The 349,932-nt window shown below is 66.5% G+C and carries 339 protein-coding genes, 3 tRNA genes, 1 other RNA gene and 1 riboswitch; of the genes, 186 read left to right on the forward strand and 157 right to left on the reverse strand.

Going from position 1 to position 349,932, the window contains the following annotated elements:
• Positions 1–51: 51 nt before the first annotated feature.
• The 9 genes from ACFOOQ_RS11935 (at position 52) to ACFOOQ_RS11975 (ending at position 8,362) form a co-directional block, all read left to right on the forward strand.
• Entirely contained in the window at positions 52–1,119 is a 1,068-nt protein-coding gene (locus ACFOOQ_RS11935; RefSeq protein WP_379726535.1) for an ABC transporter ATP-binding protein, read from the forward strand.
• Complete coding sequence (locus tag ACFOOQ_RS11940) at positions 1,116–2,123, forward strand: ABC transporter ATP-binding protein (RefSeq protein WP_379726538.1); 1,008 nt, start codon at positions 1,116–1,118, stop codon at positions 2,121–2,123. The genes ACFOOQ_RS11935 and ACFOOQ_RS11940 overlap by 4 nt, the downstream gene beginning before the upstream one ends.
• A 21-nt stretch (positions 2,124–2,144) precedes the next feature.
• Positions 2,145–3,074: an ABC transporter permease gene (locus ACFOOQ_RS11945; protein ID WP_379726541.1), complete on the forward strand. Its 930-nt coding sequence runs from the start codon at positions 2,145–2,147 to the stop codon at positions 3,072–3,074.
• A gap of 15 nt (positions 3,075–3,089) precedes the next feature.
• Complete coding sequence (locus tag ACFOOQ_RS11950; protein WP_379726544.1) at positions 3,090–3,983, forward strand: ABC transporter permease; 894 nt, start codon at positions 3,090–3,092, stop codon at positions 3,981–3,983.
• A 20-nt stretch (positions 3,984–4,003) separates the two neighbouring features.
• Complete coding sequence (locus ACFOOQ_RS11955; protein WP_379726547.1) at positions 4,004–5,542, forward strand: alkaline phosphatase family protein; 1,539 nt, start codon at positions 4,004–4,006, stop codon at positions 5,540–5,542.
• Positions 5,543–5,827: 285 nt separating this feature from the next.
• Positions 5,828–6,133: an HU family DNA-binding protein gene (locus tag ACFOOQ_RS11960; protein ID WP_379726549.1), complete on the forward strand. Its 306-nt coding sequence runs from the start codon at positions 5,828–5,830 to the stop codon at positions 6,131–6,133.
• Positions 6,134–6,367: 234 nt separating this feature from the next.
• Entirely contained in the window at positions 6,368–7,252 is an 885-nt protein-coding gene (locus ACFOOQ_RS11965; protein WP_379726554.1) for a UDP-2,3-diacylglucosamine diphosphatase, read from the forward strand.
• Positions 7,253–7,412: 160 nt separating this feature from the next.
• Positions 7,413–7,820: an FKBP-type peptidyl-prolyl cis-trans isomerase gene (locus ACFOOQ_RS11970; protein WP_379726557.1), complete on the forward strand. Its 408-nt coding sequence runs from the start codon at positions 7,413–7,415 to the stop codon at positions 7,818–7,820.
• Between the two features lie 98 nt (positions 7,821–7,918).
• Positions 7,919–8,362: an FKBP-type peptidyl-prolyl cis-trans isomerase gene (locus ACFOOQ_RS11975; RefSeq protein ID WP_379726560.1), complete on the forward strand. Its 444-nt coding sequence runs from the start codon at positions 7,919–7,921 to the stop codon at positions 8,360–8,362.
• Here ACFOOQ_RS11975 and ACFOOQ_RS11980 read toward each other — a convergent pair.
• Both ACFOOQ_RS11980 and acnA read right to left on the reverse strand, forming a co-directional pair.
• Positions 8,355–8,918, reverse strand: coding sequence for a nucleotidyltransferase family protein (locus ACFOOQ_RS11980; protein ID WP_379726563.1), 564 nt, complete (start codon positions 8,916–8,918; stop codon positions 8,355–8,357). The two genes, ACFOOQ_RS11975 and ACFOOQ_RS11980, sit on opposite strands and share 8 nt — an antisense overlap.
• 93 nt (positions 8,919–9,011) lie before the next feature.
• Positions 9,012–11,708 carry an aconitate hydratase AcnA gene (gene acnA, locus ACFOOQ_RS11985; protein WP_379727552.1) on the reverse strand — a complete coding sequence of 899 codons (2,697 nt, stop codon included), beginning with the start codon at positions 11,706–11,708 and terminating at the stop codon, positions 9,012–9,014.
• Between the two features lie 561 nt (positions 11,709–12,269).
• Between acnA and ACFOOQ_RS11990 the strand changes: the two genes are divergently transcribed.
• The 21 genes from ACFOOQ_RS11990 to ACFOOQ_RS12090 all read left to right on the forward strand — a co-directional run bounded on the left by ACFOOQ_RS11990 (position 12,270) and on the right by ACFOOQ_RS12090 (position 32,483).
• Positions 12,270–14,249 carry an AMP-binding protein gene (locus ACFOOQ_RS11990; RefSeq protein WP_379726566.1) on the forward strand — a complete coding sequence of 660 codons (1,980 nt, stop codon included), beginning with the start codon at positions 12,270–12,272 and terminating at the stop codon, positions 14,247–14,249.
• 6 nt (positions 14,250–14,255) lie between these two features.
• Positions 14,256–15,047 carry an ABC transporter ATP-binding protein gene (locus ACFOOQ_RS11995; protein WP_379726569.1) on the forward strand — a complete coding sequence of 264 codons (792 nt, stop codon included), beginning with the start codon at positions 14,256–14,258 and terminating at the stop codon, positions 15,045–15,047.
• 9 nt (positions 15,048–15,056) lie between these two features.
• On the forward strand, positions 15,057–15,941 hold the full coding sequence (locus tag ACFOOQ_RS12000) for a branched-chain amino acid ABC transporter permease (RefSeq protein WP_379726572.1): 885 nt from the start codon (positions 15,057–15,059) through the stop codon (positions 15,939–15,941).
• A gap of 13 nt (positions 15,942–15,954) precedes the next feature.
• A complete protein-coding gene (locus ACFOOQ_RS12005) occupies positions 15,955–17,019 on the forward strand; it encodes a branched-chain amino acid ABC transporter permease (protein WP_379726574.1) in 1,065 nt (354 codons plus the stop codon).
• Positions 17,020–17,146: 127 nt separating this feature from the next.
• Positions 17,147–18,457, forward strand: coding sequence for an ABC transporter substrate-binding protein (locus ACFOOQ_RS12010; protein WP_379726577.1), 1,311 nt, complete (start codon positions 17,147–17,149; stop codon positions 18,455–18,457).
• Positions 18,458–18,523: 66 nt separating this feature from the next.
• Positions 18,524–19,366 carry an ABC transporter ATP-binding protein gene (locus tag ACFOOQ_RS12015; protein ID WP_379726580.1) on the forward strand — a complete coding sequence of 281 codons (843 nt, stop codon included), beginning with the start codon at positions 18,524–18,526 and terminating at the stop codon, positions 19,364–19,366.
• A 24-nt stretch (positions 19,367–19,390) separates the two neighbouring features.
• Positions 19,391–20,680 (forward strand): phenylacetate--CoA ligase family protein, encoded by a 1,290-nt coding sequence (locus ACFOOQ_RS12020; protein ID WP_379726583.1) that lies wholly within the window; start codon positions 19,391–19,393, stop codon positions 20,678–20,680.
• Between the two features lie 56 nt (positions 20,681–20,736).
• Positions 20,737–21,369: a heme ABC exporter ATP-binding protein CcmA gene (ccmA, locus tag ACFOOQ_RS12025; protein WP_379726586.1), complete on the forward strand. Its 633-nt coding sequence runs from the start codon at positions 20,737–20,739 to the stop codon at positions 21,367–21,369.
• Positions 21,366–22,031, forward strand: coding sequence for a heme exporter protein CcmB (ccmB, locus tag ACFOOQ_RS12030; RefSeq protein WP_379726589.1), 666 nt, complete (start codon positions 21,366–21,368; stop codon positions 22,029–22,031). Before ccmA ends, ccmB begins: the two co-directional genes overlap by 4 nt.
• Positions 22,032–22,068: 37 nt before the next feature.
• Positions 22,069–22,800 (forward strand): heme ABC transporter permease, encoded by a 732-nt coding sequence (locus ACFOOQ_RS12035; RefSeq protein ID WP_379727555.1) that lies wholly within the window; start codon positions 22,069–22,071, stop codon positions 22,798–22,800.
• A 71-nt stretch (positions 22,801–22,871) separates the two neighbouring features.
• The gene (ccmD, locus tag ACFOOQ_RS12040) at positions 22,872–23,051 is read left to right on the forward strand and encodes a heme exporter protein CcmD (RefSeq protein WP_379726592.1); all 180 of its coding nucleotides are present in this window, start codon (positions 22,872–22,874) and stop codon (positions 23,049–23,051) included.
• Between the two features lie 8 nt (positions 23,052–23,059).
• Positions 23,060–23,572, forward strand: a complete 513-nt coding sequence (ccmE, locus tag ACFOOQ_RS12045; protein ID WP_379726595.1) for a cytochrome c maturation protein CcmE — start codon at positions 23,060–23,062, stop codon at positions 23,570–23,572.
• A 12-nt stretch (positions 23,573–23,584) separates the two neighbouring features.
• On the forward strand, positions 23,585–25,564 hold the full coding sequence (locus ACFOOQ_RS12050; protein WP_379726598.1) for a heme lyase CcmF/NrfE family subunit: 1,980 nt from the start codon (positions 23,585–23,587) through the stop codon (positions 25,562–25,564).
• Between the two features lie 7 nt (positions 25,565–25,571).
• Positions 25,572–26,126 carry a DsbE family thiol:disulfide interchange protein gene (locus ACFOOQ_RS12055; protein WP_379726601.1) on the forward strand — a complete coding sequence of 185 codons (555 nt, stop codon included), beginning with the start codon at positions 25,572–25,574 and terminating at the stop codon, positions 26,124–26,126.
• A 10-nt stretch (positions 26,127–26,136) separates the two neighbouring features.
• The gene (locus ACFOOQ_RS12060; RefSeq protein ID WP_379726604.1) at positions 26,137–26,634 is read left to right on the forward strand and encodes a cytochrome c-type biogenesis protein; all 498 of its coding nucleotides are present in this window, start codon (positions 26,137–26,139) and stop codon (positions 26,632–26,634) included.
• Positions 26,634–28,058 carry a c-type cytochrome biogenesis protein CcmI gene (gene ccmI / locus ACFOOQ_RS12065; RefSeq protein ID WP_379726608.1) on the forward strand — a complete coding sequence of 475 codons (1,425 nt, stop codon included), beginning with the start codon at positions 26,634–26,636 and terminating at the stop codon, positions 28,056–28,058. Before ACFOOQ_RS12060 ends, ccmI begins: the two co-directional genes overlap by 1 nt.
• Positions 28,059–28,141: 83 nt before the next feature.
• Positions 28,142–28,441, forward strand: coding sequence for a hypothetical protein (locus ACFOOQ_RS12070; RefSeq protein ID WP_379726611.1), 300 nt, complete (start codon positions 28,142–28,144; stop codon positions 28,439–28,441).
• Between the two features lie 89 nt (positions 28,442–28,530).
• Positions 28,531–29,574, forward strand: coding sequence for an ABC transporter substrate-binding protein (locus ACFOOQ_RS12075; protein WP_379726614.1), 1,044 nt, complete (start codon positions 28,531–28,533; stop codon positions 29,572–29,574).
• 24 nt (positions 29,575–29,598) lie between these two features.
• Complete coding sequence (locus ACFOOQ_RS12080) at positions 29,599–30,372, forward strand: ABC transporter ATP-binding protein (protein WP_379726617.1); 774 nt, start codon at positions 29,599–29,601, stop codon at positions 30,370–30,372.
• The gene (locus ACFOOQ_RS12085) at positions 30,365–31,159 is read left to right on the forward strand and encodes an ABC transporter permease (RefSeq protein WP_379726620.1); all 795 of its coding nucleotides are present in this window, start codon (positions 30,365–30,367) and stop codon (positions 31,157–31,159) included. The genes ACFOOQ_RS12080 and ACFOOQ_RS12085 overlap by 8 nt, the downstream gene beginning before the upstream one ends.
• A gap of 7 nt (positions 31,160–31,166) precedes the next feature.
• Positions 31,167–32,483: an FAD-dependent oxidoreductase gene (locus tag ACFOOQ_RS12090; RefSeq protein WP_379726623.1), complete on the forward strand. Its 1,317-nt coding sequence runs from the start codon at positions 31,167–31,169 to the stop codon at positions 32,481–32,483.
• A 2-nt stretch (positions 32,484–32,485) separates the two neighbouring features.
• Here ACFOOQ_RS12090 and ACFOOQ_RS12095 read toward each other — a convergent pair whose 3' ends face one another.
• Positions 32,486–32,968: a MarR family winged helix-turn-helix transcriptional regulator gene (locus ACFOOQ_RS12095; RefSeq protein ID WP_379726626.1), complete on the reverse strand. Its 483-nt coding sequence runs from the start codon at positions 32,966–32,968 to the stop codon at positions 32,486–32,488.
• 184 nt (positions 32,969–33,152) lie between these two features.
• On the opposite strand from ACFOOQ_RS12095, the gene ACFOOQ_RS12100 reads away from it, so the two are divergent.
• Positions 33,153–33,689 (forward strand): NUDIX hydrolase, encoded by a 537-nt coding sequence (locus ACFOOQ_RS12100; RefSeq protein WP_379726629.1) that lies wholly within the window; start codon positions 33,153–33,155, stop codon positions 33,687–33,689.
• Here ACFOOQ_RS12100 and ftsY read toward each other — a convergent pair.
• The 5 genes from ftsY to ACFOOQ_RS12125 all read right to left on the reverse strand — a co-directional run bounded on the left by ftsY (position 33,686) and on the right by ACFOOQ_RS12125 (position 37,879).
• Positions 33,686–34,645: a signal recognition particle-docking protein FtsY gene (gene ftsY / locus ACFOOQ_RS12105; protein ID WP_379726632.1), complete on the reverse strand. Its 960-nt coding sequence runs from the start codon at positions 34,643–34,645 to the stop codon at positions 33,686–33,688. The two genes, ACFOOQ_RS12100 and ftsY, sit on opposite strands and share 4 nt — an antisense overlap.
• A complete protein-coding gene (gene mtaB / locus ACFOOQ_RS12110; RefSeq protein WP_379726635.1) occupies positions 34,642–35,913 on the reverse strand; it encodes a tRNA (N(6)-L-threonylcarbamoyladenosine(37)-C(2))-methylthiotransferase MtaB in 1,272 nt (423 codons plus the stop codon). Before mtaB ends, ftsY begins: the two co-directional genes overlap by 4 nt.
• A 17-nt stretch (positions 35,914–35,930) precedes the next feature.
• Positions 35,931–36,782 carry a diaminopimelate epimerase gene (gene dapF / locus ACFOOQ_RS12115; protein WP_379726638.1) on the reverse strand — a complete coding sequence of 284 codons (852 nt, stop codon included), beginning with the start codon at positions 36,780–36,782 and terminating at the stop codon, positions 35,931–35,933.
• A gap of 69 nt (positions 36,783–36,851) precedes the next feature.
• Positions 36,852–37,358: an Hpt domain-containing protein gene (locus ACFOOQ_RS12120; protein ID WP_379726641.1), complete on the reverse strand. Its 507-nt coding sequence runs from the start codon at positions 37,356–37,358 to the stop codon at positions 36,852–36,854.
• A 23-nt stretch (positions 37,359–37,381) separates the two neighbouring features.
• On the reverse strand, positions 37,382–37,879 hold the full coding sequence (locus ACFOOQ_RS12125) for a response regulator (protein WP_379726644.1): 498 nt from the start codon (positions 37,877–37,879) through the stop codon (positions 37,382–37,384).
• 174 nt (positions 37,880–38,053) lie between these two features.
• Here ACFOOQ_RS12125 and ACFOOQ_RS12130 point away from each other — a divergent pair, with 174 nt between their 5' ends.
• A complete protein-coding gene (locus ACFOOQ_RS12130; RefSeq protein WP_379726647.1) occupies positions 38,054–39,292 on the forward strand; it encodes a multidrug effflux MFS transporter in 1,239 nt (412 codons plus the stop codon).
• A gap of 21 nt (positions 39,293–39,313) precedes the next feature.
• Here ACFOOQ_RS12130 and thyX read toward each other — a convergent pair whose 3' ends face one another.
• Complete coding sequence (thyX, locus tag ACFOOQ_RS12135; protein ID WP_379726650.1) at positions 39,314–40,252, reverse strand: FAD-dependent thymidylate synthase; 939 nt, start codon at positions 40,250–40,252, stop codon at positions 39,314–39,316.
• Positions 40,253–40,392: 140 nt separating this feature from the next.
• Between thyX and ssrA the strand changes: the two genes are divergently transcribed.
• The 3 genes from ssrA to ACFOOQ_RS12150 all read left to right on the forward strand — a co-directional run bounded on the left by ssrA (position 40,393) and on the right by ACFOOQ_RS12150 (position 43,100).
• Positions 40,393–40,765: a transfer-messenger RNA gene (gene ssrA / locus ACFOOQ_RS12140) on the forward strand.
• Between the two features lie 132 nt (positions 40,766–40,897).
• Entirely contained in the window at positions 40,898–41,410 is a 513-nt protein-coding gene (locus tag ACFOOQ_RS12145; RefSeq protein WP_379726653.1) for an SspB family protein, read from the forward strand.
• 79 nt (positions 41,411–41,489) lie between these two features.
• A complete protein-coding gene (locus ACFOOQ_RS12150; RefSeq protein ID WP_379726656.1) occupies positions 41,490–43,100 on the forward strand; it encodes a fumarate hydratase in 1,611 nt (536 codons plus the stop codon).
• Positions 43,101–43,152: 52 nt separating this feature from the next.
• Here the strand turns inward: ACFOOQ_RS12150 and ACFOOQ_RS12155 are convergent, their stop codons facing one another.
• From ACFOOQ_RS12155 to ACFOOQ_RS12195, 9 genes are all read right to left on the reverse strand, one after another.
• On the reverse strand, positions 43,153–43,860 hold the full coding sequence (locus ACFOOQ_RS12155) for an ABC transporter ATP-binding protein (RefSeq protein WP_379726659.1): 708 nt from the start codon (positions 43,858–43,860) through the stop codon (positions 43,153–43,155).
• Positions 43,857–44,588, reverse strand: coding sequence for an ABC transporter ATP-binding protein (locus ACFOOQ_RS12160; protein ID WP_379726662.1), 732 nt, complete (start codon positions 44,586–44,588; stop codon positions 43,857–43,859). The genes ACFOOQ_RS12155 and ACFOOQ_RS12160 overlap by 4 nt, the downstream gene beginning before the upstream one ends.
• On the reverse strand, positions 44,585–45,586 hold the full coding sequence (locus tag ACFOOQ_RS12165) for a branched-chain amino acid ABC transporter permease (RefSeq protein WP_379726665.1): 1,002 nt from the start codon (positions 45,584–45,586) through the stop codon (positions 44,585–44,587). Before ACFOOQ_RS12165 ends, ACFOOQ_RS12160 begins: the two co-directional genes overlap by 4 nt.
• 13 nt (positions 45,587–45,599) lie before the next feature.
• Entirely contained in the window at positions 45,600–46,469 is an 870-nt protein-coding gene (locus ACFOOQ_RS12170; protein ID WP_379726668.1) for a branched-chain amino acid ABC transporter permease, read from the reverse strand.
• 40 nt (positions 46,470–46,509) lie between these two features.
• Positions 46,510–47,742: an ABC transporter substrate-binding protein gene (locus ACFOOQ_RS12175; RefSeq protein WP_379726671.1), complete on the reverse strand. Its 1,233-nt coding sequence runs from the start codon at positions 47,740–47,742 to the stop codon at positions 46,510–46,512.
• A 2-nt stretch (positions 47,743–47,744) separates the two neighbouring features.
• Positions 47,745–48,320: a MarR family winged helix-turn-helix transcriptional regulator gene (locus ACFOOQ_RS12180; protein ID WP_379726674.1), complete on the reverse strand. Its 576-nt coding sequence runs from the start codon at positions 48,318–48,320 to the stop codon at positions 47,745–47,747.
• A 304-nt stretch (positions 48,321–48,624) separates the two neighbouring features.
• Positions 48,625–49,197 carry a response regulator gene (locus ACFOOQ_RS12185; protein WP_379726677.1) on the reverse strand — a complete coding sequence of 191 codons (573 nt, stop codon included), beginning with the start codon at positions 49,195–49,197 and terminating at the stop codon, positions 48,625–48,627.
• An 82-nt stretch (positions 49,198–49,279) separates the two neighbouring features.
• Positions 49,280–50,134 (reverse strand): 2,3,4,5-tetrahydropyridine-2,6-dicarboxylate N-succinyltransferase, encoded by an 855-nt coding sequence (dapD, locus tag ACFOOQ_RS12190; protein WP_379726680.1) that lies wholly within the window; start codon positions 50,132–50,134, stop codon positions 49,280–49,282.
• A 133-nt stretch (positions 50,135–50,267) separates the two neighbouring features.
• Positions 50,268–51,005, reverse strand: a complete 738-nt coding sequence (locus ACFOOQ_RS12195; protein WP_379726683.1) for a pyrimidine 5'-nucleotidase — start codon at positions 51,003–51,005, stop codon at positions 50,268–50,270.
• Positions 51,006–51,101: 96 nt separating this feature from the next.
• On the opposite strand from ACFOOQ_RS12195, the gene ACFOOQ_RS12200 reads away from it, so the two are divergent.
• The 3 genes from ACFOOQ_RS12200 (at position 51,102) to ACFOOQ_RS12210 (ending at position 54,574) form a co-directional block, all read left to right on the forward strand.
• Positions 51,102–52,397, forward strand: a complete 1,296-nt coding sequence (locus ACFOOQ_RS12200; RefSeq protein WP_379726686.1) for a sensor domain-containing diguanylate cyclase — start codon at positions 51,102–51,104, stop codon at positions 52,395–52,397.
• Positions 52,394–53,674, forward strand: coding sequence for a DUF2336 domain-containing protein (locus ACFOOQ_RS12205; protein WP_379726689.1), 1,281 nt, complete (start codon positions 52,394–52,396; stop codon positions 53,672–53,674). The genes ACFOOQ_RS12200 and ACFOOQ_RS12205 overlap by 4 nt, the downstream gene beginning before the upstream one ends.
• A gap of 72 nt (positions 53,675–53,746) precedes the next feature.
• The gene (locus ACFOOQ_RS12210) at positions 53,747–54,574 is read left to right on the forward strand and encodes an alpha/beta fold hydrolase (protein WP_379726692.1); all 828 of its coding nucleotides are present in this window, start codon (positions 53,747–53,749) and stop codon (positions 54,572–54,574) included.
• 3 nt (positions 54,575–54,577) lie between these two features.
• Here ACFOOQ_RS12210 and xdhC read toward each other — a convergent pair whose 3' ends face one another.
• From xdhC to ACFOOQ_RS12235, 5 genes are all read right to left on the reverse strand, one after another.
• On the reverse strand, positions 54,578–55,381 hold the full coding sequence (gene xdhC, locus ACFOOQ_RS12215; RefSeq protein WP_379726695.1) for a xanthine dehydrogenase accessory protein XdhC: 804 nt from the start codon (positions 55,379–55,381) through the stop codon (positions 54,578–54,580).
• Positions 55,378–57,690, reverse strand: coding sequence for a xanthine dehydrogenase molybdopterin binding subunit (gene xdhB / locus ACFOOQ_RS12220; protein ID WP_379726698.1), 2,313 nt, complete (start codon positions 57,688–57,690; stop codon positions 55,378–55,380). The genes xdhC and xdhB overlap by 4 nt, the downstream gene beginning before the upstream one ends.
• The gene (gene xdhA, locus ACFOOQ_RS12225; protein WP_379726701.1) at positions 57,687–59,144 is read right to left on the reverse strand and encodes a xanthine dehydrogenase small subunit; all 1,458 of its coding nucleotides are present in this window, start codon (positions 59,142–59,144) and stop codon (positions 57,687–57,689) included. The genes xdhB and xdhA overlap by 4 nt, the downstream gene beginning before the upstream one ends.
• Before the next feature lie 67 nt (positions 59,145–59,211).
• Positions 59,212–59,982, reverse strand: coding sequence for an ABC transporter permease (locus ACFOOQ_RS12230; RefSeq protein WP_379726703.1), 771 nt, complete (start codon positions 59,980–59,982; stop codon positions 59,212–59,214).
• A complete protein-coding gene (locus ACFOOQ_RS12235; RefSeq protein WP_379726706.1) occupies positions 59,982–60,776 on the reverse strand; it encodes an ABC transporter ATP-binding protein in 795 nt (264 codons plus the stop codon). Before ACFOOQ_RS12235 ends, ACFOOQ_RS12230 begins: the two co-directional genes overlap by 1 nt.
• A gap of 224 nt (positions 60,777–61,000) precedes the next feature.
• Between ACFOOQ_RS12235 and ACFOOQ_RS12240 the strand changes: the two genes are divergently transcribed.
• Positions 61,001–62,176 (forward strand): MFS transporter, encoded by a 1,176-nt coding sequence (locus ACFOOQ_RS12240; protein ID WP_379726709.1) that lies wholly within the window; start codon positions 61,001–61,003, stop codon positions 62,174–62,176.
• 82 nt (positions 62,177–62,258) lie between these two features.
• Here ACFOOQ_RS12240 and ACFOOQ_RS12245 read toward each other — a convergent pair whose 3' ends face one another.
• Together ACFOOQ_RS12245 and ACFOOQ_RS12250 are read right to left on the reverse strand one after the other, a co-directional pair.
• Positions 62,259–64,445: a xanthine dehydrogenase family protein molybdopterin-binding subunit gene (locus ACFOOQ_RS12245; protein ID WP_379726712.1), complete on the reverse strand. Its 2,187-nt coding sequence runs from the start codon at positions 64,443–64,445 to the stop codon at positions 62,259–62,261.
• 13 nt (positions 64,446–64,458) lie between these two features.
• Positions 64,459–64,917 (reverse strand): (2Fe-2S)-binding protein, encoded by a 459-nt coding sequence (locus ACFOOQ_RS12250; RefSeq protein ID WP_379726715.1) that lies wholly within the window; start codon positions 64,915–64,917, stop codon positions 64,459–64,461.
• Positions 64,918–65,351: 434 nt separating this feature from the next.
• On the opposite strand from ACFOOQ_RS12250, the gene ACFOOQ_RS12255 reads away from it, so the two are divergent.
• The gene (locus ACFOOQ_RS12255) at positions 65,352–65,792 is read left to right on the forward strand and encodes a winged helix-turn-helix transcriptional regulator (protein WP_379726718.1); all 441 of its coding nucleotides are present in this window, start codon (positions 65,352–65,354) and stop codon (positions 65,790–65,792) included.
• Between the two features lie 15 nt (positions 65,793–65,807).
• Here ACFOOQ_RS12255 and ACFOOQ_RS12260 read toward each other — a convergent pair whose 3' ends face one another.
• Complete coding sequence (locus tag ACFOOQ_RS12260; RefSeq protein ID WP_379726721.1) at positions 65,808–66,281, reverse strand: PAS domain-containing protein; 474 nt, start codon at positions 66,279–66,281, stop codon at positions 65,808–65,810.
• Between the two features lie 199 nt (positions 66,282–66,480).
• Between ACFOOQ_RS12260 and ACFOOQ_RS12265 the strand changes: the two genes are divergently transcribed.
• The gene (locus ACFOOQ_RS12265; protein WP_379726724.1) at positions 66,481–66,846 is read left to right on the forward strand and encodes a hypothetical protein; all 366 of its coding nucleotides are present in this window, start codon (positions 66,481–66,483) and stop codon (positions 66,844–66,846) included.
• Positions 66,847–66,911: 65 nt separating this feature from the next.
• On the opposite strand, the gene efp is transcribed toward ACFOOQ_RS12265, so the two are convergent.
• Positions 66,912–67,484, reverse strand: coding sequence for an elongation factor P (efp, locus tag ACFOOQ_RS12270; RefSeq protein ID WP_379726727.1), 573 nt, complete (start codon positions 67,482–67,484; stop codon positions 66,912–66,914).
• A 112-nt stretch (positions 67,485–67,596) separates the two neighbouring features.
• Here efp and epmA point away from each other — a divergent pair, with 112 nt between their 5' ends.
• The 8 genes from epmA (at position 67,597) to argE (ending at position 76,145) form a co-directional block, all read left to right on the forward strand.
• A complete protein-coding gene (gene epmA, locus ACFOOQ_RS12275; RefSeq protein WP_379726730.1) occupies positions 67,597–68,664 on the forward strand; it encodes an EF-P lysine aminoacylase EpmA in 1,068 nt (355 codons plus the stop codon).
• Positions 68,643–69,344 (forward strand): extensin family protein, encoded by a 702-nt coding sequence (locus ACFOOQ_RS12280; protein WP_379726733.1) that lies wholly within the window; start codon positions 68,643–68,645, stop codon positions 69,342–69,344. The genes epmA and ACFOOQ_RS12280 overlap by 22 nt, the downstream gene beginning before the upstream one ends.
• A 66-nt stretch (positions 69,345–69,410) precedes the next feature.
• Complete coding sequence (locus ACFOOQ_RS12285; RefSeq protein ID WP_379726736.1) at positions 69,411–70,748, forward strand: Y-family DNA polymerase; 1,338 nt, start codon at positions 69,411–69,413, stop codon at positions 70,746–70,748.
• Between the two features lie 119 nt (positions 70,749–70,867).
• Positions 70,868–70,947: riboswitch (SAM riboswitch) on the forward strand.
• 63 nt (positions 70,948–71,010) lie between these two features.
• On the forward strand, positions 71,011–72,228 hold the full coding sequence (gene metZ / locus ACFOOQ_RS12290; RefSeq protein ID WP_379726739.1) for an O-succinylhomoserine sulfhydrylase: 1,218 nt from the start codon (positions 71,011–71,013) through the stop codon (positions 72,226–72,228).
• Positions 72,229–72,385: 157 nt separating this feature from the next.
• Entirely contained in the window at positions 72,386–73,462 is a 1,077-nt protein-coding gene (locus tag ACFOOQ_RS12295; RefSeq protein WP_379726742.1) for an OmpA family protein, read from the forward strand.
• A gap of 138 nt (positions 73,463–73,600) precedes the next feature.
• The gene (gene apaG, locus ACFOOQ_RS12300) at positions 73,601–73,993 is read left to right on the forward strand and encodes a Co2+/Mg2+ efflux protein ApaG (RefSeq protein ID WP_379726744.1); all 393 of its coding nucleotides are present in this window, start codon (positions 73,601–73,603) and stop codon (positions 73,991–73,993) included.
• Between the two features lie 217 nt (positions 73,994–74,210).
• Complete coding sequence (gene folE / locus ACFOOQ_RS12305) at positions 74,211–74,876, forward strand: GTP cyclohydrolase I FolE (protein ID WP_379727558.1); 666 nt, start codon at positions 74,211–74,213, stop codon at positions 74,874–74,876.
• Between the two features lie 72 nt (positions 74,877–74,948).
• A complete protein-coding gene (gene argE / locus ACFOOQ_RS12310) occupies positions 74,949–76,145 on the forward strand; it encodes an acetylornithine deacetylase (protein WP_379726746.1) in 1,197 nt (398 codons plus the stop codon).
• Here argE and ACFOOQ_RS12315 read toward each other — a convergent pair.
• Complete coding sequence (locus ACFOOQ_RS12315; protein WP_379726749.1) at positions 76,122–77,504, reverse strand: formimidoylglutamate deiminase; 1,383 nt, start codon at positions 77,502–77,504, stop codon at positions 76,122–76,124. The genes argE and ACFOOQ_RS12315 overlap by 24 nt on opposite strands.
• A 62-nt stretch (positions 77,505–77,566) precedes the next feature.
• Between ACFOOQ_RS12315 and hutI the strand changes: the two genes are divergently transcribed.
• Together hutI and ACFOOQ_RS12325 are read left to right on the forward strand one after the other, a co-directional pair.
• On the forward strand, positions 77,567–78,817 hold the full coding sequence (gene hutI, locus ACFOOQ_RS12320; protein WP_379726752.1) for an imidazolonepropionase: 1,251 nt from the start codon (positions 77,567–77,569) through the stop codon (positions 78,815–78,817).
• A 107-nt stretch (positions 78,818–78,924) separates the two neighbouring features.
• The gene (locus tag ACFOOQ_RS12325; protein WP_379726755.1) at positions 78,925–79,269 is read left to right on the forward strand and encodes a hypothetical protein; all 345 of its coding nucleotides are present in this window, start codon (positions 78,925–78,927) and stop codon (positions 79,267–79,269) included.
• Positions 79,270–79,272: 3 nt separating this feature from the next.
• Here ACFOOQ_RS12325 and ACFOOQ_RS12330 read toward each other — a convergent pair whose 3' ends face one another.
• Positions 79,273–80,055: a creatininase family protein gene (locus ACFOOQ_RS12330; RefSeq protein WP_379726758.1), complete on the reverse strand. Its 783-nt coding sequence runs from the start codon at positions 80,053–80,055 to the stop codon at positions 79,273–79,275.
• Positions 80,056–80,188: 133 nt separating this feature from the next.
• Between ACFOOQ_RS12330 and bufA2 the strand changes: the two genes are divergently transcribed.
• The 3 genes from bufA2 to ACFOOQ_RS12345 all read left to right on the forward strand — a co-directional run bounded on the left by bufA2 (position 80,189) and on the right by ACFOOQ_RS12345 (position 82,225).
• Positions 80,189–80,437, forward strand: coding sequence for a BufA2 family periplasmic bufferin-type metallophore (gene bufA2, locus ACFOOQ_RS12335; RefSeq protein ID WP_379726761.1), 249 nt, complete (start codon positions 80,189–80,191; stop codon positions 80,435–80,437).
• A gap of 73 nt (positions 80,438–80,510) precedes the next feature.
• Positions 80,511–81,407, forward strand: a complete 897-nt coding sequence (bufB, locus tag ACFOOQ_RS12340; protein ID WP_379726763.1) for an MNIO family bufferin maturase — start codon at positions 80,511–80,513, stop codon at positions 81,405–81,407.
• Positions 81,404–82,225, forward strand: coding sequence for an HvfC/BufC family peptide modification chaperone (locus ACFOOQ_RS12345; RefSeq protein WP_379726766.1), 822 nt, complete (start codon positions 81,404–81,406; stop codon positions 82,223–82,225). The genes bufB and ACFOOQ_RS12345 overlap by 4 nt, the downstream gene beginning before the upstream one ends.
• Here the strand turns inward: ACFOOQ_RS12345 and ACFOOQ_RS12350 are convergent.
• Positions 82,222–83,562: a hypothetical protein gene (locus ACFOOQ_RS12350; RefSeq protein WP_379726769.1), complete on the reverse strand. Its 1,341-nt coding sequence runs from the start codon at positions 83,560–83,562 to the stop codon at positions 82,222–82,224. The two genes, ACFOOQ_RS12345 and ACFOOQ_RS12350, sit on opposite strands and share 4 nt — an antisense overlap.
• Positions 83,563–83,687: 125 nt before the next feature.
• On the opposite strand from ACFOOQ_RS12350, the gene ACFOOQ_RS12355 reads away from it, so the two are divergent.
• Positions 83,688–85,379 carry an RsmB/NOP family class I SAM-dependent RNA methyltransferase gene (locus tag ACFOOQ_RS12355; RefSeq protein ID WP_379726772.1) on the forward strand — a complete coding sequence of 564 codons (1,692 nt, stop codon included), beginning with the start codon at positions 83,688–83,690 and terminating at the stop codon, positions 85,377–85,379.
• Here ACFOOQ_RS12355 and ACFOOQ_RS12360 read toward each other — a convergent pair.
• From ACFOOQ_RS12360 to ACFOOQ_RS12380, 5 genes are all read right to left on the reverse strand, one after another.
• Positions 85,311–86,090: a glutamine amidotransferase-related protein gene (locus ACFOOQ_RS12360; RefSeq protein WP_379726775.1), complete on the reverse strand. Its 780-nt coding sequence runs from the start codon at positions 86,088–86,090 to the stop codon at positions 85,311–85,313. The genes ACFOOQ_RS12355 and ACFOOQ_RS12360 overlap by 69 nt on opposite strands.
• A gap of 48 nt (positions 86,091–86,138) precedes the next feature.
• Positions 86,139–86,951, reverse strand: coding sequence for an alpha/beta fold hydrolase (locus ACFOOQ_RS12365; protein ID WP_379726778.1), 813 nt, complete (start codon positions 86,949–86,951; stop codon positions 86,139–86,141).
• A 13-nt stretch (positions 86,952–86,964) separates the two neighbouring features.
• A complete protein-coding gene (locus ACFOOQ_RS12370; protein WP_379726781.1) occupies positions 86,965–87,726 on the reverse strand; it encodes a glucose 1-dehydrogenase in 762 nt (253 codons plus the stop codon).
• A 72-nt stretch (positions 87,727–87,798) separates the two neighbouring features.
• Positions 87,799–89,973 (reverse strand): hypothetical protein, encoded by a 2,175-nt coding sequence (locus ACFOOQ_RS12375; RefSeq protein ID WP_379726784.1) that lies wholly within the window; start codon positions 89,971–89,973, stop codon positions 87,799–87,801.
• Between the two features lie 9 nt (positions 89,974–89,982).
• Positions 89,983–91,224 carry a threonine ammonia-lyase gene (locus ACFOOQ_RS12380; protein ID WP_379726787.1) on the reverse strand — a complete coding sequence of 414 codons (1,242 nt, stop codon included), beginning with the start codon at positions 91,222–91,224 and terminating at the stop codon, positions 89,983–89,985.
• Between the two features lie 122 nt (positions 91,225–91,346).
• Between ACFOOQ_RS12380 and ACFOOQ_RS12385 the strand changes: the two genes are divergently transcribed.
• A complete protein-coding gene (locus ACFOOQ_RS12385; protein ID WP_379726790.1) occupies positions 91,347–91,868 on the forward strand; it encodes a DUF2244 domain-containing protein in 522 nt (173 codons plus the stop codon).
• Between the two features lie 6 nt (positions 91,869–91,874).
• Here ACFOOQ_RS12385 and dapB read toward each other — a convergent pair whose 3' ends face one another.
• The 3 genes from dapB to dnaK all read right to left on the reverse strand — a co-directional run bounded on the left by dapB (position 91,875) and on the right by dnaK (position 95,968).
• Complete coding sequence (gene dapB, locus ACFOOQ_RS12390) at positions 91,875–92,690, reverse strand: 4-hydroxy-tetrahydrodipicolinate reductase (protein ID WP_379726793.1); 816 nt, start codon at positions 92,688–92,690, stop codon at positions 91,875–91,877.
• Between the two features lie 110 nt (positions 92,691–92,800).
• Positions 92,801–93,955 (reverse strand): molecular chaperone DnaJ, encoded by a 1,155-nt coding sequence (gene dnaJ, locus ACFOOQ_RS12395; RefSeq protein ID WP_379726797.1) that lies wholly within the window; start codon positions 93,953–93,955, stop codon positions 92,801–92,803.
• A 72-nt stretch (positions 93,956–94,027) separates the two neighbouring features.
• Positions 94,028–95,968, reverse strand: a complete 1,941-nt coding sequence (gene dnaK, locus ACFOOQ_RS12400; protein ID WP_379726800.1) for a molecular chaperone DnaK — start codon at positions 95,966–95,968, stop codon at positions 94,028–94,030.
• Positions 95,969–96,241: 273 nt separating this feature from the next.
• Here dnaK and ACFOOQ_RS12405 point away from each other — a divergent pair, with 273 nt between their 5' ends.
• Positions 96,242–96,862: an alpha-ketoglutarate-dependent dioxygenase AlkB family protein gene (locus ACFOOQ_RS12405; protein ID WP_379726803.1), complete on the forward strand. Its 621-nt coding sequence runs from the start codon at positions 96,242–96,244 to the stop codon at positions 96,860–96,862.
• Here the strand turns inward: ACFOOQ_RS12405 and ACFOOQ_RS12410 are convergent.
• The 4 genes from ACFOOQ_RS12410 to hrcA form a co-directional block, all read right to left on the reverse strand.
• Entirely contained in the window at positions 96,828–98,045 is a 1,218-nt protein-coding gene (locus tag ACFOOQ_RS12410; protein WP_379726806.1) for an ATP-binding protein, read from the reverse strand. The genes ACFOOQ_RS12405 and ACFOOQ_RS12410 overlap by 35 nt on opposite strands.
• 138 nt (positions 98,046–98,183) lie before the next feature.
• Entirely contained in the window at positions 98,184–99,200 is a 1,017-nt protein-coding gene (locus ACFOOQ_RS12415) for an LLM class flavin-dependent oxidoreductase (RefSeq protein ID WP_379726809.1), read from the reverse strand.
• Between the two features lie 153 nt (positions 99,201–99,353).
• Positions 99,354–99,959 (reverse strand): nucleotide exchange factor GrpE, encoded by a 606-nt coding sequence (gene grpE, locus ACFOOQ_RS12420; RefSeq protein ID WP_379726812.1) that lies wholly within the window; start codon positions 99,957–99,959, stop codon positions 99,354–99,356.
• A gap of 92 nt (positions 99,960–100,051) precedes the next feature.
• The gene (hrcA, locus tag ACFOOQ_RS12425) at positions 100,052–101,086 is read right to left on the reverse strand and encodes a heat-inducible transcriptional repressor HrcA (RefSeq protein ID WP_379726815.1); all 1,035 of its coding nucleotides are present in this window, start codon (positions 101,084–101,086) and stop codon (positions 100,052–100,054) included.
• Positions 101,087–101,306: 220 nt separating this feature from the next.
• Here hrcA and copC point away from each other — a divergent pair, with 220 nt between their 5' ends.
• The 4 genes from copC (at position 101,307) to ACFOOQ_RS12445 (ending at position 103,703) form a co-directional block, all read left to right on the forward strand.
• Entirely contained in the window at positions 101,307–101,675 is a 369-nt protein-coding gene (gene copC, locus ACFOOQ_RS12430; protein WP_379726818.1) for a copper homeostasis periplasmic binding protein CopC, read from the forward strand.
• Positions 101,672–102,550 (forward strand): copper homeostasis membrane protein CopD, encoded by an 879-nt coding sequence (copD, locus tag ACFOOQ_RS12435; RefSeq protein WP_379726821.1) that lies wholly within the window; start codon positions 101,672–101,674, stop codon positions 102,548–102,550. Before copC ends, copD begins: the two co-directional genes overlap by 4 nt.
• A 133-nt stretch (positions 102,551–102,683) precedes the next feature.
• Positions 102,684–103,115 carry a hypothetical protein gene (locus ACFOOQ_RS12440; RefSeq protein WP_379726824.1) on the forward strand — a complete coding sequence of 144 codons (432 nt, stop codon included), beginning with the start codon at positions 102,684–102,686 and terminating at the stop codon, positions 103,113–103,115.
• A 33-nt stretch (positions 103,116–103,148) separates the two neighbouring features.
• A complete protein-coding gene (locus tag ACFOOQ_RS12445; protein WP_379726827.1) occupies positions 103,149–103,703 on the forward strand; it encodes a hypothetical protein in 555 nt (184 codons plus the stop codon).
• Here the strand turns inward: ACFOOQ_RS12445 and ACFOOQ_RS12450 are convergent.
• Positions 103,693–104,538: an alpha/beta fold hydrolase gene (locus tag ACFOOQ_RS12450; protein WP_379726830.1), complete on the reverse strand. Its 846-nt coding sequence runs from the start codon at positions 104,536–104,538 to the stop codon at positions 103,693–103,695. The two genes, ACFOOQ_RS12445 and ACFOOQ_RS12450, sit on opposite strands and share 11 nt — an antisense overlap.
• 339 nt (positions 104,539–104,877) lie before the next feature.
• Between ACFOOQ_RS12450 and ACFOOQ_RS12455 the strand changes: the two genes are divergently transcribed.
• Positions 104,878–105,504 carry a CGNR zinc finger domain-containing protein gene (locus tag ACFOOQ_RS12455; protein ID WP_379726833.1) on the forward strand — a complete coding sequence of 209 codons (627 nt, stop codon included), beginning with the start codon at positions 104,878–104,880 and terminating at the stop codon, positions 105,502–105,504.
• Between the two features lie 80 nt (positions 105,505–105,584).
• Here ACFOOQ_RS12455 and ACFOOQ_RS12460 read toward each other — a convergent pair whose 3' ends face one another.
• From ACFOOQ_RS12460 to ACFOOQ_RS12470, 3 genes are all read right to left on the reverse strand, one after another.
• Positions 105,585–106,175: an NADPH-dependent FMN reductase gene (locus ACFOOQ_RS12460; RefSeq protein ID WP_379726836.1), complete on the reverse strand. Its 591-nt coding sequence runs from the start codon at positions 106,173–106,175 to the stop codon at positions 105,585–105,587.
• Between the two features lie 119 nt (positions 106,176–106,294).
• The gene (locus tag ACFOOQ_RS12465) at positions 106,295–107,383 is read right to left on the reverse strand and encodes a branched-chain amino acid aminotransferase (protein ID WP_379726839.1); all 1,089 of its coding nucleotides are present in this window, start codon (positions 107,381–107,383) and stop codon (positions 106,295–106,297) included.
• 174 nt (positions 107,384–107,557) lie between these two features.
• Positions 107,558–107,632: transfer RNA gene (locus tag ACFOOQ_RS12470), tRNA-Gly, on the reverse strand.
• Positions 107,633–107,938: 306 nt separating this feature from the next.
• On the opposite strand from ACFOOQ_RS12470, the gene ACFOOQ_RS12475 reads away from it, so the two are divergent.
• Together ACFOOQ_RS12475 and ACFOOQ_RS12480 are read left to right on the forward strand one after the other, a co-directional pair.
• Positions 107,939–108,014, forward strand: a tRNA-Glu gene (locus ACFOOQ_RS12475).
• A gap of 84 nt (positions 108,015–108,098) precedes the next feature.
• Positions 108,099–109,346 (forward strand): D-amino acid dehydrogenase, encoded by a 1,248-nt coding sequence (locus ACFOOQ_RS12480; RefSeq protein ID WP_379726842.1) that lies wholly within the window; start codon positions 108,099–108,101, stop codon positions 109,344–109,346.
• A 9-nt stretch (positions 109,347–109,355) separates the two neighbouring features.
• Here ACFOOQ_RS12480 and ACFOOQ_RS12485 read toward each other — a convergent pair whose 3' ends face one another.
• Positions 109,356–111,173, reverse strand: coding sequence for a PHA/PHB synthase family protein (locus ACFOOQ_RS12485; RefSeq protein WP_449265807.1), 1,818 nt, complete (start codon positions 111,171–111,173; stop codon positions 109,356–109,358).
• Positions 111,174–111,331: 158 nt separating this feature from the next.
• Between ACFOOQ_RS12485 and amrB the strand changes: the two genes are divergently transcribed.
• Positions 111,332–112,729 carry an AmmeMemoRadiSam system protein B gene (gene amrB / locus ACFOOQ_RS12490; RefSeq protein ID WP_379726845.1) on the forward strand — a complete coding sequence of 466 codons (1,398 nt, stop codon included), beginning with the start codon at positions 111,332–111,334 and terminating at the stop codon, positions 112,727–112,729.
• Positions 112,730–112,733: 4 nt separating this feature from the next.
• On the opposite strand, the gene ACFOOQ_RS12495 is transcribed toward amrB, so the two are convergent.
• A complete protein-coding gene (locus tag ACFOOQ_RS12495; RefSeq protein ID WP_379726848.1) occupies positions 112,734–113,231 on the reverse strand; it encodes an Lrp/AsnC family transcriptional regulator in 498 nt (165 codons plus the stop codon).
• Positions 113,232–113,452: 221 nt separating this feature from the next.
• On the opposite strand from ACFOOQ_RS12495, the gene ACFOOQ_RS12500 reads away from it, so the two are divergent.
• The 4 genes from ACFOOQ_RS12500 (at position 113,453) to ACFOOQ_RS12515 (ending at position 119,781) form a co-directional block, all read left to right on the forward strand.
• Positions 113,453–115,471, forward strand: a complete 2,019-nt coding sequence (locus ACFOOQ_RS12500) for a hypothetical protein (protein WP_379726851.1) — start codon at positions 113,453–113,455, stop codon at positions 115,469–115,471.
• 195 nt (positions 115,472–115,666) lie between these two features.
• Positions 115,667–116,641, forward strand: a complete 975-nt coding sequence (trxB, locus tag ACFOOQ_RS12505) for a thioredoxin-disulfide reductase (RefSeq protein WP_379726854.1) — start codon at positions 115,667–115,669, stop codon at positions 116,639–116,641.
• A gap of 36 nt (positions 116,642–116,677) precedes the next feature.
• Complete coding sequence (locus ACFOOQ_RS12510; protein WP_379726857.1) at positions 116,678–117,574, forward strand: LysR family transcriptional regulator; 897 nt, start codon at positions 116,678–116,680, stop codon at positions 117,572–117,574.
• Between the two features lie 17 nt (positions 117,575–117,591).
• Entirely contained in the window at positions 117,592–119,781 is a 2,190-nt protein-coding gene (locus ACFOOQ_RS12515; RefSeq protein WP_379726860.1) for an ATP-binding protein, read from the forward strand.
• 295 nt (positions 119,782–120,076) lie between these two features.
• Here the strand turns inward: ACFOOQ_RS12515 and ACFOOQ_RS12520 are convergent, their stop codons facing one another.
• The 3 genes from ACFOOQ_RS12520 to ACFOOQ_RS12530 form a co-directional block, all read right to left on the reverse strand.
• On the reverse strand, positions 120,077–120,727 hold the full coding sequence (locus ACFOOQ_RS12520) for an HAD family hydrolase (protein WP_379726863.1): 651 nt from the start codon (positions 120,725–120,727) through the stop codon (positions 120,077–120,079).
• 51 nt (positions 120,728–120,778) lie between these two features.
• Positions 120,779–121,747 carry a protein-methionine-sulfoxide reductase catalytic subunit MsrP gene (gene msrP / locus ACFOOQ_RS12525; protein WP_379726866.1) on the reverse strand — a complete coding sequence of 323 codons (969 nt, stop codon included), beginning with the start codon at positions 121,745–121,747 and terminating at the stop codon, positions 120,779–120,781.
• 128 nt (positions 121,748–121,875) lie between these two features.
• Positions 121,876–122,355, reverse strand: a complete 480-nt coding sequence (locus ACFOOQ_RS12530; protein ID WP_379726869.1) for a Dps family protein — start codon at positions 122,353–122,355, stop codon at positions 121,876–121,878.
• 230 nt (positions 122,356–122,585) lie between these two features.
• On the opposite strand from ACFOOQ_RS12530, the gene ACFOOQ_RS12535 reads away from it, so the two are divergent.
• The gene (locus ACFOOQ_RS12535; protein ID WP_379726872.1) at positions 122,586–123,059 is read left to right on the forward strand and encodes a DsrE family protein; all 474 of its coding nucleotides are present in this window, start codon (positions 122,586–122,588) and stop codon (positions 123,057–123,059) included.
• Positions 123,060–123,080: 21 nt separating this feature from the next.
• Here the strand turns inward: ACFOOQ_RS12535 and ada are convergent, their stop codons facing one another.
• Positions 123,081–124,172, reverse strand: coding sequence for a bifunctional DNA-binding transcriptional regulator/O6-methylguanine-DNA methyltransferase Ada (gene ada / locus ACFOOQ_RS12540; protein WP_379726875.1), 1,092 nt, complete (start codon positions 124,170–124,172; stop codon positions 123,081–123,083).
• A gap of 107 nt (positions 124,173–124,279) precedes the next feature.
• On the opposite strand from ada, the gene ACFOOQ_RS12545 reads away from it, so the two are divergent.
• The 3 genes from ACFOOQ_RS12545 to ACFOOQ_RS12555 are packed head-to-tail and all read left to right on the forward strand — an operon-like array spanning position 124,280 to position 126,252.
• Entirely contained in the window at positions 124,280–125,056 is a 777-nt protein-coding gene (locus ACFOOQ_RS12545) for a double zinc ribbon domain-containing protein (RefSeq protein WP_379726878.1), read from the forward strand.
• Between the two features lie 49 nt (positions 125,057–125,105).
• On the forward strand, positions 125,106–125,378 hold the full coding sequence (gene grxC, locus ACFOOQ_RS12550) for a glutaredoxin 3 (RefSeq protein WP_379726881.1): 273 nt from the start codon (positions 125,106–125,108) through the stop codon (positions 125,376–125,378).
• Between the two features lie 25 nt (positions 125,379–125,403).
• Positions 125,404–126,252: a carbon-nitrogen hydrolase family protein gene (locus ACFOOQ_RS12555; protein ID WP_379726884.1), complete on the forward strand. Its 849-nt coding sequence runs from the start codon at positions 125,404–125,406 to the stop codon at positions 126,250–126,252.
• Here the strand turns inward: ACFOOQ_RS12555 and ACFOOQ_RS12560 are convergent.
• Genes ACFOOQ_RS12560 through ACFOOQ_RS12570 form a run of 3 tightly spaced genes read right to left on the reverse strand, consistent with a single transcriptional unit; the run spans position 126,216 to position 128,246 of the window.
• Positions 126,216–127,070, reverse strand: a complete 855-nt coding sequence (locus ACFOOQ_RS12560; RefSeq protein ID WP_379726887.1) for an inositol monophosphatase family protein — start codon at positions 127,068–127,070, stop codon at positions 126,216–126,218. The genes ACFOOQ_RS12555 and ACFOOQ_RS12560 overlap by 37 nt on opposite strands.
• Before the next feature lie 44 nt (positions 127,071–127,114).
• On the reverse strand, positions 127,115–127,702 hold the full coding sequence (locus ACFOOQ_RS12565; protein WP_379726890.1) for a GNAT family N-acetyltransferase: 588 nt from the start codon (positions 127,700–127,702) through the stop codon (positions 127,115–127,117).
• 4 nt (positions 127,703–127,706) lie between these two features.
• Positions 127,707–128,246, reverse strand: coding sequence for a class I SAM-dependent methyltransferase (locus ACFOOQ_RS12570; protein ID WP_379726893.1), 540 nt, complete (start codon positions 128,244–128,246; stop codon positions 127,707–127,709).
• Positions 128,247–128,355: 109 nt separating this feature from the next.
• Between ACFOOQ_RS12570 and ACFOOQ_RS12575 the strand changes: the two genes are divergently transcribed.
• Positions 128,356–128,775 carry a DUF1178 family protein gene (locus ACFOOQ_RS12575; RefSeq protein WP_379726896.1) on the forward strand — a complete coding sequence of 140 codons (420 nt, stop codon included), beginning with the start codon at positions 128,356–128,358 and terminating at the stop codon, positions 128,773–128,775.
• A gap of 11 nt (positions 128,776–128,786) precedes the next feature.
• On the opposite strand, the gene ubiG is transcribed toward ACFOOQ_RS12575, so the two are convergent.
• On the reverse strand, positions 128,787–129,545 hold the full coding sequence (gene ubiG, locus ACFOOQ_RS12580) for a bifunctional 2-polyprenyl-6-hydroxyphenol methylase/3-demethylubiquinol 3-O-methyltransferase UbiG (RefSeq protein ID WP_379726899.1): 759 nt from the start codon (positions 129,543–129,545) through the stop codon (positions 128,787–128,789).
• A 147-nt stretch (positions 129,546–129,692) separates the two neighbouring features.
• Here ubiG and ACFOOQ_RS12585 point away from each other — a divergent pair, with 147 nt between their 5' ends.
• From ACFOOQ_RS12585 to ACFOOQ_RS12620, 8 genes are all read left to right on the forward strand, one after another.
• Positions 129,693–130,913 (forward strand): aspartate kinase, encoded by a 1,221-nt coding sequence (locus tag ACFOOQ_RS12585; RefSeq protein ID WP_379726902.1) that lies wholly within the window; start codon positions 129,693–129,695, stop codon positions 130,911–130,913.
• Between the two features lie 13 nt (positions 130,914–130,926).
• Entirely contained in the window at positions 130,927–133,254 is a 2,328-nt protein-coding gene (gene ptsP, locus ACFOOQ_RS12590; RefSeq protein WP_379726905.1) for a phosphoenolpyruvate--protein phosphotransferase, read from the forward strand.
• A 66-nt stretch (positions 133,255–133,320) separates the two neighbouring features.
• Positions 133,321–134,580: a helix-turn-helix domain-containing protein gene (locus ACFOOQ_RS12595; protein ID WP_379726908.1), complete on the forward strand. Its 1,260-nt coding sequence runs from the start codon at positions 133,321–133,323 to the stop codon at positions 134,578–134,580.
• A gap of 143 nt (positions 134,581–134,723) precedes the next feature.
• Entirely contained in the window at positions 134,724–135,866 is a 1,143-nt protein-coding gene (gene ispG / locus ACFOOQ_RS12600) for a flavodoxin-dependent (E)-4-hydroxy-3-methylbut-2-enyl-diphosphate synthase (protein ID WP_379726911.1), read from the forward strand.
• A 27-nt stretch (positions 135,867–135,893) separates the two neighbouring features.
• Positions 135,894–137,132: a histidine--tRNA ligase gene (hisS, locus tag ACFOOQ_RS12605; RefSeq protein ID WP_379726914.1), complete on the forward strand. Its 1,239-nt coding sequence runs from the start codon at positions 135,894–135,896 to the stop codon at positions 137,130–137,132.
• Between the two features lie 5 nt (positions 137,133–137,137).
• Entirely contained in the window at positions 137,138–138,226 is a 1,089-nt protein-coding gene (gene prfA / locus ACFOOQ_RS12610) for a peptide chain release factor 1 (protein ID WP_379726917.1), read from the forward strand.
• Complete coding sequence (gene prmC, locus ACFOOQ_RS12615) at positions 138,219–139,082, forward strand: peptide chain release factor N(5)-glutamine methyltransferase (protein WP_379726920.1); 864 nt, start codon at positions 138,219–138,221, stop codon at positions 139,080–139,082. Before prfA ends, prmC begins: the two co-directional genes overlap by 8 nt.
• Positions 139,083–139,411: 329 nt before the next feature.
• Positions 139,412–139,930 (forward strand): DUF4167 domain-containing protein, encoded by a 519-nt coding sequence (locus ACFOOQ_RS12620; RefSeq protein WP_379726923.1) that lies wholly within the window; start codon positions 139,412–139,414, stop codon positions 139,928–139,930.
• Positions 139,931–140,017: 87 nt separating this feature from the next.
• On the opposite strand, the gene ACFOOQ_RS12625 is transcribed toward ACFOOQ_RS12620, so the two are convergent.
• Positions 140,018–141,097 (reverse strand): alpha/beta hydrolase family protein, encoded by a 1,080-nt coding sequence (locus ACFOOQ_RS12625; RefSeq protein WP_379726926.1) that lies wholly within the window; start codon positions 141,095–141,097, stop codon positions 140,018–140,020.
• A 245-nt stretch (positions 141,098–141,342) separates the two neighbouring features.
• On the opposite strand from ACFOOQ_RS12625, the gene trxA reads away from it, so the two are divergent.
• Positions 141,343–141,666, forward strand: coding sequence for a thioredoxin TrxA (gene trxA, locus ACFOOQ_RS12630; protein ID WP_379726929.1), 324 nt, complete (start codon positions 141,343–141,345; stop codon positions 141,664–141,666).
• Here the strand turns inward: trxA and ACFOOQ_RS12635 are convergent.
• The 9 genes from ACFOOQ_RS12635 to ACFOOQ_RS12675 all read right to left on the reverse strand — a co-directional run bounded on the left by ACFOOQ_RS12635 (position 141,663) and on the right by ACFOOQ_RS12675 (position 150,250).
• Positions 141,663–142,991, reverse strand: a complete 1,329-nt coding sequence (locus ACFOOQ_RS12635; protein ID WP_379726932.1) for a bifunctional folylpolyglutamate synthase/dihydrofolate synthase — start codon at positions 142,989–142,991, stop codon at positions 141,663–141,665. The genes trxA and ACFOOQ_RS12635 overlap by 4 nt on opposite strands.
• Entirely contained in the window at positions 142,963–143,907 is a 945-nt protein-coding gene (accD, locus tag ACFOOQ_RS12640; RefSeq protein ID WP_379726934.1) for an acetyl-CoA carboxylase, carboxyltransferase subunit beta, read from the reverse strand. Before accD ends, ACFOOQ_RS12635 begins: the two co-directional genes overlap by 29 nt.
• A gap of 17 nt (positions 143,908–143,924) precedes the next feature.
• Positions 143,925–144,746 (reverse strand): tryptophan synthase subunit alpha, encoded by an 822-nt coding sequence (gene trpA, locus ACFOOQ_RS12645; RefSeq protein ID WP_379726937.1) that lies wholly within the window; start codon positions 144,744–144,746, stop codon positions 143,925–143,927.
• On the reverse strand, positions 144,743–145,954 hold the full coding sequence (gene trpB / locus ACFOOQ_RS12650) for a tryptophan synthase subunit beta (protein ID WP_379726940.1): 1,212 nt from the start codon (positions 145,952–145,954) through the stop codon (positions 144,743–144,745). The genes trpA and trpB overlap by 4 nt, the downstream gene beginning before the upstream one ends.
• A 19-nt stretch (positions 145,955–145,973) precedes the next feature.
• Positions 145,974–146,615 carry a phosphoribosylanthranilate isomerase gene (locus ACFOOQ_RS12655; protein WP_379726943.1) on the reverse strand — a complete coding sequence of 214 codons (642 nt, stop codon included), beginning with the start codon at positions 146,613–146,615 and terminating at the stop codon, positions 145,974–145,976.
• A gap of 17 nt (positions 146,616–146,632) precedes the next feature.
• Positions 146,633–147,352, reverse strand: coding sequence for an orotidine-5'-phosphate decarboxylase (pyrF, locus tag ACFOOQ_RS12660; RefSeq protein ID WP_379726947.1), 720 nt, complete (start codon positions 147,350–147,352; stop codon positions 146,633–146,635).
• 83 nt (positions 147,353–147,435) lie between these two features.
• Positions 147,436–148,284, reverse strand: coding sequence for an SGNH/GDSL hydrolase family protein (locus ACFOOQ_RS12665; RefSeq protein WP_379726950.1), 849 nt, complete (start codon positions 148,282–148,284; stop codon positions 147,436–147,438).
• The gene (locus ACFOOQ_RS12670; protein ID WP_379726953.1) at positions 148,281–149,054 is read right to left on the reverse strand and encodes an SGNH/GDSL hydrolase family protein; all 774 of its coding nucleotides are present in this window, start codon (positions 149,052–149,054) and stop codon (positions 148,281–148,283) included. The genes ACFOOQ_RS12665 and ACFOOQ_RS12670 overlap by 4 nt, the downstream gene beginning before the upstream one ends.
• Positions 149,051–150,250 carry an OpgC family protein gene (locus ACFOOQ_RS12675; protein WP_379726956.1) on the reverse strand — a complete coding sequence of 400 codons (1,200 nt, stop codon included), beginning with the start codon at positions 150,248–150,250 and terminating at the stop codon, positions 149,051–149,053. The genes ACFOOQ_RS12670 and ACFOOQ_RS12675 overlap by 4 nt, the downstream gene beginning before the upstream one ends.
• 160 nt (positions 150,251–150,410) lie before the next feature.
• Between ACFOOQ_RS12675 and ACFOOQ_RS12680 the strand changes: the two genes are divergently transcribed.
• From ACFOOQ_RS12680 to thrS, 4 genes are all read left to right on the forward strand, one after another.
• A complete protein-coding gene (locus ACFOOQ_RS12680; protein ID WP_379726959.1) occupies positions 150,411–151,430 on the forward strand; it encodes a polysaccharide deacetylase family protein in 1,020 nt (339 codons plus the stop codon).
• A 77-nt stretch (positions 151,431–151,507) separates the two neighbouring features.
• Positions 151,508–152,380, forward strand: coding sequence for an AraC family transcriptional regulator (locus tag ACFOOQ_RS12685; protein WP_379726962.1), 873 nt, complete (start codon positions 151,508–151,510; stop codon positions 152,378–152,380).
• 187 nt (positions 152,381–152,567) lie between these two features.
• Positions 152,568–153,539, forward strand: a complete 972-nt coding sequence (locus ACFOOQ_RS12690; RefSeq protein ID WP_379726964.1) for an alpha/beta fold hydrolase — start codon at positions 152,568–152,570, stop codon at positions 153,537–153,539.
• 256 nt (positions 153,540–153,795) lie between these two features.
• On the forward strand, positions 153,796–155,040 hold the full coding sequence (gene thrS / locus ACFOOQ_RS12695) for a threonine--tRNA ligase (RefSeq protein WP_379726966.1): 1,245 nt from the start codon (positions 153,796–153,798) through the stop codon (positions 155,038–155,040).
• Positions 155,041–155,161: 121 nt separating this feature from the next.
• On the opposite strand, the gene ACFOOQ_RS12700 is transcribed toward thrS, so the two are convergent.
• Positions 155,162–156,637 (reverse strand): alginate export family protein, encoded by a 1,476-nt coding sequence (locus ACFOOQ_RS12700; protein ID WP_379726968.1) that lies wholly within the window; start codon positions 156,635–156,637, stop codon positions 155,162–155,164.
• 197 nt (positions 156,638–156,834) lie between these two features.
• Here ACFOOQ_RS12700 and rph point away from each other — a divergent pair, with 197 nt between their 5' ends.
• The 3 genes from rph to hemW are packed head-to-tail and all read left to right on the forward strand — an operon-like array spanning position 156,835 to position 159,376.
• Entirely contained in the window at positions 156,835–157,551 is a 717-nt protein-coding gene (gene rph, locus ACFOOQ_RS12705; protein WP_379726971.1) for a ribonuclease PH, read from the forward strand.
• A 6-nt stretch (positions 157,552–157,557) separates the two neighbouring features.
• Entirely contained in the window at positions 157,558–158,181 is a 624-nt protein-coding gene (gene rdgB / locus ACFOOQ_RS12710) for an RdgB/HAM1 family non-canonical purine NTP pyrophosphatase (protein WP_379726974.1), read from the forward strand.
• On the forward strand, positions 158,165–159,376 hold the full coding sequence (hemW, locus tag ACFOOQ_RS12715; protein WP_379726977.1) for a radical SAM family heme chaperone HemW: 1,212 nt from the start codon (positions 158,165–158,167) through the stop codon (positions 159,374–159,376). The genes rdgB and hemW overlap by 17 nt, the downstream gene beginning before the upstream one ends.
• Before the next feature lie 87 nt (positions 159,377–159,463).
• On the opposite strand, the gene ACFOOQ_RS12720 is transcribed toward hemW, so the two are convergent.
• The 3 genes from ACFOOQ_RS12720 to ACFOOQ_RS12730 form a co-directional block, all read right to left on the reverse strand.
• Positions 159,464–160,561, reverse strand: coding sequence for a DUF2855 family protein (locus ACFOOQ_RS12720; RefSeq protein WP_379726980.1), 1,098 nt, complete (start codon positions 160,559–160,561; stop codon positions 159,464–159,466).
• Positions 160,562–160,660: 99 nt separating this feature from the next.
• Positions 160,661–163,828 carry an efflux RND transporter permease subunit gene (locus ACFOOQ_RS12725; protein ID WP_379726984.1) on the reverse strand — a complete coding sequence of 1,056 codons (3,168 nt, stop codon included), beginning with the start codon at positions 163,826–163,828 and terminating at the stop codon, positions 160,661–160,663.
• Between the two features lie 34 nt (positions 163,829–163,862).
• Positions 163,863–165,014 carry an efflux RND transporter periplasmic adaptor subunit gene (locus ACFOOQ_RS12730; protein WP_379726987.1) on the reverse strand — a complete coding sequence of 384 codons (1,152 nt, stop codon included), beginning with the start codon at positions 165,012–165,014 and terminating at the stop codon, positions 163,863–163,865.
• 152 nt (positions 165,015–165,166) lie between these two features.
• Between ACFOOQ_RS12730 and ACFOOQ_RS12735 the strand changes: the two genes are divergently transcribed.
• The 3 genes from ACFOOQ_RS12735 (at position 165,167) to ACFOOQ_RS12745 (ending at position 168,695) form a co-directional block, all read left to right on the forward strand.
• The gene (locus tag ACFOOQ_RS12735; RefSeq protein WP_379726990.1) at positions 165,167–165,670 is read left to right on the forward strand and encodes a DUF488 domain-containing protein; all 504 of its coding nucleotides are present in this window, start codon (positions 165,167–165,169) and stop codon (positions 165,668–165,670) included.
• A 68-nt stretch (positions 165,671–165,738) separates the two neighbouring features.
• Complete coding sequence (locus ACFOOQ_RS12740) at positions 165,739–166,704, forward strand: TAXI family TRAP transporter solute-binding subunit (protein ID WP_379726993.1); 966 nt, start codon at positions 165,739–165,741, stop codon at positions 166,702–166,704.
• 125 nt (positions 166,705–166,829) lie between these two features.
• Positions 166,830–168,695, forward strand: coding sequence for a TRAP transporter permease (locus tag ACFOOQ_RS12745; RefSeq protein WP_379726996.1), 1,866 nt, complete (start codon positions 166,830–166,832; stop codon positions 168,693–168,695).
• A 49-nt stretch (positions 168,696–168,744) separates the two neighbouring features.
• Here ACFOOQ_RS12745 and ACFOOQ_RS12750 read toward each other — a convergent pair whose 3' ends face one another.
• Both ACFOOQ_RS12750 and ACFOOQ_RS12755 read right to left on the reverse strand, forming a co-directional pair.
• A complete protein-coding gene (locus ACFOOQ_RS12750) occupies positions 168,745–170,190 on the reverse strand; it encodes an FAD-binding oxidoreductase (protein ID WP_379726999.1) in 1,446 nt (481 codons plus the stop codon).
• Between the two features lie 5 nt (positions 170,191–170,195).
• Positions 170,196–171,125: an L-threonylcarbamoyladenylate synthase gene (locus tag ACFOOQ_RS12755; RefSeq protein ID WP_379727001.1), complete on the reverse strand. Its 930-nt coding sequence runs from the start codon at positions 171,123–171,125 to the stop codon at positions 170,196–170,198.
• A 99-nt stretch (positions 171,126–171,224) separates the two neighbouring features.
• On the opposite strand from ACFOOQ_RS12755, the gene ACFOOQ_RS12760 reads away from it, so the two are divergent.
• From ACFOOQ_RS12760 to ACFOOQ_RS12805, 10 genes are all read left to right on the forward strand, one after another.
• Positions 171,225–173,018 carry an acyl-CoA dehydrogenase gene (locus tag ACFOOQ_RS12760; RefSeq protein ID WP_379727004.1) on the forward strand — a complete coding sequence of 598 codons (1,794 nt, stop codon included), beginning with the start codon at positions 171,225–171,227 and terminating at the stop codon, positions 173,016–173,018.
• 184 nt (positions 173,019–173,202) lie between these two features.
• On the forward strand, positions 173,203–174,321 hold the full coding sequence (locus ACFOOQ_RS12765) for an MBL fold metallo-hydrolase (protein WP_379727007.1): 1,119 nt from the start codon (positions 173,203–173,205) through the stop codon (positions 174,319–174,321).
• A 27-nt stretch (positions 174,322–174,348) separates the two neighbouring features.
• On the forward strand, positions 174,349–175,170 hold the full coding sequence (locus ACFOOQ_RS12770) for an SDR family oxidoreductase (protein WP_379727010.1): 822 nt from the start codon (positions 174,349–174,351) through the stop codon (positions 175,168–175,170).
• A 139-nt stretch (positions 175,171–175,309) separates the two neighbouring features.
• A complete protein-coding gene (locus ACFOOQ_RS12775; protein WP_379727013.1) occupies positions 175,310–175,579 on the forward strand; it encodes a YMGG-like glycine zipper-containing protein in 270 nt (89 codons plus the stop codon).
• 352 nt (positions 175,580–175,931) lie between these two features.
• Complete coding sequence (locus ACFOOQ_RS12780; protein ID WP_379727016.1) at positions 175,932–176,240, forward strand: BON domain-containing protein; 309 nt, start codon at positions 175,932–175,934, stop codon at positions 176,238–176,240.
• A gap of 139 nt (positions 176,241–176,379) precedes the next feature.
• Positions 176,380–176,589 carry a DUF3185 family protein gene (locus ACFOOQ_RS12785; protein WP_379727019.1) on the forward strand — a complete coding sequence of 70 codons (210 nt, stop codon included), beginning with the start codon at positions 176,380–176,382 and terminating at the stop codon, positions 176,587–176,589.
• A 110-nt stretch (positions 176,590–176,699) separates the two neighbouring features.
• Complete coding sequence (locus ACFOOQ_RS12790) at positions 176,700–176,855, forward strand: DUF3309 family protein (RefSeq protein ID WP_379727022.1); 156 nt, start codon at positions 176,700–176,702, stop codon at positions 176,853–176,855.
• A 288-nt stretch (positions 176,856–177,143) separates the two neighbouring features.
• Positions 177,144–177,410 (forward strand): YMGG-like glycine zipper-containing protein, encoded by a 267-nt coding sequence (locus ACFOOQ_RS12795; RefSeq protein ID WP_379727025.1) that lies wholly within the window; start codon positions 177,144–177,146, stop codon positions 177,408–177,410.
• Positions 177,411–177,462: 52 nt separating this feature from the next.
• On the forward strand, positions 177,463–177,780 hold the full coding sequence (locus ACFOOQ_RS12800) for a BON domain-containing protein (protein ID WP_379727027.1): 318 nt from the start codon (positions 177,463–177,465) through the stop codon (positions 177,778–177,780).
• Between the two features lie 52 nt (positions 177,781–177,832).
• On the forward strand, positions 177,833–177,991 hold the full coding sequence (locus tag ACFOOQ_RS12805) for a DUF3309 family protein (protein ID WP_379727031.1): 159 nt from the start codon (positions 177,833–177,835) through the stop codon (positions 177,989–177,991).
• Between the two features lie 80 nt (positions 177,992–178,071).
• Here the strand turns inward: ACFOOQ_RS12805 and ACFOOQ_RS12810 are convergent, their stop codons facing one another.
• The 5 genes from ACFOOQ_RS12810 to ACFOOQ_RS12830 all read right to left on the reverse strand — a co-directional run bounded on the left by ACFOOQ_RS12810 (position 178,072) and on the right by ACFOOQ_RS12830 (position 182,102).
• Positions 178,072–178,395 (reverse strand): chorismate mutase, encoded by a 324-nt coding sequence (locus ACFOOQ_RS12810; RefSeq protein WP_379727034.1) that lies wholly within the window; start codon positions 178,393–178,395, stop codon positions 178,072–178,074.
• Between the two features lie 180 nt (positions 178,396–178,575).
• Positions 178,576–179,262 carry an OmpW/AlkL family protein gene (locus ACFOOQ_RS12815; protein WP_379727037.1) on the reverse strand — a complete coding sequence of 229 codons (687 nt, stop codon included), beginning with the start codon at positions 179,260–179,262 and terminating at the stop codon, positions 178,576–178,578.
• Positions 179,263–179,412: 150 nt separating this feature from the next.
• Complete coding sequence (locus tag ACFOOQ_RS12820) at positions 179,413–179,901, reverse strand: ATP-binding protein (RefSeq protein WP_379727040.1); 489 nt, start codon at positions 179,899–179,901, stop codon at positions 179,413–179,415.
• Positions 179,902–180,057: 156 nt separating this feature from the next.
• Positions 180,058–181,272 carry a 5-aminolevulinate synthase gene (gene hemA / locus ACFOOQ_RS12825; RefSeq protein ID WP_379727043.1) on the reverse strand — a complete coding sequence of 405 codons (1,215 nt, stop codon included), beginning with the start codon at positions 181,270–181,272 and terminating at the stop codon, positions 180,058–180,060.
• Between the two features lie 191 nt (positions 181,273–181,463).
• Positions 181,464–182,102 carry a flavin reductase family protein gene (locus tag ACFOOQ_RS12830; protein ID WP_379727046.1) on the reverse strand — a complete coding sequence of 213 codons (639 nt, stop codon included), beginning with the start codon at positions 182,100–182,102 and terminating at the stop codon, positions 181,464–181,466.
• 92 nt (positions 182,103–182,194) lie between these two features.
• Here ACFOOQ_RS12830 and ACFOOQ_RS12835 point away from each other — a divergent pair, with 92 nt between their 5' ends.
• Positions 182,195–182,701: a response regulator gene (locus ACFOOQ_RS12835; RefSeq protein ID WP_379727049.1), complete on the forward strand. Its 507-nt coding sequence runs from the start codon at positions 182,195–182,197 to the stop codon at positions 182,699–182,701.
• Between the two features lie 49 nt (positions 182,702–182,750).
• Here ACFOOQ_RS12835 and ACFOOQ_RS12840 read toward each other — a convergent pair whose 3' ends face one another.
• The 3 genes from ACFOOQ_RS12840 to ACFOOQ_RS12850 form a co-directional block, all read right to left on the reverse strand.
• A complete protein-coding gene (locus ACFOOQ_RS12840; RefSeq protein ID WP_379727052.1) occupies positions 182,751–183,188 on the reverse strand; it encodes an Hpt domain-containing protein in 438 nt (145 codons plus the stop codon).
• Positions 183,189–183,340: 152 nt separating this feature from the next.
• Entirely contained in the window at positions 183,341–186,469 is a 3,129-nt protein-coding gene (locus tag ACFOOQ_RS12845; RefSeq protein ID WP_379727055.1) for an efflux RND transporter permease subunit, read from the reverse strand.
• Positions 186,470–186,484: 15 nt separating this feature from the next.
• A complete protein-coding gene (locus ACFOOQ_RS12850) occupies positions 186,485–187,603 on the reverse strand; it encodes an efflux RND transporter periplasmic adaptor subunit (protein WP_379727058.1) in 1,119 nt (372 codons plus the stop codon).
• A 156-nt stretch (positions 187,604–187,759) separates the two neighbouring features.
• On the opposite strand from ACFOOQ_RS12850, the gene ACFOOQ_RS12855 reads away from it, so the two are divergent.
• The 3 genes from ACFOOQ_RS12855 to ACFOOQ_RS12865 all read left to right on the forward strand — a co-directional run bounded on the left by ACFOOQ_RS12855 (position 187,760) and on the right by ACFOOQ_RS12865 (position 192,091).
• A complete protein-coding gene (locus ACFOOQ_RS12855) occupies positions 187,760–188,689 on the forward strand; it encodes a histone deacetylase family protein (RefSeq protein ID WP_379727061.1) in 930 nt (309 codons plus the stop codon).
• Positions 188,690–188,803: 114 nt separating this feature from the next.
• Positions 188,804–190,483, forward strand: a complete 1,680-nt coding sequence (ettA, locus tag ACFOOQ_RS12860; RefSeq protein ID WP_379727064.1) for an energy-dependent translational throttle protein EttA — start codon at positions 188,804–188,806, stop codon at positions 190,481–190,483.
• A 27-nt stretch (positions 190,484–190,510) separates the two neighbouring features.
• Complete coding sequence (locus ACFOOQ_RS12865; RefSeq protein WP_379727067.1) at positions 190,511–192,091, forward strand: methyltransferase; 1,581 nt, start codon at positions 190,511–190,513, stop codon at positions 192,089–192,091.
• Positions 192,092–192,098: 7 nt separating this feature from the next.
• Here ACFOOQ_RS12865 and ACFOOQ_RS12870 read toward each other — a convergent pair whose 3' ends face one another.
• The 3 genes from ACFOOQ_RS12870 to ACFOOQ_RS12880 all read right to left on the reverse strand — a co-directional run bounded on the left by ACFOOQ_RS12870 (position 192,099) and on the right by ACFOOQ_RS12880 (position 195,353).
• Positions 192,099–192,986 (reverse strand): DMT family transporter, encoded by an 888-nt coding sequence (locus tag ACFOOQ_RS12870; RefSeq protein WP_379727070.1) that lies wholly within the window; start codon positions 192,984–192,986, stop codon positions 192,099–192,101.
• Positions 192,983–194,209: an MFS transporter gene (locus tag ACFOOQ_RS12875; protein ID WP_379727073.1), complete on the reverse strand. Its 1,227-nt coding sequence runs from the start codon at positions 194,207–194,209 to the stop codon at positions 192,983–192,985. The genes ACFOOQ_RS12870 and ACFOOQ_RS12875 overlap by 4 nt, the downstream gene beginning before the upstream one ends.
• A 115-nt stretch (positions 194,210–194,324) precedes the next feature.
• On the reverse strand, positions 194,325–195,353 hold the full coding sequence (locus ACFOOQ_RS12880) for an ABC transporter substrate-binding protein (protein WP_379727076.1): 1,029 nt from the start codon (positions 195,351–195,353) through the stop codon (positions 194,325–194,327).
• A 419-nt stretch (positions 195,354–195,772) separates the two neighbouring features.
• On the opposite strand from ACFOOQ_RS12880, the gene ACFOOQ_RS12885 reads away from it, so the two are divergent.
• From ACFOOQ_RS12885 to ACFOOQ_RS12900, 4 genes are all read left to right on the forward strand, one after another.
• Complete coding sequence (locus ACFOOQ_RS12885; protein ID WP_379727079.1) at positions 195,773–196,975, forward strand: pyridoxal phosphate-dependent aminotransferase; 1,203 nt, start codon at positions 195,773–195,775, stop codon at positions 196,973–196,975.
• 110 nt (positions 196,976–197,085) lie between these two features.
• On the forward strand, positions 197,086–197,358 hold the full coding sequence (locus ACFOOQ_RS12890; RefSeq protein ID WP_379727082.1) for a ribbon-helix-helix domain-containing protein: 273 nt from the start codon (positions 197,086–197,088) through the stop codon (positions 197,356–197,358).
• Between the two features lie 80 nt (positions 197,359–197,438).
• Positions 197,439–198,581, forward strand: coding sequence for an efflux RND transporter periplasmic adaptor subunit (locus tag ACFOOQ_RS12895; RefSeq protein ID WP_379727085.1), 1,143 nt, complete (start codon positions 197,439–197,441; stop codon positions 198,579–198,581).
• Positions 198,578–201,676 (forward strand): efflux RND transporter permease subunit, encoded by a 3,099-nt coding sequence (locus ACFOOQ_RS12900; protein ID WP_379727088.1) that lies wholly within the window; start codon positions 198,578–198,580, stop codon positions 201,674–201,676. The genes ACFOOQ_RS12895 and ACFOOQ_RS12900 overlap by 4 nt, the downstream gene beginning before the upstream one ends.
• Before the next feature lie 10 nt (positions 201,677–201,686).
• On the opposite strand, the gene ACFOOQ_RS12905 is transcribed toward ACFOOQ_RS12900, so the two are convergent.
• From ACFOOQ_RS12905 to ACFOOQ_RS12935, 7 genes are all read right to left on the reverse strand, one after another.
• Entirely contained in the window at positions 201,687–202,703 is a 1,017-nt protein-coding gene (locus ACFOOQ_RS12905; protein WP_379727091.1) for an ABC transporter ATP-binding protein, read from the reverse strand.
• Positions 202,700–203,707 (reverse strand): ABC transporter ATP-binding protein, encoded by a 1,008-nt coding sequence (locus ACFOOQ_RS12910; RefSeq protein WP_379727094.1) that lies wholly within the window; start codon positions 203,705–203,707, stop codon positions 202,700–202,702. The genes ACFOOQ_RS12905 and ACFOOQ_RS12910 overlap by 4 nt, the downstream gene beginning before the upstream one ends.
• Before the next feature lie 16 nt (positions 203,708–203,723).
• Positions 203,724–204,635, reverse strand: a complete 912-nt coding sequence (locus ACFOOQ_RS12915) for an ABC transporter permease (protein ID WP_379727097.1) — start codon at positions 204,633–204,635, stop codon at positions 203,724–203,726.
• Between the two features lie 13 nt (positions 204,636–204,648).
• Positions 204,649–205,623, reverse strand: coding sequence for an ABC transporter permease (locus ACFOOQ_RS12920; protein ID WP_379727100.1), 975 nt, complete (start codon positions 205,621–205,623; stop codon positions 204,649–204,651).
• Positions 205,624–205,820: 197 nt separating this feature from the next.
• Positions 205,821–206,537: a DUF1013 domain-containing protein gene (locus ACFOOQ_RS12925; RefSeq protein WP_379727103.1), complete on the reverse strand. Its 717-nt coding sequence runs from the start codon at positions 206,535–206,537 to the stop codon at positions 205,821–205,823.
• Positions 206,538–206,667: 130 nt separating this feature from the next.
• The gene (locus tag ACFOOQ_RS12930) at positions 206,668–207,663 is read right to left on the reverse strand and encodes an NAD(P)H-quinone oxidoreductase (RefSeq protein ID WP_379727106.1); all 996 of its coding nucleotides are present in this window, start codon (positions 207,661–207,663) and stop codon (positions 206,668–206,670) included.
• A 79-nt stretch (positions 207,664–207,742) separates the two neighbouring features.
• A complete protein-coding gene (locus ACFOOQ_RS12935) occupies positions 207,743–208,951 on the reverse strand; it encodes an MFS transporter (protein WP_379727109.1) in 1,209 nt (402 codons plus the stop codon).
• A 150-nt stretch (positions 208,952–209,101) separates the two neighbouring features.
• On the opposite strand from ACFOOQ_RS12935, the gene ACFOOQ_RS12940 reads away from it, so the two are divergent.
• Complete coding sequence (locus ACFOOQ_RS12940) at positions 209,102–209,278, forward strand: DUF1192 domain-containing protein (protein WP_379727112.1); 177 nt, start codon at positions 209,102–209,104, stop codon at positions 209,276–209,278.
• Between the two features lie 197 nt (positions 209,279–209,475).
• On the opposite strand, the gene ACFOOQ_RS12945 is transcribed toward ACFOOQ_RS12940, so the two are convergent.
• Positions 209,476–210,123 carry a TetR/AcrR family transcriptional regulator gene (locus ACFOOQ_RS12945; protein ID WP_379727115.1) on the reverse strand — a complete coding sequence of 216 codons (648 nt, stop codon included), beginning with the start codon at positions 210,121–210,123 and terminating at the stop codon, positions 209,476–209,478.
• A 437-nt stretch (positions 210,124–210,560) separates the two neighbouring features.
• On the opposite strand from ACFOOQ_RS12945, the gene ACFOOQ_RS12950 reads away from it, so the two are divergent.
• From ACFOOQ_RS12950 to ACFOOQ_RS12985, 8 genes are all read left to right on the forward strand, one after another.
• Positions 210,561–211,874, forward strand: a complete 1,314-nt coding sequence (locus ACFOOQ_RS12950) for an O-acetylhomoserine aminocarboxypropyltransferase (protein WP_379727118.1) — start codon at positions 210,561–210,563, stop codon at positions 211,872–211,874.
• A gap of 24 nt (positions 211,875–211,898) precedes the next feature.
• Positions 211,899–212,693 carry an alpha/beta fold hydrolase gene (locus ACFOOQ_RS12955; protein ID WP_379727121.1) on the forward strand — a complete coding sequence of 265 codons (795 nt, stop codon included), beginning with the start codon at positions 211,899–211,901 and terminating at the stop codon, positions 212,691–212,693.
• A gap of 4 nt (positions 212,694–212,697) precedes the next feature.
• A complete protein-coding gene (thiE, locus tag ACFOOQ_RS12960; protein WP_379727124.1) occupies positions 212,698–213,354 on the forward strand; it encodes a thiamine phosphate synthase in 657 nt (218 codons plus the stop codon).
• Between the two features lie 42 nt (positions 213,355–213,396).
• Positions 213,397–214,188, forward strand: coding sequence for an inositol monophosphatase family protein (locus ACFOOQ_RS12965; RefSeq protein WP_379727127.1), 792 nt, complete (start codon positions 213,397–213,399; stop codon positions 214,186–214,188).
• A 109-nt stretch (positions 214,189–214,297) separates the two neighbouring features.
• Positions 214,298–215,353: an OmpA family protein gene (locus ACFOOQ_RS12970; RefSeq protein ID WP_379727130.1), complete on the forward strand. Its 1,056-nt coding sequence runs from the start codon at positions 214,298–214,300 to the stop codon at positions 215,351–215,353.
• Between the two features lie 167 nt (positions 215,354–215,520).
• Positions 215,521–216,669, forward strand: coding sequence for a flagellar motor protein MotA (locus ACFOOQ_RS12975; protein WP_379727133.1), 1,149 nt, complete (start codon positions 215,521–215,523; stop codon positions 216,667–216,669).
• 44 nt (positions 216,670–216,713) lie between these two features.
• Positions 216,714–217,784, forward strand: coding sequence for a peptidoglycan -binding protein (locus ACFOOQ_RS12980; RefSeq protein WP_379727136.1), 1,071 nt, complete (start codon positions 216,714–216,716; stop codon positions 217,782–217,784).
• Position 217,785: 1 nt separating this feature from the next.
• On the forward strand, positions 217,786–218,253 hold the full coding sequence (locus ACFOOQ_RS12985; protein WP_379727139.1) for a DUF3574 domain-containing protein: 468 nt from the start codon (positions 217,786–217,788) through the stop codon (positions 218,251–218,253).
• Positions 218,254–218,276: 23 nt separating this feature from the next.
• On the opposite strand, the gene ACFOOQ_RS12990 is transcribed toward ACFOOQ_RS12985, so the two are convergent.
• Together ACFOOQ_RS12990 and ACFOOQ_RS12995 are read right to left on the reverse strand one after the other, a co-directional pair.
• Positions 218,277–219,392, reverse strand: coding sequence for a hypothetical protein (locus ACFOOQ_RS12990; protein WP_379727142.1), 1,116 nt, complete (start codon positions 219,390–219,392; stop codon positions 218,277–218,279).
• Positions 219,379–221,178 (reverse strand): ABC transporter transmembrane domain-containing protein, encoded by a 1,800-nt coding sequence (locus ACFOOQ_RS12995; protein ID WP_379727145.1) that lies wholly within the window; start codon positions 221,176–221,178, stop codon positions 219,379–219,381. The genes ACFOOQ_RS12990 and ACFOOQ_RS12995 overlap by 14 nt, the downstream gene beginning before the upstream one ends.
• Positions 221,179–221,374: 196 nt before the next feature.
• Between ACFOOQ_RS12995 and ACFOOQ_RS13000 the strand changes: the two genes are divergently transcribed.
• From ACFOOQ_RS13000 to ACFOOQ_RS13025, 6 genes are all read left to right on the forward strand, one after another.
• Positions 221,375–222,760, forward strand: a complete 1,386-nt coding sequence (locus ACFOOQ_RS13000) for a S1C family serine protease (protein WP_379727148.1) — start codon at positions 221,375–221,377, stop codon at positions 222,758–222,760.
• A gap of 169 nt (positions 222,761–222,929) precedes the next feature.
• The gene (rpmE, locus tag ACFOOQ_RS13005; RefSeq protein WP_379727151.1) at positions 222,930–223,157 is read left to right on the forward strand and encodes a 50S ribosomal protein L31; all 228 of its coding nucleotides are present in this window, start codon (positions 222,930–222,932) and stop codon (positions 223,155–223,157) included.
• Between the two features lie 171 nt (positions 223,158–223,328).
• Positions 223,329–223,595, forward strand: coding sequence for a hypothetical protein (locus ACFOOQ_RS13010; protein WP_379727154.1), 267 nt, complete (start codon positions 223,329–223,331; stop codon positions 223,593–223,595).
• Positions 223,596–223,826: 231 nt separating this feature from the next.
• Positions 223,827–224,300 (forward strand): Hsp20 family protein, encoded by a 474-nt coding sequence (locus ACFOOQ_RS13015; RefSeq protein WP_379727157.1) that lies wholly within the window; start codon positions 223,827–223,829, stop codon positions 224,298–224,300.
• 153 nt (positions 224,301–224,453) lie between these two features.
• Entirely contained in the window at positions 224,454–225,713 is a 1,260-nt protein-coding gene (locus ACFOOQ_RS13020; RefSeq protein ID WP_379727160.1) for a DUF898 family protein, read from the forward strand.
• On the forward strand, positions 225,706–226,830 hold the full coding sequence (locus ACFOOQ_RS13025) for a M48 family metallopeptidase (RefSeq protein ID WP_379727163.1): 1,125 nt from the start codon (positions 225,706–225,708) through the stop codon (positions 226,828–226,830). The genes ACFOOQ_RS13020 and ACFOOQ_RS13025 overlap by 8 nt, the downstream gene beginning before the upstream one ends.
• A gap of 27 nt (positions 226,831–226,857) precedes the next feature.
• Here ACFOOQ_RS13025 and ACFOOQ_RS13030 read toward each other — a convergent pair whose 3' ends face one another.
• From ACFOOQ_RS13030 to ACFOOQ_RS13045, 4 genes are all read right to left on the reverse strand, one after another.
• Positions 226,858–227,895 (reverse strand): class I fructose-bisphosphate aldolase, encoded by a 1,038-nt coding sequence (locus tag ACFOOQ_RS13030; RefSeq protein ID WP_379727166.1) that lies wholly within the window; start codon positions 227,893–227,895, stop codon positions 226,858–226,860.
• A 96-nt stretch (positions 227,896–227,991) separates the two neighbouring features.
• Positions 227,992–229,203: a phosphoglycerate kinase gene (locus ACFOOQ_RS13035; protein ID WP_379727169.1), complete on the reverse strand. Its 1,212-nt coding sequence runs from the start codon at positions 229,201–229,203 to the stop codon at positions 227,992–227,994.
• Between the two features lie 23 nt (positions 229,204–229,226).
• A complete protein-coding gene (gap, locus tag ACFOOQ_RS13040; RefSeq protein ID WP_379727172.1) occupies positions 229,227–230,231 on the reverse strand; it encodes a type I glyceraldehyde-3-phosphate dehydrogenase in 1,005 nt (334 codons plus the stop codon).
• A gap of 163 nt (positions 230,232–230,394) precedes the next feature.
• Positions 230,395–231,081 carry a TIGR02117 family protein gene (locus ACFOOQ_RS13045; RefSeq protein WP_379727175.1) on the reverse strand — a complete coding sequence of 229 codons (687 nt, stop codon included), beginning with the start codon at positions 231,079–231,081 and terminating at the stop codon, positions 230,395–230,397.
• A gap of 173 nt (positions 231,082–231,254) precedes the next feature.
• Here ACFOOQ_RS13045 and ACFOOQ_RS13050 point away from each other — a divergent pair, with 173 nt between their 5' ends.
• Complete coding sequence (locus tag ACFOOQ_RS13050; protein ID WP_379727178.1) at positions 231,255–231,788, forward strand: acyloxyacyl hydrolase; 534 nt, start codon at positions 231,255–231,257, stop codon at positions 231,786–231,788.
• A 13-nt stretch (positions 231,789–231,801) separates the two neighbouring features.
• Here the strand turns inward: ACFOOQ_RS13050 and gluQRS are convergent, their stop codons facing one another.
• On the reverse strand, positions 231,802–232,683 hold the full coding sequence (gluQRS, locus tag ACFOOQ_RS13055; RefSeq protein ID WP_379727181.1) for a tRNA glutamyl-Q(34) synthetase GluQRS: 882 nt from the start codon (positions 232,681–232,683) through the stop codon (positions 231,802–231,804).
• 23 nt (positions 232,684–232,706) lie between these two features.
• Between gluQRS and ACFOOQ_RS13060 the strand changes: the two genes are divergently transcribed.
• From ACFOOQ_RS13060 to ACFOOQ_RS13070, 3 genes are all read left to right on the forward strand, one after another.
• Complete coding sequence (locus ACFOOQ_RS13060; protein WP_379727184.1) at positions 232,707–233,435, forward strand: DNA-3-methyladenine glycosylase family protein; 729 nt, start codon at positions 232,707–232,709, stop codon at positions 233,433–233,435.
• The gene (locus tag ACFOOQ_RS13065) at positions 233,432–234,157 is read left to right on the forward strand and encodes an alpha/beta hydrolase (RefSeq protein ID WP_379727187.1); all 726 of its coding nucleotides are present in this window, start codon (positions 233,432–233,434) and stop codon (positions 234,155–234,157) included. Before ACFOOQ_RS13060 ends, ACFOOQ_RS13065 begins: the two co-directional genes overlap by 4 nt.
• Positions 234,158–234,276: 119 nt before the next feature.
• Positions 234,277–234,822, forward strand: coding sequence for an HNH endonuclease (locus tag ACFOOQ_RS13070; protein ID WP_379727190.1), 546 nt, complete (start codon positions 234,277–234,279; stop codon positions 234,820–234,822).
• A 9-nt stretch (positions 234,823–234,831) separates the two neighbouring features.
• Here ACFOOQ_RS13070 and ACFOOQ_RS13075 read toward each other — a convergent pair whose 3' ends face one another.
• Positions 234,832–235,167, reverse strand: coding sequence for a GIY-YIG nuclease family protein (locus tag ACFOOQ_RS13075; protein WP_379727193.1), 336 nt, complete (start codon positions 235,165–235,167; stop codon positions 234,832–234,834).
• Between the two features lie 82 nt (positions 235,168–235,249).
• On the opposite strand from ACFOOQ_RS13075, the gene ACFOOQ_RS13080 reads away from it, so the two are divergent.
• Together ACFOOQ_RS13080 and ACFOOQ_RS13085 are read left to right on the forward strand one after the other, a co-directional pair.
• Positions 235,250–235,804 carry a DUF2239 family protein gene (locus ACFOOQ_RS13080; protein ID WP_379727196.1) on the forward strand — a complete coding sequence of 185 codons (555 nt, stop codon included), beginning with the start codon at positions 235,250–235,252 and terminating at the stop codon, positions 235,802–235,804.
• Positions 235,801–236,298 (forward strand): AAA family ATPase, encoded by a 498-nt coding sequence (locus ACFOOQ_RS13085; RefSeq protein WP_379727199.1) that lies wholly within the window; start codon positions 235,801–235,803, stop codon positions 236,296–236,298. Before ACFOOQ_RS13080 ends, ACFOOQ_RS13085 begins: the two co-directional genes overlap by 4 nt.
• Before the next feature lie 4 nt (positions 236,299–236,302).
• On the opposite strand, the gene ACFOOQ_RS13090 is transcribed toward ACFOOQ_RS13085, so the two are convergent.
• From ACFOOQ_RS13090 to ACFOOQ_RS13100, 3 genes are read right to left on the reverse strand one after another with little or no spacing between them, the layout of a single operon-like run.
• Complete coding sequence (locus tag ACFOOQ_RS13090; RefSeq protein ID WP_379727202.1) at positions 236,303–236,860, reverse strand: demethoxyubiquinone hydroxylase family protein; 558 nt, start codon at positions 236,858–236,860, stop codon at positions 236,303–236,305.
• Between the two features lie 13 nt (positions 236,861–236,873).
• The gene (locus ACFOOQ_RS13095) at positions 236,874–237,359 is read right to left on the reverse strand and encodes a disulfide bond formation protein B (protein WP_379727205.1); all 486 of its coding nucleotides are present in this window, start codon (positions 237,357–237,359) and stop codon (positions 236,874–236,876) included.
• 25 nt (positions 237,360–237,384) lie between these two features.
• Entirely contained in the window at positions 237,385–237,966 is a 582-nt protein-coding gene (locus ACFOOQ_RS13100) for a YqaA family protein (protein ID WP_379727208.1), read from the reverse strand.
• 206 nt (positions 237,967–238,172) lie between these two features.
• Between ACFOOQ_RS13100 and ACFOOQ_RS13105 the strand changes: the two genes are divergently transcribed.
• A tRNA-Leu gene (locus ACFOOQ_RS13105) sits at positions 238,173–238,259 on the forward strand.
• A 20-nt stretch (positions 238,260–238,279) separates the two neighbouring features.
• Here the strand turns inward: ACFOOQ_RS13105 and ACFOOQ_RS13110 are convergent.
• Complete coding sequence (locus ACFOOQ_RS13110) at positions 238,280–239,167, reverse strand: SDR family oxidoreductase (RefSeq protein WP_379727211.1); 888 nt, start codon at positions 239,165–239,167, stop codon at positions 238,280–238,282.
• 126 nt (positions 239,168–239,293) lie between these two features.
• Here ACFOOQ_RS13110 and ACFOOQ_RS13115 point away from each other — a divergent pair, with 126 nt between their 5' ends.
• From ACFOOQ_RS13115 to ACFOOQ_RS13125, 3 genes are all read left to right on the forward strand, one after another.
• On the forward strand, positions 239,294–240,124 hold the full coding sequence (locus ACFOOQ_RS13115; protein WP_379727214.1) for a helix-turn-helix transcriptional regulator: 831 nt from the start codon (positions 239,294–239,296) through the stop codon (positions 240,122–240,124).
• Complete coding sequence (locus ACFOOQ_RS13120) at positions 240,121–240,873, forward strand: hypothetical protein (protein ID WP_379727217.1); 753 nt, start codon at positions 240,121–240,123, stop codon at positions 240,871–240,873. Before ACFOOQ_RS13115 ends, ACFOOQ_RS13120 begins: the two co-directional genes overlap by 4 nt.
• A 107-nt stretch (positions 240,874–240,980) precedes the next feature.
• Positions 240,981–241,778 carry an alpha/beta fold hydrolase gene (locus ACFOOQ_RS13125; protein WP_379727220.1) on the forward strand — a complete coding sequence of 266 codons (798 nt, stop codon included), beginning with the start codon at positions 240,981–240,983 and terminating at the stop codon, positions 241,776–241,778.
• On the opposite strand, the gene ACFOOQ_RS13130 is transcribed toward ACFOOQ_RS13125, so the two are convergent.
• The 6 genes from ACFOOQ_RS13130 to ACFOOQ_RS13155 form a co-directional block, all read right to left on the reverse strand.
• Positions 241,775–243,040: a D-amino acid dehydrogenase gene (locus tag ACFOOQ_RS13130; protein WP_379727223.1), complete on the reverse strand. Its 1,266-nt coding sequence runs from the start codon at positions 243,038–243,040 to the stop codon at positions 241,775–241,777. The genes ACFOOQ_RS13125 and ACFOOQ_RS13130 overlap by 4 nt on opposite strands.
• Positions 243,041–243,133: 93 nt before the next feature.
• On the reverse strand, positions 243,134–244,120 hold the full coding sequence (locus ACFOOQ_RS13135) for an ABC transporter ATP-binding protein (RefSeq protein WP_379727226.1): 987 nt from the start codon (positions 244,118–244,120) through the stop codon (positions 243,134–243,136).
• Positions 244,117–245,205: an ABC transporter ATP-binding protein gene (locus tag ACFOOQ_RS13140; RefSeq protein ID WP_379727229.1), complete on the reverse strand. Its 1,089-nt coding sequence runs from the start codon at positions 245,203–245,205 to the stop codon at positions 244,117–244,119. The genes ACFOOQ_RS13135 and ACFOOQ_RS13140 overlap by 4 nt, the downstream gene beginning before the upstream one ends.
• Before the next feature lie 4 nt (positions 245,206–245,209).
• Positions 245,210–246,103 carry an ABC transporter permease gene (locus tag ACFOOQ_RS13145; protein WP_379727234.1) on the reverse strand — a complete coding sequence of 298 codons (894 nt, stop codon included), beginning with the start codon at positions 246,101–246,103 and terminating at the stop codon, positions 245,210–245,212.
• Positions 246,104–246,107: 4 nt separating this feature from the next.
• On the reverse strand, positions 246,108–247,061 hold the full coding sequence (locus ACFOOQ_RS13150; protein ID WP_379727237.1) for an ABC transporter permease: 954 nt from the start codon (positions 247,059–247,061) through the stop codon (positions 246,108–246,110).
• A gap of 79 nt (positions 247,062–247,140) precedes the next feature.
• Complete coding sequence (locus tag ACFOOQ_RS13155) at positions 247,141–248,772, reverse strand: ABC transporter substrate-binding protein (protein ID WP_379727240.1); 1,632 nt, start codon at positions 248,770–248,772, stop codon at positions 247,141–247,143.
• A 182-nt stretch (positions 248,773–248,954) separates the two neighbouring features.
• Between ACFOOQ_RS13155 and ACFOOQ_RS13160 the strand changes: the two genes are divergently transcribed.
• A complete protein-coding gene (locus ACFOOQ_RS13160) occupies positions 248,955–249,707 on the forward strand; it encodes an aspartate/glutamate racemase family protein (protein WP_379727243.1) in 753 nt (250 codons plus the stop codon).
• Here ACFOOQ_RS13160 and ACFOOQ_RS13165 read toward each other — a convergent pair.
• The 13 genes from ACFOOQ_RS13165 to ACFOOQ_RS13225 all read right to left on the reverse strand — a co-directional run bounded on the left by ACFOOQ_RS13165 (position 249,686) and on the right by ACFOOQ_RS13225 (position 264,272).
• Positions 249,686–251,095, reverse strand: a complete 1,410-nt coding sequence (locus ACFOOQ_RS13165) for an amidase (protein ID WP_379727246.1) — start codon at positions 251,093–251,095, stop codon at positions 249,686–249,688. The two genes, ACFOOQ_RS13160 and ACFOOQ_RS13165, sit on opposite strands and share 22 nt — an antisense overlap.
• Entirely contained in the window at positions 251,092–251,373 is a 282-nt protein-coding gene (locus tag ACFOOQ_RS13170; RefSeq protein WP_379727249.1) for a hypothetical protein, read from the reverse strand. Before ACFOOQ_RS13170 ends, ACFOOQ_RS13165 begins: the two co-directional genes overlap by 4 nt.
• A gap of 13 nt (positions 251,374–251,386) precedes the next feature.
• The gene (locus ACFOOQ_RS13175) at positions 251,387–252,322 is read right to left on the reverse strand and encodes an N-carbamoyl-D-amino-acid hydrolase (RefSeq protein ID WP_379727251.1); all 936 of its coding nucleotides are present in this window, start codon (positions 252,320–252,322) and stop codon (positions 251,387–251,389) included.
• Between the two features lie 12 nt (positions 252,323–252,334).
• Complete coding sequence (locus ACFOOQ_RS13180; protein WP_379727253.1) at positions 252,335–253,543, reverse strand: diaminopropionate ammonia-lyase; 1,209 nt, start codon at positions 253,541–253,543, stop codon at positions 252,335–252,337.
• A gap of 131 nt (positions 253,544–253,674) precedes the next feature.
• Complete coding sequence (locus tag ACFOOQ_RS13185) at positions 253,675–254,148, reverse strand: ureidoglycolate lyase (RefSeq protein ID WP_379727255.1); 474 nt, start codon at positions 254,146–254,148, stop codon at positions 253,675–253,677.
• Between the two features lie 47 nt (positions 254,149–254,195).
• Positions 254,196–257,237 (reverse strand): FAD-binding and (Fe-S)-binding domain-containing protein, encoded by a 3,042-nt coding sequence (locus ACFOOQ_RS13190; protein WP_379727257.1) that lies wholly within the window; start codon positions 257,235–257,237, stop codon positions 254,196–254,198.
• A 6-nt stretch (positions 257,238–257,243) separates the two neighbouring features.
• Positions 257,244–257,933, reverse strand: a complete 690-nt coding sequence (locus tag ACFOOQ_RS13195) for a GntR family transcriptional regulator (RefSeq protein ID WP_379727260.1) — start codon at positions 257,931–257,933, stop codon at positions 257,244–257,246.
• Positions 257,934–258,014: 81 nt separating this feature from the next.
• Positions 258,015–258,800 (reverse strand): enoyl-CoA hydratase/isomerase family protein, encoded by a 786-nt coding sequence (locus ACFOOQ_RS13200; RefSeq protein ID WP_379727263.1) that lies wholly within the window; start codon positions 258,798–258,800, stop codon positions 258,015–258,017.
• Complete coding sequence (locus ACFOOQ_RS13205; protein ID WP_379727266.1) at positions 258,797–260,020, reverse strand: CaiB/BaiF CoA transferase family protein; 1,224 nt, start codon at positions 260,018–260,020, stop codon at positions 258,797–258,799. The genes ACFOOQ_RS13200 and ACFOOQ_RS13205 overlap by 4 nt, the downstream gene beginning before the upstream one ends.
• Positions 260,017–261,210 carry a pyridoxal-phosphate-dependent aminotransferase family protein gene (locus tag ACFOOQ_RS13210; RefSeq protein ID WP_379727269.1) on the reverse strand — a complete coding sequence of 398 codons (1,194 nt, stop codon included), beginning with the start codon at positions 261,208–261,210 and terminating at the stop codon, positions 260,017–260,019. Before ACFOOQ_RS13210 ends, ACFOOQ_RS13205 begins: the two co-directional genes overlap by 4 nt.
• 105 nt (positions 261,211–261,315) lie before the next feature.
• Complete coding sequence (locus ACFOOQ_RS13215; RefSeq protein ID WP_379727272.1) at positions 261,316–262,632, reverse strand: TRAP transporter large permease; 1,317 nt, start codon at positions 262,630–262,632, stop codon at positions 261,316–261,318.
• Entirely contained in the window at positions 262,632–263,177 is a 546-nt protein-coding gene (locus ACFOOQ_RS13220) for a TRAP transporter small permease (protein ID WP_379727275.1), read from the reverse strand. The genes ACFOOQ_RS13215 and ACFOOQ_RS13220 overlap by 1 nt, the downstream gene beginning before the upstream one ends.
• Positions 263,178–263,288: 111 nt before the next feature.
• Complete coding sequence (locus tag ACFOOQ_RS13225; RefSeq protein WP_379727278.1) at positions 263,289–264,272, reverse strand: TRAP transporter substrate-binding protein; 984 nt, start codon at positions 264,270–264,272, stop codon at positions 263,289–263,291.
• A gap of 256 nt (positions 264,273–264,528) precedes the next feature.
• Here ACFOOQ_RS13225 and ACFOOQ_RS13230 point away from each other — a divergent pair, with 256 nt between their 5' ends.
• On the forward strand, positions 264,529–264,960 hold the full coding sequence (locus tag ACFOOQ_RS13230; protein ID WP_379727281.1) for a GlcG/HbpS family heme-binding protein: 432 nt from the start codon (positions 264,529–264,531) through the stop codon (positions 264,958–264,960).
• A 19-nt stretch (positions 264,961–264,979) separates the two neighbouring features.
• Here the strand turns inward: ACFOOQ_RS13230 and ACFOOQ_RS13235 are convergent, their stop codons facing one another.
• From ACFOOQ_RS13235 to ACFOOQ_RS13255, 5 genes are read right to left on the reverse strand one after another with little or no spacing between them, the layout of a single operon-like run.
• Positions 264,980–265,765, reverse strand: a complete 786-nt coding sequence (locus tag ACFOOQ_RS13235; RefSeq protein WP_379727283.1) for an SDR family oxidoreductase — start codon at positions 265,763–265,765, stop codon at positions 264,980–264,982.
• Complete coding sequence (locus ACFOOQ_RS13240) at positions 265,765–266,697, reverse strand: dihydrodipicolinate synthase family protein (RefSeq protein ID WP_379727286.1); 933 nt, start codon at positions 266,695–266,697, stop codon at positions 265,765–265,767. Before ACFOOQ_RS13240 ends, ACFOOQ_RS13235 begins: the two co-directional genes overlap by 1 nt.
• A 24-nt stretch (positions 266,698–266,721) precedes the next feature.
• Positions 266,722–268,140, reverse strand: coding sequence for an FAD-binding oxidoreductase (locus ACFOOQ_RS13245; protein ID WP_379727289.1), 1,419 nt, complete (start codon positions 268,138–268,140; stop codon positions 266,722–266,724).
• Positions 268,137–268,775, reverse strand: a complete 639-nt coding sequence (locus ACFOOQ_RS13250; RefSeq protein WP_379727293.1) for a flavin reductase family protein — start codon at positions 268,773–268,775, stop codon at positions 268,137–268,139. The genes ACFOOQ_RS13245 and ACFOOQ_RS13250 overlap by 4 nt, the downstream gene beginning before the upstream one ends.
• 11 nt (positions 268,776–268,786) lie before the next feature.
• Positions 268,787–269,446, reverse strand: a complete 660-nt coding sequence (locus ACFOOQ_RS13255; protein ID WP_379727296.1) for an aspartate/glutamate racemase family protein — start codon at positions 269,444–269,446, stop codon at positions 268,787–268,789.
• A gap of 177 nt (positions 269,447–269,623) precedes the next feature.
• Here ACFOOQ_RS13255 and ACFOOQ_RS13260 point away from each other — a divergent pair, with 177 nt between their 5' ends.
• The 9 genes from ACFOOQ_RS13260 (at position 269,624) to ACFOOQ_RS13300 (ending at position 277,863) form a co-directional block, all read left to right on the forward strand.
• Positions 269,624–270,559 carry a LysR substrate-binding domain-containing protein gene (locus tag ACFOOQ_RS13260; protein WP_379727299.1) on the forward strand — a complete coding sequence of 312 codons (936 nt, stop codon included), beginning with the start codon at positions 269,624–269,626 and terminating at the stop codon, positions 270,557–270,559.
• 134 nt (positions 270,560–270,693) lie between these two features.
• The gene (gene hydA / locus ACFOOQ_RS13265; RefSeq protein WP_379727302.1) at positions 270,694–272,169 is read left to right on the forward strand and encodes a dihydropyrimidinase; all 1,476 of its coding nucleotides are present in this window, start codon (positions 270,694–270,696) and stop codon (positions 272,167–272,169) included.
• Complete coding sequence (locus ACFOOQ_RS13270) at positions 272,166–273,149, forward strand: N-carbamoyl-D-amino-acid hydrolase (RefSeq protein ID WP_379727305.1); 984 nt, start codon at positions 272,166–272,168, stop codon at positions 273,147–273,149. Before hydA ends, ACFOOQ_RS13270 begins: the two co-directional genes overlap by 4 nt.
• A 4-nt stretch (positions 273,150–273,153) precedes the next feature.
• Entirely contained in the window at positions 273,154–273,999 is an 846-nt protein-coding gene (locus ACFOOQ_RS13275; RefSeq protein WP_379727308.1) for a transporter substrate-binding domain-containing protein, read from the forward strand.
• Positions 274,000–274,031: 32 nt separating this feature from the next.
• Entirely contained in the window at positions 274,032–274,778 is a 747-nt protein-coding gene (locus tag ACFOOQ_RS13280) for an amino acid ABC transporter ATP-binding protein (RefSeq protein WP_379727311.1), read from the forward strand.
• 10 nt (positions 274,779–274,788) lie between these two features.
• On the forward strand, positions 274,789–275,469 hold the full coding sequence (locus tag ACFOOQ_RS13285) for an amino acid ABC transporter permease (RefSeq protein WP_379727314.1): 681 nt from the start codon (positions 274,789–274,791) through the stop codon (positions 275,467–275,469).
• 3 nt (positions 275,470–275,472) lie between these two features.
• Positions 275,473–276,147 (forward strand): amino acid ABC transporter permease, encoded by a 675-nt coding sequence (locus tag ACFOOQ_RS13290; protein ID WP_379727317.1) that lies wholly within the window; start codon positions 275,473–275,475, stop codon positions 276,145–276,147.
• A 110-nt stretch (positions 276,148–276,257) separates the two neighbouring features.
• Complete coding sequence (locus ACFOOQ_RS13295) at positions 276,258–277,103, forward strand: CoA transferase subunit A (RefSeq protein ID WP_379727319.1); 846 nt, start codon at positions 276,258–276,260, stop codon at positions 277,101–277,103.
• Positions 277,104–277,107: 4 nt separating this feature from the next.
• On the forward strand, positions 277,108–277,863 hold the full coding sequence (locus ACFOOQ_RS13300) for a CoA-transferase (protein WP_379727322.1): 756 nt from the start codon (positions 277,108–277,110) through the stop codon (positions 277,861–277,863).
• A gap of 1 nt (position 277,864) precedes the next feature.
• Here the strand turns inward: ACFOOQ_RS13300 and ACFOOQ_RS13305 are convergent, their stop codons facing one another.
• A complete protein-coding gene (locus tag ACFOOQ_RS13305) occupies positions 277,865–278,671 on the reverse strand; it encodes a cysteine hydrolase (RefSeq protein ID WP_379727325.1) in 807 nt (268 codons plus the stop codon).
• Positions 278,672–278,952: 281 nt separating this feature from the next.
• Between ACFOOQ_RS13305 and ACFOOQ_RS13310 the strand changes: the two genes are divergently transcribed.
• The 6 genes from ACFOOQ_RS13310 to ACFOOQ_RS13335 are packed head-to-tail and all read left to right on the forward strand — an operon-like array spanning position 278,953 to position 285,426.
• A complete protein-coding gene (locus ACFOOQ_RS13310) occupies positions 278,953–279,951 on the forward strand; it encodes a BMP family protein (protein ID WP_379727328.1) in 999 nt (332 codons plus the stop codon).
• 31 nt (positions 279,952–279,982) lie between these two features.
• The gene (locus tag ACFOOQ_RS13315; RefSeq protein ID WP_379727331.1) at positions 279,983–281,578 is read left to right on the forward strand and encodes an ABC transporter ATP-binding protein; all 1,596 of its coding nucleotides are present in this window, start codon (positions 279,983–279,985) and stop codon (positions 281,576–281,578) included.
• The gene (locus ACFOOQ_RS13320) at positions 281,575–282,657 is read left to right on the forward strand and encodes an ABC transporter permease (RefSeq protein WP_379727334.1); all 1,083 of its coding nucleotides are present in this window, start codon (positions 281,575–281,577) and stop codon (positions 282,655–282,657) included. The genes ACFOOQ_RS13315 and ACFOOQ_RS13320 overlap by 4 nt, the downstream gene beginning before the upstream one ends.
• Positions 282,657–283,577 carry an ABC transporter permease gene (locus ACFOOQ_RS13325; RefSeq protein WP_379727337.1) on the forward strand — a complete coding sequence of 307 codons (921 nt, stop codon included), beginning with the start codon at positions 282,657–282,659 and terminating at the stop codon, positions 283,575–283,577. Before ACFOOQ_RS13320 ends, ACFOOQ_RS13325 begins: the two co-directional genes overlap by 1 nt.
• Positions 283,578–283,586: 9 nt before the next feature.
• Positions 283,587–284,249, forward strand: a complete 663-nt coding sequence (locus ACFOOQ_RS13330; RefSeq protein WP_379727339.1) for a cysteine hydrolase family protein — start codon at positions 283,587–283,589, stop codon at positions 284,247–284,249.
• A gap of 10 nt (positions 284,250–284,259) precedes the next feature.
• On the forward strand, positions 284,260–285,426 hold the full coding sequence (locus ACFOOQ_RS13335) for an amidase (protein WP_379727342.1): 1,167 nt from the start codon (positions 284,260–284,262) through the stop codon (positions 285,424–285,426).
• Here ACFOOQ_RS13335 and ACFOOQ_RS13340 read toward each other — a convergent pair.
• Both ACFOOQ_RS13340 and ACFOOQ_RS13345 read right to left on the reverse strand, forming a co-directional pair.
• Complete coding sequence (locus tag ACFOOQ_RS13340) at positions 285,423–286,082, reverse strand: NAD(P)H-binding protein (RefSeq protein WP_379727345.1); 660 nt, start codon at positions 286,080–286,082, stop codon at positions 285,423–285,425. The two genes, ACFOOQ_RS13335 and ACFOOQ_RS13340, sit on opposite strands and share 4 nt — an antisense overlap.
• A 12-nt stretch (positions 286,083–286,094) precedes the next feature.
• Entirely contained in the window at positions 286,095–286,910 is an 816-nt protein-coding gene (locus tag ACFOOQ_RS13345; protein ID WP_379727348.1) for a helix-turn-helix domain-containing protein, read from the reverse strand.
• A 133-nt stretch (positions 286,911–287,043) separates the two neighbouring features.
• On the opposite strand from ACFOOQ_RS13345, the gene ACFOOQ_RS13350 reads away from it, so the two are divergent.
• From ACFOOQ_RS13350 to ACFOOQ_RS13360, 3 genes are all read left to right on the forward strand, one after another.
• Positions 287,044–288,969, forward strand: coding sequence for a TRAP transporter permease (locus ACFOOQ_RS13350; RefSeq protein WP_379727351.1), 1,926 nt, complete (start codon positions 287,044–287,046; stop codon positions 288,967–288,969).
• Positions 288,970–288,999: 30 nt separating this feature from the next.
• On the forward strand, positions 289,000–290,031 hold the full coding sequence (locus ACFOOQ_RS13355; protein WP_379727353.1) for a TAXI family TRAP transporter solute-binding subunit: 1,032 nt from the start codon (positions 289,000–289,002) through the stop codon (positions 290,029–290,031).
• A gap of 77 nt (positions 290,032–290,108) precedes the next feature.
• Positions 290,109–291,683, forward strand: coding sequence for an alkaline phosphatase family protein (locus ACFOOQ_RS13360; RefSeq protein WP_379727356.1), 1,575 nt, complete (start codon positions 290,109–290,111; stop codon positions 291,681–291,683).
• A 10-nt stretch (positions 291,684–291,693) separates the two neighbouring features.
• Here ACFOOQ_RS13360 and ACFOOQ_RS13365 read toward each other — a convergent pair whose 3' ends face one another.
• Positions 291,694–292,197, reverse strand: coding sequence for a MarR family winged helix-turn-helix transcriptional regulator (locus ACFOOQ_RS13365; protein WP_379727359.1), 504 nt, complete (start codon positions 292,195–292,197; stop codon positions 291,694–291,696).
• Between the two features lie 295 nt (positions 292,198–292,492).
• Between ACFOOQ_RS13365 and ACFOOQ_RS13370 the strand changes: the two genes are divergently transcribed.
• From ACFOOQ_RS13370 to ACFOOQ_RS13405, 8 genes are all read left to right on the forward strand, one after another.
• Positions 292,493–294,268, forward strand: a complete 1,776-nt coding sequence (locus tag ACFOOQ_RS13370) for an N-acetylglutaminylglutamine amidotransferase (RefSeq protein WP_379727362.1) — start codon at positions 292,493–292,495, stop codon at positions 294,266–294,268.
• 18 nt (positions 294,269–294,286) lie between these two features.
• Positions 294,287–296,053: an N-acetylglutaminylglutamine synthetase gene (ngg, locus tag ACFOOQ_RS13375; RefSeq protein WP_379727364.1), complete on the forward strand. Its 1,767-nt coding sequence runs from the start codon at positions 294,287–294,289 to the stop codon at positions 296,051–296,053.
• Between the two features lie 4 nt (positions 296,054–296,057).
• The gene (locus tag ACFOOQ_RS13380) at positions 296,058–297,194 is read left to right on the forward strand and encodes an osmoprotectant NAGGN system M42 family peptidase (RefSeq protein ID WP_379727367.1); all 1,137 of its coding nucleotides are present in this window, start codon (positions 296,058–296,060) and stop codon (positions 297,192–297,194) included.
• Between the two features lie 101 nt (positions 297,195–297,295).
• Complete coding sequence (locus tag ACFOOQ_RS13385) at positions 297,296–297,778, forward strand: MarR family winged helix-turn-helix transcriptional regulator (protein WP_379727370.1); 483 nt, start codon at positions 297,296–297,298, stop codon at positions 297,776–297,778.
• The gene (locus tag ACFOOQ_RS13390; RefSeq protein ID WP_379727373.1) at positions 297,775–298,905 is read left to right on the forward strand and encodes an HlyD family secretion protein; all 1,131 of its coding nucleotides are present in this window, start codon (positions 297,775–297,777) and stop codon (positions 298,903–298,905) included. Before ACFOOQ_RS13385 ends, ACFOOQ_RS13390 begins: the two co-directional genes overlap by 4 nt.
• Positions 298,906–298,907: 2 nt before the next feature.
• Positions 298,908–300,449 carry a DHA2 family efflux MFS transporter permease subunit gene (locus ACFOOQ_RS13395; protein ID WP_379727376.1) on the forward strand — a complete coding sequence of 514 codons (1,542 nt, stop codon included), beginning with the start codon at positions 298,908–298,910 and terminating at the stop codon, positions 300,447–300,449.
• Positions 300,450–300,634: 185 nt separating this feature from the next.
• A complete protein-coding gene (locus ACFOOQ_RS13400) occupies positions 300,635–301,450 on the forward strand; it encodes a crotonase/enoyl-CoA hydratase family protein (protein WP_379727379.1) in 816 nt (271 codons plus the stop codon).
• A gap of 52 nt (positions 301,451–301,502) precedes the next feature.
• Positions 301,503–302,765, forward strand: a complete 1,263-nt coding sequence (locus ACFOOQ_RS13405; RefSeq protein WP_379727382.1) for a thiolase family protein — start codon at positions 301,503–301,505, stop codon at positions 302,763–302,765.
• A gap of 27 nt (positions 302,766–302,792) precedes the next feature.
• On the opposite strand, the gene ACFOOQ_RS13410 is transcribed toward ACFOOQ_RS13405, so the two are convergent.
• The gene (locus ACFOOQ_RS13410; protein ID WP_379727385.1) at positions 302,793–303,287 is read right to left on the reverse strand and encodes a MarR family winged helix-turn-helix transcriptional regulator; all 495 of its coding nucleotides are present in this window, start codon (positions 303,285–303,287) and stop codon (positions 302,793–302,795) included.
• Positions 303,288–303,433: 146 nt separating this feature from the next.
• Here ACFOOQ_RS13410 and ACFOOQ_RS13415 point away from each other — a divergent pair, with 146 nt between their 5' ends.
• Entirely contained in the window at positions 303,434–303,847 is a 414-nt protein-coding gene (locus ACFOOQ_RS13415) for an acyl-CoA thioesterase (RefSeq protein WP_379727388.1), read from the forward strand.
• Between the two features lie 14 nt (positions 303,848–303,861).
• On the opposite strand, the gene ACFOOQ_RS13420 is transcribed toward ACFOOQ_RS13415, so the two are convergent.
• Positions 303,862–304,617, reverse strand: a complete 756-nt coding sequence (locus ACFOOQ_RS13420; RefSeq protein ID WP_379727391.1) for an IclR family transcriptional regulator — start codon at positions 304,615–304,617, stop codon at positions 303,862–303,864.
• Between the two features lie 135 nt (positions 304,618–304,752).
• Between ACFOOQ_RS13420 and pcaH the strand changes: the two genes are divergently transcribed.
• From pcaH to pcaC, 6 genes are read left to right on the forward strand one after another with little or no spacing between them, the layout of a single operon-like run.
• Positions 304,753–305,460 carry a protocatechuate 3,4-dioxygenase subunit beta gene (pcaH, locus tag ACFOOQ_RS13425; RefSeq protein WP_379727394.1) on the forward strand — a complete coding sequence of 236 codons (708 nt, stop codon included), beginning with the start codon at positions 304,753–304,755 and terminating at the stop codon, positions 305,458–305,460.
• Positions 305,461–305,471: 11 nt separating this feature from the next.
• Positions 305,472–306,041 carry a protocatechuate 3,4-dioxygenase subunit alpha gene (pcaG, locus tag ACFOOQ_RS13430; RefSeq protein ID WP_379727397.1) on the forward strand — a complete coding sequence of 190 codons (570 nt, stop codon included), beginning with the start codon at positions 305,472–305,474 and terminating at the stop codon, positions 306,039–306,041.
• A complete protein-coding gene (locus ACFOOQ_RS13435) occupies positions 306,038–306,196 on the forward strand; it encodes a hypothetical protein (protein WP_379727400.1) in 159 nt (52 codons plus the stop codon). Before pcaG ends, ACFOOQ_RS13435 begins: the two co-directional genes overlap by 4 nt.
• Before the next feature lie 41 nt (positions 306,197–306,237).
• Complete coding sequence (locus tag ACFOOQ_RS13440) at positions 306,238–307,590, forward strand: 3-carboxy-cis,cis-muconate cycloisomerase (RefSeq protein WP_379727403.1); 1,353 nt, start codon at positions 306,238–306,240, stop codon at positions 307,588–307,590.
• A 17-nt stretch (positions 307,591–307,607) separates the two neighbouring features.
• Entirely contained in the window at positions 307,608–308,390 is a 783-nt protein-coding gene (gene pcaD / locus ACFOOQ_RS13445; RefSeq protein WP_379727406.1) for a 3-oxoadipate enol-lactonase, read from the forward strand.
• A 16-nt stretch (positions 308,391–308,406) separates the two neighbouring features.
• Positions 308,407–308,796, forward strand: a complete 390-nt coding sequence (gene pcaC / locus ACFOOQ_RS13450) for a 4-carboxymuconolactone decarboxylase (RefSeq protein WP_379727409.1) — start codon at positions 308,407–308,409, stop codon at positions 308,794–308,796.
• An 83-nt stretch (positions 308,797–308,879) separates the two neighbouring features.
• Here pcaC and ACFOOQ_RS13455 read toward each other — a convergent pair whose 3' ends face one another.
• From ACFOOQ_RS13455 to ACFOOQ_RS13480, 6 genes are all read right to left on the reverse strand, one after another.
• The gene (locus ACFOOQ_RS13455; RefSeq protein WP_379727412.1) at positions 308,880–310,334 is read right to left on the reverse strand and encodes a DEAD/DEAH box helicase; all 1,455 of its coding nucleotides are present in this window, start codon (positions 310,332–310,334) and stop codon (positions 308,880–308,882) included.
• Between the two features lie 253 nt (positions 310,335–310,587).
• Entirely contained in the window at positions 310,588–311,442 is an 855-nt protein-coding gene (locus ACFOOQ_RS13460; protein WP_379727415.1) for an amidohydrolase family protein, read from the reverse strand.
• Positions 311,443–311,457: 15 nt separating this feature from the next.
• Positions 311,458–312,543, reverse strand: coding sequence for a mandelate racemase/muconate lactonizing enzyme family protein (locus ACFOOQ_RS13465; protein WP_379727418.1), 1,086 nt, complete (start codon positions 312,541–312,543; stop codon positions 311,458–311,460).
• Between the two features lie 2 nt (positions 312,544–312,545).
• A complete protein-coding gene (locus tag ACFOOQ_RS13470) occupies positions 312,546–313,373 on the reverse strand; it encodes an NAD-dependent epimerase/dehydratase family protein (protein ID WP_379727421.1) in 828 nt (275 codons plus the stop codon).
• Between the two features lie 41 nt (positions 313,374–313,414).
• Positions 313,415–314,326: a 5-dehydro-4-deoxyglucarate dehydratase gene (gene kdgD, locus ACFOOQ_RS13475; RefSeq protein WP_379727424.1), complete on the reverse strand. Its 912-nt coding sequence runs from the start codon at positions 314,324–314,326 to the stop codon at positions 313,415–313,417.
• 25 nt (positions 314,327–314,351) lie between these two features.
• Entirely contained in the window at positions 314,352–315,107 is a 756-nt protein-coding gene (locus ACFOOQ_RS13480; RefSeq protein ID WP_379727427.1) for a FadR/GntR family transcriptional regulator, read from the reverse strand.
• 143 nt (positions 315,108–315,250) lie between these two features.
• Between ACFOOQ_RS13480 and ACFOOQ_RS13485 the strand changes: the two genes are divergently transcribed.
• The 6 genes from ACFOOQ_RS13485 to ppk2 all read left to right on the forward strand — a co-directional run bounded on the left by ACFOOQ_RS13485 (position 315,251) and on the right by ppk2 (position 321,035).
• Positions 315,251–316,255, forward strand: coding sequence for a TRAP transporter substrate-binding protein (locus tag ACFOOQ_RS13485; protein WP_379727430.1), 1,005 nt, complete (start codon positions 315,251–315,253; stop codon positions 316,253–316,255).
• 78 nt (positions 316,256–316,333) lie between these two features.
• A complete protein-coding gene (locus tag ACFOOQ_RS13490; RefSeq protein ID WP_379727433.1) occupies positions 316,334–316,846 on the forward strand; it encodes a TRAP transporter small permease in 513 nt (170 codons plus the stop codon).
• Complete coding sequence (locus ACFOOQ_RS13495; RefSeq protein ID WP_379727436.1) at positions 316,846–318,129, forward strand: TRAP transporter large permease; 1,284 nt, start codon at positions 316,846–316,848, stop codon at positions 318,127–318,129. The genes ACFOOQ_RS13490 and ACFOOQ_RS13495 overlap by 1 nt, the downstream gene beginning before the upstream one ends.
• Positions 318,130–318,223: 94 nt before the next feature.
• On the forward strand, positions 318,224–319,288 hold the full coding sequence (locus ACFOOQ_RS13500; RefSeq protein WP_379727439.1) for a PLP-dependent cysteine synthase family protein: 1,065 nt from the start codon (positions 318,224–318,226) through the stop codon (positions 319,286–319,288).
• A 52-nt stretch (positions 319,289–319,340) separates the two neighbouring features.
• Positions 319,341–320,231 (forward strand): pirin family protein, encoded by an 891-nt coding sequence (locus ACFOOQ_RS13505; RefSeq protein WP_379727442.1) that lies wholly within the window; start codon positions 319,341–319,343, stop codon positions 320,229–320,231.
• Positions 320,232–320,234: 3 nt separating this feature from the next.
• A complete protein-coding gene (ppk2, locus tag ACFOOQ_RS13510) occupies positions 320,235–321,035 on the forward strand; it encodes a polyphosphate kinase 2 (protein WP_379727445.1) in 801 nt (266 codons plus the stop codon).
• Between the two features lie 9 nt (positions 321,036–321,044).
• Here the strand turns inward: ppk2 and ACFOOQ_RS13515 are convergent, their stop codons facing one another.
• The 3 genes from ACFOOQ_RS13515 to ACFOOQ_RS13525 are packed head-to-tail and all read right to left on the reverse strand — an operon-like array spanning position 321,045 to position 322,577.
• The gene (locus ACFOOQ_RS13515; RefSeq protein ID WP_379727449.1) at positions 321,045–321,257 is read right to left on the reverse strand and encodes a ChaB family protein; all 213 of its coding nucleotides are present in this window, start codon (positions 321,255–321,257) and stop codon (positions 321,045–321,047) included.
• A 10-nt stretch (positions 321,258–321,267) separates the two neighbouring features.
• Complete coding sequence (locus tag ACFOOQ_RS13520; RefSeq protein WP_379727452.1) at positions 321,268–322,101, reverse strand: SDH family Clp fold serine proteinase; 834 nt, start codon at positions 322,099–322,101, stop codon at positions 321,268–321,270.
• An 8-nt stretch (positions 322,102–322,109) separates the two neighbouring features.
• Positions 322,110–322,577, reverse strand: a complete 468-nt coding sequence (locus tag ACFOOQ_RS13525) for a host attachment protein (RefSeq protein ID WP_379727455.1) — start codon at positions 322,575–322,577, stop codon at positions 322,110–322,112.
• A 134-nt stretch (positions 322,578–322,711) separates the two neighbouring features.
• On the opposite strand from ACFOOQ_RS13525, the gene ACFOOQ_RS13530 reads away from it, so the two are divergent.
• The 5 genes from ACFOOQ_RS13530 to ACFOOQ_RS13550 all read left to right on the forward strand — a co-directional run bounded on the left by ACFOOQ_RS13530 (position 322,712) and on the right by ACFOOQ_RS13550 (position 329,081).
• Positions 322,712–323,701: a zinc-dependent alcohol dehydrogenase family protein gene (locus ACFOOQ_RS13530; protein WP_379727458.1), complete on the forward strand. Its 990-nt coding sequence runs from the start codon at positions 322,712–322,714 to the stop codon at positions 323,699–323,701.
• Between the two features lie 99 nt (positions 323,702–323,800).
• Entirely contained in the window at positions 323,801–325,261 is a 1,461-nt protein-coding gene (locus ACFOOQ_RS13535; RefSeq protein WP_379727461.1) for an NAD-dependent succinate-semialdehyde dehydrogenase, read from the forward strand.
• Positions 325,262–325,368: 107 nt separating this feature from the next.
• The gene (locus ACFOOQ_RS13540; protein WP_379727464.1) at positions 325,369–326,502 is read left to right on the forward strand and encodes an NAD(P)/FAD-dependent oxidoreductase; all 1,134 of its coding nucleotides are present in this window, start codon (positions 325,369–325,371) and stop codon (positions 326,500–326,502) included.
• Between the two features lie 8 nt (positions 326,503–326,510).
• Entirely contained in the window at positions 326,511–328,604 is a 2,094-nt protein-coding gene (locus ACFOOQ_RS13545) for a molybdopterin-containing oxidoreductase family protein (protein ID WP_379727467.1), read from the forward strand.
• Between the two features lie 105 nt (positions 328,605–328,709).
• On the forward strand, positions 328,710–329,081 hold the full coding sequence (locus ACFOOQ_RS13550; RefSeq protein WP_379727469.1) for a nuclear transport factor 2 family protein: 372 nt from the start codon (positions 328,710–328,712) through the stop codon (positions 329,079–329,081).
• Here the strand turns inward: ACFOOQ_RS13550 and ACFOOQ_RS13555 are convergent.
• The 7 genes from ACFOOQ_RS13555 to ACFOOQ_RS13585 all read right to left on the reverse strand — a co-directional run bounded on the left by ACFOOQ_RS13555 (position 329,078) and on the right by ACFOOQ_RS13585 (position 337,296).
• Positions 329,078–329,863 carry a 3'(2'),5'-bisphosphate nucleotidase CysQ gene (locus tag ACFOOQ_RS13555; protein ID WP_379727472.1) on the reverse strand — a complete coding sequence of 262 codons (786 nt, stop codon included), beginning with the start codon at positions 329,861–329,863 and terminating at the stop codon, positions 329,078–329,080. The two genes, ACFOOQ_RS13550 and ACFOOQ_RS13555, sit on opposite strands and share 4 nt — an antisense overlap.
• A 12-nt stretch (positions 329,864–329,875) precedes the next feature.
• Positions 329,876–331,231: a TldD/PmbA family protein gene (locus ACFOOQ_RS13560; protein WP_379727475.1), complete on the reverse strand. Its 1,356-nt coding sequence runs from the start codon at positions 331,229–331,231 to the stop codon at positions 329,876–329,878.
• Positions 331,232–331,377: 146 nt separating this feature from the next.
• Complete coding sequence (locus ACFOOQ_RS13565) at positions 331,378–332,820, reverse strand: adenylate/guanylate cyclase domain-containing protein (RefSeq protein WP_379727478.1); 1,443 nt, start codon at positions 332,818–332,820, stop codon at positions 331,378–331,380.
• A 128-nt stretch (positions 332,821–332,948) separates the two neighbouring features.
• Positions 332,949–333,731, reverse strand: a complete 783-nt coding sequence (locus ACFOOQ_RS13570) for an ATP-binding cassette domain-containing protein (protein WP_379727481.1) — start codon at positions 333,729–333,731, stop codon at positions 332,949–332,951.
• Between the two features lie 18 nt (positions 333,732–333,749).
• On the reverse strand, positions 333,750–335,009 hold the full coding sequence (locus ACFOOQ_RS13575) for a sugar ABC transporter permease (RefSeq protein WP_379727484.1): 1,260 nt from the start codon (positions 335,007–335,009) through the stop codon (positions 333,750–333,752).
• Positions 335,010–335,103: 94 nt separating this feature from the next.
• Positions 335,104–336,153, reverse strand: coding sequence for a D-xylose ABC transporter substrate-binding protein (gene xylF, locus ACFOOQ_RS13580; protein ID WP_379727487.1), 1,050 nt, complete (start codon positions 336,151–336,153; stop codon positions 335,104–335,106).
• 105 nt (positions 336,154–336,258) lie between these two features.
• A complete protein-coding gene (locus ACFOOQ_RS13585; protein WP_379727490.1) occupies positions 336,259–337,296 on the reverse strand; it encodes a LacI family DNA-binding transcriptional regulator in 1,038 nt (345 codons plus the stop codon).
• A 229-nt stretch (positions 337,297–337,525) separates the two neighbouring features.
• Between ACFOOQ_RS13585 and ACFOOQ_RS13590 the strand changes: the two genes are divergently transcribed.
• Entirely contained in the window at positions 337,526–338,293 is a 768-nt protein-coding gene (locus ACFOOQ_RS13590) for an SDR family NAD(P)-dependent oxidoreductase (protein ID WP_379727492.1), read from the forward strand.
• 3 nt (positions 338,294–338,296) lie between these two features.
• Here the strand turns inward: ACFOOQ_RS13590 and ACFOOQ_RS13595 are convergent, their stop codons facing one another.
• Both ACFOOQ_RS13595 and ACFOOQ_RS13600 read right to left on the reverse strand, forming a co-directional pair.
• Entirely contained in the window at positions 338,297–339,811 is a 1,515-nt protein-coding gene (locus tag ACFOOQ_RS13595) for a UbiD family decarboxylase (RefSeq protein ID WP_379727495.1), read from the reverse strand.
• A 1-nt stretch (position 339,812) separates the two neighbouring features.
• Positions 339,813–340,739: a DMT family transporter gene (locus ACFOOQ_RS13600; protein WP_379727498.1), complete on the reverse strand. Its 927-nt coding sequence runs from the start codon at positions 340,737–340,739 to the stop codon at positions 339,813–339,815.
• A 77-nt stretch (positions 340,740–340,816) separates the two neighbouring features.
• Between ACFOOQ_RS13600 and ACFOOQ_RS13605 the strand changes: the two genes are divergently transcribed.
• Positions 340,817–341,581: a hypothetical protein gene (locus ACFOOQ_RS13605; protein ID WP_379727502.1), complete on the forward strand. Its 765-nt coding sequence runs from the start codon at positions 340,817–340,819 to the stop codon at positions 341,579–341,581.
• On the opposite strand, the gene ACFOOQ_RS13610 is transcribed toward ACFOOQ_RS13605, so the two are convergent.
• Positions 341,578–342,330, reverse strand: a complete 753-nt coding sequence (locus ACFOOQ_RS13610) for a hypothetical protein (protein WP_379727505.1) — start codon at positions 342,328–342,330, stop codon at positions 341,578–341,580. The genes ACFOOQ_RS13605 and ACFOOQ_RS13610 overlap by 4 nt on opposite strands.
• Before the next feature lie 55 nt (positions 342,331–342,385).
• Positions 342,386–343,324, reverse strand: coding sequence for a 4-hydroxybenzoate octaprenyltransferase (gene ubiA / locus ACFOOQ_RS13615; RefSeq protein ID WP_379727508.1), 939 nt, complete (start codon positions 343,322–343,324; stop codon positions 342,386–342,388).
• A gap of 40 nt (positions 343,325–343,364) precedes the next feature.
• Here ubiA and ACFOOQ_RS13620 point away from each other — a divergent pair, with 40 nt between their 5' ends.
• Both ACFOOQ_RS13620 and ACFOOQ_RS13625 read left to right on the forward strand, forming a co-directional pair.
• On the forward strand, positions 343,365–344,096 hold the full coding sequence (locus ACFOOQ_RS13620) for a 16S rRNA (uracil(1498)-N(3))-methyltransferase (RefSeq protein ID WP_379727511.1): 732 nt from the start codon (positions 343,365–343,367) through the stop codon (positions 344,094–344,096).
• Between the two features lie 147 nt (positions 344,097–344,243).
• Positions 344,244–345,608, forward strand: a complete 1,365-nt coding sequence (locus ACFOOQ_RS13625) for a glutamate--cysteine ligase (protein ID WP_379727514.1) — start codon at positions 344,244–344,246, stop codon at positions 345,606–345,608.
• Positions 345,609–345,630: 22 nt separating this feature from the next.
• On the opposite strand, the gene ACFOOQ_RS13630 is transcribed toward ACFOOQ_RS13625, so the two are convergent.
• From ACFOOQ_RS13630 to ACFOOQ_RS13645, 4 genes are all read right to left on the reverse strand, one after another.
• Positions 345,631–346,548 carry a hypothetical protein gene (locus ACFOOQ_RS13630; RefSeq protein ID WP_379727517.1) on the reverse strand — a complete coding sequence of 306 codons (918 nt, stop codon included), beginning with the start codon at positions 346,546–346,548 and terminating at the stop codon, positions 345,631–345,633.
• Positions 346,549–346,576: 28 nt separating this feature from the next.
• Positions 346,577–347,401 (reverse strand): serine O-acetyltransferase, encoded by an 825-nt coding sequence (gene cysE / locus ACFOOQ_RS13635; protein ID WP_379727520.1) that lies wholly within the window; start codon positions 347,399–347,401, stop codon positions 346,577–346,579.
• Between the two features lie 31 nt (positions 347,402–347,432).
• The gene (gene tldD / locus ACFOOQ_RS13640; RefSeq protein WP_379727523.1) at positions 347,433–348,872 is read right to left on the reverse strand and encodes a metalloprotease TldD; all 1,440 of its coding nucleotides are present in this window, start codon (positions 348,870–348,872) and stop codon (positions 347,433–347,435) included.
• 148 nt (positions 348,873–349,020) lie between these two features.
• Entirely contained in the window at positions 349,021–349,821 is an 801-nt protein-coding gene (locus ACFOOQ_RS13645) for a putative bifunctional diguanylate cyclase/phosphodiesterase (protein WP_379727526.1), read from the reverse strand.
• Positions 349,822–349,932 lie beyond the last annotated feature (111 nt).

A 349,932-nucleotide genomic window follows, 5' to 3' on the forward strand; every position in this document is an offset into this window, starting at 1 on the left:
GGGCTTGGGCCCCGCCGTTTTCCTTTGCTGTGACGATGGCGGATGCGCGACATGGAACCATTGATCGAGATCAGCGGGCTGACGGTCGATTTCGAGCAGGGCCGGCGGGTGTCGCGGGCGCTGCATGGCGTCAACCTGTCACTGGCGCCGGGCGGCTCGCTCGGCCTGGTCGGCGAAAGCGGCTCGGGCAAGAGCGTTACCTGGCTGGCGGCGCTTGGCCTGCTGCCCGGCAGGGCGAAAGTCGGCGGCCGGGTGCGGCTGCGCGGTGCCGACCTGCTCGGCCGGCCGGTGCGCGAACTCGAACGCGTGCGTGGCCGTCATGTGGCGATGATCTTCCAGGATCCGTCATCGAGTCTCAATCCGGTGCTGCGCATCGGCCGCCAGATCGGCGAGGCGCTGAAGTTGCACCGTGGTCTGACCGGCGCGGGCGCTGAGACGGAAGCCCGCCGCCTGCTCGATCGTGTCGGCATCGCCAATGCCGCCCAGCGGCTGCGCGACTATCCGCATGAATTGTCCGGCGGCATGAACCAGCGGGCGATGATTGCCATGGCGCTGGCCGGCGAACCCGACCTGCTGATCGCCGACGAGCCGACCACCGCGCTCGACGCCACCGTGCAGGCGCAGATTCTCGCCCTGCTGCAGGAAATCCGCCGTGATACCGGCATGGCCATGGTGCTGATCAGCCACGATCTCGGCGTGGTGGCCGAGAATGTCGAGCGTGTCTGCGTCATGTATGCCGGCCGCCTGGTCGAGGAGGCGCCGGCCGCGGCGCTGTTCGCCCGGCCGCGCCATCCCTATACGCGCGGCCTGCTGGCCGCCCTGCCGGCGCTCGACGGTCCGCGCCAGCGGCTCGCCGCCATCCCGGGCAGCGTGCCTGAGCCGTGGAATCTGCCGGCCGGCTGTGCCTTCGCGCCGCGCTGTACCGAGGCCGACGACGCCTGCCACCACCAGCCGCCCCCCGATGTGCCGGTCAGCCGCAGCGAGCGCGTGCTGTGTTTCCGTGCCGGCTATGTCCGTGATGTGAATGGTCGCGAATTGCCCGAACCGGCCAACCTGCCGGATGAGGCCCTGACGGCCGTCCGCGCCGGCCCCATCCGCTCTGGCGAGGTGCCGGCATGAGCGGGAGCCCTCAGCCCCTGCTGGACGCGCGCAACCTGACCCGCCAGTTCGTTGTCCGTCAGGGCCAGTGGCCGCGCAGCCGCAAGGCGCTGCTGCGCGCGGTCGACGGCATTTCCCTCCGCGTCATGCCCGGGCGCACGCTCGGCCTGGTTGGCGAGAGCGGCTGCGGCAAGTCGACCACCGGCCGGCTGCTGCTCGGCCTGCTGGCGCCGACGGCGGGTGGCGTGCAGTTCGATGGTGCCCCGCTGGCCGTTGCCGGCACGGCGGAATGGCGCCGCCAGCGCCAGCAGATGCAGATGGTCTACCAGGACCCGCTCGGCGCGCTGGACCGTCGCCTGACCGTGGCACGCCAGATCGGCGAGGCGCTGGAAATCCATCATCCGGCGCTGCCGCCGGCCGAACTGGCGGCGCGAGTCGCCGCCGTCAGCGCCGCCGTCGGCCTGCAGCCGCATCATGCCGACCGCTATCCGCATGAACTCTCCGGCGGCCAGCGCCAGCGCGTGGTGCTGGCCCGGGCCCTGATCCTCGAGCCGCGGTTGCTGGTGCTCGACGAGCCGATCTCGGCGCTCGATGTCTCGATCCAGGCCCAGGTGGTCAACCTGCTGCTCGACCTGCAGGAGACCCTCAACCTCGCCTATGTCTTCATCAGCCACGACCTCAAGGTGGTGCGCCAGGTCAGCCACGAGGTCGCGGTGATGTATCTCGGCCGCGTGGTCGAAACCGGCGATGCCGAGATGCTGTTCCGCGACCCGCGGCATCCCTATACGCGCGCGCTGCTGGCCGCGATTCCGGTGGTTGGCCGCCGCCCGCCGGCCGACACCCTGCTGCAGGGCGATCCGCCCGACCCGATCGACCCGCCCACCGGCTGCGCCTTCCGCACCCGCTGTCCGCTGGCCACCGCACTCTGCGCCGATATGGCGCCGGTGCTGCGGCTGCTGCCCGATGGCCGGCAGGTCGCCTGTCATGTCACCGCGCCGGACGCGGCGGCGCTGGCCGCGGCCTGATCCCGCAGGAGGAGTTCACCGGTGCTGCATTTCCTTGCCACCCGCCTTGCCCGTGCCGCGCTGACCATTCTGTTTGTGGTCACCTTCGCCTTCGTCGTGCTGCGGCTGTCGGGCGATCCCGCCATGCTGATCCTGTCGATCGATGTGCCGCCCGAGGCGATGGTCGCCTTCCGCAAGGAATGGGGCCTCGACCAGCCGATCTGGCAGCAGTATTTCACCTATATGCTGAATGCGCTGAGCGGTGATTTCGGCAATTCCATGCGTGACGGCCGCCCGGCCATCGATCTGGTGCTGGAGCGCATTCCGATGACGCTCGCAATCACCATTCCCGCCTTCCTGATCAAGATCCTTGTCGGCATTCCGTCCGGGATTTTCGCGGCACTGCATCGTAACTCGCTGCTCGACCGGCTGACCATGGCGGTCTCCGTGGCGGGGTTCACGGTGCCGAGCTTCGTGCTCGCCCTGCTGCTGGTGCTGGTCTTCTCGGTACAGCTCGGCTGGTTGCCGGCCAGCGGCAACCAGGAATGGACCGGCGCCATCCTGCCGATCGTCACGCTCGGTGCCGCCGGTGCGGCAGTGCTGGCGCGCTTCACCCGTTCGGCGATGTTGGAGGTGCTGGGGCAACCCTATATCCGCACGGCTTCCGCCAAGGGCGTGCCTTGGCGGCAGGTGATCTCCGGCCATGCGCTGCCCAACGCGGCGATCCCCACCGTCACCATTGTCGGCTTCATGATCGGCAGCCTGATCGCCGGTGCCATAGTCGTGGAAAGTGTCTTCGCCTGGCCCGGCGTCGGCCGGCTGCTGGTCTCGGCGGTATCCAACCGCGACCTCGCCGTCGTGCAGGCGATCCTGCTGGTGGTCGCCGTCTCCATGGTGACGGCCAATCTCGCGGTCGATATTGCCTATGGCTGGCTCGATCCGCGGCTGCGGCGCGGCCGGGCGCATGCCTAGAGGCGGAGAAACACTATGACCGATCTGGCTTCGCCACTGCCTGTGACCGACGACGTGCCGCTGCGTCGCCGTCTGGCGCGGTTCTTTACCGCCTGGCCGCCGGCCACCCTGGCGGCCTTGGCCTGGATCGGGCTGATGCTGGTGGTGGCCTTCGGCGCCGACTGGCTGGCGCCTTATTCGTTCACCGCCTTCGACCTCAAGGCGCGGCTCAATCCGCCGGTGCTGATGGGAGGAATCTGGCCGCATCCGCTCGGCAGCGACGAACTTGGCCGCGATGTACTGTCGCGCCTGATCATGTCGGTGCGCATGAGCCTGCTGATCGCCTTTTTCGGCACCCTGATCGCCAGCACGCTGGGCACCAGCCTCGGCATCCTGGCGGCGCATTTCCGCGGCCGCGTCGAGGCCGTGGTGCTGGTGCTGATCGACTTCCAGGCCAGCATGCCGTTCATGATCATCGCCCTGTCGGTGCTGGCCTTCTTCGGCAACAGCCTGCCGCTGTTCGTGATCCTGATGGGTTTCCACAGCTGGGAGCGCTATGCCCGCATCGCCCGCGGCCTGACCCTGTCAGCCAACGAGCAGGGGTATGCCGCGGCCGTGCGCCAGCTCGGCGCCCGGGGCGGGCGCATCTATGGCCGGCACGTCCTGCCCAATATCGCCTCAACGCTGATCGTGTCGATGACGCTGACCTTCCCCGAGATCATCCTCTTGGAAAGTGGTCTGTCCTTTCTTGGCCTCGGGGTACAGCCGCCGCTGACCTCGCTCGGCAATATGGTAGGCTACGGCCGCGAATACCTGACCCGGGCCCCCTGGATCATGCTGGCGCCCAGCGCGGTGATCGTGCTGACCACCCTGTCGATCAGCATCCTCGGCGACTGGCTGCGCGACCGGCTCGACCCCACCCTTCGTTAACCCCCAACCACCCCACAGCCATGGCCAATCAAAGCAAACGCAAGAACATCCTGCTGATCGTTGTCGACCAGTGGCGCGGCGACATGCTGTCCTATCTCGGCACGCCGGGCCTGAAGACGCCCAACCTCGACATGCTGTGCCGCGAGGGCGTCACCTTCCGCAACCATTTCACCCAGGCGGTGCCCTGCGGCCCGGCGCGCGCCTCGCTGCTGACCGGCCTGTACCAGATGACCCACCGGGCGGTGCAGAACACCATTCCGCTGGATTCCCGCTTCACCAATCTCGGCCACGAGCTGCGCAAGAGCGGCTACGATCCGGCATTGATCGGCTATACGACGACGACGCCGGACCCGCGCACCACCGGGCCGAACGATCCGCGCTTCTTCGTACTCGGCGACATCATGGACGGCTTCCGTCCGGTCGGTGCTTTCGAGCCCTACAAGGAGGCCTATTTCGCCTGGATCGCCGCGAAGGGCTACAAGCTGCCGGACAACCCGGAAGACGTCTGGCGCCCCGCCGCCGGCCAGCCCGGTGCGACGCGCTCGGCCGGCCAGCTGCCGAAGGAGCTGACCGATACCGCCTGGTTCACCGAACGGGCGCTGACCTACATGACCGGCGCCAGCAACCGCAACTGGTTCCTGCATCTGGGCTATTACCGGCCGCATCCGCCCTTCATCGCACCCGAGCCCTATAACACCATGTACGATCCGGTCGCGATGGCACCGCCGGTGCGGGCGGCGACGGCGGGCGAGGCGGCGGCCAACCACCCCCTGCACAAGTTCTATATCGACAACATCAACCAGCGCGGCTTCTTCCAGGGCGCCGACGGGCTGGGTTCGGCCATGGACGAAGAGGCGGTGCGGGTGATGCGCGCCACCTATTTCGGGCTGATGACCGAGATCGACGACCATCTCGGCCGCGTCTTCGACTTCCTGAAGCAGACCGGCCAGTGGGACGACACCCTGATCGTCTTTACCTGCGATCACGGCGAGCAGCTCGGCGACCACTACCTGCTCGGCAAGGTCGGCTATTTCGATGCCAGTTTCCGCATCCCGATGATCATCCGTAATCCGGACCGGCCCGCCGATGCGACGCGCGGCGAGATCGTCGACCGCTATACCGAGACGGTCGACACCATGCCGACCATTCTCGAATGGATCGGCGCGGACATCCCGCGCCAGTGCGACGGCCGTTCGCTGCTCGATTTCACCTACGGCACCGTGCCGGCCGACTGGCGCACCGAAGTGCATTACGAATTCGACTTCCGCGACATCTTCTATTCCAAGCCGGAAGGCGTGCTCGGGACGGCCATGGACCAGAGCTCGCTCGCCGTGGTGCAGGACGACGACTACAAGTATGTCCATTTCGCCGCCCTGCCGCCGCTGTTCTTCGACCTGAAAAAAGACCCGGGACAGCTGCAGAACGTGGCCGGCGATCCGGCCTATGCACCGAAGATCATGGAATACGCCCAGAAGATGCTGGACTGGCGGCTGCGCTATGCCGACAAGACCCTGACCGGCTACCGCGCCAGCCCGCACGGCCTCGAAACCCGCCGCTGAAGCAGCCTCCGGAGGCCCGTTTCGGGTGTCCGGGGCTGCCGCCGGGGGCTTCCGGACGCCTGTTTCAGGGCGTTTCGGGGCCTCCGGTGGCACCCCGGATGCCGCAAAGCCGCATGGTTTGCGGTTCCGAATCGTCCCGGGGGCCACAAAGCCGCATGTCTAGCGGATTTTTGTGCATTGGCCGATGGGCAAGCGCCCCGGGCGGTGCTATGCAGGATTCGGGAACAACTCCCGATTCGCAAAAAAACACGCAATTCGACGCATCTTTTCTGAGGAGAGAGACCAATGGCTAAAGCGGCCGCCACCACCAAGACGGTCACCGTGACCGCGAAGCAGATCGCCTCTGCGCTGGCTGAAAAGCACGAGATGCAGAAGAAGTCGACGATTGCCCTGTTCGACGAGTTCTTCGCGGCGATCACCAAGTCGCTGAAGAAGGGCGAGCGCGTCCGCGTCGGCGACCTCGGCATCCTGCAGGTCCGCAAGCGCGCCGCCCGCATGGGCCGCAACCCGCAGACCGGCGAGCCGATCAAGATCAAGGCCTCCAAGAAGGTTGCCTTCCGCGCCAGCAAGGTGCTGAAGGAATCCATCTGACGTCATCCGCAAGGATCGACCGGGTTCAGGGCCTGCCTCACGGCAGGCCCTTTTTCTTTGCCGGCTTTCCAGCGCCGGCGGGATGGTCGTCCGTCACCGAACCGTCTTATCCGGGTCATGGAAAATTCACGGGACAATCGACGGCCCGGGATTCATCTTCCCGGCCAGAAAGTGACGCTAAACGGCGATTCGCCGGACAGTTCTCCCCGGGCCCGATCGCCGAACAGGTGACCGATGAACATGGCACTGCGGCCGGCCCATTACCGGACGATCTGGATCTCCGACATCCACCTCGGTACCCGCGGGTGCAAGGCCGACCTGCTGCTCGAATTCCTGCGCCACACCGAGTCCGACACCCTCTACCTGGTCGGCGACATCATCGACGGATGGCGGCTCAAGCGCTCGTGGTACTGGCACCAGAGCCATAACGACGTGGTGCAGAAACTGCTGCGCAAGGCGCGCAAGGGTACCACGGTGATCTATGTGCCGGGCAATCATGACGAGGCTTTGCGGGATTTTACCGAACTGCAGTTCGGCGGCGTCACCGTGGTGATGGAGGCCATTCACGAGGCTGCCGACGGGCGCCGCTTCCTGGTCACCCATGGCGACCATTTCGACGGCATCGTCACCTGCGCCAAATGGCTCGCCCTGCTGGGCGATGCCGCCTACGGCTTCGCGCTCAGCCTGAACACCTGGTTCAACCATGTGCGCCGCCGGATGGGGCTGCCCTACTGGTCGCTTTCGGCCTACCTGAAGCACAAGGTCAAGAACGCCGTCGAGTTCATCTCCGACTACGAGCAGGCGATCGCCGAGGAGGCCCGCCGCCGCCATGTCGACGGGGTGGTCTGCGGCCATATCCATCATGCCGAGATCCGCGACATCGACGGCATCCTCTACTGCAACGACGGCGACTGGGTGGAGAGCTGCACGGCGCTGGTCGAGCATTTCGACGGCCGCCTCGAAATCCTGCACTGGGCCGAACTGCGCGAGACCCTCGACCTTGAGCCGGCAGCCCTCGCCGACGAGGAGAGCCATGCCGAAACCGGCGGGATCGAATCGGGCGGCGGGCCGGTGCCGGCAGGCGCTCCCCGGCCGGTCGTGCCCGAGCCGGTCGCCTGACCGCCCGGTCCGGTCCGGCAGGGCCGGCCGGAGGCCATCTCTCGAATTCACAGGTATTTGGCCCGATTTCGGCCGGTCCGCACTCGTCTTGGGCGAACGGCCACCCTGTGCATGAATACTGGGCAGCGACGGATTTGCGCGCTATTCTAAGGGCATGGGAGTGCTTTCGTCATTGTTGGGCGCCATCGGCATCGGTGGCAAGCCAGAAGCGATCAACCTGCGCCAGACACCGTCGGGCATGCGGTCGGGCGATATTGTCATTGGCACCGGCGACAAGGCGGAGCCCGGCAAGATGGTCTCGGTGCATTACGCCGGCTGGCTGTGGGAGAACGACAAGCCCGGCCGCAACTTCGACAGCTCTTACAAGCGCGGCCAGCCTTTCGAATTCCAGCTCGGCCACGGCAAGGTGATCAAGGGCTGGGACGAAGGCGTCGCCTACATGAAAGTCGGCGGCAAGCGCGCGCTGCTGATTCCGCCCTATCTTGCCTATGGCGCGCGCGGCAACGGTCGCATCATCCCGCCCAACGCCACCCTGTTCTTCGAGCTCGAGCTGGTCGGCGTGCGCTGACGCGCTTCTGCCGGCCATTCCTGCGGTGCGGCCATGATCCGGCCGCAATCTCCCCCAAAACTCCCATCGCCATGCCACCCAGTCAGGAGCGTCCCGAAATGTTGCTGTCCCGCCGCGCACTCGCTGCGTTTGTCCTTGTTGCCGCGATGATCGCCGGCCAGACCCTGTCCGGCACCGCCCGAGCCGCCAATGAAGTCACCACCCCGTCGGGCCTGCGCTATGTCGATGTGAAGACCGGCAGCGGCGCCACCGCCAGGGCCGGTCAGACTGCCGTGGTGCATTACACCGGCTGGCTCTACGAGGGCGGCAAGAAGGGCGCGAAATTCGATTCCTCGCGCGACCGTGGCCAGCCGTTTGCCTTTCCGCTCGGCGCCGGCCGGGTGATCCGCGGCTGGGACGAGGGCGTTGCCGGCATGAAGGTCGGCGGCCAGCGCACCCTGATCATCCCGCCCGAGCTCGGCTATGGCGCGCGCGGCGCCGGCGGGGTGATCCCGCCGAATGCCACGCTGATCTTCGATGTCGAACTGATCGACCTCAAGTAACCCCTTCGATGACCAGCTCGGGCCAGCGCCGCTGCCAGCCTTTGGCGGCGATGCGGGCCCGGTATTCACCGGGCTTGTCGCGTCCGCGAGGGGTCGGTCGCACCCGCCCGGCCAGCAGGTCGGCCGCGCCATGCGGCGCGATCAGCGTAAGGCCGTCGTCAGCCTCCAGCCGTGCCGCCACTGCGGTCGGCGTTTCCAGCCAGTGGGCGACGGCATCGGCTGTGTCGCGATAGGGCGCATCGCCGTTGCGCAGATGCATGCGCGCCTGGTTGCGCACCGACCAGGGCAGGCCCGGAGTTACCTCCGTCAGCGCCGCCTCAGCTGACCGCTCACGGGCCGATGTCGTGTCGACGGCATCGAAGAACAGCACGTCGATATCCGCCAGCGGCCCGTCCGGCAGGCCGAACAGCCGGTCCCAGATCCGGTTGCGGATTGCGCCGGCGCCGACCGCCCAGTCCGGCAGGCCGAGGCCACGCACGGCCCGCAGGATCGCCATCAGGCCGGCATCACTGGTCAGCATGTTGGGGAGAATCAGCGTCTGCGGGTCGGGCGTCATGCTGCCGGTATAGCCGGCGGAAGGCAGCGCCGAAAACAAAAAACGGCCGGGTTACCCCGGCCGTTTCCGTTTCTGCGAAGATGGGCGGTGCGCTTACGCGGCCTTGGCCAGGTTGCGCAGCACGTAATGCAGGATGCCGCCATTCTTGTAGTAGTCGATCTCGTCGAGCGTATCGATGCGGCACAGCACCTCGATGGTCTGCGCCGAACCGTCGGCCCGGGTGATCGTCACCGGCAGCTTCATGCGCGGCTTGAGGCCCGTGGCGATGCCCGAAATGTCGAACTTCTCGCTGCCGTCGAGGCCGAGCGACTGGCGGGTGGTACCCGGCAGGAACTGCAGCGGCACCACGCCCATGCCAACCAGGTTCGAGCGGTGGATGCGCTCGTAGCTCTCGGCGATCACCGCCTTGACGCCCAGCAGGATGGTGCCCTTGGCCGCCCAGTCGCGCGACGAACCGTTGCCGTATTCCTTGCCGGCGACGATCACCAGCGGGGTGCCGCTGGCCTTGTACTTCATCGCCGCGTCGTAGATCGACATGGTCTCGCCGGTCGGCACGTATTTGGTGATGCCGCCCTCGGTGCCCGGCACCATCTCGTTGCGGAGACGGATATTGGCAAAGGTACCGCGCATCATCACCTCGTGGTTGCCGCGCCGGGCACCATAGGAGTTGAAGTCGGCATAGGCGACGCCATGCTCGCTGAGGTACTTGCCGGCCGGGCCGTCCTTCTTGATCGAGCCGGCGGGCGAGATGTGGTCGGTGGTGATCTTGTCGCCGAGCAGCGCCAGCAGGCGGGCGCCCTTGATGTCGGTGATCGGCGCCGGCGTGGTGCTCATGCCCTCGAAGTAGGGCGGATGCTGCACGTAGGTCGAATCGCCGTTCCAGCCATAGGTCTTGCTGGAGGCGACGTTGATCTTGCGCCAGTTCGGATCGCCCTTGAAGACGTCGGCATAACGCTTCTTGAACATCGCCGGGGTGACGTACTTGCGCACCATTGCGGCGATCTCCTTGTTGGAGGGCCAGATGTCCTTCAGGTAGACCGGCTTGCCCTTGGCGTCATGGCCGAGCGGCTCGCGGGTGATGTCGACCTTCAGGTTGCCGGCCAGCGCATAGGCCACCACCAGCATCGGCGAGGCGAGGTAGTTCGCCTTGGTCAGTGGATGGACGCGGCCTTCGAAGTTGCGGTTGCCCGACAGGACTGCCCCGACGACGAAGTCGTTGTCGGTGATCGCCTTCGAGATGTTGTCCGGCAGCGGGCCCGAGTTGCCGATGCAGGTCGTGCAGCCGTAACCGACGATCTGGAAGCCCAGCTTGTCGAGTTCCTTCTGCATGCCCGACTTGGCCAGATAGTCGGTCACCACCTGGCTGCCCGGGGCGAGCGAGGTCTTGACCCACGGCTTGGCCTTCAGGCCCTTCTTGGCGGCATTGCGGGCCAGCAGGCCGGCGCCCAGCAGTACGCTCGGGTTCGAGGTGTTGGTGCACGAGGTGATCGCCGCGATCACCACGTCGCCATGGCCGAGGTCGAACTTTGAACTCTCGACCTTGGCGCGGAAGTCGAGCGCGGTCTTCTTGCCGTAGAAGCCGGTCATTGCCTCCTTGAACTCGGTGGCGGCGTTGCTCAGCGAGACGCGGCCCTCGGGGCGGGTCGGACCGGCCAGCGACGGCTCGACGGTCGACAGGTCGAGTTCGAGCGTGTCGGTGAAGACCGGCTCGGGTGCCTTGGGCGTGCGCCACAGGCCCTGCGCCTTGGCGTAGGCCTCGACCAGCTTGACGCGCTGGGCATCGCGGCCCGACGACTTCAGGTAGGCGATGGTTTCGGCATCGACCGGGAAGAAGCCGCAGGTGGCGCCGTATTCCGGCGCCATGTTGGCGACGGTGGCACGGTCGGCGATCGACAGTTCGTCGAGGCCGGGGCCGTAGAATTCCACGAACTTTCCGACTACGCCCTTCTTGCGCAGCATCTGGGTGACGGTCAGCACCAAGTCGGTGGCGGTGGTGCCTTCCTTCGGCTTGCCCGACAGGCGGAAGCCGACGACTTCCGGCAGCAGCATGGAGATCGGCTGGCCCAGCATGGCCGCCTCGGCCTCGATGCCGCCGACGCCCCAGCCCAGCACGGCCAGGCAGTTCACCATGGTGGTGTGGCTGTCAGTGCCGACCAGGGTGTCCGGATAGGCGACCTCGGTCTTGCCGTCCATGCCGGTCCACACGGTCTGCGCCAGGTATTCGACGTTGACCTGGTGGCAGATGCCGGTGCCCGGCGGCACGACGCGGAAGTTGTCGAAGCCGGTCTGGCCCCAGCGCAGGAACTCGTAGCGTTCGCCGTTGCGCTCATACTCGAGGTCGACGTTCTTCTTGAAGGCGCCGTTGCTGCCGGCATAGTCGACCATGACGGAATGGTCGATCACCAGGTCGACCGGCGACAGCGGGTTGATCTTGCCGGTGTCGCGGCCCAAAGCGGTCATGGCGTCGCGCATGGCAGCAAGATCGACCACGGCGGGCACGCCGGTGAAATCCTGCATCAGCACGCGGGCCGGACGATAGGCGATCTCGCGGTCGGACTTGCGGTCCTTGAGCCACTTGGCCACCGCCTTGATGTCGTCGACCGAGACGCTGCGGCCGTCTTCGTAGCGCAGCAGGTTCTCGAGCAGCACCTTCAGCGAATAGGGCAGGCGGCTCAGGTCGCCGAGGCCGGCCTTCTCGGCGGCCTTCAGGCTGTAATAGGCGTAGGTCTTGTTGCCGACCTTCAGTGTACGGCGGGTCTTCAGGGTATCCTGGCCGACCACGATCGGCACCGCACGGGCGGCACCGGCCGCCTTGGCAACCGGCGTCTTCCGCGGGGCCGCTTTCTTCACGACCTTGCGGACGGCGGTCTTGCTCTTGGCGGCGACCTTCTTCTTCGTTGCGACCTTTTTCTTTGCGACGACTTTCTTCGCGGCCTTCTTGACCGCCTTGCGGCTGGCGGCCTTCACAGCCTTCTTCACGGCGCGCTTGCTGGCGACTTTCTTGGCGGACTTCGCGCTCTTCGTCTTGGCTGGGCTCTTGCGGGCCGATTTGGCAGACTTGCGCTGGGTTTTCTTCGCGGCTTTCACGGGGCAATCCTTTCGTGAGGGCACTTCGGATGGGAAAGGGGGCCGCGCGGGAGACGCACCCGCGTCGGGCGCCGCCCATAGGTGCCGTAAAACTGGTGGTTTGCCAAGGGCTTTCGCCTAGAGGAAAGCTCAACCGGGGTCGAAATTTAGGCAATGCCCGGGCCCGGCAAGACAGGCCTTGACGGCCGTCTGCCCGGGCGCTTATCAACAATGACAACGACGGAGCGGTCACTGGCCGCTCCGCGCCAGAGGAGGCGAATTGAAATGTCCGAGATGTCGGCTGCACCCGACGGGATCGACCCGTTGGGGCGCGATACCGTACCGAAATTTCTGGTCTATAACGCCCGGCACCGGCGCGACCGCCCGGCCATGCGCGAAAAGGATCTCGGCATCTGGCAGAGCTGGACCTGGGGCGAGGTTGCAGTGAAGGTCGCCGATCTGGCCGGCGGCCTGGCGGCGCTGGGCTTTCGGCGCGGCGACAAGCTGGCGCTGATCGGCGACAACCGGCCGGAACTCTACTGGGCGATGGCGGCCGTGCAGGCGCTTGGCGGCATCCCGGTGCCGGTCTACCAGGACAGCGTGGCCGACGAGATCCAGTATGTCATCGAGCACGCCGAGGCCCGCTTCGCGCTGGCGGAAAACCAGGAGCAGGTCGACAAGCTGCTGGTGGTGAAAGACCGCCTGCCGGCGCTGGAGACCATCCTCTACAGCGATCCGCGCGGCATGCGCCATTACACGCAGCCCTTCCTGCGGCCGCTGGCCGTCGTCATGGAGCAGGGACAGGCCCATAATGCGGCTCATCCGGGCTTTTTCGAGGCTGAGATCGCCAAGGGCAAAGGCAGCGATATTTCGCTGATCTGTTACACATCGGGGACGACCGGTCGGCCCAAGGGCGTCATGCTGAGCCATGACAATGTCGTCCGCTCGGCCAACCTCGCCATCGGGTTCGACACCATCACCGACCGCGACGAGATCCTCGCTTACCTGCCACTGGCCTGGGTTGGTGACAATTTTATTTCATATGCCGAGGCGACCATCGCCGGTTTCTGCGTGAACTGCCCGGAATCGGCGGATACCGTGCTGCAGGACCTGCGCGAGATCGGCCCGACCTATTTCTTTGCTCCGCCGCGGATTTTCGAAAACCTGTTGACCACGGTGATGATCCGCATGGAAGATGCCGGCCGGATCAAGCGCGGCATGTTCCATTATTTCATCGGCGTGGCCCATCGTGTCGGCCGCAAGATTCTCGAAGGCAAGCCGGTGCCAGTGATGGACCGGCTGCGCTACGGCTTGGGCGAACTCCTGGTCTACGGGCCGCTCAAGAATGTGCTCGGCATGACCCGCCTGCGGCTCGCCTATACCGCCGGCGAGGCGATCGGGCCGGACATCTTCGATTTCTTCCGGGCGCTCGGCATCAACCTCAAGCAGCTCTACGGCCAGACCGAATGCACGGTCTATCTCTGCCTGCAGACCGATGCGGATGTCCGCTCCGACACCGTCGGCCCACCCGGCCCCGGCATCGAGGTGAAGATCGACGAGGCCAGCGGCGAGGTGCTGTACCGCAGTCCCGGTGTCTTCGTCGGCTATTACAAGAACGAGGCGGCCACTGCTGAGACCAAGACGGCGGATGGCTGGGTGCATACCGGCGACGCCGGCGTCTTCACCGATACCGGCCACCTGCGCATTATTGACCGCGCCAAGGATGTCGGCCGCCTGACCAATGGCGCGCTGTTTGCGCCGAAATACGTCGAGAACAAGCTGAAATTCTTCTCATATATCCGCGAGGCAGTGGCTTTCGGCGACGGCCGCGACAGTGTTGCCGCCTTCATCAACATCGATCTTGCCGCGGTCGGCTCCTGGGCCGAGCGCAACGGCATTTCCTATACCTCCTATTCCGACCTGGCGGCGCGGACCGAGGTCTATGACCTGATCCGCGGCTGCATCGAGCAGGTCAACCGTGACCTGGCCTCCGACAGCAGCATGGCGGCCTCGCAGGTGCGCCGCTTCCTGATCCTGCACAAGGAGCTGGATGCCGACGACGGCGAGCTGACCCGCACCCGCAAGGTGCGCCGCCGCACCATCGCCGAACGCTACGGCGCCCTGATCGAGGCGCTTTATTCGGACCGCGAGGCGATTGCAGTGGATGCCAAGATCACCTTCGAGGACGGCCGTACCGGCAGCTTCAAGGCCAATCTGAAGATCGCCTCCGTCGAAACCTATTCGCCGATGCGCAAGGCGGGCTGACCCCTGATGATGGCTGTACACAAGAAAATCGGCGACGTTCTGCTGAAGGTCGACAATATCAGCCTGTCCTTCGGCGGCGTGAAGGCGCTGACCGACATCAGCTTCGAGATCCGCGAGCACGAGATTCTGGCCATCATCGGCCCGAATGGCGCCGGCAAGTCATCGATGCTGAACTGCATCAACGGCTTTTATCATCCGCAGGAAGGCACCATCACCTATCGCGGCGAGGCGCGCCGCCAGATGCGCCCGCACGAGGCGGCCAGCCACGGTATCGCGCGGACCTTCCAGAACATCGCCCTGTTCCGCGGCATGTCGACACTGGACAACATCATGACCGGCCGCCTGCTGAAGATGAAGGCCGGCCTGCTCAGCTCGGCGATCTACAAGGGGCCGGCCGAGAGGGAGCAGATCGTCCACCGCGAGTTCTGCGAACGCATCATCGATTTCCTCGAGATCGAGGCGATCCGCAAGATCCCGGTCGGCCGCCTGCCCTATGGCCTGCAGAAGCGGGTCGAACTCGGCCGCGCGCTCGCCGCCGAGCCGTCCCTGCTGCTGCTCGACGAACCGATGGCGGGCATGAATCTCGAGGAAAAGCAGGACATGTGCCGCTTCATCCTCGACGTGAACGACGAATTCGGCACCACGATCTGCCTGATCGAACACGACATGGGCGTGGTGATGGACATTTCCGACCGCGTGGTGGTGCTCGATTACGGCCGCAAGATCGGCGATGGCGTGCCCGAAGAGGTGAAGAACACCCAGGCGGTGATCGACGCTTATCTTGGCGTACAGCACTGAGGGGACGGGATGGCGTTTTTCTTCGAGGTTCTGATCGGCGGCCTGATGGCCGGCGTGATGTATTCCCTGGTGGCGCTCGGCTTCGTGCTGATCTTCAAGGCATCGGGCGTGTTCAATTTCGCGCAAGGCGCGATGGTGCTGTTCGCCGGGCTGTTTTTCGTCGGCTTCATTGAGCTGGGTGTGCCGCTGTGGATCTCGCTGATCTTCACCATCGCCGTGATGGTGCTGCTGGCCGGGGCGATCGAGCGTCTGGTGCTGCGGCATCTGGTCAACCAGGAAGGCATCATCCTGTTCATGGCCACCATCGGGGTGTCGTTCTTCCTCGATGGTTTCGGCCAGATGATCTGGGGCAGCAACGTGCGCCAGCTCGATGTCGGCATCCCGACCGATCCGATCCTGCTGTTCGACGGCGACATCCTGATCCAGTCCTTCGACCTGTATGCCGCGCTGGTGGCCGGCCTGCTGCTGGCCGTGCTGGTGGTGTTCCAGAAGACCCGCATCGGCCGCGCCCTGCGCGCCGTCGCCGACGACCACCAGGCCGCCCAGTCGGTCGGCATCCCGCTCAACGTGATCTGGGTGATCGTCTGGGCGATCGCCGGTCTGGTGGCGCTGGTCGCCGGCGTCATGTGGGGCTCCAAGCTCGGCGTGCAGCCGGCCATCGTCACCCTGGCGCTGAAGGCGCTGCCGGTGCTGATTCTCGGCGGCTTCACCTCGGTCCCCGGCGCCATCATCGGCGGCCTGATCATCGGCGCCGGCGAGAAGCTGGCCGAAATCTATATCGGACCGTTTGTCGGTGGCGGCATCGAGAACTGGTTCGCCTATGTGCTGGCGCTGGGCTTCCTGCTGATCCGGCCGCAGGGCCTGTTCGGCGAAAAAATCATCGAACGCGTATAGCGGGGGCAGGGGCATGTTCTATCGCGAGTCCGGTCAGTACAAGACCTCCTACAGCGCCGACCAGGCGATCTTCACCATCCCGCAGGACCGCATCTTCTTTGCCCTGCTGATGCTGGTGGCCTTCATCGGCGTGCCGCTGGTGGCGACCGACTATCTCTACACCGCGCTGATCATTCCGTTTCTCTGCCTGTCGCTGGCGGCCCTGGGGCTGAACATCCTGACCGGCTATTGCGGTCAGCTGTCGCTGGGTACCGGCGCCTTCATGGGGGTTGGCGCGGTGGCGGCCTGGAACATCGCCAGCCGCATTCCCGACCTCAACCTGCTGGTGGTCTTCGTGCTGGCCGGGCTGATCACCGCTGTGGTCGGCATGGTGTTCGGCCTGCCGTCGATGCGCATCAAGGGCTTCTATCTGGCGGTCGCCACCCTGGCGGCGCAGTTCTTCCTGCCCTGGCTGTTCGTCAAGATCGGCTGGTTCACCAACTACAATGCCTCCGGCGTCGTGTCGGTGCCGAACCTGACCCTGTTCGGCTGGAAGATCGACCAGCCGGTCGAGAAATACCTGTTTGCACTCGGCATCGTCACCGTGCTGACCCTGGCGGCGAAGAACCTGGTGCGCAGCAATCCCGGCCGGCAGTGGATGGCGATCCGCGACATGGATATCGCGGCCGAGATCATCGGCATCCGGCCGGTGGTCGCCAAGCTCTCAGCCTTCGCGGTGTCCTCTTTCTTCGTCGGGATTGCCGGCGCCCTTTACCTGTTCGTCTATCTGGGCTCGGCCGAGCCGGACGGCTTCGGCATCAACCTGTCGTTCCAGGCGCTGTTCATGATCATCATCGGCGGACTGGGCTCGATCCTCGGCAGCTTCCTTGGCGCGTTTTTCATCCTGCTGCTGCCGATCTTCCTGACCCAGGTGCCGCCGGCGCTCGGCTTTGACCTGTCGACAGCGCTGGTCTCGCACCTGGAATTCATGGTGTTCGGCGCGCTGATCGTGATCTTCCTGATTCTCGAGCCACACGGGCTGGCTCGGCTGTGGCAGGTCGCCAAGGAGAAGCTGCGTCTCTGGCCATTTCCTTACTGAGTACCGGCCGGAAGCCGCCGAGGCGGCGACCGGTAAGCGTAAATCGGGTTGTCGTATTACCCCAGCATGCTAGGGTTTCAGTAACGCCCGCCACCAAGGACGGGCTCATAACCGGGAGGAAACAAAGATGAAAGCAACCAAGTGGATTGCGGCCCTTGTAATGGGCGCTTCCCTGGCGGGGGTGGCCTATGCCGCCTCGGCGCAGGAACAGGTCATTCCGTCGATGGTCTACCGCACCGGCCCTTATGCGCCGAGCGGCATTCCAGTCGCCGACGGGTTCTCCGACTATGTCAACCTGATCAACGAACGCGATGGCGGCCTCAACGGCGTCAAGCTGCGCGTCGAGGAATGCGAGACGCAGTATAATACCGAGCGCGGCGTCGAATGCTACGAGCGCCTGAAGGCGCAGGGCGGCACCATCTTCAGCCCGTATTCGACCGGCATCACCTATGCGCTGATCGACCGCGCGGTGGCCGACAAGTCGGTGATCTTCTCCATGGGGTACGGCCGCGCCTCGGCGACGGTCGGCAACATCTTCCCCTGGGTGTTCACCGCACCGGCCACCTACTGGGGCGGCGCCAGCGCCGGCGTGCAGTATTTCGCCAAGGAAGCCGGTGGCAAGGACAAGTTGAAGGGCAAGAAGATTGCCTACGTCTATATCGACATCGCCTACGGCAAGGAGCCGATCCCGGTCTTCCAGAACTATGCCGAGGAACTCGGCTTCAAGCTGGAATTGGTGCCGGTGCCGGCGCCGGGTCTCGAGCAGAAGTCGATCTGGCTGCAGATCCGCCAGATGCGTCCGGACTATGTCTACCTGCAGGGCTGGGGCGCAATGAACGCCGTGTCGATCAAGGAAGCCGCCGCTGTCGGCTTCCCGCGTGACAAGATGCTGGGGGTCTGGTGGTCGAGCCAGGACAGCGACGTGCAGGCGGCGGGTGCGGCGGCGAAGGGCTACAAGGGTCTCAGCTTCCACGGTGCGTCGAAGGACATGGGCCTGCTCAAGGACATGAAGAAGTACCTTGTCGACAAGGGCAAGGCGGCTGACGGCGCCAAGCATTTCGGCGAGATCGGCTATCTGCGCGGTGCCATGAACGCCATGTTCACCGTCGAGGCCCTGCGCGATGCGCAGGAGAAATACGGCAAAGGCAAGGTGATGAATGGCGAGCAGTCGCGTGACGGCTTCGAAGCCATCAACCTGACCGATGACCGCATTGCCAAGCTCGGCCTGAAGGGCTTCCTGCAGCCGATCAAGATGGCCTGCGACAACCATCTGGGTGACGGCAAGATTGTCGTCGTGCAGTGGAGCGGTGACCAGTGGAAGACTGCCAGCGACTGGATCGCGCCGGAGAACCAGAAGCTGTGGCCGCTCTATCTGAAGGATGCGGAAACCTACGCGCGCGAGAAGAACATCGCCTCGCGCAACTGCGCCAAGTCGTAACCGACCGAAACGCCCCCGCCGGTTCCGCCGGCGGGGGATTTTTCCGACCAGAACCGGATGCCGCCGATGACCACACAGACTGCCGCTGATCTGGCTGCCGCCGTCGAGTCGCCGTTGCTGTCGATCAGCAATATCGAGGTGATCTACAACCATGTCATCCTGGTGCTCAAGGGCGTGTCGCTGCAGGTGCCGAAGGGCGGCATCGTCGCCCTGCTCGGCGCCAACGGCGCCGGCAAGACCACCACGCTGAAGGCGATTTCTAACCTGCTGCGCGCCGAGCGCGGCGATATCACCAAGGGCCATATCGACTATCACGGCGAGCGGATCGACCAGCTCAATCCGTCGACCGTGGTCAGGAAGGGCCTGATCCAGGTGATGGAGGGGCGGCATTGCTTCGCCCATCTCACCGTCGAGGAAAACCTGATGACCGGGGCCTATACCCGGCCGGACGGCAGCCGGGCGATCGCCCAGGACCTCGAGAAGGTCTACACGTATTTCCCACGCCTCAAGGTGCGTCGCAAATCCATCGCCGGCTATACCTCGGGCGGCGAGCAGCAGATGACGGCGATCGGCCGCGCGCTGATGAGCAAGCCCGACATGATCCTGCTCGACGAACCCTCCATGGGCCTGGCGCCGCAACTGGTGGAGGAAATCTTCGAGATCGTCCACAAGCTGAACAAGGATACCGGCGTCAGCTTCCTGATCGCCGAGCAGAATACCAACATGGCTTTGCGCTATGCCGACTACGGCTACATTCTCGAGAACGGTCGCATCGTCATGGACGGTCCGGCCGCCAAGCTCCGCGAGAATTCCGACGTGAAGGAATTCTATCTCGGCCTTGGCACCGGCGGCCGCATGAGTTTCCGCGATGTAAAGCATTACCGCCGGCGCAAGCGCTGGCTGGCCTGATCCCGTTATCTTCCGGAGGTACCTGTGGCGCGTGCGAGTGAGCGGACCGGCAAGCGGCCGAAAATCAGGGCCGACGAATACTACGACCGGCGCGAGACGCGCGGCGCGGCAGCGCGGCAGAAGGCGCAGATCGCCGCTCTGCAGGCGCTGATCGTCCATGCCAAAAAGGCGAGCCCCTATTACCGCGAAATCCTGAAGGGCGTGAAACCGGCCGCGATCACTTCGCTGGCGGCCCTGGCGAAACTGCCGGTTACCCGCAAGTCGGACCTGGCGCCGCGCCAGCAGGCCCGTCCGCCGCTCGGCGGGCTCGAGGGCGGCAAGCCGGCCGAGATCGCCAATTATTTCCAGTCGCCGGGACCGCTGTACGAAGCCTATGGCCGGGCGTCGGCAAAGGTGAAGGACCCGTGGCGGTTTGCCCGCGCCCTGTGGGCTGTCGGCTGCCGGCCGGGCGACCTCGTGCACAACACCTTTTCCTATCACCTGACGCCGGCCGGCCGCATGACGGAAGGGTCGGCCCATGCCATCGGCTGCCCGGTGTTTCCCGCCGGCATCGGCAATACCGAACTGCAGCTCGATGCCATCGCCCAGCTGAAGCCGCGCGTCTATTGCGGCACGCCGTCCTTCCTGAAAATCCTGCTGGAGAAGGGCGCCGAACTGGGGCGTGGCACGGCGTCGCTGAAAACCGGCCTGGTCGGCGGCGAGGCCCTGCCGCCTTCGCTGCGCGCCGAGCTGCAGGCCAAGGGCGTCGCGGTGCTGCAATCCTACGGCACGGCGGAGCTCGGCCTGATCGCCTATGAGTCGGCGGCCATGGAGGGCATGATCATCGACGAGGATGTCATCGTCGAGATCGTCCGGCCCGGTACCAGCGAGCCGGTGGCGCCGGGCGAAGTGGGCGAGGTGGTGGTCACCGTGCTGGCCAATCCGGTCTATCCGATGATCCGTTTTGCCACCGGTGACCTGTCGGCCCTGATGCCGGGAGTCAGCCCCTGCGGCCGCACCAACAGCCGCATCCGCGGCTGGATGGGTCGCGCCGACCAGACCACCAAGGTCAAGGGCATGTTCGTCACCCCGGGCCAGATCGCGCAGGTTGCGGCCCGCCATCCGGACATCGCCCGCGCCCGTCTCGAGGTGACGTCGGAGAACAACGTCGACGCCATGGTGCTGAAGGTCGAGGTCCGGGGGCAGGTCGATGCCGGCGCGGTCGCGGCCACCCTGCAGGCCGTCTGCAAGCTGCGCGGCCAGGTCGAAGTGGTCGCGGCCGGCAGCCTGCCGAACGACGGCAAGGTGATCGCCGATCTCCGCACCTATCAGTGAGACTGGTCAGGGAGGCTGGCCAGTAAGCCTCTGGAACGGCTACACTCCGCCGTGTCATGGCATTGGCGGTCGAAGGGCTCGTCTGCATCCGCGGCGAGCGTCAGCTTTTTGAGAACCTGAATTTCCGTCTCGCCCCCGGCGAGGCGTTGCTGCTGCACGGCCCGAACGGCAGCGGCAAGTCGAGCCTGCTGCGCCTGCTGGCCGGCTTCCTGCCGCCGGCCGATGGCCGGGTGCTGTGGGATGACGCACCGGTCGATGACGACCCCGAGGCGCATCGCGCCCGGCTGCAGTATCTCGGCCACCAGGATGCCATGAAGCCGCAATTGACGGCGGAAGAGAACCTGCTGTTCTGGGCGCAGCTGCTCGGCCTCGGCGCCGCCGAAGCCGCGGCCGCTGCTGGCGCAGCGCTCAATGCGGCCGGCCTTACCCGCCAGCGCCGGCTGCCCGGCCGCTATCTCTCGGCGGGGCAGAAACGCCGGCTGGCACTGGCCCGCCTGCTGGTCGCGCCCGCCACGCTGTGGCTGCTCGATGAGCCGACCAATGCGCTCGATTCCGCTGCCGTCGCCTGGCTTGGCACGGTGCTGGCGGATCACCGGGCCCGTGGCGGCATCGTGCTGCTGGCCAGCCATGTCGCCGTACCGCTGCCCGATGCCCGGGTCCTCGACCTGCCGCAGGGAGTGCTGGCATGAGGGCGTTCTGGGCCATCGTGCGCCGCGACCTGCGGCTTGGCCTCGGCGCCCAGGGCGCGGCGCTCAACACGCTGCTGTTCTTCGTGCTGGCGGTCAGCCTGTTTCCGCTCGGCGTCGGGCCTGAGCCGCAGATCTTGGCCCGCATCGCGGCGGGCGTGATCTGGGTGGCGGCTTTGCTCGCCGCCATGCTGTCGCTCGACCGGCTGTTCCAGACCGATCATGAGGACGGCACGCTCGACCTGCTGGCGCAGGCGCCGCTGCCGCTGACCCTGGTGGCGCTGGCCAAGACCCTGGCGCACTGGCTCAGCACCGGGCTGCCGCTCGCCGTGATCGCGCCCTTGCTCGCCATTCTCATGCAGATGGAACCCTCCGCCATCCCGGTGCTGCTGCTCGCCCTGCTGCTGGGTACGCCGAGCCTCAGCCTGATTGGCGCCATCGGCGCGGCGCTGACGCTGGGCGCCCGCCGTGGCGCCATCCTGGTGCCGCTGATCACCCTGCCGCTGGTGATTCCGGTGCTGATCTTCGGCGTCGGCGCCGTCGAGGCGGCGGCCTATGGCCTCTCGGCGGAACCGCATCTCCTGCTGCTGGCGGCGTTTTTCGCCGGCAGCCTGGTGCTCAGCCCGTTTGCGATTGCCGGGGCCGTCAAGCTGGCCTTGGAATAGCCCGCGCCTTATAAACGGGCTTATGGACTGGACCGTCATGCATGCCCTCGCCAACCCGGCCCGCTTCCTGCGTCTGATGACCGCGATCCGGCCCTGGGCCGCCGTGGTCGCCATCGCCGGGATGATCGGCGGCCTCGCCTGGGGCCTGCTGTTCTCGCCGCCCGATTACCAGCAGGGCGAGACGGTGCGTATCATGTATATCCACGTGCCGGCCGCCTGGATGGGCATGTCGATCTACGCGATCATGGCGGTGGCGTCCGCCGTGGCGCTGATCTGGCGGCATCCGGTCGCCGAACTGGCGGCCAAGGCCTCGGCGCCGATCGGCGCGGCGTTTACCCTGATCTGCCTGATCACGGGATCGTTATGGGGCAAGCCGATGTGGGGCACCTGGTGGGTCTGGGATGCCCGGCTCACCTCGATGCTGATCCTGTTTTTCCTCTATCTCGGCTATATCGCGCTGTGGGAGGCCTTCGACGATCCCGGCCGCGCCGGCCGCGCGGCGGCGATCCTGGCGCTGGTCGGCGCCATCAACCTGCCGGTCATCAAGTTCTCGGTAGACTGGTGGAATACGCTGCACCAGCCCTCCAGCGTGCTGACCATGGATGGCTCGAAGATCGATCCGACCATCCTCTGGCCGCTGTTGGTGACCGCCATCGGGGCCGAGGGTTACTATGTCTGGATGCTCTGCCTGCGGGTGCGGGCCGAGATTCTCGACCGCCAGGCGCGAATTCTGCGCTTCAGCGCCGCGGCGGATCGCCGCGCCGGCTAGCGGCGACGCCCGCAAGTCTATATTTTCACCACAGGTTGGCCACGGGGCCATAGGAAACAAAGGGTTAGCATTTGTACTGGTCTTCGCTGGGCAATTTCCTGACCATGGGTGGCTATGCCGGTTTCGTCTGGCCGGCCTTTGCCGTGACCCTGGTGATTCTGCTCGGCCTCGGCCTGCAGAGCCGGGCCCGCATGAAGACCGCCGAGCGCGACCATGCCGAGGCCCGGCGGGAGGCCGGTCGTGATGTTTGAGGCGCGCGATGCCTGAACCCGCCCAGTCCAGGATGCCGGGGCGCCGGCGCGGCTGGAGCCGCAAGCGCAAGCGCATGGTCGCCGTGCTGGCGCTGGTCGGCGGCCTTGGGGTCGCCACCGCGCTGGTGTTGAATGCCTTCAGCGACAACCTTGTCTTCTTCCACAGCCCGAGCGACGTGGTCGAACAGCATGTCGCCGCCGGCAAGCGCTTCCGCATCGGCGGCCTGGTCGAGGCCGGCAGCGTGAAGAAGGATGGTCTGGTCACCGAATTCGACGTCACCGACCTCAAGCACACCGTGCATGTGCGCTATACTGGCCTGCTGCCCGACCTGTTCCGCGAGGGGCAGGGCGTGGTGGCCGCCGGCCAGCTTGATCCCGGCGGGCAGTTTGTCGCCACCGAGGTGCTGGCCAAGCATGACGAGAAATACATGCCGCCGGAGGTTGCTGCGGCGCTGAAGAAATCCGGCCGCTGGAACGAAGGCGAGGGGCATATGCCCGCGCCGGCGAAATCGGGATCGTGAGGCGGATACGCAATGGCCGGTGAACTCGGACATATCGCACTGATCCTGGCGCTGATGGTGGCGCTGGTGCAGGGCATCCTGCCGCTGGTCGGCGCGGCGCGGCGGATTCAGCCGTGGATCGCGCTGGCGCCCAGTGCTGCCTTCGGCCAGGCGCTGCTGGTTGCCTTCGCCTTCGGCTGCCTGATGTACGGCCACATCACCTCGGATTTCTCCATCGTCAATGTGGCGGAGAATTCCAACACGCTGAAGCCGATGCTCTACAAGGTCACCGGTCTGTGGGGCAATCACGAGGGCTCGCTGCTGCTGTGGATCCTGATCCTCAGCCTGTTCGGCGCTGCCGTCGCGCTGTTCGGCAACAACCTGCCCGCCACGCTCAAGGCCCGCGTGCTCAGCATCCAGGCGCTGATCGGCGTCGGCTTTCTCGCCTTCATCCTGTTCACGTCGAATCCGTTCCTGCGCGTGCTGCCGCCGCCGCTGGAAGGCCGCGGCCTCAATCCGCTGCTGCAGGACCCGGGCCTCGCCTTCCATCCGCCGTTTCTCTATCTCGGCTATGTCGGCTTTTCGGTGGCCTTCGCGTTCGCCGTCGCCGCCCTGATCGAGGGCCGCGTCGATCCGGCCTGGGCGCGCTGGGTGCGGCCGTGGACGCTGGCCGCCTGGTGCTTCCTCACCATCGGCATCGCGCTCGGTTCCTGGTGGGCCTATTACGAACTCGGCTGGGGCGGCTGGTGGTTCTGGGACCCGGTCGAGAATGCCTCCTTCATGCCTTGGCTGGCCGGCACGGCCTTGCTGCATTCGGCCATCGTGGTCGAGAAGCGCGACACCCTGAAAAGCTGGACCGTGCTGCTCGCCATCCTGACCTTCTCGCTCAGCCTGCTCGGCACCTTCCTGGTCCGCTCGGGCGTGCTGAACTCGGTGCATGCCTTTGCCACCGATCCGACCCGCGGCGTCTTCATCCTGATCTTCCTTGGCATCGTGGTCGGCGGCAGCCTGGCGCTGTATGCCTTCCGCGCCCCGGCCCTGCAGGCGGTCGGCGTGTTTGCGCCGCTCAGCCGCGAGGGCGCACTGGTGCTCAACAACCTGCTGTTCGCCGTGGCTGCCGCCGCCGTGCTGCTCGGCACGCTGTATCCGCTGGCAGTCGATGCCATCAGCGGCGCCAAGGTGTCGGTCGGCCCGCAGTATTTCAACACCGTGTTCGTCCCCCTGATGGTGCCCCTGCTGGCCGCCGTGGTGGTTGGGCCGATGCTGGCCTGGAAGCGCGGTGACCTGGGGGCGGCCCTGCAGCGCCTGCTGCCGGCCATGGCCGCCGTCATCGTCATCCTGCTGGTCGGCCTGTGGCTGCTGGACGGCAAGACCATGCTGGCCCTGCTTGGCCTCGCGCTCGGCATCTGGCTCGCGGTCGGCGCCGCCTGCGAATGGGCGCTCAGGGTCAAGCTGTTCGCCGCGTCGCCGGCGGAATCCTTCCGCCGCGCCCGCGGCCTGCCGCGCGCCGCCTGGGGCATGACGGTGGCGCATTTCGGCGTCGGCCTGCTGGTGCTCGGCATCACGGTGTCCAGCACCTGGCAGGTGGAAGTGCAGCGGGTCATCAAACCGGGCGATACGGTTGCCGTCGGTCCGGTCTCGTATCGCTTCACCGGTGTCAGCCCGGTGAAGGGCCCGAACTACACGGCGTTGCAGGGGCGCTTCGAGGTGATCCGCAATGGTGAAGTCACCGAGGTGATGACGCCGGCGCAGCGCCGCTACCAGCAGCCGCCGATGGAAACCACCGAGGCCGCCATCCATCCGTCGCCCGCCGCCGATCTCTATGCCGTGCTGGGCGAGGGCGATGCCGAACGCGGCTGGGCGGTGCGGCTTTACTGGAAGCCGATGGTCTCCTGGATCTGGCTTGGTGCGCTGATCATGGCCTGTGGCGGTTTCCTGTCGCTCAGCGACCGCCGCCATCGCGTCGGCGCGCCGGCCCGCCGCACGGCGGCAGTTCCGGCCGCCGCGGAGTAAGCGTCCCATGCGTCTTGCCTATATGGTGCCCCTGCTGCTGTTCCTGGTGATCGGCGTCGGTCTTGCAGTCGGCCTGACGCTGAATCCGCACGAGATTCCCTCGGCGCTGATCGGCAAGCCGGTGCCGCAGTTTTCGCTGCCGCCGGTGGAGCCGGGCGGGCAGGGGCTTTCGACGGCCGACCTCAAGACCGGTCAGCCCAGCGTGGTCAATGTCTTCGCCTCGTGGTGCGTGCCATGCCGGGTCGAGCATCCGCTGTTCGCCGGGCTGAAGCAGGACAATCTCGCGCCGATCTATGCCCTGAACTACAAGGACAAGCCCGAGGATGCGACCGGCTGGCTCGGCCAGCTCGGCAATCCGTTCAGCCGCATCGGCGCCGACCGCGATGGCCGGGTCAGCATCGACTGGGGCGTCTACGGCGTGCCGGAGACCTTCATCGTCAATGGCGGCGGCGAGATCGTCTGCAAGCATGTCGGCCCGCTGACCGAATGGGACATGGACAACAAGATCAAGCCGATCCTGCGCGACCTCAAGGCCGGCCGCGCGGCCAGCGTCAAATGCTGAGTCGGGTCAAATGCTGAAGCGGCTGCTGGTCATTCTCGCGCTCCTGCTGCCGGCCTTGCCGGCTGCCGCCCAGCATATGGACCCGGTGTTGGCCGATCCGAAGCTGGAGGCGCGCGCGCACGAGATTTCGCGCGAGATCCGCTGCCTGGTCTGCCAGAACCAGTCGATCGAGGATTCCAATGCGCCGCTCGCTGCCGACCTGCGGCGCATCGTGCGCGAACGCCTGGCCGCCGGCGACAGCGACCGCGCGGTGCGCGACTATCTGGTCGCCCGCTATGGCGACTGGGTGCTGCTGAAGCCGCGTTTCAATGTGCAGAACCTGCTGCTCTGGCTTGGGCCGGCGCTGTTCCTTCTGATCGGCGGCGCCATCGTTGCCGGGCTGTATCTGCGCCAGCGACGCGCGGGTGCCGTCACCGCCGCGGCGCCGCTTGATGCCGCCGAACAGCAGCGGCTCGCCGCCCTGCTGGCCGAGACCGCGCCCGCCGATGACGCGCGGGAGGCCCGCTGATGCTCTGGCTCGGCTTCGCCCTGCTGACCCTGGCCGCGCTCGGCTTCCTCGCCTGGCCGCTGCTGCGCACGCGGCGCCGGGCTGCCGCCGGCCGCCGTGCCCATGACCTTGCCGTCTATCGCGCCCAGCTCGCTGAAGTCGAGCAGGATGCCGCGCGCAGCGGCATCAGTGCCGCCGAGGCCGCTGCGGCGCGGCTCGAGATCCAGCGCCGCCTGCTGCGCGCCGATGTGGCCGATGGCCCGGCCGGCGAGACGGCCGCCGCGCCATCCCCCGCCAGCGGCCGGCTGATCCGCATCGCCACCATTGCCGTGCTGCTGCTGGTGCCGCTCGTTGGCGGCGGGCTGTATCTCGATCTCGGCCGGCCCGATGCTGCGCAGTTCGACCGCACGCTCGCCCGTGCCCAGGCCGAGCATGACCGCCAGCTCCGCAGTCAGACCGAGACGCTGATCGCCCGCCTGCGCGAACGCCTCGAAGCCGACCCGGGTCGCGCCGATGGCTGGCTGCTGCTCGCTCGCTCGCTGCTGACCACCGACCAGGCGGCCGAGGCGGTCGATGCCGCGGGCAGGGTGATCGCGCTGCAGCCGGACAATGCGGAAGCTTATGCGCTGCGCGGCGAGGCGCAGACCTTGGCTGCCGACGGTTCGGTGACCCCGGCGGCGCAACAGGATTTCCAGAAGGTGCTGCAGCTCGACGCGCAGCATCCCGGCGCGCGTTATTACCTCGGCCTCGCCCGACAGCAGGCTGGCGACAACCGCGGCGCCTATGACGACTGGCGCGCGCTGGCCGCCGACTCGCCGGCCGATGCGCCCTGGCTGCCCACCATCACGGCCCGGCTGCGCGAACTGGCGCCGCGGCTTGGCATTGCGCTCGCCGATGCGGTGCCGGCGCCGCGCCCGGCCGAGGCCGCACAGGATACCGCGCCCGGCGCCCCGGGCCCCGACCAGGCGCAGGTGCAGGCAGCGCAGCAGATGTCGCCGGAGGAACGCACCGCGATGATCCGCGGCATGGTCGACCGGCTGGCCGAGAAGCTGAAGGCCGAGCCCGACGATGTCGACGGCTGGCTGCGGCTGGCGCGCGCCCGCGACGTGCTCGGCGACCATGATGCGGCGCGCGAAGCCCTGCAGCAGGCGGTGACCCGCCAGCCCGACCGCGTCGATGCCCGCATGGCGCTCGCCTTCAACCTCGCCGGCCCGACGGTGAAAAGCCGCGCCCCGCTGCCGGCCGAAGCCGTCGCGCAGTTCAAGGCCGTGCTGGAGCAGGAACCCAACCATGCCCAGGCGCTGTGGTTCGTCGGCCGCGCCGCCTATGAGGCCGGCGACAAGGCGGGTGCTGCCCGCTACTGGAAACAGCTGCTCGCCCAGCTGCCGCCGGACTCGCCCGAGGCAAAGGAACTGAGCGACCGGATCAGCAGCCTGACGCAGTGAATCCCGGCCGGCCGGGGCGGCCGTTAACCCTGCCTTAACGGCCGCCTGCGCGTAATCGGGCCTCAGTTTCCGGGGTCGGGTCCATGGCAATCGCACCGAGCAACAATCTTCTGTCCGCGCTGTCGCAGCTGCAGGGCGCGTCGCGTCCGGCCGGGTCGGCCGCGCCGCGTGGCGCCACCGCCGGCACCCAGCGGGCCAGCTTTTCGGGCCAGATCACCGGGCCGGCGCCGACCGCGCCCACCGCCTCGGCCAGCGCGCCGTCGCCGGTTGCGCCCGCGCCGTCCGCCGGCGGCAGTTCCGCCCCGGTACAGAGCCTGCCGCGCCAGACGCCGATCCCGTCGCGCGGCGGTTATCTCGGACAGTACGTCAATATCGTCGTTTGATTTCTCTCCCCCGTTCGTGTTGACCTGAATACAAGCGGTGGTTACGCTGCCGTAAAATAGTCCTTACACGAACTATTAGGGGAAACGCCATGTCTATCCGTCGCTCGGTCTTTGCGATGCTCGCCGCTATTGCGGGCGCTCTGGTCCTGCCGGTTTCCGGCGCGCAGGCCATGGAAAAGGACAAGGCGGTGATCGCCGCCCTGCCGTTCTTTTCCACCGCGCCGGTCTTCATCGCCAAGGAACGCGGCTATTTCGACGCCGAGGGCATCGACCTCGAGATCAAGACCTTCAATGCCGCCCAGGCGGTCGCCGTTGCGGTCGCCTCGGGCGACGCCGATTTCGGCATCACGGCGTTTACCGGCGGGTTTTTCAACCTGGCCGGCAAGGGCGCGCTGAAGGTGATCGCCGCCCAGAGCCGCGAGGAAAAGGGCTACCAGTTCGTCGCCTATGTGGCGTCGAAAAAGGCCTATGACGCGGGCTTCCGCTCGCCGAAGGATTTCCCCGGCAAGACCGTGGCGATCACCACCGTGGGCTCCAGCTTCCACTACAATCTCGGCATGCTGGCCGACAAGTTCGGCTTCAAGCTGAGCACGGTCAGCATGAAGCCGGTGCAGTCGGTGCCCAACATGATGGCGGCGCTGGCCGGCGGCCAGGTCGATGCCACCATCCTGCCGGCCAACAACGCGCTGAAGCTGGAGCGCGACGGCAGCGGCAAGATCATCGGCTGGGTCAGCGACTATACGCCGTGGCAGCTCGGCGCGCTGTTTACCTCGACGAAAAACGTCAAGGACAAGCGCCCGATGGTCGAGCGCTTCGTCAAGGCCTACCAGAAGGGCCTCACCGATTACGCCGAGGCCTTCCTCGCCCGCGACAAGCAGGGCAACCGTATGTTCGCCGAAAAGGCGCAGGCGGCGCTGCCGATCCTGGAAAAATGGGTCAAGCCGACGCCGACCTTCGCGGTCGCCAAGGAAGCCGCCAACTACATGGACCCCAAGGGCCGCCTGCTGGTGAAGAACATCTACGACCAGCTCGCCTGGTATCAGGCGCAGGGCCTGGTCGACAAATCGGTGAAGGCGGAAGACTTCCTTGACCTCGGCTTCGTCAAGGGTCATTTCGACGTGCCAAAGCAGTAACGCCGTCAGTACAGAGCATCAGTCATGCAGGTCGTACTGGAGGAGGTCGGTTACGCTTATGGCGATCTGCCGGTCCTCGACGGGGTCAGTTTCACCGTCGCCGAGGGCGAGACCGCGGCACTGATCGGCCCCTCCGGCTGCGGCAAGTCGACCCTGCTCAATCTGGTCGGCGGCCTGCTGCCGCAGCAGGGCGGGCGCATCCGCATGGTCGGCGCGGCGCCGGCCGGCTGCCTCAACCCGCTGACCTTCGTGTTCCAGGATTTTGCCCTGCTGCCCTGGCGCAGCGTTGCCGGCAATGTCGCGCTGGCGCTGGAGCCGCACAAGCTGGGCAAGGCCGCGCGCGAGGCGCGTATCAATGAAGTGCTGCGACTCTGCGGCCTGGCCGATTTCGCCGACGCCCTGCCCAAGCAGCTGTCCGGCGGCATGCGCCAGCGCGTCGGCATCGCCCGCGCCGTGGCGGTGCGGCCGGCGGTGATGCTGATGGACGAGCCGCTCTCGGCACTGGATGCCCAGACCCGCGAGCTGCTGATGGAAGATCTCGTCGCCATCTGGTCGCGCGAACGCACCACGACGCTGTATGTGACCCATAACCTGAACGAGGCCGTGCGGCTGGCCGACCATGTGGTCGTGCTGTCGCGCCGGCCGGGCCGCATCAAGCGCATCGTGCCGGTCACCGTGCCGGTGGCCGAGCGCGGCCGGCCCGAGCACGCCGTGGCGCTGCAGGCCCTGCATGACGAATTGTGGACGCTGATTAAGGCCGAGGCGCAGGTCGCCGACCGCGAGGTGCAGGATGTCTGAATCCCATGACCGCGTGATCCCCTTCCGCGGCGGCGGCTTCGTTGCCGGCCACCGGCGCTGGGCGCCGTGGCTCGCCTTCCTGCTGATTATCGCCTGCTGGGAGGCCGCCTCCGATACCGGCCTGCTGCCGGCCCTGTTCATGCCGGCGCCGCACGAGGTGTTGTCGGCGCTCTACATGCTGCTCGCCAGCGGCCAGTTGTTCGTGCATATCGCCGCCTCGCTGCAGCGCATCGTCGCCGGCTGGATCATCGGCAGCATCGCCGGCCTCGCCTTCGGCCTGTGTATGGGCATCTTCGTGCTGGCGCGCTCGGTCGGTCTGCCGGTGGTCTCGGCGCTGTTCCCGATCCCCAAGATCGCGCTGCTGCCGCTGTTTATCCTGTGGTTCGGCATCGGCGAGCCGTCGAAGATCGCGACTATCGCGCTCGGCGTATTCTTCCCCACCGTGGTCAGCGCCTATTCGGCGGTCGACAACGTGCCGCGCAACCTGATCCGCATGGCGCAGAGCTTCGGGCTCAGCACCCGCATGATCGTCTTCAAGGTGATCCTGCCGGGCGCCATGCCGGGCATTCTCGCCGGCTTCCGCATTTCGTCGTCGATCGCGCTGATCCTGGTGGTCGCCGCCGAGATGATTGGTGCCGATACCGGCATCGGTGCCTTCGTGCTGGCGGCCGGCAACCTGATGCAGACCGACCAGTTGGTGGCTGGCGTGGTGCTGCTGTCGATCCTCGGCCTGCTGATCAGCTGGGGCCTGAGCCGGGCCGAGAAGGCGCTGCTGCGCTGGCGTTGAGGAGATCATGAGCGAACCGTATCCGATTCCCGCCACCCGCATCGTCCGGCAGGACGCGGCTTCCATCGCCGCCCCGCGCGTGATCGCGGCCGATATCGTCGTCGTCGGCGCCGGCATCAGCGGTGTGTCGGCGGCGCTGGAGGCGGCGAAGCTCGGCCGTCGCGTCGCCCTGGTCGATGCCGGCCAGCAGCTCGGCGGCCAGTCGACTGGCTCGATGCTCGGCACGCTCTGTGGCTTCTATTCGAACGGCCCGGAGCCCTATCGCGTCGTCTACGGTATCGTCGATGACATGTTCGACCACCTGCGCCGTGCCGATGCCTTCAGCATCCGCAAGGGCCGCAACACCTATATCCCGCTCTACCAGGAACAGGCGCTGGTGCGCTGGATTGAACAGGCGGTGACGGCAGCCGGCATCGATGTCCTGCTCGGCGCCATCCTGCTGCGGGTCAATCGCGACGGCGGCCGCATCACCAGCCTGTCACTGGCGACCCGCTTCGGCCCGGTCGAGCTGCGCGGCACCGGCTTTGTCGATGCCTCGGGCGATGCGGCGCTGACCTATGCCGCCGGCTTTGCCTGCCGCGAGCCGGTGACGCCGATCATGGGCACCTTGATGTTCACCATCGAGGGCTTCGATCAGGACGCGGCGCAGACGCTCGACCGCTGGACGGTGCAGAAGCGGCTCGGCGAGGTCGGCCCGCAATACGGTCTGGTGCGCCGCGACGGCTTTGTCTTCGCCTTTCCCGGCAAGGGGCAGGCGACGGTCAACATGACCCATGTGGAAACCCCGCTCGATCCGCTCGGCTATGCCGCGGCCCAGGCCGAGGGTCGTGCCCAGGCCGACCGGGTGGTCGCCTTCCTGCGCGGTGAATACCCGCAGATTTTCGGCGCCGCCCGGGTGCGGCAATATGGCTTCCTCGGCATCCGCCAGACCCGCTGGATCGTCGGCGGCCACAGCCTGACCGTCGAAGAGGTGCGGCAGGGCGTGAAGCAACCCGATGCTATCCTGCGCTGTTCCTGGCCGATCGAACTGCATGACCGGGCCGAGGATGTGCACTGGGAGGAATTCGGCGACGACCATCTGCATTACATGCCGTTCGGCGCGCTGGTACCGCAGGAGGCCGACAATCTTGTTGCTGCCGGCCGCTGCGCCGATGGCGATCCGGCTGCGCTCAGCTCGGTGCGGGTGATGGGGCCCTGCGTGGCGATGGGTGCGGCGGCGGCGCAGGCGCTCGACCTCGCCGGTGCAGGCTCGGTGCGGCAGATCGACATCGCGGCGCTGCAGGGTCGTCTGACGGACAACCTGGAGCGCCGCGACCGCGAGTAAGCTCAGGGCTTCTGTTCGAGGCCCTCGACCAGCTGGCGCAGCGAGGTGATGAAGGCATCACGCTGGGCCTGCGGGATCGGATGCAGGATGCGATCCTGCGCCCGCGCCACGCCCGGCTTTGCCGTGCGCAGCTGGGCCTCGCCTTCCGCCGTTACCGCCAACGCATTGGTGCGCCGGTCAGTTTCGGTTCGCTGTCGCACCAGCAGGCCGCGCTTGATCAGCCGTGCCACCATCTCGGCCACCGTCGAGCGGTCGATTCCGGTCAGCCGCACCAGCTCGACCTGGCTGATGCCGGGATTCTGGTAGATCGCCAGCATCAGCGCGAACTGACGCGGCGTCAGTCCGCTGACCCCGACTTCCATCGTGTACAGATCGACCGCAAGCTGCTGACAGCGCCGCAGCAGATGCCCCGGCGCGTCATACAGATTGAATGTGGCCAGATCGTCAGCCGGCATTGCGGCCCGGGTGGTTTTTTCCCCCGACATGCACCCTCCCTTATTTTGTTAACGCAGCACGTCCCTGTTATCATTCTAAGGCGGATTTTCCCGCTTCTCAGTGCACAGATTGAACGCCATTGTTCGCGGCGCGTCTAGGGGTGGCGTGATTTGCCGCCGCGGTTTTTCGCGCAATAATCGTTGCTTGCATATGCAAGACAGTTGCAGAGGGCCCATGCAGAATCCAAAGGATTACGGCTTTTCCAGGCAGGTGCCGGAGGGCGACAACCGCGACCGCATGGTCTGCGACGACTGCGGCTGGATTCACTACACCAACCCGAAGATCGTGGTCGGCGCCGTTGTCGGCCATGAAGGGCGCATCCTGCTGTGCCGCCGTGCCATTGAGCCGCGGCGTGGCTTCTGGACCATTCCGGCCGGCTATCTGGAGGAGCGCGAGACGGCGGAAGCCGGCGCCATGCGCGAGGCGCAGGAAGAAGCCTGCGCCGAGATCGCGCTCGACGGCCTGCTGGCGGTCTACAGCATCCCGCGCATCAGTCAGGTGCAGCTGATTTATCGTGCGACCCTGGCGCGGCCGGAATTTTCCGCCGGCCCGGAATCGCTGGAAGTGCGGCTGTTCGATTGGGACGCAATCCCGTGGCCGGAGCTCGCCTTCCCGTCGGTGCACTGGGCGCTCGGACAGTATGACACGGTGAAGGAACAGCCGGTGTTTCCGGCCTTCACCAATCCGCCCGGCGAGACCGGAAACTACTAGGCAGCAGGAGGCTGTTCGAGGCCGGCCAGCGCACGGGCAAAGGCCTCGGCGGCGAAGGGCTGCAGGTCCGCGGCCTGTTCGCCGACGCCGACGAAATGCACCGGCAGGCCGAATTTGTCGGCAATCGCCACCAGCACGCCACCGCGCGCGGTGCCGTCCAGCTTGGTGACGACAAGGCCGGTGACAGCGCAGATCTCGCGGAAGGTGGCCACCTGGTTCAGGGCGTTCTGGCCGGTGGTGGCATCCAGCACCAGCAGCACGTTATGCGGCGCCGCCGGATCGAGTTTCTTCATCACGCGCACGATCTTGGCCAGTTCCGCCATCAGGTCGGCCTTGTTGTGCAGCCGGCCGGCGGTGTCGACCAGCAGCACGTCGATCTGTTTTGCCCGCGCCTCGGCCAGCGCGTCATAGGCAAGGCCTGCGGCATCGGCGCCGGTCTCGCGCGACAGCACCGGCGCGCCGGTGCGCTCGCCCCAGATTTTCAGCTGCTCGACGGCGGCGGCACGGAAGGTATCGCCGGCAGCCAGCATCACGCTCTTGCCCTCGTCGCGCAGCCGGCTGGCAATCTTGCCGATGGTAGTGGTCTTGCCGACGCCGTTGACGCCGACCACGAGGATCACCTGCGGCCCGGGCAATGCCGCATCAAAGGCCAGCGGCTGTTCCACCGGGCGCAGCAGATCTGCAACCGACTCTGCCAGCGCGGCCCTGATCTCTTCGGCGGTGATGTCCTTCTCGAAGCGGTCTTTCGCAATGGCCGCGACGATCTTGCCCGCCGTGGTGATGCCGAGGTCCGCCTGGATCAGGGTTTCTTCGAGTTCGTCGAGGGCATCCTGGTCCAGCTTGCGCTTGGTGAACAGCGCGCCGATGGAGCTGCCGAGCTGGCCGGCCGAACGCGACAGCCCGGCTTTCAGCCGGCCGAACCAGCCGCGTTTCTCTTCGCCGCCGATCTCGCTCATGCCGCCTCCAGCCAGAGTTTGCCGTCGCGCGCCGCCGCAATGGTGGCGGCGATGATGGCGCCCTTTTCATGGGATGCAGGCACCACGACCGGCGCATAGGTCTCGTCGCGGCCGATGCCTTGCTGCTCGATCAGGATGCTGGCCGGCCGGCCGATGCGTTGTTCGAGGAAGCGTGCCGAAGCGGCGGCCGCTGCCTCGCGCAGGAGGGCGGCGCGCTGGCGGCGGAGTTCGACCGGCAGTTGCGGCATGCGGGCCGCCGGCGTGCCGGGCCGCGGCGAATAGGGAAAGACATGCACGAAGGCGAGGCCGGCCGCATCGATGATGTCGAGGCTGGCGGCAAAGGCCGCATCGCTTTCGGTGGGAAAGCCGGCGATCAGGTCGGCGCCGAGCGCCAGGCCGGGCCGCGCCGCCTGCAGGCGGGCCGCAACGTCGAGCGCCTGCGCGCGGCTGTGGCGGCGCTTCATGCGCTTGAGGATCAGGTCGTCACCGGCCTGCAGGCTGAGATGCGCATGCGGCATCACCCGCGGTTCCTCGGCATAGAGGCGGATCAGGTCGTCGTCGATCTCGGCCGGGTCGAGCGAGGAAAATCGCAGCCGCCCGATCTGCGGCACCAGGTCGAGCAGGCGGCGCACCGCATTGCCGAGTGTCGGCCGGCCCGGCAGGTCATGGCCGTAGGAGGTGATATCGACGCCGGTCAGCACGAACTCGCGATAGCCGCGCGCCGCCAGGGCGCGGGCCTGTTCGACCACCGCGCCCAGCGGCAGCGAGCGGCTGGGGCCGCGGCCATAGGGAATGATGCAGAAGGTGCAGCGATGATCGCAGCCTTGCTGGATTTCCAGATAGGCGCGCGGCCGGCCGGGGAAATGGCTGACGGCGGGCAGGGCGGCCGGCGTCGCCGTCTGGATGTCGCCGACGGCAATGCGCGGCGCGGTGGCCGTCATGCCCTGCCAGGTCGCGGGGTCCAGCTTCTCGCGGTTGCCGACCACATGATCGACTTCCGGCATGGCGGCGAAGGCGGCGGCATTGACCTGGGCGGCGCAGCCGGTGACGACGATGCGGGCATCGGGGTGTTCGCGGCGCAGGCGGCGGATTGCCTGCCGGGCCTGTTTCTCGGCCTCGGCGGTCACCGCGCAGGTGTTGATGACGACAAGGTTGTCGCGGCCGAGCCCGTCCAGCGTGGCGCGGATCGCCTCGCCTTCATAGCTGTTCAGCCGGCAGCCGAAACTGACGATGGTGGGCGGCGCGCCGGTTGCGGGTTCGGCGGTCATCGGGACTCCCCTCCGCCTCAGGCCGCGGCGGACTGGGTCCAGAAGCCGGGCGGAATTTCGCCGCGGAAGGCCTCGGTGGCCGGGCCGGTCATGTAGACATGATTGTCGGCGGCCCATTCGATGGTCAGCGTGCCGCCATCCAGCACGATATCTGCCTTGCGGCCGGCGAGGCCGCGGCGATGGGCGGCCACCAAGGTGGCGCAGGCGCCGGTGCCACAGGCCTTGGTGATGCCGGCGCCGCGTTCCCAGACCCGCATGCGGATGGTCTGCGGATCGAGGATCTGGGCGAATTCGACATTGATGCGCTGCGGGAACAGCGGGTCATGCTCAATCTGCGGACCGATCTCGCCGACCGGCACGGCCTCGGCGTTGGGCACAAAGAACACCACATGGGGATTGCCGACATTGACGGCGCCGGGGCCGCTGACGCCGGCGAAGGTGTAATCCATGGTGACGGTGTCGAGCTCGCGGGCGAGCGGGATGTCGCGCCAGCCCAGGCGGGGCTCGCCCATGTCGACGGTGACCATGCCGCGGGCGCCGGTGCGCGCCTGCAGCCAGCCGCCGAGCGTATCAAGGGTCACCGCGTCGCGGCCGGTTTCCTGCATCAGCAGGGCGGCGATGCAGCGTGCCGCGTTGCCGCAGGATTCGACCTCGCCGCCGTCGGAATTGTGGATACGCATGAAGGCGTCGGCGCGGTCGGATTTCTCGATGGTGATCAGCTGGTCGAAGCCGATGCCGCGGCGCCGGTCGCCCAGCAGGCGGACCGCGTCGGTATCCAATGGCATGGCGTGGCCGCGGGCGTCCAGCACGACGAAATCGTTGCCGAGTCCGTGCATCTTGACGAAGGGAAGGGCGCCGGTGGGAAGCATGCGGGGGTTATAGGGCGGGGCGGGGCCGGAGTCCACTGGGCCCGGAGTCCAGGGGCGGATGCCCGGGGGTCAGGTGGCAGGGCCCTTGGCGGCCGGTTTGGCCTTGTCGATGGCGGCTTTGAGCGAGGCGCGCAACTGCGCCTCCAGCGGCCCGCCGCTGCCGGCGATCTTGTGGGTCACCACTACATAGAGGGTATCGACATGGATGCTGACGATTTCCTGCTGCAGCTCGTCCAGATCCTCGAGCTCTTTCAGGAAGTCATGCAGGGATTTGGCGAATTCGGTCAGCATGGGATAGCCGAACACCCCACCCATCCCCTTGATCTGGAATGCCTCCTCGCGAATGTGCTCGAGCACCTGGCTGCGGGAGGCCGGGTCGGCGGCGGCGCGGCCGAGCGCCTCGCGCAGGCTTTTCAGCTGTTCGATGGTGGCATCGAGGAACTGGGCGGAGGAGGCCTGGACGACAGCCTCCATTTTCTGGCGCAGATCGTCGTCCAGCTTGAGGTCGCGGCCGGTCTTGAAATTCACCGCCTTGCGCTTCAGCTCGCCGCGGTTCGGGATGGTGTTACGGCGCATGGCTGTCCTGCACGGGCGCCATCTTATTCGGGCTTCTGGTTGCGGCGATCCGGGCCTTCGAAGGGCAGCTGCTGGCGTCGGCGGTCCGGGCCGAAATAGCCCTTCACGCTGACGAAATCACGGGGCCGGGCGATCACCGAGACCAGGCGCCGGTACATGCTGTCGGCGGTGAACGGCTTGGCGAGAAACTCGGTCACGCCTTTGTCGCGGGATTCCATCACGTATTCGACTTCGGAATTCGCCGTCAGCATGATCACCGGCATCATGCGGTCCGGCGACATGCCGTCGGTGCGCAGCCAGTCGAGCAGCTCCAGGCCTGAGCGCGGCTTCAGCGCCCATTCGGTAATCAGCACGTCGATCCCGCCGGTGCGCAGCTGCGCAATCGCCTTCTCGCTGTCGCGGGCGGTGGCCACCTGGGTGACGCCCAGCATCATCAGGATATCCTTGATCAGCTGGCACATCAGCTTGTTGGTATCCACGACGAGAAATCGGACGTGACTGAAATCGATCTTTTCCGACATGCCGGCCGGCGCCCCCTCGGCAGGGCTGCCCCGCAGCCCCTACTGGATTTCGTGGAATTACTTTTGCGATCATATATATACTGCCGGGATACTGATTCCAACGGGTCCGTTACACCTGCGTGAGTTTAGGGCCCGATCAAATTCTACCCAAAGCTTCGCACACTGAACCAGCCCTTGCTTGATCCCGAATCCCAGGTCCCGCTGCCGAAGGCACCGCCGCCGGCCGGCCTGGTTCTGCTGTTAACCGGCCTGTTTGCCAACGGAATCCTTGCCGGAACCATGTATCTGCCGTCGCTGCCGACGGTCGGCGACGATCTTGGTGCCGCAGACCAGATCCTGCCGTTAACACTTACGGTGTTTTTTGCCACCTATGCGGGCGGCCAGCTGATCTACGGCCCGCTCAGCGACCGCTACGGCCGGCGGCCGCTGCTGATCGGCGGCCAGGTGATCCTGGTGCTGGGCTCGCTGGCCTGCGCCCTGTCTGGTTCGATGACGGCGTTCCTCTGGTCGCGGGCGCTGCAGGGCCTGGGGGCAGCCAGCGCCATGGCGACCGGCCGCGCCATTGTCAACGATGCCTACGACCGTAAACAGGCGGCGCGGGCCACCTCGCTGATCAGTGCCGCGCTGGCGATCGCGCCGGTGATCGCGCCCGTGCTGGGCGGCCTGATCGAGCATTACCTGACCTGGCGCAGCGGCTTCTGGATCAGCGGCGGCATCACCGTCGTGGTGATCCTGCTGCTCATCCTGCTGCTGCCGGAGACGCTGTCCGGCCGGCCGGCCGGCCCTGGCCCCCTGCTGCGCGGCATCGCCGCCGCCTACGGCTACCTGTTGCGCAGCCGCGCCTTCCTCGCCTTTGGCCTGCTCAACCTGGCGATCTTCGCCGGCCTGCACGGTTTCAACGCGGCAGCGCCATCGGTGCTGATCGACACGCTGCATATCGGCGTCGTGCACTACGGCCTGCTGATGGCGATCGGCAGCGGCGGCTACCTGGCCGGCTCGCTGCTGTCGTCCTGGCTCGGCCGGCGGATCGGCCTGCTGCGGCTGATCGATCTCGGCGTGCTGTGCATGGTGCTCAGTGCGGTGGGGCTTGCGGCCTATACCGCCATAGCTGGGCCGGATGTGGCCGTCATCATCGCGCTGCGCGTGCTGTGGGCCACCGGCATGGGACTGGCGCAGCCGAACACGGTGGTGGCGGCGGTCGGCATCAATCCGGCAACGCTGGGCGCCGGCGCGGCGCTGTCGGGCTTTCTGCAGACCGCCGGCGGCGGCATGGGCTCGGCGGTGAATGCGCTGTTTCCGGCCGGCGATCCGCTGTTCCTCGCCCTGACCTTCGGCGGCACCGCGGTACTCGGCGCCATCATCTGGTGGAGCAACCGCGCGGCCGCCGGACAAGCGCTCAGCGAGCGCGAATAAGGCTTCCGCCCGGCCTCAGCGTCAGCCTTCCGGCTTCAGCACCGCCATCAGTTCGCGCCATTCCCGGGCACTGAGGCCCGAGGAGGCCTGGTCGACCGCCTCGCCGGCCAGCATGCGGCGGACCGCCTTGATGCCGGTGGCCGACAGGCTGGCGCCGCCGATGCGGTATTCCATGAAGGCATCATGGCAGGCCGGCACCCAGCGCTTCACGGTGTCCAGCATCGCCTCGGCGTAGACGCGGATTTCATATTGCGCATGGCTGTCGGCCCGCAGGCTGAGGAAATGCAGCAGGTTCAGCAGGTCGGTCTTCCAGTACCACTGGGTATAGAAGTTCAGCGTCAGGTTCATGCGCGCCAGTTCGCGGGCCAGCCCCTCGCGGCCCTCGTCGCGCTTGCTGCCGTCCGGCCGCTCGTTGAGCATCTCCTCGTAGGAGGCATAGGACTGCATGGCATCGCGCTTCAGCAGCGCCATGACATGCTGGGCCTCGTCGCCGGTCAGCAGGTCGCCGCGACCCTGGCGGTTGCTGCTCGACTGTGCCGCCAGCTGGTCGGGTGCCGGCAGATAGAATTCGTTATCGAGGATCGAATAGCGCGCCGAATATTCGTTGACGTTGGCGGTGCGGTGGCGAATCCACTGGCGCGCCACGAAGATCGGCAGCTTGACGTGGTACTTGATCTCGCACATCTCGAACGGCGTGGTGTGCCGGTGCCGCATCAGGTAGTTGATCAGGCCGCGGTCTTCGCTGACCTTCTTGGTGCCGCGCCCGTAGGAGACACGGGCCGCCTGCACGACGGCGGCATCGTCACCCATATAGTCGACCACCCGGACGAAGCCGTGGTCGAGCACCGGCAGGGGTTCGTAAAGGATGTCCTCCAGCGCCGGCACGGTGGCGCGGCGGGTCGGCTGGGTCTGGCTGCGCAGGGCCGCAATCTCAGCGGCCTGCTCCGGCGTCACGGTCATCCAGGGCTCTCCGGCGGTCAGAAGTCCGCCCCGAATCGTTCCCGGGCGGCAAAGGCAGGCCGTTATAGACCGGCCGGGGGATTTGCAAAACCCGGCGCCGGGCCTGGCGGGCGGCCGGACGGCGGAAAAGCCTGCCGACAGGCCTTCTAAAACCGGTGCGGAAGCCCTAAGTTAATAGGGTCGGGAAACCGACTATGGCGATAAACGCTGCGCGGAATAAACGTAACGGACCCGGGGGCAGTACCCGGCGCCTCCACCATGAGCCCGGCCGCCGTGAAATCGGCAGGGTCACGCCCGTCTTCCGGTTCTGGCCAGTCTTTCGGCCATGACCGGCCGCCGGGCTGATGATGGGGGCGAATCAGGCTCGACGTGCGTGGTAAAGGCCCAGTTTTTGCCCGGCATGATACCGCCGTTATCGGGTCAATCCAAATGTGCCAACGACAATAGCGTTGCACTCGCTGCCTAATAGGTAAGCGCGGCTCGGGGGGCGCCGGGCAACAGAAGCCCCCCACTTGATCCTGCCAGGCCGACCCGGACCTGACCTCACTTCATGCATCCGCGTGCGTCTTGTTGCCCGGCTTGCATTGAACCGGTCGGGCGGGGCGGGTAAAATGCCATCTCTAAGCCCCTGAAAGATTATCCGTCATGGCCGGCAAGCTGCTCGATTACAATCAGATGGTGGAAACAGCCCTGCGCGGCGCCGTGCGCGAGGCAATCAAGCGCGCCTCGGAATTCGGCCTGCCCGGCAACCACCATTTCTACATCACCTTCCGCACCGACCAGGAGGGGATCGACATCCCGGAATACCTGCACGAGCGGTATCCCGAGGAGATGACCATCGTGCTGCAGCACCAGTACTGGGGACTGGAGCCGGGCGAGGATGCCTTCCAGGTGACGCTCAGCTTCAACAAGGTGCCCGAGCGGCTGGTGGTGCCCTATGCGGCAATCACCGCCTTTGCCGACCCGAGCGTGCAGTTCGGCCTGCAGTTCCGCGTCGCCCCCAACCCCGAATTCCGTCCGGTCGCGGCCGTGACGGAAGTGGCCGGCGACGGCGCCGCGACGCCGGCCGATGAGGCCGCGGCCGACCAGGCCGATGGCGCCGAGCGCAAGACCGGCGACGTCGTGGCGCTGGACGCCTTCCGCAAGAAAAAGCCCTGATAAGAAGTCCTGACCCGGCGCGGGGTTCACCTGCCCGCCTGACCGAATACCCTTCCGCAAGCCCCCGGAGATCCCAGCGATGACCGAATTCCGCTACGAGGACCTGTTTCCCGCCGGTCCCGATACCACCCCCTATCGCAAGCTGTCGTCGGACGGTATCGAAGTGATCAAGGCGGGCGGGCGCGAGGTGCTGCAGGTCGACCCGCAGGCGCTCAGCGATCTGACCTTCGCGGCGATGCATGATATCGCGCATCTGTTCCGGCCGGGCCATCTGGCCCAGCTGCGTGCCATCCTCGACGACAAGGATGCCTCGCCGAACGACCATTTCGTCGCGCTCGAACTGCTGAAGAACGCCAATATCTCGGCCGGCATGATCCTGCCGAGCTGCCAGGATACCGGCACCGCCATCGTGATCGGCAAGAAGGGCCAGTATGTCTGGACCGCGGGCAGCGACGAGGAAGCGATCTCGAAGGGCGTCCATCGCACCTATACCGAGACCAACCTGCGCTATTCGCAGCTCGCGCCGCTGTCGATGTTCGAGGAGAAGAATACCGGCAGCAACCTGCCGGCCCAGATCGAGCTCTATGCCACCGAGGGTGATACCTACAAGTTCCTGTTCATGGCCAAGGGCGGCGGCTCGGCCAACAAGACCTATCTCTACCAGCAGACGCCGGCGGTGCTGCGCGGCGACAGCCTGCTGAAATTCCTCGATGCCCAGATCAAGACGCTGGGCACCGCGGCCTGCCCGCCCTATCACCTGGCCATCGTGATCGGCGGCCTGTCGGCGGAACTCAACCTGAAGACCGCCAAGCTCGCCTCGGCGCGCTATCTTGACAACCTGCCGACCGGGGGCAGCGAGACCGGCCATGCCTTCCGCGACGTCGAGTTCGAGCAGAAGATCCTCGAACTGACCCGCGTCAACGGTATCGGCGCCCAGTTCGGCGGCAAGTATTTCTGCCATGACGTGCGGGTCATCCGCCTACCGCGCCATGGCGCCAGCGTGCCGGTCGGCATCGCGGTGTCCTGCTCGGCCGACCGCCAGGCCAAAGGCAAGATCACCCGCGACGGCATCTTCCTCGAACAGCTCGAGACCAATCCGGCCCAGTACCTGCCCGACCACGAGGACAAGCTGTCGGCCGAGGTGGTCAAGGTCGACCTCAACCAGCCGATGAACGAGATTCGCAAGCTGCTGTCACGCCATCCGGTCAAGACCCGGCTGTCGCTGAGCGGCACGCTGGTCGTCGCCCGCGACATCGCGCACGGCAAATTCGCCGAGCGGATCGAGAAGGGCGAGGGCCTGCCCGACTACGTGAAGAACCACATGATCTATTACGCCGGCCCGGCCAAGACGCCGGAGGGCTATGCCTCGGGCTCCTTCGGTCCGACCACCGCCGGCCGCATGGACAGCTACGTCGGCCTGCTGATGGAAAACGGCGGCGGTTTCATCAGCCTCGCCAAGGGCAACCGCTCCAAGCAGGTCACCGAGGCCTGCCACAAATACGGCGGCTTCTACCTCGGCTCGATCGGCGGCCCGGCCGCGATCCTCGCCAAGAACTGCATCAAGAAGGTCGAAGTCCTCGAATACCCCGAACTCGGCATGGAAGCCGTGTGGAAGATCGAGGTCGAGGATTTCCCCGCCTTCATCATCGTCGACGACAAGGGCAACGATTTCTTCGCCAAGCTGGCGTAAACGCGATCTTGTACCAAAACAGAAAGGCCGCCTGTGGGCGGCCTTTTATTATTTACAGGCCCAGATAGGCCTGTCGCACCCGGTCGTCATGCAGCAGGGCCTGGCCGCTGCCGTCCATGGCGATGCGGCCGTTTTCCAGCACATAGGCATGGTCGGCCAGTTTCAGCGACATGGCGACATTCTGTTCGACCAGCACCACGGTCATGCCGCGCTGGTGCAGCAGCCGGATGATGCGGAAGACCTCCTGCACGACGGCCGGCGCGAGGCCGAGCGAGGGCTCGTCGAACATGATCAGCTCCGGCTGGCCCATCAGGCAGCGGCCGATCGCCAGCATCTGCTGCTCGCCGCCCGACATGGTGCCGGCGGTCTGGCCACGGCGTTCGGCCAGCCGCGGGAACAGGCCGAAGACCTCGTCCAGCGTGGCTTTCTCTTTGCTGCGGGCGCGCGGCAGCATGGCGCCCATCTGCAGGTTTTCCAGCACCGTCAGGGTCGGGAAGATCTGCCGGCCCTCGGCGACCTGGCCGATGCCGAGGTTGCACACCTTGTGGCTCGGCAGCCCGGTGATTGCCTGGCCACGCCAGCGGATCTCGCCGCGCCGCGGCGTCTCGATGCCGGCGATGGTGCGGATCAGGGTCGACTTGCCGGCGCCATTGGCGCCGATGATGGCGACGATGGCGCCTTCGGGCACCGCGAGCGAGACGCCGTCCAGCGCCTGGGCATCGCCGTAGAAGACATCGACGGCTTCGAGGCTGAGGCTCATAGCTCGGCCTCCTCGCCGAGATAGCATTCCAGCACCGCCGGGTCGCGCACCACCTGGTCGGGCGTGCCGCTCGCGATCACCTCGCCGTAATGCAGCACGACGACCTGCTGCGACAGCGCCATCACCGCGCGCATGACATGCTCGATCAGCAGGATGGTGACACCCTGGCGGTTCAGTTCGCGGAATACCGCAACCATCTGGTCGGTCTCGGTCGGGCGCAGGCCGGCCATCACCTCGTCGAGCAGGAGCAGGCGCGGCTCGGTGGCCAGCGCGCGGGCGACTTCGAGGCGCTTGCGCTCCGGCAGGGTCAGCTGCGCCGCCGGCTGGGCGCGCTTGTCCAGCATGCCGAGCCGGTCGAGCACGGCTTCCGCCTTCTTCCGGGCGCTGCGCACGTCGGGTTCGGCGCGCAGGGCGCCGACGATGACGTTGTCGAGGGCGCTCAGTTCCTTGAACGGCTTGACGATCTGAAAAGTGCGGCCGATGCCGGCATGGCAGATGCGGTCGGGCCGCAAGCCGTCGATGCGGCGGCCGGCGAAGCTGATGCTGCCTTCATCGGGACGGAACACGCCGGCGATCATGTTGAAGCAGGTGGTCTTGCCGGCGCCGTTCGGGCCGATCAGGCTAACGATGCCGCCCTCGGGCACTGCAAGGCTGGCCCTGGTCACGGCGCGCAGGCCACGGAAGCTTTTCGAGATGCCGTCGACGACGAGCAGATCGCTGCCGCTCATGGCTTTCTCTCCAGCCCGAGCCGGCGGCGCAGCGGCGGCCAGATGCCGTGTGGCAGATAGATGATCACGGCGGCCAGGCAGATGCCGTAGAAGACCTGTTTCACGCCGGGCAGGTCGTAGCCCAGCGCGCCCATGGCGTTGCTGAGGCCCTCGGCCAGCACGGTCAGAACGGCGGCACCGAGGATCGGGCCGAACAGCGAGCCGATGCCACCGATGATCGGGCCGATGATCAGCTCGATCGAGCGGCTCATGCTGAAGATCTGCTCGGGGAACAGGTTGTTGTAGTAGAAGGCATAGAACACGCCGCTGAGCGCCGCCATGCCGGACGAGATCGCCACGGCGATCATGCGGTAGCGGAACACGTCGATGCCGAGTGTCTGCGCGGCCTCGGGTTCCTCGCGGATCGCCAGCCAGTAATAGCCGATGCGGCCGGTCAGCAGCCAGCGGCAGAACAGGAAGGCGAGCGCGGTTGCCGCCAGCAGCACGTAGTAGAACATCACCGGCGTGCCGCGTAGGTTGGCGAGGTCGTTCTCGCCATACTGCTTGACCGGCAGGAACAGGCCGCCGGAGCCGTTCACCCAGGGGAAATGGTCAAAGCCGACCCGGGTGAATTCGGCAAACGCGATGGTCAGCAGCGCGAAATAGACGCCGCCGATGCCGAAGCGGAAGGCGAGGAAGCCGACGAACAGCCCGCAGGCCATCGAGGCCAGTACCGCAATCCAGGCGCCGGCCCAGGGGCCCACGCCGTAATGCACATAGACGGCGGCGGCGGCATAGGCGCCGACCCCGACATAGAGCGAATGGCCGAGGCTGAGCTGGCCGGCGAAGCCCATCATCACGTTCCAGGCCTGGCCGGTATAGGCGAAATACAGCACCAGGATCAGGATCGACAGGATATAGGCATTCACCACCAGCGGGGCGATCAGCAGGGCCGCCAGCAGCAGGCCGAGCAGCACCAGCGCGCGCCGCGGCACGCCATCGGTCAGACGTGAAATCATACCCAGGACCCCATTAAACCCGGCGTCCCAGCAGGCCCTGCGGCCGGAACAGCAGAACCAGAATCAGGATGGCGACGCCGAACATGGTCTTCGCCGATGGATCGAAAAACAGGCCGGCCAGGGCTTCGGTCAGGCCGATCAGCACACCGCCGAGCAGGGCGCCCGGCATCGAGCCCAGCCCGCCGATGATGACGATGACAAAGGCCTGCAGGGTGAAGCTCGGCCCGATCACCGGCGTGGTGTCGATCAGGAGGGTGACCATGGCGCCGGCGGCGCCGACACAGGCGGCGCCAATGCCGAAGGTCAGCGCATAGAGATGCTTGACGTTCAGGCCGATCACCAGGGCGCCGAGGTGGTTGTCGGCGCAGGCGCGGATCGCCTTGCCGGTATGGCTGAGGCGGAAAAAGGCGAACAGGCCGGTGGTGATCAGCAATGCCACCACCGCCGTGATCACGCGCACCTTGTCAACCAGCAGCGGTCCGATCTGGATCGAGTCGAGGGCGTAATCGACCAGCACGTTGCGCGAATCAGGACCGAAGATCATCAGCAGGCCGTTGACCATGATGATGGCGACGGCGGCCAGCAGGATGAACTGGCTGTGCTCGGGGCGGTTGATAAACGGGTTGATCAGCAGGGCCTGCATCATATAGCCGACGGCGAACATCAAGATGGCAATCGGGATCATCGCCACCAGGGGATCGATATTCCAGGCGGTGAAGGCGACGATGGCGGCATAGGACGCCATCGTCATCATCTCGCCATGGGCAAAATTGACCACGCGCACCACCCCGAAAATGACCGACAGGCCGAGGGCCATCAGGCCGTAGACCAGCCCGGTCAGCACCCCCTGCACGGCGACATTGGCAATCAGTTCAACGGGCATGATCGGTCATCTGGTGTGGTGCGCATGGTCGGGTCAAGGTTTACCGCTTGCTCCAGCCCGGCATCGGCAGGGTCAGGTTGTCCTCGGCGATGTCGAGCGGCAGCACCACCTTCGGGCGTTGGTCGAGATTCTGCAGCGTGACCGAGATGATGTTGGGGTTCTGGCCCTTGGCGTCGAAGGTGATCGGGCCGCCGGCCATGATGTGGTCCTTGATGTTGGTGCTGCGCAGCGCATCGGCCAGCGCCTTGCCGTCGGTCGACTTGGCGCGGGCAAAGGCATCGACCGCAATCATCACCGCCTCGAAGGAGAAGCCGACATTGAGCTCGAACATCTCGTTCTTGTAGTGCTTGGTGAACTCGTCCAGCACCTTCTGGGTGACCACCGAGCGCGGGTTGTACCACGGCACGTTGGTGATCATGTAGTTTGAGTATTTGCCCAGCGTCTTGTAGAACTGGTTCTCGTAGAAGCCTGGCGCGCCCGGGCTCATCACGATCTTCGGCTCCCAGCGCTGCTTGACCATCTCGCGCACCAGCAGGATGGCGTCATTGATGCGGGTAACCGGCATCACCAGATCGGCGCCGGTCGCCTTGGCCTTGGCCACCTCGACCGAGAGATCCTTGGCCTGCGGGTCGTAGGAGATCGTCTCGACCACCTGGAAGGGCATGTTCAGGCCCGGCAGCATCGCCGAAATGCCCTTCTGCATCGCCTGCCCGAAGGTATCGTTGATGTGCATCAGCACGGCGGTCTTGGGCGTGATGCCGCTGCGTTCGAACACCGACTTCATCAGGGTCAGGCCGTTGCGCACCAGCATCGGCGCGGTCGGGAAGTTGCGGAAGACGTATTTGTAGCCCTGCTCGGTGATCTGCGGCGCCGCGGCGATGTTGATCACGTAGGGCACGCCCTTCTGCTCGGCAACCTGGGCGATGGCGGCCGACTGGCCGGAATCGAAGGCGCCGACCAGGACATTGGCACCCTCGTTGACCAGCTTTTCGGCGCGGCTGCGGGCGACATCGACGCTCGACTCCGTATCGGCGTTCATGATCTCGAAATCGCCCGGCAGGCCGAAGGACGGCAGCATCTTCTGGGTGATGTCGATGCCGCGCTGGCAGGCGATGCCGAGCTGGGCCTCGAAGCCGGATTTCGGCAGCAGCACGCCGATTTTCAGCTTCTTGCTCTGGGCCCGCACGATGCTGAACGGGGCACTGCCGGCCAGCAGTGCGGAACCGGCAACGGCGCCGGCGGCAAACTGGCGGCGGTTGATCTTGCGCGTCATGGTTATTCCTCCCTCGGTTTTGATTGGCGGCGTCCGGTCCGCGGTGTGCGGCTGCCGGATCGCTTCTGGCGCGATACTGTCGGATCGCCTTCCATGGCGGGAAGGCTGTTGCCGCGCTGCGCCGGCGCGGCAACGAATTTCTTCAGCAGGGTCATCAGCGTGCGATGCTCCGTCGCGCTGAGGACGGCATTGATCTGGCGGTCGTGCTGCTGGACCATGGCGACGATCTCCGGCATGCGGCGGCGGCCGTCGGCGGTCAGGAACAGGCCATAGGCGCGGCGGTCATGCGGCGCCGGCCGGCGCTCCACCAGGCCCTGGCGCTCCAGCCGGTCGACCATGGTCATGGCGCCGGAACGGGCGACACCGAGGGCCTCGCCGAGCCGGCTCTGCTGCAGGCCGGGATTGCGCTCGATCAGCACCAGCGCCGAATAGAGCGACGGGGTGATGCCGGTGGCGCTGAGCCTGGCATAGAAATCCTCCCACACGCGCAGCTGGGCAAGGCGCAGCAGATAGCCGACATGGTCGGGCAGGCTGGCATAGTCGACCTGCGCGGCCGGATCGGCGGCGGCAGGCTGCATTGCGGCAGTCGCGGATTGCGCGGCGGGCGCCATCGACCTGACCCTGTTCCTCCCGGTGCGGGGCAGCGTGGCTGCCCGGCTGGCTCTTGCGCCTTTGTCGTTGGGTGGATTGTAGCGGTTCATAATTGTTATGCAAGTATACAAAAATGCTCTGGCGGCTCTGTCGTGGGCGGGTCTGTCATACCGGAGTCATGGCAGGCCGCTAGCATTCGGGCACTTGGCGCCCGGCATCATGAAACAATGGGGGCCCGGCCGGAACGGCTCCCCGCCCTCGTCCGGCCTTTTTTCTTTCAGGATTGTGATTTTACGCCGAATGGCGGCGGTCGTGACCGGTGCGGCGGCTGGGCCGCTGGCGGCGCTCCTGCCGCAGGCCGCCAGCCGGGTGATTGCGGCGCTCGCCGGTGCGGCGCTCGCCAAGCCGCCGGCGGTCCGGCCCGACAAAACCGGTGCTGCGGATGAACGGGCGCGGCGCCTTCAGGACGTGCATCAGGCGCAGCACCAGGGCCTCCATCGAGACCGGCTTGACGACGATCTCGTTCACCCCGGCATCGCGTGCCGCGGCGACCAGGCCAACATCGGGGGCGGCGATCATCAGCACGATCGGGCTCTGGCTGTACATGCCGCCATGCTGGCGCAGGCGTCGGGTCAGCGCCAGGCCGTTGCCGCCGGGCAGGCTGTTGTCGAGCAGGATGACGCTCGGCTCGCGCTCGCCGATCTGGCGCAGCGTATCGGCCTGGGTGCCGGAGACATAGATGGTGGGGAAGCCCATGCCGAGCAGCACGTCGCGCAGCGCCCGACGCAGCGCGCGGTCGCCCTCGGCCACCAGGATGGAGGCACGGCGAAAGACGGCAGGATCGACGCGGTTTGATTTCGACATGGCAGCAGCGCTTTGCCGCCAGTCTGCGTCAGGCCGGTTAAGGAAACGTTGCGCCGCAGTTCGTTGATCCCGGCTGCGCGCGTCAGTCGCGCAGCAGTTCGTTGATCGAGGTCTTCGAGCGGGTCTGGGCGTCGACCCGCTTGACGATCACTGCGCAATAGAGCGACGGGCCGGGCTGGCCGTTCGGCAGCGGCTTGCCGGGCATGGTGCCGGAAACCACCACCGAGTAGGCCGGCACGCGGCCCTGGAAGACCTCGCCGGTGGCGCGGTCGACGATCTTGGTCGAAGCGCCGAGATAGACGCCCATAGACAGCACGGCACCTTCCTCGACGATCACGCCCTCGGCCACCTCGGCGCGGGCGCCGATGAAGCAGTTATCTTCGATGACTACTGGATTGGCCTGCAGCGGCTCGAGCACGCCGCCGATGCCGGCGCCGCCCGACAGATGCACGTTCCTGCCGATCTGGGCGCAGGAGCCGACGGTGGCCCAGGTATCGACCATGGTGCCGCTGTCGACATAGGCGCCGAGGTTGACGAAGCTCGGCATCAGCACGACGCCCGGCGCGATATAGGCGGCCCGGCGCACCACGGCGCCCGGCACGGCGCGGAAGCCGGCGCCGCGGAAACGCTGCTCGCTCCAGCCGGCAAATTTCGACGGCACCTTGTCGAACCAATGGGCGCCGCCCGGCGCATCCGAGATCAGCATGTTGTCGGTCAGCCGGAAGCTCAGCAGCACGGCCTTCTTGGCCCACTGGCGCACGGTCCAGGCGCCGTCGATCTTCTCGGCGACCCGCAGCTTGCCGCTGTCGAGCGCCTCAAGGGTGGCGTCGACCGCGTCGCGCACCTCGCCCTTGGTCTGCACATTGACCGTGTCGCGGGCATCCCAGGCGGCATCGATGACGGGCTGGAGCTGCGTGACGAGCGAAGCATCGGTCATGGTGAAATCCTCGATTCGGGCGGTGATTCAGGTGCGGGGCCGGGTAGTCCCGGCACGGAAAAACCGCGAGACAATAGCCGCCACTGCCTCCAAGTCAACCGGCCGGTGCCCGGAGGCAGGGCCGGGAGAGCGGTCAGCCGGCGGCCGTCAGGCCGGCCAGGAAGACGGTCAGGTCCGGCGCGGTATGGTGGATATGGGCGGTATCGTCCGGCCGGTCGGGCTTCGACCATTCGGCCGCGGTGGGCACCCAGACGGTGGTCATGCCGAGGGCGGCCGCCGGCACCAGATTGCGCGCCATGTCTTCCACCATGACGGCGCCTTCCGGCCGGATGCGGTGGTTGCCCAGCAGCTTGCGGTAAGGCTCCTCGCGCGGCTTGGGCAGGTAGTCGGAAGCGACGATGTCGAACAGCGTCTCGAAGCGGTCGGCGATGCCCAGCCGGTTCAGCACGCGTTCGGCGTGGGCGACGGTGCCGTTGGTGAAAACCACCTTGCGGCCGGGCAGACGGTCGAGCGCAGCGCCGAGCAGGGGCTGGGCCTGCACGACGTTCAGGTCGATGTCGTGCACGTAATCGAGGAAGGCGGCAGGGTCGAGGCCATGCTCGACCATCAGGCCGCGCAGCGTGGTGCCGTGGCTCTGGAAGAAGCCCTTCTGCCGGCGTTTCGCCTCGTCATAGTCGACCTCGAACTGCCGGGCGATGAATTCGCCCATGCGCCGGTCCATCTGCGCGAACAGGTTGCAGTCGGCCGGGTACAGCGTGTTGTCGAGGTCGAATACCCAGGTCTCGGCGGCGGCAAGCGCCGGGCCGGACAGCGGGCCGGCCAGTGAGCTTGACTGGGTGGTGGAGCGGGCGGAAAGGGCTGGCGAGATCACGGTTTCGCAGCATAAAGGCTTCTGTCTAATATGGCGAGCATCGGGGCCGTTGCCGGCGGCCCGTATCGCAGAAGCCGGCGGGAGGAAACGGGCGGCGTGTCCCAGTCAGGAATCGCATCGGACGTGGCGGCGGCGTCATTGCAGTTCGCCCCGGATCTGCTGGTCCCGGTGTTTCCGGGGCCGGCCGCCTTGCTGGATGGCCAAGGCCAGATCCTGCTGGCTAACGATGCGGCCCGGCCGCTGCTCGATGCGCTGGGGCAGGGCCTGCTGCCGGCATTGGCAGCCGCCATCGATACCGCGCTCGACCAGGGCGGTGCGCGGCAGGAGCGCGCCGATGTACCGGGTCCGCGCGGCGGTGCGGCCGTGCAGGTCACCTTGCTCCCCGTCGGGGGCGCGGCCAGTCGGCAGGATCGTCGGCTGCTGCTGCTTGGCCGCGATGCGACGCTGGAACGCAACCTGATTCAGGCCCTGATGCAGTCGCGCCAGCTGTTCAAGGATCTGGTCACCTGCTCGACCGATTTCGCCTGGGAGACCAAGGCCGATGGTCGCCTCGGCTTTGTCTCGCCGCGCGGCGCGCTCGGCTTCACCGCCCGCGAGCTGGAGGGCCGGCCGGCCCGCGAGCTGATGGCGGCGGACAGCCCGGAGACGCCGGCGCCCAGCCTGCTGCCGTTCGAGGCGCAGCAGCCGCTCGACGACGTCGAGATCTTCCTCGTCCGCAAGGATGGCAGTGTCGGCTGCTTCGAGGTGTCCTGCCTGCCGGTGCGCGATGCGGCGGGCGCCTGGGGCGGCGCGCGCGGGGTGGCGCGCGATGTCACCGATGCGCGCGCCCGCGTCGATGCGCTGCGGCGCGCCCACAAGCAGCTCAACACGCTGGCCAATACCGACGGTCTGACCGGCCTGCTCAACCGGCGCGCCTTTCTCGAGGAACTGGACAAGCGGCTGGTCCGCCACCGGCGTAATCGCCTGCGCGGCACGCTGATCTATTTCGACCTCGACAATTTCAAGAAGGTCAACGATGTGCACGGTCACCAGGCCGGCGACGAGGTCCTGAAGGGGGTTGCGGTCGCGGTGCGCAAGACCCTGCGCGTGGTCGACCTCGCCTCGCGGATAGGCGGCGACGAGTTTCTGGTCTGGCTCGAAGAAACCGGCCGCGAAAGCGCCGAATCGATTGCCGCCCGCCTGCATGAGGCAGCCCGCGAACTGGATCGGGAATACGGGGCGCCGGGTTTCCCGCTCGGGTTCTCCATCGGCATTGTCTTTTCCTGCCTGGCCGCGGCGGAGGGCGCCGAGGGCTTGATTGCCCGGGCCGACGAGGCCATGTACACGGCCAAGAAGGGTGGCAAGGGCCGCAGTTTCATTGCGCCGCTGCCGGATGACGAGGCTGTGAAGTGACCGACAGCGGTATCGACTACGAAAAGGCCAAGGCGCTCGCGGCATCGCCGGATCCGGCGGTGCGCCTGGAACTGGCCCGGCGCGCCGACATGCAGCCGGAGATTCTGTATTTCCTCGCCGTCGACGAAGCCGAGGAGGTGCGTCGCGCCATCGTCGAGAACGAGGCGACGCCGGCCCAGGCTCATCTGCTGCTGGCCAACGATGCATCCGGTACGGTGCGTGAACGGCTGGCGGAGAAACTGGCCCGCCTGCTGCCCGGCCTGTCCGACGAGGAAGCCGGCAAGGCCCGCGAATATGCCATCCAGACGCTGGAACTGCTGGCGCGCGACGAACTGACGCGCATCCGTGCCGCGCTGTCGGAAGGGCTGAAATACGCCGACAACGTGCCGCACCACGTGATCAGGCAGCTGGCGCAGGATGTCGAACTGATCGTCTCGGCGCCGGTGCTGCAGTTCTCGCCGCTGCTGACCGACGACGACCTGCGCGAGATCGTCGCCGCCTCGGCGCAGTCGGGTGCGCTGTCGGCGATCGCCAAGCGCGTCGGCCTGTCGGCCGGCGTCTCGGAAGTGATCGTTGCCACCCGCGACGTCTCGGCGGTGGCTGCCCTGCTGGCCAACGATTCGGCACAGATCCGCGAGGAGACGCTTGATCTTATCCTTGATGCGGCGCCAAGCCACGAGCCATGGCATGAACCGCTGGTGCAGCGGCCGAACCTGCCGGGCAAGGCGGCCAAGCGGATCGCCGGCTTTGTCGCCGCCTCGCTGCTGCAGCGGCTGGCCGGACGCAAGGATCTGCCGGCCGATGCCCTGGCCGAAGTGCGTCAGGTGATGGAACAGCGCCTCGATGTGAAGCTTGAGGCCGCCGAGGAGCCGAAAGCGGCGGAAGACAAGGCGAAGGCAGCGAAAGAGGCCAAGGACGAGCCGAATTCCATGGCCGAGGCCGAGGAGAAGGTGAAAAAGCTGATCAAGGCGAACAAGCTCGACAATGATGTCGTGCAGGAGGCGATTGAGAAAAACGAGCGCAATTTCGTGCTGCAGTCCCTGATCCAGAACGGCCGGATTCCGCTGTCGGTGATCCAGAAGGCGATTGAGGCGCGCAACGGTCGCCTGGTCACGGCGCTGGTCTGGCGCGCCAAATTTTCCATGCGTACGGCGGTGATGATCCAGCGCGACATCGCCAAGGTGCCACCGCGCATGATGCTGAATGCCCGCAACGGCACGGATTACCCGATCGGCAAGGCCGAGTTGGAAGAGCAGCTCAGGATTCTCGGCCTCTGACGCAAGGGAAGGCTGGTCCGATACGGCCTGGCCGGCCTAGGCTGACTGCCCCTGCCACAGGAGATTATGGTCATGCCCGAGATGCTGCGCATTCCCACCAGCCATGCCGAGATCGCCGTGCAGGACAGCGGCGGCAAAGGCCCGGTCGTGTTGCTGATCCACGGCAATTCGGCTTCGTCGGAAATCTTCGGCCGCCAGTTCGCTTCGCCGCTGGCACAGGATTATCGCCTGCTGGCGCTTGATCTGCCGGGGCACGGCGCTTCGACCGATGCGGCTGATCCGCAGGGCAGCTATACGGTGCCGGGCTATGCGCAGATGGCCGGCGAGGTGCTTGCGGCACTTGGCATTGCCGACTATGCCCTGGTCGGCTGGTCGCTCGGCGGCCATATCGCCATCGAGATGACGGCGCTGACGCCGGCGCCGCGGGCCCTGGTGATCACCGGTACGCCGCCGGCGCCGAAATCGCCCGATGCGCTCGCGATGTGCTTCAAGCCGACGCCGCATATGGCACTGACCGGGCAGCGGGATTTCACCGACGCCGAAGCGTTGGCCTATGCACGTGCTGGCGCTGGCGATGACGTGACCGAGGGAGATTTCATCTATCGTGCGGTGCGCCGCACCGATGGCCGGGCGCGCCAGCGGGTGATCGAGGGCTTCATGCAGGGCCTCGGCGTCGATCAGAAGGAAGCGGTCGAGCGCTTCAGCGGCCCGCTTGCGGTGATCAACGGTGCCGATGAGCCCTTCGTGAACAACGATTACCTGTCAGTACCGGTCTACGGCAATCTGTGGCGCGGCCGGCCGCATTTTATCGCCGGCAGCGGTCATGCGCCCTTCTACACCCATGCGGATGCCTATAACGCCCTGCTCGGCGATTTTCTGCAGAACGCTTTCAAGGGCTGATGTTTACGCGGCGCTGTCGTCGACGACGCGCAGCACCTGGCGGCGGCTCTCGCGCAGGCGCAGGATCTGCGCGGCGGCGGCGATGGCGATCTCGCCCGGATGCTTGCCGTTGACGCCATCGATTCCGATCGGGCAGACGAGTTTTGCCAGCTGCGCATCGCTTAAGCCCAGCTCGCGGCAGCGTTTCTCGAAACGCGCCCGCTTGGTCGCCGAGCCGATCAGGCCGATGTAGGCAAAGCGGTCTTCCTGCAGGGCCTTTGCGGTAATGCCGAGATCGACGGCATGGCTGTGGGTCATGATCAGCAGCCAGGCATCGTCGGGCAGGCCGGCGACTTCGCGTTCCGGCGCGTTGGTCACCTCGACCTCGACGCCGGGCGGCACATGGTCGGGGAAGGCATCGGGTCGCGGGTCGAACCAGCGGATGCGACACGGCAGGGCCGACAGCACCTGCACGACCGCTTTGCCGACGTGGCCGGCGCCGAACAGCGCGACGGTGAACAGGTCCGGCCGCTGCGGTTCGAACAACAGGGTGACATGGCCGCCGCAGCATTGCCCGAGCGCGGGGCCGAGCGGGAATTTGCGCAACACCGGGCCCTGTCTGCCGGCCAGCATCTGGCGGGCGATTTCGATGGCACGGAATTCCAGCGTGCCGCCGCCGATGGTGGCGAAGCTCTCAGTGGCCGTCACCACCATCTTGGTGCCGGCCTCGCGCGGCGCCGAGCCATCGGTGGCGGCCACGGTCACCAGCACGGCCGGAATGCCGCGCACTTCAAGGTCGCTCAGCGCATTGAGCCAGCCAGCACTCATTTGCCCACCTTTTGCTTGGCCGCCGCGATGGCCAGCAGCACGCGTTCCGGCGTCGCCGGGGCATCGAGATGCACCGCGGTGATGCCGGCGGCGGCCGCGACGGCATCCTTCAGCGCCAGCCAGGCCGAGATCGCCAGCATGAAGGGTGGTTCGCCGACTGCCTTGGAGCGGAACACAGTCGCGGCCGGATTGGCGCGGCCGGCGACCAGCTTCACACGGAAATCCCCTGGCAGGTCGCGGGCGGTCGGGATCTTGTAGGTGCTGGGCGCATGGGTGCGCAGCCGGCCTTTGTCGTCCCACCACAATTCCTCCGTGGTCAGCCAGCCGAGCCCCTGCAGATAGGCACCCTCGACCTGGCCAAGGTCGATGGCCGGGTTGAGCGACGATCCGCAGTCATGCAGCAGGTCGGCGCGGGTGAAACGGTATTCACCGGTCAGGCAATCGACCAGTACCTCGGTCGCCGCCACGCCATAGGCGAAATAGTAGAAGGGATTGCCGCGGCCGGCGGCGCGGTCGAAATGAATATCCGGCGTCGCATAGAAGCCCGAGGCCCAGAGCGGCACGCGGGCGAGATAGGCCTTATGTACGAGGTCTGCGAACGGCAGTGCCTTGCCGCCGCCGCTGACATTGCCGTCACGGAATGCAACCTTGTCTGCCGGCACGCCGAAGGCTTCCGCGGCAACGGCGGCCAGCCGGCCGCGGATGGTAAGCGCCGCGTTTTCGGCGGCCTTGCCGTTGAGATCGGCGCCGGCGGAAGCCGCGGTTGCCGAGGTGTTGGGCACCTTGTCAGTGCGGGTTGCGGTGATGCGGATGGCATCGAGCCCGATGCCGAGCGTCTCGGCCACCACCTGGGCGACCTTCACATAAAGGCCCTGGCCCATCTCGGTGCCGCCGTGGTTGAGCTGCACGGTGCCATCCTCATAGACCAGCACCAGGGCGCCGGCCTGGTTGAGAAAGCTCGTGGTGAACGAGATGCCGAATTTCACCGGCGTCAGCGCCAGGCCCTTCTTGAGATGCGGGCTGCCGGCATTGAAGGCGGCGATTTCCTCCCGTCGGCGCTTGTAATCGCTCGACGCCAGCAGTTCGTCGAGCAGCTCGGGCAGGATGTTGTCCCTGATCGTCTGGAAATACGGCGTGACGTTGCGCTCGGCTTTGCCATAGAGATTGACCAGACGGATCTCCAGTGGATCGCGGCCGAGATGGCGCGCGATCTCGTCGATCACATATTCGGTGGTCGCCATGCCCTGCGGGCCGCCGAAGCCGCGGAAAGCGGTGTTCGAGACTGTATGGGTCTTGCAGCACAGGCCGGTGATGGTGACGTTCGACAGCCAGTAGCTGGAATCGGCATGAAAGACAGCGCGGTCGACCACCGCGCCGGTCAGGTCCGCCGTCCAGCCGCCGCGACCGGCCAGCGTCACTTCGTAGCCGAAGATGCGGCCGTCGTCATCGAAGCCGACGTCGTAGCGCGAGAGGAAGTCGTGGCGCTTGCCGGTGGCGATCATGTCCTCGTCGCGGTCGAGCCGCAGCTTGACCGGCCGGCTGTTACGGGCAACGAAGACGGCGGCGATGCAGGCGAACTGCGCCGCCTGGGTTTCCTTGCCGCCGAAGCCGCCGCCCATGCGCCGGCATTCGACGGTGACGGCATTGAGCGGCCGGTCGAGCACACGGGCGACCATCTTCTGCACTTCGGAAGGGTGCTGCGTCGAGCAGCGCACCATCATGTCGCCGTCCTCGCGCGGTTCGGCCAGGCTGACCTGGCCCTCGAGGTAGAAATGATCCTGACCGCCGAGGTGTAGCTCGCCCCGCAGACGATGCGGCGCCTGGGAGATGGCGGCGGCGGCATCGCCGCGCTTCAGCCCGAGCGGCGGCAGCAGCAGGGAGTTCTGTTCGACGGCGTCAGCCAGATCAAGGATTGCCGGCAGGTCCTCGTAGTCGACCGCGATCAGGCGGGCGGCCCGGCGGGCGATCTGCAGCGTATCAGCCAGCACGGCAGCAACCGGCTGGCCGTGGAACTCGACGGTGCCCTGCGCCAATACCGGTTCGGGGCCGACCACGGCGGCAATATCGGGGTTGCCGGGCACATCGGCAACGGTGATTACATCGCGCACGCCGGCCAGCGCGCGGGCCCTGGTCGTATCGATCTTCAGGATTTTGGCATGCGCCCGGTCGGCCAGATGCAGGGCGGCATGCAGCAGGCCTTCGGGCTCCGGCAGGTCGTCGATATAGCGGGCGGTGCCGGCGACATGCTTCGCCGCGCTGTCGTGCGGCAGCGGCTTGTGCACGCTGCTGGTATGCGGCAGGGCGGTCATTCGGCCGCCTCCACGCCGATCCTCGCGTCGCCCGTGACTTCGAGGCAGAATTTGCGCAGCAGGTTCTGCGCCGCCAGCAGGCGATATTCCGCCGAGGCACGCATGTCGCTCATCGGCGTGAAATCTTGCGCCAATGCGGCGACGGCCGGCTCGATGGCCGATGGCATAAAGGCGAGACTGGTCAGCGCGGCTTCGGTCCGCAATGCCCGGGCCGGCACGCCGGCCATGCCGCCGAAAGCCAGCCGCGCCGCTTTTACACGGCCGTCATCGAGGACAACATGGAAGGCCGCCAGCACGGCGGAGATATCCTGGTCGAAGCGTTTCGACAGCTTGTAGATGGCAAAGCGGCTGTCGGGGCCCGGTTTGCGCACGGTGACGCTCTCGACGAATTCGCCGGGCTGCAATGCGGTCCTGCGGTAGGCGAGGAAGAAATCCTCCAGCGGCATCTCACGGCGGCCGGCGCTGCTGCGCAAGTGCAGGGTGGTGCCGAGAGCGATCAGGGCTGGCATGCTGTCGCCGATCGGGCTGCCGTTGGCGATATTGCCGCCGATGGTACCGGAATTGCGGATCTGCACCGAGCCGAGCCGCCGCACCATGCGGGCGAAATCCGCATGCAGACCGGCGATGGCGGCAAACGCCTCGCTGTAGGTGACGCCGGCGCCGATCTCGACCATCTCGCCATGGTCGATAATGCGTTTCAGCGCGGCGACGCGACCGAGCGAGACGATGCTGCGCGGCACGCGCTGCTGCTTGGTCACCCACAGGCCGACGTCGGTGCCGCCGGCGAGAATCCAGCTGTCGCCGGCCGGCAAAGCGGCTAGCGTCTCGGCCAGCTCTTCCGGGGTCTCGGGCGCCAGGAAATCGCCCTCCGGTGTCGAATGCCGCAGCATGCGGCTGCGTGTCAGGCCGGCGAGCTGCGCCGTGAGTGCGGCTTCTTCGGCGGCAAAGCGGTCGGCTTTCCCGCCTGCAAACATCCTTTCGCCGGCGTCGAGGATCGGGCGATAGCCGGTGCAGCGGCACAGGTTGCCGGCCAGGCAGTCCTTCAGGCTTTCAGCATCAGCCCGTTCGTGTTCGCGGAAATAGGCGAACAGCGACATCACGAAACCCGGTGTGCAGAAGCCGCATTGCGACGCGTGGCTGTCGACCATGGCCTGCTGCACCGGATGCAGGCCGCCGTCTTTACTGGCGAGATCGTCCACCGTGAACAGGGCTTTGCCGTCGAGCTGGTGGACGAACAGGATGCAGGCATTGACGGCGCGGTAGCGCAGGCTGTCGCCGGTCAGCTCGGCGACCACCACGGTGCAGGCGCCGCAGTCGCCCTCGGCGCAGCCTTCCTTGGTGCCGGTGCGCCGCAGGCGGAGCCGCAGATACTCCAGGGCCGTCATGGTGTGGGGGACATCGGGTCCCACCGTCACCACCTGTCCGCGCGACACAAAGCGAACGGGTTCGGACATTGCCTGTCTCCGGTGTGGCTGCAGCCGGCAGTCTACCGCGCCAGTCTATCGCGAACGGGCGGCGGCGTCAGCCCATCAGGTCGCTGCCGCGGAAGGCCCAGCCGGTCATCCGCCGCTCGAACCATACCGCGACGGCATACATCAGCACACCCATGACGGCGACGACGATCAGGCCGGCGAAGACCAGCGGCACGTTGTAGCTCGACGAGGCCGACAGCATCAGGTAGCCGATGCCCTCGTTGGATGCGACCGTCTCCGAGATCACCGAGCCGACGAAGGCCAGGGTGATGGCGATCTTCAGCGAGGCGAACAGATAGGGCATGGCGCGCGGCAGGCCGACCTTCATCAGGATTTCGGTCTTGGTGGCGCCGAGCGAGCGCAGCACGTCGCGCAGTTCCGGCTCGATGGTGGCCAGCCCGGTGGCGACATTCACCACGATGGGGAAGAACGAGATGATGAAGGCGGTTATGATCGCCGGGATGGTGCCGATGCCGAACCAGATCACCAGCACCGGCACGACGGCAACCTTGGGGATCGAGTTGAAACCGATCAGCACCGGGTAGAGTCCGACATAGGTCAGCCGCGAGGCGCCGATGAAGATGCCGAGCAGGGCACCGGCGACCACACCGATGGCAAAGCCGGCGGTGGTGGTATACAGCGTCCACAGCGAATGATGCAGGATCTGCGGCGCGAATTTCACCATGGTGACGAAGACCAGGCTCGGCCGCGGCAGGATGAAAGCCTGTACACCGGTCAGAACGCAGAGCACTTCCCACAGCAGGAAGAAGCCGATGGTGACCAGCCAGGGCATCGCCCGGATCAGGGCTTTCTCGCTCATCACGCTTCCCTCACGTCATGGATGTATGCGCGCAGCTCGTGGACGATCGCGCCGAAATGCGGCTCGAAGGTGGTGTCCAGCGTGCGCGGACGCGGAATGTCGATGACACGGTTGTGGATGATGCGGCCGGGCCGCTTGCTCATCACGAACACGCGGTCGGCCAGATAGACTGCCTCGCGCAGGTCATGGGTGATCAGGATCGCGGTGAAGCGTTTTTCCATCCACAGTTTCTGCATCACGCCCCACAGCTCCTCGCGGGTGAAGGCGTCGAGCGCGCCGAACGGCTCGTCAAGCATCAGCAGGCGCGGCTCATGGATGATCGAGCGGCAGACATTGGTGCGCTGCTGCATGCCGCCCGAGAGTTGCCAGGGGAACTTCTCGGCGAAATCGTCAAGCCCGACCGTCTTCAGCAGGGCCATCGCCTGCTCGACATAGGCCTTGCGCTCCTTGCGCAGGCGGCGCTTGTGCGGCTCGACGATCTCCAGCGGCAGCATCACGTTGTCGAGCGTGCTGCGCCACGGCAGCAGGGAAGAATTCTGGAAGGCCATGCCGACGCCCTGGATTGCGCCGCGCACCGGCTTGCCGCCCACCGTGATCAGGCCGTTGCTGGGTTCCAGCAGGCCGGTCACCAGCTTCATCAGGGTCGATTTGCCGCAGCCGGACGGGCCGACCACGGCGACGAACTCGCCCTCCTGGATGTCGAGGGTAAGGTCCTGGACCGCGAGGGTTTCCTCTTCGGCCTGGCGATAGACCAGATCGACGCCGTCGATCTTGACGAAAGCCGGGCCCTGCATCAGGCCGCGCCTCGCTGCGTCAGGTCGCGACGCTTAACGCCGCCAGCCCCTCCGGTTACCATCCCGCGCATGAAAATCCGTCCCCCTGCCGCGTCACGCGGCCACTGCCGGTCTCCGGCGGGCCATCGTTGTGCGTTGCACACTGACAAAGATTGTAAACACCGGTGCGGCTAAATTGTAAACATTTATCGGCTGCCTGATTCATGGGCAGCGGGGGAGATTCAATGATCGGCGAGCCGCGGCGTATCGCCTGGCAGATCAGCCTGTTCTATGCCGCCCTGTTTGTCGGGCCCGGCATCTGGCTGCCGTTCTGGTCGGTCTGGCTGGAATCGCGCGGTCTCGGTGCGACGGAAATCGCCATCGTGGTTTCGGGCGGCATCTGGCTGCGGCTGGTGGCCGGGCCGGTGGCGGCGCATCTGGTCGACCGCAGCGGCGCCCGGCGCCGCGCCATCATCCTGCTCGCCTGGGGCTGCCTGCTGACCTTCCTGCCACTGTGGTGGGCGCACAGCTTCTGGCCGCTGTTCCTGATCGCCATGCTGTATGCCGTGATGTGGGCGCCGATCACGCCGTTCAGCGAGAATGTCGCCCTGCTGGCGGCGCGGCGCTACGACCTGCAATACGGCCGCATGCGGCTATGGGGCTCGATCAGCTTCCTGGTGACCGCCTATGTCGCCGGCCTGTGGCTGAAGGGTCGTGACGACGACTGGATCTGGGGCCTGATCCTTGCCGCCATGGCGCTGCTGGCGCTGGCCAGCCATCTGCTGCCCGACCTGCGGCTGCCGCTCGACCGGCCGCGGCTGACTGGCGCGCCTGCCTTGCGGCTGCTGCGCCACCCGGTCTTTCGGACCTTCCTCGCGGCCAGCGCCTGCCTGCAGTCGACCCATGCCATGCTGTATACCTTCGGCACCTTGCAATGGCGCAGCGTCGGCCTCGGCGATGCGCAGATCGGCTGGCTGTGGGCCGAAGGCGTGCTGGCCGAGGTGGTGCTGTTCGCGGTCGGCCAGCAGGTGCTGCGGCATACCGGCGGCATCGGCCTGCTGCTGCTGGCCTCGGCCGGCGGCCTGCTGCGCTGGAGCCTGACCGGCATCACCGGCGATTTCACGCTGCTGGTCGTTCTCAATCTGCTGCATGCCGCGACCTTCGGCTGTGCCCATCTCGGTGCCATGCGGCTGCTGTCGGAGCATGTCGAGCCGAATGTCTCGGCCACCGCGCAGAGCCTTTATACCGCCGCCAATTCTACCTTCCTGGCGCTGGCGACCCTGGCGGTTGGCCCGCTCTATGCGGTGGCCGGCGGGCTGGCTTACTGGGCGATGCTGCCGCTGTCGCTGGCTGGCGGGCTGTTCGCCCTGCTGCTGTGGCGCCGGCGCGACGCGTTGCAGTTCCATCCGGTGGCCGACTGACGGCAAAAAGAAACCGGCGGCATCGCTGCCGCCGGTTCCCTTCACGGTTCTGGCCGGGCGGGGCCAGGCGCCGAGCCGGTAATCAGGCCGACTTGATGCTCTGCGGCAGCGGCAGGGCGCGGAAGCGCTGCTTGGTCGCCACCATCAGGGCATTGGCCACCGCCGGACCGATCGGCGGGGTGCCGGGCTCGCCGATGCCGGTCGGCTTCTCGGTCGAGGGCACGATATGCACCTCGACCTGCGGCATCTCGTTGATGCGCAGCACCTGGTAGCTGTCGAAATTCGACTGCTCGACCGCACCGTCCTTCAGGGTGATGGCGCCATACAGCACGGCCGAGAGGCCGAAGCCGATGCCGCTCTGCACCTGCGCCTCGATGATCGACGGGTTGATCGGCTGGCCGCAATCGACCGCCGCCACCACCCGTTCGGTCCGCCAGCTGCCCTCCTTGTCGACCGACACCTCGACCGCCTCGGCGACGAAGGTGTTGAACGACTCGTGCACGGCGATGCCGCGGCTGCGGCCCTGCGGTGCCGGCTTGTCCCAGCCGGCCTTCTCGGCAGCGAGGTTCAGCACGGCGAGGTGCCGCGGGTGATGGGTCAGCAGCTTGCGGCGCAGCACCAGCGGGTCCTGTCCGGTTTCCTGGGCGATCTCGTCGAGGAAGACCTCGGTGGCAAACGCCGTATGGGTGCTGCCCACCGAGCGCCACCACAGCACGGTCACCGGATTCTTGGTGGTGTGCAGCTCGACGCTCATGTTCGGGATGGAGTATGGCAGGTTGGCGGCGCCCTCGACCGAGGTGCCGTCGATGCCGTTCTTGACCATAACCGGCTCGAACGGCGTGCCGCCGATGATCGACTGGCCGACGATACGGTGCTGCCAGGCGATGATGTTGCCCTCGGCATCCACCGCAGCCTTCAGCGCGTGATGATACATCGGGCGGTAACGGCCGCCGCGCACATCATCCTCGCGGGTCCAGACCAGGCGCACCGGCGCCTTGCCATAGGCCTTGGCGATCTCGGCGCCCTCGACCACGTAATCCGACACCGTGTTGGCGCGGCGGCCGAAACTGCCACCGGCATAGAGCGTGTGGATTTTCACCTGCTCGGGCTTCAGCCCCAGCACATGGGCCGCGTTGGCCTGGTCGACGGTCTGGAACTGGTCGCCGGCCCATATCTCGGCGCCGTCCTTGTTGATGCGGACGACGCAGTCGAGCGGCTCCATCGGCGCATGGGCGAGATACGGGAAGTCGTAGGTCGCCTCGATCACCTTGGCGGCCTTGGCGAAGGCGGCATCGACATCGCCGTCCTTGCGGGCCGGCAGGCCGGGCTTCTTCGCCAGTTCGCGATACTCGGCCATGATGGCGTCGCTGCTGCGGGTCTCGGCGGCCGAGTTGTCCCACTCGATCTGCAGGGCGTCGCGGCCCTGCTTGGCGGCCCAGAAATTCTTGCCGACCACCGCAACGCCGTTCGAGATCTGCACGACGCCGAGCACGCCCGGGATCGCCTTGGCCTTGCTGGAATCGACGCTCTTGACCTTGCCGCCGAACAGCGGCGAGCGCTGCATCACGGCGGTGACCATGCCGGGCACCTTGGTGTCGAGCGTGAATTGCGCCTTGCCGGTGCTCTTGGCCGGCGCATCGAGGCGGGCAACCTTCTTGCCGATATACTCGAACTGCGACGGGTCCTTCAGTTTCACATCGGCGGGCGGCGTCTGCTTCGACGCAGCCATGGCGAGCTGGCCGAAGGTGGCCTTCTTGCCCGACTTGTGGCTGACGACACCCTTGGCAACGGTGATCTCGCCGGCCGGCACCTTCCATTCCTGGGCGGCGGCAGCGACCAGCATGGCGCGCGCGGTGGCACCCGCCTTGCGCAGCTGGTCATAGGAATTGGCGATCGCGGTGCTGCCGCCGGTACCCTGCATGCCGAAGGCGAGGTTGGCATACAGCTTGGCATCGGCCGGCGCGCCCTCGGCGCGAATCTGCTTCCAGTCGGCGTCGAGTTCCTCGGCGACGATGGTGGAGAGGCCCGTATACGTGCCCTGGCCCATTTCCACATGCTTGGACAGCACGGTGACGGTGTTGTCCGGTGCGATGCGGATGAAGGCGGTCAGCATCTCCGGCTTGCCGGTCATGGCGGCGGCGTTGCGCGGCATCCAGTTGAAGCCGACGACGAGGCCAAGGCCGGCGGCACCGGCGCCCTGCAGGAAGCGGCGGCGCGAGGCTTCGGGGAGTTTCACTTCAGGCAACTTGATGGGGCTCTGTTCGGTCATGGCGGGAACTCCCTCAGGCCAGGGTGCTGGCGGCATCGTGGATGGCGGCACGGATGCGCACATAGGTGGCGCAGCGGCAGATGTTGCCCTGCATCGCATCGTCGATATCGCTGTCGGACGGTTTCTTGTTGCCGCTGAGCAGGGCCACCGCCGACATGATCTGGCCGGACTGGCAGTAGCCGCATTGCGCGACCTCATGCTTGATCCAGGCGGCCTCGACCGCCTTGGCGACCTTGCCGCCGAGGCCCTCGATGGTGGTGACCTTCTTGCCGGCCACATCCGACAGGGCGGTCTGGCAGGAGCGGATCGGGTCGCCGTCGACATGCATGGTGCAGGCGCCGCAGAGCGCCATGCCGCAGCCGAATTTGCTGCCGGTCAGGCCGATCTCGTCGCGCACCGCCCAGAGGAGCGGCATGTCGGGATCGGCGTTAACGGTAACGGGCTTGCCGTTGAGGGTGAATTTTACAGCCATGGGATACCTCCACTGGGGCGGTGAAGTCGGATCGGAAACAGAAATGCTCTGGCGAGGAAAATGCCCGTGTATGCGGGGCGGCGCTGAACTGTCGCTTGAATCGGGTTCTCCCTGTCGGTCGGCGAAATAAGACGAATGCCGCAAAAGGCAACGGACATGGTCTGATATGGCTTCAGAATTGCCGGCCGGGACGTCCCGGCGGAAATGGCTGCCGCTCGTTGGCACTGGGGGTGCGCGGCGTCACATCATTTCCGCTGGTCAGGAACGGGCTGGCGGGGTTAACTGTTGTCAGGCGGCCCAGTCTAGAAAACCGGCCGGCCGCCATGCAATAAGGCACTTTTCCGGACCCATAGCCACCTCGCGGAAACCATTAGGTAATTGCGGGTTGCGACCGCCGGAAAAGGCCGCCGGACGAGTTACGCGGAGCCCCAGCCATGACCGAATCCTTACCCCTGTCGATCCCCGCGCCGCAACGCACCTGCACCATCAGTGAAGGCACCGAGGAACTGGTGCGCGAGATGCTGGTGCGCATCGGCGACCGCTGGAGCCTGCGGGTGATCGAGACGCTTTCGGAAGAGGGCAGCTTCCGTTTCACCCGTCTGCGCGAACGGCTCGACGGGGTCAGCCAGAAGATGCTGACCCAGACCCTGCGTCAGCTCGAGCGCGACGGCTTGGTCGAGCGCCAGGTCTTTGCGGAAGTGCCGCCGCGGGTCGATTACCGGCTGACCCCGCTGGGCGAGGAGCTTGGCGAGACCCTGTGCGGCCTGTGGATGTGGGCGGAGCGCCATCTCTGCGACGTGCAGCAGGCGCGCGAGGCTTTTGACGGTCAGGCCGCACCGGCGCCGCGCGAAACCGCCCAGGCCGTGACCGGCTAGGCCGGGCTGCAGCAGCTAGGCGGTGACCCGGCGGGCCGTGGCGGCCGCGTCGTTGGCCGCCAACGGATACAGCGACACCATGATGTGTCCGACCTGCCCGTCCGCATCGGCGAGCGGCAGCAACAGCTTGGCCATGCGCCGGAAGATCAGGCTGTTGCGCGAATTGTCGTGGATGAAGCGGACCGGCCGGCGCTCGACAGTGCAGGTGCGGAACTGCGGCAGGCTGCAGACGGCACCGTCCTGCAGGTCATCGATATAGCGGCCGGTGATCCCGTAGCCGCGATAGTCATCAAGATGCATGCCTGACAGGGTGACGCGGAAGCGTGGCGCGGCTTCCGTGCGCTCGACCGCCACCATGGCCAGATTGCCGAGCCAGGGGCGCAGCGTCTCGGGTGTGAGGTCGCTGCGCTGCGGCATCGGACGGTGACCGCGGCGGAGATTCCACCAGGCTTCCAGCGACAGCAGTTGTTCCGGGCAGGACGCGGACATGGGCGGGCACTCCTTCAGATGCCGGCAGGGTGACGAGCCGGGCGGGACTGACGGGAAGCAGGTGGCGGACGCTTGTTTCGGTCTGGGGAGGCGGGGGCATATCAGCGCAAAGCCGGCCGTGCCGCTGTGCGGGCCATCACAGCGGCGCTGTGGTCGCGGTCACAGTTTGCTAAACTGGCGGCAGTCCGAGGAGGGTCCCATGATGGCTCTGGATGATGTGGTCGACACGTATTGTGCGACCTGGAACACGACGGATGCGGGCGAATGCGCGCGCCTGCTGCGTGTGGCCTGCACCGCCGACTGCCGGTACAGCGATCCCCTGGTGCATGACCTCGATCGCGCGGCTCTGGTGGCACATATCGGCATGCTGCTGGAGAAGTTCCCCGGCAGTGCAATCCGCCGCACCAGCGTGATCGACAGCCACCCAGCCGGCCTGCGTTTCGGCTTCGTCCGGCTAGCCGCGGATGGTGGCGTGATGCGCGAGGGCACCGACTTCTGCAGCCTGGGCGAGGGCGGGCGGTTGCAGCGCATCACCGGCTTCTTCGGTCCGCTGGTCGCATTGTAGTCACGAAAAAACCCGCCGCATCACTGCGGCGGGTTTCGGCCGGATCCGGGGTTCGGACCGGATACTCAGTCCTTGGCGCGTTCGAGATAGACGCCACCCTCGGCGATATTGATGATGATGCGCACGCCGGCGCTGACATGCGGCGGCACCATGACGCGCTGGCCGTTCGTGACGATCGCCGGTTTGTAGGACGACGAGGCGGTCTGGCCCTTCACCGTCGGCTCGGTCTCGGTGATCTCCAGGGTCACGGTCTGCGGCAGGGTGACCGAGACGGCCTTGCCCTCGTAGAGCGCGATGTCGACCTTCATGCCGTCCTGCAGCCAGACGGCCTGGTCGCCGACCACTTCGGCCGGCACGCTGAGCTGCTCGTAATTCTCGACATCCATGAAGGTGATGAGGTCGCCCTCGGTGTAGAGGTAGGTGAACTCGCGGTCCTCGATGAAGACGCGCTCGACGCTCTCGGTGGTGCGATAGCGCTCGGTGGTCTTCAGGCCGGAGGACAGATCGCGCAGTTCCAGCTGCATGACCGGGGTGCCCTTGCCCGGCTGGATGTTCTGGGCGGCAATCACGGCAAGCAGCTTGCCGTTGATCTCAACCACATTGCCCTTGCGGAGCTGGTTGGCGTTAACCTTGGCCATGGTCTGTCGGTCTCCGGAATCAAACAGCGGGCCCCCACGGACCCGCTTGCGAAAAAGCCGGCCGGAACCTATCAGGTCAGGGTACCCTTCTCAACCCGAGTCGCGCCCAAATATGCAGCAGCGCAAAACCCCCTGGTGGCGCCCAGACATCTACGCCCGGCGGCGGCCCAACCTGCTGGTCCGCCAGCAGATTCTGCATGCGATGCGGGGCTGGTTCATGGCCCGGGATTTCGTCGAGGCAGAAACCCCGGCCTTGCAGGTCTCGCCCGGACTGGAACCGCATCTGAAGGCTTTTGCCACCATACTGGAGCAGCCCGACGGCAGCACCCGGCCGCTGTACCTGCATACCTCGCCGGAATTCGCCATGAAGAAGCTGCTGGCGGCCGGCGAGCCGCGGCTGTTCCAGTTCGCCCCGGTCTTCCGCAACGGCGAGCGCGCCGCGTTGCACCATCCGGCCTTCCTGATGCTGGAGTGGTACCGGGCGGGGACGGACTATCGCGCCATCATGGCCGATTGCGAATCGCTGCTGCGCGCCGCCGCCGAGGCCGCCGGGCAGACCATCCTGCGCTGGCAGGGGCGGACGGCCGATATCACCGCACCCTGGCGGTATCTCACCGTGCACGACGCGCTGGCGGAATATGCCGGGCTCGATCTCGCCACCTGCATCGGCACCGATTCGCTGCGGCCCGATCTGGCCGCCATGCGTGCCGCCTGTGCCGCCACCGGCGTGCGGGTCGATGACGGCGACAGCTGGGATGATCTCTATTTCCGCGTCGCGCTGGACAGGGTCGAGCCGCATCTCGGGCTCGGCGCGCCCTGCATCCTCTACGACTATCCGGTGCATATGGCGGCGCTCAGTCGGCACAAGGCCCCCGAAAAGGCAGGGCGGCCGCCGCATCTGGCCGAGCGCTTCGAGCTCTATGCCTGCGGCGTCGAGCTGGCCAATGCCTTTTCCGAACTGACCGATGCCGCCGAACAGGCTCGCCGTTTCGCCGCCGACATGGCACTGAAGAAACAGCTTTACGGCTACGACTATCCGGTCGACGCCGATTTCATCGCCGCGCTGGAGCATGGCTTGCCAGATTGTGCCGGCATTGCGCTTGGCATCGACCGGCTGGTGATGCTGCTGACCGGCGCGGAACGCATCGAGGAGGTGTTGTGGCTGCCAGTCTCCGAGTGACCGGTCTCCGAGTGAACGGGCGTCGGCTGACGGCCGCCGCCCTGCTGTTGCTGGCTGCGGCCTGCGCGCCGCGCAGCCAGCCGCCGGCTGCGCCGCCGGTCACCGTGCCGCCGCCGGGCATGCATCTGTGGCCGAACCGCGATGTCATCCAGTCGGCCTGCCTGAATGATTTGGCCGCCACCGGCGCGGAATTCGAACTCGTCGCCCAGGCCGAGCCCGGCAAGGACGGCTGTGACCTGGTCAACGGCGTGAAGCTCTTGCGCCTGCCCGATGCGGCGCTCAGCCGGCCGGTCGAGCTGACCTGCCCGACGGCACTGCGCTTCACCGAGTTCGAGCGCGAGGTGCTGCAGCCAACCGCCCGGCGCATGTTCGGCCAGCCGCTGATCCAGGTGAATCATGCCGGCGGCTTTACCTGCCGGCGCATGGTGGGCGGCGGTGGCCGGCTCAGCGAACATGCCCATGGCCGCGCCATCGACATCTGGGGCTTCGTGCTGGGCGACGGCACGAAACTGTCGGTGACCGAGCAGTTCCGTACCCGCGGCGGCGAGGGCAGTTACCTGCGCGAGGTCAGCCGTGCCGCCTGCACCTATTTCAACGTGGTGCTGAGCCCCAACGCCAACAGCGACCACAAGGACCATTTCCACTGGGATATCGGCCGCTGGAAGCAATGCAGCGGCTGAGCGGAATGTTCTCATTTTGATCCTGTTTCCGGTTGGATTGGCCGGCCCGCCGGTCTAGACTGGGCCATGGCCCACCCGCCCCCTGAACCGCCGGCCCCCGACTCTGCTGCCGACCGGCGCCGGGCCTGGGCGGCTTCGTCGCTGCGCTTCCTCTATCTCGACCTGAACAGCTTCTTCGCCAGCGTCGAGCAGCAGGACGACCCGAGGCTGCGCCGCCGTCCGGTCATCGTCGTGCCGGTGATGAGCGACACCACCTCGGCCATCGCCGCCTCCATCGAGGCCAAGACCTTCGGCATCAAGACCGGCACCCCGGTCTGGGAGGCAAAGCAGAAATGCCCCGGCATTGCCATCGTCAATGCCCGCCATGACCGCTACGTGGAATTCCACGACGAGATCAAAAAAGAGATCGATCGCCATATCCCGGTCTACCGGACCTGGTCGATCGACGAGGTGTCCTGCGAGCTGATGGGACCGCAGCGCCTGAAGCCGGAAGCCATTGCGCTGTCGCAGCGCATCCGCGAGGGGCTGCTGCGCAACCTCGGCGAATGCGTGCGTTGTTCCATCGGCATCGCGCCGAACCAGTTCCTCGCCAAGCTGGCCTCCGACATGCAGAAGCCCGACGGCCTTACGGTGATCGAGGGCCACGAACTGCCCGGCCGCATCCTGCCGCTGGCTTTGCGCGATCTGCCGGGCATCGGCCATAACATGGAGGTGCGGCTGAACCAGGCCGGCATCGGCACCATCGCCGAGCTCTGGGACCTGAAGCCGGAGGAGGCGCGGCGCATCTGGGGCAGCAAGGAAGGCCCGGCCTTCCTGCAGCGCATGCGCGGTATCGGCGACTATGAGCAATCGACCGCGCATCGCTCGATCAGCCACGAGCATGTGCTGCCGCCGCAGTTCCGCGATATGGAATCGGCCCGGCTGATCGCCCGTCGCCTCGGCGTGAAGGGTGGTGCGCGCCTGCGCCGCATGGGCTATGTCGCCGGCAATCTCGGCCTCAAGGTGCGGTTCGACGACGACCGGCGCTGGGCCGGCGAATTCCGCCTGACCCAGACGCAGGACAGTTTTGTCATTCTCGACGGCATCGACCGGCTGTGGACCCAGATGCTGCGCGAGACCCGCGGCGGGCGTGGCCGCTACCGGAAGGTCGGCATGTGGCTCACCGGCCTGGTGCCGCAGGACGAAGTGACGCTGGATCTGTTCGGCGGTGCCTCGGGGCTGGAGAAGGACGATGCCGCGGCGGCCGCGAAACGCGCCAAGCTCTGGGCCATGCTCGACCGGCTGAACCAGAAATACGAGAAGGATACGGTGCATATCGGCGCGCTGCCGCGCCACCGGGCCGATTTCATGGGCGCCAAGATCGCCTTCAACCGGATTCCCGAGCGGGAGGAATTCAAGGAGTAGCGCCGCTGTTTTCCCTTTCAAATCATGATTTTGCTAATTCTACGGAAGCCGGCCACTGAGTCTGCGGCAAACCGTCCGGCGATACCGGCTTGACGGCGCGCCGGCGGCGCCGTATCACCCTGCAACGTCGTGGTGATTTGGGCCGACCGGCTTGCGGACCACGTTAAACAAACCGCTAAAAGGTCGGTGGTTGATGAACCCCGGCCTGCGGCGCGGGGTTTTTTTGTTGCCCGCCGCGGTCCGTCGATTGAGGACTAGGGTGATGAGCAAGGACACGACCGATCCCCGCAACTGGCAGTTGGCGACCCGGCTGGTTCGTGGCGGCACCGCGCGCAGCGAGAACGGCGAGACTTCCGAGGCGATCTTCATGACCTCGGGCTTCTGCTATGACAGCGCCGAGGCGGCCGAGGCACGCTTCAAGAACGAGCTGCCGGGCTTTGTCTACAGCCGTTATGAAAACCCCACCGTGGCGATGTTCGAGCAGCGCATGGCCCTGCTGGAGGGCGCTGAGGCGGCACGTGGCACCGCCAGCGGTATGGCGGCGATCAATGCGGCGCTGACCTGCCAGCTCAGGGCCGGCGACGAAATCGTGTCGTCGCGTGCCGTGTTCGGCTCGATCGCCTATATCATCAACGAGCTGCTGCCGCGTTTCGGCGTGAAGAGCACCATGGTCGACGGCACCGACCTCGCCCAGTGGGAAGCTGCGATCACCCCGCGCACCAGGGTGGTGTTCCTCGAATCGCCGGCCAATCCGACGCTGGAGATCGTCGACATCGCCGCCGTCGCCAGGCTGGCGCACCGGCATGGCGCCCGGCTGATCATCGACAATGTCTTCGCCACCCCGGTGCTGCAGAGGCCGCTGGAGCTGGGCGCCGATATCGTCGTCTATTCGGCCACCAAGCATATCGACGGGCAGGGACGCAGCCTCGGCGGGGTGGTGCTCGGCTCTAAAGCCTTCATCGAGGACGAGCTGGCGCCGTTCCTCAAGCATACCGGGCCGGCGCTCAGCCCGTTCAACGCCTGGGTCCTGCTGAAGGGACTCGAGACCCTGGAGCTGCGGGTCGCCCGCCATGTCGAGAATGCCGCCCGGCTGGCGGATGCCATCGCCGGCCATCCCGGCCTGGCCGCCCCGGCCGATGGCAAGCCGGCCCTGCTCTACCCGGGCCGGGCCGACCATCCCCAGCATGCCCTGGCGATGCGCCAGATGGCCGGCGGCAGCAACATGGTCGCCTTCCGCCCGAAAGGCGGCAAGGCGGGTGCCTTTCGGGTGCTTAACGCTCTGAATATCATAGATATTTCAAACAATCTGGGCGACGCCAAGAGCCTGGTGACCCATCCGGCAACGACCACGCACCAGCGGCTGACCCCGGACGAGCGGGCCCGGCTTGGCATCGGCGACGACCTGCTGCGGTTGTCCGTCGGGCTGGAAGATGCCCGCGACCTGATCGCCGACCTGTCCCAGGCGCTTGAAAAGGCCTGAGAAAGCACTGTTGCCGAACTGTCACAGCCGATGAATTCAGCGGCAGACTGCAATACGGGGCTTTACCGGCGGGTGGAAACCTCTGGTATAGTGCCCTCCGGGTTGAGGCGCCCCACCTTAACGGCTTTTGGCCGCAGTGATATTCGAGGAGATACGCATGAAGGTTCGTGTTGCTCTGCTGACCGGTGCCGCCGCAATGGCGGGTGCCGCGCTGCTGGCGCTCACCCCAGCCCCGGCCTCCGCACAGTCGACGGGCCCCTATGTCGGTATCGGCGGTGGCGCCTCGTGGATTGGCGATGCCGATGTCAACGGCCTCGGCGCCACCAACTCGATGGATTTCGACACCGGCTACGCGGCCCTGCTGAAGGGCGGCTACGCGCTCGGCAACGGCCTGCGGCCGGAAGTGGAATTCGGCTTCCGCAACTGGGGCGCCGACGGCGCCAACGGCGGCGCCTCGGCCGATGGCAAGCTGCGCCAGTATTCGCTGTTCGCCAACCTGATGTACGACTTCATGCCGACCAGCAACTGGAGCCCCTATGTCGGCGCCGGTCTTGGCGGCGTGGAATACTCGGCGCGCAGCCTGCGTGCCGGCACCGCGACCAGCAAGGACAAGGACACCACCTGGGCCGCCCAGGGCATCGCCGGTCTGTGGTATGCGATCGATCCGAACTGGCTGGTCAGCGCCGACTATCGCTTCCAGTACACCGGTGACACCAAGCTGGGCACCAATGTTTCTGGCGCCACGATCGAGCCGGACAACATGACCCACACCGTGATGCTGGGCCTGACCTACCGCTTCGGCAGTTCGCCGGCCCCGATGCCGCAGCCGGCCGTTGCCGCGCCGCCGCCGCCCAAGCCGGCTCCGGCCCCGATGCCGGCTGCTGCCCCGGCGCCGAAGGTCCCCGAGACCTATGTCGTGTTCTTCGCCTTCGACAAGTCGGACATCACCCCGGTGGCGTCGCAGGTGCTTGATCGTGCCGTTGCCGACTTCAAGGCGACCGGCATGACCAACGTGAAGATCGAAGGCAATGCCGACCGCTCCGGTTCGGACAAGTACAACCAGCGCCTGTCGCAGCGTCGTGCCGATGCGGTTGCCGCCTATCTGCGCGGCAAGGGTATCGGTGGTGGCGCGATCCAGACCGTGGCGAACGGCGAAAGCAAGCCGCTGGTGCCGACCGCCGACGGTGTACGCAACGACGAAAACCGCAACGCGCAGATTTACCTGCGCAAATAAGCGGGCGATTTTCCATCGCGGCACGGCCGCTCCCGTCATGCGGGAGCGGCCGTTGCTTTTTGGGGTGTCTGGACATTCCGGTCTCGGCCCCTATTATTTTCCTTGCCGGACCGCATCGGCAGTCAGCGGATCAAGGCCATGTACCAGCAGACGACACGCAACATATCGATCACCGTTGAACCGCTTTATCTGGAGGATCAGTCCTCCCCGGACGAGAATTATTACGTCTGGGCCTACAACGTGAAAATCGAGAATGCCGGTGGCGAAACGGTGCAGCTGCGCAGTCGCTACTGGCGCATCACCGATGCGCGCGGGCGGATCGACGAGGTTCGTGGCCCCGGCGTGGTCGGCGAGCAGCCGGTGCTCGGCCCAGGCGACAGTTTCGAATATACCAGCGGCACGCCGCTGCCGACGCCTTCGGGCTTCATGGTCGGCACCTACCAGATGGTGGCCGAGAACGGCGAGGAATTCGACGTGGTGATCCCCGCCTTTTCCCTCGATTGTCCGTATGAAGCACGCCGGCTGAACTAGGCCGGTTGTCTGCCGCTGGCCGACACGGGTGGTCCGGCGGCGGTTTTCCAACGTATAATCCGGTGAATCTGTGATCAGCCCGGCTTGCCTGCCGGGCCCGTCTGCCCCAGTTTGTGCTGAAACCCAGTATGTGTTGAAACATCAGTGTGTGCTGAAACGTGGCGCAGCGTCAGCCCGGCCCCGGATGCCGGCAGCCAGGAGAGTGACCGTGAGCAACGTGGCAAAGACCGGAGTCGCCCAGCCCTTCGCCAAGGCCAATGACGAGGCCGCGAAAACCGCCGCCGACAAGGATGGCCGCCCCAGCCGCGCCGAGGCGGAAGCCGCCGTGCGCGTCCTGCTGCGCTGGGCCGGCGACGACCCGGACCGCGAGGGCCTGGTCGGCACGCCCGACCGGGTGGTGCGCTCCTACGAGGAATTCTTCGCCGGTTATGGCGAGGATCCCGTCGCCATGCTGGAGCGGACCTTCGAGGAGACCGACGGCTACGACGAGATGGTGGTGCTGCGCGACATCCGGCTGGAAAGCCACTGCGAGCATCATATGGTGCCGATCATCGGCAAGGCCCATGTCGCCTATCTGCCGGGCAAGCGCGTGGTCGGCATTTCCAAGCTGGCCCGGGTGGTCGAGGTCTATGCCAAGCGGCTGCAGATCCAGGAAAAGCTGACCGCCCAGGTCGCCAACACGATCCAGACCGTGCTGCAGCCCCGCGGCGTCGCCGTGGTGATCGAGGCGGCGCACCAGTGCATGACCACCCGCGGCGTGCACAAGCCCGGCGTGACCATGGTGACCAGCCGCATGCTCGGCGCCTTCCGCGACGATCCGCGCACCCGCCATGAATTCCTCAGCATGGTGGGCAATCCGGCCGGCCGGCCGGGCAGCGACTGACAAGCGACGACTGACGGGCCGGCTGATGTCGAGCGAGTTGACGCCGGGGCAGGGCGGCCTTAAACCGGCTGGATGACTGCTCCCTCCCAGGCTTCCCGCGACTGGATCGCCCGCCTTGTCGGCTATGACACCACCAGCCGGCACAGCAACCTCACCCTGATCGACGACATCGCCGGCTGGCTTGCCCAGCATGGCGTGGCGTCCGAGAAGATTTTCGACGCCACCGGCAAGAAGGCCAACCTCTACGCCACCGTCGGCCCCAGGGACCGCGGCGGCGTCGTGCTGTCGGGCCATACTGACGTGGTGCCGGTCGACGGCCAGCCGTGGACCAGCGATCCGTTCAGCATCACCGAGCGTGACGGCCGGCTCTATGGCCGCGGCACCTCGGACATGAAAACCTTCATCGCGCTGTGCATGGCCTTGCTGCCAGAGATGCTGGAACAGCCGCTGGCGGTGCCCTTGCATTTCGCCTTTTCCTATGACGAAGAAGTCGGCTGCCTCGGCGTGCACGGCATTGTCGATTTCATCCAGCGCAGCGCGGTCAAGCCGCGGCTGGCAATCATCGGCGAGCCGACCGAGATGCAGGTGGTCAACGCGCACAAGAGCGTCTGCGCCTGCACCACGGTGGTGCATGGCCTGGAGGCGCATTCCAGCGCCACCCACCAGGGCGTCAATGCCAACCAGTATGCCGGCGAGCTGATTGCCGAGATCAACCGCCTGCAGCGTGAATACCAGCAGCCGGAACATTGCGATCCGCATTTCGAGCCGCCGCATACCACGATCACGGTGGGCGAGATCCATGGCGGCACCGCGCGCAACATCCTCGCTCGCGAATGCCGGCTGGAATGGGATGTGCGCAGCGTGAAGCCCGAGCATGACGAGGCGATTGTCGCCGCCGTGAAGAAATACGCCGCCGAACGGCTGGTGCCGGAGATGCGTCGCATCCATCCCGAGGCCGGCATCGACACGCGGCTGGTGGCCCATGTGCCGCCGTTCCTGCCGATGGCGAACAATCCGGCCGAGACGCTGGCATTGAAGCTGGCCGGGCAGAACCGCACCCAGGTGGTGTCCTACGGCACGGAAGCCGGCATCTTCCAGATCGGCGGCGTGCCGGCGGTGGTCTGCGGTCCCGGCAATATCCGCGAGGCGCACAAGCCCGACGAATATATCGAGGTCAGCCAGGTCGCGGCGGGCGAGGCATTCCTGCGCCGGCTGATCGGCTTCTGCCGCGACGAGGCCAGCCGTTCACTCTTCGGCGAGGCGGCGTAGGCTCTGGCGATAGCGCGCGGCGAATTCGCCCGAGCGTATGTGCCGGCCATTCTCGACCACCTTCCGGCCACCGACCCAGACATCGCGGATCGGCGTCGTCGGCTGGCCGGCAAAGATCCAGGCATCCAGCAGCGCATCGCCGCGCTTTGCCGCCAGCACCGGCGCCTCGTCGTCCAGCCGCAGGAAGTCGGCGCGATGGCCGACCGCAATGGCACCGAGCGGCCGGCCGAGCGCCTGGGCGCCGCCGCGGCAGGCGGCATCGAACAGGGCGCGGCCGGTCGAGCGGTCTGGTCCGCCGGCCAGCAGGCTACGGCTGCGGCGGAACAGCCGCTGACCGTATTCCAGCAGGCGGAGTTCTTCGGCGGCATCGACGCTGATATGGCTGTCCGAGCCGATGCCGATCCGCCCGCCGGCGGCGAGGAAGGCCTGTGCCGGGAACAGCCCGTCGCCGAGGTTGGCCTCGGTGGTGGGGCAGAGGCCGGCGACCGCGCCGGAGGCCGCCAGCGCCGCACATTCGCTGTCGGTCAGATGTGTGGCATGCACCAGGCACCAGCGCGCATCGACTGGCATGGTGCTGAGCAGCCAGTCGACCGGCCGGCTTCCGGTAGCGGCGAGGCAGTTGTCGACCTCGGCGGTCTGCTCGGCGATATGGATATGCACCGGCGCCGCCGGATCGATGGCATCCAGGGCGGCGAGCCCGTCGCGCAGCATCACCGGCGAGACGGCGCGCAAGGAATGCGGGGCAATGCCGAGCCTGCGATCCGCCCGGTCGCGGAAAGCCGGCGCCAGTTGCTGCAGCAGGCGGCCATAGGCCTCGCTGTCGTGCAGGAAGCGGCGCTGGCGCTCCTGCGGTTCGCGGTTGCCGAAGCCGGCATAACGATAGAGCACCGGCAGATGGGTCAGGCCGATGCCGGCGGCCTCGGCGGCAGCCAGCACGCGCCAGCTCAGCTCGGCCGGGTCGTCATAGGGCGTGCCGCCAGCCTGATGGTGCACGTAATGGAATTCCGCCACCGCCGTATAGCCGGCCTGCAGCATCTCGGCATAGAGCTGCGCGGCGATCGCCTCGATATCCGCCGGGGTCAGCCGGCCGGCGAAGCGGTACATGGTCTCGCGCCAGGTCCAGAAACTGTCAGCACCGGGTCCCGACCGCTCGGCGAGGCCGGCCATGGCGCGCTGGAAGGCATGGCTGTGCAGGTTGGGCAGGCCGGGCAGCACCACGCCGTCGAGCCGTTCGGCATCGGGCGTGGCCGCCGACTCCGGCGTCACCGCCGTGATGGTGCCGGCGGCATCGACCTCGACCCGCACGTCGTCGTGCCAGCCGTCGGGCAGCAGGGCATGGCGCAGCAGGAAGCGAGGCATGACGGGGTCTCCCAACTTGTATATATAAGTTAAGAGAAGCAGGCCGGGAACGGAAGCCACAGATGAGTGAAAGCTGGGACAGTGTCTGGCGCGGCGCTGATATGGCCACCATGGCGGCGGGCCCGTCGGAAGCCGGCGACGGCTTCGGCACATTGCGCGACGGGGCGATCACCATCCGCGACGGCCGGATCGACTGGATCGGACCCGCGGCAGCATTGCCGGCCGACGGTATCGGGCCCCATACCGCCGTGCATGATCTCGGCGGCGGCTGGATCACACCCGGCCTGATCGACTGCCACACCCATCTGGTCTACGGCGGCGACCGCGCCCATGAATTCGAGCTGCGGCTGAACGGCGCCAGCTACGAAGAGATCGCACGGGCCGGCGGCGGCATCCGCTCCACTGTGGCGGCGACCCGACAGGCCGATGAGGCCGAGCTGGCGCGCCTGAGCGAAAAACGCCTGCGGCCGCTGCTGGCCGAGGGCGTCACCACGCTGGAGATCAAGTCGGGCTATGGCCTCGACCTCGACAACGAACTGAAATCCCTGCGGGTCGCCCGCCGGCTTGGCGAAACCCATCCTTTGCGGATCCGTACGACGCTGCTGGCCGCCCATGCACTGCCGCCGGAATACCAGGACGATGCCGACGGCTATATCGATCTCGTCTGTGACCGTATCATCCCGGCGGCGGCCGAGGCCGGCCTTGCCGATGCGGTGGATGCCTTCTGCGAGGGCATCGGTTTTACCCCGGCACAGACGAAGCGCGTCTTCGCGGCGGCGCAGCGCCACGGCCTACCGGTCAAGCTGCATGCCGAACAGCTCAGCAATCTCGGTGGCGCCGCACTGGCGGCCAGTTTCGGAGCGCTGTCGGCCGATCATCTCGAATATCTCGACGAGGCGGGGGTGCAGGCGATGGCCACCGCCGGCACGGTGGCGGTGCTGCTGCCCGGCGCCTTCTATGTGCTGCGCGAAACGAAACTGCCGCCCATCGACCTGTTGCGCCGGCACGGCGTGCCGATCGCCATCTCCACCGACTGCAACCCCGGTACCTCGCCGGTCACCTCGCTGCTGCTGATGCTCAGCATGGCCTGCACGCTGTTCCGCCTGACCCCGGCGGAAGCGCTGGCCGGGGTGACCCGCAATGCCGCCCGGGCGCTTGGCCTCGGGGCGCACTGCGGGACGCTGGAAGCCGGGAAAACCGCGGATTTTGTGGTGTGGGACATCGACCGGCCGGCTTCGCTGGCCTATCAGGTCGGCCTCAATCCGCTGCGTCAGGTGGTCTTCGGTGGCCGCCCGCTGCCGGCATCCCGGTAAATCCGCGCCGTTAACCACGGTCAAGGCCGCGATTGCGCCGCAATCCCGCGTCACGGTATCCTGTCCCCTGAGGAACACTCGATTCGCGCGATTGACACAGGTGTCGAATGAACGACTGGCTGTATGTCCTGGGCGGCGCCATCCTCCTCCTCTGGCTGGGGGCCTGGCTGCTTCTGCATCTCGGCAATTTCGAGCAGCGCATCAGCCAGATGCGCATGAGCCTCGAAGTGCGCATGGGCGGCATCGAGAAGCAGTTCACCAGCTACAACAAGTTCTTCGCCGACAATGAGCGCGCCTCGCAGCTCACCTATACCGAGCTGAATGAGATCAAGGGCCAGATCGCCGAACTGCGCCAGCAGCTTGACGACACCAAGCGCGCCATCAATGTGCTCGAGGTTGCCGTCAACGATCTCAAGTTGCGCACCAATCCACGCAACCTTCGCATCGTCTGAAGTTCACAAATTCGGCCACAGCGTCTGCAGGTCGCCGGCGATGTCGGCGACGATGGCCGCCAGCAGCTTCTCGCCTTTCTCCGCGGTTGCCGCGGTCGCGTCGCCGGTGGCGCCGCTGCGGTTGAGGCTGCCGCCCGGCCGTTCTTCCGGCGTCAGCCGGACGGGCCGACGCAGGTGTGCCAGCGTCACGTCATCCTCTGCCTCCGGCTGCACGGTATCGGCCAGCCGGTCGAGCCGCACCAGGCCGGGCGCAATGGCGAGCAGCAGCGAGGTCTCGCGCTCATCGGCATGACCGCCGGCCTGCGCGGTCCACAATCCGTCGCAGGCAGTTCCCAATCGTGGCAGGTCGGCGATGACGATACGCACGCCGTGTCGCTGCAGGATCGTATGGGCAGCGAGCCGCAGCGGTGCCTCGGTGGAGACGCCGTTGTTCAGCACCACGATGCGCTCGGCGCCATGGCGCAGATAGCCTTCGACCAGATCGATCATCAGGGCCTGGAAGGTGTCGGCTTCGACATGCTGGCTGCCGGGATAATCGACAAAGGCCGGATAGAAGCCAATGCCCACCGTCGGCGCCACCAGCACCGGCAGCATCGCCAGCAGCCGTTCGGCAACTGCTTCGACCACCATGCGGTCCGTGCCCAGAGGAAGATGCGGTCCATGCGCCTTCGCCGCTGCGCCGACAGGCAGCAGAACGGGAAGATCATCGCCGAGCAGGTCGGCGGCTTCCATCCATGTGAGGTCGGCGAGGCGCCGGCCGGTGCGGGGGCGGTCAGATGCGGTCACGGTCTTGTGTTCCTGGTCACGCGGCTGTGAGTCCCTGATTTGCGCGAAACCAATCTAGCATCCTTTCCAGCCGGAGGGGACATCCAACGGCAAGAGTGAAGTGCAACGCCCCAACCCAACAGGGAGAAATCCTATGACTCGCAAGACCAACCTGGCCATTGCTGCCGCTGCTGCCGCGCTGTTCGCCACCGGCACCATCGCGCTGGTCTCGGCCCCGGCGGATGCCGCCGTGAAGTGCGTCGGCGCCAATGCCTGCAAGGGCCAGAGTGCCTGCAAGATCGGCACCAGCTCGTGCAAGGGCCTGAATGCCTGCAAGGGCCAGGGCTTCAGCGAACTGCCCGACGCGGCGGCCTGCAAGGCGGCCGGCGGCAAGGTCGGCTGATCGCAGTCGTGTCCGGCCGGCATGGCGTTATGCCATGCCGGCCGCATGGCGCCTGTGATATACAGCACTCGTGATGACGACCGGCAGCCTGACCATGCAGCAGAAGCGTCCTGAAATTTCTGCCAGGACGGCAGGTCACGGCCTGCCGCAGCTCGGCTTCGGCCTCGGCCTGCGGCCGCAGTATTATCCCGACATTCTGGACGGCGATCCGCCAGTCGACTGGTTCGAGGCGATCACCGAGAATTACCTCGTCGCCGGCGGTCCGCCGCTGCGACAACTCGACCGCATCGCCGAGCGCTGGCCGGTGGTGCTGCATGGCGTATCGCTGTCGATCGGCGGCAGCGATACGCTCGACCGTGATTACCTGGCCCAGGTGAAAAATCTGGCCGACCGGGTAAAGCCGCAGTGGATCTCCGATCATCTGTGCTGGTCGCGCCATAACGGCGTGCAGTTGCACGACCTGCTGCCACTGCCCTTCAATGAGGAAACCCTGCGCCACGTGGCAGCTCGCGTGCGCCAGGTGCAGGATACCCTCGGCCGGCGCTTCCTGCTGGAAAACGTCTCGTCCTATGTCGAGTGGCAGAGCTCGACGATGACGGAATGGGAGTTCCTCTCGGCGCTGGCCGAAGAGGCCGACTGCCTGCTGCTGCTCGACGTCAACAACGTCTATGTCAGTGCCCATAATCACGGCTCCGATGCCGATGTGTTTCTGGCCGGGATTCCGGCCAGCCGGGTGGCGCAGATCCATCTGGCCGGCCACAGCAACGAAGGCGACCTGATCATCGACACCCATGATGCGCCGATCGTCGATCCGGTTTTTGCGCTGTACGGCCGGGCGATTCGCCGCTTCGGTCCGGTTTCGACCATGATCGAGCGCGATGACAACTTCCCGCCCTTCGGCGAGCTGCTCGCGGAACTTGACCGCGTGCGGCAGGTGGCGGCCATGGCGTTGCGGCAGGCGGCGGCATGACGGCGCTGGCGAGCCTGCAGGCTGGCTTTTCCGGCTACCTGCTGCAGGACACCGGCGACGCGCCGGTGCGGCCGCTGGTGCGGGTCCCGGCCGCCGTCGATGCCGGGCGGCGCATGCATGTCTACCGCCATGCCTATCGCGAGCGGTTGCACGAGACATTGCGCAGCGACTATCCGGTGCTGCTGCGGCTGATGGGCCGCGAGGGATTTGCGGCGCTGGCCTATACCTGCATCGAGTCCCATCGCTCGCTGCTGCCGAACATCCGCTGGTATGGCGCGCATCTGCCGGTCGTCGCGGCCGGCCGCTCGCCGTGGCAGCATGACGGAGCCATCGCCGACATGGCGCAGTTCGAATGGCATGTCGGACTTGCCTTCGATGCGGCCGATACGCCGGCCATTGCCGCCGCCGATCTGGCGCAGGTACCGCCCGAGGCTTGGGGTGAACTCGGCTTCGTGCTGCATCCGGGTCTGCAGCTGCTGCGGCTCGATTTTGCCGTGCCGGACTGGTGGCTGGCGGTGCAGGATCTCGACGAGGCAGCGGCCAATCCGCCGGCGCCGCTGCGACTGGCGGCCGGCGATACATGCTGGGCGGTCTGGCGCAGCGACAGTGGCGTGCGCTTCCGCCGCCTGGACGTCGATGAGGCCGAGGCACTGCAGGCCGTGCAGACCGGCGAAGGCTTCGGTGCGTTGTGCGCCTTGCTCGCCGGGCATGTCGGCGAGGCTGCGGCAGCTGGTCGTGCCGCCGGGTTGCTGCGGGTCTGGCTTGAGTCAGGCTGGATCAGCGGCCTGCGCCTGCCTGACGAGGGCGAGGCCGTCTAGCTGCCGGCCGTGATCGCCCGGCGCAGGGCCGCCTTCGGCGCAGCATCGTCGAACTGCACACCATCGGCGGTCAGCTTCACCCCGAGATCCCGCCACAGCGCATTCAGATCGAGCGGCGCCGCCTGCGTCACATAGCGCGCGGCCAGCCGCGCCATGGTGCCGGTACCGGTTGCCGCATCGCAGACCCGCAGGAATTCGGCGCGCGGCCAGCGCACCGTGGTGTTGCCCCCGTCATTCAGCACGGCGCGGAAACAGGTTTCCAGCGAGGCCCTGCTATGGCTGCGCTCGCGGATGTCGATGTCGGCCAGCAGCATGAAGATGGCACCGCCCCAGTAGATGCCGCGACGGGTGACCGCATCGAGGCTCTGGATGGTCAGCGCATCGACACCGCGCGGCATCTGGCTGGCGAATTCGTGCCACATCTGCGGCACCGGGTACCAGCCGGCCCGCGCCCGGATCACCGGCTCACCATAGGTGGCCATGCCTTCCATCAGCCAGAAGGACCGTCCGGTCACGAAAGGCGCGCCGAGATGGATCATCTCGTGCACCAGGATCCAGCCGTCATAGAGCTGTGCGCGGGTGGCCTGCTCGCCGATCTGCAGCAGCATGGTGCCGCCGCCACCGCCGCGCACCTGGCCGAACTGGATGCCGGCGCGGCCGCGCACCGGGGTGGCGAGGATCAGCGTGTGGCGCAACGGGAAATGCCCGTAATACTGAGACACGGCCTTGGCGCTGTCGGTCACCCAGGTATCGATGGTGGCATCGTCGAGCTGCAGCCGGCCGGGAAAGCCGACCAGCTCGATCTTTGCATCGCCGCCGGCCGGCAGCAGGCGGCGTGTAAAGCGGCCGAAGACGGCAAAACCGCCATAGGGCAGGTCGGCCGCGGTCATCCGCAGCAGGCCGTCGCGCTGCGGCAGGCCCGTGGCGATATCGAGGCCGTCTCCGGCTGTGACCGACAGCGTGACCGCTGTGCTGCCAGGCAGGTCGGGCGGGCTCAGCCAGACCGACAGCGGCGAGATCACCGCCGGGCCGATCCGCTGTGCCACTTCCGGGCTGGCGGCGAGATCACCGAGCCGGAAACGATACTGCACACTGCGCCCGTCAGCGCCGGGCTCGAAGCGCTCCAGCGCTGCCGCCATGCCGGCCTCGCCGGGACGGTCGAACGCCACCGGACCGGTGTCGTCGCAGCGGGCGGTCACATCGAGGATCAGGGCCGCGGGATCATGCAGGCGGATATCGTAGTGGCAGCTCCGGGCCGGCTGGGCGGCGGCGGGGGCGGCGGAGAACAGGGCCGGCAGGGCGAGGGCGGCCAGGGCCGACAATGAAAAGGAGCGCATGGCCGCAGTCTACGCAGGCTTCGGCGCGTTGCGGCGTCACACTGGTGTGATCCGCGGCCTTGCGGCCGGGGGCTGCCCAGCCTATGAGTGGGCAGCTTTTCCACAGCCCGAACCCGAGTTCTGCCGTGCCCCGCCGCCCGACCGACGACAAGCCGCCCCGCCGCCCGAAATCCGGTCCCCGCAAGCCGGCTGGCGGCCGTGCCGCGCCGTCCGCCAGTGCGCCGGCCCGCGCGCCGGCCCGGGCATCGGGCCATGGCCCGGACCGTGACGAGCGCCGCCCGTCTGCCCGCCCGTCCGCTCGTCCGTCCGCTCATCCGGCCGGCCGTACCGACGGCCCGCGGTCGCACCCGCAGGAAGGCCGCGACCGCGGCAGGGATGACCGGCGTGATGATCGGCGCAGTGACGAGCGGCGCGGCGACAGCCGGTCGGGCAAGCCACACGGAAAGCCTTATGGCAAACCGGGCGGAAAATTCGCTGGCAAGCCGCCCGCGGCAAAGGAAGAGCGGCGGACGCCGCTGCGTCCGGGCAGCAGCCGCAAGGTTGTCGAGGCCGCCATGACCCTGCTCGATGCCATCGCGGAATCCGGCGAACCGGCCGACCGCATCCGCCATGCCTGGATGCGCGAGCATCACCGCCGGTTCGAGCCGGCCGAGCGCACCGCGCTGATGCAGATCAGCGAAGATGTGCTGCGCATGCAGGGCCGGCTCGACTGGTGGCTGGCCGGCAGCGCCGAATACCCGAGCGGCCTTGCCCCCGACAACCGTCTGCGCGTGGCTGCGCTGCGCATCCTGAGCGGCGGCGCCAAGGCGAAAGGCCTGCTGGCCTTCTTCGATGCCGACGAGAAGGTCGCCATCGACCTGCTGCAGCGGCTGGAAGGCCATACGCTGGAACATCCGCATATGCCAACAGCCGCGCGGTTCAGCGTGCCGGACTGGATCCTGCCGTATCTCGAGGCGCGCTTCGGCGCCGACCTGGAGATGGAACTCGCCGCCATGCTGCGGCCGGCGCCGCTCGACGTGCGCATCAATCCGCTGAAGACCACGCGCGATGCCGCCGCCGCGGCCTTGGCCGCCGAGGAACTGCGCAGCCAGCCGACGCCGTTTTCGCCGCTCGGGCTGCGGCTGTCGCCGCTGGCCTATGTCAACAACACCAAGGCTTACGGCCAGGGCCTGGTCGAGCCACAGGACGAGGGCTCGCAGCTGGCCGCGCAACTGGTCGAGGCGGCCGGCTGCAAGTTCGTCGCCGACTTCTGCGCCGGTGCCGGCGGCAAGACGCTCGTGCTGGCGGCGGCGATGAAGAACGGCGGCCGGCTGGTGGCGATGGATGTCAGCACCGGGCGCCTGACCCAGGCCAAGCTGCGGCTGCGCCGTGCCGGCGCCCATAACGCCGAATGCCGCGAGATCGATGCGAAATGGCTGAAGCGCCATGCCGGCCAGGCCGACCGTGTGCTGGTCGATGCACCCTGCACCGGTACCGGCACCTGGCGGCGCAAGCCCGACGCCAAATGGCGCCTGACGCCGCAGGATCTGGCCGAGCTGGTGCCGCGCCAGGCGGAAATCCTCGAGCGCGCGGCCAAGCTGGTGAAGACCGGCGGCCGGCTGGTCTATGTAACCTGTTCGGTATTGCGCGAGGAAAACGAAGATCAGGTGGCCGCCTTCCTGCAGCGCCATCCGGAATTCTCGGTCCTGTCGGTCTCTGACGTCTGGCCGCGTGCGGTTGGCGGCGCCTGCCCGGTGCCGGGGCCTTACTTAAGCCTGTCGCCCGGCCGCCACGGCACCGACGGCTTCTTCGCCGCCATTCTGGTCCGTAGCGCCTAGCCATCTGCCAAGGAAGCCGTGCAGCCAGGCGGCGATGCCGGCATCGTGCCGGGCATAGGCGTCGCGCATGCGGTCGCGGGCCTGGGCGCCGGGCAGGGCGAGCCGGTGGCCCGCCATGGTGCTCCAGCGCTGCATCATCGCGCCGGTGACTTCCGGATGGAACTGCAGGCCATAGGCATTGCGGCCGACGCGCATCGCCTGGTTGGGATACCAGCCGGTCGACGCCAGTCGCACCGTACCGCGCGGCAGCGCAAAGCCTTCGCCATGCCACTGGAAGATATGCAGCGGATCTGGGATCAGGTCGCGGCCCTGCGCCGTCGGCTTCACCGGGTAATAGCCGATCTCGTGCCAGCCCTCGGCATGCGGGCCGACCGTGGCGCCGCCGGCGCGCGCCAGCAGCTGGGCGCCGAGGCAGACGCCAAGGAACGGCGTGCCGCTTTTCAGCACCTTCGGGATGAAGTCGATTTCCTGGCGGATGAAGGGCAGGTGGTCGTCGTTGGCACTCATCGGGCCGCCGAAGATCACGCAGCCGGCATGGTGGTCCAGCGTGTCGGGCAGTTCCTGGCCGAGGCAGGGACGGCGGATGTCGAGATGGTAGCCGCGCGCCCGCAGCTGTTCGCCGATGCGGCCGGGGTCGGAACTTTCCTGGTGGACGATGATGAGGATGGCGGGCTGGGGAATCCCGGTCTCCTGCAGCGGTCCCTGGTACATATCCGGTTCAGCGGCTCCTGATCAGTATAGCAGACTGGGGAACCTGCATTACGCCGGCAGGCTCCCGAGAAATGCATCCAGCGCGGTATTCACCGCCGCCGGCTGTTCTACCGAGGAACTATGCCCGGCTTTGGCGATCCTGACCAGACGGGATTGCGGGATCGCCGCGTGAATCCGTTCGGCCTTGGCCGGCACCGTGGCGGTATCCTGCTCGCCGGCCATCACCAGCACCGGGCAGGCAATGCGTGGCAGTTCGTCATGGACGCCCTGGCGGTCGATCACGCCGTTCACCGCGCGCCAGATGCTGCGGCGGTTGCGGGTGAGCTTCTGCTGCCAGTGGCGCCGCTCCTCAGCCCGGGCAGGATCGCCCATGAAGTCGCGGCTGAACATGATCGGCATCACCTTTCCGGCAACCAGGCCAAGGCCGAGCCAGCGGGCGATAAAGTTCAGCTTGCGGTATTTCGGCACGTTTTCCGGCGGTTCCGGATCGGCCGAGGTCTCCATCAGGATCAGCGAACGGGCCAGATCCGGCCGCCGCGCGCCGAGCCGCATGGCGACAAAGCCGCCCATCGACAGGCCGGCGAAATGCACCGCGCCAAGCTTGAGCGCCTCGATCAGCGCCACCGCATCGGCATAGACGGTTTCCATCGAGATACTGGTGGCTGCGTCATCGGCGCTGCGGCCCTGGCCGCGATGGTCATAGGCGATGACGCGATAGCGGCCCTGCAGATGCGCGGTCTGCGCCGCGAACATGCTGGCGTCCCACAGCAGGCCGTGGCTGAAGATCACCGTCTCGCCGGTCGCACCGGGGCCGGTGTCTTCATAATACAGGGTGGTTCCGTTGATCTCGATGTGCGGCATGGTGGCCGCAGTCTTACTGCGCCGTGATGCCGCCGTCGATCACGAATTCCGCGCCGGTGACGAATTTCGATTCATCGGATGCAAGATAGAGGATGCAATTCGCCACGTCGTTGGGTTCGCCGAGCCGGCCGAGTGGCACCTGGGCGGCCAGCTTGGCGCGGCGGTCGTCCGGATCGCCGCCGGCATAGATCATCTCCTGCACCATCGGCGTGTCGATGAAGGTCGGGTGCACCGAGTTGCAGCGGATGTCGTATTTGCGCTTGGCGCAATGCAGCGCCGTGGTCTTGGCCAGCATGCGGGCGGCGGCCTTCGACGTGTTGTAGGCCGACATGTTGTGGCCGGCGATGATGCCTGAGACCGACGAGATGATGACGATCGAGCCCGGCGCATGGGCGCGCATGCGCGACAGGCCATGCTTGATACCGAGGAAGGGGCCGTGCAGGTTCACGTTGTGCACGAAATGCCATTCCTCGACGGTGATGTCTTCGACATTCTTCAGCACGCCGACGCCGGCCGAATGCACCATCACGTTCAGCTTGCCGAAAGCGGCATCGACTACGTCGAGCGCGGCGATCCACTGCTGCTCGCTGGTCACGTCGAGATTGATGGCGATGGCGTCCTTGCCGATCTCGTCGGCGACCGCGCGGGCACCATCGAGGTTGCGGTCGGCGATGGCGACTTTCGCGCCTTCCTTGGCCATCAGGATGGCGGTGGCTTTTCCCAGTCCCGAAGCGCCGCCGGTGATCAGGGCGACCTTGTTGGATGCGCGACCCATCGTGTGTTTCCTCCTGCTGTCTTTGCCGCAGGATAGCCGGGTCGCCGGCCGGGGCGCAAATATGACGCCGCGTCAATCGCGTTTAATGAGGCCGGTAAAACCAGCAATTGCGAGCGTTGTAATAAGCCAACCAAGCAGCGTGTGAACCCAGTAATATATTCTGTAAGAATAGTCGACTTGTCCCTTGTGATTGATGTGCCTCGGTACCCAATAGGCTTCCTGCTGGAGGTCGAGCACGGGCAAAAATGAATCGATCGAGTAGATTAGGCCGTTAAAACTAGGATATAGGCTCGGTAGGGTATCTGCTGGGTCGTATTGGCTTACTGCTTTAGAAAGAAACATTCGTGCCTTGGTTGGTCCTATGTAGCCATTTGAATGGCCAATATGAAACACAACCCACCCAAAAAGAATAACGATGCTGCCCCACATTAATGCCTTTGTGGGACGATAACCGTATCCGACAAGCATATCCAAAACTGCATGTCGGAACTTTGCTAAGACTCCTCCGAGCCTACCGCTTAATCTAAGCCTCCTCTGCTTCTCGATAAGAATTGTCCTAGAATCAACTTCATGACCCATGCGCTTCAGGACATGCGCCAATTGTTCAAATGGCTGTGGCCGGAAGTTTTTCGCAAGGTGATCGCTGGACTGTCTCAGGAGCCATTTTAAACGTGTCGAAACATCTGTAGGTGCATATCCACCAATATTGGAATAGATAAAGCGATCTAGTTTCATTTGGCCTTGAGGAGGCCAGCAATGCTCAGAGTCTATGAGCGTTCGGCAGCTTGCATCTCTTAAATCTAGATGGCCAATGGCGAGATTTTTATGCATTAAAATAGCCCCGCCTACCGAAAGGCCGTGAGCTATTATCGAATTTATACTATTTTTTTCTGGGGTTGAACTGGCGATTGAAAAGTCGCCCCCTACTGCTGTGTTGTTGAGGCGTATGGCACCATCACACCGCCAGCCTGTATCGAATATCAGCGCTTGCGCGATCTTGGAGTGGCTGATGTTCAGGGCGGTCTTTTGAATTTCTCTATTTTTTTGTTTTTCCAAATTCACGCATGATTGAATAAATCTGGCATCAAATCCGACTGTAGCGTTCTCAAGATTAATTAGTCCTAGAGCCAGAACGTTGGGGCCAATTTCTATGCCGCCACTGATGCTGGATTGGTTAAAGCCAATAGACTCTGGATGGCCGTAGAATTTTGATTTTCGTATTACAGCGCTATTGCCAATTTTGACCAGAGGCATCTTAAAGCATTTTGTGAATCTCGACCCATTTCGCACATACAGGCCCAAGCCTATGCTTGCGCCGCTTCCAATTATGGATGTGTCTTCATCAAGATTCCCAATCAAACTTCTTCGGATTTCTACAAACGATTTTGTCTGAAGAGCGATAAGCATAATTCCAGAAGAAATCCTGGAATCGTCCACTATTACTGGGCCATCAACTATGGTTGAGTGCAGTTCAAGACGTGCTCTATGTTTAATTAGGCGGCACTTCGCCACTTGAAGGTGGCGACGTACGTGCGCCGAATTTATAGAAAGAGGGCCTTCTAATCGAATCCTTGTGAATCTAAGTGATCCGTGAATTGTTGATTCATCGAATCTTATTTTCGCGTTTTTTCCCGCAATGTGTCCTTCTATGAATTCAACGCTTCCAAGAATAGTGGCGCTAAAAAAATCTATACAGCCAAGGATATAAAAATTATCCCGGCATCGAACTCCTTGTCCTATTGTGGCTGATTCTAAAGAAATCGCATTGTCTTCACTTGTTGAGTGGAATCTACTTCCGCTGAGTGCGAGAGTCCCTTTTATGTGACACCCCATAAGTGTTGTAGGTTTTAAGAATACAGAATTTATGAGGTGCGTATCTTTTTCTACGGAAAGCCCTATCCCGTAGATCTCAGAATTAAATCGACATTCTGAAACAAGAAAGTTTCCTAATGCGGCACTATCAAGGAACAATGCGTTGCTGAACTCGCAGCCACTAAAACGTAGCGTCCCCTCAAAAGTAAGATGGTCAAGATAAAGCGGGCCATCAATAAGCGCGTTTGAGATATCTAAAGAAGAGTGCTCTTTGTTTTTGTTCTTGATGTAGCTGGTGAGAAAATCTCCGCGAATCGTCCGTTCTTTGGGCCAGTTGTGGGCGGCGGAGATTGGGGACCATTCGGTCGTAATTGATGAAACAGAACCCGTATCGATCAGTTCCTTCTCTGCGGCTGATGTGGGTTGTAGTGCCATGGTGTTCTCTCAATCCGGTTCTTCCAGCTTGGCGGCCAGGCCGGCGGCGGCCAGGGCGGCCAGCAGTTCGTCGAGATGGTCGCGGTCGCGAGCCTCGACGACGAACTCGATCTCGGTCGACTTGGCCGAGGCCAGTGTGAACAGCCGCTGGTGGGCGACCTCGACGATGTTGACGCCGGCGGCGCCGATCACGCCCGACGCCTTGGCCAGCCGGCCCGGCGCGTCGTCGGTCATCACGATGATCCGGGCCAGCCGACCGTCGCGCACCAGGCCGCGCATCAGCACGGAGGCGAGCAGGCGGGTGTCGATATTGCCACCCGAGAGGACGATGCCGACATTGCGGCCGGCGAAACGCTGCGGGTCGGCCATCAGGGCGGCGAGGCCGGCGGCGCCGGCGCCCTCGCAGACCGTCTTCTCGATCTCGACCAGGGCGACGATGGCGCGTTCGATATCCGCCTCGCGGGCGATCAGCACGTCGTCCACCAGGCGCCGCGCCACCTCGATGGTGCTGCGGCCGACGTCGCGCACCGAAATGCCCTCGGCGATCGACACGCCGCCGACGCTGACCGGCAGGCCGTGCATCTCCTGGTACATCGCCGTGTACAGCTCGCTCTCGACGCCGTAGATGCGCAGGGAGGGTTTCAGCGCCTTGGCCGCGGTGGCCATGCCGGCGATCAGCCCGCCACCGCCGACCGGCACGATCAGGTCATCCAGTGCCGGCGCCTGTTCCAGCATTTCCAGCGCCAGGGTGCCCTGGCCAGCCATGATGGCGTCGTCGTCATAGGGGTGCACGAAGACATAGCCATGCTCGGCGGCGAGCGCATGGGCCTTGGTGGCGGCTTCCACCAGCGTCTCGCCTTCCAGCACCACCCTGGCGCCGAGCGCGCGGACATGGCGGATCTTCACAAACGGCGTGATCGTCGGCATCACGATGGTGGCGGGGATGCCGAGCCGGCTGGCGTGATAGGCGACGCCCTGGGCGTGGTTGCCGGCCGACATGGCGATGACGCCGCGGGCCCGTTCGGCCTCGGTCAGCTGCAGCAGCTTGTTGAGTGCACCGCGCTCCTTGAAGCTCGCGGTGAACTGGTGATTCTCGAATTTCAGCCAGACCCTGGCGCCGGTCAGCTTCGACAGGGTGTAGGACTGCAGGCAGGGGGTCTCGGCCACGGCGCCGCGAATGCGCTCGGCGGCGGTGCGCACATCGGCCAGCGTGATGGCCGGGCGGCTGGCGGCGGCAGCCTGGCTGGACATGGGCAACTCCCTGAAAAGATACGATCTTCGGAAAAACGGGCTGCCCAAGCGGTACGGCGTGGGGGGCTGCGAGTCAACTGCCGGGCTTGGCCGGGGCGGGGGCGGGCGCTAGTCTTGATCCTATGGAGTCCACACCGAACCCCGCCGCCCAGCCGGCTCCGGTCTTCGTCGCCGAGCTGAAGCCGCACCGCTCGCTGGGGCCGCGCGGCTTTGCCATCCTGATGGCGGTGGTGGCCGGGGTGAATTTTGCCGCCGGCGCGCTGTTCTGGGCCAAGGGCGCCTGGCCGGTGTTCGGCTTCTGCGGCCTCGACGTGGCGGCCGTCTTCCTCGCCTTCCGCTACAATTACCGCCAGGCCCGGGCCCGCGAGTATCTCAGTCTCGACGGCGAGGCGCTGACCGTGCGGCGGATCGACATGAAGGGCCGCGAGCGTGTCTGGCGGTTGCAGCCCTACTGGCTGCGGATTGAATGCGACATGGAGGATGATGCCTCCCGCCTGCGGCTGTGGAGCCATGGCCGCGTGCTGTCGGTCGGCGATTTCCTCAGCCCGCAGGAACGCCGCAGGCTCGCCGATGCGTTGCGCGACGCCCTGTGGCGCTGGCGCCAGCCGACGGATGCCGGTCTGCGCCCGCTCGACCGGGTCTGATCAGCGCTAGCCTTTCGCCAGCCCCAGCACGTCGTTCATGTCGTAAAGCCCCGGCGCCTTGCCATGGGCCCACAGTGCCGCGCGCACCGCGCCGCGGGCGAAGATGCTGCGGTCGGTGGCCTTGTGGCTGAGCTCGATGCGTTCGTTGTCGGCGGCAAAGACTACCGTATGCTCGCCGGCGACATTGCCGCCGCGCAGCGACGCAAAACCGATATGGCCGGCCTTGCGCGCACCGGTGATGCCGTCGCGGCCGCGGTCGGCGACAGCGTCGAGCTTCACGCCGCGCCCCTTCGCCGCCTGTTCGCCCAGCAGGATGGCGGTGCCGGACGGGGCATCGACCTTCATGCGGTGATGCATCTCGACGATCTCGATGTCCCAGTCCTCGCCGAGCGCCGCTGCCACCTGGCGGGTCAGGCCGGCCAGGATGTTGACGCCGAGGCTCATGTTGAAGCTCTGCACGATGGCACAGCTTTTGGCCGCCGCATGCAGCGCCTCGAAATGCTCATGCTCCAGTCCGGTGGTGCCGACCACATAGGCGGTGCCGCTGTTCGCCGCCAGCGTGGCATGGGTGGCGAGCGTTTCCGGCACGCTGAAATCGAGCACGGCATCGACGGCGCCGAACAGGGCGGCGGCATCGTCGGTGACCTTCAGCCCGGTGGCGCCGCTGCCGATCAGCAGGCCCGGGTCCTGGCCCAGATGCGGCGAGCCAGGCCGCTCGGTGCCACCGCCGAGGGCGGCGCCTTCGGTGGCGGCGACGGCGCGCGCCATGGCGAAGCCCATGCGGCCGCCGATGCCGAGGATGCCGATGCGGGTTGCGGACATGATTGGATCTCCGGGCGGATAGATGACGAGCAAAATGGCGAGCACTCTAGCAGCGCCGCAGCAAACCGTCATCCCGGACTGGGCGGATGGAAAGAAGCCGGTGCGGGGCCTTACTCGGCCTTGCCGGCCAGCATTTCCTTGACCTTGGCGAAGAAGCCCGAGCTTTCCGGGCTCGATTCTTCATCTTCAAGGGTGGCGAATTCCTCGAGCAGTTCGCGCTGGCGCTTGTTCAGCTTCACCGGCGTCTCGACCATCACCTGGATGTAGAGATCGCCATGGCCGGAGCCGAAGCCGGACTGCTGCAGCGAGGGCATGCCCTTGCCGCGCAGGCGGAACTGCTTGCCGGTCTGGCTGCCGCCGGGGATGGTGACGCGGGCCTTGCCGCCGTCCAGCGTCGGCACCTCGATCTGGCCGCCGAGTGCGGCCGTGGTCATCGATACCGGCACCCGGCAATGCAGATTCTGGCCGTCGCGGCGAAACAGCCGGTGCGGCTGCACGCTCAGGAAAACATAGAGGTCGCCGGCCTGGCCGCCGCGGATGCCGGCTTCGCCCTCGCCGGCCAGCCGGATGCGGTTGCCCTCGTCGACGCCGGGCGGAATGTCGACTTCCAGCGTCTTTTCGTTATGCACGCGGCCGGCGCCACCGCAGGCCTTGCACGGTTTCTCGATCACCCGGCCGGCACCGCCGCAGGTCGGGCAGGTCCGCTCGATGGTGAAAAAGCCCTGCTGGGCGCGCACCTTGCCGTGGCCCTTGCAGGTCGGGCAGGCGATCGGCTGCTGGCCGGCCTCGGCGCCCGAGCCGTCGCAGGCTTCGCAGGCGATCGAAGTCGGCACGCGGATCTTGGCATTCTTGCCGCGATAGCAGTCTTCCAGCGTGATTTCGAGATTGTAACGCAGGTCCGAGCCGCGATTGGCGTTGCCGCGCCCGCCGGGGCCGCCGCGCCCACCCATGAACTCGCCGAACAGGTCGTCGAAGATGTCGGAAAACGATGTGAAATCGAAACCGGCGCCGCCCGGACCACCGGGACCGCGGCCGCCCTCGAAGGCAGCATGGCCGTACTGGTCGTAGGCCGCGCGCTTCTGGTCGTCCTTCAGGACGTCATAGGCCTCGCTGAGTTCCTTGAACCGGGCTTCGGCTTCCTTGTCGCCCGGATTGCGGTCCGGGTGAAACTGCATGGCGAGCTTGCGGTAAGCTTTTTTCAGCTCTTCCGCGCCGGTGCCGCGTTGCACGCCGAGGATCTCGTAATAGTCGCGTTTGGTCGACATCAGCGGGACTTCCTGTCCGAAGCAGAACCGGGCGCCGCTGGATGGCGGCGCCCGGCTGGTCGGGTTGTCGGCTTACGACTTCTTCTTGTCGTCTTTCACTTCCTCGAAGTCGGCATCGACGATGCCGTCATCCTTGGCGCCACCCTGAGCACCGGCGGCCTGCTCGCCGCCGGCCTCGCCGGCCGGCTGTTCGCCCGCCGCCTCGCCCTGGGCCTTGTACAGCGCCTCGCCGAGCTTCATCGCCGTCTGGCTGAGCGCCTGGCTCTTGGCCTTGATGGCCTCGGTATCGCCGGCCTCGATCGCCGTCTTCAGGTCGGCGATGCCGGCTTCGACCGCGGTCTTGTCCGCCGCCGGAGCCTTGTCGCCGAGATCGGCGATGGTCTTCTCGGTGGCGTGGATCAGGGCCTCGGCCTGGTTTTTCACCTCGGCCGACTCACGGCGCTTCTTGTCCTCGGTGGCATGCGCCTCGGCTTCCTGCACCATCTTCTTGATGTCGTCTTCCGACAGACCACCCGAAGCCTGGATGCGGATCTGCTGCTCCTTGCCGGTGCCCTTGTCCTTGGCCGAGACATGCACGATGCCGTTGGCGTCGATGTCGAAGGTGACCTCGACCTGCGGCACGCCGCGCGGCGCCGGCGGGATGCCGACCAGATCGAACTGGCCGAGCAGCTTGTTGTCGGCGGCCATCTCGCGTTCGCCCTGGAAGACCCGGATCGTCACTGCGCCCTGGTTGTCCTCGGCGGTGGAGAAGACCTGGCTCTTCTTGGTCGGGATCGTGGTGTTGCGCTCGATCAGCTTGGTGAACACGCCGCCCAGCGTCTCGATGCCGAGGCTCAGCGGAGTGACGTCGAGCAGCAGCACGTCCTTGACGTCGCCCTGCAGCACGCCGGCCTGGATGGCGGCACCGATGGCCACGACCTCATCGGGGTTGACGCCCTTGTGCGGCTCGCGGCCGAACAGGTTCTTCACCACCTCGATGACCTTGGGCATGCGGGTCATGCCGCCGACCAGAACCACCTCGTCGATGTCGCCGGCCGACAGGCTGGCATCCTTGAGCGCCTTCTTGCAGGGCTCGACGGTGCGCTGGATCAGGTCATCGACCAGGGCTTCCAGCTTGGCACGGGTCAGCTTCATCACCAGATGCTTCGGACCCGAGGCATCTGCGGTGATGAACGGCAGGTTGATCTCGGTCTGCGTCGAGGACGACAGCTCGATCTTCGCCTTCTCGGCGGCTTCCTTCAGGCGCTGCAGCGCCAGCCGGTCGCTGCGCAGGTCGATGCCCTGTTCCTTCTTGAACTCGGTGGCGAAATAATCGACCAGGCGCAGGTCGAAGTCCTCGCCGCCGAGGAAGGTGTCGCCGTTGGTCGAACGCACCTCGAAGACGCCGTCGCCGATCTCGAGGATCGAGATGTCGAAGGTGCCGCCGCCAAGGTCATAGACGGCGATCTTCTTGCCGTCGCTGGTCTTGTCGAGGCCGTAGGCGAGCGCCGCCGCGGTCGGCTCGTTGATGATGCGCAGCACTTCAAGGCCGGCGATGCGGCCGGCGTCTTTGGTCGCCTGGCGCTGGGCGTCGTTGAAGTAGGCCGGCACGGTGATCACCGCCTGGGTGACCGTCTCGCCGAGGAAGCTCTCGGCGGTTTCCTTCATCTTCTGCAGGATGAAGGCCGAAACCTGGCTCGGGCTGTATTTCTTGTCCTGCACCTCGACCCAGGCATCGCCGTTGTCGCCCTTGGCCACCTTGTAGGGGACCATCTCGGTGAAGCGGCGGGTCGCATCGTCGCTATAGGCGCGGCCGATCAGGCGCTTCACGGCGAACAGCGTGTTCTCCGGGTTGGTGACCGCCTGGCGCTTGGCCGGCTGGCCGACGAGGCGTTCGCCGTCCTTGGTGAAGGCGACCATCGACGGGGTGGTGCGGGCACCCTCGGCGTTCTCGACCACCTTGGGGGTTTTGCCATCCATGATGGCGATACAGGAATTGGTGGTACCGAGGTCGATGCCAATGACTTTGGCCATGTGGTCTCACTCCTTTTTGCGGCGGTCCGGGGCGGCCTTGTCGGCCAAGCACCGCGCGGGACCCCTGTTTCATACTGTCGCGGGGTATGTAAGTGGGCGCCGGCCGTCCCGCAACGGGTGTGGCGAAAAAATGTCCCGGAAAATGCCCCGAAACGCCGCTTTCCGGCGACTCGGGCCCGGCCCGGCCGGGATTGTCGGGGCCAAGCGAATCCAACAGCTTGCCGCCGGCCTCCGGCTCTGGACAGCGCAAGGCCATGCCCCACATGGTGAGGCATGGCCGATCCTTTCCCGCCTGACGGCTTTCGCCAGTATCCCGGCCTGCTCGACCACACGGCGCAGCAGGCGCTGGCGGCGGCCGTGCTGGCGCTGCTGGACGAGGCGCCGGCCTATCACGCCACCATGCCGAAAAGCGGCCGACCGATGAGCGTCGCCATGAGCAATGCCGGGCGGCTCGGCTGGTATTCCGACCGGGACGGCGGCTACCGTTATGTTGAACGCCACCCGCAGACCGGCCGGCCCTGGCCGGCGATCCCGGCGGCGGCGCTCGGCATCTGGCGGCAGGTGGCGGGCTGGCCGGACGAGCCGGAATGCTGCCTGATCAACCTCTATCGCGACGGGGCGAAAATGGGCCTGCACCAGGATCGCGACGAGGCGGAGCTGGCCGCCCCGGTGGTGTCGATCTCGCTGGGTGACGAGGCGGTGTTCCGGCTCGGCGGCACACTGCGTGGCGGGCCGACCCGGTCTCTGAAACTGGCGTCTGGCGGCGTGCTGGTGCTGGGCGGCGCGGCGCGGCTGGCTTTCCACGGCATCGACCGGGTGCTGGGCGGTTCCAGCCGTCTGCTGCCCGGTGGCGGCCGGATCAATCTGACATTGCGGCGGGTGACTCGGCTATAGCGGCAACCACCGTCCCGGCAGCCGGTGGCGGCGGGAAATGGGCCCGGACCGTGGTGCCGCGGCCGGGGGCGCTGTCCAGCTCGAAACTGCCGCCATGCAGTTCGACCAGCGACTTGACCAGCGGCAGGCCTAGTCCGGTGCCTTCGTATTTGCGGGTCAGGTCATTCTCGACCTGGCCGAACGGCGCCAGCACCACCGGGATGTTTTCCGGCGCGATGCCGATGCCGGTATCGCTGACCCAGATGCGGAAACCGCCATCAGCCTGCCCGGCGGCCCCGACCTCGACCGTGCCGCCATTGGCGGTGAACTTGATGGCATTGGACACCAGATTGAGCAGGATCTGGCGCAGGGCCTGGCGGTCGACGAAACCTTCAAAGAGGTCCGGATCGGCCGCCATGTTGAGATGCACGCCGCGACCGATGGCGCGTTCGCGGAAGATGCGCAGGCTGGTCTCCAGCACCTCGACGGGATCGATCACCTCCGGCTGGATGCGCCAGGAGCCGCTTTCGATCTTCGACATGTCGAGGATGTTGTTGATCAGGCTGAGCAGATGCTGGCCGCTGGAGAGAATGTCGTCGACATATTCGGTATAGCGGGCATTGCCGATCGGCCCCAGCATCTCCTTGCGGATCACCTCGGCGAACCCGATGATGGCATTCAGCGGCGTGCGCAGCTCATGGCTCATGTTGGCGAGGAAGCGGGTCTTGCTCAAAGACGCCTCTTCGGCGGCCTGGCGGGCGCGTTCCAGCGCGCGGTTGCGCCGTTCGCTGCGCGCCATGCCGAGTTGCAGCAGCAGCAGCGCGGTGCCAACGCCGTAATATATGCCGGCGCGGGTGACGATGAAGCCGCGCAGCAGGGCGGCCTGGTGTTCGTCGGCGATCAGGCTTTCCAGCTTGTCGACACTGATCGAGGATTCGACGATCAGCGGGTTGCGGTCCATCAACTCGGCGACCGGCTTGCGGGCAAACAGGGCGCGGCCGAAATCGCGCGACAGGTGGGTGATCAGGTCATAGCGGTTGATCAGGCCGACCGGCCGGCCGTCGTGGCCGACCACGGCAATGGCGCCGAGGTCGGGATCGGCCTGGAAGCGGCGGTCGACATCCTCGCAGCGCATGGTTGGCGGCACCGAAGGCAGTGGCACCGCCACTGTCCCGATGGTCTCGAGTATTTCAGAACCGATCATGTCCACCGCGGATCCCCGTCGCCCTCAGCAGGCTGATTACCGAGGCAGACTATCGGGGTCCGTGGTTGCAGATTTTTGACAAAGGCGGATGTCAGCCGGATTTGTCGGGCTATCCGGGGTTTTCACACGTTTGCCGGGTCAGCCCTGCAGGGCAGTCTCGGCTTGCGGGTTCAGAGTCCGGATGACCCCGGTCAGGACCTCATAGGAGTGCAGCCGGGCCCTGTGATCGTGGATGGCGGAGGCCACCATGATCTCGTCGGCGCCGGTCTGGGCAATAAAGCGCTCGAGGCCGCGGCGCACGGTGTCGGCACTGCCGACGAAGGAACAGGCCAGCATCGCCGAGGCACGGGCCTTCTCGACCGGCGACCAGTAGGTCTCGATGTCATCGATCGGCCGGGGCAGCAGGCCGCGGGTGCCGCGCTGCATGTTGGTGAAGGCCTGCTGCGCCGAAGTGAACAGCCGGCGCGCCTCGTCGTCGGTATCGGCGGCGATCACGTTGACGCCGACCATGGCGTGCGGTTTGGCCAGCTGTCCGGAGGGCTCGAAGCGGCTGCGATAGGTCTCCAGCGCCGGCATCAGCGCCTCGGGGGCGAAATGCGAGGCGAAGGCATAGGGCAGGCCGAGAATGGCGGCGAGCTGGGCGCCGAACAGGCTGGAGCCGAGAATCCACAGCGGCACGTTCGAGCCGCCGCCAGGCACCGCGCGCAGGCGCTGGCCGGGTTCGATCGGGGCGAGCAGGGCCTGCAGCTCCTGCACGTCGCGGGGGAAGGTATCGGCCGCCTCAGGGTCGCGGCGTAGCGCCCGCAGGGTCATCTGGTCGGTGCCGGGCGCGCGACCCAGGCCCAGATCGATGCGGCCGGGATACAGTGCTTCCAGCGTGCCGAACTGCTCGGCGATCACCAGCGGCGAATGGTTGGGCAGCATGATACCGCCGGCGCCGACGCGCATGTACTTGGTGCCGCCGGCGACATGGCCGATCACCACCGCGGTGGCGGCGCTGGCGATGCCGATCATGTTGTGGTGTTCGGCCAGCCAGTAGCGGTTGTAGCCCCAGTCCTCGGCATGGCGGGCGAGATCGAGGGTGTTGCGCAGGGCATCGCGCGGCGTGAAGCCGTCCGGCACGGGCGCGAGATCGAGAACGGAAAACAGCGGCACGGCAAACCTCCGGCGGTCACTGCGCCGACACCGGCGCCCACGGGCACTGCGCCGACACCGGCGCCTCTCGCAAGCCGGCGGCGGGCCAAGCTCACGCCAGCAAGCTAACGCGGCCGGCGCGCCGTTCAACCCCGGGCAGGTTGAGCGGGGGGATCAGGCCTGGGTATTGACCGCGGCGCCGGGCTGCAGCTCGTCCTGCGGGCCGCCCTTGGAGACGCCGACCATGGCGGCACGCAGCAGGCGGCCGTGCTGGACGTAGCCGGCCGCCACCACCTGCACGACGGTGCCCGACGGCACTGTGGGATCTTCGATCTCGAACATCGCCTGGTGCAGGTTGGGGTCGAATTTCTGGCCCTTCGGCTCGACGCGGGCAATGCCATGGCGCTCGAATACGCTCAGCAGCTCGCGCTCGGTCGCCTCGACGCCGGAGATCACCGCGGCTTCCGGGCTGCCCTCGGCGTGCTTCGGCGCGTTGTCGAGCGCGCGGCGCAGGTTGTCGGCCACGGTGAGGATGTCGCGGGCGAATTTGCCGGACGCATACTTGGCGGCGTCTTCCTTCTCGCGCTCCAGCCGCTTGCGCAGGTTCTCGCCCTCGGCGGCGGTGCGCAGGATGCGGTCTTTCAGCTCGGCGATCTCGGCCTGGGCGGCGGCCAGCGCGGCGGCGGCAGCCTCCGGCCCGGTCGCTCCCGACGTACTCTGGGCGGCGCTCTCGGGCGCCTCGGCCGGGGTCGCGGGGTTCTGGGTTTCGTTCTGTGTCATCGTATCCTCGTTGCGTCCTGCATATACGGATCGAGGCCGGAAATTGAAAGGGGTAGGGCGAAAAACCGGGCTTCTGCGGGCTGATTACGGCGTCAGCCGAGCAGGCGGCCGACCACCTGGGCGGTGAAATCCACCATGGGGACGACCCGGGCGTAGTTCATCCGGGTCGGGCCGATCACCCCGATGGCGCCGACGATGCGCTGCTGCTGGTTCTGCAGCGGGGCAACGATCAGCGAACAGCCGGCGCGACGGAACAGGGTGTTCTCCGAGCCGATGAAAATGCGGACGCCCTCGCTGCCCTGGGTCAACTCGATCAGCCGCAGCATCTCCTCGGTATTCTCGAGTTCCTCCATCAGGTCGCGGATGCGCTCGAGGTCGGCCAGTGCCGAGACGTCGTCCAGCAGGCTGGCGCTGTTGCGCACGATCAGCGTGCCGCGGCCCGGCTCGCCGCCCCAGATCGCCAGGCCCGCCTCGACGATGCCGGCGGCCAGCTGGTCGACCTCGGCGCGCCGAGCGGTCAGTTCGTGCAGGATCTCGTCGCGCGCCTCGGCCATGGTGCGGCCGGCCAGGCGTTGCGACAGGAACTGTCCGGCCTCGGCCAGCGCCGAGCCGGTCATGCCCATTGGCATGTCCAGCATGCGGTTCTCGACCTGGCCGGATTCCGAGACCAGCACGACGAGCGCGCGGCCCGGGGCCACGGGGACGAATTCCACATGGCGCAAGGGGGCGTCGACCTTCGGTGCCACCACCAGCCCGGCATGGCCCGACAGGCCCGAGAGGACGGCGGTCGCCTGGGTCAGCACTTCCTGGAAACCGGTGCCCGAGGCGGCGCAGCGCGTCTCGATCGACGTGCGCTCCTCGCCGGTCAGGTCGCCGACCTGCAGCAGGCCGTCGACGAACAGCCTGAGCCCGGTTTCGGTCGGCAGCCGGCCGGCTGAGGTATGCGGCGCATAGAGCAGCCCGGCGTCTTCGAGATCGGCCATGGTGTTGCGGATGCTGGCCGGCGACAGCCGGTTTTCGAGTTTCTTCGACAGCAGGCGCGAACCGACCGGCTCGCCGGTGGTCATATAGGTCTCGACCACCAGGCGCAGGATGTCGCGGCTGCGCTGGCTCATTTCCTGGATCATGGCTTCCACAATTAAGAAGGGGACCGGCTGTCGTCAATGACGTCCGGGCGCCGGGCCGCCGGACAGGCCACCCCCGGAGAAATCCCGGTTCCTGTGGCATCGCTCACAGAATGCCACATCGGCGGCCAGACCGGCGGGAATAAAACCGGGCGCCCGGGTGTCTTTCCCACGAACCGCCCCGGCATTCGCCGCGGGGGTCGCTGCATCAGGAACAGACATCATGCGCAGAACTTTCCTTTCCGCCTTCGCCCTTGCCGCCGGTTTCGCCATGACCGGCCCGGCTTTCGCCCATGCCCGTCTGGAACGGGCCGTCCCCGACGGCAAGGCCACCCTTGCCCTCACGCTGGACAGCCTGAAGCTGTTTTTCTCCGAGGGGCTCGTCATCGCGCTGAGCGGGGTAAAGGTCACCGATGCCGGCCAGCACCCGGTCCAGACCGGCACGCCCGTTCTCGCCGCCTGCGACGACCGGGAGATGATCGTCCCGCTGCCGGCCAGCCTGCCGGTCGGCAAATACACCGTGCTGTGGCATGCCGTGGCCAGCGATGGCCATCGCGCCGAGGGCAGTTACACCTTCGCGGTCAGCCATTGATCGCGCCGCAGCCCCTGCTGGTTGCCGCCCGCCTGGCCTGCGACGCGGCGGCAAGCTTTCTCTTCGGCGCCGGCCTGTTCTTTGTGGCGGTCGCGCCGGGGCAGGTCGGCGGTGTGGCGGCGGCGCGGCTGCGTTGGCCGATGCTGGCTGCCGTCCTGCTTGCGGTTGCCGCCCTGCTGGCCTGGCTCGTCGCGGAGGCGGCGAGCGCCGGCGGCGGCTGGTCCGCCGTCGATCCGGCCCTGCTGCGGGTTCTGCTGCTGGCCACGCCGATCGGACGGGCCTGGCTGGTCCGTGCGGGGCTGGCCCTGCTGACGGCGGGTGCGGTTGTGATGGCGGCCAGACCGGCCGTGGCCACCGCACTGGCCGGCGGCCTGCTGGCCAGCGTCGCGCTCGGCGGCCATGCGGTGATGCATGACGGCTGGCTCGGCGACCTTCACATGACCAACGACGCGGTGCATGTGCTGGCCGGCGCGGCCTGGGCGGGCGGGCTGGTGCCGCTTGTGCTCTGCCTCGGCCGCTGTGCCGATCGCACATTGCTCGCGCCGGCGCGGCAGATGCTGCTGCGCTTTTCCGTCATGGGGCAGGTCGCGGTCGCGCTGGTCGTCGCCACCGGCCTGGCCAATACGCTGCTTGTCTTTGGCGGTTGGCCGCAGCGCTGGGCCACCGCCTATCAGCTGCTGCTGGCGCTGAAGATCCTGCTGGTGCTCGGCATGATCGGACTGGCGCTGCGCAACCGCTCGGCCTTCCGCAACCGTTTCGGCGGCGATGCGCTCGCTACCCTGCGGTCGATCCGGCGCGCCGCCTGCGGCGAACTGGCCCTGGCGGCCGGCGTACTGATGCTGGTTGCCGTTTTCGGCACGTTGTCACCGCAATAGGAGACCGACCCATGACCAGCCCTCACGGTGCCGTGTTTTTGGATTCTAAAATGACTGCTCTAAAATCCGGACCCGCCTCGCAGACGCCGGTTCCGCCGGCTGCGCGCCTCCTCCGGATCAGAGAGACAGCGGAATGCTTCCGTCAGCGCCCCCGCCACTCCCGTCGTCTTCCGCCCTTGCCGTCTGGACGGCCCGCGCGGGCGCGCTCTGCTATGCCGCCTGGGGCCTGTTCCACTGCAAGGTGGCCTACGACATCATGCAGCTCGGCGAAGGCCACGAGGGCATCGCGCAGGGCCGGCTGTTCCAGCTCGCCGCCTACATGCTCACCATCTCGCTGTTCATCATCGTCGTGGCGCTCTGGCGCAACTGGCGCAACGACCGGCTCGGCTACTGGCTCAGCCTCTGCGTCGCCGGCTGGGCCGACGGCATCTGGATCACCGTGGTGGTGCTGCCGGGCTATGTCGGTTTCGCGCGCGGCTTCATCCCGCCGGCGATCTTCCTGGCGGGGGCCATCCTCACCACCATCGCCCGGCGCCGGCAGGCGCACGGCCGCGCAGCTATGTAACGGGCCGGCCGGCCTCGTTGCGTGGGGGCGGCGATGACTGGTCCCGTCGCCCTGTGGTGCCGGCTGGGCGCTGGCCTGCTGGCGGGTGCCATCGCAATCGGACTCAACACCGTCGCCCTGAAACTGGCCGATTATGTTCCGCTGGCGACGGCCCATGGCGGCCTGCTGCGGCTGGTCTCGCTCTGGATCGGGCCGGTGTTGCAGCAGACCGGAATCGCGGCGTTATGGTTGGCGCTCGGCGGTCCGCCGGCCAACACGCCGCCGTTCCAGACCGGCTTCCATCTCGCCGTCGGCCTCGCCATGGCGGTGGTCTATGTCGTGGCCATCGAGCCGGTTCTGCCGCGGCCGGCCTGGCTGAAGGGCGCGATCTATGCAGCCGGTGTCTGGCTGCTGAATGCCGTTGTCGTGCTGCCTCTGACGGGCGAGGGCTTTGCCGGCAGCGCCCATCTGACGCCTGCCGGCATGCTCTGGTACGCCGCGGCGCACACGCTGTTCTTCATGACACTGGCACTGCTGTTCGCGCGGTTCTCGCCCCGGCCGCCGCGCCCGATATCGCGGGGCGGCGCCGGGGAGGTGTTCACCGGCTGAGGAAACTGCGGATTTCCGCGGCGATTTCCGCGGCGTGGGTTTCGAGCGCGAAATGCCCGGTCTCGAAGAAGCGCACCACCGCGGCAGGGATGTCGCGCCTGAAGGCCTCGGCGCCGGCCGGCAGGAAGAAGGGATCGTTCCTGCCCCAGACTGCGAGGAAAGGCGGTTTGTGGGTGCGGAAATATGTCTGGAAGGCCGGATACAGCGCGACGTTGCTCTTGTAGTCGCCGAACAGGTCGAGCTGCACGTCAGCCATGCCCGGCCGCGCCAGATAGAAATTGTCCAGCGAATGGCCGTCCGGCGATGCCGCCGTCGCATCGGGGACACCATGCGTGTATTGCCAGACGGTCGTCTCGGGCTTGAGGAACGCGCGCAGGGCCTCGCGGTTGGCCGGCGTGGCGTCCTGCCAGTAGGCCCGGATCGGATTCCAGCTGTCGCTCAGGCCTTCCTCATAGGCATTGCCGTTCTGCGAAATGATGGCCGTGATCCGCTCGGGGTGTTTCACGGCCAGCCTGAAGCCGGTCGGTGCGCCGTAGTCGAACACATAGAGGGCATAGCGGTCGAAACCGATGACCTCGGTGAAGCGGTCGACGGCCTCCGCGATGCGGTCGAAGGTGACCATGCCATCCGGCGTGCCGGACTGGCCGAAGCCCGGCAGGTCGGGGGCGACGATATGGAAGCGGTCGGCCAGCAGCGGAATGAGGTCGCGGAACATATGGCCGGCGCTGGGGAAGCCGTGCAGCAGCAGCAACTTCGGGGCGCCGGGGGTGCCGGCCTCGCGATAGAAGATGCTGAGGCTGTCCACGGTGGCGGTCTGGTATCGGATGGCGGTCATGGGTCTGGTCCTTGGGGGTAAGTAACCTGTCTGAATTGCGATAGAAGGTTATGCATAGTGCAAGTAACCTGTCAATAGAATTTTTAGAGGTTACTGTAATTTTTCACCCAACTCGACTGTGCCTGACCAAGGTGGCCACCATTAATTCGCTGTTATCCGGTTAATACACGTCACTATGTGCGATGGACAGGATGCAATCCTGCAGTCCACCGCCACATCTACGGCGGTATGAGAGACGGACAGGTTATGGGCAATAACTTGTAATATATCATTATGAAGGTTATATATCGGACAGGCGGGCTGCTGCCGAAGGATGTCGCGGCCGGAACAGGAGTTGTGATGGACAGTCATTCCCCGGCCCTTTTCGTCGGCGATGCGCTCGGGCTGGATTTCCTCAATTCGGTGGCAACGCCGCAGGACACCACGATCGACTGGATCGACGACGGCGAAGGGCTGCTGCGCTGGCTGGATCAGGCACGGCTCGTCCCGGCCTCCGCTCTCGACGCCATTCGCGCCCAGGCGCTGCCCGGCGAACTCGACAAGGTCGCGGACCGGGCCCGAAGCCTGCGGGAATGGTTCCGGGGCTTCGTGCAGACGCATCGGGGCCGCCCGCTGGCGCTGGACACTCTGGATGCGCTGGAGCCGCTGAACCGTCTGCTGGAGCGCGACGAAGCCTTCAGCCAGATCGTGCAGACGCAAGACGGCGGCAGTGCCTCGCTCGAGGTCCGGGCCCTGCGCCGCTGGCGCTCGCCGGAAGCTTTGCTGCTGCCAGTCGGCGAAGCGCTGGCGCGCTTTGTCTGCACGGAGGACTTCACGCAGGTTAAGGCCTGCGAGGGACCCGCCTGCACATTGCTGTTCGCCGACCATACGCGCGGCCATGCGCGGCGCTGGTGCAGCATGGCGCTGTGCGGCAACCGGGCGAAGCAGGCGGCGCATCGCGAGCGGCGCAAGGCGCATCAGCATTAGGCTGCGGCCGGAAAGCAAAAAGCCCCGGAGGGGCTTTTTCATCGGTCTGATGTGTTCTGGAGAACCTGAGCGGTGCTCGCTCAGTAAGGCGGTTTCCGCAGATCGCGCTGTCGCTTTGCCGCTTCCGTCCACCAGGCGAGATCATCGGCGAAGCGCGGAAAGGCCCTTTCCAGCCGGGCCCCGGCTTCTCCTGTCGGCCGGCCGCTCTCGTCGAGGGCACCGAGGATGGGGCCAACCGTGATGGTGCTGGAGGTTACCACCATCCCCATCTCGGAGAGCGTGGCATGCCAGGCGACGTTGGCGCGCGCGCCGCCGATGGCGCCGGCGGAATATGAGAGCACCGCGGCAGGGCGCCAGAACCATTCTTCCAAGAAATGGTCGGTCAGGTTTTTCAGGCCCGGCTGAGGGCCCCAGTTGTATTCCCCGGTTACAAACACGAAGGCGTCCGCAGCAACAATCTTCCGGGCCAGAGCTTCCAGGCGATCCGGTGCGGTCCCCGGCGCATATTCCTTGTACATGCGATCGAGAATGGGAAGGTCGATCGCCTTGGCGTCGATCAGTTCGACATCGTTGCCGCGGGCCTGCAGCGTGGAAACCGTGTAGTTGGCCAGCCGGATGCCCGCGCGATCGGTGCGGTACGATCCGTAGAAGACAAGAATCCGGTCGGTCATATGCGCTCTCCCTATTGTCGGCGCGGCGATTATAGGCGATGCCGCGTCGGCCGCTCACCCGTCCGTCGCATGCCACGGTAAGCCTGCGGCCAACGCTGTCCGCTTCGGAATGTCCGGGATCAGAACAGCCGGTCGAGCCAGCCCTGCGGGCCGGACGTGCGGCCGAACTGGATGTCGGTCAGCGCTGCCTTGAGCCGTGTTGCCACCGGACCGGCCTCGCCATTGCCGATGACAAAACCATGCCGGCGGCCTTTCACATGGCCGATCGGTGCCACGACCGCAGCGGTGCCGCAGGCAAACGCCTCGCGCAGGCGCCCGCTCTGGGCATCGGCCTGCCACTGGTCGATGGCGTAGGGCTCCTCGCGCACGGTCAGGCCCATGCCGCGCGCCAGCGTGATCAGCGAATCGCGGGTGATGCCCGGCAGGATGGTGCCGGTCAGCGGCGGGGTCTGCAGCGCGCCGTCGTCGAAAACGAAGAAGACGTTCATGCCGCCGAGTTCCTCGACCCAGCGGCGTTCGACGGCGTCGAGGAACACCACCTGCTCGCAGCCCTCGCGCTCGCCCTCGGCCTGGGCAACCAGGCTGGCGGCATAGTTGCCGCCGCATTTCGCCGCGCCGGTGCCGCCGGGGGCCGCCCGGGTATAGTTTTCGGAGACCCAGAGCGTCACGCCCTTGGCGCCGCCCTTGAAATAGGACGCGACCGGCGAAGCGATGACGCAGAACAGATGCTCGGTTGCCGGCTTCGGCGGCAGCGCGACCTCGGTGCCGATCATGAAGGGGCGCAGGTAGAGCGAGGCGCCCTCGGCGGTCGGAATCCACGCGCGGTCGGTGCGCACCAGCGCGCGGACGGAGTCGGTGAACAGCTCTTCCGGCAGCAGCGGCATGGCCATGCGTTCGGCCGAAGCGCGGAAGCGGCGCGCATTGGCGTCCGGGCGAAACAGCGCGGCACCGCCATCGGGCAGCCGGTAGGCCTTGAGCCCCTCGAAAATCTCCAGCGCGTAATGCAGCGACAGGGTGGCCGGGTCGAGGGCGAGCGGCTGGCGCGGCTCCAGCCGCCAGTCATGCCAGCCGCGCTCCTTCGTATGGCGCAGGGTGATCATATGGTCGGTGAAAACGCGGCCGAAGGCGGGGTTCTGCAGCAGGGCGGTGCGCTCGGCCGCGGAGGCCGGCTGCGCGGTCTGCTGCATGTCCAGGGTCAGGTCGCTCATCAGGTCCTCCATACTCCGTCACCCATGCCGCGGCACCATTCCGGGCCGCCTGCATCTGTCCTATGCGCCAGCATGGCGGCGGGATCAACCCGCCCGGAAACAGGCACAGGCCGGCATCGGCGATGGCGGCCGGGCCTATCCGTATGGTCTGGAAGGGAGGATGTATTGGAAATTTGGAGCGGGCGAAGGGATTCGAACCCTCGACCCCAACCTTGGCAAGGTTGTGCTCTACCCCTGAGCTACGCCCGCTCGGCGTTTTGGCCGGAAACCCGGCACCGGCCTGGCAGACGGTCACGGCAGTGACGAGTCGGGGGTCCGGCCAACCGGAGGGTCCCCGGTTGCAGGCGCGCACTATACCCAGCCGCAAACCCGATGCAAGCGTCTTGTAAGACAAAATGATTTCGCCCGCCCGGTGGTCGCGGCCGGCTCCGGCGGCGGGGTTTCGGACCGGTATTCCCGGCGAATTTTCAGCGGCTTGGCGGAAAGGGCTTGCACCCTCCGGGGCGGTCCTGTATCTGGTGCGCCTCGCGCGGGCCCTGCCCGTGTTCTGCATGGGTCCCCATCGTCTAGAGGCCCAGGACGGCGCCCTCTCACGGCGCAAACCGGGGTTCGAATCCCCGTGGGGACGCCACTCAGTATCTGCCGGGCGATGCGGCCGCCGCATCATCCTTAACCCGACCCTCCACAGGACGCCCGCAGCCACAGGACAACCGCCGTGCATGTGATCGTTGTCGGCGCCGGCGTGGTCGGCATGACCACCGCCTGGTTCCTGCATCGGGCCGGCCACCGGGTCACGGTCATTGATGCCGCATCTGGCCCGGGCCTCGGCACCAGTCGCGCCAACGGCGCCCAGCTCAGCTACAGCTATGTCGCGCCGCTCGCCGCGCCCGAGGTGCTGCCGGCGCTGCCGAAATACCTCTTCGACCGCAACTCGCCGATGCGTTTCCGCCCGGCGCTCGATCCGGAACAGTGGCGCTGGGGCCTCGAATTCCTGCTCGCCTGCACGGCAGGCCGCGCGGCGGCGACTACCCGCGCGCTGCTGGCGCTCGCCTTCCACAGCCGTGCCCAGGTGCATGAGGCGGTGGCAGAGGGCGGCCTCGACTTCGCCTACAGCCGCACCGGCAAGCTGGTGGTCTATTCCGACGACGCCGGCCTCGAGGGCGCCAAACGCCAGATGGAGTTCCAGCGCACGCTCGGCTGCGAGCAGGAGGTGCTCGACCGCGCCGGCTGCCTCGCCATCGAGCCGGCAGTCGAACAGTTCGGCCCGCGCATCGTCGGCGGCATCTACACGCCGAGCGAAGAAGCCGGTGATTGCCACCTCTTCTGCATTGCCCTCGAAGGTAAGCTGAAGGCCGGCAACAATCCGGCGGAGTTCCGCTACGGCCTGCCGGCCGAGCGTCTGGTGCGCGATGGCAGCCGTATCCGCGGCGTTGCAACGCGTGACGGTATGATCGAAGGCGACGCGGTGGTGCTGGCTGCCGGCATGGGTGCGCGCCGGCTGGCTGCCGGGCTCGGTATCCGGCTGCCGATCTATCCGCTGAAAGGCTATAGCTTATCCTTGCAGGTGACCGATCCGGCGAAGGTGCCGCAGGTCAGCGTTACCGACAGCGACCGCAAGATCGTTTATGCCCGGCTCGGGAATATGCTGCGCGCCGCCGGCGTCGCCGACCTGGTCGGCGAGGACCTCACGCTTGATCCGGCCCGGCTCGGCCAGGTCGAGCGCGAGACGCGGGAGGCCTTCGGCGCCGGCGTCGATTTTTCCGATCCGCAGCCCTGGTGCGGCCTGCGCCCGGCGACGCCGACCGGCTTGCCGATCCTTGGCCGCACGCGCTACGACAACCTGCTGCTCAACTGCGGCCATGGTGCGCTCGGCTTCACCTTGTCGATGGGGGCGGCGCAGCTCGTCGCCGACCTGCTCGACAACCGGCCGACGGCGATTCCGCTCGATCCCTATAGTCTGTAGGGCGCTGCCTCAGGCGACGAAGACGTATTCGCCCGGCGCGGCGCTGAGCGCCGGATAGCCGGCGGCGGCATTACCCAGCGGCGGCGGCGGCACCATGCCGTCCGAATGCGCCGCCAGCCAGTCGGCCCAGGCCGGCCACCACGATCCCGTCTGCGTCGGCGTTTCCGCCAGCCAGCGGTCGGGATCGATATAGGCGTCGTGCTCGTCGTGATGGGCAAGCCGGTACTGACGATGCGGATGCCCCGGTTCGCTGACGATACCGGCATTGTGGCCACCCGAGGTCAGTACGAAGGTCACGTTGGTATCGGTCAGCCGCATGATCTTGAAGACCGAATGCCAGGGTGCGACATGGTCGTGCTCGGTGCCGACGGCGAAGACCGGCAGACGCAGATCGGTCAGGGCGATGGGCCGGCCGTCGACCCTGAAGCGGCCCTCGGCGAGATCGTTGTCGAGGAACAGCCGGCGCAGGTATTCGCTGTGCATGCGATAGGGCATCCGGGTCTGGTCGGCATTCCAGGCCATCAGGTCGTTCATTGGTGGCCGCTCGCCGGCGATATAGTCCTTCATGATGCGCGACCATATCAGGTCGTTGGAGCGCAGGATCTGGAAGGCGCCGGCCATCTGCTTGGTGTCGAGGAAACCCTGTTCCCACATCATGTCTTCGAGGAAAGTGACCTGGTTCTCGTCGATGAACAGGGTCAGTTCCCCGGCTTCCGAAAAATCGGTTTGCGCTGCCAGCATTGTCATGCTGGCCAGTCGGTCGTCGCCGTCACGCGCCATGGCCGCGGCGGTCACCGACAGCAGGGTGCCGCCGAGGCAGTAGCCGGTGGCGTGGATCTTCTGTTGCGGACAGATCGCCGAGACGGCATCCAGCGCTGCCATCACGCCGAGCCGCCGGTAATCGTCGAAACCGACATCGCGATCGCCATAATCGGGATTCTTCCACGAGATCATGAAGACGGTATGGCCGCGGTCGACCAAGTATTTTACCAGCGAGTTCTGTGCCGAAAGATCGAGGATGTAGTATTTCATGATCCAGGCCGGCACGATCAGGATCGGCTCGGCCTGCACTTTGTCGGTGGTCGGCGCGTACTGGATCAGCTCGATCAGGCTGTTGCGCAGCACGACCTTGCCCGGCGTGACGGCGAGCGTCTCGCCGACGCGGAAATCCTCGCTGCCGGCCGGCGGTCGGCCGAGCAGGCTGCGCTGCGCATCCTCGATGAAATTGCCGAGGCCGCGCACCAGGTTCATGCCGTGCTCGTTGATCGTCTGCTGCAGCGCGACCGGGTTGAGCAGCAGGTTGTTGCTGGGCGAGAAGATGTCGAGGATCTGCCGGGTGGTGAATTCCACCACGGCCTGGTGATGCGGCGCGACGCCGCGCACGCCGGTGGTGGCGTTATGCCACCATTGCTGGGTCAGCAGGAACGACTGGTAGATCAGGTTGAAGGGCGGACTCTGCCAGGCCGGGTCGCTGAACCGCCGGTCCTGTTCCAGCGGCGCGATACAGGCGCCGTCATGGCCGCCCTGTGCCGCGCAATGCGCGGCATAGAGGCCGAAACGGGTCATCTTGCGATGCGCCTTGCGCAGTAATTCGAGCTGCTTGCCCGGCGCCATGGCCAGATGCATGCCCCAGTCGAGATAGGCCGACGGCAGGGCCAGCGGCGAAACGCCGGCGGTCAGCCGCGCCATCGCCGCGTTGACCATGCGGTCGAGCGGCAGGGCGACAGGATCGGGCAGGTCGGCCGCCGGCCGGGACATCACAAGCGGCACCGCCGGCGGTCTGGTGGGCCGGGGCATGGGCAGGATGCTGGCGGGTGTCTGGGCCACGGCGGGCTCCGTTCTGACTGGGATGCTGCCACAATGCCGCGATTTTCCCGGCATCGCCTTGAGCGAGGTCAAGAGGATGGCTGCAAACCCGACCGCGACGGGCCGGATTGCAGTATAATTACCAGAGGATGAGATTCCCGTATGACGGGAGACCTGCCATGAACCAGACGACACGCCTCCGCCCGCCAGCTGTCAGCGGGCTGTTCTATCCGGCCGATGCCGCCACCCTGGCGGCGCAGATCGACGCCATGCTGGCCGAGGCCGCGCGACTGCGTCCCGGTCTTGCCGCGCTGGCGGCGCCCAAGGCGCTGATCGTGCCCCATGCCGGCTACATCTATTCCGGCCCTGTCGCGGCTGCCGGCTATGCGCGGCTGGCGGCCCATGCCAGACAATACCGCCGCGTCGTGCTGCTCGGCCCGGCGCACCGCCATGGCTTTCGCGGCCTTGCGCTGCCGCAGGCCACGGCCTTTGCCACGCCACTGGGTGACGTGCCGCTCGATACGGCGGCGATGGCGCAGATCGCCGGCCTGCCCGGCGTCAGCGTGCTGCCCGAAGCCCATGCCGACGAACATGCGCTCGAAGTACAACTGCCCTTCCTGCAGCGTCTGCTTAGCGATGTCACCCTGGTGCCGCTGGTGGTCGGCATGGCCTCGCCCGGGCAGGTGGCGGCGGTACTGCAGGCACTCTGGGGCGGACCGGAGACGCTGATCGTCATCTCCTCGGACCTCAGTCATTTCCATGCTTACGCCGATGCGCAGGCGTTTGACCGTGCCACTGCGGCGGCGATCGAACGGGCCGATGTCGACACCGTGGCGAATGCGGGCAATACCGAAGGCGCCTGCGGCCGCCATGCCATCGCCGGACTGCTGGCCGCATCGGCCGGCGATGCTCTCGCCGCGATGCGGTTCGACCTGCGCACATCCGGCGATACGGCCGGGCCGCGCGACCGCGTGGTCGGCTATGGCGCCTGGGATTTCACCGCCGGCGGCATGGCGCAACTGACTGAGGCTGAGCGCGACCATCTCATCGCCATCGCGCGCCACGCCATCGCGACGGCACTCGGGCTTGCCGCGCAAACGCTGCTGGTGCCGGTCCCGGCGGCCCTGCAGACCTGGCGGCCGTGTTTCGTCTCGCTGTATGGCAGCGACGGAGATTTGCGTGGCTGCATCGGTTCGCTGGCAGCCGAACGCCCGCTGGCCGAAGAGGCCGCGCGCATCGCCGCCGATGCCGCCTTCCGCGATCCGCGCTTCGCGCCACTGTCAGCGGCGGAGTTCGCGAGGCTCAGGCTGGAAATATCCGTGCTCACGCCGCTGCTGCCGCTGCCGGCGGCCAGCCGGGCCGAGCTGCTGGCGGCGCTGGTGCCTGGCCGTGACGGCCTGCTGCTGCGTGCCGGCCGCCATCACGCGACCTTCCTGCCCCAGGTCTGGGACAAGCTGCCGGCACCGGAGGACTTCCTCGACGCCCTGCTGCACAAGGGCAGTTTTCCGGCGGGACCATGGCCCGCCGGCCTGCAGGCCTGGCGCTATCGGGTGGAGGAGATCGCCGAGGCGGCGTAACGCCTCAGTCGGCGGCTTCTGCCTCGGCCGGCATGTCTACCGGCACGCCCGGCTCGTTCTTCGAGCAGCGGATGGTCAGTGCCGTCTTCACATGGGCGACATTGGCCAGTGCGGTCAGTTCGCGGGTCAGGAAGGTCTGATAGGCATCCCAGTCGCGGGCGACGATTTTCAGGATGAAATCATTCTCGCCGGCCAGCATGTGGCATTCGCGCACCTGGGCCCAGCCGGTCACGGTATGCTCGAAGGCGATCAGGTCCTGCTCGGCCTGGCTGTTCAGCCCGACCATGGCAAACACGGTGACGCCGTAGCCGAGCTGCTGCGGGTTGAGTTCGGCGTGGTAGCCGCGGATATAACCGGCCTCTTCAAGGGCGCGGACGCGCCGCAGGCAGGGCGGGGCGGAGATGCCGACCCGCTGGGCGAGTTCGACATTGGTCATGCGCCCGTCGGCCTGCAGGTCGGTGAGGATCTTGCGGTCGATCAGGTCGAGCTTGACGCGTTGCATGGAAAATTTCTTTCTATGGCGGAATGCGCGCAATATTATTATAAATACCGGTGTGATTCCAAGGGTCAGAGATTATAAAATTTCGTGGGTGCCCGTGGCCGTTGTTTGGCCTGAGGCAATTCCAAGCGCGTGGCACCGATGGTAAAGCTGTCACCTCAGGCGCTGCCGGGCGGGGGCTATCGGGGCGCAGATCTTAACAAAGCGACCCGGTCGGAACGCGTATGGCGCTGAAAATCGATACCTTTACCAATGCCGATGCCAAGGGCGGCTGGCGTCCGGGCAACAATTTCGGCGGCCACAGCCTGTTCAAGGCGCTGGGCCACCCGAAAGTGGCCGATCCCGGCCGCCGGCTGGTTGCCGGGCTGGCCGGGTTCCGCCGGCTCGCGGTCTACGACCCGGAGGCGCAGGACGCCGCCGACCATCTCGACTCCTTCTTCCCGGTGCCGCGCGACAATCTCGCCGGCGTTTTCGTCCAGCGCGTGGAAGACATCGGCCAGACCCGGCTCGGCCATGTCACCCAGCCGGTCACCGCGATCCGCGCTTTGGCCCCCGATGCCGTGCTGATCACTGCCTTTGATGCCGCCATCCACAAGGCACAGATCGCGCGCCTGCTGCCGCCGGATTGCCAGGTCTTCACGCTGGACGCGATGCGGCTGCCCGACGCGTGGCTCAGTAACCGAGGCCGCTATCTCGACCCGCTGAATTTCGCCACCAATTTCGCCCTGCTGCGCGACGAGGCCGGCAGCGACGGCGATGCCCTGCATACCAAGGTGGTCACCGCCAATTACTGGGCCGGTTACGGCGCCTCCGATCCGGCTCTGTGGCTGTGCCTGTTCGCGCCCGACGGCAGTGTGCTGGCGGAATGGGCCGAGCCGCTGAACAGCGAGGCCAGCGGACCGTTCCATGCCGTCGAGATCGACAGCCGTGCCGTGCGGCAGCGCTTCGGCCTGAGCGATTTCACCGGCTCGCTGTTCATCCACGCCATCCGCATCAAGGGGCATGACGTGGTGAAATATGCGATGGACTGTTTTTCCGACAGCGGCCGGCAGCTCTCCTGCACCCATGACGCCAATGCCTGGCCGGCCGATCTCTATGCCGGCGTGCCGGCGCCGAAGCCGGGCGAGCGCCTGACCCTGTGGGTGCAAAACAGCCATCCGGTGCCGATCCCCGCCGGTGGCATCGGCGTCAATCTGGTCGGCGCGCAGGATATCGCCTGGTGGGATGGCAGCGTGCCGCCGTTCGGTACCGTGGCGCTCGATCTCGGTCGCCTGCTGCCGCAGGCGACATTCCCCGATCAGATCGAAATCCAGGCCGGCCGCTATTTCGTGCGGCCGCGCTACGAGATCGTGCAGGCGGACGGCGACGCCGCGAACGGGGGACGGGCAGGCCGCCGCCGCATTGCGCACGCCAATGTCGAACGCATCGACCTCAAGCCCAACCCGGACCTGCCGAAACTCGGCGACCTGATCGGCAAGGGCTACATCATGCCGTTGCCGGTGCTGCCGCTCGACCAGTGGAAATCGGTGGCCCTGCCGACGCCGATGTCGACAGCGCAGCAGGAACTGCCGATCCGCGCGGTGCTGTATGACGCCGATGGCAGTATGGTTGCCGAGGAATACCTCGGCCGGCTGGCGCGCCGCGAGTCGCGGCCCTGTGACATCGATGCCTGGCTGGCGGCGGCGAAAACCCGGCTGCCGTCCGGCTACGGCCATATCGAATATGTCTATGATTTCCGTGACGGCGGCGAGGCCGACGGCTGGCTGCATGCGCTCGGCCTCTACGAGCAGCGCAGTTCCGGCCATTCGGCGGAGACCATCTTCGGCGCGCACATCTACAACATGCCGATCACCTACCGCGACGAGCCGCAATCCTACACGCACCGGCCACCGGGCCTGACCACCCGGCTGTTCCTGCGGCTGGGTGCGGCGCCGTTCGATGCGATCTGCCACCTGGTCTACCCGGCCTCGCTGCCGCGCGAGGCCTATGGGCAGGAGATGTCGCAGACCAGCCTGATCCTGTTCGACAGGCGGGCGCAGCAGCTGGCCGAACGGCCGCTGCCGATCCCCTATGGCGGATCGCGGTTTTTCCGGGCGTCAGAAGTATTTACCGCCGCCGAACGGCAGGCGGCCGGCGCCGGCGGTTGGGTCCAGGTCCGCGATTCGAGCTGCCGCCTGTTCGGCTTCCACGGGTTGCAGAATGGCGGCGAGAGCTTCTGCCTGGATCACATGTTCGGGTTCTGAACCGCGACTTTCGCCGGCGATGCCCTAGATAGGCTTGCGAGTCGGCGATACCGGTGTCACCGGACGGTCATGCAGGCGGCGGATAAAGCCGCGCCACAGGCCATTCGGGGTCTTGCTCTTGCGCCGGATTCAGCGCCTGTCATAATTGGAAAATATCTTGTTTTCGGGCCTGCATGCCCGCGGAGTGACGTCATCATGGCCACCACCCATCGTACCAAGGTCCTGATTCTCGGTTCCGGCCCGGCCGGCTGCACCGCGGCAATCTATGCGGCGCGCGCATCGCTGGAGCCGATCATGGTGCATGGCCTGCAGCCCGGCGGTCAGCTCACCATCACCACCGATGTCGAGAACTATCCCGGCTTCGCCGCAGTGATCCAGGGTCCCTGGCTGATGGAGCAGATGGAGGCGCAGGCCAAGCATGTCGGCACCACCATCATCAACGACTACATCGTCTCGGTCGACCTGTCGAAGCGGCCCTTCGTCGCCAAGGGCGATGGCGGCGACACCTATATCGGTGACAGCCTGATCATCGCCACCGGCGCGCAGGCGCGCTGGCTCGGCCTGCCGAGCGAGCAGGAATTCCAGGGTTTCGGCGTGTCGGCCTGCGCCACCTGTGACGGCTTCTTCTACCGCGGCAAGAAGGTGGTGGTGGTCGGTGGCGGCAATACCGCCGTGGAAGAGGCGCTGTACCTGACCAACCATGCCAGTGAGGTGGTGCTGGTGCATCGCCGCGACTCCCTGCGCGCCGAGAAAATCCTGCAGCAGCGCCTGTTCGCCCACCCGAAGATCAAGGTGATCTGGGATCATGCGATCGACGAGATCGTCGGCGACGGTGACCCGCGCGGGGTGACTGGCGTCAAGCTGAAGAACACCAGGACCGGCGCCATCGACGCGGAAATCCTGTCGACCGACGGCGTGTTCATTGCCATCGGCCATACGCCGAATACCAAGCTGTTCAAGGGTCAGTTGCCGCTGGATGCCGAGGGCTATATCACCACGCGGCCCGGCACCACGCAGACCACGGTCGCCGGCGTCTTCGCGGCCGGCGACGTGCAGGACAAGATTTACCGCCAGGCGGTGACGGCGGCCGGCACCGGCTGCATGTCGGCGCTGGAGGCCGAGAAGTTCCTGGCGCACCACGCCCAGCCGGCGGTCGAGGCGGCGGACTAATCTGACGACGCATCTGCGTCATTTCCGGGGGGGACAATGTCGGCACTCGACTGGGACAAGCTGCGCATATTCCATGCGGTGGCCGAGGCCGGCAGTCTGACCCATGCCGGCGAGTCGCTGGGATTGAGCCAGTCGGCGGTCAGCCGCCAGATCGGCGCGCTGGAAACCCAGCTCAACGCCACGCTGTTCCATCGCCATGCCCGCGGCCTGATCCTGACCGAGCAGGGCGAATTGCTCTACCGCACCGCGCGCGACATCTTTGCCCGGCTGGCCGTCACCGAGGCGATGATCGCCGATGCCAAGGACAAGCCATCGGGCGAGCTTTGCGTCACCACTACGGTGGCCTTCGGTACCGTCTGGCTGGCGCCGCGGATCAAGGAGTTCATGGACCTCTATCCCGATATCCGCATCGAGATGGTGGTGGACGACCGCGAGCTCGACCTGTCGATGCGCGAGGCCGATGTGGCGATCCGCATGTGGAAGCCGACCCAAGCCGATCTCGTGTATCGTAAACTGATCACCGTGCATAATCACATCTACGCCGCAGTCGATTATATTGCCCGTTATGGCGCGCCGCAGACGATCGAGGACATGGACCGCCATCACCTGATCGTCTATGGCGAAGAGGCACCGGCGCATTTCAACAACATCAACTGGCTGCTGCATGCCGGTGAACCGGCGGTGCCGCGCGAGGCGATCCTGAGCGTGAACAACGTCTATGGCGTGATGCAGGCGGTGGCCAGCGGCCTGGGTATCGCCTCGCTGCCCGACTACATGATCGAGGGCAATCCGCGCATCGTGCGCATCCTGCCGAATCTCGATGGCCCCGGTTTCGATACCTATCTGGTCTATCCCGAAGAATTGCGCAACACCAAGCGGCTTGCCGTGTTCCGCGACTTCCTGTTGCGCAAAGTCGCGGACTGGCAGTTTTGACGCCACTGCTGTCCACGATGACCCCCGAGGCTGTTGCCCGCTGCAACGAATTGCTGGTCCGGGTGCGCCGGCCGCTCGACATGGCCGCCCAGTTCGTGGCTGCCGTCGCCGTTGCTGTGCTGCTGGCCGATTATCTGCCCCTGTCGCTGCGGGGCGGATATGTTGCGGTCACCGGAATCACCCTTCTGCTGCAGCTGCTGTGCCACCGCCGCTTTGTTGCCGACCGCGAGCGCCGACGCCGCGCCATGGTCTGGCTTGGCCGCTTCATAGCCGTCTATGCCCTGAACGGCCTGATTTTCGGTGCCATGCTGGCCGTGCTAGCGGCCCTGCCGCACCAGCCGGTGCCGCTGCTGGCACTGATGATCGTGGTCGGCATGGTGACCTCGGTGTCGCTGACCATCGCCGTGCATGTGGGGCTGTCGATCGTGGTGATCTTCATTGCCGTACTGCCTGGCGTGGCCCTGCTGGTCTCGACCAGCAGCCGCGAGAATATCCTGTTGGCCGGTGTCGGCCTGCTGGCTGCCGGCCTGCTGGTGACCTTTGCCTGGCGACTGTACCGCTATTATAGCCGCAGTTCCGAACTGGTGGCGCGGTTGCGCAGGATGCTGCAGGACCGCACGCGGATGAGTGCCGATGCCGAAGAGGCGCAGCGCCGCCTGCAGTCGATCCTTGATACGGCGCCGTTTCCGATCGTGGTGGCACGACGCAGCGACGGCGCCTTCCTGTACAGCAACCGGCTGGCCGGCGAATTGTTCGGTATCAGCGGCCGGGCCTTGCCAGCGGGCAAGCCGCGCTACGTGCTCGACCCGGAGCATCACGCGCGGGTTTTCGGCGCGACGCCGCCGCAGCCGGGGGTCGAGATGCAGATCGCCACGGCGGCCGGCCGCACCATCTGGGCGACCATGGCGGCGGTGCCGATGCAATATGCCGGCGACGACGCGGCGCTGGTGGTGGTCAACGACATCACCGAACGCAAGGAGTCGGAAGAAAGGCTGCGCGAGGCCGAGCAGCGCCTGAGCGACGCCCTGGCGCTGGCGCCCGACGGCGTGGCGCTCTACGACGAGAACGAGCGGCTGGTGATCTGCAACAAGTCCTATGCCGATATCACCTGCGTGCCGCTGGACCGTGCCGCCGGCGTCAGCCATGACGAGATCTGCGCCCGCGCGGTCGGCGGCCGGCCCAGTGCGGCGGCGGCGGGCGTCCACACCGATTATGACGAATGGGTGGCGACGCGGCGGCGGACTTTCAAGGCGGCGCAGGGCGAGCCGCATATCTTTTTCGACACGCGCAGCCGGCGCTGGCAGCAGATCCGCGATTTCCGGCTGTCATCGGGTGGCACCGCGTCGCTGATCACCGATATCACCGCGCTGAAGCGGCAGGAACGCGAATTGCGCGAGGCCAACGAAAATCTGGCCCATCAAGCGGAGATGCTGGCGGCCCGCACCGAGACGCTGGAGGCGGCGCGCAAGACCGCCATCAAGGCCTTGCAGGAAGCGGAATTCGCCAATCGCGCCAAGTCGCAGTTCCTGGCCCATATGAGCCATGAACTGCGCACACCGCTGAATGCCATCAACGGGTTTTCCGAGATCATGGCGCTGCAGCTGATGGGCCCGTCCGGGGTGCCGCAGTACGACCGCTATGCGCAGGATATCCTGACGGCGGGCAAGCATCTGCTGTCGGTGATCGACGATATCCTCGACCTGTCGAAGGTCGAGGCCGGCAAGATGCGCCTGATGCCGGAAGCCGTGTCATGGCAGCGGCTGGCCGACCAGTGCGTCACCCTGCTGCGGCCGCTGGCGGCCGACCGCATGGTCACTTTGACGGTCGAGCCTGCTGAAGAGGGGGCGACTTTCTATGCCGACGAGCGGCTGGCCAAGCAGATGCTGGTCAACCTGCTGTCCAACGGCGTGAAATACACGCCGTCCGGTGGCGCGGTGCAGTTCGGCATCGCGCTGGTGCCCGATGGCAGTGCAGTGGTTTCGGTGCAGGATACCGGAGTGGGGATGACCGAAGCCGATCTCGCCAAGGCGCTGGAGCCCTTTGGCCGCATCGATTCGGCCCTGGTCTCGCAGATGAACGGCACCGGTCTTGGCCTGCCACTGGTCAAGGCCCTGATCGAATTGCATGGCGGCCGGCTGGAAATTACCAGCAACCCCGGTCAGGGCACCTGCGCCCGCCTGTATTTCCCGGCCCCGCCGGCCCTGTAGTCCCTGTATAAGCTGCTGATAAGTTTTCTTTATTCTGTAACCGGATAGTTATGCATCACCCGCATGGCTGACTTGACGATTTGGTGGATACTCAAACATCCCGTCCCGCAGTACATCTGTGCTTGTCAGATGTTGCGTCGCAGCATCTTCTGGGTTTCCGGCTTCGGCCAGAAACTTCGGCCGTGGCAGCTCCCCCGCTGTCCCGGCCATCCGCGCGTCTCGCGCGGAGCCTCCCTGTTAAGACTTTAGCCGGCCTGGTTTCAGGCCGGCTTTTTTTTGTCTTCAGTGCCGGGTGTCAGGCCAGCAGGGCTGGCAGTTCGGCCATGTCGCGCAGCAGCCGGCAGCCCAGCGCCGCAAAGGCGGCGTCGTCGGCCGCATCAGCCTGCGGCCGATAGGCAAACACCGTCATCCCGGCGCGCTGGCCGGCGGTGGCGCCGGGCAGGCTGTCCTCGATCACGGCGCAGAGTTCCGGCGCATGGCCCATGGTGGCGGCGGCATGCAGGAACAGGTCTGGATGCGGCTTGCCGCGAGCGACCTGGCGGGCGCTGAACAGGTGCGGACCGAAAAAGCCGTCGATGCCGCAGAGCCGCAGGCTGAGCGCGATCTTGTCCGGCTCTGACGATGAGGCGACGCATTTCGGTTGGGCGATGCGCGGCAGGATCTCCGGCACGCCGGGGATCGGCTTCAGGTCGCTTTCCAGCCGGCGGAAAGTCTCGGCCTGCAGGCCGGCCTCGAAATCCGCCGGCAGCAGCACCCCGTAATGCCGTTCGACGAAGGCGAAGCAGCTCGGCAGGCTGAGGCCGGTCAGGTCGCGGGCCACGCGGGCTTCGTCGATGCCGGAATCGAGGCCCAGCGCGACGAGGTGTTCGTGGAAAATCCGGTTGGCGATCGGCTCGCTGTCGACCAGCGTGCCGTCCATGTCGAAGATGATCAGGTCAAAGGCCATGTCCGGTGCATAACCCGGCACCGGGCGGAAGGCCAGAGCCGGTCACCGTCTTTACATGAACAGCCGTTCCTGCTTCGGCATGTCCTTGTACAAGTCGGCGACGAATTCGCCGTAGCCGTTGTAGATCTGGGTCGGGACCCGCTTGCCGCCGGTGCCGATCAGCTCCTCGCTGGCCTGGCTCCAGCGCGGATGCGGCACCGCCGGATTGACGTTGGCCCAGAAGCCGTATTCGTCCGGACCGATGGTCTGCCAGAAATTCTTCGGCCGCTTGTCGGTGAAGGTGAACTTCACGATCGACTTGACCGACTTGAAGCCGTATTTCCACGGCGTCGCCAGCCGCAGCGGCGCGCCCATCTGCTTGGGGATCGGCTTGCCGTAGACGCCGATGGCGATGAAGGCGAGGTCGTTGTGCGCCTCGGCCATGGTCAGGCCCTCGATATAGGGCCAGGGATACCAGAACTGCCGCTGGCCGGGCGCTTCTTCCGGCTTCTGGAAGGTCTGCATCTGCAGATAGGTGGCGCCTGACGCCGGCTTGGCATAGTCGACCAGCGCCTTCAGCGGGAAGCCGGTCCACGGCACCGCCATCGACCAGGCCTCGACGCAGCGGTGGCGATAGAGTCGCTCCTCTACCGGCATCTTGCGGATCAGGTCTTCAGCGTCGACGGTCATTTCCTTCTCGACCATGCCGTCGATCTTCACCTGCCAGGGCTGGATGGTCAGCTTCTGGGCGGCATCGGAGACATACTTGCTCGAGCCGAATTCATAGAAATTGTTGTAATGGGTGGCGACCTTCTCGTCGGTGAGATCGCGCTCCAGCGTGAATTGCGGATTGCGCTTGGCCGGATAGAGGTCGGCTGCCATGTCGGCGGGTGCGGCGGCGCGGGCCCGGCCGGCGGGCAGGGCGGCGGCAAGGGCGGCACCACCAAGGCCCGCCAGTAGCGAGCGACGATTGAAAAAGGCACTTTCCGGCGTGGCCTGCGATTCGGGGATTTCCCACCCGCGGCGAATTTTGATCAGCATGCGCGACTCCTGACTCCGCAACATCGACGATGCCCCAAATATAAGGCGCCCGACCCGTCAACCCTAGAGGGTCACAGGCCGGGCGCCAATCAAGCTTCGGTGAACGGCCGGAAATCAGGCCGCCCTGATCACTTTTTCTCGAGCAGGCTGCGCAGCATCCAGGCGGTCTTCTCGTGGATCTGCATGCGCTGGGTCAGCAGGTCCGCAGTCGGCTCGTCACTGGCCTTGTCGGTGACCGGGAAGATCTCGCGGGCGGTCTTGGTCACCGCTTCGTTGCCCTTGACCAGGTTGCGGATCATGTCCTGTGCCGCCGGTACGCCGGTCTCCTCGCTGATCGAGGACAGCTTGGCATACTGCGCGTAAGAGCCGGGCGCGTAATGGCCGAGCGCGCGGATGCGTTCGGCGATCAGGTCGACGGCCAGCGCCAGTTCGGTGTACTGCAGCTCGAACATGGTGTGCAGGGTCTGGAACATCGGGCCTTCGACATTCCAGTGATAGTTATGGGTCTTGAGATAGAGGGTGTAGGTATCGGCCAGCAGGCGCGACAGGCCCTCGACGATTTTCTTGCGGTCCTTTTCGGCAATGCCGATATCGATGGCGACGGCCATGGGGACAACTCCTTTCGTTGTTCGGTAAATATTAACTTAGAACTATTCAAAAGAACTGCAAGCGGGCGCCGGGCGCCGCGGCTCGGGCGAAGCGATTGTAACCATGGGCTGTTATCGTGGCGAGTGAATGACAGGCTGGCAGGACATATCCCTCTCGTCAGCCTTACACAGCCGCTGTATGGTGTCTCCACGTTTTATCAATGCATAAATGTGAAATAAGGGAGAACCCCATGCACAGCCATCTTCGCCGCCTTGCCCGTCCCGCCATCGGCTTCGGTCTTGCCATCCTTGTCGTCCTCGGCCTTGCGGGCGGTGCCCGGGCCGCCGACACAAAGCCCGAGCATCACATGGTTATCCAGGTTGATGACAACGATCCGGCCAAGATGAACCTAGCACTCAACAATCTCGCCAATCTTTATGAGTATTACCAGCAGAAGGGCGAGACGGTGCAGGTCGAGCTGGTCGCCTACGGGCCGGGCCTGAACATCTTCCGCACCGACACCTCGCCGGTGAAGGCACGGCTCGAGACGCTGAAGATGACCTACGACAACGTCGCCTTCAGCGCCTGCGGCAACACCAAGCGGGGCATGGAGAAGGCCGAAAAGAAAGAGATCGCACTGGTGCCCGAGGCGCATGTCGTGCCGGCTGGCGTGGTGCGCATCCTTGAGCTGCAGGAACAGGGCTGGAGCTACGTGAAGCCCTGATCCTGCCCGGCACGGCGGGGCTTATTCCGCGGCGGCTTCGGTCGCCGCGGCCTCGCCGTCGATCAGTTTTTCCTTGCGGTTGAGGCCCCAGCGATAGCCGCCCAGCCCGCCGTCGCTGCGGAGCGCCCGGTGGCAGGGCACCAGCACGCCGATGATGTTGCGGCCACAGGCGCTGCCCACCGCGCGGGCGGCCGTCGGCATGCCGAGCGCGCGGGCGATCTCCTGGTAGGTGCGGGTCTCGCCGGCCGGGATCATCTGCAAAGCCGTCCAGACGCGGATCTGGAACGGCGTGCCGCGCAGGTCGAGATGCAGGCCGCGCGGCAGCGGCCGGCCCTGGAGGACGGCATCGAGGGCCGTATAGGCGGCATCGCCGGCGCCGTCGTCGCGGCGGATTTCGGCGGCCGGGAATTCGCCGCGCAACTCATCCAGCATCGCCTTCTCCCGTTCACCAAATAGCAAGGCGGCGATGCCGCGCGGGCTTTCCGCCACCAGCGTCAGGCCCATCGGGCTGCGGCGGATCGCCACCGTCAGGGTCAGGCCCTCGCCGCCGCGCCGGTAATCGGCCGGCGTCATGCCGAGCCAGCGGTCGGCCTTCTCGTAGACCCGGCTGGTGGCACCGAAACCGGCGCCATAGATCGCGTCCGACACGCCGCTGCCCTTGCGCAGTTCCTGTTTCAGGGTTTTCACGCGCTGTGCGTCGGCATAGGCGCGCGGGCTGAGCCCATAGGCAGCGGCAAAGCGCCGCTGCAGATGGGTGGCACCCATATGGGCGACGGCGGCGAGCTGGGCCAGCGTCGGCGCGGATTCGCCGGCGGCAAGCCGTTGCTCGATCAGGCTGCGGGCGCGCTCCAGCCGCGCATCGGCGGCCGGTGCGCGGTCGGGACGGCAGCGTTTGCAGGGCCGGAACCCGGCGGCTTCGGCTGCGGCCGCATCGGCGAAGATGCGGACATTCTCGCGTTTCGGCGCCCGGCTGACGCAGGAGGGTTTGCAGAAGACGCCGGTCGTTGCGACGGCATAGAAGAAGCGGCCGTCGGTCGCGGCATCGTTGCCCCGCAGGGCGGCGAATTCGGCATCGGTCGGCACGCGGCCAGATTTGGCAGGGGTCTTTGTCATGGCGCCCAGATTACGCCCGCGCCGCCAGGGCCGCTATCCGGCTTTTGCGACGTCATCGTCGGGTTCCGTTTCCCCGGATCGGGATTTTCTGCCACCATGATCCGGTCATGCGCGCGTCTGATACTCTCCCGGCCTGGGCCGGTGCCCTGCGCCTCGGCCTGCGCAGTGCCGCCGATCTGCTGCTGCCGCCGCAATGCATGCTGTGCAGCACCGAGGTCGACGCACCCGGCCGGCTCTGCGCCGCCTGCTGGCCGCGTTTGCGGTTCGTTGCCGAACCCTGCTGTCCCACCTGCGGCACACCCTATGCCATTCCGGTGCCGGCCGGCCTCGTCTGCGGCGCCTGCCTGCAGGAAGCGCCGGCCTACGGCCGGGCGCGGGCCGCCTTTGTCTATGCCGACGGTGGCCGCGACCTGGTGCTGCGTTTCAAGCGCGGCGACCGCACCGATCTGGCGCCGGGGCTCGCCCGGCTGATGCATGCGGCCGGCCGCGCATTGCTTGCCGATTGCGACCTGATCCTGCCGGTGCCGCTGCATCGCGGGCGGCTGTGGCGGCGGCGCTACAACCAGTCAGCCCTGCTGGCGACGGCACTGGGCCGGCTGGCCGGGCGGCCGGTGCGGCTCGACCTGCTGGAACGCCGGCGGGCGACACCGAGCCTCGGCCGCCACGGTCGCATCGAACGCCGCCGGATCCTGTCGGGGGCCATCGGGATATCCGCGGCGGGACGGGGAGATGTGCGGGGCCGGCGGATCCTGCTGGTCGATGACGTGCTGACCTCGGGGGCGACCGCCAGCGCCTGCTGCCGGGTGCTGCTCCGGGCCGGTGCCGCCGGGGTCGACGTGCTGACGCTGGCCCGGGTTGTTCGTGCCGAACAGGGCACCATATAATGCCGGCGAGAATGAGGGGACCGTCCACCCTTTGACCCCCGAGGCAGAGATGTCCAAGCCGAACGATATTGTGATCTACACCACCTTCATGTGTCCCTATTGCGCGCGCGCCAAGTCGCTGCTCGAGAAGAAGGGCCAGAGCTATACCGAGATCGACGTGTCCTACGACGCCGCCCAGCGCGAGGAGATGACGAAGAAGGCCGGCGGCAAGCGCACCGTGCCGCAGATCTGGATCAACGGCCAGCATGTCGGCGGCAGCGACGATCTCTACGCGCTCGACCGCGCCGGCAAGCTCGATCCGATGCTGAACGCCGTCGCCTGAGGCGGCCGCCCCCGAGGAGTTGCCCATGAGCCGCCGTGTCAAGATTGCCCTCGTGCAGTCCAATGCCTGGGACGACATGGCGGTGAATGTCGCGCAGATTTCGGCACTGGTCCGCAAGGCAAAGGCGGATGGCGCCGAATTCGTGGCGACACCGGAGAATTCCGGCTTCATGGGGCTGAATGCCGCAGCCAACATCGCCGCCGGCAAGCCGGAAGACAGCCATCCGGCGCTCAAGGCCTTCCGCGACCTGGCCCGCGAGCAGTCGGTCTGGCTGCTGGTCGGCTCGCTGGCGATCAAGCCCGAAGGCGCCAACCGCAATTTCAATCGCTCGTATCTGCTGGCACCGGACGGCAGCATCGCTGCGCATTACGACAAGATCCACCTGTTCGATGTTGACCTGCCTTCGGGCGAGACCTATCGCGAGTCCAACTCGATCGCGCCAGGCAGCGAGGGCGTGCTGGCGGCTTTACCGTTCGCCACGCTTGGCATGTCGGTCTGCTACGACCTGCGCTTTCCCGGCCTCTATCGCGGGCTGGCCCAGGCCGGTGCCGAGATCCTGTCGGTGCCGGCGGCATTCACCCGCACCACCGGCAAGGCGCACTGGCATGTGCTGTTGCGTGCCCGCGCCATCGAGACCGGCGCCTTCGTGCTGGCGCCGGCCATGTGGGGCGACCATCCGGGCAACCGGCAGACCTATGGCCATTCGCTGGTGATCGATCCCTGGGGCCGCGTGCTGGCCGATGCCGGTGATGGCGTCGGCACGGTGGTGACCGAGATCGATCTCGATGAAGTCGCCAAGGCGCGGGCGCAGATCCCGGCCTGGAACAACAATCCCGCCTATACCCTGCCGCCGGTGGCGCGCGCCGCCGAATAGGCTGTCGCTGGGTAGGACTGTGTCTCGAAGACCGGCAGGGCGGCGCCGGTCGCGGCGATGAACGGGTCCCACAGGCCCGGCGCCAGCGCCAGCACCGGTTCGGCGCGCACGAAATCCCCCAGGCCTTCATAGTCGTTGGTGATGCCGCCGGCCTCGCGCACCAGCAGCAGGCCGGCCAGCGCGTCCCACGGCTTCATCCGCGCTTCGTAGAAGCCGTCGGTGGCGCCTTCGGCGGCCAGCGCCAGCAGCAGCAGCCCGCTGCCGAGCCGGCGATACTGGCAGCGCGTGTTGAGCAGGGTTTCCAGCATGGCGGTATGCGGCCCGGCGGCCTCATCATGGCCCATGCCGATGCCGAGGCAGGCGCTGTCGAGCCGGCTGGTGCTGCTGACCGTGATCGGCTGGCCATTGCAGAAGGCGCCATGGCCGCGGCGCGCGGTATACAGCTTGTCGGCGACGGGTTCGTAGATCAGGCCGAGTTCCAGCCGGTCATGCACCACCAACGCGATGGCGACGCACCACCAGGACAGGCCGCGCACGAAATTGGCGGTGCCGTCGATCGGATCGATCACCCACAGCGCATCGGTGTCGCCGCCGCGCCGACCGCGTTCCTCGCCGAGGATGCCGTCATGGGGAAAGGCGGCCAGCAGCCGCGAGGCGATCAGGTCTTCGGTCTCGGCATCGGCCTGGCTGACGAAATCCTGCACGCCTTTCAGCTTGATGGTCAGGTCGCCACGGTTGTCGTAGAAGCCGCGCGCCAGTTTGCCTGCTTCGCGGATCACCTGTTCGGCCTGCTGCAGCCGCTGTTCCATGTCGATCATGGCGTCGCCTGCTCCTGCTGAGGATTTCGGATCAGGCATGGATGCTAGTCCGGTTGCCGGCGCATTTCCAGTTGCGCGGCCGTGACCTCGCCGGTATTCGTCGACCATGCGGCGCGCGACAGGTCGAAGCGGCGCACGCGGCGTTGCCACAGTTCGGCATCGCCCGCATCGGCGAAGCCGAGCTTGTCGAGCACGCGACGCGAGGCGGTATTCTGCGGATCGGTGACGGCGATCAGCCGCGTCAGGGTCGTCTGCCGGAAGGCGAAATCAACCGTGGCGCGGCCGGCCTCGGTGGCCAGGCCGCGTCCCCATACGGTCTTGGCGAAAAGATACAGCAGTTCGGTATCCTCCGCTTCCGGAATCCAGCGCAGGCCGCATTGCCCGAGCAGCCGGCCGCTGCCGCGATCCTGCACCGCCCAGACGCCATGGCCGCGCCGGGCCCAGTGATCGTTGAAATTATGGATGTTGCTCTTGGCGCGTTCCTGCGCCGCCGCCGGCGCCAGCCCGCGGCCCTGCAGCATGTAGCGCATCACCACGTCATCGGCATACAGCCGCGCCAGCGCATCGCGGTCGGCGGCGGCGAACGGGCGCAACAGCAGGCGGTCGGTCTCGACGCGGACGGGAGAGTTCACCGGATCACCGTTTGCGCGCGCAGATGCGCTGGCGCATCGCCGGGTTCGGCGTCTCCTGCCAGCCCTGCTCAAAAGCGAGGATGTCGCAGGCGCCTTTCAGCCGCTCGAACAATTCGTCGGGGGCCAGCAGGTAATCGGGATTGGTCGGCCGACCGACCCGCTCATGGCCCTGCATGAAGGTCTCGTAGAGCAGCAGGCCGGTCGGTGCCAGCGCGGCGACCAGCTGCGGGAATAGCGGCCGCCACAGGTAGTTGACCACGACGATGACGTCGAACTGCCGGCCGCCCTTGTCTTCTTGGGACGCAAAGGGCCAGGGCGCGTGTTCGAGGTCGGCTGGCTTCAGTTCGGCCTGCGGCTGGCCTGCCAGATCGGCGACGCCGGTCATGTCGATGTCGAGGAAGCAGACCGGATGGCCGCGCCCGAGGAACAGCCGGCCATGGCGACCGCCGCCGCAGGCAAGGTCGAGCACATGGCCACCCGGTGCGGCCAGCGGCGCGAACCGCGCCACCCAGGGCGCCGGACTAGCTGCCGGATCGTTTGCCATGCCCACCCCCGGTCCGCCCCGGCCACTTGCTGCGGCGCCACGGGAGCGCCATATATAGGCTATCGTTCTGTAACATTTCAGGCTTCAGCGACTCACACCCCACGCCGCCATGATCAAGTACGAACTCAAATGCCGCAAGGACCATGTCTTCGAAGGCTGGTTCCAGGACAGCGCCACCTACGACAGCCAGGCGGCGGCTGGCAAGATCGCGTGCCCGGTGTGCAATTCGCGGAAAATCTCCAAGGCGCCGATGGCGCCCAGCATCGGCCGCTCGAAATCGGCGCAGGCCGCCGACGAGGTGAAGCAGAAGGCTGTCATGATGAAGGCGCTGCGCGAGCTGCGTGATCATGTCGAGAAGAGCGCCGATTACGTTGGCGACAAATTCGCCGAAGAGGCGCGCAAGATCCATTACGGCGAAGCCGACGAACGCAACATCTACGGCGAGACCAGCAAGGACGAGGCCGAGGCGCTGGCCGAGGAAGGCATCGACGTTGCCATGATCCCCTGGGTGCCGCGCGGGGATGCGTAAGGGCCTGCGCCCTACTTCACTGCCACCATCAGGTAGTTCACGTCGGTATCGCGGCTGAGGCGCCAGCGGTCGTTGAGCGGGTCGTAAGTCACGCCCTGCACGTCGCTGAGCGTCAATCCGGCATGGCGCAGGCCGGCGGCGAGCTCATGCGGCTTGACAAACTTCTTCCAGTCGTGCGTGCCGCGCGGCAGCCAGCCGAGGATGTATTCGGCGCCGACGATGGCCAGCGCATAGGCCTTCACGGTGCGGTTGAGCGTCGCCGCGATCAGCAGGCCGCCGGGCTTCACCATCGCCCCGCAGGCGGCGAGGAAACCTTCCAGGTCGGCGACATGCTCGACCACTTCCAGGCTCAGGACGACATCGAATTGCTCACCGGCCGCCGCCAGGTCCTCGGCGCTGGTGCAGCGGTAGTCGACCGCCACGCCGCTCTCGGCGGCATGCAGGGAGGCGACGCCGATATTCCGCTCGCCGGCATCGGCGCCGGTCACCGTGGCGCCCAGCCGGGCCATCGGTTCCGAGATCAGCCCGCCGCCGCAGCCGATATCCAGCAGCCGCAGGCCGGCCAGCGGCTGCGCGCCCTGCGGGTCGCGGCCGAAATGGCCGCAGATGCGGTCGCGCAGGAAGGCCAGCCGCACCGGATTGAACCGGTGCAATGGCCGGAACTTGCCGTGCGGGTTCCACCATTCTGCCGCCATGGCAGAAAACCGTTCAATTTCAATGGGATCTATGCTGGCGGCGGGTGTGGTCACGGGGGGCCTGTCGGCTGTCATTTTTCCGCCGGCTCGGCTTGCGCCGCACGGCTGCGCAAGAGTATTAAGGACGCGCCTTTCAGGGGGCAAGTTCCACTATCGGTTTTGGGGCCAAGTTTCTGGCCCGACAGCAAAAAAACGTAACGTTAAGCAACGGGATCGAGCGACATGGCGCGCCTGGTCATGAAATTCGGCGGCACTTCGGTCGGCTCGGTCGACCGGATCAGGAATGTCGCCCAGAAGGTGAAGCGCGAGGTCGAGGCCGGCAACCAGGTTGCCGTGGTCGTCTCGGCGATGTCGGGCGAGACCAACCGCCTCGTCGACCTGTGCAAGCAGGTCGATCCCGTGCACGACCAGCGCGAATACGACGCCGTGGTCGCCTCGGGCGAGCAGGTCACCACCGGCCTGCTGGCGATCGCCCTGCAGGCGGCGGGCCTCAAGGCGCGCTCGTGGCAGGGCTGGCAGGTGCCGATCCGCACCAACGAGATGCATGGCCGCGCCCGTATCGAGGAGATCGATGGCTCGGCGATGCTCGCCGACATGGCGGCCGGCACCGTGCCGGTGGTCGCCGGCTTCCAGGGCGTCGGGCCGAACAGCCGCATCGCCACTCTGGGCCGCGGCGGCTCGGATACCTCGGCGGTGGCGCTGGCGGCGGCTTTGCAGGCCGACCGCTGCGATATCTACACAGATGTCGATGGGGTTTATACGGCGGATCCGCGCATCGTGAAAAAGGCGCGCAAGCTGGATAAGATCACCTACGAAGAGATGCTGGAACTGGCCTCGCTGGGGGCCAAGGTCCTGCAGACCCGCTCGGTCGAGATGGCCATGAACCACCGGGTCCGCACACAGGTTCTGTCGAGCTTCGCCGATACGCCCGGCACGCTCGTTGTCGATGAGGATGAGATCGTGGAAAAGCAGATCGTTTCCGGCGTCACCTATTCGGCCGACGAGGCCAAGATCACCCTGATCGGCGTTGCCGATCGGCCGGGCATTGCCGCGGGCATCTTCGGTCCGCTGTCGGATGCCGGCATCAATGTCGATATGATCGTCCAGAATATCTCCGAGGACGGCAAGAAGACCGACATGACCTTCACCATGGGGCGCAGCGACCTCGACCGCGCGGTGCAGATCCTCGAGAAGCAGGAAAAAAGCCTCGGCTGGATGAAGCTGGTGCCCGACCGCAACGTCATCAAGGTGTCGGTCGTCGGTGTCGGCATGCGCAGCCATGCCGGCGTCGCCCATATCATGTTCCAGGCGCTGGCCGACAAGGGTATCAATATCCAGGCGATCACCACCTCCGAGATCAAGGTGAGCGTGCTGATCAGTGCCGACTATACCGAATTGGCGGTGCGCGCCCTGCACACCGCCTTCGGGCTCGACGCCGAATGACCCCGGGAGTCCAATGCGGGGAGGAGACGACAGACCAGCCTCTCCGGTAAGACCCGACGGAGGCAAGGCCACCACACCGGCCCGCGCCGCACCGCCCGGGCCGCGCGGCCTGCTGCGCCGTCTGCGCGAGGTAATGGCCGAGGCCGGCACCGTCGACGAGCGGCTGGCCCGCGTGGTGCGCAACATCGCCACCAACATGGTGGCGGAAGTCTGCTCGGTCTATCTGCTGCGCAACGACGATCTCGAACTCTACGCCACCGAGGGTCTGAATCCCGACGCCGTGCACAAGACCCGGCTGAAGGTAGGCGAGGGCCTTGTCGGCGATATCGCCGCCCATGCCCGGCCGCTGATGCTGGCCGATGCGCAGACCCATCCGCAATTCGCCTACAAGCCGGAAACCGGCGAAGAGATCTACCATTCGCTGCTCGGCGTGCCGATCCTGCGCGACAACCGCGTCATCGGCGTCCTCGTCGTGCAGAACAAGACCCGCCGCCAGTATATGGAGGAGGAGGTCGAGGCGCTCGAGACCATCGCCATGGTGCTGGCCGAGATGGTCGCCTCCGGCCAGCTGTCGGGCAGCGAGGATCTGGTCGCGGTCACCCGTGCGCCGACCATGCCGTTCCGCGCCGATGGTCGCACGCTGTCGGAAGGCCTTGCCATCGGCACCGTGGTGCTGCACGAGCCGCGCATCCATGTCGACAAGACCATCGCCGACGACATCCCGCACGAAAAGCAGCGGCTGGATGCCGCCGTCGCCTCGATGCGCGACCAGGTCGACCGCATGCTTGAGGCGCCCGACAGCGACATCGTCGGCGAAAGCCGCGACGTGCTGGAAACCTACAAGATGTTCGCCCATGACACCGGCTGGCTGGCCAAGCTGCACCAGGCGGTGGACTCGGGCCTGACGGCGGAAGCCGCGGTGCAGCGCGTGCAGGGCGACACCCGCCACCGCATGCAGGCGATCACCGACCCCTACCTGCGCGAACGGCTGGCCGACCTCGATGACCTCGCCAACCGGCTGCTGCTGCACCTGGCCGGAAAGCCCTATCAGTCTGCGGCCGAGAACCTGCCGGACAATGCCATCCTGCTGGCGCGCGCCATGGGCCCGGCCGAACTGCTGGATTACGACCGCCGCAAGCTGCAGGGCGTGGTGCTGGAGGAAGGCTCCAGCGTCAGCCATGTCGCCATCGTCGCCCGCGCGCTGTCGATCCCGGTGATCGGTGGCGTCGAGGGCGTGATCGCCCGCGTCGAGCCGGGCGACATGATCGTGGTCGACGGCGACCATGCCCAGCTTTTCGTCCGCCCGGCGCCCGATGTGATCAATGCCTTCCAGCAGAGCCTGGCACTGCGCCAGGCCCGGCTGGCGAAATACGCTGCCCAGCGCGAGGACCCTTCGGTGACCCGCGACGGCACCCGCGTCGCGCTGCTGATCAATGCCGGCCTGCTGATCGACCTGGGGCATCTCGACGAAACCAATGCCGACGGCATCGGCCTGTATCGCACCGAGCTGCAGTTTATGGTGCGGCCGACCATGCCCAAGGCCGAGGCGCAGACGGCGATCTACCGTCGCGTCATCGATCATGCCGGCGACCGGCCGGTGGTATTCCGCACGCTCGATATCGGCGGCGACAAGGTGCTGCCGTATCTCGGCCGTCAGGTCGAGGAGAATCCGGCCATGGGCTGGCGCGCCATCCGGCTGACGCTCGATCGTCCGGCGCTGCTGAAAGTGCAGCTGCGCGCCATGCTGGAGGCGGCGGCCGGCCGTTCGCTGCATGTGATGTTCCCGATGATCGCCGAGGTCGACGAGTTCCGCCGCGCCCGCCGGCTGCTCGACCGCGAGGTGCAGCGGCTGGTCAGCTTGCGCAAGCCGGTGCCGCTGAAGCTCGCCGTCGGCACCATGCTGGAGGTGCCGGCGCTGGCCTGGCAGCTGCCGGCGCTGCTGCCGCTGGTGGATTTCATCTCGATCGGCTCGAACGACCTGATGCAGTTCATGTTCGCCGCCGACCGCGGGCATCCGAAACTCGCCGACCGCTACGATCCGCTCAGTCCCGCCCTGCTTGCCTTCCTGCACTGGGTGGTCCAGCAATGTCGCAGCGCCGGCAAGCCGGTGACGCTGTGCGGCGAGATGGGCAGCCGGCCGCTGGAGGCCATGGCCCTGCTCGGCATCGGACTCGAGCGGCTGTCCATGCCGGCCAGCGCGATCGGTCCGGTCAAGGAAATGCTCCGTAGCCTGGATGTTCCCCGTTTGGCGGATTTTATGTCCGGCCTGTATCGCTCGCCCGAGCACAGTCTACGCGCACAGCTAGAAGAATTTGCCCGCGAAAACGGGGTAATTGTTTGAAAAGGCTGACCTTACGGCATAAATAACGTATTATGACCGTCAGGCGAACAACAGGCAGGCATGTCCATGAGTGTACAGTCCGGCGAACGCCCGGCCGGGTCCGACGCCACCGCCACGGCTACAGCTTCCGGCGGCTATGAAGGCGTCGGCCACAGCCTGAGAGTGGTCCGGGAACGGCGCGGCCTGCAGCTCGCCGATGTTTCCGCCCGCCTGCGCATCCGCCGCCCCTATCTGGAAGCGATCGAGAGCGGCCATTTCACCGAATTGCCCGGCGCCGTCTACATCAACGGCTTTCTGCGCCAGTATGCCGAGTTTCTCGGCCTCGACGCCGAGCAGGTGCTCAAGACCTATCAGGATGAGGCCGATGCGCCGCAGCGTACGGTGCTGAATTTCCCGATGCCACGGCCGGAAGATCGCACGCCGCGCTTCTGGCTGATCGGCGGCGCGCTGATCCTCGCCATTGCCATCTATGCCCTGTGGTATCGCCACCAGGAAGCACTGCGACTGGGCCACGACCTGATCGAGGCGGTGCCGGCACGTCTCGCCGACCTGGTGCCGAATCCGACGCCGATTGCGCCGGCGACGACGAGTCCGGCTCCGGCGGCGGCTCCGACCGATCCCTCTGTTACGGCCAGCGCGCCACCGGCCCCGGCTGGCACCCCGACCACGAGCCCGGCCGCCACCCCGGTTACACCGCCGGCTCCAGCGGGCGGCAGCATGGTTTCGGCGCTGCCCAATCCGGCCGTCCAGCCGACTCCCGTCAATCCCCCGGCGACTCTGCCGGCCGATACGGCCGCGGCTTCTGCTCCGGCCACGCCGACGCAGGCCGGCCCGGCCCAGACGGCCCCGGCCCAGACGGCCCCGGCCCAGACGGCCCCGGCACAGACCGCCCCAGCCCAGACGGCAACCGCGCCGACGGCCCCGGCCGCGACACCAGCCGTTCCGCCCGCAGCCGGGGATAGCACTCCCCCTGCGGCGGCCCCCGCCACGTCAGCCGTCACCGCGGCGGCACCCGAGGCCCCGGCCGTTTTCGGGGCGCAGGATGCCCCCGATGCGCGGGTCCGGCTCGAGGCGACGGCCCCGGCCTGGATTCAGGTGCGCGGCGCCAACAACGAGCAGGTTTTCACCCGGCTGCTGCATGCCGGCGAACGCTATGTCGTACCGCCCGGCCAGACCGGCCTGACCCTGCTGACCGGCAATGCCGGCGGCCTGAAGATCATCGTCGATGGCCGTACCCTGCCGCCGCTGGGCGCCACCGGCGAGGTCAAGCGCGGCATCCCCCTGGATGCCGATCTGCTGAAGGCCGCCGAGGGCAGCCAGGGCTGATGCCGGCCCGATTTCCGGGCTGACACGGGCCTGTCACAGGCGGCCGGCAAGCTTGCCATCGCCGGCCAAAGGCGCCATGTTACGCCCGCGTCCGGCGGCCCCGCCTGATCGACATTAAAAGGGGCCCGGACAAGGCCAGAGCCATGAGCATCCGACCCTATCGCGACATCCAGCGCCGCAAAACGCGCAAGATTTTCGTCGGCAATGTGCCGGTGGGTGGCGACGCGCCGATCACCGTGCAGACGATGACCAATACGCTGACCTCGGACGTGAAGGCCACGGTCGAGCAGATCCGGCGCTGCGAAGAGGCCGGCGCCGATATCGTGCGCGTGTCCTGCCCCGATGAAGATTCGACGAAGGCGCTGAAGGACATCATCCGCCAGGTGCGGGTGCCGATCGTCGCCGACATCCATTTCCACTACAGGCGCGCCATCGAGGCCGCCCAGGCCGGCGCTGCCTGCCTGCGCATCAATCCGGGCAATATCGGCCGCGCCGACCGCGTGCGTGAAGTCGTGCAGGCCGCCAAGGATCATGGCTGCTCGATGCGCATCGGCGTCAATGCCGGTTCGCTGGAAAAGCACCTGCTGGAGAAATATGGCGAGCCCTGCCCCGAGGCGATGGTGGAAAGCGCGCTCGACCATGCGCGCATTCTCGAGGACCACGATTTCCGCGAGTTCAAGATCAGCGTGAAGGCCTCCGACGTTTTCCTGGCGGTCGCCGCCTACCAGGGCCTGTCGGAAGCCTGCGACTATCCGATGCACATCGGCATCACCGAAGCCGGAGGCCAGCGCATCGGCACGGTGAAATCCTCGATCGGGCTCGGCATGCTGCTGTGGTCAGGCATCGGCGATACCCTGCGGGTATCGCTGTCGGCGGCGCCGGAAGAAGAGGTCAAGGTCGGCTTCGACATGCTGAAGTCGATGAACCTGCGCCATCGCGGCGTCAACGTGATCTCTTGTCCGTCCTGCGCGCGCCAGAACTTTGATGTGATCAAGACCGTCGAGGTGCTGGAACAGCGGCTCGCCCATATCACCACGCCGATGACGCTCAGCGTGATCGGCTGCGTGGTCAACGGCCCGGGCGAGGCACGCGAAACCGATATCGGCTTCACCGGCGGCGGCAAGAACACGCATCAGGTCTATCTCGCCGGCCAGCCGGCGCACCGGCTGCAGAACGAGGATATCGTCGCGCATCTGGTGCAGTTGGTCGAAGAAAAAGCCCGCCAGATCGAGGCGGCCAAGGCCCATCAGTCTGAATCTGACCAGGCGGCCGACGCCGCTTCTTAGCTTCCATTTTTCTGCAGGAGACACGCCGTGGCCCAGTTGCAGCCCGTGCGCGGCACGCATGACATTCTGCCCGACGACTATGCCCGCTTCCGCCATGTGGTGGACACGGCGCGGCATGCTGCCGCACTGTTTGGCTACCGCGAGATGGCGACGCCGATCTTCGAGTTCACCGAAGTCTTCGCGCGATCCATGGGCGAGACCTCCGACGTGGTCTCGAAGGAGATGTATTCCTTTACCGACAAAGGCGGCGAGGGCCTGACGCTCAGGCCGGAATATACCGCCGGCATCTGTCGCGCCTTCATCTCCAACGGCCTGCAGCAGCATGTGCCGCTGAAGACCTTTGCCTGGGGCCCGATGTTCCGCTTCGAGCGGCCGCAGAAGGGCCGCCAGCGCCAGTTCCACCAGATCGACGTCGAAGTGATCGGCGCCGCCGAGCCGCAGGCTGATGTCGAGGTGATCGCGGTGGCCGCCGAAATCCTGCGCCGACTCGGCATCCTCGACAAATGCACGCTGGAACTGAATACGCTCGGTGATCCGGAAAGTCGTGCCGGCTATCGCGCGGCACTGGTGGCGTATTTCTCCGGTTATGCCGACCGGCTGTCGGAAGACAGCCGCAAGCGGCTGGAGAAGAATCCCCTGCGCATCCTCGATTCCAAGGACGAGGGCGACCGTCGTCTGGTGGCCGATGCGCCGCTGATCCAGGAATACCTGACGCCCGCCGCCAGCGATTTCTTCAAGGCGCTGCAGGATGGCCTCGGCGCCGCCGGGGTGCCGTTCACGGTCAGCCCGCGGCTGGTGCGTGGCCTCGACTATTACACGCATACCGCCTTTGAATTCACCACCGACATGCTGGGCGCTCAGGGCACCGTGCTGGCCGGTGGTCGTTATGACGGTCTGATCGAGCAGCTTGGCGGCAAGCCGACGCCGGGCATCGGCTGGGCCGGGGGCATCGAGCGGCTGGTGTTGCTGAGCGATCCCCAGCCGGCGCCGCCGCGCGTCGTCGCACTGATCCCGATTGGCGCCGCCGCCGAGGCGGAAGCTGTGAAACTCGCCGGCGAACTGCGCCGCGCCGATATCGCTGTCGAACTCGCCTATGGCGGCAATGCCGGCAAGCGCTTCAAGCGCGCCGACAAACTGGGCTGCGTCGTCGCCGTCGTGATCGGCGACGACGAATTGGCCAAGGGCATCGTCAAGCTCAAGGACTTCGGGACCGGGACCGAGACCGAGGTCGCGCGCGGCAATCTGCTGGCAGCATTGAAGGCCTGATCCGCATGGAGGTGGTCGGCCTGCCGGAAGCCAAGCTCGACAAGGTGATCGAGCGCTACGAGATGCTGCAGGCGCAGATGTCCGCCGGCGGCCATGGCGCCGAGGCCTTCGTGAAACTGTCGAAGGAATATGCTGAGATCGAGCCGCTGGTGCAGGCGATCCAGGCCTGGCGCCGGCTGCGCAGCGAGGTCGCCGATCTGCTGGCCATGCGCGACGACCGCAATGCCGATGCCGAGATGCGCGAGCTGGCGGAGGTCGAGTGGAAGCAGGCCCAGGCCGCTCTGCCGGAGCTGGAGCGGCAGGTCAAGCTGATGCTGCTGCCCAAGGACGAGGCCGACGAGAAGAATGCCATCCTCGAGGTGCGCGCCGGCACCGGTGGCGACGAAGCGGCGCTGTTCGCGCGTGAGCTGTTCGAGATGTATCGCGGCTATGCCGCCCAGCAGGGCTGGCGTTTCGAGGTCGAGAGCATCGCCGATACCGAGCTTGGCGGTTTTCGCGAGGCGGTGGCGACGATCACCGGCCGTAATGTCTTCGCCCGGCTGAAATTCGAATCCGGCGTGCATCGGGTGCAGCGCGTGCCCGAGACCGAAGGCTCGGGCCGCATCCACACCTCGGCCGCGACAGTGGCGGTGCTGCCGGAAGCCGAGGATGTCGATATCGACATCAACGAAAACGACCTGCGCATCGACGTCTATCGCTCGTCCGGCGCCGGCGGCCAGCATGTGAATACGACAGATTCCGCTGTGCGCATCACCCATATCCCCTCGGGGATCGTGGTGGCGCAGCAGACCGAACGGTCACAGCACAAGAACAAGGCCAAGGCGATGAAGCTGCTGCGCGCCAAGCTCTATGAGGCCGAGCGCGAGAAGCGCGACAGCGCGCGCTCCGCCGACCGCCGCGGCCAGGTCGGTTCCGGCGACCGCTCGGAACGCATCCGCACCTACAATTTCCCGCAGGGCCGCGTCACCGACCACCGCATCAACCTGACGCTCTATAAGGTAGAGCAGGTGATGACAGGCGAAGCGCTCGACGAGATCATCGGCGCCCTGATCGCCGAGGACCAGGCCAGCCGGCTGGCCGCGCTGAATGCCTGACGTGCAGACGGTCGGCGCGGCGATCGCGGCTGCCACCGAACGCCTGAAGCAGGCGGATGTCGCCGAGACGCCGCGGCTGGATGCCATCCTGCTGCTGGAACAGGCCAGCGGCATCGACGCAAACCGCCTGCGTCTCGATCCCGCGGTGCCGTTGACGTCCGCTGTTGTCGCCGCCTTCGGCGCGCTGCTGCAGCGGCGGCTGGCCCATGAACCGGTGTCCAAGATCGTCGGCTTCCGCGAGTTCTGGAGTCTCAGCTTCCGCACCGGCCGCGACGTGCTGGACCCGCGGCCGGATTCCGAAACCCTGGTGGCCGGGGTGCTGGCCGCCATTGCCGACAAATCGGCGCCGCTGCGGCTGGTCGATTTCGGCACCGGTTCGGGCTGCCTGCTGCTCAGCCTGTTGCACGAGCTGCCGAATGCCACTGGCCTTGGCGTCGATCTGTCGCCGGCGGCGCTGGCCATCGCGCGGGACAATGCCGGTCGCCTCGGTCTTGCGGCCCGCGCAGAGTTCCGGGAGGGCAACTGGGGGCAGGGGCTGGCGGGCGCCTTCGACGTCCTGATGTCCAACCCGCCCTATATCGAAAGCGCCGTGGTGCCGACCCTGGAGCCGGAGGTGGCGCAGTACGATCCGGTCCTGGCGCTGGATGGCGGCCCGGATGGCCTCGATGCCTATCGCCGGCTGGCGCCGGATCTTGCCCGGCTGGCGGCGCCGGCCGCCGTGGTGGCGCTGGAGGTCGGGCAGGGCCAGGATGCGGCCGTCAGTGGCCTGCTGGCCGCGGCAGGCTTCTCCGGACTGTCCGCACTGGCCGATCTCGGCGGAATTCGCCGGGTGGTGGTGGGGCGAAAAGCCGCATAATTTCCGACAAAAAGGGTTGGCAGGCCCCGCGCCGCCCCTTATCTTGGAATACGGGATGACGCAGTCCCAAGGAACCACGCCCAGACAGGCAGGCCCCACATGGCATTGTTAGATGCCGGGGCATAACAGCGGGCGGTGTACCGGGGGTGCATGAACCAGGCGGCGTCATCGCCTCTTCGAAAGAGATCGTGAGCGACACTCGGATTGATACTGAGATCGCAAGCTTATTCGATCGAGAGGACGACCGCTTCGCGCGCAATGTCATGCGGCGCGAAGCGCGTGCGCACTTCGCCTGACTGCGCGATATTCGAAACCTGCGAGATGACACTGTGAACAAGAATCGTCAACGTGGCGGCCGTCCCCAGGGCCGCCGTCCTCACGGCAACGGCAATATGGGTGGCGGCGGTGGCGGCGGAGGCGGGTCGCACCGGAATTTCGATTCCAACGGCCCCGACGTGAAGATCCGCGGTACCGCGAACCATATCTTCGAGCGTTACTGCCAGCTCGCCCGCGATGCCAATTCTGCCGGCGACCGCGTGGCGGCCGAGAGCTTTCTGCAGCACGCCGAGCATTACTACCGCATCATGCTGGCCCAGGGCGTCACGCCGATGCAGCGGGCCAGCAATGGCCAGACCGGCAACGGCCAGCAGCCCCAGGCCCAGCCGGCGCAGCAGCCCCAGCAGGGCAACGGCAATGGCAATGTCGCCGGCACGGGCGACAACAACGATGGCGACGGTGACGGCGACGGCGAACAGCCGAGCCTGGAAATGGAGCTCGAGGCGGCGCTGGACCCCAATGCCGAACCCGCCGAGGAAGCCGCCGAGCGCGACGAGGCCAATGCCGCCTGAGTGCGGGTGGCCTGACTGCGCCTGACGCCGTTCAGCAAAAAGGCCGCCCGAAGGGGCGGCCTTTTTCTTTGCATCGTGCGGAAAGGATTACGGCGCCGCGGCGATATCGCGCTCGGCCTGATCCGGCCGCGGCTGCAGCTTCTCGTCGGCCAGGGTGAAATTGCGCACCGGGGCGACCTCATGCTCGGGCAGGGCCGGGCCGACCGCCACGTCGATGTCGAGGTCTTTCTTCAGCAGGCCGCGGTCGCCGCCCAGATGGCGTTCGAAGAAATCGACCGTGCGGGCAATGCTGTCCTCGCGGGCCTCGCCGCGAAAGGTATGGCCTTCGCCGCGATAGATCTTCACTTCGTGTTCGGCGCCGATCTGCTCCAGCAGGCGGACCAGTTCGCGGGCGCGGGCCAGCGGCACGGTGCGGTCGCGGTCGCCATGCAGGACCAGGGTCGGCGGCATATGGGTGACGCCGCGGCGCATCACTTCGGCCGGCATGGCGCCGACCTGGTCGACCACGGCCTGGATGCGCGTATCGCGGCTGCCCAGGCTGAGGGCCTGGAAGCTGCCGAGCGACAGGCCGAAAATGCCGATGCGGTCCGGATCGACGAAAGCCTGCCGGGCGACATAGCCGACCGCCGCCGAGACGATCGCCTCGCGCTCGTCATGCAGAGCCGGCGCCGCCTTGTGGGCCTGCGGGATGCCGTCGAAATAATGCACCACAAAGGCGGTAATGCCGTGCTCGGCCAGGGCCTTGGCTTGCGGATAGTACAGCGAGCCGTCGCCGAGCCCATGGGCGCCATGCAGGATCAGCACGGCCGGGGCGCGGCCATCGTCGTCGAACTGGCTGGTTTCGGCGCGGACCACGTCGACCTTGATGCGGCGGCCGTTGATGGTGAAGCCGGTGGTCTCGGCATCGGCCTCGCGGCGGGCGGGCTCGGCGGATTTCTGACGGTGCGGCGCCAGCTGGCGGCTGGACGGCTTGCTGACCGGCAGCGGCGTGGCGCCATGGGTCTGATGGGTCAGCGGATGGGGCTGGGCGAGGGTGGCGGGTGCCGGCAGCAGTAGTACCACGCCGAGGAGCAGGCCGGCCAGACGGCGGCGGGCCTTGCGGGACTGCGCTCCGCTGTTCAGCGAAGCCTGGCGATCCGGCGATGTCTGGGCAGGCCCCCCGGCCATGCAACCCCCCTGAAAACGAACATCCGGTACGATCTGGCGCTGCAGCCTAGTGATTCTGCACCGCAACCAACAGCATCCCCCTGTCGGTGTAACGATTAGTAACAACTCGGAAGGGGCTTTGTCCAGTTCTATTTTTATGGGAAATCAATGGGTTGATGGCTTCTTGACGATCCGGGGCGGTCTTCCTACCTTAACTCTCGCCTGCCGGAGTCGCTTTTCGGCATCTCCAATCAAGTGAGGATCGCATGTCCGCGCCGACCAAAGTTACCGATGCTTCCTTCGAGTCCGATGTGCTCAAGTCCTCGGATCTTGTGCTGGTGGACTTCTGGGCCGAATGGTGCGGCCCGTGCAAGCAGATCGCTCCGGCGCTCGATGAGATCGCGGGCGAGATGGATGGCAAGCTGACCATCGCCAAGGTCAACATTGACGAGAACCCGATGACTCCGTCGAAGTTCGGCGTGCGCGGCATTCCGACGCTGATCCTGTTCAAGGACGGCAAGCCGGTTTCGACCAAGGTCGGTTCGATGCCGAAGAGCCGCATCGTCGAGTGGATCAACTCGGCGATCTAGGCGTTTTCCGTCAGCACCCGGCCCGCGAGATACAGTGAGCCGGTGACAAGAACACGGGCCGGGCCGGCATCTGCCGCCCCGGCCTTTTCCATGTCGGCCCGGATCGTTTCCGCCGCCTGCCGTAGCCCGTCTGCCGGCGTCGCGGCAATGCCGACGCTGCGGGCGGTGGCGGCGAGATCCGTTGCCGGCAGGCTGTTGGCCTCGCCCGGAATGGCAATGCAGCTGGCACCGCGCACCAGCAGGGTCAGCGGCCGCAGCAGGCCGGCGGCATCCTTGGTGTTCAGCACGCCGGCGATCAGCCAGGTCGGCCGCGGTGGCAGGCGGCGCAGGGTATCGGCCAGTGCGGCGCCGGCCATGGCGTTATGGGCGCCATCCAGCCAGACCTCGGTGCCCGGCGGCAGCGCATCCACCAGCGGGCCGCGGGTCAGCCGCTGCATGCGCGCCGGCCAGTCGACCTCGCGCAAGCCGGCGGCAATCGTGTCCGCCGGCAGCGCAAAGCCCTGCAGCTGTCGGGCGCAGGCGACCGCCGTGGCGGCATTGACCACCTGATGCGCGCCCAACAGGGCCGGTGCAGGCAGGCGCAGCGAGGCATTCCTGTCGTGCCACAGCAGGCTGCCATCGGGCATCGTCTCGACCTGCCAGTCGACGCCGTAGCGGAACAGCGGTGCGCCACAGTCGTCAGCCCGGGCTGCGATCACTGCCATGGCCTCTTCGGGCTGCGGGCCCACCACGCAGGGCACGCCGGGCTTGATGATGCCGGCCTTGGAGACGGCGATCTTGGCAATCGTGTCGCCTAGGAAGGCGATATGGTCGATGCCGATCGGCGTGATCGCGGTCAGTCGCGGCCGCGGGATCACGTTGGTGGTATCGGCGATGCCGCCGAGGCCGGTTTCCAGCAGCACCAGGTCGGCCGGCACTTCGGCGAAAGCGAGGAAGGCGGCAGCCGTCGTGATCTCGAAAAAGGTGATCGGCCGCCCGGCATTGACCCGCTCGCAGCGCTCCAGCAGCGCGACCAGCCGGTCGTCGCCGATCAGCTTGCCGGCCAGCCGGATGCGCTCGTTGAAGCTCACCAGATGCGGCGAGGTATAGGTATGCACGCGATAGCCGGCGGCTTCCGCCATGGCGCGCAGGAAAGCGGTGGTCGAGCCCTTGCCCTTGCTGCCGGCGACATGGAAGACCGGCGGCAGGGCCAGGTGCGGGTCGCCCAGTTCGGCCAGCAGGATACGGATGCGGTCGAGCGAAAGATCGATCGCCTTGGGGTGCAGCGTCGTCAGACGCTGCAGGAGGGCATCCTTGTCAGTGCGGGCGTTTGCCGGGGGAACCATGCGGAATCTCCCCGGTGGGCGGAATCTCGAGGCCCGGCCGCGGCAGCGGCACGACATCGGCCTTGGGCACTGGATCGAGCAGCAGTCCGACAACGCGGCCCAAGGTGGTGCGCAGGTCGCGGCGGTGCACCACCATGTCCAGCATGCCGTGTTCCAGCAGGTATTCGGCGCGCTGGAAGCCCTCCGGCAGGGTCTCGCGGATGGTCTGTTCGATGACCCGCGGGCCGGCAAAGCCGATCAGCGCATTGGGCTCGGCGATCTGGATGTCACCCAGCATGGCGTAGGACGCCGTGACACCGCCGGTGGTCGGGTCGGTCAGCACCACGATGAAGGGCAGGTGCGCCTCGCGCAGGCGCTGCACGGCGATCACCGTGCGCGGCATCTGCATCAGGCTGAGGATGCCTTCCTGCATGCGGGCGCCGCCGGCAGCGGCGAACAGGATCAGCGCGGCGCGCTGGTTGACCGCCAGCGTGGCGGCGGCGATCAGCGCCTCGCCGGTCGCCATGCCCATCGAGCCGCCCATGAAGGCGAAATTCTGCACGGCGATCACCACGTCCTGCCGTTCCAGCGTGCCATGCGCCACGGCAAAGGCATCGCGCTGGCCGGTCTTGGCGCGGGCGTCCTTCAGACGGTCGGGGTATTTCTTGGAATCGCGGAAATGCAGTGGATCCTGCAGCACGTCGGGCAGTTCGATGGTCTGGTATTCGCCATTATCGAACAAAGCCTCGAAGCGCTCTTTCGGGCCGATGCGCATATGATGGTCGCACTTCGGGCAGACCATCTGGTTCTCTTCCAGTTCCTTGGCGTAGATCATCTGCGCGCAGTTCGGACATTTGGTCCACAGGTTGTCGGGCGTGTCCTTCTTGCGGGTGATCTCGCGGATCTTCGGCAGGACGGTACGGGTCAGCCAGTTCATCGCAGTCTTCCTTCGCTTCAGGCCGCGGCCTTGGCCACGCCGTGCACGGCATCGGCCAGTTCGCGCACCAGCGCCAGTACATGGCCCGCCGGATCGATTCCCTTCGCCTGCGCCTCGGCAACGCGCTCGACCAGTGCCGAGCCGACCACGGCGGCATCGGCCACGCCGGCAATCTCGGCGGCGCGGGCGCCGTCACGGATGCCGAAGCCGACGGCGACCGGCAGCTTGGTGTGCCGCTTGATGCGGGCGACGGCATTGCCGACCGCATGGGTGTCGGGCGCAGTAGCGCCGGTGATACCGGCGATCGACACATAATACAGGAAGCCCGAGGTATTCTGCAGCACCTTGGGCAGCCGCTTGTCGTCGGTGGTCGGGGTGGCCAGGCGGACGAAGTGGATGCCGGCCTGCATGGCCGGGATGCACAACTCGTCATCTTCCTCGGGCGGCAGATCGACGACGATCAGGCCGTCCACGCCGGCGGCCTTGGCATCGGCGAGGAAGGCATCCACGCCGTAGGCCGAGATCGGGTTGAAATAGCCCATCAGGACGATCGGTGTGGCGTCATCCGCCTTGCGGAAGCCGCGCACCAGGTCGAGGGTGCGGCGCAGGGTGGAGCCATTGGCCAGGGCGCGCAGGTTGGCGGCCTCGATCGACGGGCCGTCGGCCATCGGATCGGTGAAGGGCACGCCCAGTTCGATCAGATCGGCGCCGGCTTCCGGCAGGCCGGCCAGCAGGCGGGCGCAGGTCTCATGATCCGGGTCGCCGGCGGTGATGAAGGTAATGAGGCCGGCGCGGCCGGCTTTCTTCAGGTCGGCGAAACGGGTGTCGATCCGGCTCACAGCGTCACTCCCAGGGCCTTGGCCACGGTATAGATGTCCTTGTCGCCGCGGCCCGACAGGCAGACCGCCATCAGGTGATCCTTCGGCAGCGTCGGTGCCAGCTTGATGACATGGGCCAGCGCATGGGAGGATTCCAGCGCCGGGATGATGCCCTCGAGTCGCGAACAGAGCTGGAAGGCATCCAGCGCCTCCTTGTCGGTCGCCGAGACATAGCTGGCGCGGCCGACATCATGCAGCCATGCATGCTCGGGGCCGATGCCGGGATAATCGAGACCGGCGGAAATCGTGTGCGCCTCGGTGATCTGTCCATCGGCATCCTGCAGCAGGAAGGTCCGGTTGCCGTGCAGCACGCCGGGCACGCCCTTGGCCAGCGAGGCGGCATGGCGCGTGGTCTCGAGGCCTTCGCCGGCGGCCTCGACCGCATAGATTTTCACGTCCTTGTCGTCGAGGAAGGGGTGGAACAGGCCCATGGCATTCGAGCCGCCGCCGATGCAGGCGACCAGGCTGTCGGGAATGCGGCCTTCCTTTTCCATCATCTGGACGCGGGTTTCCTCGCCGATCACCGACTGGAAATCGCGCACCAGCATCGGATAGGGATGCGGGCCGGCCACCGTGCCGATGATGTAGAAGGTGTCCTCGACATTGGTCACCCAGTCGCGCAACGCCTCGTTCATCGCATCCTTGAGCGTGCGCGAGCCGGATTTCACCGCGCGCACCTCGGCGCCGAGCAGTTTCATGCGGAAGACGTTGGGCTGCTGGCGCTCGATATCGACTTCGCCCATGTAGATCACGCAGGGCAGGCCGAAGCGGGCCGCGACGGTCGCCGTGGCGACGCCATGCTGGCCGGCGCCGGTCTCGGCGATGATGCGCTTCTTGCCCATCCGCTTGGCCAGCAGGATCTGGCCGATGCAGTTGTTGATCTTGTGCGCGCCGGTGTGGTTTAGCTCCTCGCGCTTGAAATAGATCTTGGCGCCGCCGAGGTGCCTGGTGAAAGGCTCGGCGTAATAGAGCGGGCTCGGCCGGCCGACATAATCCTTCAGCAGGTAGTCCATTTCGGCCTTGAAGGCCGGGTCCTTGCGGGCGGCGGCATAATGCTGCTCGAGGTCGAGGATCAGCGGCATCAGCGTCTCGGCAACGAAACGCCCGCCGAACTTGCCGAAATGGCCGCGCTCGTCGGGGCCGGAACGATAGGAATTCAGCATCGTCATGGTCGTGGTCCTCTGATCGCTACAGGCGGCGCGCGGCTTCGAGAAAGGCGCGGATCTTCGCCGGGTCCTTCTTGCCGGGCGCGCTTTCCACACCGCTTGATACGTCAACCGCGGTGGCACCGGATTGCTTTACGGCTTCGGAAAGATTCTCCGGCGTCAGGCCGCCGGACAGGATCCACGGCCGGCTGAACGACACGCCCTTCAGGATCGTCCAGTCGAAGCTCTTGCCATGGCCGCCGGGACGGTCGGCGCCGGCCGGTGGCCGGGCATCGAACATCAGCCAGTCGACCAGGTCTTCGTAATCGCGCGCCTTTTCGACGTCTTCGCGGGTCGAGACCTTGACCGCCTTGATGATCGGCAGGCCGAAATAGACACTGATGGCGCGGCAGCGGTCGGGCGTCTCGTCGCCATGCAGCTGCAGCAGGTCGAGTCGCGCCTTGGCCAGCACCCGGTCGAGATAGTCGGTCTCCGGGTCGACGAAGACGCCGACGCGGTCGGTGCCGGTCGGCACCTCGCGCAGCAGTTCTTCCGCCTGTTCCGGCGACAGGCTGCGCGGCGACGGCGGGAAGAAGACGAAGCCGCACATGTCGGCGCCGTGCTCCAGTGCGGTCGCCAGGCACGCCGGATCGTTCAGGCCGCAGATCTTGGTGAACAGCGTCATGGCTCAGGCAACTCCCGTCATGCCACTGCTGCGATTTCTTCGGCGATGGCGCGCGCGCTCGCCTCCGGGTCGGCCGCCTCGGTGATCGGCCGGCCGATCACCAGATGGTCGGCGCCGAGCGCCAGCGCCTCGGCCGGGGTCATCACCCGTTTCTGGTCGCCGGCGGCGCTGCCTTTCGGGCGGATGCCGGGCACCACCAGCTTGAAATCCGGGCCGCAGGTCTCGCGCAGCATGGCGATCTCGCTGGCGGCGCAGACCACGCCGTCGGCGCCGTTGTCCTGGGCCAGCCGGGCCAGCCGCTTCACATAGGTGCTGACATCCTCGGTGACGCCGATGGCGGCGAGGTCGCTGGCATCCAGCGAGGTCAGCGCGGTGACGGCCAGGATCATCGGCCGCTGGCGGGCGGCCTGTGCCCCCTCGACGGCGGCGCGGATCATCGCCGGGCCGCCGGCGGCATGGATGGTCAGCATCATCGGCCCCATCGCCACGGCGGCGGAACGGACGGCGCCGGCCACGGTGTTGGGGATGTCGTGGAATTTCAGGTCGAGGAACAGCGGCGTGCCCTGGGGCAGGATAGCGCGCACCTCGGTCGGGCCGTAGGCGGTGAAGAACTCCTTGCCGAGCTTGACGCCGAAGCCGGCGGCAGCGGCGGCCCGGGCGCAGCGGGCGGCAAAAGCCAGCTCGATGGTGTCGATGGCGCAGAAGACCGGGGCGAGGCGGGGGCGGGTATGAGTCATGGGCCGGGCTTATAGCCGAAACGGCGGCTGAAGTCTCCCCCTGCGGCAGCCGGAAACCGCCCCGGACGGGCCGTCCAAACGCCTCAGTTCTTTCGGGAAACCGGCATTTCCGCGGCTTCGGGCCGGCGCGCCGCCACCCCTGCGCTCCGGGCCAGCGCCCGGGCCAGATGGTCGGCCCAGCACAGGTAACCCAGGTCGTTCTGGTGCAGGCCGTCGGGCGACAGGATATCGGTCTGCCGCAGCTGCCCGGACTTGACCCAGGCCTTCATGGTGGCGAAGCGGCGGAACAGGGCGACGCCGTTTTCGGCGGCGACGTCGCGCAGGATAATCTGCATGGTCTTCCAGTCCGGATCGGCCAGTACCCTGGGGGCATATTGCAGGTCGATCAGCACCACGTCGGTGCCGGCGGCTTTCAGTTCGGCGATGCCGGCGGCGATGCGGTCGCGGTATCGCATGACGCCCTGCGAGCGCAGCACGGCATTGGTGCCGAGCTGCCACAGCACCAGGTCGGGCTTGTGGTCGATGACATCGGCGCGCAGGCGCTTTTCCATCTCGTCAATGTCCTGGCCGTTGATGCCGCGGTTGAGCATTTTCACCGGCCCGCCACCCAGCACCTGCGGCCACAGCCGTTCGAGCTGGGCGGTATAGCTATGTTCGGGCGAGGAGGCGCCGGCGCCGCCGGTCGACGACGAGCCGAGCGCCACCACGGTCACTGCCTCGTGACGGGCGAGCCGGGCCGCCAGCCGGGGCAGCGGCTGGCCGAGATCAAGCAAAGCGTCAGGGGCATGGCAGGGCAGCGGGTTGCGTTCGGCGGCATGGCCGTCGGCCGCCGACAGCATGGCGAGCGGCGCAGCCAGCAACAGCCCGGCCAGCAGCAGACGGGGTACGGCGCGACGAAAAGGGCGGCGGAAGACCATGCGGCAGGGGCTCATTGCGGCGGCAGCCTGGCGGCCCGGGCGATCATGTCGGCCAGCAGGCCGGCAATGCAGCGGTTCTGCGCCTCGGCCACCAGCATCTGCATGGCCAGATCGTCGGTACGGGTGTCGAAGGTGCCGTTATCGGCCCAATGGCGCATGATGTCGAAGCGCGGGAAGATCACGACATCCTCGGCATTGCCGAGCTGGCTCATTACCCGGTCGTAGGGGGCGACATCGACCATCACCGACAGCCGCATACGGTACTGCGGCGCCATCAGCACCACGTCGATGCCGGATTTACGCAGGGCGGCGATGCCGTCTTCCAGCGCGGCGCTGAAATCGTTGATGTCGATCTGCTGCGCGGCATCGACATTGCCGGTCTGCCACAGCACCAGGTCGGGCTGCATCGGCGCCACGGTTCTGGCCAGCTTCTCGGCCATCTGCATGGCGGTATGGTTTTTTTCCGACAGGTTGTCGATCTGCAGCAGGACGCCGGGCAGGCGGGTTTCCAGCGCCGCTTGCAGGCCGGCGGCATAGGAGCGCGGCAGGCCCTTGGTGGTCGGCATCGACGAACTGGTGCCGAGCACCACGACGTGCACCGGCAGGCGGGCCTGCAGCTTTTTCGTCACCTGCGGCAGCGGCGTGTCGACGAAGGTCAGGCTCTCGGGCACGGCGCAGCGCGTGTCGCTATCGGCAGCAGCGCCCGTCGCAGGCAGCAGCCATGCACTGCCCGGTGCCAGCACCAGCACCAGGGCGATCGCCGCCCGCCGCAACAGCCTTGTCATGACCCCACCCCGCCGGCAGCCTTGCCGCCCTCGGCCTGCTTATACCATTTCAGCAGCCCGGCGAGAGCCACCATCAGTACAATGCCGGCAAGGCTGACTGCCACCTGTGCGAGCAGGCCGCGTGCAATCTCGCTAAGAAGGAAATGTGCGGCAAACGACAGGAAGATGCCGGCACAGAAGACATGCAGTGAATGCTGGCCGCAGAGCACCAGCGGCTGGGCGATGCGCCAGGTCAGGAACCGCGATTCCGGTCGCACCAGCAGGATCACCAGCCAGGCCTGGGCGAAGAAATGCAGCAGCCGCCAGACATCCATCTCGGTCTTGTCGATCGGATAGAGCACCCGGGCCAGCCAGCGCGGGATATAGACCGACCACGGCTGGTGCAGCCAGGTCAGCACGATCAGGAAGGAAAACAGCAGGTAGAGCACGGCCAGCACGGTGACCGGCCGGCGTGGCAGCAGCTGCAGCCAGGGCGCCGCATGGCGGCGCATGGCGCACCAGGCGCCGAGGATGAACAGGAACTGCCAGGCGAAGGGATTGAAGAACCAGCCGCCATGCGGATAGGCCGGCAGGTTCCAGTGAGTGAACTGCACGACAAACCACAGCACGAAGGAGGTGGCCAGCACCAGCGCCGGTCGCCGCATCATCAGCCACATCACCGGCGGGAAGGTCGCCATCAGCGCGATATACATGGGCAGCACGTCCATGTTGACCGGCTTGAACTTCAGGATCAGCGCCTGCAGCATCAGCACCTGCGGCGCTTCGAACAGCGGCCCGATATTCATCTCTTCCGCCAGCGCCTCGTTGTAGCGCGTCGCCAGCCAGGCGATCTGGGCGACGAAGATGATGAACAGGAAGATATGCGCGGTGTAGATCTGCCAGACCCGCTTCCAGATCCGCGCCATGCCGACCACGAAACCCTGCTTCTGCATGGCGCCGCTGTAGGCAAGGAACACCGAATAGCCGGAGATGAAGACGAAGACCTCGGTGGCGTCCGAGAAACCGTAATTGCGGTTGGAAATCCAGCTCACCACATTGTCGGGAATGTGGTTGAGGAAGATGAAGATCAGCGACACCCCGCGGAAGAAATCGAGCCGCAGGTCGCGCACCTTCGGCGCCGGCGCCGGCGCACGGGGCGCCGTGGCGGCGGGCGTGACGGGGGCTGCGACGGCATGCGGCAGGCCGGCCTCGGCCATGACAGGGGTATCCTCCGGGGTATCCGCCTGTTCGGCATCATGCCGAAGCGCTAGAATGGCGTCCATGCCCCTCCCGCCCCGTCGAGCCGCCATGCCGCGAAATTTCCGGTCACTCCGCTCCCTGTCCCTGCCGGCCGCCTTGCTGGCTTCCGCAATGCTGATGGCTGCATCGCCGGCCCGTGCCGCCGATCCGCAGCCCGGCAGCCTGCCACCGGACGCCATCCCGCATGCATCGGTGCTGATGTTCCACCGCTTCGGCGAGAATACGGTGCCCAGCACCAACATCCGCCTCGACCAGTTCGATGCCATGCTGGCCGCGCTGAAATCCGGCGGCTATCACGTGCTGCCGCTGCCCGAGATCGTCGCGGCGCTGAAAGCCAACAAGCCGCTGCCCGACCATGCCGTGGCGCTGACCGCCGATGACGGCTATGTCTCCAGCTTCACCGAAGGCTGGCCGCGCATGAAAAAGGCCGGCCTGCCGTTCACCCTCTTCATCGCCACCGGTCCGATCGACCAGCATCTGCGCGGTTATCTCACCTGGGACCAGATCCGCCAGATGAAGAAAGAGGGCGTCACCATCGGCGCCCACAGCAACGACCATCCGTCGCTGCCGGCGCTGACGCCTGAGGCGATGAAGGCCGATCTCGACACCTCGATGAAACGCTTCGAGCAGGAAATCGGCGAACGGCCGAAGCTGTTCGCCTGGCCGTTCGGCGAGTGGGACACCAGGAGCATGGCCGTGGTGAAAGCCATGGGCTACGACGCCGCCTTCGGCCAGCAGTCCGGCGTGGCGCATGCGAAGCACGACCTGTACTGGTTGCCGCGCTTTCCGATGAACGAGCATTACGGCTCGGTCGACCGCATGCTGATGGCAGTCAACGCCCTGCCGCTGCCGGTCAGTGACATCACGCCGGACGACGTGCTCATAAAGCTCGGCCAGACCGAGAACCCGCCGGCGCTGCGCTTCACCGTGCTGCCGGGGCTGGAGCGCATGAAAGAGTTGCTCTGCTATACCGGCCCGGGCGACCGTATTGCCTTGAAGGACCTTGGCGGCAACCGCTACGAGGCGAAACCCGACAAGGCGTTCCAGCCGCCGCGCGACCGCATCAGCTGCACCCTGCCGACCGCCGAGAAGAGCCGCTTCCGCTGGTTCGGCATCCAGTTCACGGTACAGAAGTAGACGCCTGCACTTCCGCAAGATTTGTCAAAACCGGCCATGCTAGCGTCTGCCTCGGTTGATCATCACCGAGGCCCGCCATGCCCGAACTTGCACCCGAAGACAGCGCCAGCCAGGCCGGCTATATCCGCCGCTTCGCCCGCGTCATCGACTATATCTATGCCCATCTCGACGAGGCGCCGGATCTCAACACGCTGGCCGAGGTGGCGGCCCTGTCGCCCTGGCACTGGCACCGCATCTGGCAGGCGGTCTACGGCGAATCCGTCGTCGGCACGGTGAAGCGCCTGTGGCTGCAGCGTGCGGCTGCCGATCTTACCCATAGCGACCAGCCGCTCGAGGCGATCTGGCCGCGCGCCGGCTATGCCAGCCTCGCCGCCTTCAGCCGCGCCTTCCGCGACGCCTACGGCCTGCCGCCGGCGGAATACCGCAAGACCGGCAGCCATACCCGCTTCACCCAGCCTGCCGCCCGTACCGGAGACTTCGCCATGCGCACCGTCGAAATCCACCAGCTTGAACCCGCCGCTCTGGCCGTGATCCCGCACCAGGGCAGCTATATGGAAATCGGCCGGGCCTTCGAGACCCTGTTCGGCACGCTGGCTGCCCGCGATCTGCTGCGTCCAGGCCTGTGCATGAAGGGTCTGTTCTATTCCGACCCGACATCGGTACCCGAGGCCGACCTGCGCTCGGCAGCCGGCATCCTGCTGCCCGATCCGGCGTTTCCCGTCGCGCCGCCGCTGGAGCGCGCCTTCCTGCGCGGCGGCGATTATGCCGTGCTGCGCCACAAGGGACCCTATTCGGATATGAGGGCCGCCTATGACTGGCTTTATGGCGAATGGCTGGTGCAGTCGAGCCGCGAGGCCGCCGATGCGCCGGTCTTCGAGGATTACCTCAACAATCCGCGCGAAGTGGCGCCGACTGAACTGCTGACCGATATCTGCCTACCATTGAAGTGACATGGCGGCCGGGCCGCCCGGCCACCGCTTCTGCCGGCCGGGCGGTCTGGCGGTTACCGGGTTATTGCCGCCGCCGGTTTCCGTCCGGCCCGCGCGAATTGCTCTTTACCGCCGCGAGGATTCCTGCGCGCAGTGAAGCGGCTCGCCCCGAGGGGCCGTCCGGCCCCATCCCCAGGAGACCGCCACGATGCTTTCCCTGCGCCCTGCCTGCCGCCTGCTGCCGCGTCTTGCCTGTCTTGTCATGGGTCTCGTGCTCGGCGCTGCTGCCCCGGGCACGGTCGCATCGGCCGAGACGACCAAGGTGGCGAAGCCGATGGAAAAACTGCCGGCCGGCTTTCATGCCGCCACGGCCAAGGTGAACGGCACCACGCTGTATTACCGTATCGGTGGCAAGGGCAGCGCGGTGCTGCTGCTGCATGGCTATGCCGAGACCGGCCATATGTGGCTGCCGGTGATGGCCGAACTGGCGAAACGCCATACCGTGATCGTGCCCGACCTGCGCGGCGCCGGTGCCTCGGCCAAGCCGGAGGGTGGCTATGACAAGAAAACCATGGCGCAGGATGCCCATGCCCTGGTCGCGGCGCTCGGTCAGAAGCAGACGGTCGTGGTCGGCCATGACATCGGCCTGATGGTCGCCTATGCCTATGCGGCGCAGTTTCCGCAGCAGACGACAAAGGTCGTGCTGATGGATGCCTTCCTGCCCGGCATCGGCGACTGGACCAAGGTCTGGCTGCTGCGCGACCTGTGGCATTTCCATTTCTACGGCAAGACGCCGCTGGCGCTGGTGCATGGCCGCGAGCGCATCTATTTCGAGCATTTCTGGAATGACTTCGCCGCCGACCCGAAGCATTCGCTGCCCGAGGCCGATCGCCGTTTCTATGCCGCCGCCTATGCCCAGCCCGGCGGCATGCGGGCGGGTTTTGAATACTTCAAGGCCTTCGAGCAGGATGCGAAGGATTTCGCCGGTTTTGGTGCCACCAAGCTCACCATGCCCTTCCTGGTACTGGCCGGCGAAAAGGCATCGGGGACCTTCCTGATCGAGCAGGGACGCCTGGTCGCCGAGAATGTCGATGGCCGCGTGGTGGCCGGATCGGGCCACTGGCTGATGGAGGAAGCGCCGAAGACGACGATTCCTGCCCTCGTCAGCTTCATCGACTGAGCGCGGTGAAATTTTCTGTCTTGACGCTGGCGGACTTGCCGCTTACCGTCCGCAGCACCATGCAGCGCATTATTCTCACCGTCGTCGCTATTAAGGTTACCGCCACCGGCGGGGAGCCTGGTCGATGCGCGTGAGCAGATAAGCACAGCACAGACAACCAGGGGCCCCGCCGGCGACGGACGGGGCCCCGGTCGTTTCAGGGTTCCGTCTTTCCCCGGCAGGCTTCCGCCGCTACGGAAAACCACGGAGACCCGCCATGAACAGCCTGAATCCAGAGTTAAGACCGGACCGCCTGCAGGACCCGGATGTCTATGACCATCGCGTGCTGGGCACGCGGCTCGACCTGTTCCACCAGCAGGAGGAGGGGCCGGGCATGGTGTTCTGGCATCCGCGCGGCTGGGCGCTGTATCGCGTGATCGAGGATTACATCCGCCGCCGCATGCGCGAGGCCGGTTTCGCCGAAATCCGCACGCCGCAGCTCTTGAGCTACAGCCTGTGGGAACAGAGCGGCCATGCCGACAAGTTCGCCAACGAGATGTATCGCCTGAGCAGTCACTCTTCCGGGGCAAACCGGCCTTTCGCACTGAAGCCGATGAGCTGCCCCGGCCATGTCCAGGTGTTCAACAAGGGCCTGCGCTCGGTGCATGACCTGCCGTTGCGCTACTGCGAATTCGGCGCCTGTCACCGCGACGAGCCATCGGGCGCGCTGCAGGGCCTGATGCGCACGCGCAGCTTCACCCAGGACGATGCGCATATCTTCTGCACGGAAGAGCAGGTCGAAGAAGAAGTGCAGCGCTTCTGCGAGCTGCTGCGCGGCATCTACAGCGATTTCGGCTTCGGTGCGCCGCTGGTGTTCTTCTCGACGCGGCCAGCCAAGCGGGCCGGCGACGATGCCACCTGGGACCGCGCGGAAGCGGCGCTCGCCTTTGCTGCGCGCAAGGCCGGGCTCGATTTCGCCATCCGCAACGGCGAGGGCGCCTTCTACGGGCCCAAGCTGGAATTCCATCTGCGCGACAGCCACGGGCGCAGCTGGCAATGCGGCACGGTGCAGCTCGATTTCGTGCTGCCCGAGCGGCTGGAGGCATCTTACGTCGGCAGCGATTCACAGCGCCGGCCGCCGGTGCTGATCCACCATGCCGTACTCGGCAGCCTCGAACGTTTCATCGGCATGCTGCTGGAACACCATCGCGGTGCCTTGCCTTTGTGGCTGGCACCCGAGCAGGTGCTGCTCGCCAGTATCGGCCCCGAGCAGGTCGGCTATGTGCGCAAGGCAGCGGCCGTGCTCGGTCGCGAGGGCTACCGCGTCGCCGTCGACGACCGCCGCGAGCGGCTCAGCCGCAAGATCGCCGAGGCGCACGACCAGGGCGTGCCGCTGGTCGCCGTGGCGGGCGAGCGCGAGATGGAGCGCGGCAGTGTCAGCTTACGCTGGCGCAACGGCCGGCAGGAGGAGATGCCGCTAGCGGAGGTCGGCCGGCGTTTCCGCGCCGAGGCGTTCCGGTAGATGGCGTATCCAAAACACAACTTGTCACCCTCGGGCTTGACCCGAGGGTCCCATTACTAAATGGGATGCCCGGGTCAAGCCCGGGCATGACGGGGTTGGTTATGGTTCCGAGGCTGAAACCTCAGAACGAATAGGCGAGGATCAGTTCGCCGAGCCAGATGGTGCGGTCGTTGGCATCGGTGCTGCTGGCGGCAAGTTCCTGCTGGCGACCCTTGCCGCTGCTGGCGGCGCCGACCAGGCCGGAGATATTCAGCCCGGGTACCGGCGTGGCCCATTCGGCATAGGCATTCACCTCGTTCATCAGGCTGCTGTCGCTGACGCCCGACGGCTTCTTGTCATAGTCGAACATGTAATAGATGACGCCGACGGCGAGGTCGTCCGTCGGCTGTGCCCGCAGATGCACCGACTGGCTGTTCAGGTTGCTGTTGCCGACAACATAGTTGCCGGTGATCTCGCCCTGGGTCCAGGTACCCCAGCCGCGCGCACCGCCGGCGGTATACAGTGAATCCCAGGCATGATTGGTGCCGTCGTTGCTGTTGTTGTCGCCGCTGAACGAGGCATAGCGGTAGCTGATCCGCGGCGTCCACGGCAGGGCCGAGAAGGTATACTGCGGCTCGACATACCAGGCATGGGCGCTCAGCTTGGCCGCGGCATCGTTGTTACGCTCGACGGCATATTCCGAATACAGCCCGAAATCCTTGAAGCCATCGCCCAGGCTGCTGAACAGTGCGCCGCCGGTGCGGGCGGCAAAGACATTCATGCCGTCACGCGACGCGGCAACGCCGCGGTCGGCGTCGTAGAGATGCATGGCGGTGCCGCCGACATACCAGGCGCGGTCGTCGTATTCGAAACGGCCCTTGTCGCCCTCGGTGGAGCCGAACCATTCGACATTGGCGCCATACAGCTTGGTCGCTGCCGCGTCGCCGCCGCGCATGCGATCCTGGTTGACGGTGCCTTCGAGATGGAAGACATCGGCGCGCACCGGCGCGGTGTTGAGCCGCAGGATGGCGGTGCGGTCGAAGGCGACGCGCGGCGACAGGATGGTGGCGCCCCGCTTCTGGCCCTCGATGGTGCCGTCCTGGATCAGGAAGCCGTCGCCGATGCTGAAATCCTGGCGGCCGACCGAGAGGTCGAGGCCGTCATCGCCCAGTTCCGACAGGCTGTCGCCGGATTTCCAGCCAAGGAAGTAGTTGTCCAGCGCGGTTGCGCTCGGCTGGTCCGAGGTGGTCGAATCGGCCGCCGCATCGCCGTTGCCGCGGGTGGCTTCGCCGACGATGCGCAGGCCGCCATAGAGGCTGCCGGTGCCGATATCGAGGCTGGCATCGGCCTTCGGCGCGATGAAGCCCTCGAACCAGTCGCGGCCGCCATTGCGCTCGCCGGTGCGCGAATTGCTGCCGGTGCCGTTGCCGGCATTCTTCACGCCGTAATAGGCGAGGCCGGCATCGACGCCGAGATGGAGGTCGAGGGCGCCGGCCTTGTAATTCAGGCCCGAAGGCTCGTCATCGCCGGCCCGGGCGGGGCCGGCCAGCGTAACGGCGGCGGTGAGTGCAGAGGCGGCAAGGAAAGCGGCGCGACGGTGGCGCGGCAGGCTAGGCATCACTGGTAATCCCCCAATTGGTGGCTGGCGTCAGCGGTCTGACAACGAGGCATCGGGCCTTTGCTAACGCGACTGAGAACAATTAGCAAGAATGTTGAATGTTACATTATAACACTAACCATAGGTCCGTGTGCTTGTCCAGAGCCGGCCTATCGACTAGAACCGGCGCACTTTAAAAGTTCGCGAGGAGAGTTCCCATGCGCCCCAGCGGCCGCACCGCCGACCAGATGCGCCCCGTCCGGCTCGAGCCGGGCTTTGCCAAATATGCCGAGGGTTCCTGCCTCGTGAAATTCGGCGAAACCCATGTGCTATGCGCCGCCACGGTGGAAGAGCGCGTGCCGCCCTTTCTGCGCAATACCGGCCGCGGCTGGGTGACGGCGGAATACGGCATGCTGCCGCGCTCGACCCACAGCCGTACCGAGCGCGAGGCCTCGCGCGGGAAGCAGTCGGGCCGTACCCAGGAAATCCAGCGCCTGGTCGGCCGGTCCTTGCGCGCCGTGACCAATCTCGAAGGTTTCGGCGAGCGCCAGATCCGGCTGGACTGCGACGTGCTGCAGGCCGATGGCGGCACCCGCACCGCGGCGATCACCGGCAGCTGGGTGGCACTGTATCTCGCCTTCGCCGGCCTGGTGAAGCAGGGCGCGATTGCGCAGATTCCGCTGATCGGCCAGGTCGGCGCGGTCAGCTGTGGCCTGTCCGACGGCAACCCGGTGCTCGACCTCGACTATGCGGAAGACTCGACTGCCCAGGCCGATGCCAACTTCGTGCTGACCGACAAGGATGCCATCGTGGAAGTGCAGGGCACCGCCGAGAAGGACCCTTTCTCGGAAGAGCAGTTCACCGCCATGCTCGGCCTTGCCAAGAAGGGCATCGCCGAACTGATGGTGCTGCAGCGCCAGGCGGTGGGGAAGTAAGCCCCGATGGCGGCGCGGCGCTTTGCCGGCGATACGCTCGTCATCGCCAGCCACAATGCCGGCAAGGTGCGCGAGATCGGCGACCTGCTGGCGCCCTTCAGGGTGCGCGCCGTCTCGGCCGGCGAACTTGGCCTGCCGGAGCCGGAAGAGACCGGCGAGACCTTCGTCGCCAATGCCGAGCTGAAGGCGCTGGCTGCTGCGCAGGCCGCCAACCTGCCGGCGCTGGCCGATGATTCTGGCATGGCGGTGGATGCGCTGGACGGCGCGCCGGGCATCTATTCGGCGCGCTGGGCCGGCGCCAAGAAGGATTTCAATTACGCCATGGACAAGGTCTGGCGCGCGGTGCAGGACAAGGGCACCGAGCCGCCGATTCGCGCCCAGTTTATCTGCGCGCTCAGCCTGGCCTGGCCGGACGGCCATATCGAAACCTTCGAAGGCATCGTCGCCGGCCGCCTCGTCTGGCGGCCACGTGGCGTTTACGGCTTTGGCTACGATCCGATGTTCATGCCGGAGAGCGAGGTGGAAAGCGGCCAGCTGCGCAGCTTCGGCGAGATGCCGCCGGAGGAAAAGCATGCGATCAGCCACCGCGCCCGGGCCTTCCGGCTGTTGATCAATGCCTGCTTCGACTGAGGTACTGACGACGACCGCACCACGCCGCGGCTTCGGCCTCTATGTGCACTGGCCGTTCTGCGTCTCGAAATGCCCCTATTGCGACTTCAATTCGCATGTGCGCGAGCGTGTTGATGCCGCGCGCTGGCAGGCAGCCTACCTAGCCGAGCTTGATCACTATGCCGATGCCGGTATCGGCGCCGGCGAGATGGTGACCTCGGTCTTTTTCGGCGGCGGCACGCCGTCGCTGATGCCGCCGGAGACGGCAGCGGCGATCCTCGACGCAGCCCAGCGCCGCTGGCGTTTTGCCGACGACGTCGAGATCACGCTGGAAGCCAATCCGAATTCGGCCGAGGCCGGCAAGTTCGCCGCCTTTGCCGCGGCCGGCATCAACCGCCTGTCGATCGGCGTGCAGAGCTTCGACGCCGATGTGCTGAAATTCCTTGGCCGTGCCCACGATGCCGGCGAGGCGCGCACCGCCATTGCGGCGGCCGCGCAGGCCGTGCCGCGTTATTCCTTCGACCTGATCTATGCCCGGCCGGGCCAGACGGCAGAGAGCTGGCGTGCCGAGCTGGGCGACGCCCTGCAACTCGCCGGCGATCACCTGTCGCTCTATACGCTGACCATCGAGCCGAATACCGGTTTCGCCGGCGCGGTGGCGCGTGGCGTGCTGCAGCCGATGCCGGCCGACGACCAGGCCGCGCTCTATGACCTGACCCAAGAGATCATGGTGCAGGCCGGCATGCCGGCCTACGAGATCAGCAATCATGCCCGCCCTGCTTCAGAAGGACGGCCGGGCGGCGAGAGCCGGCATAATCTCGTCTACTGGCGGTCGGGCGACTATCTCGGCCTCGGCCCTGGCGCCCATGCGCGTATCCGGCGCGGGCCGGCATGGTCGGCCGTGCAGAACCGCCGCAAGCCGGAGGCCTGGCTTGAGCAGGTGGAAGCCGCAGGCCATGGTCGCGAGGCCGAGACACCGGTCAGTGGCCGTGAGCGTGCCGAGGAGGCTCTGATGATGGGCCTCAGGCTCAGCGAGGGCGTCTGGACGGAGAATTTCCGCGCCGCCTGCGGGCTTGACCTCGATACCGTGGCGCCGGTGGCGCGCACAGCGCCGCTCGAGGCTGCCGGCCTGCTGATGCGCAGCCCGGAGCGCCTGGTGGCGACGGCGGAGGGCCGCGCCGTGCTCGACGGCCTGCTGGCGAGACTGCTGGCGTAGAAAGAAATGGGACCCTCGGGTCAAGCCCGAGGGTGACGCTTCTTAATTATTCATTGTCATGCCCGGGCTTGACCCGGGCATCCCATTTCATTCCCACAGACTCAACATCTGGCCTTCGTCGGGCTTCGCCTGGCCGGCCAGTGTCGCCTGCCAGGCGGCTTCGACGCTGGCCGCACCGCTGCCCTCGATGACGGTGAGCCATTTGCCGGCATGGGGCAGGAAGTCGCCCATGGCGTCGCCGAAGCGGGTATCAATGCCGCCGCGGCCCCAGTCCTGGGTGCGCTTTTTGATCCGGTCTGGTGCGAAGAAGAAGACCGGTTTCGGTCCCGGCAGGTTCTTGCCCGGCGGGTTCATCTCGCGATGCGACAGGCCGACGGCGCAGCTGTATTTCAGGGCCTCGCCGAAATGCTGGTGGATCGTCGTGCGCACCGCCGCACTGCCGGCGAAATCGACATACACGGCGGGTTTTGTCGCATTGAGCTTTGCGATGTCGTCATAGAGCAGCACACGGTCGTAGCAGCCGAGTCCCTCGACGAAGGCGCGGTTGCCGGCCGAGGTCAGCCCGATCACCTCGGTCTTGCCGCGCCGGCGCAGCAGCCAGGCCAGTCCGAAGGCGGTTTTCGACGAAGCGCTGGACAGAATCACTTGGCCAGCGCCGAAGAAATCCTCGTCGGCGAGAAAATCGTCGATCAGGAAAGCCGTGATGAACAGGGGGCGTAGCAGCGCTTGCAGGCCCTCGCGGTCGGGCAGGAAGGCGGCGTCGCCGGTGGTGCGGACATAGAAGTTATAGGCCGGCGGCAGCGCCTTGCGGTGTTCAGTGGCATCGACAAAGCTGTTGTCGGTCAGTTTCACCGGCTGCAGCACGGCATGGGTGGCCATCGGGAAAAACCCGAAAATGCGTTCGCCGGGGCCGATGGCCTCGTGGCGGCTGTCGGTCACATCGGCGAAACCCCAGACCGGCACGACACCCAGATTGCTCTCCTGGCCGTTTCCGGCGGGAAAGAAATTCCAGTAGGCCATGCGCTCGCCGAGCTCGGCATAGGTGATGTTGTTGGCCGTGAAGGCGAAGCTGTCGACCTTCAGCAGGATTTCGCCCGGCTGCAGGTCGGGCAGGGGTGCGCTCAGGGTTTTCGCCTTGCGCAGGTCAGACTTGTCGATCACGAAGCGGGTCATGCTCGCGGTCATCGGTTTCCTCCAGTGCTCACAGTGTCCGTGCTCATTCTAGAGTGCCGGATGCGGCCTTTCCGTGACATTTTTCCGACCCGCAGGCGGGTCGGCCGCATTTTATTCGGCCGGCTGCCGGGCCTTGGCGGACTCCGGTTCATCCGCGACGTCATCTGCGTCATGCGGCCCCTTGGGCAGGTGGCGGCTAACGAAGCGGCCGAGGTCGTCCAGGTAGGTGAAGATCACCGGGGTGACGATCAGGGTCAGCAGGGTCGAGGAGATCAGGCCGCCGATCACCGCATGGGCCATCGCCGCGGTCTGCCTGGCACCCTCGCCGAGGCCAAGCGCCAGCGGCATCATGCCGAAGATCATCGCCATGGTGGTCATCACGATGGGGCGCAGGCGGATCTCGCCGGCCTCGAGGATCGCCGTGGCGCGGTCGCGGCCCTCGCGACGGGCCTGGTTGACGAAGTCGATCAGCAGGATGGCGTTCTTGGTGACCAGGCCCATCAGCATGATCAGGCCGATCACCGAGAAGATATTGAGCGTCGAACCCCAGGCCCACAGGCCGGCCACCACGCCGAACAGCGACAGCGGCAGCGAGGCCATGATGGCAAAGGGCTGCAGGAAGCTGGCGAACTGCGAGGCAAGGATCAGGTAGATGAAGATCACCGCCAGCAGCAGGGCTGCCGCCGCATAGCCGGCCGATTCCTTCATGTCCTTGGAAGCGCCGCCGAACCAGAAGTGATAGCCGGGCGGCAGTTTCATCTGTTCCAGCTTGGCCTGAATCTCGCGGCTGGCCTCGCCGACCGTGCGGCCCGAGGTGGTGGCGGTCAGCAGCACCTCGCGGGCGAGGTCGCGGCGGTTGATCTGGGTCGAGCCGGTCGAACGCTGCACCTTCACCACCTGCGACAGCGCGATCATCTTCGGATTGCCGTCGGCATTCGTCTGGTTCGATGCCACATAGATGCGGTCGAGGTCGGGCAGGCCGGTGCGGTCGTCCTGTGGCAGGCGGACGAAGACGTCGTAATCCTCGTCGTCCGGCGCGCGCCATGTGCCGGCTTCCTCGCCGGCCAGCAGCGGACGCAGCGTTGCGGCAATCGAGGCGAGGCTGAGGCCGAGGTCGGAGGCGAGCTGGCGGTCGATGTCGACCGCCACCGTCGGCTTGTTGGCCTTCAGGCTCGATTCGAGGTCGACCACGCCGGGCACGGTGCGGATGATCTTCATCGCCTCGCGCGACAGGCGGTCGAGCTCGGCAATGTCCTGGCCCTTGAGCGCGACCATGATCGGCTTGTTGAGGCCGCCGCCGAGATTGGGCAAGCCGATATTGATGTTGTCGATGCCGGCGATCTGCCACAGGCGGTCACGGATCGGTTGCGCCATCTGCTGCGGCGTGCGTTTGCGCTGGTCCAGCGGCACGAAGCGCACATACAGCGTGCCGACATTGCGTCGGGCGAAGCCGCCGGCATTGATCGAGGCCACGGTATAGTCGATTTCCGGGATTTCCTTCAGCGCCGCCTGGGCCTGGCGGATTTTCGCCGTGGTGTAGTCGAGCGACGAGCCCGGCGGCGTGGTGATCTCGACGAGGATTTCCGACAGGTCGGGGTCGGGGACGAATTCCGTGCCGATGCGACCCGAACGCAGGATGGCGACGGTGGCTGCGAAGCTGAGCACGGCCAGCAGCAGCACCGCCCAGCGCCAGCGCAGGCTCCAGCCCAGCAGCCGGCGATAGAAGCGGGCGACGCGCTCCATCCCCTTGTCGATCAGGCCGATGGCGCGGCCGAAGGGGCCGCGTTTCGCATCCGGCTGGCTGTCCGGGTCATACCAGACGCTGGACAGCATCGGGTCGAGGGTGAAGCTGACGAACAGCGAGATCAGCACGGCGACCGTCACCGTGATGCCGAACTGCAGGAAGAAGCGGCCGATGATGCCTTCCATGAAGGCTACCGGCAGGAACACCGCGACGATGGTAAATGTCGTCGCCATCACGGCGAGGCCGATCTCGGCAGTGCCCTCCAGCGCCGCCCGCCGGTGGCTCTTGCCCATGTTGACGTGGCGGGTGATGTTCTCGCGCACCACGATGGCGTCGTCGATCAGGATGCCGATGGCCAGCGACAGCGCCATCAGGGTCAGCTTGTTGAGCGTGAAGCCGGCGGCCCAGACCGCGCCCAGGGTGCCGATCACCGCGATCGGCAGGGTCAGGCCGGTGATGATGGTGCTGCGCCAGGAATTGAGGAACAGGAAGACGATCAGGATGGTGAGGATACCGCCCTCGATCAGGGTATGCTGGGTGCCGTTCACCGAAATCAGGATCGACCGGCTGTCGTCGCGCACGAACTGCAGATGCACGTCGGACGGCAGGTCCTTTTCCAGTTCCTTCGCCGCCTGCTTGAGGCCGGTGATCACTTCCAGCGTGTTGGCGCCCTGCACCTTGATGAATTCGATGGTCAGCAACTGCTGGCCGTTATAGAGCGCGATGGCCTCCTGCTCCTCGGTGCCGTCCTGCACGGTGGCGACATCGCCAAGATAGACCGGGGCGCCGCCGCGGCGGGCGACGATCAGGTCGGCCAGCTTGCGCGGATCGACCACGCGGCCTTCGATCTGCACGACGAATTCGGTGCGCGCCTGGGTCAGGGTGCCGACCGGCAGCTGCTGGTTCTCGTTCTTCAGCACCGAGACCAGCTGGTCCATGCCGATGCCGTAGGCCTGCATCTTCTCCGGGTTCGGCATCACGTTGATCTGGCGCTTGAGGCCGCCGACGATATAGGCGCGGCCGACGCCGCGCACCGTCTGCAGGCGTTTCAGGATCACCTGGTCGGCCAGCGTGGTCATCTCGCGCAGGTCGCGACGGTCGCTGCGGATGGCGATCGAGGCGATCGGCTGGCTGTCCGGCGAGAAGCGGGTGATCGAGGGATCTTTCACCTCGTCGCGGAATTTCGGGGTGACCTGCGCCACCTTCTCGCGCACGTCCTGCACGGCGGCGACCGGATCGATGCTCAGCTCGAATTCGATGATGACGATGGAATTGCCTTCCAGCGAGCGCGAGGTCAGGGTGCGCACGCCGCTGATGGTATTCACCGCCTCCTCGATCGGCCGGGTCACCTCGCTTTCGACGCTTTCCGGCGTTGCTCCCGGATATTCGGTGCTGACCACCACGATGGGAAATTCGACGCTGGGAAACTGCTCGATGCTGAGCTTGAAATAGGCGAACAGGCCGACCACCAGCAGGGCCGCCATCATCATGGTGGCGAAGACCGGGTTGTTGACGCTGATGCGGGTCAGCCACATGGCCGCCTGTCTCCTCTGGGACCCTAGGGTGGGCCTAGCGGCCGGAAATCCGTGCCGGCAATCCGTCGTTCAGGCGCAAGCCCGGCGTGGCAATCACCGTCTCGCCGGGCTTGATCTCGCCGCCCAGTGCCACGCGGCCGTCAGTGGTACCGTCGAGCAGCACCGTCACCTTGCGGCGCTCGAGCCGGTCACTGGCCAGCACATAGATCACGGTCTCGTCCTTTTCGTGGCGCACGGCATCGGCCGGCACGGCGATGGCGCCGTCAATCTCGGCCAGCACGGCCTCGCCGGTGCCAAACATGCCGCCGCGCAGCACAAGGTCCGGGTTGCGCAGCAGCACGAAGACCGGGATCGAGCGGGTGCCGCTCTGTGCGGTCGGGTTGATGCGGGCGATCCTGGCGTCGAATTCGCGGGTCCCGAAGCCCTCGACGTGCAGGACAACGCGCTGACCGGGCTTCAGTTGCGGCACGTCGCGGGCCGGTACCAGGGCTTCGACCTCCATGGTGTCGAGGTCGGCGATGGTGAACAGCCTGGCATCGACGGCGACACGCTCGCCGGGATTGACAAAGCGGTCGCCGATCAGGCCGCCGATCGGGGCATAGATGGCGGCATCGTTCAGTGCCTTCTTTGCCATGGTGACCTGCTGTTCCATGGCGGCGACATTGGCGCGCGCGGTGCGCCAGGTGTTTTCCGCCTCGTCGAGCGCGGTCTGCGACTTGTAGCCGCTCTTGGCGAGCGTCGCGGCCTTTTCCCGGTTGATCGCAGCGAGGTTGAGGGCCGAGCGGGCACTGTCGAGGTTGCTCTGTTTCTCGCGCAGGCGGGCGCCGAGGTCGGCGGTGTCGAGTTTGGCCAGCAGCTGGCCTTTCTGCACCCGCTCGCCGCGGCGGACCATGACATCCTCTACCGTGGCGGCGACTTCGGCGCGCACCTGGCTCTGGTCGAGCGGCTGCAGCGTGCCGCTGAGCCGCACGGCACGGCGCAGGTCGACGGTCTGCACGGTGACGAGGTCGGCCGGGGCGAATTCCAGGCCCTCGAAGCGCTGCGGCGCGGTGGCGGTGACGGCCGGCCGGCCGCCCGATTCGGCCAGCGCCCGGGCCTCCTGCCGGGATTTCAGCACATACATTCCGCCGGTGGCGAGCAGCGCCAGCCCGGCCGCGGACAGGCCGATCTTGGTGATTCGTTTCATTTTATCCCACCGGTGGACGGTGTAGGCTCCCTGCCTCGGCCGGCGGCAATCCGGCCGACCCGTATATAAATGTACAGGGATTTGCCGTCCATCACCCTTTAGTTACTCTTGGGTAACTTGTGACTCCCGTCACCAATGCGAGCCTGAACCGCTTGTCCATCACTGTCTTTACCGTTGGCCATTCCAGCCATACCGCCGAGTACTTCGCCGGGCTGCTGCAGGGACAGGGGGTGGAATGCCTTGCCGATGTGCGCTCCCAGCCGGCCTCGCGCTTCGCACCGCAGTTCAGCCGGGCGGGGCTGGAAGGCGGACTGGCCGGCGCCGGCATCGCCTATCGCTGGCTGGGGGCTGCACTCGGCGGCCGGCCGCACGATGCGGCGGTCTATCGTGCGGATGGCCGGGTCGATTATGCCGCCCGTGCTCTGCAGCCGGACTTCATCGCCGGGATTTCCGAACTGCTCAAACTTGCAGCAGACCGGCCGACCGTCATCATGTGTGCCGAGCGCGACCCGCTGCAGTGTCATCGCACGCATCTGGTGACACCGGCCCTGCTCGCGCAGGGTGTTGTGGTGCGGCACATCCTCGCCGATGGCAGCTGCATCGATCACGCTGCATTGCAACAGCAGACGAACAGACAGCCCGACCTGTTCGACTGAGCGCTTGACGCACTGTCTGCTGCTACCGCACACTCGCCGTCCGAAAAAGTATACATTGGGAGGACACAATGAATCACCGCACCATCGGTCGTGCGAGCACTGTCGCGGCCGCCATTTTTGCCCTCGCCGCCGGCCTGTCGGCCGGCAACGCTTCGGCCGAAAACTACAAGCTGATGACCGGCCCGCAGGGCGGCACCTGGGTGCCGCTGGGCGGCGCGCTGAAGGCGATGTTCGAGAAGGCTATCCCGGGCAGCAGCATCCAGACCCTGCCGGGCGCCGGCATTGCCAACGTCAAGGGCGTGCAGGAAGGCAAGGCGGATTTCGGTTTCGGCAATTCGATCTCGACGGTCGATGCGGTCAACGGCCGCGCGCCGTTCACCGAGAAGGCCACCAATGTCTGCCAGATCGCCAACCTGTACCCGCAGTATTTCCAGGTTGTCGTTCTGGCCGATTCCGGCATCAACAAGGTCGAGGATCTGAAGGGCAAGTCGATTGCCGTGCAGACCCGCGGCAATACCGCCGAAGCGATCTCGCAGAATATCCTCGAGGCGCATGGCATGTCCTACAAGGACATGGGCAAGGTCAACTTCATGGCCTCGTACAATGATGCCGTGTCGCTGATGAAGGACGGCCATGCCCAGGCCTTCACGCTGGGCACCACCATTCCGGCTGCCGCCGTGATGGATTTGGCCAGCGCGCGCGACATGAAGCTGCTGCCGGTGACCGACAGTGGCCTGGCGGCGATGAAGAAGATCAATGCCGGCTACAACAAGGTGATCGTGCCGGGTGGTACCTATCCGAAGCAGGACAAGGACCTGCCGGTGATCGGCTATTCGACGCATTTCATCGTCTCGTGCAAGCTGCCGGCCGACAAGGTCTATGCCGTGACCAAGATGATGGCGACGCATATCGCCGACATGGCCGCGGTCAACAAGGCGATGACCAAGCTGACGGCCAAGGAGATGGCCGAAGACATCGGGGTGCCGCTGCATCCGGGTGCTGCCAAGTACTACAAGGAAGACGGCGCCATCTGAGGCAGGCTGACGCGGCCGGCGCCGTCTTGCAGGGGGCGGCGCCGGTTTCCTTTATGATCAAGCGTTCCGAGTACACAGAGTAAGAAAGCTGCTGGCCGCGGCCGACGACCGGGGGAGAGACGTCGATGGAGAGTAAGGGCCTGGTTGCGCGCGTGGCTGCACCGATCGGCGCCGCAATGGCGCTGTATCATATGTATGTCATTGCCTTCGGACCGCCGGAGGCGATGATTTTCCGGGCCATCCACCTCAGCTTTGCGGTTGCCCTGATCCTTCTGCTGTTCCCCTTCGCGCAGAAGGACGGGCGGCGGCGCTTCATCTGGCTTGATGCGCTGATCTTCGCGGTGGCGGCGCTGGCGCTCGGCCATGTCTTCCTGCACATCGACTATTTCATCGACCGCATCATCTATATCGACGACCTGAAGCCGTTCGACATGGTGGCCGGTATCGGCCTCGTGCTGGTGGTGCTGGAATGCACCCGCCGGGTGATCGGCTGGGCCTTGCCGATCACCGCGCTGGTCTTCATCGGCTATACGGTGTTCTTCACCGATGTCAGCCTGATGGTGCTGGTCGACCAGCTGTATATGACCACCGAGGGTATCTTCGGCTCGACGCTCGGCGTTTCGGCGGCCTATGTGATGATCTTCGTGCTGTTCGGCGCCTTCATGGAGCGCACCGGCACCGGCTCGCTGTTCATGGATTTTGCCCTGGCACTCACCGGCCGTTCGGCCGGCGGCCCCGGCAAGGTCGCCGTCATCTCGTCGTCGCTGTTCGGTACCGTATCGGGCAGTGCGGTGGCCAACGTGATGGTCACCGGCGCGATCACCATCCCGCTGATGAAACGGACCGGCTTTAAGGCGCCGTTCGCCGCCGGCGTCGAGGCCGTGGCGTCCACCGGCGGCCAGATCATGCCGCCGATCATGGGCGCGGCCGCCTTCGTGATGGCGGAATTCCTCGGCGTCTCTTACGCCACGGTGGCGCTCTGGGCCTTCCTGCCGGCGCTGCTGTTCTACGTCGCCTGCTTCGCCTCGGTGCATTTCGAGGCCAAGCGGCTCGGTCTCAAGGGCATGCCGAAGGAAGAGGTGCCGAATTTCCGGCGCGTGCTGTTCGACCGCGGCCATCTGTTCATCCCGGTCGCGATCATCCTGACCGGCATGTTCATGGGCTATTCGGCGCCGCTCTGCGCGCTGGCCGGCACCTTGGCCTGCTTCCCGGTTGCCATGCTGCGCGCCTCGACGCGGCAGGGCCTGAGCTGGACGCTGATCTGGGACGCGCTGGTCGATGGTTCGCGCAACACGCTGGCGGTGGCATTGGCCTGCGCCTGCGCCGGCCTGGTGATCGGCTCGATCACGCTGACCGGTCTCGGCATCACCTTCACCAACGTGGTGGTCAATCTGGCACATAACAGCCTGGTGCTGGCGCTGGTGCTGACCGCCGCGGCCGGCATCGTGCTCGGCATGGGTATGCCGACCACGCCGGCCTACATCGTGATGGTGTCACTGATGGTGCCCGCCATCATGAAGCTCGGCGTCATCGAGCCGGCGGCGCATATGTTTGCCTTCTATTTCGCCATCCTGTCGGCGATCACGCCGCCGGTGGCGCTGGCGGTCTATGCCGCCGGCTCGTTGGCACGCGCGCCGATCTGGCCATCCGGCTGGGCGGCGGTGCGCATCGGCTTCGCCGGCTTCCTGGTGCCGTTCATGTTCGTCTACGATCCGTCGATCCTGTTCATCGGCGAATGGTACGACATCGCCCATGCCTCGATCACCGCGATCATCGGCATCATCGTCATGGCGGCGGCGCTGGCGGGCTATTTCGCCGGACCGATGCAGATGTGGACGCGGGTGGCGCTGATCGTCGGCGCCCTGTTGATGATCAAGCCGGGTACGGCCAGCGACATCATCGGTGTGGCGATCATTGCGGCGGTTTACGGGATCGGCCGCATGGCGGCCCGCAAGGCGGCAGCAGTGCCGTCGGCCGGCAATCCGAGCTGAAACCGGCCGGCTGAAACCGGATAGGGGTCTGGCCGCGGCTATACAGCCGTCAGGGCCGGACCACCTTGCCCGGGTTGAGGATATTGTCAGGGTCGAAGGCGCGCTTCAGCTTGCGCATCATCTCGATTTCGACCGGCGACTTGTAGTGCACGATCTCGTCGATCTTCATGCGGCCGACGCCATGCTCGGCCGAGATCGAGCCCTGCATGCCATGCGCAATGTCATGCACGATGGCATGCACCTTGTCCCACAGTTCGAGGAATTTCGCCCGTTCCCAGCCGACCGGCTGCGACGCGTTGAAATGCACGTTGCCGTCGCCGATATGGCCGAAGGCGACGATGCGGACGCCGGGCACATGGGCCTCGACGGCTGCTGTCGCCCGGTCGATGAACTCTGCCATCTTCGAGACCGGCACCGAGATGTCGCATTTGATCGAGCCGCCCTCAGGCCGCTGCGAATCCGACAGCAGTTCGCGCAGCTTCCAGAAAGCGGCGCGCTGGCCGTCCGACTGGGCGATGGCAGCATCCAGCACCAGCGCCTTCTCGAAGCCATCGGCCAGCAGGGCCTCCATGGTCTCGCCGATGGCGCCATCGTTGCGGCCCGACGAGAATTCCATCAGCACGTACCACGGATGCGGTTCGGCGACCGGATCGACGGTGCCGGGATTATGCTTCAGCGCGAATTCCAGCGAACGGCGCGAGATCAGCTCGAAGCCGGTGACCTGGCCGCCGGTGGCGGTCTTCGCCATCGACAGCAGCTCGATGGCGGCCGCCGGGTTCGGGACTGCCGTGAAGGCCGTCGCCATGGCGCGCGGCAGTGGGTGCAGTTTGAGTACGGCCGCGGTGATGATCCCGAGCGTGCCCTCGCCGCCGATGAACAGGTCCTTGAGGTCGTAGCCGGTATTGTCCTTGCGCAGGCCCCGCAGGCCGTCCCAGACCTGGCCATCGGCCAGCACGACCTCGAGGCCGAGCGCCAGTTCGCGGGTATTGCCGTAGCGCAGCACCGCATTGCCGCCGGCATTGGTCGACAGGTTGCCCCCGATGGTGCAGCTGCCTTCCGAGCCAATGGAGAGTGGGAACAGCCGGTCGGCCTCGCGGGCGGCCTGCTGCACCTGGGCCAGCACCACGCCGGCCTCGACGGTGATGGTGTCGTTCAGGGCATCGAGGCTGCGGATGCGGTTCATGCGCTGCAGCGACAGGATGATCTCGTCGTTGCCCATGAACGGGATGCTGCCGCCGACCAGCCCGGTGTTGCCGCCCTGCGGCACCAGCTTGGTCTTGGTTTCGCGCGCCATCTTCACGATGGCAGCGACCTCTTCCGTATTCGCCGGCCGCAGCAGCAGCGGCGAGATGCCGGCATAGAGGTCGCGCGGTTCGCGCAGATGCGGCGCTATGATGTCGGGGTCCTGCGACCAGCCCTTCGGGCCGACCAGGGCCTTGAAGCGGTCGAGCAGGGCGGCGGAGAGCGGCGTGGCGACGGGAGTCTGGACAGTCATCTTTTTCAGCGTCCTCTGGCGGCGCGGGCGAGGCGGTCGTTGATGGCGAGGCCGAGGCCGTGACCAGGGATCGGCATGACAGCGATCCCGTCCAGCCCCGGCGCATGATCCAGCGCATGCAGCCCGGCGTAAAGCCTCGCGGCGGCCCCGGCGAGATCGCCGGTGTCGCTCAGCGGCCAGACCGCGGCAAAGCCGGCGGGCGCCGGGCCGAAACTGAGTAACCCTTCACGCCCCTGCGCTGTCGTGGCGTTCAGCCGCACCGGCAGGCGCGGCGCGTAATGCTTGAGCAGCATGCCCGGCGATTCCACTCGGGCATCCTGCGGCAGGCCGAGCGGCTCGCCCAGCACCGCCTCGACCGCTTCCGCCGCGATGCCGCCCGGCCGCAGCAGAGTGGGCGTCACGCCGGTCAGGCCGATCACGGTGGATTCCAGCCCCACCGGGCAGGCGCCGCCGTCAACCACAGCGATCTCCGGCCCGAGGCTGTCACGCACATGCTGCGCCGTGGTGGGCGAGACCTGGCCCGAGCGGTTGGCGGACGGCGCCGCCACCGGACGGCCGACCAGCTTCAGCAGCTCGCGGGCCAGCGGATGGGCCGGCATGCGGATGGCCAGCGACGGCAACCCGGCCGAGACCGCCGGCGCCACCGGGCAGCCGGGCGCGCGCGGCAGCACCAGGGTCAGGGCCCCGGGCCAGAAGGCGGCCGCCAGTTTCCGCGCACGGTCGTCCATCACCACCAGGCCGTCGAGCTGGGCCGGATCGTGGATATGGCTGATCAGCGGGTTGAAATCCGGCCGGCCCTTGGCGGCGAAGATCTTCGCCACGGCGGCCGGATCGGTGGCGTCGGCGCCCAGCCCGTAGACCGTCTCGGTCGGGAAGGCGACCACCTCGCCGGCCTGCAGCCGCCGGGCAGCCTCTGAAATCGTTACGTCAACCATGACGGCCTGTCTTAACGCCTCGCTCTTGGCCTTGCTAGCCATCCCGGGCCATATTATGCCAGCGCCGACCGAACAAAAGACCGGTGCAGGGAGACCGAGATGGAATATGCCGCCCCCGTCAAGGACATGCGTTTCACGCTGGAGCAGATCGCCGGCCTCGCCGAGCTGGCCGGCCTGCCGGGCCTTGGCAATGCCGATCCGGAGATCGTGGCGGCCGTGCTCGAGGAAGCGTCGAAATTCGCCGCCGGCGAACTGTCGCCGCTGAACCGCGGCGGCGACCAGCATGGTGCCAGGGTCGACAACGGCGTGGTGCGCACGGCGCCGGGTTTCGCCGCCGCCTACAAGAAATTCGTCGAGGGTGGCTGGAACGGCATGCCGTTTCCGGAAGAGCTTGGCGGTGGTGCCATGCCCTGGGCGGTGACCATGGCGGCGCAGGAAATGGTGCAGGCGGCCAACCTGTCCTTTTCGCTCTGCCCGCTGCTGACCCAGGGCGCCATCGACGCCATCATCGCGCACGGCACCGACGCCCAGAAGGCGCTCTACCTGCCGAAGATGGTGTCGGGCGAATGGACCGGCTCGATGAACCTGACCGAGCCGCAGGCAGGCTCTGATGTCGGCGCGCTGAAATCGAAGGCGGTGCCCGTCGGCGACGGCACCTACAAGATTACCGGCAGCAAGATCTTCATCACCTATGGCGAACACGACATGGCGGACAATATCGTCCACCTCGTGCTGGCCCGCCTGCCGGATGCGCCGGCCGGCACCAAGGGCATTTCGCTGTTCATCGTGCCGAAGTTCATCCCCGACGAAAACGGCAACCCGGGCAAGCGCAACGACCTGCGCGTCGTCTCGCTGGAACACAAGCTCGGCATCCATGCCAGCCCGACCTGCGTGATGAGTTACGGCGACAACGGCGACTGCATCGGCTGGCTGCTCGGCACCGAGAACCAGGGCATGCGCTGCATGTTCACCATGATGAACAACGCGCGGCTCTCGGTCGGCTGCCAGGGCCTGGCGATCGCCGAACGCGCCTTCCAGCAGGCACTGGATTATGCGAGCCAGCGTAAGCAGGGTCGGCATCCCGGCATGGCGGCCGACGAGCATGTGGCGATCATCGAGCATCCGGACGTGCGCCGCACCCTGATGCTGATGCGCAGCCTGACCGAGGCCTGCCGCGGCCTCATTTACCTCAATGCCGCCGCCATCGATCGCGCCCATCATCATCCGGACGAAGCCGAGCGCCAGCGCTGGAAAGCGATGGTCGAGCTGTTCACTCCGCTGTCGAAGGCCTGGGCCACTGATATCGGCTGCGAGGTCGCCTCCATGGGCGTGCAGATCCATGGCGGCATGGGTTTCATCGAGGAGACCGGCGCAGCGCAGCATTACCGCGATGCCCGCATCCTGCCGATCTACGAGGGCACCAACGGCATCCAGGCGATCGATCTGGTCACCCGCAAGCTGCCACTGAACGGCGGCGAGACGGTCAAGGCGCTGTTCGGCGACATCGCGGCCACGGTGGCCGAGTTGGCCAAGGCCGGCGAGGGCTTCGGCGCCACCCGGCAGCATCTCGAGGCGGCCCTGACATCGCTGACCGGCGCGTCGCAGTGGATGGGTGGCCAGCTGGCCAAAAACCCCGAGGCCGCGCTGGCCGGCGCGACGCCGTTCCTGCGCGCCTTCGCCAGCACGGTGGGCGGCTGGCTGCTGGCGCGCCAGGCGCTGGCGGCGAAAGCCGAGATCGCTGGCGGCAGCACCGATCCGTATTTCACCGCCAAGATCGTCTCGGCGCGCGTCTTTGCCGAACAGGTGCTGTCGGCGGTGGACGGCTTGTGCCGCTCGGCCACCGAAGGCAGTGCCGGGCTGGCCGATGTGACGCCTGACCTGCTGCGGGCGTAAGCCCGCGCATTCCGGGGTCTGCGAATTTCAGGCGCTTTGACGTAGCGTCAGGGATAGGCGCGGGTGCAGGCGCGCGCTATCTGGCGCTTCAGTTCAGCCCGCACGTGGTTGCCTGCGACCGGCGCGGGGGCCACAATGTCGCCAGCAGCCCCGCAGGCAAATAAAGATAAAGGGACCGTCCATCGTGTCCGAAGCTCAGGAAAATGCCCCCGCCGCCCCCGGCATCGACGGCACACCGACTGCCGACAATCCGGCCAGCCTGACCTATCCGTTCGAGGGCCGGCCCGGTGACGCCGAGGTGATGGAGATGCGGCCCGGCGTGCTGTGGCTGCGCATGCCGGTACCGATCCCCGGCCTCGACTACATCAATCTGTGGCTGATCGCCGATGGCGCGGGCTGGACCCTGGTCGATACCGGCTTTCGCTCTTCGAAACTGCAGGCGATCTGGGAACAGGTCTTCGAGCGGCATCTCGATGGCAAACCGATCACCCGCATCATCTGCACGCATTTCCATCCCGATCATCTCGGTCTCGCCGGCTGGCTGCAGGAGCGTTGGAATGCGCCGCTGTGGATGACCCATGGTGAATGGACCTTCGGTCGCATGCTGGAACTCGAAGCCGCGCCCGAGGTGCCGTCCGAGGTGATCGCCTTCTATCATGCCATCGGCTTCGACGCGGGCCAGATCGAGACCCTGAAGACCCGCGGTTTCGGCAATTTCCGCAAGGCGGTATCGCCGATCCCGCGCGCCTTCCATCGCATCACCGAGGGCCGTGCCATCCGCATCGGCGAGCATGACTGGCAGGTGATCGTCGGCCGCGGCCATTCGCCGGAGCATGCCTGCCTGTATGCGCCGGCGCTCAACCTGCTGATCTCCGGCGATCAGGTGCTGCCGCGCATCTCGCCGCATATCGGTGTCTATCCCGGCGAACCCGAGGCCGGGCCGCTGACCCAGTATCTTGACAGCTTCGCCAAGTTCGCCGATCTGCCGGCCGACCTGCTGGTTCTGCCGGCCCACGGCGATCCCTTTGTCGGCCTGCACATCCGCATCGACATGCTGCGCCGCCACCATCAGGTGCGGCTCGAAGCGTTGATGAACGCGCTGCACCGGCCGCATACGGTGCCCGAGACGCTGCCTTTGCTGTTCCGCCGCGATGTCTCGGAGCATATGACACTGGCGGCTGGCGAGGCGCTGGCGCATCTGCACCACCTGATGCACGAGGGCACGGTGACGCGGGGGCAGAATCAGGCCGGCGTCTGGGAGTTCCAGCGCAGCGACAGGCCCGTGCGGGATGCCGCGCAATAGCCGGACAAACCGGCGGGGGAGGAAATCATGACAAGCCTGAAGGGCAAGACGCTGTTCATTACCGGGGCCAGCCGCGGCATCGGCCTCGCCATCGCGCTGCGCGCCGCGCAGGACGGCGCCAATATCGCGGTGGCGGCCAAGACCGCCGAGCCGCATCCGAAGCTGGCCGGCACCATCTACTCAGCGGCCGAGGCGATCGAGAAAGCCGGTGGCCGGGCGCTGCCCATCGTGGTCGACGTGCGCGACGAGGTCGTCGTCGAGGCCGCGATGCAGAAGACGGCCGAAACCTTCGGCGGCATCGACATCCTGATCAACAACGCTTCAGCCATTTCGCTGACCGGCACGCTCGAGACGCCGATGAAGCGCTATGACCTGATGCACCAGGTCAATACCCGCGGCACCTATCTGGCCAGCCAGAAATGCCTGCCGTATCTGCTGAAGGCGGCCAATCCGCACATCCTGAACCTGTCGCCGCCGCTGAACATGGAGGCGCGCTGGTTCGGTCCGCATGTCGCCTACACCATGGCCAAGTTCGGCATGTCGATGTGCGTGCTCGGCATGGCCGAGGAATTCCGCGGCAAGGTGGCGGTCAACGCGCTATGGCCGCGCACCGCCATCGACACCGATGCGATGAACGTGATCACCGGGCCGGATTTCCGCCGCCGCTGCCGCAAGCCGGAGATCATGGCCGATGCAGCGCATGTCGTGCTGACCCGGCCGGCGAAGACCTGCAGCGGAAATTTCTTCATCGACGACGAGGTGCTGGCGGAAGCCGGCATTACCGATCTTGCGCGCTACCGCCACGCGGGCGTTGCAGAGAAGGATCTGGTGCCGGATTTCTTCGTCTGAGGCCTGCTCTGTGAGCATTCTGTGAGATTCCCGCGATGAGTCGCGCTGCGGCCTATTGTCGCCGCATATGGGGGCCATCTGTCTTTGCAGAGCCGGGCGCACGGCGCGTCGGCCATGCCGGAAACAGATGGAGGAGATCATGCAGAGTCTCACGCGAAGCGGACAGGCCGGGACCATTGCTGCGGCTGCGGCGCTGGTCGCGGCTTCCCTGGCTCTTGGTGCCTGCGGTGAATCGAAAGGCGACCGTGCGCTATCGGGTGGCGCCATCGGCGCCGGCGCCGGTGCGGTCGGCGGCGCAATGATGGGTGCGCCGGTCACCGGCGCGGTGATCGGCGGCGCGGCCGGTGCGGCTACCGGTGCGATGACCGACAAGGACCAGATCGACCTCGGCAAGCCGGCCTGGAAATAGTCGGTCACAGGCAGGTCACAGGCGCCGCAATCTTGTCACGGCACCGAAAAGCCCGGCGAACAGCCGGACTTTTTTTGTTTTTTACCGCGGGAATCATAGAGATACGGGGTTTTTGCGTGTCCTTTGCACATCGCGGTTGCCGCAATCGCCCCACGAACAGGCCCCATTTCGGACGCAATGCGCCGCACAATCAGGGCCGTGGCGGGCCGGTGTCATCGGTCCGTTGCCAGGCGGCGGGCGGTGCCTGGCCCTGTTACGGGCGGCGGCGCCGCCGCCAAGTTTTCGGCAAGACCAAAACGGTCGCGACCTTCATTCGTCCTTTGCTTTTCAAATCATCCGCAAGGAGTCCGTCATGAACAAGTTCCTGCAAAGCCTCGCCGTCGTTGCCATCCTCGGCGGTTCGGTGGCCGCCTGCTCGTCGACCCCGAAGAATGAATCGACCGGCGAATATATCGATTCGGCCACCATCACCACCAAGGTGAAGGCGCAGCTGATCAAGGATCCGGTCACCAAAGCCAGCCAGATCAGTGTCGAGACCTTCAAGGACACCGTGCAGCTGAGCGGCTTCGTCGATACCGCGGCCGCCAAGACGCGTGCCGAGGAGATCGCCCGCGCCACCAACGGTGTGCGTGCGGTCAAGAACGACCTGGTCGTGAAGTAAGGGGAGGTTGACGTCATGCACAGAGCAATCCTCAAGCTCGACCGGGCGATCCTCAATTCGGTTGCCATTAACCGCCTGCTCGGCGTGGCCGCTTTCGTCGGCGGCCTCGCCCTGCTGGTGATGCAGTAGGCGGCCTTGGATGTCGGCCAACCGCATCATCGGCCTTGCCGTCTTTGTCGCCGGTCTGGTGCTGCTGGGCTTTGCCTGGCACGCCGCCGATGCACCGCTCGAGCAGGCTTCGGAAACCCTGACCGGCAGCTACACCGACCAGACCATGTGGTACTGGGTGCTCGGTGCGGCGGCGGCCATCGGCGGCGGGGCGCTGGCCCTGTTTGGCCGGCGCGCCTGATCCGGACCCATTCCGGTACACGGGCCCGGTGCGCGGGCCCAGTATGTGACCCTGGCCCGCGCACCGGATTTCACCGAAGCGATACTTTTCCTCTTTTCCAGGAGTCCATCATGCTCGGCACGATATTGCTCATCATCCTGATCCTGCTGCTGCTCGGCGCGGTGCCGGCCTGGCCATACAGTCGGGGCTGGGGCTATTACCCCAGCGGCGGCCTTGGCCTGGTGCTGGTCATCGTCATTGTGCTGTTACTGATGGGACGTATCTGACGCCCATCCCTTCCTTCTCGCCATTGCCAGCCTGCCGGTCCGGTCGTGAATAATGGCCGGGCCGGTATTGTAATGGTGTCTCGGCATACCCATATAACGTGTATTGACAGAACGCCTGTTGTGCGCGCCCTCCCGATCCGGCGCACATGATCCCCGCCGCCGTATCCGGCCGGCTTCCTGTTCTAGATACCAGCTTTCTTTACATCATAGCTTGTGCAACGCGGCATGCGATGTCGCAACGCGCCTGCACGGCATGCGGAATCGGTCAATCCGGAACCGGAGGCCATCATGACGACGATTACGATGCATAATTACCTGCTTGCCGCCACCGCGGCAGTCCTGCTGCTCGGCAGTGTTTCACTCGGAGCCTGCGGCGACACCAAAGGCGACCGGGCGATTTCCGGCGGCGCCATCGGCGCCGGTGCCGGCGCGGTCGGCGGTCTGCTCGTGGGCTCTCCCGTCACCGGCGCGGTGATCGGCGGTGCTGCCGGTGCGGCGGCCGGCGCGCTGACCGACAAGGACCAGATCGACCTCGGCAAGCCAGCCTGGCGGTGACCGTGTCCGCACCGGACGCGGTCGCCATCAACAAAATCAAAAGGAACTTACGATGACGAAAATGACACATCTGGCCCGCAGCTTCGCGCTGGTGGCTTTGCTGGGTGGCGCCGTCGCCGCCTGCACCTCGACCGCAAAGCAGGAATCGACCGGCGAGTATATCGACTCGTCAGCCATCACCACAAAGGTGAAGGCCGGGCTGGTCAATGATCCGGTGACCAAGGCCGGCCAGATCAGCGTCGAAACCTTCAAGGATACCGTGCAGCTGAGCGGCTTCGTCGACACCCAGCTGTCCAAGGCCCGTGCCGAGCAGATCGCCCGCGATGTGCAGGGCGTGCGGGCTGTGCGGAATGATCTGGTCGTGAAGTAGGGCCGCAGTTCCCGGGCAGCCTCAGCTTCGCTCCCAGCTTCCGGAGGATTCCATGAGCATCGGCACCATTCTTCTGATTATCCTGATTGTGCTGCTGGTTGGCGCCGTGCCGACCTGGCCGCACAGCAGTGGTTGGGGCTATTTCCCCAGCGGCGGCCTTGGCATATTGCTGATCGTCGTCATTGTTCTGCTGCTGACAGGGCGTATCTGAGTTTACCGCAGCGGCGGAAACACGAACGGCGGGCCATGGCCCGCCGTTTTGCGTTGCTGCCGCCGATGCGGCGTGGCAGCTCAGCCGCCATTGGCCTTTTGGGCAATCGCCTCATGGTGGCGAATCACCTCACGGACGATGAAGGCGAGGAATTTCTCGGCGAAATCGGGGTCCAGCTTGGCGGTCTCGGCCAGCCGGCGCAGGCGGGCGATCTGAGCCGCCTCGCGCGAAGGATCGGCCGGCGGCAGGCTGTGAGCGGCCTTGAGGTGGCCGACCTGCTGGGTGCATTTGAACCGCTCGGCCAGAAGGTGGATCAGCGCGGCATCGATGTTGTCGATGCTGTCGCGCAGCCGCAGCAGCTCCGGCAGGACAGATGTCGGATCGGTCTGCTTGGCGTCGGTCATCGCTGATGGTCCTTCCTGCGGGATGGCGGGCGGGCCTCATCATGCGGGTCACAGACCGGGGGTCAAGCGTCGGAACTACAGGGGGGAATGGCAAAAAACACCCCCGCCTTATGGCGGGGGCGGTGGGCATGGCCGGCCCGCAGGGTAGGATTGGGGCGGACCGGCCGGTCCCGGGAAGGCTCAGAATTTGTAGCCGAGGCCGACGCCGACCACCCAGGGGTCGAGATCGGTATCGGCGCGGATTACCGTGCCGTTGCTGGTGGTGACGGTGACGTCGGTATTCAGCAGTATCTTCTTCACGTCGGCGTTGAAGTACCAGCGGTCGGTCAACCGGTAATCGAAGCCAGCCTGGAAGGCGACGCCCCAGGCATTGTCGTAATCGACCTTGCGCAGGCCTGCGGCGACGTCCTCGTTATAGAACACCGCATAGGTGACGCCAGCGCCGAGATAGGGACTGAAGTCGGATTTCGGCAGGAAGTGGTACTGCAGGGTCAGGGTCGGCGGCAGCAGCCAGACATTGCCGAGCCCGGTATCGCCGCCGGTACCGTTCTTCACGCTCATGTTGTGCTTGGTGGTCGCGGCAATCAGCTCGGCAGCGATATGGTCGGTGAAGAAGTAGCTGAAATCCAGTTCGCCAGTCCAGGCGTTGCTGGCGTCGACATCGCCGCCAATCACCGTGACGCTGGAGCTTTCGTCGGGCAGCAGGCCGATCACGCGGCCGCGCACCATGATGTCACCGGCCGACTTGCCAGCGGATTGCGGCTCGGCCTGCGCGGCGGCGTCGCCGGCTGCCATGCCGAGCGCCAACAGGGCTGCGCCCGCCAGTGCTGCCAGACGGGCGGCGGGAGGAAAATTGCTCAGGACCATTGTTATCGACTCCGTATCGGTCTTATGGCGCCGATGCGCGGCACCGCACTCTGCGTCCGGGGAGGGCGCAACCGGTGGCGAGAATGTCACGATGTGAAAGAATGGCCTTGAGGCAGATCAAACAACCCGCCCGGCGCAGGGCGGCAGCCGTCAGCTGGTCAGCATGTCGATGCGATAGCGCTCGATGTCCGCTTCGTCATCCTGCTCGACGGCCAGGATGGTGACGTCGTCACGGGCCCCCAGTGCCGGCAGCCAGGCCAGCAGGTAGGCATGGGCCTGGCGGGCGATGGCCGGCCCGTCGAAGGCGATGCCGATCGAGACCATCCGGCAGTCGAGGCAGTAGCCGGCCTTCATGTAATCCTGCGGCGCCGCCAGGTCGTTGAACAGGATGGCGGCATTATGGCCCTTGGCGGCCTCGAGGATCTGCGCCGTGGTCATGTCCTGGCCATCGGTGCGGAAGGGGCGGTTGGCGGTCTGGAAATAGGCCCAGGCCAGCATCAGCGCCGCCGTGGTCTTGCCGCCGCCGGCCGGGCCCGAGACATAGACGAACTGTGGCACACTGAGGCGCTGGCGCAGGATCTCGAGCTGGGTATTGGTGAAGCCGAAATCAGGGAGAGACTGGAAGATTCGTTTTGGCATCTGCGGGTTAGCAAGGACGGGCTTGTCCTGTGTCATACCGCAGACACATGGAACTTAAAATTGTTTTCGCAGGGTATAATCAGAAAATAATACGTGTATCCGGAAGGGGCGGATTCCCGCCCGTCCTGCCTGCAATACTGCCCGGATTCCGTCAGATCAGGCGGCCTCGCGGCGCAGACCGAGCCGCTGCCAGACATCCAGCAGGGCGCGGGTCAGCGCCTGCATCATGGCATCGGTGTGGAACGGCGAGGGTGTGATGCGCAGGCGCTCGGTGCCGCGCGGCACGGTGGGGAAATTGATCGGCTGGATATAGATGCCGTGATCGGCGAGCAGCATGTCCGACGCGGCCTTGCACAGGCCGGCATCACCGACCATCACCGGCACGATATGGCTCTGGTTGACCAGAACCGGCAGCCCGGCGTTCAGCAGCATCCGGCGCAGGGTGGCGGCGCGTTCCTGATGGCGGGTGCGCTCGGCCTGGCTGCTGCGCAGGTGGCGCACGCTGGCGGTTGCCGCCGCCGCGATGGCCGGCGGCATGGCCGTGGAAAAGATGAAGGCCGGCGCATAGGAGCGCACGGCGTCGACCATGATCTTCGGGCCGGCGATATAGCCGCCGACCACGCCGAAGGCCTTGCCCAGCGTGCCCTGGATAATATGAAGCCGGTGCATGGCCTGGTCACGATCGGCAATGCCGCCGCCATGGTCGCCATACAGGCCGACCGCATGCACCTCGTCGAGATAGGTCATGGCGCCGTATTTGTCGGCAAGGTCGCAGATGGCATGGATCGGCGCGATGTCGCCATCCATCGAGTAGACGCTTTCGAAGGCGACCAGCTTCGGCCGGCCGGCCGGCTGCGCCTGCAGCAGCTCTTCCAGATGGGCGACGTCGTTGTGGCGGAAGATTTTCTTCTCGCAGCCCGCCTGGCGGATGCCCTCGATCATCGAATTGTGGTTGTCGGCATCCGACAGGATGATGCAGTCGGGCAGCAGGCGGGCCAGTGTCGCCAGCGAGGTCTGGTTGGCGATATAGCCCGACATGAAGACCAGCGCGGCTTCCTTGCCGTGCAGGGCGGCCAGCTCGGCCTCGAGTTCGACCACCGCATGGCTGTTGCCCGAGATATTGCGGGTGCCGCCGGCGCCGGCGCCGAACTGGTCCGCCGCCTGCTTCAGGGCCGCCAGCACGGCCGGATGCTGGCCCATGCCGAGATAGTCATTCGAACACCAGATGGTGATTTTTTCGGGCCCGATGCCGCTGAAATTATCGGCGACCGGAAAACTGCCGCAGTTGCGGGCCAGCTCGGTGAATACCCGGTAGCGCCGCTCGGCGTGCAATGTGTCGACCGCCTGGCCGAAAAGGGCTTCGTAATCCATGGGGCTCTGACTGTCTGTTTCGGCCGGCGCCCTCCGGAGAGCGGAACGGCGGAAAATTTCGCTAGTGCCCATATATTAGCCTCCGCAGCGGCGCCGTGGCTAGGGGGCGGGGGGCGTCCCGGGCGCGGCGCGCGGTCGCAGGATGGCTGCCTGATCCTGGTAACACATTGACCAGGATCAATTATCATATGTCATGCCGGCCGGCGCATCTGGAACCTGGTTTCCGGGGTTGCCTCGAAGTAGTCGGCCAGATAGCCGCCCCGCAGGATCGGCCGCGCCGCCGCGGTGTCAAACAGGCCGTCCCTGAGGAAGACGCGGGCGATATGCACGCCGACCACCTGGCCCAGCACCATCCAGGCATCCAGCGGCCGGCCCTCAAGGTCGTGCTGGTGGATCACCTGCAGCACCTTGCATTCCAGCGCGGTCGGGCTTTCCGCCACCCGCGGCGGGCGCACCTGCCGGCAGGGCGCCGGAGTCAGGCCGGACAGGGTGAATTCATCCACCTCGTGCGGCACCGTGGCCGATGTGGCGTTCATCATTTCGGCCAGCGGCCGGGTCGCCATGCTGGCGACGAATTCGCCGGTCGCCTCGATATTGGCTAGGCTATCCTTCCGTCCGGTGCTGCCAAAGGCAATGATCGGCGGCTTGTCATGGAAGGCATTGAAGTAGCTGTAAGGCGCAAGATTGACGCGGCCCTCCCGGTCGCAGGAGGATATCCAGCCGACCGGCCGCGGCGCCACGATGGCCTTGAAAGGGTCGTGCTTCAGGCCGTGGCCGGCGGCCGGGTCGTAGTAATGGATGGCGTCTTCAGTATATGTCGGGCTGGTCATGCTGCGTCTCCGGGGTTCCGGAGGAACCAGACGATGCCGGCGCCGTTCTGTAAAGAGGGCCGTCCGGAGAAATGCCTGTCTTGTGAAATGCCATGCCCTATGACCTGAGCCGTCTGCAGCTGCTGATCGTCGAGGCCGACGATGCGATGCAGGCCACCTGGCGCAAGCTGCTGGCCGGCTTCGGCATCCAGTCGGCCGCGATGGTGCGCGGCAGCCGCGAGGCCTGGACGATACTGGGCGATACCGCGGCGGCGAAACCCGACCTGCTGGCCTGCCGCTGGGAACTGCCGGCAGGCGACAGTGGTCTCGATCTGGTCGCCCGGCTGCGGCAGGACCCGGATTCGCCGGCGCCGTTTCTGCCGGCCATCATCGTCACCGGCAGCATCACCCGCGAGCGGGTCAACCGCGCGCTGGCCGCCGGTGTGCACGAGATTCTGGTGCTGCCGCTGTCGGCGAAGGCACTGGAGACACGGCTGCGCGAGGTGATCGAGAAACCGCGCAAATTCGTCCGCGCGCCGGGGTATTTTGGTCCCGACCGGCGCCGGCAGGTCCGGCCCGATTATGCCGGTCCGTTCCGTCGCAAGACGGACCGCCAATAACGGCCGTCGTAAGACCGACCGCGGCAAATAAAGGATCAGGTCAGGCTTCTCAGGCCAGGCTTTTCTGGGCAGCGCCGCGCAGGGCGGCGAGGATTTCGCGGCCGATCTCGCCGGCATCGCCCTGGACCCGGTTGTCGACCACGGTGTGCAGGGCCTCGATATGGGCGGCGATCACGCCGTCGTCACAGCGGGCCTTCTTGATGCAATCCTGGATATAGCGGCAGAGCAGGGCGCCTATTTCGGTCACGAGCTGGTAACCGAAGGTGCTGCCCTGGCCCTTGATGTCATGGGCGACATCGTAAACGGCGGTCAGCTTGTCCGGGTCGGTGCTGCCTGTGGCAGCCGTGGCGACGGTTTCGAGGCGCACGAGGTCTTCATTGACCCAGCCGATATACTGGTCGGCCAGATCGGCGACGGCCGCCTGGGCATTGGCAAGGGTTGCTGCGATCGCCGCATTATCATTGTCGCGGCTGCTGGAATCACTCATATCTGCGCCCATTTTTGCTTATCGAATCGGCGGTTACGCCGATTGCGGTCGGGTCCGAGGCAGCAGCCATCAAACAGGCCGGCCCAGCCCTTGTCCAGATTACCAAACGATAACCTCGGCAACCCTTTGGTGGCAGGCGCTGCCCGGCCGCCCTATTCGGCTGCCGAGCGGCCGGCGTCGACGTCGGGCCGGGTTTCCAGTTCGCTGAGCCGCCGGGCGATGAAGCCGGCCGGCCGGGTATAGGGCGCCAGCAGCTTGTAGAGCACCGGCACGACGAACAGGCTGAGCAGGGTGGCGAACGACATGCCGCCGACGATCACCCAGCCGAGCGCCGAGCGCGATTCGGCGCCGGCACCCGACGCGAAGGCGAGTGGCCAGGCGCCGAAGATGGTGGCGATGGTGGTCATCAGAATCGGGCGCAGCCGGATCGTCGCCGCTTCGGTCACCGCCTCGACGACTTCGCGGCCCTCGTCGCGCAGCTGGTTGGCGAATTCGACGATCAGGATGGCGTTCTTGGCGATCAGGCCGATCAGCATGATGATGCCGATCTGGCTGTAGATATTCAGCGTGGTGCCGGTCAGCAGCAGCGCGCCGAGTGCCCCGGTCACCGCCAGCGGCACCGAGAAGATGATGATGGTGGGATGGATCCAGCTCTCGAACTGCGCCGCCAGCACCAGGAAAACGATGATCAGCGCCAGTGCGAAGGTCAGGTAGATCGCAGCAGACGTATCCTTGAATTCACGGCTCTGGCCGGCATAGGTGATACGCGCCTCGGGCGGCAGCACCTCGGCCGCCACCCCGTCCAGATAGGTCAGCGCCTGGTCGAGCGTATAGCCCGGCGCCATCGAGGCCGAGACGGTGACCGAGCGCAGGCGGTCGGTGCGGTTCAGCTCGCGGGCGCTGGCGCCCTCGTCGAGCCGCACCAGGCTGGCCAGTGGGATCAACCGGTCGCCGGCCGAGCGCAGGTAGATGTTGTTGAGATCGTTCGGCGTGACGCGCTGTACCTGCGGTGCCTGGACCAGCACCTTGTACTGCTTGCCCTCGCGCTGGAACTGGGTCACCTCGCGCGAGCCCAGCATGGTTTCCAGCGTGCGGCCGATGGTCTCGACCGGGATGCCGAGATCGGCGGCGCGGTTGCGGTCGATTTCGACGCGGATTTCCGGCCGGGTCGGCTTGTAGCTCTTGTCGACGCCGAGCAGGTTCGGATTCAGCAGCGCGCGTTCGACGATGCGGTCGGACCAGGCGTCAAGCAATTCGTAGGTCGGGCCGCCGAGCACGAACTGCACCGGCGCCTGGCTGCCGGTCTGGCCGAGGCTGGGCGGGTTGATCGCGATGGCACGCACCCCGGTGACCGCCAGCAGCTTGGGGAAGATCTGCTTGACGATCTCCTGCTGCTTCACGTCGCGCAGGTCCCAGTCTTTCAGGCGCACCACGATGAAGGCGGAATTGACCGGCGAGGGCCGCCCGCCCCAGGCCGGCGCCACGAAGGACTGCACCACGGTGGCATGCCCCTGCGCGACGATCGGCTGCAGGGCGTTCTCGATGGCGATCACGTTGTTGCGGGTATAGTCGTAGCTGGAGCCCTCTGGCCCGGTCACCGAGACGAAGAAGACGCCGCGATCCTCAATAGGGGCGAATTCGCGCGGAATCGCCGTGAACATCAGCCAGGCCGCCAGCGAGACGACCCCGCCGAGCCCCAGCACCACCAGCGGATTGCGCAGGGCATGGCGCAGCAGCCAGCCGTAGCCGTTGCCGAGCGCGACGAAGAACCGTTCGGTGACGCGGTAGAAGCGGCCCTCGTCCTTGGCCGGATGCAGCAGCTTCGAGCACATCATCGGCGTTAGGGTCAGCGCGACGAAGCCGGAGAACAGCACCGAGGCCGCCACCGAGATGCCGAATTCGCGGAACAGCCGGCCGGTGTTGCCTTCCATCAGCGAGATCGGCACGAACACCGCGATCAGCACCACGGTGGTGGCGATTACCGCGAAACCGATCTGCCGCGCGCCGCGCAGCGCCGCCAGCAGCGGCGGCTCGCCCAGTTCGATGCGGCGATGGATGTTCTCCAGCACCACGATGGCATCGTCGACGACGAGGCCGATCGCCAGCACCAGCGCCAGCAGGGTCAGCACGTTTATCGAATAACCCAGCGCGCCGATGACGATGAACGAGCCGATCACCGAGACCGGGATGGCGACCGCCGGGATCAGCGTGGCACGCCACGAGCGCAGGAACAGGAAGATCACGCCGATCACCAGCGCCAGCGCCACCATCAGGGCATGGAATACCTCCTGGATCGACTGGGCGATGAATTTCGACTGGTCGTAGCTGACCTCCATGGTCACGCCGGCCGGCAGGCTCGCCCGCAGCCGTTCGACAGCGGCATTGACGCCCTGCGAGATTTCCATGGCATTGGCCTTGGACTGGCGGATGATGCCGAGCCCGACCGCGGTGACGCCGTTGACGCGCTGTTCGGTGCGGTCGTCCTCGGCCGCCAGTTCGACCTGGGCGACTTCGCCGAGCCGGACGAAATAGCCGTTCTTCTCGGCCAGCACGATGTTGCGGAACTGCGCCGGGGTGCGCAGGCCGGATTCGGTGCGCACGGTGAATTCGCGCATGCTGCTCTCGACGCGGCCGGACGGCAGCTCGACATTCTGCCGGCGGATTGCGCCCTCGATATCCTGCACGGTGACATTGCGGGCGGCCATCGCCATGCGGTCGAGGTAGACGCGCATGGCATAGCGCCGCGCGCCATACAGGTTCACCGAGGCGACGCCGTCGACGATGGACAACTGGTCGACCAGGTAGCGATCGGCATAATCGGTCAGTTCCAGCAGCGACAGGCGGTCGCTGAACATGGCGATATAGACGATCGGCCGGGCATCCGCCTCGGTCTTGGCGATGGTAGGCGGGTCGGCCTCTTCCGGCAGCTTGGACAGCACCCGGCTGACCTTGTCGCGCACGTCGTTGGCGGCGGAATCGATGTTGCGGGTCAGGTTGAACTCGATGCTGACGGCGCTCGATTCCTCGCGGCTGGCCGAGGTGATCACCCGGATGCCCTCGATGCCGGCAACGGCATCCTCGATCACCTGGGTGATCTTGCTCTCGATGATCTCGGCCGAGGCGCCGCGATAGATGGTGTTGACGCTGACCACCGGCGGATCGATGTCGGGGTATTCGCGCACCGCCATGCTGCGCAGTGCGAACAGCCCGAAGATGATCAGCACCAGCGAGATGACGGTGGCGAAGACGGGGCGTTTGATCGAGACATCGGACAGCATCATGGCCGCGTCCTCCCGTCAGCTTTCCCTGACCGCCGGCCCCGGACGGCCGGAGACCGGGGAACTCGCCTGCCGCACCGGCATGCCGTCGCGCAGTTGCTGCAGTCCCGTCACCGCCACCGCCTCGTCGCCGGTCAGGCCGGCGGTGATCTGGGCGAAGCCGGGCAGTCGCTGGCCGACCTGCACGCGGGTGCGGGTGGCGCGGCCGTCGCGGATCACATAGACGAACTGTTCGCCGCCCATCGCCAGCAGCGATTCCTCGGGCACCACGACGGCATTGCGGATGGTGCCGACGGTCAGCGAGACGGTCATGAACATGCCGGGCTTGAGCACATCGTCGCCGTTCGGGATGCGGGCACGCACGCGCACCGCGCGGGTGGTCTGGTCGATACGGCTGTCGATGGTCGACAGGGTGCCGGTGAATTTGCGGTCGCGCAGGGCATCGGCCTGGGCGGCAACGGTATTGCCGATGGTAACGCCGCCGAGCACCGTTTCCGGCACGTCGAATTCCAGCTTGATCAGCGAGGTATCGTCCAGCGTGGTGATGGCGTCGCCCGGCCGCACCAGGGCGCCGAGGCTGACCTTGCGCAGGCCAAGCTTGCCGTCGAAAGGCGCGCGGATCACGCTGTCGGAAAACCGCGCGCGTTCGGCGCTGAGCCGGGCCTCGGCGGCCTCGAAGGCCTTGGCCAGCTCGTCGACCCGTGCCTGGGCGACATTGCGGCTGGCGACCAGAGCCAGCGCCCGGTCATAGGCCAGCTTGGCGGCGTCGCGGCTGGCGCGCAGCTCGTTGATCTTGGCGTTGCTTTCGGCGGCTTCCAGCTCGACGATGATGGCGCCGGCCTTGACCTGCTGGCCTTCCTGGAAATTGATCCGCTCGATGATGCCATTGGCCTTGGCGGTAATGGTCACCGCCTCGTTCGACTGCGCGGTGCCGACCGCCTCGATGGTGCGGGCGACATCCATGCGCCGCACCGCCGCAGTCTTGACCGGCAGGGCCGGCGGTCCGCCGGCTCCGGGCTTGCCGGCGGTCGCCGGTTTGCCGCCGCCGATCAGCGGCAGATGGTCGCGATTGACATAGGCCGCAGCAACCCCTGCGGCGAGCACAGCCACAACAATGACCTGACTCCAGCGCTTCATGATTTTTCTGTCGCCGTCCCGTTACGCCGCCGCACGCAGCTTCAGTTCCCCTGCAGACCGGAAGATTGCCTTGCCCGTCCGTACCATGATCTATTGTATACGGCCGTTTTGGCGCGGTCCTGCGGATTCATCCGTACCCGGGAGGAAAAAAGCTTCATGGCAACGGCCCTGTTTTCCCATTCCGCCTGTTTCGCCCATGATACGGGCGAGGGGCATCCGGAATGCGCCGACCGCCTGCGGGCGGTGCTGGCAGGGCTGGAAGCCGAGGAATTCCTGTATCTTGACCGGCGCGAGGCGCCCCGGGCGACGCCGGAGCAGATCGGCCGGGTGCATCCCGGCGACTATGTCGATCGCATCATGCGGGCAATCCCCCAGGCGGGCCTGCGCTATGTCGACGGCGATACCGTGGTCTCGCCGGGTTCGGGCGAGGCTGCCCTGCGCGCCGCCGGTGCCGTCTGTGCCGCCATCGACGCCGTGATGCAGGGCGAGGCGCGCAATGCCTTCTGCGCCGTCCGCCCGCCCGGCCATCATGCCGAGCCGGCCCAGGCCATGGGCTTCTGCCTGTTCAACAACATCGCCATCGGCGCCTGGCATGCCCGCGACCGCTGGGGCCTGAAGCGCATCGCCGTAATCGATTTCGACGTCCATCACGGCAATGGCACCCAGGCCGCCTTCGAGGCCGATGCCGATTTCTTCTACGCCTCGACCCACCAATATCCGCTTTATCCCGGCACCGGCGCGGCGCACGAGAAGGGGGTGGCCGATAATATCGTCAACCTGCCGCTGCGGCCGTTTGCCGGTTCGAAGGAGTTCCGCCAGGCGATGGAGACCGTGCTGCTGCCCAAACTGGAGGGCTTCGCGCCGGAGCTGCTGCTGATCTCGGCCGGCTTCGACGCCCATATGAGCGACCCGCTGGCGCAGTTGCAGTTCAGCGATGCCGATTACCAGTGGGCGACCGAACAGCTGATGCAGGTGGCGGCGAAGACGGCCCGGGGCCGGGTCGTCTCGGCGCTGGAGGGCGGCTATGACCTGCAGGCGCTGGCCCGGGCCGCGGCCGCCCATGTCCGGGCGCTGATGGTCGGCTGAAAATCCCGGTTTCCGGCCCCTGGCGGGCCTGCCGGATTGGCCCGCGATTGCACGGGGGCGCCCGCTTCTGTACAACTCGGCCAGCTTTTTCCAGACCTTTGCTCGGAGCGCATAATGGCGTCGTATCAGTACATTTACGTGATGAAGGGCCTCGGCAAGACCTATCCGGGCGGCAAGCAGGTCCTGAAAGATATCTGGCTGAGCTTCCTGCCGGGCGCCAAGATCGGCGTGCTGGGCGCCAACGGCGCCGGCAAGTCGACCCTGCTGAAGATCATGGCCGGTCTGGATACCGAATTCACCGGCGAGGCTTGGGCGGCCGACGGCGTCAAGATCGGCTATCTGGCGCAGGAGCCGCAGCTCGATGCCTCCAAGGACGTGCTCGGCAACGTCATGGAAGGCGTCGGCGAGACCAAGGCGCTGCTCGACCGCTTTGAGGAGGTCTCGAACAAGTTCGCCGAGATCACCGACGATGACGAGATGAATGCGCTGATCGCCGAGCAGGCGGAGCTGCAGGAAAAAATCGATGCCGCCAATGCCTGGGACCTGCAGCGCAATGTCGAGATCGCCATGGACGCGCTGCGTTGCCCGCCGGGCGACGCCGACGTGACCAAGCTGTCGGGCGGCGAGAGGCGCCGTGTGGCGCTGTGCCGCCTGCTGCTGTCCAAGCCCGACATGCTGCTGCTTGATGAGCCGACCAACCATCTCGACGCCGAATCGGTCGCCTGGCTCGAACGCTTCCTGCACGACTACGAAGGCACCGTGGTGGCGATCACCCATGATCGCTATTTCCTCGACAATGTCGCCGGCTGGATTCTCGAGCTCGACCGCGGTTCGGGCATTCCGTGGGAAGGCAACTACTCCTCCTGGCTCGACCAGAAGCAGAAGCGCCTGGCGCAGGAAGGCAAGACCGAGGATGCGCGCCAGCGCACCCTGCAGCGCGAGCTGGAATGGGTGCGCCAGAGCCCGCGCGCCCGCCAGGCCAAGTCGAAGGCCCGCCTCAAGGCCTATGAAGAGATGCTGCAGCAGGAGCAGGACCGGCAGGTCGACCAGGTCAGCATCACCATCCCGCCGGGCCCGCGTCTCGGCAATGTGGTGATCGAGGCCGAAGGCCTGTCGAAGGCTTTCGGTGACCGGCTGCTGATCGACAACCTGTCCTTCAAGCTGCCGCCGGGCGGCATCGTCGGCATCATCGGCCCGAACGGCGCCGGCAAGACCACCCTGTTCCGCATGCTCACCGGCGGCGAGAAGCCCGATGGTGGCGACCTGCGGATCGGCGACAGCGTCAAGCTCGGTTATGTCGACCAGAGCCGCGAGAGCCTCGACGACAAGAAGACCGTCTGGGAGGAACTGTCGAACGGCGACGACATCATCCATCTCGGCAAGCGTGAAGTGCCGAGCCGCGCCTATTGCTCGTGGTTCAACTTCAAGGGCGCCGACCAGCAGAAAAAGGTCGGCATGCTGTCGGGCGGCGAACGCAACCGGCTGCATCTGGCCAAGATGCTCAAGGAAGGCGCCAACGTCCTGCTGCTCGACGAGCCGACCAACGATCTCGACGTCGACACCCTGCGCGCGCTGGAAGATGCACTGGAGAATTTCGCTGGCTGCGCCATCGTGATCAGCCATGATCGCTGGTTCCTCGACCGCCTCGCCACCCACATCATGGCCTTCGAGGGCGACAGTCATGTCGAATGGTTCGAGGGCAACTTCCAGGACTACGAGGCGGACAAGAAGAAGCGGCTCGGCGCCGATGCCGACCAGCCGCACCGCATCCGCTACAAGCCGCTGGAGCGCTGAGGCGGCGCCGCGCGGCATGATGCGGTCATGAACCGGCGGGAGCGGCGCGCACAGAAGAAGGCGGGCGGTCCGTTGCCGCGCCGGCCGGCTGTCGCAGCGCCTGCCGTGCCGGCCTCGATTTCCGACATGCTGCTCGGCCTCGGCGGCGTGCAGAAAACGGTGCCGGTGGTAACGCCGGCCGCGGTCGCCCCTGATCGCGTGCAGTCGGTGCTGGCGCAGCTGCGGCTTGACCGCACCGTGGCCACCGATCTGGAAAAGCTGCAGCGCACGCTGGCCGCCCAGCCGGATTCGGAAACCCTGCTGCACCGGGTGGCGCGGCTGCAGCTACGGCTCGACCGCCGCGCCGACGCACTGGTCACCTTCCGCCGCCTGCTGGCGCTGCGCCCCGATCATGCCGAGGCCCGCCACATGGCTGCCGTGCTGGCCGGCGAGGCGCCGGCACAAGCCAATGCCGCCTATATCGCCGACCTGTTCGATGCCTTCGCCGACAGTTTCGACGGTAAGCTGGTCGACTGGCTCGACTATCGCGGACCGCAGCAGGTCGCCGAACTGGCGGCCGAAGCGCTGGGCGGGCAGCCGGTGGCACGTACCATCGATCTGGGCTGCGGCACCGGACTGGCCGGTGCTGAAATCCGGCCGTTGACGCGCCGGCTCGACGGCATCGATCTGTCGCCGCGCATGGTTGAGCATGCCCGCGCGCGCCGCATCTACGACGAGCTGCAGGTCGGCGAGAGCGTCGCGCTGCTGCAGGATCGCCCGGAGGCCTATGACCTGATGCTGGCGGCCGACGTGCTGTCCTATTTCGGCGATCTGCGTCCGCTGTTCGAGGCCGCCCATGCGTCCCTGCGCAACGACGGCGTCTTCGTTGCCACGGTGGAGGCCGGCGCCGAGACCGGCCGCTATGTCGCCACCCGCACCGGCCGCTACCAGCATGGTGCCGACTATCTGCGCCGCCGCGCTGCCGAGGCCGGCTTTGACCTGCTGCGCCTCGACGATATCGATCTGCGCCTTGAACAGGGCCGGCCGGTGGCGGGCTATGTCTTTGCGCTGCGTCGCCAGCCACCGGTGCCGCCCGATCCGCTGGCGGCGCTGTCGACCGACGATCTGCTGGCCGGCCTTGAGCGGCCCGGTGCCGAGATCCTGCTGGCCGCGGCACAGCAGATGGTGGGGGCGGATTTCACGGTCGGCTGGGCCATCGATCTTGGCGGCGGCATGGCGGGCCAGGCGCAGGCGCTGCGCCGGCTGAGCCAGCACCTCGATATGGTCGATGCCGATCCCGACCGCAGCCGGTGCGCCTTCGAGAGCAGCGTCTACGACGATTGCGAAACCGGCGAACCGGTCGCGCATCTCGAGGCGCGGCCGGACCATTACGACCTGATCCTTGCGACCGGACTGCTGTCCGAGGCCGCCGATCCGGCGGCGGTATTCTCGGCGGTGAAGGTCGCGCTGGCGCTGGCCGGCGTGTTCGTCGCGCTGGCGCCGGCAAGTTTGCATGACGCCGAGGCCTGGCGGCGGATGGCGCAGGCGGAAGGCCTGATCGTGCTGGCGGTCGAGCCGGTGACCCTGCCGGACGGCACGCCGGCGTTCTGTCTGGCCGCCGAAAGCTGAGCGGAAACTAGGCTGTCTTCACCGGGCTGATGCGGGTAAGCACGAGGCCAGTGATCACCACCGCGGCGCCGGCGAACTGCACGGGCGAGACATGCTCGCCGAGGAAAGTGACGGCGCTGAGCAGGGCGAAAACCGGGATGAGATACGAGTAGATCACCGAGCGGGCGATGCCGAGTCGGGCGATGCCCGCATACCAGAACAGATAGCCCAGCGCGCCGGCGACAAAGGCCGTGAACAGGTAGCAGGCGATAATGCCCGGCGTGATGGCACCCCAGTCGATGTCGCCGATGCCGAAGCCGAGCGCCGGCGACAGCATCAGGGCGCCGAACAGCATCGACCAGGCGGTGGTGCGTAGCGCGCCGAGGCGGGCGAGATAAGGCGTGGCGAAGACGGAATAATTCGCCCAGCAGAAGGCGACGGCGAGGAACAGCAGGTCGCCGGTCAGCGTGCCGCCGCCCAGCGTGATACGGCTGACGCTGTTGTTGATGACGAGAAACACCCCGGCGAATGACAGGGCGACGCCGGCCCAAGCTGATACGCTCAGCCGCTGGCCGCGGAACGACGAGATCAGCAGGGCGAAGATAGGCGCCACCGATACCAGGATGGCGCCCTTGGACGCCGTGGTCAGGTCGAGCGCATTGGTCCACAACAGCTGCATCAGGGTGATGCCGACGAAACCGAGTGCCGCCAGGCCGGGCAGGTCCTGCCGGCGCGGCGGCTGCAATCCGCCGCGCAAGGCCAGCACCAGCATCAGGGTCAGCGCCGCCAGCAGGTAGCGCGAGGCGGCATAGACCGGCGGCGGCAGCACGGTCAGCACGTATTTCGCCGTCGGAAAGGTATTCCCCCAGATGAACACCGAAGTCAGCATGGCAAGGTCGCCGCGTCCCGGTTTCATGGCGCGATCTTCCGTCGGCGTTCGACGCGGCGCAACGCCAGGGCCAGCAGCAGGCTGACGCAGCCCGCCACCAGCAGCAGCCAGCGGCCCTGGTTCCAGCCGCCGAGATGGGTGACCAGCGCCGCCAGGCCCGGCGGGCCGATGAACGAGCCGATGTTCAGAAGCTGGATCACCACGCCGTTCACCGTGGCGATCTCGCCCGGGTTGTACGCCTGCTGCGGCACGCTGGCCAGCACGGCGGCCGGCAGCATGCCGCCGAAGCCGGTGGCGGCCATGGCAAGGGCGATCTTGGCGGTGACCGGAATGCCGGCGGCAAATGCCGCGACGCCGAACAGGCTCATCACCAGCGAGACCACCGCGATGATCAGCCAGCGCGGCACGCCGCGATGCATCAGCGCCGCGGACGACAGGTTGCCGAGCACGTTGATCAGGACGATCAGTGCCGCACCGGCCGAGATCGTCGTCTCGCTGGTCACGCCGCTGTCGCGCAGGTAGGTCGGAATCCAGGTGACGATGGCGAACCATTGTGTGGTGTAACAGGCGAAGCAGCCGGCCAGCAGCCAGGGGCCGGCCCGCTTCAGCGGCGCTGCGCTGAACTGCCGCGCCGGAGGCAGCATGATGCCGCGGGTCAGCCGCAGGATGATGATGGCGGCAACGGCCAGCAGGGTGGCGAGACCGAACCACAGCTCGCGCCAGTCGAACAGCAGGCCGACCGGCAGGGCGCCCAGCATGCCCAGCGCGACGCCGAGCGGCATATAGGCGCTCCAGAAGCCGAGCACCAGGGCGCGCTGTCCGCTGTAGCTTGCCGCCGTCAGCAGGCTCGGCGCGCAGACCACGGTGAGCACGAAGCCGCAGCCCTCGATGAGGCGGGCGATCAGCAGCAGCGGCACGTCCTGCGCCAGGCCGCCCAGCAGGCTGCCGGCGGCACAGACCAGCAGGCCGGCGCCAAGCGCCCGGCGGCTGCCGATGCGGTCGGAGGCGACGCCGGCGACAATGCCGATGACGGCACCGACCAGGTTGAACGACGAGGCGACCAGCCCGGCCAGCACCATGCCGAAGCCGAATTCGGCGCGCAGGCCGGACAGCAGCGGCGGCAGCTTGCCAAGCTGCACCGACACCAGCACGCCGGCCGCGATCACGGCGGTGACGGCGATCCAGTCGGTATGGGCGGATTGCCCCGGACGGACGGGGGCTGAAGGGGCAGGGCCGGGCGAGGCGGGCATGGCACGCAATTTATCTTTTATGGTCCGCCATGATAGCCGCAATGCCGGGCATAAAAAAAGGGCGGCGGGATGAACCCGCCGCCCCGCGCCGGCCGTTGCCGGCTGGCCGTTGCTGTTACTTGAACATGCGCTCCGACTTCGGCGGCAGGAAGCCTTCCTGGAACAGGTCGGCAGCCTTCGGCGCCTTCTCGATGCCGACGGCGGCGGCGACCGCGTCGGACGACCGCTGCAGGCGGGCCATGTCGACATCGCCGAAGCCGTTCTTTTTCACATAGTCGGTCAGAACGTTTTTCTCGATCGACATCTTCAGGCGCTTCAACTCCAGTGCCTCGTCGACCAGGCCGTCGCGTTCATGCGCCGCCTTGACGCCGGCGGCCGGGTCGGCGACCACTTCCTTCCAGGCCCGGATGGTCTCCTTGACGAAGGCCTTGATGGCGGCCGGGCTCTCCTTGATGAACTTCGGCGAGGCGACCACGGCATTGCCATAGAAGTCCATGCCGGCGTCGGCGTAGCTGAACACCACGATGTCGCTGAACGGCACGCCGATCTTCTCGAGATCGAGCACCGACGAGAAATAATGGCCGGAGATGAAGTCGACGCTGCCGTCCTTCAGGCTCGGCTCGCGCAGCTGCGGCTTCAGGTTGACGAAGGTGATCTTCGACTTGTCGATGCCGACCTCGGCGGCATAGGCCGGGAACAGCTTGAACGAGGCGTCGAACACCGGGGCGCCGAGCTTCTTGCCCTCAAGGTCCTTCGGCGTCTTGATGCCGGATTTCTTCAGCGCATAAAGGCCGAGCGGCGGCGCGTCATAGGCCATCATCACCGCCTTGACCTGACTTTCCGGATTCTTGGCGTTGTATTCGACCAGCGCGTTGATGTCGGCAAAACCCATGTCGTAGGCGCCAGTGGCGACGCGCTGCAGCGCACCGGCCGAGCCCTGGCCGGCGTCGATGGTGACGTCGAGGCCGGCGGCCTTGTAGTAGCCCTTCTGCAGGGCATAGAGGAACGGCGAGGTCGGACCCTGGATCACCCAGTCGAGGGTGAACTTGATCTTGGTTTCTGCCGCGGCAGTCCTGGCCGCACCGAGACCGAGCGCCAGCGCGAGGCCGGCGACCGCAAGGGTAATCGTACGAGTGAACGTCATGGTCAGAGGTCTCCCCATCCAGTATTCAGCCACCGGTCGCTTGCAGGCCGGCCGCACCGGCCCCGGGGCTGAGAGAACATGTTTACTGCGCCGATTGTGTCCGGAGTGTCGGTCCGGGCGGCGTCGGTGCGGCAGTCTAGGTGCCGCCCGGCGGGCCGCCAAGGCCGAATCGAACACAGGCTCGGGTGGAATCGTATGCAATTCCCGGTCCAGCGCCACGGGCAGGCGGAACGCCGGCGCGCCACAGATTCGCTGCGGCGTCGGCGCCACGCTGCCCAGATAACCGGCCGGCTGCCGCGATTCCGGGCAGAACAGGCCGGAAACCTGACGGGATAGAACATTGCGCCGGTGCGGTGGCGGACGTAAGGTGCGCCCGCCTTTTCCCCTGTTCCGTCTGCGCGCAAGGAGTCGCCAATCCCATGCCGTTCCTGTCCGATGCCCTCGGTCGTATCAAGCCGTCGGCCACCATCGCCGCCACCCAGAAGGCCCGCGCCCTCAAGGCTGCCGGCCGTGACGTGATCGGCCTCGGTGCCGGCGAGCCGGACTTCGAGACCCCTGCCAATATCCGCGAGGCCGCCAAGGCCGCCATCGACCGCGGCGAGACCCGTTATACCGACGTCGACGGCACCCCGGCGCTGAAGCAGGCGATCGTCGCCAAGTTCAAGCGCGAGAACGGCCTCGACTACAAGCCGGAGCAGATTTCGGTCGGCACCGGCGGCAAGCAGGTGCTGTTCAACGCGCTGCTCGCCACCGTCAATCCCGGCGACGAAGTGATCATCCCGGCGCCCTATTGGGTCAGCTATCCGGACATCGTCAATTTCGCCGGCGGCAAGCCGGTTTTCGTTACCGGCATGGCTGAAGACGGCTTCAAGCTGCGCGCCGAGGCGCTGGAAGCCGCGATCACGCCGAAGACCAAGTGGGTGATCCTGAACTCGCCGTCGAATCCGTCGGGCGCCGCCTACAGCCGCGACGAGCTGAAGGCGCTGACCGACGTGCTGCTGCGGCATCCGCATGTCTGGATTCTCACCGACGACATGTACGAGCATCTGACCTACGACAATTTCGTCTTCACCACACCGGCCCAGGTCGAGCCGGCGCTGTACGAGCGCACGCTGACCATGAACGGTGTATCGAAGGCCTATTGCATGACCGGCTGGCGCATCGGCTATGCCGGCGGTCCGGTGCAGCTGATCAAGGCGATGAGCGGCCTGCAGTCGCAGTCGACCTCCAATCCGTCGTCGATCAGCCAGGCGGCCGCCGTCGAGGCGCTGAACGGCCCGCAGGACTTCATTCCGAAGAACAACGCCGTGTTCAAGCAGCGCCGCGACCTGGTGGTCAGCATGCTGAACCAGGCCAAGGGCCTGCATTGCCCGACGCCGCAGGGCGCCTTCTACGTCTACCCGAGCTGTGCCGGCACCATCGGCAAGACCAGCAAGGGCGGCGTGAAGATCGGCAACGACGAGGATTTCAGCAACGCCCTGCTGGAAGAGAAGGGTGTTGCCGTGGTGTTCGGCGCGGCCTTTGGCCTCAGCCCGCATTTCCGCATTTCCTACGCGACTTCCACCGAGGCGCTCAAGGATGCCTGCGGTCGCATCCAGGAATTCTGCGCCCAGCTTTCTTGACGGTAACTGGTGACGGTCGTCACATGCCGCCGGAGGCTGTCTTGGCGCGGACATATGCCGATGCTAAGCACCCCCGGAAGCGGCCCATGTGCGGCCGTGCAGGTCGGTGAATGTCCGCGACGGTGAAAAAACGTTCCGTCGTGGTGGGTGGCCACCGCACCAGCATCTCCCTCGAACAGGCGTTCTGGGAGGCGCTGCAGGCGCTGGCAGGCCAGAATGGCAGGACCATCAGCCAGATGGTCAGCGATATCGACGCTGCACGGACGGGCAATCTGTCGAGCGCAATCCGGGTGTGGATCCTGGAGCGGGCGAAACAGGGGCTGCTGCAGCCGGAAGAAACCGCCACGAGAGCGGAGATACCGGTAACAGGGAAGCAAGACTAGCAGGCGGCGTCCGGGGGATTTTCCAGAGTTTCGGTTTCAGTCAATACGCTCCCGAACGGCCGTCCGGCAGAGAGGCGGCTATGCGTAGCATGAAGGGGATTGCCGGCGGGTGGATGCCGGCAGGGGTGAAAATCGGTGCCATCATGGCGGCGCTGTTGCTGGCCGGCGGACTCGCCGCCTGCGACCAGGCCCCGCCGCCGCCGGAACCGATCCGGCCGGTGCGCGTCACCAGCGCGAAGCCGCAGGTCTTCGAGGACCGTTCCAGCTATACCGGCGAAGTGCGCGCCCGCTACGAGACCAATCTGGCCTTCCGCATCGGCGGCAAGATCGTCGCCCGTTTTGTCGAGATCGGCAGCGAGGTGAAGAAGGATGCCCTGCTGGCCCGGCTCGATCCCGATGACAGCCGGCTCGCCATCCAGAATGCCCGCGCCCAGATGAACGCCGCGCAGGCGAACTTCGAGCAGGCGCAGACCGAACTGACCCGCTACAAGCGGCTCTACGAGACCCGGGTGACCAGCCAGGCCGAGCTCGACCGCCGCCAGAACACCTACAACACCGCCAAGGCCCGGCTTGACAGCGCGCAGTCGCAGTTGCGGGTCGCACAGAACCAGATGGACTACACCGAACTGCATGCCGATGCGGATGGGGTGATCACCAGCATCAGCGTCGAGGCCGGCCAGGTGGTCTCCTCGGGCCAGACGGTGATGAAGCTGGCGCGGCCGGAAGAGAAGGAAGTGGTGTTCAATGTCGCCGAGAACCGTCTCGACGAGCTGCGCAACGCCACCGGCATCTCGGTCAGCCTGTGGGCCAATCCCGACAAGGAATATGCCGGCGTGGTGCGCGAGATCGCGCCGGGCGCCGATCCGGTCACCCGCACCTATGCGGTGAAGGTGACGGTGCAGCATCCGCCGGCCGGCATGCGGCTCGGCATGACCGCCTCGGTCGCCATCGTGCGGCGCAGCAGCGACAGCGTCATCGCGCTGCCGCTGTCGGCGTTGTATCAGGAGGGTGACAAGCCCGCGGTCTGGGTCTACAGCGGCACGCCGGACAAGGGCACCGTCGAACTGCGCCCGGTCACCATCGCCGCCTATGTGCAGGATGCCGTGCTGATCTCCGCCGGACTGAAGGCCGGCGAGGAGGTGGTCACCGCCGGGGTGCACAAGCTGATCCCGGGGCAGATCGTGCGGCTGCTGGTTGAAGCCCGCAAGGAGATCCAGTCGTGAGCGGCGAGGCGATCCCGCCGTCCCCCGAATCCGGTCACGATCGTTTCAACCTCTCAGCCTGGGCCCTGCGGCACCAGTCGCTGATCGGCTTCCTGATGGTGATCCTGCTGGCCGCCGGCGCGCTGTCCTACATGAAGCTCGGCCGCGCCGAGGATCCGGACTTCACCTTCAAGATCATGATCGTGCGGGCCAACTGGCCGGGCGCCACGGCGCGCGAGGTCGAGCAGCAGGTCACCGACAAGATCGAGAAGAAGCTGCAGGAGACACCGTTCCTCAATTACGTGATGAGCTACTCCAAGCCGGCGGAATCGACGGTCTACGTGGTGCTACGCGACGACACGCCGCCGAAACAGGTGCCTGACATCTGGTACCAGGTGCGCAAGAAGGTCTCCGACATCCGCCAAACCCTGCCGCAGGGCACCCAGGGGCCGTTCTTCAACGATGAATTCGGCGATACCTTCGGCACCATCTATGCCTTCACCGCCGATGGCTTCACCCATCGCGAGCTGAAGGATTACGTCGAGGACGTGCGCGAGGAAGTACTGCGCATCAAGAATGTCGGCAAGGCCGACCTGCTCGGCGTGCAGCCGGAAAAGATCTTCATCGAATTCTCCAACAAGAAGCTGGCCAACCTCGGCGTCACGCCGCAGCAGATCATCGACGTGATCCAGGCGCAGAATGCCCAGACCGCGTCGGGTGTGGTTCAGACCTCGTCGGATGCCATCGCCACCCGGGTCAGCGGCGAGATCAAGACTGCGCGCGGCCTCGCCGAACTGTCGATCCAGGCCAACGGTCGCCTGCTGCGGCTCGGCGATCTTGCCGATATCAGGCGCGACTATGCCGATCCGCCGGCGCCGCGCTTCCGCTTCAACGGTCAGGAAGGCATCGGGCTCGCCATCTCGATGGCCAAGGGCGGCAACATGATCGACCTCGGCACGGAGCTGCAGGCGACCATGACGCGCCTGAAGGCCGACATGCCGATCGGCTTCGAGATGCAGCAAGTCGCCAACCAGCCTGAGGTCGTGCAGCGCTCGATCAGCGAATTCATGCGCGTGCTGCTGGAGGCCGTGGTAATTGTGCTCGGCGTCAGTTTCCTCAGCCTGGGGCTGCGCAGTGGCGTGGTGGTGATGCTGTGCATTCCGCTGGTGCTGGCGATCACCTTTACCTGCATGGAAATCTTTGGCATCGACTTCCACCGCATCTCGCTCGGCGCGCTGATCATCTCGCTCGGCCTGCTGGTCGACGACGCCATCATCGCGGTCGAGATGATGCAGGTGAAGATGGAACAGGGACTCGACCGCTTCCGCGCAGCGAGCTTTGCCTATACCTCGACGGCGTTTCCGATGCTGACCGGCACCCTGATCACCGCCGCCGGTTTCGTGCCGGTCGGTTTTGCCAAGTCATCGGCCGGCGAATACACCTTCTCGATCTTTGCCGTGGTCACCATTGCGCTGCTGGTGTCCTGGGTGGTGGCGGTGATCTTCACGCCCTTCATCGGCTATCGCCTGCTGCCGACGCCCAAGGCGGGTCATGGCCATGGCGAGGATATCTACAAACGGGGCCTCTACCGCTATGTGCGACCGGTGGTGACCTGGTGCGTGCGGCACCGCTATATAGTCATTGTCGTCACGGTCGGCATCTTCCTGGCCAGCGGCTTCGCCTTCAAGTTCGTGCAGCAGCAGTTCTTCCCGTCGTCGAACCGGCCGGAGCTGCTGGTCGATCTGCGGCTGCCGCAGGGCGCGTCGATTGCTGCCACCCAGCAGGAAGCCCTCAAGCTGGAGGCGATCCTCAAGGCCGATCCGGATGTGGTGAGCTACACCACCTATGTCGGCGCCGGTGCGCCGCGCTTCTACCTGCCGCTCAATGTCGAGCTGCCGAACAACAATTTCGCGCAGGTCGTCGTGCTGACCAAGGGCGACGTCGAGCGCGAGGCGGTGCGGGCCCGCCTGATCAAGGATTTCCAGGACGGCTTCACGCTGCTGCGCGGCCGCGTCAACCGACTGGAAAACGGCCCGCCGGTCGGCTTTCCGGTACAGTTCCGCGTCTATGGCGACGATCCGATGGTGGTGCGCGACATCGCCTTCCAGGTCGCCGACGTCATGCGCACCAATCCGAATGCCCGCGACGTGAACCTCGACTGGAACGAGCTCAGCAAGTCGGTGCGGCTTGATGTCGACCAGGCCAAGGCCCGCCTGCTCGGCATCTCGTCGCAGGATCTCGCCACCACGCTGAACTCCATCGTCTCCGGCATCACGGTGACGCAGTATCGCGAGGGTCGCGAGCTGATCGACGTGGTCGCCCGCGCGGTGCCCGAGGAACGCCTCAGCCTGAACGGCATCAAGGACCTCAATGTCGCTGGCGCTGACAGCACGAAGCCGGTGCCGCTCAGCCAGGTGGCCGAGGTCCATTACGGCCAGGAGGAAGGCATCATCTGGCGGCGCGACCGCCAGCCGGTCATCATCGCCCGCGCCGATATCGTCGACGGCATCCAGGCGCCGGTGGTCTCCATGCAGATCGAGCCGAAACTCGACGCACTGCGCGCCAAGCTGCCGCCGGGCTACCGCATCGTCATGGGCGGTGCCATCGAGGAAAGCGCCAAGGCCAACAAGTCGATCGGCGCCGTGGTGCCGGTGATGATCGCCATCATGGTCACGTTGCTGATGATCCAGCTGCAGTCCGTGCAGCGCATGATCCTGGTGCTGCTGACCGCGCCGCTCGGCCTGATCGGCGTTACCGTCGGCCTGTTGTTCTTCAACGTGCCGTTCGGCTTCGTCGCCATGCTGGGCGCCATCGCGCTGGCCGGCATGATCATGCGCAACTCGGTGATCCTGGTCGACCAGATCGACCAGGATATCGCCGCCGGACATGAGCCATGGGATGCAGTGATCGACGCAACGATCCGCCGCTTCCGGCCGATCACGCTGACTGCGCTGGCGGCGATCCTCGGCATGATCCCGCTGTCGCACAGCGATTTCTGGGGACCGATGGCTTACACCATCATCGGCGGCCTGCTGGTGGCGACCCTGCTGACTATCCTGTTCCTGCCGGCGCTCTATGCCGCCTGGTTCCGGGTCAGGCCGCCGCAGGCAGCCTGAGTCCGTCTGATCAGGCCGCGTCGTTGAGGTGGCAGGCCGACAGGCGGCCCGGCGCGATTTCCTTCAGCGCCGGCGCCTCCTGGCGGCAGCGGTCCATCGCATGCGGGCAGCGCGGATGAAAATGGCAGCCCGGCGGCGGGTCGAGCGGCGACGGGATTTCGCCGGCAATCGGCAGGTAGTCGCGCCGTTCGGCGACCAGGCGCGGCGCCTCGGCCAGCAGGGCTTGGGTATAGGGATGATTCGGCTGCGCGAACAGTTCCTCGGTCGGCGCGCTTTCCACCACCTGGCCGAGATACATGATCACCACGCGGTCGGAAATATGCTCGACCACGGCGAGGTTGTGGCTGATGAACAGGTAGGTCAGGCCGAGCTGCTCGCGCAGGTCCATGAACAGGTTCAGCACCTGGGCCTGGATCGACACGTCGAGCGCCGCCACCGCCTCGTCGCAGACGATGAAACGCGGTTTGACGGCGAGCGCGCGGGCGACGCCGATGCGCTGGCGCTGGCCGCCGGAGAACTGGTGCGGATAACGCTTGCGGTAGCGCGGGTCGAGGCCGACCTGGCGCATCAGCCCCTCGACATAGGCCGGCATCTCGCTGCGTTTGATCAGGCCGTGCGCCACCGGCGCCTCGCCGATGATGTCCTCGACCCGCATGCGCGGATTGAGCGAGGCGTAAGGGTCCTGGAAGATCATCTGCACGCCGAGGATATAGTCGCGGCGCTCGCTCTCGCTCATCTCGGCGACCCGCTTGCCGCGGTATTTCAGCGCACCGTCGCTGGCATTCATGATGCCGGCAACAATGCGGCCGAGCGTCGACTTGCCGCAGCCGGATTCACCGACCAGACCGACCACCTCGCCCTCACGGATGGCAAGGTCGACCTGGCTGACGGCATGTACGGCGCGCTCCTTGAGGCCGGCGCCGAGCAGGTTGGCGACGCGGGAGGCGACATCGAGCTGCCAGGTGAAGCGCTTGGTGATCTGTTCCAGCTCGAGGATCGGCGCGGTTTCAACCGAGACGGTATTCATGACGCGGTCTCCGCCGCGGTGATCGGTGCGGCATCGAAGGGATGGACGCAGCGCACGGCATGGCCGGGCGACAGTTCGGCCAGCGGGGGCATGGTGTCGCAGGCGGCATCGGCGCGGGTGCAGCGTGCCTTGAAGCGGCAGCCTTCCGGCAGGTTGAGCGGTGCCGGCGCCATGCCGGGAATCTGGAACAGCCGCTTGCCACGCGGCAGGGCGCCGGGCACCGAACCGATCAGGCCGCGCGTATAGGGGTGTTGCGGCCGCTCGATCACGGTGCCGATCGGGCCGGTCTCGACGATGCGGCCGGCATACATCACCATGATGCGGTCGGCGAGGCCGGCAACCACCGAAAGATCGTGGGTGATCCAGATCAGCGAGGTGCCGGTTTCGCGGCACAGCTTGCGCACCTCGTAGAGGATCTGGCCCTGGATGGTGACGTCGAGCGCCGTGGTCGGCTCGTCGGCGATGATCACGTCGGGCTTGTGCAGCAGGGCGATGGCAATGGCGATGCGCTGGCGCATGCCGCCTGACATCTGGTGCGGATAGGCAGTCAGGCGTTCTTCCGGGGCGGCGATGCCGACCGCCTTCAGCGTTTCGATCGCGCGGTCCCGGGCGGCCGCCTTGCTGACCTTCTGGTGCGCCTGCACGGCCTCGATCATCTGGGTATCGATGCGCAGCACCGGGTTCAGCGTCATCATCGGGTCCTGGAAGATCATCGCGATGCGCGCGCCGCGCAGCTGGCGCAGGCGTGTCTCGCCCGCCGCGGTGATGTCTTCGCCCTTGAACAGCACGCGACCGTTGGCGATACGGCCCGGCTGGTCGATCAGGCCGAGGATCGAGAAGCCGGTGATCGACTTGCCCGAGCCGGATTCGCCGACCAGGCCGAGGATCTCGCCGCGGCCGACCGAGAAGCTGACGCCATCGACGGCGCGCACGATGCCGTCACGGGTCGGGAAATGGGTTTCGAGATTCTCGACCTGCAGGGTCGCGATGGCGGTATCGGTCATGCTGGCGATCCCCGGGTCAGCGTTTCAGGCGGGGATTGAGCACGTCGCGCAACTGGTCGCCGACCAGGTTGATCGCAACAATGACGATGGTCAGCAGCACGCCGGGGAAGACCGCAATCCAGTAGACGCCACTCAGCATGTAGTCGAAGCCGTTGGCGATCAGCATGCCCAGCGACGGCTCGGTGACCGGGACGCCGAGGCCGAGGAAGCTGAGCGTCGCTTCCAGCGTGATCGAGCGGGCGATATCGACGGTGGCGATGACGATCAGGGGCGGCAGGCAGTTCGGCAGCAGATGGCGCAGCAGCAGGCGGCTGCGGCTGAGCCCCAGGCAGCGCGCCGCCTCGACATATTCGCGGTTGCGCTCGACCAGCGCGGCGCCGCGGGCGGCGCGGGCGAAATAGGCCCATTGCACGGCGACCAGGGCGATGATCACCTTGTCGACGCCGTTGCCCAGCAGGGACAGCAGGATCAGCGCCAGCAGGATGGCGGGGAAGGAGAGCTGGATGTCGACCGTGCGCATGATCAGCGTCTCGACGCGGCCGCCGACATAGGCGGCCAGCAGGCCGGCGAAGGCGCCGATCGCCAGCGCGGCGCTGACGGCAGTAACGCCGACGAACAGGCTGATGCGCAGGCCGTAAAGCATGGCGCTCAGCATGTCGCGGCCCTGGCCGTCGCTGCCGAGCCAGAAGACGAGGCCCGTGCCCGAGGTTTCGCCGGGTGGCAGCCGGGCATCGAGGATGTCGAGCACGGCGAGATCATAGGGATTCTGCGGCGCCAGCCATGGCGCCAGGAGCGCCGCGGCGAGGAAGACGGCCAGCACCACCAAGCCGAAGACGGCGAGCTTGCTCTCGGCGAATTCGCTGACGATGCGGCGGAAAGGGGATTCGGTTGGTGCCGGTGCGGCATCGGGCAGGGCGGTATCGGTCATCGGTCGCTCCCCGTCACTGTGCGTTGCCGAGCCGCACGCGCGGATCGAGCACCGAGTAAAGGATGTCGACGATGAGGTTGATCGCCACCAGCAGCAGCACGACGGCGAGCAGGTAGGCGACCACGACCGGGCGGTCGAGGTGGACGATCGAATCGATCAGCAGCTTGCCCATGCCGGGCCAGGAAAAGATCGTCTCGGTGATCACCGCAAAGGCGATCAGGGTGCCAAGCTCCAGGCCGGTCACCGTGGCGATCGGCACCATGATGTTCTTCAGGATATGCACGCCGATTACCCGCTTTTCGCGCAGGCCCTTGGCGCGGGCGAATTTTACGTAATCCATCAGCATCACCTCGCGCGTGGTGGCGCGGGCGAGGCGGATGATCAGGGCGCATTTCGACAGGCCGAGCGTGATCGCCGGCAGGATGATGTGGCGCCAGCCATCGGCTGTGAAAATACTGAGGTGCAGGCCGAGCACCTCGACAGTCTGGCCGCGGCCCGACGCGGGCAGCCAGCCGAACTGCACGGCGAAGACCATGATCAGCATCAGGCCGACCCAGAAATTCGGCAGGCTGAAGCCGAGCACCGAGCCGGCCATGATGGTGCGGGCGCCGGCCGTGTCGTGACGCAGGCCGGCATAGAGGCCGAGCGGCACGCCGATGGCCAGCGCCATGATGGTGGCGGTGATCGCCAGCTCCATGGTGGCCGGCATGCGCTCGAGGATCAGGTGCATGGCCGGCTGGCCGAATACGAAGGATTTGCCGAAGTCGCCGGTGAGGGCCTTGGCGAGGAAGGTGAGATACTGCTGCCACAACGGCAGGTCGAGGCCGAGCGCATGGGCGATCGCCTCGCGATCAAGCTCGGTCGCCTCCGGACTGGCCAGGATCGCCAGCGGGTCGCCGATCAGGTAGATGCCGACGAAAACCAGTACCGACATCACTGCAAGCACGAGAACGGCCTGCATCAGGCGCCGGATAATAAAAACCAACATCCCCAGAATCCCTGTCAGTTTTCCGGATAAACAGACGACTGCCTCTAGTCCGGGCGTTGCGTCTCCCCCTCTCCGCTATAGCGGAAAGCGGCCGCCGCGCCTAGAGGGCCGCGTCGTTTCGTCCGTCTGTTTCAGGCAGGCGCCTGCATCGCGCCACAGCGAGGGCGGCGCGGCAAACGGCAAGCAAGGATGGAATGTCAGTCTTCGCTGTCGTCGCCGCCGGCATCGCCGCCAGTGCCGAAAACATCGGCAACGGTCGGCTCGGCGGGCTTTTCCGGTTCGGCTGCCGGCGCATCGACCGGTGCAGCAGCCGGAATCTCGGCCGCCGGCGGCAGGCCGGTCTCGCGCCCGGCGCGTGCCTGCTCGCGGGCTTCACGCTTCTCGCGATTTTCCCGGCGTTTGGCGGCCAGGATCAGCACGCGGTCGAGTTCGGTCTGACTGCACATGCCGAGGCTGACCGGATCGCGCGGCTTGATGTTGGCGTGGTTCCAGTGCGTGCGGTTGCGCACCGAATCAATGGTCGCCTTGGTGGTGCCGAGCAGCTTCTGCACCTGTGCATCGGCCACTTCCGGATGGTACTTCAGCAGCCAGGCGATGGCGTCGGGGCGATCCTGGCGCTTCGACAGCGGGGTGTACTTGGCGCCCTTGGTCTTCTGGCGCTGCACCGGCACCGCTGGGGTCAGCAGCTTAAGGTCGCCGGCCGGATCGGCCTCGCAGCGGGCGATTTCCTCGGCGCTGACCTGGCTGTTGGCAACCGGATCGAGGCCGACGATGCCCACAGCAACTTCGCCATCGGCAATACCCTTCACCTCGAGTGGATGCAGGCCGCAGAACTGGGCGATCTGGTCGAAGGTCAACTTGGTATTGTCGATCAGCCACACCGCAGTGGCCTTGGGCATCAGCGGCAATGCCATGGGTAAAACCCTCCTGGTGCGGGAGCCGGCTGGTCAGCGGCCGCCCGCGTGAGCGGAAAAATCGCGCGACAATATAGTGGAACCGGTCGGCTGCGCAACCACCCCGGTTTTTATCTTTTTGGTATTGGTATCAAATAATTAGGAGGACTTTGCCGATATGGTCACCATGGTCGATCCGGGCATGGGCGGCGGCTGCCTGATCGAGCGGGAAGCGGGAATCAATGATCGCCTTGATCCGCCCGTCGGCCAGGGCCGGCCAGACTTTGGCCTCCAGCGCGCGGGCAATCGCCCCCTTGAAGGCGATGGGCCGGGGCCGCAGTGTCGAGCCGGTAACCGTGGCCCGCTTGCGCATCAGCAGGCTGAGGTCGCCCTCGCCCTTGGGGCCGCCCTGCACGGCGATGATCACCAGCCGGCCTTCCTCGGCCAGGCTCTTGATGTTGGGGGCGAAATACTTGCCGCCGACCATGTCGAGGATGACGTCGACGCCGCGGCCGCCGGTCAGTTCGGCGATACGGGCGGCAAAATCCTCGGTCTTGTAGTTGATCGCCTTGGTCACCCCGAGGCTCTCGCAGTAGCGGCATTTCTCGTCGGTGCCGGCGGTGGCGTAGATATTGGTTGCGCCGAGCAGTCTGGCGAGCTGGATGGCGGCAACACCGATGCCGGACGCGCCGCCATGGATCAGGATGCTCTCGCCGGCGGCCAGCCGGCCGCGGTCGGCGATGTTGGTCCACACGGTGAACCAGTTTTCCGGCAGGGCTGCCGCTTCGGCCATGTCGAGGCCGGCGGGCACCGGCAGGCATTGTTCGGCCGGCGCGAGGCAATAGGTGGCGTAGCCACCGCCGGCGACCAGCGCGCAGACCTTGTCGCCCAGCTTCCAGCGTTGCACGCCGTCACCCAGCGCGACGATCTCGCCGGCGACTTCGAGGCCGGGATAATCCGGCGCACCGGGCGGCGGCGGATACATGCCGGCACGCTGCAGCACATCGGGGCGGTTCACGCCGGCGGCGGCCACCTTGATCAGCACCTCGCCGGCCGCCGGCTGCGGTATCGGCCGCGGTGCCGGCTTCAGCACCTCGGGGCCGCCGGGCTGGCTGATCTCGATGACGGTCATCTCTTTCGGCAGCATGCGGGTCCTCCGGTTCGGATTTTCTGATCTGACTTGGTGATCTAGCGGTCCCCGGCCGATCCGGCAAGCGCGTGGCGGCCTAGGCTGTGCTGCCGCGGCGGAACTCGGTGGCGAAGAACAGCAACGACAGCAGCGGCAGCACCAGGCCGGTTGCCGTGGTCACGGTCCAGCCGCCATGGGTATAGGTGGCGCTGGCCAGCACCGAGCCGGCGGCACCGCCGAAGAAGAAGCTGGCAATGTAGATGCCGTTCAGCCGGCTGCGGGCTTCTGCAGCTTGCGCGAACAGCGCGCGCTGGCCGGTGACCAGATTGGCCTGCACGCCGAAATCGAGCGTGATGCCGGCCAGGACCAGCAGCGGCAGGGAGTGGATCTCGGCGGCGATCCAGGCCATCGGGAAGGCGAGCGCCACCAGCGTCATCGCCAGACCGGTGGTGAAGCGACCCCAGCCGCGATCGGCCCAGCGGCCGGCAATCGGTGCGGCGACCGCACCGGCGGCGCCGGCCAGCGCGAACAGTGCGATGCCGCGCTGGGTCAGGCCGAAATCCGGCCCGGCCAGCAGCAGCGGCACCGAGGTCCAGAACAGGCTGAAGGCGCAGAACAGCGGCACGTGATAGGCGGTGCGCCGCTGCAGGATGCGGTTGGTGCGCAGCAGGCCGAACAGCGAATGCAGGATGCCGCCGTAGGACAGTTTGGTATTGGGCTGGCGCTTCGGCAGCAGCAGGCCGAGCAGCGCGGCCAGCACCAGCATGGCGACGGCCATGATCTCGAAGACCGCGCGCCAGCCGAACAGGCTGGTCAGCCAGCTCGACAGCGGCCGCGCCAGCAGGATGCCGAGCATCAGGCCCGACATGATGTTGCCGATGATGCGGCCGCGGCGATGGTCGGGGGCGAGATGGGCGGCGAACGGCACCAGCAGTTGTGCACCCACCGAAGTGAGGCCGATCATGAAGGCGGCGGCGAGAAACGGCACCGGATGCCGGGTGAAGGCCATGCCGGCCAGCGCGATGGCGGCGGCGACCAGGGTGACCATGATCAGCCGGCGGTTTTCCAGCTTGTCGCCGAGCGGCGCGATCAGCAGCAGGGCGAGGCCGTAACCGATCTGGGTGAAGGTCACCACGAAGCCGGCCAGCGTGTCGCTGAGTCCGATGTCGGGTGCGATCAGGCCGATCAGCGGCTGGGCGTAATAGAGGTTGGCGGCGGTCAGGCCGCAGCCGATGGCGAACACGAAGGTCAGGAAGCCGGTCATGGCCACGGGCTTGTCCTGCGCGGGCAGTGCGGTATCGGTCATGGGAATCTTTATCGTGGGGCGGGGGAGGGCCGCACCTAGTTAGGGCGCGTCAGGTGATCTGTATACCCGGTTCTTGCCCGACAGGGCTGTGACCGGCGCCCGGAAAACCCTAAACTGCGGCGACCGCAGGACCGATACCGGGAGGGCAGCATGGACTGGGACGAGGCAACCACACGCAAGCCGGCTGCGCCGAAATACGATGTCATGTCGATCGAGGATCTCGAGACCCGGATTGCCGATCTGGAGGCCGAGATTGCCACCATCCGCGGCGTCATCAAGCAGAAACAGGCGGCCCGCGGCGCCGCGTCCGGCTTTTTCAAGAGCTGAACGGCATCCGCCTCGGCTGTCCCGTTCTGTTCCCGTCAGACGTACGGAAAAGCGGCGACTGATGGCCGGAGCGGACCCTGCTGCGCGGGCCATGTCGACGGTCAGGTCCGGGAATCCCGGATAAAATTCTGTAATGAAAAGAAATTTTCGAGACTAAAGACAATTATTGTCAATTGTCGCAGACCGTTCAATACCCGTCAGCGGGCGCGGACAGAACGCAGGATGGTGTCCGCGGCCGCTTCGGCCCGTTCACGCCAGGAATCTTTATCGAACATGGCCGCCAGTCGTGGGTCGTGGAAGCTGGCGGTCAGATCGTCGATCACCTGGGCCTGGCGCTCGGGCGCCGCCGGGCGGAAGGCGCCGGCCTGGCTGCCCTCGGCCATCAGTCCGGCCAGATGGCGGCGGATATGCGACCGATGCTGGCGGGCGACCGCGGCAATATTCTGCATCACCTCGTCCAGCACCTCGGCCCGGCCGGGATCGGTGAGATAGCGGCGAGTGGCCTCGGCATCGGCCAGCAGGAAGGCATGCAGCCGGGCCGCCGGGCTGCGGCCGCTGTCACGGGCGATTTCGGCAAGCCGCGTCTCGTCGTCGGCCAGCCAGCGGGTCGCCATGGCGGCCACGATGGCGCGCTTGTTGGGATAATAGCGATAGACCGCGGTGCGGGCGAGGCCGGCCTCGGAGGCGATATCCTCGATGCGGGTCCGCTTGCCGCCCATCCGGCGGAAGCAGGCCAGCGCCGCATCCAGCAGCCGGTCCTGGATCGTCCCGGCCGGCAGGTCGTCCGGGCGGTCGGCAGCCGGGCGGTCGGCAGAAGGTGAGGCGGCAGCCGGGCGGAGTGTCATGCCCCGACCATACAGGAACACTCCCGCCTGTAAAATCGAAGCTGCGCCGGTCCCGCCGAATCGGTGGTTTCATCGAATCTTAAGTGCTGTCGACCATACTACAGACAGTCATTAGTTTCCTCCCTGTTGAGTTCGACTTCGGCCGTCGGGCCCTCCGGCGGCCGCTCTTTTTGCGTGTCGGAAACATCTTGTTACACCTGCTTGACTAGGATGGTCCCGGCATGGATTAATCGCCGGAGTTTCGAGATTGAGGCAGATGTCGGGGTCGTTCCGTCCGGAAAGGGCGGAACGACCCACTTTTTTGCCCGAAGCAGCCGCTTTTTTGCCGGTCCTGCGCCACCCGCGCCGCTTTTGCCCTGCTGGCCCGGGTGATAAAGACGGACGGCCTGCGCCACTGCCCGATGATCAGGGCCGGCCGCCGGGCAGGGAGACGCCAGATGCTGGAACCGAAATTCCTTCGTTTCGACACGCTCAGCCTGCATGCGGGCCAGCAGCCCGATCCGACCACCGGCGCTCGCGCGGTGCCGATCTACCAGACCACCTCCTACGTCTTCCGCGACACCGACCATGCCGCTGCCCTGTTCAACCTGGAACGCGGCGGCCATATCTACTCGCGCATCTCCAATCCCACTGTCGCGGTTCTTGAGGAGCGGCTGGCGGCGCTGGAAGGCGGCGTCGGCGCGGTCTGCACCAGTTCGGGCCAGGCGGCCCTGCATCTGGCCATCGTCACCCTGATGGGCCAGGGCGGCCATATCGTCGCCTCGCGCAACATCTATGGCGGCAGCTACAACATCCTCGTCCATACCCTGCCGCGCTTCGGCATTACCACCACCTTCGTCGATCCGCGCGACCATGCGGCGTGGCAGGCGGCAATCAAGCCCGAGACGCGGCTGGTGTTCGGCGAGATTCTCGGCAATCCGGGCCTCGAGGTGCTCGATGTGCCGGCGGTGGCGAAGATCGCCCATGCTGCGGGTCTGCCGCTGATGCTCGACTGCACCTTTGCCACGCCCTACCTGTTTCGCGGCTTCGAGCATGGCGCCGATCTCGTCATGCATTCGGCGACCAAGTTTCTCGGCGGCCATGGCGTCGCCATCGGCGGCGCGCTGATTGACTCGGGCCGTTTCGACTGGGAAGCCTCGGGCAAGTTCCCGACGCTGACCGAGCCCTACGCGGGCTACCACGGCCTCGACTTCGTCGAGGAATTCGGCCCCAGCGCCTTCATCATGCGGGCCCGCGCCGAGGGCCTGCGCGATTTCGGTGCTTGCCTGTCGCCGACCAATGCCTTCCAGATCCTGCAGGGCGTCGAGACCCTGCACCTGCGCATGGCCCGGCATGTCGAGAATGCCCGCAAGGTGGTCGGTTTCCTGAAAGCCCATCCGGCAGTCGGCTGGGTGTCCTATCCCGACCTGCCCGAGCATCCCGACCACGAGCTTGCCAAGACGTTGCTGCCCAGGGGCTGCGGCGCGATCTTCAGCTTCGGCGTCAAGGGGGGCCGCGAGGCCGGCCGCGCGCTGATCGAGAGCCTGCAGATATTCTCGCATCTGGCCAATGTCGGCGACGCCAAGTCGCTGGTGATCCATCCGGCCAGCACCACGCACCAGCAGATGAGCGCGCCCGAACTGAAGGCTGCCGGCATCGGCGAGGATCTGGTGCGCCTGTCGGTCGGCCTGGAAGACGTGCAGGACCTGATCGACGACCTCAACCAGGCCCTGCGCGCCGCCGCGAAAGCGGTCAAGGCCGCTGCCGAATAAGCAGAAAAGAAAAGGGAAGCGCCAATGTGGCTTGATGTTGCCGGCAAGCGTGTCTTCGCCGCCACCGGCGGGCGGGACTTCGATGCAACGAAGCCGGCCGTTGTGTTCATCCACGGCAATGCCTGCGACCATACCGTCTGGGCGCTGCAGACGCGCTGGTTCGCCTATCACGGCTATTCGGTGCTGGCCCTCGATCTGCCGGGCAACGGCCGCTCGGATGGCCCGATGCCGGACAGCATCGAGGCCTTTGCCGCCTGGCTGCCGCAGCTGCTCGATGCCGCCGGCCTGAAGCAGGCCGCGCTGGTCGGCCATTCGATGGGCGCGCTGATTGCGCTGGAGACCGCAGCAAAGCACCCTGACCGCGTCAGCAAACTTGCCCTGCTCGGTTTCACCTGGCCGATGGCGGTGAACCCGGAGCTGCAGGCACTGGCCGACAGCGGCGCCTATACAGTGGTCGAGCTGATGAACGACTGGATGCTGCCGAAGAAAAGCCAGATCGGCGGCAACAAGGTGCCCGGCAGCTATCTGCTCGGCGGCAGCATCCGGCTGGTCGATCAGGCGCCGCGGGCGTCGCTGGCGCTTGGCTTCCGTGTCTGCAACAGCTATGCCGGCGGTGCCGAAGCCGTGACGGCCGTGCAATGTCCGGCGCTGATCCTGTCGGGCCAGCGCGACATCATGACCTCGCCGCGCGCCGTGCAGGGCCTGCTCAAGGCGTTCCGCGACGCGCGGCTCGAGGTGCTGCCCGGCTGCGGCCATCTGATGATGGGCGAACGGCCGGACGAAACGCTCGATGCCCTGAAAACTTTCATTGCCGGATGACCCGATGACCGAAACGCCCGCCCAGCGGCTTTACCTGATCACTCCGCCGGTGATCGAGCCGGCGGCTTTTGCCGAAGACCTCAAGGCGGCACTTGGCGCCGGCGATGTCGCCTGCCTGCAAGTGCGGCTGAAGGACGGCGAACGCACGGCGTCGGACAATGCCTTCCGCCGGGCCACCGAGGCCCTGCTGCCGGTCTGCCACGCGCATGACGTGGCGTTGCTGATCAACGACCGGCCGGATCTCGCCATCAAGTTCGGTGCCGATGGCGTCCATGTCGGCCAGGAAGACGAGACCTATGCCGAGGCACGGCGTATCCTCGGGCCCGATCGCATCGTCGGCGTCACCTGCCACAACTCCCGTCACCTGGCCATGGAGGCCGCCGAGGCCGGCGCCGACTACGTGGCCTTCGGGGCGTTTTTCCCGACCGGCACCAAGGCGGCCAAGACCCGGGCCGACCCCGAGATCATCGAATGGTGGGCCGGCCTGATGGAAGCGCCCTGCGTTGCCATCGGCGGGATTACTGTCGAGAATTGCGGGCCGCTGGTCGCCGCCGGGGCCGATTTTCTGGCGGTTTCGGCCGGGGTCTGGCAGCATCCGGAGGGCCCGGCGGCGGCGGTTTCCGCCTTCTGCCGGGCAATTGCCAACCATGCCCGTGGCTGATAGGGTCCGCCCCCTTTCCCGACCGAAGCAATCATAATCCCCATGGCCCTGCGACCCGCCCTGATCAATGCGATGGCGAACGCGGCGCGTAAAGCGCAGCGCAGCCTGATCCGCGACTTCAACGAGGTCGAAAACCTCCAGGTTTCCAAGAAGGGCCCGGCGGATTTCGTCTCTGCCGCCGACCGCAAGGCGGAAAAGATCCTGCAGCAGGAACTGGCCAAGCTGCGCCCCGATTTCGGCTTCGTCATGGAAGAGGGCGGCCGCATCGAGGCCAAGGACGGCAAGCATTACTGGATCATCGATCCGCTCGACGGCACCACCAATTTCCTGCACGGCATTCCGCATTTCGCCATCTCGATCGGCGTGACGCGCGACGACGACCTGATCGCCGGCGTGATCCTCGATGTGGTGCGCGACGAACTGTTCTGGGCCGAGAAGGGCGGCGGCGCCTTCCTCAATGACCGCCGCCTGCGCGTCTCCGCCCGCCGCAAGCTGCCTGAGGCGCTGTTCGCCACCGGCATCCCGTTCCATGGCCGCCCGGGCCATGCCCCCTTCCTGAAGGAAATGACCAGCGTGATGGCCGAAGTGGCCGGCATCCGCCGCATGGGCGCCGCGGCGCTCGACCTCGCCTATGTGGCGGCCGGCCGTTACGACGGCTTCTGGGAGGCCAATCTGTCGCCCTGGGACATCGCGGCCGGCATCGTGATCGTCCGGGAGGCCGGCGGCCTGGTCACCGATCTGGCCGGCGGCGAGAAGATGCTGGAAACCGGTGGGATCATTGCCGCCAATGATGCGATGCACACCCCGCTGCGCAAGCTGCTGGCGAAGGGCTGAGCCGGCTTTCGCGTTTCGTTAAGCATTTGATTCACAGACTGCCGGGTTGTCGGACTCGGCGGCCTCCGCTATCGTTCGCAGCGCTTACGCGTAACGGGGGAACTGACCGATGGCTGCCAAGCCGCACCTGCTTTCGCTGACCGTCATGCTGCTGGCGCCTGCCCTTGCGGCCGGCAGCCTGCTGACGGCATCCGCTCCGGCCCTGGCCCAGACCGTGATCGGCGGGCAAGGCAGCGGCGACGTCCAGGTCAACCTGCAGGCGCTCGACCAGCTTGGCGGCGGCGGTTATGCCGCCTCCGGCAACGGCGCAGGCGGGTTCAGCTATCCCGCCGTCAGCGGCCGGCCGCCGCTGCCCGGTGAAGCCCCGGCGCCGCATCCGCTGCTCGGCGAGACCGGCAATCCGCGCGGCCTGCACCTGCAGGTTCGCCGCAAGGCGATGACCGCGTCCAGCCTCGCCAATGCCGAACCGGCTCCGAAACGTCCGGTCGCTGCGGCGAAACCGAAGCCCGAAATCACCATGAAGCCGGCCCCGGCCGCCCCGTCGGCGCCGACGGAACCCCCGGTGCCGGCGCCGCAGGTCGCCACTGCACCGCCCGCCGCCGCGCCGGCCACCACGACCGCACCGGCGCCCGCGCCCGCTGCCCCGGTCGCTTCGGCCGGCCAGCCGATGTCGACCACGCCGCCGACGGCCGCGCCGGCTGAGGCCGCGCCAGATCAGGCCCCGGCCGCCACCCCCGCGCCGGCCCCGCAGGTCGCCACCGCGCCGGCGGCCCCGAAGCCTGCCGCCCCGGCCAATCCGGCTAGCCAGCAGAGTGCCATGGTGGCACCCAAACCGGTGCCGGCGCCCAGCACCCAGGGCGGCATGGTCACCATTCCCTTCTCCACCGAGCAGGCGGACCTGCCCAAGGGCCAAGTTGCCGCGCTCGACAGCCTGGCCCAGCAGATGGCCGGCAGCGAGGATCGCCTGCAGATTCGTGCCTATGCCGCCAGCACCGGCACCGATGGCAGCGGTGCCCGCCGCCTGTCGCTCAGCCGTGCGCTCGCCGTGCGGGCCTACCTGATCGACAAGGGCATCCGCAGCACGCGCATCGATGTGCGTGCGCTGGGGACGCCCACCGATGGCAGCGCGGCGGATCGCGTCGAGGTGGCACCGGTCGGCCGCTGAGGCCGGCTGTTGCCTTCTGCGGTTGATCTTGTCGCCCGCGCCGGGCGATCATCACCGGGGATCAATCTGATTCGGTTGCGGCGGCACCCCTTCCGCGGGTGCGGCGGACGCGGCGCCGCGAAAATGCCGTATTCGCTGCTTAGGCCAAAAGCCGGAGGATGGAGCGCATGACCAAGCCCGGCCGTTTCCTGTTTCGCATGCTGGTGTTCCTCGTCGCCGTCGGCGCCGTGGTGACCGTGCTGCATGCGCCGCTGGTCCGCGCCTTCATGGCCAATCCGGCCCTGAACAGTCTGATCGTCGCCGTGCTGGTGTTCGGCATCCTCTACACCTTCCGCCAGGTGCTGATGATCGGCCGCGAGGCCAGCTGGGTGGAAGACTGGAAGAAGACCCAGCAAGGCGCCGCCACCGGCAACGCGGGCGAGCCGTCCAACCTGCTGGCGCCGCTGGCCAAGATGCTGGAGAACCGCGGTCCGCGCGGCTCGCTGTCGGCCGCCGCCACCCGCGCGCTGCTCGATTCCGTCGGCTCCCGGCTCGACGAAGCGCGCGACATCTCGCGCTACCTGATCGGCCTGATGGTGTTCCTCGGCCTGCTCGGCACCTTCTGGGGCCTGCTGGAGACGATCTCCTCGGTCGCCGACACCATCGCCTCGCTGTCGCTCAGCAACAGTGACGACATCAACGGCCTGTTCGAGAAGCTGAAGGGCGGGCTGGAACATCCGCTCAGCGGCATGGGCATCGCCTTCTCGACCTCGCTGATGGGCCTTGCCGGTTCGCTGGTGCTCGGTTTCCTCGACCTGCAGACCAGCCAGGCGCAGAACCGCTTCTACAACGACCTCGAGGAATGGCTGGCCGGCTTCACCCGGATCAGCAGCGGCGGCATCGCCGATGGCGACCAGTCGGTGCCGGCCTATGTGCAGGCGCTGCTGGAACAGACCGCCGACAGCCTCGACAACCTGCAGCGCACCATGGCGCGCGGCGAGGACAGCCGGTCCTCCACCGGTGCCGCGCTGATGCAACTGAACGAGAAGCTGAGCCTGCTGACCGAGCAGATGCGCGCCGAACAGGGTCTGCTGCTGAAACTGACCGAACACCAGATCGAGATGAAGCCGATCATGGCCAAGCTGGCGCAGGGTGCCGAGAGCGGCGGCTTCGATGCCGCCAGCCGCGGCCACCTGCGCAACATGGACATCCTGCTGGCCCGCCTGCTGGACGATGGCGCCCAGGGCCGTGCCAAGCTGGTCGATGAGATGCGCGCCGAGATCAAGCTGTTGTCGCGCACCATCGCCGCCATGGCCGACACCCAGCGGCGCCAGTGAGCAGTGGCGTTGAGCCGATGACCGGGCAGCAGGGATAACCCGCCATGGCATTCAGCCGGCGACGCAACGAGGGGCAGGGGGCCGGTCCGTGGCCGGGCTATGTCGACGTGCTGTCGACCCTGCTGATGGTCATCGTCTTCGTGCTGGCGGTGTTCATCCTGGTGCAGTTCTTCCTCGCCAACGCGATCTCCGGCCGTGACAAGGCGCTGGCCGAGCTACGCACCGAGATTTCCAGCCTGGTCGACCAGCTGTCGCTGGAAAAGCGCACCAGCGCCCAGTTGCGGCTCGATATCGGCCAGCTGCAGTCGACCCTGCAGTCGGCCAATGCCGAGCGCGACCAGCTTGCCGCCGTGCTGGCCGATGCCCAGGCGCGCGCCGACGAAGCCGACAAGAAGGCCAAGGACCAGGCGCAGATCATCATCGACCTGCAGGGCAAACTGGTGTCCGGCGCCGACCAGCTCGACAAGGAAAAGCAGCTCACCGCCGATGCGCGCAGCCAGATCGACCTGCTGAACCGGCAGATCCTCGCGTTGCGCCAGCAGCTGGGCGAACTTGATCGCATCCTCAAGGAAAGCGAAGCCAAGGAGAAAGCCAGCGAGGCGCAGGTCGCCGATCTCGGCAAGCGGCTGAATGCAGCCCTTGCTCGCAAGGTCGACGAGCTGCAGAACTACCGTTCGGAATTCTTCGGCCGCCTGCGCCAGCTGCTCGGTGGCCGCAAGGATGTGCAGATCGTCGGCGATCGCTTTGTCTTCCAGTCGGAAGTGCTGTTCGATTCCGGTTCGGCCGAACTGAAACCGCAGGGCCGCGAGCAGCTGGCCAAGCTGGCCAAGACCCTGCTCGACATCTCGGCCAAGATTCCGACCGACCTGCCTTGGGTGCTGCGTGTTGACGGCCATACCGACAAGGTGCCGATCAGCACGGCGCAGTTCCCGTCGAACTGGGAACTGTCGACGGCGCGTGCCATCTCGGTAGTGAAATTCCTGATCAGCCAGGGCATTCCGGCCGAACGGCTGGCCGCCACCGGCTTCGGTGAATTCCAGCCGCTGGTCGACGGCAGCGACGATGCGTCCCTGCGCCGCAACCGCCGCATCGAACTGAAACTGACCGAACGCTGAGATGTTCGAGGAAGCGTTTCTCCGGGTCGGCCAGCGCCTGGGCGCCCTGCAGGTCTGGGTGATCATCGCACTGGGGCTGGCTGTCGTCACGCCGCTCGGTCTTGCCGGGCTTGCCGCCTATGCCTGGTACCATCCGGCCGCGCTGTGCCGGCAGCAGAGCAGTAGCCTGTTTTTCGGCGCCGGCCTGCCTGATGGCGGCACCGTGACGCCGGAAGACTGGGCGCGCTTTGTCGATACGGCGATCGCGGCCCGCTTCCCCGATGGTTTCACCTTGCTGGACGGCGAGGGCGCCTGGCGTTCGGGCACCACGGGCGACACCATCCGCGAGCCGGCCCATGTGCTGGTGCTGGTGCATCCGAACAGCCGCGACGTCGATGCCCGGCTCGATGCCATTGCCGCCGACTACAAGACGCAGTTCCGTCAGGAAAGCGTGCTGCGCCTCGACCAGTGCGCCAGCGCCCGGTTCTGAGCTTCAGCAGACAGGTCTGATCGTCAGTTGACCGGCTTCAGCTTCGCCGGGTCGACGGCGCAGTCGATGATGCGGTTGCCGAAGCCGGCGCCGATCAGCAGGCGGTTATTGTGCTGCGCGGCGCTGCTGGCGGCGGAAATCTCGTCGCCCGGATTGCCATAGGCCTCGGTCACCGCCGTGCCGCCGCCGCCGGTGGTGGTGATCCGCAGGGCCATGCTGGGAGCCTGCTTGTCGGGATTGATCATATGGCCGATGGTGGCAAAGGCATTTGGCAGCACGGTCAGCCAGAAGGCGCCCTGCTCGTCGCGATGGATCTTGTCGACGCCGCCGGGCAGGGCGAGGCTGCCGGCACGGAACAGCGTGCCGGTGCCGGGGTCGCGGGTATAGACCAGCAGCATGCGCCACAGGGTCGAGCCGACCAGCAGGGTGCCGCCGTCGGACGACAGTGCGATGCCGTTGGCGAACGAGATGTCGCCGGCCGCCACGCGGGCGCCGCGGCCGTCATGATAGATCACCGTCGAGCGGCTGAGCTGCAGCAGGTTTTCCACCATATGCATCCAGCGCGGGCCGCTGCCGCGGTCGTTGGTCAGATAGAAGGATTCCGGCCCGGCGGCGACGATGCCGGCGGGATGCACGAACAGCGTGCTGGCGACGCTGCCGCGGTGATGCAGGCTGAAACCGGTGCTGCGGTCGCCGTCGAGGGTGAAGATCTCGACCGTATTGTTGCCCTCGCTGCGGCGGTTGATCACCTGCAGGAACAGGCGGCCGTCCTCGGCCCGGTACAGGCTGATGCCCGCGGGGTGGAAGGCCATGGCGTCGGGCACGGAAAGCTGTGTGAAGCGGCCCGGCCGGTTCGTCAGGTCGTAGAACACCAGATGCCCGCGGCTGCCGGGCTCGCGGCGATCCTGGCTCGAGATGATGGCGCCGCTGCCGTCGGGCAGCATGGCGATATCGGCGGGGCCCGGCGGCGAGTCGACCGCCATGCACTGGCCGGCGGCAAACGGCTCGGCGCTGCGCCAGGCGCCGCCCTGCCAGACGATGTAGCCGACATAGACCACGGCGGCGACGGCGAAGGCGCGCCACCAGAAGCGGATCAGCCGGCCGCCGGCCGGCTGGCCGCGCGACCTACGCGGCAGCATCGGCGCTGCCCGTCATGAATTGCAGGCGGGCGAGGCGCGCGTAAAGCCCGCCCTCCGCCATCAGGCTGTCGTGCCGCCCGGCGGCGACGATGCGGCCCTGTTCCATCACCACGATGCGGTCGGCCTTCTGCACGGTGGCCAGCCGGTGCGCGATCACGAGCGTGGTGCGGCCCTGCATCAGGCGTTCGAGGGCGGCCTGTACCTTGCGTTCGGATTCGGCGTCCAGTGCGGAGGTCGCCTCGTCGAGCAGCAGCACCGGCGGATCGCGCAGCAGGGCGCGGGCAATGGCGATGCGCTGGCGCTGGCCGCCGGACAGGCGGACGCCGCGCTCGCCGAGATAGGTCTGGTAGCCTTCCGGCAGCGCCTGGATGAAGCCATGGGCGGCGGCGGCCTCGGCGGCAGCCTGCACCTCGGCATCGCTGGCATCGGGGCGGCCGTAGCGGATGTTGTCGGCGACCGAACTGCCGAAGATCACCGGGTCCTGCGCCACCAGGCCGATATGGCGGCGCAGCGCCACCGGATCGAGGCGGGCGATCTCGACGCCGTCGATGCGGATGGTGCCTGAATCCGGGTCGTAGAAGCGCAGCAGCAGCTGGAACAATGTGGTCTTGCCGGCACCCGACGGCCCGACGATGGCCACCGTCTCGCCGGCGGCGACCTCGAGCGACAGGTCGTCGAGGGCGGCGATCTGCGGCCGCGCCGGATAATGGAAGCGTAAGGCGTCAAACTGCAGGCGGCCGGCCGGGCGGGCCGGCAGGGTCAGCGGATCGGCCGGGGCACGCACGGTGGGCTCGGTGGCCAGCAACTGCATCAGCCGCTCGGCGGCGCCGGCGGCGCGTTGCACGTCGCCCCAGATTTCCGACAGGGCGCCGACGGCCGAGGCGCCGATCACCGCATAGAAGACGAAGGCGCTGAGCTCGCCGCCCGACATCTCGCCGGCGAAGACAGCCTTGCCGCCGATCCACATGACGCCATTCACCGCGCCGAAGACCAGCAGCATGACCAGTGCCGTCAGCCAGGCGCGGGCCCGGGTGCGGCGCACCGCGGTGGCAAAGGCATTCTCCGCCTTGCCGGCGAACAGTGCCTGTTCGCGGTCCTCGTAGGTATAGGCCTGCACGGTGGTGATGGCGTTCAGCGTCTCGCTGGCCTGGGCCGAGAGATCGGCGATGCGGTCCTGGCTTTCGCGCGACAGCTTGCGCAGCCGGCGGCCGAGAATGACGATCGGCAGCACGACGAGCGGGATCACGAGGGCCACCAGCAGGGTCAGGCGCGGCGAGGTCACCACCAGCAGCACGGCGCTGCCGAGAAACAGCAGGACATTGCGCAGCGCGACCGAGACCGACGAGCCGACCAGGGTCTGGATCAGTTCGGTATCGGTGGTCAGGCGCGACAGCACCTCGCCGGTGCGGGTGCTCTCGAAGAAGATCGGGCTGAGGCGGAGCACATGGGCATAGACCGCCTTGCGGATGTCGGCGACGACGCGCTCGCCGAGCCAGGTGACGCAGTAGAACCGGCCGAAGGTGGCGATCGCCAGCACGGCCACCACGCCGAACAGGGCAGAGAAATACAGGTCGAGGTAGCTGCCGTTGCCCATGCCGAAACCGACGTCGATGACGCGGCGGATCGCCTGGCCGATGCCGAGCACCGCGGCGGCGGCCACCACCAGCGAAATGCCGGCGCCGACCGCCATCCAGCGGTAGGGGGCAATGAAATTGAGGACGAGGCGCAGCGCACCCAGGGCGGGACGGCTGGGGGCGGGGCGGCCGGTAGTGGCGTCGGCGGACATCGGAACCCGGAAAAAACGAAGACCTGTCGTTGGTTATACCGGCCGGGGGAGGGCAGGACAACGCGACATCGGGCCGCGCGGCGCAAGCTGTGGCATGCAGGTGTATGTACGTCTTTTGAACAGATAAAATCCCCTTTATGTTCCAAATATGCCGTGGCATTGTCGCGCGCGACGGACTGGCAGGCAGGGGTGCGACATGCGGCAGTATCTGGCGGTATGGGTAATGGCGGCAATGGCGGCAATGGCGACAATGGTGGCGAGCTGTGGCGGTCCGCTCGGGGCACCGCCGGAGATCTCGGCCCGGCCGGTGACGCGGCCTGACGGCACCGTGGTGCAGCCATCGGGACCGGGCAGCCTGTTTGCCGAATCGGACATGCGACCGATCGGCTTCAGCCGGGTGCAGACTACCATTCCGCGCGGTGCGGTGATCGGCGAAACCCATTACCGGCCGCTGACCTGCGAAGTCGGCACCTCGCTGCATTACGACAACGACCGCCGTCTGCTCAACCCGACGGCCTACAGCGACATCTTCCACACCATCTTCAAGGAATACGGCTACCGCGTCGTCGGCGAGCCGAACGCGCTGTTCGAGGAGCGGAATGCCGCCAAGCCGGACTTCCTTGCCGGTGCCAGCATCACCAAGGTCAGCGGCGACCTTTGCCAGTATGTCCAGACCACCAACCTGTCCGGCACGGTGCGCATCACCGTGAACTGGCAGATCTATGATCCGGTGCGCCGCCAGGTAGTCTGGCGCAGGGATATCGACGGCGAGTTTGCCACCAACCAGCGCCTGATCGGCGACTATACGATTTTTGTGCAGCACGCCTTTGCCGATACGGTGAACCGTCTCGCCGCCGATCCCGAACTGCGACAGCTGCTGTCGCGGCGACCTGAACTGGCGGCCGCGCCGGCAGCGGTGGTCGCGCGCCATCCGTTGCTGCGTCTGCCGCTGTCACAGCTGCCGATCGACCGGCAGGGTGATGCAATCCGTGCCGCCACCGTGCTGATCGAGGTCGGCGCCGGCGGGCATGGCTCGGGTTTTCTGGTCAGCGAGAGCGGCCTGCTGGTGACCAACGCCCATGTGGTCGGCGGCCAGCATTTCGTGCGGGTGCGGCTGCTGTCGGGCCGTGCCGTGGTCGGCGAGGTGCTGCAGGTCGACGAGCAGCGTGATGTCGCGCTGGTCAAGCTGGAGGGCGGAGGATACCCCGCCCTGCCGGTGCGCGAGACGCCGGTGCGGGTGGCCGAGGAGGTCTATGCCGTCGGGGCGCCGCGGATGAAGGAGCTCGGCTGGACGGTGACCCGCGGCGTGGTCAGTTCCTATCGTCAGGCCATGCCGCCGGAGCAACTCGATTACATCCAGGCCGACGTGTCGGTGCATGGCGGCAACAGCGGCGGCCCGCTGCTCGACCGGACCGGCAATGTGGTCGGCATCTGTGCTGCCGGTATCGGCATGGGCGAGACCAAGACCAATGCCGGACTGAACCTGTTCATCCCGATTCTCGATGGGCTCGGGCGGCTCGGGTTCGATCTGGGGCCGGGTCCGGCAGCGGCGACAGCGCAATCGGCAGGCCGGCAGCGCTGATCCTAGCCCGCAGGGGGCGGAAAGGCCGGAAAACCGGGTTTCAGCTCCCGGCCCTGCGGCCCGAAAGCTGCGGTTTCGCCCTTGCGCCGGGGGGTGGTTCTGGCTATAACGCCCGCCGATTGAGGAATTTGCGGGTTTCCGGCTGGCCGGACGCCCAGGAGAAGCAGTCATGAAGCCGGAAATCCATCCCGACTACCACGAGATCAAGGTCCAGATGACCGACGGGACCGTCTATTCGACCCGGTCGACCTGGGGCAAGCCGGGCGACACCATGATGCTCGATATCGACTCGACCTCGCATCCGGCCTGGACCGGCGGCCCCGCCCGCCTCAACGACCAGGGCGGCCAGGTTGCCAAGTTCAACAAGCGCTTCGCCGGCTTCGGCCGCAAGAAGTAAGCCTGTTCCGGTTTTCCCGGAGCACGATCCGGGACTGAAGGGCGGCCGGATCATCCGTGGCCGCCCTTTTTGCGTTTCAGACCTGTGACGATTCCTTAACCGGCCTGGCGCTACGCCTGTTGCATCGGATCATCCGTCCGGGCAGCAACCGACGAAAAGAAGCGCCGCCTGATGGCCCAGGTCTATCAGTCCGCATCGATCAAGCTGGGCGATGAAGTCATCACCATCGTCTACGTCTCCTATGCCGCCATCGCCACCGACCAGATGGCGGCGCGCGCGCTGGCGGCGATGAAGCCGCTGTTCAAGAATTCCACCCTGGTGCTGGCTGCCCAGGGCATCAACCTGGCGCCGGAATTCGTCGGGCCGAAGCATGTGGTCGACATCCTGCGTGGCCGGGCGCTGGCCGAATTCAAGTGGTATCCGATCTCGGTCGGCTGACTGGATCGGCTGGCTGCGTCTGCGGAAAACCGCGCTTTCGACCTCTCCTGAAGACCCCCTTGAAGCTGCCCCTTGAAGCCGTTTGGGCCGCTTCCTACATCCCTGTCGAGCCGGGGGCCCAGACGGGATCCGGCGATCACGGCGGTCCGGCGCCAGCCCGGTTTTCCTGCATGATGCGGGACGGGCCTGCGGACCGCGCAAACGGACTCATCGCTTCAGGAGGATGAAACCATGCGTGCTTTCGACATTTCCCCGCTGCTGCGTTCCAGCATCGGCTTCGACCATGTGAACCGTCTGTTCGATCTGGCGAACCGCCTCGACGACAACGCGGTCAGCTATCCGCCCTACAACATCGAGAAGCGTGGCGAAGACGCCTACCGCATCACCATGGCGGTGGCCGGCTTCAAGCCAGACGAGCTCGATGTGACGGTGAAGGAGAACAGCCTGATCGTCACCGGCAAGGCCGCCGAACAGCCGGCCGAAGGCGAGGTTACCTATCTGCACCGCGGCATCGCGCGCCGCGCCTTCGAGCGCCGCTTCGAGCTGGCCGATACCGTCAAGGTCACCGGCGCCGAGCTCAATGACGGCCTGCTGCATGTCGCGCTCAAGCGCGAGATCCCCGAGGCCAAGAAGCCGCGGCAGATCGAGATCAGCACGGCGGCCCATGCGGCCACGGTGATCGACGCGCAGCCCAAGGCTGCGTAAGGGCAGGGCCGCATAAGACTCGGGACGCATCAGCGACCCGGCGGTCGGATGGAAGGAGCCCGGGCGGGAGACCGCCCGGGCTTTTTTTGTTCTTGCATGAAGGGAGCAGTTTGAAGAAAATATATACAAAAAGCTGCAAAAGGCTCGACCCTCATGAGCGCATTCCACGAACCACCACTGCCGCGGGTCGAGCCTGAGCCCGTAGATGCATCGATCCCGGTGCCTGTACCAGCGAATGCGGCAAGCCTGCAATTCCTCGACCGGCCGGGATTACCCCAGCTGCTGGTCCGCAATCTTCTGTTCGGTGCGCTGACCCTCGGTTTTTACCGGTTCTGGGCCAAGACCAACCTGCGCCGCTTTCTCTGGGCCTCGGTGGTGATTGATGGCGAACCGCTGGAATATACCGGCCGGGCCCGCGAGCTGCTGATCGGCTTCCTGATCGTGATGGCGATTTTCGTGCCGCTGTCGGTCGGCTATTCAGCGCTACAGACCATGCTGCTCGACACGCCCGCCGCCGGCATCATCCTCAGCATCGTCTATGCGGTCGGCCTTTACCTGCTGATCAATGCGGCGATCTGGCGCGCCCGGCGCTACCGCCTGCTGCGCACACTGTGGCGCGGTATTCGTGCCGGCCAGGACGGCTCGACCTGGATCTATATGGGCAAGGCGGCTTTGTGGCTGCTGCTGGTGCCGCTCAGTCTCGGTCTCGCGCTGCCCTGGGCGCTGGCCGACCTGGCGCGCTATCGTATCGAACATACGCTCTGGGGCCAGTTTCGCGGCCGCTTCACCGGCACCGGGCGCGGCCTGCTGGGCCCCTGGCTGCTGGTGATGGCATTATCCGTGCTGCCATTCGTGGCCTGTCTGGCGGGTGTCGCTGTGAATTTCGACTGGGGCGCCTTGCCGGAAGCAAACCCGCGACAGATCGAAGCCGCCGCGGCCAGTGCCGGCCGCTGGCTCACGGTCACGGCGATTCTGGCCGTTGTCGGCGCTCCGTTCCTGTATGCCTGGTTCACGGTACGCTGGCAGCGCTGGTATCTCGGCCATACCGAGATCGGGCCGCTGCATTTTTCCAGCCGCCTGCGCGCACGCAGCCTGATCTGGCGCGGCATCCTGCTGCTGACCCTGCCGCCGGTCTTCCTGGCGGTGATGATTGCACTTGGCTTCACCGCGGCGATGGCGGCACACAGCCATATGTTCATTGTCATACCGGTGGTCTTCGTCTTCCTGCTGATCGGCTGGGGCGGCTTTCGTCTGCTGGGGATGCTGGTGTTCTACGTGCCGGTCCTGCGCAGGGTGATCGAGGCGATCACGGTCGAGAATCTGGCAGCTGCCGGCGGGGCGCAGCAGTCACAGCAGCCGGATGTTCGGTTTGGCGAAGGGCTGGCGGACAGTTTCGAGATCGGCATTGTCTGAGCTGCCGGCCTCTCCCGCCCGCTTCATGGACGGGCAAAGCGGCACAGTTCATCACGGGCGGGCGGTCTTCGCCGCCGATGCCATCGCCTTCACGGCCGATGGCGTCGATATCCGCTGGGCCTATGGCGATGTCCGCCTGCTGGACGGAACGGCTAACAGCGACTGGCTGGCCTTGGGACGAGATGATGACAGCCTGGCTCGCCTGCGTCTGCCCGGCGGCACCTTTGCGACATTGCAGCGGCATTGCCCGGCTTTACGACGCGCGACCAGTGCCGATCGGCGCGGCCGGCGCCAGATGATCATCTGGTCGCTGGCCGCCGTCGCCGGCCTTGTCGCCACCTATCTGATGCTGCCCTGGGCATCCCGGGTGATCGCCGAGAATTTGTCGCCGGCGACCGAGCAGGCTCTGGGGCGCACGGCTTTTGAAGGCTTTGGACAGGTGGCCGGGCATGGCAAGACGCAGTCTGCCGTCTGCACTGATCCGGCCGGGCAGGCGGCTTTGGCCCAGCTGGTATCGCGCCTGTCGCAGCCTGCGCCGCGCCTGCCTTTGCAGGTGCGGGTCGTGCGGTTGCCGATGATCAATGCCTTCGCGCTGCCCGGCGGCTATGTGGTGCTGAGCGACCGGCTGATTGGTTTCGTCGCCAATGAAAGCGAGCTGGCCGGTGTGCTGGCGCACGAGATGGGACATGTCGATGCCCGCCATGCCATGGCCGGCGTGGTGCGCAGCGGTGCCGCCAGTTTCCTGGTCGGCCTGCTGTTCGGCGATGTGATCGGCGGTGTGGGTTCGGTCAGCGTCGCCAGCTATCTGCTGGATGCCGCCTATACCCGCGACATGGAAAGCGAGGCCGATGGTCTGGCGCTGCAGCGGTTGCAGGATGCCGGCATCGATCCGGCAGCGGCGGCCGGTTTTTTCCGCCGCCTGCCGGCGGCGCTGCCGGGTGGCGAGCTGCCGGCGATCCTCAGCACCCATCCGGGCCATGCCGAGCGCGCTGCGCGTTTTGCCGCTGCTGCTGCGGCCAGGCCGGTCGCGCCGGTGCTGACTCCGGCCGAATGGCAGGCGCTGAAGACTATCTGCGCACCAAAGAAAACGGCCCCGGTAACGAAACCGGAGCCGTAATTCTTTTCGGAACAGGAAGAGAGGCGCTTACGCCGCCTTGAAGTCCTGTTCCAGCTTGGCGTCGTATTTGCCCTGTGCGGCGAGGCTGTTGAGCCGGGCGCGGTGCAGATAGCCCTTCTGCGCATTCGCCACATTGGCGGCCTTGCCGCCCCACAGCTTGAGCGGTAGCGCCTGCAGTGCGCGACCATACGAGAAGGTCAGGGCCCAGGGCAGGTTCGGATGGCGGGCGTTCATGGCACCGAGATGCGCCGAGGCGAGCTCGTCCGACTGGCCACCCGACAGGAAGGCGATGCCCGGCACGGCGCCCGGCACGCAGCGCAGCAGCACCTTGACGGTGGCGTCGGCAACCTCGTCGACGCTGGCCTGCGTCTTGGCCTGTTCGCCCTGGATCACCATGTTCGGCTTCAGGATCATGCCTTCCAGCGCCACGTTGTGCAGCGCCAGCTGTTCGAACACCGTATGCAGGGTGCGCTCGGTGACCTTGAAGCTGGTCTCGATGCCATGGGCGCCGTCCATCAGGATTTCCGGCTCGACGATCGGTACGATACCGGCGGCCTGGCAGATGCCGGCATAGCGGGCCAGCGCCTCGGCATTGGCGACCAGGCACTGGCGGCTCGGCTTGCCCGTTGCGGCGTCGATGCTCAGCACAGCGCGCCACTTGGCGAAACGGGCGCCAAGCTGGTGGTACTCCGCCATGCGCTTGGGCAGGCCGTCGAGGCCTTCGGTGATCTTTTCGCCATCGCTGCCCGGCAGGGCCTGCACACCCTTGTCGACCTTGATGCCGGGGATGATGCCGCGCTTGTTCAGGATCTCGACCAGCGGGGTGCCGTCCTTGGCCTTCTGGCGCAGCGTCTCGTCGTAGAGGATGACGCCGGAGACATACTGTTCGGCGCCGGCCGCGGTGAACAGCATCTCGCGATAGTCGCGGCGGTTCTCCTCGGTCGACGGCACGTTGATGCTGGACAGCCGCTTCTCGATGGTCGAGGTGCTTTCGTCGGCGGCCAGGATGCCCTTGCCCGGCGCGACCATCGCTTTGGCGATCGTGTTGAGTTCGGTGAGGTTCATGTCGTCAGCTCCGCTCCCAGTCTGTCGGTGTTCGGCGGGTGGCCAGGCATTCTAGCGCACCCGGATAAGGTCACACGTGATATTTACGCAGCCCGGTTAAGCAGCCGCCGGCTGCGGCGCGGCCAGCGCGGCGACGCCGGGCAGGGCCTTGCCCTCGAGCCATTCGAGGAAGGCGCCGCCCGCAGTCGACACATAGGAGAATTCCTCCGCCACGCCGGCATGGCGCAGGGCCGCGACAGTGTCGCCGCCGCCGGCCACGCTGAGCAGGCGGCCCGACGCCGTCAGCGCCGCCGCGGTGCGGGCGACGGTGACCGTGCCGGCGTCGAAGGGCGGCGTCTCGAAGGCGCCCAAGGGGCCATTCCACACCAGAGTTTTACAGTCGGCCAGCACGGTGCCGAGCCGGGCCGCCGCCACCGGACCGATATCGAGGATCATCTGGTCGGCCGGCACGCGCTCGGCCGGCACCACCTTGCTGGGCGCGCCGGCTTTTAACTCGCGGGCCACCACCACGTCGTCGGGCAGGATGATCGAACAGCCGCGCGCCACCGCGTCGCGCAGGATGTCGCGCGCGGTATCGGCGAGGTTCTTCTCGCACAGGCTCTTGCCCACCTCGCGGCCCTGGGCGAACAGGAAGGTGTTGGCCATGCCGCCGCCGATGATGATCTTGTCGACCTTGCCCAGCAGGTTGCCGAGCAGTTCCAGCTTGGTCGAAACCTTGGCGCCGCCGATCAGCGCGGCGACCGGCTTCTCGGGCGCGATCAACGCCGCCTCCAGATGCTGGAGTTCGACTTCCATGTTGCGGCCGGCATAGGCCGGCAGCAGATGGGCCAGTGCCTCGGTCGAGACATGGGCGCGATGGGCGCAGGAGAAGGCGTCGTTGACGAAGATGTCGCCGAGCGCCGCCATCTGTTTTGCCAGAGCCGGGTCGTTTTTCTCTTCGCCGGCATGGAAGCGGGTGTTTTCCAGCAGTACCACGCCGCCGGGCTTCAGCTTGCCGATTGCCTGCTTTGCCACGTCGCCGACGCAGTCGTCGGCGAAGGCAATCGACGAGCCGAGCGCGGTGGCGAGTGCGGCGGCCACCGGCTTGAGCGACATCTCGGGCACCGGCTTGCCGTCAGGGCGGCCGAAATGCGACAGCACCACCACCCGGGCCCCCTTGCGCGACAGCTCGTGCAGGGTGGGCAGGATGCGGCTGATGCGCAGGTCGTCGGTGACCCGCCCATCCTTCATCGGGACGTTGAGGTCGACGCGGACCAGGACCGTCTTGCCGGCCACGTTGACATCGTCGAGGGTGCGGAACCCGGCCATGGCGGCGTCTCCTGCGCTTCGGCTCAGAGCTTCGCCATCGCCACCGCGGTATCCGCCATACGATTGGAGAAACCCCATTCGTTGTCGTACCACGACAGCACGCGCACCAGATTGCCTTCCATCACCTGGGTCTGCTTCAGGTCGAAGGTCGAGCTGGCCGGATTGTGGTTGAAGTCGCTCGACACCAGCGGCGCGTCGTTGATGGCGAGGATGCCCTTCAGCTGGTTGCCGGCGGCCCGCTTCATTGCCTCGTTAACCTCCTCGACGGTGGTGTTTTTCTTGGCGACGAACTTGAAGTCGATCAGCGACACGTTGGGTGTCGGCACGCGGATCGAGGAACCGTCCAGTTTGCCCTTCAGCGATGGCAGTACCAGGCCGACCGCCTTGGCGGCGCCAGTGGTGGTCGGGATCATCGACAGCGCCGCGGCGCGGCCGCGGTAGAGATCCTTGTGCATGGTGTCCAGCGTCGGCTGGTCGCCGGTATAGGCATGGATCGTCGTCATATAGCCCTTCTCGATGCCGATGGCGGCATCGAGCACGAAGGCGACGGGCGCCAGGCAGTTGGTGGTGCACGAGGCGTTCGAGACGACGGTATGCTCCGGCTTGAGCTGGTCGTGGTTGACGCCGTAGACGACGGTCAGGTCGGCATTGGTGGCCGGCGCCGAGACCAGCACCTTCTTCGCGCCGGCGGTCAGATGCGCGGCGGCCTTGTCGCGGTCGGTGAAGATGCCGGTGCATTCCAGCGCGATGTCGACCTTCAGTTCCTTCCACGGCAGCTTGGCCGGGTCGCGCTCGGCCGTCACCTTGATCCAGCCACGGCCGACATCGATGGCGTCGTCCCTGGTCTTCACTTCACCGTTGAAGCGGCCATGCACGCTGTCATAGCGGAACAGATGTGCATTGGTCTCGACCGGGCCGAGATCGTTGATGCCGACCACTTCGATGTCGGTGCGGCCGCTTTCGATAATGGCACGCAGCACATTGCGGCCGATGCGGCCGAAACCGTTAATCGCAACGCGGACCGTCATGATGTTTTTCTCCGATGGAAAACCGTGGCGAGAGGCCTGGCGCCGGGCGCCGGGGACAACCCTTTTTCGGGGCTGGATTTACCGTCTTTGGCCCTGAGTCGCAAGGCGAGCGGGGCCATCGGGGGTGTAGTTTCCTGTGGCTTTTCGGGGTTTGCCATTGATCTCAGGGCACTAGGGCGAAGGGCAGGGGGGTCCACAGGCCGGCCGGCAGGGCCGCCGCCCGCAGGGCGGCGCCGACCCATTCGTTGCAGGTGCGAAACGGGCTGTAATGGCCTTTTGCCTCGTAGAAGGCGTCCGAGGCGCCATAGCCGGCGCCGGGAATCGGCCGCGGCTGGCCGTCCGGCCCGGTGGCGAAGCTGCGGCGGATGTACGCCGCCAGCGCGTGGTATTGCAGCAGATCGGCATCCAGCCGGCGGACATCCGGTTCCGTAGTGTCAGGCCGGGCCATGCGCATCACGTGCATGGCGGCCGGACCGCGGCCGAGCAGGGCGCCGGCGGCCAGCGGCAGGCGGAAATCCGCCGGCCGGCGGGTCGCCAGGTAGAAGGCGCGGTCGCCCCAGCCGAAGGCGACGTAAGGCCGGCCGTTCAGGTCGCCGGCAAAGTCGGTGGATGGCAGCCAGTCGCCCCAGTCGATGGCGGCGGCATCGCCCTCGCTCTGGTTCACCGGCAGGGCCAGCCAGACATGCCAGCCGTTCGAGATCAGGTAGACCGGCACGGTTTCGGTGCCGGACTGCGGCTCTCGCGCGGGCCCGTGGATGTGGGCGAACGCCAGGGCGGCGAGGCCATAGAGGCCGGGAATGGCGAGCAGCAGGGCAAGCAGGCCCAGCAGCAGACGGCGGAACAGGCGCATGAAGGTCTTATGCTGCGGAAATATGGCAAGAATACAGCATAGCCAGTGGCGACCCGGTAACGGCCCGGATGAGCGCGATGTGCCGGAAAGACTTGGCGAATCCGTGCCGCTCTGGCTAGTATTTCGCCCGGTTGGCCCCCGGCCGGGGGCAAGGCAAAGGACCGGGGGATTCAATGAAGCGTCTGGCAGGAAAGCTTGCGGCCGCCGTGGCGGCTGGGCTGACATTGGGCGTCGCAGCTTTTGGCTTCACGCCGGCGGCGCATGCGGAGGATCCGGCCTTCCTGTCGCTCTCGGCGGGCTATTTCGACATCATCGACAACGAGCATTCCGGTGCCTCCTTCTGGGCGGAATACCGCGATGATCACCGGTTCTGGATCTTCAAGCCGATGGCCGGCGCCATGGTGGTGAGCCATGGCGAGATGTATGGCTATGCCGGTGTGCTGGTCGACATCTATTTCGGCCGCCGCTGGGTGCTGACCCCGAGCTTCGCGCCCGGCCTGTACTGGAAGGGCAACAGCGACGATCCGAAGGATCTCGGCAATACCATCGAGTTCCGCTCGCAGCTTGAGCTGAGCTACCGGTTCGATGACCGCTCGCGGCTCGGCATCGGCTTCAACCACATGTCGAATGCCAGCCTCGGCGACCGCAATCCCGGCGTCGAGAACCTGTTCCTGACCTATTCGATCCCGCTCGGCGGGGGTAAATAGCCGGCCTCCCGCTTTAGCGGAACGCTGCCGGATCGAGGCCGACGCCGGTCCAGATCTCGGCCGGCGTGGCCCCGGCCGAGCGCAGGTCGCGCAGGCTTTGCGCGTTCCGCCGCTTGGCCATGCGTTCGCCACCGGCATCGGCCAGCAGCCGGTGATGCGCATAGGCCGGCACCGGCCAGCCGAACAAAGCCTGCAGCAGCCGGTGCAGATGGGTGGCCGGCAGCAGGTCCTCGCCACGGCTGATGAGCGTGACGCCCTGCAGGGCGTCGTCATGGGTGACGCAGAGGTGATAGCTCGCCGGGGTTTCCTTGCGCGCCAGCACGATGTCGCCAAAGCCGGTGGTCAGCAGCGCGGGAGTCACCGTCTGCGGACCGTGGTGCTCGTCATGCCAGCCGAGCGGCCAGCCGCCGGCCTGCTGGCAGGCGGCGGCGATGTCGAGCCTGAGCGCATAGGCTTCCCCGGCGGCGATCCGCGCCTGCCGTTCACTGTGCGACAGGCTGCGGCAGGTGCCGGGATAGATGGCACCGTCGAAGCCATGCGGTGCCCCGCCGGCGGCGGCGATCTCGGCCAGGATCTGCTTGCGGGTGCAGAAACACGGATACAACAGGCCGCGTGCCTCCAGCGTATCGAGTGCCGCGCGATACTCGGCGAAATGCTGCGACTGGTGGCGCACCGGCGTATCCCAGCGCAGGCCGAGCCAGGCCAGGTCCTCAAGGATCGCGGCGGTGTATTCCGGGCGGCAGCGGGTGCCGTCGATATCCTCGATGCGCAGCAGGAAGCGGCCGCCGGGCGAGGCCTGCGCGCGCAGGGCGACGATCCCGGCCGACAGGGCGTGTCCGGGGTGCAGGAAGCCCGTCGGGCTTGGCGCGAAGCGGCTGACAATGCCAGACTGCATGATCGATTCCTGACTGACAGCTTATGACAAAGCCCCCGAGAGATACAAAGACGGCAAATCCGAAGCCGGCAACCGCCCGTCCGGCTGGCGTCCGGCCCGACCGCCGCAAACGCACCGAGAAGGCGCTGGCCGATCTCTGCATGCGCGAGCCGCGCTTTGCCGCGGCGCTGGAAACCGTCGGCTTCGTCGCCGACCGGCGCCGGCCGGCCGACTTTCCCAATCTTTGCCGCATCGTTGTCGAGCAGCAGATTTCGGTGGCCGCCGCCGCCACCATCTGGGGCCGGCTCGAATCCGCCGTGGCGGGCCGCGCCAACGGGGCGTTCACGGCTGATCGCCTGCTCAAGCTGACCGAGCCGCGCCTGCGCGCCTGTGGCCTGAGCGGGCCGAAGCTGCGTTACCTGCGCAACATGGCGCGCGCAGTGAAATCCGGCGACCTCGATCTCGCGCTGCTGCCGAAACTGGAGGATCATGCGGCGATGGCGATGCTGACCGCGGTGACCGGCATCGGCCGCTGGACGGCGGAGGTCTTTCTGTTGTTCATGCTCGACCGCGAGGATATCTGGCCGGCCCATGACGTGGCCCTGCAGGAGGCCGCGCGCCGCCTGTTCGGGTTGTCGAAGCGGCCGGACGTCAAGGCGATGGACGCCATGGCGGAAGCCTGGCGGCCGCATCGCGGCGCCGCCGCCCGCCTGCTGTGGCGCTATTACGGCATGACCCAGCGGCGTGTCACCACCGAAGAGGGCGCGGCATGACGGCAACCATCGACGGCCCGCGGCTGCCGGCTGCCACCGGCACGGCGAAATCCCTTGTCGTGCTGCTGCACGGTTATGGCGCCGACGGCAACGACCTGATCGAGCTGGGTGCGCAATGGCAGCGGCTGCTGCCGGACGCCGCCTTCGTCGCACCCCATGCGCCGGGCCGCATTCCCGGCTTTCCGCCCGGCATGGGCGGCGGTCGCCAGTGGTTTGCCCTCGATGCCTATGACCCGGCGCTGCTGCGCCGCGACCCGCAGCATACGGCCGCCGTCTACGCCGCGATGGGTGCTGCGGCCGCGCCGGCCGTGGCGGTGCTGAACGGCTTTCTCGATGCCGAACTGGCGCGCCACAGCCTGCCCGGCAGCCGGCTGGCCCTGGTCGGCTTCAGCCAGGGCACCATGATGGCCCTGCAGGTCGGGCTGCGCCGGACACCGGCACCGGCGGCCATTCTCGGCTATTCCGGCGCGCTGCTGGCCGGCGACGACTTGAAAGAGCAGATGCACGGCCGCCCGCCGGTGTTGCTGATCCACGGCGATGCCGACGAGGTGGTGCCGGTGGAGGCGATGTTCGCTGCCCTGCAGGTGCTGGCCGCCGCCGATTGCCCGGCGCGCTTCCATGTCAGCCCGGGCCTTGGCCATGGCATCAGCGCCGACGGCCTGCAGCTCGGCGGCGCCTTCCTTGCCGAATCCCTTTCGCGCGGTGCCGCCGCGGCAGTATGATGACGGCATCCGCCGCTCTGTGGATAAGGCTGCGGCGCTGCTAAATAAGGTAGTTGTCATGATGCGGTAACCCCGCATATGGTAAGGATAATACACCCGCAACGCACCCTGGGGACGAGATGAACCCTGAGAGTTGTCCGGCGCTCGTATTGAATGCGGATTACCAGCCGCTGTCCTATTTCCCGCTGTCGCTGTGGCCGTGGCAGGAAGTGGTGAAGGCGGTCTGCATGGACCGTGTCACCATCCTTTCCGAATACGATCAGGAAATCCGCTCCCCCAGTTTCAGCATGCGGCTGCCGAGCGTGGTGGCGCTGAAGCGCTACATCGCCCCGGCGCGGCGCCCGGCCTTTACCCGGTTCAATCTGTTCCTGCGCGACCGCTTCAGCTGCCAGTATTGCGGCAGCCGGCATGAGCTGACCTTCGATCATGTCACGCCGCGCTCGCTCGGTGGTCTGACCCGCTGGGACAACGTGGTCGCCGCCTGCGCGCCCTGCAACCTGCGCAAGGGCGGCCGCATGCCGCATGAATGCCACATGCATCCGCGGATGAAACCGCACATGCCGAGCGTGCAGGAACTGCAACAGAACGGGCGGGCTTTCCCGCCCAATTATTTGCACGGCAGCTGGCGTGACTTTCTCTACTGGGACAGCGAACTGGAGCCGTAAAGCGGCCGTTCAGAGCGCCTGCGCATCCAGCGCCGCCCGCCAGTGGGCGAGGCGGTCTTTCAGCAGCCGGTCGCGCACATAGGCCAGCGCTTCCTCGGGCAGATCTTCCAGCACCTCGAAGACAAGGCTTTCCGGTCCATGTTCGCGCCAGGCGGCCTGCAGGCCGGCCTGCGGGGCCTGGCCCATGCGCAGGCTGAACCACAGCCGGTTCTGCACGGTCGCCAGCGTCAGGGTCTGGCCGATCCAGACGGCGCCGGCCGGCGGGCAACGCACGGCATAGATGCCGGCGCGGCTTTTCTTTTCCTTGTAGGCGGCAACGGCCGCCCGACGGTCCTGTCCCTGCATGAGGGGCCTCCTTGGCTGGAGGCTTCATATTATTATCCGGGTATTATTGACAAGGATTATTTTATCCGGGTAAAATTCCGCCATGACTGATCGCCTGTCCATAGCCTGCACCGCCTTTGAGGGGCCGCGCCTGCTGGCCGCCGGGCCGCTTTCCGCTGTCGCGCTGGCCGTGAAGGCGGCGGGTGGCGGCGGCCTGGTATTCGAGGACGCCACCGGCCGCGTCATCGATCTGGATTTGCGCGGCAGCGATGCCGAAATCCTGGCGCGACTGCAGCCGTCGGCGCCGGCGGCAGAGCCACGCGGGCGTGGCCGGCCGAAGCTTGGCGTCACCGCACGGGAAGTCACGTTGCTGCCGCGCCACTGGGACTGGCTGGCGGCACAGCCAGGCGGTGCCTCGGTGGCCCTGCGCAAACTGGTCGAGCAGGCGATGCGCGACGGCAGGCAGACACGGCGCGTGGCGCAGGAAGCCGCCTATCGGGTGATGACGGCACTGGCCGGCGACCTGCCGGGCTACGAGGAAGCGATCCGCGCGCTGTTTGCCGGTGACAGTGCGGGCCTTGCGACTCACAGCGCGGGCTGGCCCGCCGATATCCGCACCTATGTCACCCGGCTGGCCTTCAACAGAGAGACACCATGAGCCGCGTCACCATGCTTTGCGGCCCGATGGGTGCCGGCAAGACCACCCATGCGCAGCGTCTGGCCGCGCAGACCGGCGCCCTGCGCTTTTCCATCGACGAATGGATGGCGCGGCTTTTCCTGGCCGACCTGCCGCCGGCGCCGGACTTCGCCTGGATCGGCGCGCGCGTCATGCGCTGCCACGGGCTGATCTGGGCGGTGGCGGAGCAGGCGGCGGCACGCGGCCTGCCGGTGATCCTCGATCTCGGTTTCGGCAGTCGCGCCGAACGCGACGCCATGCGGCAGCGCATCGCGGCGGCCGGGCACGAGGCCGTGCTGCTGTATCTGACGGCGCCACGCGAGACGCGGCAGGCGCGTATCCGGCAGCGCAATGCCGAGCGCGGTGATACCTATGCCTTCACGGTAACGGATGGGATGTTCGCGGCGCTGGACGGACGCTTCGAGCCACCGCAGCCGGACGAGACGGTCCTGCTGCTGCAGGAGATCGCAGCCTGACTGCTCAGACGCGCTCGGACAGCCAGATGGCGGTGCGGGTGATCGCCCGGATACCGCGGCTGAGCAGCGGATAGGCGGGTGCCTCTGCGGCGCCCTGTTCCAGCGCGGTGTCGCGATGCTGCACTTCTTCCTGGCGGAATTCCTCGATCAGGTCGCGCAGCTCCGGTTCGGCCGCGCCAAGGGTCTCGATCTGTGCCGCGTAATGCCGGTCGATCACATCCTCGACGGCTTCCGTGCAGGCCATGGCGGCCTTCTCGCCGAGCAAGGCCGTGGCGGCGCCGAGCGCGAAGCCGCCGACATGCCACAGCGGCGACAGCAGGGTCGGCCGCACCCGGCGCTGCGGCAGCAGGCGGTCGAAGGCATCGAGATGCTTCTGTTCCTGTGCGGCCATGTGCCGGATGGTCGGGGCCGAAGCCGCCTGCCGGCCGGCACGGCCGAGCACCGCAAGTTGGCCGTCATAGATGCGCTTGGCGCCATATTCGCCGGCATGGTCGACCCGCAGGATACGCGCGAGCAGTTGGCGCGGATCGGGATCCCCTGCAAGGCGGCGTCTGGCGGTCATGATGGCGAGCCCTTCAGTTCGCGGCGCGCTTCGCGGCCAGGCCGGCGAAGACGACGAGCAGGGCCGACCATAGCACATTCCAGCCGGCCATCGACAGGCCGAGGAAGCGGAAGGCGACCTCGTCGCAGCGCACCACCTGGGTGTTGAGAAGCTGCGCCCGCAGCGCCTCGATACTGTCCGGCGTGCCGCTGCCTGTGCAGGCCGTCGGACCCTGCCACCAGTGCCACTCGACGCCGGTATGATAGATGGCGATGCCGTCGCCGATGGCGAGGCTGAGACCCGCCAGCACCAGCAGCGCGACGCGGAAACGCGGCAGCAACAGGGCGGCGATGCCAAAGACGATCGCGGCGGCATGCGGCCAGCGCTGGGCGATGCACAGCTCGCAGGGGGCGAGGCCGAAGCCGTATTGCGCGACGAAGACGGCACCAAGCGTGGCGGCGCTGGCCAGCGCGATGACGAGGCCGGAACGGTTCGGGCTGAGCAATGTGTCGAGCGACAAACGGCAGTCTCCTCAGATCACTGGCCTAAACCAGATAACGCACCACGATGAAGCCACCGATCAGGCCGATCAGGAATATCCAGCCGATGACGGCGAGGCGGCGCTCGATGAAGTCCTGGATCGGCGAGCCGAACCGCCACAGCAGGCCGGCAATCAGGAAAAACCGTACGCCGCGGGTGGCAATCGAGGCGATGACGAAAATCACAAAATCGAAATGCGCGGCACCGCTGGCGATGGTAACCAGCTTGTAGGGGATCGGCGTCAGGCCCTTGATCAGGATGATCCATACGCCGTATTCGGCATAGGCCCGCTCGAAGGCCTGCCATTTGTCGGCATAGCCGTAGAAATCGATGATCGCCTGGCCGACCGTCTCGATCAGGAAATGGCCGATGGCGTAGCCCAGCATGCCGCCCAGCACCGAGCCGATGGTGCAGATCAGCGCATAGCGGAAGGCCTTCGACCGGTCGGCGAGGCACATCGGGATCAGCATCACGTCGGGCGGGATCGGAAAGACCGAGCTTTCCAGGAAGGACACCACCGCCAGCACCCGGCCGGCATTGGGGCGGACGGCCTGGCGCATGGTCCAGTCATACAGGGCACGAAACACGGGCGGGGTCTCCAGCGGGCAGCGGCCCCCGTGTATGCCGGAGGGGCCGGGTCTTGTCCATGTGCCGGGCCGCCGCAGCCACCGGCGGGGCCGGAATCCGGCCGGTCGCCGCCGCCTGGCCCGAAGAGGTCACAGGTGCGGTCACGGGCCCGGCCATGGGGGTTGCGCCCCCGGCCGGCTCGGTTAATATCCGGCCGCTTTCCGCTGCCCCAGTGGTGGAATTGGTAGACGCGACGGACTCAAAATCCGTTGCCCGCAAGGGCGTGCTGGTTCAAGTCCGGCCTGGGGCACCATTTCTCCCTCCATATATGCATCAGTCGAAATAACCGTTCTGTCGCATGTCGGCCAGCAGGCCGGGGCCCTGCGGCTGCCAGCCGAAGGCGGCGCGCGTCCTGGCGCTGGACGTCGGGCCGTCGATGGCGGCGAAACGCGCCATCCAGCCGAAATGCGCCGGTGCCTCATCCGGGCTGATACTGCGCACCGGCAGGCCGAGCCCGGCGCCGATGGTTTCGGCAATGGTGCGGAAGGCGATGCCGTCCTCGGCTGTGGCATGCAGGCGGGTACCGGCCGGCGCCTGCTCCAGCGCCAGACGGAACAGCCGCGCGGCATCCGTGCGGTGCACCGCCGGCCAGCGGTTGGCGCCGTCGCCGATCCAGGCCGAGACGCCTTTCTCCCGCGCCAGGCCAATCAGCATCGGCACGAAGCCATGGTCGCCCCGGCCATGCACCGTGGGCGACAGGCGCATGACGCTGGCGCGCACACCGCGTGCGGCGGCGTCGGTCACGAGAGTCTCTGTCAGGGCCCGCGGACTGACCGCAGGGTTGGGCGGATCGTCTTCAGTGGCGACGCGGCAGGTTGCTGCCAGCGCGGTGCCCGACGCAATGACCAGCGGCCGGTCCGACCCGGCCAGCACGTCGATCATGGCGGCCACCGCCTGGCGGTCGGTCTCGACAGCGGCCAGATGCGCGTTGAAATCGTGGATGAAAGCCAGATGGATCACGCCGTCGCAAGCGCGGGCGCCGGCGGCAAGGCTGTCCGGGTCCGACAGGTCGCCGCGATGCACCGCGATGCCGGCCTGCTGCAGCGCCGCCGCCGCGGCGTCGCTGCGTGCCAGTCCTAGAACCGCATGTCCCGCGGTGATAAGCTCTTGGGCAACAGCCTGACCGATAAAGCCGGTGGTGCCTGTGACGAATACACGCATGCTGATCTCCTCAATACGCCGCGGCTGGAGCGGTGGAGTATTCGCTGCGCACGATGGCCTGAAAAGCCGAGGGCTTATACCGGTATGAGCACTAATACCCGGCCGACAGCCCCGACACATGACGCCTTGCCGGATCCGGCCGCGTCGCTCGGCAGTTTCCTGCGCGACCGTCGCGCCCGCCTGCAGCCGGGGCCGGAAGGCCTCGGCCGGCGGCGGACACCGGGCCTGCGGCGCGAGGAAGTGGCGTCGCGCGCCGGGGTCAGCGTCACCTGGTACACCTGGCTCGAACAGGGCCGCGGCGGCCCGCCGTCCGACGAGGTGCTGGAGCGGTTGGCACGCGCGCTGGAACTCGATCCCGATGGCCGGGAATTGCTGTTCCTGCTGGCGCAGCAGCGCCCGCCGCCGCTGGGGCCGGTGCGGGTGGCAGCCGTTGCACCATCGCTGCAGCGCGTGCTCGATGCCTTTGCGACCAGCCCGGTGCTGGTGAAAACACCGTCCTGGGACATCGTGGCGTGGAATGCTGCCGCGCTGGCGGTGCTGACCGACTACACCATGCTGCCGGCGCAGGGTCGCAACCTGCTGCGGCGCCTGTTCGGCGACCCGGCAACTCGCGCCCGCCTGCCCGACTGGGAATCCAACGCGCGCTTCGCCATCGCAGTGTTTCGCATCGATGTGGTGCGCGCCGGCGGCAGCGCCGAGGCGGAGGCGCTCGTCGCCGAACTGTTCGCCACCAGCGCCGATTTCCGCCGGCTATGGGCTGAGGCCGAAGTGCGCAGCCATGGCGGCGGCAGGAAGCGGCTCCTGCATCCGGTGGCCGGTCCGCTGGCGCTGGAATATTCCGCCTTTGCCGTCGACGGCGCCGAGGGGCTGACCATGATCGTCTTCACGCCGGTCACGCCGGCCGATACGCAGGCGATCGAAAGATTGCTGGCGCAGCGGCAGGGCGCGGCGCCATGACAGCGCGCGACGATCTGGTCGCCCGCCTGCTGGCGGCACGCAACGGCGGGCCGCTGGTCGATCCGGCAACCGAGGCTGCCGGCCCGGAAACCCTGGCCGATGCCTATGCCCTGCAGGCCGGCGTGATCGCGGCGCTGGGACCGGTCGGCGGTTGGAAGGTCGGTCGGGCGCCCGGTCAGCCGGCGGTCTTTGCGCCGATCCCGGCGGCAGCGATCCGGCCGTCGCCGGCGCTTTGGCCACGGGCGGAATCGCGGTTGCGCGGCGTCGAACTCGAGATCGGCTTCCGCATCGATGCTGTCCTGCCGCCGGCCGATGCGACGGATTTCGCGGCCCGCCTTGCAGAGGCCGTGACGCCGCTGCCGGTCTTCGAGATCCTCGACAGCCGGCTGACCGATCCGCAAGGCGCGAGCGCGCTGTGGAAACTCGCCGACATGCAGATCGATGCCGGCCTCGTCTGCGGCGCACCGTTTACGGGCACCTGGACACGAGAGGATTTCGACCGGCCGTCCGCGCAGCTCACGGCTGATGGTGCGATAGTGGTCGAGGGGCCGGCGACCATGCCGGGCGGCAATCCCTTCGACCTGCTGGCTGAACTGGTGCGCAGCTGTGGCGAACATTGCGGCGGGTTGCAGCGGGGACAGATCATCACGACGGGATCCTTCACCGGCATGCGCTTCTTCGCGGCCGGAACGACGGTGACCGGCTGCATCGCCGGCTGGCCTGTGATCGGCGTCACCTTCGTTGCATAACGGCGCGTCGCTTACGGCATCGTGACGGTGACCTATACACAGATATGATTGTGGCCGGCGGCAACCGGGCCAAATATGCGGGGACTTCAAACCCGAAGGAGCCCGCCATGATGATGAACCGCCGCGCGTTTTCGGCCGCCCTGGTTGCCGGTGCCGCCACCGCCTCTCTCGTTTCTGCCCGCGGCATGGCTGCACCGGCCGCCGCCACGCCGATGGCGTCCCCCAAGATACGCAATGTCGTGCTGGCCCATGGGCTGTTTGCCGATGGCTCGTCGTGGTCCGAGGTGATCGCGCGGCTGCAAGCCGCCGGCATCAATGCCACGGCGGTGCAGAATCCGCTGACCACCCTGCCCGAGGCCGTGGCCGAAGTGACCCGCGTGCTCGACCGGCAGGACGGCCCGACCGTGCTGGCCGGCCACTCTTTCGCCGGCATGCTGGTGACCGAGGCCGGCGTGCATCCGCATGTCGCGGCGCTGGTCTATGTGGCGGCGCGGGCGCCGGATGCCAACGAGGATTACACGGCGCTGGCCAAGACTTATCCGGCGGCGCCGGCCGGGGCCGGCATCGTCTTCGACGGCGATGAAGGCCGCCTGACCGAGGCCGCTTTCCTGCGCGACTTCGCCGGCGACCTGCCGGAAGCGAAAGCCCGCGTGCTCTACGCGGTGCAGCAGCCGTTCCACAAGGCGCTGCTGGCCGGCCGGACCACCCATGCGGCCTGGCGCGAGAAGCCGAGCTTCTATGCCGTCTCGACCGAGGATCGCACCATCAATTCCGACCTGCAGCGCTTCATGGCGAAGCGGATGAAGGCGACCACCATCGAGGTGAAGTCCAGCCATGTCTCGCTGGTCTCGCACCCCGACACGATCAGCCGCCTGATCCTGCAGGCGGCCGGCCAGACCGCCTAAGCCGCGCGGCCGTAACGCCCGAGATCGAGGTCGCCGACATCGATCTCGGGCTTGCGGTCGGACATGATGTCGGCGAGCACCCGGCCCGAGCCGGCGGCCATGGTCCAGCCCAGCGTGCCATGGCCGGTGTTGAGGAACAGGTTGCCGTAACGGGTGGCGCCGATGATCGGCGTGCCATCCGGTGTCATCGGGCGCAGGCCGGTCCAGTAGGTGGCACGGCTGATATCGCCGCCCTTCGGGAACAGGTCCGAGACCACGAAGTCGAGCGGCCGGCGCCGGGCCGGATAAAGCGTCAGGTCGTAGCCGGCCAGTTCGGCGGTGCCGCCGACACGGATGCGGTCGCCGAGCCGGGTCACCGCCACCTTGTAGGTCTCATCCATCACGGTCGATTCCGGTGCGCCGGTCGCATCGGTGATCGGCACGGTGATCGAATAGCCCTTCACCGGATAGACCGGCAGGCGCAGGCCGAGGCTGTCGGCCAGCAGCGGCGAATAGCTGCCCAGTGCCAGCACATAGGCATCGGCCGTCATCAGCCCGGCCTTGGTGGCGATGCCGGTGATGCGGCCGCCGTCATGACGGATCTCGTCGATCGCCGTGTCGTTGACGAAGCGCACGCCGAGGCCGGCGGCCAGCTCTGCCAGTGCATTGGTGAACTTGAAGCAGTCGCCGGTCTCGTCACCGGGCAGTCGCAGGCCGCCGACGAATTTCTCCGCCACGCCGGCCAGTGCCGGTTCCACTGCGATGCAGCCGGCCCGGTCGAGCATGGCATAGCCGACGCCGAACTGGTCGAGCACCCTCATGTCGGCGGCGGCACCGTCGACCTGTTTCTGCTTGCGGAACAGCTGCAGGGTGCCCTGCATGCGCTGGTCATACTGGATGCCGGTTTCGGCACGCAAATCCGTCAGGCAGTCGCGGCTGTATTCGGCCAGCCGCAGCATGCGGCCCTTGTTGAGCGCGTAGCGGGCATCGGTACAGTTGGCGAGCAGCTGCAGGCCCCAGCGGATCATGGCAGGGCTGAGCTGCGGCGGCCGTACCACCAGCGGGCGATAGGTCATCGCCAGCCATTTCACCGCCTTGAAGACGAGACCCGGCGCCGCCCAGGGCGCCGAATAGCCGGGCGAGACCTCGCCGGCATTGCCGAAGCTGGTTTCCAGCGCCGGTCCGGCCTGGCGGTCGACCACCGTCACCTCATGGCCGGCCTTGGCCAGGAAATAGGCGCTGCTGACACCGATGACGCCGCTGCCCAGAATGATGATTTTCACGCAGACCTCATTTCACGCTGCCACGAAAACAGGAGGAGTATAGGAAAGATGCGGCTCATGCGCACGGCTTCGGCATTGCAGGATTTGCAGGGCTCAGTCGAGGCGGATGCAACGGGCCTGATGGTCGTCGCCGACGCTGACCATGCCGGGTTGTCTGGCAAGGCAGGCGTCGATGGCGCGGCTGCAGCGCGGCGCAAAGGCGCAGCCCGGCGGCAGCGCGGCCAGGTCGGGCGGCGCGCCGGGGATGGCATCGAGCCGGCCGCCACCGGCGGCATCGCGGGCCATGGCGCCATGGCCGCGCGACGCGAGCAGGCCGATGGTATAGGGATGCTGCGGGTTGCGGATCAGTTCACGCACCGGCCCGGTCTCGACAATGCGGCCGGCATACATCACGGCCACCCGATCAGCCACCTCGACGGCGACACCGATGTCGTGGGTCACCAGGATCACCGACAAGCCGAGTTCGCGCTGCAGGTCGCGCAGCAGCAGCAGGATCTGGATCTGCACCGTGGCATCCAGTGCCGTGGTCGGCTCGTCGGCCAGCAGGACCTGCGGGTTGCAGGCCAGCGCCAGCGCGATCATCGCCCGCTGGCGCATGCCGCCCGACATCTGGTGCGGGAAATTGTCGAGCCGCTGTTCCGGCGAGGGGATGCGCACCTGCTGCAGCAGGGCAAGCGCCCGCGCCCGTGCCGTCGTACGCGAGAGGCCCTCGTGGCGACGGATGACCTCGGCGATCTGCTCGCCCACGGTATAGACGGGGTCGAGCGCCAGCAGCGGTTCCTGGAAAATCATCGAGACGCGGCGGCCGCGGAAATCGGCCAGCGCCCGGCCGGACAGGGCCATCACATCTTCGCCCGCCGCCTGCACGTGGCCGGCGATGCGGGTCTTTTTTGCCGGATGCAGGCGCAGCAGGGTGCGCAGCGTCACGCTCTTGCCCGAGCCGGACTCGCCGAGCAGGGCCAGAACCTCGCCCTTGGCCACGCTGAGGTCGATGCCGTTGACCGCCTGCACCGGCTTGCGGCCGGCGGTGAAGGTGACGGTCAGGTTGCGGATATCGATAATCGGCGCGGCGGCGTTCATGCGGCGGACACTGCCCCGTTCTTGCTGTGGCCGGACCCGGCCTTGTAGATCAGGCAGGAAGCCTGCTGGCTGTCATCGAGGCTGGCAAGTTCGGGCACCATGCTGCTGCAGACGGCTTCGGCATAGCGGCAGCGGGTATGGAAGCGGCAGCCCGACGGCGGGTTGATCGGATTGGGCGGATCGCCATACAACGGCGCTTCCTCGGTGCGCTGGTCGGGGTCCATCGCCGGCATCGAATCGAGCAGGGCGGCGGTATAGGGATGCGCCGGCCGCTCGAAGATCGCCGTCGCCGTGCCGATCTCAGCGACCTTGCCGAGATACATCACCATCACCCGGTCGGCCATGAAGCGCACCACGTTGAGGTCGTGCGAGATGAAAATGTAGGTCAGCCCGAAGGCCTCCTTCAGGTCGAGCAGCAGGTTCAGCACCTGCGCCTCGACCGACTTGTCGAGCGCCGAGACTGCCTCGTCGAGGATCACCAGCCGCGGCTCCAGTGCCAGCGCGCGGGCGATGTTGATGCGCTGGCGCTGCCCGCCGGAAAGCTCGTGGGGATAGCGGCCGGCGAAGCGGCTGGGCTCGAGGCCGACGCGAGCTAGCAGGTCATGGGCGCGGGCCATCGCCTCGCGCTTGCCCACGCCATGCACCCGCGGCGCGAAGGCGATCGAATCCTCGATGGTCAGGCGGGGATTGAGCGAGGCATAGCTGTCCTGGAAGACCATCTGGGTCTGGCGCCGGTATTCGGCCAGCGACAGATCGTGGCCGACTTCCTCGCCGTCGAACACGATGCTGCCGGCATCGGGCGCGATCAGGTGCATCAGCAGGCGTGCCGTGGTCGATTTGCCGCAGCCGCTTTCGCCAACGATGCCGAGCGTCTCGCCCTTCATCAGGTCGAAATCGATGCCATCGACGGCACGCACCACGGCGCCGGGCCGGCCGAACAGGCCCTTGTTGACCGGGAAATGCTTGATCAGCCCATTGACGCTGAGCAGCGGCTGGCGCGGGCCGCCCCTGTCGCGCGGATCGGGGTCGCGCGGATCGGGGTCGCGCGGATCGGTGGAGGCAATGCTGTCGATGGTCTCGCTCATCGCCTCAGTTCCGGATGTCCATCGCCGACCGCAGGCTGTCGGAGAACATGTTGAATGAGATCGAAGTGATGAAGATCATCACGCCGGGCAGGGCGGCGACCAGAGGATTGACATAGATCGCGGTGCGGAGCGTGTTCAGCATCAGGCCCCATTCCGGTTCGGGCGGCTTGACGCCGAGGCCGAGGAAGCTGAGGCCCGAGGCCAGGATCATCGAGACCGAGATCAGGCTGGTGGCGTAGACGAAGATCGGGCTGAGCACGTTGCCGAGCACATGCACGCGGACGATGGTGAAACCGCCGGCGCCGGTGGCGCGCGCAGCCTCGACATAGTCGCGGTTGCGCACCTGGGTGGTGACGCTTTCGGCCACCCGCACGATCGGTGGTACGAAAACGATGGTCAGCGACACCAGGGCGTTGGTGATGCCGGCGCCCAGCGCACCGGACAGCGCAATGGCCAGCAACACCGAAGGGAAGGCATAGAAGACGTCGATGGTGCGCATGATCGCGGTGTTCAGCGCGCCGCCGACATAGCCGGCAAGGATGCCGAAGGCTGAACCGACCACAAAGGCCATCAGCACCGGCGTGACACCCATGAACAGCGACAGGCGGCCGCCATAGATCAGGCGCGAGAGCATGTCGCGGCCAAGCTCGTCGGCGCCGAGCGGATAGCCGGGAAAGCCGACCGGCTTCAATCGCCGCAGCATCGAGGCCTTGAACGGATCGGCCGGTGCGATGTAGGGGGCGAAAATGGCGGCCAGAACCAGCGCCAGGATCACCGCCAGTGCGATCAGGGCGATGGGGTCGCGGGACAGGCGGCGGGCGACGCCACGCCAGTAGCCTTCCGAGACCTGGATCGGCGCGATGGCGGCGGCCTTGCCGGCGGCGAAGTCGACAGCCATGGCTTCAGCTCCGCTGGATGCGCGGGTCGAGCGCCGTCTGCAGCACGTCGACCAGCAGGTTGAGGAGCACGAAGAACATCGCCAGCACCAGGATGGTACCCTGCAGCAGCGGCAGGTCGCGCTGGAATATGGCGGCATTGAGCAGGAACCCGGTGCCCGGCCAGGAGAACACGGTCTCGATCAGGATCGAGCCGCCGAGCAGATAGCCGAGTTGCAGGCCCATCACGGCCAGCGCGGTGGGGGCGGCATTCTTGACCACATGGGTGAAGATGCCGCGGTCCGTCAGCCCCTTGGCGCCGAGCGCCTGGATGAAATCCTGCGACAGGATTTCGGCGACCAGCGCGCGCACGGTGCGGGCGATCACCCCCATCGGGATCACCGACATGGTGACGGCGGGCAGGATCAGGTAGCGGAAATGCGTCCAGTCAGGCTCCCAGCCGGCCGAGCCGCCGGGGCCGTTGCCGGTGGCGGGCAGCCAGTTGAACTGCACCGAGAAGATGATGACCAGCACCATACCGAGCCAGTAATGCGGCACGCTGACGCCGAGCACGGAAATGGTGGAGGCGATCCGGTCGACCGGGGAGTCGCGGAAATAGCCGGCGACGAAGCCGAACAGGCAGCCGAAGAAGAAACCGATCACGGTGGCGACGGCGGCCAGCAGCACAGTGTTGCCGACCGCGCGCATCACTTCGGTGGCGACCGGCCGGCCGCTGGCGATCGAGCGGCCGAGGTCGCCGGTTACCACCTTGCCGAGCCAGATCGCATATTGCACCGGCAGCGGCTTGTCGAAGCCGTAGGCGGCGCGCATCTCGGCCTGCTGCTCGGCGCTGGCGTCGATCGGCATGATGGAAGTGAGCGGGTCGCCCGGCGTGATGTGGATCAGCAGGAAACAGACAATGCTGACGCCGAGCGCGACCGGCAGGACGTAGAGCAGTCGCTTGAGGGTGTAACGCAGCATTGGGGCATTCGACTTTCGGAAACGCTGAGAGACGGAAGCAAGCGGCCAGCCCGGCGGATACCGGGCCGGCCGCCGGGACTTACTTCGTCATGGTGATCGGCGAGAAGTCCTGGAACCAGTTCTGCGCCTGGACGAAGCCCTTGACGTTCTTGGTCATGGCGCGCGCATTGACGTCATGCGTCACCATCAGGAACAGGGCCTCGTTGACGTACTTCTCGTGGATCTTCTGCAGCACCTTGTCCTGCTCGGTGGCATCGAAGGTGTTGCGGACCTGGTTAAACAGTTCGTCCATCTCCTTGTCGCAGTAATGACCCCAGTTGGTGCCATTCGGCGCCACCAGGTTGCACTGCAGATGGCGGATCAGGCCGGTGAAGGGGTCCTGGATGAAGTAGGTGAAGTTGATACCGGTGGCGCCATGGGCGCTTTCGGCCGCGGCACCAGCACGCCACAGGTTGATCAGCTGGTTCCACTCGACGACCTCGAACTCGACCTGGATGCCGATCTCGGCCAGGCTCTGCTGGACGAACTCGTTCATCGGCAGCGGCAGCATCTGGCCCGAACCCGACGGCGAGATCAGGATCTTGGTTTTGATCGGCTTGTCGGGACCGAAGCCGGCCTCCTTCATCAGCTTCTTCGCCTCGGCGAGGTCATAGCGCACCTTGAAGGTCGGATGGCCGAACCACTGGTTGCCCGGCGGCAGGAAGCCCTCGGCCGGGATCATCAGGCCGCCCAGCAGCTCCTTGAGCGCCGAACGGTCGATGGCGAGGTTGGCCGCCTTGCGCACGCGGATGTCGTTCCACGGCGAGCCGGGCAGGCGCGACAGATGCCAGGTCCAGTTATGCGGATAGGCATTGGTGACGATGGCAAAGCCGGCCTGCTTCAGCGACGGCACGGCATCCGGCGCCGGGGCCTCGATCCAGTCGACCTGGCCCGAACGCAGGGCGGCGACGCGGGCATTGGGCTCGGGCAGCGGCAGCAGCACCAGCTTGTCGAGCTTCGGTACGCGGGCCTTGTCCCAGTAATCCTTGTTCGGGCTGAGCTCGGCGCGCTCGCGCGGCACGAATTCGGTCAGCTTCCACGGGCCGGTGCCCGACGGGGTCTTGGCGAAGGCATCCCAGCTCTTGCCGAGCTTTTCCCATTGCGCCGGTGACGACATCATCACCCAGGCGATCTGGTAGGGCAGGGTCGCATCCGGCGACTTGGTGGTGACCTCGACGGTATATTTGTCGACCATCTTGTAGCTGGCGACGGCCGGGATACGCGAAGCACCCTGCGCCGCCTGGCGCGCGTCATACTGCGGCGAATCCTTCTTCAGCAGCTTGTCGAGGTTCCACACCACCGCATCGGCGGTGAACTCGCTGCCGTCATGGAACTTCACGCCCTGGCGCAGCTTGAAGACCCACTTGGTCTTGTCGGTCGCATCGACCGCCCAGCTGGTGGCGAGACCGGGGGTCAGCACCGACGGCTTGTCGGCCTTGCTGAGGTCCCAGTTGATCAGGCCGTCATAGACCGTATAGCCCATGAAGCGCATGCCTTCGCCGCCCTGGTCGGTCTGACCGGTGGTCAGCGGGATGTCGGACGCGGTCATGCCGATGCGCAAGGTGCCCTGCGCCAGGGCCGGGCCGGCGAGGCCCACCGTCAGCACAGCGGCGCCGAGCAGGCGCAATAGTCGGGACGGGAGCTTCCCGGATGAGAGTTTCTTGGTCGTCATGGCACCACCCTGTGTCTGGTTGTGCATGTTGCAACGCAAACTCCGTGCCAGCGGCCAAGGTCCTGATTCTATGTGTTCCTACAAATGCGCTGCCCGGCCCGCAGCAATGCTGCCCGATAAACAGGCAGCACCTGCAGCGCGCAGGGCTTGCCGTGGACGGACGAAGCGGCGAGGCTGGCGCCATGCGCCTTCTGCTGATCAACGCCAATACCAGCACCGCGATGACCGACAAGGTGGTCGCCGCGGCACGCCTGCTGGCGCCCGACTGCATGGTCGAGGGCGTCACCGGCCGGTTTGGCGCCGAGGTGATCGCCAGCCGTAGCGCCTATGCCATCGCCGCCCATGCCGCGCTTGACGCTCACGCCGAGCATGGTGCCGGCCATGATGCCATCGTGCTCGCCTGTTTCGGCGATCCCGGCATCCTGGCGCTGAAGGAACTGGCCGGCGTGCCGGTGGTCGGCATGGCGGAGGCCGGCTGCCACTTCGCGGCACAGCTGGTGCAGCGCTTCGGCATTGTCACCGGCGGCGAACGCTGGCGGCCGATGCTGACTGAATACGTCGCATCGCTTGGCCTGGGCGAGCGGCTGGCCGGCGTACGCACGCTGCAGGCCGATGGCGGCCGGATCGCCGCCGATCCCGACGCTGCGCAGGCGGCGGTGCTCGATGCGGCGCGGCTCAGCATTACGGAGGACGGCGCCGAGCTTGTCATTCTCGGTGGTGCCGGCATGGTGGGCATGGTCGAGCGCGTGGCGTCGCATCTGCCGGTGCCGGTGATCGACGGGCTGATGCCAGCCGTTGCTTTTGCCGTAGCCGCGGCGCGGGCCGGCCTGCGCAAGGCCGAGGTCGGCTCACTGGCGCTGCCGCCTGCCGTGGCCAGCACCGGCCTGTCGCCGGCACTGGCCGCCCTGCTCGCTCAGCGCGGCAGGGTTTCGTAGACCGGCACTTTCGCCTCGAAGGCGCCGCCGAGGCGATACAGCAGGGCTTCGGCGAAAGGCCGGCCGATCAGCTGGAAGCCGACCGGCATGCCACCGCGCACGAAGCCGGCCGGCACCGTCATCGCCGGCAGGGCGAGGTAGTTGATCGGCCGGGTCAACCGCGTCAGCGTCGCAATCACCTTGCCGGCTTCGGGCGAACCGGCGACATCGGTCTCGGCAATCGTCGGCGCCGGGCGGTCGGCGACGGGCGCGAAGACCGCGTCAGCGCCGTTCATGGCCGTGAGGAAGCTGGCGATGGCCTCGCTGCGCCAGCGCTGGGCGTCGATATAGTCGATGGCACTGAGCGCCAGGCCGTTCTCGAGACGTGCGCGCGCCTGGTCGCTGTAGAGACTGGGTCGTGTGCGCAGCCAGTTGGCATGCAGGGCCGAGGCCTCGCCCGAGATGATCACGTTGGCGGCCGCGGTAACGGCCTCCATGTCAGGCGGCGTCATCTCGACGATCTTCACGCCGAGCCTGGCGAAGACTTTCAGCGTCTGTTCCAGCAACTCGGCGCTCGGCTTGTTCAGCTTGTCCCAGAAGAACCGCCGCGGCACTGCCAGCTTCAGGCCGCGCACCGCGCCAGATCGTGCCGCCTTCAGATAATCCTCGACCGGCAGGGCGCTGGCGGTCAGGTCGCGCGGATCGGCGCCGGCGAGAATCCGCATCAGCAACGCACTGTCCTCGACGCGCCGGGTCAGCGGGCCCACGGTATCGAGCGAATAGCTCAGCGGCATGCAGGCGGCGCGGCTGACCCGGCCCCAGCTCGGCTTCATGCCGACCAGGCCGCAGTAATGCGCCGGCTGGCGGATCGAGCCACCGGTATCGGAGCCGAGCGCGCCGAACACCATGCGGGCAGCGACAGCCGCGGCCGAGCCGCTCGAAGAGCCGCCGGTGATGCGCTCGCCGTTCCACGGATTGCGGGCGTGGCCATAATGGTAGTTGTGGCCGGTGGGGCCGAAGGCGAATTCGGCCATGTTGAGCCGGCCGAGGTCGAGCGCGCCGGCGGCATCGAGCCGGGTCAGCGCCGTCGAGGTCTCGGTCGCCTTCCAGTGCCGGCGGATCGCCGAGCCGCAGCTCGATTCCTGGCCGGCGCGGTAATACATGTCCTTGTGTGCCAGCGGCACGCCGGCCAGCGGACCGAGCTTGGCGCCGCGCTTGCGGGCACGGTCGACGGCCTTTGCCGCCTTCAGCGCGCGATCGGCTTCCACTTTCAGGAATGCATTGGTCTTCGGCTGCCATTCGGCGATGCGGGCGAGGCAGGCCTCGGTCAGCGCCTGGCTGCTCAGCTTGCCGCGGGCAACGGCCTCGGCGGCGGCCACGAGGCCGAGATTGACAATATCCGCGCTCATCGCCGCGCACCCTTCTTCTTTGTTTTCACGGGGGCCTCTTCAATGGCGGGGAACAGGCCCGGTTCGCGCTCGAACGGCAGCTTGTGGGCCAGCGCGCGGAAGCGGCCGACGGCAGGCCCCAGCGTCGCCGAGATGGTTTCCGGCCGGCCTGGACGCAACGCGACCCCGGCCTCGGCGAACATGGCGGCGACCAGCGGCGGCGGCAGTGGCGTGGCGGCTTTGGCCGGCACGGCCGGCTTGTCGGGTCGGATTGCCACGACCTTCTGTTTGTTCTTCATGGCTGTTTGCTCTTCATGGTGGGGGTTCGGCTCCCTTGCGTTCGGTGATCAGGCCGTAATGCTGCGGCATGCGATGCGCCGCGAAGTTGAAGGTGGTGGACTTGTAGGTGGTACAGGCATCGAGGTCGCAGGCAGCCACCGCCAGCTCGTCGCCCTCGCCGCGAGTGGCGGCCACCGTCATGCCGGACGGAGCGATGATCTGCGTGCCGGCGATCATCGGCACGCCTTCCTCGCTGCCGGCCTTGGCGACGCCGACCACCCAGCTGCCATTCTGGTAGGCGCCGGCCTGCATGACCAGCGTGTTGTGGTGCAGGGACAGGGCATCATGGTCCGGCGCCGGCGGGTTATGCACCGGCGTGTTGTAGCCGAGCAGGATCATCTCTGCCCCCTGCAGGCCCATGACGCGGTAGGTCTCCGGCCAGCGGCGGTCGTTGCAGATGCACATGCCGAGAATGCCGCCGAAGGCGCGCCAGACCGGAAAGCCGGTATCGCTGAGGTCGAAATAGCGCTTTTCGAGATGCTGGAACCGGCGCCACGGCTCGTGCTCGCGATGGCCGGGCAGATGCACCTTGCGGTATTTTCCGATGATCTGGCCGTTGCGGTCGACCAGGATCGCCGTGTTGAAATGCGAGACCACGCCGTTTTCTTCGACCAGTTCGGCATAGCCGAGATAGAAGCCGAGGCCGAGCCGGCGCGCTTCGTCGAACAGGGGCTGGGTCTCCGGCCCGGGCATGCGGCGTTCGAAAAAGCTGTCGATCTCGGCCTGGTCGGTCATGAACCAGCGCGGAAAGAAGGTGGTCAGCGCCAGTTCGGGGAAGACCACGAGGTCGCAGCCCATGCGCTTGGCTTCGCGTAAGTGCGCGATCAGGCGCTCCACCACCATGGCCCGGCTGTCGCTGCGGGCGATGGGGCCGAGCTGGGCGGCGGCGACGGTGACGATGCGCGGCATGATGCTGTCTCCTCAGGCGGCGTTCAGCACGGCATCGGCCGAACGGCCGACGATCTGCGCATAGAGGGCCGGGTCAGTGGCGCCTTCGGTGCCGAAGACGAGAATGCACGATTGCGGGCCAAGGCCGAGCGTGGTGGCAAGCGCTGCATCCTCGCGGGCGGCCAGCGCACCGGCCAGCCCGGCGACGGCGGATTCGCCAGCCACCACCGGTGGATCACCAGCAACGGGCTCCGCCAGCCGGCGCATCATCGCTGCGGCGCTGTCGTCGTCGATGGCCATGAAGCCGGCGGCGCCGGCGGCGAGAATCTTCCAGGCGATCAGCGAGACCTCGCCGCAGGCCAGCCCGGCCATCATGGTGTCGAGGTCGCCGTCCACCACGACGGGATGGCCGGCTGCGGCGCTGCCGCGCAGGCAGTCGGCGCGGTCAGGTTCGACGACGACCAGCATGGGACAGGCGGCGCCCAGCGCCTCCCAGGTATGAGCCAGCACCGCGGCGGCCAGGCCGCCGACACCGCCCTGCACGAAGATATGGGTCGGTGGCTGCGGGCATTGCGCCAGCGCCTCGGCCGCCATCACGGCATAGCCCTGCATCACGTTGCGTGGCACATCTTCATAGCCGGGATAGGAGGTATCCGAAACGACGAACCAGCCCTGCCGTTCGGCATCGGCCTGGGCCTGTCGCACGGACTCGTCGTAATTGCCGGCCGTGCGCACGACCTCGGCGCCGAAGGCTTCGATGGCGTCGCGGCGGCCATCGGAGACCAGTGCATGGATGTAGATGACGCATTTGCAGCCGAACAGCGATGCGCCCCAGGCGACCGAGCGGCCGTGGTTGCCGTCGGTGGCGCAGGTGACGGTGATGTCGCGCACCAGCGCAGCATGGTGGCCTGCCATCAGGTCGGTGCCGGTGATGCTGTCGGCGGCGACGCCGGTGGCGGCGGCAACATGGTCCTGCAGCAGGCGAAACACGGCATAGGCGCCGCCCAGCGCCTTGAAGCTGCCGAGGCCGAAGCGGCCGCCCTCGTCCTTGTAATACACGGCACCGAGTCCGGCCGTGGCGGCGAGGCCTTGCAGGTCATGCAGCGGCGTGACGGCAAAACCGGGCCAGGTGGCGATTTCGGCAGCAGCCCGCCGGCCCGCCGCGCGTGACTGCAGCGGCAGGAAATCCGGCGGATAGGCGCCGGTGCGGCGGGCGGGATTGGCGGTATAGAGATGCGGCATCGGGGATGGCTGGTCAGGCGAGACCGGTAGCCAAGCAATTCGCTTGCCAGTGTGGAAGTCTGCGGATTGCGGCCATTTTGCTGTTTTCCACTCCGCGTCGGCCGGCGGGCTGCCCAAGCGATGGGCAAAGATCAGCCGGCGGTGACCTGTATGGGCGCCGCCAGCGGCACCAGTTCCTCGTCGCCGGCATCGCCGCACATCCACATGACGATGGCGAAGCGGCCGGGCCGCTCCAGCGCCACCATCGGATGATGCCAGGTACCGGCGGCGTAGATGATGCTCTGCTGCGGGGCGGCGCGGAAGGCGACAGCTTTCGCAGGATCGGGCCGGCCATGGCCATCGTCCGGGCAGACGGTGACGAGATAGCCCGCGACATCGAGCGGCAGGAAGGCCTGCGCCGAGAATTCATGGCGCTCGAACAGCTTCAGGGCGCAGGGCAGGGTGCTGCCGTCGACCAGCGTGAAGGACAGGTCGAGCCGTGCCTGCGGCCGGCGGTTTTCGATCAGGTCGCCGGAATAGAGCCGGCCAGCCAGCGCCGCATGGTCGATCACCCGGCCATAGGACGCGAAGGCGGCGGCAGTTAGAGGCTGGGCGGCGAGTTGCATGGGGCGAGGCTAGCAGGCCGCGCCGTCCGCCGTCCACGATCAGGACATCAGGGCAGCAGGCCGGCCAGCAGTTTCGCCACATGGATGGCATCGCGGGCGGCGCCATCGGCGATCTGGTGCCGGCAGCTGGTGCCATCGGCCACCACGATGGCATCGGGGCGCTGGCGGATCGCCGGCAGCAGGGCGGCTTCTGCCATCTGCATCGACACCGCGTAATGCGAAGCCTCGTAGCCGAAACTGCCGGCCATACCGCAGCAGGAGCTTTCGATCAGCTCCGGCGCCGCACCGGGGATCAGCTTCAGCACGTCGATGATCGGCGCGACCGCACCGAAGGCCTTCTGGTGGCAATGACCATGCAGCAGGATCGGCGCCGGCGCCGGCTTGAAGGCGATGGCAAAGCGCTCGGCCTTCGCCTCGCGGGCGAGGAATTCCTCAAACAAAAGCGCCTGTTTCGCCACGACGCCGGCCTTCGGCCCCAGACCCATCACCAGCGCCTCGTCGCGCAGCGTGAGCAGGCAGGAGGGCTCCAGCCCGACAACCGCCACGCCGGCCTCGGCCAATGGCAGCAGGGCGTCGATCAGCGTACCGGCCTTGGCTTTCGCCTCCTCGACCATGCCGCCGGCCAGATAGGTGCGGCCGCAGCAGTAATGGCCGTCATCCTTGGCGACGCTGTGCACGGTATAGCCCGCGGCCTGCAGCACGCGGAGCGCCGCGACGGCATTCTCGCTCTCGAAGGTGCCATTGAAGGTATCGACGAACAGTACGGCCGCCTTGCCGCCGGCTTTTGCTGCCGCGATGGTTTCGTCGCGGCCAGCGAGATTCAAGCTGCCGGTCTGGCGCCAGAAGGTATCGCTGCGCCATTGCGGCAGGCTGCGTTTCGCCGAGAAGCCGAACAGCTTCTCGCTCAGCCATGCCGCACCCGGCAGGGTATCACGCAGGTTCAGCAGCCAGGGCAGCCGGCTGGCGGCCGCCGCATAATCGGGCAGGCGGGCGATCAGGCGGTCCTTCAGCGTATGGCCGTGGCGCGCCTTGTAATGGCTGAGGAACTCGATCTTCATCCGCGCCATGTCGACACCGGTCGGGCAGTCGCGCTTGCAGCCCTTGCAGCCAACGCAGAGATCCATGGTCTCGTACATCCCCGCGCCGGTGAAGGCATCGGGGCCGAGCTGGCCGGACAGTGCGAGGCGCAGGCTGTTGGCACGGCCACGGGTCAGATGCTGCTCGTCGCGGGTGACGCGATAGCTTGGGCACATGGTGCCGGCATCGAACTTGCGGCAATGGCCGTTGTTGTTGCACATCTCGACGGCCTTGGCGAAGCCACCGGTGCTGTCGCCGCCGGTGCCGGGTGCCGTGGTTTCTTCGGTGACCGGATCGTTCTGCACGTCCCAGGCCGACCAGTCGAGGCGGGTCTTCAGGTCGGTGGTTTTGTAGGGCCGCGGCGCTTCCGGCGGCGGGAAGCGGAACAGCGATCCGTCATCCATCTTCGGCGGGTCGATGATCTTGCCGGGATTGAACAGGCCGTCGGGATCGAGCTTCGTCTTGATGGCGCGGAAGGCGTCGTTGAGTTTCGGGCCGAACTGCCACTCGATCCATTCGCCGCGGCACAGGCCGTCGCCATGCTCGCCGCTGTAGGCGCCCTTGTACTTGCGCACCAGGGCGGCGGCCTCCTCGGCGATGGCCCGCATCTTGGCGCTGTCGCCGCGGCGCATGTCGAGAATCGGGCGCACATGCAGGGTGCCGACCGAGGCATGGGCATACCAGGTGCCGCGCGTGCCATGGCGGGCGAAGACCTCGGTCAGCGCATCGGTGTAATCGGCCAGATGCTCCAGCGGCACGGCGCAATCCTCGATGAAGCTGACCGGTTTGCCGTCGCCCTTCAGGCTCATCATGATGTTGAGGCCGGCCTTGCGCACCTCCCACAGGTTCTTCTGCCGCGCGTCGTCGGGCATCTCGACCACGCTGCCCGGCAGGCCGAGATCGCCCATCAGCTCGACCAGCTGCCGCAGCTTGGGCAGCAGCGGCTCTTTCTGTTCGCCGGCGAATTCGACCAGCAGGATGGCGGCCGGCTTGCCGATCAGCGCCGTCTCGATGGTCGGCCGGAAGGCCGGATTGGCGAGGCTCAGCTCGATCATGGTGCGGTCGACCAGCTCGACGGCGGTCGGCCCCAGCTTGACGATATGCTGGGCCGCTTCCATGGCGGCGCGGAAGGTCGGGAAATTGACCACGCCAAGCACCTTGGCGCGCGGTAGTTCGGACAGCCGGAGCGTCAGGGTCTTGGTATAGGCGAGCGTGCCCTCGGCGCCGACCAGCAGATGGGCGAGGTTGACGCTGTTGTCGGCGGTATAGGGCCGTTCGCTTTGGTTATTGAAAATATCCAGATTGTAGCCGGCAACCCGGCGCATCACGCGCGGCCAGTTCGCCTCGATCTCCGGGCGGTGCTGCTCGGCCAGGTCCTGCACGAAGGCGGCGATTTCGGCGCCGCGGGCATCGAGGTCGGGCACCGGGCCGAAATCGACGCTGCTGCCGTCGGCCAGCCAGGCGCTGATGCCCTGCACGTTGTGCACCATGTTGCCATAGGCAATCGAGCGCGAACCGCAGGAGTTGTTGCCGGCCATGCCGCCCAGCGTCGCCTGGGCGCTGGTCGAGACATCGACCGGATACCACAGGCCGTGTTTCTTCAGTTCGGCGTTCAGATGGTCGAGCACCAGGCCCGGTTCGACCACCGCCGTGCGGCCCGCGACGTCCACCGAACGGATGTTGCGGTAATATTTGCTGTTGTCGATCACCAGCGCGGTGCCGGTGGTCTGGCCGCACTGGCTGGTGCCGCCGCCGCGCGGCAGCACCGGAATCTTCATGTCGCGGGCGATGTCGAGCGCGGTGGCGATGTCGCGCTCGCTTTTCGGCACCAGCACGCCGACCGGCATGATCTGGTAGATCGAGGCGTCGGTGGCATAGCGGCCGCGCGACATCGCGTCGAACAGCACGTCGCCTTCCGTCTCGCTGCGCAGGCGCCGCGCCAGCAGTTCGCTCATCTCGTTGGACGGGTTTTTGGCGGACGGCGTGGTGCGGGCGGGGGCGGCGACGGACATGGCGGCTCAGGTCTGGATGGCTGCTGGATAGATTTCGCCGGCACGCATCAGGTCGATGATGGTGTCGCGCTTGCGGATCAGGTGTTCGACGAGGACGGTGCGCAGCGCGGCGGCATCATGGGCGGCGAGCGCCTCGAGCATGCGCTCGTGCTCTTTCATCGCCAGCTGCCACTTGGTCTCGTTCTGGTTGGTGCGAAAGCGCAGCGACTGGACCCGGGCATTGATCGAACGATAGGTGCCGACCAGTACCGGATTGCGTGCGGCATTGTTGATGGCCGAGTGGATCCGGGCGTTCAGCCGGTAATAGCCGGACAGGTCGCGGCGGGTGAAGCAGGCCATCATCTCGTAATGCATGGCCTGGATTTCGGCCAGTTCCTCGTCGGTGACGCGCTGGGCGGCCAGTTCGCCGGACATGCCTTCCAGCATGGCCAGCACCTCGAAGGTATTCATCACATCGGCTTCGGTCAGCCGGACGGCGACGGCGCCGCGGTTGGGCAGCAGGTCGACCAGCCCCTCGGCGGCCAGCAGCTTGATCGCCTCGCGCAGCGGCGTGCGCGACACGCCAAGCTTCTCGCATAATTCGCGCTCGTTCAGCTTGGCGCCGGGCTGGATCATGCCCTCGACCAGCATGGTGCGCAGTCGCGCGGCCACCTGTTCGTGCAGGCCCATCCTGGAAATTTCGATGATCTCAGCCATGACCCGATTCCTGAAACGGAGTGCAAGATGGCCAGTCTTGTACCATTCCCGGTGGTGGCTTTGCCACAGCGCACGGCATGGTCAGCGTCCCTGCCAGCGCGGTTCGCGCTTTTCAACGAAAGACGCGACGCCCTCGCGGAAATCGGCGCTGCCGTAGACCTGGCGGATCAGGTCGTCGTCCGAAGCCTGAGAATCGACGGCCAGCCGGCGCAGGGCTTCCTTGGTCGCCCGCAGGGTGACCGGGGCGAGGCCAGCAATCTGCCGGGCCAGCGCCTCGACATGGCCGTCCAGTTCTTCGGCGCCGACGACCGAGACATAGCCGCGCGGCAGCTCCTCGGCGGCCGGCATCTCGGCCAGCATCAGCATGCGGGTGACCTGGGCGACGCCCAGCGTGGCACAGAGCCGGCGCAGGTTGGCGGCCGACAGGCAGTTGCCGAGGGTGCGGGCAATCGGCACGCCGAAGCGCGCGCCCGGCGTGGCGACACGGATGTCGCAGGCATTGGCCAGTGCCAGCCCGCCGCCGACCGCCCAGCCCTCGACCACGGCGACGGTGGGCATCGGCAGGGCCTGCAACTGGCTGACATAGGCATCGACCTGTTTCTCGTAGGCGATGCCGTCCTCGCCGGAGGTGAAGCTGCGGAACTGGTCGATGGCGGTGCCGGCGATGAAGGCCTTGCCGCCGGCGCCACGCAGCACGGCGACGCGGACAGTGTCACTGGCCGCCAGCGTCCGGCAGGCCTCGGCCAGCTGTTCGTACATCTGCCAGGTCATGGCGTTGCGCGCGGCCGGCCGGTCGAAGGTGACATGGGCAACCGGCCCGTCGAGGACGAGCGTGACCCGGCCGTCTGCTGCCACAGCGCCGCTCATGGCGCGAAGGCGCCTTTCGCCCGCAGATCGGCGGCGGCGGCGGCATCGATGCCGATCTCGTCGAGGATCGCGTCGGTATGCTCGCCCAGCAGCGGCGGATGGCGGCGCACCTGCTGCGGCGTGCCCGACAGCTTCACGGCGAAGCCGATATTGGGCACCGTGCCCTCGACCGGATGGTCGATGTCCATGCGCATCTTGCGATGCTTGCCATGCTCGCTCTCGAAGGCCTCGGGGTAGGTGTACATGGTGCCGGCGGGGATGCCGACCGCCAGCAACAGGTCAACCCATTCATCGGAGGTCCTGGTCACGAAGCTCTTTTCCAGCTCCTCGATCAGTACCGGACGGTTGGCCAGCCGGGCCGGGATGTCGGCGAAGCGGGGGTCATCGACCAGCTCCTGGCGGCCGAGCGTGTCGCAGAGCAGGCGCCAGAGCTTCTGGTTGGTGGCGCCCATGACGAAATAACCATCCTTCGAGCGCACCGCCTGATACGGCGCGCTCATGCGGTTGGCGGTGCCGAGCGGCTCGGGGATCTTACCGGTGCCCCAGTATTCGGACGTGTCCCAGATCGAGAAGGCGAGCGCCGCATCGAACAGCGAAGCGTCGATATACTGGCCGAGGCCGGTATTCTTGCGGCCGATATAGGCGGCGAGGATGGCATAGGTGGCAAACAGGCTGCAGCCGATATCGGCGACTGGCACGCCGGCCTTGACCGGCGGGCCGCCGGGATGGCCGGTCACGCTCATCACTCCCGACATCGCCTGCGCCATCAGGTCGAAACCCGGCCGGCTGGCCCAGGGGCCGCTCTGACCGAAGCCGGAGATGCTGGCGTAGATCAGGGCGGGGTTGATCTTTGCCAGATCCTCGTAGCCGCAGCCCAGCTTCTTCATCACGCCGGGCCGGTAATTCTCGACCAGGATGTCGGCCGTTTTGGCGAGTTTGTGGAGAATCTCACGGCCGGCCGCGCTCTTCAGGTTGAGCGCGATGCTGCGCTTGTTACGGTTCATGTTGAGGAAGCCCATGCTGTCGCTTCCCTTCATCTTGAACCCCATCGCGCCACGGGTCTGGTCGCCCGTGCCCGGCGGCTCGATCTTGATGACGTCGGCGCCCATATCGCCCAGCAGCATGCTGCAATAGGGCCCGGCCATCACCTGGCTGACATCGAGGACGCGGATGCCGGCCAGCGGCAGCGGACGGGTGCTGTCGGCGCCGCCTGTCATCATGCCGCTTTCTTGGCCTGCGCGGCGAGATAATCCATCGCCGCCTGCACGCCGCCCTTCTTGTGCGGCACGCCGGCCAGGCCGAGGCCCATCTCGACGCCGGCCAGCGCGCCGAGGATGGTCAGGTCGTTGGTGTCGCCCAGATGGCCGATGCGGAACACCCGGCCGGCCAGCTTGGTCAGGCCGGTGCCCAGCGAGATGTCGAACTTCTCCAGCGCGATGCGGCGGAAGTCGTCGGCATTCTGGCCTTCGGGCATCAGCACGGCCGTGAGCGACGAGGAATAGTATTTCGGCTCGCGGCAAAGGATTTCGAGGCCCCAGGCGGTGACGGCGCGGCGGGTTGCCTCGGCATGGCGGTCGTGGCGGGCGAAGACATTCTCCAGGCCCTCCTCGTGCAGCATGTCGATGGCTTCGGCGAGGCCGTAGAGCAGGTTGGTGCCGGGCGTATAGGGGAAGAAGCCGTTTTTGTTGTGCGGCAGCATCTCTTCCCACGACCAGAACAGCTTCGGCATCGTCGAGGCCCGGGCAGCGGCCAGCGCCTTCTCCGACAGCGCGTTGAACGACAGGCCCGGCGGCAGCATCAGGCCCTTCTGCGAGCCCGAAACAGTGACATCGACGCCCCATTCGTCATGGCGGTAGTCGATCGAGGCCAGCGACGAGATGGTGTCGACCATCAGCAGGGCCGGGTGGCCGGCGGCATCGATCGCCTTGCGGATCTCGCCGACATGGGTGATGCAGCCGGTCGAGGTTTCGTTATGGACGACGCAGACTGCCTTGATCTCATGGCTCTTGTCGGCGCGCAGGCGGGCCTCGATGGCGGCCGGATCGGTGCCGATGCGCCAGTCGGAAGCGATGAATTCCGGCTGCAGGCCGAGCTTGAGGGCCATGTTCTTCCACAGGGTGGCGAAATGGCCGGTCTCGAACATCAGCACCTTGTCACCGGCGTTGAGCACGTTGACGAGGGCGGCTTCCCAGGCACCGGTGCCCGAGGCGGGATAGATGATGACCGGGCCAGCGCACTTGAAGATGGATTTCATCCCGTCCAGCACCCGGCGGCCGAGTTTCTGGAACTCGGGGCCGCGGTGGTCGATGGTCGGCATATCCATGGCCCGCAGGATGCGGTCCGGGACCGGGGTCGGGCCGGGAATCTGCAGAAAATGGCGACCGGCGATGCGGGCGGCGTTGCTAACCATGGGGTTGTCTCGCTCAGTATGTCAGGACGGGGCGGCCCGGGGCGGCAGGCCCTGAACCATAAAATGAATTATGAATGCAAAATGCAAAATGGTCAATGCAACCGGTCATTGCGGCATCGCTCCGAGGGTCGGGTCGCCGTAGATCCACTGGGCCGGCGCCAGCGCCAGCCAGGGCACGTAGGTGCAGATCATCAGCACGGTAAGCAGCACCACCAGGAAGCCGACATTGGCCTTGGTGGTGCGCCAGATATCTGCCTTGGCCAGTGAACAGGAAGCGATCAGCACCGAGGCGACCGGCGGCGTCTGCTGGCCGATGGCGAGGTTGAGCGTCAGCACCAGGCCGAAATGCACCGGATCGATGCCGACCTGTTGGATCAGCGGCAGCACGATGGGCACCGTCAGGATGATGGCCGCGGCCGAGTGCAGGAACATGCCGAGGATCAGGAACAGCACGTTCAGCAGCAGCAGCACCAGGTAGGGATTGGTGGTCAGCTTGGCGATCCAGGTCGCCAGGGCCTGCGGCAGCTGGCTTTCGGTCATGAAGGTGCCGACCAGCGCCGAGGCCGCCACCAGCAGCATCACCACCGCAGTCTGCAGGGCGCCGTCGACCAGCGCCTTATACAGGGCCCTGACGTTCAGTTCGCGATAGATCACCACCGAGATGAACAGCGCGGCGACCACGGCGAGCGCGGCACCCTCGGTGGCGGTCACAAACCCGCCGAAAATGCCGCCGAGGATGATTACCGGCAGCAGCAGCGCCCAGGCCGCTTCGCGGAAGGCCTTGACCAGCTGGGACCAGCGGAAGCGCTGTTCGACCGGGAAGTCGTATTTCAGCGCGTAGAGATAGCTGGCACCGGCGAGGCCGAGGCCGCCGAGGATGCCGGGCAGGAAGCCGGCGATGAACATCTTCACCACCGAGACCTGCGCCATCACCGCATAGAGAATCATCGGGATCGACGGCGGCAGGATGATGGCAAGGCTCGACGCCGAAGAGGTGACGGCGGCGGAGAATTCCTTGCTGTAGCCGCGGCTTTTCATCGCCGGGATCAGCAGCGAGCCGAGCGCGGCGACACCGGCGACCGCCGAGCCGGAAATCTCGGCGAAGAACATCGAGGCACCGATGGTGACCATGGCAAGTCCGCCGCGGACGAAGCCGAGCATGGCGGTGGCGAGTCCGATCAGGCGGCGCGAGATCGACGAGGAATTCATGATGCCGCCGGCCAGGATGAACAACGGGATCGCCAGCAGCGGGAAGCTGGTGGCGCCATCGAACATCACCAGCGCGGCATTCACCAGCATGTCGGAGCCCTGGATCAGCCAGATAGCGATCACCGCCACCACGCCCAGCGCGATGGCAATCGGCACGTTGAGCAGCACCAGGCCGAACAGGCCGATCAGCATGTATCCGATGGCGCCACTCATCACGAACGCCCTCCCTGCACGGCGGCGGGTTCGATGGTTTCGAGCGCCTCCTTGAGCTCGTGATCCTCGAAGCCGGCGCCGCGGGCGGCAGCCAGAATCTCGGGCAGCCGCAGCAGCTCGGCGATGATGAACAGGATCGCAGAGATCGGGATCACCGACTGCGTCACCTGCAGCGAGACATTGGGCAACGAGACCAGCGTGTCACCCTTCAGGATGTCGAGGACTTCAAAGCCGGTCACCGCCAGCAGGACGAAAAAGCCGATCACCACCGCTTCGCCGAACAGGGCGGCGGCAAGGCGCAGGCCGGGCGGCAGGGCGTTGACGATGCCGGGGAAGCCGATATGCGCGCCGCGCGAGGCGGCCAGCGCGCTGCCGTAATAGGTCAGCCAGCACAGGCCGATCGAGGCGATCTCGTCATACCAGACCAGCGACAGGCCGACGGCGCGGAAGACGAAGCCCATGACGAGGATGATGGTGAGGCCTGCCATCAATGTGGCGGACACGATTTCCAGGATACGATCGTAATAGCGGCGAACGGCTTGCATGATCTTGCTGGTTCCGGAACTGGGGGAGCTTGGGGCAGGCAGGAGATGCATCGCCCGGAGGCGATGGCCGGCGCGGCCTGCACCGCGCCGGCTGTCACGCAACTCTGGAGTTTACGAGTTCTTCGACAGCGCCAGGCACTTGTCGATCAGCTCCTGGCCGGTCGGCACTTCCTTGGCGAATTCGGCATAGACGCCGCGGCTGGCCTTGAGGAAGGCAGCCTTGTCGACGGTGTTCACCTGCATGCCGGCGGCCTTCAGCTTGCCGAGCAGGTCGTCGTCCAGCTTGGCGGCGATCTCGAGTGCCACCGGCTCCATCTCGACCGCGGTATCCTTGACGATCTTCTGCACCTCAGGCGACAGCTTGGTCCAGCTGCGGCCGGCGGTGACGTAGGCCGGCGTGTAGACGTGGCCGCTCATCGACAGGTATTTCTGCACTTCCTGGAAGCGCGACGGATAGATCTGGGCCAGCGGGTTCTCCTGGCCGTCCATCACGCCGGTCTGCAGCGCGACGAAGACTTCCGACAGCGCCATCGGGCTCGGCGTTGCGCCGTAGGCCTGGAACATGCGGACGCGCCACACGCCCTTGGGCACACGCAGCTTGATGCCCTTCAGATCTTCGGGCTCCTTGATCGGGCGCTTGCTGTTGGTGATCTGGCGGAAGCCGTTTTCCCAGACTGCGATGATGTCATAGCCCTGCTTCTGGGCGATCGGGGCAAGGATCGGCTTGATCACGCCGTCGCGGATGCGGGCGGCATGGGCACGGTTCTGCACCAGGTAGGGCATCTCGAACACGCCGAATTCCGGCGCCACCGTGGTCATCACGGTCGACGGCAGGGCGAGGTCGATGGTGCCGAGCTTCAGCTTTTTCAGCATTTCGCTGTCGCCGCCGAGTTGGCTGGAGCCATAAACGACCACCTTGGCCTTGTCGCCGAGCTTGGCATTGGCCCGCTTGGCGAATTCCTGGGCGGTCTGGTCGAACAGCGAGCCGGGCTCGCCGACATGGCCGAACTTGATTTCAACTGACTGGGCGCTGGCTGTGCCGGCGATCAGGGCCGCACCGAGAATGGCGCAGGCAAGCTGGGGCATACGTCCCATGATGTCCTCCTGTTGGTTTCCTCAAACCGAGCCGGTTCACCGGCTTCGGGGCACTGACACCGCCAAGTGAATGGCGGGCAATCCATGTTGTTCAGGGGCGGGACCAGGAAATTTTGTTGCTTCGGTTCCGACCCAATTTGCATTATGAATACAAAAATTTTCGACTTTGGCAAGGCAATATGTCAGACAGGCGGTACTGGCAGAGTCCGCTGCCACCGCAGATCGATACCGCCAAGAAACGGAGTCCGGAGGAAAAATGACCGAACTGACGCTCGCCGCCACGCAGACCCTGATCGCCGCCGCCCTCGACCATGCCGGCAAGGCCGGCCTGAAACCGCTGGCCGTGGCGGTGCTGGACAGCCGCGGGGCGATGAAAGGCTTTGCCGCGCAGGAAGGCACCAGCCTGAAGCGGGGCGAGGTCGCCCACGGCAAGGCCCATGGCGCCTTGGCGCTGGGCATGGGCTCGCGCGCGATCTTCAAGCGCGCCCAAGAGCAGGATTATTTTATTGCCGCGGTCAGCCATGTGGTCGGCGGCGCGCTCGTCCCGGTGCCGGGCGGCGTGCTGATCCGCGACAAGGCCGGCGCTCTGCTGGGTGCCGTAGGGATTTCCGGCGACACCTCGGACAATGACGAGGCCGCCGCCATGGCCGGCATCGCCGCGGCCGGCCTGGTCGGCGATCCGGGCTGAGCCGCCGTGGCCCCGGGGGTCAGAGCCCCCGGATCATGCCGCCATCGACGCGCAGCTTGGCGCCGGTGATATAGCCGGCCCGTGTGCTGGCGAGGAAGGTGACAGCATCGGCGAATTCCTCGGGCCGGCCGTAACGGCCCATCGGGATCGTCGCCTGCGAGGCGCGGGCGACCTCGTCGCGGCTCTTGCCCTGTTTCTCGGCGGCGACCTGGTCGAGCTGGTCGACGCGGTCGGTGTGGATGCGGCCGGGCAGCACCATGTTGACGGTGACGCCGTTGGCGGCGACTTCGCCGGCCAGGGTCTTCGACCAGCCGAGTACCGCCATGCGGATGCCGTTCGACAGGGCGAGGTTCGGGATCGGCTGCTCGACGCCCGACGAGGCGATGGTAATGATGCGGCCCCAGCCGCGCTCCAGCATAGCCGGCAGCAGGCGGCCGTTCAGATGAAAGAGATGACCCGCCATCGCCTCGAACTGTTTGAGCCACAGGTCGAGCGGGGTGCCGGCGGCCGGCCCGGGCGGCGGACCGCCGCTGTTGTTGACCACGATGTCGACGCCGCCATCCTTCAGCAGGGCATCGGCCAGTGCATCGACCGAGGTGCGGTCGGCAAGGTCGAGCCTTGCCGCGCTCAGCCGGGCGGCGACATCGGGACTTTCCTGCGCGATCCAGGCCTGCGTATCTGCTTCGCTGCGCGCGGCGGCAACCACGCTGGCGCCTTCGCGGGCGAGGCTGCGGGCGGTGGCGGCGCCAAGGCCGCGGCTGGCGCCGAGCACCAGGGCGTGTTTGCCGGAAAGGCCGAGATCCATCAGCCGATCTCCTTCAGGCGCAGCTCCTGCCGCGCGATCATGCGCTCGACCTCGTCGATATCGGCGGCGGTCAGCTTGGGCGCCGGCTTGCGCAGCGCCGCGCTGGCGATGGCGCCACGCTTCTGCAATACGTATTTGCGGATGGCGAGGCCTGGACCGGGCTGCTGTTCATAGCGCGCCAGCGGTAGATAGGCATCGAAGATGTCGCGCGCGCGGTCCCGCTGGCCGGCCCTGTAGGCATTGACCACGCCGACCATCATCTCGGGATAGGCGAAGCCGGTCATCGCGCCATCGGCACCGCGCTCCATCTCCTCGGGCAGGAACAGGCCGCCGTTGCCGACCAGGATGCTGATGCGGCGCAGTTCGTCGCGGCTCATCATGTCGCGCAGGGCGCTCAGCTTGGACAGGCCGGGCCAGTCCTCGTGCTTCAGCATCACGCAGGAGGGCAGGGTCCTGACGATCTTCGCAATCACCGAGGGCGCCATCACCACATTGGTCGATTGCGGAAAGTCCTGCAGCACGAAGGGCGTGCCGAGACCGATCGTCTCGACCACATTGCCGTAGTAGGCGACGATCTGGTCGTCGGTCTTCAGCGTGCCGGGCGGCGCCACCATGACGCCGGCGGCGCCGGCATCCATCACGGCGGACGACAGTTCGCTCATCGAGGCAAAGCCGGGGCTGGAGACTCCGACCACGACCGGCACACGGCCGTCGAGCCGGTTGAGCACGCGCTTCACGAAGCTGCGCGACTCTGCAAGCGTCAGTTTCGGCGCCTCGCCCATCATGCCGAGGATGGTGAAGCCGGTGACGCCGCGCTCGAGATAGAAATCGACCATGCGGTCGGTGCTGTCGAGATCCAGCGCGCCGCTGTCGGTGAAGGGGGTGACGGCGATGATATACACGCCGGCGGCGGTTTCATCGAGCTTGGCCATGACAGGTCTCCTGAAGGCGGACGGTCAGTTTGCGAGCAGCTTGCCCGGATTGAGGATATTGCGGCTGTCGAACAGCCGTTTGATCTCGATCATCATCTGCATCGCCACGGCGGGTTTGTAGCGCGGCAGTTCGTCGCGGCGCAGCTGGCCGACGCCATGTTCGGCGCTGATGCTGCCGCGGTAGCGTTCGACCAGATCGTGGACGACGGTGTTCAGCCGGCCGGTCAGGCCGAGGAACTCGTCTTCGGTCATCTGCGGCGCGCGCTGCAGGTTGTAATGCAGGTTGCCGTCGCCGAGATGGCCGAACACCAGGAAACGCAGGCCCGGCACGGTGACCTCGACGGCGGTCTCGCAGTCGCGCATGAAATCCGCCAGGCGGCCGATCGGCAGGGCAATGTCGTGCTTGATGGTCTTGCCAGCGCGCACCTGCGCCTCCGAGATGCCCTCGCGGATGCGCCATAGTGCTTTTGCCTGTTCACCTGACTGGGCGATCACCGCATCGGTCGCCTCGCCGACGGCCAGTGCATCGCCGAGCACGGTTTCCAGCAGGTCGGTCACTCCGGTTGCCGCGTCGGCATCGGACAGCTCGGTCAGCACGATGGCTGGCGGCAGCTCGGCAAAGGGCACCGCTACGCCCGGCAGATGCGACTGCACGAGATCGAGGCAGCTGCGGGTCATGAATTCAAAGGCGGTCAGCCGGTCGCCGGCGCGACCGACCAGGCGGGCGAACAGGGCCAGCGCCGCCTGCCCATCGGGCAGCGCGACCATGGCAGTGGCGCGCGCCGCCGGTGGCGCATACAGCTTGATGACGGCGGCAGTGATCACGCCGAGCGTGCCTTCCGATCCGATGAACAGGTCGCGCAGGTCGTAGCCGGTATTGTCCTTGCGCAAGGCTTGCAGGCCGTCCCAGATGCGGCCGTCGGCCAGCACGACCTCAAGGCCGAGCGCCAGCTCGCGGGCATTGCCATAGCGCAGCACCGCGATGCCGCCGGCATTGGTGGCGAGATTGCCGCCGATGGTGCAGCTGCCCTCGGCGCCGAGGCTGAGCGGAAAGAAGCGGCCGGCCTCACGGGCCGCCGCCTGCACATTGGCGAGGATACAGCCGGCCTCGACCGTCATGGTGTTGCCGACCGGGTCGATTTCGCGGATGCGATCAAGCCGGCCGAGGCTGAGGATGATCTGCCGGCCGCTGTCGTCGGGCGTGGCACCGCCGGCCATGCCGGTATTGCCGCCCTGCGGCACCACGGTAACCCCGGCCTCGTTGCAGCAGGTCAATACGGCCGAGACCTCGGCGGTACTGCCCGGCTGCACCACGGCGAGCGCGCGGCCGTGATACTTCTTCATCCAGTCGACCACGTAAGGCGCCTGCTGGTCTGCCTCGGTCAGCAGGTGGGCGCTGCCGACAATGGTGGCCAGCCGGGGAAGCAGACCGGCGGCGGTCATTTGCCGCGGGCCTTCCAGTCGGCCAGGGGAATCAGCGGCGCCTCGAAGCGGTCGCGGGTGCGGGTATACCAGGCGGCGCCATGCATGCGGCCGACAAGGTCGAGGACATCGGCGTCGACATGCAGCTTGTCGTCGATGGCCTCGTCACGGATATGCAGGTGCAGGATCTCGCCCATGACGATGGAACGGTCAAACGGCAGGTCCATGATGCTGTAGGTGCGGCATTCGAAGCTGACCGGCGCTTCGGCGATGCGTGGTACGGCAATCTGCTGCGAAGGCAGAGTGGTCAGGCCGGCTTCGGTCACCTCGCTTTCGCCCTCGGGGAAGGCGATGGCGCAGACCACCATCGGGTCGACCATGGCATGGCTGACCAGGTTGACGACGAATTCCCCACTGCGGCGGATATTCTCGCCGGTGTCCTTGTGTGGCTGGCCGTCATCACGCTTGTTGCCCTCGATACCCAGCACCAGCAGGGGCGGCGCGTTGCTGAAGACATTGAAGAAGCTGAACGGTGCGGCATTGACCGTGCCATTGGCCGAAAGCGTCGAGACCAGCGCGATCGGGCGCGGCATCACGGTGCTGACCAGCAGCTTGTAGATGCGGTCCGGCGGCAGGTCGGCAGCGGCAATATCCACGATGCGCAGCCTTACCAGCCGAGGCGGACACGACCGAGCGCCATGGTGGTGGCGGCCTGGGTCGGCTCGACCACCGGGATGCCCAGCGCCTGCTCAAGATGATCGCGATAGGCGGCCATGCCGGCGCAGCCCATCACCAGCACATGGGCCTGACGCTCGTCGCGCAGGCGTCGGCCGGTTTCGAGCATGCGGCTGAGCGTACGGTCGCGGTCGGCCAGTTCGGCGACGCTGAGGCCCACCGCCATTTCGCCGGCGAAACGGTCCGTCATGCCCATGGCCCCCCACAGCCGCAGATGCCGGGGAATCGAAGTATCGAGGATGGCGATCACCCCGAAGCTCTGGCCGAGCGTCAGCGCCGTCAGTATGCCGCATTCGGCAATGCCGAGCACCGGCTGCTTCACGCTCTCGCGCACCAGGTGCATGCCGGGATCGCTGAAACAGGCAATGACAAAGGCGCCGGCTTCGGCTTCCAGCGTCTGCGCCAGCTTCGCCAGCGGCAGGGTGACGGATTCCACATCCGCCTGGGTCTGCACGCCGAGCGGCCCCTCTTTCAGGGTCAGGCTTTTGATCTCCGGGCCGCCGGGTATGCGCAGGGGCTCCAGCGCCGCATCGATCCCGGCGGTGACGGCTTCGTTGGAATTCGGATTGATCACGAAGATGGTGGAGGCCATGGCCAGGGTTCCCGGACGGTGTCGCAGCAGCAGCGGATCCCAGTCTATGTCAGGCCACGACGAAAGTGTGTGGCATGGTCCTTGCTCATTTGTCGGGCACCCTTAACGCGATGTTATGGATAGAATGGTTTTCGGCGGCCAAGGCAATGGCCGTCCCCGCAGCCCGATGGAGAACCCATGTCATTGAATCTTCGCCAGATCGAGGTCTTCCGAGCGGTGATGAGCACGGGTTCGATCAGCGGCGCCTCGAAGGTGCTGCATGTCTCGCAGCCGGCGGTCAGCCGCCTGCTGTCCTACACCGAGACCCGGGTCGGTTTTCCGCTGTTCGAACGCATCAAGGGGCGGCTGTATGCAACCCCTGAGGCGAAGCGCCTGTTCCGCGAGGTCGATCATGTCTACCTCGGCGTGCAGCGGGTCAACGAGGTGGCGCATTCGCTTGCCGAGCGGCGCCAGGGCGTGCTGCATATCGTATCCAGCCCAAGTATTGGCCATGTGCTGATTCCGCAGGCAATTGCCGCGCTCTGCGAGCAGTATACGGATGCCCGGGTCACCTTCAATTTCCTCAACTATGCGCCGCTGCAGGACCGGCTGCTCAACCACCAGGCCGATATCGGGGTGATCAGCACGCCGATCGACCACCCCAACCTGGAGACCAAGCCGCTCGGCCAGAGTCCGGTCTGCTGTATCTGTCCGGACGACCATCCGCTGGCCCGGGCAGCCATGCTGCGGCTGGAGGACCTGCGGCCCTGGCCGCTGATCGGCTATGACCGCGAAACGCCCTATGGCCGCATGCTGGCGCAGATGTATCACCAGGCCGGCGAGACGCTGCGGCCGACCATCGAAGTCGGTTCGCCGCAGAGCGCCTGTGCGCTGGCCCAGGCCGGCGCCGGCATTGCGCTGGTCGATGAGTTCACCCTGCACAACTGGCCGAACGGACATCTGGTGACGCGCCCGGTGGCCGATGCGCCGGTGCTGACCGCGAATCTCGCCTTCCTGCGCTTCGAGCCGATGTCGCAGCTTGCCCAGTCCTTCGTCGCGATCCTGCGCAAGCTGATGGCGGTGAACGGCTTTTCGCTGCTCGACGAGGCCCCGGCGACGGTTCTGCGGCACTGACGCGCGGCCGGGCATCCCATAACGCCGTGTTATGGGGGGGCGACAAACCGGCAAGCGACATTCTGGTGCTGCATTGCGACAATTCCCCGTCCCGGCGGTGATCCGCAGCCATTTTTCCAGTGTTGAGTGAGGCCATGGGAGATTTCGACCTGGTGGTGCGCAACGGCCGCATCGCCACCGCAAGCGACGTGTTCGATGCCGATGTCGGCATCCGCGACGGCGTGATCGCCGCGCTCGGGCCCGGGCTCGGCGCCGGCAGGCGAGAGATCGACGCGGCCGGCCGCTGGGTGCTGCCCGGCGGCATCGACAGCCACTGCCATGTCGAGCAGCTGTCGGGCATGGGACTGATGTGCGCCGACGACTTCTATTCGGCAACCGTCTCGGCTGCCTTCGGCGGCACCACCACGATCATCCCCTTCGCGGCCCAGCACCGCGAGATGAAGATTCCCGAGGTGGTGGCCGATTACGCACAGCGCGCCCGCGAGAAGGCGGTGATCGACTACGGCTTTCACCTGATCCTCGCCAATCCGGACGATGCGTCGCTGAATAGCGACCTGCCGCAGGCGATCCGCGACGGCATCACCTCGCTCAAGGTCTACATGACCTATGACCGGATGAAGCTGAACGACCACCAGCTGCTCGACGTGCTGGCGGTGGCGGCGCGCGAGCAGGCGCTGGTCATGGTGCATGCCGAAAACAACGACATGATCGCCTGGCTGGCCCACCGCCTGCTGCAGCAGGGCCATACCGCGCCGAAATTCCATGCCGTCGCCCATGATCCGCTGGCCGAGAGCGAGGCGACCAACCGTGCCATCGCGCTGTCGCGCCTGCTTGGTGTGCCATTGCTGATCGTGCATGTCTCGGGCAGCGAGGCGATCGCCACCATCCGCAACGCCAAGGCGCGCGGCGCCGCCGTCTATGCCGAAAGCTGCCCGCAATACCTGTTCCTGACGGCGGAAGATCTCGACCGCGCCGGCATGGACGGCGCCATGTTCTGCTGTTCGCCGCCGCCGCGCGATGCCGAATCGCAGGAAGCCGTCTGGCAGGGCCTGCGCGACGGCACCCTGCTGACCTATTCGTCGGATCATGCGCCCTATCGTTTCGACGGTACCGGCAAGCTGCCCAAGGGCGATGCCACCACCTTCAAGGAGATGGCGAACGGCGTGCCGGGCCTGGAACTGCGGCTGCCGCTGCTGTTCTCCGAAGGCTTCATGGCTGGTCGCATCACCATCCAGGAATTCGTGGCACTCACGGCCACCAATCACGCCGCGATGTACGGCCTCAGCGGTCGCAAGGGCACCATCGCCGTCGGCGCCGATGCCGATCTGGCGCTGTGGAATCCGGACCGCGAGGTCACCGTCACCACCGGCATGCTGCACGACAATGTCGGCTATACGCCCTACGAGGGCCGCAGGCTGCGCGGCTGGCCGGAGGTCGTGCTCAGCCGCGGCCGTGTCGTGGTCGAGAACAACACCCTGCAGGTGGAGCGCGGCTCGGGGCAGTTCCTGAAGCGCGGCCCGTCGGACATGCTGGCCAACCCGACCGGCCTGTCGGCGGCGGCTGCCCGAAAAATCCTGCGCACCCTGATTGGTATGGAGAAGCCGGCATGAGCGGCCTGAAGCGTCCCCTTGGTCTCGCCGTCGCCCAGCTCGGCCCGATCCATCTCGCCGATACCCGCGCCGCTGTCGTCAAACGCCTGATCGCCCTGCTGCGCGAGGCGCACAGCCGTGGTGCCCGGCTGGTGGTTTTCCCTGAACTCGCGCTGACCACCTTCTTCCCGCGCTACTGGATGGAGGATGATGAGGCGATTGCACGCTTCTTCGAGCTCAGCATGCCGGGCCCGGAGACGCAGCCCTTGTTCGACCTCGCCCGCGAACTCGGCATCGGCTTCTACCTCGGCTATGCCGAACTGACCGGTGACGGCCGCCGTTTCAATACCTCGGTGCTGGTCGACGAGGCGGGCGGCATCGTCGGCCGTTACCGCAAGATCCATCTGCCGGGCCATGCCGACCACAAGCCGCAGGCGCCGTTCCAGCATCTCGAGAAGAAGTATTTCGAGGTCGGTAACGAGGGCTTCAGTGTCTGGCCGACCATGGATACCAAGATTGGCATGTGCATCTGCAACGACCGGCGCTGGCCCGAGGCCTTCCGCGTCATGGGTCTGCAGAGCGCCGAGATCGTCGCGTTGGGCTACAACACGCCGAGCCACAACATCCACTGGAACGAGCCGACCCATCTGCGCATGTTCCACCACCTGCTGTCGCTGCAGGCGAATGCCTACCAGAATGCGCTGTGGATTGCGGCGGCGGCGAAATGCGGTGCCGAGGACGGCTTCCACATGTTCGGCGGTTCGGCCATCGTCGCGCCGACCGGCGAGATCGTTGCCCAGGCCCAGGGCGAGGACGACGAGGTGATCTTCGTCAACGCCGACCTGGCGCTTGGCGACAGCTTTCGCCAGAACGTTTTCAATTTCATCAAGCACCGCCGGCCCGAACATTACCGGCTGATCGTCGACCGGGTGGGCGCCGGCGAACCGCTGGCCGCGGGGGAACTGGCCAAACTGGCTTCAACATTCCAGCAGGAGGGGTAACACCATGACGCGAGTGACATTCCGGACGTTTGCCTTCGGCCTTGCCGCCGTCTTCATGGCGGCTTCGGCCGCCCACGCCGCCGAGCCGCTGCGCACCGGCGTCGACGCGACCTTCGCGCCGCATGCCATGGTCAAGCTGGGCGGCGGCCTGCAGGGCTTCAATATCGACCTCGGCGAGGAACTGGCCAAGCGCATGGGCCGCAAGATCGAGATTGAGGGCACCGAATTCTCCGGCCTGATCCCCGGCCTCAACGCCAAGAAATACGATTTCGTGCTGGCGCCGGTGACCGTGACGCCGGAACGCGCCAAGGCGATGCTGTTCACCGAGGGCTATATCAACACCGACTTCAGCTTCGTCATCAAGAAGGACGCGCCCGACATCAAGTCACTCGAGGAGCTGAAGGGCAAGACCATCGCCGTCAACAAGGGTTCGGCCTACGAGAACTGGTGCAAGGCCAATGCCGAGAAATACGGCTTCAAGTATGATGTCTACGGCACCAATGCCGATGCCATCCAGGCCGTGCAGACCGGCCGCGCCGATGCCAACCTCGCCGGCAACACCGTGTCGGCCTGGGTCGCCAAGCAGAATCCGGCGGTGAAGACCAGCTACACCATCTCGACCGGCCTGGTCTGGGCGCTGGCCTTCCGGCATGACGACACCGCCGGCCGCGCCGCCGCCTCGATGGCGCTGAAATGCATGAAGAAGGATGGCACCGTTTCCAAGCTGGCCGAGAAGTGGTTCGGCTTCAAGCCGGGTCCGGACTCTGCTGCCGTCAAGATCGAGACCGGCACTGGCGTTCCCGGCATGGATGGTTACGATCCGGCTCCAGTCACACTGAAATGCTCATGATCCGCCCGGTTGCGTGATCCTGTGTCCGGGGAATGAGTACGCCGATCCTTGAACTGGTCGGGCTGCAGAAGGCCTATGGCGATCTGACGGTTCTGCGCGGCATCGACTTGCGGGTCCTGCCGGGCGAACTGGTCTGCGTCATAGGCCCTTCCGGGTCCGGCAAGAGCAGCATGCTGCGCTGCTGCAACCGGCTGGAAGCCTCGACCGGCGGCCAGATCATCTTCGACGGCATCGATATCGCGCGGGCGGATGTGAACATCAATCACATTCGTCAGCAGATCGGCATGGTGTTCCAGCAGTTCAACCTCTATCCGCATCTCAATGTGCTGGGCAACGTGTCGCTGGCCTTGCGCAAGGTGCAGGGGCGGTTGCGGGCCGAGGCGGAAACCATGGCGATGACGGCCCTGCAGCGGGTCGGGCTGGCCGACAAGGCAAAGGCCTATCCGGCGCAGCTTTCCGGCGGCCAGCAGCAGCGCGTCGGCATCGCCCGCGCCATCGTGCTGGAACCCAAGATCATCTTGTTCGACGAACCGACCAGCGCGCTCGATCCGGAACTGGTCGGCGAGGTCCTGAAGGTGATGGGCGAACTGAAGGACGCCGGCATGACCATGCTGGTGGTCACCCATGAAATGGGCTTCGCGCGCGCCGCCGCCGACCGCGTGGTGTTCATGGATGTCGGGCAGATCGTCGAGGAAGGGGCGCCCGAGGACGTGTTCGGGGCGCCACGGCACGAGCGCACCAGGGCCTTTTTGTCCCGCTACAGCGGGCCGCTCTCATGAGTGGCGCGTAATGAGCGGCTTCGAGCGCTTCGTCTTTACCTTCTTCAATGCCGATATTGCCCTGCAATACTGGCCCGATATCCTCAAGGGCATGGGCATTACCGCCTCGGTGGGTATCGCCGTCTCGGTCACCGGCGTGGTGCTGGGGCTGGCGCTTGCCGTGCTGCGCGCGGTGCGCCGGCCGTGGCTGTCGGTGCCGATCGTGATCTTCGCCGATGTCATGCGGTCGCTGCCGCCACTGGTGGTGATCATCATTTTCTTCTTTGCCTTTCCGCTGATCGACCTGCCGATGTCGTCCTTCACCGCGGTCTGGCTGTCGCTGTCGCTGGTGCTGGCCGCCTTTGCCGAGGAATGCATCTGGGGCGGCATCCAGGCAGTGCCGCCGGGCCAGGCCGAGGCCGCGCGCTCGACCGGGTTGTCGTGGTGGCAGACCATGCTGTGGGTGACCCTGCCGCAGGCGCTGCGCATGGTGGTACCGCCGCTGACCAACCGGGTGATCTCGATCACCAAGAATACCGCGCTTGGCTCGGTGGTGGCGCTCAACGAAATCCTCAACAACGCGCAATCGGCCTCCAGCAATGCCGGCAACCCGACGCCGCTGACGCTCGGCGCGCTGGCTTATCTGGCGATCTTCATTCCGGTGATCCTGCTGGCTCGCCGGATCGAGACGCGCTGGCACTGGCGGACCTGAGCCATGGATGCGTTGCTCACCAGCTTCTTCAATTTCGACGTTTACCGGCAGGTATTGCCCTTCCTGCTGACCGGCCTGCTCACCACCATCGGCCTGTCGGCCCTGGTGATTCCGCTCGGTGTCATCTCCGGCCTCGGCGTTGCCCTGCTGGGCACGCAGATCGAGAAGCGCTGGGTGCGCATCGCGGTGGCGGCCTATGTCGATTTCTTTCGTGCCCTGCCGCCGCTGGTGCTGCTGATCTTCATCTATTTCGGCGTGCCGTTTCTCGGCATCGACCTGCCTAAGCTGCTTGCTGTGGCGCTCGGATTCATGCTGAACAACTCGAGCTATTACGGCGAGGTGTTCCGCGCCGGGATCCTCTCCGTCCCGCGCGGCCAGATGGAGGCGGCGCGCTCGACCGGCCTGTCGCACCTGCAGGCGCTGGCCTATGTGATCATCCCGCAGGCGTCGCGCAATGTGCTGCCGGATCTCGTCAGCAACAGCATCGAGGTGGTCAAGCTGACCACCATCGCCAGCGTGGTGGCCCTGCCGGAACTGCTGCGCGTGGCCCGCGACGCCCAATCGCTGCTGTACAATCCGTCGCCGATCGTGCTGGCGGCGATTATCTACCTGGCGATCCTCTGGCCGCTGGTGCGCTGGCTCAGCCGGCTCGAACACAAGAACCTCAGGGCACGCTGACCATTTCGGGTGCCGTTGCGGCTTGAGGGGCTTACTCTCCCGAAACCGCATTGCCGGCCGGATGCTTTCGCGCGATGATGACTTCGAATCATCCGTGGAAGGATGCGCTTATGCCCCAACCGGCAACCCTGACCACTGGTCAGCTCAATTCCATCGCCGCACTCGCGGCCATGATCCCCGATGGCGCCAAGATCGCCGTGCCGCCGGATTATTCCGGCGTTGCCATGGAGCTGACCCGCGCCATGATCCGACGCGGCCTGCGCGACCTGCATGTGGTCTGTGTGCCGGTGTCGGGCCTGCAGACCGAGATGCTGATCGGTGCCGGCTGCATTGCCACGCTGGAAACCTCCGCGGTGACTTTGGGCGAGTACGGTACCGCCCATCGCTTCGCCGCAGGACTGAAGCGCGGCGCCTTCCGCATGCTGGACGCGACCTGCCCGGCCGTGCATGCGGCGATCCAGGCCGCCGGCAAGGGGCAGCCTTTCGCGCCATTGCGCGGGCTGCTCGGCACGGACCTGCTGAAGAACCGGCCCGACTGGAAGCTGATCGACAATCCGTTTGCCGCCGGCGAGGACCCGATCGTGCTGCTGCCCGCGATCCGGCCGGACTTCGCGGTGTTCCACGCGCCCTATGCCGACCGCAACGGCAATGTCTTCATCGGCCGGCGCCGCGAACTGGTTGCCATGGCCCATGCCAGCGGCCAGTCGCTGGTCACCGTCGAGGAGGTCCGCGACGTCGACCTGCTGGCCTCGGAAGAGACCGCCGCCGGCACGCTGACCGCCGCCTATGTCGGCGGCATCGCCGAGGCGCCGCGTGGCGCCTGGCCGGTCAGCCTGTGGAACATCTACGGCTATGACGAAGAGCATATCCGCCTGTACTGCGAGTCCGCACGCAGCGACGAGGGCTTCGCGCAGTATCTCGGGCAGTTCGTGCTCGACCGCCAGGCGGCGGAGTGATGCGATGACGCAAGCCGCCGCCTTCAGTCGCCAGGAACTGATGATCACCGTGATCGCGCGCCTGCTCGCGGGCTGTCGGCTGGTCGCCACCGGTGCCTCCTCGCCGATCCCCGGCGCCGGCGCCCTGCTGGCGCGCGCGCAGTCTGGCGGCAGCCTGCGGGTGAACGTGCTCGGCAGCATCAGGAACGATTTTCTCTGCGATGGCGGCGTCGAGCTGTTCGATCTGGCCGGGCAGGGGCGGCTCGATGCTTTCTTCCTCGGCGGCGGCCAGATCGACGGCCATGCCAATATCAACCTGGTCGGCGCCGGCGGCGAATACCCGCAGACCAATGTGCGCTGGCCGGGCTCGTTCGGCTCCGGCTATCTCTATTACCTGGTGCCGCGGGTGATCCTGCTCCGCGAGGAGCATTCGCGCCGCGTTCTGGTGCCGCAGGTCGATTTCGTCTCCGCCGCCGGGCCGCGCAATGACGGCACCTACCGGCCGGGCGGCCCGCTCGGCCTGCTGACCAGCCTGTGCTGGTTCACCTTCGACCGCGTCGGCCTGCGCTTTCGGCTCGCCTCCGTGCACCCGGGCCACAGTCTCGAAGAGGTGCGCGACAATACCGGTTTCGATTTCGACTGTCCCGACGACGTGCCACAGACCGCACCGCCGGATGCGGCAACGCTGCAGCTGCTGCGCACGCGCATCGCGGCGGAACTGGCCGAGACCTATCCGCGCTTCGTTGCCCAGGTTTTCCCCGACGCGGCTGCGGCCGAATAGGCTATTTCAGCGCCTTCAGGATATTCCCCGAATCCGTGACGAAGCCGAAGCATTTCTTCACGTTCCAGACCGTGGCTTCGGTGCAGAAATCCGGCGAGCTGGTCGCGCAGCAGTCTTCCACCAAGACGCAGCCATAGCCGAGGAAATTGGCATCCGTCAGACTGTGCAGCACGCACTGGTCGGTATTGACCCCGGAGAACAGCACGATGCGGATATCGAGGTTGCGCAGGATGCTGTCGAGCGGCGTGTCCCAGAAGCCACTGATGCGGTATTTGTCGACCTTGATGTCTTCCGGCTTCTGCTCGAGTTCGTCGACCACGGCGGCGGCCCAGCTGTCTTTCTGCAGCACCGGCGCGCCGCTGCCCGGCAGCGGATCGCCCAGCCCGGTGCCTTTGCCCGACGGCTTGTAGAGATGGATCTGGTTCGGCGGCATATTGGCGAGATCCGGCCGGTTGCCCCAGTTCACCCAGATCACTGGCATGCCGGCCTTGCGTAAGGCGGGCAGCAGCTTCTGCAGCGGCTTGATCGGTTTGCGGTCGGGCCGGTAGTCACCGCCGATATGGTCGACCCAGCCGCCCTTGGTGCAGAAATCATTCTGCATGTCGATGACGATCATGGCGCTGCGCTTCAGGTCGATGGTGACGGTCTGCGGCGCTGCGGCGATGGTCAGCGGCTTCGGTTTCACCGGTGGCGTCGCCATGTCGATATGCCCGGCGCTGGCGCCCCAGGCATAGCCGGCGCCGGGGGCGGCCAGCCGGTGCAGCTTCGTGCCGGTCGCCGTGGTTTTTTTCTTCCTGGTCTTGCTCATGCCCTGCCTCTCCCGGTTGCAGATTCTCCCTGCTGGAAAAGCAAGTTTCCTGCCAAGCAAAATCCGGGCGATATCGCATCAGCGCAAGAAGGCGTGATTAAAAAGAAGGCATATTGAAATTATTGTATGCAATTATGGGCAGCCGCTGCTCCGGCCTGCCGCGCCCCGTTCGGCGAGTCTGGAAGCAATTCTAAGTCCTTGGCGCAACTTGCGGGATTGGCACGGCGATTGCTGTTGCTTGCTGCAGAGGTAACGCAGTCAACATGCCGGGGAGCAGGACAATGACGCAGATCGATCGCCGTGGATTTCTGATGGGCAGCGCCGCCGGGGCAGCCGGCCTGGTCATGCTGGGCGGTCTGGCCGCGCCGGCCCGTGCGGCCGGTGGCCCGCTGACCGTCGGCGTGCTGATCCCCGGCTCGAAGTCCGACAAGGGCTGGATGGAATCCGGCTATGACGGCCTGATGGCCGCCGAGAAGAAGTTCGGCGCCAAGATCAAGGTCAAATACATCGAGAATGTGAAGTTCGGCGACATGGAGCAGGTGCTGGTCGCGCTGGCCGGCAAGAACGAGCTGGTGATCGGCGTCGGCGGCCAGACCCAGGCTTCGGTGTTCAAGGTGGCGCCGCGTTTCCCCAAGGTGAAGTTCGCCATCATCGGCGGCAATGCCGATGCGGCCAAGCCGGGCAATGTCTCGGGCTATGACGTGCGCCAGGCCGAGATCGGCTTCGTTGCCGGCGCGGCGGCGGCGATGCTGTCGAAGACCGGCGCGGTCTCCTACGTCGGCGGCCTGGAAATCCCGGCCATCGTCAATACCGGCAAGGAATTCGGCAAGGGTGCCCTCTATATCAACCCGAAGATCAAGTACATCGAGAATTACACCGGCGATTTCGACGATGTCGCCAAGGCGAAGGAAGCGACGCTGGCCGCCATCGCCCAGGGCGCCGACATCCACTACCACATCCTCAATCTCGGCCTGCGCGGCATGGAACAGGCGGCGCGCGAGAAGGGCACCCATATCATCGGCAGCTACACCGACCGCTGTGGCACTGATCCGCTGTATGTCGCCTATACGATCACGGGTGTGGGCTTCCAGGTCGAATACGCTATCGAGCATGCGGTGGCCGGCGACTGGAAGCCGGAATTCAAGCCTTTCGGCCTCGCCATGGGCCCGAAGTCATCCGACATCGTGATCTGCACCGGCGCCACAGCCGCAATGAAGGCCAAGCTCGACGAGATCAAGAAGGATCTGCTGTCGGGCAAGATCAAGGTGCTGGACGCCTGATCGTGGCGGCGCAGCCGCGCGGCAGGCCGTGATGCACCAGATGCTGGCCAGCGAAACAGGCCCCACTGAATCCGGCCCGGCGGCCGCGTCCCAGACGCGGCCGTTGCTGGCGCTGGAGGATCTCGGCAAGCGGTTCGGCAGCCTGCAGGCCCTGGAGGGCATCTCGCTCGATTTCCAGGCCGGCGAGGTGCATTGCCTGCTGGGCGAAAACGGCGCCGGCAAGTCGACCCTATGCAACCTGATCTTCGGCGTGCATCCGCCAACCACCGGCATCATGCGCTATGCCGGCCGCGAATGGGTGCCGGCCGGCCCGGCCGAGGCGCTCGATGCCGGCATCGCCATGGTGCACCAGCATTTCAGCCTGGTGCCGCGCATGACCGTGGTCGAGAACCTGATGCTCGGCCAGACCAAAGGCGTACTGCATCATCGCGCCTTTGCCGATCGCATCCGCGAGATCGCCGAACGCTTCGGCTTCACCCTCGATCCGGACGCGGTGGTCGGCGAACTGTCGGTCGGCGAGCGCCAGCGCGCCGAGATCGTCAAATGCCTGATGCGCGAGCCGCACCTGCTGGTGCTCGACGAGCCGACTGCCGTACTGCCGCCGGGCGAGATCGGTGCCTTGCTCGATATCTGCCGCCGCGTCGCCGACAGCGGCCGGGCGGTGATCCTCGTTACTCACAAGCTGGCCGAGATCGCCAGGGTGGCCGACCGGGTCGCGGTCCTGCGTGGCGGCCGGCTGGTGGCGAAAGCCGAAATGGCGACCGCCGATATGGGCAGCCTGGTGCATGCCATGGTCGGCCGCGAGGTGAAGTCGCTGGATGTCGCGCTGGCCGAGCAGGGCGCGCCGGCCGCCGAGGCCCCGGCTGAAGATTTCCCACGGCCTCGCGCGCTGGTCTGCGACGGCCTGACGGTGCGCGACCATCATGGCAGCACTCGGCTCGACAACTTCACGCTGGAGATCCGTGCCGGTGAGATCGTCGGCCTTGCCGGTGTCGAGGGCAACGGCCAGAGCGAGCTCGGCATGGTGCTGGCCGGCCTGCAGCGGCCGACGGCGGGCCGTTTTTTCATCGGTGACACGGAACTGACCGAGGCCGGCGCGGCGGCGGTGACGGCCGCCGGCGGCGGCATCGTGCCGGAAGACCGCCATGCGGTTGCCTGCGTCACCGCGATGTCGGTTGCCGAGAACATGTATCTCAACAAGCTCGACCAGTTCACCCGCTTCGGCATGCTGCGCCGGGGGGCTCTGAGTGACGCCGCACGTGGCCTGATGCAGACCTTCGATGTGCGCGCCGCCGGCCCCGAAGTCGCTTTCTCCGGCCTGTCCGGCGGCAACCAGCAGAAAGCCGTGCTGGCCCGCGAACTCACGCTCGATCCGCTGGTGGCGCTGGTCGCCGCGCAACCGACCCGTGGCCTCGATATCAATGCGGTCGAGGCGGTCTATCGCCAGATCCGCGCCGCGGCCCGCCGCGGCGTCGGTGTGCTGCTGATTTCCAGCGAACTGGATGAACTGATCGCGGTGGCCGACCGCATCGTCGTGCTCTATCGCGGCCGGCTGGTCGGCGAGCGGCCGGCATTGGCCGGCGAGCGCGCCGCGATCGGCGGCCTGATGTCGGGGCATGCCGCATGACCGCGCTGACCTTCTCGCTGCCGGACCGCAACCGGCTGCTGCGCATTGCCATCCCGCTCGGCGCCGTGGTCGCCTCGCTGCTGTTCAGCATGTTGCTGATCGCCATCAGCGGCCGCTCGGTACCCGATGCCATCGACGCCTTTCTCGACGGCGCCTTCGGCACGGCTTTCGCCTTCGGCGCCTCGATCAACCGCGCCGTGGCACTGGCCCTGGTCGGGCTCGGGTTCATTTTCGCCTTCCGCGCCAATCTCACCAATGTGGGCGGCGAGGGTCAGATCGCGGTTGGTGGCATCGCCGCCACTGCCGTCGCACTCTACGGCCATGTCGATGCCCTGCCGCTCGGCCTTGCTGTGCTGCTGCCGCTGCTGGCCGGCACCGTGGCCGGCGCGGTCTGGGGCGGCATCGCCGGCATCCTCAAGGTGCGCTTCGGCACCAACGAGGTGATCAGCACGCTGCTGCTGGGCTTCATCGCGCTGCTGATGGTCTACTGGTCGGTGCAGTCGACCGACCTGCTGCGCCAGCCGCAGACCTCGTCCGCGACCCTGCCGGAATCGCTGCAGATTCCGGTGCCGACCCGGCTGCCCGGCCTGACCGGCGATCCGGAATCGCCGCTGCATATCGGCGTGGTGATCTGCATCCTGCTGGCCATTGCCACGGCCGTGGTGCTGCAGCGCTCGACCTTCGGCCTGCGCCTGCGCGCCATCGGGCTGAACGAACTGGCGGCGCGCCGCGCCGGCATGTCGGGCACCCTGCTGCTGGTCTCGGCGCTGGCTGTGGCGGGCGCCTTCGGCGGGCTGGCCGGCGCCATCATGCTGCAGGGCGAGCAGTATTACCTGAAGACCGGCTTCTCATCCGGCTACGGCTTCGACGGCCTGGTGGTCGGTCTGCTGTCGCGCGGCTCGGCCACCGGCGTGCTGGCCGGGGCGCTGTTCTTCGGCTTCCTGCGCTCGGGCGGCATCTCGATGGAGATCATGGCCGGCGTGCCGGCGGCGCTGACCCTGGTGATCCAGGGCCTGATCGTGATCGCGGTGGCCGGTTCGGTGATCCTGATCGAGAAGCTGGAAAAGAGGGCGCGCTGATGGAAGAGACGCTGGCGATCTTCATTTCATCGACCCTGCGGCTGGCCATGCCGCTGATCCTGGCGGCCAGCGGCGAACTGGTGTCCGAACGCGCCGGCGTGCTCAACCTCAGCCTCGAAGGCATGATGCTGACGGCGGCCTTCTTCGGCGCGCTGGGCTCCTGGGCGACCGGCGTGCCGGTGCTCGGCATCCTCTGTGCCGTGCTGGCGACCATGGTGCTGGCGGCGGTGCAGGCCCTGCTCAGCGTCAACCTGCGCGCCAACCAGCTGGTGGTCGGCATCGGCTTCAACATCTTGGCGCTCGGCGCCACCACCTTGCTCTATCGCATCATCTTCGGCGGTTTGTCGCGCGACGAGATTCCCGGCCTGTCCAAGTTGAACATTCCCGGCCTCAGCGACATTCCGTTCTTCGGCACGGCCTTCCTGCAGCAATCGGTTTTCGTCTATGTCGGGCTGCTGTTCGTCGCCGGCATCTGGGCGATGCTGAAATACACTTCCTTCGGCCTGGCCGTGCGCGCGGTGGGCGATGAGCCGCGCTCGGCCGACAAGGCCGGCATCCCGGTGGCGCGCACCCGCTGGCTGGCGGTGCTGATCACCGGCTTCATGGCCGGTCTGGCTGGCTCCTTCCTGTCGATCGCCGACATCCATACCTTTACCGAGAATATGACCAACGGCGCCGGTTACCTGGCGCTGGCCGGCGTGATTTTCGGCGGCTGGAATATCGGCCGCACCATCGGCGCCTGCCTGCTGTTCGGCGCCGCCACGGCGCTGCAGTTCCAGCTGCCCGCCATGGGCATCAACGTGCCGACGGCCCTGCTGCTGATGCTGCCTTACCTGCTGGCCCTGCTGGCGGTGGCCGGCGTGGTCGGGCGGCTGGAACCGCCGACGGCGCTCACCCTACCGTTCCAGCGCGGCAAGTGAGGAGACTTCATGTCGATGATCGCCGCCCAGCCCTATGATTACAGCTTTCCGGCCGGCCGGCTGGCACTGATCGTCATCGATATGCAACGCGACTTCATCGAGGAAGGCGGTTTCGGCTCGGTGCTCGGCAATGACGTGCGGCCGCTCGCCGCCATCGTGCCGACCGTGCGCCGCCTGATCGACGGCTTCCGCGCTGCCGGCCTGCCGGTGATCCATACCCGCGAGGGCCACAGGTCCGACCTGTCCGACTGTCCGCCGGCGAAACGCGCGCGTGGCGGCGGTGCGCTGACCATCGGTGACAGCGGCCCGATGGGGCGCATCCTCGTCGATGGCGAGCCGGGCAACGACCTGGTGCCCGAGCTCGCGGCCCTGCCGGGCGAGACGGTGATCGTCAAGCCGGGCAAGGGCGCGTTTTATGCGACGCCGCTCGGCGACCTGCTGAAGGCGCAGGGCATCGGCCATCTGGTCTTCGCCGGGGTCACCACCGAGGTCTGCGTGCAGACGACGATGCGTGAGGCGAATGACCGCGGCTATGAATGCCTGCTGGCCGAGGATGCCACTGAAAGCTATTTCCCGGAGTTCAAGGCGGCGACGCTTGCCATGATCCGCGCCCAGGGCGGCATCGTCGGCTGGACCGCGCCGACGGACATCATCGTCGCTGGCCTGCGCTGACATGCCGGCCATGGACACGCCAGGCGGCGTCAATGCCTGGGGTGCCTTTGTCGCCGGCCCGCGTGGCCGGGCACCGCCGGCGGCACAGGGTCCGCTCGATGGCCTGACCTTCGCGGTCAAGGATCTGATCGACGTGGCGGGTACGGTCACCGGCGGCGGCAATCCCGACTGGCAGATCGGCCGGGCGCCGGCCACCGACCATGCACCGGCCGTACAGCGGCTGCTTGATGCCGGGGCGGCGCTGATCGGCAAGACGCTCACCGACGAACTGGCCTTCAGCCTCGAGGGCGAGAACGCCCATACCGGCACGCCGGTCAATCCGCGCTGTCCCGACCGCCTGCCCGGCGGCTCGTCGAGCGGATCGGCGGTTGCGGTGGCGGCCGGTCTCGCCGATCTGGCGCTCGGCACCGATACCGGCGGCTCGGTCCGCGTGCCGGCCGGCTTCTGTGGCATTTTCGGTTACCGGCCGAGCCATGGCCGCGTGCCGCTCGACGGCGTCATTCCGTTTGCGTCTGGCTACGACACGGTCGGCCTGTTCGCCCGCAGCGGCCCGCGGCTGGCGCAGGCGGCTCGCTGCCTGCTCGGCAGCCACGGTGCCGGCACGACACCGCAGCGCTTTCTGCTGGCGCGGGATGCCTTTGCGCTGGCTGATCCTGCGGCCGCCGCGGCCTTGCGTGTGGCGGCGGCCCGGCTCGGCCCCTGCGGGGAGATCGATATCTATGATGGTGCCGGGGCGGATTTCCGTGAGGCCTATCGCGTGCTGCAGGGCGCCGGGATCGCAACATCGCTCGGGGACTGGATCCGTCAGGCGCGACCGCGCTTTGGCGAGACCATCGCGCCGCGGTTTGCCGATGCGCTGGCGGTGACGGCGGCCGAGGTGGCGCAGTGGGCGGTCTGGCGCAGCGAGACGACGGTGCGGCTGCGCAACCTGTTGCCGTCCGGCACGTTTCTGCTGCTGCCGGTGGCACCGGGGATCGCCCCACGGCGTTTCCTGCGTGGTGCCGTGGCCGGCGATTTCTATGCCGCCGCGCTGGCGCTGACTTCGGTGGCGGGACATGCCGGCCTGCCGGCGCTCAGCCTGCCGCTGGCCGAACTGGATGGCTGCCCGCTCGGCCTGTCGGTGCTGGCGGGCTACGGCGAAGACGAGGCGCTGCTGGATTTTACCGCCGGGCTCTAACGGCGGGCCAGCGCAAGGATGCCGTCGTAGGTAAGGCGCTCGGCCGGCGCAGGATCGGCCAGAACGGCCTGCAGCAGGGCGCGCGCCACGGCATCGGCGTCGATCGGCCGGTAGCGGTGCCAGTCGCCGAGCAGCAGTGGTGCGATCAACTGCGCAAAGGCCGTGGCATAGCCTTCACCCGGACGCTTTTTCGTCCGCTCGCCGAGCAGAAAGCTCGGCTGCAGGATGGCGAGCCGCTCGAAGCCGATCTTCTCCAGCCCGTCTTCCATCCGGCCCTTGGTCGCCAGATAAAAAGTGCCCGAACGGCTGGAGGCGCCGACTGACGAGACCACGGCGAAACGCCGGGCGCCTTTGGCTTTCGCCAGTCTGGCGAAAGCCAGCACGGCATCATGGTCGACGGCGTGGAAGGCCTGGCGCGAGCCGGCCTGGCGGATCGTCGTACCCAGCCCGCAGAGTGCCGCGTCGATCGCCGTGATGCCTGCCGCGCTGTCATCCAGCCGCGCGAAATCAGCCGTGACCTGGGTGAGCTTCGGGTCGGTCAGCGGCAGCGTCCGACGGCCGATGCAGGTGACGGCAGTCACGCGCGGTTCGGCCAGTGCATGGCGCAGGGCCAGTCCGCCGATCAGACCGGTAGCGCCGGCAATCAGGAGGTTCATGGCGGCCTCTTTCTATGGCGCGGCCGGAATGCTGGCGGCGGCGCCGCGGGCGATCTCGGCTGCGGCATCCTGCAGGTCGGCCAGATGCAGGTCCACCATTTTCTCGGTGGTGATCGCGCCATCGACCCAGCACAGGTTGATGCTGGCCATCACCCGGCCGTCCAGCAGCACCGGCACGGCGATGGCCGCGGCGCGGCTGCGGTCGGTGACCCAGTAACCGTAGCCGGGTTCGCGCACGGCATAGCCGCGCTCGCGATCCTGCCGCAGGATGGCGAGGGTGGCGCTGCGTTCCCGGGCGCGGCGGTCGTAGGGATCGTCGGAGCGGCGCAGGCGGGCGAGGATGCGGTCGCGTTCGTCCCTCGGGCAGAAGGCGAGATAGGCGCGACCCATCGCACTCATCAGCATATGCACGCGATAGCCCATGCGGGCGCGATTGACGAGGAACGGCGTCTGCTGGCGGCTGGTCTCGAGGATCTCCATGGCACCGTCCTTGTAGACGGCGATATCGGACGGCCACAGGATCCGGCGGCACAGCCGGTCGAGGACCGGCGCGGCCTGTTCGGCAATGGCGTCGTGGTCGCTGAGGTCGCGGCCGAGAAAACGCACCCGGGCGCTGACGCGATAGCGGCCGTCGCCGATGGCGCGATGGACCATACCGGCTTCTTCCAGGGTCCTGAGAATGCGCAGCAGGGTTGGTTTCGACAGGCCGGTATCGCCGTGCAGGTCATGCAGGCTGGTGGCCGGCCGCTCCTGCAGGGCCTTCAGCACATCGAGGCCGCGGGCAAGGGCGCGGATGGATTTGACCTGGGGCGCGGCAGACAGATGCATGGTCCAAGGTTACACCAGGTGAAATCTGGGTCAATCGGGCTTTGCCTGGCCGCCGGGTCCGGCTAACCCTGTATGACCATGGCAGCCGGCCGAGACCGGCGCCGGGAGGAAAAAAGCTGGGAAGGAGCGCCGGATGCGTGGTTTGCGCGGCGTCGTCGCAAGTGTTTTTGCCGCGCCCGACCGGGCGCTGGTCGCCGTGCTCGGCCTCATCATCAGCTTCGCCGCCTTCTACAGTTCCGGCGTCGGCGTTTTTGACGAGACGATCTCGCGTGTCGGCACACTGGGTGTCGCCATGGCGCTCGGCCTGCTGGCCTTCCCGCTGCCCGGCCGCATCGGTCGTGCCGTCGACATCCTGCTGCTGATCCTCGGCGTCGTGATTTTCTGGCGCTACTTCCAGATCGGCGAGGCGCTTGAGGAAGGCCTTTACGATTTCACCACCAGCGACCTGTGGCTGGGCGGCATGGCCCTGCTGCTGCTGCTCGACCTGACCCGGCGCATTTTCGGCTGGCCGCTGGTGATCGTCTGCGGCCTGACGCTGGTCTACGGGCTTTATGGCCATCACCTGCCATGGATATTCCGTCATGCCGGCTTTCCCTATTACGAAACCCTGCGCACGGTCTGGTACAGCTTCGATGGCGTATTCGGCGGCCCGGTGGCGGTGGTCACCAGCCTGATCCTGATCTTCGTGGTGTTCGGCGTGGTGCTGGAAGGCATCGGCGCCGGGCCGGTGCTGCTGAAAATGGCTTTCAGCGTCACGGCGAAGCTGCGCGGCGGCCCGGCCCATGCCGCCATCGTCGCCAGCGCGCTGTTCGGCACCATGTCGGGCAGCGTGGCCGGCAACGTGGTCGGCACCGGTGTTTTCACCATGCCGATGATCAAGAAACGTGGCTTCTCGGCCAAGTTCGCCGGCGCCGTCGAGGCCGCCGCCTCGTCCGGCGGCCAGTTCACGCCGCCGGTGATGGGTGCGGTCGCCTTCATCATGGCCGATGTGACCGGCATCCCGTATCTCACCATCTGCATCGCCGCGGCGATCCCGGCGCTGTTCTATTACGCCAGCCTGTTTGCCTCGGTGGCAGTGAATGCCTCGCGGCTCGGCATCCAGCCGATCCCCGACAGCGAGCGTCAGGCAATGACGCGGCAGGACTGGGTGCTGTCGCTGACCTTCGTGCTGCCGCTGCTGGTGATCATCGGCCTGCTGATCGCCGGCCGCTCGCCGGCGGTGGCCGGCTTCTGGGCGACGATTGCCGCCGCCGTGCTCGGTTTTATCCTCAATCCCGACCTGCGCCGCGAGCCGCAGCGCCTGCTGGCGGCGCTCGCCCAGGCCGGGCGGGCCGGCGCTACCATTCTCGTCGCTGTCGGTGCGGTCGGCATGATCATCGGCGTGATGAACATGACCGGGCTCGGTATCCGCTTCGCCAATGTGATCCTCGGGCTGTCGGGCCAGTCGCTGTTCCTCGCCCTGCTGCTGACCATGGCCGGCTGCCTGGTGCTCGGCATGGGCATGCCGACGGTGCCAGCCTATCTGATCATCGTGCTGACCATGGGGCCAGCCATCCAGGGCCTCGGCGTGCCGACTCTGGTGGCGCATCTCTTCGTGGTCTATTTCGGCGTGCTGTCGTCGATCACGCCACCGGTGGCGCTGGCGGCTTTTGCCGCGGCACCGATCTGCGGCGCTAGCCCGATGGCGACGGCGGTGGAATCCGTCAAGGTTGCCATCATCGGCTTCATCATCCCCTTCGTTTTCGTCTACAACCCGTCGCTGACTCTGATGGTCGATTTCGAGTGGGGCGAATTTCTCTGGGCCTGCCTGCGGCTGGTGCTGGCGATCTGGGTGCTGGCCAGCGGGCTCGGCGGCTATGACCGGGCGCGGCTCGACCTGCCGTCGCGGGCGGTCCGTATCGTCAGCGGCGTGGCCATGCTGATGCCGGGCGGGCTGATTGAATTCGCCGCTTTTGCCGCCGCGCTGGTCATGCTCGGCTTCGACTGGCGGCGCGGGCTGGCCGCTTCGCCGCCGGGCTTCGCGGCGCTGGCGGCACGCTTCGGCTGGAAACAGGCGTAAGGACAAAAGAACCGAAAGAGGGAGGACCAGATGTTCATGAAAAAAATCGGCCGGCTGGCGGCTGTTGCGGCAACCGCCACCTGTCTTGCCGGCGCGGCCACCGGCGGCGCCATGGCCAAGGATTTCTACCGGCTGTCGACGCTCGGGCCGGGCAGCACGCCCTATCTGGTGATGTCGACTTTCGCCAACATCGTCAACCAGGCGCTGCCCGACATGGAAGTGCAGGTCAATGCCACCGGTGCTGCGACCGCCCATGCGCTGGAGACGGCGCGCGGCCGCATGGACTTCTTCATGTCCTCGCCGACCGTGCATGCCATGATGATGCAGGGCACGGCGATGTACGCCAAGATCACCGACGCCAAGGAGTTGTCGATCAAGTTGCGCGGCGTGTTCAACTTCCCGCTCGGTTATTATCACATCGTCGTCTATGCCGATTCCGGGATCACCAAGCTGCAGGACGTGAAGGGCAAGCGGGTGTTCCTCGGCCCGCCCGGCGGCGGTGCCACGGTCAACATGGCGCAGATGCTGGAGATCGTCACCGGCTACAAGGCCGGCCATGATTACGAGCAGGTCAATCTTGGCTGGGAGGCCGCCGCGCAATCCTTCCAGGATCACCATATTGACGTCTACATCAATCCGACTCTGCCGCCGAGCCCGGTGATCCAGCAGTTCGCGCTGACCAGCAAGATCCGCCTGCTCGGCCTCAGCGAGAAGGACATGGATTCGGATGCCTTCCGTGCCTTCAGCCATCGTCCCGGTGGCCTGCTCGACACGATTCCCGCCGGCACCTATGGCGACAACCAGCTTAACAAGGACGACATCACCACCGTCGGCTCCATGGTCGGCATCGGCACGCGCGAGGACATGCCTGACGACGTGATCTACAAGATGACCAAGGCCTTCTGGCAGGGCGTCGCCAAGGAACGCGACAAGACACCGTGGCTGCGCTCGGTGAAGATCGAGAATGTGTTCCGCGACATGAACATGCCGATCCACCCGGGTGCCGCGCGCTATTACAGGGAAGCCGGCCTGACCGTCCCGGGTGCCCTGATGCCGAAGTAATGCCGGCTGGCCGGCGGGGTTATGCCCCGCCGGTCGTGCGGCCCGACCGTAATACTTCCTCCCCGGAACGGATGCCCATGGGCAAGATACGTAATATCCTTTTCATCATGGCCGACCAGTTGCGAGCGGACTACCTGTCCTGCGCCGGCCACCCGACCCTGCAAACCCCGCATATCGACGGTCTGGCGAAACGTGGCGTGCGGTTCGACCGCGCCTACTGCCAGGCGCCGGTCTGCGGGCCGTCGCGCATGTCGTTCTATACCGGGCGCTACATGACCAGCCACGGCGCCACCTATAACGCCGTACCGTTGCGGGCCACCGAACTGACCTTGGGTGATTACCTGCGGCCGCTGGGCTATCGTGTCGCCCTGGTCGGCAAAACCCATATGAAGGGCGACGACGCGGGCATGCGCAGGCTCGGTCTTGATCCGAACTCCTCGCTCGGCGTGCTGGTCTCGCAATGCGGCTTCGAGCCCGTCGAGCGCGACGACGGCCTGCATCCCGACCAGGGCGTCGACCCGGACCTCGCCTATAACCGCTATCTGCGTGCCAAAGGCTATGAGTCCGAGAATCCCTGGCATGACTTTGCCAATGCCGCCGAAGGACCGAATGGGGAGATCCTGAGCGGCTGGTATCTGCGCAATGCCCGCCTGCCGGCGCGTGTGCGCGAAGAGGATTCCGAAACGCCCTATATGACCGACCGGGCGATCGATTTTATCCGCGACAGTGGCGAAACGCCCTGGTGCCTGCATCTCAGCTATATCAAGCCGCACTGGCCCTATATTGCGCCGGCGCCCTATCACGCGATGTATGGTCCGAACCAGATTCTGCCGGCCAAGCGGCATCCGCGTGAGCGCGAGAATACCCATCCGGTCGTCGCCGCTTTCATGCAGCATGAGGAGTCGGTCAATTTCAGCCGTGACGAGGCACGCGAGACGGTAATCCCGGCCTATATGGGGCTGGTCAAGCAGCTCGACGATCATCTCGGTCGGCTGTTCGCTTTCCTGGAGGCCGAAGGCCGCATGGATGACACGCTGATCGTGCTGACCAGCGACCATGGCGACTATCTCGGCGATCACTGGCTCGGCGAGAAGGAGCTGTTCCACGAGGAAAGCGTGCGCATCCCGCTGATCGTCTATTCACCGGACGCGGCAGCCGACGCCACCCGCGGCCATGTTGAGCAGCGGTTCGCCGAGGCCATCGACCTGGTCCCGACCTTCCTCGCGGCAGCCGGCGGCACGGCGCAGCCACACCGGCTGGAGGGTGCTTCGCTGCTGCCCCTGCTGGAAGGGCGCGTGCCGGACGGCTGGCGCGATGCGACGTTCAGCGAATGCGACTATGCCTTCCGCGAGGCACGGCAGATCCTGCTGGTGCCGCCCGATCAGGCGCGCGGCTGGATGGTGCGGACCGGACGCTGGAAATACATCGCCTATGAAGGCTTCCGGCCGCAGCTGTTCGATATGGAGACCGATCCGGATGAATATGTTGATCTAGGCGAAAGCCCGGCCCATGAAGACGCGCGCGCCGCGATGGCCGCGCGCCTGCTGGCGTGGCTGAAACAGCGCCGCATTCGCACGACAATTTCGAACGAGGATGTCGAGAAGCGCACTGGCAACGCCAAGAGTCGCGGCATTCTGTTCGGCGTCTGGTAACGCGGAAGCTTCAGGCGGCGTCCTGCGGCGAGGCCAGCGGTGCCGGCATGCCGCCGAGATCGATCAGCGGCGCCGGCTCGGTGCTGGCGGCCGGGCCCATCAGGCCGGCGACGCGCTCCAGCGCAGTCACGATGGTGTGGCGCTCCCCGGCCGGCAAATCGCGCAGCGCCTTGAGGAAGATCGCGTCCAGCAGCGGCGGCGCCTTGGCCAGGGCTGCGTCGCCCGTCTCGGTCAGTCGCGAATGCACCACCCGGCGATCCGTCACGTTGCGATAGCGTTCGATCAGCCCGCGGCTGACCAGGCGGTCGACGATGGTGGTCACTGTCGCCTGGCTGAGATTGACCTGGCCGGCGATCCGCGCCGTGGTCACTTCGCCGAGGTCGCGGATGGCGCGCAGCACCAGAACCTGCGGTGTGGTCAGGCCGGTTTCGCGCTCGAGGCGCTTCGAATGCAGATCGACGGCCCGGATTATCCGCCGTACCGATCCCAGTAACCTGTCATCCTCGCTGGTCATTTTCCCATTTCCGAACGATGTCCGCATGGCACCCGGGTGTTCCCTGCCAGAGCGCCATCAAATTGTCCAATTGCTCGGAGAAAGTCTAGTGCACTTAATATTACAGGTCAAATGATTTGACATCTAAACATAAGGTGTATAAACAAAAGGCATCGCGGAAACGAAACAGGCCGCCTGCGCAGCCGTGCGGCGAACCACCATCGGCCTTTTTCGTTTCCGTGCAGGTCAACATACCGGCGAGACAGCCGGCCTGCGGCACCGCCGTCCGGTGCCGCTTTTGTACGGAGGACAGCCCATGTGCGGATTCAGTGGCGAGGTCCGGTTCGATAGCGGCCTCGCCGATATTGCTGCCGTTGCCCGGATGACCGGGCGGATGGCGCCCCGCGGCCCGGATGCCGCCGGCGTCGCCGCCCAGAGCCGGGTGGCCTTCGGTCATCGTCGGCTCAAGATCATCGATCTCAGCGAGCGCGCCCAGCAGCCGATGGTGGATGCCGAACTTGGCCTCACGCTCGCCTTCAACGGCTGCATCTACAACTACCGTGAACTGCGGAGTGAGCTGCAGGGCAAGGGTTATCGCTTCTTTTCCGAGGGCGACACCGAGGTGGTGCTGAAGGCCTGGCACGCCTGGGGCCTCGACGCGCCGAAGAAATTCCATGGCATGTTTGCCTTTGCCGTCCACGAACGCGACAGCGGCCGGGTCGCGCTCTGTCGCGACCGCCTCGGCATCAAGCCGTTGTATCTGGCCGAGCAGCCGGCCAAGCGTCTGCGCTTTGCCTCGTCGCTCCCGGCTTTGCTTGCCGGGCGCGATCTCGACACCACGCTTGATCCGGTGGCGCTCCACCATTACATGAGTTTCCATGCCGTGGTGCCGGCGCCGTTTACCATGCTGAACGGCGTGAAAAAGCTGCAGCCGGCATCTATCGCTGTCTTCGAGGCCGATGGCCGTCGCCAGGATCATGTCTACTGGACGCTGAGTTTCGCCCGCGAAGCCGCCGATCTCGAGGCTTCAGCCGATCACTGGGAAGGGCAGGTGCGAGCCGCGCTGGATACCGCGGTGGCACGCCGCATGGTTTCCGATGTGCCGGTCGGCGTACTGCTGTCCGGCGGCGTTGATTCCAGCCTGATCGTCGCCCTGCTGGCGGAAGCCGGCCAGAAGGGGCTGAAGACCTTTTCCATCGGATTCGAAGAAGCCAATGGCGAGAAAGGCGACGAATTCGTCTATTCCGACCTGGTAGCGAAGCACTTCGGCACCGAGCATTACAAGATTTTCGTCAAGTCGCGTCGCCTGCTGGATGCCATGCCGAAGGTGATCGACGCGATGTCGGAACCGATGGTGTCCTACGATAATGTCGGCTTCTACCTGCTGTCCGAGGAAGTCTCGCAGCATGTGAAGGTGGTGCAGAGCGGGCAGGGCGCCGACGAGATCTTTGGCGGCTATCACTGGTATCCGCCGCTGCTCGATTCCAATGATCCGGTTGCCGACTATGCGGGCGTGTTCTTCGACCGCAGCCACGCCGAATATGCCGAGGCGATCGGCAGCGACTACCTGACCGAGGATTTCAGCACCGCCTTTGTCGCCGGACATTTCGGCCTGCCGGGTGCCGACCGCGCCGTCGACAAGGCCCTGCGGCTCGATACCCAGGTGATGCTGACCGACGATCCGGTCAAACGCGTCGACAATATGACCATGGCCTGGGGTCTCGAGGCCCGGGTGCCGTTCCTCGATCACGAGCTGGTTGAGCTGGCCGCTCGCGTGCCGCCCGAACACAAGCTGAGCGATGGCGGCAAGGGCGTGCTGAAGGCGGTGGCGCGCAAGGTGCTGCCGGCCGCCGTGATCGATCGGCCGAAGGGCTATTTCCCGGTGCCGGCGCTGAAATACCTGGAAGGGCCATATCTCGACATGGTGCGCGACACCCTGAACAGCAAAACGGCGCGCGAGCGCGGCCTGTTCCGGCGCGAATACGTCGACATGCTGCTGCAGGATCCCAAGGCGCATATCACGCCGCTGCGGGGTTCCAAGCTGTGGCAGGTATCCCTGCTGGAAATGTGGCTGCAGACCCACGGCGTCTGACGAACCGGGAGAAACGCCATGAGCATCACCGCGACGGACTCGAGCGCCGTGCCTAGACGGGGTCACGCGCCGGAAGATGACGTCCCGCTGTCGTTGCAGCAATGGGGTACGCCGCCGCGCGCGGTGCGCCGGCGGGCGGCGACCGTCGACTGCGGCTGGGGCCGCCTGCTGTTCGGCCAGACCTTCGACGGGCCCGAGCAACTGGCCGACCGGCTGGTCGAGGAGACCATCGGCGAGCGCGATATTGCCTTTTATGTCCGCGAGCCGCATGTCGCGCTGTCCATCGCGCCGCAGGCGCTGTTTCTCGACCCCTCGCATGCCTTTCGCCTGGCGCTCGATGCGCCGCAGCCCGACGAGGCTGACAGCGGGGTAATCATCCGTGCGGCGCGACCCTCCGACGAAGGCGAGGTCAACCGGCTCTACACCTCGCGCGGCATGGTGCCGCTGCGCGACGGCTATTGCGCCGACCGCCATCCGGCCGTCGAGATTCTGGTTGCCGAGGTGGATGGCGACCCTGACCGGCTGGCCGGTGTGGTGATGGGCGTCGACCATCTGACGGCCTTCCGCGATCCTGACAATGGCTCCAGCCTCTGGGCGCTGGCGGTCGATCCGCAGGCGGCGCAGCCCGGCATCGGCCGTGCCCTGACCCTCGGCCTCGCCCGCCACATGCGCGAGGCCGGCCGCGCCTTCCTCGATCTTTCGGTGCTGCACGACAACGAACAGGCCATCGCGCTCTACCGCCAGCTCGGCTTCACGCAGATTCCGGTCTATTGCATCAAGACGCGCAATTCGATCAACCAGAAGCTCTATATCGGGCCGGAGCCCGACGGCGACCTGAACATCTACGCCCGCATCATCATCGATGAGGCGCGCCGCCGTGGCATTTCGGTTGAGGTCGAGGATGCCGCAGCCGGCATCTTCACCCTGGCCAACGGCGCCCGCATGGTGCGCTGTCGCGAGAGCCTGAGCGACCTGACGACGGCCGTGGCGATGAGCCGCTGTGACGACAAGGCCCTGACCCGCCGCCTGCTCGACCGTGCCGGGCTCGCCGTGCCGGACCAGATCATGCTGCACACGCCGGAGGATGCCGTCGCTTTCCTTGAAAAACATCGCCGCATCGTCGTCAAGCCGGCGCGTGGCGAGCAGGGCCGCGGTGTCTTCGTCGACCTGCGGCGACGCAGCGAGGTGCTGGTCGCCTACGAGACGGCGCGGCGGCTCGGCGACCAGGTGATCGCCGAGGAGTTTGTCACCGGCGAGGACCTGCGCATCATCGTCATCGACGGTGAGGTGGTGGCGGCTGCCATCCGCCGTCCCGCCACCATTGTCGGCGACGGTACTCATACGGTGATCGAGCTGATCGAGAAGCAGAGCCGGCGCCGTGCCGCAGCGACCGGCGGCGAGAGCCGGATTCCGCTCGACGAGGAAACCGAGCGCTGCGTACGCGCCGCCGGCTTCGGTTTCACCGACGTACTGCCGCAGGGCGAGGCGCTGGCGGTGCGCAAGACCGCCAACCTGCATACCGGCGGGACCATCCATGATGTCACCGAGCATCTGCACGCGGATCTTGCCGCGGCTGCGATCCGGGCGGCCGCGGTGCTGCACATGCCGCTGGTCGGTTTCGATTTCATCGTCCGGGCGCCGGACCAGCCGCATTACCGCATCATCGAGGCGAACGAACGCCCCGGCCTCGCCAATCACGAACCGCAGCCGACCGCCGAGAAGTTCGTCGATTTCCTGTTTCCTGAAACCCGTGCGTCGCGGCGGCCGGCGCGTGGAGGGGCCTGATACCATGAAAGACCTGCCGATCAATCGCGAGTATCTGTTGCAGACCCTGCGCAGCCTGCTGGCCATCCCGAGCCCGAGCGGCATGACCGATGCCGTCGTTGCCTTTGTCTGCAAGGAGCTCGAGACGCTCGGCGTGCCCTATGAACTGACCCGCCGCGGTGCGATCCGCGCAGACTTCAAGGGCAGCCGCTCCTCGCCAGACCGCGCCATTGTCGCCCATCTCGATACGCTGGGCGCCATGGTCAAGGGCTTCTGGAACAACGGCCGGCCGCAGGTGGTGCCGATCGGCACCTGGTCGGCACGCTTCGCCGAAGGCGCCCGCTGCCTCGTGCATACCGATGACGGCACGGCCTATCGCGGCAGCATTCTGCCGCGCAAGGCTTCGGGCCATACCTTCAACGAGGAGATTGACACCCAGCCGGTCGCCTGGACCAATCTCGAATTGCGTCTCGACGAGCCGTTGACCGATGAGGCCGGCTGTCGTGCGCTCGGCATCCATGTCGGCGACACCATCTCGATCGACCCGATGCCGGAATTCATGGACAACGGCTTCCTGGTCTCACGGCATCTCGACGACAAGGCCGGCGTGGCCGCCATGCTGGCGGCGGCGCGGGCGATCTGCGAATCCGATGCGAAACTGCCGATGGACTGCCACCTGCTGTTCACCATCGCCGAGGAAGTCGGCGTCGGCGCCTCGACGGTGCTGCACGGCGATGTTGCCGAGCTGGTGTCGATCGACAACGGCACCATCGCGCCGGGCCAATATACTTGCGAATACGGCGTCACCGTCGCCATGCAGGATTCAAGCGGGCCGTTCGACCGCCACCTGACCCGCCGTCTGCTGGAACTGTGCGGCAAATACGACATCGAGCACAGTCGCGACGTCTTCCGCTATTACCGCTCGGATGCCGCCTCGGCGCTGGAAGCCGGCAACGACATCCGCACCGCGCTGGTCTGCTTCGCGCTCGATGCCTCGCATGGCTACGAGCGCAGCCATGAGGATTCGCTGATCGCGCTGGCACGACTGCTGGCGCTGTACATGCAGTCGAAGCCGCTGTTCGCCCGCGACAAGACGGCGCTGGGGCCGCTGGGCGACCTGCCGCCGACCCGCAGCGACCTGCTGCCGGCCAGCGAGGATTGACCCCAGAATACGATTTTATTCATGTAAATCAGCCTGTTAATGGCGCTTGAAAATATAGTAAGCATGCTTATATTAAGCGTGCTTCCTTAAACTGTCTCGCCATGCCACAAGACCTGCCATACCGCACTCTCGGCTTCCTGCTGCACGATGCCGCACGCCTGCTGCGCAAGCGCTTCGAGCAGAAGGCGCGCGCGCACGGCAGCAACCTGACCCGTGCGCAATGGTCGGTGCTGGCCCATCTCAGCCGGCAGGAGGGCATCAACCAGACGACCCTCGCCGACATTCTGGATGTCGAGCCGATCACGGTCGCCCGGCTGGTCGACAAGCTGGAACAGCTTGGCCTGATCGAACGCCGCGCCGATCCCGGTGATCGTCGTGCCCGGCTGCTGTATCTGCAGCCGGCCGCCGCGCCGCTGCTGGCGGAGATGCGCGAAGTCGGTGCCGCGGCACGTGAGGACGCGATGCGGGGCCTGTCCCCGGAACAACGCGAGCAGCTGATCGAAATGCTGCTCCTGATCAAAAACAATCTCGCCGAGCGCGACGGACGCGACGATCGCGACGACCGCCAGGAGAAAGTGGCATGAACCAGATCAATGTAACCGCCCTGCGCGATAACCCGGCGCAGGCCCCGGCTGCCACCGCGGCGGCCAAGCCGCGTCGCCGCCTGCCGGTACGTCGCATCCTGCTGCTGGCCGGGCCGCTGCTGGTGCTGGCGGTTGCGGCGATTACCTACCTGAACGGCGGGCGCTATGTCAGCACCGACAATGCCGCGGTGCAGGCCGGCAAGTCGACCATCAGCACCGATGTCGCCGGCAACGTGGCCGAGATCGCCGTGCGCAACAACCAGCATGTCAAGGCCGGCGACCTGCTGTTCCGCCTCGACGATGAGCCCTATCGCATCGCGCTGGAAGGCGCCACGGCGCAGCTCGGTGTCACGCGCGACACCATCGAGGGCGGGAAGGCCAACTACCGCCAGAAGCTTGAGGCGATCAAGCAGGTGCAGACCGACCTCGACTTCTACCAGCGCGAATACCAGCGGCAGAACGACCTCTTCAAGAGCCGGGTGAATGCCCAGACCCAGCTCGACCAGGCACGCCGCAATCTTGACGCCACCGGCCAGAAGCTGGCGGCGGCCCGGCAGGACGCTGCGGCGGTGCTGGCCAGCCTGGGCGGCAAGGCCGATGCGCCGGTCGAGCAGTATGCCGCCTGGCAGCAGGCCAAGGCCGCTGTCGACAAGGCCGCCCGCGACCTGCGTCGCACCCGCGTGCTGGCGCCGATGGACGGCATCGTCACCCAGGTCGACAGCCTGCAGCCCGGCGAATATCTCGCGTCGCAGCAGGCCGCCATGGCCATCGTCAGCGACAGGGACATCTGGGTCGAGGCCAATCCGAAGGAAACCGACCTCACCTATGTGCGGCCCGGCAACAAGGCGACGGTGACGATTGACACCTATCCCGGCCGCGAATGGCAGGGCGTGGTCGACAGCGTCAGCCCGGCCACCGGCGCCGAGTTCAGCGTGCTGCCGGCGCAGAATGCCAGCGGCAACTGGGTCAAGGTGGTGCAGCGCGTGCCGGTTCGCGTGCGGCTGGAACTGCCCGCCGACGCGCCGCCGCTGCGCACCGGCATGAGTGCGGAAGTCGAGATCGATACCGGCCACAGCCGCAGCCTCGCCGGCATCCTGCACAGCATGGGCGGCTGGATCGGTCTCTGACCATGACGACTGCCGCACCCGAGGCTGCAGTCCCGCATCGCGCCGCGATCACCGTCTGCGTGATGCTGGCGACGATCATGCAGGCGCTGGACACCACGATTGCCAACGTGGCACTGCCCTATATGCAGGGCAGCCTGTCGGCGACGCAGGACCAGATCAACTGGGTGCTGACCTCCTATATCGTCGCCGCCGCGATCATGACGCCGCCGACCGGCTGGCTGGCGGCGCGCTTTGGCCGTAAAAACTATTTCCTCGCCTGTGTGGCCGGCTTCACCACCGCCTCGGTCCTATGTGGCATCGCCGCCAGTCTTGAGCAGATGGTGCTGTTCCGCCTGCTGCAGGGCGTCTGCGGCGCCGCACTGGTGCCGCTGTCGCAGTCGGTACTGCTCGACATCTATCCGCGCGAGCGGCACGGCTCGGCGATGGCGATCTGGGGTGTCGGCGTCATGGTCGGTCCGATCCTCGGGCCGACACTGGGCGGCTGGCTGACCGAGTATTACAACTGGCGCTGGGTGTTCTATATCAACCTGCCGGTCGGCATCCTGACCTTCCTTGGCCTCAGCCACTTCTTCAGCGCTGCCGCACCGCAGCGCGACGGCGGTTTCGACTGGTTCGGCTTCGCCATGCTCAGCGTCGCCATCGGCGCGCTGCAGATGATGCTCGACCGTGGCCAGAATCTCGACTGGTTTTCGTCGACCGAGGTGGTGGCAGAGGCCGTGCTGTGCGGCCTCGCCTTCTACATGTTCCTCGTGCATATGTTCACGGCGAAGAAGCCGTTCATCGAGCCGGCCATGTTCATCGACCGAAACTTCACCATCGGCCTGCTGCTGATCTTTGTCGTTGGCGTCATCCTGCTCGGCTCGCTGGCCCTGCTGACGCCGTATCTGCAGAACCTGATGGACTATCCGGTGCTGACCGCCGGCCTGGTGCTGGCGCCGCGCGGCGTCGGCACCATGGTGGCGATGATGCTGGTCGGCCGGCTGATCACCCGCATCGACGCCCGGCTGATGATCGCGCTCGGCATCTGCCTGCTGGGCCTGTCGCTCTACGAGATGGCCGGCTACACGCCGGATGTCTCGCAGTTCAACCTGGTCTGGGTCGGCATCGTGCAGGGGCTTGGCCTCGGCTTCGTCTTCGTGCCGCTGTCGACCGTCACCTTCGCCACCCTGGCGCCGCTTTTCCGCGTGCAGGGCACCTCGCTGTTCAGCCTGATGCGCAACATCGGCAGCAGTATCGGCATCTCGCTGATGATCTACTTCCTCAGCTATAACGGCCAGATCCTGCACGCCGAACTGGGGGCGCATATCACGCCGTTCAATGACCTGCTGCGCCAGCCCGGCATTGCCAGCATCTGGAACATGGCGACGGTTGGCGGCCGTGCCGCGCTGGACGCCGAGATCAACCGGCAGGGTTCGATCATCGCCTATGCCAACGACTTCCGGCTGATGATGTACCTGGTTCTGGTCACGCTGCCGCTGGTGGCATTGCTGCGGCGCTCCGGCGCCCCATCCGGCGGCCATGCCGCAGCGGCAGCGCTCGACTAGGCCGGCGTGAATGCGCGGCGGGCCTGTAACCCGCCGCGCATTTTTCCCGACAGTGATCCTGTTTTTGCGATTTTGCCCGGCGGCCGGCGCGGTAATCCGTGCTTTGCGGGCGGCTGAACCGGCTTGTCAGTCTTCCGGATAATGTTATAGTGCATAACAATTATAACCGGAAGCAAACCCGCGAGATGCAGCTGAATCCCATCGGCCGGACCGAACCCCCCGCCCTCGACCTGCCACCGACTCTGGGGGTCGAGATACAGGGCGAGATCGCCGTGCTGCGCCTGGCGCGGCCGGAAAAGCGCAATGCGCTCGACAACGCCACCGTGCTCGGCCTGCAGCGGTTCTTCGCGGCGCCGCCTGCCGGCGTGAAGGTGGTGGTGCTCGACGGCCAGGGCGACCATTTCTCGGCCGGCCTCGATCTGTCCGCGACCCAGGAGCTTTCGGCGACCGAGGGCGTCGGCCATTCGATGATGTGGCATGAGGCCTTCCGTCATATCCAGTTCGGCCGGGTGCCGGTGATCGCGGTGCTGCATGGTGCGGTGATCGGCGGCGGTCTCGAGCTTGCCGCTGCCACCCATGTGCGGATCGCCGAACCATCCAGCTTCTATGCCCTGCCCGAGGGCCAGCGCGGCATTTTCGTCGGTGGCGGCGGCTCGGTGCGGATTCCGCGCCTGATCGGCGTTGCCCGCATGATGGACATGATGCTGACCGGCCGCGTCTATGACGCCGCAGAGGGCCATGCCATCGGCCTGTCGCAGTATCTGGTGGGCAAAGGCGAAGGCATGGCGAAAGCCATGGAACTGGCGGCGAAGATCGCCGGCAATGCGCCGATGACCAATTTCGCCGTCATGCATGCCCTGCCACGGATCGCCGAGACCAGCCCCGAATCGGGCTACATGATGGAAGCGATGATTTCCTCGATCGCCCAGGCGGATATCGAGGCGAAGACGCGCATTCGCGATTTTCTCGAAAAGCGCGCGGCAAAGGTCGGCAAGACATAATCGTCGGCCGCGTTTGTGCCGGCGCATGAAAAATAAGGGGAGAGGAACGCCCATGTCTCGCAATGCCACAGGTCTCAGTGTCGGTTTCGAGGATATCTGGCTGGTCGACGGGGTGCGCACGCCGTTTGCCGATTATATGGGTGCCTTCGCCGAGGTCTCGCCGATCGATCTCGGCATCAAGGTTGCGCGCGAGGTGCTGAAGAAGGCGGAGGTGCCGGCAGAGGACATCGGCACGGTGGTCGCCGGCAACATGGCGCAGGCTTCCTATGATGCCTACATGCTGCCGCGCCATATCGGGTTATATGCCGGCGTGCCGGTCGAGGTGCCGGCGCATCTGGTGCAGCGCGTCTGCGGCACCGGCATCGAGGCCATCATCCAGGCCTCCTCGGCGATCAAGCTGGGCCAGACCGATGTCGGCCTGGTGGTCGGTGCGGAATCGATGAGCCGCAATCCGGTGGCGGCCTATACCCATCGCAACGGCTTTCGCATGGGGCAGGTCGAATTCAAAGACTTCCTGTGGGAGGCGCTGATCGATACCGCGCCCGGCATCATGATGGGGGATACGGCGGAAAATCTGGCGCGCGAATACCAGATCACCCGCGAGGAAGTCGACGCCTATGCCGCCGAGAGCTTCGACCGCGCGGTGAAGGCAAAGGACGCCGGCTACTTCGCGGGCGAGATCGCGCCGGTCAGCAGCGAGGAGTTTGCGCTCGCCGGCTATAACAGCCGCGGCATCCGGCTCAGCCGCAAGACGCCGGAGGTGACCGAGGACAGCCATGTACGGCCATCGCCGGTCGAGGTGCTGGCGAAGATCCGGCCGGCCTTCGGCGGCGTGCAGACTGGCGGCAACTCGTCCGGTGTGGTCGATGGCGCGGCGGCGGCGATTGTCGCCGGCGGCGACTATGTGCGGGACCACGGCAAGGCACCGCTGGCGCGCATTGTCGCCGGGGCCAGCGTCGGCGTGCGGCCCGAGGTGATGGGTATCGGCCCGGTGCCGGCGATCCAGGCGGTCTGCGCCAGGGCGGGCGTGAAGATCGAAGAGATCGACCGGTTCGAGATCAATGAGGCTTTCGGCGCCCAGGTGATGGCCTGCATGCGCGCCCTGTCGATTCCGCGCGAGAAACTGAACGTCAACGGCGGGGCGATTGCCATCGGCCATCCGCTGGGCGCCACCGGCGTGCGGCTGGCGATGACGGTGGCGCGCGAACTGCGCCGCGCCGGCCTGCGTTACGGGATCGCGTCCGCTTGCATCGGCGGCGGCCAGGGCATCGCGCTGCTGGTGGAGAATCCGGATGCCGGCGGTCGTCCGCACTGACCGGCGAAGGTCCTCGTTGAAAGGGGCTCAGTCGAGCGCGGCCAGCCGGTCGAGCAACGTCAGGAACTGCTGCCTGTCGCCGGCGCCGAGTGCTGCGTCGAGGCGGCGTTCGTGATGCGCCTGCAGATGGCGGTAGGCTTCGTCGAGAAAGGCTTCGCCCTTCGCGGTGAGAAACAGCGCATTGGAGCGCCGGTCGCCCGGCGCCGGTTCGCGGCGCGCCAGATCGCGGGTTTCCAGTTCGTCGAGCAGGGCGACAAAATTGGCACGGTTGATGCCAAGCGCCTCGCTGACCCGCGACTGCTTGAGGCCGGGATTGGCCCTGATGATGGCCAGCACGGAGAATTGGGCCGGCCGCAGGTCGTAGTCCCGCATGCTGGTGATGAAATCCTGGAACACCGCGAGCTGCGCCCGGCGCAGCCGGTAGCCGAGCAGGCCGTCGAGACAGCCGAGATCGACCTTCGCCGGTGCGTCGTCGGGATCGGTGGTCGGGGTGGCTTTCGTATGGCTGCTCTGCCGGGTCATGGAGTCCGTTCCGGGTTGCCCTAAATCCGCCGGTAGCTGAAAATCGTAGCGGATAATTGTTATAGCGGGAAACGAATAGTCTGACCGCCAATCATCTGGCCGCCAGTAATCCGGCCGGGCATCGGCAATAACTGAAGGCAGGGAAGATGCAGACCAATATTCATCGCGTGTGGATTGAGTGGGGCGACGCCGATCCAGCACGGATCGTGTTCTACCCGCGGTATTTCGCCTGGTTCGACGCCGGCACCCGGCATCTCTTCGTCAATGCCGGCCTGCCGCTACCCGAGATTTTCGACGAGCATGGCGTGGTGGGCATCCCGATTGCCGAGGCCAACGCCAAATTCCTGGCGCCGTCGAAATTCGGCGACGAGCTGGAAGTGCACAGCGGCGTCAGCGAATGGAGCGACCGCTACTTCATCCTCAGCCACAAGGTCTACAATGCCGGCGTGCTCTGCGTGGACGGCTGGGAGCGCCGCGTCTGGGCGGCGCCGCATCCGGACAAGCCGGACCGGCTGAAGGCTCTGCCGGTGCCGGACGTGGTCCGCGCCGCGCTCAGCTAGGCGGGGCAGCTCAATCAGGGCAGGGCCGAACGAATGCCCTCGGCCGCATAGAGCAGCGGCGAGAGCACGCGCTGGCGCAGGTCGTCGACCGTGGTGCGCGCGGCATGGCCGCTGATGTTCATCGCCGCCAGGATGCGGCCGGACTGGTTGCGCACCGGCACCGCGATCGAGCGCAGGCCGACCTCCAGTTCCTGGTCGACCACGGCATAGCCATTGTGCTGCACCTCGCCGATCAGGCCGCGCAGGGTGGCCGGATCGGTCACCGTATGCGGCGTACGGGCGACGAATTCGGTCTGCGCGAAGAAGGCATCGAGTTCGGCCGGCCGCAGCGAGGTCAGCAGTACGCGTCCCATCGAAGTGCAGAAAGCGGGCAGGCGGCTGCCGATGCCGAGTGCCACCGACATGATGCGCTTGGTCGGCACGCGGGCGACATAGACGATGTCGCTGCCGTCCAGCACCGAGATCGAGCAGGATTCATTTACCTGCTCGGTCAGCTGCTCCATGAAGGGCTGGGCACGTTCCCAGATATGCATGGAGGTGAGGAAGGCAAAGCCCAGATCGAGCACCCTGGGCGTCAGACGGAAATACTTGCCGTCGCCGGTGACATAGCCGAGCTCGCACAGCGTCAGCAGGTAGCGCCGCGCGGCGGCCCGCGTCATGTCGGCGCGGCGGGCGACCTCGCTCAGCGTCATCTCGTCGTTGTCGCGGTCGAAGGCGGTGATGACACGCAGGCCGCGGGCGAGCGAGGTCGAAAAATCACGCAGGTTCATGCGTTGACAATGGAATAATTCCACCCTGTAATGTTCGATATTCAAATTATTGTGCGATTTACGCACAAGTCAGTCAAGCGATGCGTGGATATGACGCGGGTCAGGTCATCGGTATCTGGCCGACGGGAGGAACAGATGAACGAGATCGTGGGCTACAAACGCCCGGCCCCGGGCACACAGCCGAACTACCTGCACCCGCCGTATCAGTCCTCGATCCGCCGCGCGCCCGGCAAGCCGCTCATCCTGCTGCCGCACACCCTGTCGGAAGTGACCGGCCCGCTGTTCGGCCACGAGCTGGTCGGGCCGACCGACCACGACCTGACCAAGCAGCATGCCGGCGAGCCGATCGGCGAGCGCATGATCCTCAGCGGCCGGGTGCTCGATGAAAATGGCCGGCCGGTGCCGCGCACGCTCATCGAACTGTGGCAGGCCAATTCCACCGGCCGCTACCGCCACGCCATCGACCAGCACGACGCGCCGCTCGATCCGAATTTCACCGGCTATGGCCGCACCGTCACCGACGACGAGGGCCGCTATCGCTTCGTCACCGTCAAGCCCGGCGCCTATCCCTGGCGCAACCACCACAATGCCTGGCGGCCGCAGCATATCCATCTGTCGCTGTTCGGGCCGAGCTTCATGACCCGGCTGGTCACCCAGATGTATTTCCAGGGCGATCCGCTGTTGCCGCTCGACCCGATCTTCAACTGCGTCACCGACCAGCGCGCCCGCGACAGCATGATCGCCACCTTCGATCTCGAGACCACGGTGCCGGAATTCGCGCTGGGCTATCGCTGGGACATCGTCCTGCGTGGCCGCGATGCCACGCCGTTCGAGCAGAAGTGAAGGTGTCCGTCATGAGTCTTATTCCCACCGCTTCGCAGACGGTCGGCCCCTACCTGCATCTCGGCCTGACCCCGATCACCATTGCGGATATCGCCAGGGATGCCGCGAAGGGCGAGACGATCGTCATTTCCGGCCGCGTGCTGGATGGCGAAGGCAAGCCTATCCCCGATGCCCTGCTGGAATTCTGGCAGGCCAATGCCGACGGCAAATACGCCCATCCGGAAGATACCCAGGACAAGCCGCTGGACGGCAAGTTCATCGGTTTCGGCCGCGTGCCGACCGACAAGGACGGCCGGTACAAATTCACCACCATCAAGCCCGGCGCGGTGCCGGGCCCGGGCAATATGCTGCAGGCGCCGCATATCGTGGTCTGCGTGTTCATGCGCGGCATGCTGCGGCATCTGTATACCCGCATCTATTTCGCCGACGAGGCGGCCAATGCCAACGATCCGGTGCTCGGTCTGATTGAAGACGCAGGCCGTCGCGGCACGCTGCTGGCCGGTACCGTCGCCGGCAAGGGCGAATACACCTGGAATATCGTCATGCAGGGAGAGGGCGAGACGGTATTTTTCGATTGTTGAGTCCTGCACAAGGCGAAGCGGCAGGAAACAGTGACGAGAATCCGCCGCATCGCAGCGACGCCCTGACCGCGGCGGCCGTGGTGGCCGGCCTGAACGTCTTTGTCATCAACAAGCTGGCGCGCAACATGCCGATGCGGCAGACTTTCCCTGGCTGACCTACGGCCTGCTGACCCTGGTGAACTGGTAAAGGCTTCCCATGACTGCGACTGCCACCGGCCTGTTCGATCCTCTGTTCTCGACCGGGGCGGCCGCTGCGGCGCTGTCGGACCGGGCGCGGCTGCAGGGCATGCTGGATTTCGAGGCGGCGCTGGCCCGCGCCGAAGCGGCCGTGGGCGTGATCCCGGCCGCGGCGCCGGCCGCCATCACCGCGGCCTGCGATGCCGGATTGTATGATCTGGCGGCGCTGTCTGCCGCCATTGCCAATACCGGCAACCCGGCGATCCCGATGGTCAAGCAGCTGACCGCCCGGGTGGCGAAGGCCGACCCGGAGGCCGCGCGGTTCGTGCACTGGGGCGCCACCAGCCAGGACGCCATGGATACCGGCCTGGTGCTGCAATTGCGGCAGGCGCTCGGCGGCATCGAAGCCGACCTGAGCCGCCTGTCGGCGGCGCTGGCGAAACTTGCCGCGGTCCACCGCGACACGCCGGTCGTCGGCCGCACCTGGCTGCAGCACGCCCTGCCGGTCACCTTCGGCATGAAAGTGGCAAGCTGGCTCGATGCCGTCGAGCGGCACCGAGCGCGTTTCGATGAACTGAAGCCGCGGCTGTTCGTCGTCCAGCTCGGCGGCGCCGCCGGGTCGCTGGCCTCGCTCGGTGATCGCGGCTTCGATGTTGCCCGCGCGCTGGCTGACGACCTGAAGCTCGGCCTGCCCGACATGCCCTGGCATACGGCGCGCGACCGGGTGGCCGAATGCGCCACCATGCTCGGCCTCATGACCGGCAGCCTCGGCAAGATCGCCCGCGATGTCTCGCTGATGATGCAGACCGATGTCGGCGAGGCCTTCGAGCCGGCCGGCGCCGGTCGCGGCGGCTCGTCCACCATGCCGCACAAGCGCAATCCGGTCAGCGGCGCGGCCGTGCTGTCGGCAGCGATCCGCGTGCCGCATCTGGTCGGCACCATCCTGTCGGCGATGCCGCAGGACCATGAGCGCGGCCTTGGCGGCTGGCATGCCGAATGGGAAACGCTGCCCGCGCTGGTGCGGCTCGCCGCCGGTGCCACCGCGCAGATGGCGGATGTCTGTGCCGGCCTCGAGGTCGATGCCGCACGGATGCGCAGCAACCTCGACGAAACCCGCGGCCTGATCATGGCCGAGGGCGTGATGATGGCGCTGGGCGCCAAGATCGGCCGGCTGGCGGCACACGACCTGATCGAGGATGCCTGCCACAGGGCGGTGGCGGAACAGCGCCACCTGCGCGACGTGCTGGGCGAAGAGGCGAAGGTAACGGCGCATCTCGATGCGGCAGCGCTGGATCGCCTGTTCGATCCGCTCGGCTATGTCGGCGTCGCGCCGGCCATGGTCGACCGCGTGCTTGCCGCACGACGCAAATAACCGCTTCTGGAGGAATCATGCCGTATATCGCCTGCGACGACGGGGTCAGCCTGCATTACCGTTTCGACGGCCCGGAGACAGCGCCGGTGCTGGTGATGTCGAATTCGCTCGGCACCGACCTTGGCATGTGGGAGCCGCAGATGCCGGCGCTGACCGGCGCTTTTCGCGTGCTGCGCTACGATACCCGCGGCCATGGCCTGTCCGGCCTGTCGCCGGCGCCTTACGGCGTCGACCGGCTCGGCCGCGACGTGCTGGCCCTGATGGATGAACTCAAGATCGGCCAGGCGGCCTTCTGCGGGCTGTCCATGGGCGGCATGACCGGCATGTGGCTCGGCGTCCATGCCCCGTCCCGCTTCAGTCATCTGGTGCTGTGCAATACGGCCGCCAGGATCGGCACGCCGGAGGTCTGGAACACCCGTATCGCCACCGTGCGCCAGGGCGGCATGGGCGCCATCGTGCAGGGCGTGATCCAGCGCTGGTTCACCGAGGGCTTCGTCCCGGCTGAGCCGCAGGCGGTCGAAAAAATCTCCGCCATGCTGCTGGCCACCGCGCTGGAAGGCTATTGCGGCGCCTGCGAAGCGGTGCGCGACATGGATCAGCGCCAGGACATTGCCGCGATCCGCAATCCGGTGCTGGTGATCGCCGGCACCCATGATCTGGCGACCCCGGCCGCCGATGGGCATCTCGTGGCCGATGCCATCCCCGGCGCGCGCTATGTCGAGCTGCCGGCCGCCCATCTGTCCAACATCGAATGCCGGGACGCCTTCACGGCGGCGCTGACCGGCTTTCTCGGCGCCTGACGGCAGGAGAGACATCATGGATGACACAGATCGCTACAAGGCCGGCATGCAGGTCCGCCGCGCGGTACTGGGCGAGGCCCATGTCGACCGCTCGCTGACCAAAATCAATCCGTTCAACGAGGAGTTCCAGAATCTCATTACCCGCTATGCCTGGGGCGAGATCTGGACACGGCCCGGCCTCGACCGCAAGACGCGCAGCTGCATGACGCTGTCGATGATGATTGCGCTGAACCGGCCGGACGAGTTCAAGTTGCATGTGAAGGCCGCCTTCAACAACGGCCTGACCCGCGAGGACATCAAGGAAGTGATCCTGCAGGCCGCCATTTATTGCGGCGTGCCGGCGGCGAACAGCGCCGTGCATCTGGCCGAGGAAGTCTTCGCCCAGATGGAAAAAGACGCCGGCTAGGGCAGCCGCAGCCCTGTCCCAAAAATGAAAACGGCGCCCGGGATGCCCGGACGCCGTTTCTGTTTTCGTATATCCGCTGGCGGTCAGCCGGCGCGGGCCTGGCTGCGGTTCTGACCGCCGCCGAAGCCGCGGCCGCCGCCATTGTGGCCGCCCGGCTTCTTCTTATGGAAGGGACGGCCGCCCGGCTTGTGGGCCTGCTGCGGACGGTCTTGGCGCTGGCCATCCTGGGCCTCATGGCGCGGGCCTTCGTGACGCTGGCCTTCGCTGCGATGGCCGCCGCCATTGCGGCTGCCATTAGGGCGCTGGCCCTGACGCTGGCCTTCGTTGCGGTGACCATGGGACCGCGGCTGTTCGCGGCTGTCCTGCCGGTCATTCTGGTTGGCAACGGCGCTGGCCGCGGCCAGCGCCTCGTCGCTGCGCCGGTCGCTGGTGGCGATCCGTTGCCGGGTCACGCGCTCGATGTCGCGCAGCAGGCCGCGTTCGTCCTGGGCGCAGAAGGAAATCGCCGCGCCGTCCTTGCCGGCGCGGGCGGTACGGCCGATGCGGTGCACATAGCTTTCCGGCACGTTCGGCAGCTCGAAGTTTACCACATGGCTGACGCCGGTGACGTCGATGCCGCGGGCGGCGATGTCGGTGGCAACCAGCACGCGGATGCGGCCGGCCTTGAAATCGGCGAGGGCGCGCTCGCGCTGGCTCTGCGACTTGTTGCCGTGGATGGCGGCCGCCGGCACCTTGCTGTTCTCGAGGTGGCGGGCGACGCGGTCGGCGCCATGCTTGGTGCGGGTGAACACCAGGGTCCGCTCCATGGCCGGATCGAGCATGATCTCGGCCAGCAGGGCGCGCTTGCGGTCGGCCTCGACGAAGATCACCGACTGGTCGATGCGCTCGACCGTGGTGGCGGCCGGGGTCACCTCGACGCGGATCGGTTCGCGCAGGAAGCCGGCGGCGAGCTGGCCGATCGAGGCCGGCATGGTGGCCGAGAAGAACAGGCTCTGACGCTGCTTGGGCAGGGCGGCCGAAATCTTGCGGATCGCATGGACGAAGCCGAGGTCGAGCATCTGATCGGCCTCGTCGAGCACCACGGTCTCGACGTTGGCGAGGCTCAGCGTGCGGCGGTCCATATGGTCGATCAGGCGACCCGGCGTGGCCACCAGGATGTCGACGCCGCGGCCCAGCGTCTGGATCTGCGGGTGCATGCCGACGCCGCCGAAGACGGTGGTGATCGACAGGCCCATTTCGCGGCCATAGGTGCGGAACTTGTCGGCGATCTGGGCGGCCAGTTCACGGGTCGGGCTGAGGATCAGCGCGCGGCAGGTCTTCGGCGCCGGGCGGTGACGGGTGTCGACCAGGCGCTGCAGGATCGGCAGCGCGAAGGCCGCCGTCTTGCCGGTGCCGGTCTGGGCGATGCCGAGCAGGTCACGGCCGGCGAGAACCGGCGGGATGGCCTGGGCCTGAATCGGGGTGGGCTGGGTGTACTTGCCGGCAGTCAGCGCGTTGAGAAGCGGCTGGGACAGGCCGAGGTCGTTGAAACTGGTCAAAACAGAATCCTTGCATGGGGCGCACGACGGCAGCAGGCGGGTTCGCCTGCAATGCAGCGGTCGGACGCGGGTCCGGTAAAAACGTCCCCGCGTGACCTGGGTCGTGAGTGGGAATTCGAGGCGTCGGGCAGGACGGATCAGCGATCTCTGGGGCGATTCAGCTGTCCGCTCACGCGGCCGCAACGCAAAAGCCGTGGATAACGGCAGGCGCTATATGGGCCGTATGCGGCCCGTCGTCAAGCGAAATAACCGGTTATGGCCGGAAACCGTACAATTCGGCCGGATTGTCGACAAAGATCTTCTGCCGGTCGGCCGCGTTCGGCGCCCAGTCGAGCATCAGGTCGAGCAGGGCGGCCTCGTTCGGATAGCCGAACTTGTGGGCCTGGGCATGGGGGAAGTTGCTGGCCCAGATCATCCGCTCCGGGGCGGCTTTCACCAATGCGCGGGCCAGCACGCTGACATCCTCATAGGCCGGACCGCCAGTTTTGGAAGTTTCATAGGCGGCCGCCAGCTTGACCCAGACCCGGCCGCTGTCGACCAGTCGCAGCAGGCACTGGAAGGATGGGTGGTCGACGGGTACAGGCTCGAGGAACTTGCCGATATGGTCGATCACCACCTTGCAGGGCAGGCGGCGGATGGTCGCCTCGTGCTGCGGCAGGTCGCGGCCATCGAGCTGCACCAGCACATGCCAGCTAAAGGCATGCACACGGGCGGCCATCTCTTCCAGCACGTCGAGGCCAAGCGTGCCGCCGAGCAGGGCCATGACACGCAGGCCGCGCGCCCCGGCTTTGGTCAGGCGGTCGAGTTCAGCATCGCTGACGCCCGGTTTGACCACCACGACACCACGCGCTGCATCCCCCAGTTCCGCGACCGCATCCATGGTCAACTGGTTGTCGTCGCCATAGGCATTCGGCTGCACGACGACGACGCGCTGGATGCCGAGCCAGTCCATCACCTGGCGGTAATCGGCCACCGAAGCGTCCGGCGGTGTCGGCGTGCCGGGCAGGGTAGGATAGCGGCCGTTGTAGAAATGGATATGGGTGTCGCAGGCGCCGGCCGGCATCTGCAGTTTCGGCCTGGTGCCGGTCAGGATGCGGGTATAGCTCATCGGGGGTCTCCGGGGTCAGGCGACGCGGAAGCGCCGCAGCGTTTCGTCGTCGGGCATGAAACCGATGCCCGGCATGTCGGGAATGGCGATGCGGCCGTCGCGCGGCAGCGGAATGTCGCGGCCGGAAAAGGCCTCGGGCTGCACATACATGAATTCGAACAGGCCGATATTGTCGAGATGGGCGGCCAGCTGCAGCGTCGCCCAGTAGCCGGGGCCGAAATAGGGCGAATGCGGCATCACCGTCTTGCCGGCGGCTCGCGCCAGTGCGGCGACGGCAAGAAATTCGGTCACGCCGCCGACCTTGATCACGCTGGGCTGCGGGAAGGCCAGCGCCGGGATCAGCCGGGCGAATTCCATCGCCGTGCAGGCATTCTCGCCGGCCGACAGCGCGACACCAAAGCGGCCGAGCTCGAACAGGGTGTCGTAGTCTTCCGGCGGGAAGACCGGCTCCTCGACCCAGTAGAGGTCGAGATCGCGCATTTTCGGCAGCAGGCTTTCCGCCTCGTCGAGGCCCCAGCTGCAGTTCACATCGGTGGTCAGGCGGATGGCGCCGCCAACCGCCTCGCGCGCGGCGGCGATATTTTCGTAAGCCACCTCGTGCAGTTTCACGTCGCCATAGCCTTCGGCCACCGCGCGCTTTGCCATGATGCCGACCGGCTGCGGCCCGCCATAGCGCACCAGGCTGGCATAGGCCGGCACATGGTCGCGGCGCCGGCCACCCAGATGGGCGGCAAGGCTCTGGCCGGCCTGCTTGGCGGCAAGATCCCACAGCGCGATATCGAGGCCGGACAGGGCAAAGATGGTGATGCCGTAGCGGCCCCAGATATGCAGCTCTTTCTGCAGTTGCCGGCTGAATGCCGGGATGTCCTCGACCGTGCGGCCGACAGCGAGCGGCGCCACCATGTCGGTGACTGCGGCCCGCACCGCGGACGCACAGCTATAGGCGAAGGCCTCGCCCCAGCCGACCAGGCCGTCGTTGGTCTCGACCCGCACCAGCAGGGTGTCGAACTCGGTCCAGCCGCGCCGTTTGGCGCGCGGGCCGTCGTAGAGGTCGCCGAAGGGGATTTTCAGCGTGACGGTATCGACGCCTTTGATCCGCATGGTTACAGCCGCTTCTTCAGGGCCTCAAGGTTGTTGTCGAAGTCCTGGCTGCAGAACGGACTGCCGCCCTGGAAATGGTCGCCGACCGGGTCTTTCGGCAGTGCCCGCTGCGCTTCCAGCGCGGCGGCGGCGAAATCCTCGGACTGGCCGGAAGGCTTGTAGCCGAGCCGGAGCGCATTGGCATTGTCCCACCAGGCGCGCTTGTTGTCGGACATGCCGTAGACCACCTCGTAGACGAGGTCCGGTTTCTCGAGGCCGATGCGGATCAGCTGCACCAGGTCGTCGGGCTTCAGCCAGATCGCCAGCCGGCGCTCGTCGATCGGCTGGTCGCCGAAATTGCCGATGCGGATGCTGAGCGTGCCGATGCCGTGCTTGTGGGCGTAAAGCGCGCCGAGGCCTTCGCCGAACAGCTTACTGAGGCCGTAGCGGGTATCCGGCTTCGGCACGGCCTCGACGCCGATCTTGTTTGTGCGCGGATGAAAGCCCATGACGTGATTGGACGAGGCGAAGACCACCCGCTTGACGCCCCGCTTGCGGGCAGCCTCGAACAGGTTGTAGCAGCCGACGATATTGGCGTTGAGGATGGTCTCCCACGGTCCTTCGACCGAGAAGCCGCCCAGATGCACGATGCCGTCGACGCCGGCGCAGAGCTTCTCGATCGCCGCGGCATCGGCAAGATCGGCCGGGATGAAGGTCTCGTCGGCCTGCAGGCCGGCCGGCGACTGCAGGTCGCTGAGCAGCAGATCCGGATAGATCGGCTTCAGCAGCCGACGCAGCCGGGTGCCGACGCCGCCGCTGGCTCCGGTGAGCAGGATTTTTTTCATTGTCATTGTTTCCTCCCTGGGGCGGCTGGCCCGAAGTGACTGGCGGGCTATTGCGGTCCCAGCTTGTCGATCAGCTCTTTCAGCATGGCATGCTCCTCGTCGCTGCAATCGACCAGCGGAGTGCGGACCGGGCCGCCGTCCTGGCCGACCAGCCGCGCGCCGGCCTTGATGATGCTGATCGCATAGCCCGGCCGCCGGTTGCGGATTTTCGAATAGGGCATGAAGAAGGCGTCGAGGATCCCGGTCGCGGCCGCCTCGTCATTGGCGGCAATGGCACGATAGAAATCCATCGCCGTCTTCGGGATGAAGTTGAACACCGCCGAGGAATAGACCGGCACGCCCATCGCCTTGTAGGGCGCGGCGAAGAATTCCGCCGTCGGCAGACCGCCCAGATAGGCAAAGCGGTCGCCCATGCGGCGGCGCACCGCCACCATCAGCTCGAGATCGCCGATGCCGTCCTTGAAGCCGATCAGATTCGGGCATTGTGCGGCGAGCTTTTGCAGCGCATCCGGCCCAAGGCGGCAGACGCCGCGGTTATAGACGATGACGCCGATCTTCACGGCGGCACAGATCGCCGCGACATGGCGGCTGATGCCCTCCGCATCGGCCTCGACCAGGTAATGCGGCATCACCAGCAGGCCGGCGGCGCCGAGCCGTTCGGCCTCGCGGGCATAGGCGATGGCCTGCCGGGTGCCGTAGCCGGTGCCGGCGATGATCGGCACCTTGCCCTTGCAGGTCTCGACCGCGGTGCGGATCACGTCGCTGTATTCATCGGGCGCCAGTGAAAAGAATTCCCCGGTGCCGCCGGCCGCGAACAGCGCCGTCGCGCCGTAGGGCATCAGCCATTCGAGACGGCGGCGATAGCCCTTCGGCTCGAAATTCCCCTGGGCGTCGAAATCGGTGATCGGGAAGGACAACAGGCCGGACGAGATCGCGGCCTTGAGGGCATTCGGTTCCATTCTTTCCTCTGCCTTTTTGTATTTTTCAGTGCGCGCCCGGCGTGTCGATGGCGGCGCGGCGCAGGCGTTCCCGGCTGTTGCCCAGATGCATCCGCATGGCGGTGCGGGCGGCGCCGGCATCCTGGCGCTGGATGGCGGCATAGATGTCTTCGTGCTCCTGGTTGACCCGGCGCAGATAGGCCGGCTTGTCGTCGGTGATGCTGCGGAAGCTCTGCACCCGGGCGCGCGGGATCAGCAGCGACCCCAGATAGGCGAACAGGTGGGTGAAGTGCGGATTGCCGGTGGCCTCGGCGATGGTGCGGTGGAAATCGAGGTCGGGCGCCACGGCATCCTCGGCTTCCTCGATGGCGAGCGACATGCGGTCGAGCGCCTCGCGCATCGCCTGCAGCTGGGCTGGGCTGCGGCGCTCGGCGGCCAGCGCGGCCGCCTCGGCCTCCAGCGCGGCGCGCAGTTCGAGGACGTTGATGACTTCCTTCAGGACGTCGAGGCTGGCCTCGTCGATGCGGAAGGGGCGGCGGCGGATATCGGCCGCTACAAAGGCGCCGACACCCTGCCGGGTCACCACCAGCCCTTCGGCGCGCAGGGCGGCCACCGCCTCGCGGACCACGGTGCGGCTGACTCCGGTGGCGGCGACCATTTCCTGTTCGGTGGGCAGTTTGCTGCCCGGCGCCAGTTTGCCGCTGAGGATTTCCCCCGACAGACGTTCCACCAGTTCCGCCGCTAGGTTGCGGTTGGCGGCGATGGGGGCCATCGAAAAGGGCTTGTCTTTCGTTTCGGACAAGATTAGCGTCTCATATGTCTGGTTATCATATGACATGATGATAAGCCGGATGCCGGTAGGGGTCAAGCAAGGCGACAGCCGCACCCACCGGCAACACAGGGATTGGAAACGCCGGCCGATAACGGCCTGCAGGAGGAAACCGAATGAACAGACGTGAGGTGCTTCGCCTCAGCGGTGCCGGCCTGGTGGCCGGCTCGATGGGCGTGACGCTGCTGAGCAGCCGTTCGGCGCTGGCCGCCGACTTCCGCTCGTCCGATACGCATCCGCCGGATTATCCGACGGTGAAGGCCGTCGAGGAGATGGGCCGCCTGATGAAGGAACGCTCGGGCGGCAAGATGTCGCTGCAGGTGTTCCATTCCGCCCAGCTTGGCGAGGAAAAGGACACCATCGAGCAGACCAAGATCGGCGCCCTGCAGTTCAACCGCGTCAACATGGCGCCGTTCAACGGCATCGTGCCGGAATCCGCGGTGCCGGCGCTGCCCTTCGTGTTTCGCTCTACCCAGCACATGCGCACGGTGATGGACGGCAAGATCGGTGACGACATCCTGGCGGCCTTCGAGCCGCACGGCTTCATCGGCCTGTGCTTCTATGACAGCGGCGCCCGCAGCTTCTACAACCGGGTGCGGCCGATCCATACGCCGGCTGACATGAAGGGCATGAAGATCCGCGTCATCCAGTCGGATATCTTCGTTGCCCTGGTGCAGGCACTGGGCGCCAATGCCACGCCGATGCCCTATGGCGAGGTCTACACGGCCCTGAAGACCGGCGTGATCGACGGCGCCGAGAATAACTGGCCGTCCTACGAATCCTCGCATCATTACGAGGTCGCCAAATACTATTCCCTCGACGAACATTCGCTGTCGCCGGAAGTCTTCGTGATGTCGAAGGTGGCCTGGGACAAGCTGGACGCCAAGGAGAAGGAAATTGTCCGGTCGTCGGCGAAGGACTCCGTGCCATTCATGCGCAAGCTGTGGGACGAGCGCGAGAAGAAGTCGGAAGCGATCGTGCGCGCCGCCGGCTGCGAGATACTCCCGAAGCTCGACAAGAAGCCGTTCCAGGATGCAATGAAACCGGTCTACGACCGCTTCGTCACCAGCGACAAGATGAAGTCTCTGGTCAAGCGCATCCAGGATGCGCCTGACGCCTGAGCAATCCGGCCGGCGGAACAGCCCGCCGGCCGTTTTTCCTGCAGTCCCGTAACTTCCGGTCACAGCCTCCCCGGTACCATGTTCAGATCCTATACCCGCCTGTGCCGTCTGCTCGGCAATCTCTTTCTGTCGGTCAGTGCACTGTTCCTGCTGATCATGTCGCTGACCGTCGGCTGGCAGGTCTGGGGGCGCTATGTCCTCAACGAGACGCCGATCTCCGCCGAGCCGCTGTCGCTGATCTTCATGCTGTATCTCTGCCTGCTCGGCGCCGCCGTCGGCGTGCGTGAGGGCTATCACATGGGCATGCTGGTAGTGCTTGAACTGCTGCCGCCGCTCGGCCGCCGCATCTGCGAGACGCTCAGCCTGATCCTGGTCGGCGGCTTCGCGCTGGGCATGATCTGGTATGGCGGCCATCTCGCCATCGTCACCGCCCACGACAACATTCCATCGGTCGACCTGCCGCAGGGGGTGTTCTACGCCGCCTTGCCGCTGTCGGGCGCCGCCATTGTCCTGTTCGTCATCGAGCGCCTGATTGCCGCGGCGCTTGGCTACACGGTCGAAAAGGACGCTTACCGGGATCATACCGCCTGATGTCTGTCATTCTTCTCTTCGGTCTGATGATCGTGCTGCTGGCCATCGGTGTGCCGGTCGCCTTCTCCATGGGCCTCGCCGCCTTCGCCACCATCCTCTATGACGGCCTGCCGGCGGATGTGGTGTTCCAGCGCATCGCGTCTGGCATGAACATCTATTCGCTGCTGGCGATCCCCTTCTTCATCTATGCCGGCGAACTGATGCTTTACGGCGGGATCGCCGAACGGCTGATCAATTTCGCCATGACCCTGGTCGGCCGTTTCCGCGGCGGTCTTGCCCAGGTCAATATCCTGTCGTCGACCTTGTTCGGCGGCATATCGGGCTCGGCCGTCGCCGATGCCTCCGCACTCGGCTCGGTGCTGATCCCCAGCATGACCAAGCGCGGCTATGACACCCATTACGCAGTGAATGTCACCACCAGCGCGGCGCTGATCGGCATCATGATCCCGCCGAGCCACAACATGATCATCTATTCGCTGGCCGCCGGCGGCGGCGTCTCGGTGATTGCGCTGTTTACCGCCGGCATCATCCCGGGCCTGCTGATGTCCGGCCTGCTGATGCTGGTCGCCGGCATCACCGCCGTGCGCCGCAACTATCCGCGCGAAGCCTTTCCCGGCTGGGCCGCGGTCGGTGCCGCCTTCCTCGGCGCCATTCCCGGCCTCGGGCTTGCCATCATCATCCTGGTCGGCGTCCGTTTCGGCGTCTTCACGGTGACGGAATCGGCGGCGGTCGGCGCACTCTATGCGCTGTTCATCACCGCCTTCGTCTATCGCAGCCTCGGCTGGAGCGGCTTCCGCCGCGCCACCATGAACGCCGTGCGCACCACGTCGATGGTGATGCTGGTGATCGGCACCGGCAATTCGATCGGCTGGCTGCTGGCGCTGCATCAGCTGCCGCTGCAGGTGGTGCATCTGCTGCATTCGCTGACCAGCGAGCCCTGGCTGATCCTGCTGATCATCAATGTCGCGCTGCTGTTGCTGGGCTGCGTGATGGACATGGCGCCGCTGATCCTGATCTGCACGCCGATCTTCCTGCCGGTGGTCAAGTCGCTGGGCATGGACCCGGTGCATTTCGGCATGCTGATGATGATCAATCTCGGCCTCGGCCTGCTGACACCGCCGGTGGGGGCCGTGCTGTTCGTCGGCTGCGCCATCGGACGAATCAGTATCGAGGAGGCGATGAAGAGCGTGATGCCCTTCTATCTGGCGCTCTTCGCCTGCCTGATGCTGATCACCTATATCCCCGGCCTGTCGCTCTGGCTGCCGTCTTTCTTCGGCAACTGACGGCCTGGCCATTCGGTCCCGGCCGGGCCTTGGCGGGAGCGGCCCGGGTGAGGTATCCCTGTAGACCACAGTCCGGTTCTGTAGGAATCCCGCCATGTCCCGTGCCTGGGTCAGCGACGCGCTGCGTCGCATCGAAGCCGATTTCAACCGCTCGGCCGATACCCATCTGCTGCGCCTCGAATTGCCCGCCTTTCCGGGGCTGATCCTGTATTTCAAGGATGAATCGAGCCATCCGACCGGCAGCCTGAAGCACCGGCTGGCCCGCTCGCTGTTCCTCTACGGCCTCAGCAACGGCTGGATCGGGCCCGAGACCACCATCGTCGAGGCTTCCTCGGGCTCCACGGCCGTCTCGGAGGCCTATTTCGCCCGGCTGATCGGTCTGCCGTTTGTCGCCGTGATGCCGCACAGCACCTCGGCCGAGAAGATCGCCCAGATCGAATTCTACGGCGGCCGCTGCCATCTCGTTGAGGCCGCCGCCCATGTTTATGCCGAGGCCGAGCGGCTCGCCGGCGAATGCGGCGGCCATTACATGGACCAGTTCACCTATGCCGAGCGGGCGACCGACTGGCGCGGCAACAACAACATCGCCGAATCGATCCTGCAGCAGATGGCGCTGGAAGAGCATCCGGTGCCGCGCTGGATCGTCGTCGGCGCCGGTACCGGCGGTACCTCGGCGACCATCGGCCGTTACCTGCGCTACCGCGATTTCGCCACCGGACTCTGCGTCACCGATGTCGAGAATTCGGTATTCTTCGATTACTGGCGCCTGCGCGATCCGTCGCTGGTCTGCGAACGGCCCTCGCGTATCGAGGGGATCGGCCGGCCGCGCGTCGAGGCCTCGTTCCAGCCCGATGTGGTCGACCGCATGATCCGGGTGCCTGACGCCGCCTCGCTGGCCGCCATGCGCATCGTCTCCGGCCTGCTCGGCCGCCGGGTCGGGGCATCGACCGGCACACATTTCGCCGGCGTCCTGCAACTGCTCTGCGAGATGAAGGCTGCCGGCGAGACCGGCAGCATCGTCACCCTGCTGTGTGACAGCGGCGAGCGCTATGCCGGCAGCTGCTATCGCGACGACTGGCTGGCTGGGCAGGGCATCGACATCGCGCCCGAGCTTGCACGGCTGCAAGCGGTGCTCGGGACCGGCATCTGGCGGGACTGACAGGCTTGGGTGGCGGGCCGAAGCGGGCTAATCTGCGGCCCGGAGGTATCCCATGTCAGACATCGCCCAGCCCGAATCCGTCGACCTTGTCATTGCCCCGCGTACCCGCGATCTCGGCGACGGCTTCATGGTTCGCCGCATCCTGCCTTATGCCAAGCGGCGCCATGTCGGGCCCTTCGTCTTCTTCGACCACATGGGCCCGGTACAGTTCGAGAAGGGGCAGGGCCTCGACGTGCGGCCGCATCCGCATATCGGACTGGCCACCGTCACCTACCTGTTCGAGGGCGAGATCATCCATCGTGACAGTCTCGGCGTGATCCAGCCGATCCGGCCGGGCGACGTCAACTGGATGGTGGCCGGCCGCGGCATCGTCCATTCCGAGCGCACCCGCGATGCCCTGCGGGCTGAGGGCACCAGGTTGCATGGCATCCAGTCCTGGCTGGCGCTGCCGCAGGATCGCCAGGAAATCGATCCGAGCTTCCGCCACCACGGCGAACGCAGCCTGCCGGAAGTGGAAAAGCCCGGCGTGCGCATGCGGCTGATCGCCGGCAAGGCCTTTGGTGCCGCCTCGCCGGCCGAGACCTTTGCCCCGATGTTCTACCTCGACGCCGAGGCGAGTGCCGGTGCGGCCATTCCGCTGCCCGATGACTACGAGGAGCGCGCCGTCTATGTCGCCATCGGCGAGATCACGCTGGATGGCATGCTCTGTGAATCCGGCACCATGGTGGTGCTGAAGCCCGGGGCGAAGCCGGAAATCGCCACACGACACGGCGCGCGGGTGATGCTGCTGGGCGGCGCGCCGCTCGATGGCGCGCGGCATCTGTGGTGGAATTTTGTCGCGTCCTCGCCCGAGCGCATCGAGCAGGCCAAGGCCGACTGGAAGGAAGGCCGGTTCCCGGCGGTGCCGGGCGAGAGCGAATTCATCCCGCTGCCCGAGGGCTAGGCGATGGGCAAGCCCGCGAAGAAAAAGACCACGAAGAAGAAATCCGCGCCGGACGGCTATGCCGCCGAGTTGCGCCGCCTGCAGATCCAACTGGTCTGCCTGCAGCGGCACCTGATCGCCCGCAACGAGAAGCTGCTGGTGATCATCGAGGGCCGCGACGGCGCCGGCAAGGACGGCACGATCAAGCGGATCACCGAGCATATGAGCCCGCGGGAGACCCGTGTGGTGGCGCTCGGCAAGCCGTCCGACCGCGAGCAGACCGAGTGGTATTTCCAGCGTCATGTGGCGCATCTGCCGGCGGGCGGCGAATTCGTGCTGTTCAACAGAAGCTGGTACAATCGCGCCGGCGTCGAACGCGTGATGGGATTCTGCACCGAGGCGGAATACGAATCCTTCATGACCAACGTGCCGCTGTTCGAGGACCTGCTGGTGCGTTCGGGCATTCGCCTGCTCAAATATTACCTCGACATCGACCGTGACGAGCAGAAGAAGCGGCTGGCGCTGCGCGAGCGCGACCCGCTGAAACAATGGAAAATCAGCCCGATCGACAAGGTCGCCCTGAAACACTGGAAGGCCTACAGCCAGGCCCGCGATGCCATGCTGTCACGCAGCCACTCGGCCGCCGCCCCCTGGATCGTGGTGCGTGCCGACAACAAGAAACTTGCCCGGCTGAACCTGATCCGCGATCTGCTGAGCCGGCTTGAATACGATGACAAGGCCAGGCCGAGACTGCTGGCGCCCGACCGGCATATCGTTTTTTCCTTCGATGCCGAGGCTTTGCGCGACGGCCGTGTGGCGCCTTAGGTCGCGGCACTAATCACCGGTCGGCACCCAGCGGTCGCCATCCTTGCGATAACGGTGCTTGACGGCGGCCCAGGCGATGCGGTGGGCGGCTTCCTCCTGCCGCGGATCACCGATATGGCCCCCCCAGGCGGCATTGAAGGCGGCGCGGAAAATGTCCTGCGCATGCTCCGGCAGATGGTTGCGGACCGAATCCGGCAGATCGCTGTTGCGACGGTAGGGCATGTCTGCCTGTTCAGGAACCGTTGCGGCGCGGCTGTCGTGGCACGGGGGCGGGCACGTATTCCACCGTGGGCGTGGTGCGCACCGGCTGTGGGTAGAGGGCCATCAGGTCGGCGACTTCCTCGGGCAGACCGGTGCTGACTGGCAGGCCGAGTTCGATGGCCTCTTCCGCAGTGATGGGATAGTCATGCGTCCATTGCCCGCGGGTCAGCTTGTCGGCCAGCGCCACGGCCTTGTCCTCGGGCATATAGCGGCTCAGCAGCTTGCACGCCGCAATCGAGACCTGGTGTGTCGCCTTCTCGCCGATATCGGCATAGATCAGGGTCTGGTCATCGATCCTGGCAATGGGCTTGTCGCGGACTACCCGGGCCAGCGAGGCGGCGGGAAAGCCGCCGATCTGCGGATCGATTGGCCCCAGCATCGCATGCGGCGCCATGATGATCTGGTCGGCAGCGAGCGCGATCAGGGTGCCGCCCGACATAGCCAGTTGCGGCACGATCGCCGTGACCTTGCCGCGATGCTGGCTCAGGGCGGATGCGATCTGCAGCGAAGCGATCACCAGGCCGCCGGGCGTGTGCAGGATAATATCGATCGGTGTTTCCGGATCGGTATCGCGGATAGCACGGATCACATCCTCGGCGTCGTCGATGTCGATATAGCGCACCAGCGGGAAGCCCAGCAGACGCATGGTTTCCTGGCGGTGTACCAGGGTGATCACCCGGGTACCGCGGGCCTTCTGCAGTTGCAGGAGTTTGCGGGCCCGCATCAGAATCAGCAATCGCTGGCGCAGCATCGGCTGCAGCGCCATGAAGATGAAGAACAGCCAGAAGAGATCGCCGAAGCTCACCGGTGGCCTCAGGTGGCGTGGAGAAAGCTGCGGACGTGATCGAGAATTTCGGCTGGTGTCGCCTTGGTCAGATCCTTGTCGATCTCTCCGGCGATGCAGCGGCCGAGTTCCTCGTTGTAGTCCTTGCGCAGGATGCCCAGCATGCGCGGCGGCGCCACGACGATCAGGCGGCTGAAGCGGTGCTCGCGGCAGGCTACCGCCAGCCGTTTAGCCACCAGAGCCGTGAATCGGGCCTTGGCCTCGTCATGCGGATCATGCGGTGGTTGCATCGCCGAGCGCCGGCTGTCGCTGCTGGAAAAGCTGCGACCCGGCCGGTCGCTTTTGAGGTCGCGAGAAAAACCGTGGGTATCCTCGGCTTTCAGCCCGAACTCCGGCACTGCGGTCAGCGGCCCGTCGCGACCGGATGCGGCCCAGGCATTCGCCTGGGCCGCATCGGCAACCAGGATCCAGGTTTTCGGAAAGGCAGGGTGCGGCATGGCGGCCTCCGCGGCTGGGGCGCATCAGATATACCCAAGAATGCTCAGGAAAATGGCAGGCGGTCCTTGACCTGCGTCAAGACCGCACCCGGATACCCCTGTGTTAAGGTCGTGCCTTGCGGAAGGAGCGTTTCATGCATGCCATGGTGCTGCACGCGGTCGGTCGCCCGCTGGTCATGACCGACCTGCCCGAGCCGCGGCCGGAACCGCAGCAGGTTCTGGTCAAGGTCGCCGCCTGCGGGGTCTGCCGCACCGATCTGCATGTGGTCGACGGCGAGCTGACGCAGCCGAAACTGCCCCTGGTGCCGGGTCACGAGATCGTCGGGCGGGTGGTCGCGCTCGGCCGCGACGTGCGCGACCTTGCCATTGGCGACCGCGTCGGCATTCCCTGGCTCGGCTGGAGCTGTGGTGCCTGCGAATATTGCCGTGCCGGTCAGGAGAATCTCTGCGCCGAAGCGCGCTTCACCGGTTACCAGATCGATGGCGGCTATGCCGACCGCGTGCTGGCCGATCATCGCTACTGCTTCCGGCTGCCCGGGGGCATGAGTGATGTCGAGGCGGCCCCCTTGCTCTGCGCCGGCCTGATCGGCTACCGCGCCTACCGCATGGCCGGGCCGGGGCGCCGACTGGGCCTCTATGGCTTCGGCGCCGCTGCCCATATCCTGATCCAGGTGGCGATGGCGCAGGGCCGCTCGGTTTATGCCTTCACCCGGCCGGGTGACGATGCGGCGCAGGCCTTCGCCCGCGAACTCGGTGCCGTCTGGGCCGGACCTTCCGATGCAGCGCCGCCGGAGCCGCTCGATGCTGCCATCCTCTTCGCCCCGGTCGGTGCCCTGGTGCCGGTGGCCCTGCAGGCCGTGCGGCGCGGCGGCACCGTGATCTGCGCCGGCATCCATATGAGCGACATCCCGCGTTTTCCCTACGACCTGCTGTGGGGCGAGCGCAGCTTGAAATCGGTGGCCAACCTGACCCGACAGGATGCTGTCGAGTTCCTCGATCTGATGCCAGGGATTCCGGTGCGCACCCACCCGGTGCCCTATCCGCTGGCCGAGGCCAACCGGGCCCTTGACGATCTGCGCGCCGGCCGACTGCAGGGTGCTGCCGTGCTGGTCCCCGGAGAGTGACGCAGAGAGCGCGCCATAATATCGCCGCCTCGCCCGGGCAATATTGCGGGGCCGTACCGGATCGCGCAGAATTGCCGCCAAATTCAGGAGGATCTCCCCATGACCCATCTCAAGCATGCCGATCTGCTGCGCCGCCAGGCCTATATCGATGGCGCCTGGGTCGGCGCCGACAGCGGCAGGACCTTCCCGGTGACCAACCCCGCCGATGGCAGCTTGATCGCCGAAGTGCCCGATATGGGGCGTGCCGAGGCGAAGCGGGCGATTGCCGCCGCCGAAGCCGCCTGGCCGGCCTGGGCGGCGCTGACCGCCAAGCAGCGCGCCACCATCCTGCGCAAATGGTTCGACCTGATGATGCAGCACCAGGACGATCTGGCCGCCCTGATGGTGCTGGAACAGGGCAAGCCGCTGGCCGAGGCGAAGGGCGAGGTGGCCTATGGCGCCAGCTTCGTCGAATGGTTCGCCGAGGAGGCCAAGCGCATCTACGGCGACGTCATCCCCGGCCATGCGCCGGACAAGCGCATCGTGGTGCTGAAGCAGCCGGTTGGCGTGGTTGCTGCGATCACGCCGTGGAATTTCCCGATCGCCATGATCACCCGCAAATGCGCCCCGGCGCTGGCCGCCGGCTGCCCGGTGGTGATCAAGCCGGCGGAAGACACCCCGCTCTGTGCGCTGGCGCTGGCCCGGCTGGCAGAAGAGGCTGGCATGCCGAAGGGTGTGTTGAATATCGTGACCTCCTCGCAGGGTCCCGAGGTCGGCCTCGAGCTGACCACCAATCCCACGGTGCGCAAGGTCTCGTTCACCGGCTCTACCGAGGTCGGCAAGATCCTGATGCGCCAGAGCGCCGACACGCTGAAAAAGCTGTCGCTGGAACTTGGCGGCAACGCGCCGTTCATCGTGTTCGACGATGCCGATCTCGATGCCGCCGTGGCTGGCGCAATGATCTCGAAGTACCGCAACACCGGCCAGACCTGCGTCTGCACCAACCGTTTTTTTGTGCAAGACAGCGTCTACGATGCCTTTGCCGCCAAGCTGGTCGAGGCGACCAAGAAGCTGAAGACAGGCCCGGGTTTCGACGATGGCGTCAGCCAGGGGCCGCTGATCAACCAGGATGCGCTGGACAAGGTCGAGCGACTGGTGGCAGACGCCAAGGCCAGGGGCGCAAAGGTGCTGCTGGGCGGCGGCCGCGATCAGCACGGCGGCACCTTCTATCAGCCGAGCGTGATCGGCGACGCCACCATGGCGATGGAAGCCTCGCAGGAGGAAATCTTCGGCCCGGTCGCCATGCTCTACCGTTTCAAGGATGAAGCGGAGGCGATCAAACTTGCCAATGACACGCCCTACGGGCTCGCCGCCTATTTCTACAGCCGCGATATTGCCCGCGTCTGGCGGGTCGCCGAAAAGCTGCAATACGGCATGGTCGGCATCAACGAAGGCCTGATTTCCACGGCGGAAGCACCCTTCGGCGGCGTCAAGGAGTCCGGCATGGGTCGAGAGGGCTCCAAATACGGCATCGATAGCTTCATCGAGATCAAATACCTCTGCCTCGGCGGCATCGCCTGAGCCGGCCGGCATCTTCGCAATTCATTGGAGTGGTCCTATAGTGGGTATACAGAGCAGGTGAAACCTGCCTGTTTCCCCTGTCGTGCCCGGGCCGTGCGAGGATTGTGATGACCGAGCGTTGCGATGTTGTGATTGTCGGTGGCGGCATTGCCGGCGCCGGTGCCGGTTATGCCCTGGCGCGCGAAGGCCGCAAGGTCGTGCTGCTGGAACGCGAGAGCCAGCCCGGCTACCACACCACCGGCCGTTCGGCGGCCCTGTTCGCCGAGACCTACGGCAACGCGCCGATCCGTGCGCTCACGGTTGCCAGCCGCGATTTCCTGATGCACCCGCCGGCCGGTTTCACGGAAGGACCGATCCTGACCCCGCGCGGCGCCCTGCATGCCGGCACGGCGGAGCAGGCCGGCGAACTCGATCACAATTGCAGCGAGATGCGCCGGCTGGTGCCTTCGGTGCGGCGGCTGTCGCCGGCCGAGGTGCTGGAGCGCATGCCGGTCATGCGCCCGGAGGCGGCAGCCGGCGGCGGGCTGCTGGAGCCCGACGCCATGGATATCGATGTGCATGCCCTGCATCGCGGGTTCCTGAAGGGTATGACGGCGGCCGGCGGCCGCATCGTCACCGAGGCCGAGGTCACGGGCATAGCCCGCCCGGCGGCCGACTGGACCGTGGAAACCCGGCAAGGCATTTTCTCGGCGCCAGTGCTGATCAACGCCGCCGGGGCCTGGGCAGACGTGGTGGCGGCGCTGGCCGGGGTGGCGCCGGTGAGCCTGAAGCCCAAGCGCCGTACGGCAGTCACCTTCGACCCGCCGGCTGGCACCGATATTCGCGACTGGCCCACCCTGGTGGCGGCCGACGAATCCTTCTACTTCAAGCCCGATGCCGGCCGGCTGCTGCTGTCGCCCTGCGACGAGACCGACAGCGATCCCTGCGATGCCCAGCCCGACGAAATGGACATCGCCATTGCCGTCGACCGGCTGCAGACGGCCACCACCCTGGAGGTGCGCCGGCTGGCCGCCCGCTGGGCCGGCCTGCGCAGCTTTGTCGCCGACCGCACCATCGTCTGCGGCTTCGATGCGGCGGCGTCGGGCTTTTTCTGGCTCGCCGCCCAGGGCGGCTACGGTATCCAGACCTCGGCGGCGATGAGCCGGGTGTCAGGGGGCCTTGCGCTCGGCCGGGGTCTGCCCGACGATGTGGCAGCCCTCGGCGTGACCGAGGCCGATCTCAGCCCGGCGAGACTGCGGTAGGCCCTGCAATGAATGCCCCCTTTGCCACCGTCGACAAGTCCAAAGGTGACAAGCCGGAAACCGGCTACAGCGCCTGCCCGCATGACTGCCCGTCGACCTGCGCGCTGGAAATCGACCTGCTGCCGGAGGGCCGTATCGGCAGGGTGCGTGGCGCGCCCGGCAACAGCTACACCGCCGGGGTGATCTGCGCCAAGGTCGCCCGTTATGCCGAGCGCGCCAACCATCCGGACCGCCTGCTGCATCCGCTGCTGCGCACCGGCCCGAAAGGCTCGGGCCAGTACACGCAAATCTCCTGGGCCGAGGCGCTCGACCGTACCGCCGAGGCCTTCCTGAAGGCGGAAGCGCAACACGGCAGCGAGGCGGTCTGGCCCTATTACTATGCCGGCACCATGGGCCTGGTGCAGCGCGACGGCATCCATCGCCTGCGCCATGCCAAGCGCTATTCCGGCATGCATTCCACCATCTGCGTGACGCTGGCCCGTGCCGGCTTCATTGCCGGAACCGGGTCGCTGCGCGGCCCCGATCCGCGCGAGATGGCCAAAAGCGACTGCGTGGTGATCTGGGGCACCAATGCGGTGCATACCCAGGTCAACGTGATGACCCACGCGATCCGCGCCCGCAAGGACCGCGGTGCGAAGATCGTGGTGGTTGATCCCTATCGCAATGCGACCGCCGAGCAGGCCGACCTGCACCTGATGCTGCGCCCGGGCACCGATGGCGCACTGGCCTGTGCGGTGATGCATGTGCTGTTCCGCGACGGCCAAGCCGACCGTGCCTATCTGGCGCAATACACGGACGGCGCCGAGGCACTGGAGCACCATCTGCGGGATCGCGGCCCGGCCTGGGCGGCGCCGATCACCGGGCTTGGCGAAAACGAGATCACTGCCTTCGCGCATCTTCTGGCTGAACGCAAGCGACATTTCCTGCGGCTCGGCTACGGCTTTTCGCGCAGCCGCAATGGCGCGGTCAACATGCATGCCGCCGCCAGCATCGCCTGTGTCACCGGCGCCTGGCGGCATGAGGGCGGTGGCGCCTTCCACAACAGTGGCGCCATCTTCAACTGGAACAAGACGCTGATCGAGGGCCTCGACGTGCTCGATCCGAAAATCCGCATGCTCGACCAGTCGCAGATCGGTGCGGTTCTGTGCGGGGATGCCGCGGCACTGAAGAACGGTCCGCCGGTCACCGCGCTGCTGATCCAGAACACCAACCCGGTGGAAGTGGCGCCGGATTCCAACCGGGTGAAACAGGGGTTCCTGCGCGCTGACCTGTTCACCTGCGTGCACGAGCAGTTCATGACCGCGACGGCGAAAATGGCCGACATCGTGCTGCCGGCCACCATGTTCACCGAGCATGACGACATTTATCAGGCTGGCGGCCAGCAGAGCATCCTGCTGGGGCCGAAGCTGGTCGAGGCCCCGGGCGAGGCGCGCGAGAATCATTACGTGATTGCCGAGCTGGCAAGGCGTGTCGGAGCGCAGCATCCGGGCTTTGACATGACGGCGCTGGAGATCGCCGATGTGACGCTCAAGGCATCCGGCTGGCCGGATGCCGAGACCCTGCGGGAAAAGCGCTGGATCGACTGCCAGCCGGATTTCCGCACCAGCCATTTCCTCGACGGCTTCGGCTGGCCCGGCGGCAAATACCGCCTGGCGCCGGACTGGGCCGCCATGGGGCCGGATGTCGCCGGCATGCCGGCGCTGCCGGATCACTGGACCAGCATCGAGGCGGCGAGTGAGGCTTTGCCGTTCCGCCTGGTCACCGCGCCGGCCCGCAACTTCCTCAATACCACGTTTACCGAGACGCCGACCTCGGCCGGCCGCGAACAGCAGCCGACCGCCTTCATCCATCCGGAGGATGCGGCCGGCCTCGATATTGCCGACGGCGCTGCCGTGCGGCTCGGCAACGACCGCGGCACCGTGAAGCTGCATGCCAGACTGTTCGATGGCGTGCGGCGCGGCGTGGTGATCGTCGAGAGCATCTGGCCGCATGTCGCCTTCGAGGAAGGCATCGGCGTCAATGCGCTGACCGGCGCGGATGCGGCCCAGCCCAATGGTGGCGCTGCCTTCCACGACACCGCGATCTGGGTGCGCCCGGCCTGAATGACGGCGGCCTGATTATCCCCGACGTAATCGCGGGGCCGGGATGAGTCGGTCATCCTGTCTGCACGGCACATCCCGGTGCCATTCGCCAGACAGGAGAGAGCCATGACCACCCCCGCCGATCTCGCCGAACGCTATATCGCCATGTGGAACGAAACCGCCGCCGGCCGCCGCCGTGCGCTGATCGCCGGCCTGTGGGCTGAGGATGCGATCTATGTCGATCCGCTGATGCGGGACGAGGGCGTGGCCGGCATCGACGCCATGGTTGCCGGCGCCCAGCAGAAATTTCCGGGGCTGGTCTTCAGCCTGGCCGGCAGGGCCGAGGCGGTCGCCGACAGAATGCGCCTGTCCTGGCACCTCGGGCCGGCCGGCGGCGATGCCATTGCCGGCGGCACCGACTTTGCCAGCATCGCTGGCGGCCGGCTCGCCGCCATGACCGGCTTCATTGACTTCGCGCCGGCGGGCCTCGCCGGCTAGCGATCTTTCAGCAGGCCGACCAGATCGTCGAAAATATAGGCACCCGTCGCGATCACCGACGGGTGCCGGTAATTCTCGCTGCCATAGCTGAGCGGCCGGCCGGCCGCGGTGGAAACCCGCCCGCCGGCTTCGGTGACGACCAGTTCGGCAGCGGCAACATCCCAGTCGCTCTTTTCGCTCAGGCTGATCGCCGCATCGAATTTGCCGTTGGCGACCAGCGCCATGCGATAGGCGATGGAATTGCGATAGGCGAAGTCGGCCTTGGCCGTGCGGGCCAGCCAGCCATGGCGCTCGAAGGTGCGCCGGCTGGCCAGAAAACGCGCCTCGTTGAGGTCGGCATGGCCGGAGGCATGAATTGTCTTGCCGTTCAGCCGGGTGCCGCCAGCGGCGGCCGCCTCGAAGAACTCGTTGGTGGCCGGATTGAAAATGGCGCCAAGCACCGGACGGTCGTCTTCCATCAGGGCGACACAAACGGTGAATTCCGGCTTGCCCTCGATGAAGGCGCGGGTACCATCGATGGGATCGATGATCCAGCGGTGCCGGCTGCTGCGCTGTTCCTTGCCGCTTTCCTCGCTGAGCCAGCTGTAATCCGGCCGGGCCGCCGTCAGGCGGTCGTGCAGCATCTGGTCGACCGCGATATCGGCTTCCGACACCGGATCGTTGGGCTTTTTGTGCCATGACTTCACGCCGCCCTGGAAGAACCGCAGGGCCATCACGCCGGCGTCGCGCACCGCGCCGATCAGAAGTTCATGGTCATCGCGCAGGGCGGCAGGGACCGACATGACACGGCCGGTTCAGCGACCGGCGACGGTCATGCCGTCGACCCGGATGGTCGGCGCATCGGTGCCAAAGCGGAATTCCAGGTCGCTCGCCGGCGTCAGATGCATGAACATCTCTTTCAGGTTGCCGGCAATGGTAATCTCGGAGACCGGCTCGGCCAGCTTGCCGTCACGGATCAGGAAGCCGGCGGCGCCGCGGCTGTAATCGCCGGTGATGCCGTTGACACCCATGCCGATCAGTTCGGTGACATAGACGCCTTCCTTGATGTCGGCCATCAGTTCGGCGGGCGACTGTTTGCCCGGCGTCAGGTAGATGTTGGTCGGCGACGGCGACGGTGGCGACGACATGCCGCGCGACGCATGGCCGGTGCTGGTCATCTTGAGCTGCCGTGCGGTGGCGCAGTCGAGGAACCAGGTGGTCAGACGGCCGTCCTCGATGATGTCGCGGGTCTGGCGGGCGACGCCCTCCATATCGAACCAGCGCGAGCGGAAGCCACGGCGGCGCAGCGGGTCATCGACGATGCGGATGCCCGGTGCGAAGACCACCTGGCCGAGTTTGTCCTTCAGGAAAGAAGTGCCGCGCGCCACGGCGGCGCCGTTGACGGCTGAGGCGAGATGGCCGACCAGCGAGGTGGCGACGCGTGGATCGAACACGATCGGCATGGCGCCGCTGTCGAGCTTGCGGGGGTTGAGCCGCTTCACCGCGCGCTCGCCGGCCTTGCGGCCGATCTGGGCCGGGTCAGGCAGTTCGTCGAAATGGGTTTTGGCTTCGTAGTCCCAGTCCCGCTCCATGCCGGTGTCCTTGCCGGCGATGGCGGCGGCCGAAATGCTGTGCGATCCGCTCCAGCCGGCACCGTTGAAACCCAGCGTGTTGGCATAGACCGACAGGCCGAAGGAGCGACCGGCCGAGCCGCCCTCGGAATTGGTGATGCCCGGAACCGCCAGCGCGGCGGCCTCGGCTGCCTTGGCGCGTTCCAGCAGTTGTGGCATCTCCAGTTCGACGCCGTCGAACAGGTCGAGGTCGACCGGCTGGGTTGCCATCTGGTCGGCATCGGGCAGCCCGCAATAGGCATCTTCCGGGGCGGCGCGGGCCATGCTGACGGCGCGCTCGACCAGGTCGCGCTGGGCGGCGGGGGTGAAATCGGTGGTGGAGACGCAGGCCTGGCGGCGGCCGACCAGCACCCGCAGGCCGAGATCGCGGCTTTCCGAACTTTCGACATCCTCGGGCTGGCCAAGGCGGACCCCGGCACTCAGCGACCGCGATTCATGGTAGATCGCATCGGCGGATTCCGCGCCCGCCTTGCGGGCGGCGGCGATCAGGTCGGCAAGCAGGGTCTGTGCTTCGGAAGCGCGCTGGCGGGGGTCTGACATGATCGGGTTCGGCGGCTCGCTGCAGGAGGAAGGCGGGGATCGGCATTATCGCCCATCCCCTATGACATATAAGGAATAAAGCCGCCAAGGCAACCAAGCGGCCGGCCTATCCGGCCGTCCGGTTAACGCTGCGGAACACGAATGCGTCAGTGGATGGTCGGCTGCTGCGGCTGTGCGCCGGCATCCCCGGTCACGCCGGCCTGCGGCAGCACCCAGACGGCCATGCGATCGCGCAGGCCGCGGATCGCCTGGGCTTTCAGCATCACCATGTCGCGGAGGATGCCGGGGTCGCCACGGGTTTCGGCGGTCAGCTTGTCGATGAAGCCCTGGCTGAGGCAGACCTGCGCCTTCAGGTCGCGCGTCATCTGTTCGAGGCGATGGGCGATATTCACGGTTTCGCCGATCAGGGCGTATTCGACGCGGCTTTCGTCGCCGATGTTGCCGAGCGTCAGCGGGCCGTAATGCAGGCCGATGGCGAGCTGCAATACTGGCTGTCCCTGCTGCTGGCGCCGGGTATTCAGCGCTTCTATGCCATGCAGCATGGTGCGGGCCGCCTGCAGGGCGGCCGAGGCGTCATGTGGCCCGGATTCCGGCGTGCCGAAGGAGGCCATGATGCCGTCGCCGAGATACTTGTCGAGGGTGCCGCGGCTGTCGGCCACCGCACGGGACAGGCAGCCATGGACGTCGCGCAGCATGGCCACCGTCTCGGCCGGCGGCCGATGATCGGAAATCCGGGTAAAGCCGACGAGATCGGCGAACATCACGACCGCGTCGAGCTGTTTGACCTGGCCCAGCGTGTCGTCCATCTGCGCGATCTGCGCGGCGATATGCGGCGAGAAGTGGCGCGACAGGTTGCGGCGCGCCCGTTCGGCCTCGACCTGGCGCGCGGCAAGGTGGCGCGAACGGATCACGCTGACGGTCATCAGCAGGCCGATCATCGCCAGCAGGATCAGGCGGGGCGTGAATTCGCCAAGCCGTACCGACCATGGATCGAGGATGTAGCGGGTGCGCTCGGCGGCATCCATCGTGGCGAGATTGTCGAAGCTGTAGCCGAGATGGACGCCGGGCTGCCACAGGATGAACAGAGTGCCGGCGGTCCAGGCGACGATGGCGGCCACGGTCGAGAAGAACACGATGCGGGCCGACTGGCCGAGACCGGACAGAACCAGGAACAGCACGACGTAGAGGATCGTATCGAAGCCAAGTTGCATCGGCGGTGGCAACGGATACGGGTCGAACGGATTGGGCAGCACGATGCCGGCGACCAGCACCGTCATGTCGATCATGGGGAAGGCCCAGTGCATCCACGGCCGTTCGCGGTCGGGCCGGCGCAGCCAGAGCTGCACCCAGCCGGACACCGCCAGAATGGCGAGATAGCAGTAAAGGCTCAGTGCCAGCGGCCAGCGCAGTTCCACCGTCAGCAGCACGGTGACGGCGGCCAGCACGAGGGTACGCAGGCTGATGGCGAGCCGCAGGGCCTGGTATTCTTCCTGCTGGATCGCTTGGGCAAGCCGGTGATCGGCGGCATCCGGCGAAGTTTTGTGCCCCTCGCCGCAAACCTGATCCCGCAGCAGCTGCCAGAGTTGCATGGCCATTCCCGTCCGGTCCCGGTTACCCGCCAGAGCCTAGTCCAATGCACCGGCCCCGGCGAGGGGCAGGCCGCGATTTGTGTGGCCGCTGTCACACTTGCCGGTGGACAGGAATACCTGAAATCCGCTCAGCGCACCGCGCCGGGGCCTGGTATGGCGCCGGGCGAGCATTTGCCGAGAATGATCATGCCCAGCACCTCGTTCTTGGTGATATCGGTGACCCGTGCCGAGCCGACCACGCGGCCGTTCTTCATCACGAAGACCCGGTCGGCCAGGTCGAAGACATCGTGGATATCATGGCTGATCAAGAAGATGCCGATGCCTTCGTTTTTCAGTTGCAGCACGAGGTCGGCGACCTGCTTCGTTTCGGCTGGGCCGAGCGCGGCGGTCGGCTCGTCCATGATCAGGATGCGGGCGTCGAAATGGATGGCCCTGGCGATGGCCACTGCTTGCCGCTGCCCCCCCGACAATGCCCGCACCGGCTCCTTGAAGCGGAGGAAATGCGGGTTGAGCCGGGCCATTACTTTGCGAGTCTGAGCCTCCATGGCGCCGTCATCGAGAGTGCCCCAGCGGGTGAGGATCTCCCGCCCGAGGAAGATATTCGCCGCGGCATCGACGTTATCGGCCAGCGCCAGCGTTTGGTAGATCGTTTCGATGCCGTGCTTCTTGGCGTCGGACGGATGGCCGATCTGGGCAGCCTCGCCATTGACGCGGATTTCCCCGCCATCGGGCCGGTAGGCGCCCGACAGGATCTTGATCAGGGTCGACTTGCCGGCGCCGTTATGGCCGAGCAGGCCGACCACCTCGCCGGAGAACAGGTCGATCGAGACGCCATCCACTGCCTTCACACCGCCGAAGGCGATGGAGATATCCCGCATCTCGACGAGCGGGACGGAACCGGTATCGGTCATCGCATATCCTCCCGGGCCCTATTTCATGCGCCGCCGGTACAGGCTGTCGATCCAGACGGCGACGATCAGCACGCAGCCGACGACGATGTTCTGCAGTGGGGTAGGCATGTCGAGCAGTAGCATACCCGATTGCAGCGAGCCCATGACGATGGCACCGAGCATGGCGCCGTAGATCGTGCCGGCACCGCCGGACAGCGATGTGCCGCCGATCACCGTGGCGGCAATGACATAGAGCTCATCGAAGGTGCCGGCCGCATTGGTGGCCGATTGCAGGCGCGCGGTGGAGATGCAGGCGGCGATGCCACACAGCAGGCCCATCAGGGTAAAAACCAGCATCTGGGTGCGGCGGGTGTTGATGCCGGACAGTTCGGCGGCTTCCGGGTTGCCGCCAATGGCGAAGACATAGCGCCCGAAGCGGGTCCGACGGGCTAGAAAGGTGACCACAATGCCGGTTCCCAGTGCGATCAACACCGGGATGGCATAGCCATGGGCAATGTCGATGCCGCCCTCGGGCCAGACTTGCCCCCTGGCTTCAACGATGCGGCGGGCGACGACCGGCGGCATGTCATAGGAATTGACGATCGCGGTCGCGCCGAGGATCGTGAAGGCAATGATCCCGCCAACAAAGGCCTCGGCCCAAGCCGGCCGGACCGAGAATCCATAAGCGATGCGCCGACGGCGGGATGCCTGCATCAGCGCGATGGCAAGAAGCGTGGCAAGAATGCCGACGATCCAGCTGGCCGTAGAGCCGATCGAGCCCTCGATGCCGCCGCCGATCATCTTGAAGCGGCCATCGATCGGGGCAACGGTCTGTCCCGCTGTCACCCACCAGGCGGCGCCACGCCAGATCAGCAGGCCACCGAGTGTGACGATGAAGGACGAAACGCCGAGATAGGCGATGATGAAGCCCTGCAAGGTACCAATCATGGCGCCGGCGGCCAGCCCGATGATCATGGTGACTTCCCAGGTCAGCGGGTTCTCGAAACCGAGGCCCAGCTGCTGTGGCAGCAGGCGAGCCTGCACCACGCCGACGATCATGCCGGTGAAGCCGAGCAACGAGCCGACCGACAGGTCGATGTTACGGGTGACGATCACCAGTACCATGCCGCAGGACATGGTGGCGATCGAGGCGGTCTGGACCGACAGGTTCCACAGGTTGCGCGGGGTAAGGAACAGTCCGTCGGAGAAATAGTTAAAGCCGATCCAGATCGTGCCCAGCGCGGCGATCATGCCGAGCAGGCGGATATCGATTTCCAGCTTGGCCAGAAACCCGCTCATGACTTATCCCCTGATGCGAACAGGCAAACGAAAAGGTGGCAAGAACGCGATGGCCGAACGCAAGGATTCCGCCATCGCACGACGCGACCAGCGGTCAGCTGCAGGCTTTCACCGTGGCGGGCTTGACGCCCTGGCAGACGACATCCTTGGTCACCCAGCCGGCCTTGATGACGACATCGAGATTGTCCTTGGTGATCGGGATTGGCTTCAGCAGACGCGCCGTCATCTTCACCTTTTTCGGGCCGTCGGCGAAGCTTGTCGAGTTGGGAATCTCGGACAGCTTCTTGCCGCCGGCCAGTTCGATGGCGATCTCGGCGGCGTTGCGGCCAAGTTCGCGGGCATCCTTCCAGACCGAGACGGTCTGTGTCCCAACGGCCACGCGGTTGAGCGCCGCCTTGTCGCCGTCCTGGCCGGAAACCGGTACGCTGCCGGCCATGCCCTGGGCGGTCAACGCAGCCACGACGCCGCCAGCGGTGCCGTCATTGGAGGCGACCACCGCATCGACCTTATTGTTGTTGCGGGTGAGGATCTGCTCCATGTTGCGCTGCGCGTTAGCCGGCAGCCACTGGTCGGTATAGGCCTCGCCGACATTCTTGATGTCGCCCTTGGCGATGGCATCCTTCAGCACGTCATTCTGGCCGGCGCGCAGGAAGTCGGCATTGGGGTCGGTCGACGATCCCTTGATGAACACATAATTGCCCTTGGGCCGCACCTTGTAGACGGCGCGGGCCTGCATGCGGCCGACCTCGCGGTTATCGAATGTGATGTAATAGGCGCTCGGCACCTCGATCAGGCGGTCGTAGCCGACCACCGGGATGCCTTCCTGCGTCGCCTTTTCCACCGCCGGGCGGATCGCGTCCGAATCCTGGGCCAGGATGATCAGCGCTTTGGCACCCTTGGCGATCAGGCCCTCGATGTCGGTGAGCTGCTTGGCCGGCGAGGACTGCGCATCGGCAGAAATGTAGGAGCCGCCGGCCTTGGCGATGGCCACCTTGATGGCGGCCTCGTCGGTCTTCCAGCGCTCTTCCTGGAAGTTCGACCATGACACGCCGACCACCGGCCCCTTGGCCATGGCGGCGCCGGCGACGAGGACAGACAGCGCCGCACAGGCGGCGACGGAAAGCAGTTTGGTTCTGAATCTCATGGTTTCCTCCTTGTTGGGCATTATGGTCCTGCCCTGTTGGCTTCCCGCCTTTGTAGACGGGTCGTTCCTGACGCAAATGCGTTGCGCGGTGCCTTGGTCACTCCTTCAATTCATATTGTCGCGCATGATGATTTCGATGCGGATTTTCTCTTGTGCCGCCTGGATGGCCTCGCCGGAGCACAGGCTGAGCAGTACCCGTGCCGCCGAGCGTGCCTCGTGCCCCGGATCCTGGTGCACCAGGGCATCGACGATGCCGAGAGTGAGGAAGCGGCGGGTTGCCGGCATCGATTCATGGGCGATGAACAGCACGCGCTGCGGCCGCGCATCGTCGGTCAACGCCGCGGCGATGCCTTCCGGCCCGGCGCCGATATTATAGATGCCGACGAGATCGCGATGCGTTGCCAACATGCGGCGGGCAATGGCTGCGTTGCGGGCCGGATCGTCGCGGCCTTCCTCCGGGCCCAGCACCTGCAGATGCGGATATTCGCCCGTCATCACCTGCATGAAACCGGACAGGCGCTCGGCATGGTCGCGCAGCGCGAACGAACCGGCGATGATGCCGACCTTGCCCCGGCTCCCACCGAGGAACCGCCCGAGCAGCGACGCCGCCGTGCGCCCGGCCGCTGCATTGTCGATGCCGACATAATGGGCGCGGCGGGAATTCGGTGCATCCGAGACCAGGGTCACCACATGCACGCCGCGAGCCACCAGGTCGTCGATGGCAGCGCGCACCAGCGGATGGTCGAGGGCGACCACCGCCACACCGCTATAGCGGTCACCGAAGCCATTCAGGGTGGCGGCGAGCACGGCTGGATCGAACACGTCGGTCTCAATCACTTCGGCGATCGCCCGCCGCGCCGCCAGCCAGCCCTTCGCCTCCTTCAGGCCTTCGCCGATCTGGTGCATGAAGACGTTGCTGCCGCGCGGCATCACATAAGCGAAGCGGAAGCGGCGCGCCCGGGCCAGTTCCGCCGCCGCGGCATGGGGGCGGAAGCCCAACTGCTCCACCGCATCCTGCACCCGATGCATGGTGGCGGCGCGCACCCCGGCGCGGCCATGCAGGACGCGGTCGACGGTGGCGAGGCTGACTCTGGCCAGGCGGGCGACGTCTTTCAGCGTGGCAGGCAAGGTGTCGTTGTCCATTGGCCCCATGCTGCCTCAGAATATTGAGGTGCGCAACTCAAGTGTTATTGTATAGGATAGCGAATGGGTTGTTCGCACACAGCTAACGGGGATCATAATATTGAAAATAATGGAATAATATCAACAGAACACCGTTGGTATGAATGATGTTCGCACCTCATATGGAAATATTGCGAAGGGCCAGGCCATGCTGACGATGGCCGCCCTTGTCCTGCAGGAGGACCAAGCCATGATCTTGACTGCGAGCTATCCCAGCCTCAGGGGCCGGACCGTCTTCATCACCGGCGGCGGCAGTGGCATCGGTGCCGGGCTGGTGGAGGCCTTCGCCCGGCAGGGTGCGAAGGTCGGCTTCGTCGATATCGCCGCGGCACCGAGCGAGGCCCTCGTCGCGCATCTCGGGACGCAGGTGGAGACGCCGCCGCTGTTTCTGCCCTGCGACATCACCGACATCGCCGCCCTGCGCCGTGCCATCGAGACGGTACGCGACCGGCTCGGGCCCATCGGCGTGCTGCTGAACAACGCCGCCAACGACCAGCGGCATGCTACGCTCGAGGTGACGCCCGAATACTGGGACGAGCGGATCGCGGTGAATCAGCGGCCGCAATTCTTCGCCGCCCAGGCGGTGATCCCGCAGATGCAGGCGCGCGGCGGCGGCTCGATCGTCAATTTTGGATCGGTGAGCTGGATGCTCAAGCAGGGCGGCATGGCCGCCTACACGATGGCGAAGGCGTCGATCCAGGGCCTGACGCGGTCGCTGGCGCGGGATTTCGGCCGTGACAATATCCGGGTCAATACCCTGGTGCCGGGCTGGATCCTCACCGAACGGCAGGTCGAACTGTGGCTCAACAAGGAAAACGACAAGGGTCGCCGCGAAGGTCAGTGCCTCGATATCCGCCTGCAGCCTGGCCATGTCGCTGCCATGGCGCTGTTCCTGGCCGCCGACGACAGCGGCGGCTGCACGGCGCAGGATTTCATCGTCGATGCGGGCTGGACCTGAGCCTTATTTCCAGATCGGCCGGCCCGCGCCGGGCAGGCCGAGACGGGGCCATTTCTCGGTTACCGTCTGCACGATGTCATCGGACATGCGGATTTTCTCGCCCCATTCGCGCTTGGTCTCGGGTGGCCATTTGTTGGTGGCGTCGAGCCCGATCTTGCTGCCCAGCCCGGACTCCGGCGAGGCGAAGTCGAGATAGTCGATCGGGGTATTCTCGATCACCGTGATGTCGCGGGCCGGGTCCATGCGGGTCGAAATCGCCCAGATCACGTCGGTCCATTTTCGCGCGTCGATGTCGTCGTCCACCACGATCACCCATTTGGTATACATGAACTGGCGAAGATACGACCAGACGCCGAGCATCACCCGCTTGGCATGGCCGGGATAGGCTTTCTTCATGCTGACCACGGCGACGCGGTAGGAGCAGCCCTCCGGCGGCAGCCAGAAATCGACGATCTCGGGGAACTGCTGGCGGATCAGTGGCACGAAGACATCGTTCAGGGCCTCGCCCAGCATGCTGGGCTCATCCGGCGGCCGGCCGGTGAAGGTGCTGAGATAAATGGGTTTCTTCCGCCTTGTGATGGCGGTGACGGTGAAGACCGGAAACGGCTCGACCGAGTTGTAATAACCGGTGTGGTCGCCATAGGGCCCTTCCGGCCGGTAGTCGTCGAGCGACACATGGCCTTCCAGCACGATCTCGGCTTCGGCGGGAACCTTCAGCGGCACCGTCTTGCAGTCAACGAGTTCGACCTTCTTGCCGCGCAGCAGTCCGGCGAACTGGTATTCCGACAGCGTATCGGGCACCGGCGTTACCGCGGCGAGGATGGTGCCGGGATCGGCGCCGATCACCACGGCGGCGGGGAAGGGCTCGCGTTTGCCGGCCTGCATCCAGCGCTGGTGCTGCTGGGCGCCGCCGCGATGCTTCAGCCAGCGCATCAGGGTCTGGTTTTTGTTCAGCACCTGCATGCGGTAGATGCCGAGGTTGAAGCGGTCGGCACGGTCGCTTTTCGACGGGCCCTGGGTGACCACCAGCGGCCAGGTGATCAACGGTGCCGGTTCGCCCGGCCAGCACATCTGCACCGGCAGGCTGCCGAGGTCGATGTCGTCGCCCTGCAGCACGACTTCGTGCACCGGACCGTTGCCGACGGTTTTCGGCTGCATCGCCATCACAGTTTTCAGCAGCGGCAGCATGCCGAGCGCCTCGCGGAAGCCGCCGGGCGGTTCCGGCTGGCGCAGGAAGGCGAGCGTCTCGCCGACCTCGCGCAGCTGCGCCGGCTCACGGTCCATGCCCCAGGCGACGCGTTCGACGGTGCCGAACAGGTTGACCAGCACCGGGATGTCGCTGCGGCGACCGTCGGGCAGCACGGGATTTTCGAACAGCACCGCCGGGCCGCCCTCGGCCAGCAGGCGGGTCTGGATTTCGGTCATCTCCAGCGTGGTCGCCACCGGCTCGGTCACCCGCACCAGCCGGCCGCGCGCTTCCAGTTGCGTCATGAAATCGCGGAGCGAGGCATAGGGCATGTCAGGCCTTCCGGGTTCTGGTCGTCGCAATATAGAGGCCGGACAGCACCAGCGCAGCCCCGATCCAGTGATAGGCGGCGACCTGTTCGCCGAGCAGCAGCCAAGCCAGCAGCGAGGTATAGACCGGCGCCAGATACAGGATCAGGCCACCCTTCGAGGGGCCGAGATGCCTGGTGATATAGCCATGGGTCGCATAGGCGCCGACGCCGGGCACCAGGATCAAGGTGGCGATGATCGCCAGTGTGCGTGCATCAGGCGTGGCGGTACCGACATGGGCCATTTCCCAGCCGAGGAAGGGCAGCAGCACGATCACGCCGGCGAAGGAAATGGCGGCCAGCCGGCCGTTGATGCTGAGGTTTCCCGGCCAGCGTTTCAGCAGCACGGAATAGAGCGCCCAGGCGGTGGCGGCCACCAGGATCATCAGGTCGCCCGGCACGAAGCGCAAGGTCAGCAGGGTTTCCAGATGTCCCTTGGCGACGATCAGCAGCGTGCCGCCGAGCGCCAGCGCGGTGCCGGCCAGCTGGCGGCGCGACAGCCGCTCGCCGAACATCGCCCGCGTCAGCAGGATGATGATGACCGGCGAGACCGCGTAGATCAGCCCGATATTGGTGGCGGTCGTCGTCTTGCCGGCCGCGTAGACCAGCGCGCCGCAGATGCCCATGCCGAGGCCGCCGAGCACCAGCAGTTTGGGCGCGTCGCGCAGCACGGCGCGGCGCTGGCGCCACAGCTCGGCGCCGCAGAAGGGCAGCAGCAAGACGCAGACGCCGAGCCAGCGCCAGACCGCCAGCGCCACCGGCGGAATGAAGTCGGCGGTGTAGCGCGCCAGCAGCATGTTGGTGGCGAACATGGCCGGCGTGACGAACAGCAGGATCTGGGCGATCTGCTGCTCGCGGCTGCGGCCGAGAGGGGCGGACGAGGCGGTTGTCATCAGGCGCGGAGATTAGGCTGCGGGGCCGGCGCTGACCAGTGCTTGACCGGCCGCCGGGCGACGCGTAAGTCCTTGGCATGCGCCAGTTTCCTGCCGAGTTTGCCGACCTGCTGACCGCCCGCGGCGCACGCCTGCTGGCCGGCCGGGATGCAGCCGCCGGCGCCCTGGCCGATCCGCGCTGCCGCTTTCTCGCGCTGTTCGGCCTGATCGACAGGCGGCAGGCTGCCGCCGCGGCGACGCTGCTGGATCGCCTGCTGCTGCCGCACCTGCGGCCGATGGCCCGGCCGATCCCGCCGGAGACGATCTGGGAGGAGACGCGCAATTACGCCGAGCACCTGCCCAAGGCGATGCGGCAGCAGACCGCCCATCTCGACAATCGCCGCTCGGCCGGCTTCCGGGCCGCCGAGGCCGCCGGGCTGATCGCCATGCTGCGCTCCGACAGCTACCGCGCCTTTGCCGGTGCGCTGGCCGGTGCGCCGCTGAAACGCAAGTATGGCCTGCAGGCGCTGGCCTACAATGCCGGCGATTATGCCGGGCCGCATACCGACCATCATCCGGAAGAGCCCGATGCCGCGCGCGGCTATTTCGACATGCATGTCAGCTTTGCCACGCCGGGCCTGCGCGACCAGTATCTGGTCTATGCCAGGGCCGGGCACCTGACCGAGATGGTCGATGTGGCGAAAAGCGGGATGGTCACGGCCTACCGCCTGCCACTGTGGCATTACACCACGCCACTGCGGGCAAAGCCGGGCTTCGAGGCCTCGGCGCGGCGCTGGGTGCTGCTGGGGACCTTCCTTTATGCCGACCCGGCCGATGGTCAGGGCCGGCGGCGGCCGGCTTAAGGCGCGAGATAGCCGCGCTTCGGCGCCGGCGGCAGCGTTCCGCCGGCTTCCTTGACCGCGCGGATATAGGCGGTTTCCGATTTGTAGGGGCCGAACTTGCGAAACTCGTCGGCGTCGCAAGGCTTCAGGCTGCCGTCGGAATGCGGCATCACCTTGAAATAGCCGCCGTCGCGACCGATCACCGGGATGAATTTTTTGTGGCGCGAGAAGACCCGCCGCATGCTGGCGGAATGGTCCTTCATGGTCTCGAACTCGTTCTCGTCGAGTTTGAAGATGCGCTCGAAGGTGGCGATCATCTGCTCGACGAAGCTGCGCTCTACCACCTGCATGTTGGAAATGATCCAGCAGCGGTCTTCAAAGACCCAGTAATAGGTCAGCCCGACGAATTCACCCTGCTTGTTGATATAGGGGAAGAAGGGAAACGAGCGGCAGGCGATGGTGCGGTTGTCGCGTTCGCAGAAGGCAGCCCCCTTGCACTCGACAGCGCAGGAAGACCGCGGCAGGTCGTTGACGATCTTGCGCGCGGCGGCATCGTTCGGCTTGTAACGGAACCACAGGTCGGTGCGGCTTTTCAGCAGCTCGAATTCCGCCCGCTCGACCACCGGAATGGCGTTGTCGGTGGTGCAGCAGACCGGCTGGCCGTTGTTCAGCGGGGCGCATTTGCGGCCGCAATCGACCTTGGCGAGATTGGCGTCGTAGCCGCGATAGAGTTTCGCGAAGTCCTGCGGGGTGATTCGGTATTTGGTCATGGGCGGACCTTACGCGGAGCGCCCGCCGGCGCCAAGTCCGCAATCATGGGTCCGGTCAGCCGAGCAGGAATGCCGCGAAAATGATCAGCCCGGCATCGCGGTTGGCACGGAACTTCACCAGGCAGTCGTCGCTGTCGTCGGGTTTCAGCGTCACGGTCTGCCAGGTGAAATGCACGGCTGCGGCGCCAAGGCCGGCCCAGAACGGCCAGTGCAGCCCGGCGAGCCCGCCGGTCACGGCCAGGCCCAGCAGGGTGAGGTCGAAAAACCCGGCAATCCACCAGCGAGCCCGCCGGCCAAACAGTCGGGCGGTGGATTTCACCCCGATCAGGGCATCGTCTTCCTTGTCCTGCAGGGCATAGATGGTGTCATAGCCCAAGGTCCAGACAATGCCGGCGGCATACATGGCCAGCGTCGCCCAGTCGAGCCGGCCGGCCACCGCGGCATAGCCGAGCACGGCGCCCCAGTTGAAGGCGAGGCCTAAGAAGAACTGCGGCCACCAGGTGATCCGCTTCATGAAGGGATAGACCGCGACGAGGCCGAGCGAGGCGATGCCGAGCAGGATGGCAAGGTCGTTCATCTGCACCAGGATGGCCAGCCCGACCAGCGACTGCGCCACCAGCCAGATCCAGGCCTGCCGCACGCTGACCTGTCCGGCCGGGATCGGCCGCAGTCGGGTACGGGCGACCCGGCCGTCGAAATCGCGATCGACGATATCGTTGAAGGTGCAGCCGGCGCCGCGCATCACCAGGGCGCCGATCCCGAACAAGAGCAGCAGATACCAGTCGAACGGCTGGCCGGCGGGGTGGGCCAGCGCGAGGGCCCACCAGCCGGGCAGCAGCAGCAGCCAGGTACCGATCGGCCGGTCGAGCCGCGACAGCCGGGCATAGGGCTGCCAGGCGGCCGGCAGCCAGCGCGCCACCCAGTGGTCGGGCAGGGCGTCAGCCGGGGCGAGGTCCGGACCGGGCGGGGTGACTTCGGGGTCGGGCTTTGCCATAACGCTCGTGTAGTCCCTCTGATCCCGGCCGACAAGACCGATGACCGCACCCGTCAAAGCCCGCCTGTTCGTTGCCGCCGATCTGGCCGCCAGCCTCGCCGTCGATCTGCCGGCCGACCAGGCGCATTACCTGCGCAACGTGCTGCGGCTTGCCGCGGGCGATGCGGTGGCCCTGTTCAATGGCCGCGATGGCGAATTCCGTGCCGCGATCGCGCAGGCCGACAAGAAGGCCTGCAGGCTGCAGGTCGGCGAGCAGTTGCGGCCGTTCCGCGCGTCGTCCGATCTCTGGCTGTGCTTCGCGCCGATCCGTCAGGGTCGCATCGAGATGATCGTCGAGAAAGCCACCGAGCTTGGTGCCGGCCGGCTGCAGCCGGTGCTGACCCGGCGCAGCCAGGTGACCCGGGTGAATACTGAGCGGCTTGCGGCCCATGCCCGCGAGGCCGCCGAGCAATGCGAGCGGCTCGACCTGCCGGCCATGGCCGAGGCGATTTCGCTGGAGAAACTTCTCGCCGACTGGCCGGCCGGGCGGCGGCTGCTGTTCTGCCAGGAACGCAGCGACGCACCGGCGCTGCTGGCGGCGGTCCAGGCCCTGCCGCAGGATGTGCCGCTTGGCATCCTGACCGGCCCGGAAGGCGGCTTCGCGCCGGAGGAAATGGCGGCGATAGCCCGCCTGCCGCAAGCTCTGCCGGTCAGCCTCGGGCCGCTGATTCTGCGGGCCGAAACGGCGGCGATTGCGGCCTTGGCGATTGTACAGGCAGTGCGGCAGAATTGACCCGTCACCGTCCTGTCATCGGGCCTGTCATCAGGCCGCGGTACCGGGATACTGGACAAGCGTCTTCGCGTGCCCCATATGCCGGAAGCTGACATTCGCCAGCCGCCCCAAGTTCCGTCACGATAACGATAATCATTCGAGGTAGTCATGTCCGGACCGGCCCAGGCGCCCGAGACGCCGATCACGTCCAAGGCGCAGCTTGTCGAGTATGCGGCCGAGGGTGGCCGGCCGGCAGCAGACTGGCGGATCGGTACGGAACACGAGAAATTTGCCTACAGCACGACGGATTTCCGCGCGCTGCCCTATGACGGCGAGGCCGGCATCAAGCGGCTGCTGGTCGAACTGCAGCGCTATGGCTGGTCGCCGGTCTCGGAAGGCAACAACGTCATCGCGCTGCTTCAGGATGGCCAGTCGATCACGCTGGAGCCTGGCGGGCAGTTCGAGCTGTCAGGCGCGCCGCTGGAGACCATCCACCAGACCTGTATCGAGGTGAACACCCATCTGAAGCAGATCCGCGAGATCGGCAAGGAAATCGGCATCGCCATGATGGGCATGGGCTTCCAGCCCAAGTGGCATCGCGACGAAATCCCGGTGATGCCCAAGGGCCGCTACGGCATCATGAGGTCCTACATGCCCAAGAAGGGCAAACTCGGCCTCGACATGATGTTCCGCACCTGCACGGTGCAGGTGAATCTCGACTACGCCAACGAAGCCGACATGGTGCAGAAATTCCGCGTCGGTCTCGCGCTGCAGCCGCTGGCCACCGCGATGTTCGCCAGTTCACCGTTTACCGAGGGCAAGCCGAACGGCTTCCTCAGTTACCGCAGCCAGATCTGGACCGATACCGACGCCGACCGCACCGGCATGCTCGGTTTCGTCTTCGAGGATGGCATGGGCTTCGAGCGCTATGTCGACCACGCCCTCGATGTGCCGATGTATTTCGTCTATCGCGACGGCAAGTATATCGATGCCTCGGGCCAGAGCTTCCGCGACTTCATGGCCGGCAGGCTGCCGGCCCTGCCCGGCGAACTGCCGACCCTGCGGGACTGGGCCGATCACATCACCACTCTTTTTCCGGAAGTGCGGCTGAAGCGCTATCTCGAAATGCGTGGCGCCGATGGCGGTCCGTGGTCGCGGCTATGTGCCCTGCCGGCCTTGTGGGTCGGGCTGCTGTACGACGCCGAGGCGCTGCAGGCGGCTTGGGATCTCTGTGGCGACTGGACGGCGGAAGAACGGCTGATGCTGCGCGCCGATGTGCCGAAATACGGCCTGCACACGCCGCTGCGCGGCCGGCCGCTGCGGCATTACGCCGCCGAGATGCTGAAGATCGCGCAAGCAGGTCTCAAGGCCCGCCACCGGCTGTCGCCGGCCGGCGAGGACGAGACCCATTTCCTCGAGCCGCTGGTGCGCATCGTCGAGTCCGGCGAAACCCCGGCCGAGGCCTTGCTGAAACTCTATCACGGCCGCTGGAACCGCTCGGTCGACCCGGCGTTTACCGAACTCGCCTACTGAACGGCCATCTAACCGGTGGCGCCTATTGCGTGGCGGCTGGCGATCTGGCCAGCCAAGCCTTGAGGCGCACCGGATTGTAGAGGGATCGCGGTCCGGCATTGGCGAGTGCTGCCGGCGGCGCGGCGACGGCCTCATGCAGGGCCGCCAGACGGTCGCGGGCGGGGCGCCACTTGCCCTCCACGGCCAGCCCGGCAATCTCCTCCAGACCGCGTGACCAGCCCTCGACGATGTCGCGGGCCGCGGCGAGGTCGTCGCCATCCAGTCGCTCATGAATGAAGCCGAGTTGTCCGCGGACCATGGTGGCGATAGTGCCGGACAGGGCGGCATTTTCTTCGGCCAGCGGCACGGCCAGGGTGTTCAGGTGGCGGCCAATATCGGCGAGGTCGCCGGCCATGGTCACCGGCCGGTCGACCACGGTGGCCGGCTGCAGGGTCTCCTGATAGGCGACCAGGGCATCCAGCAGGGTGGGGTTCGGTTCGTTGCCGCCGAATTCGGTGACGATCACCCGGCGGGTGAACTCGCGCAGCGATGCGCTGCGGCGGTCATGGCCCAGCCGATCCTTGCTCTTCACCCCGCGCAGGCTGGGGATGGTCAGCGGATCGTTGCGATGATTCTCGCCGCGATTGTTCCAGAACGCCTGGGTCACGTCGATGCGGCCATGGGCATCGGACAGGCCGGGAATGAAGAAGTCTTCGTTGGCAAAGCCGTTCGGGTGGCAGGCCTGGCAGGACAGGCCGGCCTTGCTGGCGGTGCCGCCCAGCACCATGGGCGAGCGGAAGGCCAGCCGGCCGTATTCGGCATAGAAGCTCTGTTGCACGCCGCCGCCCTGCATCTCTTCGGGATGCAGGCTCAGCGCATCGAGCGACAGGCTGCCGGGTGGCAGCCATTCCCGCGCCCCCGACAGCGACTGCGCGCCGGCGGCAGCGGGAATCGACAGCAACAGGAAAAATGCGAAAGCTGCGGCGGTGTCAGCCCTGCAGGTCATCCGCGGTTTTCGGCAGAGCATGATCCATCTCGCGCGCCGGCTGTTCACAGCCGCAATCGCCCAGCAGCCTGGCCGGCACGCCGGCCGCCGTGCAATGCGCCGGCACCGGAATCAGCACCACGCTGCCGGCGCCGATCTTGGCACCTTCGCCGATCTCGATATTGCCGAGGATATTGGCGCCGGCGCCGATCAGCACGCCACGGCGGATCTTCGGGTGACGGTCGCCGGTTTCCTTGCCGGTGCCGCCGAGCGTGACATTCTGCAGCATCGAGACATCGTCCTCGACCACCGCCGTCTCGCCGATCACCACGCCGGTACCATGGTCGATCATGATGCCGCGGCCGAAGCGCGTGGCCGGGTGGATGTCGACGTCGAACACTTCCGAGGACCGGCTCTGCAGCAGGAAGGCCATGGTCTCACGGTTCTGGTTCCACAGCCAGTGGGCGACGCGATGGGTCTGGATCGACTGGAAGCCCTTGAAGAACAGCAGCGGCTTCAGGAAGCCGCGGCAGGCGGGATCGCGCTCGTTCACCGCCACGAGGTCGGCGCGCACCGCATTGCCGATGTCGGGGTCGGCATCCATGGCTTCCTCGACCACTTCGCGCAGGCCGAGCGCCGACAAGGTGTCGGTGCCGAGCTTCTGGGCGAGGATGTAGCTCAGCGCATCCTCCAGCCGTTCGTGGTGCAGGATGGCGGAATGCACCAGGCTGCCGAGTAGCGGCTCGGCTGCAGCCACGGCGACCGCTTCCTCGCGGATCGTCGACCAGACCGGGTCATGCTTGGCAATCTTGTTGGCGGTGACGGCCATCGGGCCCTCCCTCGTCTCGTAGTGGCCTATCTTACGCGGCTTTGGCGGTGCCGCCCACCGTCAATCCGTCGATCTGCAGGGTCGGCTGGCCGACGCCGACCGGCACGCCCTGGCCGGACTTGCCGCAGGTGCCGATGCCGGTATCGAGCTGCAGGTCGTTGCCGACCGCAGTAACCTTCTTCAGCACCTCGGCACCGGCGCCGATCAGGGTCGCGCCCTTGATTGGGGCGCCAATCCTGCCGTTTTCGATCATGTAGGCCTCGGTGCAGGAGAACACGAATTTGCCCGAGGTGATGTCGACCTGGCCACCGCCGAAATTGACCGCGTAGACGCCCTTCTTCACGCCGGCGAGAATCTCGGCGGGATCGCGGTCGCCGGCCAGCATGTAGGTGTTGGTCATGCGCGGCATCGGGCTATGGGCAAAGGATTCGCGGCGGCCGTTGCCGGTCGGACGCATACCCATCAGGCGGGCGTTCATGCGGTCTTGCATGAAGCCTGTCAGGATGCCGTTCTCGATCAGCACGGTGCGCTCGGTCGGCGTGCCCTCGTCGTCGACGGTCAGCGAGCCGCGCCGTTGGTCGATGGTGCCGTCATCGACAATGGTGACGCCGGGCGCCGCGACCTGCTGGCCGAGCAGGCCGGAGAAGACCGAGGTCTTCTTGCGATTGAAATCGCCTTCGAGGCCGTGGCCGATGGCCTCATGCAGCAGGATGCCGGGCCAGCCGGGACCGAGCACGACGGTCATTTCGCCGGCCGGCGCAGGCACGGAGTCGAGGTTGACCAGCGCCTGGCGCAGGGCGTCGTCGACTTCAGCCTGCCAGTGGGCCGGATCGAGAAAGCGGGCATAACCGACGCGGCCGCCGGCGCCGCGGCTGCCGCTTTCCATGCGGTCGCCCTGGCCGGCCACGACCGACACATTCAGACGGACCAGCGGGCGGACATCCTCGACCAGGGTACCGTCGGCCCGCAGGATGGTGACCGCCTGCCACGAGCCGGCCAGCGAGGCCGAGACCTGGCGCACGCGGCTGTCCTTCGACCGGGCATAGGCGTCGATGTCCTGCAGCAGCTTGACCTTCTGCTCGAAGGGAATCTCGTTCAGCGGGTTGGTGTCGCCATAGAGATGGCGGTTGGTGGCTACCGGCGGCGCGCTCATCACGCCGCCATGGCCGGCCCGCACGGCGCGCACCGTGGTGACGGCCCGGGCGATGGCCGCTTCGCTCAGGTCGGAGGCATGGGCATAGCCGGTCTGCTCGCCGGAGACGGCACGCAGGCCGAAGCCCTGACTGGTGTCGAAACTGGCCGATTTCAGCCGGCCATCATCGAAGCCGAAGCTCTCCGATTGGCTGTATTCCAGGAAAAGCTCGCCGTCATCGGCGCCATGCAGGGCATCGCCGACCAGCCTGTCGAGGCGGGCGCGATCCAGTCCGGCCCGGGTGAAAAACAGGTCCTGGGTAACGGAAGCGGCGGTCATGGCTCAATCCCTGGCTGTCGGCGGCGAAATCAGGCTTTGGACTATATGGCGCCGGCCCTGCAGAAAAAACACCCCCGGCCTGCGCCCACGGGATTTTGACCGGGTGTGGCGCTTTGCCGCCGGCGGTCGCCCGGTTTTTCCGGCGGCGTCAGCGCCGCCGGCGATCGCTCTGGCGCAGCAGGTCGGCCATCGCCTCGGGCGGCACCGGCTTGCTGATCAGGTAGCCCTGCAGCTCGCTGCAGCCGACGCCGCGCAGGAAGTCACGCTGGGCGGCGGTCTCGACGCCCTCGGCGACCACTGGCAGATCGAGACCATTGGCCATACCGACCATGGCGCGGACCAGCGCGATGTCGCGCTCGTTGCCAGGCAGGTCGGCGATGAAGGCGCGGTCCAGCTTGATCTTGCGGATCGGCAGCCGCTGGATGTAGCTGAGCGACGAATAGCCGGTGCCGAAATCATCCAGTGCGGCATCGATGCCGATCTCGGCGAGGTCGCGGATCGCCTGCACCGTGGCGTCCATGTTCTGGATGGCGGCCTGCTCGGTGATCTCGATGCCGATGAAGGGGATCAGCGCCGGCTCGGTCTCGCTCATGGCGCGGAAGTAGCCGGGCAGGTCGTCGCGGATGAACTGCTGGCCGGAGACATTGACGAACACCCGGCGCGGCTCGACGCCTTCGGCCCGCCACTTGCGCAGCTGGTCGGCGACGCGGGCGAAGACCCAGCGGGTGATCGGAATGATGCCGCCGGTTTCTTCGGCCAGCGGAATGAATTCCACCGGCGAGATGGCGCCGAGTTCCGGGTGGCGCCAGCGCAGCAGCGCCTCCATGGCGCAGATCGCGCCGGTCGCCGTCTCCACCACCGGCTGGTAGACCAGATGGAATTCCTCGTTCTCGATGGCGGCATCGAGATTCATCGTCAGACGCAGGCGCCGTTCGGCGGCGCGGGTCATCTCCGGGCTGTAAACCCACATTCTCCAAGTAAGTCGCTGATTTCGCTGTCGTAATCGTGATATTTCGCATATAAATCATGGCGTTGACGGCTGCGAGGGGCGCGTTTCATG

Source organism: Ferrovibrio xuzhouensis (genome assembly GCF_042648965.1).
GTDB classification, from domain to species: Bacteria; Pseudomonadota; Alphaproteobacteria; order Ferrovibrionales; family Ferrovibrionaceae; genus Ferrovibrio; species Ferrovibrio xuzhouensis.

What these genes read in the sequence shown, in the direction of transcription:
- ACFOOQ_RS13215 (WP_379727272.1), bottom strand. Translation starts at nt 262,632, where the DNA reads ATGAGTGGCGCCATCGGATACATGCTGATCGGCCTGTTCGGCCTGGTG.
- ACFOOQ_RS12145 (WP_379726653.1), top strand. Translation starts at nt 40,898, where the DNA reads ATGGCCGGCAAGCTGCTCGATTACAATCAGATGGTGGAAACAGCCCTG.
- ACFOOQ_RS13565 (WP_379727478.1), bottom strand. Translation starts at nt 332,820, where the DNA reads ATGCAACTCTGGCAGCTGCTGCGGGATCAGGTTTGCGGCGAGGGGCAC.
- ACFOOQ_RS13350 (WP_379727351.1), top strand. Translation starts at nt 287,044, where the DNA reads ATGCGTGGTTTGCGCGGCGTCGTCGCAAGTGTTTTTGCCGCGCCCGAC.
- ACFOOQ_RS13205 (WP_379727266.1), bottom strand. Translation starts at nt 260,020, where the DNA reads ATGATGACAGGCGGCGCCGACAGCACCCGTCCGCTGCCGCTGGCCGGC.
- ACFOOQ_RS13395 (WP_379727376.1), top strand. Translation starts at nt 298,908, where the DNA reads ATGACGACTGCCGCACCCGAGGCTGCAGTCCCGCATCGCGCCGCGATC.
- ccmA (WP_379726586.1), top strand. Translation starts at nt 20,737, where the DNA reads ATGGCATTGGCGGTCGAAGGGCTCGTCTGCATCCGCGGCGAGCGTCAG.
- ACFOOQ_RS12840 (WP_379727052.1), bottom strand. Translation starts at nt 183,188, where the DNA reads ATGAGTGATTCCAGCAGCCGCGACAATGATAATGCGGCGATCGCAGCA.
- ACFOOQ_RS12510 (WP_379726857.1), top strand. Translation starts at nt 116,678, where the DNA reads ATGTCGGCACTCGACTGGGACAAGCTGCGCATATTCCATGCGGTGGCC.
- pcaC (WP_379727409.1), top strand. Translation starts at nt 308,407, where the DNA reads ATGGATGACACAGATCGCTACAAGGCCGGCATGCAGGTCCGCCGCGCG.
- ACFOOQ_RS13320 (WP_379727334.1), top strand. Translation starts at nt 281,575, where the DNA reads ATGACCGCGCTGACCTTCTCGCTGCCGGACCGCAACCGGCTGCTGCGC.
- ACFOOQ_RS13220 (WP_379727275.1), bottom strand. Translation starts at nt 263,177, where the DNA reads ATGCAAGCCGTTCGCCGCTATTACGATCGTATCCTGGAAATCGTGTCC.
- ACFOOQ_RS12945 (WP_379727115.1), bottom strand. Translation starts at nt 210,123, where the DNA reads ATGACACTCCGCCCGGCTGCCGCCTCACCTTCTGCCGACCGCCCGGCT.
- ACFOOQ_RS13140 (WP_379727229.1), bottom strand. Translation starts at nt 245,205, where the DNA reads ATGAGCGAGACCATCGACAGCATTGCCTCCACCGATCCGCGCGACCCC.
- ftsY (WP_379726632.1), bottom strand. Translation starts at nt 34,645, where the DNA reads ATGAGCGAGATCGGCGGCGAAGAGAAACGCGGCTGGTTCGGCCGGCTG.
- ACFOOQ_RS13310 (WP_379727328.1), top strand. Translation starts at nt 278,953, where the DNA reads ATGACGCAGATCGATCGCCGTGGATTTCTGATGGGCAGCGCCGCCGGG.
- ACFOOQ_RS12995 (WP_379727145.1), bottom strand. Translation starts at nt 221,178, where the DNA reads ATGTCCGCCGACGCCACTACCGGCCGCCCCGCCCCCAGCCGTCCCGCC.
- ACFOOQ_RS12770 (WP_379727010.1), top strand. Translation starts at nt 174,349, where the DNA reads ATGACAAGCCTGAAGGGCAAGACGCTGTTCATTACCGGGGCCAGCCGC.
- ACFOOQ_RS12745 (WP_379726996.1), top strand. Translation starts at nt 166,830, where the DNA reads ATGGAGAGTAAGGGCCTGGTTGCGCGCGTGGCTGCACCGATCGGCGCC.
- ppk2 (WP_379727445.1), top strand. Translation starts at nt 320,235, where the DNA reads ATGGGCAAGCCCGCGAAGAAAAAGACCACGAAGAAGAAATCCGCGCCG.
- ACFOOQ_RS12785 (WP_379727019.1), top strand. Translation starts at nt 176,380, where the DNA reads ATGTCGGCCAACCGCATCATCGGCCTTGCCGTCTTTGTCGCCGGTCTG.
- ccmI (WP_379726608.1), top strand. Translation starts at nt 26,634, where the DNA reads ATGCTCTGGCTCGGCTTCGCCCTGCTGACCCTGGCCGCGCTCGGCTTC.
- ACFOOQ_RS13180 (WP_379727253.1), bottom strand. Translation starts at nt 253,543, where the DNA reads ATGCCGCATCTCTATACCGCCAATCCCGCCCGCCGCACCGGCGCCTAT.
- ACFOOQ_RS12075 (WP_379726614.1), top strand. Translation starts at nt 28,531, where the DNA reads ATGTCTATCCGTCGCTCGGTCTTTGCGATGCTCGCCGCTATTGCGGGC.
- ACFOOQ_RS12820 (WP_379727040.1), bottom strand. Translation starts at nt 179,901, where the DNA reads ATGCCAAAACGAATCTTCCAGTCTCTCCCTGATTTCGGCTTCACCAAT.
- ACFOOQ_RS13500 (WP_379727439.1), top strand. Translation starts at nt 318,224, where the DNA reads ATGTCCCGTGCCTGGGTCAGCGACGCGCTGCGTCGCATCGAAGCCGAT.
- mtaB (WP_379726635.1), bottom strand. Translation starts at nt 35,913, where the DNA reads ATGACCGCCGAACCCGCAACCGGCGCGCCGCCCACCATCGTCAGTTTC.
- ACFOOQ_RS12210 (WP_379726692.1), top strand. Translation starts at nt 53,747, where the DNA reads ATGCCCGAGATGCTGCGCATTCCCACCAGCCATGCCGAGATCGCCGTG.
- ACFOOQ_RS13330 (WP_379727339.1), top strand. Translation starts at nt 283,587, where the DNA reads ATGTCGATGATCGCCGCCCAGCCCTATGATTACAGCTTTCCGGCCGGC.
- ACFOOQ_RS13035 (WP_379727169.1), bottom strand. Translation starts at nt 229,203, where the DNA reads ATGGCCGGGTTCCGCACCCTCGACGATGTCAACGTGGCCGGCAAGACG.
- thyX (WP_379726650.1), bottom strand. Translation starts at nt 40,252, where the DNA reads ATGACCGTGACGCCGGAGCAGGCCGCTGAGATTGCGGCCCTGCGCAGC.
- ACFOOQ_RS13260 (WP_379727299.1), top strand. Translation starts at nt 269,624, where the DNA reads ATGTCATTGAATCTTCGCCAGATCGAGGTCTTCCGAGCGGTGATGAGC.
- dapF (WP_379726638.1), bottom strand. Translation starts at nt 36,782, where the DNA reads ATGCTTCCCACCGGCGCCCTTCCCTTCGTCAAGATGCACGGACTCGGC.
- ACFOOQ_RS13530 (WP_379727458.1), top strand. Translation starts at nt 322,712, where the DNA reads ATGCATGCCATGGTGCTGCACGCGGTCGGTCGCCCGCTGGTCATGACC.
- ACFOOQ_RS12035 (WP_379727555.1), top strand. Translation starts at nt 22,069, where the DNA reads ATGCATGCCCTCGCCAACCCGGCCCGCTTCCTGCGTCTGATGACCGCG.
- ubiG (WP_379726899.1), bottom strand. Translation starts at nt 129,545, where the DNA reads ATGACAGCCGACAGGCCCCCCGTGACCACACCCGCCGCCAGCATAGAT.
- ACFOOQ_RS13280 (WP_379727311.1), top strand. Translation starts at nt 274,032, where the DNA reads ATGAGTACGCCGATCCTTGAACTGGTCGGGCTGCAGAAGGCCTATGGC.
- ACFOOQ_RS11965 (WP_379726554.1), top strand. Translation starts at nt 6,368, where the DNA reads ATGAACATGGCACTGCGGCCGGCCCATTACCGGACGATCTGGATCTCC.
- xdhB (WP_379726698.1), bottom strand. Translation starts at nt 57,690, where the DNA reads ATGACCGCCCTGCCGCATACCAGCAGCGTGCACAAGCCGCTGCCGCAC.
- ACFOOQ_RS12835 (WP_379727049.1), top strand. Translation starts at nt 182,195, where the DNA reads ATGCCCTATGACCTGAGCCGTCTGCAGCTGCTGATCGTCGAGGCCGAC.
- ACFOOQ_RS12685 (WP_379726962.1), top strand. Translation starts at nt 151,508, where the DNA reads ATGCCCGAACTTGCACCCGAAGACAGCGCCAGCCAGGCCGGCTATATC.
- ACFOOQ_RS12150 (WP_379726656.1), top strand. Translation starts at nt 41,490, where the DNA reads ATGACCGAATTCCGCTACGAGGACCTGTTTCCCGCCGGTCCCGATACC.
- ACFOOQ_RS12975 (WP_379727133.1), top strand. Translation starts at nt 215,521, where the DNA reads ATGACCAAGCCCGGCCGTTTCCTGTTTCGCATGCTGGTGTTCCTCGTC.
- hemA (WP_379727043.1), bottom strand. Translation starts at nt 181,272, where the DNA reads ATGGATTACGAAGCCCTTTTCGGCCAGGCGGTCGACACATTGCACGCC.
- ACFOOQ_RS11960 (WP_379726549.1), top strand. Translation starts at nt 5,828, where the DNA reads ATGGCTAAAGCGGCCGCCACCACCAAGACGGTCACCGTGACCGCGAAG.
- ACFOOQ_RS12380 (WP_379726787.1), bottom strand. Translation starts at nt 91,224, where the DNA reads ATGTCCAGCCAGGCTGCCGCCGCCAGCCGCCCGGCCATCACGCTGGCC.
- ACFOOQ_RS12015 (WP_379726580.1), top strand. Translation starts at nt 18,524, where the DNA reads ATGACCACACAGACTGCCGCTGATCTGGCTGCCGCCGTCGAGTCGCCG.
- ACFOOQ_RS11950 (WP_379726544.1), top strand. Translation starts at nt 3,090, where the DNA reads ATGACCGATCTGGCTTCGCCACTGCCTGTGACCGACGACGTGCCGCTG.
- ACFOOQ_RS12965 (WP_379727127.1), top strand. Translation starts at nt 213,397, where the DNA reads ATGGCCCTGCGACCCGCCCTGATCAATGCGATGGCGAACGCGGCGCGT.
- ACFOOQ_RS12055 (WP_379726601.1), top strand. Translation starts at nt 25,572, where the DNA reads ATGCGTCTTGCCTATATGGTGCCCCTGCTGCTGTTCCTGGTGATCGGC.
- ACFOOQ_RS13165 (WP_379727246.1), bottom strand. Translation starts at nt 251,095, where the DNA reads ATGAGCGCGGATATTGTCAATCTCGGCCTCGTGGCCGCCGCCGAGGCC.
- ACFOOQ_RS12500 (WP_379726851.1), top strand. Translation starts at nt 113,453, where the DNA reads ATGGCGCTGAAAATCGATACCTTTACCAATGCCGATGCCAAGGGCGGC.
- ACFOOQ_RS12365 (WP_379726778.1), bottom strand. Translation starts at nt 86,951, where the DNA reads ATGCCGCACATCGAGATCAACGGAACCACCCTGTATTATGAAGACACC.
- ACFOOQ_RS11980 (WP_379726563.1), bottom strand. Translation starts at nt 8,918, where the DNA reads ATGACGCCCGACCCGCAGACGCTGATTCTCCCCAACATGCTGACCAGT.
- ACFOOQ_RS12730 (WP_379726987.1), bottom strand. Translation starts at nt 165,014, where the DNA reads ATGAAACGAATCACCAAGATCGGCCTGTCCGCGGCCGGGCTGGCGCTG.
- ACFOOQ_RS12970 (WP_379727130.1), top strand. Translation starts at nt 214,298, where the DNA reads ATGGCTGCCAAGCCGCACCTGCTTTCGCTGACCGTCATGCTGCTGGCG.
- ACFOOQ_RS13415 (WP_379727388.1), top strand. Translation starts at nt 303,434, where the DNA reads ATGCAGACCAATATTCATCGCGTGTGGATTGAGTGGGGCGACGCCGAT.
- ACFOOQ_RS13405 (WP_379727382.1), top strand. Translation starts at nt 301,503, where the DNA reads ATGTCTCGCAATGCCACAGGTCTCAGTGTCGGTTTCGAGGATATCTGG.
- ACFOOQ_RS12760 (WP_379727004.1), top strand. Translation starts at nt 171,225, where the DNA reads ATGGAATATGCCGCCCCCGTCAAGGACATGCGTTTCACGCTGGAGCAG.
- ccmB (WP_379726589.1), top strand. Translation starts at nt 21,366, where the DNA reads ATGAGGGCGTTCTGGGCCATCGTGCGCCGCGACCTGCGGCTTGGCCTC.
- ACFOOQ_RS12940 (WP_379727112.1), top strand. Translation starts at nt 209,102, where the DNA reads ATGGACTGGGACGAGGCAACCACACGCAAGCCGGCTGCGCCGAAATAC.
- ACFOOQ_RS13230 (WP_379727281.1), top strand. Translation starts at nt 264,529, where the DNA reads ATGACCGAACTGACGCTCGCCGCCACGCAGACCCTGATCGCCGCCGCC.
- ACFOOQ_RS13470 (WP_379727421.1), bottom strand. Translation starts at nt 313,373, where the DNA reads ATGACAATGAAAAAAATCCTGCTCACCGGAGCCAGCGGCGGCGTCGGC.
- ACFOOQ_RS13585 (WP_379727490.1), bottom strand. Translation starts at nt 337,296, where the DNA reads ATGGACAACGACACCTTGCCTGCCACGCTGAAAGACGTCGCCCGCCTG.
- ACFOOQ_RS13200 (WP_379727263.1), bottom strand. Translation starts at nt 258,800, where the DNA reads ATGAGCGGCGCTGTGGCAGCAGACGGCCGGGTCACGCTCGTCCTCGAC.
- ACFOOQ_RS13555 (WP_379727472.1), bottom strand. Translation starts at nt 329,863, where the DNA reads ATGTCGGTCCCTGCCGCCCTGCGCGATGACCATGAACTTCTGATCGGC.
- pyrF (WP_379726947.1), bottom strand. Translation starts at nt 147,352, where the DNA reads ATGACTCATACCCGCCCCCGCCTCGCCCCGGTCTTCTGCGCCATCGAC.
- ACFOOQ_RS12555 (WP_379726884.1), top strand. Translation starts at nt 125,404, where the DNA reads ATGAGCCGCCGTGTCAAGATTGCCCTCGTGCAGTCCAATGCCTGGGAC.
- ACFOOQ_RS13315 (WP_379727331.1), top strand. Translation starts at nt 279,983, where the DNA reads ATGCACCAGATGCTGGCCAGCGAAACAGGCCCCACTGAATCCGGCCCG.
- msrP (WP_379726866.1), bottom strand. Translation starts at nt 121,747, where the DNA reads ATGCTGATCAAAATTCGCCGCGGGTGGGAAATCCCCGAATCGCAGGCC.
- metZ (WP_379726739.1), top strand. Translation starts at nt 71,011, where the DNA reads ATGAGCAAGGACACGACCGATCCCCGCAACTGGCAGTTGGCGACCCGG.
- ACFOOQ_RS13190 (WP_379727257.1), bottom strand. Translation starts at nt 257,237, where the DNA reads ATGTCCGTCGCCGCCCCCGCCCGCACCACGCCGTCCGCCAAAAACCCG.
- ACFOOQ_RS12665 (WP_379726950.1), bottom strand. Translation starts at nt 148,284, where the DNA reads ATGAGCCCCTGCCGCATGGTCTTCCGCCGCCCTTTTCGTCGCGCCGTA.
- ACFOOQ_RS13485 (WP_379727430.1), top strand. Translation starts at nt 315,251, where the DNA reads ATGAACAGACGTGAGGTGCTTCGCCTCAGCGGTGCCGGCCTGGTGGCC.
- ACFOOQ_RS12250 (WP_379726715.1), bottom strand. Translation starts at nt 64,917, where the DNA reads ATGGCTGTAAAATTCACCCTCAACGGCAAGCCCGTTACCGTTAACGCC.
- ACFOOQ_RS12815 (WP_379727037.1), bottom strand. Translation starts at nt 179,262, where the DNA reads ATGGTCCTGAGCAATTTTCCTCCCGCCGCCCGTCTGGCAGCACTGGCG.
- ACFOOQ_RS13010 (WP_379727154.1), top strand. Translation starts at nt 223,329, where the DNA reads ATGGCCCAGGTCTATCAGTCCGCATCGATCAAGCTGGGCGATGAAGTC.
- ACFOOQ_RS12515 (WP_379726860.1), top strand. Translation starts at nt 117,592, where the DNA reads ATGACCCCCGAGGCTGTTGCCCGCTGCAACGAATTGCTGGTCCGGGTG.
- ACFOOQ_RS13545 (WP_379727467.1), top strand. Translation starts at nt 326,511, where the DNA reads ATGAATGCCCCCTTTGCCACCGTCGACAAGTCCAAAGGTGACAAGCCG.
- ACFOOQ_RS13355 (WP_379727353.1), top strand. Translation starts at nt 289,000, where the DNA reads ATGTTCATGAAAAAAATCGGCCGGCTGGCGGCTGTTGCGGCAACCGCC.
- trxB (WP_379726854.1), top strand. Translation starts at nt 115,667, where the DNA reads ATGGCCACCACCCATCGTACCAAGGTCCTGATTCTCGGTTCCGGCCCG.
- ACFOOQ_RS13595 (WP_379727495.1), bottom strand. Translation starts at nt 339,811, where the DNA reads ATGCCCTATGCCTCGCTCCGCGATTTCATGACGCAACTGGAAGCGCGC.
- ACFOOQ_RS13045 (WP_379727175.1), bottom strand. Translation starts at nt 231,081, where the DNA reads ATGCGCCTGTTCCGCCGTCTGCTGCTGGGCCTGCTTGCCCTGCTGCTC.
- thrS (WP_379726966.1), top strand. Translation starts at nt 153,796, where the DNA reads ATGAACAGCCTGAATCCAGAGTTAAGACCGGACCGCCTGCAGGACCCG.
- ACFOOQ_RS12905 (WP_379727091.1), bottom strand. Translation starts at nt 202,703, where the DNA reads ATGAATACCGTCTCGGTTGAAACCGCGCCGATCCTCGAGCTGGAACAG.
- ACFOOQ_RS13225 (WP_379727278.1), bottom strand. Translation starts at nt 264,272, where the DNA reads ATGGGACGTATGCCCCAGCTTGCCTGCGCCATTCTCGGTGCGGCCCTG.
- gluQRS (WP_379727181.1), bottom strand. Translation starts at nt 232,683, where the DNA reads ATGCAGTCTGGCATTGTCAGCCGCTTCGCGCCAAGCCCGACGGGCTTC.
- hrcA (WP_379726815.1), bottom strand. Translation starts at nt 101,086, where the DNA reads ATGATCCAGGAAATGAGCCAGCGCAGCCGCGACATCCTGCGCCTGGTG.
- ACFOOQ_RS12125 (WP_379726644.1), bottom strand. Translation starts at nt 37,879, where the DNA reads ATGTCGGAAAAGATCGATTTCAGTCACGTCCGATTTCTCGTCGTGGAT.
- ACFOOQ_RS12910 (WP_379727094.1), bottom strand. Translation starts at nt 203,707, where the DNA reads ATGACCGATACCGCCATCGCGACCCTGCAGGTCGAGAATCTCGAAACC.
- ACFOOQ_RS12575 (WP_379726896.1), top strand. Translation starts at nt 128,356, where the DNA reads ATGATCAAGTACGAACTCAAATGCCGCAAGGACCATGTCTTCGAAGGC.
- ACFOOQ_RS12165 (WP_379726665.1), bottom strand. Translation starts at nt 45,586, where the DNA reads ATGATTTCACGTCTGACCGATGGCGTGCCGCGGCGCGCGCTGGTGCTG.
- ACFOOQ_RS12670 (WP_379726953.1), bottom strand. Translation starts at nt 149,054, where the DNA reads ATGACAAGGCTGTTGCGGCGGGCGGCGATCGCCCTGGTGCTGGTGCTG.
- ACFOOQ_RS12265 (WP_379726724.1), top strand. Translation starts at nt 66,481, where the DNA reads ATGATGGCTCTGGATGATGTGGTCGACACGTATTGTGCGACCTGGAAC.
- ACFOOQ_RS12010 (WP_379726577.1), top strand. Translation starts at nt 17,147, where the DNA reads ATGAAAGCAACCAAGTGGATTGCGGCCCTTGTAATGGGCGCTTCCCTG.
- ACFOOQ_RS13240 (WP_379727286.1), bottom strand. Translation starts at nt 266,697, where the DNA reads ATGGCCAAGCTCGATGAAACCGCCGCCGGCGTGTATATCATCGCCGTC.
- ACFOOQ_RS13390 (WP_379727373.1), top strand. Translation starts at nt 297,775, where the DNA reads ATGAACCAGATCAATGTAACCGCCCTGCGCGATAACCCGGCGCAGGCC.
- ACFOOQ_RS12595 (WP_379726908.1), top strand. Translation starts at nt 133,321, where the DNA reads ATGAGTGTACAGTCCGGCGAACGCCCGGCCGGGTCCGACGCCACCGCC.
- ACFOOQ_RS12535 (WP_379726872.1), top strand. Translation starts at nt 122,586, where the DNA reads ATGCACAGCCATCTTCGCCGCCTTGCCCGTCCCGCCATCGGCTTCGGT.
- ACFOOQ_RS13605 (WP_379727502.1), top strand. Translation starts at nt 340,817, where the DNA reads ATGCGCCAGTTTCCTGCCGAGTTTGCCGACCTGCTGACCGCCCGCGGC.
- ACFOOQ_RS13345 (WP_379727348.1), bottom strand. Translation starts at nt 286,910, where the DNA reads ATGCATCTGTCTGCCGCGCCCCAGGTCAAATCCATCCGCGCCCTTGCC.
- ACFOOQ_RS12440 (WP_379726824.1), top strand. Translation starts at nt 102,684, where the DNA reads ATGCTTCCGTCAGCGCCCCCGCCACTCCCGTCGTCTTCCGCCCTTGCC.
- ACFOOQ_RS13065 (WP_379727187.1), top strand. Translation starts at nt 233,432, where the DNA reads ATGACGGCAACCATCGACGGCCCGCGGCTGCCGGCTGCCACCGGCACG.
- ACFOOQ_RS11995 (WP_379726569.1), top strand. Translation starts at nt 14,256, where the DNA reads ATGATGGCTGTACACAAGAAAATCGGCGACGTTCTGCTGAAGGTCGAC.
- trxA (WP_379726929.1), top strand. Translation starts at nt 141,343, where the DNA reads ATGTCCGCGCCGACCAAAGTTACCGATGCTTCCTTCGAGTCCGATGTG.
- ACFOOQ_RS13160 (WP_379727243.1), top strand. Translation starts at nt 248,955, where the DNA reads ATGCGCCTTCTGCTGATCAACGCCAATACCAGCACCGCGATGACCGAC.
- ACFOOQ_RS12095 (WP_379726626.1), bottom strand. Translation starts at nt 32,968, where the DNA reads ATGTCGGGGGAAAAAACCACCCGGGCCGCAATGCCGGCTGACGATCTG.
- ACFOOQ_RS12410 (WP_379726806.1), bottom strand. Translation starts at nt 98,045, where the DNA reads ATGATCGGTTCTGAAATACTCGAGACCATCGGGACAGTGGCGGTGCCA.
- dnaJ (WP_379726797.1), bottom strand. Translation starts at nt 93,955, where the DNA reads ATGTCGACCAAACGCGACTATTACGAGATCCTCGGCGTGCAACGCGGC.
- ACFOOQ_RS12570 (WP_379726893.1), bottom strand. Translation starts at nt 128,246, where the DNA reads ATGGCAAACGATCCGGCAGCTAGTCCGGCGCCCTGGGTGGCGCGGTTC.
- xdhC (WP_379726695.1), bottom strand. Translation starts at nt 55,381, where the DNA reads ATGAGTGCTGGCTGGCTCAATGCGCTGAGCGACCTTGAAGTGCGCGGC.
- ACFOOQ_RS12175 (WP_379726671.1), bottom strand. Translation starts at nt 47,742, where the DNA reads ATGACGCGCAAGATCAACCGCCGCCAGTTTGCCGCCGGCGCCGTTGCC.
- ACFOOQ_RS13365 (WP_379727359.1), bottom strand. Translation starts at nt 292,197, where the DNA reads ATGACCAGCGAGGATGACAGGTTACTGGGATCGGTACGGCGGATAATC.
- ACFOOQ_RS13560 (WP_379727475.1), bottom strand. Translation starts at nt 331,231, where the DNA reads ATGTCAGACCCCCGCCAGCGCGCTTCCGAAGCACAGACCCTGCTTGCC.
- ACFOOQ_RS13050 (WP_379727178.1), top strand. Translation starts at nt 231,255, where the DNA reads ATGAAGCGTCTGGCAGGAAAGCTTGCGGCCGCCGTGGCGGCTGGGCTG.
- ACFOOQ_RS12260 (WP_379726721.1), bottom strand. Translation starts at nt 66,281, where the DNA reads ATGTCCGCGTCCTGCCCGGAACAACTGCTGTCGCTGGAAGCCTGGTGG.
- ACFOOQ_RS13420 (WP_379727391.1), bottom strand. Translation starts at nt 304,617, where the DNA reads ATGAACCTGCGTGATTTTTCGACCTCGCTCGCCCGCGGCCTGCGTGTC.
- ACFOOQ_RS13060 (WP_379727184.1), top strand. Translation starts at nt 232,707, where the DNA reads ATGACAAAGCCCCCGAGAGATACAAAGACGGCAAATCCGAAGCCGGCA.
- ACFOOQ_RS12405 (WP_379726803.1), top strand. Translation starts at nt 96,242, where the DNA reads ATGGCCGATCCTTTCCCGCCTGACGGCTTTCGCCAGTATCCCGGCCTG.
- ACFOOQ_RS11935 (WP_379726535.1), top strand. Translation starts at nt 52, where the DNA reads ATGGAACCATTGATCGAGATCAGCGGGCTGACGGTCGATTTCGAGCAG.
- kdgD (WP_379727424.1), bottom strand. Translation starts at nt 314,326, where the DNA reads ATGGAACCGAATGCCCTCAAGGCCGCGATCTCGTCCGGCCTGTTGTCC.
- tldD (WP_379727523.1), bottom strand. Translation starts at nt 348,872, where the DNA reads ATGACCGCCGCTTCCGTTACCCAGGACCTGTTTTTCACCCGGGCCGGA.
- ACFOOQ_RS12885 (WP_379727079.1), top strand. Translation starts at nt 195,773, where the DNA reads ATGCCGTTCCTGTCCGATGCCCTCGGTCGTATCAAGCCGTCGGCCACC.
- ACFOOQ_RS12050 (WP_379726598.1), top strand. Translation starts at nt 23,585, where the DNA reads ATGGCCGGTGAACTCGGACATATCGCACTGATCCTGGCGCTGATGGTG.
- ispG (WP_379726911.1), top strand. Translation starts at nt 134,724, where the DNA reads ATGAGCATCCGACCCTATCGCGACATCCAGCGCCGCAAAACGCGCAAG.
- ACFOOQ_RS12090 (WP_379726623.1), top strand. Translation starts at nt 31,167, where the DNA reads ATGAGCGAACCGTATCCGATTCCCGCCACCCGCATCGTCCGGCAGGAC.
- ACFOOQ_RS12155 (WP_379726659.1), bottom strand. Translation starts at nt 43,860, where the DNA reads ATGAGCCTCAGCCTCGAAGCCGTCGATGTCTTCTACGGCGATGCCCAG.
- ACFOOQ_RS13080 (WP_379727196.1), top strand. Translation starts at nt 235,250, where the DNA reads ATGACTGATCGCCTGTCCATAGCCTGCACCGCCTTTGAGGGGCCGCGC.
- ACFOOQ_RS13575 (WP_379727484.1), bottom strand. Translation starts at nt 335,009, where the DNA reads ATGAGCGGGTTTCTGGCCAAGCTGGAAATCGATATCCGCCTGCTCGGC.
- amrB (WP_379726845.1), top strand. Translation starts at nt 111,332, where the DNA reads ATGAACCAGACGACACGCCTCCGCCCGCCAGCTGTCAGCGGGCTGTTC.
- epmA (WP_379726730.1), top strand. Translation starts at nt 67,597, where the DNA reads ATGCAGCAGCGCAAAACCCCCTGGTGGCGCCCAGACATCTACGCCCGG.
- ACFOOQ_RS12750 (WP_379726999.1), bottom strand. Translation starts at nt 170,190, where the DNA reads ATGACTGTCCAGACTCCCGTCGCCACGCCGCTCTCCGCCGCCCTGCTC.
- hydA (WP_379727302.1), top strand. Translation starts at nt 270,694, where the DNA reads ATGGGAGATTTCGACCTGGTGGTGCGCAACGGCCGCATCGCCACCGCA.
- ngg (WP_379727364.1), top strand. Translation starts at nt 294,287, where the DNA reads ATGAGCATCACCGCGACGGACTCGAGCGCCGTGCCTAGACGGGGTCAC.
- ACFOOQ_RS12955 (WP_379727121.1), top strand. Translation starts at nt 211,899, where the DNA reads ATGTGGCTTGATGTTGCCGGCAAGCGTGTCTTCGCCGCCACCGGCGGG.
- prmC (WP_379726920.1), top strand. Translation starts at nt 138,219, where the DNA reads ATGCCTGACGTGCAGACGGTCGGCGCGGCGATCGCGGCTGCCACCGAA.
- ubiA (WP_379727508.1), bottom strand. Translation starts at nt 343,324, where the DNA reads ATGGCAAAGCCCGACCCCGAAGTCACCCCGCCCGGTCCGGACCTCGCC.
- ACFOOQ_RS12795 (WP_379727025.1), top strand. Translation starts at nt 177,144, where the DNA reads ATGACGACGATTACGATGCATAATTACCTGCTTGCCGCCACCGCGGCA.
- cysE (WP_379727520.1), bottom strand. Translation starts at nt 347,401, where the DNA reads ATGGCCGTCACCGCCAACAAGATTGCCAAGCATGACCCGGTCTGGTCG.
- ACFOOQ_RS13125 (WP_379727220.1), top strand. Translation starts at nt 240,981, where the DNA reads ATGATGATGAACCGCCGCGCGTTTTCGGCCGCCCTGGTTGCCGGTGCC.
- ACFOOQ_RS12775 (WP_379727013.1), top strand. Translation starts at nt 175,310, where the DNA reads ATGCAGAGTCTCACGCGAAGCGGACAGGCCGGGACCATTGCTGCGGCT.
- ACFOOQ_RS13600 (WP_379727498.1), bottom strand. Translation starts at nt 340,739, where the DNA reads ATGACAACCGCCTCGTCCGCCCCTCTCGGCCGCAGCCGCGAGCAGCAG.
- ACFOOQ_RS13030 (WP_379727166.1), bottom strand. Translation starts at nt 227,895, where the DNA reads ATGAACCTCACCGAACTCAACACGATCGCCAAAGCGATGGTCGCGCCG.
- ACFOOQ_RS13255 (WP_379727296.1), bottom strand. Translation starts at nt 269,446, where the DNA reads ATGGCCTCCACCATCTTCGTGATCAATCCGAATTCCAACGAAGCCGTC.
- ACFOOQ_RS12345 (WP_379726766.1), top strand. Translation starts at nt 81,404, where the DNA reads ATGACGGCGCTGGCGAGCCTGCAGGCTGGCTTTTCCGGCTACCTGCTG.
- ACFOOQ_RS13275 (WP_379727308.1), top strand. Translation starts at nt 273,154, where the DNA reads ATGACGCGAGTGACATTCCGGACGTTTGCCTTCGGCCTTGCCGCCGTC.
- accD (WP_379726934.1), bottom strand. Translation starts at nt 143,907, where the DNA reads ATGAACTGGCTGACCCGTACCGTCCTGCCGAAGATCCGCGAGATCACC.
- ACFOOQ_RS12780 (WP_379727016.1), top strand. Translation starts at nt 175,932, where the DNA reads ATGAACAAGTTCCTGCAAAGCCTCGCCGTCGTTGCCATCCTCGGCGGT.
- ACFOOQ_RS12100 (WP_379726629.1), top strand. Translation starts at nt 33,153, where the DNA reads ATGCAGAATCCAAAGGATTACGGCTTTTCCAGGCAGGTGCCGGAGGGC.
- ACFOOQ_RS13290 (WP_379727317.1), top strand. Translation starts at nt 275,473, where the DNA reads ATGGATGCGTTGCTCACCAGCTTCTTCAATTTCGACGTTTACCGGCAG.
- ACFOOQ_RS13380 (WP_379727367.1), top strand. Translation starts at nt 296,058, where the DNA reads ATGAAAGACCTGCCGATCAATCGCGAGTATCTGTTGCAGACCCTGCGC.
- ACFOOQ_RS12180 (WP_379726674.1), bottom strand. Translation starts at nt 48,320, where the DNA reads ATGCAGCCTGCCGCCGCCGATCCGGCCGCGCAGGTCGACTATGCCAGC.
- ACFOOQ_RS13110 (WP_379727211.1), bottom strand. Translation starts at nt 239,167, where the DNA reads ATGCGTGTATTCGTCACAGGCACCACCGGCTTTATCGGTCAGGCTGTT.
- ACFOOQ_RS12680 (WP_379726959.1), top strand. Translation starts at nt 150,411, where the DNA reads ATGGCTGCATCGCCGGCCCGTGCCGCCGATCCGCAGCCCGGCAGCCTG.
- ACFOOQ_RS12870 (WP_379727070.1), bottom strand. Translation starts at nt 192,986, where the DNA reads ATGAAACCGGGACGCGGCGACCTTGCCATGCTGACTTCGGTGTTCATC.
- ACFOOQ_RS12675 (WP_379726956.1), bottom strand. Translation starts at nt 150,250, where the DNA reads ATGGCCGAGGCCGGCCTGCCGCATGCCGTCGCAGCCCCCGTCACGCCC.
- ACFOOQ_RS12080 (WP_379726617.1), top strand. Translation starts at nt 29,599, where the DNA reads ATGCAGGTCGTACTGGAGGAGGTCGGTTACGCTTATGGCGATCTGCCG.
- ACFOOQ_RS12445 (WP_379726827.1), top strand. Translation starts at nt 103,149, where the DNA reads ATGACTGGTCCCGTCGCCCTGTGGTGCCGGCTGGGCGCTGGCCTGCTG.
- grpE (WP_379726812.1), bottom strand. Translation starts at nt 99,959, where the DNA reads ATGACACAGAACGAAACCCAGAACCCCGCGACCCCGGCCGAGGCGCCC.
- ACFOOQ_RS12755 (WP_379727001.1), bottom strand. Translation starts at nt 171,125, where the DNA reads ATGGTTGACGTAACGATTTCAGAGGCTGCCCGGCGGCTGCAGGCCGGC.
- ACFOOQ_RS13245 (WP_379727289.1), bottom strand. Translation starts at nt 268,140, where the DNA reads ATGACCGCCGCCGGTCTGCTTCCCCGGCTGGCCACCATTGTCGGCAGC.
- ACFOOQ_RS13145 (WP_379727234.1), bottom strand. Translation starts at nt 246,103, where the DNA reads ATGGCTGTCGACTTCGCCGCCGGCAAGGCCGCCGCCATCGCGCCGATC.
- ACFOOQ_RS12560 (WP_379726887.1), bottom strand. Translation starts at nt 127,070, where the DNA reads ATGATCGACATGGAACAGCGGCTGCAGCAGGCCGAACAGGTGATCCGC.
- ACFOOQ_RS12930 (WP_379727106.1), bottom strand. Translation starts at nt 207,663, where the DNA reads ATGCTGCCGAAAGAGATGACCGTCATCGAGATCAGCCAGCCCGGCGGC.
- ACFOOQ_RS12370 (WP_379726781.1), bottom strand. Translation starts at nt 87,726, where the DNA reads ATGGGTCGCGCATCCAACAAGGTCGCCCTGATCACCGGCGGCGCTTCG.
- grxC (WP_379726881.1), top strand. Translation starts at nt 125,106, where the DNA reads ATGTCCAAGCCGAACGATATTGTGATCTACACCACCTTCATGTGTCCC.
- pcaG (WP_379727397.1), top strand. Translation starts at nt 305,472, where the DNA reads ATGAGTCTTATTCCCACCGCTTCGCAGACGGTCGGCCCCTACCTGCAT.
- ACFOOQ_RS12520 (WP_379726863.1), bottom strand. Translation starts at nt 120,727, where the DNA reads ATGGCCTTTGACCTGATCATCTTCGACATGGACGGCACGCTGGTCGAC.
- ACFOOQ_RS12810 (WP_379727034.1), bottom strand. Translation starts at nt 178,395, where the DNA reads ATGACCGACGCCAAGCAGACCGATCCGACATCTGTCCTGCCGGAGCTG.
- ACFOOQ_RS12725 (WP_379726984.1), bottom strand. Translation starts at nt 163,828, where the DNA reads ATGTGGCTGACCCGCATCAGCGTCAACAACCCGGTCTTCGCCACCATG.
- ACFOOQ_RS13645 (WP_379727526.1), bottom strand. Translation starts at nt 349,821, where the DNA reads ATGACCCGCGCCGCCGAACGGCGCCTGCGTCTGACGATGAATCTCGAT.
- ACFOOQ_RS12925 (WP_379727103.1), bottom strand. Translation starts at nt 206,537, where the DNA reads ATGGCATTGCCGCTGATGCCCAAGGCCACTGCGGTGTGGCTGATCGAC.
- ACFOOQ_RS13410 (WP_379727385.1), bottom strand. Translation starts at nt 303,287, where the DNA reads ATGACCCGGCAGAGCAGCCATACGAAAGCCACCCCGACCACCGATCCC.
- ACFOOQ_RS13170 (WP_379727249.1), bottom strand. Translation starts at nt 251,373, where the DNA reads ATGAAGAACAAACAGAAGGTCGTGGCAATCCGACCCGACAAGCCGGCC.
- ACFOOQ_RS13610 (WP_379727505.1), bottom strand. Translation starts at nt 342,330, where the DNA reads ATGACCAAATACCGAATCACCCCGCAGGACTTCGCGAAACTCTATCGC.
- thiE (WP_379727124.1), top strand. Translation starts at nt 212,698, where the DNA reads ATGACCGAAACGCCCGCCCAGCGGCTTTACCTGATCACTCCGCCGGTG.
- ACFOOQ_RS13210 (WP_379727269.1), bottom strand. Translation starts at nt 261,210, where the DNA reads ATGGTTAGCAACGCCGCCCGCATCGCCGGTCGCCATTTTCTGCAGATT.
- ACFOOQ_RS12950 (WP_379727118.1), top strand. Translation starts at nt 210,561, where the DNA reads ATGCTGGAACCGAAATTCCTTCGTTTCGACACGCTCAGCCTGCATGCG.
- ACFOOQ_RS13305 (WP_379727325.1), bottom strand. Translation starts at nt 278,671, where the DNA reads ATGAGCAAGACCAGGAAGAAAAAAACCACGGCGACCGGCACGAAGCTG.
- ccmE (WP_379726595.1), top strand. Translation starts at nt 23,060, where the DNA reads ATGCCTGAACCCGCCCAGTCCAGGATGCCGGGGCGCCGGCGCGGCTGG.
- ACFOOQ_RS13540 (WP_379727464.1), top strand. Translation starts at nt 325,369, where the DNA reads ATGACCGAGCGTTGCGATGTTGTGATTGTCGGTGGCGGCATTGCCGGC.
- ACFOOQ_RS13590 (WP_379727492.1), top strand. Translation starts at nt 337,526, where the DNA reads ATGATCTTGACTGCGAGCTATCCCAGCCTCAGGGGCCGGACCGTCTTC.
- ettA (WP_379727064.1), top strand. Translation starts at nt 188,804, where the DNA reads ATGGCGTCGTATCAGTACATTTACGTGATGAAGGGCCTCGGCAAGACC.
- rpmE (WP_379727151.1), top strand. Translation starts at nt 222,930, where the DNA reads ATGAAGCCGGAAATCCATCCCGACTACCACGAGATCAAGGTCCAGATG.
- ACFOOQ_RS12460 (WP_379726836.1), bottom strand. Translation starts at nt 106,175, where the DNA reads ATGACCGACCGGATTCTTGTCTTCTACGGATCGTACCGCACCGATCGC.
- ACFOOQ_RS12060 (WP_379726604.1), top strand. Translation starts at nt 26,137, where the DNA reads ATGCTGAAGCGGCTGCTGGTCATTCTCGCGCTCCTGCTGCCGGCCTTG.
- ACFOOQ_RS13135 (WP_379727226.1), bottom strand. Translation starts at nt 244,120, where the DNA reads ATGAACGCCGCCGCGCCGATTATCGATATCCGCAACCTGACCGTCACC.
- ACFOOQ_RS12720 (WP_379726980.1), bottom strand. Translation starts at nt 160,561, where the DNA reads ATGACCGCGAGCATGACCCGCTTCGTGATCGACAAGTCTGACCTGCGC.
- efp (WP_379726727.1), bottom strand. Translation starts at nt 67,484, where the DNA reads ATGGCCAAGGTTAACGCCAACCAGCTCCGCAAGGGCAATGTGGTTGAG.
- ACFOOQ_RS13460 (WP_379727415.1), bottom strand. Translation starts at nt 311,442, where the DNA reads ATGAGCTATACCCGCATCCTGACCGGCACCAGGCCGAAACTGCAGATG.
- ACFOOQ_RS13340 (WP_379727345.1), bottom strand. Translation starts at nt 286,082, where the DNA reads ATGAACCTCCTGATTGCCGGCGCTACCGGTCTGATCGGCGGACTGGCC.
- ACFOOQ_RS11940 (WP_379726538.1), top strand. Translation starts at nt 1,116, where the DNA reads ATGAGCGGGAGCCCTCAGCCCCTGCTGGACGCGCGCAACCTGACCCGC.
- ACFOOQ_RS13570 (WP_379727481.1), bottom strand. Translation starts at nt 333,731, where the DNA reads ATGACCGATACCGGTTCCGTCCCGCTCGTCGAGATGCGGGATATCTCC.
- ACFOOQ_RS12465 (WP_379726839.1), bottom strand. Translation starts at nt 107,383, where the DNA reads ATGAGCGACCTGACCCTGGACATGCAGCAGACCGCGCAGCCGGCCTCC.
- argE (WP_379726746.1), top strand. Translation starts at nt 74,949, where the DNA reads ATGACTGCTCCCTCCCAGGCTTCCCGCGACTGGATCGCCCGCCTTGTC.
- bufB (WP_379726763.1), top strand. Translation starts at nt 80,511, where the DNA reads ATGACGACCGGCAGCCTGACCATGCAGCAGAAGCGTCCTGAAATTTCT.
- ACFOOQ_RS12855 (WP_379727061.1), top strand. Translation starts at nt 187,760, where the DNA reads ATGGCAACGGCCCTGTTTTCCCATTCCGCCTGTTTCGCCCATGATACG.
- ACFOOQ_RS13295 (WP_379727319.1), top strand. Translation starts at nt 276,258, where the DNA reads ATGCCCCAACCGGCAACCCTGACCACTGGTCAGCTCAATTCCATCGCC.
- ACFOOQ_RS12990 (WP_379727142.1), bottom strand. Translation starts at nt 219,392, where the DNA reads ATGCTGCCGCGTAGGTCGCGCGGCCAGCCGGCCGGCGGCCGGCTGATC.
- rph (WP_379726971.1), top strand. Translation starts at nt 156,835, where the DNA reads ATGCGCCCCAGCGGCCGCACCGCCGACCAGATGCGCCCCGTCCGGCTC.
- ACFOOQ_RS12000 (WP_379726572.1), top strand. Translation starts at nt 15,057, where the DNA reads ATGGCGTTTTTCTTCGAGGTTCTGATCGGCGGCCTGATGGCCGGCGTG.
- ACFOOQ_RS13235 (WP_379727283.1), bottom strand. Translation starts at nt 265,765, where the DNA reads ATGGATCTCGGCCTTTCCGGCAAACACGCCCTGGTGCTCGGCGCCAGC.
- dapD (WP_379726680.1), bottom strand. Translation starts at nt 50,134, where the DNA reads ATGACCGATGCTTCGCTCGTCACGCAGCTCCAGCCCGTCATCGATGCC.
- ACFOOQ_RS13150 (WP_379727237.1), bottom strand. Translation starts at nt 247,061, where the DNA reads ATGCTGCGTTACACCCTCAAGCGACTGCTCTACGTCCTGCCGGTCGCG.
- ACFOOQ_RS12230 (WP_379726703.1), bottom strand. Translation starts at nt 59,982, where the DNA reads ATGAGCGAGAAAGCCCTGATCCGGGCGATGCCCTGGCTGGTCACCATC.
- ACFOOQ_RS13535 (WP_379727461.1), top strand. Translation starts at nt 323,801, where the DNA reads ATGACCCATCTCAAGCATGCCGATCTGCTGCGCCGCCAGGCCTATATC.
- ACFOOQ_RS12980 (WP_379727136.1), top strand. Translation starts at nt 216,714, where the DNA reads ATGGCATTCAGCCGGCGACGCAACGAGGGGCAGGGGGCCGGTCCGTGG.
- ACFOOQ_RS12255 (WP_379726718.1), top strand. Translation starts at nt 65,352, where the DNA reads ATGACCGAATCCTTACCCCTGTCGATCCCCGCGCCGCAACGCACCTGC.
- ACFOOQ_RS13440 (WP_379727403.1), top strand. Translation starts at nt 306,238, where the DNA reads ATGACTGCGACTGCCACCGGCCTGTTCGATCCTCTGTTCTCGACCGGG.
- ACFOOQ_RS13325 (WP_379727337.1), top strand. Translation starts at nt 282,657, where the DNA reads ATGGAAGAGACGCTGGCGATCTTCATTTCATCGACCCTGCGGCTGGCC.
- ACFOOQ_RS12315 (WP_379726749.1), bottom strand. Translation starts at nt 77,504, where the DNA reads ATGCCTCGCTTCCTGCTGCGCCATGCCCTGCTGCCCGACGGCTGGCAC.
- ACFOOQ_RS12170 (WP_379726668.1), bottom strand. Translation starts at nt 46,469, where the DNA reads ATGCCCGTTGAACTGATTGCCAATGTCGCCGTGCAGGGGGTGCTGACC.
- pcaH (WP_379727394.1), top strand. Translation starts at nt 304,753, where the DNA reads ATGAACGAGATCGTGGGCTACAAACGCCCGGCCCCGGGCACACAGCCG.
- ptsP (WP_379726905.1), top strand. Translation starts at nt 130,927, where the DNA reads ATGCGGGGAGGAGACGACAGACCAGCCTCTCCGGTAAGACCCGACGGA.
- ACFOOQ_RS12845 (WP_379727055.1), bottom strand. Translation starts at nt 186,469, where the DNA reads ATGATGCTGTCCGATGTCTCGATCAAACGCCCCGTCTTCGCCACCGTC.
- ACFOOQ_RS12700 (WP_379726968.1), bottom strand. Translation starts at nt 156,637, where the DNA reads ATGCCTAGCCTGCCGCGCCACCGTCGCGCCGCTTTCCTTGCCGCCTCT.
- xdhA (WP_379726701.1), bottom strand. Translation starts at nt 59,144, where the DNA reads ATGTCCGAACCCGTTCGCTTTGTGTCGCGCGGACAGGTGGTGACGGTG.
- ACFOOQ_RS11990 (WP_379726566.1), top strand. Translation starts at nt 12,270, where the DNA reads ATGTCCGAGATGTCGGCTGCACCCGACGGGATCGACCCGTTGGGGCGC.
- gap (WP_379727172.1), bottom strand. Translation starts at nt 230,231, where the DNA reads ATGACGGTCCGCGTTGCGATTAACGGTTTCGGCCGCATCGGCCGCAAT.
- ACFOOQ_RS12935 (WP_379727109.1), bottom strand. Translation starts at nt 208,951, where the DNA reads ATGACCGATACCGCACTGCCCGCGCAGGACAAGCCCGTGGCCATGACC.
- ACFOOQ_RS12005 (WP_379726574.1), top strand. Translation starts at nt 15,955, where the DNA reads ATGTTCTATCGCGAGTCCGGTCAGTACAAGACCTCCTACAGCGCCGAC.
- ACFOOQ_RS12625 (WP_379726926.1), bottom strand. Translation starts at nt 141,097, where the DNA reads ATGGCCGGGGGGCCTGCCCAGACATCGCCGGATCGCCAGGCTTCGCTG.
- ACFOOQ_RS12375 (WP_379726784.1), bottom strand. Translation starts at nt 89,973, where the DNA reads ATGGCACTACAACCCACATCAGCCGCAGAGAAGGAACTGATCGATACG.
- ACFOOQ_RS13620 (WP_379727511.1), top strand. Translation starts at nt 343,365, where the DNA reads ATGACCGCACCCGTCAAAGCCCGCCTGTTCGTTGCCGCCGATCTGGCC.
- hemW (WP_379726977.1), top strand. Translation starts at nt 158,165, where the DNA reads ATGCCTGCTTCGACTGAGGTACTGACGACGACCGCACCACGCCGCGGC.
- ACFOOQ_RS13155 (WP_379727240.1), bottom strand. Translation starts at nt 248,772, where the DNA reads ATGACGACCAAGAAACTCTCATCCGGGAAGCTCCCGTCCCGACTATTG.
- ACFOOQ_RS11975 (WP_379726560.1), top strand. Translation starts at nt 7,919, where the DNA reads ATGTTGCTGTCCCGCCGCGCACTCGCTGCGTTTGTCCTTGTTGCCGCG.
- rdgB (WP_379726974.1), top strand. Translation starts at nt 157,558, where the DNA reads ATGGCGGCGCGGCGCTTTGCCGGCGATACGCTCGTCATCGCCAGCCAC.
- ACFOOQ_RS12655 (WP_379726943.1), bottom strand. Translation starts at nt 146,615, where the DNA reads ATGACGCTGTTCACCAAGATCTGCGGCCTGAACGATCCGGCGTGCCTG.
- ACFOOQ_RS13335 (WP_379727342.1), top strand. Translation starts at nt 284,260, where the DNA reads ATGGACACGCCAGGCGGCGTCAATGCCTGGGGTGCCTTTGTCGCCGGC.
- ACFOOQ_RS12875 (WP_379727073.1), bottom strand. Translation starts at nt 194,209, where the DNA reads ATGCCCGCCTCGCCCGGCCCTGCCCCTTCAGCCCCCGTCCGTCCGGGG.
- ACFOOQ_RS13385 (WP_379727370.1), top strand. Translation starts at nt 297,296, where the DNA reads ATGCCACAAGACCTGCCATACCGCACTCTCGGCTTCCTGCTGCACGAT.
- ACFOOQ_RS12455 (WP_379726833.1), top strand. Translation starts at nt 104,878, where the DNA reads ATGGACAGTCATTCCCCGGCCCTTTTCGTCGGCGATGCGCTCGGGCTG.
- dapB (WP_379726793.1), bottom strand. Translation starts at nt 92,690, where the DNA reads ATGTCCGCAACCCGCATCGGCATCCTCGGCATCGGCGGCCGCATGGGC.
- ACFOOQ_RS12635 (WP_379726932.1), bottom strand. Translation starts at nt 142,991, where the DNA reads ATGGTTCCCCCGGCAAACGCCCGCACTGACAAGGATGCCCTCCTGCAG.
- bufA2 (WP_379726761.1), top strand. Translation starts at nt 80,189, where the DNA reads ATGACTCGCAAGACCAACCTGGCCATTGCTGCCGCTGCTGCCGCGCTG.
- pcaD (WP_379727406.1), top strand. Translation starts at nt 307,608, where the DNA reads ATGCCGTATATCGCCTGCGACGACGGGGTCAGCCTGCATTACCGTTTC.
- ACFOOQ_RS13075 (WP_379727193.1), bottom strand. Translation starts at nt 235,167, where the DNA reads ATGCAGGGACAGGACCGTCGGGCGGCCGTTGCCGCCTACAAGGAAAAG.
- ACFOOQ_RS12070 (WP_379726611.1), top strand. Translation starts at nt 28,142, where the DNA reads ATGGCAATCGCACCGAGCAACAATCTTCTGTCCGCGCTGTCGCAGCTG.
- ACFOOQ_RS13625 (WP_379727514.1), top strand. Translation starts at nt 344,244, where the DNA reads ATGTCCGGACCGGCCCAGGCGCCCGAGACGCCGATCACGTCCAAGGCG.
- ACFOOQ_RS12985 (WP_379727139.1), top strand. Translation starts at nt 217,786, where the DNA reads ATGTTCGAGGAAGCGTTTCTCCGGGTCGGCCAGCGCCTGGGCGCCCTG.
- ACFOOQ_RS12890 (WP_379727082.1), top strand. Translation starts at nt 197,086, where the DNA reads ATGTCCGCGACGGTGAAAAAACGTTCCGTCGTGGTGGGTGGCCACCGC.
- ACFOOQ_RS13000 (WP_379727148.1), top strand. Translation starts at nt 221,375, where the DNA reads ATGCGGCAGTATCTGGCGGTATGGGTAATGGCGGCAATGGCGGCAATG.
- ACFOOQ_RS13490 (WP_379727433.1), top strand. Translation starts at nt 316,334, where the DNA reads ATGTTCAGATCCTATACCCGCCTGTGCCGTCTGCTCGGCAATCTCTTT.
- ACFOOQ_RS11955 (WP_379726547.1), top strand. Translation starts at nt 4,004, where the DNA reads ATGGCCAATCAAAGCAAACGCAAGAACATCCTGCTGATCGTTGTCGAC.
- ACFOOQ_RS12790 (WP_379727022.1), top strand. Translation starts at nt 176,700, where the DNA reads ATGCTCGGCACGATATTGCTCATCATCCTGATCCTGCTGCTGCTCGGC.
- ACFOOQ_RS12160 (WP_379726662.1), bottom strand. Translation starts at nt 44,588, where the DNA reads ATGAGCGGCAGCGATCTGCTCGTCGTCGACGGCATCTCGAAAAGCTTC.
- ACFOOQ_RS12740 (WP_379726993.1), top strand. Translation starts at nt 165,739, where the DNA reads ATGAATCACCGCACCATCGGTCGTGCGAGCACTGTCGCGGCCGCCATT.
- ACFOOQ_RS13015 (WP_379727157.1), top strand. Translation starts at nt 223,827, where the DNA reads ATGCGTGCTTTCGACATTTCCCCGCTGCTGCGTTCCAGCATCGGCTTC.
- ACFOOQ_RS12325 (WP_379726755.1), top strand. Translation starts at nt 78,925, where the DNA reads ATGAACGACTGGCTGTATGTCCTGGGCGGCGCCATCCTCCTCCTCTGG.
- ACFOOQ_RS13400 (WP_379727379.1), top strand. Translation starts at nt 300,635, where the DNA reads ATGCAGCTGAATCCCATCGGCCGGACCGAACCCCCCGCCCTCGACCTG.
- ACFOOQ_RS13175 (WP_379727251.1), bottom strand. Translation starts at nt 252,322, where the DNA reads ATGCCGCGCATCGTCACCGTCGCCGCCGCCCAGCTCGGCCCCATCGCC.
- ACFOOQ_RS13270 (WP_379727305.1), top strand. Translation starts at nt 272,166, where the DNA reads ATGAGCGGCCTGAAGCGTCCCCTTGGTCTCGCCGTCGCCCAGCTCGGC.
- ACFOOQ_RS13300 (WP_379727322.1), top strand. Translation starts at nt 277,108, where the DNA reads ATGACGCAAGCCGCCGCCTTCAGTCGCCAGGAACTGATGATCACCGTG.
- ACFOOQ_RS12495 (WP_379726848.1), bottom strand. Translation starts at nt 113,231, where the DNA reads ATGCAACGCGTCAAGCTCGACCTGATCGACCGCAAGATCCTCACCGAC.
- ACFOOQ_RS12120 (WP_379726641.1), bottom strand. Translation starts at nt 37,358, where the DNA reads ATGCGCCGTAACACCATCCCGAACCGCGGCGAGCTGAAGCGCAAGGCG.
- ACFOOQ_RS12865 (WP_379727067.1), top strand. Translation starts at nt 190,511, where the DNA reads ATGAACCGGCGGGAGCGGCGCGCACAGAAGAAGGCGGGCGGTCCGTTG.
- ACFOOQ_RS13185 (WP_379727255.1), bottom strand. Translation starts at nt 254,148, where the DNA reads ATGCAACTCGCCGCCCAGCCTCTAACTGCCGCCGCCTTCGCGTCCTAT.
- ACFOOQ_RS12830 (WP_379727046.1), bottom strand. Translation starts at nt 182,102, where the DNA reads ATGACCAGCCCGACATATACTGAAGACGCCATCCATTACTACGACCCG.
- copC (WP_379726818.1), top strand. Translation starts at nt 101,307, where the DNA reads ATGCGCAGAACTTTCCTTTCCGCCTTCGCCCTTGCCGCCGGTTTCGCC.
- ACFOOQ_RS12895 (WP_379727085.1), top strand. Translation starts at nt 197,439, where the DNA reads ATGCGTAGCATGAAGGGGATTGCCGGCGGGTGGATGCCGGCAGGGGTG.
- ACFOOQ_RS13285 (WP_379727314.1), top strand. Translation starts at nt 274,789, where the DNA reads ATGAGCGGCTTCGAGCGCTTCGTCTTTACCTTCTTCAATGCCGATATT.
- ACFOOQ_RS13495 (WP_379727436.1), top strand. Translation starts at nt 316,846, where the DNA reads ATGTCTGTCATTCTTCTCTTCGGTCTGATGATCGTGCTGCTGGCCATC.
- ACFOOQ_RS13195 (WP_379727260.1), bottom strand. Translation starts at nt 257,933, where the DNA reads ATGGCTGAGATCATCGAAATTTCCAGGATGGGCCTGCACGAACAGGTG.
- ACFOOQ_RS13525 (WP_379727455.1), bottom strand. Translation starts at nt 322,577, where the DNA reads ATGCCGCACCCTGCCTTTCCGAAAACCTGGATCCTGGTTGCCGATGCG.
- ACFOOQ_RS12585 (WP_379726902.1), top strand. Translation starts at nt 129,693, where the DNA reads ATGGCGCGCCTGGTCATGAAATTCGGCGGCACTTCGGTCGGCTCGGTC.
- apaG (WP_379726744.1), top strand. Translation starts at nt 73,601, where the DNA reads ATGTACCAGCAGACGACACGCAACATATCGATCACCGTTGAACCGCTT.
- ACFOOQ_RS12350 (WP_379726769.1), bottom strand. Translation starts at nt 83,562, where the DNA reads ATGCGCTCCTTTTCATTGTCGGCCCTGGCCGCCCTCGCCCTGCCGGCC.
- ACFOOQ_RS12240 (WP_379726709.1), top strand. Translation starts at nt 61,001, where the DNA reads ATGATCGGCGAGCCGCGGCGTATCGCCTGGCAGATCAGCCTGTTCTAT.
- ACFOOQ_RS12385 (WP_379726790.1), top strand. Translation starts at nt 91,347, where the DNA reads ATGGAGTCCACACCGAACCCCGCCGCCCAGCCGGCTCCGGTCTTCGTC.
- ACFOOQ_RS12545 (WP_379726878.1), top strand. Translation starts at nt 124,280, where the DNA reads ATGCGCGCGTCTGATACTCTCCCGGCCTGGGCCGGTGCCCTGCGCCTC.
- ACFOOQ_RS12450 (WP_379726830.1), bottom strand. Translation starts at nt 104,538, where the DNA reads ATGACCGCCATCCGATACCAGACCGCCACCGTGGACAGCCTCAGCATC.
- ACFOOQ_RS13070 (WP_379727190.1), top strand. Translation starts at nt 234,277, where the DNA reads ATGAACCCTGAGAGTTGTCCGGCGCTCGTATTGAATGCGGATTACCAG.
- ACFOOQ_RS13090 (WP_379727202.1), bottom strand. Translation starts at nt 236,860, where the DNA reads ATGACCGCCAGACGCCGCCTTGCAGGGGATCCCGATCCGCGCCAACTG.
- ACFOOQ_RS13515 (WP_379727449.1), bottom strand. Translation starts at nt 321,257, where the DNA reads ATGCCCTACCGTCGCAACAGCGATCTGCCGGATTCGGTCCGCAACCAT.
- ACFOOQ_RS12245 (WP_379726712.1), bottom strand. Translation starts at nt 64,445, where the DNA reads ATGACCGAACAGAGCCCCATCAAGTTGCCTGAAGTGAAACTCCCCGAA.
- ACFOOQ_RS12085 (WP_379726620.1), top strand. Translation starts at nt 30,365, where the DNA reads ATGTCTGAATCCCATGACCGCGTGATCCCCTTCCGCGGCGGCGGCTTC.
- ACFOOQ_RS12235 (WP_379726706.1), bottom strand. Translation starts at nt 60,776, where the DNA reads ATGCAGGGCCCGGCTTTCGTCAAGATCGACGGCGTCGATCTGGTCTAT.
- ACFOOQ_RS13360 (WP_379727356.1), top strand. Translation starts at nt 290,109, where the DNA reads ATGGGCAAGATACGTAATATCCTTTTCATCATGGCCGACCAGTTGCGA.
- ACFOOQ_RS12920 (WP_379727100.1), bottom strand. Translation starts at nt 205,623, where the DNA reads ATGTTGGTTTTTATTATCCGGCGCCTGATGCAGGCCGTTCTCGTGCTT.
- ACFOOQ_RS12690 (WP_379726964.1), top strand. Translation starts at nt 152,568, where the DNA reads ATGCTTTCCCTGCGCCCTGCCTGCCGCCTGCTGCCGCGTCTTGCCTGT.
- ACFOOQ_RS13505 (WP_379727442.1), top strand. Translation starts at nt 319,341, where the DNA reads ATGTCAGACATCGCCCAGCCCGAATCCGTCGACCTTGTCATTGCCCCG.
- ACFOOQ_RS13550 (WP_379727469.1), top strand. Translation starts at nt 328,710, where the DNA reads ATGACCACCCCCGCCGATCTCGCCGAACGCTATATCGCCATGTGGAAC.
- ACFOOQ_RS12915 (WP_379727097.1), bottom strand. Translation starts at nt 204,635, where the DNA reads ATGACCGATACCGCCCTGCCCGATGCCGCACCGGCACCAACCGAATCC.
- ACFOOQ_RS13085 (WP_379727199.1), top strand. Translation starts at nt 235,801, where the DNA reads ATGAGCCGCGTCACCATGCTTTGCGGCCCGATGGGTGCCGGCAAGACC.
- ACFOOQ_RS12285 (WP_379726736.1), top strand. Translation starts at nt 69,411, where the DNA reads ATGGCCCACCCGCCCCCTGAACCGCCGGCCCCCGACTCTGCTGCCGAC.
- ACFOOQ_RS12530 (WP_379726869.1), bottom strand. Translation starts at nt 122,355, where the DNA reads ATGGCCGTCGCCATCGATATCGGCATTGCCGAAAAGGACCGCAAGAAA.
- ACFOOQ_RS12295 (WP_379726742.1), top strand. Translation starts at nt 72,386, where the DNA reads ATGAAGGTTCGTGTTGCTCTGCTGACCGGTGCCGCCGCAATGGCGGGT.
- trpB (WP_379726940.1), bottom strand. Translation starts at nt 145,954, where the DNA reads ATGACGATGCTGAATTCCTATCGTTCCGGCCCCGACGAGCGCGGCCAT.
- ACFOOQ_RS12805 (WP_379727031.1), top strand. Translation starts at nt 177,833, where the DNA reads ATGAGCATCGGCACCATTCTTCTGATTATCCTGATTGTGCTGCTGGTT.
- prfA (WP_379726917.1), top strand. Translation starts at nt 137,138, where the DNA reads ATGGAGGTGGTCGGCCTGCCGGAAGCCAAGCTCGACAAGGTGATCGAG.
- ACFOOQ_RS13020 (WP_379727160.1), top strand. Translation starts at nt 224,454, where the DNA reads ATGAGCGCATTCCACGAACCACCACTGCCGCGGGTCGAGCCTGAGCCC.
- ACFOOQ_RS13120 (WP_379727217.1), top strand. Translation starts at nt 240,121, where the DNA reads ATGACAGCGCGCGACGATCTGGTCGCCCGCCTGCTGGCGGCACGCAAC.
- ACFOOQ_RS12850 (WP_379727058.1), bottom strand. Translation starts at nt 187,603, where the DNA reads ATGAAGCGCTGGAGTCAGGTCATTGTTGTGGCTGTGCTCGCCGCAGGG.
- ACFOOQ_RS12880 (WP_379727076.1), bottom strand. Translation starts at nt 195,353, where the DNA reads ATGACGTTCACTCGTACGATTACCCTTGCGGTCGCCGGCCTCGCGCTG.
- dnaK (WP_379726800.1), bottom strand. Translation starts at nt 95,968, where the DNA reads ATGGCCAAAGTCATTGGCATCGACCTCGGTACCACCAATTCCTGTATC.
- xylF (WP_379727487.1), bottom strand. Translation starts at nt 336,153, where the DNA reads ATGAGATTCAGAACCAAACTGCTTTCCGTCGCCGCCTGTGCGGCGCTG.
- ada (WP_379726875.1), bottom strand. Translation starts at nt 124,172, where the DNA reads ATGACAAAGACCCCTGCCAAATCTGGCCGCGTGCCGACCGATGCCGAA.
- hutI (WP_379726752.1), top strand. Translation starts at nt 77,567, where the DNA reads ATGAGTGAAAGCTGGGACAGTGTCTGGCGCGGCGCTGATATGGCCACC.
- ACFOOQ_RS12360 (WP_379726775.1), bottom strand. Translation starts at nt 86,090, where the DNA reads ATGTACCAGGGACCGCTGCAGGAGACCGGGATTCCCCAGCCCGCCATC.
- ACFOOQ_RS13465 (WP_379727418.1), bottom strand. Translation starts at nt 312,543, where the DNA reads ATGCGGATCAAAGGCGTCGATACCGTCACGCTGAAAATCCCCTTCGGC.
- ACFOOQ_RS13370 (WP_379727362.1), top strand. Translation starts at nt 292,493, where the DNA reads ATGTGCGGATTCAGTGGCGAGGTCCGGTTCGATAGCGGCCTCGCCGAT.
- ACFOOQ_RS12185 (WP_379726677.1), bottom strand. Translation starts at nt 49,197, where the DNA reads ATGTCGAAATCAAACCGCGTCGATCCTGCCGTCTTTCGCCGTGCCTCC.
- ACFOOQ_RS12800 (WP_379727027.1), top strand. Translation starts at nt 177,463, where the DNA reads ATGACGAAAATGACACATCTGGCCCGCAGCTTCGCGCTGGTGGCTTTG.